The organism is Sphingosinicella microcystinivorans, from assembly GCF_003634215.1.
Lineage (GTDB): Bacteria > Pseudomonadota > Alphaproteobacteria > Sphingomonadales > Sphingomonadaceae > Sphingosinicella > Sphingosinicella microcystinivorans.
In genome coordinates, this window is the sequence record NZ_RBWX01000009.1 from 1 (window position 1) to 450,769 (window position 450,769).

A 450,769-nucleotide genomic window follows, 5' to 3' on the forward strand; every position below is an offset into this window, starting at 1 on the left:
AGCCATCTGGATCATAAAATCACCAGCGCCGATCACCCTCGGCGCAACGAGACCTGCTGGCCTTTTCACGCTACGCCTTCCCAACATAGGACGTTGTCGCGCGCGAGGCCGCTGAGCCGGCTGCGCTCAAGCGGATGCTCGAAGTCGAGGAAGTCGCCGATCCCATCGTGTTCCTGTGTTCACAGCTTGGAAGCGGGATCACCGGGGAATCGATCGCTGTCGACGGCGGCCTTTCGCGCGCCGTCTTCCTCTAAACGTTGGGGAGCGCTACCCCGTCACGGGTAGCGCTCCCCAATCGATTCATCTTGAGCGGAAGATGGCCTGATCGCGTTTCCGCCGCCGACCAATTCCCGATCAGGTTAATCCAGGCGCCGACCGCGCCGGATCGTGGCAACGGTTACCGCTACGCTGAGCGCAAGAACGATGCAGGATGCGTAGATCGCGACCGTGAACGAGCCGGTCACCAGCGTGGCGGCCGCAGCAGCCGGACCCAATCCTGTACCGAACGTCTGGATCGAACCCATCGCACAGACGACACGGCCACGACTGCAGGCTTCCGAACACAGGCCCGACAGCAATGGCTGGGCAAAGTTCCAACTGAACAGCATCAGCATGGTGGCGACGATGAAGGCTGTCGGCGTAACCTGGTCGCGATACAGCAGAAAGCTGGCAATGCCCGCCACACCGCTGATCACAAGAGGCCAGCTTCGCCCCCAGCGGCGCGGCAATATCCCCGCAAGCCCAGCCCCGACCACACCTGTCATGGTCCCGATCGAAAGGCCGTTGGCAATCACGTCCATCGGCAAACGGCTGGCCATTCCGATCCGTTCGGAATAACTCCACATGGCGCCCATTGCCAGGAACAGCAGGAACACGCCGAGCAACGCGCCTGACGCATACTTGAAGTCCAGCTTGCCTCCGCCAGAGAATATGTCCGGCTCGTCCTTGCTGCCATCGGGAAAGGCGCCAAGCGTCAGCATGACCAATGCCGCCAGTCCCGCGCTGAACATGAACACTGTCGCCGGCGAGACAGCGGACTGAATCGTGGGCAGCGCATAAAGAAAGGCGGAGCTCAGGAGCGCTCCGGTCACGAGATAGATTGAAAATGCACGGTCGGGGTTGCGCGCCCGGCCCAGAGCCGCGAACGCGAAGCCGATACAGATACCTTCCCCCGCGCCCGCGATAATACGGGCGGCAGCCATGGCGGGGAAAGCCTCGACCGCGGCGGTCACCAGATTGCCGGCGACAATGAGGGCAAGGCCAAGTCCCACCGCCACGCGCCATGGCGCCTTCGCCAGCGCAAAGGTGCTGAGCCCAATCGTGACGCCCATGGCGTTGATGTCACATGCAGCGAGGTAACCCAGCTGCTCGTCATCGAAACCGGTCTTCTGGGCAATCACGGCCAGAAAGCCAGGGGTGATGAAGATTACGAGGGCACCGACGAGGCCGACCAGTATCGCGCTGACCAGCCCCCACCGTGTTAGGCGTTCGGTACCTTCTTCAGCAGCAGCCATGCCAGCGATGGCGGTTTTCAGTTCCATACCGCACCCCTCCCCCGGGACACCAACATCGCACAATCCGTGCACAAAACGTCGGACGCCCGGTTCAGGACTTCAGCACGTCATCTACGGCCAGCGCGAACTTGTCGACAATCTCGTCCACTTCGGTGCGGCTGATGATGAGCGGCGGCGCGAAAACCAGCGTGTCGCCAAGCGCGCGCGTAATCAGCCCTCGCTCGGCGGCAGCCTTCAGCACCTGCCGTCCGGTGCGGTTCGCCATCGGGAAGGTCTGTTTGGTCCCACGGTCCTGCATCAGCTCGATCCCGAGCATGAGGCCTTTGCCGCGTATATCACCGACATGCGGGTGCTGACCCAGCCGATCACGGAGCGACTGCATCATGTAGGGGCCGACATCAGCAACGTTCTCCACCACCTTGAGGTCGTCGATCAGCTTGAGCGCCGCCAGAGCCGCGGCCGCGCCGACCGGATGGGCCGAATAGGTATAGCCATGGCCGAAGACGCCCACCTTGTCCGCTCCGGCTTCGATCACGTCCCATACCTTGGGCGAGATGAACACGGCCGACATCGGAAAATAGCCTGAGGTCACACCTTTTGCCGAGGTGATCAGGTCGGGCTCGTAGCCATATGTCTGGCTGCCCCAGTAGGTTCCGAGACGACCGAAGCCGGACACGACCTCGTCGGCCACGAGCAGGATGTCATGCTTCTTGAGGATCGGCGTGATCTCTTCAAAATAACCCTCCGGCGGCGGGATCAGTCCGCCGGCGCCCATCACGGCTTCGACAAAAAAGGCGGCGATCGTGTCGGGGCCTTCGCGCTCGATCAGCGCTTCCAGTTCCTTGGCCAGCTGGCGCGAGAAATCGCGTTCAGACATGCCGTCCGGCGCGTTGCGATAATAGTTGGGCGCGCTCACGTGGAGGATCGGTCCCTTGGGAAGATCGAACAGCGTGTGCATCCCCGGCAGCCCGGTCAGGCTTGCGGTGGCGACGCCGGAGCCGTGATAGGCGTTCCAGCGGGCTATGATTTTCTTCTTCTCCGGTTTGCCGCGCAGATTGTTGTAGACCCAGATCAGCTTGAGCTGGGTTTCGTTGGCATCGCTCCCCGAAGCGCCAAAGAACACGCGCGACATGGGCACCGGCGCCCTTGCGAGCAGGGCTTCGGAGCATTCAGCGACAACATCGCTGCTCATCCCGTTGAAGGTGTGGAAAAACGACAGGCGCTGGCTCTGCTGCGCGATGGCATCGCAGATTTCCTGACGGCCATAGCCCAGGTTGACGCACCAGAGCCCGGCCATCCCGTCCAGATATTCCTTGCCATTGACATCGCGGACGCGGACGCCAGATCCTGAGGCCATAACGGTCGGCCCCTCCGCCTTCAGATCATTGATTGATGTGAAAGGATGAAACTGGCTGCGCTGGTCCTGTTGCGCGACGTGCGAAAGCTGGGTGGCCACGTGAAAATCCCTTTCTTGTCGTCGACCGAATCGAGACATGCCTATTTTTTCACCTAGGGTCCTCGCTTAAAGTCGCTCAAAACACAACAGTGTAAATGATTATGATGTGATTTTTGCATATTCGTAACAATAATGATTGGGAAGCGGGTCGCACGCAGGGCGATGCGGGATCATTCGCATTGACACGCCAACCGCGGTGAAACACGGAGTAAATATGGAAGACAGACCTGACCTCGGAAACGTGATGGCGATGATGTCGTTCGCCGCAGTCGTTAGCAGCGGGGGCTTTTCGAATGCCGCCAAGCTGCTCGGCTATTCCAAGGCTGCGGTCAGTCGTCAGATCGCGAAGCTGGAACAGAACATTGGCGTGCGCCTGCTGGATCGCACCACACGATCGGTCACACTGACCCCGGCTGGGCGCGAAATGTATGCGCGTTGCGCCCGCATCGTCGATGAAGTGAACGAAGCGAACCAGATCATCACGGGCATGGTTTCCAAGCCCCGCGGCGATCTGAAGGTCAACGCGCCGGTTGTGTCCTCGCTCTTTGAACTGACCGCGATCATTCCCGGGTTTCTGAAAGCCTATCCTGACGTACGCCTGTTCCTGAACCTGTCCGACAGCAAGGTCGATTTGCTCAAGGGGCGTTTCGATGTTGCCTTCTGGATGGGCGACCCGTTCGATGCGAGTTTAGAGTCGGTGCAGTTGCGCAATTACCCGATGGTCCTGGTGGCAGCGCCGGAGTATCTCGCTCGCGCTGGCTGGCCCTCCACGCCTCACGACTTGAAAGAACACACATGCATCGTGGAAACACATCTTTCCAAGGTTGGTGAGTGGCGCCTGTCCGACGATGTCACCGTTGCCGTGAACCGCGGACCGCTTACCAGCAACTCGGTCCGCATGGCACGCGAGGCTACGCTCGAGGGCCTGGGCGTGAGCTATCTTCCGCGCTTTCTGGTCGAACACGATATCAACGCCAAACGGCTTGAGCCGCTCCTCGAAGACATCGTCAACGAGAGCATAACGCTGCACATCATCTTCCCGCGCGGGAATTTTGCGCTCTCAAAGGTCAGGGCCTTTGTCGATTTCGTCCGCAACGAAATGCAACACCATGGCGGAACGGTGCTGGATGCCAATTTGGGCCTTGCCTCGGCAATCTGAAACCGCCCAACACAGGGTAGCGGTCAGATGCCTGGCATCAAAGATCCATGCAATCGTTCTCAAACCCAAAGGTCAGGCCGCCCAGATTGCGCGCATAGGGATAAGGGTTGTTCGCCACATGGGCGCGCGCGCAATGAATGTCCAGAAACGCCCTCTGGATGACATTGCCCAAATAAATCGCTTTCCCGCCCGAAAACAGCATCAGCTTATCGATCGCCTCCACACAGCGAGACACCATCGTGGTTGTGTGATGACCCAGCTGTGCGCGCCGCTCGATCGGCCAGTCTCCGCTGAGTGCACGGCTCTCCAGCTCGGCCAAGTCGCTCGCCAGCCGCAGTTCGAGGTCGGTGAGCGTCAGCGTGACATCGGCCACGGCTTTCTGGATGGTGGTGTCGGCCGCCAGTCGCGCCCCCGTATAAGTTGCTCGCTTCTGCCGTGTCGCTTCGACGAACGTATCAAGAGCGCGTCGCAATGAGCCGAGCGAAGTGGTCGAGACGGTGCGATTGAAAAGTTGCGCGAAGGGAATGCGATACAACGCCGCCGTGTTCTCCGCATGCCCGGGGCATGAAAGATTGAACATGTCCCTTTCCCGGATAACGCGATGCGCCGGCACGAACGCATCCTCCACGATGATGTCGTTACTACCGGTTGGGCACAGCCCCATCACATGCCATGTGTCCATGATCTGGTAGTCGCTGCGCGGGACAAGAAAATTGTAGGGCTCCGGCACACCATTGCCGTCTTCGGCAATCATGTTGCCGCCCAGAATAACCCATTGGCAATGCTCGGAGCCGCTGGAAAAGGCCCAGCGCCCGCTCAAACGATAGCCGCCATCCACCTTCGTGGCCTTGCCGGTCGGCATGTAGGACGAGCTGATAAGAACCGAATTGTCGATGGACCACACGTCCTCGGCCGCTTGCGGATCGAACAGGGCGAGCTGCCAGTTGTGCACCGCGACGACACCATAGACCCAGGCGCTTCCCATGCATCCCTCGGCCAGTGTTTTGGCGATCTCGCAATAAACCGCCGGGGACATCTCGAAGCCGCCGTAGCGCGCCGGCTGCAGGACCCGGAAAAAGCCCGCGTCTCGAAATTCCTGGATCGTTTCAAACGGCACCTGCCGGTTTCTGATCGCATCGGCTTCGCGTTCGCGCAAAACCGGGATCATGGCTTTCGCCCTGTTCACGAGGTCCGCCACACAAGGCCGGACGGCCAGATCACTATGAGTCGCCGCCTCACCGGCTGCCGTTGAAACCATGGACATTCGATCCCTTCCCTCCCTGGCGAATCACTGATCGCCCTCCATTCGCTCGGTCTCATTTTAACACAGAGAAACAATGTCGGTCAAAACAGATTGATTGTTACTTCATTGGCATGCTTTGAAATGACAAATTATATTATTTTTCAATATATTATCTTCATTTTAATCCATCCAAGGATTCACAATGAACCTCTCCTGCGGGCAGAAATTTACGTTCCCTTTTTGCAACAATCATCAGATATTGCCATTGTCTGTAAACTATGAGATACCTTGCGGCGGAGGTTCAGGCAGAAAACTGCCGGACAGAGGGTTCGTTCAGCGAGATATGGGGGATAATCACTATGCTACATGCCATGGGCGCCAAGCGGCGCGCATCTCTTCTTATAGCGTGCACGGCTTTGACCATTCCGACGATGGTTGCGGCTCAGGACGCGGAACTTGAAAAAGCGGATGAAGGCTTGGCCGGCGAAATCATCGTCACGGCCACCAAGCGCAACGAAAGCCTGCAGCGGGTTCCGGTCTCGGTCAGCGCCTTTTCCGGCGAACAGATCAATCGCCTGGGCATCAGTGAAACAACGCAGATCACTCAGCAAATTCCGGCGCTAAGGGTGAACGCGTGGTCCCCGAATCTCACCATCTTCAGTCTGCGCGGCATTTCGCAAAGCAACTTCACGGACAATCTCGAAGCACCTGTCGCAGTCTATCAGGACAACGCCTATATCGCTTCCATGAACGCCCTCGCGGGCCAACTGTTCGACATCAAGCGTGTCGAGGTGCTGCGTGGTCCGCAGGGGACGCTGTTCGGTCGTAACGCGACCGGCGGTCTCATCCACTATCTGAGCGAAGACGCCAGCCGGGACGATTTCAACGGCTATGTGCAGGGCGAATACGGCCGGTTCAAGGATCGCTCGATCGAAGCCGCAGTCGGCGGCCCGCTGCTGGAGGGCGTCCGCTTCCGCGCCGCCGCCCGCGTCGAGAAAGCCGATGGCTACATCAAGTCACGCGATACCGATGCGACTGACCTTGGCTTTGGAATCATTCCAGGAAGCGGCCAGGATCTCGGCGGCAAAAATGGCTGGGCAGCGCGCTTGAACATCCAGGCCGATCTCTCCCCAGACGCCAAGCTGTCCCTCTGGTACAAACATTCGGAGGATAATCACGTCGCTACGGGCGGTTACGCCTTCGAGAATTGCGATTTCCTGCCCAATGGCTTTTGCGACACCAACGCCGCAGGGCTGAGCGACGCCACCAACGGAGTCCTCAACGGCATTACAGGCAATCCAGCTTCGCCATACGAACATTTCGGCGAACGGCCCGGGAGGCTCGATCGCGTCATGAACAGCTATCAGGGTCAGCTTGACTGGGCGCTGGGGGATGTCGAACTGACTCTCATCACCAACTATTTGGAGATGGACAAGCGCTACGCCGAAGATGGCGACGCCCTGCCGCTCGTCATTGTCAACGTCGATAGCGCTGTGGATTTCCGCCAGTTCTCGCAGGAAGTCCGGCTGAGCGGCGACACCGACATGCTGAAATGGCAGGTCGGCGCTTATTATCTCGACATGAAGTACGACGGTAATCACGCCGTGACGGGCGCGCCGATCACCGATCTGGCCATAGCTGGAAATGGCGGCTTTTCTTTGCCGACCGTCGATCAGCTCTACAAGATCGATTCCAAGAATTGGTCGCTCTTTGCCCAGGGCGACCTGCACCTGACGGATGAGCTTTCGCTGACGCTGGGAGGACGCTACTCGAAGGACAACAAGTCGATCGACTATGTCAATGTGCTGAGCGACCCGACTTTTGCGGCCCAGCCAGACCCGATAGTCCTATTTACTGATCAGGATCTGGCCGCAGTGGTTCCCGGCGTAAATCGCGAGAGATATGGCGACTGGGCTGCCCGCGTGTCGCTCAATTATCAGGTCACTCCCGATACCCTGCTGTTCGCTTCGTGGAACCGCGGCATCAAAGGCGGCAACTGGTCGCTCTCGTCGAACATTGCCCCTCAGGGCTTCCGTCACCGCCCTGAGACGCTGAACAGTCTCGAAGGCGGCTTCAAGACCAGCCTGCTCGATCGCAGCCTGCGTCTCAACGGCACGGTCTTCCATTACATGTACGACGACTATCAGGCCTTCTCGCTGGCCGGAGGCGTGCCGCAGGTGTTCAACAGCGATGCCCGCTCGACCGGTGCTGAACTGGAAGCCTTCTGGTCGCCATCCAAGAACTTCGATGCCGTGCTCGGCGCGACATGGCAGACCTCGAAGGTTGATAGCATTCCGGGGACAGTGCAGCAGTCTGCGCCGGAGGTATTCCCGGGCGCGCCGGACTCGCAATATTGCGTCAACAATAGCGGCGTGTTCACCTGCACCTTCCCGCAGACCACGATACGCGATGCAAAATTTCCGAATTCTCCGAAGCACAGCTTCAATTATCTGCTGCGTTACAATGTCGATGTGGCGGAAGGCAACATCGCCGCGCAGATCGATGGCGTGTGGTATGATGATCAGTTCCTTGAAGTGACCAACGGACTCGGTTCGCTGCAAAAGAGCTACAACGTCACCAATGTGTCGCTGACCTATCGCCACGATCGCACGGGAATTTCCCTCACGGCCTGGGGACGCAATGTGTTCGACAAGCAGTATCGCGCCTATGTACTCAACCTGGGCATCCTGGGCGTGACGGCGCTTTACGGCCCGCCGGCCACTTACGGAGCCACGCTGCGTATCCCCTTCGGGGCAAACTGACTTGGCGAAGCCCGATCGTCGGAGGAGGTCGTATGGAGCAGACAGGGGTGCCTATCGTCCCTTCTGCCACGACCAACTCTGACGTCGGGAAGCTGTCCAATGTTCAGTGACGGGCGTGGCATTTGATTTCGGCATTTGCTGCGCAGGTTGGTTATAAGCCAATCAGCCTCGCCTGAACGTGATCCGGACGCCATCGTGAAGGCGTCTCGTTCCGAGCATAGCCGGAGCGCTCTGGCTACCCTTTTCGCACCAAGCCGAAGTGCTACATCTCGTCGGGGTAAACACCTTTTAAGACACTATCGAAATGGTACTTAACATTATCATTGCAGTCGCAAGATATTGATCGCATCCTCTCCAAGTTCTCCAGATGCACCCTCTTTCTGGAGACGGAGATAAGGCCGTCTCTTTTCATCGCGGCGATCACTCGACTTATATAGCTGCGACCAATTCCCAGCATTTGCGCAAGCTGATCCTGCGTCATTTCAATCGTGAGCGTCCCGGATCTTTCGACGGTGGACAACATCCACTTCGCAGCCCGCTGGTCGATGGTGTGTCCCGCATTGCAGGCCGTCGTCTGAAATATCTGGGCCATGAGGCAGTCGGCGTACCTGGCAAAAAGGTGGCGGATCGTTAGAGACTGGATTTTCAGCTCCTCGAGCCGCTGCGACTCCATCACCAGGAAATGGCCGCCGTTTTGAACGGAACATCGCGCGTAAGCTGGTAGCCTGCCTTGGCTGACGATCCCGCCGATTGCGCCTTCCCGGCCGATCAAGGCCGTTTCGACCCCCTTGCCGTCCGGCAAGCCAACAAAAAACCCTGCCATCGCGGACCCGCACGGGAAATAAACGGACTCGACATGGTCGCCGGGGTCATAAATTGTTGTGCCCGTTGCAATCTGGAGTTCCCGAAGATGTGGCCCGAGAAGCTCAAGGTCGGAGGCCTTGAGAGCGTTCAAAAGATTGTTTTCAATTGTTTCTATCATTACACCTTCACCATCCTCCTGTCTTGTTTTGTAGGAACAGCGTTGCGGCCCGATTGGTTCCAAAAGTGTCCACTAGTGGGCAGACCAAGCAGTGTGTTTTGTATATCAGTGGACATTCGGCTCGTGTGGAGTAGAAGGTGACGCTGCTTGTCGATACAGTTCCTCAGGAGTCGAACTCTGCTTCACAGCGGGGACTTCGAGCGTTTCTAAAGACAAAAACTGCAGAAACTCACGATACTCTAGACAATATCTTTGCAGGTTTTTGCCTTGACGAAGAAAAGGGTTATCAGGATTTCTTGTCGGCACATTATGTCGCCTGGAGCGCAATGTCCCCCTATTGGGTCGATGCGCTGGCCAATACTCTTGAGATCCAGGCGCCCGACTATTCAGCTTTGCTCGCAGCCGATTTGGAGGATATGCGCGATGGCGGAGCAGAAGCGCTTCCGACCCTTTCCGTAAAGCAGCCTCTTTCAGACGCGGGTCTGGCGTATGTGTTGGCCGGATCGCGGCTTGGCATCGGTGCGATCGCGCGCCGGCCGACCTGGGGCAACCTGAACCGCTGCGCCAACCGCTTCATCTCCGATTCACAGGGCATTGATATTTTTCGGCGCCTGACCGCTTATTTCGACGGCCCTCACGGTCACCTTATCGACCGCGATATGGCCTTGCAGTCTGCACACGACTGTTTCGATGCATTCGCCGCTGCGGCGTATCTGGTAAAAGACCTGAAGAAATGACCAATTCGCCGCCCACCGACACTACTGTCGACCTTTCGTCCTGCGCGTCCGAACCGATCCACCTGATCGGGCGCATCCAGAGTTTCGGCTATCTTATCGCCGTATCCAGCGACTGTATCATCAACCACGTCTCGACCAATTGCGAGCGTTTGTTCGGCTGTCCGGCAGAGGCGTTGATAGGCACGCCTGCCAGTCAGTACATTTCCGCCGATGCTCTTCACGACATTCGATCCCGCCTGCAGGTGCTGGGGGCGGGAGATTCGGTTGACCGGCTCTTTGGTCTGGACCTGACGGGCTCCGGGCAGTTGTTCGACGTTGCCGTTCATGCCACCAGCCGATCGTTCGTGATCGAGGCAGAGCCGGTTTCAGCAAACCGCCGGCAGGACTATGTCTCTTATGTGCGCCCGATGGTCGACCGCATGCGCGAATTGGGGTCGGTCGAGGAAATCTGCAATCTGGCTGCTCGGCAATTGCGCGCGCTGACGCGGTTTGACCGGGTGATGGTCTATCGCTTCGAAAAGGACGGCGCCGGCGAAGTGATCGCCGAGAGCAGGAATGGGAACGTCGATGGGTTCTTGGGACTGCATTTCCCGGCGTCCGACATCCCCGCCCAGGCACGACACCTATATACGCGCAACTTGCTGCGCATCATTTCCGACGTCGACGATCCCACGGTTCCGATCGTACCCGCAACCAATCCCAATGGAGAGCCGCTTGATCTTTCGATGAGCGGGCTGCGCGCGGTCTCGCCGATCCATATCGAATACTTGCGCAACATGGGCGTGAAGGCATCCATGTCCGTATCGATCATGAAGGGTGGCGAATTGTGGGGGCTGATGGCCTGTCACCACTACACCCCCCTGCAACTCGATTACGCCGTACGCACGGCATGCGAACTGTTCGGCGAGTTCATGTCGTTCCTGCTCGAGCAGACCGAACTGCGACAGATCAATACGCACAAGAACCTGGCGCTGCGCCTGCATGACGAAATCATGGCCCGCGTGGCAACGGGTGCGAGCATGATCGACGCTTTTGACGGCTTCTGTGAATCGATCAGCAAGGTCATCCCCTACGATTCCATCGCCGGCTGGATCGGCGGAGAACTCGTCAGCCATGGCAAGGTCCCCTCCAAGGAGGAGTTCGCGAAACTGGTCCCCTTCCTGAACACGACAGGAACGAGCCAGATTTGGCAAACGGACAATTTGGCCAGAGTTTATCCCGCAGCCGCCGCGTTCGGTGAAGATTGCGCGGGCATCATGTCGCTGCCGGTTTCGCGTCGCCCCCGCGACTATATCGTTTTGTTTCGCAAGGCACAGGCGCAGAGCGTGAAATGGGCAGGAAACCCGCAAAAGCCGATCGAATATGGACCAAACGGCGCACGCCTGACACCGCGCAAGAGCTTCGACCTGTGGAAGGAAGAACGCGAAGGTTACAGCGCACCGTGGACGGACGAGGAAGTGGCGACGGCGGAGAGCCTGCGGGTTACCCTTCTCGAAGTGGTGCTGCGGATGAGCGATGCAGCGCAGCAGGAACGAGACAAGGCAAGCAAAGTCCAGGAAACGCTGATCGCCGAGCTCAATCACCGTGTCCGCAATATCCTCAACCTGATCCGCGGTCTGGTCATACAAAGTCAGGAAAGCAATCAATCCAAGGAAGAATTCGCCGAAGTCATCGGCGCTCGGATATACGCGCTGGCGCGTGCGCACGACCAGGTCACCAAACTCAATTGGGGGCCGGCTTCGTTGCAGAAGTTGATCCTCACGGAATGCGAGGCCTATGTCAGCGACAAGCTGGACCGGATTGAAATCACGGGCGTAGACGCGATGATCGAGCCTGCGGCCTTCTCGACGCTGGCGCTTGTCTTCCATGAACTGATGACCAATTCATGCAAGTATGGCGCCCTGTCGGATCGGCATGGCGGCATCACCGTTTCCATCACGCAATCCGCATCAGGCGCAGTGGATATTGTGTGGACTGAGCGGGGTGGCCCCGCTGTCACGCAACCGACACGTCGCGGGTTCGGGTCGACAATCCTGGAGAGCACAATTCCGCACGAGCTCGGCGGCAGTTCGTCCCTACGGTTCGAGCCCGAGGGGCTTGTCGCCGAGTTCTCGTTGCCAGCCCGCCACATTGTCGAAACCGCCGCCCTGGTTGCCGATGCTCCGAACGAGATCCTGCCATCCGACCACAACAGCAATCCCCACCTGTTGTCCGGAGATGTTCTGATCGTGGAGGACAACCTCATCATCGCGATGGAAACCGAGCATAAGCTTATGTCGTTGGGCGCCGCTCACTGCCATATCGCAGGAAACACCTTCGCCGCCCTCGATATTGCGCGAAAGACTCGCCTGAGCTTCGCCGTACTCGACGTCAATCTGGGCATGGAGACATCCGAAGCGGTGGCGGCCTACCTGCTTGAAAACGATGTGCCGTTTGTGGTTGCAAGCGGTTATGGGGACGAGATCGCGAACAACCCTGCTTTGAGCCAGGCCGAGCGGGTTATGAAACCTTACTCCGAGATAGAACTCTCTGTCGCCATCGCCAAATGTAAGTTGATCGACGCATAGGCTCGGTGCCGACTGTCAAAAGTTCGGCTCCCGTCTGCGATTGCAACCCCCTTGGTGGAGAAGGGCGCACGCCGATCATCCGATTCCGTATCGAGACAGATGGTACCAGAGTGGCCGAACAAATCTCCCACGGAATGCACGACGCGCCCCAGTCCAAATCTCGTACTTCATGATCTCCACATGAGAGCGGCGCGTCCTTGCACGCAGGTGATCGCCAACGCCCTTGTAAATGTACCGGCATCGCCGCAACGGAGATAAAATGTGGTCTGCGCGGCGCAACATCTTGCTGCGCCCGCACGATTTCTGTGACAACAGAGCGCCCCTGATAGAAAAATGCCGTTCAAGGACGATATGACACCCTCCCCACAATCATTGCTCCAAGCACCGACGCCCGCATTGGTTCTCGATGAGGCCCGCCTCACTGCAAATATTCGCCGGATGGAAGACCATCTCGCGCCCTTCGACGTCGTCTTCCGTCCGCATGTCAAAACGGCCAAATCGCCGGACGTGCTTCGTACGGTTTTTGGCGGTACCGGGCCGATCACTGTGTCGACGCTCCTGGAAGCCCAAATGTTCGCGGAGGCAGGCTTCGACGACATCCTCTATGCGGTGGGCATCGTTCCAGCGAAGCTGGATGCCGTCCGCACGCTGGCGGATGCGGGCGTCCGTATGCAGATCATTCTGGACGAAGCGGATGTCGCACACGCGGTCGCGGATACCATCGCCGGCAACAGCGGCATTACGGTGCTGATCGAAGTGGATTGCGACGGCCATCGTTCCGGCGTCGCGCCGGAGGCGGACGACCTTCTCGTCATCGGCCGCACTTTGGCCGATGCGGGGCTGCTCTGCGGCGTCCTGACCCACGCTGGCGAAAGCTACAGTTGCCAAGGCGCGGATGCGATTGCCGCCCACGCGGAGATCGAGCGCGCCGGTCTCGTGCGCGCCGCGGAAAGGCTGCGCGCGGCGGGGCTTCCCTGCCCTGTCGTCAGCATGGGCTCGACCCCGACGGCATTGTTCGTGCAGGCGCTCGACGGGATCACCGAGGTGCGCGCGGGCGTGTATATGTTTCAGGATCTGGTGATGGCCGGGATCGGCGTCTGCCAGCCAGAGGAGATCGCGCTTTCGGTGCTTGCGACCGTGATCGGCTATCAGAAGGCGCAGGGGCGCCTCGTCATCGATGCAGGCTGGATGGCCATGTCGCGCGATCGCGGCACGGCGGCGCAGCGTGTCGATCAGGGCTACGGGCTCGTTTGCGATGCAGGTGGCACGATCATCGGCGATCTCATCGTCACCGGTGCCAATCAGGAACACGGGCTCGTCGGGCACCGCGACGGCACACCCCTCGATTTCTCCGCCTATCCGATCGGCACCCGCCTGCGCATTCTCCCCAATCATGCCTGCGCCACCGCAGCACAGCATCCCGCCTATCTCCTTTCCAACCGTGACGGCATGGTTAGGGCTCGTTGGCCACGCTTCTCCGGCTGGATGTGATCGCGACTTGCGCCCTCCCGGCCCTCATGTCAGAAAGATAACAATGACAAGATTCAGGCGACTATCCGAACATCGCCGCTAGGAGAGAGCCCTCATGATTCGATCGGTGCTGCGTGCCGCGCTCGTTCCCATGGTCGCGCTTTGGGCGACGGCCTCCGCGGCGGAGAATTTTGTCATTGTCGGCGCAACGGTCGTCGACGGCACAGGCGCTCCGGCACACAAAGCCGACGTTCGGGTCAAGGACGGCCGCATCGCCGCTGTCGGCAAGCACGCGCGCAGCAAAGGTGTTGCTGTCATCGACGGCAGCGGTCTCGTGCTCGCACCCGGCTTCATCGATACGCACAGCCACCACGACCGTAATCTCGATGCGCACCGCGATGCGCTCGCGGCGGCGGCGCAGGGCATCACGACAATCGTCGTCGGGCAGGATGGCGGCGGACCATTACCCGTCGCCGGCCTGTTCGCGAAGCGCGAGGCGCAGCCCGCGGCTGTGAACGTCGCCACGTACATTGGCCACAACAGCGTCCGCGATGCCGTGATGGGTGCGGACTACAAGCGCGTGGCGACCCCCGCCGAGGTTGATCGCATGGTCGCCGTCGTCGAGGAGAACATGCGCGCAGGCGCACTCGGCCTTTCGACCGGCCTCGAATATGATCCGGGCATCTATTCAGACCCGTCCGAGGTGATGGCGCTCGCGCGTGCCACCGCGCGCCATGGCGGACGCTACATCAGCCATATGCGCAGCGAGGATACGCGTCTCGACGCCGCGATCGACGAGCTTCTGGAGATCGGCCGTACCGCGCACCTTCCCGTGCAGATCTCGCACTTCAAGATCGCGATCGTCGACCGCTGGGGCGAGACCGCCCCCCTCCTCGCGAAGCTCGATGCCGCGCGCCGCGCAGGTATTGACGTGACGGCAGACGTTTACCCCTACACCTATTGGCAATCGAATCTCGAAGTGCTGTTGCCGAAGCGGGATTTCACCGATCTTACCGCGGCCGAATTCGCGCTCGCGCACATGGCGCGGCCGGAGGATTTGCGCCTCACCCAATATCCCGCCAACCCCGCCTATGTCGGCAAGACTGTTGCCGACGTTGCCGCATTGCGCGGCGTGCCCCCGGCGCGCGCCTATCTCGACCTCATTGTCGAGGGCGAAGCGAAGGGCATGTCGAACGCGGCCATGGGTCGCTCGATGGCGGATGACGATGTCGCTGCGCTCATCGCCTGGCCGCACAGCAACATCTGCTCGGACGGCGGCATCGAGGATGCGCACCCGCGCGGCGCTGGCGCCTTCCCCCGCGTGCTGGCATGGATGGTGCGCGAGACCGGTCGGCTGACGCTCGAAGAGGCTGTCCACAAGATGAGCGGACTTGCCGCCGATCACGTTGGCATCGCAGACCGCGGCCGCATTGTAGTTGGAAAGGCTGCCGATCTCGTGCTGTTCGATCCGGCAACCGTCGCAGACCGCGCGACGATTGAAAACCCCACCGCCCTCCCCGTCGGAATCCGCACCGTGTGGGTGAATGGCATCGCTGTCGTCGAGGCCGGCACCCCCACGGGCGCACTGCCCGGCCAGGCGATCCGCCGGGCCAACTGAACCTCCCACCGGAGACCGAAACCCATGCAACCACCATTTCTGCTCTTTCTGGGCACGGCTCCCGATATCGGCTGGGCCAAGACCGCCTCGGGCCTTGCTGAATGGCGCGCGGACGACTGCGCGGGCCAGTATCGCATGGAAGGTTGCCTGGTCGATCTCGGCCTGCCCGACATGACCTTCGCCGAAGCCACTGCGAAGGGCGTGCGCACGCTGGTGATCGGCATCGCCAACGACGGCGGCTACATCGCCCCCGAATGGATCCCGCACATCACGGCGGCGCTCGCGGCGGGTCTCGATGCTGCGGCCGGGCTGCATCAGCGCCTTGCCGATCACCCGGAAATTTCCAAAGCCGCGCAGGCGCACGGACGGACGCTGCATGATCTCCGGCGTCCGCAGCAAACGTTCAAAACGGGGACAGGCAGGAAGCGCTCCGGCCGCCGTATGCTGATGGTCGGCACGGATTGCGCCGTGGGCAAGAAATACACCGCGCTCGCCATCGATCGCGAACTCCGGCGGCGCGGCGCGGCCTCCACCTTCTGCCCCACCGGCCAGACCGGCATCATGATCACGGGCCGCGGCATCGCGATTGACTCGGTCGTTGCCGACTTCATCTCGGGCGCGGCGGAATGGCTCTCCCCTGATGCGGCGCCGGATCACTGGCACGTCATCGAGGGCCAGGGCGCACTGCTTCACCCCGCCTATGCGGGCGTCACGCTTGGCCTCGTTCACGGCAGCCAGCCCGACGCACTCGTCATCTGCCACGAAGCGGGACGCCGGGAGATACAGGGCTATGAAGGCCAATATGCCTGCCCTTCGCTCACCGATGCTCTCGCCGTTCATGTCGCCGCTGCAAGGCTTACCAATCCCGATGCGCGCGGTATCGGCATCAGCCTCAACACCTCGCTTCTGAGCGAGGATGACGCCCGCGCTGCGATCCGCGACGCCGAAGCGGAGCTGGGGCTCCCCGCGTGCGATCCGATCAGGTTCGGACCAGCGCCCATCGTCGATCACCTGCTGGATGTGTTCGCGTGAGGGCGCGCGCCAGAATTCTCCGCCCCGGCGCTTTCTACGTTTCCCGCACCTCGCCCATCATGGGATGACAACTCTGTCGCGAATGTTATTCTGAAAACATTCGCGACAGAGTTGACAGAGCGAGAATGAGATGAGCGACCTGTTCGCGCGGCTTGAGGCCGAGAATGCGAGTTATACGGCGGCAGAGCGGCAGATCGCGCTGTTCCTGCTGAACAACCGCGAAATGATCCCGTTCGAAACGGCGGCGTCGATCGCACAGCGGCTCGATGTCAGTGCGGTAACAGTCGGGCGGTTCTGCCGAATGCTTGGCTTTAAGCATTTCCGGGAGCTGAAAGAGCACCTCCGCATGTCCGCGCATCTGCCGTGGCTCGCCGGGCAGGCGTTTCAGGATTTCCTTTCCGACTTCACCGACAGCGACAAGCGCCGCCGCACGCTCGAACGAGAAATCGAACTGCTCGTCGCCGTCTATGAGCGCAGCCAGCACAAGGTGTGGTCGGATACAGTGGCGCTGATCGCGCGCAGCAAGCGCGTGCAGATCGTCGGCTTTCAGACAGAGCGCGGACTCGCGGCAATGCTCGCGCACAACCTCCAGTATGTGCGCCCCGGCGTGGAATTGATCGACAGCGCCTCCGGACATTTCGCCGACGTGCTCCTCGAAGACCCTGGCGACCGATGCCTCGTCATCATCGATGTCCGCCGCTATTCGCGCACATCTCGCCATCTTGCTGAGCGGGCCGCGGAGGCGGGCATTCCGCTCGTCATTATCACAGATACGCTTTGCGACTGGGCACCGCGCCTCACCACCCATGTGCTGGCCGCAGACAGCGACGGCGCGCTTTTCTGGCAAAGCGCGGTGCCGATGACGGGCCTTGTCAACCTGCTCGTGAACGATATAGTCGGCCACGGCGGCGGCCGCGACGTAGAGGATCGGCTGGAGCGGATCAGTGCGCTCTACGATGATTTCGTAGGCTTCGTGCGTCCGGCGCGAACGCGCGGAGGTGAAGCATGATAGGCATCCCTGCGACGGTCAGGGGGCTTTTCGGCACGCCGTGTTGAGTGCTATCTGCCGGGCATGATCTCCTTCTTCGATGAGCGCCAGCTCAGCCACACGCCGCTTCGCGAACTGCACAACGGCACATGGACACCCTATGCCGAATGTGCCGACCGCGCGCGCAACATCCGGGCAGCAGTCGGCACCCCGGCACCAGCGCGAGACTTCGGCATGGCGCCGATCGAGGCGATCCACGACGCGGACTACCTCGCCTTCCTGAAGGGCGCACACGCTGCATGGCGCGCCGCGGGACGCGAGGACGATGCGATTGGCTACACGTGGCCCGTCGTCCGCCGACGCAAGCTGTCGCTGGACCGCATCGATGCACGCCTCGGCCAATACAGCTTCGACGCCTCGACACCCATCGCGGAAGGCACGTGGGATGGCGCCTACTGGTCCGCACAGACCGCGCTGACCGCACTTGACGCCGTGCTCGGCGGCGCGCGGACGGCTTTCGCGCTCTGCCGTCCGCCCGGGCACCATGCCGGCGCCGATTATCTCGGCGGCTATTGCTATCTGAACAACGCCGCGATCGCCGCGCAACATGCGCACGCCGCCGGCGCAGGACCGGTCGCCATTCTCGACGTCGACTATCATCACGGCAACGGCACGCAGGATATTTTCGAAGCACGCGGCGACATCTTCTTCGCGTCGATCCACGCCGATCCGGTGACGGACTATCCGTTCTATTGGGGCCATGCCGACGAGACCGGCATTGGCGACGGTGCAGGCACGACGCTGAACATTCCCTTGCCGCGCGGAACGCGGATCGACGCGTATCTTGCCGCGCTCGACTCCGCCCACGCGCAGATCAGCGCGTGGGGCACCCGCTTCCTTGTTCTCTCGTTTGGCGCGGACACGTTCTCGGGCGACCCGATTTCGCATTTCGCGATCGAAACGGAGGATTTTTCGGCAATCGGCGCGCGCATTGCCGCCATGGGCCTCCCCACCGCGATCATCATGGAAGGCGGCTACGCCGTCGGCGATCTCGGCGGCAACGTCGCGCGGTTCCTCTCGGGTTTCCCAGACTAGGCGACCTTGCGGGCGCGGCCAGACAGCAATAGTATTAGGCCTGTTTATCGGAAATGGGCCAATGAAGCGGAGCACGGATTACCCCCTCGAACTCAGGCCCGTCATGGGCTTCGAGGATAATTATCCGGCAGGTTTCGTCGATCCCTTCCATTCGCACGATCGCGCGCAGCTCTCTTATGCCAACTCCGGCGTGATGCTGTTCATCACGGATCATTCGAGCTTCGTGCTTCCGCCGCAGCGTGCGATCTGGCTTCCCGCAGGCATGCGGCACAAGGCGATCTGCCGCGGCCCCGTGAACATCCACACGGTCTTCATCGATCCAGATATTGAATACCTGCCGCACGCCTGCCGCGTCTTCGAAGTCTCGCCGCTCGTGCGTGCGCTCATCCAGGAGGTTTTCGGCTTCCAGCCCGCCTATGACGAGGAAGGCCGCGAGGGGCGGATCGTCCGGCTGCTGCTCGAAGAAATCCAGCACATGCCGAACATCCCGGTGATGGCGCGCATGCCCTCGGACAGCCGCCTGCTCAGGGTCTGCCAGGCCATTCTTGATGACCCTGCGGACCCGCGCGACATTGACGACTGGGCGCACCTTGCGAACATGGGCCGACGCACCTTCACGCGTCTGTTCAAGCAGCAGACGGGCATGGGCCTCGCCACATGGCGGCAGCAGGTGCGCCTGATGGAGGCTCTGTCGCTGCTCGCGTCGGGCGTCTCGGTCACCAACGTCGCTTATGATGTTGGCTATGAAAGCCCGAGCGCATTCACCGCGATGTTCCACCGCTCATTCGGTGTCCCGCCGAGCCAATACGTCAGCGGCTGAGCGCCCTCACCTTTCAGCAAACCACGACGTTTCGTGCGCCCGTGTGCGCGGCCAGACCTCGTCCAGCGTCGCGCCGTCGTAGAGGCGGCCGTTTTTCATGACCTGCGCGATGCGCCGCGCATTCCGGATATCCGTGCGTGGATCGGCATCGAGGATGACGAGGTCGGCATATTTGCCCGCTTCAATGCTGCCGAATTGAGCATCGCGTCCAATCGTTTTTGCCCCGCCGATCGTCGCCGCGCGCAGCACTTCGGTGGGGGTCATTCCGCCCATCGCGTGGGCTTCCATCTCCCAGTGATAACCGATGCCGGGCAGCTCACCGTGCGCGCCGATGCCCACTGTGCCGCCCGCACGCTGGATCGCCGCCGCGCCTGCGGCGACCGCCGGGAAGCTGTAGTCTGAATCGATGTGCCAGCGCTGCGAACGCATTTTCGTATCGGCCGCGAAGTGCGGCGTGAAGCGGCGGTATTTCGGGTCGTCGTGCTGGTTGTCGCGCGCGATGAAATAATCCTGACCCGGCGGGCCGCCGTGTGAGATCATCAGCGTTGTCGTATAGGCGCTGCCGCTGCGCGCGACGAATTCGATCATGTCTTTGCCAAGTGGCGTTACCGGAAAGGCATGTTCGCTGCCGCCGTAACCGTCGATGATCTGGCTGAGTTCGAGCTTCAGCGAAAGCGCGCCTTCGGTTGTGGCGAGCATACCGAGTTCCTGCGCGGCCATCGCGATCCACTGGCGCACGCGGCGATCGCCGGCACGATATTCCTTGATGTTGAACGTGCGGTAGTGATCGCGGTAGCGGCGCAGGACAGCGCGCACCTCATCCAGTGAATTGAACCGGTTGAACGAGAACAGCGCCGTGCCGGTGGAGGGCATACGCGATCCGATCGCAAGCCCGGCATCGATCAGATCCTCGTAGGCAAGCCCGTCGATCGTGAGCGTCGAAGGGTCGAATGCCGTCGTTATCCCGTAGGCGAGCCGCGCCGCCGGGCCCCACGGCTGCATATCCAGCACATCGCGGCGCACGTCCGCGACATGATCATGCGTATCGATGAAGCCCGGTACGATCGTCTTGCCGCGCACATCGCGAACGACGGCATCCGAAGGAACAGCAATCGACCCGCGCGCGCCCACCGCCGCGATCCTGTCGCCATCGATCAGGATATCCGCATCCTCGATCACCGCGTCGCCGTTCATCGTGATCGCGCGCGCGCCGCTCAGCAGCAGACGCCCGGATGGCGTATCGCGCGGCACCTCCACAACCATTTCCGTCGTCGTCGGCTTCCCGCCATCGAGCGGCATCCGGTAAAAGGTAGATCCGACCGCCCACGTGATCGTGCGTCCGCCATCCGCCCAGTCCAGAAAATCGGCGCCGACATCGGAAAGCCGACGGCGCGAAGGATCGGGCGTCAGAAGGTCAACCTTGCCGTCGGGATTCCCCCGCAGATCGACGAGGTGCAATTGCTGCGCGATGATCGCGATGGCGTGCGTCCCATCCGGACTGATGCGGACATCGTCGACCGGCACCGGCCCTTCAACGAAATAATAGCCCGGCCCAACGATGGAGACCACACGACGACGCTTCCCGCTCGACAAGTCGACCGCATTCAAACCATCCGCGAATTGCAGATACGCCTCGCCGGGACTGGCCGCGAAATGCGGTTTGCCGCCCATCGTATCGGTCAGAATCTCGCGCGCGGGCCCGCCCGCCACGGGAAGCGACACGAGCGTCGCCTGCCGCTGGTTGCCGAATTCCATGTAGGTGAGCAGGCGCGCCGCCTGCGAGGAACGCAGCGCGAGAACGGCGGTGCCGTCCGGCGTAAACACGGGGTTCGTGTAATAATCGGCCGCGGCGCTCAAGCGGCGCGGCGTACCATCAAGCGGCGCAGCCCACACATGCCCCGCGCCCTTCGCGGTCCACGTGACAAAGGCGAGGCTCCTCCCGTCCGGCGACCATGCCGGATGGAATTCGGGATCGCCGCCGGACGTCAGGCGGCGCGGTTTCGCGCTGCCGTCCGCAGGCATCAGATACACACGGCCAAGCGCGGAGAACGCAAGCGTGCGCCCATCCGGCGAGAGCGCAGGCGTCTGGATCAGCCGCGCGCGAACCGGGCCGGTTTCCTGGCGAATATCGGGCGCCTGCAAAGCGCCCATTTCCATATCGACCTTCGCGCTGAAAGCGATGTTCGTTCGCGTTCCCGATGCAATGTCGATGCGTTCGATCCGTCCATTGCCGCTGATGAGGAGCGCCTTGCCGTCGCGTGTGAAGGCATAGCCGGGAAACAGATCCTGCCATGCCGATGCCTCGGTCACATCGCGCTGCACGGGAAATGCGAGCTGCCTGTCGGCACCCGTCTCGAGGTCGCGCACATGAAGCGCGGTGCCGCCATCGCGGCGCGTCGCATAAGCCAGCGTCTTGCCGTCCGGCGAGACCACGGGCCGGAAGAATGCGCCCGCGGGCCCGCCGCGCCGGTTCGCCGGTTCAGGCAGGATCACGCTTTCCGCGCCCGTCGCGAGATCGCGGCGCCGGATCGTCCATTCGGGAACGCCATCGAAACCTGCGCTGCCGGAAAGCGCCGCGAAATAGAGATACCTGCCGTCGGGCGAAACATTCACATCAATCGAATGCTGGAGGCTGCCGGTCGCCTCGTCCCGGCTCGGTCGCACCAATGTTTCCGCGCCCCCGGAGACGGGGTGCTTCCACAATTCGTAGGCGCCGCGATCGGGGCGGAATCGCGTCGCATAAATCGTGCTGCCGTCCGCACTCCAAGCTGGGGACATGAGCGGCTGGTCGCCATCGCGGTAACTGATCTGCCGCGCGCCCGATCCATCAGGGCGCATCACCCACAGGTTTTCCGGTCCCGAACGATCGCTGACGAACGCGAGCCACTTTCCGTCAGGCGAAAACACCGGCTGCGTTTCGAAAGCCATACCGCGCGCGATCGGTTTTGCGCGCCCGCCCGACACCGGCATCACATAAAGATCGCCCAGGATGTCGAAGGCAATCGTCTTGCCGTCCGGCGACAGCGACAACGACGCCCAGGTCGCCTCCTGCGTTTCGAAGGCGATGTGCCGCGACGGCTTCATGGGCAGCGTTTGCCCGGGCGGCTGCGTGCGCGGCATCGTGGCGACCGGCACCGCGGTCTGCGCGCTGGGTGCCAACATGGGAAGCCCGAGTTCGCCGGGTTCGTGCGCAGCGGAGGGCCACGCGATCAGTGCGCCAAGGAAGAGAAAACGTCTCATCGGTATGCCGGTGGCAGAGGTGTTTCTGCGTCCGGCCGATAGCGTTCGCGCAGCGCCGCCTGCCGTGATGTGTCCGGCGCCTCGCGCCCGCCGATCAGCACGATGGCAGGGCCGGAGGACGGCTCCAGCGGATCGCCGTCCCAGATCACGAGATCGGCGGCCTTGCCGGGCGCGATGCTGCCCTGCCGCGCGTCCACGTCCCATATCTCGGCGCCACTGCGCGTGATCGCAAGCAGCGCGGCCGCGTAGGGAAGCCCATGCGCGGCGGCGATCCCCGCCCCTTCACGCAGCGCGGAGCCCGCATTGTAGCTGAGATGGATGCCGAAACCGGGCACGGTGAATGCAATCCGCACGCCCGCATTCGAAAGCAGCGCGGCATTATCGAGGCGCGCGCCGATCTGGTCGTAGCTGAGCGGCAGATTGAGCATAGGATCGAGAATAACCGGAATTCGCTTTGCGGCGAGGTCCGTCTTCGCGCGCCACGCCTCCGCGCCGCCGAGGATGACGATGCGAATGCCGTAATCATCGGCGAGCGCAATTGCCTGCCGGATATCCGATTCACGCTCGGCGGCGATCACCAGTGGAATGCGCCGGTCGAGCACGGGCGCAAGGCTCGCGCGGTCGAGGCGGCCGAGCAGGCGCTCGCGCGGATCGATGCCCTGCGGTGCGCGCGCCTCGTCGAGCGCATTGCGGACGAGCTGCCACTGGGCCGCCCGCGATCCGCCCGCCTGCTCCGACGTGCCGCTGCCGACGCGAACGAAGAGCGCCGCCTGCGCGCGATCGAGAATGTCACCGTCGGGTTTCAGATGGACAAGCGCGCCGCGCCCCTGAAACGGCGCAGCGGCGGAGCCGCCCGGAAACACCATCGCCTCGGCCACGCCGTCCGCGCGCGCCTGCGCGACGAGCGCCGAATTGGCGTTGAGCGCGTACTGGATGTCGAATGCCGCGCCGAGCGCACCGCTTGCGACCGACTGATCGTTGGTCTCGCGCGCGCCCGAAACCTCGGTGAGCCCGAGCTGCGTCGCGGCATTCACAAGGCCCGGTGTCACGATGCGGCCCGCCGCATCAATCACCCGTGCACCGGCGGGAACAGAACCCGCACCCACAACGGAAACGACCTTCCCGTCACGCGCCACGATCGTCGCATTTTCGATCGGCGTCTCCGCCGTCATCGTCCACGCGCGGGCGTTCACAATCGCGACGGTTTCCGCATGCGCGGGAAGCGCCACAAACATCGCGAGGGCAGCAAGAACGGGTTTCATCGCGGCGCGGCCTCCGTGCGGCCGATCTCGAAATCGCGGCGCGGCCGGTATGCCGGGTTCGCACGATCGTAGACGAGCGCGCCATCGATATAGACCCGGTCGGCGTGGCTGTAGATGCTGAACGGATCGCCGGACCACAGCACGAGATCGGCATTGTATCCGGGCGCTAGCGTGCCGATACGGTCGTCCAGACCCATCGCCTTCGCGGGGTTGCTCGTCACCCAGCGGATGATCGTTTCGGGCGGCAGGGAAACGCCCGCGCGGCGCCCTGCACCCGCGGCCTTCGCGGCCTCGATCGTGAGGCGCTGCCCCACCTGCGGCGAATCCGAATGCATCATCGCGCAGACACCTGCAGCCTCCACGAACGCTGCATTTTCGCGGATCGCGTCCTGCGCTTCCACCTTGAAGCCCCACCAGTCGGACCAGACCGCCGCGCATGTCCGGGCCTCGCGCAGCATCGCGGGAATCTTGTAGGCTTCGGTCGCGTGGTGAAACGCCGCGATCTGAAAACCGAATTCGCGCGCAAGACCCAGCATCACCGCCATGTCGTCCGCGCGGTAGCAATGCGCCTGCACGCGGATGTCTCCGGTGAGCACGCCTGCGAGCGTTTCAAGTTCGAGATTGCGCGGCCCCTTTTGACCGCCGCCCTTGCCCCGCGCATCGCCGCGAGACTTTTCGAGATAATCCTGCGCGGCGGAAAAAGCCGTGCGGAACATCGCGAGTTCGCCCTGACGGCTGTTCGGCGCAGCCCCGCGTCCGCCGTAATAGAGTTTTGGATTTTCACCGCAGGCGACCTTCAGACCCTGCGGCGCGTCCGGAAACTTCATGCCCTGCATTGTGACGGCGGGAACCGTCTTCAAAACCACAGAGCGTCCGCCAATGATCGTCGTGGATCCAGGCAGAATCTGCAGCGTCGTCACGCCGCCCGCAAGCGCACGATCAAAGGCGATATCCTGAGCATTCACCGCGTGCTCGATCCACGTCTCGGCGGCATTGGGATCGCTGATCTCGGTGACGTCGGAGCCATGCTCGTCCACCGACGTCAAGGGCACCACGAAGGTGCCGTTGTGGCTGTGCACGTCGATTATGCCGGGCGTCACCCATTTGCCGCGCCCGTCGACGACAGTTGCGCCGCCTGCATCGATATTGCGGCCCACGGCGACCACGCGCCCATCCCGCACCAGCACGTCGGCTGCGTCATGGCGACCACCGGCGCCATCGAGGATCGTGGCGCCGGTGATCAGCATGTCCGCGCGCGGCAGCGGCCTGTACGTGCTCGGCCACGAGTCCGTCGCGGACGGAGAAAGCGGGGAGGATTGACGCTCCTCCTCCTTTTTCTTCGCGGCGACCGGGGACGCGAAGAGGGCTGCGGCGGCAAGCGCGAGGATGACATGGCGCCGCGTCCCGCGTCTGTTCATGTCATCCCCCATTTACCGCCTCACCCCAGGCTTACGCATACAGATCAGAACTTGCGTGTCACCGTTCCAATGACCTGGCGCCCCGCGCCGTAAGTGCAGCTGGCTACACCCGCACACCGCGCCACGTAGGTCTTGTCGAAGATATTGGACCCATTGATTGCAAAGCGCCATTCCGGCGTATCGTAGTGGACGATCGCATCGAACAACGTCGCGCTTTCACCCCAGAACACCTGACCTCCGCTCGGGAAGCCGCCAGCGCTCTTGCTCGTATATCGTCCTCCGATTCCGAAACCGAGCCCGCCGAGCGAACCCTGCTGAATCGTATAATCGACGAAGAGCGACAATTTATGCTTCGGCGTTGTCGGCAGAACCGCGCCCGCATCGCCAAACAGGCTCTTCTTCACCTCGCTATGATTGTAGCTGTACGATCCATTGATCGATAATTGCTCTCGAATACGAGAGACAATTTCCACTTCGCCGCCATAGACTTCGACCTCACCGGATTGGACATTGCCAATCGGCACGCCCGTAGAGCCCACTTGAGAGGAAACAAGGTTCTTCTGTTTGATCTGGAAGGCTGCGGCCGTCACAAACAGTTTAACGTCATCTCCCAAACCGCGAGCGTCATACTTGATGCCGCCTTCAATCTGGCGGCCCGTGGTCGGGTCATAGGGGTCGCCCTGGTCATTTGTCCCGATTGTCGGTTCGAATGATGTGGCATAGCTCAGATAAGGTGCGATGCCGCTATCGGCGACATAATTGACACCAACGCGGTATGTGAATTTGTCCTGTTTGGTTTCCGCACTCGTGGCAATCGCCTCTATCTTTACCCAATCGTATCGGCCGCCGGCCGTAAGGTAGAAGTTGCCAAACTGAATTTGATCCTGCGCATAAATGCCGGTCTGTTTCAGCCGCTGATTGTTGAAAGAGAATGGATAACCAGGCGTGTAATTGGCCTGAGGCGCGTAGACCGGATCAAACAGATCGATCGTGTTGGCGAAGATGAAACCGAAATCCGCCTTGTTGTAGACATTCCGGTAATCGACGCCCACCAGCAACTTATGCTCCGCTCCGCCGGTGGCGAAATTCGTGTCGATCCGGTTGTCGGTGGCGAAGCTCGTCACATCTTCGGCGTAGCTGAAGTTGTATTGCTGCACCGTACGATAATAGCTCGGATCAAGCGGATTTGTCGTGTTGACGAGACCGCCGCCGCCATAGATGCCCGTGGGCGTCCGCTCCTTGTATTCGCTCCATTTGGTGTTCGAGCTGAATTTCAGGCTTTCGGAAAATTCATGCCGGAAATCCCAGCCGAGCGCGAACTGCCGCCGCTCGTAGAGGTTGCTCGGATCGCCGAGGTTGACGCTCCGCTTCACCTTGCCGACGGGGTTGTCGAGCAGCGTGCCGTAAACAGGCAGGAAGCCGTTCGTATCGCCGCGGACTTCGTCGTACTGATAATAGCCAAGGCCGGTGATCGATGTGTTGTCGCCAAGGCGCCACGTCAGCGTCGGCGCCGCCGTCAAGCGCTTCGCGGATACGTGATCGCGCTCCGCATCGCGATCCCGGTAAAGCACCGTGAAGCGCGCATCCACCGAATTAGAAACCGGCCCCGTCATCGTGGCGGCGAGCTGCTTGTAATCGTCTTCGCCGTACTTGGCGCTGATCTCTCCGCCAAAGCTGCTCTGCGCGCGGCGGCTGACCTGATTGTAGATACCGCCGGGAGGGGCATTGCCGTAGAGTACCGAGGCCGGTCCCTTCAGCAGGTCGAGCGATTCAAAGGCGTAGAGATCGACACCGACCGAATAGATCGAGGTGGAGATCGGCGCCGCGAGGCCGTCGATGTACTGCTTCGGCGTGAAACCACGGACAGTGAAGAAGTCGAAGCGGAGATCGGGGCCGTAATTCTCGCCGAACACGCCGGCCGTGTAGCGCACGGCCTGCTGCGCATCGATGAAGTTCAGCAGGTCGATCTGGTCGCGCGTCACCACCGAGATCGACTGCGGCGTCTCGATGAGCGGGATGTCGGTCTTGCTCGCCGTCGCGCTGCCTTCGGGCACATAGTTGCGCGCGGTGACGACGATCATGTCTTCCCCGTCCACCGTCGTGCGGGTGGTTTCGATGGAAGCGCCCGCAGGCGCGGCCTCCTGCGCCATTGCGGGAAGCGCGGTGAACCCGGTGAGTGCCGCCCCGGCAAGCAGCAGCGTTTTCAGCGTCCGGTCATGAACGGTCATTGCATTCCCCCTTTTGACGAAATGAAGTTTCGAACCTCATGTTGATTATGAGGCCCAGATTACTCCCGCCGGACCCGAACGGCGTCTCGGCGCAGGGTCTAACTGTATCGAGATCAGGCCATTATTGCGAGTTATTATCATTATCTATGCAAATCTGCCCCGTCAACCATGTCGAGGCTTCGGCAAGCGCGCGGTCGGCCAGCGGCGAGATCGAGACGGCTTCCAGGAAACTGTGGGTGGCGCCCGCGTATTCGCGTAGCGTTACCGGCACACCGGCGGCACGCAGCCGGTCCGCCATCGCCCGGTTTTCGTCCGCCAGCACATCGCAGACGGCAATGGCGAAGAATGTCGGCGGCAGCCCTTTAACCTCGGCCAAGAGAGGGGAAGCCAGCGGCGCGCCGCGGTCCTGCGGCCCGCGCAGGTAATTCGTCCAGAACACGCCCATCTCGGCGGTCGTGAGATTGTATTCGGGCCCGTCGTAGCGCTGATAGCTCGGATAGGCCGCCCGCTGATCGAAAGCGCCGTAGTTCACCAGAATGGCGGAGAGCGGTGCGTCGCCATCTTGAAGCAGCGCGAGATTGGCGGCGACCGAGAGGTTCCCGCCCGCCGAATCGCCGCCGATCGCGATCCGCTGCGGATCAAGCCCGTGCGCCGCGCCATCGACGCGCAGCCAGCGCACCACCGAGACGATTTCGTCGAGCGCCAGCGGGAACTTCGCTTCGGGCGAGAGGCTGTAGTCGATGCCCACCACGGCAACGCCCGCCCGCGCCGCATATTCGCGCATCAAGCGGTCATGCGTATCCAGGCTGAACATCGTCCAGCCGCCGCCGTGGACGTACATCAGCACAGGCAGCATCGCTCGTGCGTCCGGCCGATAGATGCGAACCCTGACATCCAGCGGACCAACTTTCAGCGTTTCCGTCCCGAACATCGCGGGGCCACCCGCCGCCCACGGCGCGCGCACCTCTTCCGCGATCCGCCGCCGTTCGGCGAGCGGCAGGCGCTCGAATTCAGGATAGCGGCCGTAGGCGGCAGCCACCTCGCGCTGGAAACGGCGAATGTCGGGGTCGAGGTCATCGGCGACCCCGGCTGTCGTCTGGTTCATGGATTCAGGCTTCCGAAAGTGCGCGGCGCAGGCGCGAATGGCGCACGCCGTAGAGAAGGTAGAAGGCGATGCCGAAGGCGATGTAGAGGCCGAGAATGGTGGCCGGCAGCCACTCGCCGACCATCGCCTTGCGGATGATGTCGAGCACCACGGGCGCCATCATAAGTACGCAGAAGACGAGCGCGAGCATCGGCACCACGCCGAGCCACAGCGTCCCGACGCGGAAGCCGCCGAAGGGCACGCGGAACGGGCGCGGCAGGTCCGGCTGCGTGCTGCGCAGCCAGATGACACTGATCGCCACGGTGATGAACACGCAGCCCGTGCCGAGGCTGACGAGATCACCCAGCATCGAGATCGGCAGGAACGCCGCGGCGATGCCTGCCGCCAGTGCGACAAACCACGTGCCCTGGTGCGGCGTGCGGAAACGCGCGTGCACGCGGCTGAAGAGCGGCGGCAGCAGTCCGTCCGTCGACATGGCGTAACACACGCGCGAATGCGCGTAGGTGTTCACCATCAGCACCGAACAGAGCCCCGTGAGCGCACCCACCTTGATGACGATGCTGAGCACCGGCATCCCGATCGCCGAAACGGCGACCGCGACCGGATCGGGCACGTTCAGCATCTTGTAGGAGACGAGGCCGGTCAGCACCGCAGCCACTGCCATGTAAACGACCGTGGCGATGGCGAGCGCGCCGAGAATGCCGATCGGAATATCACGTTGCGGCTTCTTCGCCTCCAGCGCGGCGGTCGCCACCGCTTCGAAGCCGAGGTAGGCGAAGAACAGGATCGATGCGCCGCGCAGCACACCCGCCCAGCCGTAGGTGAAACCGCCTTCGTTTTCGGGGATGAACGGCTTCCAGTTCGCCGGATCGACATGCGGCAGGCCAAAGGCGATGAAGGCAAGCAGCACGCCCACTTTCACCGTCACCATCACCGCGTTGATCGTCGCGGACTGGGAGACGCCGCGCACCAGGATGAAGGCGAACAGCAGCACCGCCGCGGTCGCAACAAGGTTGATGCCGCCGCCGGTCACGAACGCGGTGCCCGCCTCGCCCGCCGCTGGCCGGATGTAAGGCGTCGCCAGAACCGCCGGGATGTGAATGCCGAAATCGCCGAGCAGGCTGACGAGATAGCCCGAAACACCCACCGCGAGCGCGGACCCGGCAAGCCCGAGTTCAAGCATCAGCATCCAGCCGAGCCCCCACGCGAAGGCCTCGCCAAGCGCTGCATAGGCATAGCTGTAGGAGGCGCCGGAGACCGGCAGCGTCGAGGAGAGTTCGGCATAGCAAAGCCCGGTGAACGCGCAGGCGAGCCCCGCGAACACGAACGACAGCATCACTGCTGGCCCCGCATAATTCGCGGCCGCCGTGCCGGTCATCACGTAAACGCCCGCGCCGATGATGCACCCGATGCCGATAAGCACGAGGTGCACGGGGCCGAGCGCACGGTGGAGACCGTGGCGGTCGATATCGCTGCGCACGTCGGCGAGCGGCTTCCGGATCAGATATTGGGTCGGCGCGCGCGCCATAGCCTCAGTCCCCCCAAAGGAGGATGCAGTTTACTGATGCCGCTACGGCCCTGCCCACGCAATCGGGCCGGGCGTCATTCCTTCCGGGCCTGAGCGCGCATGGTTTCTGCGAGCGCCGGATCGGGATGCCGCGTCACGATTTCATCGAAGGTTTGCGCGCTTTCGTCCTGCCCCAGCTTGAACGTGGCCTGCTCCGAAAGCACCCGCGCGCGGAAGGCTATGATATGGTCCAGCATCGGCGCTGCACGGGCGCCCATCTCCGCGACCGTCCATGCACCGGGCCCGGTCCCTTCGAGGTGCGCCGCCAGCCGCTCGACCGCGCTCGGCGTTTCGTCGGGCACGAACACAACCTCGGTCTCGAAGCGCACGACGGCATAATTCCACGTCGGCCCCCACGTCGGATTGGTAACGAGACGCGGCGACACGTAACCCTGCGCGCCCTGAAAAAGGATCGCGGCGTGCGGATCGGCCTGCAGTGCAGCAACCTGCGGGTTGCGCTTCGCGAAATGCCCGAACAGCGCAACCACACGTCCCTCGTTGTCGCACTCGGCAAGCAGCGGCAGCGGCGTCGAAACGAAACCGCTTGGCCCGTTCGAGACAACCCACGCCAGCGGATGCGCGGCAATCAATGTCGCGACATCGCCCTTTGCCCGTGGAACGAACACACTCATCGCACCCTCATCTTTCGCCGCGCTGCCCAGAGCAGGATGCCGACAATGATCATCGTTACAAGCCAAACGCCGATCGCGGCAACCGCGATGCGCCCGGCCAGCCCGCCCATCTCGCCCGTGTGGAATGGAAACAGCCCATCCACAAACGCGCGGCTTGGCGCGGCATCGAGCGCGTCGAAGCGCGCGAGAATGCTGCCGTCCACCGCACTCACGAACACGCGCGTCGCGCCATACGCCCGCCGCGCTTCCTCCGGCTGCGTCACCCGGATCTGCCACACCGGCCCTTCACCCTCCGGCGGATAGACCGCCGCGAGCGTCGATCCGGGATAGGCCGCGAGCGCGGTCTCGGCGGCTGCGGCAAGGTCGACGCGCGCTGCCCCCGTCGGCGCATCCGCCGGGGTGGCAATCGGCACGGGCTGCACGATGCGCTCCACACCGCCCCCGAAGGTCAGCATCACGCCCGCAGCCACACTTGCGAGCGCGGGGATACCCACGAGGAGGCCGAGCGTGCGATGCCAGCTGTAATGGCGAACCGCCGCCTGACCCTTGCGTTGCACACGGAGCGTGCGCGCCCACTGGCCGCGTTTCGGCCACGCGATATAGAGCCCGGAAAGGATGTTCGTGAACAGCAGGATGCCGCTGATCCCGACGATCCAGCTTCCCGTGTCCCCGGCGAGCAGATTGTGGTGGATCCGCACCAGAGGCCTTGTCCACGACGCCGGCCCCGTGCCATCGCCATCCACGAGGATCTGCCCCGCGCCGTCGATACGCACGCTGCGGTTTGCCTCCGGCACATCGCCCGTGATGCTCACGTCATAGCGATCGGGCGCGCCCGCGCCTGTCCAGATCGAGCCCAGCCGCGCGCCCGAACCTTCGGTCAGGTCGGCGACCGTGCGTTCGATCGCGGCAAGATCAGTCTGCCGATGCGTGCCGGGGATGAACGCATCCCGGATTTCCCAGTGAAAAACGATCAGCACGCCGGTCAGCGCCTGCACCAGCCAGAATGCCGCCGCCGCAAGTCCAGCCCAGCGGTGCCAGCGGATCAGATTTGCTTTCAGCGCCATTAAGGCCGTCCCTTCTCCGATAGCGGTTTGAAAATCAGTCGAATGCCGCATCTTCATAAGGCGACCAGAGCGACGGCGCTCGTCCAAACAGGCCAGCGTATTGTCCTATTGCGCCAAGCTGCGCGCCCATTCGCGACCCACCGGCCAAACCTTGGGTCGGGTTTGAACAGTGTCGAGATTTATTACAACACTATAATCCCGCAATGTAATTAACCATAACAGGCGTTGAAAAATCTCGATTGGCACAGTCGTTGCTGTTCATGTGAACAACAAGGCCAATTCATTACTATAGCGTTATGGAGATTGTGATGCGTTCGACGATGACCCGGAGCCTGCTCGGTTCCGCACTCACCATCGGCCTGCTGGCCGGCGCAACCGCGGCGAGCGCGGCCACTCTGTTCCAGGACAATTTCAACCGCGGCGTCGGCTCTTTTGTCGGCAACGGCTGGGTTGAAAACCACACCAGCGAGGTTGATCTCTTCACCCGCGGCTACGGCGATCAGGTGATGCGCCTTAAGGAAAATCCCGCCGGCGAAGTCACCGCCACGCAGAACGACATCGACCTCACGGGCTACGAGAACATCGTCCTTTGGTTCGATTACAAGCCCTGGGAAACCGAAGCCGGTGACATTCTCGAAGTCTACTTCGGCGATCTCGTCTACTCGGTTTCGCTCGACGGCGCGTGGAACTGGACCAATGTCTCGCTCGCGCTCGACGTGAAGGATGTCGCGGGGCTCGACCTCATCTTCAAGCTGGTCTCCAAAGACAACTCCTACTCTTACTCCGAGTGCACGAAAACCGATCGTTGGGGCCGGTGCACGAAGTGGAAGACGCATTCGTGGGACGACTACGAGGATTGGGTGAAGATCGACAACGTCCTCATCACCGGCGATCTGATCCCGCCGCCGCCGCCCATCGATACGCCGGAACCGGCCGCGCTGGCTCTCTTCGGTCTCGGCCTCGCAGGTCTCCGCGCTGCGCGCCGCCGCAAGGCGAAGTAAACCAGTCGTATACGCTGAAAGAAGCGGCGGTCCGAAAGGGCCGCCGTTTTCTTTTGAAGTCTAGTGCCGCGCCGCGCGCCGTTCGAGGCCGTAGTCGATGCGGATGCGCACCCATTCACCGACCATCGCCCGTCCCCCGATCTGCGGCGGACGCACACGGAACTGCCATGCGGCGGCGAGCACTGAGCGCGCGATGTTCGATCCCTGCGGATACTCGCCGAGCGCCACGCAATCCTCGACACGGAAATCCTGCACCGTGCGGCACGCGATGAGGCCCCACCCCGGCCCGCGCGCCGTCGAAAGATAGCCGGCCAGCTCGTCATCATAAGGTTCGCGGTACCACGACGCCGCATAAAGCGGCTCGCCGTTCGGCCCCGTCCCGTCGACACGCTGGCTGTCCCCGGCAAACGTCGGTGCGGGTGGTCCCATCATGGGCCGCGGCGCGGGCGCCGTCGGCGGCGGGAGGTTTGCGATGTCCGTCGCCGCCATCTCCTCGCGCGACAACTGAATGACCGGCAGTTCGATCGGCACCGGCGGGGGCTCGATCGGCGTGGGCGGCGCCTTCTGCTCGGGCGGCTGTGCTGCGGCGCTTTGCGTTTCCGGAGCTTCCGCCTCGCTCTCGGGCTCCTCGTCCCGGATCATGTCGAGCCGGAACACCGCCATCGGCACCACCTTTTCGGTGATCGACGGCGCCAGCGTCAGCAGCAGCAGCGCCAGAAGACCTTCGACAAAGAGCGCGAACAGGATGCCCGCGCCGCGCCGCCTCAGCCCCTCGCGAAGGCGCGCGGGCAGAGAACGCAGGAAAGGGCCGACCGACTGGAACACGCGAGCAATCCCGGCAAAAGCCGGGCAGCTACGACCCGGACGCGAGCCAGCGATAGGGCGGCTCAGCGTTCAAAACAAGGCGTTCCAGGCGCGGGCGCTATGCTTTCGGCCGCGGGTCGCTCGGCAGCGGGATACGCTCGTCGTCGTCACCGGGGATGTGCCCGAAACGGTCCGCCTCCCAGTCATCAATCGCCTGATTGATGCGCTGCGGACGCGACGAGACGAAGTTCCACCAGATCTCGCGCGGCCCATCCATGGCCTTGCCGCCGAGCATCAGCACGCGCGCATCCGTCTCCGCCGTCCATTCCACCTTCGCGCCGGGTTCGAGCACGAGCATCGTCGCTTCCTCGGCCACCTCGCCGCCCGTAAGCGCGATGCGGCCGCTCGCGACATAGATCGCGCGTTCCTCGTGTTCAGTGCAGACATCGACGCTTGCCCCCGCCTTGGCGTCCACGTCGACATAGAACGTCGGCCAAACCACTCCCACGGGCGATTGCTTGCCATAGGCCGTGCCCGCGATCACCGTGAGCCGCGCACCATCCTGCTCGATTACCGGGAGCGTGTCCGCCGGGTGATGCACGAAACTCGGCTCCACCTCCTCGTGCGTTTTCGGGAGCGCCACCCACGCCTGAATGCCCTCCATGCGCTGGCCGCTGGCTTCCACTTCGGGAGAGGTGCGCTCAGAATGCACGATGCCCCGCCCCGTCGTCATCCAGTTCACCGCGCCGGGGCGGATCGCCTGCGCGCTGCCCAGGCTGTCGCGGTGGAAGATCTCGCCATCGAACAAATACGTCACAGTGGCGAGGTTGATATGCGGATGCGGGCGCACGTCGAAACGCTCGCCGGGCGCATAGTCCACCGGCCCGAAATGATCCCAGAAGATGAACGGCCCGACCATGCGCTGGCCCGCCACCGGAAGCACCCGCCGCACCACGAAGCCCCCTCCAAGATCACGGCGGCGGCCTTCGATGCGGCGGAGGATCATGGCTTCAGTTCCCTTGCGAGTGTGGCGCGGGTTTTCTTCCCGTAGGGAGGTTTCAAGCCCGCGAGGCCCGCAAGGTCAAGCTTCGGCTGGCGATAGACGCTCTTCGCGTGGCTGAACGTGCGGAAACCGTCAGCCCCATGGTAGCTCCCCATGCCGGACGGGCCCACGCCGCCAAACGGCAGATCCTCCGCCGAAACATGGAAGATCACGTCGTTCACCGTGACCCCGCCCGACACCGTACGATCGAGCACCCGGCGTTCCTCCGCACCGTCCGTTCCGAAATAATAAAGCCCGAGCGGACGGTCGCGACCGTTCACGAATGCCACCGCCTCGTCCGTCTCGCGGTAGGTCTTCACCGGCAGCACAGGCCCGAAAATCTCCTCCTGCATCACGCGCATATCGTCCGAAACGTTGCGCACGATGCTGAGCGGCATCTTGTTCGAATTGGTGTTCGTGAAATCCTCGTTCGCCGGATTCACCGTGACGATCTCGGCGCCCTTCGCGGTCGCATCATCAAGCAGGCCCTGCAGCCGCTCGCGATGGCGTGCGTTCACCACCGACGTGTAGTCGTCGTTCGCGAGGAGCGAGGGGTACATTTTCGCCGCCGCCGTCTTCAGCCCCTCCACGATCTCGCCCTCCTTCTCGCTGGGCACGAGCAGATAATCGGGCGCAAGGCAGATCTGCCCCGCGTTCATCATCTTGCCGAGCGCGACACGCTCCGTCGTTTGCGCGATATCGGCGCTGCGCGAGACGATGACGGGTGACTTGCCGCCGAGTTCCAGCGTCACCGGCACCAGATTGTCCGCTGCGGCGTGCAGGATGTGCTTCGCGACCGCCGTGGCGCCCGTGAAGATCAGGTGATCGAACGCCAGCCCGGAAAACGCCTTGCCCACCTCCGGCCCGCCGATGACGAAGCCGAGTTCGCTCTCGTCGAACGCCTGCGCAGCAAGCTCAGCCATCAGCGCGGAGGTGACGGGCGTGAACTCCGACGGCTTCACCATCGCCCGGTTTCCCGCGGCGAACACGCCCGCGAGCGGCCCGAAGGTGAGGTTTACCGGGAAATTCCACGGGCTGATGATGCCGACGACGCCCTTGGGCTGATAAACGACCTCCGCCTTCGCCCCGAGCAGCCCGAGCGGAAAATCGAGCTTGCGCCGCTCGGGCCGCATCCACGCGTCGAGATGCTTGATCGCGTGTTTCAGGGGCTTCACCGAGGACATGATGTCCGTCACCAGCGTCTGCTCGGCGCTCCGATGGCCGAAATCCTCCGAGAGCGCCTTCACGAACCGGTCCCGATGCGTCAGCACGAGGTCGACCGCGCGGCGCAGGCGATCCTTGCGAACCGCCGCGCCCACCGGCAATTCCGCCATGAATGCCGCACGCTGCCGCGCGAGCAGCGCGGTCATCGCTTCAATGGATTTTGCCTCGCCCGGCAGAATGGCTGCAGTCGCCACAACGCGCCTCCCTCAAAACGCATGGATTTGAGCGGGACTTTAACCCTTGGCGCGCGGCATGACCATCCGCGCGGAATCGTCAGGGTTACGCGCAGCGATCCGTATAGACAGCCGCCTCGCGCGGGGTCAGCGGCTTCAGCGCCTCATCGAGCGAAAGACTGAAGCCTTCCCACGGCTGCTGCGGCGGCCGCGCGCCCGTTACCCACAGATAGCCGGGGCGCTTGCCGGGCGCCGAAAGACGATACCACACCGGCGCGTTCAGCCCCTTCAGCTTCGGGCAGCGCGCGAGCGTCGCGGTATAGCCCGCGCCCTTCAGCGCCGCGAGCAGGGCGGGTGTGCCGATCGGCTTCCCCTCGTTCTTGAAATAGAGGTTCATCACCATCGTGCGCGCGCCGCCCGCGAGCACCTTCAATTGTTGCCCCGCGACGGTGGCGATGCCCGCGCGGCGGAAATATTCGCCGTTCGACATCGGCTTGTCGAGCATCTCGGGTGGCAGCGCCGCCCAGGTGACATGCGGCGCGGTTTCGATGTGCCGCCAATCGTAAAAGCTGTTCGCCGCATACTCGCCCGGCTTCAGCAGCCCGCCGAGCACCGCCGCGAAACCGTCCGCAGGCGTCTTCGCGGGCGCGGCAGGCTTTGGAGGAACCGCCGCAGACGTGGGCTTGGCAGCGGCTGCCGAAGGCGCGGCGGGCAGCGCCGCGCCGCACTGACGGAACAGCTTTGCACGCACCACCTGCGTCATCGGTGCGCCGATGGGCGTCTTCAGCGTATTGTCATGCTCGATCGAAACGAGCCCGCGCTTTTCCTCCGCGTTGAACATCATGATGACGGGCATATTGTCCCCGCCCCACTTGTCCTTGCCGTATTTCACATACACCCATTGCTGGATGCCTTCGTACTGCGCGCCACCCGCGCAGGAATAGCAGACGCTGACCGGAAGCGGCCCCTGCCGCCCCGCCGCCGTATCGATGAACACGCCCGTCTTGCCGACCTCGATGCGCGGCTGCTTCGAACAGTCCCCGCCGGGCGCATAGCGGCCATAAAGCTCTTCGCTCGGCCGGTCCGTCTGCGCGGCGGCGGTTCCCGACGCCAGCACCAGAGCTACAAACAGCGCACGCTTCAGCATAAGAGCCCCCTTCCCTATCCATCCCATTCGATCGTTTCGACTATGTGACGACCCGGCTGAATACAAGCTGAGCGCGAGTTCTGGCTAATCCGCCGTCAATTCTCTGCTTTTGAAAATTTTGTCTTTACCGGGATTGCACACCCCTCCCTCACCGCACCATAGAGAGCACGGGACGACGGAAAAGCGGGAGGGTTGTAATGCGTATAAGGCGACATGGTTTGGCGGGGCTCACGATCGCGGCGCTCGCACTCGCGTCCACGGCGCTGCCACAGGCAGCGGCTGCGCAGTCCCCGATTGACGCGCTCTCCGACCGTTACATCACGCTCCTGCTCCGCACCTACCCCGAGCTTGTGCCGCTTTCCGGGATCGAGGGTGCACGCCAATCGGCATTGCCGCCCATCGATGCTGAAAGCCTGAAAACCGTCGCGGCCGAGGAGGATCGGCTGTGGCAGGATCTGAACGGCGTGGACGAAGCGAAGCTCGACGACGCCGGCCGCGCTTCCTACGCGCTGATGGCCGATGGGCTAGAAGCCGCGCGCGCGCAGCGGGTCTGCAAGCAACCGCTGTGGAGCATCAGCCACATGACCGGCTGGCAGGTGAATTTTTCCCGCCTCGCGCAGGCGCAGGCCACCGGTACGCCGGATGCGCGCGAAGATGCGATCCGGCGCTGGGAAAGCCTGCCCGCTTATGTCGATCGGGATATCGCCAACCTGCGTGAGGGGCTGAAGCAAGGCTATGCCGTTCCGCGCTCCGTCGTCACGCGCGTCATTGGCCAGCTCGACCGGCTGCTTGCTCTGCCCGCCGAGCAGTCTCCTTTCTACGCCCCGGCCCGCGCCGACAGTGATGCCGCCTTCAAGGCGCGCTTCAAAACGATCGTCGCGGAAGGCGTGCACGGCGCCGTGAAGCGCTACCGCGATTTCCTCGCCGGGGAGTATCTGCCGAAAGCGCGCGAAGGCATCGCGCTTTCAGCGTTGCCGAACGGTGCCGCCTGCTACCAGGCGCTTCTCCGTGCCTCGACGACGCTGGACCGCACGCCTGCCGAGGTCATGGCGGTCGGCGAGGCGGCTGTCGCGCAGAACGTCAAGGATATCATCGCGATCGGCGGCAAGCGCTTCGGCACGTCCGATCTCGCATCCACGCTCGCCGCGGTGAAGGATGCGCCGGACAATCATTTCACCACCGCCGATGAACTCGTCGATTTTTCGAAGCGGGGCCTCGCACGGACGACGAAACTCAGCGCCGCAGCTTTCCAGCAGCTTCCAAAACAGCCAGCCGCGATCGAAGTGCTGCCCGCGACGGAAGCGGGTAGCGGCGTTCCCGCACACTATATCCCCGAGCCTGATCCCTCGAAGCCCGGCCGCTACATGCTGCCGCTCGATCACTGGAAGACCGAAACGAAGGGCGGCGCCGAGATCACGGTCGTGCACGAGACGATCCCCGGTCATCACCTGCAGATCGCCATGACGCAGGAGCTGGCGGCAAAGGTGCCGCTGCTCCGCATCCCCCTCGTCGGCGCCTACATCGAAGGCTGGGCGCGCTATTCGGAGCGGCTGGCGGAGGAACTGGGCGTTTATGAAACGCCCTACGCGGGCATCACGCGGCGCGCGTGGATGGCGCGCGGCATGGTCGTCGATCCGGGCATCCATGCATTCGGATGGAGCCGCGAGAAGGCCATGGCCTATCTCGTCGAAAGCGGCCGCTTCGACGAGGCTGCGGCTGCGGACATGCTCGACCGGATCGCCGTCATCCCCGGCCAGCTCACCTCATACGACAGCGGTGGGCTCGAAATCGCGGCCCTGCGCGCGGAATCGGAAGCCGCGCTCGGCAAATGCTTCAACCTGCCGGCCTTCCACCAGCAGGTTCTTTCCGGCGGCGCGCTGCCGCTGAAGGCCCTGCGCAGCCGCGTCGAAGCGTGGCAGATCGCAACGCGCAAAGCCTGCGCGAAGTAAGCCCGAACGAAAACGGGGCGCCGAAGCGCCCCGTCCGTTTTTTCTTGCCTGCCGCGGTTTAGACTCCCTGCGGGCTCGGCTCCCCGCCGAAGCCGCGCTTGCCGGTCTTCGGAATGGCACTCACGCCGGTCGAAGCCGCGGTGGGCCGGTTGCGGGAACCGCGGTCGCGGTCCACGCCTTCGCCGGCGAGCAGCGACTTGATCTCGTCGCCCGAGAGCGTCTCGTATTCGAGCAGCGCCTGGGCGAGCGTGTGCAACTCCTCGTTATTCTCGGTGAGCAGCGTTTTCGCCCGTTCGTAGCCGCGCATCACGATGCCCTTGATCTCGTCGTCGATGATCTGGGCGGTCTGCTCCGACACGTTCTGCGTCTTCGTCACGCTGTGGCCAAGGAAGACCTCTTCCTGGTTCTCGGCGAGCTTCATCGGCCCGAGCCTGTCGGACATGCCCCACTGCGTGACCATGCTGCGCGCGAGGTCCGTCGCGTACTGGATGTCCGACGAAGCGCCCGAGGAGACCTTGTCGTAGCCGAAGATGATTTCTTCGGCGACGCGGCCGCCCATCGAGACGGCGAGGTTCGCGTGCATCTTGTCGCGATGGTAGCTGTACTGATCCCGCTCCGGCAGGCGCATCACCATGCCGAGCGCGCGGCCGCGCGGGATGATCGTCGCCTTGTGGATGGGATCGGACGCCGCCTCGTGCAGCGCGACGATGGCGTGACCGGCCTCGTGATAGGCGGTCATCTTCTTCTCGTCCTCGGTCATGATCATGGAACGGCGCTCACTGCCCATCATGACCTTGTCCTTGGCTTCCTCGAACTCGGCCATGCCGACGAGGCGCTTGGACTTGCGGGCCGCCATCAGCGCCGCTTCGTTGACGAGGTTTGCAAGGTCAGCGCCCGAGAAGCCGGGCGTGCCGCGCGCGATCGTACGCGCCTCGACATCCGGCGCCAGCGGCACTTTGCGCATGTGGACGCGCAGGATCTTCTCGCGGCCCTCGATATCCGGGCGCGGCACGACGACCTGGCGGTCGAAGCGGCCGGGGCGGAGCAGTGCCGGATCGAGCACGTCCGGGCGGTTCGTCGCGGCGATGATGATGATGCCTTCGTTGGCGTCAAAGCCGTCCATTTCGACGAGAAGCTGGTTCAGCGTCTGCTCGCGCTCGTCGTTGCCGCCGCCGAGGCCGGCGCCGCGATGGCGGCCGACCGCGTCGATTTCATCGATGAAGATGATGCAAGGCGCGGATTTCTTCGCCTGCTCGAACATGTCGCGCACGCGGCTCGCGCCGACTCCGACGAACATCTCGACGAAGTCGGAGCCTGAAATGGTGAAGAACGGCACGTTCGCTTCGCCCGCGATGGCGCGTGCGAGCAGCGTCTTGCCGGTGCCGGGGCTGCCCACGAGCAGCGCGCCCTTCGGGATTTTGCCGCCGAGACGCGAGAAGCGGCCCGGGTCCTTCAGGAAGTCGACGATTTCTTCAAGCTCTTCGCGCGCTTCGTCGATGCCTGCGACATCGTCGAAGGTCACGCGACCCTGCTTTTCGGTGAGCAGCTTGGCCCGGCTCTTGCCGAAGCCCATCGCGCCCTTACCCGCACCGTTCTGCATCCGCTGCATCACGAAGATCCAGATGCCGAGGATAAGGAGGAACGGCAGGATGTTGATGAGAATCGCGGCGAGCAGCGAGCGGCTTTCCTCCGGCTGCGCCTTGAACTTGACGCCCGAGGCTTCGAGCCGTTCGACGAGGCCGGGGTCGCCCGGCGAATAGGTGCTGAACATCTCGCCGCTGGTCAGGCGGCCCGCGATGTCCTGTCCGCGGATGTCGACCTCGCGGACGGCGCCTTCGTTCACCTTGGTGATGAACTCCGAATAGGCAAGCTGCTGCACCGCACCCTGGGACTGCGGCGCGTTGTAAACGGAAACGAGCACAACAACCGCGAGCAGAATGACCGCCCACATCGCGAGGCTCTTGCCCCAGGGTCCGGTCGGTCGCTTCTTGTTCTCGTCCATCGGGTTCGTATTCCTGAAAAGGGTTCAGCTCTAAGATAGGCGCGCAGGCGTTAACGACAACCGCTATTGCGGCGCTATTCGGTGGATGCGCGCATTTTTCGCGGTAGCTCGCGCCGGAAGCGCCACAGCGGCCCGCCTTCCGCCCGCACGCCGCCCAGCGTACCGCCCTGCCCGGAAAGCAGGCGCTGGAGCGCCGGGCCGTCGGGCTCGGCGCTCCGAAGCTCTCGAAACGCCTTCAGCACAAGCCGCCGGACCAGCTCCGCAGGTAGCCCGCGCGTATCAAGCGCGATCGCCTCCCCGGAGACGCTGGCGCGCCCGGCCCAGGCTTCGTCCGCCGTCCACTGAAGCGCGGCTTCGGCTTCGGCCAGATGCGCCGCCGTCGCAACCGCGCCGCCTGCGTCCACCCCTCCCCCCGCCAAAACCGCCCGCGCGCCGGTTCGGTCGTATGCGTCGCTCCGGTTGCTGGGGTCATCGACAGCGGCAAGCCCGGCCGCGTCCACCAGCCCGACAAGCTCGGCCTTGCGCGCGCCAAGCAGCGGGCGGAGCAGCGTGACGGCGTAACCCTCAACAGCCCGCCGCGCCCGGATTCCCGCCATGCCGCCAAGCCCGCTGCCGCGCGACAATCGCATCAGCAGCGTTTCGGCCTGATCGTCGGCATGGTGCGCGGTCATCAGCCAGCGCACACCATTGGCATCGCACCAGCCCGCCATCGCCGCATAGCGCGCACCCCGCGCCGCCGCCTGCACGCTCGCCGTCCGTGGGACATCGACCGAAAGCGTCACGTGCGGCACACCGAGCCCCGCGGCAATGGCCGCAACATGGCTCGCCTCCGCCGCCGCCTCGGGTCTCAGCCTGTGATCAACGGTAAGCGCCACCACGTCGAAACCGGCACGGCGTGCGAGAAGGAGCAGCGCAAGACTGTCCGGACCGCCCGATACGCCGAGCGCCACCCTGCCGGAAAGATCCGGCGCCAGCGCTTCGACCGCCGAGCGGAAGCGCTCCGGTGTCAGGCCGGGGTCAGCCGCAGCGCGCTGCCGAGCGGGCATCCACGAGCTGCGTTCGGAGCGATTGCGAGAGCTTCTTGCCGTAGCTTTCCTCAAGCTGCGTATAGGCCTCGCACGCCTTGGCGGGGCTGGGCGGCGAGAAGGCCATCAGCGACTTGCCGAGCCAGAGCAGGCTTTCGGGCGCGCGTTCGCCCTCGGGCCGCTTCTGGTAGTTTTCGAGCAGCGTACGCGCCGCCTGCACAGGCTGGTTCTGCGCGAAATAAGTGCGGCCGAGCCAGTATTGCGCGTTGCTCGCGCGGGCGTGCTTCGGGTTCTTCGCGATAAAGGCGGAGAGCGCCTTTTCGGCAGCCGGATAGTTCTTCGCCGTCACGAGGCCGTAAGCGGCGTTGTATTCCTGCTCCGGCGTCAGCGGCGTGGCGACCGGGGCCGCTGCTGTCGGAGAGGGCGTTGTCGCGGTCGTCCCCGGCGCGCCGGGGGGCGGGAACACGCCTGCCGTGCCGGGCGCAGGGGGCGGTGCGCCACCCTCCAGCGTCGTCAGGCGGAACTCCGCATCGGTCTTGAACTTCTCCAGCGCCGCTTCGAGCTGCCGTACCTTGAAGCTGTTTTCCTCAAGCTGCCCGGTCATCGTGGTGAGCTGGTTTTCCAGCGAATCGACACGGCGGGAAAGATCGCTCAGCGGATTGGACGCGGGCACGCCCGGCGCCGTCACCGGTGCGGCGGGGGCCTGAATCTCCGGCTCGAAATAGTCTTTCGATCCGCCGGGAAACACTTTGCGCTGCACGGCGCGCATTTCGCTTTCCAGCTTCTTCACCCGGCCTTCCACCTGCTGCACCGTCTGCTGCGCGAAGGCAGGCATCGCGGGAAGCAGCAGAGGCAGGGTCAAAAGGAGGAGATATCTGGATTTCATCATGACTTTCCCGACAATTGATAGACGCGGGGCCGAGCCTAGCAACCCGTCCCTTGCCTGAAACTGAAGCGCATCACTCCGCGCGCGGTTGCGTCCGTGCGGCGAGACCCGCCGCCGTCAGCGGCACGTCGCGAACCGTTTGCGTCGCGGCGCCGAGCGGCGGTATCGCCGTGCCGCCCACGGTAAGGTCGAGCGCGCCGGCGCGGCCCGTCCAGAGCAGCAGGTCCTGCCGATCCACGGGAACCTCATAACGGTCGCCCGCCGCCATAACGCCCTGAAACACGGAACGGCCCGTGCTCGCCTCGTAAATCTTCACCCACGCGTCCTCGCGCGCGGTCACGACGATCGCGCCGCCCGTCGGTACAGCAGGCGCGGGCGCGGCAGCTGCGGTCGCCGCTGCATCGGTCGCAGGCACGTCCGCGGCTGCGGGCTGCGGCGCAGCGGGCGGCGTATCCACCGCAACGGTCGCACCATCGTCAGATCCCGCCGGCGCTTCCGCCACCACGGGTGTCTCATCCCCGCTGAACCAGCCGAGGCCCCAGGCCGCGACGGCAAGCACGACAACACCGAGCAGAACGATACCGAGCAGCGCGGCGCCGCGTGTCGGCACACGTACGTCCTCGATCGGCTCGTGATCCATCGTAGGGACCACCCGGTCGGGCTTCGTCGTTTCGCGGCGAAACTGTTCCGCCGTCGTATCGGGATCGAGGCCGAGAATGCGCGCGTAGGATTTCACGAAACCGATCGTGTAGGGCAGCGCGGGCAGCGTATCGTGCTTGCCCTCTTCAATCGCGGTCAGGTGCCGTACAGGCACGCGGGTCTGGTGGGCTATGTCAGCCAGTTCCCGGCCGAGTTCCAGCCTGCGCGCCCTAAGCACCTCGCCGATGTGGCGCGAGCCGCCGAGATCAATACCATCCTGCGTTTCCAGCTCGTCGCTCACCAAAACCCTCCGAACAGACGCCAACTCGCCCAATTGCCACGTTCGCGCGCAGCTTCGCCACTGTCAACGCGCTTCATCGCGCCGCAGCCTCAGCCAGCGGCGATGCCGCGGCTCGATGCGTATTCCGTCAGCGCCGCGCGGATGTTGGTCCCCCGGCGCAGCCAACCTTCCATCTCGTGCTGAAGCGGCGCAAGCGCCAGCGAGCGGATCATCGCCTTCATAGGGCCGATGCCCGCCGGCGTGATCGACAGGCGCTCGATACCGATACCGAGCAGCGCCAGCGCATCAAGCGGGCGCCCGCCCATCTCCCCGCACACCGTCACCGGGCGCCGCGCGCCGCGCGCCTGATCCGACACGCGCTTCAGGAAGCGCAGCAGCGAAATCGAAAGCCAGTCATAGCGATCGGCCAGCTTGGGATTGGCGCGATCCGCCGCGAAAAGGAACTGCGTGAGATCGTTGGTACCGACCGAAAGGAAATCGAGGCGCGGCAACAGAAGATCGAGCGATTCCGCGAGCGCCGGCACTTCGAGCATACAGCCGAATTCGATCTTCTTCGGCACGGGACGGCCGCGCGCAACCATGCGGGAAAGCTGCGCCTCCACGAGTGCGCGGGCTTCATCGAACTCCCACGGTTCCGAAACCATCGGGAACATCAGCCGAAGCGTACGCCCGGCGGCGGCATCGATGAGCGCGCGCGCCTGAACCTTCATCAGCCCTTCGCGCTCAAGCGCGAGCCGAAGCGCGCGCCAGCCGAGCGCCGGGTTTTCTTCCACGGTATCGCCCATCATGTAGGGCACGGCCTTGTCGCCGCCGATATCAACCGTGCGGAACGTGACAGGCCGGTCGCCGGCCGCGTCGAGCACGGCTTTGTAAAGCTGCGTCTGCCGCTCCCGGCGCGGCAGCGTCGCTGAAACGAGGAACTGGAACTCGGTGCGGAACAGGCCGATGCCGTCGGCATTCGTGATGTCCAGCGCCTCCATGTCCGAACGCAGGCCGGCGTTCATCATCAGGGTGATACGCGCGCCGTCCACGGTTTCGGCGGGCAGGTCGCGAATTTTCGCATACTCGGCCTGCCGGCGCGCCTTCAGCGCGACCTGCTCCTCGAACTGGTGGACGACCGGCTCGCTCGGACGCACGAACAGCGCGCCGCGCTGCGCATCGAGCAGCAGCGGATCGCCTTCGTAGATCGTGGTACGCAGATCCTTTACGCGGCCCAGCACCGGAATGCCCATCGCGCGCGCAATGATCGTGACGTGCGCGGTGAGCGAACCTTCCTCCAGCACCACGCCGCGCAGGAAGCGCTTGTCGTATTCCAGCAGTTCCGCGGGGCCGAGGTTGCGGGCGAGCAGGATCATGTCCTGCTGCAGGCCGCGCTTCGCCGCCGTATCCATCTGCCCGGAAACAATGCGCAGCAGGCGGTTCGAAAGATCATCCAGGTCGTGCAGGCGTTCTTGGAAGAACGGATCCTTCGTGGCGCGCATCCGTGTGCGCGTCTTCATCTGCACGCGCTCGATCGCCGCCTCGGCGGTGAGGCCGGTGTCGATCGCCTCGTTGATGCGCCGCGACCAGCCCTCGTCGTAGGCGAACATCTTGTAGGTTTCGAGGATCTCGTCGTGATCGCCGGGCGCTGCAAAATCCGCCTGGCCCATCATGTTGTCGATCTGCTCGCGCATCATCTGGAAGGCCGCGTAGACGCGTGCACGCTCCGCCTCGATGTCGTCGGCGACCGTATGCTCCACGATGACACGCGGCTGGTGGAACACCGCCTGCCCGCGCCCCACGCCCTCCACGAGCTTCAGCCCTGTCATCCGCGCGGGACGGCTTTCGCGTTCGCGCGCCTGCTGCACGGTCTGGTCATCCACGAGCCCTGCGGACGCGATCAGTTCCGCCAGCACCATCGCTGTGGTCTGCAGCGCTTCGATCTCGATATCCGCATATTCGCGCGGGTCGACGTGCTGCACGGCAAGAACACCGATCGCGGTTTCCTGCCGAATGATCGGCACGCCCGCGAAGCTGTGGAAGCTTTCTTCGCCGGTTTCCGGCTTGTAGGCGAAATCCGGGTGGGACTTCGCTTCTGCAAGGTTCAGCGCCTCGCGCGTCTTCGCGATCGTGCCGACAAGGCCCTCGCCCACGGCAAGCCGTGTGACGTGGACGGCAGACTGGGCAAGGCCGCGCGTCGCGAAGAGTTCGAGCACGCCGTCGCGCAGCAGATAAATCGAGCACACTTCAGAGGTGAGCGCGCCCGCGACGATATCGACGACGCGGTTCAGCTTCGCCTGCGCGCCCGCCTTGGTCGCCATGACATCGTGAAGCCGCCGCAGAATCTCGCGCGCGGCGCTGGTTGCCGAGACGTTTCTCTCGGCGTTCATGCAGCCTGAACGCCGCGGCGCGCGAGCGCTGCCGCCGCTTCGCTGACCAGTTCGTCGATGATCGCCTGCACAGGCTCCTCGCGCTTCACCATGCCGACCGACTGGCCCGCCATCAGCGAGCCGTTCTCGATATCACCGTCTACCACAGCGCGGCGCAGAGCGCCCGCCCAGTAGTGCTCGATCTGAAGCTGCGCGGCGTCCATGTCCACCGCGCCGGTGTCGAGAAGCCCGGCAACCTCGCGCTGCTTCGCCGTGAACGCCTCGGTTCCGGCGTTCTTCAGCGCACGGACGGGGATCACCGGCAGGCGCGGATCGATCTGCACGCTCGCCACGGCGTCGCGCGCGGCGGCGCGGATGAACGCCTGCTTGAACTTCGGATGCGCGACGCTTTCGCTCGCGCAGACGAAGCGCGTGCCGAGCTGCACACCCGCCGCGCCCATTTCAAGGAACGCCGCGATGGCTTCGCCGTGGCCGATGCCGCCCGCGACGAACACGGGCACGTCGGTGATGTGGGGCAGGATTTCCTGCGCCAGAACGGTCGTTGAAACGGGGCCGATATGCCCGCCCGCCTCGGTGCCCTCAATCACGAGCGCATCGACGCCCGAGCGCACCAGCTTCTTCGCGAAGGCCAGCGCCGGGGCAAAACAGATCAGCTTCGCGCCCGCAGCCTTCACCGCCGCGATCGCCGGGCCGGAGGGAATGCCGCCGGCCAGCGCGATGTGCCCGACCTTTTCCTCGGCGCAGACCTGGATAAGGTCGAGGAGCGCCGGGTGCATGGTGATCAGGTTAACGCCGAAGGGCTTGTCGGTCAGCGCGCGCGTCGCGACGATTTCCTCGCGCAGCCGCGCCGGGTCCATCGCGCCGCACGCGATCATGCCGAAGCCGCCCGCGTTCGAGATGGCGGACACGAGGTTCCGTTCCGAAACCCAGGTCATAGCACCGGCCATAATCGCATAGCGTGTGCCAAGGAAGGCACAGCCGCGCGCCATCAGCGCATGGAGACGATCACGGCCGCCGCTCACGCAGCGGCCCCGGCGGGCTCGGACGTATCATCCAGTCCGTACGCGGTATGGAGGACGCGCACTGCAAGCTCGGTGTATTCCTCGGCGATCAGCACCGAGATCTTGATCTCGGAAGTGGTGATCGCCTTGATGTTGATGCCGCGATCGCCGAGCGCCTTGAACATGGTGAGCGCGACGCCCGCGTGGCTCTTCATGCCGACGCCGACGACGGAAACCTTGCAGACATTGTCCACGGCTTCGAGCGCGCCGTAGCCGATCGCGTCCTTCGCCTTCGTCAGCTCGTCCATCGCCCGGGCGAGCTCGGTGCGCGGCACGGTGAAGGTCACGTCCGTCCGGCCGCTTTCGCGCGCCACGTTCTGCACGATCATGTCGACATTGATGTTCGCGGCGGACAGCGGCTCGAAGATGTGCGCGACGACGCCCGGCGTATCGGGCACGCCGGTCACCGTGACCTGCGCCTCGTTGCGGTTGTACGCGATGCCGGTGATGAGTTCCTGTTCCACGCCTTCTTCCTCGTCGACTACGAACGTGCCGGGCGCGTCGGTGAACGACGACAGCACCTGCACCTTGACCTTTTCCTTCATCGCAAGCTCGACCGAACGGGTCTGCAGCACCTTCGCGCCGACGCTTGCGAGCTCGAGCATTTCCTCGAACGTAACGGACTGAAGCTTCTTCGCCTTGGGCACGATACGCGGATCGGTGGTGTAAACACCATCCACATCCGTGTAGATATCGCAGCGGTCGGCCTTCAGCGCCGCCGCGACCGCAACCGCGCTGGTATCGGAGCCACCACGGCCGAGCGTCGTGACGCGGCCGTCATCCGCGACGCCCTGAAAGCCGGGAACGACCGCGACGCGGCCCGTCGCCATGTCGGCGAGGACGGCGGTGGTATCGATGTCGCCGATGCGCGCGGTCGAATGCGCGTCCGACGTGCGGATGGGAAGCTGCCAGCCGAGCCAGCTGCGCGCGGGCACGCCGATCGCCTGCAGCGTGATCGCCAGCAGGCCGGACGTCACCTGCTCGCCCGAGGCGACGACGACGTCGTACTCAGCCGTGTCGTGCAGGGCGGCTGCCTCCCGGCAGAATCCGACCAGACGGTCCGTCTCGCCTGCCATCGCGGAAACGACGACGGCGACTTCGTTGCCGGCATCCACCTCGCGCTTCACGCGCTGGGCAACGTTGCGGATGCGCTCGATGCCAGCCATCGACGTGCCGCCGAATTTCATCACGATCCGGGCCATGCTCTGGCGCCTGTTCCTTCTTCACGTTCACGAAAACAACCCGGCCGGAACCGGCCGGTACGAAAGCGGCGCCTTGATAGAAGCCGCCTTGCCTGAGTGCAAGCGCCTCGGCTTGCCGCATCGCGCCCGACGCCGTATGCGTTCGGTATGACCGCCGCAGCAACGCCGGAGCTTCGTCCCATCATGAAATCCTTGTTTCTCGGAACCGCCGTCGCGATCGTTCTTGGCGCCGCCGCGCCGACCTTCGCCGCCCCGAAAAGCGCAGGGCCGGACCCTTCCCTCGTTTCCGCCGTCGATATCCCGTATGAGCGCTTCACGCTCGCGAACGGCCTCCGCGTCATCGTCCATACCGATCGCAAGGCGCCGATCATCGCCACGAGCATCTGGTATCACGTCGGCTCCAAGGACGAGCCGGCGGGCAAAACCGGCTTCGCCCACCTTTTCGAACATTTGATGTTCAACGGCAGCGAGAACTACAACAACGACTGGTTCGTGGCGCTGCAGGAGATGGGCGCGACGAGCTACAACGGCACGACATGGTTCGACCGCACCAACTATTTCCAGAACGTGCCGACACCCGGCCTGGAACGCATCCTGTTCCTTGAATCCGATCGCATGGGCCACCTTTTGGGCGCGATCGATCAGACCAAGCTCACGAACCAGATCGGCGTCGTGCAGAACGAGAAGCGGCAGGGCGACAACCAGCCCTACGGCAAGACCGAATACCGCATCCTCGAAGGCCTGTTCCCTGAAGGCCACCCCTACCGCCACTCCACGATCGGCTCGATGGCGGACCTCTCCGCAGCCTCGCTCGAAGACGTGAAGACGTGGTTCAAAACATGGTACGGCCCCAACAACGCCGTGCTCGTGCTCGCCGGAGACATTGACGCGGCCACCGCGAAGCCGCTCGTCGAGAAGTATTTCGGTGATCTCCCCGCCGGACCGGCCGTGGAGCGCCGCCTGCGGGCCTGGGTGCCGGAACGCAGCGAAACGGTGCGCGAGACGATGGAGGATCAGGTCTCCAACACACGCCTCTACCGCGTGTGGGCAGTCCCCGGCCTCAACGATCAGGACGCGCAGAATCTCTCAATCGCTGCAGCGACGCTCGGCGGCGGTAACAGCTCGCGGCTCTACAAGGATCTCGTGCGCGACAAGCAGCTCGCCATCGGCGTGTCGGGCTACCTGCAGCCGTTCGAGGCGGTCAGCCTGCTGCAGATCGAGGTGGACGTGAAGCCCGGCGTGAACGCCGACACGGTGAACGCGCGCCTCGACCAGCTTCTCGCCGACTTCCTCGCAAAGGGGCCGACGAAGGACGAGGTCGGCCGGGTCGCGATGCGCGCCGTTTCCGGTACGATCCGCGGCCTCGAAGCCGTCGGCGGCTTCGGCGGCAAGGCGGTGACGCTGGCGGAGGGCGAACTGTATTCGGGCGATCCGGAGCAGTTCAAGAAAGACCTTTCCGCCTACGTGAACGCGACGCCCGCCAGCGTGCAGGCCGCCGCGCAGCGGTGGATTTCCAAGGGCGACTACCAGCTCACCGTCTACCCCTACGGCAGCCTGCAGCAGGTCGCCGGAAAGGGCATCGACCGGTCGAAGCTGCCCCCCGTGGACGGGGCGCCCGCACTCGAATTTCCCGCTGTTGAGCGCGCGAAGCTCTCGAACGGCATCGAGGTGGTGTTCGCCAAGCGTGACACCGTCCCCGTCGTGAACCTCTCGATGGTCTTCGATGCGGGCAATGCCGCGGATTCCCGCGAGAAGCTCGGCACCCAGTCGTTGATGCTGTCGCTGCTCGACGAGGGCACTGCGAAGCGCACCGGGATCGAGATCGCGGAGGAAGAGGAGCGCCTTGGCGCCAACATCGGCGCGGGCGCAGGCAACGACACCACGGAAGTCTCGCTCTCCGCGCTGTCCACCAACCTCGCCCCCTCGCTCGATCTCTGGGCGGACATCATCCGCAACCCGAAGTTCGACCCCGCCGAGCTTGAGCGCGTGCGCGGCATCCAGATCGCCGGGATCGCGCAGGAGGAAAGCCAGCCGCAGACGCTCGCGCTGCGCCTCCTGCCGCCGCTCATCTACGGCACCGCGCATCCCTACGGCGTACCGCTCACCGGTTCCGGCACCGTGGAAGGCGTCAAGGCGGTGACGCGGAGCGATCTCGTGAACTTCCACCAGACATGGCTGCGGCCCGACAACGCCACGATCTTCGCTTCGGGCGCCACGACGCTCGGCACGCTGATGCCGCTCCTTGAAAAGACGGTGGGCGCCTGGGCGACCCCTTCCGTGCCGAAGGGCGCCAAGACCTTCACGACCGCGAGCGCGCCAACAGCGAGCAAGATCATCCTGATCGATCGCCCCGGCTCGCCGCAGTCGTTCATTCTGGCGGGCTATCCGCTGGCGCGGAAGGGCACGGACGACAACCTCGCGCTCACCACCGTGAACACGCCTCTTGGCGGGGTGTTCACCTCGCGGCTCAACATGAACCTGCGCGAGGACAAGGGCTGGTCCTACGGTGTTTCGACCGCGATCTCGCAGACGAGCGAACAGATGCCCTTCTACGTCTTTGCGCCCGTGCAGACGGACAAGACCGGCGCAGCGCTCACCGAACTGCGCAAGGACATCACCGCCTACGTCACCGACAAGCCGATCACGCCCGACGAGGTGAAATCCACGCTGGCGTTCCTCACTGGGCGCTTGCCCGGGGCCTATGAATCTTCCGCCGCAGTGCTGGACGCGCTGGAGACGAACGCCCGCCTGAAACGGCCGGACGACTATCAGGTGACCTATGCGGCAAAGCTGAACGCGCTTTCCCGTGACCAGTTGGTCGCTGCCGCGAAGGCGAATATCGATGTTAACCGGCTGCTCTGGGTCGTCGTCGGCGACCGGCAGAAGGTCGAACCGCAACTGAAAACCCTTGGGCTGCCAATCGAGGTAAAATGATGAGCAAGGTTGAAACGAATTTAGCTGAATATTCGCACGCAGGTACGACGTTCGAGGCCCATGTCGCCCACACCGGCGGCACGCAGAAGCGCCCTGTCGTCCTTGTCGCGCACCAGTGGGCCGGGCAGTGCTACCACGAATGCGAGCGCGCCGATCTGCTCGCCGAAGCGGGCTATGTCGGTATCGCCATCGACACGTACGGCAAAGGCGTGCGCGGCACGGTGGGCGCGGACAACAGCGCACTGATGTCGCCGCTGATGGCCGATCGCGCGCTGCTCCGCGACCGGCTGCTCGCTGCGGTGGCGTACGCCAAGACGCACCCCCTGGCCGACCCGTCGCGCATCGCGCTCATCGGCTTCTGCTTCGGCGGCCTCTGCGCGCTCGATGTCGCACGCAGCGGCACGAAGGACGTGGCGGGTGTCGTGTCGTTCCATGGCGTCTATCCGCCGCCGAACCTCGGGCCGCAGGGGCCGATTCACGCACAGGTGCAGCTCCATCACGGTTGGGAAGACCCGCTTGCACCGCCGCAAGACGTAATCGCCCTCGCCAAGGAGCTGACCGATGCGGGCGCCAAGTGGCAGCTCAATGCCTACGGCGACACCGTCCACGCCTTCACGGCGAAGGGCATGAACGCCCGCGCAGAAGGCGCACAGTATAATGAAATCGCCGACCGCCGCTCGTGGCAGGCGACGCTGCACTTCCTCGAGGAGATCTTCGCCTGAGGCGAATTTCCAGCCTGTGCGTGTTCCTCGGTTCCAGCCGGGGCGCGCGACCTGACTATGCGGATACCGCGCACGCGCTTGGCACGGTCATGGCCGCGCGCGGTATCCGCCTCGTTTATGGCGGCGCGTCCATCGGCCTGATGGGCGTGCTTGCCGATGCCGTGCTCGCGGCGGGCGGCGAGGCGGTGGGCGTCATCCCGCAGGCCCTCGTCGACCACGAAGTCGCGCACCACGGCCTCACGGAACTTGTGATCACAGGCTCGATGCACGAGCGCAAGGCCGAGATGGCACGCCGCGCCGATGCCTTCGCGGCATTGCCCGGCGGCGTCGGCACGCTTGAAGAACTGTTCGAAGTGTGGACGTGGAGCCAGCTCGGCATTTTCGAAAAGCCCTGCGGCCTGCTCAACGTTGCGGGCTACTACGACCAGCTTGCAGGCTTTCTCGATCACATGGCCGCCGAGAAATTCGTGCGCCCGCAGCACCGCGGAATGCTCGCCGTTGCCGAAACTCCAGATGCGCTCATCGACGCGCTGGAGGCCTGGCAGCGCCCGGTGGTCGAGAAATGGATCGGCCTCGAAGAGAGCTAGACGAGGCTGTTCGAGGCTGCTATTCGCCCGCCCCGATGTCCATGAAGATTAAAACGATTAGCACCAAGCCGGTCCGCGCACGCGGGGCGGTCTTGTTTGTGCTGACGGTTTAACCGGCAAGCCAGCAGGACAGAGCCCCGCCGAAGCGCGGGGCGGCCTGGAACCTTCCAAAGCCACGTACCCCGCGCCTCTGCCATTAAAAAGGAGACGCAGTTCCATGACCAAATCCCTTCCCGCCCGCCCCAATGTCGGCATCGTTGGCGCCACCGGCCTCGTCGGCGGCATGATGCGCGAAATCCTTGCAGAGCGTGATTTCCCGATCGGCACGCTCCGCCTCTTCGCCTCCGCGCGGTCGGCCGGAAAAGCAATTCCCTTCCGCGGCGCCGATGTGGTTGTCGAAGACGCCGAGACCGCAGATTTTGCGGGCCTCGACATCGTGTTTTTCTCGGCAGGCGGCTCCACCTCGCGCGCACTCGCGCCGAAGGCCGCCGCTGCGGGCGCTGTCGTCATCGACAACAGCTCGGCATGGCGCAGCGACCCCGACGTGCCGCTCGTCGTCGCCGAGGTGAACCCCGAAGCGCTGCGCGACATTCCGAAGGGAATCGTCGCCAACCCCAATTGCACCACGATGGCCGCGATGCCCGTGCTGAAGCCGCTGCACGCGGCGGCGGGTCTCAAGAGCCTGGTCGCCAGCACCTATCAGGCCGTCTCGGGCGGCGGCATGGCGGGCGTCGAGGAACTGCACGAACAGATCGTCGCGGGCGCATCCGGCAGCGACGCGCTCGCCCGCGACGGCGCCGCCGTGGATCTCGGTCAGCCGCGCAAGTGGGCGGTACCGATCGGCTTCAACGTCGTGCCGCTCAACTACGTGCTCGGCGAGGACGGTTACACTGAAGAGGAAGCCAAGCTGCGCGACGAAAGCCGCAAGATTCTCGGCCTCCCCGATCTCACCGTTTCCGGCACCTGCGTGCGCGTTCCGGTGTTCAGCGGCCATGCGCTTTCACTGAACGCCGCGTTCGAACGCCCGATCTCGGTCGCCGATGCGCTGAAGCTGCTCGGTTCAGCGCCGGGCGTTGTCGTCACTGATGTGCCGAACCCGCTCGAAGCCACGGGCAAGGACCCCGTATTCGTCGGGCGCGTTCGCAGCGACCCGACCGTGGCTCACGGCCTCGCGCTGTTCGTGGTCGGCGACAATCTCCGCAAGGGCGCGGCGCTCAACGCCGTGCAGGTCGCCGAAGTGCTCCTCGAACAGGCGCGCTGATCGCCTTCAATCGACAAGGGCCGGAGCGGCGAGCTGCCTTGCATGGGCACGCACGTCCTCCGGCCAGTTCTCGGTGAGCATGGTGAAGCGCTCGCCGTCCGCCGCAAACAGCGCTCGCGAAGCTTCTTCGAAATTCTCCCGGTTGCCCGCCATCGCGGACATGAAGCGGTAAGCCGCTTCCGCCGCCGCCTTGGCGATACTCCGGCTATCCCGCGCCGCATCCTCGACGAGACGGCGCAGCGCCGCCGATGCCCCACCCCGCTGCGTTTTCAGCCAGTCCCAGTGGCGCGGCAGCAGCGTCACCTCTTTCGCGACAACGCCAAGCTTCGGGCGCCCCGGAACGGCGGGAGGCGGCGCATAGCGCGCCGCGACGTCCGCTTCCGTACCGCGCAGGTCGAGATCGGTTTCGGCCCCGGTCGCGTCGTTGAAAATCAGCACATTGTCTGCGCCGTCGCGTTTCAAGGCGAGCGCCACATCACCAAGCGATCCTGACGCAAATTTGCTGTCGCCCCGAAAGGCTGTGTAGTTTTCCTGTTCCATGCGGCGATTTATCCGGGTAAAATTACCTTGTCAATATTACCCGGATAAAATGTTGCATTTGCGCTGTTGACGCGTGCGCTGCATCATGATCGCCGATGCTCCCAGCCCTTCCCGACGTCATCACGCACTGGTTCGACGCGCGCGGCTGGCGCGTGCGGCGGCATCAGGCCGAAATGGTCGCGGCGGCGAGCGCGGGGCAGCACGCGTTGCTCGTCGCGGCGACCGGCGCGGGCAAGACGCTCGCGGGCTTCCTGCCGACGCTCGCCGATCTCGTGCAGAACCCATCGGAAGGCCTGCACACGCTTTACGTCTCCCCGCTGAAGGCGCTCGCTGCGGACGTCGAGCGCAATCTGCTCACCCCGATCGCAGAGATGGGGCTCCCCATCCGCGTCGAGACACGCACGGGAGACACCTCGTCCGACAAGAAGGCGCGGCAGCGGGCCGCGCCGCCGCACATCCTGCTCACGACCCCGGAATCGCTGTCGCTGCTGCTCTCCTACCCGGACAATGCGCGCATGTTCGCAGGCCTCAAGACCATCGTGATCGACGAAGTTCACGCCTTCGCGAGCGGCAAGCGCGGCGACCTTCTGGCGCTCGCCATGTCGCGGCTGCAGGCGATCGTGCCCGATATGCGCCGCGTCGCCCTCTCCGCCACCATCGGCGACCCGGAGGACTACCGCCGCTGGCTCGCGCCGGACCATAAACCGGCAAGCGTCGCGCTCGTCGCGGGCGAGCCGGGCGCGAAGGCGCACATCGAAATCCTGACCCCCGAGGGCCGCGTGCCGTGGTCCGGCCACTCCGGGCGCTACGCGGCGGAGCAGGTCTACCGAGAGATCGAGCGGCACAAGCTGACGCTCGTCTTCTGCAACACGCGCAGCCTCGCCGAGCTGGTGTTCAACGACCTCTGGGCGGTGAACGAAGCGACCCTACCCATCGGTCTCCACCACGGCTCACTCTCGAAGGAGGCGCGGCAGAAGGTGGAGGGCGCGATGGCGGACGGACGTTTGCGCGCGCTCGTCTGCACCGCGAGCCTAGACCTCGGCGTCGATTGGGGCGACGTCGATCTCGTCATCCAGATGGGCGCCCCCAAGGGTTCGTCGCGCCTCATCCAGCGTATCGGCCGCGCCAACCACCGGCTCGACGAGGCCAGCGAGGCCATCGTCGTGCCCGGCAACCGCTTCGAATACCTCGAAGCCCGCGCCGCGCTCGACGCGATCGACGCGGGCGAGCTCGATACCGAACCATGGCGCCCCGGCGCGCTCGACGTGCTCGCCCAGCACCTGATGGCGTGCGCCTGCGCCGAGCCCTTCGATGCCGATGCGATGTTCGGCGAAATCCGCCGCGCCGCGCCCTACGCAGCGCTCACGCGCGAAGCGTTCGACCGCGTGCTGAACTTCGTGGCGGACGGCGGCTATGCCCTGCGCGCCTACGATCGCTACAAGCGCCTCACCCAAAACCCGGACGGGCGCTGGCGCGTCAGCCATCCCAGCCTCGCGAAGCAACACCGGCTGAACGCCGGCATCATCGTCGAGGCGCCCATGCTCGACGTGCGCTTCGGAAACGGGCGCACCCTCGGCCGCGTCGAGGAATATTTCGCCTCCACCCTCTCCCCCGGCGACACGTTCCGTTTCGCAGGCCTCGCGCTGGAGGTGGAGCGCATCATCGATACCGACCTCATCGTCAGCGCCACCCGCCGCGCGGCGATGATCCCGAGCTACATGGGCGCGCGCCTGCCGCTCTCCACGCACCTTGCCGACCGGGTGCGCGGTTTCCTCGCCGACCCTGCCGAGTGGCGGCGCTTCCCGGCGGACGTGGCGGAATGGCTGGAAGTGCAGCAGATCCGCTCCGTCCTGCCGAAGCCCGGCGAACTGCTGATCGAGACCTTCCCGCACGAAGGCCTCCACCACATGATCGCCTACAGCTTCGAAGGCTGGAACGCGCACCAGTCGCTCGGAATGCTGCTCACCCGCCGCATGGAAACGCTTGGCCTGCAGCCGACCGGCTTCGTGGCAAATGATTACGCGCTCGGCGTCTACGGCCTGAAGGAAGTGCGTGACCCCGCCCCGCTCTTCTCGCCGGACATTCTGGAGGACGAGCTTGCCGAGTGGGTGCAGACCTCGCACCTCCTGAAGCGCGCGTTCCGCGAGGTCGCGGTGATCGGCGGCCTCATCGAGCGCCAGCATCCGGGCAAGCGCAAGTCCGGCCGTCAGGTCACCTTCTCCACCGATCTCATCTACGACGTCCTGCGCAAATACGAGCCCGACCACATGCTGCTGCGCGCCGCATGGGAGGACGCGCGGCTGCGGCTGACGGATGTCGCCCGCCTCGCGAACCTGCTCGATCGCGCTGCGAGCAGCATCGTCCACAAGCGCCTCGACCGCGTCTCACCGCTCGCCGTTCCGGTCCTTGTGATGATCGGCCGCGAAAGCGTCGCGCAGGGTCTTGCCGACGAGGCGCTGCTCATCGAGGCGGAAGCCCTCGCCCAAGAGGCGATGCACGTCGACGAGCGTCGTTGTTGAAGCCCCCGATCTGGCGTAAACTACGCGCCGGGGAGATCGCGTTATGAACGCCTTGGCAATCGCCGTTCTGCTAGCTGCCGGAACCACCGAACCGGCTCCGCCGCCGCCCGCAGCGAACGAAGACGTGGACTTCGGCGCCGACAGATCGCTGCGCATGACCGTGCCGGTCAGCATCGGCGGTCAGGGCCCGTTCGACTTCGTCGTCGATACCGGCGCCGAACGCACCGTGCTCTCTGAAGAGCTTGCGACGACCCTCGGTCTCGGGCGGACAGGCAGCGCCGAAGTGCACAGCATCAGCGGCGCCCAGCGCTTCGAAACGGTAACGGTGCCGTCGCTCTCGGTCACGAGCACACCCGTCCGCAACGTGCAGGCGCCGGTCCTCAAGCGCGGCAACCTGGGCGCCGAGGGTCTGCTCGGCATAGACAGCCTGCAATCCAAAGCGATCCTCATCGATTTCGGGCAGCAGACGATCACGGTCACGCCCGCATCGAAAACGCCGGAACTCAAGGCCGACGACGACGATACCATCGTCATTCGCGCGCGCAGCCGTCTTGGCCGTCTCATCCTCGCCGATGCGTCGGTCGGGCTGCGCAGGATCGCGGTGGTGATCGATACCGGCGCCGAACACAGCGTCGGCAACCTCGCGATGCGCAAGGCGGCGCTGAAACGGGGCAAGGCCACGCTGCTGATCCCGACGACACTGCAAGACGTGGCCGGCGGCACGGTTCCAGCCGAGATCGGCATCGTGAACGACATGCGCCTCGGCACCGTGAAGCTCACCGGCATGCCGATCGCCTTCGCCGACCTGCCGGTTTTCCGTCAGCTCGGGCTCGACAAGCGACCCGCGATGCTCCTCGGCATGAACACGCTCCGCGCCTTCAATCAGGTCGCCGTGGATTTCGCGACGCGGAAGGTCCGCTTCGTGGTGCCGGGCGACAGCAGCCGCGAAGACGCCACACGGCTCGCAAGCATCCAATAGCGCGCTTGATCCCGTCCGCGCGTCGGGGCATAGCCGGGGCCATGGTTCCCCTTTCGTTCGCAGGTCACGAAATGACGCCGCTCGCCGCGGGCGCGCTCTGGTGGCCCGCACGCCGCGCTCTGCTCGTCGCCGACCTTCACTTCGAAAAGGCAAGCTGGTTCGCGCGTTTCGGCCAGATGCTGCCGCCCTACGACAGCCTGCAAACGCTGTCAGACCTAGACGCGCTCATCACCGCCACGGGCGCCGAAACGCTCTGGTGTCTCGGCGACAGCTTCCACGATGCGGATGGTCCCGGGCGGCTCGGCGACAAAGCGCGCGCACTGCTCGCGTCTCTGCAAAGCAGTGTCGACTGGGTATGGATCACGGGCAACCACGACCTTAAAGCCGATGGCCTCGGTCATGTCCGGCCGGAAGTCGAGGTGGATGGCATCGTGCTGCGCCACGAAGCAGAAGCCGGGTCCAGGCTTCCCGAGATCAGCGGGCATTTTCATCCGAAAATCCGCGTTCAGGGTCGTGGCCGCATGGTCAGCCGCCGCTGCTTCGTGATGTCGGCGCAAAAGCTGATCCTGCCCGCGTTCGGCGCGCTCACGGGCGGGCTTGCCGCCGATCATCCCGCGATCCTCAAGGCTGCCGGGCGCCCGGCAACGGCATTGGTGCCGACGAAAGACCGCCTGCTCCGCTTTCCGCTGGCGGCCTGAGGATCGGGCTTTAAAGCACTTCTGTCTTGTAATGGTGCCACATGAACACCGCCGCCGCGCCCCGGTGCGGGCGCCATAGCTCGGCGAGTTCGCGTGTCACCCGCTCGCTTGGCCGTTCGGCAAGCCCTTTGATGCGCCCCACCTCGATCTGCACGGCCAGGTCCCCGGCCGGCCATATATCGGGCCGCCCTTCCGCGAAGAGCAGATAGATTTCCGCCGACCAGCGCCCGATGCCCTTCACGGCGCTCAGAAGCGCGATGGCCGCTTCGTCGTCGTCGGGCAGGTTCGCGAAATCGATTTCACCGGATGCAGAGAGGCCCGCAAGGCTTTGGGCGTAGCCGATTTTCTGCCGCGACAGGCCTGCCCCGCGCAGGTCATCGAACGATCGCGCCAGCAATGCACGCGGGTCCGCGATATCGCCGATGGCGGCTGAGAGCTTGTTCCATATGCTGTTCGCCGCGCCCACGCTCACCTGCTGGCCCACGATGGTCCTCAGCAGCGTTTCATAGCCCCGAGCGCGAATGCGCGGCTCGGGATAGCCGGCCCGGACCAGCGCCGCCGCGACATGTTCGTCGCGCGCCGCAATGGCATCGATCCCATCCCGCAAGGCTTCCGCACTCAGACCCATCCGCCGCTCATGCCTTTTGACAACGCTCGTCTTGCCGCTATTAGGCTCCCCGAATCCAAAGGTCGAGGGAACGAGGAACGAGATGCCGAAACTGATTGTCGTGTCGCGCGACGGAGCCGAAAAGACGGTGGAAGCCGAAAACGGCCTTTCCGTGATGGAAGCCATTCGCGACAACGGCTTCGACGAGCTTCTGGCGCTCTGTGGCGGATGCTGCTCGTGCGCGACCTGCCACGTGTTCGTGGACGATGCGTGGACGGGCACCGTTGGCGGCCCGGGCGAGGACGAAAACGATCTCCTCGATTCGTCCGATCACAAGCAAGCGAACTCGCGCCTTTCCTGCCAGATCGAGATGAGCGACGCGCTCGACGGCCTCAAGGTCATCATCGCACCGGAAGACTGAGTTTGCGCGACGAGTTCCACGCTCGCATTTTGCAGACGTTTGTTGCAGTGTCCGCGTGATGAAACTCGTTCCCAAACAGGGCTTTTTCGCCGACAAGAACCACGCCTTCTGGATGCTCCAGATCGGCGGTTGGTCCGCCTATCTGGTCCTTCGCGCGCTTGGCGGTCTCGCGAACTCGATGGGTATCGCCTACATCCTGCCGACGCTGATCGCGACGGCGACGGGATTTTCCCTCACGCTGCTGATGTCTGCCGCCTACCGGCGCATCATCCGGATGCGCGCGGTGTTCGTGTGGAGCCTCACGCTCACGCTCGTCGCGCTTGCCGCGGGTGTCTTTTCGGTGATCGAGGTCTGGGCACACGCGCGTTTCTACAACTCGACATTCGAACCGCAGGGCATCCAGTTCTTCGGCGCGATCCTGCTCGATCTCTCGGTGCTCGCGGCGTGGACGGGCCTGTATTACGGCATCAACTACTACCTGCTGCTCGATGAACAGTCGGAGCGCGTCCTCATCCTCTCCGGTCAGGCGAGCGCGGCGCAGCTTGCGATGCTGCGCTACCAGCTCAATCCGCACTTCCTGTTCAACACGCTGAACAGCATTTCGACACTGGTGCTGCTGAAGGAAACGGAGCGCGCCAACACGATGCTGTCCCGCCTGTCGTCGTTCCTGCGCTACAGCCTCGTCAGCGATCCGACCGAAACAGTCAGCCTCGCGCAGGAGATTGAGGCGCTGAAGCTGTATTTCGAAATCGAAAGAATGCGCTTCGAGGATCGGCTGCGCACCCGCTTCGACATTGAAGAGGCCGCACTGCAAGGCCGCCTGCCCTCGCTCCTCCTCCAGCCGCTTGTCGAAAATGCCATCAAATATGCGGTGACGCCGCAGGAAGAAGGCGCGGAGATCGTGGTCGCGGCGCATGTTTCCGGGGACCGCTTGCTCATTTCGATCAGCGACGACGGCCCGGGACTCACCGCAGAAAGATCGGCACTCGTCCCATCTGCCGGGGTCGGATTGAACAATATTCGCGATAGACTGTTTCAGACCTATGGCGACGACCAGCGGTTCGAGATGATATCAAACGTGCCGCAGGGGGTCGTCGCCAACATTGAAATCCCGTTCGAGTCGGCCAATGTTCGGCTCAAGGAGAACGCTTAATGACGATCCGGACCATATTGGTCGATGATGAGCCTTTGGCCATCAAGGGTCTTGAGATGCGGCTGGAAGCCTTCGATGACATCGAGATCATCGAACGCTGCGCCAATGGGCGCGAAGCCATACGCGCGATCAAGACGCACAAGCCCGATGTCGTGTTTCTCGACATCCAGATGCCCGGCTTCGACGGTTTTTCCGTCGTGAATGGGCTTGCCGACATCGAACCGCCGCTGGTGGTGTTCGTAACCGCCTACAACGAGTTTGCGCTCAAGGCGTTCGATGCCCACGCGGTCGATTATCTGATGAAGCCGGTGGAAGAAGCCCGCCTCGCAGCGACGATGGAGCGGATTCGCCAACGGCTCGCAGAAAAGAACGCAGGCGCCGAGAAGGACCGTTTGCGGGAGCTTCTGGAGGAGGTCGCACCGAACGCCGCGGCCGACATCAAGCCCGCTCCGGAGGCCCATGCGGCGTCACGCTTCGAGCGGATGATCAACATCAAGGATCGCGGCCAGATCTTTCGCGTCGATGTGGAAAGCATCGAACGGATCGATGCGGCTGGTGACTACATGTGCATCTACACGGGCGACAACACGCTGATCCTGCGCGAAACGATGAAGGATCTCGAAAAGCGCCTGGATCCGCGCATTTTCAAGCGCGTGCACCGCTCGACGATCGTCAATCTCGATCAGGTAAAGCAGGTGAAGCCGCACACCAATGGGGAGTGCTTCCTGAAGCTCGGCTCGGGTGCCGAGGTCAAGGTCAGCCGCAGCTACCGGGATGTGGTGGCGCGCTTCCTGTAAGAACCCCGGCTCGGGATGACGGCGCGATGGTCCCCGTAGGACCGCCCGTCATCCCGCCTCTTCCAAAATAGGTTTTCACATGAAAGGCTTGCCGCGAGCCGCGACACACGTTCGCCTCGTGGAGTGCGCCCGTGCGAGAACCGAGAGCCTTACCGCAGCACACGACCGATCACGCCGGTCGGCACGCGCACATGCACGCGCACGCGCACGCGCGCGATCATGCGCGAGCATGTCTCAACTTCGTCAACTTCGGGAGACATCCGGGCACGAAACGGCCGGGATTCACGGCGTTACCGCACATATATCCCTATTCGGCAAGATCGCCGGTCAGGCGTGAACCGCCGCCCCGATATAGTTTACGCGGCGATCATCGGAGAGTTCGAACCCCCGCGAGGGGCGAAAGCCGATACCGCGCGTTTCCGTCACCTTCAGCTTGGCGTTTTCCAGCGCGGCGGTCAGTTCTTCGGGCGTCAGGAATTTGTTCCAGTCGTGCGTGCCGCGCGGAATGAAGCGCAGCACCCATTCGGCGCCCACGATCAGCGTTCCATACGACAGCGCCGTGCGGTTCGGTGTCGAGAACACCAGGAGTCCGCCGGGCTTCAGAAGACGCGCAATACCGGCAAGGAAAACCGGAACATCCGCGACATGCTCGACCACCTCCATGCAGGTGATCAGATCGAAGGCGTGCCCGCCTTCCACCAGCGTTTCCACGGAGGACTGGCGATAATCGATGGAAAGTCCCGCCTCCGCGGCGTGCGCCTTTGCCACGCTGATCGCCTCGGCCGCCGCGTCGATCGCCGTCACACGCCCGCCGAGCCGGGCGAGAGGTTCGGCAAGGATACCTCCGCCGCAGCCAATATCGAGCACATCGAGGCCCGAAAGCCATGCCCGGTCCCGCGAATCGCGACCGAAATGCGCCAGCGCCTGCTCACGAATGAAGGCCAGGCGAACCGGATTCACCTTGTGAAGCGGCGCGGAGGAACCGGCTGCGTCCCACCATTCGTGGGCAATGCTGTCAAAAAGCCGGGCCTGCGCGGGGTCGATCGTGGTCGTGGTCATAAGCCCACTCTCGCGCGCCGACGCCCGCGCTGCAAGGTGAGACTAGCCGCAGGTGTGCCTGAGCACGGCCCCGGCGCGCACGTCCTCCAGCTTACCCTTGTCGAGCGCAACACGGCCGTTGACGATGACGGTGTCGATGCCCTTCGGATAGTCGACCGGGTTGGTCCAGCTCGCCACGTCGTCGAGCGTTTCGTAGTCGAACACGACGACGTCCGCGCGCATGCCCTGACGCACGAGCCCGCGGTCGCTGAGCCCCATGCGCTGCGCCGGCCAACCGGTCATCTTGCGAACGGCGTCTTCCAGCGTCAGCACCTGTCGGCGTTTCACATATTCGGCGATCACGCGCGGGAACGTGCCGTAGGAGCGCGGATGAGGCAGACCGAGATCGTCGATCTCGCCCGGCTTCAGCGCTGCACCGGCATCGCTGCCGATGCTCGTCCAAGGCTGTCGGAGCGCGGTCTCGATGTCCTTCTCGTCGATCATGAAATAAAGCGCCATCGAACGCTTCGGGTAGGCATTCAGCACGATGTCCCATGCCGCGTCGGCGGGATCTATGCCGAGAGCCTTGCCGATTTCGACGAAGTTCTTGCCGTGGAACTGCGCGTATTTATCGCTGTGCGAATTGGCGAGAACGACCCGTTCCCAGCCGCCCGAGGCCTCCACGAGGTTCGACCAGTCTGGCATCGAGCCCGCGGCGACCTGCTCTTTCAGCTTCTTGCGGATTGCGGGGTCTTTCAGACGCTCAAGCCCCTTTTCGACGCCATCGGCCCATACCCAGTTGGGCACGGTGATCTCGACGCCGGTACCGCCCGCAGGGTACGGGTACATGTCCGCCGCGACATCCACGCCGCGCGCCCGTGCGGCCTCAACAGTCGCAACCGCCTTCGCCATGCCCGTACCCCACGCCGGTGCGTAAGCGTTCTTCAGGTGGTAGATTTCAACCTTCACACCACCCTTTTCACCAATCTCGATGGCTTCCTCGATCGCAGGCACGAGCTTCGCGCTCTCGTCGCGCATGTGCGTGGCATAGAAACCGTTGCATTGCCCGGCGACCTTGGCGAGCTCAATGAGGTCAGCCGTCGTCTGGAAGCTGCTCGGCGGGTAGATGAGCGCACTTGTCACGCCGAAGACGCCGGCCTGCATGGCCGCGGCGACTTCCTTCTTCATCGCCTCCATCTGCGCCTTCGTGGGCGCACCGGCGACGTCGCCCATCACCTTTTCGCGTGCCTGCGAGGTCGCGTAGTAGGTGCCGAAGTTGACCCCGATGCCCTGTGTTTCAAGTTTTGAAAAATAGGCGGGAATCTCAGCGGCATCGACCGGTGTGCCGCCCTCGCCCGAAAGCACCGTGGTGACGCCTTGCCGAAGCTTGTTTTCCGCCGCGCCGTTCACCGGAAGCACACGGCCAGACTGGTCCATCATGTCGATGAAGCCCGGCGAAACATAGCGTCCGCGCGCATCAATCTCGCGCTTGCCTTTGGCCTTGATCGCCCCGACTGCGGCAATGCGGCCATCCTTGATCGCGACATCGGCGTTCACCCAGGGATTGCCCGCGCCGTCGAGCACCCTCCCGCCTCGGATCACGATGTCATAGTCCGCCGTCTGTGCCAACGCCGTGCCAGATAGCAGCATGACGCCAGCAAGCAGCGCGCCGCGCTTTCCGAATGAGGTGAAGCTCATCTTTTATCCTCCCTTGTTACTCAAACGCTTATTTCAGGCAGCTGTCGACGAGCGCCTCGAACGCGCGTCCCCGGCGGATAGGGTCCGCGACAGGAAGGCCGAGGCGCTTGCTCTCGGCTTCCATGAGCGCCTCGGCTTCGGCCGCGTCCATGCCGCTGGTGTTGAAGGCGATACCGCCGCAACGGATCGCCGGGTTCGTGCGTCGGCCCATGCGGAGGTTGAGCTCGATCGTCTCCTCGATCGACGGCACCGCATAATCCGGAAGGCCCAGCATCGTCTCTCGCCCAGGCTGGTGGCACACGACGATCACGTCGGGCTGGCTACCATGCAGAAGCCCCAGCGAAACCGCTGCATAGGCCGGATGGAACAGCGATCCCTGCCCCTCGATCACGTCCCAATGGTCTGCCGCTGCGTCGGGGCTCAGCACCTCGGCGGCGCCCGCCTCGAAGTCCGAAACCACTGCGTCCATTGGAATACCGCCGCCCGCGATCATGATGCCCGTCTGGCCCGTGGCGCGAAAGTTCACATCCACGCCGCGCTCCGCAAACGCTGCCGCAAGCGCCAGCGCCGTGTATTTCTTGCCGAGCGCACAGTCGGTTCCCACGGCAAGCAGCCGCTTGCCTGTCCGCTTGCGGCCCGACCCCACCGGCAAACCGGCCGGAGGCACGCGTATGTCAATAAGGCGTCGACCGAGCCGCTCGGCTGTAGCAGCCAGCTCGGGAACATCGACAAGGCGGTTGTGCAGCCCGCTGATAACATCGAGGCCCGCTTCCAGTGCCTCGATAAACGAAGCGATCCAGCTCGGCGCTATGAGGCCGCCCTGGTTTGCAACGCCGATCAGCACAGCCCGCGCGCCGGCAGCATACGCCTCTTCGGGCGTCATCACAGGAAGGCCGGTCGTGACCGTCGCCCCGACGCTGAACTCGCCAACACACTTGTCGGCCGCCCAGTCCCGGACGCCAAAGGCCGTCTTCGCAAAGCCCGGCTCAGCCGTATCGCCCAGGAACAAAAGATAAGGATGTGGCAGCTGTGTTGCCGCATCCGAAGGGAGGCTGGTAATCGCGTTCATGAATGGCTCCACCGTATGCTCGGAACGGCAAGGACTGCGGGAATAGGTTCGGCGAAACGGTCTGGCGCCATGCAGTGCTTGTAAACCCTCATCGCCCCTCCTTGTCTTCGCACGCGGGTTGTTCAGGAACGACTCCTCCAACCCGTCAGTTAGCGAAGCCAGTCTCCTGTTAAGGACAAAATGATCCTAATCAGAAATTTGTCAATTGGCACATGGTGGTACAGTGGAAAATTTCCGGAATTGCGAATCGTTTCAAAAAGTGCAATTTTGACTCCGGAGGGTGAATTGTCGATTCGCTGACACGCCCTTTTCAGGGAGGAATCCAAACGATTCCTCGGAGGCATTGGGGAGCGTTCTGCCAAATATGGCGCTGTTTCGACGCGGCCATTTGCCGTTGTCGTAATCAGCCAAACCATCTCGCGAGCCACGCGAGACACTCTGAACCGTCAACCGCGGTTCGGATGCGGGTTGTTGCAACCAAAGGAAGGGGGGTTTTCAAATCATGATCAATAAATCCGTTCTCGTCGCATGTGGATCATCGGGCGCACGCCGCCATATCACAGGCAAGGCGCTGCTTTGCGCAACGACAGGCCTCGTCGCCTTGTGGGCCGCACCGTCGCAGGCTCAGGAAGCCGCCGCCGACGTCCAGCAGGCAGAAGATATCGGCGAGATTGTCGTCACCGGCTCCCGAATCCAGCGCAGCGGTTTCACAGCGCCGACGCCCACGACCAACATTTCATCCGAAGACCTCGAACGCATCGCCGCGCCAAACATCGCGGACGCACTCAATCAGCTCCCCGCACTGCGCGCATCGCTCACGCCGTCCACGTCCACCAACCTCTCCACCGCGCTCGGCGGCAACTTCCTCGACCTGCGCGGCATGGGCTTCCTTCGCACGCTAACGCTCATCGACGGGAAGCGTTATGTGCCGACCACGACGACGGGTGGCCTGAACATCAATACAATCCCACAGGCGCTCATCGCGGGCACCGATGTGGTCACGGGCGGTGCTTCGGCCGCCTATGGTTCGGACGCTGTTGCGGGCGTCGTCAACCTGCGGCTCAACAAACAACTCGAGGGCCTAAAGGGTTCTCTGCAGGGCGGAATTACCGATCATAACGACCATCGTAACTTTCTCGCATCAGCGGCCTTTGGCGCACGCTTCGGCGGGGGACGTGGGCATATTTTGCTCGGCGCTGAAGCTGCCCAGAACAGCGGCGTCGACAAGATGTCCGACCGCTCCTGGGGCAACAATCCGAGCACGATCTTCAATCCGGCTTATGCCGCCGGGAATGGTCAACCACAGTATCTGATTGTTGATGATGCGCGGTCATCGAATGCCTCGTTCGGTGGCGTGATCAACAGCCCCGGGATCCTGCGCGGCATTCAGTTTGCTCCGGATGGAACGCCAATCCCCTTCACCTACGGCACCTCCGTGACGGCGACCACAATGAACGGCGGTGACGGCGTTCCTTCAACCGCAGACCTCGTTCTCGAAACGCCGGTAAAGCGTTACAGTGGTTTCGGTCGCCTCTCTTACGAGGTGGCAGACGACATCAAGATTTTCACTGAATTCGCGTATGGCCGAACAGAGTCGAACAACCCAAGCATCCTGGGTAACGACCAGATCACGATTCAGGCAGACAACGCCTATTTGCCCGATTCCATTCGGAACACGATGACCGCCAACGGCATCACAAGCTTCGTGATGGGCCGCAGCCTTAAGGATTACGGGCGCGGCGGCATCGACGTGACGACCGATACATGGCAGCTCACCGGCGGCGCCGAGGGCAAGTTCGGTGACGGCTGGAGTTGGGACGCTTATTACGGCTTCGGCAAGACCCACAACCTTGCCCTATTCACTGGAAGCCGCATCACGGCAAATTGGCAGAGATCAATGGATGCGGTGTTCCATCCGGTGACCGGCGCGATCGTCTGCCGGTCGACTATCACTGACCCCACGAACGGCTGCGTTCCGATGAACTTGTTCGGTGAAGGCAACGTCACTGAACAGGCGAAGGATTACATTCTCGGCACTGCCGTCCGTGATTGGAAAATCAAGCAGCATGTGGCTGCGCTCGCAATCCGTGGCACGCCGTTCTCCACTTGGGCGGGTCCCGTCTCCGTGGCGTTTGGCGGCGAGTATCGCAAACAGTCGGTCAATGTGACCTCAGATCCCATGTCGGAACTGGGCGCCTTCCGTGTCGGCAATGCCAAACCGTGGTACGGCGAGGTTAATGTGAAGGAAGGCTTCCTGGAAGCGCTCGTACCGCTGGTTGCTGATCAGAGCTGGGCAAAGGCGATCGACCTCAACCTTGCAGGCCGCGTGACCGACTACAGCACGTCAGGCACCGTCAAGACCTGGAAGATCGGCGCAACTTACGACGTGAATGACTCGCTGCGTTTGCGTGCCACGCGATCACGGGATATTCGCGCACCCAGCCTTGATGAGATGTTCGCCTCAGGCAATACATTTATCTTCGGCATCAATGACCCTGTTCTCGGAACCAACTATTCCGTACAGAATATTCAGGGTGGCAACCCCGATCTGAAGCCGGAAGAAGCCGATACGCTGACGATGGGCGTGGTCTTCACCCCGACCTTCATCCCGCGCTTCCGTCTGTCGGTCGATTATTACGACATTGACCTAAAGGGTGCCATCAACTCGTTGAGCACCGCGGCGATCGTGCAGCGGTGTTATACTGACACGCCCGCCCTGTGCTCGCTTATCACGCGTCCGACGCCCACGAGCAACATCACGGTAGTGCGTTCGGCGCCTGCGAACTTCCAGAGCATCAAGCTGCGCGGTGTCGATGTGGAAGTTTCGTACGCCATGCCGGTGTTTGACGGCGATCTCGATTTGAGGGCGCTCGTGAACTACACGGACAAGCTGGATTTGGTCGACGGCACCAACACAACGCACTTTGCCGGCAACACCGAGTTGATCAGCATCAACGGCGTTGGCGGCACCCCGCGCTGGCGTTTCACCACCAGCGCCGCGTATACGACCGAAGCATTCAAACTGGCGCTGACCGGTCGCTACGTCGGCGGCGGAAAAATCACGCAAGAAAATGACGGCCTACCAACGGAAAATTCCGGAACGACCGACAAGCAGAGCGTGAACGGTCGCCTCTATCTCGATATCTCGGGTGAGGTGACACTGATCGACGACGGCAACCAGCGCGTTGCACTTTTTGGCACGATCCAGAACCTGACCGATAACGATCCGCCGATCACCGCTTACAATGGCTATGCGACGACCCGCAGTCTCTACGACATGATCGGCCGCGTCTATAATGTTGGCGTTCGCTTCAAGTTCTGAACGCCGTTGCGGGCGGTCCGGGGTTTCAGCCGGACCGTCCGCAACATTGTTATTCGAGGTCCTTGGATAATGGATGAAGTGCCGACTTCAGGTCGGCATCGGTAGCCGAACAGATGGAGAGGATGCGGCAGGGCCCTTCTCCCACCGCGACATAGGCATGGCCCATGCTGCCGTCGAAATAGACCGAGTCCCCGGCGGACATCAGAGAAGGAGCATAAAGGTCACAATGGAATTCGCACTGGCCTTCAAGAACCAGCGCATACTCCTCGCCCGGATGTCGCATCAGGTCGCCGAATTCAGCGATCGACCGCACGCGGACATCGATGATCATCGGATTAAGCGACTTGTTGAGAAGGTCAGCGGACGGATAGACGTAATCGTAGGTTGCGGTGCGTATCCTGGGACCATCGCCGGAACGCGTGATCGTCCGGCGTCCCGTAGTGAGCGACCTTCCCGGCCCGGAAGCGGGTTTCGGCGCCGCAAACAAACGCGTAATGTCAATGTCGAGACCGCGACTGAGACGCATCAACTTTTCGTAGCTGAGCGATATTTTGCCTGTTTCAACCTTGGACAATGTCGAAATCGGCATGCCGGTCCGCTTGCTCACTTCCGCAAGCGTCAGGCCGCGCTCGGTCCGGATACCGCGCAAAACTTCGCCCGGATCGATGTCCGCGGAAGAAACTGCCGCCGTAGGGCGCGCAGCACTGCGGTTTGCGGTAGACATTCTAATCCTCTCCTGTTGCCGCAAGCTAGCAGAGCAACGCCCTGCTGTCATGACCGCGAAACGTTATTCGCTACACCAGATTTTTCAAAAATTGACAAATATGAAAATCGCCGCAGTCTCTTCGCGGCGGATCACCCCTTTACCGACAAATGATGAAAGGACTGCCCATGCGCCGCGCTTCCATTATGGTTCTCGTCTCTGCTGCCCTTCTGGCCTCAGCGGCGCCCCTTGCAGCACCAGCCTTGGCAGCACCCGCGGTTGCCGCCACCCAGAGTCGCCTCTCCGATGCGTTCAAGCTTTTCGCCGAGCAGACGGATGGAACCGTCGGCGTCGCAGCCCAGGCGATCGGTAGCAAGGAGATGGCAACGCTGAATGCGGGGACCACTTTCCCAATGGCGAGCACCTTCAAGATCGCCGTCGCCGGCAAGATCTTCGAGCGGATCGATAAAGGTGAACTGACTCTGGACCAGATGGTGACCGTCGACCCCAAGTTGCTCGTCGGCTCCTACGGAATGGCGATCCAGACACCGCATCCGGGCATTGCGCTTTCGGTTTACAACCTGCTCGAATTCATGATCACCCAGAGCGACAACACGTCCACCGACGTGCTCGTCCAGCTCGCAGGCGGGCCTGCGGGAGTGACCGCCTGGCTACGCGGACAGGGCATTTCCGGCCAGCGTGTGGATGGTGACACGGCGCATCTCATCTACCGCGCGATGGGCATCGAGAACCCCAGCCTACCGACCTTCAAGGAAAACGTCGAAGCTGCCTACAAGGCAGACCCCGCAATGCGCAATCGCGGGCCGAACGTTCCGTTCAATGCTGATCCACGCGACGCCTCGACGCCCGAGGCGATGGTGCAACTGCTGCTCAGAATTCATTCGGGCAAGGCGATGAGCGCGAAGAGCACGAAAACGCTGATCGAAATCATGGAGCGATGCCGCACCGGCGAGAAGCGGCTGAAAGGCCTGCTTCCGTCGGATACAGTCATTGCGCACAAGACCGGGACGCTGAACTCGGTAGCAAACGACGTTGGGATCATCACACTGCCGAACGGAAAACAGTTTGCCATCGCGGTGTTCGTGAAGGGCGACACCAAGGGCAAGGACGTACAGGACAAGGTGATCGCGGACATTGCCCGGGTTGCCTACGACCACTTCCTCACTGGCAACTGAGCACGGGACACGATGATGAAGATGCGAACACAAGCCGCGCTTGGCGCGGTGCTGCTGACAGCATTCTCGCCGGCGGCGCAGGCTGAGGACACTTGGGACTTTCTGATCACCAATGCGCGGATCGTGGATGGTAGCGGGAACCCCTGGTTCCGGGGTTCTATTGCGATTGATGATGGGAAGATCGCGTGGATCGGAAACGAGACGACCGAGACCATGCGGGCTGCGCGGATCATTGATGCGAAGGATCGGGTTGTCTCGCCCGGCTTCATGGATTTCATGGGGCAGAGCACGCTCGTTTACGTGACCAATCCAGCTTCGGCACAGTCCCGGCTGACGCAGGGGATTACGGTGCATCTGAGCGGCGAAGGTGGATCGCCTGCGCCGCAGAACGAGACGACCCAGCCTGATCCCGTGATGATCCAGGGCAAGCCGTATCGCTGGCGCACCTACAAAGAGTATTTCGACATCCTCGAAAAACTCGGCGTGCCGGTTAACGTGGTCCACAATGTCGGCGCGGCGCAGGTCCGCCGCGTGGTGATGGGCGTTGAGGACCGGAAGCCGACGCCGCGCGAGATGGAGGCCATGAAGACGCTGGTCGATGAGGCAATGCGGGATGGCGCATCGGGCCTTTCCACCGCCCTCATCTACCCGCCCGGAAACTACCAGACCACGGCGGAGCTCGTCGAACTCGCGAAGATGGTGAAGCCGTACGGTGGCTTCTATTCCACCCATATGCGCAACGAGAGCAACCAGCTTCTCCAGGCCATCGACGAGTCGATCGCGATCGGCAAAGGCGCGGACATCCCCGTGCAAATCTACCACCTGAAAGCGGCGGGCGTGAAGAACTGGCCGCTGATGCAGAAGGCCGTCGACAAGATCGCCGACGCGCGCATCGCGGGTCTCGACGTCACCACCGACATCTACCCCTACGTGCGCAACGGCATCGGCCTTGGCTCGTTCGTACCGCCGTGGTCCTACGCGAAGGGGGCGGAAGCCTTCTACAAGACTCTCGCGGACCCCAAGGTGCGCGCCGAACTCCGCAAGGTGGTGGAAACCGACACATCGTGGGAAAACTGGTACGACCATGTCGGGCAGGATTGGTCGAACGTCCAGATCACCGACGACCGGCTCGGCAAGGAACTAGCAGGCCTCAGCATTGCCGAAGCAGCCAAGCTGCGTGGCAAAGAGGTGTGGACATTCGTGTTCGATACGATCGCCGAAGGCGGCGTCAGCGTCGCGCCGCTCAGCATGAACGAGGAGCAGAAGCGCATCGCGCTGAAGGCGCCGTTCGTGATGATCAACACGGACACGTCGCCCGCAAGCCCCGACGTCGACGGCATCGCCACGCACCCGCGCGCCTACGGCACGATGCCGCGGGTGCTCGCGAAATACGTGCGCGAGGAGAAGGTGATCCCGCTGGAGGAAGCGATCCGGCGCATGACCTCGGCATCGGCGAACCGCCTCGGCCTGTTTGATCGCGGCCGGCTGGGTGTCGGCTATGCCGCCGACGTTCTGATTTTCGATCCCGAAACCGTTCAGGATCGCGCCACCTTCGAGAACCCGGCACAGTATTCGACCGGTATGGACTACGTGTTTGTAAACGGCGTGCTTGCCATCGACGACGGCAAATTGACCGGCGCTCGTGCGGGCAAGGTGATCCGCTACGACCGCGCCCAAAAATAAAACCAAAAACAGGAAACGAGAGACAAATGAGCATTATCGTGCCGCCAGAATCACTCGATTGGCGGATCAAGGGTCTGCCTGCGGCTTGGTGTGGAGACGCTGCGACACTGGCCGGGGCCGGGCTTTCCATTCCAGGCGAGGACCTGATGCTGCCCGCAGCCGTGCTGCGCCGCTCGGCAATGGAACACAACAGCCGCTGGATGAAACGCTTTACCGAACTGACCGGGACGCAGATCGCCCCGCACGGCAAGACGACGATGAGCCCCGAACTGTTCGCCATGCAGATGGCGGACGGTGCCTGGGGGATTACCGCTGCGAACGCCTGCCATGTCCGCGCCTATCGCGCGTTCGGCATCGACAGGATCTTCATGGCGAACCAGCTCGTGGGCCGCGAAAACATCGCCTATGTCGCGGCCGAACTGCGCGCCAATCCCGACTTCGATTTCTACTGCCTGGTGGATTCCATGCAGGCGATCGATCTCCTTGAGGCGGGCCTTGCCGAGGCACCCACGGGCAGACGCCTGCAAGTGCTGATCGAACTTGGCTTCCCGGGCGGCCGCACAGGCTTTCGCGACAATGCAGAAGCGCTGGCCGCGGCACAGAGGATCGCCGAGTCCCCCTTTGTCTGCCTGCGCGGAATCGAAGCGTTCGAGGGTATTGTTCAGGGCCTCGAAGCGACCGAACGCGATGCGAAGGTCGATGCCCTGCTGCAGCGGATCGTCGGCCTTGCCGAGCAATGCTACGATACCGGCCTGTTTTCCGGGGAAGCGATGCTGTCCGCCGGCGGATCATCGCTGTTCGACCGCGTTGCGCAAACCTTCGGCGAAGCCCGCAAGGAACGCCCCTTCCTCGTGCTGCTGCGCAGCGGCTGCTACCTCGTGCATGACAGCCATTTCTACCAGCAGCTTATCGACCAGCTCCAAGCTCGATCGCCGATTGCGGCAAGCCTTGGCGAAGGGTTGCGTCCCGCACTGGAAGTCTGGGCCTATGTCCACTCACGGCCCGAACCGACGCGCGTGATCGCAGGCTTTGGAAAGCGCGACATCGGCGAGGACGTCGCCCGCCCCACCCCGCTCGCCTGGGCCCGCCCCGGCCCGAGCGCGACGCCAGTTCCGCTAAGCGATACGCACCGCGTCGTCCGCCTCGACGATCAGCACGCCTATATCGATGTGCCTGCAGAATCGCCGTTGCAGCCAGGCGACCTCATCAGCCTCGGCATTTCGCATCCGTGCACGACCTTCGACAAATGGAAGCTGCTGTATATCGTGGATGATGCACTCGTCGTGACGGGATCGGTGCGCACATACTTCTGAGCTGGCGCAGACAAAGAGGGAAAGACGGAATGATGAAGAGACTGTTGGCCTGGATCATCGTGCTGGTGGCCCCGGCCGCCGCGCTGGCACAGGCACCGGACCCCGCGCTCGACCGCGCCGCCGCATTGATTGCGGACGCGGCGCAGTGGGAGGTTCGCGAAAAGCAGATCCCTTCGATTGCCGTGGCGATCATCGGCCCGGAAGGCGTGCGCTGGTCGGGCGCATGGGGCAAGGCAGATGCGGCGGGCAAGGTGCCCGCCTCTGCCGATACAGTTTATCGGGCAGGTTCGGTGAGCAAGCTTTTCACCGACGTTGCCGTGATGAAGCTTGTTGAGCAGGGCAAGCTGAAGCTCGACGTTCCCGTCCGCACCTACCTGCCGACATTCCAACCCAAAAACCCGTTCGGCGGAGAGATCACGCTGCGCCAGCTCATGACGCACCGCAGCGGGCTTGTGCGCGAATCCCCGCGCGGCAATTATTTCGACATCACGCCCAAGGACCAGGCTGACAGCGTTCTCAGCATCAATGAGACCACGCTCGTTGCCGCGCCCGGCAGTATCACCAAATATTCGAACGCCGGCATCGCGGTTGTCGGCGAGGTGATCGCGCGGGTCACCGGTATGCCCTTCGAGAAGGCTCTCCACGCTCTCGTGCTCGATCCGCTCGGCATGACATCGAGCGGCCTTACCGCCGCGCCGTTCGCCGGGCGCATCGCCCATAGCGAGATGGCAGCCTTCGACGGCCCGCGCGTCGCGGCGCCGCCTATCGAACTCGGCATGCCCGCCGCCGGCAGCCTGTACACAACAACGGGTGATCTTGGCCGCTTCGCGCAGGCGCTGCTTAACAAGGGCGAGATCCCGAGCGGCCGCATGCTGAAAGCCGCCTCGCTCGACGAGATGTGGAGACGCCAATACCCGGCTTCGGGCGCGCGTATCTTCGGCCTCGGCTTCGTCGTCGCGGACATGGACGGAAAGCGTGTCGTTGGCCACGGCGGCGCCATCTATGGTCATTCGACGCAGCTGCTCGTAATGCCCGAAGCCGGCCTCGGCGTTGTCGCATTCACGACGGTCGATGCCTCGAACCCCATCACGAACAAGCTAGCTGACTACGCGCTTCGCACGGTGCTGGCGCTGAAGACGGGAACCGAAGCGCCTTCGTACGCGAAGGGCGAGCTTGTGACAGGCGCGGAGGCAAAGCGCCTTTCCGGCTGGTTCACGAACGGCAAGCAGAGCGTCAGCACACGCATCTACGCGGGCCACCTCGTCATCGACGCCCCCGAACTCGTCGGCGACGTCCGCCGGACGCCCACGGGCTTCATGGTGGAAGACGCGCAAACCCGCTTCGACAAACTTGCCATCGCCGACGACGCTTCGTGGATCGAGGTCGGCGGCGTGCGCTACGCGCGCGACGAGATGCCCGAGCCGCCGCTGCCGAACGCCGAGCTTGCCGCGCTGATCGGCGACTACGGATGGGCGCACAACGTGCTTCGCATCTATGAGCGCGACGGCAGGCCCTTTGTGTGGATCGAGTGGACCGAACATACGGAGCTGACGCGCACGGCAGCTGACCACTACGCTTTCCCAACCGATCGCGGCCTCTACCCATTCGAAACGCTGACGTTCGAGCGTGATGCGGCCGGCGCGGTGACCGCCGCGAACCTTGGCGGCATCCGCTTCCCGCGCCGCGATTTCGGCGCGGAGGTGGAGGCGAAGGTGCGCGCCGGCGTGCAGGCCAATTTCGCGGGGCTTCGCGCCGCCGCGCTTGCCGCCACGCCGCCCAGCGAGCCGCCATCGGCAAAGCCGAGCGATCTCTACGCGATCACCAAGGCCGATCCGACGATCCGGCTCGACATCCGCTATGCGGGCACCAACAACTTCATGGGCATCCCGGTTTACGAAAGCGCCCGCGCCTTTCTGCAACGGCCTGCCGCCGAGGCGTTATCGCGCGTGAACCAGGCGCTGCGGAAGCGCGGCTATGGGCTGCTTATCCACGACGCCTATCGCCCGTGGTACGTCACCAAGATGTTCTGGGATGCGAGCCCAGTTTCAAGCCGCATGTTCGTTGCCGATCCTTCGCAGGGCTCCCGCCACAACCGGGGCGCGGCGGTCGACCTCACCATGTTCGAGCTCGCCACCGGCAAGCCCATGGAAACGACGGGCCGCTACGACGAGTTCTCGACCCGCTCCTACTCCAACTTCGTTGGCGGCACCGATCACCAACGCTGGCTGCGCGAGGTGCTGCGCAGCGCAATCGAGGCCGAGGGCTTCGACGTCTATCCCGAGGAGTGGTGGCACTTCGATTACGGCAACTGGCGGGACTACCCCATCGGCAACAAGACGTTCGAGGAACTGGAAGGCCGCAAGCGCCGTTAACCCTCCGCTGTTTGATCGGCGTCATGGATCGGGCGTGACGCCCGGTGCAAAAAACTTGCACCGGGCGCTTGCGTTGCAAAACTGCAACACCATATCGCGCTCAGTCCATGATTGCCCGTCAAGGGGGATATAACTGCTATGAATATCGAGAAATTCAGCGACCGCGCCAAAGGATTCCTGCAGTCCGCACAGACCGTCGCGATCCGCATGAGCCACCAGCGTGTGGCGCCCGAGCATCTGCTGAAGGCACTGCTGGAAGACGACCAGGGCATGGCCGCCGGCCTGATTGGCAAGGCGGGCGGCGACGCGCGCACTGCGGTGCGCGAGATCGATCAGGCGCTGGCGAAGCACGCACAGGTTTCCGGCGGCGGGGCACAGAGCGTGCAGTGGGACAACGACACCGTGCGCGTGCTCACGCAGGCCGAGGAGGTCGCGAAGAAGGCGGGAGACAGCTTCGTCACCGTCGAGCGGCTACTGCTGGCGCTGACTCTCGCCAAGGAAACCGCCGCAGGCAAAGCACTCGCGGCCGCAGGCGTCACCCCGCAGGGCCTGAACAGCGCCATTGAGGAACTGCGCCAGGGCCGCACCGCGGATACGGCAGGCGCGGAGGACCGCTATGACGCGCTGAAGAAGTTCGCGCGCGACCTGACCGCCGCTGCCCGCGAAGGCAAGCTCGATCCCGTGATCGGCCGCGACGAGGAAATCCGCCGCACGATCCAGGTGCTCGCGCGGCGCACCAAGAACAATCCCGTTCTCATCGGCGAGCCGGGCGTCGGCAAGACCGCGATCGCCGAGGGCCTGGCGCTCCGCATCGCCAACGGCGACGTGCCGGACGGCATCAAGGACCGCACCGTGATGGCGCTCGACATGGGCAGCTTGATCGCAGGGGCCAAGTATCGCGGCGAGTTCGAAGAGCGCCTGAAGGGCGTGCTCGACGAAGTGAAAGCCGCCGAGGGCGACATCATCCTGTTCATCGACGAGATGCACACGCTGATCGGCGCGGGCAAGTCCGAAGGCGCGATGGACGCCTCCAACTTGCTGAAGCCTGCGCTTGCACGCGGCGAGTTGCACTGCATCGGCGCCACCACGCTCGACGAATATCGCAAGCACGTGGAGAAGGACCCTGCCCTGCAGCGGCGCTTCCAGCCCGTGTTCGTGGGCGAGCCGACCGTGGAGGACACGATCTCGATCCTGCGCGGGCTCAAGGAGAAGTACGAGCTTCACCACGGCGTGCGCATTACCGACGGCGCGCTAGTCTCCGCCGCGACGCTTTCGAACCGCTACATCACCGACCGCTTCCTGCCGGACAAGGCCATCGACCTGATGGACGAAGCTGCATCGCGCCTGCGCATGGAAGTGGAATCGAAGCCGGAGGAGATCGAAAACCTCGATAGGCGCATCATCCAGCTCAAGATCGAGCGTGAAGCGCTGAGGAAGGAGACTGATACCGCGTCCAAGGACCGGCTCGCCAATCTGGAACGCGACCTTGCCGATCTTGAAGAGCAGTCGGCTGAACTGACCACACGCTGGCAAGCCGAACGCGAGAAGATGCAGTCGGAAACCAAGCTCAAGGAGCAGCTCGACGCCGCGCGCATCGAACTGGAGCAAGCGCAGCGTTCCGGCGATCTCGGCCGTGCAGGCGAACTCTCCTACGGCGTCATTCCGGGCCTCGAAAAGCAACTCGCCGAGGCGGAAGGCGCCAGCAAGGGCGCCATGGTGCGCGAAGAGGTGACGGCGGACGACATCGCCGCCGTCGTTTCGCGCTGGACTGGGATTCCGGTCGACCGGATGCTCGAAGGCGAGCGCGAGAAGCTGCTGCAGATGGAAGCGTTGATCGGCAAGCGCGTCATCGGCCAGGAGGATGCGGTGAAGGCCGTCTCCGCCGCCGTCCGCCGCGCGCGCGCGGGTCTTCAGGATCCGAACCGACCGCTCGGCAGCTTCCTGTTCCTCGGCCCCACCGGCGTCGGAAAGACCGAACTCACCAAGGCGCTCGCCGAATTCCTGTTCGACGACGCGGGCGCGATGGTGCGCATCGACATGTCCGAATACATGGAGAAGCACTCGGTCGCCCGCCTGATCGGCGCCCCTCCGGGTTATGTCGGCTATGATGAAGGCGGCGTACTCACCGAGGCGGTGCGGCGCAGGCCCTATCAGGTCGTGCTGTTCGACGAGGTGGAGAAGGCACACGCGGACGTGTTCAACGTGCTCCTGCAAGTGCTCGACGACGGGCGCCTCACCGACAGCCAGGGCCGCACGGTGGACTTCACCAACACGATCATCATCCTCACCTCGAACCTCGGGTCGCAGTATCTCTCCTCTCTGCGCGACGATCAGACAGTGAAGGATGTCGAGGACGAGGTGATGACTGTGGTGCGCGGGCATTTCCGGCCCGAGTTCCTGAACCGGCTCGACGAGATCATCATGTTCCACCGGCTGGCGCAGGACCACATGGGGCCGATTGTCGATCTGCAGGTGGCGCGCGTGCAGAAGCTACTCGCCGACCGCAAGATCAGCATAGAGCTCACCCCCGCCGCGCGCGACTGGCTCGGCCGGGTCGGCTACGATCCCGTCTACGGCGCAAGGCCACTGAAACGCGCCGTGCAGAAGTACCTGCAGGACCCCCTCGCCGACAAGATCCTGTCTGGCGAGATCGGCGACGGCGCCAGCGTAAAGGTGGACGAAGGCGACGGGGCGCTCGCGTTTCAGGTGGGCTAGGCTTGGATTTCGCTCAGTGGCCTGCCAAGAGTCGGCTGCAAGCCGATGTGGCTGGCCACTGCCGAAATCCAGTTCGCGACCATGCCGACTTCCTCGGCATAGGCGCTTTGTTGATGCCCGCGCTCGCGTTCCCGCACAACCGCGTCATAGCTGCGACCTAGCTCTTTTGCATGCGTTTCGAAGCGGCCCGATGCCATGACACGGTCGATATCAAGTGGCGTCAGGCCCAAGCCGAACCAGTCCGCGGTACGCTCAAGCCCCTGACGCTCGTCGGCGAGTAGATCAGCAGCATCAAGGCTCCGAACCCGAGCCGGTTGTGCAGCGATCAGATCCACAAACTCCGCACGTTGCATCAGCCAGACCATGCCTGCGATCTGGAGATCGGTCTGTTGAAACACTTCAGCTGGAGAGAAGCCCGGACTTCGATGTTGACGAGGCGCAAGCAAACTATGTTGACGCCGCGCCCATATACGGCCGAACATACCCTTCTTTGCGACGGAAAACAGGAAATCCTCAAGCCCGGAAGACATGAGCAATGCCCGGGCATGCGGTCGCACAACAAGCAACGACGACATGAGCAGGTTCGCTTCATTGCCCGGCTTCACGACCACGACCGATTCCAGCCGTGCCAACAGACCCAGCATCTGACCCACAAGAACATTGTCCAACGTTCCCCGCAATGCGCGCCAGCAAGATCATTGACGATCTGGGGCTCCTTTAGGCCGAGAACACGGCCCGGAACGTCGAGTGCACTTGCAAGCAGCGTGGAACAGCAGAACGCAGAGTGAAACAGGAAATGAACCGGGTTTGGTGGCGGAACGAAGTCCCGCAGCGCTGCGAGAGGCACAAGGGTACGTTCACCCTCTCCAAGATACTCGTCCGTCAGGAATGTCGCGGCGCGATGCGCTTCACGATCGAGACGAATAAACTGTATGACCTGTCGTTGTTCATCATAGCGATGCGGAAACCACGCAGGGTCGGCAAGAATAGCGCCGGGATTTGTCATAGCTTATGGTAGCAGCCTGCCCTCGGAGGTAAAGGTTGGGGATGAATCTGGAACTCAATTCTTCACTCGACGAAAATGTCCTCGCTGAGGAGTTTTCTCAGCGTGGTCGTGTACAGATCCGCAACCTACTCACGGAAGCCTCGGCCCGTACTCTGGTTGCCGAATTGCAGCGCCTCCCTTGGGGGCTCGTTTACAATGACGGAAATCAAGTCGTTGAACTCGACGCCGCGGCTGTAAATTCAATGCCACGCGACAAGGGAGCCAGCATTCTTGCCGCAATTCATGAAGGGGCGAGGAATGGCTACCAGTTTTTCTATGCCTACTACCCGCTCTTCAGGGAGTATTTCCAGCGGCGACAGGCACCCACTTCCTTGTTCGCGGCTTATGAATTCATCAACAGCGAGACCTTCCTAACCTTCATCCGCCGAGTAACAGGGCTTGAGGGAATTCGATGGGCCGACGGCCAGGCAACACTCTTCACGGCCGGCCATTTTCTCAAATGTCATACAGATGAGGTGCCTGCCGAACAGCGCCTTGCCGCTTACGTGGTCAATCTTACGGAAAACTGGGGCCGCGATTGGGGTGGGTTTCTGCAGTTCTTTGACGAGCGTTACGATGTGGAAGCCTATCGACCCGCTTTCAATGCCATAAACATCTTCCGAATTCCGGCGGATCATTCGGTATCCGTTGTGGCGCCCTATGTGCGCGCGCATCGTTATTCGATAACAGGGTGGTTCCGGGGCGACACACCGCCAGGGCCGATTCCGCTGATAAAAGAATGACTAGCTGAAACCCTGCCGTGAAACTGGCGGCAGGCCGAGAAAACAGTATCAACAAAGGAGATCGGACGTGCACCGAAAGATCGCGTTTCTGACGATGGGAATTCTGGTCGGCAATATCCCTACCGCGTTCGCAGACCCACTCGTCGATCCATTTCGCGCCTGTGGAAAAATCGCCAACAATACAGACCGCCTAAGCTGCTTCGATCAGGCGCTTCAGACACTCGATCAACGGCAGGCGGTTGTACAAGAGTCGTCGCGAGAGCAAGCCGAAGCAGATTATGGGCTGAAGAAGTTCGAGACATCTGCCTCTAAAGCGACCGAAAAGGAAGACACGAGGGCTGCAGCACCAGTTTCTGTTGACGGGCTGAAGTCCAAAATTGTTGAGGTCTTCGTCCAGAACGTGACCGGACGGCACATGATTGTTCTGGAGAACGGTCAGTTGTGGCGTGAGACTTCCGTCAGCAGTTTCCGGGGTACCGTGCGGCCCGGAATGGAAGCCACCATCAGCGAAGGCGCGATCGGTGGATACCGCATGAAGTTTGACGGGAAATCGGGTTTCCTAGGTGTGACGCGCGTGAAGTAACGTCGCTTTCGTTCAAGCGAACACGCTCTCTGTCGACAAAAAAGGGCAGGACCACATGTGTGGCCCTGCCCAATTCTTTACCGAGCAACCGCCCTTAGAACTTCAGGCGAACACCCGTGTAGTACCGGCGACCAAAGACGTCGTAGACGTCTGCGGCCGTATCCGTCCCGGTCACGTTGAACGTGGTGCCGGTGAGGATGCGCGGTGCATTGTTGTCGAGCAAGTTGTCGACACCGAAGTACAGCTCGAAGTTATCGCCGATGTTCCAGCCGAGCTGGGCATCGAGATAGAACTCCGCCGAAACGCCGACGCACTTCGCATCATAACCGTAAGCGAAGCAGAACTGATCGTCTTCATACGACTTGCCGATATACGTGCCAGTCAGGCTGGCGCGCATGCCGCTCTCGGCATTGTATGCGAGGTTTGCCGTGAAGCGATCCTTCGCCGTGCCGATTTCCCCCGCTTGACGATCGGCGGGTTCGCCGGCCGCCGGGAAGTAATCGTTCTTGAACACGTGCGTGTAGGCTACCCGAGCGCTGACTGTTCCGCCTGCGCCGATCGCGTCGAGACCCGTGCGGTAGCCCAGCACAACGTCGAGGCCTTCGGTCTTCCACGACGCGCCGTTGACGTTGATGGCATCAATAAACTCGATCGAGCCAGCGCTGTTCACTGCCGTCGCGGCCGGACGGCGGGTAACGAGATCGCAGTACGTCGGATTGGCCTTGTTGAAGCACTGATCGAGGGTGAACCCACGACCCGGTGCCGCAATCACGTTCTTCACGTTGATGTTGTAGTAGTCGATCGAGAGCGACACGTTGTTAAGCCCGAGCGAACGCGGCGTGATCACGGCACCCAGCGTCCAGGAGTCCGCCTTTTCCTCTTCAAGGTCGGGGTTACCGCCATTGAAGCCGCTGATGCCCTGCTGGTCAGCCTGATTCAGCGTGAACACGCCGTTGGCGGCAATGTTCGCGTTGACACCCGGCTGCGAACGGCAGATGTCGCCCACCGTACCGCCGCCCGTCGGCCCGACGCCGTCGCACGGATCGTTGATACCGGACGGGAACGTCTGCGACAGACCCGAGTAAAGTTCGCCGATATTCGGGGCGCGAACAGCCCGCGAGTACGTGCCGCGGAAGCGAATGTCATCAACAGGCTTCCAGGTCGCGGTTCCCGCATAGCTATACACGGTACCGACCGTGGAATAGTCCGCGACGCGGACCGAGCCGCCGATGTCAAGCAGCTTGAAGCCCGGCGTATCCGCAAGGATCGGAACGCGAACCTCGAGATAAGCCTCGGCAACGTCGAAGGATCCTGCCGTGTCCGGGATTTTGTTACCGGCATTCAGTCCCGCATTGGTGAGCGCGTCATTATCCTCCTTGCTCTTTTCCTTGCGGTATTCGACGCCCGTCGCAATGCCAACCGGGCCGGCGGGCAAATTGAACAGTTCGCCGGACAGGTTCGCCTGAACCACCTGCTGCGTGATCTCGGTCTGGAACGTGCCCTGCGCATCAATATACGCCAGCGCTTCCGGACTGATATTGCCCGCGCCAAAGATATTGACGGGAACGCAGCCGTTCGCACGGGCTTCCGCGTTGGTGCAAACATAGTCTGTCGTGCTGCCATTGCCGTTCACGTCATCGACATCGACCATGACAGAGAGACCGTCACGGAAGTTGACCACATTGACCTGGCCGCTTGAGACCTGATTTTCGACTGTCTTGCCGAAGTTGTAGCTGACATCCCAATTGAAGCGGTCATCGAACAGCGTGCCATCGAAACCAACGACAAAGCGGAAGAAGTCACGCGATGTTGAACCGGTGCGGTTGCCGACCTCGGCGAGACGACGGGCAAACCCGATGTCACGGAGACCGTCACCGTCATTGTCGCGGGCAGCATCAAAGATCGCCTGCGGCACGAGCGGATTCTGGACAATGGAGACATTCCCCTGCCCATCAAACACACGATGTTCAATCGGCATCAAACCGGAGCCCGGGAAGATGCCCGTAGTGCCGCCGGATTCGAGCGCGAACGGCTCGATGATACGCGATGATTCCGTACGGTTGAACGTACCTTCGAAGAAGAAGTTCGTCCCCTCGGTGAACTCGTAGCGGCCAGCGGCAGCGAACAGATAACGCTGCACCGGCACCGCGATCGTGCGGAAGGCCTGACGGTTGAAGCCGTCCGGACCGATCGGCTGACCCGCGAACGCGCCGCAGGTGGCAGGCGCGGTGCCACCGTTTGTGGAGAAGCACGGACGAAGCTGGCCGTTCGCATCATAGGTGAAGGTAGTACCCTGATTGCCTTCGACATTGGGATCATCCGGGATAATGAAACGGCCCTGCGGAGGGAAGCTGGACAGGAACGGTTCGATTGCCGTCCCCCAATCCGCCATGTCACCCGTGATGAAAGCACCGACAGACGCATCATCAAGGTAGGTGTTCTTGCGCTGGCGCGAAAGGACACCACCTTCCTTCGAGTAGCCGAAGTGCACCATGATGTTGCCGCGGTCGTCGGCGAAATTGGTGCCGACCGTGACGTTCGCCTGATAACGGCGATCATCACCACGCTCCGTGATGCCGTACTGACCGTTCGCCTCAATGCCTTCAAAATTGCGCTTGTAAACGAAGTTCACCACACCGGCGATGGCGTCCGAACCATACAGGGACGAGGCGCCACCCGTAAGAACATCGACGCGTTCCAGGAACTGCGTCGGGATCACGTTCAGATCAACCGTGGCACTGCCCGGCAGACCAGCCACAACGCGGCGGCCATTGACGAGAACCAGTGTCCGGTCAGAACCGATATCACGAAGGTCGACCGTTGCGACACCAGTACCCGATGTGAGGAACGCCGAGTTCGTACGGCTCAGCGCGGGGGTGCCAAACGCCGGATTCTCGAGAAGAAGTTCCTGGATATTGGTCGCACCCGAGTCCTTGATCGCCTGATCGTTGACGATCTGTAACGGCGCCGTGGAAACGTCGACCGGTGAAGCGATACGCGAACCTGTGACGATGATGACATCTTCAACAGAGACTTCAGCCTCCTGTTCCTGCGCGAACGCGGGAACAGCGACAGCTGCGGCGGTGACGAATACGCTGCTTGCATACAGCGCACGACGGTAAAGCGAAAATTTCGCGTTGTTCACATCCCAGTCCTTTTAACATTGTCCCAGTTTTGTCATCGCCATGTGTTGCATCTCTGCATCATTGCGAAACACGCCTGTTCAGGCTTCTTTTTTCACATTTGATACAAAAACACATGTCAATGTAGCCCATTGCGGACCTGCAGCGTTTGTCTTGGAATATTGTCGAAGTGTAAAGCAGCCCTCAGGCGGTCTTACACGCTTCGAATCTGCAGTGTGACGGTGCAGACACACTCGGTGCAAGCAGGTAACGAAAATGACAGAAAAATTGTAATTTTATTACCGTGCAATAGCGTTTCACCGAGACGCGCGGAAAACGCGATCGAAATCGATAGGTTATCGAAACTGACAATAAAAAGGCCGCGGGTGTTCGAAGCCCTTTAACAAAAGCGCCGAAAGCAAGAGCGGAACGCCCTCGTCTTAAAGGCGGCCTAGCGCCCGCATTTCTGTATAGCGTGCGGCGGCCGCTTCGCCGGAGACATAGGCTTCCTGCAGCTCGTGGCTCCAGTAGCGCAAGTTCTGGAGCGGGATGCGCGTGCCGGTGACCGCGCAGGTGACGTGGTCGCCCTGCTGGAGCACGCGGTAGGAGCCGGAAAGATACTGGAGCCGCGCGGGGCGGCCTTCACCGAGTTTGAGCATAGCGGGCATAATGTCGTCTACAGGAGCTTCGCCTGCAAGGGTGTATCGCCCTGCGAAGCCGATTTGCGGGGTTTGGCGCCGCCCCCGCCGACGACGACCTCCACCGGATCAGGGCTGTCGCCGAAGCGCAGGCCAAGGCGCGTTTCGCGGCGCGCCTCGTCCGCGCGCTTCACTAGACTGCCATCGGGCCGCGTGACCACCGCGTAGCCGCGCGACAGGATGGCAAGCGGACTGAGCGATTCGAGCAGCCGCCCCGAAGACGCGGCGCGATCCGCGGCGCGCTGGACAAGGCCTGTGAGCAGCGTCGGGCGGAGCCGCGTCGCAGCGCCGGCAAGATCGTGGCGTGCCTCGGCGATACGGCTTCGCATGGCGGCGCGCAGGGGCTCTGCGGCCTGCGCATAGCGGCCCTGCCACTGCTGGAGCCCTGTCCGAAGGGCCCGCGGCAGGCGCTCGCCCACGTCATCAAGGCGCTGCGTCTTCATGCCGAGGATCGCAGTGGGCGTCGGCAGGCGTGCGGACCATAGCCGGGTGCGTTCGGCGCGAACATCCAGGGTCTTGGCGATGCAGCGATCGAGACGGGCGGCGAAGGACGAGACGCCGGCGACCAGCTCCGCGCGGACGGGAACAGCGAGTTCGGCGGCGGCAGTAGGCGTCGGCGCGCGGCGATCCGAGGCGAAGTCGATAAGTGTGGTGTCGGTCTCGTGCCCGACGGCGCTGATGAGCGGGATTTCAGACGCTGCGGCGGCGCGTACGACGATCTCCTCGTTGAAGGCCATGAGATCTTCGATCGAGCCGCCGCCGCGCGCGACGATTATGACGTCCGGGCGGCGCGGCAAGACATTGAAGCCGCGGATCGCCGCCGCGACCTCTTCCGCAGCGCCGTCGCCCTGCACCTTCACGGGCCAGACCAGCACGTCGCGCGGGAAGCGGTCGCCGAGACGGTGGAGGATATCGCGGATCACCGCGCCCGTAGGCGAGGTGACGACCCCGATCAGCTCAGGCAACCACGGGATCGGGCGCTTGCGTTCGGGCGCGAACAGCCCCTCTGTGGCGAGCATCGCCTTGCGCCGCTCGATCATGGCGAGAAGCGCGCCCTCACCCGCCAGTTCAAGCGATTCGACCACGATCTGATACTTGGAGCGCCCCGGGTAGGTGGTGAGGCGGCCGGTGGCGACGACCTCCATGCCGTCCTCAGGCCGAAAATTGAGGCGGGCGCGCTGCCCCTTCCACATCACCGCGTCGATCAGCGCGGCATCGTCCTTCAGCGCGAAATAGGCATGGCCGGAGGCGGGCACTTTCCAGCCCGAAACCTCGCCGCGCAGGCGGACATTGCCGAACTGATCCTCGATGCTGCGCTTCAGCGCCGAGGAGAGTTCGGAGACGGTGAATTCGTGGGCGTTGCCGGCAGCGTCCATGAGGCGTTGCTAAGCGCTCCGCGCACGCTCTACAAGGCCCGGCCATGAACATCCTCCTTATCGGAAGCGGCGGCCGCGAACATGCGCTCGCCTGGAAAATCACCCAGTCGCCGCTGTGCGACACGCTCTGGTGTACGCCGGGAAACGCCGGCATCGCCGAAGTGTGCGCATGCGTGCCGATGAACACCGCCGACCACGGCGCAGTGATCGACTTCTGCCGCGGGAATAACGTGGGCCTCGTCGTCGTGGGGCCGGAGCAGCCGCTCGTCGAGGGGCTGGTGGACGCGCTGACAGCCGCGGGCATCAAGGCGTTCGGGCCGACCGCCAAGGCCGCGCAACTCGAAGGTTCCAAGGGCTTTACCAAGGATCTGTGCAAGCGCGCGGGAATCCCGACCGCCGCCTATGAGCGGTTCACCGACGCAGGTGAGGCAAAGACCTATGCGGCGGGTCGTGGGCTGCCCATCGTCATCAAGGCGGACGGGCTTGCGGCGGGCAAGGGCGTCATCATCGCCGAGACGCGCGAAGACGCGGACGCGGCGATCGACGACATGTTCAGCGGCAGTTTCGGCGCGGCGGGCGCCGAGGTGGTGATCGAAGACTTTCTGACCGGCGAGGAGGCGAGCTTCTTCGCGCTCGTCGACGGCAAGACAGCCCTCCCCCTCGCCTCCGCACAGGACCACAAACGCGTCGGAGACGGCGACACCGGGCCAAACACCGGCGGCATGGGAGCCTATTCGCCCGCGCCGGTACTCACGCCCGCGCTGGAAGCGCAGGTGATGCGCGAGATCGTGCAGCCAACGGTGGATGCGATGGCGGCGGACGGCATTCCTTACGTGGGCGTGCTCTATGCGGGGCTGATGCTGACCGAAACCGGACCGCAGCTGATCGAATACAACGCCCGCTTCGGCGACCCGGAATGCCAGGTGCTGATGCTGCGCATGAAGTCCGACATCGTGCCCGTGCTGCTCGCGGCGGTGGATGGCGGCCTCGATCACGTCAGCGTCCAGTGGCACGACGCCCCCGCGCTGACGCTTGTGATGGCGGCCGAGGGCTATCCGGGCACGCCGAAGAAGGGCACTGTGATCGAAGGCACCGAGACGGCCGCAGGCGAAGGCGTTGTCATCTTTCATGCAGGCACGGCGCGGAATGGCGAAGGCAGGCTTGTTGCGAACGGTGGGCGCGTGCTCAACGTCACCGCCACGGGACAGAATGTGCGCGAGGCACGTGACCGGGCGTATGCCGCTGCCGAAAAGATTAGGTGGCCTGAAGGCTTTTACCGGTCAGATATCGGTTGGAGGGCCATAGCGCGGGAGGAATAATCGGCGTGACCAGTAAGCAGGAGCAGTTCTCCGGAACGCAGGCCGTACGGGAGCAGCATCGTTTTGATGAGGGCCGCCTGGCGGACTGGATGCAGGCCAATGTGGAGGGCTACAAGGGCCCACTGACGGTCGAGCAGTTCAAGGGCGGCCAATCCAACCCGACCTACAAGCTGGTGACGCCCGCGAAGAACTACGTGATGCGTCGCAAGCCGCCGGGGCAGCTCCTGAAATCCGCGCACGCGGTGGACCGCGAATACAAGGTGATCAGCGCGCTTTATGCGCAGGGCTTTCCGGTTGCGCGCGCCTATGGCCTCTGCACTGACGAAGACGTGATCGGCACGTGGTTCTACGTGATGGACTGCGTGGATGGGCGCGTGGTGTGGGACACGTCATTCCCCGGCGAATCCCCCGCAAGCCGCACCGCACACTTCGATGCGATGAACAAAACCATCGCCGACCTGCACAATTTTGATCCCGAGGCCATCGGGCTTGGCGATTTCGGAAAGCCCGGCAATTATTTCGCCCGCCAGATCGGGCGCTGGGCCGGGCAATACAAGGACGACGAGCAGGCCGGGCATTTCGAAGAGATGGACCGCCTCTGCGAATGGCTGCCAGCGAACATCCCGCCGGGGGACGAGACGAGCGTGGTGCACGGCGACTACCGGGCCGACAACATGATCTTCCACCCCACAGAACCGAAAGTGCTCGCGGTGTTGGACTGGGAGCTTTCGACGCTCGGCCACCCGCTCGCCGACTTCACCTATCATTTGATGATGTACCGCATGCCGCCCGAAGAAACCGCCGGGCTTGCCGGCAGGGATCTCGCGGCACACGGCATCCCGAGCGAAGCTGAATATGTGGAGGCCTATTGCCGTCGCACGGGGCGCAGCAGCATCCCTAACCTCGACTTCTATGTCGCCTTCAACATGTTCCGCCTTGCCGCGATTATCCACGGGATCAAAGGCCGGTACATTCGGGGCACCGCCTCCAACGCACACGCCGCCGCGATGAGCGAACGGCTGGTGCCGCTCGCCAAGCTCGCCTGGGCGCAGGCGGAAAAGGCGATACGCTGATAGGCGCCATATGCGCTACCGCGTCACCAAGAGCTGGACGACGGTCTACAGCGATCCGATCACCGTCGACGCCGGAGAACGCCTTGTGTTGTCCGGCAAGGAAGACATGTGGGAAGGCCACCGCTGGTTGTGGGCGCGGAGCGCAGCGGGAAAAGAGGGCTGGGTGCCGGACACACTGATCACCTCAGGCCCCGAAGGCGCGGTCGCACGGAGCGCCTACACGGCAGTCGAACTGGACTGCGTGGTGGGCGATGTATTGGAAGCCGTCGATGAAACCCATGGCTGGGTGATGTGCCGCAATCCTGAAGGGCGAGCAGGCTGGGTACCCCGCAGCCACCTTGAAGCCATCGATTAGAACGGGGCGACCGTTACCGGCCGCCCCCAACGATCAGCGTCCGCCCTCACCCGTCGCGCGCGGCACTGGTTTCCAGTTGCGCACGAAACTGTCGAGAAGCTGGACGCCATACCCGACCGCACCCTTCGGCGCCTTGGGCTGGCCCTTGTCTGTCCAGACCGTGAAGGCGACATCGAGATGCGCCCACGGCGTTTCGGGCTTCACGAACGCGCCGATGAAATGCGCGCCGAGGCCGGCGCCCGGCCTTCCGCCTTCGGCCGAATTCAGAATATCGGCAACACCCGACTTCATCGTTTCGGCGTAGGCATCATGCAGCGGCAGCTGCCAAAGCGGCTCGCCGACCGCCTTGCCCGCAGCCATGAGCTGCGCAGCGAGAGCGTCGTGGCGACTGAAAAGCCCCGCGTAATCGTCTCCCAGCGCACCACCGACTGAGCCGGTGAGCGTCGCGATATCGACGATCGCCGCCGGGTTGTACCGCGCCTCCGCGTAGGAGACGGCGTCGGCCAGCACGAGGCGGCCTTCGGCATCGGTGTTCGTCACCTCGATCGTCTTGCCGTTGTAGGCTTTCACGACGTCGCCGGGGCGTGTCGCGGCCCCGTCCGGCATGTTCTCCGCAAGCGCTGCTACTGCTACGAGGTTGACGGGTGCCCCGCTCTTCGCGAGCGAGAGCGCGGTGCCGACCACCGCTGCCGCGCCGGCCATATCCGTCCGCATACGCCACATGCCTGCGCCGGGCTTCAGCGAAACACCACCGGAATCGAAGGTGATGCCCTTGCCCGCGAGCACCAGCGGCGCCTCGCTGCCACCGCCGCGATATTCGACGATCAGCATCCTCGGCGGGCGCTGCGAGCCTTTGCCGACGCTGAGGATCGAGCCCATACCGAGCTTTTCCATCTCCGGCACGCCAAGCGCTTCGATGCGCACCTTGGCGACGCCCTTGAAGGCTTCACGCACGCGCTCCACGAACACTTCGGGATATTTGACGTTGGAGGGCTCGCTGATCAGGTCGCGCGTGAGCGTGACGCCCTCGACAAGCGCCTTGCCCTGCGCGGTGTAGCTGTTCGCGCCGCCTGCGCCGACCACAGTGAGCGCCGCATCCCGGCCTGCCGCGCGCGGCTTTGCGGAAGGCGCCTTGTAGCGATCGAAACTGTACGCCCCGAGGTCTGCGCCTATGGCGAGATCGGCGGCGGCATTCGCCGCGCCGGGCGCGAGGCCCGACGCGAGAAGCGCGACAGGACCATCCGCAGAAGCGGTTTCCCGCGCGGCAAGGCCGCCAATGTCCTGGAGCCCGGCAGGGGTCAGCCCATCCTTCGCACCAATGACGACGATCTGCTGCCAGGCACCGATGCCGCGCAGGGTGAGCGTCGATTTCGTTTTGTAATCGAACGCGGCAGCGTCGAGCGCACGGCCGACGGCATCGCGGGTCGCGGTATCAAGCGAGGCGCCGCGTACCGCCAGATCCTCCTTCGCGGAGAGCGGAAGCACGATCGCTGCGCTGCCATCGGGCGTGCGATCGGCAAAAGCGACCGGGCGCGCTTCGGCTGCTGTAGTCCCCAAAAGGCCGGCCACAAACACCGCAACTGCAATTTTACGCATTCAGAACTCCTCATGACAAGTGCCGGACAATGCCAGCAGCCCCGCCGCAGATGCAAGATCAACAGCGGGCCGCACCCATATTTGAACTTATCTTCTATTAACCTTGACCGTCAGCACCTCGTTCAAGGGTCGTATGCCAAAAGATGTGCCGGGGTCGGCGCGATTCGCGCTTCAAAAACAGGAACTTCGGGTGCTGAGGCGAATTCGACGCGATCAGGTGCGGTCCGGCATGTTCATACATGCAATGGAGGGGTCCTGGTTTTCCCACCCTTTCATCAAGGCCGGCTTCGTTCTGAGCGATCCTGAGGACGTCGAGGCCCTGCGCAGCAGCCGTGTCGATGGCGTCGTTATCGACACCGAGAAGGGCGCTGACATCCTTGTGGACCAGAATGTCGTCCTTTCGGCCCCGGCCTCCGACGCGCTCGCGGAGCCGAAGCGTCCGGCGCCAACAATCGAAGCTACGCCTCAGGAGGTGGTCGTTCCGCTGCACGCCGAGACCCCGCCTGCGATCACCACTATCGCGTCGGATGCGCCGTGCAGCATGGCAGAGGAATACGGACGCGCAAACGCTATCGCCGCCCACGCCAAGCGGGTGATGACCGAGCTTTACGATCAGGCGCGGCTGGGCAAGATTGTGGAGGCGGACACTCTGGTGTCGCTGGTGGACGACATCGCCGGCTCGCTTGCGCGCAATCGATCCGCGCTGACCAGCATTCTGCGGCTGAAATCCAAGGACGAATACACTTACGTTCACTCGGTGGCGGTGTCGGCGCTGATGATCAACATGGGCCGCGAAATCGGCGGCTTCGATGTCGGGACTCTACGCAACATGGGTGTTGCCGGGCTTCTCCACGACATCGGAAAGATGGCAATGCCCGAAGCGGTGCTCGGCAAACCGGGTGACCTCACCAACGAGGAATTTTCCATCATGAAGACGCACCCGGAGCGCGGCCATGCGCTGCTCCGGCGCAGTCGCGAGGTGCCCGACATGGCGCTCGACGTCTGCCTGCATCACCATGAACGGGTTAACGGCACCGGTTATCCCCAACGGTTGAAGGGCAACCAGATCACACTGTTTTCGCGCATAGGAGCGATCTGCGACGTCTATGACGCGCTTACCTCGAACCGCCCCTACAAGACCGCGTGGGAAGCGAACAGAGCGCTGAAAACCATGTTCAGCTGGCGAGGACACTTCGATACGGATATCCTGACAGCGTTTATCCGCTCAGTGGGCATCTATCCGGTGGGAACGCTGGTGAAGCTCCGCTCCAACCACCTTGCGCTCGTGCTCGACATCAACACCGCGGACCTGACGCGGCCGGTGGTGCGCGCGTTCTATTCGATCACCAATTGCGCACCCATCCCGCCGCAGGACATCAACCTGCTGCTGGATGGGGGTGGCGATGCGATCGTTTCGTCCGAAAACCCCGAAGCATGGGATATCGCAGACTGGGAAACGCGCTGGAGCGCCCTCGCCGCCTGATTGCGAGGGATAGATCGCAGCCGCGGCGTTTTCTAGTATCGGCGGGAACCAGCAAGAGGCACCCCATGCGTCCGATCATCGATATCGCGGAAGTTTCGAAACGCCTTCTCGGCAGCGCGCCCGAAGACCTCGGCCACCACGAAAAGCGCGTACTCGAACATGTTTCGAAGCGAACACCGATCAGCCGCGATGCCGGGCTGATCGCCGAAGAAGACGCAACGTTCGGAGATCGGCTGGCGGACCGAGTCGCAGAGATCGGCGGGTCGTGGGGCTTCATCATTGCGTTTGCGGTCATTCTGTTCGGCTGGATGCTGCTGAACAGCGGGATTCTGAAGGAACTTGGGCTCGCCTTCGATCCTTATCCCTACATCTTCCTCAATCTGATGCTGTCGACGCTCGCTGCCATACAGGCTCCCGTCATCATGATGAGCCAAAACCGGCAGGCGGACAAAGACCGTCTCGCCGCGCGGCTCGACTATGAAGTGAACCTGCGCGCCGAGCTTGAAATCCTCCGGCTTCACGAAAAGCTAGACATGGCGGTGATCGATTCGCTGCGCCGGCTGGAGGCCGACGTGGCCGCGCTGAGAGCGCAGAGTTAGGGTTCGGGGTTCGCCGCGGGCGTCGCGAGAAGACGGTCGATCTTGCGACCATCCATGTCGACGATCTCAAAGCGCCAGTCATCGTACGCAAAGGTCTCGCCGATCTCCGGGAGATGCGTGAGCACGCTGAGCGCGAAGCCGGCAACGGTCTGGTAGTCGCGCTCCGCCGGAAGCCGGGTGCCGAGCGTTTCGGCCATCTCGTCGGCGGGCATCGATCCGGCAAGCAGCCAGCTGCCATCGCCGCGCTCCACGGCGTCGGGCTCGGTGCCCTCGTCGAGATCAGACTTGAACGCCCCCGCGATCGCCGCGAGCAGGTCGGCTGGCGTAAGTATGCCTTCGAAATGGCCATACTCGTCGTGAACGAGCGCGATCGGCACGTCGGCGCGCCGTAAGACTTCGAGTGCGTCCGCCGCATCCATCGCATCGGGAACGACGGGCGCGGACCGGAGCAGCGCCTTCAGATCGAGCGGGCGGCCCTCGAGGATCGCAGCCACGACATCGCGCGCCTGCACGACACCGACGATGCGGTCGATCGAACCCTCGGCGACTGGCAGTCGCGTGTGCGGGGTTGCGATCAGCTCGGCGCGCAGCTCGGCCTCGTCTGACTCGATATCGAGCCAGTCGATTTCGGTGCGCGGCGTCATCACCGCCCGCACCGAGCGGTTGGCAAGGCGCATCACGCCGCTGATCATCTGGCGCTCGCTCTCCTCGATCACCCCGGCGCTCGTCGCTTCCGAAACGATGAGGTGGAGCTCCTCCGCGGTGACATGATCGGCGTTTTCCTCTGCCGCGCCGAACAGCCGCAGCAGCGTTTTCGTCGAGCGATCGAGCACCCAGACAAGCGGCGCAGTGACGCGCGAAAGGACCGACATCGGCGCCGCGATGAACACCGCGATGCGTTCAGGGCTACGCAGCGCGAGCTGTTTCGGCACCAACTCGCCCACCGTGAGCGACAAATAGGTAATGAACGAAACGACGAGCACGATCCCAGCCTCGCCCGAGAGTCGTGCCGGCACGCCGAGCGCTTGAAGCCGTTCAGCAACCGGCCCGCCCAGCGTTGCGCCCGAGTAGGCACCCGCGATGATGCCGACGAGTGTGATACCGATCTGCACGGTGGAGAGAAAGCGCGAAGGTTCGTCGTGGAGCGACAGCGCCATGCGTGACCCGGGCTTGCCGGCGTTCACCATTGCCTGCAGTCGGGCCCGGCGTGACGAGACGACAGACATCTCCGACATGGCGAACACGCCGTTCAAAGCAATGAGAACCAGGATGATCCCGACGTCGGACCAGGGAAAGGGTTGCATGATCGCCTTTCCTTATACGGCGGAAACAGGCATTTGAAGCCCGGACTTGGGGAAAGGATCGCAATGCTGAATGTTGTTACGCGTGCGGGCATGGAACCGGCGCTTGCGCTTGTCCATGGCTGGACGTGCGATCACCGCGCCATGCAGCCGGTCGCGAACGCGTTTCCGGCCCAGAAGGTGGTGATGCCGGACCTACCCGGCCACGGCGCGAGCGTGAAAACGGGCGACTATGCGATCCCTGCACAGACGGAAGCCGTGCTGGCGGCGATGCCCGAGCGCGCGATCTGGGTGGGCCATTCGATGGGCGCGCAGATTGTGGTGGAGGCCGCGGCGCGCGCGCCGGAGAGGGTGATGGCTGCGGTGCTGCTCGATCCAGCCGCGATCCAGCCTATGGAAGCCGCCTTCGCGGGCCGGGACCGGATGAAGATAGACCTTGCGACGACGGACGACTTCCCCGCGCTGATGCGCCGCTTTTCAGGCGGCATGATGATCGCGCCCACCGATGCGGAGGCAGTGCGTGCACTCGCCGACACGCAGGCCGCCGCCGACCCGGACGTGGCGCGCGCGGGCTGGGACGCGATCTGGAACTGGGACGGCCCGGCGGCATTCGCAGCGCTTTCAGTGCCGACGCTCGTCATCACCGTGGAGCGGACGATGAACCGACTTTCGGACCTTTCGAGGCTGAACCGCCGCATCGCCACCGCGCAAGTGACGGGTTCGGGCCATATGCTGCAGTTCGAAGTGATGGACCAGGTGGCGGCGATGATGCGCCGGTTTTTTGATCTGAACGGCCTGCTCAGCACGCGTTAATCTGAAGTGCTGTTGGAACAAGCACGCGTCTTCCCGCGTACTTCGGGCGCGAACAGAAATGGAGATCAGGGGTTTATGTCTATCCAAGCGAAAATGGTGGCGAGCGCTGCTGCGGCGAGCTTGCTGCTGACGACGGCCTGCGTGACCAATCCGGAAACCGGCAAGAAGGAACTTTCGAAGACCGCGATCGGCGCCGCGCTCGGCGCCGGCGCGGGTGCGGGCCTCGGCGCCATCATCGGCGGCAAGCGTAATCGCACGGAAGTGCTGGTTGGAACCGGCATCGGCGCGCTCGCAGGCGCGGCGGTCGGCGCCTACATGGACAAGCAGGAGAAGGAACTGCGCGAAAAGACTGCGGGCACGGGCATCGATGTCGTGCGCCAGGGCGACGAAATCGTGCTCAACATGCCTTCGAAGGTGACGTTCGATGTCGACTCGGCGCTTGTCAGCCCGCAGTTCCAGCCGACGCTGAACGAGGTCGCGCGCGTGCTATCGCAGTACGAAAAGACCTTCGTCGACGTGATCGGACACACCGATTCAACCGGCTCCGATGCTTACAACATGACGCTCTCGCAGCGCCGCGCGGACAGCGTCGCCACCTATCTGTCGTCAAACGGCGTGCTGCGCGCACGCATCGCGACGCAGGGCATGGGCGAAAGCCAGCCGATCGCCAGCAACGACAGCGAAGCCGGACGCGCGCAGAACCGCCGCGTCGAGATCAAGCTGGTGCCGGTAACGGAAACCGCGACAAGCTAAAGAAGATCGTCGCGTTTGATGGTGTCGGCGCCGCGCGGCAGGCTGAACAACATGCCGTCGGCGCCGACAACGATCGGCCCTTCGTAGTGCGTCGTTGCATCACGGAGGAAATACGGTTCCAGAATGCGCAGCGGCAGCGGCGGCACGACGTGGTTCAAGACCAGCATGCGCACGTTCGCGGTCGCAGCCGCGCGCGCCGCATCTCCCGGCGAGGCGTGATAGCCGGGGATATCCGACATGATCTTGGCGGCACGCGCGTTTCCGTCTGCCCGTAGTGCGCGTTCCAGCACGCTCACCATTCCGGCATTCAGGGCCTCATGGACGAGAATGTCGGCACCTTTCGCCTGCTCCGCCACAATCGGATCCGGTGCCGTATCACCGCTGATCACGACCGAGCGTCCAGCATAGTCGAACCGGTAGCCGACCGCTGGTCGGACGGGGTCGTGGCGTACTGGAAAGGCCGTGACACGCAGGCCACCGTCATCCAGGACCACCAGCGGACGATCGGCCGGAAACACGTGCGGCGCAGCACCGTGCCCGGCGGGGGGCACGATGTCCGCTCCATGATGGGCCACCCTGTAGCCGCGATCCAGCGCATAGGCCGCATTCAGACCCTCCACGACCGCATCAACGCCAGGCGGTCCATAAACGGGAAGCGGCGTGGCGCTGCCGCTGCTCGCCCAGCGCAGCGTCATCAGCTCGCCGATGCCGTCGATATGGTCTGAATGGAAATGCGTGAGCAGCAACGCCTCGACATCGCCGACCGGCAAGCCCATGGCACCAAGCGTACGGACCGAGCCGCCGCCTGTATCGACGATAAACACCCTTCTGCCAGCGATCACGGCCGTACACGGCCCGGCGCGGGTCGATGCCGAAAGCGGAGAGCCCGCCCCGCAAAGCGCAACGTGAAGACCATCAGGCAGACCGTCGCGCACGTCGCGGCCGACGTTGGCTGCCGCCGCGCGGGCAAACAGCCTCTCCCCAATCTCAGGCTGAAAGTGACGGAACGCCAGAAACGCGAAGACGACCAGAACAACCGCAGCCAGGATTTTTCGCATCATCCCCACCCCTGTTTCTTCAGAAGAAAGTCGGCCGGATTTCGCCCACGCACCCGCTGAGACAAACAATTGGGCCGAGCGAGAACCCGGCCCAGTTGGCGACCCTAGTTTGGGGTCCGATCATCATCGCAGAACGCAATTTTCCGAGCACTATCAATACTCGGAGGCCAAACTTGTCGGGGCGGCATTTCTTATTGAGAACAGTTCTCATATGATATAAAGTCACATCATGAGAAACGCACCTCAAATCGACGACTGGAACGGCGCGACCGGCGCGCGCTGGGTGGACAATCAGGAACGGCTCGATCGCATCCTCGCGCCCTACGGCGATGCCGCGCTGGCGGCGGCAGCGGCGAAACCGGGCGAGGCGGTGCTCGATATCGGCTGCGGCGCGGGCGTCACGACGCTGACGCTTGCCGCAAGCGTACAGCCCGGCGGCCGCGTGGTGGGCGTCGACATCTCTGAGCCGCTCGTCGTGCGTGCGCGGGAACGCGCCGCCGCCGCAGCGCTGCCGATCGACTTCCGGCTGGAGGATGCGAGCCGCGCCGCCCTGCCCGATGCCGCCTTCGACCTGCTCTTTTCCCGTTTCGGCGTGATGTTCTTCGACGCGCCGACGGAAGCGTTCCGCCACATGCGCGCCGCGCTGAAACCCGGCGGACGCCTTGCTTTCATCTGCTGGCGCAGCGCAGCGGAAAACGACTGGGCCAAGCTGCCGATCGCAGCGCTGCGCGGCATCGTGCCGATCCCGGAATCGAACCCCGAGGCGCCCGGTCCCTATGCCTTCGGCAACCGCGCGCGCGTGGAGACCATCCTTGCCGATGCAGGCTTCACCAAAGTGGAGATCACGCCTTTCGACGCCCCGCTCATATACGGAATCGGGGCGAGCCGGGAGGCGGCGCTCGACGACGCCATGGAGTATATGTCTCAGATTGGCCCGGTCCCGCGCCTGCTCGCGGACAAGCCCGACGACATGCGCGAGAAGGCCATGGCTGCCGTGCGCGCAGCGCTTGAGGCGCGGCTGAGCGATGCCGGCGTTATCATTGATGGTGCCGCGTGGGTGGTGACCGGACGCAACCCTTGAACCGTTATGGTTGCCAAATGGCATCATATGAATTATATGATGCCAAAAGGAAACGCCGTGACACCCACGCTTCAGCTTGTCGACACCGCACCGCAGGTGTTTCGCCCCGCACCCATCACCGATGCGGAGGGCGCCGCAATGTTCCGCGCCGCACTGAACCTGTTCCGCGCGTGGGATATTACCGACGAGGCCGCGGCAACCCTGCTTGACCTGCCGCTCCGCACCTACCGCCGCTGGAAGGCAGAGGGCCCGGGCCGTATGGGCCGCGACGGCAAGGCCCGGCTTTCCAACCTGATGGGCATCCACAAGGCGCTGCGCATCATCTTCCGCGAACCGCATCGCAGCTATGCATGGGTAAAGGCGCCGAGCACCGTCTTCGGAGGCGAAAGTGCGCTCGACATCATGCTTGGCGGCGAACTCACCGATCTGATGCGCGTGCGCCGCCACCTCGATGCCGAGCGGGGCGGCTGGTGAACGATGCCGCGATTCCGGTCGTCGAGATGGAATGGAAGGGCGCGGTGCGGATCATCCGAAGCGCCTGGCCGCCCATCGACTTGTTCGAGGACATCGCAGACCCCGCCGACTGGCCGCTGCTGATCGCCGCCGAGCAGAAGACCAACCCGCGCCTGATGGCCAACATCGGCACGCTCGACCTCGTACCATCCGCACGCCGCGTTTCCGGGCCGGGCGCGAGCTACCTGATGGCACCCTTCACGCACATCAGCACCGATCGCCCAAGCCGGTTCAGCGACGGGCGCTACGGCGTGCTCTATATCGGCGACAGCTTCGAGACGGCGCTGTTCGAAACAGCGCACCATCACGCGCGCTTTATGGCTGCAACGGCAGAGCCGCCGGGTTGGACCTCCCAGTTCCGGGAGATCGTGCTCGATGTTTCCGCATCGCTTCACGATCTGCGCAGCGACGCCCAAACCGTACTTTCTCCTGACGACTACACCCCCGGCCAACTGCTCGGTGCGCAGCTTCGGGCGGCAGGCTCCGAAGGCGTCATCTATCCGAGCGTGCGCCGTGCGGCGGGTACATGCGTCGGCCTGTTCTATCCAGACCACGCGTCCCTACCGCGGCAGGGGCGGCATCTCGATTATCATTGGGACGGTACGCGTATCGACATGGTCCGCGATGCAGGCAGCGGCCAGGTCTTTCGGATCGTCTAGAGCAGGCAGCGCCAGCGGCAGTCGGTCCTAGACGGCCAATTCCTTGACCTCTTCGGCCCGCGCAGCAAACTCTTCAGCGAGCGATTCATGAATCTTGCGCACGGACGGGGCAGCGGCTCGGGTTGCCATCTCACGACATTCAGCCTCCCTCCGGAGGAGGTATTCGCGATCTTCGGGGACGGACATGGGACTCTCCTGATACCGCAGCTCATGCTGCGGGGCCGAGCGGTTCGGGAATGAGTCGCTGGTATCCGCGGCTTATAACACAGGCTGCGGGCTGTACCGAATCAGGACAGATCCGAAGGGGTTGCACCCGGAACGACAACGCGGGATGTTTGACGCCTTTCCGGCAGGAGATCCGAATGAAACAGCGCACGCTCGGCGCCAGCGGCCTTTCGGTCGCTCCCATCATGCTCGGCGGCAACGTCTTCGGCTGGACCGCCGACGAAAAGACGAGCTTCGCCGTGCTGGACGCTTTCGCCGCCGGCGGCGGCAATTTCATCGATACGGCTGACGTTTATTCCGCGTGGATACCCGGCAACAGTGGCGGCGAATCCGAAACGCTGATCGGAAAATGGCTGCGGGGGCGCGGTAGGCGCGACAAGATGGTCATCGCCACAAAAGTCGGGATGCTGGAAGGCGAAGGCGGCAAAGGCCTCAAAGCAAGTCGCATTGCCGCCGCGTGCGAAGCCTCGTTGAAACGCCTGCAAACCGATGTGATCGATGTTTACTTCGCTCACAGGGACGATCCCGAGACGCCGCTGGATGAGACGCTGGACGCGTTCGATGCGCTGGTGAAGGCGGGCAAGGTTCGCGCGATCGGCGCCTCCAATTACAGTGCGGAACGACTCGCCGAAGCGCGGGCGATCAGCGACCGGAACGGGTGGGCGCGATTCACGGTACTGCAGCCACAATACAACCTGTTGAAACGCGGCGATTATGAAGGCCCGCTCCAGCGGCTCGCTATCGACGAGATGATCGGCGTTGTGCCCTATTACGGCCTTGCGAGCGGTTATCTCTCAGGCAAATACCGCACCCCCGCTGATCTTTCCGGCGCACGCGCTGCTGCCGTGAAAAAATGGATGGACGGCCAAGGGGCTTCCGTCCTCGCCGCGCTGGACAGCGTTTCCGCCGAAACCGGCGCCAGTCTCGCCGCCATAGCGCTTGCCTGGGTGAAAGAGCAGCCGGGCATCACCGCCCCAATTGCCAGCGCAAGCAAGCCGGAGCAGGTCGCGGACCTGATTACGGCCGCAACGCTGACGCTAACGCCCGATCAACTGAGCCGCCTGACGGCGGCGGGGCATCAGTAAACGCGTGCCTTCGGCTTGATGTACTCGATCTCGTCGGTAAGCGTGTAGGTGTGCACCGGTCGGGCATCGAGCTTCACCGCGCCGCCCTTGCCGCCCCAGCCTTCGAACCACGAGATGGTGTGCTTCATCCAGTTCTCGTCGTCGCGGTTCGGATAGTCCTCGTGCATGTGTGCGCCGCGGCTTTCCTTGCGCGCGGCCGCGCCATGGATCGTCACCATCGCCTGGCTGATGAGGTTGTCGAGTTCCAGCGTTTCGATAAGGTCGGTGTTCCAGACGAGCCCCTTGTCGGAGACGCGGATGTCCTGCACGCGCTCATACGTCTTCGTGAGCTTGCCGATGCCTTCCTGCAGAAGTTCGTCAGTGCGGAACACCGCGCAGTGCGCCTGCATGGTCTTCTGCATCTCGAGCCGCACGTCCGCCGTCGGGGAACCGCCCGACGCGTTGCGGAAGTGATCGAGACGGCCGAGCGCCATGTCGTTTGAATCCGCCGGCAGCGGTTTGTGCGCCATGCCCGGCTTGATGATCTCTGCGACACGGTGCGCGGTGGCGCGGCCGAAGACGACGAGATCGATAAGGCTGTTGGAGCCGAGACGGTTGGCGCCGTGTACCGAAACGCACGCGGCTTCGCCGACCGCGAACAGGCCGGGGACGACCGTATCCGGGTTGCCATCCTTCAAGGTGACGACTTCGCCGTGATAGTTCGTGGGGATGCCGCCCATGTTGTAGTGGACGGTGGGCACCACGGGGAGCGGCTGGCGCGTCAGGTCGACGCCGGCGAAGATCTTGCCGGTCTCGGTGATGCCGGGCAGGCGCTCGTGCAGGATCTTGGCGTCGATGTGGTTGAGGTGAAGGTAGATATGGTCCTTCTCCTTACCGACACCCCGGCCTTCGCGGATTTCCATCGCCATTGAGCGCGAGACCACGTCGCGGCTGGCGAGGTCCTTCGCGGACGGCGCATAGCGTTCCATGAAGCGCTCGCCCTCGGAGTTGGTGAGGTAGCCGCCCTCGCCGCGCGCACCTTCGGTGATGAGGACGCCCGCGCCGTAGATGCCGGTCGGGTGGAACTGCACGAATTCCATGTCCTGCAACGGCAAACCCGCACGCAGCACCATGCCGCCGCCGTCACCCGTGCAGGTATGCGCGGAGGTGGCGGAGAAGTACGCACGGCCGTAGCCGCCCGTCGCAAGCACGACGCTGTGCGAACGGAAGCGGTGGATGGTGCCGTCTTCCATGCACATGGCGATGACGCCGCGGCACTCGCCGTTCTCCATGATGAGATCGAGCGCGAAATATTCGATGAAGAAGTCCGCGCTGTAGCGCAGCGACTGCTGGTAAAGCGCGTGCAGCATGGCGTGGCCGGTGCGGTCGGCAGCGGCGCAGGTGCGCTGCGCGGGCGGGCCGGCGCCCATGTTCTGCATCATGCCCCCGAACGGGCGCTGATAGATCTTGCCTTCGCTGGTGCGGCTGAACGGCACACCCGCGTGCTCCAGCTCGTAAACGGCGGCAGGCGCCTCGCGGCAGAGATATTCGATCGCGTCCTGATCGCCGAGCCAGTCTGACCCCTTCACGGTGTCGTACATGTGCCAGGTCCAGTGGTCCGGCCCCATGTTGCCGAGCGAGGCGGCGATGCCGCCCTGCGCCGCGACAGTGTGCGAGCGCGTGGGGAACACCTTGGTGATGCAGGCGGTCTTTAGGCCCGCCTCGGCGATGCCCATCGTTGCGCGGAGGCCCGAACCGCCGGCGCCGACGACGACGGCATCATAGGTGTGATCGATGATCTGATAGCTGCTGGTCATGCGTATTCAGTCCGTCAGGCGCCGAGCGCGATCTTGAGAATGGAGAAGACGCCGACGAGGCCGCCGGCAACAGCGAAGGCATTAAGCGCAAGGAGCATCGCGACCTTGGTGCCTTCATGCAGGTAGTCTTCGATCAAAACCTGAAGACCAAGCCGCAAGTGCCAGAAAACGCTCACCACGAACAGGATCAGCGGCACCGCGACGAGCGGCTGCGCCATCCAGTCCGTCACCGTCTGATAACCGAGGTCAGGCAGGCGCACGAGCGACACGATGAACCAGACGACAAGCAGCAGGTTCGCGATCGCCGTGACGCGCTGCAGCCACCAGTGGTGCACGCCGCTCTTCGCCGCGCCGAGGCCGCGCACGCGGCCGATTTCGGTTCCACGTCCCATCAGGCAGGCTCCTCAGACGTACAGGATGATCGCCCAGGTGATCGCGGTAAGCGTCAGCGAGGCAAGAATGGTGAGGATGGCGGTCAGCTTCGACGTGGCGAGGTCGTAGCCCCAGCCGGTATCCATCGCGAGGTGGCGGATGCCCGACATCATATGCTGATAGACGGCCCACGTCATCGCCACGAGAATCGTGATGCCCACCCAGCCTGACGCGATCGACAGGAAGGTCTCGTAGGCCTCGGGCCCGGTCGCGGCGGCCACGAGCCACCAGAGGAACAGCAGCGTGCCACCGATGGCGAGGCCATCGCCCGTGGCGCGGTGCAGGATCGAAACCAGCATGTGGACGCGCCAGCGCCAGATGCCGAGGTGCGGTGAAAGCGGCCGGTTCACGGATGCCACGCTTTTATCCCCAGTTGAGTGCCCTTTTCACGGGTGCTTTTAGGGCGCGCGGCGAGTCGTGCAACTCTTATGCTTGCGAACGATTCTCAACTAAGCCGATTCAAGCGCCGCGGAGTCGCTGGAGTGTCGAGAAGCGCGGGTTATCAACGGCAAGACGCGCGCGTACCCCCGCCTCCAGCGCATCAAGAAGCCCGGGCGTCTCCGCAGTCCATTCGCCGGCGCGGATACGCGCGCAGGCCTCGGCAACACGCGCCTCTGCCGCAACGTCAGGGAGCAACGCGCCAAGCGCAGCGGCCTCCGCCTCGGATGGGTGTTCACGCAGCTCGCGGACAACAATGGCAAGCGCATTGGCAGCGACCTTGGCGTGGAAGGCCGTGCGGCCGGAAAGTTCACTCTCCGCCTCTTTCAGAAAGGCGGCAGCGGCCTCGACAAGGTCAGCGGCTTCGATTCTGGACCGCATGGTTCAAAGCGCTCCGTGCTTCAGCATGTAGAGAAGATCGGCCTCGGTTTCCGAGACACGGCGGGCGATCGCTGCGCGCTCGACGGAGGCCACCTCGCCCGAGAGATGTGCCGCCCCCATCTGCATGCACATCACGCCCCAGCGCAGTGACCCCAGCATTTCGAATGCAAGCGCAAGTTCGGGGTCGACCTTCATGCCGCCAGACGCTTCATAGGCCGCATAAAACGCCTCGCGCTCCGCGAAGCCGCCAACGGGCATCTGCGTCTGGCCGAAGCGCCACGTGTTGGTGGACAGCCAGCCGATATCGAGTAGCGGATGGCCGATGTGGGCCAGTTCCCAGTCGACGACCGCCGCCAGGCCCGTATCGCCCACGATGAGGTTGCCTGAGCGGAAATCACCGTGAACAAGCGCGAGATTGCCATCTTCCGGCAAGGACTCCCCCAGCATGGCGAAGGCCAGCTCGAACACGGGCACGGCGCCCTCGCAGTCATCATAGATCTCACGAAGAGCGCGAAGCTGGGCCTGCGGCGTCAGCACGGGAAGCCGGAGATCAGCGACGGCTTCCGCGCCGATCGCGTGGATACGGGCAAGCGATTCCGCGCAATCGGCAAGCATCGCGGCCCTTGCCCCGGCATAAGCGTTGTCGCGCAGCCAGCGCGGCGCGAGCGTCTCCCCCTCCACGAACGCCATGACAAAGCCCTCGCCAAGGTCGTCCTGCGGCGTCAGAACGGCGATCACCTCGGCAACGCGGACACCGGCCTTCCCGACCCGTGTCTGTAGCGCAGCCTGCACCGCCCTCGACATGCCCGCCACTGTCTGGCCGGGCGGTGTCACCTGCAAAATGAGCCGCCACGCCTGGCCTTCGCGAACAGCATCCACGGCATAGGTGAGCGAACTGGCGCCGCCCGAGAGCGGGCTCACCGCCTCCACATCGACATGGCCGGGCACGGCCCGCTCGAGCACACGGGCAAGGCGTGCGCGCGCTGCCCCCGGATCGGTCCTGTCTTGTTCCATTATGGACACGGTAGCGCCTCTCCGCCGCGCCGCAACTGCGCGATCTAACGGGGCGTTAACCCAGACCGGCTATATCGTTTCGGACTCGACACCCCTTTTTACGCGAAAAGCAGGCGACAGAATCAACGCATGATCGACAACGAAACGGTCTCCTGGCGGGAGCGGCTGCGCTCTTATCGCATCACAGACGAAGATCAGCGCCTGATGCCTGAGCTTTGGCAGGTGCTGGAGCCGGTTGCGCCACAGATGGCAGAGGCGTTCTGGGAGGTCTTCGGGCCTTCGGCAGGCGCGGGCGACGACCTGACGCCCGAACACAAGCGCATCATGATCGAGAATAGCGTCGCTTACACGCGGCAGAACCTCACCGATCCGCTCGATACCGCATGGATGGAGCGCGTGGCGCTGCACGGCAACGGCGTATTCGCCGCGGGCGCCAAGAGCCACGAGGCCGTGGGCGCATTCAGCTGCGCCTATGACGTCGCCTACGAATACCTGCCGCATGAGGTCGAGGATCGCACCAAGCTCGCCAAGATGCTGCGCGTGCTTTCAAAGATCTGCGAGCTTGAAGTGGATCTCGTGCTGACGCGCGTGCTGGTTCTGCGGGACAAGCAGCGTACCGACGAGATTCATGCGTACGGCGAAAAATTCCGCACGCTGATCGCAAGCGCCGTCGAGCGCACCTCGCAGCGCTCCGCCGCCGTGCGCACGCAGTCCGCGACCGCAGCGATCAAGGCACGCGACATGCTTTCGAAATCCGCCGAGGTGGCCGCCGCTGCCGAGCAATCGGCGATGGCGATGCGGCAGGCCGCTGAAACAGCTGCCGGGCTTATCCGCACGATCGAGGAAACGCGGGCGGAAGTGGATGGCGCCGCCACCGTCGCCGACCGCGCGACGGCGCAGGCCGGCGAGGCAGTCGATTCGGTGACGCTGCTTGCCAAGCACAGTGAAACGATCGAATCGATCGTCAGCCTGATCCGCGACATCGCCGGGCAGACGAACCTCCTCGCGCTCAACGCCACGATCGAGGCCGCGCGCGCGGGGGATGCCGGGCGCGGCTTTGCCGTGGTTGCACAGGAAGTGAAATCGCTCGCCGGGCAGACCGCACGCGCCACTGACGACATCGCCAAGCAGATCGCCGCGATTCAGGCCGCGACGCAGAGCACGGTCGCCGCGAACGGATCAATCCGCGAAACGGTGGACGGCGTGCGCAAGTCCGCCGACCGCATCAAGGGCGCGATGGACAATCAGGCGGCGACGGTGACGATGATCACCGGCTCGGTCGACGAGACCGCGCTTTCGGCAGACGCCATGTCCGCCGCGATTGCCAGCATCCGCCATTCCACTGAAAGCGTGGCAAGCGAGGTGGATACGGTGCGCGTGGTGTTCGCCGAGGTGGACGAGCAACTGACGCAGCTTCAGAGCGCGGTGGGTGAGTTCATGGCAGCCATTGCTGCCTAACCCCTCTATCGGGGGTGATGACAGAGTGGCCGCGCGGCGGATAGACTCGCACGCATGTCACGTCCTCACATCTTCATCACCGGCGCCTCACGCGGCATCGGCGCTGCAACCATGGCCCTCATCCGCGAGGACGACGCGCATGTCGTTGGCCACGCCACAACGGATGGCGGCGGACTGATCGGCGCTGATCTCAGCCAGCCGGGCGCGGGCCGGGCGCTCTGGAAGAGGGCGCTGGAGGCGCTCGATGGGCGCATCGACGTTCTGGTGAACAACGCGGGCGTGTTCGAGGACAATCCGCTGGAGGCGAGCGACGCCGATTGGGATGCGCAGTGGGAACGCGGCCTCGCGATCAACCTGAAGGCGGCGGCGGACCTGTCGCGCGCGGCGATCCTGCACTGGCGGGAGCGTGGTAGCGGCGGGCGCATCGTCAATGTTGCGAGCCGCGCCGGGCACCGAGGTGATTCGCCCGCGCACTGGCACTATGCGGCAGCGAAGGCGGGCATGATTGCGATGACCAAGACGATCGCGCGGGCGCACGCGAACGAGGGCATTCTCGCTTATGCGGTCGCACCCGGCTTCACGATGACCGGAATGGCGGAAGACTATCTTTCGAGCCGCGGCGGCCAACAGCTTCTCGCCGACATCCCGCTCGGCCGCGTTGCCGATCCCGGCGAAGTGGCGAATGCGATCATCTACCTGGCGCTGAAGGCGCCCGCCGCGATGACAGGCGCGACGCTCGACATCAACGGCGCGAGCTACGTGCGCTGACCGTCAGGCCTCGATAAGCACCTTGCCCATCGCCTTGCGGTCCATCATCCAGCGGATCGCCTCGGCGCCATCGTCCAGGCTGAAACGCCGGGAGATGTGCGGGTGCAGCTTGCCCTCGCCCAGCCACTGGATCAGCTCGGCCATGTTCGCGGCGTGCACCTTCGGTTCGCGCATCGTGAACGCGCCCCAGAACACGCCGACGATCGACGCGCCCTTGATGAGCGCGAGGTTGAGCGGGAGCTTCGGGATCTCTCCGCCCGCGAAGCCGACGACGAGGTAGCGGCCGTTCCAGCCGATCGAGCGGAAGGCGGGCTCGGCGAACTTGTCCCCCACCGGATCGTAAATCACGTCCGGCCCGGCGCCGCAGGTGCGCTTGATGCCCTCGCGGAGATCTTCGGTGGAGTAGTTGATCGTCTCGTCAGCACCGTATTCGCGGCAGAGCGCGAGCTTCTCGTCAGACGAGGCCGCGGCAACGACTTTCGCGCCCATCACCTTGCCGAGTTCGACCGCCGCGAGCCCGACACCGCCCGCCGCGCCGAGGACGAGCAGCGTTTCGCCGGGCTGGATGTTCGCGCGCTGCTTCAGCGCGTGGTGGGAGGTCGCGTAGGTCATGGTGAAGCCCGCAGCGATGTCGAGCGGCATCGAATCGGGGAGCGGCACGGCCTTCGAAGCCTCCGCGATGAGATATTCGGCGAAACCGCCCGTTCCGGTCATCGCCAGCACGCGATCGCCGGGCTTCAGATGTGTGACCCCCTCGCCGACCGCATCGACCGTGCCCGCTACTTCCCCGCCCGGCGCGAACGGCAGCGGCGGTTTGAACTGGTAGAGGTTCTGGATGATGAGCACGTCCGGGAAGTTCACGCCCGCGGCGGCGACGCGAATGCGCACCTCACCCTTGCCGGGCTCCGGCGTCGGGACCTCGCGCACGACCAGCTTTTCGGGTGGCCCGTATTCCACGCAAAGCAGCGCCTTCATAATCTGTCCCTTTCACCATCCGCAGGTTGCCATTCGGCGTTCACTCGGCACAATAACCGCATGAAGGGTGGGGACAATGCACGACAAAGATAGGCTCACCGTCGCCGTGATGGGCGCCGGCCTCATCGGCTGCTACATCGGTGGTGCGCTTGCCGCGGGCGGCGCGCGGGTGACGCTGATCGGCCGGCCGACCTATATGGTCGCCATCCGCGAGAATGGCCTGCGAATTTCCGATGTGAGCGGGCGAGATACGCTCGTTCCCGCCTCCGACATCGTCTTGACCGAAAGTCCGGCAGCCGCCGAGGGCGCGGATATCGTGCTTGTGACGGTGAAGAGCGACGCCACCGCAGAGGCAGCCGCAGCGCTTGCGCCTTACCTCGCGGAGGGAACCCCGGTGCTTTCGCTCCAGAACGGCGCGGACAACGTTGCAGCCATTGGCGCAGCATTGCCCGAGGCGCGCGCCTTAGCGGGGATGGTTCCGTTCAATGTGGCTGGGCGCGGGCCTGCCCATTTTCACCAGGCGACGAGCGCCCCGCTACAGATCGATGCCGATCCGGCGCTCGACAGGTTCGCCGACCTGCTTGCCGCAGGCGGGCTTCCACCTGTGCGCAGCGCCGACATGGAAGGCGTGCTGTGGGGCAAGCTGCTCGTGAACCTAAATAACGCAATCAACGCGCTTTCCGGCAAGACGCTGGCGCAGGAGTTCGCCGACCGCGATTACCGCCGCGCGTGGGCGCTTTCGATGCGCGAAGGGCTCCGACTTGTGAAGGCGGCAGGCATTCGGCCCGCGAGTGTGCTGCCGCTCCCGATCGAGCGAATGCCGCTTCTGCTGTCGCTGCCGAATTTCCTCTACCGGCGTATCGCCGCGCGGCAGAAAACCACCGTGGACCGCCACGCACGCTCATCAATGGCGGACGACCTCGCGCGCGGACGGCATACCGAGGTCGACCACCTGAACGGCGCTGTCGTGCGTCTGGCGGCACGGCTGGGGCGCAAGGCCCCAGTGAACGCGAAACTGGTCACGCTGGTCCGCGCCGCTGAGACCGGAGCGCCTCCGATCTCCGGCAAGATGCTGCGTCAGACGCTCGCGGCGTCGATGAGGGCCTGAGCGAGCAGGCGGAACTCTTCCTCGCGCGGGCTCGACTTGCGCCAGACGAGCGCGATCTCGCGGAACGGCTTCTCGCCGTCGATCGGCCGCGTCTCGACATCGGTGCCGTTGAGGATGCCTGCCTTCAGCGCCATGTCCGGCACCAGCGTGGTGCCGAGGCGGTTATCGACCATCTGGATGAGCGTGTGCAGCGAGGTGCCGACAACCGACGTTTCCGCGCGATATTCCGGGCGCCCACAAGCCGCGAGCGCGTGCTCCTTGAGGCAGTGTCCATCTTCCAGCAGCAACAGCCGATCGGTATCGATGTCCTGGGGATGGATCACCTTGCCGGCACCGTGGATATCGTCCTTGTGCGCGGCGATGTGGAAATAGTCGCGGAACAGCTTCACGCTCGCCACGTCGCCGCAGGGAAACGGCAACGCGAGCAGCACACAGTCCACCTGCCCCCGCCCGAGCGCATCGCACACCGAGGCACTCGTCTCCTCGCGCAGATAGAGCTTGAGATCGGGCCAGGAGGCGCGCAGGCGCGGTAGCGCCTTCGGCAGGAAGAACGGCGCGATCGTGGGGATCACACCCATGCGAATTTCGCCCGTCAGAGGCCGAGCCTCGGCCTGCGCCAGCGCGGCGAGGTCTTCGGCCTCGCGCAGCACGAGTATCGCTTTGCGCGCGATCTTCTCGCCGAGCGGGGTGAAGCGCACCACGCGTCGTGTGCGTTCGACGAGCGCGGCATCGAGCAGCGTCTCCAGCTCCCGAATGCCGGAAGAGAGTGTCGACTGGGTGACGAAACAGGCATCGGCGGCGCGGCCGAAGTGTTGATGCTCGTGAAGCGCCGCAAGATATTGGAGCTGCTTGAGGGTGGGCAGAAACGTCATCGGCTTTTTCGATCAGTCTGACCAAATTTATCCATTGGCTCCATAACGCGCCAGGCGGATATGAACAAGCCACTGAAGCCCCCCCGCGGCCCGCCGGTTCTCCCCCCTCCCGGCGGGCCGCACTGGTTTTGCAACGTGCCGCTAAAAGAACGCGCGCCAGATTCCGTAGCCGCTGGTCAACGTGAGGATGACGCCGACGATCATGAGGAGCGGGCGCGGCTCAACCTTTTTCGCAAGCCACGCGCCAAGGGGCGCAGCAAGCACCCCGCCAATAAGAAGGCCAAGCATCGCCTTCGTGAAGAACTCGACACCCAGTGAAAACAGGAACGTTGCCGACACCGTGAGCGTTAGAAAAAACTCGGCGGTGTTGACCGTACCGATCGTCTTGCGCGGCGAAGCGCCCTGAATCAGCAGATTCGACGTGACGACCGGCCCCCAGCCGCCGCCGCCCGCCGCATCGAGAAAGCCGCCGGCAAGGCCCAGAGGCTCTACGATGCGCGGATTCTTGATCTTCGGCGGATAGCGCCAACTGCGCCACATCAGGACGATGCCGATGCAAGACAAATACGCGAGCACCATCGGCCGCGCCGCCTCTGCGGAAACCTGCGTGAGCATGTAAGCGCCAATGACGCCACCGATCACACCCGGAATGACGAGGCGGGCGAAGAGTTTCCAATCGACATTGCGGTGGAGCGCATGGCTGATGCCTGACACGGCCGTCGTGAATGTCTCCACCGTATGGACGCCGGCCGAAGCCGCCGCAGGCGGAACGCCCAGACTGACAAGCAATGTAGACGAAATCACCCCGAAGGCCATGCCCAGGGCACCATCGACGAGCTGAGCCGCGAAACCTACGGCGATAAAAGACAAAAGTTCGGTCGACATAGGCGCGAGCGAATCCATCCCGGGACAATTCTCTACCGCTTTGATTGCATATAGCGCCGCGCCGACAAACGAGATTTTCTTGGCCGCGCCAAACCCTGTCCGGGCGGGCTTTCCGCACCCTCTGCGCGGGGGGCTGGCAATTCCACCCTTCGCACCTTAGATTTGGGCAAGATCATACCGAACCGGGGAAGCGTTCACCGCCATGTTCGACACCTTTGTTGCCTACCTCGATTCGGTGAAGGCGCGCGACCCCTCGCCACGCTCGCGCTGGGAAATCCTGCTGTATCCGGGGGTCCTTGCGCTTGGCCTGCACCGCGTGGCGCACTGGCTCTATCGCGGCGAGATGTTCTTCCTCGCGCGCTTCGTGAACCATCTTTCGCGCGCACTGACCGCCATCGACATCCATCCCGGCGCGAAGATCGGCAAGCGACTGTTCATCGACCACGGCTTCGTCGTGATCGGCGAAACCGCCGAGATCGGTGACGACGTGACCATGTACCAGGGCTCGACGCTGGGCGGTACGAATCCCACCAACGGCGTCGGCGGCAAACGGCACCCCACGATCGGCGACGGCGTCATCATCAGCCTCGGCGCCGCCATCCTCGGCCCCATCACCGTGGGCGCGGGCGCGCGCATCGGCGCGAACGCGGTCGTTACCAAGGACGTGGCGGAGGGCGCGACGATGGTCGGCATCCCCGCACGCTCCACCCTCGTCGAAGTGAAGCCTGAAACGCAGGACTTTGTGCCCTATGGCACGCCTTGCAGCGAGAAATTCGATCCTCAGACGCAGCAGCTGGAAATCCTGCGCTGCGAGGTGGAAACGCTGAGGAAGCGACTGGCGGAGCTGACTCCCGCCGACCTCAAGCCTGCCAAGCCGGGGGCCTCCGCCCGGAAGGCATGAACAACGTCACGCCCCTTTTTGCGGGGCGCGGCCCCACCCAGGTCTTCTTCGACCGCCACGAGCTGAACCACATCATGAGCCTGTACGGGCGCATGGTCGCCGCAGGCCTCTGGCGCGACTACGCGGTGGATATGACGCGCGAGGAGGCCGTGTTCTCCGCCTTCCGCCGCGCGTCTGAGCGCCCCGAGATCCGCATCGTGAAACGCCCGGAGCTACGTACGCGGCAGGGCCAGTACCTGCTGATCGGCGAAGCCGGCGCCATCCTGCGCCGGGGCCAGGAGCTGTCGCCGCTGCTCGCCCCGCTGGAGCGCAAACTGCTGAAACTGGTGGACGTCTAGGCCTTAAGCTCGCCCAGCCGCGACATGACGAGACCGCCCTGCTCAGCACCGTTCGTCGGCACGGTCTCACCCGCGCGGTCGGTGATCTCCGCGATCCGCGCCGCAACGGTCTCCACCGTGCGGTCCGCCTCCGGCACCATGATGCCATGCGTGAGCGTCACGTGCGCAGCATGGAAGCCCCCCGCCCCGGCCCCGAGGATCGTACTCGTCGGCGCCACGTTGCTGACAAGGTATAGCGCGGCCGGAACGACGTTTTTCGGCGCAAGCAGGCGCAACATCTCTTCGGGCATGACATCCTCCGTCATGCGCGTCCCCGCGACCGGGAAGATCGAATTGACGTGGATGTTCGACTTGGCGCCCTCAAGCGCCAGCGTCTTCATCAGGCCGACGAGGCCCAGCTTGGCTGCGCCGTAGTTCGCCTGCCCGAAATTGCCGTAGAGGCCGGTCGACGACGAGGTCATCAGGATGCGGCCATAGCCGGCGTCGCGCATCGCGTCCCACACCGCCTTGGTGCAGTTAACCGACCCCATCAGGTGCACATCGAGCACGAACCGGAAATCATCGAGCGTCATCTTCGCGAAGCTCTTGTCGCGCAGAACGCCCGCGTTGTTGATGAGGATATCGACACGGCCCCAGCGCGAGAGCGTGTCGGCGATCATCGCCTCGACCGCAGGAAAATCCGTGACGCTCGCGGGGTTTGCGACCGCGGTTCCGCCCTTTGCCTCGATTTCCGCGACCACGACTTCCGCGGCCGTAGCCGACCCGCCGCTGCCGTCACGAGCGCCGCCGAAGTCGTTGACCACGACCTTTGCGCCGCGCGCTGCCAGTTCCAGCGCGTATTCACGGCCAAGACCGCCACCAGCGCCGGTGACGATAGCAACGCGGTCCTTGAAATCGATGGTCATACACGGCTCCCCGAAAACAAAATCGGGGATTGCCTAGCGAAGCACCAGGCCTCCGAAAACCCGTCTTATGCGACAGCTTCCCGGCGGCCATCCGTATCGAGCGAGTAGCCCGCCGAGCGCACCGTGCGGATTACGTCCGGCAGGCCATCAAGATTGATCGCCTTCCGGAGCCGCCGGATATGCACATCGACCGTGCGCTGCTCCACGTAGACGTCGCGGCCCCAGACCGAATCCAGAAGCTGCTCTCGCGAGAAGACGCGGCCCGGATGCTCGAGGAAGTGCCGCAGTAGACGGAACTCCGTGGGGCCGAGCGCTACGGGCTGGCCGTCGCGCGTCACCTTGTGCGCGGTCGTATCCATGAAGATGCCCGCGTATTCGAGGTTGCCGCCGGCAAGCGCCGGGCGCAGGCGGCGCAGCACAGCGCGGATGCGCGCCACGAGTTCGCGCGGGGAGAACGGTTTGGTGATGTAGTCGTCGGCACCGATTTCGAGGCCGCGGATGCGGTCCGCCTCTTCGGTGCGCGCCGTCAGCATGATGATCGGCAGGTTCGCGGTTGCGGGCTCCCGGCGCATACGCCGGCAGACCTCGATGCCCGAGAGGTTCACGATCATCCAGTCGAGGAGGACGAGATCAGGCTTCTCCTCGTCCGCCAGCACCAGCGCTTCCTCGCCGTCTTCGGTGCTGACGACCGCAAAGTCTTCCTGTTCGAGATTGTACCGGATCAGCTCGACGAGGTTCGCATCGTCCTCGACCACCAGAATCTTGGGCTTCATGTCGCTATCGCTCCTGTTCGCCTTCGACGTCTTCGCTCACCGTATAGACGGTTTCGTCGGCCTTCTGCCGATCGGTCAGATGCTCGCCCGTGGCCGAATAATAGACAACCTCGGCGATGTTGGTGGCGTGATCGCCGATCCGCTCGAGGTTCTTGGCAATGAACAGCATATGCGTGGAGGGCGTGATGTGATGGGGATTTTCCATCATGAAGGTGAGCAGCGCCCGGAACAGGCTGTTGTAATATTCATCGACCGAATTGTCGCGCTTCCACACGTCGCGCGCGAGTTCGGGATCACGGCGGGCATAAGCATCGAGCGCGTCATCCACCATCTGCGACACGATGCGCGCCATTTCAGGCACAATCACCATCGGACGGATCGGCGAATCCTGCGCGATCGAATTCACGCGCTTGGCATTGTTCTTGGCGTAATCGCCGATACGCTCGATCACCGCCGAAATCTTGAGTGCGGCGATCACCTCGCGCAGGTCGTCCGCCAGCGGAGCGCGGCGCGCGATCGTGGCGATCGCGAGCTGCTCTACCTCCGCCTCGATCCTGTCGATACGCGGGTCGGACTGAACGACCGCCTGTGCCGCATCAGCATCGCGCGCGACGATGGCAGCGACGGAGCGATCGACCTGATCCTTGGCAAGCCCACCCATCTCGCCGATGAGCAGGCGCAGTTGCCGCAGGTCCTCGTCGAAGGACTTGACCGTATGCGCGGTGGGCGGGTTGGTATTCATGGCGTTCCTGCCTTCTAGCCGAAGCGGCCGGTGATATAGTCCTTGGTACGCTGCTCGCGCGGATTGGTGAAGATTTCCGCCGTATCGCCATATTCGACGAGCGTGCCCAGATGGAAGAAGGCCGTGCGCTGGCTGACACGTGCGGCCTGCTGCATGTTGTGCGTGACGATCACGATCGCATAGCGGCCGCGCAGGTCATCGATCAGCTCCTCGATCTTCGCGGTTGCGATGGGATCGAGCGCCGAGCACGGCTCGTCCATCAGGATCACTTCGGGATCGACCGCGATGGCGCGCGCGATGCACAGGCGCTGCTGCTGACCGCCCGAAAGCGCCGTGCCGCTATCCTGCAGCCGGTCCTTCACTTCATTCCAAAGGCTGGCGCGCACAAGGCTCTGCTCAACAATCGCATCAAGGTCTGCCTTGGTGGAGGCGAGGCCGTGGATGCGCGGGCCGTAGGAGACATTCTCATAGATCGATTTGGGGAACGGGTTCGGCTTCTGGAACACCATGCCGACGCGCGCACGAAGCTGCACCACGTCCATGTCCGGCGCGTAAATGTCGTGCCCTTCGAGCTCGATACGGCCTTCGATACGGGCTGCATCGATTGTGTCGTTCATGCGGTTGAGGCAGCGCAGGAAGGTGGACTTGCCGCAGCCCGACGGGCCGATGAAAGCCGTGACAAGATCGGTGTGCACGTCGATCGAAACGCCGTTCAGCGCCTGCTTCTCACCGTAGAACACCTTGACGTCGCGCGCCGTCATCTTGGGCGGTGCCGATACCACCGCCTCCGCATTCGCCGTCATGGTCGCCATCATATCGTTCACCAGCGTTTCTCGAACTTGTTGCGGAGGTATATCGCGAGGCCGTTCATCAGCATCAGGAAAACGAGGAGCACGATGATCGCCGCCGAGGTTTTCTCGACAAAACCACGCGCGACCTCGTCCGACCACAGAAAGATTTGCACCGGAAGCACCGTCGCAGGGGTGGTGAGACCGCCCGGCACATCGGTGACGAAGGCACGCATACCGATCATCAGCAGCGGCGCCGTCTCGCCGAGCGCACGCGCCATACCAATGATCGTACCGGTGAGGATGCCAGGGAGCGCCAGTGGCAGCACATGGTGGAATACCACCTGAATCTGCGAGGCACCGACGCCGAGCGCAGCGTCGCGGATCGACGGGGGCACCGACTTGATGGCGATGCGCCCGGCAATGACGATCACAGGCAGCGTCATCAGTGCGAGCGTAAGGCCGCCGACGATCGGCGCCGAGCGGGGCATTCCGAAGAAGTTGAGGAACACGGCAAGGCCAAGCAGGCCGAAGATGATCGAAGGCACCGCGGCGAGGTTGTTGATGCTGACCTCGATAATGTCGGTGAAGCGGTTCTTCGGTGCGTACTCTTCAAGGTAGATCGCCGTCATGACGCCGATCGGGAAGCAGAGGAGCAAGGTGACGACAAGGGTGAGCAGCGACCCCTTCGCCGCGCCCCAAATGCCGGCGAGCTCCGGGCTCGTCGAATCCGCCATCGTCAGGAACGTGGTGTTGAGCGTGGTGCGGACCGCGCCATCGGCCTTGAGCTTGTCGAACGCCGCGACTTCCACATCAGAAACCGGGCGGTTTGCTTCGGGAACATTCCGTTCGATAAGGCCCTTGCCAAGCAGATCGAAATCGCCGGATGTCGGCACCCACACATCAACCCGCTTGCCGATGAGGCCGGGATCGGCGCGCACGGCGTCGCGAAGCGCGAGCCATGCACCGTCGCTGACGAGATCTTTCGCGGCAATGCCCAGATTCTGAGCGCGTGCATTCGCCGCCGCGACCATCAAGCCCTGGAAATTCGCCGTGTTGAGCGCATTCTCGCCACCTGGACCCGCAAGAGCGCTGCTGTCGATGCCGAGCGTGAACGGATCATATTCGACCAAGAGCTTCACTTCGGTCCGCAGGAAACCCGTGTAGCCGTTGGCGAAGATCGTCCCCAGAAGGAAAAACAGGAACGCGCCCGCCAGCGCCAGCGCCCCGAGCCCCATGAAACGGAAGCGGCGCTCCTTCGCATAGCGTCGGCGCACGCGCGCCTGCATGGCGGGCGAGGCCCAGTCGGTCTGTACGCGCGGGCTATTCATAAGCTTCCCGGTAGCGCTTCACGACCGCGAGCGCGTAGATGTTGAGGCACAGGGTCACCGCAAACAGCACGAGGCCGAGCGCGAAGGCGGAAAGCGTCTTTGCCGAATCGAATTCCTGGTCACCGGTGAGCAGCTGCACGATCTGGGCGGTGACGGTCGTCACCGACTGGAACGGGTTCGCCGTGAGGTTGGCGGCAAGGCCGGCCGCCATCACAACGATCATCGTTTCGCCGATCGCGCGGCTGACCGCCAGAAGCACGCCGCCCACGATGCCGGGAAGCGCCGCCGGAATGAGCACGCGCTTGATCGTCTCAGAGGTCGTCGCGCCCATCGCAAGACTGCCGTCGCGCATCGCGGCGGGCACGGCGGTGATCGAATCATCGGCCATCGAGGAGACGAACGGGATGATCATGATGCCCATGACGACACCCGCCGCGAGCGCGCTTTCAGAACTGGCATTCGAAATGCCGATCGAAAGCGCGAACTCGCGCACCGCGGGCGCCACCGTGAGCGCCGCGAAGTAGCCGTAGACGACCGTGGGAACGCCCGCGAGCACCTCCAGCATCGGCTTCATGATCTTGCGCGACTTGGGCTTCGCATATTGCGTGAGATAGATCGCCGACATGAGGCCGAGCGGGATCGCGACGATCATGGCGATGATCGCACCGATAAAGATCGTGCCCCAGAACAGCGGCACCGCCCCGAACGCACCCGACGAGCCGACCTGATCGGCGCGAATCGCCGTCTGCGGGCTCCAATTCGTGCCGAACAGGAACTCGATCGGCGAGACGCGGCGGAAGAACTCGACGCTTTCGTAGATGAGCGAAAGCACGATCCCGAACGTGGTGAGGATCGACACCAGCGACGACAGGACGAGCACAATCATGATGAACCGCTCGACACGCGGACGCGCCCTGAAGTGCGGACGCACGCGCAGCCAGGCAAAACCGCCGCCTGATATGGCCAGCAGCGCCGCAAGGCCCGCAATGACCAGCGACCACTGCGTCTTGATCGATCGGTAGATCGGCACGGCCGCATCAGCCGCCGGGTTGAACGCGCCGGCAAGCTGGCCCGAGACGACACCACGCACTTCGGTGAGGAACGCCTGCCGGTCGAGCATCGTCTGCGGCTGGCTCTCAACCGGGAGCGAGGCGATCGTGCGGTCCGCGACGATGTTCTCTCCGACGACCGACCACGCCACCACGAGGATGAGCGCGGGCACCAGCGCCCAGAGCGCCACGTACCAGCCGTGATAGGCAGGGCGAGAGTGAATGGAGGAGATTCGGTCCGCGGCGTTTGCGAACGTACGTCCGCCCGCGAAGGCTGCGGCACGGGCGCGGGCAGCGAGATACGCCGCGACGGCCAGACCAAGCAGGGCAAGGATCAGGGCAGCTGCTGACATGATCGAACGGCGCGCATTGCCGACCTTTCGGCACGCTCGCCTTCATCCTTTCCCGTTGATACGCCCACTGCCGCGACGGTGCGGCCGATTGATTCGCCCAGTTGGTCTTTCCGCGCGCTTGTGTGGTGTCATCTTTTCAGATTTGTGACACCGACGCGGGCAAAGTGAAGCTGATGGTCGTGCCGACCCCCTGTTCACTTGTGATTTCCAGCGTTCCGCGATGCCTTTCGACAATGTGTTTGGCGATGGCGAGACCGAGCCCGGTGCCGCCGAGGCGGCGGGAACGACCCGTATCGACGCGGTAGAAACGTTCGGTGAGGCGCGGGATATGCTCGGCAGCGATGCCGTCGCCGACATCGGCGATGGCAATGCGTACAACTTCGCCCTGCAAAGCCTTCGCCCGCTCCGCGGTAACGGCGATCGGCGTGCCGGTGCGGCCATATTTGATCGCGTTGGTCATCAGGTTGTGAAGCACCTGGAGCACCTGGTCCTTGTCCGCGATCACCTGCGGGAGCCCGGGCTCGATGGTCATAACGAGCTGGCGTTTGTCCGCTTCCAGCGCCACGGCCGAGGTCGTCGCGACATTTTCGAACAGCGGCGCGAGGTCAATGATCTCGCGCGGGCGGATGTTCTTGTCGAGCTCGATGCGCGAGAGCGACATCAGGTCGTCGACGAGCCGGGTCATGCGCGCGGCTTCGTTCGCCATCACGTCGAGAAAGCGCGCACGCGCCGCCGGATCGTTCGCGGCCGGACCCTGCAGCGTTTCGATGAAGCCGACGAGCGTCGCAAGCGGCGTTCTGAGTTCGTGGCTGGCGTTTGCCACGAAATCGGCGCGCATCCGTTCGGCGAGCCGCGCGGGTGAAACGTCGGCGAAAGACAGCAGAAGGCGCGCATCGCCCGCAGGGCCGGCCCGCAGGCGAAACACCGTGGAATGCCGCCCGATCCCCTCGATCTCGCGGATCGAATCGCGGTTCTGCCGCATCGCGGTCGTCACCGTCTCGATCACCGCCGGATGGCGGATGGCGATGCGGATGTCCTCGCCAAGCGCATGGGCACCGAAGGCGTCCACCGCCTCGGCATTCATGGCGAGAATGCCGAAGTTGCGATCGACGAGCACGGCGGCATTTTCGAGCGAGTCGAGCGTGATCGACGGTTGTGCGACGTCTATGCTTGCAAGGCCTTCCGCAGCCGGCTCCGGCAGCTTTCGCGACGGGCGCGCGGCAAACGCCCCTGACGCCGCCGCAAGCAGCGCGAGCACGGCCGCGCCGAGCACCTCGTGCCACGCAAACGCATAACCCGCCGCGGCTGCGAGCACGACCGCCGAAGCGACCGCGATCCACCGGTTCCGGCCGGCGCCTTCAGCATTCAGGGCATCGTCCGCAGATGTCGGCACGTTTTACAACTTTCGCTTTTCAGGCCGTCGTTTACTTCGCAACCCATTAGAAACACGGCAATGGTATGGTCCTTGCTTCCCATGAGGGCAAGACGGCGTATAGAGTGTATTCGAGGGATTTCGGGACAGGCATATGACAGACGAACGCAAAAGCGACGAGATGGAGCTGGCAGCCGGCAAGGCTTCGCGGCGCGCACTCCTGCGGCTTGGCGCGGTGGCAGCACCCGCGGTCGTCACGCTGCGGCCCGCATGGGCGACCGGCGGCTACCACGGCGGTGGCGGCGGTGGCGGCGGCGGGGCGACGACATCGCTCGCCATGTGCCAGATCCCGATCGACAAGGTCTGCGACAAGGACGGCAAGGGCTACGACGCCTACGGTTACGACATGTCCACGGCCGACGACGAGGGCATGGTGGCCTATGGCGGCGGCGGTTACGGCGGCGGTGGTGGCAGCGGCGGCAAGACAAAATGCTACGCCCCTCCGCCCAAGGGCTACTACTACGGTCAGGAATTGGTCGACTATCAGCAGTCCGGCCGACTGCCTGACGGTATCTATTCGACGAAGCAGTTCGACGCCCACCTCAAGTATATCAAGAACCTGAAGCCGGGTCAGAGCGGGTTTACCTGCCTCACCTCGCTCGTTCACAAGCTCTGACGGGCGGCACCGACATGCGCTACCGCGCCGCGGCGCGGGATGCTTATGTCGTGCGCCCCGTCGACGACCTCACGCTCGTCTATCATCGGCCGTCTGGGATGACACACGTCGTCTCCCCGGCTGTCGTCGCCATCCTCGACCTGCTACACGAGCGAACGCTCGGCATCGGAGAGGTTTGCGAACAGCTTGCACAGCATCATGATCTCGACGGCGAAGGCGACGATATCGCCCGCGTCGTCGGCGCGCGGCTCGACGAGATGGCCGCGATGGACATTATCGACCGCATCGCATGATTGCTGATCGCTGGCCGTCCCGGACGCTGCGGATCGGCCCGGCGTCCTTCCATCTGCGCTCGCCCTTCCGGCGCGTCATCGACGAGGTGAACGCGCTCTACCGCAACTATCCCGCTGAAACGGCAGACGGCATCTACGATTATGCCGTGAGTGCGGTCCCTTCGAGCCCGCTGCGAAGGTGGGTGAAGCCGAACCTGAGGCTCGAATGCGATTTCGAGCCCTTCGACACGCTGCCGCTGCCCGTGGACCTGGGAATGCTCGGCCTCGAAATGGGCATGAACCTGCAGATGGCGGTCGGCTACCGACGGCATGTCGTGGTTCATGCGGCATCGTCCGCAAACGGTGACAAGGCAGCGCTGCTGATCGGCGATTCGGGCGCGGGCAAGAGTACGCTGTCGGCCTTGCTGGCGTACCGCGAGGGTTGGCGCCACCTCGGCGACGAATTCGCGCTGCTCGATCTCCATGCGCCCCTGCTGCACCCCTTCCCCCGTCCGATTTCTCTCAAGAATGCTTCGATCACAGCGATGGAAGCGCGCGCACCTGCGGACCGCTTCGGGCCGGTGCTTGAAGGCACGGTGAAAGGCACGATCCGGCACCTGCTGCCGCCCGGCGCTGCAATCGACAAGATGGAAACGCCCGCCGAGATCGCGCTCGTCGTCGCTCCGCACTTCCGCGAGAATGCCGCGCCGGCGTGGCGGCCGATGACACGAACCGAAACCTACGTGCGCCTCGCCGCCTCCTCCACCAATCAGGCGCTGATGGGCGAAGCCGGGTTCGAGGCCGTTTGGCGCTGCCTCGCGCACGCGCCGGCCTTTGATATCATGTACGGATCCAGCGACGACGCGCTCGAACTTTTCGAGACGCTGTGGCGCAAGGTGACGGCGTGACGCCGGCCGCGATCCTGCACCGCGCGCTCGCCGACCCTGAATCGATGCGGGCACTGTCGGCGGATGACTGGAACGCGCTTGTCCGCGTCGGGCGCGCCGAGAGGCTGCTGGGAACGGTCGCAGAGCGTGCTGTGCCGTTGTGGGAGGCGCTGCCCGCGGGCGCTCGGACATGCCTCACCGAAGAGCGCGACATCACCCGCGGCGATCACCTCGCCGCTCAGTGGGAAATCGACCGCGCCGCGCTAGCGCTCAGGAATGTGGGCTGTCCCGTCATCCTGATGAAGGGCTCCGCATATCTCCATGCCGGGCTGCCCGTCGCGCGGGGGCGGCGAATCGGCGATCTCGACATTCTCGTGCCGCGCGCAGCGCTCCCCGCGGTCGAAGCCGCACTGCTGGCGCATGGATGGCTTCAGGCGAAGGAAAACGCCTACGACGACCATTATTACCGTACATGGATGCACGAGCTGCCGCCGATGGTGCACAAGGAGCGCGGCGGTGTCATCGACGTGCACCACACGATCCTGCCGCTCACCGCGCGGCTGAAGCCGGACGCCGATGCGCTCATCGAAAGCCGCGTGGCTGTGGCGGACGGCCTGTTCGTGCTCGGTCCGGCGGAGATGCTGCTGCACAGCGCCGCGCACGTCGCCTACGATGGCGAGTTCGAGGGCGGCGCGCGCAATCTCTGGGATATTCACTGCCTCGCGACCGATTTCGCGCGCACCGAAGGCTTTTGGGACGTGCTGACCGCCGCGGCCGAGCGGCACCAGCTTCGCACGCCGCTGTCACGCGCGCTGCGGCTTGCCCGGCAGCTCTATGGAACGGAGGTACCGGACACGCTGGTTGGCGGCATGGACATCGTCGACAGGCTTGCGCTCCGCAAGCTCCATGGGCGCGATCGCTTCGGGCATCAGGGAGCAAAGCTCAGCGATCGGCTGCTCTACATCCGGGGGCACTGGCTGCGGATGCCGCCTCTGATGCTGGCGCAGCACCTCACGCGCAAGGCGCTCAGGCGAAAAGAGCGGGCGCAACCCGTTTGAGGGTCGGCATCAAAGCATCGAAATGGTCGATCATCGCGTCTGCGCCGAGGGTGTCCGGCGGTACGTCACTATAACCAAAGCTGGTCAGCACCACCGGAAGGCCTGCCGCACGCGACGCTTCCACATCGGGCCGCGAATCGCCGACGAACGCGGCCCGCGCCGGATCACCGCCCATCCGCGCCAGCGTTTCGAGCACATGCGCCGGGTCGGGTTTCCTGACGGGCAGGCTGTCCCCACCGAGGATCGCATCGAAACGGCTGCCCCAGCCGAGCGCATCGATAAGGTCGATCGCCAATCGCTCGGGCTTGTTGGTACAGATGGCAAGACGACCGCCCGCATCGGAAAGCATGGCAAGCGCCGCCTCAACCCCCTCCCACGGACGGGAGCCAACGCAGACGTTGGCGCCATAGAAATCCAGGAATACCGGCACGCCAGCGTCGAGCATCGCTTCATCCCCTCCGCCCGTAAGCGCAAGGCCGCGCTCGATCGTGCGGCGCGCACCATGGCCGACCATGTGGCGCACGGCTTCGGGGTCGACCGGCGCGCGACCGAAATGCGCCAGAACGTGGTTCATTGCCGCCGCAAGGTCGGGAGCGGTATCGACGAGCGTGCCGTCGAGATCGAAAACGATGGAAGAGCTTGTCGGATTCATGCAAGCCTTTTGCCCGGCGTTATGGAAATGGCAATCCCGATATGGCACAGGCACCGAAGGAATTGATTGAGTCTGTGAGATTTTCATGAGCCGCCGGCCCGTCGCCGCCATCATCCTCGCCGCCGGAATGGGCACGCGGATGAAATCCGAAACGCACAAGGTGCTGCACCCCATCGGCGGGCGGCCGATGCTGCTGCACCTGATGGCAAGCGTGGACGAGATTGCGCCCGAGCGCACCGTCGTCGTCGTGGGCGCGCGGCGCGAGCAGGTGGAGGCCGCAGTCGCGGACACCGGTGCCGTCGTGGTGACACAGGAACCGCAACTCGGCACCGCCCATGCCGTGCTTCAGGCGAAGGCCGCGCTTGAGGGTTTCGACGGTGACATACTCGTGCTGTACGGGGACGTGCCGTTCATCGAGAGCGCCACGATGCGTCTGATGCTTTCGAAGCTGAACAACGAGAAAGACACGCCAGCGGTCGTTGTCCTCGGCTTCCGCGCGACCGATCCCGGCGCTTACGGGCGCATCGACGCCGATGACGGGGTCATTCGGAAAATGGTGGAGTTCAAGGACGCTTCACCGGTTGAGCGCGCTATCGATCTCTGCAATTCCGGCCTGCTCGCCGTGCGCTCCGCAGATCTCTGGCCGCTCCTGGAACGCGTTGGCAACGACAATGCAGCGGGCGAGTACTACCTCCCGGACATCATCATGCTCGCCAAGGAGGATGACCGAACATCGCGCGTTGTCGAAACGGCCGAAGCCGAGGTGATGGGCATCAACAGCCGTGCCGAGCTTGCGGTCGCCGAAGCCCGCTTCCAGACAGACCGTCGCAACCACTTCATGAAGGAAGGCGTGACGCTGACCGATCCGGGCAGCGTGTTCTTCGCTTTTGATACCGAGATCGCGGCAGATGTGAGCATCGCACCGAATGTCGTTTTCGGCCCCGGCGTTTCCGTGGGCGCCGGCACGCGTATTCATGCCTTCTCGCATCTTGAAGGAGCCAAGGTCGGCGAAAAAGCGGAAATCGGGCCCTATGCCCGCCTCCGTCCCGGCACGGATCTCGCAAAGGGCGTCAAGATCGGCAACTTCGTCGAAACGAAGAAAGCCGTGTTCGCCGAGGGCGCGAAGGCGAACCATCTTTCCTACATCGGCGACGCCAGCGTCGGCGCGAAGGCCAACATCGGCGCGGGCACAATCACCTGCAACTATGACGGCTTCTTCAAGTACAAGACCGAGATCGGCGCGGGTGCCTTCATCGGCTCCAACAGCGCGCTCGTTGCGCCCGTGAAGATCGGCGATGGCGCCATCGTCGGCGCAGGCTCGGTGATGACGAAGGATGTGGAGGCCGATGCGCTCGCAGTCGCGCGCGGTGTTCAGGATAGCAAACCCGGCTGGGCCGCGCGGTTCCGCGAGGCGATGACGGCTAAGAAGAAAGCGGCGAAGTAATGTGCGGCATCATCGGAATTCTCGGTAAAGGCGACGTCACCGATCAGCTCGTGGCGGGCCTCCGCCGGCTTGAGTATCGCGGCTATGATTCGGCGGGTGTCTGCACGATCGTGGACGGGCATTTCGATCGCCGCCGCGCCGAAGGCAAGCTCGACAACCTCGCGAAGAAGCTCGCGATCGATCCCCTGCCCGGCCACATCGGCATCGCGCACACACGCTGGGCGACGCACGGTGCGCCCACCGAAGACAACGCGCATCCGCACATCGTGGGCGACGTGACACTCGTTCACAACGGCATCATCGAGAACTTCAAGGAACTGCGCGACGAGCTTTCGGCCGAGGGTCGCAGCTTCGCGAGCCAGACCGATACGGAGGTCGTCGCCCACCTCGTTGCGCGCGAGCTTGAGCGCGGCAAGGGCCCGATCGAAGCGGTGAAGGCCGTATTGCCGCGCCTCCACGGCGCGTTCGCGCTCGCGATGATGTTCAAGGGCCACGACAATCTGCTGGTCGGCGCCCGCCTCGGCGCACCGCTCGTCGTCGGGCTCGGCGAGGGCGAGAATTATCTCGGCTCCGACGCGTTGGCGCTCGCGCCGATGACGCAGAAGATCGCCTACCTCGAGGAAGGCGACTGGGCCGTGCTCAGCCGCGAGAAGATCGAGATCTTTGACCGCGACAACAAGCCGGTAACGCGCGAAGTGACGCTTTCCGGCGTCTCCGGCGCCATGATCGACAAGGGCAACCACCGCCATTTCATGCAGAAGGAGATCTTCGAGCAGCCGGTGGTCGTGGCGCAGACGCTACAGGCCTATCTGAAGCCGCTCGACGGCAAGGTGGCCCTCCCCATCCCCGAGTTCGACCTCGCCGAGGTAAAGCGCGTCACCATCGTCGCCTGCGGCACCAGCTACTACGCCGGTCTCGTCGCCAAATACTGGTTCGAAAAGTTCGCGCGCGTGCCGGTGGACATCGATGTCGCCTCCGAGTTCCGCTACCGCGAACCGGTTCTGGAGCCCGGCGGACTCGCGCTTTTCATCAGCCAGTCGGGCGAGACGGCGGACACGCTCGCCGCGCTCCGTCACTGCCGGGCGGAGGGCCAGAAAATCGCCGTCGTCGTCAACGTGCCGACCAGCTCGATGGCGCGCGAAGCCGACCTTCTGCTCCCCACCAACGCGGGCCCGGAGATCGGGGTTGCCTCGACGAAGGCGTTCACCTGCCAGCTGGCCGTGCTTGCCGCTTTCGCGGCCAACCTCGCACGCGCCAAAGGCAAGATGCCCGCCGACGAAGAACGCGAGATCGTGAAGCACCTCGCCGAAGCGCCCGCCGCGCTCAATGCCGCGCTAGCCCATGATGAGGAGATCGAGAAGATGGCGCCGCTCGTCGCCGCGGCGCGCGACGTGCTCTACCTGGGGCGCGGCCCGGACTATCCGATGGCACTCGAAGGTGCACTGAAGCTGAAGGAGATCAGCTACATCCACGCCGAAGGCTATGCAGCGGGCGAGATGAAGCACGGGCCGATCGCGCTCATCGACGACAGCGTTCCCGTCATCGTCATCGCGCCCTCAGGCCCGCTCTTTGAAAAGACCGTCAGCAACATGCAGGAGGTTGCTGCGCGCGGCGGCCGCATCGTGCTGATTTCCGACGCAGCAGGTATCGCCAAGGCGGGAGAGGGCGCGGTCGCGACGATCGAGATGCCGGACTGCCACCCGCTCATCCAGCCGCTCGTCTACGCCGTGCCCGTGCAGCTCCTAGCCTACCACGTCGCCGTGGCGAAGGGCACGGACGTCGATCAGCCGCGCAACCTCGCGAAATCCGTCACCGTCGAATGAAGACGCTCTCAGGCGGCTGCCATTGCAAGGCGGTGCGTTTCGAGGTGGGCGTTGAAGACGGGCCCATCCCGCTGCTCGACTGCAATTGCTCGATGTGTTCGGCGACGGGGTTTCTGCACCTCATCGCCACAAAAGATACGTTCCGGTTGCTTTCCGGCAGCGATAATCTTGGCGAATACCGTTTCGGCGAGGGGATTGCGCGCCACCTCTTCTGCAAGACCTGCGGCGTCAAGAGCTTCTATGTGCCGCGCTCGCACCCGGACGGTTACAGCGTCAATGCACGCTGTCTCGACGACTACGCATCGCTGACCTTCGCCGTCGAAGCCTTCGACGGCCGTAACTGGGAAGCCGCCCGGGAACGTCTCGGCTAAAGCTCTTCGCCGACCATCTCGCGCAGCAAGTCTTCAAGCTCCGTGATTTGGAACGGCTTGCTTACGAGCCGCGCATCGCTGTGAGCTTCCGGCAGCATTGATGCGCCGTCGTATCCGGTTGCGAACACGAAGGGCACGCCGCGGGCCTTGAGCACATCCGCTACCGCCCAGCTCATTTCCCCATCGAGGTTTACATCGAGGAGCGCGATATCGGCATCCGTCGTTTCGGCAAGCGCGAGCGCCTCCTCGAGCCGGGTGGCCGGGCCTTGCATTTCCCAGTCCATGTCTTCGAACAGCGTTTCGAGCGACATGGCAACAAGCGGTGAATCTTCCACCAGCAGAACCTTGCGCCTGGCAGGTATGTCCTGGGGCGCCATTGCGACCGTTGTCATCTAACCCTACCTCCCCCGTAAGCGTTGCCGGATACGCCCGCCAACCGCTACACATCCGTAATCTACCGCCACAAAGGGCCGGATCGCAAATATGAACGCATACGACTACGACCTCTTTGTCATCGGCGCCGGTTCGGGCGGTGTGCGCGCGGCACGGATTTCCGCGGGTTATGGCGCGCGTGTCGCCATCGCAGAGGAGTACCGCGTCGGCGGAACGTGTGTGATTCGCGGCTGCGTGCCGAAGAAGCTGCTCGTGTATGGCGCCCACTTCGCCGAAGACCTTGAAGACGCCCGCAACTTCGGCTGGACCGTGGAAAGCAAGCACTTCGACTGGGCGACGCTGCGCGACAACGTACTTTCGGAGGTCGACCGGCTCAACAAGGCCTATATTTCGACACTTGAAAGCCAGAAGGTGACGATCCTCCACGGCCGTGCCGTGCTGGAAGACGCCCACACGGTGCGGATCGGCGACAAGACTGTCAGCGCCGACAAGATTCTGATCGCAACCGGTGCGCGCCCAGGCTTCCCGGACTGCGAAGGTGCAGAGCACGGCATCACGTCGAACGAGGTGTTCCATCTCGAAACGCTGCCGAAACGCGTGGTCATCGCAGGCGGCGGTTATATCGCGAATGAATTCGCGGGTATTTTCAATGCACTGGGGGTGAAGGTGACGCTGCTGCTGCGCGGCGACCGCCTGCTCCGCGAATACGACCAGCAGCTTGCAGAGCGTCTTCAGGCGATCAGTACTGCGAAAGGCATCGATTTCCGCTTCAACGCGCCGTTCCAAAAGGTCGAGAAGCAGGCAGGCGGCAGCCTCCTCGTCCACGCCGGGAAAGATGCGCCCATTGAAACGGACCTCCTTGTCTACGCGATCGGACGGCCGCCAAACAGCGCCGAGCTGGGCCTTGAGGCGGCTGGCGTTGAACTGGCGGAGAACGGCGCGATCAAGGTTGATGCAGACAGCCGCACCAACGTTGAGAACATCTATGCTGTCGGCGACGTCACCGACCGCGTGCAACTGACACCGGTTGCGATCCGAGAGGGGCACGCATTTGCCGACACGGTGTTCGGCGACAAGCCGTGGCGCGTCGACCATAGCTGCATCCCATCCGCCGTGTTCAGCCACCCGCCGATCGCGGCGGTCGGCCTCACCGAATCACAGGCGCGCAACGCCTATGGCTCGGTTCGGGTGTATGCATCGGACTTCCGGCCGATGAAGAACGTGCTGGCGGGCCGCAGCGAGCGTTCGCTTTACAAGCTTGTTGTCGACGAGGCTTCGGACCGCATCCTCGGCGCCCACATCATCGGACCGGAAGCGGCCGAGATCATGCAGCCGCTCGCCATTGCGGTGAAGGCGGGACTTACCAAGGCACAGCTCGACGAAACCGTGGCTGTCCACCCGACGATGGCGGAAGAACTCGTTCTGATGCGTTAGATGGCGAGCGCGTGATTGGGGTCGACGACGGCCTCGATCATGCGGTCGATCTCGCTGTGCGCGATGCGCAGCTGGCCATCGATGAGCAGCATGGACAGTCCGTGCACAAGCGACCATGCGCGGAGCGCCGCCTTGCGCCGCATCGCGGACGAGAAGCGCGGCCCCGCGAGACGGGCGACGGCATCCTCTATGTTGGCGGTGAGGGGTTCGATCGCGAACATCAGCGCGGCATCGCGGCTGGAATCGATCTGGTCGCTGAACATCAGGCGGAACAGTGCGGGATTGCGGACCGCGAAGCGAACATAGGCGCGACCCATGTCGGCAAAGCGCACCGGCGTCACCACGGCATTCGAAACCGGCTCGATCTGCACGGCCGTGAGGCGCTTGAAGCCCTCAATGGCCATCGCGGTGAGCAGCGCCTCTTTCGAGGTATAGTGACGGTAGACGGCAGCGGGGCTCACCCCGACCTCGCGGGCGACTTCGCGCAGCGCAAGCTCTGCGCAGCCTCTCCGTTCCAGAAGCTCCAATCCGGCGTTCAGCAGCGCCTCCTGAAGATTGCCGTGATGGTAGCTGCTTGGAGCCTTGCGTTCAAAAACCGGCGACTGTTTCAGCATCGGAGTTTCCCCTGTCCCCCCGGAATATGTGAACAATGTACGCATAAATGATTAATATCAAGCGCATTCATTGTCTTAGCCCATTTTTTTGCGATGAATTGTTACGATGGTGTTAACCATGATGTAAAAATCTCTGCCGCAAATGGCTTGGCGGAAGCATCAGATCCCCAAGAAAGCATTGCTTGCGCTCCTTCAAGTGACACGCCAAAAGGCGCGCGATGAAGACGTCCGACCGATCCTGGGCCCCGGCCAGCTGGCGCAATTCCGAAGCGCGGCAGCTTCCCACCTATCCGGATGCGGCAGCACTTGCGGCCGTGGAAGGCGAGCTTTCGAGCTATCCGCCGCTCGTTTTCGCGGGCGAGGCACGCGTGCTCGAAGCGCAGCTTGCCGACGTTGCGGCGGGCAAGGCTTTCCTGCTCCAGGGCGGCGACTGTGCGGAGAGCTTCGCCGAGTTCCACCCGAACCACATCCGCGACACGTTCCGCGTGCTCCTGCAGATGGCGGTGGTGCTGACCTTCGCGAGCCGGATGCCGGTGGTGAAGGTGGGGCGCCTCGCCGGCCAGTTCGCCAAGCCTCGCTCGACGGACATGGAAGAGCTGAACGGTGTCTCGCTGCCGAGTTATCGCGGCGATATCATCAACGACATCACCTTCGAAAGTGCGGCGCGGGAACCGAACCCGCAGCGTATGCTCCGCGCCTACATGCAATCGGCCGCGACCCTCAACCTTCTGCGCGCCTTCGCGCAGGGCGGCTTTGCGAACCTGCATCAGGTTCACAAGTGGAACCTCGATTTCGTGGGCCGTTCGCCCTGGGCTGAAAAATACAAGGACGTCGCCGACCGCATCGGCGACGCGCTTGCCTTCATGGAAGCGTGCGGCATCAGCCCGGAAACGGTTCCGCAGCTGAAGGGCACGGACTTCTACACCAGCCACGAGGCGCTGCTGCTTGGCTACGAGCAGGCGATGACGCGGCAGGATTCGCTCACCGGCCGCTGGTACGACACCAGCGCGCACATGTTGTGGGTGGGCGACCGCACGCGTTTCGAAGGCTCGGCGCACATCGAGTTCCTGCGCGGCGTCGGCAACCCGCTTGGCCTGAAGGCCGGCCCGAGCCTGCAGCCGGACACGCTGATCCGCCTGATCGACACGCTGAACCCGGATAACGTGCCGGGGCGCATCACGATCATCAGCCGCTTCGGGCACGACAAGGTGGAAGCCGGCCTGCCGCCGCTCGTCCGCGCCGTGAAGCGTGAAGGGCGCCATGTCGTCTGGTCGTGTGACCCGATGCACGGCAACACGATCAAGTCGGGCAGCGGCTACAAGACGCGTCCGTTCGACCGCATCCTTGCCGAAGTGCGCGGCTTCTTCGCGGTGCACCGCGCCGAGGGCACGCACGCGGGCGGCATCCACGCCGAGATGACCGGGCAGAACGTGACCGAATGCACCGGCGGCGCGATGGCGATCACCGACGAGGCGCTTGCAGACCGCTACCATACGCACTGCGACCCGCGCCTCAACGCCGGCCAGAGCCTTGAACTCGCCTTCCTGCTTGCCGAATGCATCAAGGCCGAGGTCGACCTCGCCGCACGGAACCAGGCGGCCTGAACCCCTCACCTTTCCGCCCGCTTGCGAAGCGGCGCTGAATAAGGGATCGTCTGCCCCTTCCAAGGGGGAGGGATCACCATGCCGATCGAACTTTATCTGCTGGGTGCAGCCGTGGTGCTGGGCCTTGTCCACATCCTGTGGGCCGTGAACGTGAAGACCGCGCAGTACGGCATCGAATGGAACATGGGTGCGCGCGATGCCGAAATGCCGCCCTTGAAGCCGCTTGCCGGACGGCTGGCGCGGGCGCAGGCGAACTTCTTCGAGACCTTCCCACTGTTCGCGGCGGTGCTGCTGGCGGCGGTCGCGGCGGACCGGCTCGGCTGGAAGACCGAGCTTGGCGCCCACCTCTATTTCTGGGCGCGGCTGATCTACCTGCCGCTCTATGCCGCGGGCATTCCCAAGCTGCGGACGCTGGTGTGGCTCACCTCTCTGGCCGGTGTGGTGCTGGTGCTCTCCGCGCTGCTGATGGGCTGAACGGCCTGTCCCGAAACGGTACGAAGTTGAGGAAGTTGAGGCAAAGACGCGGAAATTCAATTCCGCGGCGGGTGCGCGCGTCTGCGATATTGGAAGCACTTGAGCAGGCACCGCCCCTGGCTGGCACAGGTTTTCCTATTTCGGAAGCGTCCCTATTTCCGCTGCGGCCAGCACTTCTCGCAGCGGCGCCAGCATTTGATGTTCGGCATCACATCGGCGGGCTTCACGCCTGGCGGCGGATTGAGGCCGACGAGGATTTCGGGGGCGACACCTTCGGGCGCAGCGCTCTTGTGGCAGAACAGGCAGCGTTGGCGGTAAATCTGCGGCGTGAGCGTTTGCGCGCCTTGATGCGGCATCGCGAACACCGGGGACGCGGTCACCGCGATCCCTGCGAGCATGGCAAGCGCGCAGAGCAGGACGCTGTATCTCGGCATCAGGAAGCCCTCTTCGGAGAGCGCCCACTCTGAACCCGATGAAAAACTTGTCAACTGTCCTAAATTGACAGCCTACCCCTCGTCGCCCATGCGGAGCGCGGCGATGAAGGCTTCCTGCGGGATACTGACCGAGCCGTACTCGCGCATCCGCTTCTTGCCTTCCTTCTGCTTGTCGAGGAGCTTGCGCTTGCGGCTGATGTCGCCGCCGTAGCACTTGGCGGTGACGTCCTTGCGGAGCGCTGCGATCGTTTCGCGCGCAATGACCTTGCCGCCGATCGCCGCCTGGATCGGGATCTTGAACAGGTGGCGAGGGATCAAGTCCTTCAGCCGCTCGCACATGTGGCGGCCGCGCGCTTCCGCCGCGCCGCGGTGGACGATCATGCTGAGCGCGTCGACAGGCTCGTTGTTGACGAGGATCGACATCTTGACGAGGTCGCCCTCGCGGTAGCCGATCTGGTGATAATCGAAGCTGGCGTAACCGCGGCTGATCGACTTCAGGCGGTCGTAGAAATCGAACACGACCTCGTTCAAGGGCAGTTCGTACGTGATCTGCGCGCGCCCACCCACGTAGGTGAGGTTCTTCTGGATGCCGCGGCGATCCTGACACAGCTTCAGGAGCGAGCCGAGATACTCGTCCGGCACGTAGATCACCGCCTCGATCCACGGCTCCTCGACGAAATCGATCTTCACGACGTCAGGATAGTCGGCGGGGTTGTGCAGTTCCTGCACCGTCCCATCCGTCATGTGCATCCGGTAGACGACCGAGGGCGCGGTGGTGATGAGATCGAGATCATATTCGCGCGTCAGCCGCTCCTGAATGATCTCCAGGTGCAGGAGGCCGAGGAAGCCGCAGCGGAAGCCAAAACCGAGCGCAGCGGATGTTTCCATCTCGAAGCTGAACGAGGCATCGTTGAGGCGCAGCTTCGAAATGCTGTCGCGCAGCTTTTCAAAATCCGCCGCATCGACCGGGAACAGCCCACAGAACACGACCGGCTGCACTTCCTTGAAGCCGGGGAGCGCGGCCTTCGCAGGGTTCTTCACCGTGGTGATCGTGTCGCCGACGCGGGTTTCGGAGATGTCCTTGATCTGCGCGGTGATGAAGCCGATCTCGCCGGCCGCGATCTCGTCGAGCGTTTCGATCTTGGGACGCATGCAGCCGACGCGGTCGATCAGATGCTCGGTGCCACCGGCCATGAACTTGATGTTCAGCCCCTTGCGGATCACGCCATTGACGACGCGCACGAGGATGACGACGCCGAGGTACGGATCGTACCAGCTGTCCACCAGCATCGCTTCGAGGGGTGCGGTGCGGTCGCCCTTGGGGGGCGGGATCTTGTTCACAACGGCTTCGAGCACATCATCGATGCCGATGCCGGACTTGGCGCTGGCAAGCACGGCCTCCGACGCATCGAGTCCGATGATGTCCTCGATCTCCGCCTTCACCTTATCCGGGTCGGCGGCGGGCAGATCAATCTTGTTGATGACGGGGACGATCTCGTGATCGTGCTCGATCGACTGGTAGACGTTCGCCAGCGTCTGCGCCTCGACACCCTGCGCCGCGTCCACCACGAGGAGCGCGCCTTCACACGCAGCGAGACTGCGGGAAACTTCGTAGGCGAAATCGACATGGCCCGGCGTGTCCATGAGGTTCAGCGTGTATGTCTCGCCGTTCTTCGCCTTGTATTCGAGACGAACGGTCTGCGCCTTGATGGTGATGCCGCGCTCACGCTCGATATCCATGTTGTCGAGCACCTGCTCCGACATCTCGCGGTCGGTGAGCCCGCCCGTCCGCTGGATGAGGCGATCGGCCAGCGTCGACTTGCCGTGGTCGATGTGGGCGATGATCGAGAAATTACGGATATGCGCGAGATCGGTCATGAGACGGCCACTTAGGGGGCCTGAACGTCTTCGGCAAGCGCGCGGCCCCGCCAGTGTCGCCGTTTTTTACAAACTGGCTTCAGCCAGCACCACTCGTGTCGCTTGCAAAACGAAAAATCACGGCCTGAATCCGCCACTTGCGACAAGTAAAGGCGATTTGGCACGCATTATGCTTTCCTTTGTTTTCGACGTTTGTGTCCGCCCAGCGGTGTTTGGCTTGGCGTGCGTAGAAACACAGAGGGGATAAGATTATGCGTTACACGACCTCAATTCTGGCGGCCTGCGCCTCGCTCGCGATTGCGGGCGCCGCCCAGGCGACCACCATCACCAACGGCGATCTCAGCATGGGCCTGTTCGACAACGGCGGCCTCGGCAAGGACGGCGTCGGCCTGGCCCTCGCCGGTGCCGGCGATGCAATCACGCCCGGCTGCCTTTGCGAAGGTTGGGGTGTCGCAGCCAACGGCACCGGCAACAAGTACGTCTACGGCGGCGGCTCGACCGGTTTCACATCGGCCACGCTGAGCGACGTGACGGCTTCGAGCGCGAAGTCGGTCGTGACCACGAACGACGGCCTCACCATCACGCACACCTACACGCCGGTGGCGGGTGAGACGCTGTTCAAGATCGATGTCGTCATCAAGAACGACTCCGGCGCCGCCCGCACCGACGTGCGCTATGCGCGTACGCTCGACTGGGACGTGACCCCTGGCTACTTCGGCGACAACTACACGTCGGTCTATGTTCCGGGCGTCGCGCCGGAAGGCAAGGTTCTGCACACGTCGACCAACCCGTTCGCCGTGCCGGATCCCATGGTGCAGCGCGCGCAGGACGCCAACACGAACGTGTCGGGCGCCGTCGGCGACCTCGGCAGCTACTTCATCTTCAGCTTCGGCGACCTCGCCGATGGTGACGAGTTGAGCTTCACGACGTTCATCGGTGCGTACACGACCGAATCCGCCCTGCTTGCGGCCTTCGCGGCGGCCGGCGTTGAAGCCTACTCGTTCACCTCGGGTAGCCGTCACGTCAACGCATTCGGCTACGGCTTCGCGGGTCTCGACCTGCCGCCGATCGGCGAAGTGCCGGAACCGGCTGCGCTGGCGCTGTTCGGTCTCGGTGTCCTCGGGCTGGGGGCAGCCCGTCGTCGCCGCAAGGCCTAAGACTTACAGTCTCGTCACGCGGAAGGGGTCGCCCGAAAGGGCGGCCCCTTCTCATTTGCTGCCTCCCGCACCCAGAGCGGCCAATCCGCCGGCAGCGGCGCGCTGGCGGAGACGGGCGCTTCCTCCCGATAAGGAATGACGAGACCCGCCGAATGCAATCGCATCGGGCCGTTGCCAACGCCATAAACCGGATCGCCCGCGATCGGCGCGAGCGCGTGTGCGGCGTGGACGCGGATCTGGTGTGTGCGGCCGGTTTCGGGGAAGAAGGCGATGAGCGCCTGCCCCTCATGCGCGGCGAGCCGCTGCCAGCGTGTGGCGGCGAGCTTTCCGGCGGGGTCCACGATCATACGCCAGCCCGCCTCCGCGCTCGAAACCTTAGCGAGCGGCGCCGCGATGCGGCCTTCGCCCTGCTCCGGCACCCCATCCAGAAGCGCGAGATAGGTCTTGGTGATGCGCCCGTCGGTGAAAAGCTGGCCAAGGCGCTTCGTAGCCTTTGGATGCCGCGCGAGCACGAGGCAGCCGGAGGTGTCGCGATCCAGCCGGTGCGCGGGCTGCGGCAGGCGATGAAAGCCGAAGGCGAGTTCGCCGAGGCGTTCCTCCAGGCTGTGCGGGGTCTTCGGCCCCGGATGCACGGCAAGACCGGCCGGCTTGTCGATCACCAGCAAGTGCGCATCGATGTGGAGAACAGGCAGCGCCGTCATGCGATCCCGGCGGAAGCGATCGCGGCGACCGCCGCGGCGAACCGCTGTTCCGCATCGCCCGCGATCAGGACCCACGGCACCGCGCGGCGCTCCAGTTCCGCCCGCGATAGCGCCATGAAACGCGCCCGCGCCTCCGGCGTGCGGTGCAGACGGATGCCGTCATCCACCCACGGGATATCGTCCGCCATCAGCAAATAGAGATCGCCGACATCGGTGAAGGCATCGAGCGCGGGGAGCCGCTGCCCGAGCCCCATCATCGCCCATGCCGCCGTCATCAGCGGGTCGGTATCGGAGATGATGAGGCGCGCGCCGCGCTCCGCCGCCTGTTCCCGCGCCGCTTCGGTAAGCGCGACATGGCCGTGCATGATGGAAACGAGATCGTCGGCATCGGTCTCGCTGCCGCGCACCTCGCAGTAGAGGCGCCCGTATTCGGGCACCAGCCGTGTGCCGTAGTGCGCCGCGAGCCGGGCTCCGAGCGTCGACTTTCCTGTGCTTTCGGGCCCGTGCAGCACGACGTTCGCCGGCCGCTTCATGCCGCCACCGCCGCGGCGCGGCGCCACTGGAAGAGCCCGGCGAAGGCGAGGCCGAGGAACACGGTGTAGAGCGCCGACGTGACCGGAAGATCGCGCCACCAGAACAGCCCGATCGCGAGCAGGTTGACCACGATCCAGTAGATCCAGTTCTCCACGAAACGCCGCACCATCAGGATCTGGCCGGCCACGCTGAGACAGGCGACGGCGCCATCCACATAGGGCGCGGCGGCATCCGTGAAACGGTGCATCAGGCTCGACCAAAGGAACCACAGCACTGCCGTGACCGCGATCACCAAGGCGTTGCCGCGAAGCCCCATCCAGCGCACGGGAACGGTATCGCGCTGCTGCACGCGCCGCCAGCTGACCCAGCCGTAAACATTGAGAACAAGGAAGAAAATCTGCAGCAGCGCGTCGCTGTAGAGCTGCGCCTCGTAGAACACGACCGCGTACAGGCTGACCATCGCGATGCCGAACGGATAGTTCCAAACGCTGCGCCGAACGACGAGCGTGACATTGGCGAGGCCGAGGAGAGCGGCGATGATTTCGAGGGCGGACATGCCTTCCCCGCATAGCATCCGCCCTGCCCCGTGCAATGTGCCGAAACGTCGGGATCGGGGCTTTTCCTTGACTCCTGTTGCGCGCACGCCTACATCGCGACCCTTACGAATTTCCCGATTTTTTGCTGGAGTTTGCCCGATGGCGCGCGTCACCGTCGAAGATTGCGTAGACAAGATTCCCAACCGCTTCGAACTCGTGTTGCTCGCAGGCCAGCGCGCGCGCCAGATTTCGAGCGGCGCCGAACTGACCCTCGACCGCGACCGCGACAAGAATCCGGTCGTCGCGCTGCGCGAAATCGCCGAGCAAACCGTGAAGCCCGCACAGCTGAACGAAGCACTGGTTTCGGGTATGCAGCGCGTGATCGTGGACGACGAAGACACGGTGGACGAGATCGGCAGCCTCGCCGAGAGCGCGGAGGCCCTGCGTCTCACCGCGGCCGCGCCGCCCAAGCCGACGCCGATCGTTCCCGACTACGACTGATCGGGACGAAGTAGCGAATTGAAACGGCGGGGGCTTTCCCCGCCGTTTTCATTTGAGCAGGGCGTTGCCGACCGCGTAACCCCGGTTTGCGGAACCAACGCTTTGCAAAGCCGCGCCTGCGCGCCACATCGTATCCATGCAAAACAGCAAGCAACCCGCATTGTTCATCCCGCACGGCGGCGGCCCGTGCTTCTTCATGGACGACCCGCGCGGCATCTGGCGCGGCATGGAGGCGTATCTTCGCAGCATCGCGGCAACCCTGCCCGCAACGCCCCGCGCCATCCTTGTCGTTTCCGGTCACTGGGAGACGGAAGGGTTCGCCTTCACCGGCGCGGAACGCCCGACGCTCGTGTACGACTATTACAACTTCCCGCCGCACACCTACGACCTGCGCTATGATGCCCCCGGCGACCCCGCGCTCGCGGCGCGCGGCGCGGAGCTGCTTCGCAGCGCCGGACTTCCGGCGACGGTCGATGCGGCGCGCGGGCTCGACCACGGCGTCTTCGTTCCCCTGAAGGTCGCTTTCCCAGAGGCGGCGATCCCGGTCGTTGAAATGTCGGTCGATCTCAACCTCGATCCCGCACTCCACCTCGCGGCGGGCCGCGCACTGGCGCCGCTGCGCGATGAAGCCGTCCTCATTGTCGGCTCGGGCATGAGCTTTCACAACATGCACGGCTACGGCGATCCGCGCTTCACCGCGCCCTCGAACGCCTTCGACGCCTGGCTGACCAAGGCCGTGGAAGCGGATGCGGAAAGCCGGAGTTCAGATCTCGCACGCTGGGAATCCGCGCCAGCCGCGCGTGCCAGCCATCCGCGCGAGGAGCACCTGATCCCGCTGATGGTCGCGTCCGGCGCCTCGGACGCGCCGGGCCGGCGCGACTACCACGAACATGTTCTCGAAACGGCGATCTCGGGCTTTCGCTTCCCGTGATGCTTTCCAGGTGCTTCAGGGCGCAGGAGGGTTGTGCTTCTCGACGAAGGCGAGCGCGGGCTCGTTGTTCTTATCGACAACAATCAGTCTGCGCGCTTCGGCGATAACGCCCACGACAGCAATGCGCTCGCCTGACGGCGAAATCGCCGCCATCTCGAAACCAGGCAGTTGCCCGTAGACATCAAGAGGCGGAGGTGCGGCCCGGACCGACGCAGTAACTATACAGGAGAGGAAGAATGCCGGGACTAGTCTTGAGAAACGAAACCGCACGCCCCGCATCGTTCTGCCCTTCGCAAAAGATTACTGCCCCTATGCACAAAGGGGCAGGACCGATCACAAACTCAAGAGCAAAATCTCAAGACAATAATTTGAAACTAAAGAATAACGTTTTCGCCTTTATCGCCGCGGCTGCTTTGAAAACATCAACTCCCCCCTTGCCCCGCACGGCCCCATGCCCCCAAATAGCGTAGGGAGGATGGTGGAAAGGCTCGTGTGCTCAGGCAGTTCGAACTTGTCGAGAAGGTAAAGGCCTACGATCCCAGCGCGGACGAGGATTTGCTGAACCGCGCCTATGTGTTTTCGGTGAAGGCGCACGGCAGCCAGCTGCGCGCCAGCGGCGACCCGTATTTCTCGCATCCGATCGAGGTGGCCGGCATCCTGACCGACCTGAAGCTCGACGACGAGACGATCGCGACGGCCATTCTGCACGATACGCTGGAAGATACGGTCGCGACCCCCGAGGAGGTCGAGGCGCTGTTCGGGAAGAACGTCGCGCGGCTGGTGGACGGCGTGACCAAGCTGTCGCGCATCGAAGCGCAGACGGAGAGCGAGCGGGCGGCCGAGAATTTCCGCAAGTTCCTGCTCGCGATGTCGGACGACATTCGCGTGCTGCTCGTGAAGCTCGCCGACCGGCTGCACAACATGCGCACGCTGCACTTCATCAAGGACCCGGAGAAGCGCAAGCGCATCGCCCGCGAGACGATGGACATCTACGCGCCGCTCGCCGAGCGGATCGGCATGTACGAGTTCATGGACGAGATGAAGCAGGTGTCGTTCCGCGAGCTTGAACCCGAGGCCTATCAGTCGATCACGACACGGCTCGAGCGGCTGCGCGCGGCCGGCGGCGACCAGCTCACCCGGATCAGCACAGAGATCAAGGACGTTCTCGGCAGCCACGGTGTCGATGCCGATGTCGCGGGCCGCGAAAAGCGCCCCTTCTCGATCTGGCGCAAGATGCAGGAACGGCACATCCCGTTCGAACAGCTTTCGGACGTGATCGCATTCCGCGTGATCGTGGACAAACCCGACGACTGCTACCGCGCGCTCGGCGTCATCCACCAGCGCTGGCCGATGGTTCCGGGACGCTTCAAGGACTTCATCTCGACGCCCAAGCGCAACGGATATCGTTCGCTCCACACAACGATCATCCACGGCGATCACATGCGCGTGGAAATCCAGATCCGTACACGCGGGATGCACGAACAGGCCGAAATGGGCCTTGCCGCCCACTGGGCCTACAAGCAGGACGAGAACGCGCGCGCTTCCGAGCGTTACCCCTGGCTTTCCGACCTTCTCGAAATCCTCGATCAGGCGGGAAGCCCCGAAGAGCTGATGGAGAACGCCAAACTCGGCCTCTATCAGGATCAGGTGTTCTGCTTCACCCCCAAGGGCGAGCTGATCCAGCTGCCGCGCGGCGCGACGCCCGTGGACTTCGCCTACGCGGTGCATTCCAAGATCGGCGAGACCACCGTGGGCGCCAAGGTGAACGGGCGCGTCGTGCCTCTGCGCACCGCGCTTGCGAACGGCGACCAGGTGGAAATCCTGCGCTCCGCCCGGCAGCAGCCGGATGCGACATGGGAGAGCTTCGTGGTGACGGCGAAGGCGCGCGCCGCGATCCGCCGCTTCATCCGCCACAAGGAGCACGAGGAACAGTCCGCGCTCGGCGAACGCCTGCTCGCCGACATCATCAAGCGGCTCGATGTGAAACTCGGCGAAAGCGCCATCGACGATGCCTTGAAGCGCCTCGGTTTGCACGATCGTCAGGATCTCGTGCTGGGACTCGCCGCACACCGTATCGAGGACGACGCCGTGATCGATGCGCTGCTGCCGGGCCGCATCCTCAATGCGCGCGCCAAGCGACGCGCGAAGCGCAACCCCAAGGCGAAGCTCTCGATCAAGGGGCTGACGCCGGGCGTTTCCGTGCATCTCGCGCAGTGCTGCAGCCCGATCCCCGGCGACCGCATCATCGGCATCCGCCGTCAGAGCGGCAGCATCGACGTCCACACGATCGACTGTTCGACGCTCGCCGACGCGGACGGGCGCGAATGGCTCGATCTCGGCTGGGGCGACGACAATGACGGCGCGGTCGTGCGGCTTTCCGCCGTACTGCGCAACGAGACGGGTAGCCTTGCCACGATGACGGGCGTGCTCGCGAAACAGGGCGCCAACATCGTGAACATGCGCACGCACCACCGCGACCGCGATTTCCACACCTTCGTGGTCGATGTCGAGGTGGACAATCTGGCGCATCTCACGAATATCATCGGTGCGTTAAGGGCGACCGACGCCGTGACATCCGTGGAGCGCATGAAGGCATGACAGACGAAGAGGTTCTTGGGGAATTCCGCGCCGCCGAAGCGCTGCTTGAAGGACATTTCATCCTGTCCTCGGGGCTGCGCTCGCCGAAGTACCTGCAGTGCGCGCGCGTCCTGATGGACCCGGCGCGTGCCGAGCGGCTGGCGAAGGGGCTCGCGGAAAAGATACCGGCGGACCTGCGCGGGCAGATCGAGGCGGTGGTGGCGCCCGCGATGGGCGGGCTCATCATCGGCTACGAAGTCGCGCGCGCGCTCGGTGTGGATTCGATGTTCGTGGAGCGGCCCCAGGGAACATTCGAACTCCGGCGCGGTTTCCGGCTGGAACCCGGGACGAAGGTGCTGATGATGGAAGACGTGGTGACGACCGGGCTCTCCTCGCGCGAGGCGATCGCCGCGATCGAGGCGGCGGGCGGCAAGGTGATCGCGGGCGGCTGCCTCGTCGACCGTTCGAACGGCACCGCCGACATCGGCGTGCCGCTCTATTCGCTGATCCGGCTCAACGTTCCCACCTACAGCGCCGACAAGCTGCCGCAGGACCTTGCCGCGCTGCCCGCGGTGAAACCGGGATCGAGGGCCGCCGCGTGAGCCTGGTTCGCCTTGGCGTGAACATCGATCACGTCGCCACGATCCGCAACGCGCGCGGCGGCGTGCATCCCGATCCCGTTAAGGCGGCGCTGATCGCCGCCGCCGCGGGCGCGGACGGCATCACCGCGCACCTGCGCGAAGACCGTCGCCACATCAGCGACGATGACATCGCGCGGCTTGCAAACGAGATCGACCTGCCGCTGAACCTCGAAATGGCGGCCACCGAGGAAATGCTGGACATCGCGCTGCGCCATGCACCGCACGCGGTGTGCATCGTGCCCGAACGGCGCGAGGAGCGGACGACGGAGGGCGGACTCGACGTTGTCGGCAACCAGCCGAACCTGCGGACATTCGTGGAGCGGCTTTCCGCGCGCGGCTGCCGGGTCAGCCTGTTCATCGAGCCGGACCCCGAGCAGATCGAGGCCTCCGCGGCGATCGGCGCGGCTGTCGTCGAACTCCACACCGGCCGCTATGCGCTGACCGAAGGCATGTCGCGCGGTGAGGAACTGGAGCGGCTGACCGCAGGCGCCGCGCTTGCGGCAAAACGCGGCCTGGAGGTTCATGCCGGGCACGGGCTTCGTTTCGACAACGTGGCGCAGATAGCGATGATCCCCGAAGTCGTCGAACTCAACATCGGACATTTCCTTGTCGGCGAGGCGGTGTTCATCGGTCTCGATGCCGCGATTCGCGAAATGCGGCGGCTGATGAACGAAGCGCGCAACGCACCCACTCCCGCGGGAGCCTGATCCTGCCCCACGTCGTCGGCCTCGGCTCTGACCTCTGCAATATCGAGCGTATCCAATCGAGCCTCGACCGTTTCGGTGTGCGCTTCATCAACCGCGTGTTCACGGAGATCGAGATCGCGCGGTCTGAACGCCGCGTGCTGACGCGCGCCGCCTCCTACGCCAAGCGCTTCGCGGCGAAGGAAGCCTGCTCCAAGGCGCTCGGCACGGGCTTCCGGCGCGGCGTTTTCATGCGCGACATGGGCGTCATCAACCTCCCCTCCGGCCAGCCGACGCTGGCGCTGACGGGCGGCGCGGCGGCGCGGCTCGCCGAGATCACACCCGACGGCCATACGCTCGACATCCACTTGACCCTGACCGACGATCACCCGTGGGCGCAGGCGATGGTACTCATCACGGCGCGGCCGCTGTGAGCGACAAGAAGCCCGGCATCGACTGGAAAAAGGAGCTGCGCTACGCGGCGCTGCTCGGCATCGCGGTGATGGGCATCTGGTCGTTCGTTGCCAAGCCTTTCTATATTCCTTCGGAATCGATGGTGCCGACGCTGCTCGTCGGGGACCGGCTCGTCGTCAGCAAGTATCCCTACGGCTTTTCGTACCTGTCCCCGTTCCTGCCCGTGCTGCCGAAGATGGAAGGCCGCGCGTTCGGCAAGCTCCCCGAACGCGGCGACATCGTGGTCGTGAAGTCGCCGAGCGATCACAAGGACTGGATCAAGCGCGTGATCGGCCTCCCCGGCGACACCGTGCAGATGCAGGGGGGCGTGCTCTATCTGAACAACACCGCTGTGCCGAAGCGGGCCGCATCCCCGACGATGATCCCGGAAACCGACAACATGCACTGCGCGCGACCGGAGTTCCGCGTAGTCGAAGCCGACGGGACACGTTTCTGCCGCTATCCGCGTTTCATCGAGACGCTGCCCGGCGGGCGCAGCTATGCGGTGCTCGATCTTCTGTTCAGCTACGCGGACGACACGCCTCCGGTGCTGGTACCGCAGGGCCATGTGTTCCTGATGGGAGACAATCGCGATCGTTCTGCGGACAGCCGCTTCTCACCCGAAGAAGGCGGGCTCGGGCTGTTGCCGATCGAAAACGTTGTCGGACGCGCCGAGTTCACAACCTTCTCGCTCGACGGCAGCCAGCGCTTCTGGAACCCCGTGAGCTGGTTCACCGCGCTGCGGGGAGATAGAGCGTGGATGTCGCTGCGGGGCGAAGACGAGTAGGGCGGCGCAGGCCACCCTCACCGACCGCGACTAGCCCGCTTTGCGGACAAGTCTCGTTTCCTCTCCCATCGAGGGAGAGGAATTTTACTGCGGGGGCATACCCTGTTCGAGGACTTCGCGCGGCGCGATTTCGAGGAGTTCCACGTCGAACTCCAGCGTCGCGTTCGGCGGGATGACGCCGCCTGCGCCTTCCGCGCCATAGGCGAGCTGCGGCGGGATGCGGAAACGGTACTTGGAGCCCTTCGACATCAGCTGGAGGCCTTCCTGCCAGCCGGGGATCACGGCGTTTACCGGGAAGGCTGCGGGCTGACCGCGATCGTAGCTCGAATCGAACTTGGTGCCGTCGAGCAGGCGCCCCTCATAATGGACGAGCACCACGTCCTCGGCGGTCGGCTTCTGGCCGGCGGCGTCGCGGACCACTTCGTACATCAGGCCTGAAGCTGTCGTCTGCATATTGCTGGGCACCGCGAATTTCTGTGTTCCAGCCCATGCGAGCACGCCCATGCCGACGAGAAGAACCGCGATGAGCAGAACCCAACGGCCAAGGCCGCTACCGCGCGTCGCAACAGTCGCCATCAGCGCACACTCCAGACCTGAAACATTAAACGAGATCCGGCCCTATCGCGAGCCAGAGACCGGCTTAACGAACGCCGTCGCGCTCGGCGCGCTTGCGCTCCAGCTTGCGGGCGCGGCGGACGGCGGCAGCCTTCTCGCGGGCACGCTTTTCGGAGGGCTTCTCGTAGTGACGACGCAGCTTCATCTCGCGGTAGACGCCTTCACGCTGCAGCTTCTTCTTGAGTGCACGAAGGGCCTGATCGACGTTGTTGTCGCGAACGATGATTTGCATTGCGGCCGTCTACTCCATTCCAGTTTTGCCGTCTGTCCGGCACAATAAAACAAGCCGCCGGAGGCAAGCCTCGGCGGAAAGAGCGCGCGATCTAGCAGATTCGCGCCAGTGCGGCAAGGGTCTGCGGGCGGCGCCCGAAGCAGGGCTGACGCCCCGGCACGGCTCGTGTATCACATGATCATGACCGAGACCATCGCGCCCACTGACATGACTCTCGACGAGCTTCGCCCCTTGCTGGTGGAAGCCCTGCTGCCCAATGTGGCGTTCGACGGCTGGAGCGCGGCGGCGCTGGATGCCGCTGCCGCTGCGGTCGGCATCCCGGCAGACCGCGCGCGGCTGGTGTTCCCCGGCGGCGCGACCGAGATGATCGACGCCTGGATCCTGAAAACCGATCGCGACATGGCCGCCGAAATGGAACGGCGCGGCGCGGCCGCGATGAAGATTCGCGACCGCATCACCACGGCGATTCGAATCCGCATCGAACAGGCGCGCCCGCACAAGGAAGCCGTGCGCCGCGCATTCGCCGTCCTGGCGCAGCCACAGAACGCCGCGCTTTCGGCACGTACGCTGTGGCGCAGTGCCGATGCCATGTGGCGCGCCGCGGGCGACACGGCGACCGACTTCAACCATTATACCAAGCGCCTGTCGCTTGGCGGCGTCTACGGCGCGACACTGCTCTACTGGCTGCAGGACGAGAGCGAGGACGATGCGGATACGTTCGCGTTCCTCGGTCGTCGCATCGACACGATCATGCAGGTGGAAAAGGCCAAGATGCGGTTCCGCGAACAGGCCGCAAACCGCCCCCGCCTCTCCCGATTCCTTGGTCGCCTGCGCTATCCTGCCGCGTAGGGCACGCGCGCCCTAGTCATGCCACATTGAACATGATAATCGCTCGCAACAACACGAACAGATCAGAGTGTTCATGCGGATCGAGGACCTCAAGACCGGGCAAACCGCCAGCGTCGTAAAGATCATGGAAACCGGCACGCATGCGCCCGAGGCGCTGCGTTTGCGGGAAATGGGCTTCGACGAGGGTGTCGAGATCGAGGTGTTGCACCGCGGTCTGATCGGCGGCTGTCCCATCGCGCTGCGCGTGGGCAACAATGTGATCGCGCTGCGCAAGACGGCAACGCGGTTGTTGGAGGTCAGCACGATTCCCGCCGGGATACAGGCCGAGGCCGCCGAATGAACGCAGTGACCGCCGCGCCGATGGTGGCGCTGGTCGGCAATCCCAACGCCGGCAAGACATCCCTGTTCAACGCGCTGACCGGTGCGCGGCAAAAGGTCGGCAACTATCCGGGCGTCACCGTGGAACGGAAGGTCGGCTCCATGCTGCTTCCCGACGGCTCGCACGTCGAGATCGTCGATCTGCCGGGCACCTACAGCCTCAGCCCCCATTCACCCGACGAGCAGGTGACGCGCGACGTGCTGATGGGCGAGCACGGCATCGAGCGCGCGCCCGACGCCATCATCTGCGTGGTGGACGCCACGAATCTGCGCAACCACCTGCGATTCGTTCTGGAACTGGCGCGGCTCGGACGGCCGATGGTCGTTGCGCTCAACATGATCGACCTGGCCGACCGCGACGGCACAAAGATCGATACCGCGCGGCTTTCGCAGCTTCTCGGCCTACCTGTGGTGTCGACGGTCGCGGTGCGGCGGCGGGGCCTTGCCGATCTTGGGCAGGAAGCGCTTTCGATGCTGACGCGCGAAGCCGTTGCGCCCGGACCGGGCGCAGACATTCGCGCGCTGCAGCACGAGGCGCAGCGCATTGCCGACTCGGTGACGACGCTCTCCGGTGGTGCCGGGGCGACGACGCGGCGCATCGACACGATCGCGCTCCACCCCGTATTCGGCCCCGTGATCCTCGCCGTGCTGCTGTTCATCATGTTCCAGGCCGTGTTCGCGTGGGCCGAAGCGCCGATGGCATGGATCGAAGAGGGCATCGCCGCGCTTCAGGGCGTCGCTGCCGGCGCACTTCCCGACGGCTGGTTCCGATCGATGATCGTGGACGGCGTTCTTGCCGGCGTCGGCGGGGTTGTCGTGTTCCTGCCGCAGATCCTGATCCTGTTCGCGTTCATCCTCGTCCTCGAACAATCGGGCTACATGACGCGCGCGGCGTTCCTGATGGACCGGCTGATGGCGTATGTCGGCCTGAACGGCCGTGCCTTCATCCCCCTGCTCTCCTCCTTCGCCTGCGCCATTCCGGGCATTATGGCGACACGCAGCATCGACGACCCCAAGGACCGGCTGACGACGATCCTCATCGCGCCGCTGATGACCTGCTCGGCGCGGCTTCCCGTCTATGCGGTGATGATCGCGGCGTTCATTCCCGATCGGCAGGTAGGCTTTGCGAATCTGCAGGGCCTCGTACTGCTCGGCCTCTACGTCTTCGGCATCGTGGGTGCGATGGTCGCGGCGCTGGTGCTGCGTCGCACGGTGACGCGCGGCGCTGCCAGCGGCTTCATGATGGAGATGCCGAAATACCAATGGCCCATCCTGCGCGATCTCCTCATCGGCCTGTGGCAGCGCGGCGTCGTGTTCATGAAGCGTGCGGGCGGCATCATCCTTGCCTCCACGGTGCTGCTGTGGGCGTTCGCAAGCTACCCTGTGCCGCCGGAAGGCTCCGACGAATCGCCGATCGAATATTCGATCGCCGGACGCATCGGCAGCGCGCTCGAAGTCGTGTTCTCGCCGATCGGCTTCAACCACGAAATCAGCATGACCATGCTGCCGACGCTCGCCGCGCGCGAAGTGTCCGTCGCTGCGCTCGGCACGATCTACAGCCTGCAAACCGATGACGAAGACGTCTTGCAGCAGGGCCTTGTCGAACGGCTGCGCACTGCATGGCCGCTGCCGACCGCGCTCGCCTTCCTTGTGTGGGTGGTGTTTGCCCCGCAGTGCATCTCGACGCTGGCCGTGGTGAAGCGTGAAACGAACGGGTGGAAGTGGCCGCTTTTCATGTTTACGTACCTGTTCGCTCTTGCCTATGTCATGGCAGGACTCACTTACTGGATCAGCCGGGCACTCATCGGCTGATCCCCACGCGAACAAGGGAAAAGCATGGCGGGCAGCGTCAACAAGGTCATTCTGATCGGCAATCTCGGCGCAGACCCGGAAACGCGCACGATGGGCAGCGGCGGCAAGGTCGTTAACATGCGTATCGCCACCTCCGAGAACTGGACGGACAAGGCGAGCGGCGAGCGCCGCGAGAAGACCGAGTGGCACAATGTCGTGATCTTCAACGAAAACCTCGCGCGCATTGCAGAGCAGTATCTGCGCAAAGGCAGCAAGGTTTACGTCGAAGGCCAGCTCCAGACCCGCAAGTGGCAGGACCAGTCCGGGCAGGACCGCTACACGACTGAGGTGGTGCTGCAGCGCTTCCGCGGTGAACTGACTCTCCTCGACGGTCGCGGCGAAGGCGGCGGTGGCGGCGGTGGCGGCAATTATGGCGGCGGCGGATCCGGTGGCGGATCGGGCGGCGGCTTCGGTGGTGGCGGCGGCGGCGGATCACGCCAGGGCAGCCGGCCGAGCTTCGATGATGATCTCGACGACGACGTGCCGTTCTGATCGCTGAGCTGTCGGCACCGTTTACAGTTTGAAAGGGCGTCCATTCGGGCGCCCTTTTCATTAACTATACAAGGGGTTGGCGCCGTTTGATGAAAGGGTGGACGGCCCTTGCTGGCACGCGGCTTGCAATGAAGGCGTTGTGGGCAACGGCTCTCGCCCACACCAGAGTTCCCAGTCTCTGATCTCAAGCAAGGCCGGGCAGCCAAAACTTCCCGGCCTTGCACTCCCTTTTCAGCTGTTGCGTTTCAACGCCGCAAACGGGTTTGCCTGCGCCTTTTCCGCAGCCTCGCGTGCCGCCGCTTCCTCCTCGCTGAGCAGACGCCGCCGCGCGGCGGCAAGCACTTCGGGAGCCGCGTGCGGATAGGGATCGAGTGCGAGGCCGAAGGTCTGCGCCGCTACCTCGCCGAGATCTATGCTTCGCCCCTCGAGGGGCAGCACGTCGCAGTCCCCTTCGTGAAGCTCGATCTCTTCGCCGTCCGGCCCGAGGTTCTGGAGGAACAACAGCTCGACAGGCTCATCGATCCGCGCCGGAACGTCCTCGCCCGAGGTGACGCAGGCCTGCACGGCATCGCCCTCGACCCGGCCCGTCACCCGCACGCCGCCGGGCGCTGGCGCAGCGGTCAACACCGCCTCCAGCCGATCCAGTGCACGAACGTCGAACCGCGCGGCGAGCGCCGCCCTTTCTTCGGGGTTCGCCGCGATACGGCGTTCAATGCCCCCTCCGATCTCATCAAGCCCGAGCGGCCTCATGAATTCGCTCATCCCAAAATCTCCGAAAGCGGTCGGGCCGTGCAGCGCGCCCATTCCTCGCGCACGCGCGCGGTGAGCCAGTCCGGCGCGGCATCCTCGACGCGCATCACGTTGCGGGCGAGCGCCGCACCCAGCAAGGCGGGATCGGCATCCGCCGCAAGCGCCTCACGGTAGCTGCCAAGCCGACCGCCGAGCGCCTGCATCGCGCGGCCCATGTGCTTGCCGATTACCATGTCGCCGATGCCGATCTCGCGGAAGCTGCCGTCCATGTCCGCCGCGAAGCGCTCGACAAGCAGGCTGGAGAGCGCCCGCGCGCGCGCATCCTCCGCATCCTGCTCAAGCCGGAAGAGCAGCAGCGACAGCGACAGCACGACCATGTCGAAACGGCCATCGATGCTGTCAGGCACGCCGCCTTCGACGTACCAGTCCGGCCGGCGCGCCACGGCGACGATCTCGTCATAAAGTTCAGCCGCGCGGGCCTCTCCATCGGTCCCGGCATTTCGCCTTTGCAGCCATTTCAACATGGTTCAGTTCCGTTTCATCCCGTGCGCGCTACTGAAAGAGGCGCGGCTCCGCCTTGCGGGGCCGCGGCAACATGCATATTGAGTGGCGGGGCCGCGAGGTCAATGCGCGAGGCCTCAGCCAAGGTCAGGAGTGTTCATGTCGGTGAAACGGGTTGTCGGAACGCTTGCGATCGTTGTCGCGCTCGGTGCGTGCACGCGGATCACCGATCGGCAGGGCTTCCTCGCCGATCAGGAACTGATCGCCGCGATCTCGCCGGGCGTGGACAATCGCGCGTCCGTTGAAAAGACGCTGGGCCGACCGACCTTTATTTCCAAGTGGGACGAGAACAGCTGGTACTATCTCGCCCGCACGACGAGCCAGCTCGCTTTCCTGCCGTCGAAGCCGACGTCGCAGGACATGCTGAAGATCACCTTCGATGGCGCGGGGAACGTTGCCGCTGTCACGCGCGACCAGACGCTCGACCAGATCGTTCAAGTGGCGCCGTCGGGTGACAAGACCCCGGTGTATGGCCGCGACTCGGGCTTCTTCGCGGACATTTTCGGCAATATCGGCGCCGTGGGCGCCGTCGCCCCCGGCCCGAGCCGGGACCAGTAGAGCCACCCTTCCCGTCCAAGGGCAAAAAAGAACCCCGCCGGAGCGATCCGGCGGGGCTTTTTGTTCGCGCCGACGCGCGGATCAGTGTGCGGCGAGGCTCGCGAGGAGGAGCAGCGCCACGATGTTGGTGATCTTGATCATCGGGTTCACCGCCGGGCCCGCCGTATCCTTGTACGGATCGCCCACGGTGTCGCCGGTGACGGCAGCCTTGTGAGCTTCCGAGCCCTTGCCGCCGTGATGACCATCCTCGATGTACTTCTTGGCGTTGTCCCACGCGCCGCCGCCCGAGGTCATCGAGAGCGCCACGAAGAGACCCGACACGATCACACCGAGGAGCAGCGCGCCGAGGGCCGCGAAGCCCTGGGCCTGACCCGCGATCGCGGTGATGACGAAATAGACGACGATCGGCGCCAGCACCGGCAGCAGCGAGGGGATGATCATCTCCTTGATCGCCGCCTTGGTGACGAGGTCCACCGTGCGGGCATAGTCCGGACGGCTGGTGCCCTCCATGATGCCCTTGTTGGTGGCGAACTGGTCGCGCACGTCCTTCACCACGTCGCCCGCCGCACGGCCGACTGCGGTCATGCCCATCGCACCGAACAGATACGGGAGCAAAGCGCCGAGCAGCAGACCCACCACGACGTAGGGGTTCGAGAGGGCGAAATCGACCTGCACATCGCCGAAGAAGGTGTTGAGGTCCGCCGTGTAGGCGCCGAAGAGCACCAGCGCGGCGAGACCTGCCGAACCGATGGCGTAGCCTTTGGTGACCGCCTTGGTGGTGTTGCCGACGGCATCGAGCGCATCCGTGCGCTGGCGCACGTCCTTGTCGAGACCCGCCATTTCGGCAATGCCGCCCGCGTTGTCCGTGACAGGACCGTATGCGTCGAGCGCCACGACCATGCCCGCGAGCGCCAGCATCGCCGTCGCCGCGAAGGCGATGCCGATGTAGCCGGCGAGCGCGAAGCTGCCGAGCATGCCCGCGCAGATGACGAGCGTGGGCATGGCCGTCGCTTCAAGGCTGATGGCGAGGCCCTGGATGACGTTCGTGCCGTGACCGGTTTCGGACGCCTTCGCGATGGACTGCACCGGGCGGTAGTTGGTGCCCGTGTAATACTCGGTGATCCAGACGATGAGGCCGGTGACGGCAAGGCCGATCAGCATGCAGTAGAAGAGCGCACGGCCGGTGAGGCCGCCGATCTCCGTCTCCATGCCGCCAAGCGCCATGCCGGTGACGTACCAGAGGGCGGGGATGGCGAGGATCGCGGAGACCGCGAACCCCTTGTACATCGCGCCCATGATGTTCTGCGAACTGCCGAGGCGAACGAAGAACGTGCCGATGATCGAGGTGATGATGCACACGCCGCCGATGATGAGCGGCAGGGCCATGAGACCGTAGAGCGCATCGCCCGCAGCCGCGCCGACGAGCAGCGCGGTCAGCACCATCGTGGCACCGACGGTTACGACATAGGTTTCGAAAAGGTCGGCAGCCATGCCGGCACAGTCGCCGACGTTGTCGCCAACGTTGTCCGCGATCACGGCAGGGTTGCGGGGATCGTCTTCAGGGATGCCCGCCTCGACCTTGCCGACAAGGTCAGCGCCGACGTCTGCGGCCTTGGTGAAGATACCGCCGCCGAGACGCGCGAAGATCGAGATCAGCGAGGCCCCGAACGCGAGCGCGACGAGCGCATCAATGACGAGGCGGCTGTCGGGCGCGTGCCCCGCCATGTTGACGAGATAATAGAAGAAACCCGCGATCGCGAGCAGCGCGAGGCCGGCCACGAGCAGACCCGTCACCGCACCGGCGCGGAACGCCATGGTGAGGCCCTGCTGGAGCCCCGCACGCGCAGCTTCCGCCGTACGCACGTTGGCGCGGACCGAAATGTTCATGCCGATGAACCCGGTGAGCCCTGAAAGCACGGCGCCGAGTACGAAGCCGATGGCCGAGGTGAGCCCCAGAAAATAGCCGACGAGCGCCGCAACAACGACACCGACGATAGCGATAGTGCGATACTGGCGGCCAAGATAAGCAGCCGCACCTTCCTGAATGGCGCCCGCGATTTCCTGCATCTTGGCATTGCCCGGTGAGGCGCTTGTTACGCTCTTCGTGGTGACAATGCCGTAGAGCACGGCCGCGAGGCCGCACAATATGGCGACAACAACAACGTCCATGGACGAACCCCTGCTGCTCGCCTTACCCGCCCTTGCCAGGCAGGCAGGCGCGTTTCCCCAAGTTTGACTTTATGTCGGGGCGGAGCATTGCAAATGGAATGGCAACAGGCAAGCTGCGGATTTCAGACAGGAACCGCCGTTAGAATGCGGACCTGCCGAACGTTTGACGCGCCAAGAGCAGCGCGTGACGCAACAAGCAGTGCCGCGCGCATCGCTTCGATGTCGAGCCGGTCGGCGCTTTCGGCAACGAGACCGGACTGCCACGCCGCTGCGTTTACCGCGTGGCGCACCTCCGGCACCCGATCGCGAACCCAGGCGCGGCGGGTGCGCGGCACCTCCAGCGTGAAGGCGACGACGACGTAGCTCTGCGGACCGGACGCGCCCATCACCGGCAGCGTCATGCGCTCGACGGGAACATAAGCGACGTCCGAGGCTTCGGCTGTCTGCCGACGAAAACTCTCGCCGCCAAGCACGCTCGCGGTAACAAGCACGCCGAGCAGCGCACCGGCGAGACCCGCCAGCAGTGTCCACCCTCCCTGCCGTGCTTCACGCACCATGCTCATACCCCAAACGCGACACCGGCACAGGCGCACCGCCCTCGCCGATTACCGAAAACCCTTCGCCAGCCTCCACGTGGCCGACACGCGTGAGCCTAAGCCGCGCGGCTTCTGAAAGCGTTAAGAGTGCGGCGCGGCTTTCCGGCGGCGCTGCGATCAGCAGTTCATAGTCGTCGCCTGCGCTCGCCGCGGCGAGGCGTCCCGCGTCGCCCGACGCCAGCCGCGCAGCGGCGGCTTCCGAGAGCGGCACGTCGGCGAGCGTGATTTCGATGCGTACGCCCGATACCTTCGCCATGCGCGCGGCATCGATGAGGAGGCCGTCCGACACATCCATCGCCGCGTGTGCGCCCGCGCCCGCGAGGCCCTGCCCCATTGCAAGACGCGGGACAGGCAGGCGGTAGCGGCGGAGCAGCGCAGCGTCGTGCGGCGCTTCGCCGAGCGCGATCGCAAGACCGAGCCCGGCATCCCCGATCGTGCCTGTGACATACAGATCATCGCCCGCTCGCGCGCCCGTGCGCGACAGCGATTGCCCGCGCGGCACGTGACCGATCGCCGTGCAGCCGAGAACGGCAGACGCCGCGCCTGTGGTCGTGTCGCCGCCAAAGAGCGCGGTGCCGTGTTCGACAAGCACGCGCGCGAGACCCGAGGCGAAACGTTCGAGCCAGGCATCATCCGGCCGTGCAAGACCGAGACCGATGAGAACGCCTGCGGGCTCGGCGCCCTTGGCGGCGAGATCGGAGAGGTTCACGGCCACGAGTTTCCACGCGATATCGGAAGGATCATCCGTGCCGAGATAGTGGACGCCCTCGACGATCACATCGTGCGTCAGCACGAGTTCACGGCCCATGGGCGGGGACCACACTGCTGCATCATCGGCAAGTCCGCGCGCGGCGGGGTGCGTCGCGATCGGACGCAGCAGCCGTTCGATGATTTCGCCTTCGCGCATTTCGCCTTGGTAGCGCGGGCGCGCTATTCGCGCACGTCCTTCGCGATGCGGTCCAGCAGGCCGTTCACGAACCCGGCTTCGCGCGCTTCGTAAAACGCCTTCGCGACATCGACATATTCGCTGATCGCGGCTGCACGCGGCACATCGAGACGGGCAACGAGTTCATAGACGCCGCAGCGCAGAATCTGCCGCATCGGCCGGTCCAGCCGATCGAGCGTCCAGCCTTCGGCCAGCGCGCCGGCGATGCGTTCATCGATCTCCGCCTCGCGCGCGGCGACGCCGGAAACGAGATCGTCGAAGAAGTCGGCGTCGGCAGGGGCAAACGCCGTATCCTCGATGGTGCGGCCGAGACGGTGTTCATGGAATTCCCGCAGCAGCTTCGGGATCGGGTCGCCCGACATCTCACGCTGATAAAGCGCCTGAACAGCGGCGAGACGCGCTGTCGCGCGGGACGGTCTTTGGGTTTTCGCTTTGGGGGAGGAGGTCTTGGAGGACATGGCGCGCTATGTAGAGCCGCCGCCCCCGAAACCCAAGCACCAAAGATGCCTCAGTCGAAACGGCCTTTGAGTTCGAGGAGCGTGAGCGCCGCCTTGGCGGCCTCACCGCCCTTGTCCTTCTGCTTCGGATCAGCGCGGACGAGCGCCTGCGCCTCGTTCTCGACGGTGAGGATTCCATTCCCCACGGGGAGCCCATCCATGGTGAGCGCCATCAAGCCGCGCGCGCTTTCGCCCGCCACGATCTCGAAGTGATACGTTTCGCCGCGAATGACGACGCCGATGCCGACGAACGCATCATAGCGACCGGATTCGGCCGCGAGCGCGATGGCGCCCGGGATTTCGAGCGCACCGGGAACGGTGATCGTTTCGTGGCTGTGCCCCGCATCCTCGATCGCGGCACGCGTGCCCGCGAGCAGCATGTCGTTGAGGTGCGCATAGAAACGGGCTTCGACGATGAGGACACGTGCCATGAACGGCCTTTCGGTAATCTCAGTTGGAGGGAATGGGCCGTTCGCCGACGACGTTGATACCATAACCTTCGATCGCGACGATATTGCGATGGGCATTGGTGAGCAGGATCATGTCGTGGATACCGAGATCGGCGAGGATCTGCGCACCGATGCCGTAGGAGCGCAGGTCCATGTCGCCGCCGCGTTCGCCCGAGATTTCGCGGGTCAGGCTATCCGCCCCGGAGCCGGTGAGCAGGACGATGACACCTGAACCGACACGCCCGATCTCTTCCATCGAACGCTGCAGGATGCGCTTGCGCGGGCCGGGCTGGCCGAGGACGTCCGAGAAGATCGAAAGCCCGTGCATACGCACCAGCGTCGGCTCATCCGCGCTGATCTTGCCCTTCTGGAGAACGACGTTGACCGAGCCGTCGATCTTGTTGCGATAGGAAAGCACCCGCCAGTCCCCGCCGTAGTCCGACGTGAACGGCGCCTGCGCGACACATTCGACGAGGTGATCGTGGCGGCGGCGATAGGCGATCAGATCGCGGATCGTGCCCATCTTGAGACCGTGAAGGCGCGCGAAGGGGACAAGATCGTCCATACGCGCCATCGTGCCGTCGTCCTTCATGATCTCGCAGATCACGCCGGAAGGATTGAGCCCGGCGAGACGGGCGACATCGACAGCGGCCTCTGTGTGGCCGGTGCGCACGAGCACGCCGCCGTCGCGCGCGACGAGGGGAAAGACGTGGCCGGGCGTCACAATGTCGTCGGAACCCCGCGCGGAATCGATGGCGACCGCGACCGTTCTTGCACGATCAGCCGCTGAAATGCCGGTGGTGACGCCCTGCCGCGCCTCGATCGAGACGGTGAAGGCGGTTTCGTGCCGCGTACCGTTCTGGCGGCTCATCAGGCCGAGGCCGAGCTGGTCGACACGCGCCTTCGTCATCGCGAGACAAATGAGACCGCGACCGTGTGTTGCCATGAAGTTGATCGCATCCGGCGTCGCCATCTGCGCCGGGATGATGAGGTCGCCCTCGTTCTCGCGATCCTCGTCGTCGACAAGGATGAACATGCGACCGTTGCGCGCCTCCTCGATGATCTCCTCGATCGGGACGAGCGCCGGGCGATCACTGTTCGAGGCCATGTACAGCTCCAGCTTGCGGAGCGTTTCGGCAGTTGGGTTCCAATCCGGCGAATCCATATCGCGAAGCGTATTGGCGTGAAGGCCCGCCGCTCGGGCGAGACCGGAGCGCGACACGTCCCCCTTGGAGACAAGGCCGCGAATCGTTTCGATTAGAATTTGGCTCATGTCGATATGCGTATCACACTCCGATGTGATCACAATCATCATTTATCACAGGGACATGTTCAGCTTGCGACGTCACGCATCCTGCCGATATAACGGGCGAGTACGTCGATTTCTATGTTCACCGCGTCTCCCGCACCCGCACCGCCGAACGTGGTGTGCGCGGCACTGTGCGGAATCAGGTTGAACGAAAGCACGACGCCTTCCGCCGTATCCTCGACCGTGTTGACGGTCAACGACACACCGTCGAGCGCAACGGAGCCCTTGGGTGCGATGAACGCGGCGACGTTCTTCGGTGCGGCGATGCGGAACGTGTGGCTGTCGCCCACCGCCGCGATCGATTCGATGCGGCCGACGGCATCGACATGGCCGGTGACGATATGGCCGCCGAGTTCGTCGCCAACCTTCAGCGCCCGCTCGAGATTGAGCCGCGCACCCTGCTGCCAGCGCGCGCCAGCCGTCTTGGAGAGGGTTTCGGCTGACACATCGACTGCGAACCAGTCCGCGCCTTTGTCCACCACGGTAAGGCACACGCCCGCGCAGGCAATGGAAGCGCCCATGTCGACGCCCGTCATGTCGTAGCCGCAGGCGATGGTGAGCCGCGTGTCGCCCCGCGCTTCGACTTTTGTGACGGTACCGATGTCGGTGATGATGCCGGTGAACATGGCGCCCCCTCTAGCGCGTCCGCGCGTAGACTTCGAGTCGGTCGTTGCCGAACGTGCGTGTTTCGGCAAGCCGCCAGCGCCCGTGCGCGTCGGCCAGCCGTTCGAGGCCGAGGCGTCCAACGCCGGGCGCGCCGTCGCCGAGCACGATGGGGGCGCGGTAAACAAGCATTCGATCAACGAGATCGGCGGCCAGCAGCGTACTCGCCGTGGCCGGCCCACCCTCCACAAACACATCGTTCACGGCCAGCCCGCACAGATCGTCGACCGACGCCAGCAACAGCGGATCGCGCGCCGCGAACTTCGCGGCCCCCGGAATGGCATCAAGGGTCGCGCTGAGCACGGCGGGACGCGGGCTGCGATCTTCAAGCCCCGGCAAGCGCACGTCGAGCGAAGGATCGTCAGCTTCGAGCGTGCCCCGCCCGACGACGATCACGTCTGCAAGCGCCCGCTCCAGATGAACATGGGCACGCGCCTCCGGCCCCGTTATCCATTGGCTTTCGCCACCCGGCATCGACACGCGTCCGTCGATCGACGTGGCGAGCTTCAGCGTGATGCGCGGACGGCCGCGTTCCATGCGGGAGAAGAACCCCGCCATCGCCGCGCGCGCCGCAGCCTCCCCCTCGCTGACAGACACCGAGACCCCGGCATCCCTGAGGCGCGCGGCACCCTGACCCGCCGTTCGCGGATCGGGATCGAGCACGGCGATGTGAACGGCCGAAACACCCGATGCGATGATGAGATCGGCACAGGCCGGCCCCCGCGCACTGACATGGGCACAAGGCTCCAGGCTGACATAAAGTTCAGCGCCCCGCGCGGCTTCGTCCGCAGCTTCCAGAGCGACGGCTTCGGCATGAGGGCGTCCGCCGGGCTGCGTCCAGCCGCGCGCGATCACGATGCCGTCCTTCACGACAAGGCAGCCGACATTGGGATTGGGCGCGGTGCGACCGAGGCCGCGCCGCGAGAGGCGAATGGCGGCCTCCATCAGCCGCGCCGCCTCACTCATTCGCTTGCCGGCTCTTTGGTTTCGGGCTGGGCTGCAGGCTGGGCAGCAGGGTCAGCAGCAGCCTTGTCGGCATTGATATCGAGCTGCGCGGCAATTGCGTCCGCCTGTTCCTGCATCAGCCGCTCTTCTTCCTCCTGCTCTGCGAGCGCCTCGGCACGCGAGCGTCCGTCCTCCCAGTTCTTGAAATAGGCGATGATCGGATCGGGCGGGAGGTAGCCGAAGCGGTTCTCGATCAAGAACGTGAACATGATGATGAAGGTCATCAGCACCGAAAGGCTGCCGATGACCCACTGCCGCCGTTCGACAGCGGCGATGCGAGCGCGGATGCGTCCGAAAATTGTGGCGGTGCTCATGCGGGGCCACAGATAGGGTTTCGAACGCACCCGCGCCAGTGCCTGCGTTATACCTTTATGGGTTCAGCACGAATGTCACCGTGATCTGGTGACGACTTTCTACCGCCACCCCGTCGCGGGTCGCCGGGCGGAAGCGCCACGCCGAGAGCGCCTGACGGACCGCCGCGCTATCAAGCCGCGCATAACCGCTCGACCGCGCCACGTCGGCATCGGCGACCCGGCCGTCCGCACCCACGAGCACGCTCACCACGACGCTTCCCGCTTCGCCCGCCCGGCGCGAGGCCGGCGGATAAGCGGGCTGGAAACGATCACGGAAACGCGGATCGATGCTGGCCGCGACGAGCACAGGCTCAGGCACCTGCGTTTGCCCCACCGAACCGGTCATGTCTGGAACGCGGGGCAGAATCGGGGTCGGGTCGCTCCGCACGATCGGCGCCTGCGGCGTGTCCACGACAAACACGGGTTCGACAACCGTGATGTCCACCGGGTCTTTCACTGCGGGCGGCGGCGGCGTTTCGGGCTTTGCGGGTTCGACTTGCTCGATCCAGAGCGGCGCCTCCGGGCGAACGATGTTCGGAACCTTGACGATACCCGTGGCGGTGAGCGCCACATAACCAAGGACGAGGTGAACGGCTGCGGTGATGAGAACGCCGCTGCTGTCTCGCAGGGCACGGGAGGTCGGGAACACTGACTTCATCGAACGGCTCCATCCCAAGGGAGGGCGCCCCATGCGTTGCCGAACGGCAGCGCCGCTCCACCACCGACAACATGCCGGCCCGCGTGTTATACTATAACAAGCCCGTCTCGGCCGAACGAATCATTCGCGCGGCGCTCAGTTGGTACGGGCGCGTAACCTCTCGAGCGCACCGTCACGACCGATCAGGAGCACAAGCCCCGCCATTTCCGGACCATGATCGCGGCCCGTGAGCGCGCGGCGGAGCGGCAGGAACAGGTCCTTGCCCTTGCGACCGGTAGACGCCTTGAGCGCCGCGGTGAGCGCAGACCAGACGCCAGGCTCCCACGGCAGCGATTCGAGCGTGTCGGCGGCAAGGGCGAGGTAGTCTTCCTCACCGGCAAGCGGTTCCACCGGCCCTTCGATCACCTGCCACCAGTCGGCGGCATCTGCGACGGTTTCGAGATTCGGACGCAGGACCGCCCATGCAGCGGCATCCATGCCCTGCGGCAGACGATCGGCGACGTCATCGTAATCGAGTTGATGCAGGATGCGCGCATTGAGCTGGCGCAGCTCCGCCTCGTCGAAGCGCGCAGCGGAGCGGCCGAAGTGCGCGAAATCGAAATGTTCAACGAGCGGATCGAGGCTGGTGACCGGCTCAACGGCATCGGAGGTGCCGAGCCGTGCGAGCAGCGCCGCGATGGCGACCGGTTCGATGCCCGCCTCGCGGAAGTGCGCCATGCCCGCCGAACCGAGCCGCTTGGAAAGCGCTCCTTCCGTACCGGTGATGAGCGCCTCGTGCGCGAAGGCCGGCGGCTTTGCGCCCAGCGCTTCGAACATCTGAATCTGCACGCCCGAATTGGTGACGTGATCCTCGCCGCGGACGACGTGCGTGACCCCCATGTCGATATCGTCGATCACCGAGGGCAGCATGTAGAGATAGGAGCCGTCAGCGCGGCGCACGACGGGGTCGCTGAGCGAGGCTGGATCGATGTGCGAATCGCCGCGAATGAGGTCCTGCCAGTACACGTGCGCGGCGGTATTGAGCCGGAAGCGCCAATGCGGACGCTCTCCTGCTGCCTGCTTAGCCGCAATCTCCTCCGCCGTGAGCTTCAGCGCGGCACGGTCGTAAACGGGCGGCAGACCGCGCGAGAGCTGGATCTTGCGGCGGACATCAAGGTCTTCGGCGGTTTCGAAGCAGGGGTAGACGCGCTCGGCCGCGACCAGCGTTTCGAACTGCTCATCGTAGCGCGCGAGCCGATCGGACTGACGGTATTCGGCATCGGGCACGAGGCCGAGCCAGGTGAGATCGGCGCGGATGGCATCGGCGTATTCGGCGCGCGAACGCTCCGTATCCGTATCGTCGAGGCGCAGCAGAAAGCGGCCGCCGTGCTTCCGCGCGAACAGCCAGTTGTGAAGCGCGGTGCGGACGTTGCCGACGTGAAGATAGCCCGTTGGAGACGGGGCGAAACGTGTGGTGAGGGTCATGAGGTCCGGAAAGCGTTGGTGATCGGATAGCGGCGATCGCGCCCGAAGTTGCGGATGCCGATCTTGACGCCCGGCGGTGACTGGCGGCGCTTGTATTCGGCAACGTAGAGCAGGCGCTCGATGCGGACGACGGTGTCGCGGTCAAAACCACGCGCAACGATGTCGGCAACCGACAGCTCTTCCTCCACAAGGCCGTGCAGGATCGGGTCGAGGATTTCGTATGGCGGGAGCGAATCCTGGTCCTTCTGGTTTTCGCGCAGCTCGGCGGTCGGCGGCTTGGTGATGACGCGTTCGGGCATCACGGGTCCGTCAGGCCCGAGCGCCAATTTGGGCCGGTTCGCATTGCGCCAGCGGGAAAGCGCGAAAACGGTCGTCTTGTACGCGTCTTTCAGCACCGAATAGCCGCCTGCCATATCGCCGTAGATCGTGGCGTAGCCGACCGACATTTCCGACTTGTTGCCGGTGGTGAGCAGCATGTGGCCGTATTTGTTGGAGAGCGCCATCAGCGTGACGCCCCGAATGCGCGACTGGATATTCTCCTCCGTGATGTCGCGCGCCTTGCCTTCGAACACCGGCGCGAGCATCGCGTCGAACGCTTCCACGGCAGGCTCGATCGGGATTGTGTCGAGGCGGCAACCGAGCATCCGCGCGCACTCAGCCGCGTCGTCGAGACTGTCCTGCGAGGTGAAGCGCGACGGCATCATCACGCACCACACACGGTCAGCGCCGAGCGCATCCACCGCGACCGCTGCCGACAGCGCCGAATCGATGCCGCCCGAAAGGCCGAGCACGACACCGGGGAAGCGGTTGCGGTTCACGTAATCGGCAAGGCCGATCTGCATCGCGTGGTAGATGTCCTCCGGGTAGGGATCGAGGCGGTGCTTGTGCCCCTCCTCGCACACCCAACCCTTAGCGGTGCGGAACCACGTGGTGAGCGTGGTGCGCTCCTCCCAGTCCGGAAGCTGCACGGCGATGCGGCGGTCCGCGTTCATAACGAAACTGGCGCCGTCGAAAACGATCTCGTCCTGTCCGCCGACGCGATTGAGATACGCAAGCGGGAGGCCGGTTTCAGCGACGCGCATGGCGGCGAGCGCGAGCCGCTTGTCGTCTTTGTCCAGCTCGTAGGGACTGCCGTTCGGCACGAGCAGGATTTCGGCGCCCGTCTCGACGAGGCATTCGCAAACGTCCGGGAACCAGATGTCCTCGCAGATCGGCACGCCGAGGCGCACGCCGCGGAACGCCAACGGGCCGGGCAGCGGGCCGGGTGCGAACACGCGCTTCTCGTCGAACACGCCGTAGTTCGGCAGTTCGTGCTTGCGCGTCCATGCTGCGATCTTTCCGCCTTCGAGCAGCGCCATCGCATTATAAAGCTTGCCGTCTTCCAGGAGCACGCTGCCGACGAGCATGGCGGGGCCGCCGTCCGCCGTGGCTTCCGCCATGCGCTGCAGTTCGGCATCCGCCGCGCGCACCAGAGAGGGCTTCAGCACGAGATCTTCGGGCGGATAGCCGATGAGCGAAAGTTCGCAGGTGAATATGAGGTCCGCTTCCGGCTGCCGTGCCCGCGCGGCAAGCATCGCGTCGGCGTTGCCGCGAAGGTCGCCCATTGTCTGGTTGAGCTGCACGAAAGCGATCTGGAGACGGTCGGTCATGGGGGCCTTCTAGGACGTCGAAGCGCCTTTGGCGATGGGTCTGAAGATGCCGTACAATGGGGCTTTCGAACACCGCGGCTTCGGTCTAGGTTCCGCGCCGATGTTCACCGACACGCCCTTTCTGGCCAACCCATGGACCTGGTTCGCCGTCGGCTATCTGCTGGGTGCGATTCCCTTCGGCCTTATCGTCACGCGACTTGCGGGCATGGGCGATATCCGCCGCATGGGATCGGGCAATATCGGCACGACCAACGTGCTGCGCACGGGTGGCAAGGGCCTCGCCGCGCTGACGCTTCTGCTCGATGCAGGCAAGGGCGCGCTTGCGGTGTGGCTCGGCCACACGTTCGCGTATGGCGGCGACATTCTAGGCGGCATGGGCGCGTTCATCGGCCACCTGTTCCCGGCATGGCTGCTGTTTCGCGGCGGAAAGGGCGTTGCGACGATGCTCGGCATCGCGCTTGCCGTTTATCCGCCCGCTGGCCTCGTCTTTGCGGCCGTATGGCTGCTGGTTGCTGCGGTAACGCGCTATTCCTCGCTCGCCGGGCTGATGGCCGCGACGCTCACCCCGCTTGCACCGGCACTTACGGGGCATTGGGACGCCGCGCTCCTGTTCGCGGGCATGGCCGTGCTCGTGATCGCGAAACACGACGAAAACATCGCGCGGCTGCGCGCGGGCACCGAAGGAAAGATCGGCGGACGCAAAGGCGCGGCCGACCCGCATGGCTGATCGGCCGGGCAGCGAGGTCGAACGCATCGCAAAGCTGCGGCTGATTCGCAGCGAGAACGTTGGACCGATCAGCTACCGCCAGCTCACCGCCCGTTACGGGAGCGCCTCGGCCGCACTTGAAGCCCTGCCCGAACTCGCACAGCGCGGCGGTCGCCGTGACTTCCGGCTCGCGAACCCGACCACCGTTCAGCGCGAAATGGAAGCGGTGGAAGCAGCCGGTGCGCGCTTCGTGTTTCTCGGCGAAGCGCATTACCCGCCGCTCCTCGCCGAGATTGAGGATGCACCGCCCGCGCTCGCCGTGCGCGGCGATATCAAGCACGCGCACCGCCGCACGATCGGCATTGTCGGCGCGCGCAATGCATCGGCGGCTGCGATCCGGTTTGCGCGCGGACTCGCCGCCGATCTTGCCACCGCCGACATCGTGGTCGTCTCGGGGCTCGCGCGCGGGATCGACGCGGCGGCGCACGCAGGCGCGCTTTCCGGCGGCACGATCGGCGTAATCGCGGGCGGCATCGACAATATCTACCCGCCGGAAAACGCCGAGCTTTATACCGCGCTCTACGAACGCGGCCTCGTGATCGCCGAGCAGCCCTTTGGCACCGAACCGCAGGCGCGCCACTTCCCGCGCCGCAATCGTCTGATCTCGGGGCTTTCCGCCGGCATCGTCGTCGTGGAGGCCGCGCCGCGTTCGGGCTCGCTCATCACCGCGCGCTTTGCGGGCGAACAGGGCCGCGAGGTGATGGCCGTGCCCGGCTTCCCGCTCGATCCGCGCGCGCAGGGCTGCAACCAGTTGATCCGCGACGGCGCGACCCTCGTTCAATCCGCCGCCGACATCGCCGAAACGATCTCACCGTTCGGGGCCGCGCGACTTGCAGCAAGCGGCAGCCGCTTCTTGGCCCCTCCCCCGACAGACGCCGACGACAGTGCGCGCGATGCCGTGACAGCGCTGCTCAGCCTCACACCGGTCGCCATCGATGAACTCGTCCGCCTGTCGGGCGAACCGCCCGCCGTCGTACAGACCGTGCTTCTCGAACTGGAGCTTGCCGGGCGGCTGGTGCGCCACGCAGGCGCACGCGTAGCGCTCGCATGAGCTCCCGGCAGACGCGCGGCACAGCGCTCGACCCCGAGCTGCTGCTCCGCGCCTATTCAATCGGCATCTTCCCGATGGCCGAAAGCCGCGATGCCGAGGACGTGTTCTGGGTGGAACCGCGCGAGCGCGCCATCCTGCCGCTCGATGGTTTCCACGTCTCGCGGAGCCTCGCCAAAACGCTGAGGCAGGAGCGCTTCACGCACAGCGTCGACCGCGCCTTCGATGCTGTGATCGATGCCTGCGCCGAGCCCGCGCCGGACCGGGCAGACACGTGGATCAACCAGCAGATCCGCGACGCATACACGTTCCTTCACCGCATCGGCCACGCGCACAGCGTAGAATGCTGGGAGGGGGAAACGCTCGTCGGCGGCCTTTACGGCGTCAGGATCGGCGGCGCGTTCTTCGGCGAAAGCATGTTCAGCCGCCGGACGAATGCTTCAAAGGCCGCGCTTGCACACCTCGTCGCGCGGCTGCGCGTCGGCGGCTTCCGGTTGCTCGACTGCCAGTTCATGACCGGACACCTCGCCAGCCTCGGCGCGGTGGAGATCAAACGCGAAACCTATCTTCAGTTGCTGGGCGGCGCGACCGGCGTTTCAGATGCGGATTTCGGCGCGCTCGATGCTCTGCCTGACGATTTGCCGACCACGATGGTGCGCGGGCCGGTTTCCGGGAAGCGCATCGCGCAGCTTTTGACCCAGACGTCGTAACGCTCGTTATCGAAGCTGTTGAGCGAGGGGCTTTCGGCGAAGAGCCAGCCTGAAAACAGGCGCTTCATCGTATTGTCGCGCACGGGCCCGTCGATTTGAAGGAAAGCCCCGGTGTGCGGGCGCTGCCAGGGCGGCGACGCTTCGCAGGTGCGCGCGGTTATGCGGAGCTTGCCGAAACGCACGGTTTCCCCAGGCTTCAGGGTAAGCTCGCCCGTTTCGCTGCTCACCTTGTCGAGCAGGCCGATCACGAGCACGCGCTCCGCGTTCGGCGCAGGGCTTTTGACAGGCTCTGCCTTTGACGCAGCCGGGGCCGGCGTTTTTGCGGGTTCAGGCGCGGGCTGCGCCGCCGCCGGCGAGGCAAGCAGCACCATGCCGAGCGCGACGCGGGCCGCCGGGCGGATCACGGCGCGGCGGGTTCCGCAGGCGCGGAATCGCCGGCCTTGTCTTCGGATTTTCCGGTCTGGTTGATGAAGCCGCCGATGAGCGTCATCAGATCGACCGAACCCTGCGTGTCGAGAATTTCGTCGCCCTCGCGCATCGTTTCGCTGTCGCCGCCCGGCGTGAGCGAGATGTAGCTGCCGCCAAGGATACCCTCTGACGTGATCGCTGCGCTGCTATCGAGCGGCAGCTTGATTCGCTGATCGATCGAAAGGCCGAGCCGCGCCTGGAACGTATCCGGGTCGAGCGACTGGTCGACGACCGATCCGACCTTGATGCCCGAGACGCGCACATCGGTGCCAACCGCAACGCCGGTCGCATTCGGAAACAGCGCCGAGACGCGATAGCGATCCGCACCGACATTGCCGGCCGTGCGCTGATAGGAAAACAGCACGAACACGACCGCGATGCCGACGACGAGCGCACCGACAATCGCTTCGATCAGGTTCTGCCGGAACAGCGCCGTCATGCCTCTTCAGGGCTCCACGCTTCATAGTCTCCGGTCGCGCGGGCACGCGGTGTCACACTGGCGAGCGTTCCCGGCCGATGCCACGCTGCGGTAGTGCCGGTGGGATTCGCATTGTGCGGCTTTTCCCATGTCTTGCGCGGCAGTTTCGATTCGCCCGGCAGGACGTCGGTCGATTTGTGCAGCCAACCGTGCCACTCGGGCGGCACGCGGCTTGCTTCGTTGAGACCGTTGTAGATGACCCAGCGGCGCTCGGCGCGCTTGCCCGCCTTGCGGAAATAGCGATTGCCATCCGCGTCCTGACCGACCTCCTCGCCATGGAAACGCGTCATGTAGCGCGTGCCCCACGTCGGACCGTCCCACCAGGTGAAAATCGACTTGAACAGACCCATTGTCGGCTCCGCTGAATCCAGTTGGCGCCTTAGAGCCTTATTCCGCGCCGCCTTGCAAGTCCCGAAGGTCGTATTCGACGAGATCGCCGGGTGTGGCGCCGATCCGTGCGGCCTCTCCGGCATTGAGTTCAAGCACCGCGGCGACGGGACCGAGCGAGCTGCGCTGCGCCTCGTTGAGAGGCGGAACATCGGCGAGGATGCTCTCGATACGCCCGTCGGCGAGCAGGAACACCATGTCGAGCGGGATATAGGTGTTGTGCATCCAGAATGTTGCCGGGCGCGGCGCGGCAAAGGGAAAGATCATGCCCGCGTCCTTCGGCATCGATCGGCGGTACATGAGCCCCTGCGCCTGCTCGTCCGACGTTCGCGCGACCTCCACCGTGTAGCCGTGACGCTTGCCGTCGTTGGTGACGATGGTGAGCGGAATGGTGCGAAGCTGCTGGACCGGGGCTTGCTGCTCGGCAGCCGTTTTGGCGGCGGGTTCCTGCGTGGCTGCGGAGGGCGTGCTGCCACACCCGGAAACAGCGGCGACGAGCATGAGGGCCGCAACAAGCGACCGATGACGAACGGAATACATGAAAAGGCGCTCTATGCCTCTCCGGTCCCGATGGCAACGGCCAGCGGTCCCTTGTCGCCTTCGGCGATGCGCGCCATCACGTATTGGCCCGGCGTGAGTTCGATAAGGCCCGCACGGCGCACGGTTTCCATGTGCACGAAAATGTCGTGCGAGCCTTCGCCGCGCGTCAGAAAACCGTATCCTTTCAAGCGGTTGAACCACTTGACTTCAAGCCGTTCGTAATCCCCGGCATCGTCGATGAGTTGCATCGGATCGACACGCGACGCAGCGCGCTGAACGACGAGTTCGGGATCGGGTCCGATCGCCGTTGTCAGATCGAGTTCAATAATACGCCGCGCTTGCCGACCGCGTTCCCGCGCAACCGCCATGCAGACGACTGTCGCGCCTTCAGGAAGCGTGCGGCGACCAACCTCGCGCAACGTGGAAAAGTGTACCAACACATCGCCGCTCCCATCACTGGGAACGATGAAGCCATATCCCCGTACCGCATCAAACCACTTTACAGTGCCATCAACGCGGAATTCCTCGGCGACTTCGGCAAGGTCGGACACGTGCTCACCCTCTGGCAGCAACGCGTGCTCGGCCATTACCCCCTCCGACGCACATTTAATTATCCGAGAAAGAACGCTACCACAAAACCCCGTAATCACGAACTATATAGTTAATTTTCAAAGCGACAAGCCAAAGGATTGCGCCAATGGAATTGAACGGTGAGACCCTGATCGCAGCCCCGCGCGAACGGGTCTGGGCGGCGCTCAACGATCCCGATGTCCTTGCCGCCTGCATCGAAGGCGTGGAACGGCTTGAGCGTGCAGGAGAAAACCGCTTCGAGGGCACGATGAACGCCAAGGTCGGGCCGGTGCGCGCGAAGTTCACAGGGGCGGTCGAACTGTCGGAGATCGATGCGCCAAACGCCTATGTGATTTCAGGCGAGGGCAAGGGCGGCGTCGCCGGTTTTGCGAAGGGCAAGGCCTCTGTGAGGCTTGAAGACGCCCCCGACGGCACGCGACTCGCCTGGCAGGCGAGCTCAACAGTGGGCGGCAAGCTTGCACAACTGGGCGCGCGGCTGATCGAAGGCACGGCAAAGGCTTACGCGGAATCCTTCTTCGCCGCCTTCAAGTCACGCGTGGAAAGCGATGACGCGGTGGAGGTCGCGCCGGTCGTGCTTCCTGAAACCGATCTCGGCGAAGGCACGGACGAGCCCCCCGGCCTCTCACCTGCCATATGGGGCGGCATCGTCATCGCGCTCGTTGCAGCGCTGGTGCTCTGGCTGGTGCTGTGAACGGAGACGACACCGCCGCGCTGATCGCCACGCTTCGCGGCTGGATCGCCGCCGGGCACAAGGTCGCGATCGCCACGGTGATCGAAACGTGGGGTTCTGCGCCGCGCCGCAGGGGCGCACACCTTGTGATTCGCGACGACGGCTTGTTTGAAGGCTCGGTAAGCGGCGGCTGCGTCGAGGGCGACGTGATCGCCGCGGCAGCGGACGTGATCGCCGACAATGCGCCCAGGCGCCTCGAATACGGCGTCGCCGACGCCCGCGCCTGGGAGGTCGGCCTTGCCTGCGGCGGCCGGATCGCGGTTCTGGTGCAGCCGGTCTCCGAAGCGGGCTTCGCCCCTGCCCTCGCCGAACGCCTCGGCACAGCGCTTGCTGCGGGCGAAACCGTGCGTGTCACCACCGATGCGGGTGGGATTTCCAGCGAGGGTGAAGGCGAAGGTTTCGCGCGTCTCTACGAACCGGCTGGACGCCTGATGATCGTCGGCGCGGTCCATATCGCGCAGGCACTCGTTCCGATGGCCGAGCTGCTGGGCTACGTGCCGCTCATCGTCGATCCGCGCGGCAGCTTTGCCGCTGCTGAGCGCTTCGCACATGTCGCAGTCGATCCGCGCTGGCCCGACGAGGCTCTTGCCGACTGGAAGCCTGACGGCGCGAGCGCGATCGTCGCGCTGACGCATGACCCCAAGCTGGACGATCCGGCATTGATCGCAGCGCTCAACTCGCCCGCGTTTTACATCGCCGCGCTTGGGTCGCGGAAGAACCAGGCACTCCGGCGCGAGCGCCTCGCCGCCGCCGGCTTCGACGACGTGGCGCTGGCGCGCGTCCACGGCCCTGCCGGACTTGCCATCGGCGCGGCGAATCCCGCCGAGATCGCCCTGTCGATCGCGGCCCAGATGATCGCGGTGCGGCGCGGCGCATGAAGTTCGGCCCCGTCCCTCTCGACCGCGCGGAAGGCGCCTATCTCGCCCACACGGTCCATGTCGGCGCGCGGCGGATCGCCAAGGGCAAGCGCCTTGATGCTGCGGACATCGCCGATGCCCGCGCGGCGGGCCTTGCCGAACTCGTCGTGGCGGCGCTCGAACGCAATGATCTGCATGAGGACGCCGCCGCCGCCCTGCTCGCGTCCGCCGCCGCGGGGTCCGGTCTCACCGCCCAGCCATCCGCGCATGGCCGCGCCAACATCGTTGCCGACGCGGACGGGCTGCTGCTCGTGGAATCGGCCGCAATCGATGCCGTGAACGCCCATGACGAGGCGGTGACGCTGGGAACGCTCGCCCCGTTCGCACCCGTCGCAAAGGGCGAGATTGTGGCGACAGTGAAGATCATCCCCTTTGCCGCGCCCAAGGCTTTGACGCTGAACGCCGCCAGTTCCGCGAAAGGCGTGCTGCGGCTGGCACCCTTCGGCGGGCGCCGCGTCTCCTTCATCCAGACGACACTTCCCGGCACGTCCGCCAAGCTGCTTGCGAAAACCGCTGAGGTGACGGAGGCACGCTGCGCCGCGCTGGGGCTCTCCGCATGGCGCGAAATGCGCTGTGCGCACACCGAAGAGGCTCTCATAGCCGCGCTTGCCGAAACCGCGGAAGCCGACATCGTTCTCATCAGCGGCGCTTCGGCGATCAGCGATCGGCGCGACGTGATTCCCGCCGCGATCGAACAAGGAGGCGGGACGGTGCTGCGGCTGGGGATGCCGGTCGATCCCGGCAATCTCCTGTGCCTTGCGCGCATCGGCACCCGGCCCGTGATCGGCCTTCCGGGCTGCGCGCGGAGCCCGCGCCGCAACGGCTTCGATTGGGTTCTGGAACGTCTGTGGGCAGGCCTCGACGTGACCGGCGCAGACATCGCGCGCATGGGCGCGGGCGGATTGCTGGCAGACGTCCCTCGCCCGGAACCGCGGCCGAAACCGACGGCGGGCAGCACCGTCGGCGCCGTTGTGCTCGCGGCAGGGCGATCCGTACGCATGGGCGCCAACAAGCTGCTCGCGGACCTCGGCGGCAAACCCGTGCTCGCGCACGTGCTTGAGGCGGTGAAAGCGGCCGGACTTCCAGCCATCGTGGTCACCGGCAATGCAGAAGCCGAGATCGCCGAGATCGCGGATCGATTCGGCTTTCGGAGCATCCATGCCGCGCGCTACGCGGAGGGGCTGAGCCAATCGCTCGCGGCGGGAATCGCCGGCGTCCCCCATGACTGGTCGACAGCGCTGGTGCTGCTTGGCGACATGCCGGGCGTGCGGGCGGCGCATATCGAAAGCCTTGCCGCCGCCGCGGACGCGAACCGCATCGCCGTACCCGTGCACAACGACAAGCGCGGCAACCCCGTGGCCTGGGGCCGGCGCTATTTCGCGCGGTTGCGCGGTCTTGAGGGCGACATTGGCGGAAAGGCACTGCTCGCCGAGTTCGCCGACGACATCGTCGAAGTGCCGGTGGAAAGCGATGCGATCTTCATGGACGTCGATACGCCGGAGGCGTTGGCTGCGGCGCGGGCGCGCTACTCGTAGTCGAGTTCCACATCGCGCATGTCGAGAATCTCGGCGGCGGTCCGCGCGTCGTGCCCCGCGCGCAGCATCGCGGCGAACTGTTTCTGCCGCACCGCCCGATCCGGCGCTTCCCGCGCGAACGGACCGAAGCGCTTGCGCCGCGCATAGGCCATGGCCGCGCCGCGCGTATCGACCGCGTCCGTGATCTCGGCGCGAAGGTCTTCGGCAAGGCCGGCCGCGCGCAGATCCTGCCCAATGCGCCGCGCCCCATAGCCGCGCCGCTCCAGCCCCCGCGCCCGCGCCTCTCCGAACGTGCGATCATCGACGTAATGCAGCTCCGCGAAACGCTGAATGATCGCTTCCACATCTGCGGGGCGTTCCCCGGCCCAGCCGCGCTCGCGCAGCTTCCGGGCGAGATAGGCCGCAAGCTTGCCTTCAGAGGTCGCGTAGCGCTCCACATAGCGAAGCACGAGCGCACGAAGCGTCTCCTCATCGAGCGGTCGTGGCGGTTTTCGGCTTTTTTCGGTGCGCACGCCATGTTCCTGCCATAGTCGGACCCAATTTTGAACGTCACATTCCGGCAAAGGCTGACGCTGGCCTGTTTTGCAAGTGGCCAAGGAGTCGTGTATTTGGCGAGGTTTATGAGCGGCACGAAAAGCCGCCGCCGCGCCGAGAAGAGCTGAGGAGGTTCGGGGACTTGCTGAATCGCACTTCGGATTCGAGCGCGCTAGCGCTGTCCGGCGCCGATGAAACGGCGTTGGCGCCTACGCCGACGCTCGACGATTTGCCGCGCCGTTTGGCGGATTTCAACACGCTTGGCGAAGCGCTGGACTATGCAGCGCACGGCAAGCGCGGCCTTAACTTTTTCGACGCTCGGGCACGGCTCGCGCGCGTGCTCACCTTTGCCGATCTCAAGGCGGATGCGACCGCGAACGCCTATCGGCTGATCGCGGCGGGCATCAAGCCGGGCGACCGCGTGGCGCTGATCGCCGAGACGAGCGCTGATTTCGTGAGCCTGTTCTTCGGCGCCATATATGCCGGCGCCCTCCCCGTTCCCCTGCCGCTGCCGACATCGTTCGGCGGGCGCGAGGGCTATGTGGAGCAGATTCGCAGCCAGCTCACGTCGTGCGATCCCGAGATCGCGCTTGCCCCATCGGGCCTCGCTGCGATCGCCGCGGAAGCCGCGCACGGCCTGCGCTGCCGCACCGCGCACGATTGGCTCGATTTCATGGCGCGCGAGGCAAAACCCGCCGCGCTGCCGTCCGCCCGCAAGAGCGACATCGCCTACCTTCAGTATTCGAGCGGTTCGACTCGCTTCCCGCACGGCGTGGAAATCACGCATGAGGCGCTGCTCGCCAACCTGAACGGCCATGCCGTTGGCGTGAAGCTGCAGCGCGACGACCGCGTCATTTCGTGGCTGCCTTACTATCACGACATGGGCCTCGTCGGCTGCCTGATGGCGCCGATCGCGAACCAGGTTTCCGCCGACTACCTCGCCACCGAGGATTTCGCGCGGCGGCCGCTCTCGTGGCTTGCGCTCATTACGCGCAACGAAGGCCACAGCCTCTCTTATTCGCCGACCTTCGGCTACGACATCTGCGCGCGCCGCGTTTCGAGCCAGACCGATGTCGCCGAGCGCTTCGACCTGTCGCGCTGGCGCGTTGCGGGCAACGGCGCCGACATGATCCGTCCGGACGTGATGAGCGCCTTCGTCGAAGCCTTCGCACCCGCGGGCTTCTCGGGCGGCGCTTTCCTGCCGAGCTACGGGCTTGCCGAAGCGACGCTCGCCGTCACCATCTCGCCGCCGGGCACCGGCATCGTCACCGATCTCGTCGACGAACGCCTGCTTTCGGGCGAGCGCGAAGATAATGGCACCGGCACCGACACGGGCCGGATGCGCGCCATCGTGAACTGCGGCGTTGCGCTGCCGGGCATGGAAATCGAAATCCGCGACGAATCCGGCCGCCGCCTCGGCGACCGCCAGATCGGCAAGGTATTCGTGGCTGGCCCCAGCATCATGACCGGCTATTTCCGCGACGAGATTTCGACCCGCGCCGCGCTTCAGGGCGAATGGCTCGATACGGGCGACATGGGCTACATGCTGGAGAGCGCGCTCTATATCGTCGGCCGCGCCAAAGACATGATCATCATCAACGGCAAGAACCACTGGCCGCAGGACATCGAGTGGGCGATCGAGCAGCTTCCGGGCTTCAAGGCAGGCGACATCGCCGCCTTCTCGATCACCACGGAAGGCGGCGAAGAATCTCCCGCCGTGCTCGTGCAGTGCCGTACCAGCGACGCTGCCGAACGCGCCGACCTCCGCGAGACGATCAGGGCCAAGGTGCGCGCCATCACCGGCATGAACTGCATCGTCGAACTGGTCCCGCCGCGTACGCTGCCACGCACCAGCTCGGGCAAGCTCAGCCGCTCGAAGGCCCGCTCGCTCTACCTCTCCGGCCAGATCCAGCCGTTCGATATCGCGGCCTGACGCCGCTTCGCCCATGACGATGCTCGCCATCACCGGCGGAACCGGCTTCGTCGGCACGACGCTGATCGATCTCGCGCTTGAGAAGGGCCACAAGGTACGCGGCCTCGCCCGCCGCGCGCAGCCCGCGCGCGCTGGTCTCGAATGGGTTGCGGGCGATCTCGCGAACGGCGAGGCGCTTGCCCGTCTTACCGAAAACGCGGATGCGGTGATCCATGTCGCGGGCGTCATCAACGCCCGCACGCCGCTGGAATTTGCCGCCGGAAACGTCGAAGGCACGCGCGCGATGCTGGAGGCGAGCCGCGACGTACCGCGCTTCGTGCAAGTCTCCTCGCTCGCGGCGCGCGAACCGGCGCTTTCGATTTACGGCAACACCAAGGCGGCTGCCGACGCGCTCGTCGAAACCGCGCGGCCGGACGCGGCGATCGTGCGTCCGCCCGCCGTCTATGGGCCGGGCGACCGAGAGACGGCAAACGTCTACAAGCTCGTTGCGCGCGGCTGGGCACTGCTGCCGGGCGCCGGGCGCTTTTCCATCGTCGAGGTTTCCGACCTCGCGCGCGCGCTGCTGGCACTTGCCGAACATCCTGCGCCAAGCGGCATTTTCGAAATCGACGACGGAACGCCGGGCGGACTCAGCCACCGCGACATGGCCGCGCACATCGCCGCGGCGCTCGGCAAGACGCCGACGTATGTTCCGCTTCCCCTCGCTGCGCTGAAGCTCGGCGCCGCGATCGACACGCTGGGCGCGAAGCTCGCTGGGCGCCTGCCGGCGCTCAGCTTCGACCGTGCGCGCTATCTCGCGCATCCGGACTGGGTGGCGGACAGCACCGCCTTGCGCGCGCTCGGTGTCTGGGCGCCAGAGGTGCCTGCGGCCGAAGGCATCGCACGCACAGCCGAATGGTACAGAAACGCGGGCTGGATTTAGGCCGCGCGCCTGCCTATCCCCTGCCACAATCTGTTGGCATCGAACCGCAACGACATTTCAGGACACACGCATGGCGCACACCCGCGACACCATCCTTCCGAAGCTGATGGAACTGATCGAGCCCGTGAACCGCAAGGGCATCCCGCTCGAAGCGGACACGAGCTTCGCAATCGACCTCGAGCTGGACTCGCTGACCGTGATGGACCTCGTCGCCAACATCGAGGATGAATACGATATCATCCTGCCGATGAACCTGCTGCCCGAACTGGAAACGATCGGCCAGCTTGCCGACGCCGTCACCAAGATCGTGAACGGCTGAGGGCGGACGATGGGCGACCTTTTCGACAAATTCGATTCCGTAATCGCGGAGAAGGCGGCGCTGCTGGCGACGGGCGTGAACGACCCGTTCAACCTCGTGATGGAGAAGGTCCACTCGCCGACCGAAGCCACGGTGAACGGGCGCGAGACAATCCTGGTCGGCACCTACAACTACATGGGCATGACCTTCGACCCCGACGTGATCGCGGCGGGCAAGGAAGCACTCGACGAGTACGGCGCGGGGACGACGGGCAGCCGGGTGCTGAACGGGACCTATCAGGGCCACCGCGAGGTCGAAGAGGCGCTGAAGGATTTCTACGGCACCAGCCATGCCATGGTGTTTTCGACCGGCTATCAGGCGAACCTCGGCCTGATGGCGACGATGGCGGCGCGCGGGGAGTACATCATCCTCGACGCCGACAGCCACGCCTCGATCTACGACGGCTGCGCGATGGGGAACGCCGACATCGTGCGCTTCCGCCATAACAGTGTCGAAGACCTCGACAAGCGTCTCGGGCGTCTGCCGGCGGAGGCAGGCAAGCTCGTCGTTCTCGAAGGCGTCTACTCGATGCTCGGCGATATCGCGCCGCTCAAGGAAATGGTCGCGGTCGCCAAGAAGCACGGCGCGATGATCGTCGTCGACGAAGCGCACGGGATGGGCTTCTTCGGCCCGAACGGCCGCGGTGTCTATGAAGCCGCAGGCGTCGAGGCGGATGTCGATTTCGTCGTCGGCACCTTCTCGAAATCGGTGGGCACGGTCGGCGGGTTCGTCGTCTCCAACCACCCGAAGTTCGAGGTTCTGCGCCTCGTCTGCCGCCCTTACGTGTTCACCGCCTCGCTTCCGCCGAGCGTCGTCGCCACGGCCGCGACCTCTATCCGCAAGCTGAAGCACGCACACAACAAGCGCCAGCATCTGTGGGAAAACAGCCGCAAGCTGCATTCCGGCCTCAAGGCCAAAGGCTTCAAGATCGCGACCGAGACCGCGGAAAGCGCGATCATCGCGGTGCTGATGCCGGGCCAGGAAGCCTGCGCACGCATGTGGAGTGCGCTCATCGAGCTTGGCGTCTATGTCAACATGGCACGCCCGCCCGCGACGCCCGCCGGCATGTTCCTGCTGCGCTGCTCGCTTTGCGCCGAACACCGCGCCGAACAGGTGGACATCATCATCGACCGCTTCGTGCAGGCGGCGGAAATTGCCGGAATCCCGCTCGACGCCTGAGCTAGCGCACTGCGCCCTTGCGGATCAGCCGGGGCAGCAGCACCAGCCCGGCAAGGATCGGGAAGCGGCGGTGCCACGGCTTCACGACGATGTCCGCGCCCGAATGCCGGTTCACCTTCCACGCGATATAATCGACGCCGCCCTTGAAGGTGAAACTGGCTTTCGCGAGCCTTAGCACCGAGAGCAGCTTGCCGCGTCGGCGCAGCCTCGCCCAGACACGTTCACCCACCGCGCGGTCGGCAGCCGCGCGGAAGTGGACGATGCCACCGCGCACCTCCGCCGCAAGATCGCTGTCCGCAATCGCAGGCGCGGTGAAGGCGGCATAGCGCGTAGGATCGGTTTCGAAGATCGACTGGCCGCGTCCAGCACGCTCCGAGCGAAGTTCGGCAGCGTAGGTGAGTGCAAAGGCGCCGGTCCACAGCGCCTCGACACTGAGATCGTCATCCAGCATCGGCCGCGCGGTCTTGAGCAGTGTCGGCGCGGCAGCCGCGACAGCACGGATGACGCGCGCGCGCGCCGCATCGCCGCGCACCCAGACAAGCCGCGAAGGCTGCGCGAAACGGGCCCACACCGAGACATTGTCGCAATCCGGCGAGCAGGCGTGCGCGAAATCTTCAACAGTCATCACCGCGAACTTGGCGCGCAGGCCTTCGTGTTCAGCGTAAAAGACGTTGGGCGGGATCAGGCGGTTTGCCGTCGCCATCCAGCGGCGCGTGTAGGCGCGGTCGTAGGAATCGACGAGCAGGTAGAAATCGAGCAGCGAATCGCCGAGGTCTTCGCTCCTGAGGCACGAGCCGTAGAACAGCACGGCCTGCGCGGCGCCCCCGCATTTCTCGGCGATCGCTTTCGCGAAATCGGAGACTTCGGGCGCGGCGGGCGTTTCCAGCTCGGCCGCAACGAGCGGCACGAGTGCCGTCATGCTGCGAGGCTGAGGAACGACACCGGCGCGGTGGGCGTCAGCACGATCGAACGCCCCTCGCCTGCTTCGTAAAGCTCACCATCAAGGATGACGCTGGCGCGCTTGCCCTCGATACGGATCTCGTCGCCGCGCCGCAGATGCAGCCCGTTGAAGCGTGCGCTGCCGAGACGGCCGGCGAGCGCGGAGACCAGCGCCTTCAACACCGTTGTCCGGCGTTGCTCGATCGCCATCAGCTTCAGGGGACCGGCCCGGTCGCTGAACGGCGTGGCGAAATTGAGCAGCAGGCGCTCAAGCGTTGTCACCATCAGCACGAGGAAACTGCCTTCGACCGGCACGCCATCTCGCTGCAGCGATACGCGCATCGGGCTCGGTCGCACCGGATTCCAGCGCGCTCCCGCGCCCACGAGCACACTCGCGATCACAACGAACGTTGCGATCAGGTGGCTGACCCAGTTCGGCAGGCCCAGGGGATAAATCTTGTTGCGGCAGAACAGGATCGCCTCGGCAAGGCCGGCCCCTCCAAGGAACATGCCGAAAACGGGGCGCGCCGCGATGCCGTCGCTGAGCGCGATAAGCTGGCGCGCGACGACGTGCGGATCGACGCCTGTTTCGACGATCTTCAGGATGTTCGACAACGCCTCCACCGGGCTACTACCGGCGCCGAGATCGAGCGCGATGAGATTGGTCTTGCCATTCGGCAGCACCGCGAGCGGCGGCACTGCGCCCTTGAAGTGGTGGCCGTTGTAGATTTCCGTGAGCGCCGCCTGCACGGTGCCGTCGCCGCCGTTGATGACGAGTACGGCCGGCTTCACGCGCGCAATCATGGCGAGCGCATCCGGCACTTCGGAGATATCCCCCACCTCGTAGTGGAAGATGTTCGGATGCTGCGCCACGAACTCCCGAATGCGCGGCAATACCGACTTGTTACCGGTCGAGCGCGGATTGGAGAGGAGCGCGACGCAGGCCATGGTCAGTCGCGCCTTGCCACGAGAGGTTTCACGGAAAGCAGGCCCTGCCGATAGTTCAGGATGACATCCACGACGGTGACGCCGTCACGCGCGACGAACATCGCATCTTCATAATCGGGCTTCGAAAGGCCGAGCTTCGGATTGCCCGAAAAGCCGACGCCATCCTTCGAGATGGAGAGCTTGCCGTTCGTGTCGCGATCGTGAAGCACCGCCATCGAGAATTCACCATGGCGCGGCAGCGCCATGCAGACATTCATGTCGCCCGACCCCGTCATCGGCAGTTCGATGCGCTTCAGCTTCTTGCCCTTTTCAAGGAACTCGTCGGGGTTGTCGCTGTAGAGCTGAACCCGGAGATTACCGCCGCGATCCTTGAAGCCGTACACGCGCACCAGCGCAGCGGGACCCCGCGCGCCCGGCGCGCAGGCGGATGCTTCAGGGCCGATAATCGTCTGGGCGGCAGACGGCGCTGAAAATGCGCCAAGAGCCACCGTTGTCGCAACGAGCGAACGGACAAACCCCCGGAAAACCGCATTTGTTTGCTTCAGCACCATGAACCTCCTCGATCGCCCCCCTTTTTTCGAATCACCAAATTATTGATGCATCCCTCTCTCACCGTGGTATCGGGTCCGCTTGCGGCCAAAATTTGACCAAGGATCGACAAAACCAAGAGATGCTGGCCCAATTCGACAGGTACATGGCGCGGCTGATCGCGGTGCCGCTGTTCGCGACACTGATGATCGCGGCCATGCTGCTATTGCTGGAGAAGATGCTGAAATTGTTCGACTTCGTGGTAAACGAAGGTGGGCCGGCATCGGTCGTCTGGCGTATGCTCGGCAACCTCATTCCGCAGTATCTCGGCCTTGGAATCCCGGTCGGCCTTCTTCTGGGCATATTGCTCGCTTTCCGGAATCTGGCGCTTTCGAGCGAACTCGACGCGATGCGCGCCGTGGGAATCAGCTACATGCGGATGCTGCGCGTGCCTTATATGTACGCGCTGCTCCTCGGCCTTTTGACGCTGCTCATCGTTGGGTTCATCCAGCCGATCAGCCGTTATGCCTATGAGGGGCTGGAGTTCGAGCTGCGCTCGGGCGCGCTCGGCGCCACGATCGATGTGGGCGAGTTCGTGCAGGTGGCACGCAACACGACGATCCGTGTCGAGGAAAGCCGCGACCACGGCCGCGACCTGCGCGGCATCTTCGTCAGCGGCCAGAGCGTCGACGGCAAGACGGTTTCCGTCACCGCCGCGCGGGGCACGTTCCTTGCGACCGACGACCCGGATGTCATCCTCCTGCGGCTCACCGACGGCACGCTCGTGCACGACGCGCCCGGCTACAAGCAGCCGCGTGTGCTGACCTTCCGTATGCACGACCTGCCGATCGACTTGCCGCAGATCGAGCTGTTCCGCATTCGCGGCGCCGAAGCCGACGACAACGAGCTGACGCTTCCCGAGCTCTACCGCGTCGGCTATCTCGGCCAGGGCACCACCACCGAGGCAAACCGGGAAGCGGTGCGCGCAAACCTCCACCGGCGACTGGTGCAGGTGTTCGCGGTCATGGTGATCCCACTGCTCGCGGTGGCGCTCGCGGTACCGCCGAAGCGATCGACCTCCGCGGTCGGCGTGTTCGCGGCGCTCACCATCCTTATCGTCTACAACGAGATTTCAGAGGCCGCAGAGCGCTCCGGCGCCGCGGGGAAAGCCGATATCGTGCTCAGCCAGTGGGGCAGTTTCATTGCCTTCAGCCTGCTCTGCGCGTGGTTCTTCCACGTACTCGCGAACGTGCCGGGCGGTCAGCCCATCGCGATGATCGAGCGCGGCGCGGGCATCGTCACCAAGTGGATCGTCAGCCTGTGGCGCCTGATCCGCCGCCGTTTCGCGCGGGCGAAAACCGCATGAGCAGCGCGCTTTCGCTCTGGCCCTCGCCGACCATCGCGACCTATACGGCGCGCTTGTTCATGATGCGCACGCTCGCGTTCGCGATCGGCCTCGTCGCCATATTGCAGACGCTCGACCTGCTGACGGAATCGAACAAGATCCTGGCCATCGACGGCAACGGCAACGCCGAGTTGCTGCGCTATGTGCAACTTCGCGTTCCGCAGCTGATTTCGCAATTCCTGCCCTTCTCCGTGCTGCTCGGCGCGCTCGTGACGATGGCGACGCTGAGCCAGAACAGCGAAGTGACGATCTTCCGCGCCGCCGGGCTTTCCGCGCACCAGATCCTCTACCCGATGATGGCGGCAGCGCTGGGGCTTTCGCTGTTTCACTTCACCTTCAACGAGTTGGTTCTGGTACGGACGAATGCCGAACTCATCGCGTGGGAAAAGGCTGAATACCGGCGCGATGCGGAAATCGACACGAATCCGCTCACCGACGTGTGGGTGCGCGAGGGGCGCGAGATCATCCATGCCGACAGCGTGACCGGAAGCGGCAAGGAAACCGTTCTGCACGATGTGCGCGTGGACCGCCGCGACGGCAGCCGCCTGCGTCAGATCATCAACGCGAAAAGCGGCCGCCCGGACGGCAACGCCTGGCTGTTGAACGACGTCCGCATCTTCACGGTACGCACCGGCGCGCTCTCCCGCGCACCGGAAATCCGGCTGGGCACGGGCATAGAGCCCGACCGCTTCACGATGCGCGCACCCGATCCGGACCGGACCAACATCGCCGATCTCTGGAAGCAGACACGCCTTCTGGAATCGGTGGGACGCGGCACGGATTCGCTGCGCGTTGCGCTCTATCACAAAGTGTCGCTGCCGCTTTCGGCCGTGCTGATGCCGTTGCTCGGCGCCGTCACGGCGTTCGGTCTCGCCCGTTCGGGCAGGCTCTTCGCCCGCGCGGTCGTCGGAATGGCACTCGGCTTTGCCTATTTCGTCGCCGACAATTTCATGGTGGCAATGGGCGAGTTCGGAACAGTGCCACCATGGGCCGCGGGCTGGGCGCCGTTCCTGCTGTTCTTCCTCGTCGGGGAGGCGGTTCTCTTCAGGACCGAAGAATGACCGACGCCGACCGTTCCGGCGGAACAGGCATCAACAAGAAAACAGTTGTGAGAAGCGCAGGCGTGGTGGCGATGGCCCGGCTCGGCGCATTGATCGAAGCGGTTGCGCAGCCGGCCTTCGTCTGGATGTTCGGCCTCGCCACATACGGCATCTACATGGCGCTCTGGGCGGCGGTGAACATCGTGTCCAACGTCGCCGATCTCGCGATGACCAGCGCCATGCAGCGCACCATTCCGCAGGCGGCAACCGACGAGCGCGCGCACAGCGCACTGAAGACCGCGCTCATTCTCGGCATGGTGCCGAGCGTCCTGATCGCGATCGGTGTCAGCGTATTCGCAGCCCCGGTCGCCGCGCAGTTCAATGCCGCGCCAAAGGACAAGGACAGTCTGGTGCTTGCCGTCGCCGTGTTCGCGTGGGCACTGCCGCTTTGGACCTTCGTGGAGCTGGCGACATCCGCCGCGCGGGCGCGCAAGGCCTTCGGCCCCGAAGTCCGCCTTCGAATTTTCTGGGAACAGGTGGTCCGGCTTGCGATGGCCGGCGCTGCCTGGCTCGCCGGGTGGATGACAATGGGGCTTATCGTTGCGCACCTGGCCTCCCTTACGATCACTGCTCTGCTCGGCTGGAGGCTGCTCAGCCGCTATTACGACACACGATTGCTCGTCCGGGCCCCCTTCGACGGGGAGGTGGTGAGAGACCTGCTTGGCACGGGGTTTGGAATCCTTCCCGCCAATATCGCAGCGCGCGCCTTTTCCGACGTGCCCCCGCTGCTCCTCAACTGGCTGCTTCCAGGCGCCGCTGGGGCCAGCGCCTCAGGGCTTTTCGGAATCGCGCGCAAGATCGCTTCAATTCCACTCATCGTGCGGCACAGCCTGCATTATGTCATCCAGCCCCTCGCCGCCGAGCAGGCCATGCACGACAAGGGCCGCATCAACCCCATCTATGGGTTCGCATCGCGGCTTTCGATGATCCTGCTCTTGCCGATGGCGCTGCTCCTGGCGCTGCTCGCAGGCCCGATTCTTCTGCTGTTCCCGCCGGAAGCAGCCGCCGCCGCGCCGCTCATCATCGTGCTGACGCTGGCGCGCGGCATCAATTCCATCGCAGGACCCGCAAACGGCATCCTCCAGATGCTGCAACCGCGAATCCTCCCGACTTTGAACGCCGTTCTCGGCAGCGCCGTATGGCTGCTCGTCACATGGTTTTTGTGGGAAAGCGATGCGGCGATGGCCATGGCGTGGGGCGTGGCCTGTGGCGTGTTCATCATGGAATGGCTGGCGCTTGCCGAACTCTGGTACACGGATCGTATCCATCCGTTTGCAGCACCTTTTTTCAGGGGAGCAGCAATCATCGGAGGTTCGTCGCTGCTGACCTGGGCTCTGCTTGGCCATCATCAGCCATTGCCCTTGTTGCTCGACATTCTCCTGCCTATCTTCGCGGCGTTCGTTCTCATTTGGCTTGGGCTGCGGTTCGTGCTTACGGAGCGCGAACGGCAAAGCCTTGGACGGATCGGAAGAACGCTGGGGCTATCCAGCCCTCAATAGGACGTATCATGGCCCCAAAGCGTGTCGCTTTCCTGTTCGTCGGCGGCGCGCACCAAGTGCTACACAGCGCCTCCGTCGCGGCGGAGCTTGGAAGCGATCCGCGCTTTGAAGTCACCTGCTTCGTTACCCAGGACGACGAGCGCCGCATGCTTGAAGAGGTCGCGCGTGCATGGCCCGATTCGCGGCTCTCGATTACCGACTTTCCTGCGCCGCGCTGGTCCATCCTGATGGGCAGGATCATCCCCGGGCTGCGCGCAATGAAACTGCCTCGCCTTCTGGCGAACAGGAGACAGCTTTCCGGTTTCGATGCGGTCGTTCTCACCGAGCGGACATCGACGATCCTGAAGAAGCTGCCGGGATGCCCCGTACTTATCCACATTCCGCATGGTGCAGGGGATCGCGCACGCGGTTTCGAACCCCGGCTGCGGCTGTTCGATTTCATCATCGTATCGGGCGAGAAGGACGCCCGCCGCATGACGGACGAAGGCCTCGTCGCGAAATCGCGTATCGCGGTGTCCGGCTCGACGAAACTCGATGCGCTCGAACGTCTCGGCGCGGGCCGTCCAAAGTTGTTCGAAAACGACAGGCCCACCGTGCTGTACAATCCTCATTTCGATGGGAGGCTCGGCTCCTGGCCGCGCTGGGGGGTGCAGGTTATCGACGCTTTCGCGGCGCAATCCGACTTCAACCTGATTGTCGCGCCGCATATTCGGCTGTTCGAGGGCGCATCAGCGGCGGAGCGCGCGGCGTTCGAGGCGCGTGCCATTCCCGGCAGGATCATCGTCGACGCAGGGTCGGCGCGCTCGTGTGACATGACCTATACCAACGCCGCCGACATCTATCTTGGCGATGTCAGCAGCCAGGTTTACGAGTTCCTTGCCCGCCCCCGTCCCTGCGTGTTCCTCGACAGCACGGGCGCGGACTGGAAGGACGATCCGAACTACGCCTTCTGGCATCTGGGCGATGTGGTGACGGACCTGTCCGACGTTCTCCCAACCATCACGCGCGCGGGCGCGGCGCACGCCGCCTACATCGCGCGACAGAACGCCGCGGTGTGTGCTGCCGTTGGCGGCGATTGGCGCGGCGCATCGGCGCGTGCTGCGGCGGCGATCGCGGGGTTTCTCACTGGCGGTTCCGCGCCTCATACGCTGGCATCGACCACAGTGCGGTCCTAAATATGCCGTATTGCGACGAAATACAGGCGGTATCAGGCTGCGGCCAAGGCCGCGAAGTGCACAGGATCAAAGGTATGCAGCTTCTCAAGGGCTATCGGCTCGGCATGTGGAGCAAGAGCCACAATCTGTCGAAGATGACGTTCCGCGAGCTCGTCGTCGCGTATTTCCAGTATTACGCCATTCAGGCGTATCTGCTGCTGACGGTGGCATCGCTCTACGTTGCGTGGGCCTATCCGACGACACTGCTGCGCGGCGCCGCATCGGCCGCGATCGCCATCGCGGCCTATCCGCTCGCGTGGTTCCTGCTGCATCGTTACGTGCTTCACAGCCGCTGGATGTTCAAATCGCCGCTGACGGCGCGAACGTGGAAGCGCATCCACTACGATCACCACCAGGACCCCAACCACCTCGAAGTGCTGTTCGGCGCGCTCTACACGACGCTGCCGACCATCGCGATCGTCACGATCCCGGTCGGGTATGCGATCGGCGGCATCGGCGGTGCGGCGTGGGGCTTCGCAGCCGGCCTGCTCACCACGTGCTTCTACGAATTCTGCCACTGCATCCAGCATCTCTCCTACAAGCCCCGCTCGCCGTGGCTGGTGGAAATGAAGACGCGTCACATGGAACATCATTTCCACGACGAGGACGGCAACTTCGGCATCACCAGCTTCGTGTGGGACAAGCTGTTCGGCACCTATTATCAGCGCGGCGAACGCCCGGAGAAGAGCGAGACGGTATTCAACCTCGGCTACACGACCGAGGCCGCCGCGAAATGGCCGTGGGTCGCGAACATGTCCGGCGGCGTCGCCGAGGGCCATCCGCGCCAGCGCATGAAAAAAGCGGCCTGATTCCGGCGATGGGGGGCGAAATCGAAATCCGGTCGGTCGCGAGCGCGGCCGACCGCAAAACGTTCATTGATCTGCCGTGGACACTCTACGCGAACGACCCGAACTGGGTTCCGCCGCTGAAATCAGAGGTCGCAGGCCTCATCGGCGGCGCAAAGAGCAATCCGTGGTTCGAGCACGCCGAAGCCGCCTTCTGGCTCGCGTACAAGGACGGTAAGCCTGTCGGTCGCATTTCCGCGCAGGTCGACCAGCTCGTTCTGAAGCACATGGGCGCGGGCACGGGACAATTCGGCATGTTCGAGTGCATCGACGATGCCGATGTCGCGAACGCGCTTCTGGACACGGCGGAAGCTTGGCTGAAGGCAAAAGGCATGACGCGGTCGCTCGGACCGATCAGCCTGTCGATCTGGGACGAACCCGGCCTACTCGTCGATGGTTTCGATCTGCCGCCGACCGTGATGATGGGCCATCACCTGCCCCATTATGCGCCGCTTATCGAGGCGCGCGGCTACGTTGGCGTGAAAGACCTTCACACCTACGAGCTTCCCATCGAAGCGGGCTTCCCGCCCGCCGTGGGCCGCATCGTCGCGGCGGCCGAGAAATCGAGCCGTATCCGCATGAGGAACGTCGACAAGTCGCGCTTCAACGAGGAAGCGGCGCTTATCCTCGATATCCTGAACGACGCGTGGTCAGACAATTGGGGCTTCGTCCCGCTCACGCCGAGCGAAGTCGCCTACGTGGGCAAGAAGCTGAAGCCCATCGTGTTCGAGGATCTGATCCGCATCTGCGAGGTCGACGGCGAGCCGGTGGCCTTCATGATCACCCTGCCCGACGTGAACGAGCTGACCGCCGATCTCGATGGCAAATTGCTGCCGTTCGGCTGGGCGAAGCTGCTTTGGCGGCTGCGTGCACCGAAGGTCCGCCGCATGCGCGTGCCGCTGATGGGCGTACGCAAGACCCTGCAGGGCAGCCGTCTCGCCAGTTTCATGGCCTTCCTGATGATCGAGCATATCCGCCGCGCCGCCGTTACCCACTATGACGCGAAGCAGGGCGAGATCGGCTGGATTCTGGACGACAACGGTCCGATGAAATCGATCGCCGACGTGATCCAATCGAAGATCACGAAGACCTACCGCGTCTTCGAAAAGACGCTTTAGCGTATATCGATCCAGACGGGCGCGTGATCGGAGGCTTTCTCCGCGCCGCGCGCCTCCCGGTCCACGGTAGCGTTCGTCAGCCGGTCTGCGACGCGCGGGCAGAGCAGGAAATGATCGATCCGCAGGCCTGCATTCCGCGGCCAGCAGCCTGCCTGATAATCCCAGAACGTATAGAGATGATCGTCCGCCGGATGCACGGCGCGCAGCGCCTCCGTCCAGCCCTGATGGACGATCCGACGCAGCGCGGCGCGGGATTCGGGCTGTACGAGCGCGTCGTTCGCCATTGCCTTCATACTGAATACGTCGCGGTCTTCGGGGGCCACGTTGTAATCGCCGGCAAGCACCGTGGGCGTTTCGGACGCGAACAGCGTCGCCGCGCGGGCTTCCAATCGTTTCATCCACGCGAGCTTGTAGTCGAATTTCGGCCCCGGCTGCGGATTGCCGTTCGGCAGGTAGATGGACGCGATGCGAACACCGTTTACATCGGCCTCAAGATAGCGCGCCTGCTCGTCGGAGTCGTCCCCCGGGAGCCCGCGCTGAACCTCCGTCGCCGGCTCGCGGCTGAGGATCGCGACTCCGTTGAAGCTCTTCTGACCATGGACGAGCACATGATAGCCGAGCGCCTCGATATCCGCTGCCGGGAAGCGCTCGTCGATGCACTTCACCTCCTGCAGACAGGCGACGTCGGGCTTTCGGCTGTCCAGCCATTCGAGAAGGCGCGGCAGCCGCGCGGCGATTCCGTTGACGTTGAAGGTGGCGATGCGCATGGCGCAGGGCTAACGCCCCGCAGGCGTGCGGTCAAACCGAGAAGGAGGTCCCGCAGCCGCAGCCCGAAGCCGCGTTGGGATTGCGCACCTGAAAGGACGCGCCGCCGAGGCTTTCGACGAAATCCACCTCAGAACCTTCCAGAAGATCGAGGCTGACCGGATCGACGACGAGCTTCACGCCCGAGGTTTCGGTCGTGAGGTCTTCGGGCGCGATGTCGGTTTCCAGGCCGAAGCGGTACTGAAAGCCCGCGCAGCCGCCGCCCTCGACGGAGAGCCGCAGGATCGCGGGCACGCCGCCCTGCCGGGTGGCGATAACGGCAACACGCGCCGCAGCGGCTTCGGTGAGATGGATTGCGCTCATGACGCAGAGATAGGGCTTTGCGGTGGGTGGTTCAATGACGCGCACCGCAGATGAGCAGAACGATCAGTTTCCGGTCGGCTCCGCCGGACCACCGACCGCGATCGTGCCTGCGCTCTGCTGCGCGGCAAGCACCCGGTCGCCGGCTTCGAGGAACGGCATCGGGTTCACCTGGCGCCCGTCGATCAGCACCTCGTAATGAAGGTGGCTGCCCGTGGAACGACCCGTGGAGCCCATGCCGCCGATCTGCTCGCCGCGAGCGATGCGATCGCCCTTCTTCACGTCGATACGCGACATGTGGCCATAGCGCGTGACGATGCCGGCGCCGTGATCGATCTCGACATACTTGCCGTAACCGCCCGGATGATAACGCGCGTCGATGACGACACCGTCTGCCGCCGCGTGGATCGGCTCACCGACCGGCCCCGCGAGGTCGACGCCCTTGTGCATCGCCGTGTCGCCGGTGAAGGGGTCGTAGCGAACGCCGTAGCCCGACGTGTAGGTGTAGGCTTTCACCGGTTTCAGCGACGGAATGGCGCTCATGCCCTTTTCGAGCAGATCGAGCTTCTGCCAGCTGACGAAAAGCGCCTTGAACTGCGGCTCTGCGCCCGCGAGCGGCGAATCCGCCTTCTCTTCGGGGCCGCCCATGCCAAAGGTCGACTGCTTGAGAAAACGCGCCGGCTGAAGTCCGAGACGGCGGATGAGGGCGCTCGATTTCTCGAAGCGGGCCTCTGCAGCCGTGCGGGCATGATCAGCAAGCGCAAGCTGTGCGCGGTCCAGCTCGGCGAGCGGCTTCAGAACCGCTGAACCGCCGACGCCTGCGGCAGGCGCGAGCGCGGGCATCAGCGCCGCAAGCTGCGACGGATCGGCCTTGCCGGAAACGAGCTGGGCGAGGAACTGCTGGCGCTGCTCGACGCGCGCCGTCGTCTTCTCGACACCTTGGCGCAGCGCCGCAAGCTCGGCGCGCATGGCGGAGACTTCGTTTTCTGCCGACGCTTCGACCGTGCTGCTGCCGATCATCGCGCTCGTCGCCACCGCCGTGTAGGTGAGCAGCGCGGCAAGACCGGAGAGACCGATGACCTGCGCGCGCGTCGTCAGGCGAAACACCTGCATACCGACATCGCGCTTGTAATGAAGGAATTCCCGCTCGGGCAGCCGCTTTGCGACCTTGTCCCGGAGTTCGGATGCGACCTTGTTAATATCCAGCACCAAATAAGACCCCCGCACTGCGCAAACGCGATGTTCGCGCAATAGATTCGTCTAACTCGTGTTTTTGGACCCCATGCCCTCCGAGCCCGGAGCGTTAGGTGACAAGCGGCCTAAGCGCTTGCAAGTGAATCATAAAATGCCGGCGTCAGACCGGCCTCGATTCGCGCCGAGTCGTTGAACGGGCGTTTGAGCGCACCTTTGAATCGGGAACCGACCAGCGATTGAAACGTTTGGACCGGTTCGATTCGCAGTTCGTCGCAAACGTGCCTGAACCAGCGATTTCCGATCGAAACATGAACGATTTCATCGTGATAGATTACGTTTAGAATATCGGCACTGAGATCGTCGCCCGCCGCGCGCAGTCGCGATTCGGTCGCGGGCGTCACATCGAGCCCGCGCGCTTCGAGCACTTGAGGCACCACGGCGAGCCTAGCGAGCAGGTCGTCGGCGGTCGCCATCGCGGCCTCCCACAGCCCATCGTGGGCGGGGAGATCACCATAGCCCGCGCCCAGTTCCGAGAGCCGATCCGCGAGCAGTCCGAAGTGCCGCGCCTCATCGTCCGCCACCGCCACCCAGTCGTCGGTGAAGGCGCGCGGCATGGCGCCGCCGAAGCGACCGGCCGCGTCCCAGGCGAGATCGATGGCGTTGAACTCGATATGCGCGAGCGCGTGCAGCAGGGCGATGCGGCTGCGCTCCGAACCCGCCCGCCCCCGCTTCGGCATCCGCGAGGGCGGCAGCAATTCGGGATGCGGCGGGCGCGCCGGGCGATCCGGCATCGCCGCATCATAAACCGCAGCGAGTTCGCCCGCACACCAGCGCGCCGCGTTGTGCCGTGATAGCCGGGCCTTTTCCGCCGGGTCGGCCGTCAGCAGAACCTCGACCGCAGCCGCGCCGATCGTGTCAGCCAAGCGCCTGCGCCGCCTTCAACACCGCCTCGGCATGGCCGGGCACCTTCACCTTGTGCCACACTTCGGCGATCTTGCCGTCGCGGTCGATCAGGAAGGTGGCGCGCTCGATACCCATGTATTTGCGGCCGTAGAGCGTTTTTTCGACCCAGACGCCGTAAGCCTCGATCACCTTCGCGTCGGGATCGGAACCGAGCTTCACGCCGAGATCGTGCTTCGCACGAAACTTCCCATGCTTGGCGACCGTATCCTTTGAAACGCCGAGCACGACGGTATCGGCCTTGTCGAATTGCGGCAGGAGCCCGGTGAAGTCGATCGCCTCGCGCGTGCAGCCGGACGTATCGTCCTTCGGGTAGAAATAGAGCACGAGCTTCTTGCCCGCGAAATCCTTGAGGGCCAGAGCGCCATCTTCGCTGTCCAGCGTGAAGGCGGGCGCTTTCGAACCGGGCTTCGTCATCATCGTGCCTTTCGTTTGACCTCGAACACCGCCTCCCAGGCGGAAAGAACGGCCCTTTTGGCGTCCTCCAGCGCGGCTTTCAATGCGTCGAAATCAGCCATGCCAGTCGCCGCTGCCATCATCGCCTTTGCCGCCGCGGGTTGCTTCGGCGGTTCGTCGCCCTCGATCAACCGGAGAACGACGAGCAGGCGCGTCATCAGGTCATGGGCGCCGAGCACGTCTTCGGAAAACGCACCTGCCTTCACGAAATGCGCCGTCGCCGCCCCGAGATCGGGATCAAGACCTTCCCGGCGCGAAAGCTGGAGGAAATGCACGATGAATTCGAGATCGATGAGCCCGCCCGGCGCGTGTTTCACATCCCACAGGCCGCCATCGCGGCGGGCCTTTGCCATGTCGCCGCGCATCTCCAGCACTTCGGCCTTGAAGCGCTCTGTATCGCGGGGCTTCGTCAGCGCCGCCTTGATGCCTGCCGAAACCGCGGCGCGGTCTTCCTCTGTCCCGTAGACAACGCGCGCGCGGGTGAGCGCCATGTGCTCCCAGCTCCACGCTTCCTCCAACTGATAGCGCGCGAACGTGTCGATATTCACCGCGAGCAGACCCTGCTGGCCGGAGGGGCGCAGGCGCGTATCCACCTCGAACAGCGGCCCCGCGGCGGTGCTGACGGTGAGTGCACCAGTGAGGCGCTGGCCGAGCCGGTTGAACCACGTCGTCGCGGGCAGCGCTTTTGCGCCGTCCGACATCGCCTCGTGATGACCGCTGAACAGGAACACGAGATCGAGATCGGACTTCTCGGTGAGGATTGCGCCGCCATAACGACCGAAGCCCAGCACCAGCAGCCGCCCGTCGGGGACACGGCCATGCGTTTCGGCGAACTCGGCCAGCACCGCATCCGCGAGTACGGCGATTGCGGCATCGGCAAGCTTGGCGTGATCGCGCCCGACGCGGATCGGGTCCGCGCCGCCCTCGATGATCTGTACGCCGAGCTGGAAGCGGCGTTCGGCCACGAAGCGCCGTACCTCGTCCAGCTTGAGTTCCAGCGCATCGTGGCGGCGCAGGCGCGCGCGCAGCATGTCGGTAAGATCTTCGGCACACGGCAGCGGCGCGAACGCCTCGTTCGACAGCATGATGTCGACGATCTCCGGCCGCCGTGCGAGCTTGCCCGCGAGCACCGGCGCCAGTTCAAGAACGCGCGCGAGCAGCAGCGCGACGCGGGGGTTCGCCTCGATGAGCGCGAAGAACTGGATCGAGGAGGGCAGCGCGCCGAGGAAGTCGTCGAAACGCAGCAGCGCATCGCGCCCGGTTCCCGCTTCCGCGAAGGCCTTGATGAGACCGGGGAGCGCACTTTCAAGCTCGCGCTGCGCCGCATCGCTGCGAAGCGCGCGGTAGCTGCGGTCGCGCCAGCGGGCGATGAGGTCGGCGAGGTCGGCGTGCGGACCGATCCCGGCTTTCTTGAGCGCGGCCTTGAGCTGCGCGGGCTGGCGCGGCAACCGGTCCACTTCCGCTTCGGCGATGAGCGCGTCGTAGATGCGACCGACGGCGGCGGCGTGGCGCTTGATCTCGCGCTCCATGGCCGCCCAGTCGCGGTAGCCGGCAAGTGCCGCCAGATCCTTGCGTTCCGGGGCGCGCGTCGGAATCTGATGCGTCTGCGCGTCCTCCAGCATCTGCAGGCGGTGTTCCGACGTGCGCAGCACGCGGTAAGCGCTCGCAAGCGTCTCCGCCTCATCGGGCTTTATCCGCTCCGCCGCGACCAGCGCCGCGAGCGCGTCAAGCGTCGCGGGCTGACGCAGCGTCCAGTCGCGGCCGCCGAAGATCAACTGATGTATCTGCGCGAAGAACTCCACCTCGCGGATGCCGCCGCGCCCGCGCTTCAGGCAATAGCCGGGGCCGACCTCCTGCCGCTCGTCGTAGTGGTCGCGGATCATCAGCGACATGTCCTGAATGTCGCGCACCGCCGTGTAGTCGAGCGAGCGGCGCCAGACGAACGGTTCGATCGCGGCAAGGAAATCCTCGCCCATCTTCACGTCGCCGCCGACCGCGCGCGCACGGATGAACGCGGCGCGTTCCCAAGCCAGCGCTTCGGACTGGTAATAGGTCTCCGCACCCCGGATCGGCATGGCGATCGGCGTCACTTCGGAGGCCGGCCGCAACCGAAGATCGACGCGGAACACATAGCCGCCCGAATCCCGCGTCTGCATCAGCTCGACCATGCGGCGGGCGATGCGGACGGCGGTGTTGTCCGGATCGTCGCCCTCGCGCACGGCGAGCCGATCGCGGTCGTAGAGCAGGATCAGGTCGACATCGCTCGAATAGTTGAGCTCGCGGCTGCCGAGCTTGCCGAGTGCGATGGCGGTGAAGCCTTCCGGTCCTGCGCCGGGCATACGCTCGTCGACGGCGATGCGGATCGCGCGGTCGATGGCGCAGTCTGCAAGATCGGAGAGCGCCGCAGTCACCTTTTCAAGCGGCCAGCGGCCCGAGATGTCAGCGAGCGCAATGGCGATGGCGGCGATACGCTTTGCCTCGCGCATCGCGGCACCGTCTGCATCAGGGCCGGCAAGCAGCGCCAGCGCCGTTTCCATCAGCGGCTCGGGACCCTCGGCGAGGTAACGCAGCAGCACCTCGTCTTCCCGGCGCATGAGGCCCCGGAGATAGGGTGAGTGCGCCCACGCGCGGGCGCAGGCATCCACACCCTCAGGGGCGCCGGAAACGCCGGCTTCAGTGAGTATACGTGCTAGTTCGGCCGGCAGCGCTGGCGTTGTCTCCGCCAAGGAGAACCCTTTCGTTATTCGCGCGCCAGCTGATCCACCTGTCCCATGATCTCGTCAAGCGCAGTCGTGCCGGATGCGCTCGAACCCCGACGCGAAGGGAGCTTGCCTTCGGCGATCACGAGCTCCAGCGCTGCACGTCCGCGCGCGACACGGCTCTTGATGGTGCCGACCGCGCAATCGCAGATCGTCGCGGCCTCTTCATAGGCAAACCCGCCCGCGCCGACGAGGATCAGCGCCTCGCGCTGCGCAGACGGCAGTTCGAGGAGGGCACGCTGCAGATCGGCGAGTTCGATCTGCTTGTCCTGTCCGGCGGGCGCGGACAAAATCCGATCGGCCACGAGTTCGTCCCACTCGCCCTTGAAGCGCGCGCGGCGCATCTGGCTGAGGAACAGGTTGCGCAGGATGATGAAGGTCCACGCGCGGATGTTCGTCCCCGCCTGAAAGCGATCCCGCGCGGCCCACGCCTTCAGCAGCGTTTCCTGCACAAGATCGTCCGCCATGTCGCGGTTGCCCGAAAGCGAACGCCCGAAGGCACGCAGCTGCGGGATGATCGCCGAAAGTTCGTCCTTGAACGCCTTGTCGGAGAGCTGCCCGGTCTTCGGCTCTTCGGGACTCGTTTCCAGCCTGGCGAGCAGGTCTAGAAACACCTGCGGCAGAGGCTGGGTTGCCGCGTCGGCATAGGCGGAGCGGAGAAACCCGCCGATCACATCTGCACTGACGGGGCTGGCGGCGCCCCGCTCACCAATCCTCTGTTCGATCATATCTTTTCCCCCTCGGGTCGTATTCAGCGCGACCAGAAAAACAGCAGCGCCGCGAAGATCAGGACCACCATCGTAACCGAGAACATCAGGATATACCGAACGATGTGCGGGGTTTCCCCGGCCCTCGCCTGGTTTGTCCTCACTGTTTCATGGTCTTTTTCCATGGCCCTGACTCCTACTTGGTGAAGGCTATGCCTCTGTCCGCCCCCTCACAAGGCAGCGAACGGAAGCGTCATCGCATCGCCGCGGTGCTATTGAAGAATAGCGCCTGCGCGATCGCCGCCGAAACGGTCGAACGCTGGAACGGCTTTGTGATGAGGAAGGTCGGCTCCGGGCGCTCGCCGGTCAGCAGGCGCTCGGGAAATGCCGTGATGAAGATCACGGGCACCGAAAACCGGCCGAGAATGTCCTTGACCGCGTCGATCCCGGAGCTGTCATCGGCGAGCTGGATGTCCGCGAGCACGAGCCCGGGTTCAGTATCGATCGCCAGCGCCACCGCCTCATCGCGTGTCACCGCGATGCCGGTCACGTCGTGGCCAAGATCCCGCACGATGCTGTCGAGGTCCATGCCGATGATCGGCTCGTCCTCGATGATGAGCACGCGCGTACGCGTCTGCCGGCTGATCTCTTCCATCGCTTCTTTCACGAGACCCGAAACACCGTCCGGGTCCAGATCGATCAGATAGCCGACGTCCTCGTGCGAAAAGCCCTCCATCGCCGTCAGCAGCAGCGCCTGCCGCGACAGCGGCGTGATCGCGGCGAGACGTTCGTGGGCGGCACGCTCGAAATTGGATGCCGCCGGCTCTTCCGAATCGACATCGATGTTCGAAGAGGACCAGATGGCGTGGAAAACGCGGTAGAGCGCCAGACGCTCGTCCACGTCGCGCGGGAAATCCTCAGGCGCACTCACGATCGCCTCAAGCGCCGCGCGCACATAGGTGTCCCCATCGCGCTGCGTTCCCGTGAGAGCCCGCGCATAACGGCGGAGCAATGGAAGATGCGGCGCGAGCTTCGCTGCCAATGTCATGTGTTTGTCTGCCTCCTAGAAACCTTGACCACCCCCGAATGGTGGCCACCCCACACGAAAGTGGCGGCAAGCATTGGAACGGTCGAGCCTTTCTTTTGTTTCGCCTCATATCTAAGTTCGTTGGGGACAATGGCTGAAAGCGCAGACATTCAGGTTTTGGGCCAAGATTCGGGCCCAGGTTCAGGCAAAGGATCCGGCCAAGGTTCGGGGTCCAAAGGTTCTGGGCCTCGGCGCTCGCTGTCTTTTCAACTCGCGGTCGCCCTGACGCTTGCACTGCTGCCGATTGGTATTCTCGCCGCCGTTTTGGCGGCTGACGGCATCCGAAACGCCCGCGAGGCGGAACTTGTGCGCGCCGAAAACCAGTTCCGCGCGACGGCACGTGTCGTCGATGATCTGCTCAACGTCGATTTTCTCGTTCTGCGCGCTCTGCTTCGCAACGAAAGCGGCCTCAACGACGGTCGGACATGCAATACCGAGGCGGCGAACGCACTCGACGACGCGGAAACCTTCGATTCGATCATCTGGGCCGACAGCTCTGGCCGCACGATCTGCCAAAGCCGCGGCGGCACCAAGCCGTCAGCCGCCGAACTCACGCGCCTTGCAGCGGAAAGCGAACGTGAAAACCTGATCTGGCCGGGCGGCGATCACGTGTTCTTGGCTGTGCGCGAGGAACCGGAAAACGGAGAGCCTGGTCTGATTGTCGCGACGGCATCGGTTTCACGCCTGAAAGCACGCCTCGGCGAGATCGCCGCGATGGAGGGTTCGACCACCGTCTGGCTTGGCGACAAGGCGATCCTTGGCACTGCCCCGCCCGGCGCGGCGGCGCCAGGCGGGCTGCTGACCGTGCGCCGCGTGAACGAGCCCGGCGGGCGCGGGCAGGTCGTCGCGGCGGGGCCCCTTTCGATTGCGCCATTCGCGCTCACCACAATCGTTCCCGCTGCACACCTTGCCGCCGCGGATGTGCTCGCGATCGCGGCGCCGTCGCTGATGTGGATCGCCGCGCTGCTCATCGGCTGGATGGTCGTGCGGCGATTCGTCGTGCGCCCGCTGCAGAACATGGCAAGCGGTGTGCGCGCCTACGGCGCAGGCGACGACCGGGTGCGGCTTTCAGGACGTGCCGGACAGACCGACGAGATGCAGGCCTTCGCCGAAACCTTCGATGCAATGGCGCAGGATATGGCGGAAGCCCGGCAGGAGGTGGACGCCGCGCTCACCGAGCAGCGCCGCCTGACGCGCGAGATCCACCACCGCGTGAAAAACAACCTGCAGATCATCGCCAGCCTCATCAGCATCCAGGCCCGCGAAGCGGACGGCGCCGACGTAGCGCGCGCCTATGCCAGCATCCAGATGCGTGTCGGCGCGCTTTCGATCGTGCACCGCTGGCTTTATGAGGAAAGCGACACGCAGGGCGTGAATTTCACGGCGCTTACCCATGACCTGTGTGCCAGCCTTCAGCAGCTCATTCCCACCGCGAAGCTCGTCGAGCCGCGCATCAACACGCACCTCGAACGCCTGCACATCAGCCAGGATTCGGCAGTGCCGCTCGCGTTCCTGATCACCGAGGTGATCGCGTTTGCGGCCCGCCTTGCAGCGGCGGAGGGGCGCGGAAAGATGACGATCGATGTTCATGTTCGGCGCACCGAACGCGGCGGCGAGCTGCAAATCTGCTCGGATGCCTTCGGCGAAGACGATCCGTTGGCGCCCTCGCAAACCCGCGCCGCCGCGCGAATCGTGAACGGCATGGTCCGCCAGCTCCGCGGGCGGCTTACCTACGACGCCGACATGCCCTGCTATAGCTTTGAATTTCCACTGAAACCTCGGCTGGGATAAATTTCTTCCGGGCAATGGAACAATGCCGGTGAATCGGCGTTTATGCGATACGGACAGCGAACTTTGCCCCCCGCTCTCGTTGTCCCACAAGAGCCCGTTTGCCCGCCCCCCCGCCGGCATCGGGCTCTTTTCTTTTTTGTGCTGACCCCGGAACGGCCGAATGAAACCTATTGAGGCCCCGACCGTTTTCCATGGGCAGTTTATCTGGAGACGGAACATGCGCACCAAAACGGGTACAAAACTCGCAGTTATCATGGCCCTGCTTGCCATCACGGCCTGCAACACGGTCGAGGGTGTCGGCAAGGACGTGCAATCGGCCGGTGAAACGGTCGAGGACGCTGCCAACTAAAGTTGGAAAATAGGAGACGGGGGCGCGGCTACTCCGCGGCGTCCCCGACTTCCTCAGACGGCGCAAGCTTAGCGGCGCGGCGTTCGGTGAGAACAATGCCGATAATGCCCGCCTCATACAAAAACATCAGTGGGATCGCGAGCAGCAGCTGCGAGATGACGTCCGGGGGCGTCAGCACGGCAGCGACCACGAAAGCTCCAACGATCGCATAGCGGCGGAACGCCCGAAGCTGCGCGACATTCACGATCCCCGCACGCGCCAGCAGCATCAGCAGCACCGGCAGCAGGAAGCAAAAGCCGAACGCGAAAATCAGCCCCATCACGAAAGACAGATAATCGTCCATCGCGGGCAGCGCCTGCTGCGGAATGCCCGCATCCGTCGTCTGGAAGCCCAGCAGGAACGTGAAGACTGTCGGCATCACCACGTAATAGGCAAGCGCCGCGCCCATGATGAAAAGGATCGGTGTGGCGATCAGGAATGGTAGAAATGCCCTCTTTTCCGACTTGTAGAGCCCGGGCGCGATGAACAGCCAGAGCTGGTTCGCGATGATCGGAAACGCGATCAGGAACGCCGCGAACAGCGCCACCTTGATCTCCACGAAAAACGCTTCGTAGAGCTTCGTGTAGATGAGCTGGGAGGCCTTCGCCTTCACAAGCGGCTGCACAAGGAAGGCGAAAATGTCGTCCGCGAACGCGAAGCACACGCCGAACGCGGCGATCAGCGCGATGACGCAGTAGAGCAGACGCTGGCGCAGTTCGATCAGGTGATCGAGCAGCGGGGCCTTGCTGTCGTCTATGTCTCTCATGCCTGCGGCTTGCCTGTGTCCGGCGCCGTTTCAGCGGGCGGTGTATCTTCGACGGGACCATCCACTGCCGGTGCCGACGGTTCGGGAGTCGCGGGATGCGCCTTCATGATCGCGGCGTTCTGCGCTTCCCACTGCTTCTGCATCTCTTCCATTTCCGCCTCGCGGATCATGGCATCAACGCCGGTGCGGAAGTGCCGCGCTGTCGCGCGCGCCTTGCCGACCCAATTGCCGACGGTGCGCAGCAGGCGCGGCAAATCCTTCGGCCCCACGACGAGAAGCGCGACAATTCCAATCAGCAGGAGCTCGGGTGCGCCGACGTCAAACATTTATCCGTCCGGCTGGAGGGCTATCAGCTGCGCGGCGTTTCCTGGGGCGTTTCGCTGCGGATCGTCTGGTCGGGCGAAGCCTGGCCAAGCTGGCGCGGCTGGGCGGGTGTTTCGTCCTCCGCGAGCCCCTTCTTGAAGCTCTTGATGCCCTTGGCGAGGTCTCCCATCACATCCGAGATTCGGCCTTTGCCGAACAACAGGATGACGACGATGCCGACGATCAGCCAATGCCAGATGCTGAAACCACCCATGGTCCGTACTCCGTTTCCGCCGCCTGCGATATCGGCGGCGCCTCCGCCCCTGTCTAGTCCCCCGCACGCAAAAATGCGAATCCTAGAGCGCCTCGTCGTCCATTTCTTCGTCGGTGTCGGCCTCGTCGGCGTCCGGGGTTTCGGGCGGCTTTTCAAACTGAAGCTGGTTCATCGCGGCATCGATGGGCTCGAGCAGACCCGCAGCCTTCAGCTCGGCGAGGCCCGGGAGATCCCGGCGCGTGGAGAGCCCGAAGTGGACAAGGAAGCCCTGCGTCGTCGCATAGAGCAGCGGCCGCCCAGGCACTTCGCGGCGACCCGCCGGCCGCACCCAGCCCGCCTCCATGAGCACGTCGATCGTGCCCTTCGAGATGGAAACGCCGCGAATTTCCTCGATCTGCGCGCGCGTGACCGGCTCATGATAGGCGATGATCGCCAGCGTTTCGAGAGCCGCGCGCGAGAGCTTGCGCGTCTGGTCCTCGTCGCGCCGCAGGATGTCGCCGAGATCCGCCGCCGTCTGGAAATGCCACTTGCCCCCGCGCTGCACGAGGTTGACCCCGCGTGGCGCATAGCTTTCCGCCAGCGCCTCGAGCAGCGGCTGCACCGGCGTGCCTTCGGGCAGGAATTCAGCGATCTGCTCGCGGGTCAGCGGCTTGTCGGCAGCGAACAGCGTCGCCTCGATGATGCGCTGGAACCGGAAATCATCGTCAATCGCGTCGCTCATTGGCGCTTTCTGAGAAAGAGAGGGGCAAAACTATCCGCCTGCGACAGTTCGGTCTTGCCGAGCCGCGTGAGTTCGAGCGCGGCGACGAAACTGCTCGCGACGCTAGACCGGCGGAAATCGTCGTCCGTGATGCCGTCCGGCAGAAAGCTCGACAGCACGGTCCAGTCAAGCGCGGTTCCGAGCATCGATTCGAGCCGATCCAGCGCCTCTTCGAGCGAGAACACCGGGCGGCGGCGCACAGCATATTCGCGCGGCACCTGACGGCCCTTGATCGCACCGTAGGCCTTCAAGAGGTCGTAAAGTTCGCAGTCCCACGTGGCGCTCGTCACCACGCGCACGCCCTCCGGGGCGCCGCGCGTGAAAACATCGCGCCCGATCTGATCGCGCGCCAAAAGCCGCGCGCCGGCCTCGCGCATCGCATCGAGCCGCTGCAGGCGGAGTTGCAGGCGCAGTGCCAGCTCCTCGGCGCTCGGCTCCTCCTGCTCCTCCTTCGGCAGCAGCAGGCACGATTTCAGATAGGCGAGCCATGCGGCCATCACCAGGTAATCGGCCGCCAGTTCCAGCCGCAGCTTCTTCGCATCGGCGATGAAGACGAGGTACTGCTCGACGAGTTCGAGGATCGAGATTCGCGCGAGATCGACCTTCTGCGCGCGCGCAAGATGCAGCAGCACATCGAGCGGACCTTCCCAGCCCTCGATATCGAGGTTCAGGCGTTCGCTTTCGTTACCATTGAAGTCGATCGAAACGATCTCGGTCATGCGGCGGAGACTAACAGCGCGTCCCGCCTTGCGACAAGCGCCGCGACATCGGTTTCGCCCTCGGCCTGCGCCCACCCCATGGCCCGCTCCAGCCGGGCGAGCGCCTGCGCCGTCATCTGCGGCGCGTTTTCGCAAAGCAGGGCGTTCTCCGCGAAGTCGCCGCTGCAATGGAGCGCGAGGTCGCAGCCCGCCGCGAGCACGCCCGCCAGCCGGTCGGGGAGCGTCCCGCCAAGCGCGCTCATGCCGAGATCGTCCGCCATCAGCAGGCCATCGAAACCGATCGTGCCCCGAATCGTCTGCTCGACAACGATCTTCGACTGCGAGGCGCAGGCGGCGGGGTCGAGCGCCTCGTAAAGCACATGTGCGGTCATCGCCATCGGTGCAGCGGCAAGCGCGCGGAACGGCGCGAAATCGGCTTCGAGAGCCGTGCGATCCGCCGTGACCACGGGGAGTTCAAGGTGACTGTCCGCCGCTGCGCGCCCGTGCCCAGGGATGTGCTTGACGACGCCGACGACACCGCCCGCCCGCAGCCCGCGCAGGGTTGCGTCACCGAGCGAGGCGACAGTGCCGGGCTCGAGCGCATAGGCGCGGTCGCCGATGACATCGTGCGCGCCCGGCACCGGCACATCGAGCACCGGCAGGCAATCGACACTGATGCCGATATCCGCAAGGGTCAGGGCAATAGCCTTGGCGTTGAGCCGCGCCGCTTCAATGGCGGTGACCGGTGCGACGGCGAACACCTCGCCGAAGCGCCGCGCTTGCGGAAACAGCGGCCAGTGCGGCGGCCCGAGCCGCGCGACGCGCCCACCTTCCTGATCGATAAGGATCGGCAGATCGCCGCGTCCCGAAAGCGCCCGGAGATCAGCCGTCAGCGCGCGCACCTGCTCGGGCGCGTCGATATTGCGCCCGAAGAGAATGTAACCCGCCGGGTCGGCCGCCTTGAACAGCGCGCTTTCATCGGCGGTGATTTTAAGCCCCGAAAGGCCGAGCAGCAGCGGCGTCACGCGCGGCTCAGCGCACGATCACGCACTGTTCGCCCGCCGCCTGCACCGCCGCGCAGACACTGCCGGCCTGCGCTTCGGAGGCGATGCCGCCCGCACGCAGACGGTAGAGCGTCTTGCCGCCGCTTTCGACCGGCTGCACCGACTTGCGAAGCCCGCCGAGCGCACCGACACGACCCGAAAGCTTCGACCACACCTGATCGGCGCTCGCGGTGCTGTTGAACGCACCGAGCTGGACGGTGACGCTGCCCGACGCCTTCACAGGCTCAGGCTTGGGTGCAGGCTTCGCTGTTTCCACCTTGGGCGCCGGCTTCGGCGTTTCCTTGGCCGGGGCCTTGGCGACCGGCTTTTCCGTTGGTTTCGGCAGAACCTTCTCCGCCACCTTGGGCTGCGGCTTTTCGGCGGGAGGCGCCTTCTGCGCGGGCGGCGGCACCGTCGCGCTCTGCTCCGGCGCTGCCGGAATCACCGGCACGGGCTCCTCCTGGATGATATCGAGCGCGAGTTCACCGCCGGGATCCTGCCCCTCGGCGACCGAATGCGTCAGGCTGTCGGCGTCCACATCGAGCCCGCCGGGATCATCGGGACGGACCTTGTAGGCGCCATCCGGCGCCTGGATAAGCGGCACCTCGTCGGTGGCGGCAACCGGATCGGTGCCGCGACCTCCGCCGATCCATTCGACCACGAACCACAGCACCGCGACGGTCGCCACGATGATGGCGCCCGCGATGATGAGGCCGCGATACGGAAAGGCACGACCTTCCTCCTCATCCTCCGGCTCCGCGGGTTCGAGCCACGGCAGCGCTTCGTCTTCCTCGTCGTCCCGGTAGCCGCGCGCCATCTCAGTGCATCTCCTCGACCGGGGTCACACCCATCACATGAAGGCCGTTGGCGATAACCTGCCCCAGCCCGCGCGCCAGCGCCAGCCTCGCGTTGGTGATGCCGGGGTCGTCCGCGATCAGGTAGCGCTTCGAAGGATCGTCGTTTCCGCGGTTCCAGTTCGCGTGGAACGCGGCAGCGAGATCGCCGAGGTAAAAGGCGATGCGGTGCGGTTCATGCGCGTTGGCCGCGGCCTCAACGATCCGCGGCCACTGCGCGGCGAGCCGCACAAGATCGAGTTCGGCCTCGTCGAGCCGGGCAAGATCAACCGCCGAGGGCGCAGCAACGGTAAAGCCCCCCTCTGCCGCGCGCCGCGCCAGCGAATGGATGCGGGCGTGCGCGTATTGCACGTAGAAAACCGGGTTATCCTTCGATTGCTCGACGACCTTGGCGAAGTCGAAGTCGAGCGGCGCATCGGCGCGGCGCGTCAGCATCATGAAGCGCACGACATCCTTGCCGACCTCGCGCACCACATCCGCGAGCGTCACGAACGAACCCGAGCGCTTCGACATCTTCACGGGCTCACCCGCGCGGAACAGGCGCACCATCTGCACCAGCTTCACGTCGAACGGCTTGCCGCCCGTCAGTGCGGCGACCGCCGCCTGAATCCGCTTCACCGTGCCCGCGTGGTCGGCGCCCCAGATGTCGATCAGTTGGTCGGCACGCTCGGCCTTGCGCTTGTGATACGCCATGTCGGCGCCGAAGTAAGTCCACGAACCGTCCGACTTCTTCAGCGGCCGATCGACGTCGTCGCCGAAAGCGGTCGAGCGGAACAGCGTCAGCTCCACCGGCTCCCAGTCGTCGGGAAGCTCGCCCTTCGGCGGTTCGAGAACGCCTTCGTAGACGTAGCCCTTGGCGCGCAGTTCGGCTTCAGCGCGATCGGCCTCCCCTGCGGCCTGCACCTCGGCTTCCGACGAGAAAAGGTCGTGATGGATGCCGAGCAGCGCGAGATCGGCCTTGATGAGCGCAAGCATCGCATCGACGGCCCGCGTGCGGAACAGCGCCAGCCATGCGATCTCCGGCTTGCCCACATGTGTATCGCCGAATTCGGCCGCAAGCGCGGCCCCGACCGGCTTCAGATAATCGCCCGGATAGAGGCCTTCGGGGATCTCGCCGATATCCTCGCCCAGCGCCTCGCGGTAGCGCAGGTGCGCCGAGCGTGCGAGCACGTCCACCTGTCCGCCCGCATCGTTCACATAATATTCGCGCGTCACCTCGTGGCCCGCGAATTCGAGCAGCGCGGCGAGCGCGTCGCCCACAACAGCCCCCCGGCAGTGGCCCATGTGCATCGGCCCCGTGGGGTTCGCCGACACATATTCGACGTTGACGTGAACGCCCTTGCCCATGCCCGTCCGGCCGTAGTCGCCGCCCGCTGCGAGGATGGCATTCAGCTCGTCGATCCAGACCGTGGGATCAAGGCGGATGTTGATGAAGCCCGGCCCTGCCACATCGACCGACGCGACACCCGCCGCCTTGGCAAGCTCTGCGGCCAGCGGCTCGGCAATGGCGCGCGGCGGCTTGCCCGCAGGCTTCGCGAGCACCATCGCGGCATTGGTTGCAAGGTCGCCGTGCGAAGGGTCGCGCGGCGGCTCCAGCGCCACCGCCTTGCGGTCGAGACCGGCCGGAATCGACCCGGCAGCTTCCAGCGCATCGAGCGCGGCGTGAACCGCCGCCGTATAGGTTTCAAAAACAGTGCTCACGACCAGGCCTGCTATCTGCAAAAATGAGATTTGCCCGGGGCCTTACACCGCTTTCACCACGCGCGCCAAGCATCCGTCGCCGTCAGCGCGGCAGAGTTCGTCGGCTGGATGTTTTCATTTTGAAAACATTCGTAACGGTTTTTTATCGCCCATCGCGCATGGTGGGCTGACAACAGCCCCCTTCGACGAGTATGCGTCCGCCGTTCTTATGTACCGCGTAATTGCCTTTGCATTTCTATTGCTTATCACCGCTGCCGCGGGCGCAGAGGCGCGCGCGGATGCGCCCTTTTGCCATGCGGTGACGAACCTTTCGGCAACCGATCCGGGTGTATTTGATTGTTCAGCGGAGCCTGCCGGCTATCAAAAACGGAGCCTCTGGCTGAAAATCGCGGCGCCAACCGATTCGCACATCGTCTATGTTCACCAAACCCGTTTCGAGCGATTAACCGCGCTGTTCGAATATGCGGACGGACGCACGGCATCGCAGTCGGTTCGGCGCGGCAATTATGGTGCGCGCTGGCGGGCGGGCGGTCAGATCGCGTTCGAACCGCCCATGCTCGCAGCGCCGATCAAGGCCGTCATCCTCCGTTTCGACAGGCTTGCGAGCCACGATCTGCTAAGAATCCGCCTGCCAGATGATGCGGAAGCCAATGCACAGGCCGCAGCGCTGCCGGTCATCGTCGGCAGCGCAATCACGCTGCTCGCGCTCGGAGCGCTTTACACGCTTTCGGTTGGTGTGGCGCTGCGCCGCGTTTTTCTCCTCTGGCACGGGCTCTGGGCGATCACGATGGTGGCATGGGGCCTGCTCTGGTCGCAGCTTGCGCTGATCGTCGCACCCGGCCTTGCCGGCTGGTCTTCGCAAATCTGCACCTTTCTCGCCTGCCTTGCCGTCACGCTCGCCACGATCAGCGGTGTGGTGGCGCTCGGGAAGGACATGGGGCCGCGCGCGCTTCGCATCGGGGCGCTCGTGCCCGGCCTTTTCATCCTGCCGTTCGGCGTTCTCGCTTCCCTTGAAACGGGACCGGCGCTCGGTTGGCAGGTGGGCGTTCTCGGTGTGCTCACACTGTCGGTGCTCGCGCTCGTCACGATCGGTCTCGTGAATGCCTGCCGCGCGGGCAATGCCGACGCGAAGGCGCTAGCCTGGGCTTGGGCGCTGCCGATGGCGACGCTTGCGCTCACCCAGGTCGTCGACATGGACGCATGGCTCTATGGCGGCGGCTCACAGGTCGTGATGCTGGTCGCCGCGGCATTGCAGACCGTGTCGCTTTCGATCGCGGTCACGCTGCGGATCGCGCACCTCCGCGATGAGCGCGACCGCGCCCGCGCAGCGGAAGCACGCATGAGCGAGCTTGCCAGCCGCGACGCGCTCACCGGCCTTCTCAACCGGCGCGGCTTCGTTGACCGCGCCGAATTCATGATCGAAGGCCGCGCCGCGCCGGGCGAGCACTTCGGCCTGCTGCTCATCGACATCGACCATTTCAAGCGCGTCAACGATGGCTATGGACACGAAGCGGGCGATGCCGTGCTGTGCCGGATCGCGCGCCGGCTCGAACGCTGGGAAGGGCCGCTGTGCGTCGCCGGGCGCATCGGCGGCGAGGAATTTGTGCTTGGTGTCACCGGGCTTACGCCAATCGGCATCCGCCAGTTCGCCGAAAGCGTAAGGCGCGGCATCGCCGATCTGCAGCACCCCGAGCTTCGTACCGGCCACGCCGTCACGGCCAGCATCGGCGTTGCATCGGCGGATCAGGCGCTCAGCTTCCAGCGCCTTTACGGCTGGGCCGATCAGGAACTCTACAAGGCGAAAGCAAACGGCCGAAACCGCGTGATCTTCCGGGGAAGCGACCGCAACGCGCAGGCGGTCGCCAGCTGATCAGATGATCGCGCCGGGCGGAAAGACGATTTGCCCGCCAAGCGCCTCGAAGGTTTTGAGCGCGTAGCGATCGGTCATCCCCGCGATGAAATCGGCGATGTGGCGCGCGCGCGCCGGTTCGGCCTCGGGCAAGCGCGCCAGCCAATCTGCGGGGAGCCTCGAAGGATCGTCGTGGAGCTTGTCGAACAGTTCGCCCGTCACCGCGGCGGCAGGCTCGCGCATCGCGAGGTTGCGCGTGTGGAAGTACATGTTCGCGTAGAGGAAGCGCTTGAGGTCGCGCTCTGCCGCCTGCATCGCCTCCGAAAAGCCCACGACGGATGCGCCCGCGCTGCGAACGGCGTCCACGTCAGCCGGTGCGAGCGCGGCGAGCCGCCTCACGGTTTCCTCGATCAGGTCGTCGGCCATGCGCCCGATCTGGAAGCGCACGAGTTCCGCCGCGAGCCTGTCCTCGGGCGCACCGGGATGGCGCGCGCGCACCGCATCCAGACATTCGGCGACGAGGGGCACGGCTGCCGCGACCTCGTCGAGGGTGAACAGGCCCGCGCGTAGGCCATCGTCCAGATCGTGGTTGTCGTAGGCGATATCGTCCGCAAGCGCGGCAAGCTGCGCCTCCGGCCCTGCGTGCGTCCCAAGATCGAGATCGTGGAGCGCGTTATAGTCGCCGAGCGCCCAGCCCGGCGATGCGACCGGGCCGTTGTGCTTGGCGAGCCCTTCCAGCGTTTCCCACGACAGGTTGAGCCCGTCGAAATCGGCGTAGCGGACCTCGAGCGTGGTCAACATGCGGATCGTGTGCCCGTTGTGGTCAAACCCGCCCCACGGCGCCATGCGCGCCGCAAGCACATCCTCGCCGACATGGCCGAACGGCGGATGCCCAAGGTCGTGCGCAAGGCAGAGCGCCTCGGTCAGGTCTTCATTAAGCTGCAGCGTACGCGCGATGGCGCGGCCGATCTGCGCGACTTCCAGGCTGTGTGTCAGCCGCGTGCGGAAGTGGTCCCCGTCCGGCGAGACGAACACCTGCGTCTTGTGCTTGAGACGGCGGAAGGCGGTCGAATGGATGATACGGTCGCGGTCGCGCTGAAACGCATCGCGGCGCGTACTCGGGCTTTCGAAATGAAGCCGCCCCCGCGAGACGGCGGGGTTCGAGGCGTACGGCGCCAGCATCAGAGCGGCGCGATGGCGGAGCCGGCCGGTGCGCGGTTGATATAGGACTCCACACCCGCAGCCTTCAGCCGCCGCGACACTTTCTGCGCGTCTTCGCCCGATCGGAACGGGCCGATCAGCAGGCGGTGCGTGCCGGCGACACTTTGCACGTAGGCGTTGTAGTTACCGATCGCGCTTGCCTTGCGCTTGAAGCGTGCAAGGTCGCCCGAAACGAGCGCGCGGTCCGGGCTGCTCGAAAGCTGCAGCCACACATGCGCGGCCTTCAACTCCGCCGCCGAGAGTTTCGGCAGCCCCGCAGGCAGCGGCTCCGGCTTCGGCGCCGGTTTGGCTACCGCAGGCTTGGCAGGCGCCGGCCTTTCGAGGGCAGGCTCAGGCGCGCGCGCGGGCGGATTTTCGATCTGCGGACTTTCGGTCTGCGGACTTTCGCTCACGGGTGCCTCGGCTACAGGCTCCGGCGGCGGTGATGCTGGGACCTGAGCGACGACCGGTGCCTGCGCGGGCCGTCCCGCATCAGGCAGGATGCCAAGGTGCACGGCAGCCGCCTTCGCGGCCGGAGTCGGCAGGTTGGCAATGCGTTCGAGCACGTCACCCGCCGCGGCCGCCGCCTGCGGACTGAGGTTGGCGGTCGCGATGCGCCGCGCGAGATCGCGCCGTCCGCCCAGCGCATGGACCAGCACCAGCGTCCGCTCGAAGCTCGGCTGGCCGGACGCCTTTTCGGCCTCGGGCTGCAAAAGCTGCATCGCGGCTTCATTGTCGCCGCCGATCGCGAGACTGAGCGCCAGATGCTCGATGATCGAGCGGTCGCCCGGCACGCGCTGCATCGCGTCCGCATAGGCAATCTGCGCGTTGCGACTCTGCCCGAGCAGATCGAAGGCGAGGCCGCGTTGCATGGCGATCGCCGCTGGCGGTCCGCCCGCTGCTTCGGCGAGCGCGAACGACTTCTGCGCCTCGGTCGGCCGGTTCTGCTGGACGAGCGCGGCGCCCACCGCGAGGTGCGCGAGTCCGTCCTTCGGCGTCGCCCGCACCCAGCGCTCCGCATACGACAGCGCCTGCGGCATCCGCATGGCGAGGGCCACTTCAGTCGACGCCCTCAGCGACGGCACGAAGCCGGGATCGATACCAAGCGCACGCTCATAGAAGCTCAGCGCCAGCATGAAATCGCCGGAATTGCGGGCATGATCGCCGATGGTGACGAGCCGCGCCGGATTGTTCAGCGCCGCGACCGCCCCGTCATCCTTCTGCTTGCGCGACTGCGCGAGCGACGGGTCCGCCGTCGCCGCGAGAAGAAGCAGGGCAGCGGCGGCGCGGATCATGCAGCGATCGCCTTCGTGTCCGCCAATGCTGCGATTTCGGCTTCCGAGTAGCCGAGTTCGCCAAGGATCGCCGCTGTGTCAGCTCCCGCGCGCGGCGCTGGAGTCGGCGTATCGGTGCGTGTGTCCGAATAGCGCGGCGCGGGCGCGGGATGCGTCATGCCGCCCACGTTGATGAACGTGCCGCGTGCCGCGTTGTGCGGGTGCGACGGCGCCTCGGTGAGTGACAGCACCGGCGCGAAGCACACGTCCGTGCCTTCCATCAGCGTGCACCATTCGTCACGCGTCTTCGTCAGGAACAGCGCCGTCAGCTTAGCCTTGAGCGGCGCCCAGCGCGACGGGTCCATCTGCCCGTCGAATTCCGGATCATTCTCGAGCCCCGCGATGCGGCGGAGCGCGGCATAGAACTGGGGCTCGATCGATCCGATCGAAATATGGCCGCCGTCCCTGCATTCGTAAGTGTCGTAAAAGTGCGTGCCCGTGTCGAGCATGTTTACGCCGCGCTCATCCTTCCACGCGCCCTGCCCGAAGAACCCCCAGATCATGCTCATCAGCACGGCGGAGCCATCGGTCATCGCTACGTCGAGCACCTGCCCTTTCCCGGTTTTCTGGGCCGAAAGCAGCGCCGCGGCCATGCCGAACGCGAGCATCATGCCGCCCCCGCCGAAATCGCCGACCATATTGATCGGCGGCGTCGGCTTCTCGCCCGCGCGGCCATAGGCATGAAGCGCGCCCGAGAGCGCAATATAGTTGATGTCGTGGCCAACGGCTTGGGCGAGCGGACCCGTTTGTCCCCAACCCGTCATGCGGCCATAGACGAGCCGCGGGTTATCACCGAGCAGCACATCGGGGCCGAGCCCGAGCCGCTCCATCACACCGGGCCGCAGCCCTTCGATGAGGCCGTCGGCGGTCTTCACCAGCTTGCGCACGACCGCGATGCCTTCGGGCGATTTCAGGTCCACGACGATCGAGCGCCGCGAGCGGCCAAGCACCGTTTCCGGCGCTCCGCCGGGACGATCGATACGGATCACCTCCGCACCGTGATCCGCAAGCATCATACCCGCGAAAGGCGCCGGCCCCAATCCCGCCATTTCGATGATACGAACGCCCGAAAGCGGTCCCGCCATGCTTCTCCCTTTCCTGCCATCGATTTGCGACGCAGCGTCGATGCGGTCAAGCGGTGCGCGTCCGCAAGGTCACGAAACAGTGAGGGCCGGGTCTGCAGCCCGGCCCTCCTGATTGTACCTGATCCTGGGATCAGTCGTTGACCTGGCGGCGGAAGAACCGCGGGATCTCAAGCGGATCCTGCCCGGCCGGTTCCTCGGCGACGGGCTGCGGCTCCTCGGCGCGTGCCTTGTCGGCACCCCGGCTGAGATTCATCATGCGCTCGAACAGCGTCGGACCCGGGCGCGGCTCCTCTCGCACGGTGCGCGGGGCCACGTAGGGGCGCTCGACCGGCTCGTTGATCGGTGCGGGCGGCGCCTCGGCGGCAACGGGCTCCGGCGCGGCTTCGCGAACCGGTTCCGGCATACGCAGCGGCATCACATTGTCCGAAAAACCAGGCTGCGCGTCTTCGACAGGCTCGGCTTCTGCGACGGGCGCGGGCTCTTCAGCCACCGGCGGTTCGAGGACGATCGGCCGCTCCTCGGGCGCCTGGGGTGCGGGCGCCGGCGCAGCAGCCGCGACCGGGCGGACGATCGGCGCCGCCGGAGCGAAGCTGCCCGCGACCGAACCGAAACCGCTGACGGTCGTTGAGGTCCGCGCGGGTTCCGCCACCTTGGCTGTCGCATCTATGCCGGTCGCGACGACCGACACGCGCATCCGGCCTTCAAGGTTCGCGTTGAACGCCGAGCCGACAATGATGTTGGCGTCCGGGTCAACCATTTCGCGGATGTGGTTCGCCGCTTCATCGACTTCCATCAGGCGGAGGTCTTCACCGCCCGTGATGTTGATGATGACGCCCTTGGCGCCGCGCATCGAAACTTCGTCGAGCAGCGGATTGGCGATGGCCTTCTCCGCCGCCTCGATGGCGCGGTTCTCGCCCTCGGCCTCGCCGGTGCCCATCATCGCCTTGCCCATCTCGCTCATCACCGTGCGGATGTCGGCGAAGTCGAGGTTGATGAGGCCGGGCATGATCATCAGGTCGGTGATGCCGCGCACGCCCTGGTGCAGCACTTGGTCGGCCATCGCGAACGCGTCCTTGAAGGTCGTGTTCGCATTGGCAATCAGGAACAGGTTCTGGTTCGGAATGATGATCAGCGTGTCGACGTGCTTCTGAAGCTCGGCGATGCCCTCTTCGGCCGAACGCATCCGGCGCGCGCCTTCGAAGGCGAACGGCTTGGTGACGACGCCGACCGTGAGGATGCCGCGCTCACGCGCCGCCTTGGCGACAACGGGCGCCGCACCGGTGCCGGTGCCGCCGCCCATGCCGGCGGTGATGAAGCACATGTGGGAGCCGTCGAGCGCGCCTTCGATCTCGGAGAGCGTTTCTTCGGCTGCCGCGCGGCCGATCTCGGGACGCGAACCGGCGCCGAGGCCCTGCGTGATCTTGAGGCCGAGCTGGAGCCGGGTTTCCGCCGTCGCTGCCGAAAGCGCCTGCGCATCGGTATTCGCCACCACGAAATCGACACCTTCGAGGCCCGAAGAGATCATGTTTGCGACCGCGTTGCCACCCGCGCCGCCGACACCGATCACGGTGATCCGCGGCTTCAGTTCGGTAAGCTCGGGACGTTGCAACTCAAGACTCATGATGCTCTCCTTCGGCGCCGGCGCCCCCCACAAGAGCGCATTTGTTAAACACTACGACAGGATCGATTCCGCGTGAATCCCCAAGACGAAAAAAAATCAACATCTGGTATGTCGTCACAGGCTGGACCTCAGCACTTCGATCATCCTGCCCCACGGCGAGCGTGACATACGCATCTGTCCGCCATCGCGAACGCTGCCCGCCCAAAGGTCTTCACGGTCCTCCGCGCCGTAGAGCGCCAGTCCTGCAAGCGTTGAAAACGCGCTGCCGGTCTGCGCCTCGGGAAGCCCTACGAGTCCGCGCGGACGGCCGACGCGGCAATGCCGCCCGAGCAGCCCCTGCGCGAAGTCCGCGATGCACTTGAGTTCGGCACCGCCGCCCGTCAGCACCATCTGGCGTCCGCGCGGTCCCTTGAAGCCCATTTCGTTGAGCCGTTCCCCCACGTCGGAGAACAGCATGTCGAGCCGGTCGCGAATCACGGCGACGATCTGCGCACGCGGCACGCGCGTGGGCTCGACGTCATCATCCTCCGAGATCGGGAGGATCTCGATCATGTCGTGGTTGTCGCGCGGGCTCGTCGTCGCCGAGCCGTACAGTGTCTTCAGCCGCTCGGCGTGGATGCGGCGGGTGGAGAAGGTGGAGGCGATGTCGGCAGTGATATCCTCGGAACCCATGGGGATCACCGAGAGGCCGACAAGCATCCCGCGCACATGAACGGCAACGTTGGTCACGCCCGCGCCGATCTCGACGAGCGCGACGCCAAGTTCCCGCTCCTCGGGCGCGAGGCAGGCGAGGCCCGCCGCGATCGGCGAAGCGACGATCGTCTGCACGCCAAGGTCCGCCGTGCGCACGCACTGGTCGAGGTTCCTTACCGGCGGCGTGTCCGCCGTGATGATGTGAATGTCGACGCCGAGGCGATCGGCATGGAGGCCGAGCGGGTTCATCACGCGCGTCGTCTCGTCGAGCGTGTAAAGCGCCGGCTGCGCATGCAGGATCGTGCGCCCTCCCGCGTCGAGCTGGGCGCGACCTTCGGAAAGCACGTGATCGATATCCCCGCGCTCGATGCGCTGCCCGCCTATGTCGACTTCGACTGAAACGATCTCGCTGTCGAGACCGCCCGCCGAAACGCTGACGACGACGTTTTCGACCGTGACGCCCGCGTTGCGCTCGGCCTGCTCCATCGCGGCGCGGATCGCGCTTTCGGTGCGCTCCAGGTCGGCAACGAGGCCCTGCCGCAGGCCGGTGCAGGCGCGCTGGCCGGTGCCGATGACACGCGGCGGGCTCTCGCCGTCGCTGACGGCAATAAGCGCCGCGACTTTCGACGAGCCGATATCGAGCGCTGCAATTGTCCGCTCGCCTCGGCTGCCGTTGCCCCGCCCCACTCTCATATCTCTGTTCCGCCTACTGCTGGTTGGGTGGTTGGCTGTGCGACCGTGGGTTTCTTGTCGTTTTGCGAGATGCGTACGGTCAGCCGATCGGCGAGGCGCATGTCGAAGCGGCTGAAGCCCTTGTCGACAAGCCCCGAATCGCGGTCGATCCGAACGAAATTTCCAAGCGCGGCGCGCGCTTCGGCGTAATCGTCGGGGAGTGCCAGCGTCTCGCCCGATTTCAGTTTCAGATCCCAGCGCCGCTCCCCGATCCATACAGCACCCGCGACGTGCTTCGCCGCCGCCGGGTAATCGTGGAGCAGTGTGATCAGGTTCGCCGCCTCGGTATTCGCGCCTTTGCCGACCACGATCGGCAGCTTCGCGTAGCGCGTGATGTCGTCGGAGGGCAGAACCGCGCCTTCGGTATCCACCAGCCGATGCTGGCCGCGATATTGCCAGATCGCATAGGGCTTTCGCTCGGTGATGTTGATCGCGAGCGTATCGGGAAGGCGGCGGCCGACGCTCGCATCCTTCACCCACGGCAGCATCAACAGGCGGTCGCGCACATCATCGAGATCGACGAGCAGCATAGAATCCGAAGCCCCGTCGAGCGCCGCCGTGTAGACCGGAAGACGACTCATCGTCTTGAGGCCCGTCACCTCTACATTCTTCACCTCGAAGCCCGCATCGGCGACGCCCATCGCCGCCGCCATCCAGAGCTTGTCGGGAAGCTGGTAGAGCCAGGCCGCAAACAGCGCGATGCCGGCAGCGCCCAGAGACACCGCCGGCGCCATCAGCCGACCTGATTTCGGACCCTTCACCCGCGCCCGCGGCGCGGGCGGTTTAGCCCTTTGCAGCGGCGGGCGCTTGCCCCGTTTGAGCGTGATCCGTTCGCTCATGCCGCGTCTTTCAGGATGCGCGCGACGAGCGTGTCGTAGTCGATGCCGCAATATTTCGCCTGCTCGGGGACGAGGCTGAGCGGCGTCATGCCCGGCTGGGTGTTCACTTCCAGCAGGTAGAGCCCGGCGAGGCCCCTGCTCTCGTCGTAGCGGAAGTCGGAGCGGCTGACGCCCTTGCAGCCGAGCACACGGTGCGCCTTCAACGCCATCGCCATCGCCTCGGCGGCAACGTCCTCGGGAATTTCCGCAGGGCACTGATGCACGGTCAGGCCGTCGGTATACTTGGCGTCGTAGTCGTAGAAGCCACGTGTCGGGATCAGCTCTGTCACAGCGAGCGGCTCGTCATCGAGCACCGCGACCGTGAGCTCGCGGCCCGGAATGAACGGCTCTGCAAGCAGATGCGCGAACTGCGTCCACGGCCCCGGCGCGTCGGCGGCAATCGGCGTGCCGTAGTTGCTCTCGTCGGTCACGATCGCAACACCGACCGAAGAGCCTTCGTTGACAGGCTTCAGCACATAGGGGCGCGGCAGCGGATCGCGGTCGTGCACGCTGGCGGATTCGACGACGACACCCTCCGGCATACGGATGCCGGCAGGCACGAGGATACGCTTCGTCAGCTCCTTGTCGATCGCGATGACCGACGTCGCCAGACCCGAATGCGTATATTTCACCCCCAACACGTCGAGCATTCCTTGAACCGTGCCGTCTTCCCCGGGTGTTCCATGCAGGGCATTGAACACGACGTCAGGCTTGATTTCACTCAGCTTTGCGGCAACGTCGCGCCCCATGTCAACAGCGTAAACATCGTGACCCAAACGCTTCAGCGCGGCTGCGATTCCCTGGCCGCTGGTCAGCGACACCTCACGCTCGTTCGACCAGCCTCCCATCAGCACCGCAACCTTCATTTCGCCACTCCTACGCGCTGGATTTCCCATTCAAGTTCAATGCCCTGCGACTCGCGCACCCGGCGGCGCACATCTTCACCGAGCGCTTCGATATCGTCGCTGGTCGCACTGCCCGTGTTGATGAGGAAATTGCAGTGTTTCTCACTTACCTGCGCGCCGCCGCGCATCAGACCCCGGCAGCCCGCTGCATCGACCAGCCGCCACGCCTTGTCGCCGGGCGGGTTCTTGAAGGTCGATCCGCCGGTCTTGGTACGCAGCGGCTGCGAGGCCTCGCGCGCCTCCGCGATGCGGTCCATCTCTGCACTGATCGCGGCGGGGTCCGCCGGCTCGCCGCGAAACGTGGCGGCAATCACCACCGCACCCTCGGGCAGCGCGCTGTGGCGATAGGTGTAGCCGAGGTCGTCGCGGGTCAGGACTTTCCGCTCGCCCGAACGCAGCACGACCTCGCACTCCACAAGGATATCCGCCGTCTCCCGCCCATAGGCGCCGCCGTTCATGCGCACGAAACCACCAACCGTCCCGGGTATCGAACGGAGGAACTCCATCCCGCCGATGCCCGCGTCACGCGCAGTCGAAGACACCAGGATGCCTGACGCGCCGCCGCCGCAGCGCAGTGTCACCCCGTCAAGACGCTCCACGGTCGAAAACGCCTTTCCGAGCCGCACGACCACGCCGGGTACGCCGCCATCGCGCACGATGAGGTTGGAACCGAGCCCAAGCGCCATCACGGGCACGTCCGGCTCAAGCGCAGCGAGAAATGCCGAAAGGTCGTCCGCGTCCTTCGGCTCGAACAGCCACTCGGCCTTGCCGCCTGACTTGAACCATACGAGCGGCGCCAGCGGCGCGTCCGGAGTCAGCCGCCCCGCGGCGGCAGGGATCATGCGTTCGGCCGCGGCCGCCGTCACGCCGCTCCCCGTTCGCGGCGGATTGCATCCGCAAGTCCAGCCGCCCACTTGGTGATGTCGCCCGCGCCGAGGCACACGACCATGTCGCCCTCGCGGATCGATGCGCCGAGTTTCGCGGCCAGATCTTCGGGACCCTCCACCGTATACGCATCGCGGTGGCCGGAGCGCTTGAGCCCGGCGAGCAGATGCGCCGCGTCCACACCTTCGATCGGCGCTTCGCCTGCCGCGTAGACGGGCGCGACATACACCGTGTCGGCGTCGTTGAACGCGGTCTGGAACTCCGCCATCAGGTCGCGCAGGCGCGTGAAGCGGTGCGGCTGCACCACCGCGACCACCCGGCCCTTCACGCCTTCGCGCGCAGCGGCAAGCACCGCCTTGATCTCCACCGGATGGTGTCCGTAATCGTCGATGATCGTCGCGCCATCCACCTCGCCGACCTTGGTGAAACGCCGCTTCACCCCGCCGAACGCCGCGAAGCCCGCCTTGATCGCCTCGTCGCCGATGCGCAGTTCGAGCGCGACAGCCACAGCCGAGAGCGCATTCTGCACGTTGTGCCGCCCCGGCATCGGCAGTTCGAGCCCATCGATGCGGCGCTGGTTGCCGTCGCGGTCGGTGATGAGCACGTCGAAGCGGTTGCCGCCCGGCACCGGTGTCACGTTCTCGCCGCGCACGTCCGCCTGCGCCGAGAAGCCGTAGGAGACGACGCGCCGGTCGCGCACGCGCGGCAGGATCGCCTGCACCTCCGGATGGTCGATGCACAGAATCGCCGCGCCATAGAACGGCACGTGCTCGACGAAATCGACGAACGCCTGCTTGATCTGATCGAAGCTGCCGTAGTGGTCGAGGTGTTCGGGATCGATGTTGGTGACGATCGCGAACGTCGGCGGCAGGCGCAGGAAGCTGCCGTCGCTCTCGTCGGCTTCCACGACCATCCAGTCGCTGGTGCCGAGGCGCGCGTTCGATCCGTAGCTGTTGATGATGCCGCCGTTCACGACCGTAGGGTCGAGTCCGCCTGCATCGAGCAGCGCCGCGACCATCGAAGTCGTCGTCGTCTTCCCATGCGTACCGGCCACCGCGACCGTGGACTTGAGCCGCATCAGCTCCGCGAGCATCTCGGCGCGCCGCACGACGGGGATGCGTTTTTCAAGCGCGAGATCGACCTCGGGATTGCCGCGCCGGATCGCCGTCGACGTCACCACCACGGCGGAATCGCCAAGGTTCTCCGCCTTGTGGCCGATATGGACGGTGATGCCCTTCTTCCGCAGCCCCTCGATCACATAGCCTTCGGCAATGTCGCTGCCCTGCACCTTGTAGCCGAGGTTGTGCATCAGCTCGGCGATGCCGGACATGCCGATGCCGCCGATGCCGACGAAGTGAATCGTTCCGATATCGCGGGCGATACCCGTCATGCGCTGGCTCCGATCTCTGGGGTTTCGAGAGCCAATGGCACACCGGCAAGCCGCAGGGCAAGGTCGGCGAGCGCCCGCGATGCGTTCGGCCGACCGACGGACAGGGCACGCCGTGCGGCATTGGCAAGCGCGCCCGGCTGCAATGCCATCGCTTCGATCTGCCGCGCGAGCTCGGCGGGCTTGAAACCCTTCTGCCGCATCATGCGCGCGCCGCCCGCCGAAACGACTTCGCGCGTGTTGGCCGCCTGGTGACCGTCGGTTGCGATCGGCAGCGGCACCAGGATCGCAGGGCGCCCCGCCGCGCACAGTTCGCTCACCGTCGATGCGCCCGCGCGCGCGATCACGAGATGCGCCCAGGCCATCGCAGCCGGCATGTCGTCGATGAAGGTGGAAAGATCTGCCGGAATTTCCAGCCGCCGGTACTCGGCGCGCACCTGCTCGATATCCTCCGCGCGGCATTGCTGCATCACCTGCAGGCGGTGGCGCAAACTGGCGTCGAGCTGCCCGAGCCCCGGCGGCACCACCTCGCCGAAAATGCTTGCGCCAAGGCTTCCGCCCGTCACCAGCACATGGAAGATGCCGTCCGTCTCCAGCGGCGGATACGCCTCCTTGCCGATGTCCGCGATCGCATCGCGCACCGGGTTGCCGACGAGCGCGACCTTGTCGGCAAGCTCGGGCTTCACGCGTTCGGTATCGGGGAAAGACGTCGCGATCACATCCGCCTTGCGCGCGACGAGCCGGTTGACGCGGCCGAGCACGGCGTTCTGTTCGTGGATGATCGTCGGCACGCCCGCCTTTTGCGCGGCGAGCATCGCGGGCAGCACCGGATAGCCGCCGAAGCCGATCACCGCCGCCGGCGCGTCCTCCGCGATCAGCCGCAAGACCGTCTTGCGGCCGGCGCGAATCTTTAGCCACGCGCCCAGCCACTTCAGCGGATTCTTGCCCAGTGTCGACGCCTCGATCACATGACGCGGGCCTTTGGTGAGAATACCCTGCAGTCGCGCGCCGCGTTCGTCGGTGATCAGCGACACCGTATGGCCGCGCGCTATTAATTCCTCGGCGAGCGCGTGCGCAGGCATCATGTGCCCGCCCGTGCCGCCCGCCGCGACATAGAAGTGCCGCCCGCTCATGCCGTGCGTCCCCGCGGCACGTAGGGCGAAGACTTGAGGAAGCGGTTGCGCCGCGTCAGTGCAAGCAGCAGACCCATGCCCATCGAGAGCGCGAGGAACGACGAGCCGCCGTGGCTGATGAACGGCAGCGTCATGCCCTTTGAAGGCAGCAGGTTCAGGTTCACGCCGATGTTGATCATCGCCTGCCCGCCGATCTGCGTAATGAGCCCCGCCGCGCCAAGGAACACGAACGGGTCTTCCTCTTCCAGCAGCTGCAGCAGCACGCGCACGATCATCGCGAGAAACAATATGGCGATGGCGGTGCACGCGATCGCGCCGAATTCCTCGCCGATCACGGAGAAGATGTAATCGGTGTGCGGCTCGGGCAGCGAGAACTTGTTCTGCCCCTCGCCCGGCCCCGCGCCGAACAGCCCGCCCGCGCGAAATCCGTCGAGAGCCTTGTCGATCTGATATGTATCGCCGTCGCCGGTGAGGAAGCGGTCGATGCGGCTCGTCACGTGCGGCACGAACAGATAGGCGACGACGAGCAGACCCGCACCGGCTGCAAGCACGATGCCGAGGATCGCGAAGCTCATGCCGGCAAGCACGGCCTGCACGAGCCACACACCCACGAACAGCGCCGACTGGCCGATATCGGGCTGCATCACCAGCATCGCGACGACCAGCACGAGCAGCCCGCACGATACGCTGAGCGCAGGCACGTCGCCGTCATCGAAGCGCGAGGCAAGCAGCCAGGCGCTCGTCACCGCAAAAAGCGGCTTCAGGAACTCGGAGGGCTGAAGCTGAAATCCGCCAAGCGCGAGCCAGCGCACCGCGCCGTTCGCCTCCGCGCCGAAGAACGGCACGGCGGCAAGCGCCACGATGAACACCAATGTGCCGATCAGCGACAGCCGCTTCGCCCAGGGCACCGTCAGCATCGAAACGCCGAGCATGACCGGCACACCGAGCAGAATCCAGAAGAGCTGCCGCTTGAAATAATACATGTCGTCGAGCTTCACGCTGCCGCCCGAATAGCGGTGCGCCGCCGCAGGAGATGCCGCCGCGACAGCGATGAGCCCGATGCCGATCAGCACGAGTACGAGTGCGAGAAGCGGCCGGTCAATCGTCCAGAACCAGCGGCCGAGCAGCGTCTTGTCCGCGCGGCCGAGAGGCGTGCTCATACGCCAAGCTCCTGCACGGCGGCCTTGAAGACGTCGCCGCGCTGTTCGAAATCCCGAAACTGGTCGTAGGACGCGCAGGCCGGAGACAGGAGCACGACCTCGCCCGGCTTCGCGGCACCCGCCGCCAGTTGCGTCGCCCGCTCCACAGTCCCCGCCCGGATCACCGGCACATAGGCGCCGAGCAGGTGCGCATAAACCACCTCGGCATCCCCGATCACGTAAGCGGCACGCACATGATCGAGATACGGCAGACACGCATCGAGCTCGTCCGTCTTGCGCTTGCCGCCCACGATCCAGTGGATCGCCGGATAGGCTGCAAGCGCGGGCGCGGTCGAGGTCGGGTTCGTGGCCTTGCTGTCATTGACGTAGAGCACGCCGCCGATTTCCGCGACACGTTCCATGCGGTGCGCAAGACCCGGATAGGTTTCAAGCCCGGCCTTGATCGCAGCGGCATCGAGGCCGAGCGCCCGCGTCGCCGCAATCGCAGCCACCGCGTTCTGCGCATTGTGCGGCCCGGCGAGCGAAGGCCAATCCGCCTGATAGCCAAGCGGCTCGCCGTCGATATAGGCCGCACCGTTCACCAGCGAGACGCCTTCGGCAAGAACGGTTTCGAACGACACGGGAACACCGCCCCGCCCCTTTGCAATGGCCGCCGTATAGTCGTCGTCCGAAAGGAAGATGGCGGTGGCGCCCTCATCCAGCATGTCGAACAGGCGTTCTTTCGACGCGGCGTAACCCGCCATGCCATCGTAGCGGTCGAGGTGATCGGGCGTGATGTTGGTGAGGATCGCCACGTCGCTGGCGAGGCTCTGCGTCAGGTCGATCTGGAACGAGGAGAGCTCCAGCACGTAAACGCCGCCGTCGGGCAGGGCGTCCTGCGACAGGATCGGCAGACCGATGTTGCCGCCCATCGCCGCGGGCACACCCGCGTGCGCGAGGATATGATGGATAAGCGCAGTCGTCGTCGATTTGCCGTTGGTACCTGTGATGCCGACAACCTTGTGCGGCGGCAACTCGGTGCGCGCGTGCGCGAAAAGTTCGATGTCGCCCAGCACCGGAACGCCCGCCGCCGCGGCGCGCGCGGCCAGCGGATGCGTGTTGAGCGGCACGCCCGGCGACACGACGATGCCGTCGAACGCCGAAAGATCCGCCGTGTTGATGTCGGCGACGCGCACGTCGTCGGGAAGCGCCGCGCGCTTCTTTTCATCGTCGTCCCACGCCGTGACCGTCGCGCCGGATGCCCGCAAGGCCTCAACGACGCTCAGCCCGGTACGGGCGAGGCCGAAGACGGCGTAGTGCCGGGTGGAAAAGGCGCGCGCGGTGATCATCTGAGTTTCAGCGTGGCGAGGCCGGCGAGCGCCAGCACGATGGAGACGATCCAGAAGCGGATGACCACGGTCGATTCGGGCCAGCCCAGCTGTTCGAAATGGTGGTGGATGGGAGCCATCTTGAAGACGCGTTTACCGGTGAGCTTGAAGCTCGCCACCTGCACGATCACCGAGACGGTTTCCAGCACGAAAAGACCGCCGACGAGGATCAGCACGATTTCGTGATTCGTGACGACCGCGACCGACCCCAATGCCCCGCCGAGCGCAAGGCTGCCCGTGTCGCCCATGAACACGGCGGCAGGCGGCGCGTTGTACCAGAGGAAGGCAAGGCAGGCGCCGATCAGCGCGCCGAGGAACACGGTGAGATCGCCCGCGCCGTTCACGAATACGATGCCGAGATAATCCGAAAAGCGGATGTTGCCGACGAGGTAGGCGATCAGCGCAAAGGTGAGCGCGGCGATGATTACCGGCATCGTCGCCAGCCCGTCGAGGCCGTCGGTCAGGTTCACCGCATTGCCGAAACCGGTGACGATGAACGCCGCGAACAGAATGTAGAATGGCCCGAGATCGAGTCCGAAGTTCGTGAACGGGAAGAACAGCCGCGTATCGGTCACGTCGGTGATCGCCCAGCACGCAATGCCCGCGATGATGAATTCCAGAAGCAGCCGCGTGCGCCCGGAAACGCCCTTGTGGCTGCCTTTGGAAACCTTCGAATAATCGTCTGAAAAGCCGATCGCACCAAAACCCAGTGTCACGAACAGACACGCCCAGACGTAGGGATTTTCCAGGTTCATCCAGAGCAGTGTCGAGATCGTGAGCGAGATGAGAATCATCAGCCCGCCCATCGTCGGCGTGCCCCGCTTGGTGAGCAGGTGGCTGGCAGGCCCGTCCTCCCGGATCGGTTGGCCCTTGCCCTGTTTCAGACGCAGCCAGTCGATCATTCGCGGGCCGATGATCAGGCCGATGGCAAGCGCCGTGATCACCGCCGCGCCCGAACGGAACGTGATGTAACGGAACAGGTTCAGAATGCCGGGGAAGTCGAGCGCTTCTGCAAGAATATAAAGCATGTCAGTTGATCCCCCGCAGCGCGCTGGCGATACGCCCGAGCCCGACACTGTTCGATGCCTTGAGCAGGATGGCGTCGCCGGCGGCGATGATGTCCGAAAGCGCCGCGCGGGCACCGGCGGCGTCGCTTACGCGAACCACCGCGATTTCGCGAGGGAGCGCACTCTCCAGCGGGATCGTTTCGTCGCCGACCAGCACCGCTACGTCGACTTTCGCAGCGCTCACGTGCGGCGCAAGCTCGGCGTGCAGACGTTCGCTCGCATCGCCGAGTTCGCGCATCGGCCCCAGCACGGCGATGCGTCGCGCCGCCTTCGCCGCGCCGAGCACGGCGAGTGAGGCCGCCATCGATGCGGGATTGGCGTTGTAGCTTTCGTCGATCAGCAGTGCTTCGCCGTCCTTCGCGGGGATACGGTACTGCGCGCCGCGCCCTTCGAGGCCCTGCATCTGCGAAAGGCCGAGCGCGGCAGCGGCAAGATCGACACCCGCCGCGTGCACTGCGGCGAGCACGGCGAGGCTGTTCGCTATCCAGTGCGCGCCGGGCAGAGGGATACGGTACGCGACGCGGTTGCCGTCGACATCGGCGATCACCGTCGATCCGCCCGCATCGCTCGCCGACTGCAGCGCGCGCACATCCGCGCCCGCACCGCTGCCGAAGCTGAAGATGCGTGCCGCGTGCCGTTCCGCCTTGGCGCGCAGGCGGGCGTAATGCGGGCTGTCGAACGGCAGCACGGCAACGCCGCCCGGTTCGAGTCCCTCGAAGATTTCGCCCTTCGCGTCGGCAATCGCTTCCTCGTTTTCAAAGAAGGCGAGATGCGCGGAGGTCACCCACGTCACCACGGCAACCTGCGGGCGCACGAGGCGTGTGAGCGCGGCGAGTTCGCCCGTGTGGTTCATGCCCATTTCGAACACCGCCAGACGCGCGTCCCGCGGCATCCGCGCAAGGCTCAGCGGCACGCCGGTGTGATTGTTGTAACTCTTCACCGACCAGTGCGTGTGCTCGGGCTCGATTTCCTGAAACGCGTGGCGGAGCGCTTCCTTCACGCTCGTCTTGCCGACACTGCCGGTCACGCCCACGATTGTCGCGCCCACGCGGTCACGCCCTGCGCGCCCAAGCGCCTGCAAAGCCTCGAAGCTGTCGGGAACGCGCACGTTCGGGTACGCGCAATCCTCGCTGACGAGGAATCCCGCCGCGCCCTTTTCGTGTGCGCCTTCGATGAAGCGATGTCCGTCCGTCGCCTCGCCCTTCATCGCGATGAACAGTTCGCCGCCGATGATTTCACGCGAATCGAACGTCACCCCCTCGGCAACGAACTCGCCGCTCGAGGTTCCGCCGGTGGCGCCCGCGATTTCGGCCGCCGTCCACAAGCTCATGCCGCGCACTCGCGCGCGACCGCCACATCGTCAAAGGGCAGGATGCGATCTCCCACGATCTGCCCCTGCTCGTGCCCCTTGCCTGCGATGAGCACGATGTCGCCCGCGCCCGCCGCCGCGATCGCGGCCGCAATCGCGCTGCGCCGGTCGCCGATCTCGGTCGCGCCCGGTGCCGCCGCCATGATCTCGGCGCGGATCGTCGCCGGGTCTTCGGAGCGGGGGTTGTCGTCGGTCACGTAGACAACGTCGGCGAGTTGTGTCGCGACCTTGCCCATCTCGGGGCGCTTGCCCTTGTCACGGTCGCCGCCCGCGCCCAGCACAATGTGCAGCCTGTCCTTGGCGTGCGGCCTCAGCGCTTCGATCGCCGCGCGAATCGCATCCGGCGTGTGCGCGTAATCCACGTAAATCGGCGCTCCCGCGCGCGTCAGCGCTGCACGCTCCAGCCGCCCACGCACCGGCACGAGCCGGGAAAGATGTCCAAGCGTCGTCGCGACATCGCCGCCGGTCGCGATCACCAATCCAGCCGCCACGAGCGCGTTCGCCGCCTGGTACGCCCCGATCAGCGGCAGTTCGACCCTCTTCTCGGTACCATTCGCCGCGATCATCAGCGTCTGGCCAAGCTGGTTCGGCGTCCGCGAAACGAGCCGCAGCGCGTCCCCTTTCGTGCCGACCGTAAGCACGTTCAGCCCCCGCGCCTTCGCCGTCGCGATCACCTGGTCGGAAACCCCGTCGTCAGCCCAGATCACCGCGGTGCCGTCGCTGTCCGTCACCTCGGTGAACAGCCGCAGCTTGGCTTCGAGATAGGCCTCCATCGTCTCGTGATAATCGAGATGATCGCGGCTGAGATTCGTGAATGCCCCGGCGCGGACCGGCAGCCCCTCGGTGCGATACTGCGCGAGACCATGGCTCGACGCTTCGAAGCTCGCGTGCGTCACGCCCTCGCGCGCCAGACCCGCCATGTTGGACAGGAACGTCACCACGTCGGGCGTCGTCAGGCCGGTCGAGATCTGCTCGTCGGCGGTCGTCACGCCCAGCGTTCCGATCGATGCGGAAACATGCCCCGCCATCCGCCAAAGCTGGCGCGTCAATTCCGCCGTGGAGGTCTTTCCGTTGGTGCCCGTCACCGCGACTGTCGTTGCCGGGAACGGTGCGAAGAACTTCGCCGCCAGCGCGGCAAAGCGGCGTCGGGGTTCGGGGTCAGCGATGTGAAGCGCGCCCTCGACCTTCGCCTCGGGCCGGGCCACCACCGCCACCGCGCCGAATTTCACCGCCTCGGCAATGAAATCCTCGCCGTTGAAGCGCGTCCCCGGGAAGGCGCCGAAGATCGTGCCGGGCGCGACCTTCCGGTGATCGATCGCAAAGCCGGTGACGGTTTCAGTGTTGCCGCTATCCACGAGATCCTTGAGGCGCATTCCTTATCCGGTCGGCTGCTTGCCCTGGACGTATGCCAGAAGCGGGTTGAGATCGACATCGCGCACATCGCTCGGCGCGACACCAAGAACCGGTGCGATGCGGGTGATGACCTTTGAAACCACGGGCGCCGCGTTCCAGCCGGCGCCGCGGAAGCCGTAGGTTTCCTTGGTGCCCTTGGGTTCATCCAGAATGGCGATCACGACATATTTCGGGTCGTCCATCGGGAACGCTCCCGCGAACGTCGTCACCATCGCGTTGCGGTTGTAGCGTCCGCCATCGGGCTTTTCCGCCGTGCCGGTCTTGCCGCCGACACGATAACCCGGCGCTTCGGCCTGCTTGCCAGTGCCATGCGTCACCACGAGACGCAGCATTGTCCGCATTGTCCGCGACGCTTCCTCGCTGAAGACACGGCGGCCCTTCCCGACCCCTCCGCCTTGAACCTTCAGAAGCGTGGCGGGCCTCCAGACGCCGCCGTTGACGAGTGCCGCATAGGCACTGGCAAGATGGAGGGGCGTGATCGCGATGCCGTGGCCATAGCTTACGGTCATCGTGGCGAGTTCGCCCCATTGAGCCGGATAGAGCGTGCGCCCGCGCTCCTTGAGTTCGATCTCCACGGGCTCCAGAAAGCCGAGTTCTTTCAGGAATTCCTGTTGCCGCGCAGAACCGATCTGCTGCGCGATCTGCGCGGTCCCGATATTCGACGAATACATGAAGATTTCGGGGATCGTCAGCCAGCGCGCCTTGGGGTGGTCGTCGCGAATGCGGAAGCGCCCCATCTGCAGCGGATGCGTCGCGTCATATTTCTGCGACATCGAGGTGACGACGCCCGTATCGAGCGCCATGCCCATCGTCAGCGCCTTGAACGTCGATCCAAGTTCGTAAACGCCGAGTGTCGCGCGGTTGAAGATCGCGTCGGGGCTGACGGCGCCGGCCTTGTTGGGATTGAGTTCGGGCAGCGAGGCGAGCGCGATCACTTCGCCCGTATGCACGTCCATCACGATGCCCGACGCGCCGATGGCGCTGTGCTTCGTCATTGCCGTCTGCAGCTCGCTCTCCACGGCGTGCTGCACGCGCGCATCGATGGCGAGTTCGAGCGGCTTGTCGCGCATTTCGGGATCGGTGAGCCGGTCCTGGTAGGCGCGCTCCATGCCCGCCTGCCCCACACCGTCGACATTGGTGTAGCCGATGACGTGCGCGGCCAGGAACTGGTTGGGATAAATACGTTCCTGCTCGCGCTCCAGCACCAGCCCCGGCTCACCGATAGCGTTTATCGCCTTGGCCTCGGCGGGCAGAATCCGCCGCTGGATGTAGCGATATTTCCCGTGATGCGTGATTTCCTTGTAGATCGGCAGCGCACTCTCGCGGCCGAGCACCTTCGCGATCCGGCGCGCCAGCACTTCGGGATCGCCGACCACCGCCTGCGGACGCACGGCGAGCGCGAACGCATCGAACGTGGTCGCAAGGTCCGCACCGTTGCGGTCGACGATGTCCGCACGCGGCGGCATGAACGCGATCTGCCGCGTCGCGGCAACCGCGCTCGATCCGGTCAGGGAAAGTTCGCCAAGGCGAAGTCCGATGATGCCCACCAGCCCGGTGAACAGCATGATGCCGATCATGAGCCGTTGCCGCGACCGCGCCAGCTGCGCCTGCCGCTTTCCGGCAAGCTGAATCCGAAGCTGGCGTTGCGCGGCCGGGCTCACCGCAGCGACACGCGGGTCAGCGACGCGCGCTCGTCATCTGCGGCAGCGTCGATCTCGGCAACGAAGCTCGCGGAAAACAGCCCGGTGTCCGGGCGCTCGCGCAGAACCGGGAGCCGGGGCTTCGCCGCCTGTTCAAGCGATGCGACCTGCACCTCGCGCGGGGCCGGTGCCGGCGCGGGCAGCTCTACGTTGGCAAGGCGCACGTCCGCGGGCAGCGCGTCGGGCTGATGCGGCCGCACAAGGCTCGCGAGTTGCACTTCGCTTTCTAGAATCTGCCCCGCCTTCGGCGCGTTGAGCGCCAGCGCCGACGCGTTCCAGCGTTCAAGCTGCGGCAGGTTGGAGCGGACACGGAGTTCCGCTTCCAGCGCGCGGATATCGCGGCGGTCGGTGGCGATCTGCCGTTCCAGCTTCGCGATGCCGCTGCGCTCTGCGCCCACGCTGTAGCTGACGAGATAAAGGCCGAGGCCCGTTCCCAGCGTCACGAGGGCAAGACCGGCGGAGCCAAGCGAGCGGATCATGCGTCATCCTTCCATGCGGGTGCATCGGTGCGCGTGCCGATACGGAGTGTGGCTGAGCGGGCGCGCGGGTTCGCCGCGATTTCCGCTGCATCTGGTCGAACGGCTTTCGCCGCCTGAAATGTCGGCGCGGACCCCCCGATCCGCGCCTCGGGCAAGTGGCGCGAGCCCTGCGGGTCACCCCCGCTGCGCGTGCGCAGGAAGCGCTTCACCGCCCTGTCCTCAAGACTGTGGAAACTCACCACGGCGAGCCGCCCGCCGGGACGCAGCAGGCGTTCCGCCGCGCGAAGACCTGCATCGAGTTCGCCGAGTTCGTCGTTCACCGCGATACGCAGCGCCTGGAAGGTGCGCGTCGCCGGGTCCTTAGGCGCGCCAGGCCGGTGGCCAAGCGCCTTGCGGACAAGCGCGGCGAGTTCGCCGGTGCGCGCAATCGGGCGTGCGGCCACGATGTGGCTCGCAACACGGCGGGAGCGCGGCTCCTCGCCGTAGCGGTAGAGGATGTCGGCAAGCGCCGTCTCGTCCATCGTGTTCACGAGGTCGGCAGCGCTCGGCCCCTCGTTTGACATGCGCATGTCGAGCGGGCCGTCGGCCTGGAACGAAAAGCCGCGGGCCGCCTGATCGATCTGCATCGAGGAGACGCCGATATCGAGCATGATCGCGTCCACGGTCGAAACGCCGCGCGCTTCGAGCGCACGGTCCATCAGCGAGAACCGCTCGTGGACGAGCGTCAGCCGCTCGGGATTCGCGCGTGCCAGCGCCTCGCCGGTCGCAATCGCGGTCGGATCGCGATCAAACGCATAGACGTGCGCCGCGCCCGCTGAGAGCACGGCTTTCGTGTAGCCGCCGGCACCGAATGTGCCGTCGACAACGCTTGCACCAGGGATGGGAGAAATACCGGCGAGCACTGCTTCAAGGAGAACGGGGATATGAGGGGCCGCCGTCATATCGCCTCTCCACGCTCTTTCAAGAGATTGCGGACATGAAAAACCGTGGCGGGGTCGGCACGGTCGGACGCGAGCAGCGCTTTCGGGTCCCAGATCTCGAAATAGTCGGCGAACGCAAGGAAGCAGGCGAGCCGATCGATGCCCGCGGCCTCGCGGGTTGCGGCGGGGAGCACGATCCGCCCGTTGGCATCATAGGGGAGCGGTTCGACGAAGCTGAATTCGCGCTGCAGGGCGGCGGCGCGTTCCGCCTCCTGCTCCGGCGTGAAGCGGCGTTCGATCTGCTGGTAGATGAAGTCGTTGTAGTAGGCGTCGTAGGCGCGGATGTGGTTCGGTTCGAACCGCAGGGACAGGGTGACCTCCTTCACGGCGGAGCGCGCTTCGATCGTGGAACGGTAGCCGGCAGGGATCGACAGCCGCCCTTTGGCGTCGACTGCGTTGATCGCAAATCCCTTGAACAAATCCCGTTTCACGCGCGGCTTCCAATCAGCGGGCAATGCAATCCCCGGCCGCGAAACCCGAAAGGCTAACGCGTTAGGCCAGTACCGAGGGCTGAATCCCCGCTCCCCTGTGGAAAACGGAGTATCATGGGTATTTCATGGGTTTCAATGGGAATTTATGGGATTTGATGTTTTTCGCGTGGATTTTCGCTGAATCCCGTGGGTTTACGGAGGTGAAACAATAGCAAGCAGGCCCGCGCGCGGGTGCGCACAGGCCTGTGGATAAGTCGGTGTGTGAAATACGGCGGTGAGTCGCCGTCAGATTTCGGTCAGATTCTTGCTCTCGTCGATCACGAGCGGGTCGGTCAGCGGCTCCGGCGTATCGAGCGGCGGCGTTTGCAGCACCGATGGCGGCAGCTCGGGGGCCGGCTCGGCGTTTTTGTCAGCGCCCGGCGCCACACCCAGCGTCGCGAGCGGATCTTCTTTCGCTTTCGGTTCGGGTTCAACTGGCGGGCGCAGCAGGATCGCTGCTGCCATGACCAGCAAAAACACCAAAGCAAGGCCGGTGAGGCCCAGGCGCACTCGATTCATTTTATCCTTGTCTTCAGTTTGTCGGGCGACCCCTCCACGCGCGACTGTGCCTTTATAGGTAGTGCAGCCAGCCGCCCATGTCGAGTGATCCCCATTTACGCACGCCTCGCCTATCATCCTTCGGAAGTGACAGCGCATGTGCCGGGCTTATGGATAGACCCGAACACGACAGACGAAGGAACGGCCCCATGAACTTCGAATATTCCCCGAAAGCCCGCGAGATGATCAGCCGCGTCCGCGCGTTCATGGACGAGCACATCTACCCCAACGAGAAGCGCTATGCCGAGGAGGTCGCCTCTGGCGAGCGCTGGAAAGTCTTGCCCGTGATCGAGGAGCTGAAGCCGAAGGCGCGCGCTGCGGGCCTGTGGAACATGTTCATGCCGCCGAGCCACGGCGGCAAGCCGGTCAGCGAGTTCCCCTTCGAGGGCACGACGCTCACCAACCTTGAATACGCGCCGCTCGCCGAGGAGATGGGCCGCGCCATCTGGTCGGCGGAGGTGTTCAACTGCTCGGCGCCCGACACCGGCAACATGGAAGTGCTGATGCGCTACGGCACGCAGGCACAGCAGGAAAGGTGGCTGCGACCGCTGATGAACGGCGAAATCCGCTCCGCCTTCCTGATGACCGAGCCTGCCGTCGCCTCGTCCGACGCGACGAACATCGAAACGCGGATCCGTCGCGACGGCGACGATTATGTCATCAGCGGCCGCAAATGGTGGTCGTCCGGCGTAGGCGACCCGCGCTGCAAGGTCGCGATCGTGATGGGCAAGACGGACACGTCGGCGCCGAAGCACCTGCAGCAGTCGCAGATTCTCGTGCCGTTGGACGCGCCGGGCATCAAGGTCGAGCGGATGCTGAACGTCTTCGGCTACGACGATGCACCGCACGGCCACGCCGAGGTCCTCCTCGACAATGTGCGCGTGCCTGCGGACAGCATCCTGCTCGGCGAGGGCCGCGGCTTCGAGATCGCGCAGGGGCGCCTCGGACCGGGCCGCATCCACCACTGCATGCGCACCATCGGCGCCGCCGAACGCGCGCTGGAGCGCATGGCCCGGCGGCTTTTGAGCCGCGAAGCCTTCGGCAAGCGCATCTCCGAGCAGAGCGTCTGGGAACAGCGTATCGCCGACGCCCGCACGGACATCGAAATGACACGCCTCCTCTGCCTCAAGGCCGCGGACATGATGGACCGCGTCGGCAACAAGGCGGCGCGCCTCGAGATCGCGATGATCAAGGTCGCCGCGCCGCGCATGGCGCTGAAGATCATCGACGATGCCATCCAGGCGCACGGCGGCGGCGGCGTCAGTCAAGACTTCGGCTTGGCGAGCAGCTATGCGGGCATCCGCACGCTCCGCCTCGCAGACGGCCCGGACGAGGTCCACAACCGCACCATCGCGCTGATGGAATACAAGAAATACGCGGGCAACAGCGCCGGTAGCGAAGCGCCGAGCACCGAAGTGCCGGGTATGCGCTGATGGCGGCGGGTCCGCGCACGCCCGTCCTCGTCGGCGTTGCCCAGTACGTTGGCCGGGAAAACGACCCGGCCCGCGGCCTGTCGCCGGCGGACATGCTTGCCGCGGCCGCACGCGGTGCGATCGCGGATAGCGGGGCGGATGCGGCGGGCGCGATCGACACGCTCGTTGCGATCCGCCTGTTCGCCGATTCCGGGGGCGCATTCCCCTCCCCCTTTGGCAGCTATCGCAACCTGCCGCATGCGGTTGCCCGGCGCATCGGCGCGCATCCCCGCGAACTCATCTACGGCCCGGTTGGCGGCAACACGCCGCAGATGTTCGTGAATGTTCTCGCCGAGCGCATTGCAAAAGGCGAAAGCGACGTTGCGCTCATCGTCGGCGGCGAGGCGCTGCGCACGCAGGCACGCGCGGAAAAGGACGGTCTCACGCTCGACTGGAGCGAGGACGCTCCCTCCGATCCGGTGCCTTACGGCGAGGAGACCCGCTATGCGAGCGGGCACGAGATTCGCCACGGCATCGCTTTGCCCACGAGCGTGTATCCGCTGTTCGAAAACGCATTCGGCGCGGCGATGGGCTGGTCGCCGCTCCAGCACCGCGCGGAGATCGGCCATTTGATGGCGCCGTTCAGCGAGGTTGCCGCGGAAAACCCGTTCGCACAGATTCAGACGGCTTATACGGCCGAGGCGCTCGTCGGGCCCAGCGAAGACAACCGCATCATCGCCTACCCCTACACCAAGCGCCTCTGCGCCAACATGTTCGTCGATCAGGCTGCGGCGGTACTGATGATGTCGACCGAGGCCGCAGACCGGCTCGGCGTGCCCGCGGAGCAACGCGTCTATCTGCACGGGTCGGCGGACACGCATGAGAAAATCCTGGTGAGCGAGCGCGTCGACTACGCCACGTCCCCAGCCATCCACATAGGCGCGGCGCAGGCGCTGACGCAGGCGGGCATCACACCAGAAGACCTCAGCTACATCGATCTCTACAGCTGCTTTCCGGTCGCCGTGGAGATCGCAGCCGCGATGATCGGCCTGCCGACGCAAGACCCCGCCGCGCTGACGCTTACCGGCGGCCTCCCCTACTTCGGCGGCCCCGGCAACGCCTATTCGCTGCATGCCATCGCGGACGTGGTGGAGCATTGCCGGGACGATGCCGGCGCGTGGGGCTTCGTGTTCGCGAACGGCGGCTTCCTGACGAAACACAGCTTCGGCGTCTATGCGACGACGCCGGGCTACAGCGGGCGCAGCGACCCCGCGTCGTATCAGGCCGCGATCGACGCCATGCCGTCACCCCCGTTCACGGAGACGCCGGAAGGCGAGGGACAATTGGAGACGTTCACGGTCGTCCATCACAAGGGCGCCCCGATGTTCGCTATCATCATCGGGCGCCTCGATAGCGGCGAGCGTTTTCTTGCGCAGATGCACACCGGGCTCGAACCGCTGATGGAAACGCCGGTCATCGGCCACAGGCTGCGCGTTGCGACCGGAGAACCGAACATAGCCGCGCTGATCTGAACGCACGGCACGTGTCGCAAAAAAAGGAAAAGGCGCCGATGGTCTCCCATCGGCGCCTTTCTGTTCAGGCTTGGCGTTCAGGCCTTGCGGCGGCGGCGCGTCAGGCCAAGACCGGCGAGACCAAGGCCGAAGAGCGCAAGCGCGGCAGGCTCCGGCACGTGGGTGATGTTGAACCCGAAGTTCACGACGTTTTCCAGTTCCTCGCGGGTCAGGAAGCCGACGCAGCCCGAAGCCTGACCGACAGCCGCGCAGGCATCGTCGGAAAGCGTGCCGATCGCACCGCCGAGGTCGAAGAACGAGAACTTGTAGGTTTCGCCGTCGAGCTCGAAATACTGCGTCAGGCTACCCGCCGAGATCACGAAGATGTCGCGGCAGCCCGGGCCCTGCGAATCCTGAACCACGCCGTCTGCGCAGATGTCGGGGCCGGGGTTGTCCGGATTGTTCGGCGTCTCCAGGAAGTCGATGACGAACGACAGCGTGAACGGGTCGGCCGCACCGATCGCCGGATCGACCGCGGTCAAGGCCACGTCGATCTTCATCGAAGACGTGTCGAGGCGCTGCCAGTTTTCATCCTTACGGTCGTTGATGACATTGTTCGAATGGGTCAGGCTGTTCGCTGCGGCATCCGCACCGTTCGTGAAGACAGTGCCGAGCGCCGGGGTTGCACCGATCGTCAAGGCGCTGCGGCCACCGCCGGCTGAAATCGTGCCGGTCGGACGACCCCACGAGATCTGGAGCGGACCCCAGATGAAGCCGCCGGGCGTTCCGAGATCCGGCGAAGCCGACGTGAACGACGCGGAGACATCATAGCTCCATTCGTTCACCACGGCAGCCTGAGCGGAGGTTGCGAAGGCCGTCGCGGCGACAAGCGCGGCAGCCGGCAGAACCTTGGTAAGAAACGCTGACTTCACTCTACCTACTCCTGTAAGAACCACTTGCCGGCACCTCTGCAAGCCCTGTGCCACAACAAATAAAACCCTCTAATCGATTGAAAATAAAAACAATTCCAATATGAAATTCGCCAGATCCGACATGAATGGCGTGCGTCTGTAAGAATTGCCAACGTTCCGGCCGCCCCTTCCGGGGGAATTGGTGGCCTCCCTTGCCGAAAAGAGTCGGCCGCGGTCTAAAATTAACCATTAAGTCATTAGAATTTCTGCGAATTCCTTTCCGCGCGCATCGCACGGAATCGACAGTGTAAAAAATCACGACAGTTCCCGTCCCGCCCTCGACGCCTTCGGTGGCGGGCGGCATAGTCCCCCCTCACAGCAGGAGAACATGATGCGCCTCGGCATTCTGACGGGCGGCGGGGACGTGCCCGGCCTTAACCCCTGTATCCGCGCCGTTGCCCTGTCGGCAGACGACCGCGGGTGGGAAGTCGTGGGCTTCCGGCGGGGGTGGCAGGGGCTGCTCGACATCGATCCCGACGATCCTGCCTCGATCGCGGCGAACACGGTCGCGCTCGATCGAGAGCGGGTACGCGGGCTTGATCGGCTCGGTGGCACCACCCTCCACACCTCGCGCTGCGATCCGCGCACAGCGAACGGCGGAGACCGGACGCCGCATGTGATCCGCGTACTCGAACGCCTCGGCATTGACGTGATGATCACGCTCGGCGGCGACGGCACGCTGCGCTTTTCCGCCCATCTCGACAGCCTCGGCGTTCCGGTCATCTCCATCCCCAAGACGATGGACAACGACGTGAACGGCACCGACTATTGCATCGGCTTCTCGACCGCCGTGACACGCTCGGTCGCGGCGATCAATGCGCTGCGCACGACCACCGAAAGTCATGAACGCATCGCCGTCGTCGAGCTCTTCGGCCGCCGGTCGGGCGAAACGGCGCTCCTTTCGGGCTTCCTCGCGCAGGTCGATCGCACGGTGATCGCGGAAGTTCCTGCCGATCTCGATGCGCTGCTGCCGCTGCTCGCGCGCGATAAGGCGACCAATCCCGCGAACTACGCGGTTCTCGTGGTCTCGGAAGGCGCAAGCCTCGTCGGCGGGGCAGCAGCGGACATGTCCAGCTCGGCGACGGCACGCGACGATGTCGGCGTCGGCCACCGCATCGCCCGCGCCATCGAAATGGCAGGCGGCGGCGGCACCGTGCTTCAGGAGCTCGCCTATCTCATGCGCGCGGGCGAGCCCGACGCGCTCGATCGCATGGTCGGCCTCGCTTTCGGTGCGCTTGCCGTCCAGCTTATCGAACGGCGCGAAACCGGTCGCATGGTGACGCTGACCAGCGGCAACTATTGCCACGTCCCGGCGAACAGCGTGCTTCAGGGCGCGAAACATGTCGACGTCGAACGGCTTTACGACCGCGATCAGTATCGCGCGCGGCTGAAGAGCGTCGAGGGTATGCCGATGTTCCTCTATTGAGGGTCGACAGACACGTGCGCCCACTGTATTGTTGCAACAACACAGTTTGGAGATCGTCCCCCATGAAACGCGCTCTTCTTGTCGCTCTTCCCTTCCTCGTGCTCGCCACGCCGACCTTCGCCGCCGAGCAGAAATACACGGTTACCGGGTTTGAAGGCATTTCCGTTTCGGTGCCGCACAAGGTGATCGTCGCCACCGGCAAGGCGCCAAGCGTCCGTGCCGTCGGGGATCAGAAATCGATCGATCGCCTGGAGGTCGAGGTCGCAAGCGGTACGCTCCGCATCCGCGAAAAGAAGACCGATACCTGGTTCTCCTGGAAGGATGGCGAGGTGCTGACGATCTACGTCACCACGCATACGCTTGGAAATGCGCGCCTTGCGGGATCGGGTGACGTGGCGATCGACCGGATGAAGGGTCAGGACGTCAAGCTCTCGCTCGCGGGTTCCGGCGATCTCAACGTCGGCGTGATCGCCGCGGATCGTCTCGACGTGTCGCTCGCCGGGTCGGGCGACATGGCGATGACCGGCACGTGCGGCGCAGCCGAAATCTCGATTGCCGGTTCCGGCAACATCGATGCCCCCGGCCTCAAGTGCCAGTCGCTCACCGGCAAGATCGCGGGATCGGGCGATATCACCACCGATGTCGTCAAACACGCGAAGCTCAGCATTGCAGGCTCGGGCGACATCAAGATCCTCGGCAAACCGCAGTGCGAGGTGAAGACGCTGGGCAGCGGCAAGGTCAGCTGCGGGGCGTGAACCTGCGCTAGCGGAGTCTCAGGGACTGCGCGGCGTGCCGGAAGGTGGCGTCTTGAGCGATGGTCTCGAACCGATCGATGTAGGGACGAAGACGCCCCTGCCATGGCTCGCCGAGCCTGTCGACGACCCCCGCCATCGCTTCGAGCCGTCGTAGCTGCGCGAGCCCGTTCGAGCGGGCGAGGAGCGCAAGCACGCCGTCGATAACACCCAGAAGCCGCAGCGCCTCGGCTGCCGAACGGCCGTATTCGCCGCCCACCGCATCCAGAAGATCCTCCACCGTCACAGCGGCGCGTCCGGTGATCCGGTCGAGCGAACCGTGCAGGTGGGAAATCGGGGTTTCCGGCGTGCCGCTCCGCGCCAGGCTCTCACGCGCCGCGACGCGGACGTGCGCGGGCAGCCCGTGGAACGGCCCCTTCATCCAGTGATCGAGCCGTGCGCGAAACCGGTCGAAGCTCACGCCCTTCACGAGGAAATCGTCGATGCCCGAAGCCACGCCCGCCTTGATAAGCTCGGCGGTATCGTCGGCGCTCATCAGGATGATGGGAAAGTGCTTGAGGCCCCGCTCCATGATCCGTTCGGCGAGCGCATAGCCCGAAAGGCCGGGCATGTTGAGATCGGTGACGAGCAGTGCCGGTTCGCGCTGGGTGATATGCTTGAATGCCGATTCGGCATCGCCGAACAGTGTCGCCTGATAGCCCGCGGCTTCCACCGCACGGCCATAAAGTTTGGCAACAAGCCGCTCGTCGTCGACGAGAATGACTTCCGCCGTCACCCGCCTAACCCGTAAGGCCTGTCGCCGCGGCGAGGCCGAGGAAGAACAGGAAGCCCATCACGTCCGTCGTCATCGTCACGAAAACGGGCGAGGACACGGCCGGATCGACCTCCATGCGGTCGAGCGTCAGCGGCACCATCACGCCGGCGAGGCCTGCGACGATGATGTTGCCGATCATCGCCGTGGCGATGACGAGGCCAAGGTGCACGTTCGCGAAGTAGAGCCCGGCCACCACGCCGACCAGCGTCGCAATGGCCGCGCCGTTGATCACCGCGACGCGAATCTCCTTGGTGATCGTACGCCGCGTGTTTGCCTCGGTGAGCTGATCGGTCGCGAGCGCGCGCACCGTCACCGCCATCGTCTGCGTCGCGGCATTGCCGCCGAGCGCCGAAACGATCGGCATCAGGATGGCGAGCGCCACCATCTTCTCAATCGTGCCCGCGAAAAACCCGATCACGATCGAAGCGATGATCGCGGTGCCGAGATTGACGACCAGCCATCGCAGCCGCGTCGAGACGATCTCGCGCACACTGTCGTTGATGTCGCCGTCGCCGGCGCCAGACAGGCGAAGAATGTCCTCGTCGGCTTCTTCCTGAATGATGTGCACGACGTCGTCGACCGTGACCACGCCGACGAGGCGTCCGGAGGGGTCGACGACCGCTGCCGAGATCAGCGCGTATTTCTGGAAGCGCAGCGCCACCTCTTCCTGGTCCATGTCGACCGGGATCAGCGTCTGCTCACGGTTCATCAAATCGGTGACGAGCACATTGCGCGGCGAGCGCAGCACAAGCGAAAGCCGCATCGTACCGACCGGCTTGTGCGCCGGGTCGACGACGAAGATTTCCCAGAAGTCGCTGGTGACGTCGTCGCCCGCCTGCCGCAGGAAATCGATGACCTGACCCACGGTCCAGTATTCCGGCACCGCGATCAGATCGCGCTGCATCAGGCGGCCGGCGGATTCTTCCGGGTAGCTCAGCGCCTCTTCGATGGCAGCGCGTTCGTCGGCAGGGAGCGAGCGGAGGACCTCGGCCTGGTCCTCCTCGTCCATGTCCTCCAGAATGGCGACCGCGTCGTCGGTCTCCATCTGCGTGACGACGTCCGCGACCTGCCCGGCGTCGAGCACATCGATCAGCTGCTCGCGGACGACCTCGTTCATTTCCGAGATCACGTCCGCGTCGAGCACGTCGCCGAGTGCGGCGGCAAGCTGCTGGCGCTCGTGCGGTTCCACCTGTTCGATAAGGTCGGCGATGTCGGCGGGGTGCAGCGGCTCGGCGAGTTCCTGCACGCGCGCGGTATCGCCGGCGGCAAGCGCGTCCGTCACTTCGTCGACGAAAGCACCCGTCAGCCGGTTGTCTTCCAGCGCCTCGCGCGGCGGCGGAGCCTGATCCTTATCCAGAACATCATCGGACATGGCGCCGCTTATAGCGCGCGGAGGTTACATTTCCATCCGAACGCGCCGCCGGATCTTCGGCGCAGAAACTTTTTATGCGTCAGCGCTTGTTGGTCTTGTGCGCGTACATCGCGCCGTCCGCGAACCGCAGAACGCCTTCCACGGTCTCGCCAGGCGACAACACGTGAAGGCCCGCCGAAATCGTGATGGTGAAGCTCTCGCCGCGTACGTTCACCGGCGTCGCCGCGACGGCCGCCACGATCTGCTCCATCTTCGCCTGCGCCTGCTGCGCATCGACATGGCGGAGAATCACCGCGAACTCGTCGCCGCCGAGGCGTGCCACCGTATCGGATTCGCGCAGTTTCGCCTGCAGCGTCTCGCCGATATGGACGAGCGCGGCATCCCCAGCGAGGTGGCCGTACCGGTCGTTAACCATTTTCAGCTTGTCGACATCGATGAAGATCAGCGCGGCGCGAACGCCGTGCCGCCCCACCTCCGCGAGCGTGCGGGCAAGGTCGCGGATCAGCCCGCGCCGGTTGGCGACAGGCGTCAGCTCGTCGGCCTCGACGAGCTTTTCCAGCTCCTCGATGCGCCGCCGCGCGACGGCGAGTGTCCGGCGCAACTCCTCGGTTTCCGCCAGAAGCGCGACGAACGCATCGCGCAGATGTTCGGGCAGCGCCGCCGCCGCAACTTCGGCGATGGCGCTGGCGCGCTCTGCGTCGGGCACGCCGACGAGCGTCTCGGCGACGGCAGGCACGGATGCAAGCGCGGCACGAGTCTGCACGCGCCCATAAGCGCGCGCGGCGCGTCCGCCTTCATCGATCCGCGTCATCCTGTTCTCCCGGCCAGTTACGGGCCACCCTGGATAGTCTGCGCATAAAATAATGTGCGTAAGGTGAACATAGACAGCAAGGCGAGCCGAAAGTAGGTTGCGGCGCTTTCGGGGAAGGACGCGCGGGAAAGCATGTCGGAAACACAGCCGCTGGTCGGCATCATCATGGGCAGCCAGTCTGACTGGGAAACGATGCGCCATGCTGCGGAAACGCTCGAAGCGCTTGAAATCCCTCATGAAACGCGCATCGTTTCAGCGCACCGGACGCCGGATCGGCTCTATGGCTACGCGCACGGCGCGGCGGCCCGCGGCCTCAAGGTGATCATCGCGGGCGCAGGCGGCGCGGCGCACCTGCCGGGCATGGCCGCATCGATGACGGCGCTCCCCGTGCTTGGCGTTCCCGTCGAATCGAAGGCGCTGAAGGGCATGGACAGTCTGCTTTCCATCGTCCAGATGCCCGGCGGCATCCCCGTGGGCACGCTCGCGATCGGCAAACCCGGCGCGATAAACGCCGCGCTGCTCGCCGCCGCGATCCTTGGCACGCACGATACCGAGGTCCACGAAAGGCTGGTCCAGTGGCGCGCGAAACAGACCGAGGCGGTCGCCGAAAAACCCGAATGATCGCGCCCGGTTCAACGATAGGCATCCTTGGCGGCGGCCAGCTTGGGCGTATGCTCGCGATGGCGGCGGCAAGCATGGGCTACCGCGTCCACATCTTCGCGCCGGAGGCCGAACTGCCGGCCGGCGACGTCTCCGCCGCCGTCACGCGTGCCGCTTATACGGACCGCGCGGCGCTCGCGGCCTTCGCCGCGGCGGTCGACGTCGTGACGGTGGAGTTCGAGAATGTCGACGCCGCAAGCCTGGAATTTCTTGGATCGCGCGTCCCCACGCGTCCCGGCGCGCGCGCGCTGCGCGTCGCGCAGGACCGGCTGGCCGAAAAAGATTTCTTCACCGGGCTTGGCGGCCGCGTCGCGCCATACCTCTCGGTCTCATCGCCCGCCGAGCTTGAAGCCGCCGTGCGCGAGATCGGAACGCCCGGCATCCTGAAAACCCGCCGCTTCGGCTACGACGGCAAGGGGCAGATTCGCATCGATTCCGATACGTCGCTTGATGCGGCGTGGACGGAGATCGGCGAAAACCCATCCGTCTATGAAGGGTTCGTCCGTTTCGACGCCGAATTTTCCATCCTGCTCGCCCGCGCCGAAGACGGCAGCAGCGTCGTTTACCCGGCGCCGCGCAATACCCACGAAAGCGGCATCCTCGCCCTGTCCGAAGTGCCCGCGCCCGCCGCGCTCGCCGAACATATTGAAGACGCCGCCGCAATGGCGCGCAAGGTTGCTGACGCGCTCTCCTATGTCGGGCTCATCACGCTCGAATTCTTCGCCTGCGCCGACGGGCCGGTGTTCAATGAAATGGCCCCGCGCGTCCACAACAGCGGGCACTGGACGATCGAGGGCGCGCACACCAGCCAGTTCGAGAACCATATCCGCGCCATCTGCGGCCTGCCGCTCGGCGAAACCGGCCTCAGCGCGCGCTCCGTGCGGATGAAGAACCTGATCGGCGAAGATGCGAACGACTGGGCCGCCATCCTCGCGGACCCGCGCGCGCATCTGCACCTCTATGGCAAGAGCGAGGTGAAGCCCGGCCGTAAGATGGGCCACGTCACTTGGCTTGAGGACTGATCCTCTCGAACAGCCAAACCCGGATCGCGCTTGAAAGGTTCGTGGTCCGCGCCTCGTCGATTTCGGCGACAATCGCGTTGACCGAGCGCCCGTCGGCGTCCGCCGCTGCGACGAGTGCATCCCAGAACACGGGTTCGAGGCTCACCGAAGTGCGATGCCCGGCGATCGTCACCGAGCGCTTGATGAGCCCCGACACGTGTCAATACATATGCTGGCCGCCGTTGATCGACAGCGTCGACCCGGTGACAAAGCCCGCGTCCTCGGCGCAGAGGAAGCCGACGCCGCGCGCGATCTCCGTGGCCTTGCCGAGTCGCCCGACCGGGATCTTGGCGACGATCTTCTCAAGCACCGGCTCGGGCACGGCAGCCACCATATCCGTATCGATGTAACCGGGTGCGAGCGCGTTCACGGTGATGCCGAAGCGCGCGCCTTCCTGCGCCAGCGCCTTGGTGAAGCCGTGGATGCCGGATTTCGCGGCGGCATAGTTCACCTGGCCATACTGGCCGCCCTGCCCGTTGATCGAGCCGATGTTGACGATGCGCCCGTAGCCGCGCGATCTCATGCTGTCGAACACGGCCTTCGCCATGTTGAAGCAGCCGCCGAGGTTCACGTCGATCACCTCCTGCCAGCCTTTGCGATCCATTTTCGTGAGCGTGCCGTCGCGCGTGATGCCCGCGTTGTTGACGAGAACATCGACGGGGCCGAGATCGGACTCAACCTTGCGAACGCCCTCCTGGCACGCTTCGAAATCCCCTACGTCCCATTTGTATGTCGGGATACCCGTGCGCGCGGTGAACTCGCGAGCCTTCTCGTCGTTGCCCGCGTAATTCGCGGCGACTTTCATTCCCATTTTCTGGAGTTCGAGGCTGATCGCCTCGCCGATGCCACGCGATCCGCCGGTGACGATAGCTACGCGACCCATGATGACTCTCCTCCCAAGTGCAATTGGCCGGTAATGCTCGCTTTTTTCAGTTCTATTACAATCAATGACCCGATTCGCGCCAACCGGCAAGTTCGCGCGCGGCAAGTCCTCTCAACATCTGCATTCCGGCGTTACCTGCATTGAGACAACGCAAATAGGAAAAATGCGTGCCGCCCGCGTGGAGGAATATTTCGCGGCCCTGAATCGCAATTTCCTCGAGCGTCTCAAGGCAATCCGCGCTGAAGCCCGGCGCGATCACCGCCACCTTGCGGATGCCCTGTTCGGGCAGCGCCGCGAGCGTCTTGTCGAGATAGGGTTTCAGCCATTCGGCCTTGCCGAAACGCGACTGGAATGCAGTGCGAAAATTCGCTTCGCCGAGCCCCAGCGCCTCACGCAGCAGCCGCCCCGTCTTCTGGGCGTGGCAATGATACGGATCGCCGAGATGCAGCGTACGCTCGGGCATGCCGTGGAAGGAGGCGATGAGCACGTCCGGCTCGAAATCGAGTGCCGCAAGACCGGCGCGCGCATCGTCCGCAAGCGCGGAGATATAGAGCGGGTCGTCGTGGTAGGGTGGCAGGAAGCGGAGCGCGGGCTGCCACCGCATTGCCTTCAGGCTCTCGCCGACCTTGTCGACGACGGTCGCTGTCGTCGCCGCGGAATATTGCGGATAGAGCGGCATCACGAGGATGCGCGTGCAGCCTGCCGCCTTGAGCGCGGCGAGCCGGTCGGGAATCGAAGGATTGCCGTAGCGCATGGCGAAATCAACCGTCACGTCGGGCATCGCGGCCTGCAGCGCCGCCGCCTGATCGGCCGAGATGACGCGAAGCGGCGAATCGCCCCGCGCGCGGTCCCAGATCGACGCGTAGAGCGCCGCGCTCTTGGCCGGGCGCGTATTGAGGATGATGCCGCGCAGGATCGGCTGCCACAGGAGCGCGGGGATCTCGACCACGCGCCGATCCGACAGGAACTCCTTCAGGTAGCGCTTCACTGCCGCCGGTTCCGGCGCATCCGGTGAGCCGAGGTTGACGATGAGGACGCCGACCTTTGGATCGGCGACCGGCGGATGACCCTGCGGCAACATCAATAGCGATACAGCGGCAGATCGCGCAGGCGTTCGCCCGTCGCCGCGAAGATCGCGTTGACGAGCGCGGGCGCGAGCGGCGGCACGCCGGGTTCGCCGACACCGGTCGCGGGCGCATCCGATTCCATGATGTGCACGTCGATCTCAGGTGTCTCGTCCATCCGCAGCAGGGGGTAGGTATCGAAATTGAGCTGCTCCGCTTCACCGTCGGTAAAGCGCACCTGCCCGTGCAGCGCGGCGGTGAGGCCGAAGATGATCGCGCTTTCCATCTGCGCCTTGACGATGTCCGGGTTCACGATGCGCCCGCAATCGATCACGCAGGTCACGCGCTTCACCGTCACCTGCTCGATGCTCGGCGCCTCGACCTCGACAACCTCGGCGACGATCGAGCCGAAGCTCTGGTGAATGGAGATGCCGCGGCCGATGTGATCCTCGCTCTCCGCCGAAAACGCCCCCCGCGACGCGGCAGTCTTCAGCACCTCGGCTTCGCGTGAGCCCTCCTGCATCATGCGCAGGCGGAACTCGAACGGATCGACGGCGGCGGCGTGCGCCAGCTCGTCGATGAAGCTCTCGCAGAAGAAGGCTGTGTAGCTGTGCCCCACCGAGCGCCAGTAGCCGAGCGGAACCGGCGTCGGCACGTCGACATGCGCGGCGCGGAACGCCGGCACGGCGTAAGGAAGCGCAAGCGCGCCCTCCAGCATCGCCGCGCTATCGCCGCCGCTCGCGAGCGCGGGGATGTTGCGCGACATGAAGCTCTCGCCGAGGTTCGGCGCGGCGATCTTGATGTCGAACGCACCGATCTTCTTGTCGGCGTTCACCGTGCCGCGCACCCGCGCCTTGGCGGGCGGGCGATACATGTCGCGCGCCATGTCCTCCTCGCGGTGCCAGATGAGCTGCACGGGGCGACCCGCGTCGCGCGCGATGAGCGCCGCCTGCACCGCTGCGTCCACCTCCGCCTTGCGCCCGAAGCCGCCGCCGAGCAGCGTCGGGAACACCGTCACGTCCTGCTCGGCAATGCCGAGTGCATCGGCGACACGCCATACGACGAGCGTCGCGGACTGCGTGGGAACCCACACCTCGACCTTGCCGTTCTCGAAGCGCGCTGTCGCCGTCATCGGCTCCATGCAGGCGTGCGCGAGGAACGGCACTGAATAGTCCGCTTCGATCTGCTTGCCGGCACCAAGCCCCTCGTCGATGTCGCCGCTGGAGGCGAATATCGTGCCGTCGTCGCCGTGGAGTGCCGTGTCGAGCGCTTCCTCGATGGCGAGGCTGTCGGCCATCGTCTCGCCGGGCTCGAAATCGGGATCGACGAGGTCGAGCGCCTGCCGCGCCGCCCACCACGTGTCGCCCGTCACCGCGTACCAGCGCGGACCCGTCACAAGCCCGATCACGCCGCCCTTGCGCGCCGACTTCGGAAGCTGCGCGGAGGAGAGTTCCTTCGTACCGTGCGGCGCACCGCGGATCGCCGCGTAGATCATGCCCGGCAGGCGGATGTCGGCACCGAACTGCGCGCTGCCGTTCACCTTCGCAGGCGTGTCGAGGCGCGGCATCGGCTGGCCGAGGAACGGCCCCTTGCCGTCCGGGCGCCATTCGGGTTCGTCGGGCGCATCGTCGGGATCGATGTCGGCGAGCAGGTCCTTGAATGCGATCTTCTTGTCACCGGGCGCCACCACGAAGCCGTTCGCCGCGTCGCACGTCGCCACGTCGACGCCGAGCCGTTTCGCGCCCGCCGCGCAGAGCAGCGCGCGCGCCGCCGCGCCCGCCGTCCGCAGCGGCTCCCAATAGGCCGCGACCGAGGTCGAGCCGCCGGTGAGCTGCAGCGAATAGCGCTCGACCATCGTTGTCGCCGCCCACCGCGCGATGCCCTGCAGGAAGCCGGGGGCGCCCGCCGCCATGCCTTCCGCCATCGCGCGATTGGCGTAAACCGGATGCAGCGGCGCAGGCTCCACCGAGATCGTCTTCCAATCGGCGCCGAGTTCGTGCGCCAGAAGCTGCGGCAGCGACGTGTAGACGCCCTGCCCCATTTCCGACTGCGGCACGGCGATGACGATGCGTCCGTCAGCGCCGATCTTGAGCCACCCGTTTATGAGCGTTTCGTCTTCGCGCACGGCAAGATTGAGCGGCACCCGGCGCGGCCACACGGCGTACCCGATCGCAAGTCCCGCCCCCGCACCGATACCGATCAGCAGCTTGCGGCGTGAAATCTGCGGCAGCTTCGGAAGCTCCCGTTTCCGTTGGGCGGGCGGTGGTGTCTTGGCGTCCATCCCTGCGGTTTATCGCGGCAGGCGGGGCCTGTCGATGCGGCGTCTCAGATCAATGTGTGCGGGCTCGAAAACACCTTCATCACTTCGGGCTCGAAGCTTTCGAGGCTGTCGACATCGAAGTCGGGATCGAATGCGGGCGCATCCCATTCGTCCACCAGACGGCAGGCAAAGCCGTACCACGGCGCATCCTTGAACTGCATCCGGAGGTCGGTCGGCTTGCCGAGGTGGTTGTAGTAATACTGCCCCTGAAAATGCTGGTGCCAGTAAACCGCGTGATAGATCTTCTCCGAAACATACGGCTTCAGCACTTCCGCTGCGATCGGGCCGTGGTTCGGCACCGACATCACCTTGCCGATGTCATGGCAAAGCGCCGCGACCACCTCTTCGTCGTTCGCGCCCGAACGCCGCGCAAGCGTCGCGGTCATCAGCGCGTGGGTCAGCTGGTCCGCAGCAAACCCCAATGTCATGTCTCCGAGCCGCCGGAGCGTGTCCATGATCTGCATCGGCGCCGCCGCTTTCTGGTGCGCCATGTGCTCGCGCGCGATGATCATCCAGTCATCAAGCGTGCCGTCCTGCATTCGCCGGAACGTCGCCTGCCCCTGCATCATCGTCGCCATGACCTCACTCCTTTCAGGCCGCCTCCGCGCGGTGGATTTCGCGGTAGATTTTACGCAGGCTCACCTTGTCGATCTTCTCCGATCCGAGCCGCGGCAGCGGCTCCGCCGAAACCCAGAGCCGCGCAGGGACCTTGAACGCCGAAAGGTGCTGCCGCGTGAAATCGATGATCGCCTCCGGCTCCGCCTTTTCGCCGGGTTTCAAGTATACCACAGCGCCGACGATCTCGCCGAGCCGGTCGTCGGGAAGGCCGAACACGCTCGCCGCCATCACCGCCGGATGCGCATAGATCGCTGCCTCGACCTCCTGACAGCTGATGTTCTCACCCCCTCGGATGATGATGTCCTTCTTGCGGTCCACGATGAACAGAAAGCCGTCCTCGTCGAGGTAGCCCACGTCGCCGGTGTGGAACCATCCCGCCTTGTCGAAGGCGTCCGCCGTTTCTTTGGGCCGCCGCCAGTAACCGCGCACGTTCGCCGCCGAACGAATACACACCTCGCCCACCGCCTGCGGCGCGAGCGCATTGCCGTCGTCATCAAGGATCGCGATCTCGACAACGGGCTTGGAGGCGCGCCCTGTCGAAGTGGGCCGCGCCAGATATGACTCGCGGAGAATACCGGCGCCCACGCCGTTCGTTTCGGTGAGGCCATAGCCGATCGCGGGCTTGCCCGTCGGGATCGCCTTCGCGAGCCGCTCGACATGCTCCGCCGGGCGCGGCGCGCCGCCCGCCGCCCAGTCCGTCACCGTCGAAATGTCGTACTTGTCGCGTTCCGGATGCGACATGATCTCGTGCGTCATCGTGGGCACGCCGACGAAATAGGTGCACTTTTCCTTGTCGATCAGCCGCAGGGCCTCTCCGGCGTCCCAGCGGTGCATCATGATGAACTTGCGCCCGATCGCGATCGAAACCAGCATCAGCGGTACGAGACCGGTGACGTGGAACAGCGGCACGGAGAGCAGCATGATCTGCTGCGGCGGCACATAGGCGCCGGAGGCTTCAGAGAGCTTGAGCAGCGCAAGGCCCTGAACCAGGTAGGAAAAGGCCCCGTGCACGACGCCGCGATGCGTCGACACCGCGCCCTTCGGGAAGCCCGTGGAGCCGGACGTGTAGAGAATGCTGACATCGTCGTCGGGCCCGAGCGGCGGCAGATACCACGTATCCGTCGGGCCGCTTTCAAGAAGATCGTCGAGCAGGTCCGCCCCATGCTCGGCCGCGACACCATGGCTGGTACGAACGGCAACCACCGGCACCGACATGCCCTCGATGGCGCCGAGCCGGCGCAGCCGTTCCTCGTCTGCGATCACCAGCCGCGTGCCGCTGTCCGCAAGCCCATAGGCAAGCTCTTCCGGCTGCCACCACGCATTCATCGGCACGACCACGGCGCCCAGATGCACAAGGCCGATGTAGGCCATGATCCATTCAGGATAGTTGCGCATGGCGATCGCCACGCGATCCCCCTTGGAAATGCCGTAACTGTGCTGCATCACCGCGGCGATACGCAGCGCCTTCGCATAAACCTCGGCAAAGGTCAGGCGCTCCTCGCCATAGACCAGGAATTCGCGCGCGGCGTTATGGTTGAAGAAGAACTGGAAGAATTCGCGCATCGTCGGCGGCGCGTTCTTGAAGAGCTTCAGCGGGACACCCCGCACTGTCTTCTCGATCACCTCCAGCTGGGTGCCCGGCGCCGTGATCGCCGCGATAGCCTTGTCCTGCGCCTTGTCGAGTTCGGTCAGCATTTCAATACCCTAACATGCGGGCGAGACGATCGCCATGAAACGACAGGTCGCCGAAGCTGGCTTCGGCGGCGCGGGCGCGCTTCATGAAGAAGCCGATGTCGTATTCGTCGGTCATGCCGATGCCGCCGTGCATCTGCACGCCCTCATTCGTCGCAAGCCGCGCCACTGCGCCCGCCTTCGCCTTGGCAAGGCTTGCGTAGAGCGGCGCATCCTTATCGCCGGCATCCAGCGCCTGCGCGGCCTTCAGCGTCGCCGATTTCGCAAGCTCGATCTCGCAGTAGAGCTGCGCGGCGCGGTGCTGGAGCGCTTGGAAGCTGCCGATCTTGCGGCCGAACTGCTCGCGTTCTTTCAGGTAGCCGACCGTCATCGAGAAGCTCTGCACCGAAACGCCCACCATCTCGGCGGCAAGGCAGGTGCGTCCGGCATCGAGCACGCGGTCGAGAATCGTCGCGCCTTCGCCGACCGTGCCGATCACGTCTGCGCCGTCCACCTGTACGCCGTCGAAACGGATATCGGCCGCGTTGCGGCTATCAACCATGGTGGTGCGTTTTACTGCAACGCCCGCGGCCTTCGGATCGACGAGGAACAAGGTGATGCCATCGCGGTCCCCATCCTCACCCGACGTCCGCGCTGCGACGATCAGCCGGTCCGCGATATGCCCGTCCAGCACGAAGCTCTTGGTGCCGGTGATGCGAAAGCCGTTGCCCGCAGCCTCGGCGCGCGTGCGGACAAGGTGCGGCGCATGGCGCGAAGCCTCGTCACTCGCCAGCGCCAGCAGCAGGTCGCCCGCCGCGAGCTTCGGCAGCAGCGCGGCCTGCTGGTCCTCGTTCGCACCGGCGAGCGCCGTCGCGCCGAGCACGGCGGTCGACAGGAACGGCGACAGCGACAGGTTCCGTCCCACGGCTTCCTGGATGAGGTTCGCCGCGACGAGGCCGAGCCCGCTGCCGCCATGCACCTCGGGCACGAGAACGCCCGCGAAGCCCATCTCGGCCATTTTCTTCCACAGGTCGGCGGAAAAACCTGTCGCATCCTGCGTATCGCGCAGACGGCGGAGTTCCGATACGGGCGCTTCGGTCGCGAAGAAGCCATCGGCGGCTTCTCGGATCATCGCCTGTTCGTCAGTAAGAACAAGTGCCATCGTCACCCCTCAAGCATCGGGCAGCGCGAGCACGCGCTTGGCGATGATGCCGAGCTGCACCTCCGCCGTGCCGCCCTCGATCGAATTGGCGCGCGAACGCAGCCACGCCTTTGCCATGTCGCCGTCGTGCGCGCCCTCGCCGTCCCACAGCAGACCGTCGCTGCCGAACACGCTCATCAGCAGTTCCTGCCGGGACTTGTTCAGTTCGGAGCCGACATGCTTCAGCATCGATGACAAATGTCCGATGTCCTGCCCGGCCTTCGCCTCGTCCTTCACGCGCTCCATGGTGAGCGCGAAGCAGAGCGTATCCATGTCATGCCGCGCGAGATCGACGCGCAGCCCTTCGTCCGCCAGCGTACCGTCGGCGCGCGTGCCGACGCGCTTCTTGGCGATCTGCGCCGCCGTGTCACGGCCTCCCGTGCCGAAATCGGCACCGATCGAGCTGCGCTCGTGGGTGAGCAAATACTTGGCGATCGACCAGCCCTTGCCACGCTCGCCGACAAGGTTTTCCTTCGGCACGCGCACGTTATCGAAAAAGGTCTGGCAGAACGGCGAATAGCCGCTGATCAGCTTGATCGGCGAGGTCGAGACACCCTCGGACGCCATGTCGAACAGGAGGAAACTGATCCCTTCATGCTTCGAGGCATCGGGCTCGGTACGGACCAGGCAGAAGATCCAGTCGGCCTGATCGGCATAGCTCGTCCAGATCTTGGAGCCGTTCACCAGCCAGTGATCGCCCTTGTCTTCGGCCTTCGTTTTCAGCGAAGCGAGATCGGAGCCTGCGCCCGGTTCCGAATAGCCCTGGCACCAGCGAATTTCGCCGCGCGCGATTTTCGGGAGATGCTCGGCTTTCTGCGCCTCATTTCCGTATTTCAGCAATGCCGGCCCCAGCATCCAGATGCCGAACGAGCTGAGCGGCGGACGGGCGTGTATGCGGCGCATTTCTTCCGCAAGCACCTTGGCTTCCTCGGCGGAAAGTCCGCCGCCTCCATAGTCCTTCGGCCATTCCGGCACCGTCCAGCCGCGCGCCGCCATGCGCTCCAGCCAGAGCCGCTGCGCATCGTTCTTGAATCGGACGTTGCGCCCGCCCCAGCAGACGTCTGCTTCTTCCAGAACCCGTTCACGCATCTCGGCGGGACAGTTCGCCTCCAGCCACGCGCGTGTCTCGCCGCGAAACGCTTCCAGCGGCTCGGCCATAGGCCAAAACCCTCCCCGCATCCGATTGCCTTATGCTCTCCCGGCACTATGGTGCGCGGCGTCCACAGGGGCAATCCCGTCGTTTTTGAGGGCAGACAGCCGTATGTTCGCAATCGAGGCCGCGCTTACTTATCCCAGCATCGATCCGGTCTGGTTCCGTATTCCCCTGCCCTTCACCGAAACGAGCCTGCCGATCCGGTGGTACAGCCTCGCCTATATCGGCGGCATCATCGTCGCGTGGTGGTATCTGCTGAAGATGCTCGCGAAACCCGGTGCACCGATGGCCCGCCGCCATGCCGACGATCTCGTCACGTGGGTGACGCTCGGCATCATCCTCGGCGGGCGCGTCGGCTATGTGCTGTTTTACGATTTCGCGCGCTTCTTTGGTCCCGAAGGCCATGTCTCCGACGTGTTCAAGCTCTGGGAAGGCGGCATGTCGTTCCACGGCGGCGCGGCGGGCGTTTCGATCGCGCTCCTCCTCTACACATGGCAGCAGAAGCTGAGCTGGCTGCGCGTCCACGATTACATCGCCTGCACCATCCCGTTCGGCCTGTTCTTCGGGCGCATCGCCAACTTCATCAACGGAGAGCTCTGGGGCCGCGCGACGGACGTGCCGTGGGCGATGAAATTCCCCACCGGCGGCGATGTGCTGCGCCACCCGAGCCAGCTTTACGAGGCGGGGCTTGAAGGCATCGTGCTGTTCGCGATCCTCTGGTATCTCTTCTGGAAAACCGATGCGCGCTACAAGCCCGGTCTCCTCGTCGGCACGTTCATGCTCGGCTACGGCGTGTTCCGCTTCGTCGTCGAATATTTCCGCGAGCCCGATGCCCAGCTCGGCACGCTCTCCTGGGGCCTCACCATGGGGCAGACGCTTTCCACCACGATGATCGTGGCCGGTGCCTACTTCGTCGCGACCGCCGGAAAGCGCGCGCTCGCGAAATGACCCCGCTGGGGAGGAAGCTCGCCGCCGAGATCGAAGCGCGCGGCCCGATCGGCGTGGACCGCTACATGGCGGAATGCGTCGCGGCCTATTACGCCGGGCGGGATCCGTTCGGGCGCGGCGGCGACTTCACCACGGCCCCGGAAATCAGCCAGATGTTCGGAGAGATCATCGGCCTCTGGATGGCGGACCTCTGGGACCGCGCAGGGCGGCCTGCCCGCGTGAACCTCGTCGAGCTCGGCCCCGGGCGCGGCACGCTGATGGCGGACCTGCTCCGCGCCGCCCGCGCGCTCCCCGCTTTCGCTGAAGCGATCCGCGTCCATTTCGTGGAAACGAGCCCCGCCCTCCGCGCCGCGCAGGCACAGCGCGTCCCGTCCGCCGCGTGGCACAACGATCTGGCGGACGTGCCGCAAGGCGCGCCGCTGCTCGTCATCGCCAACGAGTTCTTCGACGCCCTCCCCATCCGGCAGGAGGCGCGCGTGGATGGCGAATGGCAAGAACGGCGCATCGGCGTTTCGGAGGATGCCTTCGTCTTTACGCCCGAAGGCGATGCAATCCGCGAAATCGCGCCCGCGCGCGTTGATTATGCTCGCGCCCTCGCCGCCCGGATCGCCGCGGAAGGTGGTGCCGCACTCCTTATCGACTACGGCTATGAAGGCCCCGCCGAGGGCGATTCCCTGCAGGCGCTTGCATCCCATGCGGCCGCCGATCCGCTTGCAGCGCCAGGCGAGCATGACCTCACCGCGCATGTGGATTTCACGGCGCTTGCCGAGACAGCGCGCGCGGCAGGCGTCCATGTTTCGCCGCTTGCACTGCAGGGCCCCTTCCTGGTCGCGCTCGGCATCGAAGCCCGCGCCGAGCGTCTCTCGCGCAGCCTCGACCCGGAAGCCCGCCATGCTATAGCGGGCGCGATGCGGCGGCTCACCCTGCCGCAGACGATGGGGAGTCTGTTCAAGGTGCTTGCGTTCACACACAAGGATTGGCCCGAGCCAGCAGGCTTCGGCACATGAGCGACATCGTTTTCCGCACGCCGACAGCCGCCGACCTTCCCGCACTTTGCGAACTCGGCCGCCAAACGTTCATCGAGACGTTCGGCCACCTTTACGCAAAGCACGATCTCGACCACTTCCTCGTCACCGTATTCGGCCCCGAGGGAATGCCGGTGGAGTTCGCGGACCCGGCCTACGCGTTTCGTATCGCCGAAGCCGACGGGAGGATGGTCGCCTATTGCAAGGTCGGTCCGCCCTACCTCCCCGTGGACGACGACGGCCGCACCAAGTGCGAGCTTCGGCAGCTTTACATCCTGAAGGCGTGGCACGGGCGCGGCATCGCGCAGCCGATGATGGCCTGGGCGCTCGAATGGGCGAACATGGGCGGCTGGCAGGATATGTATCTCACCGTCTGGTCCGAAAACTACCGGGCGCAGAAGGTCTACGAGAACTACGGCTTCGAGAAGGTCGGCGACCACCGCTTCATGGTGGGCGAACAGGCCGATCACGATTTCATCTATCGCAAGGTGCTGCGTCCATGAGCGTTCCCGTCCTTCATACCTCCGCGCTCGATGGCCTCCCCCACGGCTTCCTCGGGCGCCGGGGCGGCGTTTCCGAAGGCATCGTGGCGGGGCTCAACGTCGGGCTCGGGTCGCAGGACGACCGAACTGCCATCGCCGAAAACCGCCGCCGTGCGGTGGAGGCCGTGCTGCCGGGCGCGAAGCTCGTGACGCTGCATCAGGTCCACAGCCCGGACACCATCGCCGTGACCGCGCCATACCCGGATGATGCCCGCCCGCACGCCGATGCGCTGGCGACCGCGACGCCGGGCCTGCTGCTCGGTATCCTCACGGCGGACTGCGCGCCCGTGCTGCTGGCAGACCGCGAGGCCGGCGTCGTCGGCGCGGCACATGCGGGCTGGAAGGGCGCGCTCGGCGGCGTCACCGACAGCGTCATCGCGGAGATGGAGAAACTCGGCGCCCGTCGCGACCGCATCGCCGCCGCCGTAGGCCCCTGCATCGCGCGCACCTCCTATGAAGTCGATGAGGGCTTCTTCCGCCGCTTCTGCGAGGCGGACCCGGAAAACGAGCGTTTCTTCCTCGATGGACGCGCCGGACACCATCAGTTCGACCTCGAAGCCTATGTGGGGGCACGGCTCGCGGCGGCAGGCATCGGACGCGTCGAACTGCTCGGCGAGGATACATATGCGAACCCGGAGGCCTACTTCAGCTTCCGCCGCGCGACGCACCGGGGAGAGGCCGATTACGGGCGTCAGATCGCGCTGATCGGGCTTCCTGCCTAACCGCCGCTGCAACACAGATGTCATAGGCGTTGCTCACGCCGCCTGCGGCAGCTAGTGAACCGACCGACTCGTCACCGCCACAAAACAGGGATTCGCGCGCCATGAAGCTGCTTGCGGGCAACAGCAACCTTCAGCTTGCGGGCGATATCGCCCGTTACCTCGACATGCCGCTGACGCAGGCGAGCGTTCGCCGCTTCGCGGATGAAGAGGTGTTCGTTGAAATCCACGAGAATGTGCGCGGCGAGGATGTCTTCGTCGTCCAGTCCACGGCCTTCCCGGCCAACGACAATCTGATGGAGCTCCTCATCTGCATCGACGCGCTGAAGCGCGCGAGCGCCAAGCGCATCACCGCAGTCGTACCCTATTTCGGTTATGCGCGGCAGGATCGGAAACCCGGCCCGCGCACGCCCATCTCCGCGAAGCTCGTCGCCAACCTCATCACCGTCGCGGGCGCCAATCGCGTGCTTTCGGTCGACCTGCACGCCGGGCAGATCCAGGGCTTCTTCGACATCCCGACGGACAACCTCTACGCCGCCCCGGTGATGAGCGATGACATCCTCGCCCGTTACGGCTCTGAGAACATGATGGTCGTCTCGCCCGACGTCGGCGGCGTGGTGCGCGCCCGCGCGCTCGCCAAGCGCCTCGACAACGCGCCGCTCGCCATCGTCGACAAGCGCCGCGAGCGCGCCGGCGAATCCGAAGTCATGAACATCATCGGCGACGTCGAAGGCCGCTTCTGCATCCTCGTCGACGACATCGTCGATTCGGCGGGCACGCTCTGCAACGCCGCTGCCGCGCTCCGTGCCGCAGGTGCCAAGGCCGTTGTCGCTTACTGCACGCACGGCGTGCTCTCGGGCGGCGCGGTCGCGCGTGTCGAGGGCTCGGAGCTGATGGAGCTGGTCATCACCGACTCGATCTCACGCCCGGAGATCGCCAACGCGAAAAAGCTGCGCCAGCTCACCATCGCCCCGCTGCTCGGCGAGGCTGTCCGCCGCATCGCCGACGAATCCTCGGTTTCCAGCCTGTTCGACTAGGATGAGCGCGCGCGTCCGCTGTTTCGGCAACAGTCCCGGCAAGGAATTCTACGCCGCGTACCACGACGATGAGTGGGGCGTGCCTGTCCACGACGACCGCAAGCTGTTCGAGATGCTCATCCTCGAAGGCGCGCAGGCCGGGCTCAGCTGGGAAACCGTTCTGAAAAAGCGCGATGGCTACCGCGCCGCCTTCCACGGCTTCGACCCCGTCCGCGTCGCCGCGATGACCGATGCCGAGCTGGAAACGGTGCTCGCCACCGGCAACATCGTCCGCAACCGCCTGAAGGTCTGGTCGGCCCGCCGAAACGCCGCCGTGTTCCTTGATATGCAGCGCGAGCATGGCAGCTTCGATGCTTGGCTCTGGGCTTTCGTGAGCGGAAAACCCCTCGTGAACCGCCCCAAGAGCTTCAAGGACGTCCCCGCCTCCACCCCGCTCAGCGACGCCATTTCAAAGGCGCTCAAGAAGGCGGGCATGAACTTCGTCGGCTCGACGATCATCTACGCGTACATGCAGGCGGTCGGCCTTGTGGACGATCATGTCAGCACCTGCTGGAAGGCGCCGGCCTGAACCCCTATCTACAGGGCATGACGACCACCTCGCAGCAGCATCCACTGCGCCGCTTCCTCCCTTACCTGTGGCCCGCCGACAAGCCGGGCCTCAAGGTGCGCGTCGTCGCCGCGCTCATCCTCGTACTCATCGCCAAAGCGACGATGCTGATCATGCCCTTTGCCTACAAGGGCGTGATCGATTCGATGGCGACGCCCACGAACCAGGGCTTCCTGCTCGGCGTCGGGCTTGTGTTCGCCTATGCGGCGGCGCGGTTCGGCGGCGTGCTGTTCGACAATGTGCGCAATGTCATCTTCGAGCGTGTGGGCCAGGTCGCGGGCGCCGATCTCGCGTCCGAAGTTTTCGCGCGCATCCACGAACTCTCCCTGCGCTTTCACCTCGAACGCCGCACCGGCGCGCTCACACGCATCATCGAGCGCGGCACCAAGAGCGTCGACACGATGCTCTACTTCCTCGCCTTCAACATCGCCCCGACGATCATCGAACTCGTCGCCGTGTGCGTGATCTTTCAGATCAAGATGGGCTTCGAGATTGTCGCGGCGACGCTCGTCATCGTCGCGCTATATATCTGGTTCACGCGGCGCGTGACGGAATGGCGGAGCGAACTTCGCCGCCGCATGGTCGATACGGACAACCGCACCACGCAGCGCGCGGTGGATTCGCTCCTCAACTACGAAACCGTGAAATACTACAGCGCGGAAACACTGGAGCGGGACCGCTATCGCCAGTCGCTCACCGCCTATGCGAACGCCGCGATCAAGAGCGAGAACTCGCTTGCCGCACTCAACATCGGCCAATCGCTGATCACCAACATCATGATGGCCGGCGCGATGGCCTACACGGTTTGGGGCTGGAGTGAGGGCAAGTTCACGGTGGGCGACGTCGTGCTCGTCAATACGCTGCTCATGCAGCTTTTCCGCCCGCTGGATATGCTCGGATGGGTTTACCGCGAAATCAAGCAGGGCCTCATCGACATGGAAGCGATGTTCGGCCTGCTCGATACCGAAGCCGAGATCGCCGACAGACCGGGCGCGCTGCCGCTTGCCGTAAATGCGGGAGAGGTGCGATTTGACGGCGTCGATTTCGGCTATGATCCAGAACGGCAGATCCTGCACGGCGTCAGCTTCGCAATTCCCGCAGGCAACACGGTCGCTGTCGTCGGAGAATCGGGTGCGGGCAAATCCACACTCAGCCGCATCCTTTATCGCTTCTACGACATTCAGGCGGGCCGCGTAACGATTGACGGGCAGGATATCCGCACGGTGACGCAGGCAAGCGTCCGCGCTGCCATTGGCATCGTTCCGCAGGATACCGTGCTGTTCAACGACACCATTGGCTACAACATCGGCTATGGCCGTGCCGGCGCGACGCAGGCCGAGATCGAGGCCGCCGCACGGCGGGCGCAGATACACGATTTCATCGTCTCGCTGCCGCAGGGCTACGATACGGTAGTGGGCGAGCGTGGGCTGAAGCTTTCGGGCGGCGAGAAGCAGCGTGTCGCCATCGCGCGCACGATCCTGAAAGACCCGCCGATCCTGATCCTCGACGAAGCGACGAGCGCTCTCGACAGCCGCACCGAATCCGCGATTCAGGATGCACTGTCGGACGTCTCGGCGCGGCGCACGACACTTGTCATCGCGCACCGCCTTTCAACCATCGTCGATGCCGACGAAATCCTCGTGATGGACAAGGGCCGGATCGCCGAACGCGGTCGCCATGAAGACCTGCTCGCCAAAGGCGGTCTTTATGCCGAAATGTGGACGCGCCAGCAGGATACCGAAGACGAGACGGCCGAAGCAGCCGAATAAAGCCTGAACCGCGCATCCCGGCCCTCGCAAATAGCGATCCGCCCGCATCGGGGCGGCATGTCCGGAACCTCAGCCCCACATGCCCGTTCCCCTTCGATACCCGACGGAGGAACGCAAAATGGCAAACGAAGCCGAAATGGAAGCCAAATTCTGGAAGGCTCTGAAATCAGACCGCACGATGATGATCGGCCTGAATGGCGTGGAGCAGGGCCACACACGCCCGATGACCGCACTGTTCGAAGACGACCGAAGCCCGATCTGGTTTTTCGCTGCGCGCGACAATGCGCTGGTTCAGGCACTTGATGCCGAACACCGCGCGATCGCCTCGTTTGCAGCAAAGCACCATGATCTGTTTGCAACCGTTCACGGCACACTTTGGCTCGACAACGATCAATCCGTGATCGATCGGCTCTGGAACCCCTTCATTGCCGCTTGGTACGAAGGCGGAAAAACCGATCCCAAACTCGCCCTCCTGCGGCTGGATACGGATTATGCGGAAATCTGGCTTAACGAGAACAGCCTGTTCGCCGGCATAAAGCTGATGTTCGGCGTCGATCCGAAAGAGGAATACAAGGATAAGGTCGCGGAGGTTAAGCTGAATTAGCAACGGCAATTGTCGCGTGGGCATCCGGTCTGTAAATTGCAGTTCGATCGGCTTGGAGAATGCAATGCTCACGCGCAATGCCGCAATTGTTCTGGTGTCCCTCGCGTTCGCCGGATGCGACGCCCCGAAGGCTGAAAAAGCCGATGCGGCTTCAGCGCAGCCGAAGGCCGCCGCTCTCGGGACAGACACCTCGATTCCCGCAAGCGACCTCCTCGTGAAACGCGAAACGGCGGAACTCGATTTCCTGTGGCGCGCACCGCCAGAGCTTGCCGAAGCGCCGACGCTGTTCGAAACGCTTCGGGCGCAGGCGCTGGCGAGCGCGGAAGAGATGCATGCGGGCGCGGTGGAGGATATGAAGCTTCGCCCCGCAGACGCTCCCAGGATATCTCATTTCTTCGTGCAGGACTGGACTGTCGCGGCCGATACACCGGCGCTGCTCAACATCAGCTCCGAAATCTCGATGTATACGGGCGGTGCGCATCCCAATCATGGGTTCGCGGTGAAATATTGGGACAAGACCGAACGACGCGAAATCAGTTTCAGCGATCTCTTCACCGATTGGACCGCTGCCGAGAAATTGCTCACCCCCGCCTACTGTACGGCGCTCGATGCCGAGCGCGTCTCGCGGCGCGGTGCAATCGAAAATGGCATGTTCGATGATTGTCCGCCGATCAGCGATCAGCCGGTGGCGCTGGCGTCATGGCCGGGGCAGGACATCTCGGGCTTCCGCGTGCTGCTCGGGCCCTACGTGGCGGGGCCATATGCCGAGGGCGATTTCCAGATCGAAGTGCCGCTGACGGATGCACTCCGCGCGCTCGTGAAGCCTCAATATCTGAAGGCGAAATAGCGGCCTATTCGTAATCGCGTTCGGGAAGATGCGCGTCGTCGGCGAGATCGCTGAAGCGCGTATGCACTGCCTCGAAATGCAGGTCGACGATGCCGGTGGAACCGTGGCGCTGCTTCGCCACGATCACCTCTGCGCGGCCGCGGATGGCGATGCCGCGCTCCATCCACTTCTCGAACTTCTCCGTGCCGTCCTCGGGCTTCTTCTGGGCGTGATAATATTCGTCGCGGTACACGAACAGAACGATGTCGGCGTCCTGCTCGATGGTGCCGGATTCGCGAAGGTCGGCGAGCTGAGGCCGTTTGTCCTCGCGCTGCTCCACCGCACGTGAGAGCTGCGATAGCGCGATCACCGGTACGTTCAGTTCCTTGGCCAGCGTTTTCAGGCCGCGCGTGATTTCAGAGATTTCGTTCACGCGGTTGTCGTTCGACTGTCGGCTGCTGCCTTGCAGAAGCTGCAGGTAGTCGACCACGATGAGCCCCACACCCTTCTGCCGCTTCAGCCGCCGCGCGCGCGAACGCATCGCCGCGATCGTGAGACCGGGCGTATCGTCGATGTAGAGCGGCAGATCCTGAAGCGCTGCAGACGCGCGCACGAGATCGCGGAACTGCGCCTGATTGATCTTGCCCATGCGCAGGTCTTCGGAGCTGATGCGCGCCTGCTCGGCAAGGATACGTGTCGCCAGCTGATCCGCCGACATTTCGAGGCTGAAGAACGCCACCCCGGCGCCGCTCGTCTTGTCGATCTGGTCGGCACGATCCTTCATCAGGCGTTCGGCGGCCGAGAAGGCGATGTTGGTGGCAAGCGCGGTCTTGCCCATCGCGGGACGCCCGGCGAGGATGATGAGGTCGGAGCGATGAAGTCCGCCGATCTTGGTGTTGAGCGCGTTGAGACCCGTGGTGATGCCCGAAAGATGCCCGCCGGACTGCTTGGCGCGCTCGGCCATCTGCACCGCGAGCGTCGCGGACTGGGCGAAGCTCTTCACCGAGTTGGAGACCTCGCCTTCCTCGGCAACCTTGTAGAGCGCAAGTTCGGCCTGCTGAATCTGATCGTGCGGGTTCACGTCCTGCGACGTGTCCGATGCAGAGACGACCATCTCGCGCCCGACGCGCACGAGTTCGCGCAGCAGGGCGAGGTCGTAGATCTGCGCTGCGAAGTCCTTCGCGGCGATCAGGGCAGCGGACTGTTCGGTGAGCTGCGCGAGATAGGCCGGCCCGCCCAGTTCCGAAAGTGCCGGATGATCGGCGAACATCGGCCGCAGCGTCACCGGCGTCGCAAGCATCGCGCGGTCCACGAGCTTCAGGATCGCGCCGTAAATCTCGCCGTGAACCGGTTCGAAGAAATGCTCGGGCCGCAGCTTCAGCTGCACGTCCTCGGCGAGCCGATTGTCGATCATCATGGCGCCGAGCAGCGCCGCCTCCGCATCGAGGTTGTGCGGGAGAGTCGGCGAGTCAGCGGCAGGAGCAGGTACGGCGCGGAGCGGTGTCAGCATGGGCGCACTATACATCGCTTTGCGTGGCGCGCTCTGTGGAAATGCTGGGGATAAACTTTTTACCCGATTTCCTTGCGCAGTTCCTCGATCAGGTCGGGCACAGCCGTAAGCCGTGCCTCCTCGGCGTCGAGAATGGCGTGAAAGGCGCGTTTCTTGATGCCGGTCACGAAGCCGGCGTCGAGGCGTTTGCCTTCAGGCAGCGCCGACACGACGATGTCGATCACCCGGTCGACCCCGTGCAGGCGGCCCCACAGATAGTCGTTTTCGCGGTAAGCGCGGCTAAAGAACGCGCCGAAGCTGTTGAATTTGATACCCTTCAGCGTCGCGAGCGCGCCGCCTTCGCGGATGGCGCGCGCGTCGTCGGGCGAGATGCGGTCAACCTTGATCTCGTCGAACTCGTCGAGTCCCTCCCCCTGCAACAGCGGGAAGGTGGCGATGTCGTAGAACGGAAAACCGAGATAGGCCTTGAGAAGCTGGGCGCGGAGGTCCGGCGCGATACAGTCCGTGATGATGGCGGCGAGCCGTGCGTCGCCGAGCGCATCGAAATCGGTAAGGCCGAGCGCCTCGCCGTACGCCTCGATCACCGCTACAGCGTCTTCGTGCGCAAAGGCGGCGGGATCACGCACCCACGGCCCATAAAAGGCGAGCCGGCGCCGATCGAGATAGGGTGCGAGCAGTTCGTAAAGCGAGGCCTTGAGCACCTCCACCTTCTGGAGCTCTTCCGGACCGCCCGCATCGCCCCACTCGTTGACACGGCGGACGATGAACCGCAGCCGCCGAACGCGAAAGCCAAGGTCGTAACGGCGCAGGAACTGAACGAAGAGGTCGGCGTCGACATCCTTCGGCCGCGTCGTTTTCGTCACGCGGTCCATGCCGCTGCGCCGGATGTGCCGCCAGACCTCCTTGCGAACACGCTCGGCAGCATCGCGTTCGTGCGTCCCAAGGTCGGCGAACAGCCGCGCCATCTCCTCGACGATCTGGCTGAGCTTCAGGTGGGCGTACGACGGATAGGTAAAACCTGCGCGCAGCACCGCCTCGGCATTTGCCTGCGCGCGCCACTGCTGAAGCTTGGCGGGTGTGATCTTTGCGCGCAGCTGACGGCGACCGATGGCGTCCTCGATCGCTTCGTCGACAGTGGCGCGTATGCCCTCGACGACGTGGGTGAGGCGGCGCACGCGTGAAGACAGGCCAGCGAGGTGATCGAGATCGTCGCGGATCGGCTGCTCGCGCGGAATGTCGGAGAGCGAGCGCAGGATCGTCGAAAAGAAGCCTGGGGGCTTCGAAGCGTCCATGCGCGTGCCGATGCTGCGGATGCCCGGCTTGGGATCGATATAAACGAAGCGCCGGTCGATCTCGCGGTGCGCCGGCCGCTGGCGAAGCGCTGCAATCGCGGGCGCGAAGGGCGCGTTGTTGAGGATGCTGCCGTCGAGCAGCACGGCATTCGTCGGATCGAGGCCGCTCGTTGCGCGGTGTGGAAACACGCGCGACAGAAAAGAGGAGCGTTCCGGCCACGGCTTCCCGTCCTTCGCGAGCACGCGGTCGAGCTCGCTCGGCTGGAACGGCGGGAAGGCGCCCGGGAACGAGGCCGTCGCCCGCGCCGCGAAGGTAAGCGAGGGAATATCCGCAAGCCGCCGCTCCGCCCCGCGCTCGCTCGAATCGCGGAAGTTGATGAGTTTCCGGTGCTCAACCTCCATCACCTCCTCCGGGCTGTGGAGGCGCAAGCGCTCGGGATAGCCGTGATAGTCGGTGACGGTGACGAACAGGTCGAGCGGCTGGCCGGGCGGCAGCAGCGGCGAGGCCGCCTTCGTCTCCCCCATCGCCTCGAACGCGCCCATCAGCAGCTCGGTGAAGTGCTCGCCCGAGAACGGCGGCTCGAACCAGCGCGAGCGGATGAAGCGCGAAACCTTGATGCGCAGTTCCTCGCGCGCGCCCTTCTCCACGATCTCGTCGAGCGGATCGATCTGCCCGCGTGCCATCCAGAGCAGCGGCCGCGCGTAGAACTTGCTCCAGCGCGATTTCGGCACCGCCGCGGGATCGAGCAGCTCATCCGCATCCGCCTTGTCGAGCCAGAGGTCGGCGAGCGGCGCGAGGCTTTGCCCGGTCGAGATCGCCTGCGCGAGGAAGATGCCGTTGATGCCGCCTGCCGACGCGCCCGCAACAATATCCACCAGAACGCGCAGACGGACATGCTGCCCGATCGCGTCGAGGAGGTCGTGATAGACGGGTTCGGTGTCGCCGCCCGGCAGCTCCGGATCGGCATCGTGCCAGCTGCGGCTCGCGCGGAGCAGCTTCCAGATCTCCTGCGTAATGCCGTGCATATAAACGGCAAGGCTGATGCCGCCGTAGCACACGAGCGCCAGCCGAAGCTCTTTTTCACGCATGCGGCGACCATATCGGCCCGGACTCGCCCTGTCGACCGTGAGGGTTGCGCTTGACCTTCCGAAGGCGCAGGTTCCGCGCCGGGAGAGACAGGAGGGGAGGATCGCCCATGACCTTGAACAGCAACGTGATCTCGATGCTGCAGACCATCGTCGCGATGGGTCTGCTCAATCTGGTGATGTTCGTCTGGATGTACGCGACGCGGATTCCCGCGATGAACCAGGCGAAGATCGATCCGCAATCGGCGCAGCATCCGGGTTCGCTGAATACGCTGCCGAGTGAGGCCCGCCGTGTCGCCGACAACTACAACCACCTCTTCGAAGCGCCGACGCTCTTCTATGCGATGGTCATCGCCATCGTGCTGCTCGGCCACGCCGACCAGTGGCACGTGCTTGCGGCATGGGCCTACGTGATCCTGCGCGCGCTCCATTCGCTGGTGCAGGCAACGTTCAACCGCGTGATGCTCCGCTTCGCGCTGTTCGCGCTTTCATGGGTGGCGCTCGGCATCATGATCGTCCGCGAGGTCGCGGCGATCTACTGACCGCCGCGCCTACGCCCGCCGCCAGACCGTCGTCCCGTCGGGCCTATCCTCGAGGATGACGCCTTCCGCCTTCAACTGATCGCGGATGCGGTCGGCCTCTGCCCAGTTTTTTGCGGCTTTGGCCGCACTGCGCGCGACTATTAGGTTTTGAACCACCTCCTGCGAAATCTGAATTATCACGGTGGGAGCGTGCCCAATGTAGCTTTCAAGCGCAGAGTTTACCTGGGCTTTGATCGGCTTCATGAGAGACCCGAGCCCAAGCAGTTCGCCAATCGCTTGCAGTTCCGACTTTGCCTTCGAAGCCTCCGCTTCCGAACCTGCCGTCGTCAGGTCCTTGCGAACCTTCTGCATCTCGGCGAGCACGGCGGGCGTGTTGAGATCATCCGCAAGCGCTTCGAGAACCGCAGCAGGAACGTCCGCGTCCACATAGGGCGCATCGGACGAACGGATCGCGTTTGCGAAACCATCCAGCATCGCCTTCGCCTGCGCGATCAGCCGATCATTCCAATCCAGCGGCTGCCGGTAATGCGCCATCAGCAGGGCAAGCCGCAACGTCTCACCCTTGTGGTCCTGCTCCAGAAGCTCGCCCACCGTCACCACATTGCCGAGCGACTTCGACATCTTCTCCTTGTCCATGGAGAGGAAGCCGTTGTGCATCCAGATGTTCGCGAGCGGCGCGCCGTCGTGGGCGCAGCGGCTTTGCGCGCACTCGTTTTCGTGGTGCGGAAACTGAAGGTCGAGGCCGCCGCCGTGGATGTCGATCGTGGTGCCGAGGTGCGCCTCGATCATCGCGGAGCATTCGATGTGCCAGCCGGGACGGCCTCGTCCCCACGGGGAGTCCCAGCCCGGCTGGTCTGCCGCGCTCGGCTTCCAGAGCACGAAATCGCCCGGGTTCTTCTTGTAGGGCGCCACCTCGACACGCGCGCCCGCGATCATCTCGTCCATCGGGCGGCGCGAAAGCGTGCCGTAGTCGGCATCCTTCGTGATGTCGAACAGCGCATGGCCGTCGGCCGCATAGGCCGCGCCCTTCTCGATCAGTGCCGCGATCATCGCGACCATCTGCTCGACATGCTCCGTGGCGCGCGGCTCGTACGTCGGCCGCTGCACGCCAAGCGCACCCATGTCGGCGCGATAGAAATCCTCGTAGCGCTTCGTGATCGTCTCGATCGGCACGCCTTCAGCCTGCGCGGCGGCCATGATCTTGTCGTCGATGTCGGTGAAGTTCCGCGCATAGTGCACGGCGTTCTCGCCATAGGTATGGCGGAGCAGCCGGAACAGCACGTCGAACACCACGGCGGGCCGGGCATTGCCGATGTGCGCGCGGTTGTAGACCGTGGGGCCGCACACATACATCGTCACCCGGTTCTTGTCGTCGGGTGTGAAGACGTCCTTCTGGCGCGTCAGCGTGTTGTAGAGGCGGATATCGGTCATGGCCGCGCCCCTAGCGCGAATCTGCCGCGAAGGAAACTGCCGCTAAATCTCTGTCGACCCTGCGTCGTCCAGCAGATCGTCGAGCGCGTCGCGCTCTTCGTGCGTGTAGCCTTCGCCGCCGCTCGTGTCGCTGTAGGGGCGATCCTCGGGCGCGGCGCGCGGCCTGTCGTCGCCGAGCCCCAACCCCTGCTGACGATCCTCGGCATAATCAATGATCGCGCGGCTGGTGATGTCGAGCAGCGGCTCCGTCTTCGCGGCGAGCAGCCATTCCGGCAACTTCTCGTTCCCGCCCCAGATGAGCGCGTGGCCGCGCGTGACGACGAGGAACACGAGGCTGACGACGATGAGCCCCTTCACCGCGCCGAAACCGAGCCCGAGAACGCGGTCGATCGGCCCGATCACCGATCGCTTGGTGCGGTCGCCGAGCAGCCGCCCGACAAGGCGGAACAGGAAGAACGTGCCGAAAAAGATGACGACGAAGGCGATCGCCGCCGCTGCAACTTCGCTGCCCACCATCCCCGCCGCAATCAGCTTGCCTGCCGGGTAGAACAGCTTCAGCGCCACAACCGCCGCGACCCATGCGAGCAGCGTGAGAATTTCGGTGACGAACCCCCGGATCGCGCCGAGCACGGCAAGCGCACCCACGATGAGCAGAACGACGATGTCGAACCCGGTCATGTCCATATTTCGCGCCCCTAATCGGCGCCGCAGAGGTGGTCAACAAGCCCCGACAAATGTTTGAAGCCTGTGGCTTTCATGCCATTGGGCACGCCGTCTCCCTTCGCCGTCGCGCCGCCCGGCAGGAAGGCACGCTCGAAGCCGAGTTTCTGCGCTTCCTTGAGCCGGAGCCCAAGGTGCGGCGCAGCGCGAATCTCGCCCGAAAGCGCGATCTCGCCGAGCGCCACCGTATCAAGCCGTATGGGCCGCTCCGCCATTGCCGAGGCGAGCGCCGCGGCAACCGCAAGGTCCGCCGCCGGGTCCGACACACGCAGGCCGCCTGCGATGTTGAGATAAACCTCGCACGTCGAGAAGTTGAGCCCGCAGCGCGCCTCCAGCACGGCAAGGATCATTGCGAGCCGCCCCGAATCCCAGCCCACGACCGCCCGGCGCGGCGTCGCGCCCGAGGGCAGCCGCACGACGAGCGCCTGCACCTCCACCATCACCGGCCGCGTCCCCTCGATCGCCGGGAACACCACCGATCCCGGCACCGGTGCCTCTCGCTGGGTCAGGAACAGCGACGAAGGGTTCGAAACCTCTTCGAGGCCGAGCGCGCCCATCGCGAACACGCCGATCTCGTCGGTACCGCCGAAGCGGTTCTTCACGGCGCGGAGGATGCGATACTGGTGCGAACGCTCGCCTTCGAAATAGAGCACGGTATCGACCATGTGCTCCAGCACGCGCGGTCCGGCGATCTGCCCGTCCTTCGTCACGTGGCCGACGAGCACCACCGCCGCACCTTCGGACTTCGCATATCGGATCAGCTCCTGCGCGGCGGCGCGCACCTGGCTCACCGTGCCGGGCGCGCCCTCCAGCATGTCCGAATGCATGGTCTGGATCGAATCGATGATCAGGAGATCGGGCGCCGTGCGCTCCGCAAGCGTCGTCAGGATGTCGCGCACCGATGTGACGCTGGCCAACGCCACGTCCGCCTTGCCGAGCCCGAGCCGCTGCGCGCGCAGCCGCACCTGGTCCGCCGCCTCTTCGCCGGAAAGGTACACGATGCGTTTCCCGGCCATCGCCATCTTGCCCGCGACCTGCAGCAGCAGCGTCGATTTGCCGATGCCGGGATCGCCGCCGATAAGGATCGCGCTGCCCGGCACCACGCCGCCGCCGAGCGTGCGATCAAGCTCGGCGATGCCGGTGGGCAGCCGCGGCGGCAGCGGCGTATCTTCGTCCAGCGATTGCAGGCGAAACGCCGAACCGCCGCGCGAAAGCGATTGCTTGGCCGAGAACGGCGTCACCACCGCGCCGGCATCCTCGACGATGCTGTTCCACTCCTTACATTCACCGCACTGCCCCGCCCAGCGCGGGCTCACCGCGCCGCAGGCCTGACAGACAAACTGGGTTTTCAGCCGCGCCATTCACCACCTGAATTCAAGAACAGAATAGGAACATATCAATCGCGGAAATGAAACACAACGGCCTCTTGCCGTCGTCAACAGGCATTTGCGCATCCGGCGTGGCCCGGCTATCCGTCCTCGCGCATGATCCCGCCATCCCCTCTTCGCCTTCGTATCGACCTCGACGCGCTTGCGGCCAATTGGCGGCAGCTCCGCGCGCTCGCGGGCGTGGAGACAGGCGCCGCGATAAAAGCAAACGGCTACGGTCTCGGTGCGAAGGCCGTAACGGACCGGCTTTATGCCGAAGGATGCCGAACGTTTTACGTTTCCAGCTGGCAGGAGGCCGCGGCCCTCGCGGGTCATCCGCCGGACCTTCGTGTGAAGGTGTTGCACGGCATCGACGCGGCCGATCTTCCTGCCGCGCTTTCCATCGACGCGGACCCCGTGCTCGTCAGCCCGGAACAGGTGGCGCTGTGGCGCGCGCATGGCCAGGGCCGCCGCTGCGACATCATGGTGGATACCGGCATGAACCGCCTGGGCTTCGACTGGCGCGGCTTCTGCACGGAGATGTTCGCCGGCATGGATGTTGACACTGTTCACTCTCACCTCGCCTGCGCCGACACGCCGGAGCATCCGCTGAACGGGCTGCAGCGCGATCGTTTTGAAGCGGTCGTGATGGCGCTCGGCATACGCGGCGCACTGGCGAACACGGCGGGCATCTTCCTTGGGCGCGACTACGCCTTTGGCCACGTGCGCCCCGGCATCGGGCTGTACGGCGGCATCGCCGGGCTGCACCAGGTCGTGTTTCCTTCCGCGCGCGTCATTCAGTGCCGCGATGTGCCGGCGGGCGAGATTTCCGGCTATGGCGCGACGTGGACGACCCCGCGCGACAGCCGCCTCGCCGTGCTCAACGTCGGCTATGCGGACGGGTATCTGCGGGGCTTTTCCAACACCGGCGCAGCCCTTGTAGACGGCAAGCGCGCGCCGGTCGTGGGGCGCGTATCGATGGACATGGTCGTTGTAGACATCACGGATACCCCTGCGGTCACCACCGGCGACTGGGTATACATCGTCTACAACCTCTCCGAAGCCGCCGCACAGTCCGGGCTTTCAGAGTATGAGTTGCTGACAGGGCTCGGCCCCCGCTATGAGCGCGTCTACACATGAACGCTCTCGTAAACTTCTTCGCCCACCCCGGCCGCGCTACGCTCGGCGCGCTCGCCAGCATCGGCCGGGTCGCGCTCTTCACGCTGCGCGCGCTCGCCGCCGCCCTGCGTCCGCCGTACTATTTCGGCCGCCTCGTCGAACAGATGCTGATCATCGGCTGGTTTTCGCTGCCCGTGGTCGGTCTCACCGCCGTTTTCACCGGCGCAGCGCTGGCGCAGCAAATCTTCGTCGGCGGCAGCCGCTTCAACGCGGAAAGCACCGTGCCCGCCGTCACGGTGATCGCCATTGTTCGCGAACTCGGCCCCGTCCTCGGCGGGCTGATGGTCGCTGGGCGAGTCTCCTCCGCGATGGCGGCCGAACTCGGCACGATGCGCGTCACCGAACAGATCGACGCGCTCACCACACTGCGCACCGACCCGTTCCAGTATCTGATCGCGCCGCGCCTCGTCGCCGCCGTGATCGTGCTGCCGCTGCTCGTGCTCGTGTCGAACGCGCTTGGTGTGATGGGCGGCTTCCTGATCGGTACGCAGCGCCTCGGCTTCAACGTAACGTCCTACCTCGCCACGACGCGCCAGTACCTTGAATGGGACGACGTCTCGTCGAGCCTCGTGAAGGCGGCGGTTTTCGGTTTCATCATCGCGATGATGGGCTGCTATCACGGCTTCCGCAGCATGGGAGGCGCGGCGGGCGTCGGCCGTTCGACGACGAACGCCGTCGTCAGCGCCTTCGTGCTGATCCTCCTCGCCAACCTCATCATCACCGTGCTGGTGTTCGGCTCATGACGACGGGCGAGCGCGGCGGCAGCATCGAGCTTGTCGGTGTCCGAAAGGCGTTCGGGCCGAAGGTTGTTCTCGATCATATCGATCTGAAGGTCACCCCCGGCGAATCGCTGGTCGTGATCGGTGGCTCCGGCACCGGCAAATCCGTGATGTTGAAGTCGGTGCTCGGCATCCTGCCCATCGACGCGGGCACGATCCGTCTGGATGGCGTCGATCTCGCCGCCGCATCGCGAGCCGAGCGCACCGAGCTCCGGAACCGCATCGGCATGCTGTTTCAGGGTGGCGCGCTGTTCGATTCGCTGCCCGTATGGCGCAACATCACCTTCGGGCTGACGCAAGGCCGCGCGACGAACGCGAAGGCGATGCACGCGAAAGCTGTCGAGCTGCTCGCGAAGGTGGGCCTGGATGCGCCGGTTGCGGACCTGAAGCCATCCGAGCTTTCGGGCGGCATGCAGAAGCGCGTCGCGCTTGCCCGTGCGATCGCCGCCGAGCCGGAAATCATCTTCTTCGACGAGCCGACCACGGGCCTTGATCCGATCCGCGCCGACACCATCAACCGGCTGATCCGCGGCCTGGTCACAGATCTCGGCGTCACTGCCGTCACGATCACGCACGACATGGCGAGCGTGCGCCGCATCGCCGACCGCGTCGCTATGCTGAAAGACGGCCGCATCCACTGGGAAGGCAAGGTCGCCGACCTCGAAAACAGCGGCAACGACTATGTCGACCGTTTCGTCCACGGTCGCGCAGAAGACGGCGAGACTGGCTAGCGGCGTCTCTACGCCCTATATCGGCCGCGATGTCGGAACCGCTCTATAACACCGCGATCCTGCGCCTCGCCGCAACGATCCCGCACCAGACGCGCCTCGCCGCGCCGCAGGGCACGAGCCGCAAGGTCTCGCCGATCTGCGGCAGCCGCGTCACCGCCGACGTCGGTCTCGATAGCGACGGGCGCGTTGCCGCGTTCGGGCAGGAGGTGCGCGCCTGCGCGCTCGGGCAGGCTTCGGCTTCGATCCTCGGCGCAGGCGTCCTCGGAAAGTCCGCATCAGACCTTCGCGCCACGCACACCGCACTCGCCGCTTTCCTGAAGTCGGAGGGCGATGTTCCGGCAGGGTGGCCGGACCTCGAAATCTTCCGCCCGGCGCAGGCCTACAAGGCCCGCCACCCCTCGATCCTCCTCGCCTTCGACGCGGCTGCAAGCGCCGCCGAAGACGCCTCCGTCACAGCCAGCGCCTGACCTTTTCCGTGTAAGCGCGGTAGTCGTCCCCGAACTTCGTTTCGAGATAGCGTTCCTCGCGCGCGATCACCTGCCGGTCGATCAGGATCACCACGAAGGGCAGGAGGAGCAGCGTCGCAAGACTGTCGAAGATGAGCGCCAGCCCCGCGAAGATCAGCGCCATGCCGAGATACATCGGGTTCCGCGTCCAGCGATAGACACCGCTCGCCACGAACGCCGTCGTCTGCCGCCACGGTTCGGGATTCGTGCCTGCCCTCCTGAACCGCAACAACGCCGCGAAGATGAGGCCGAGCCCAGCGATGGCCAGAATCATGCCGGCGATGCTTGCGACCCTGATGTCGAGCCCGATCGGCGGATCGCCGAGCAGCCTTCCGATTCCAAGGCCAAGAAGCAGCATCCCGGCGTAGACGAACGGTGGCGGGAAGCGTACCTGTGGGCTGTCCTCGTCGATCTTCATATCCGGTGCCGATGCCTCTGTTTCGCTTCCCCTGCGTCTACCGCCCCTCCCCGCGCATCGCAAACCGGGCCGCGCGCTGATGGCCGTGGGCGGTGATTCCACCCTGCTTCGCGATGGTGTGGTTTATCTTGCGGCGGCGGTCGCGGTGGTGCCGCTGTTCCACCGGCTGAAGCTCGGCAGCGTGCTCGGCTATCTTGTCGCGGGCATGATCATCGGGCCGCATCTGCTCGGTCTCGTCACTGATCCTGAAGCGACACTCGGCTTTGCCGAATTCGGCGTCGTGCTGCTGCTGTTTGTGATCGGACTCGAACTGCGCCCCAAGCGACTGTGGGATCTTCGCTACGACATTTTCGGGCTGGGCAGCGCGCAGGTGCTGCTCTGCGGGTTCGCAATCACAGGGGCGCTGCTCCTCACGACCATATTCACCTGGCAGGCCGCGCTCGTCATCGGCCTCGCGCTCGCGCTATCCTCCACCGCGCTCGACGTGCAGATCCTGCGCGACCAGGGCAAGATCAACACGCCGCTAGGCCAGCGCATCATCTCGATCCATCTGATGCAGGATCTCGCGATCGTTCCGCTGCTGATCGTGACCACCGCCCTCTCCCGCACGCCGGTCTCCGAATCGCCCGAAGGCTGGGAGCTGGTCTGGAAATCGTTCGTCGCGATCGGTGCGCTGGTGCTTGCCGGACGCTTCCTTGTGAACCCGCTGTTCCGCCTCATCGCGCAAACGGGCACGCGCGAGGTTTTCGTCATCGGCGCTCTGCTGATGGTCGTCGGCTCCGCCTTCCTGATGGCAAGCTTCGGGCTTTCGATGGCCCTTGGCGCGTTCATCGCGGGTGTGATGCTTGCAGATAGTCCCTACCGGCACGAGGTGGAAGCGGACATCGACCCATTCCGGGGCCTTTTGCTCGGCCTTTTCTTCATGGCCGTGGGCATGATGCTCGATCTTTCGATCATTCTGAAAGAGCCGGCGCGCATCCTGCTCTATGTCACCATCCTGATCGGCGTGAAGTTCACCGTGATCGCGCTTCTCACGCGCCTTTTCGGCTCGAACTGGCGCGATGCTGCGCTTACCGGCGTTCATCTTGCACAGGGCGGCGAGTTCGCTTTCGTCGTGCTGACAGCAGCCGAAAGTGGGCTATTGCTTGCATCCGAGGCCTCCAGCCTGTTTGCCGCCGCCGTCACCGTCTCGATGGCGCTGACCCCGCTTCTCATCGCCGGCGTCGACAGGCTCGTCGAGCGCGACAGTGAAGACCACGATGCCGAAGGCCCCGAAACGGCCGAGAACGCCCCGGCGATCATTGTCGGCTACGGTCGCTTTGGCCAAACGGTGAATCAGCTTCTCGCGGCGCGCGGCATTCCCGTTACGCTCATTGACCGCAAACCGGGGCAGATCGAGCTTTCCGGCAAGTTCGGCCGCAAGGTCTATTACGGCGACGGGACGCGGCTCGATGTGCTGCGCATCGCGGGCGCGGAGGAGGCGCAGCTCCTCATCTACTGCAACGACCGTCAGCAGATCACCAACGAGATGCTGGGCATCGTGCGCCGCGCCTTTCCCAACCTCAAGGTGCTCATCCGCGCGTTCGACCGGCGGCATGTGATGCAACTCGCCAATGCGGACTGCGACACGGTGGTGCGAGAGGTTCATGAAAGTGCCGTGTTAATGGGCCGCGCGGCGCTCAAGGCCGCGGACGTCGACGACGAGACCATTGATGAGATCGAGGCCGAGTATCGCGAGCGCGACAGCGAACGCCTCGCCCTGCAGATCGCCAGCGGCGACCTTCGCGCCGGTCTCGATCTCACCTATGGCACCTACCCGCTGCCTGCGAACGAGGGCCTCGGCGAAATTCCCTACGCGCTTGATGATGACAGCCCGCGATCCGGGCATATTGCCTAGAGCAAGATGTCCCGCCGACGGGCCACGACTTCGTCGATCCACTGCGAAAAGGCGGCGATGCGCGCAAACCGGCGCATGTCGCGGTGCATCACCAGCCAGAAGCTGCGCCGCAACGTAACATCGTCCGCAAGCACCGCCACGACGCGTGCATCTCCTGCCGCCATGAACCGCGGCAGCACCCCGATGCCGCCGCCGCCCGCGACCATTTCGTGCTGCGCGTTGATGCTGGTGCTGCGAATGGCGGGTTCAAGGCCGGGAAGCACCTCCCCCAGATAATCGAGTTCGGGCGTGAAAATGTGATCGGGCACATAGCCGACGATGCTGTGATCGAGGAGATCGGTGCGCGTGCCGGGCACCCCTGCGCTCTCAAGGTAGGCAGGGCTCGCATAAAGGCCGAGCCGATAATCGGTAAGCTTGCGCGCCACGAGCGGACCGTGCTGCGGGCGCGCGAGCATGATCGCGATATCCGCCTCGCGCCGCGACGGGCTCAGCAGGCCGCTCCCCGCAACGAGATCGATGACGATGCGCGGGTGGCGGCGATGAAAATCCGGAAGCGCGCGGGCCACGATCCAGGTGCCGAAGCCTTCGACGACGCTCACCCGCACCATGCCGCCCGGACCCGCCTCGCCCGAAACCTCGCCGCCGAAGCGCAGCGCAGCCTGCTCCGCCGCCTCGGCATGCTCGACGAGCGCGCGGCCCCGCTCGGTCAATACGTAGCCTGCAGGCCCCTGTTCGAAGAGTGTAGCATCAACGTCGCGTTCCAGCCGCGCAAGGCGCCGGCCGATTGTCGTCGCATCAACGCCGAGTTCACGCGCCGCCGCGTTCAGCCGCTGCGTACGCGCGACACACAGGAAAATGCGCAGGTCATCCCAGTTCACGAGGGTTCCATACTGCAAAATCGCAGTCACGTAATGCGAATCTGGGGAATTGCCCGGCGGGAAACGAAAGCGGATAAGCGCGCCAACGCCACTTTCGGCCTATCCTTGGGGAACGAGCATGTCCGGCACCTTGCGCGAAATCGACCTTTTCATCGGCGGCGAAACCGTCCGCAGCATCAGCGGCCGCTTCGGCGACGTGTTCAACCCCAACACCGGCAAGGTGCAGGCGCGCGTCCAGTTTGCGACCGACGCCGAGATCGCCCGCGCGGTCGAAAATGCGAAGGCCGCGCAGATCGGCTGGGCCGCGACCAATCCCCAGCGCCGTGCCCGCGTGATGTTCGAATTCAAGCGCCTGCTCGAACGCGACATGGACAAGCTCGCCGAGCTTCTTTCGTCCGAACACGGCAAGGTGATCGCCGACTCAAAGGGCGACATCCAGCGCGGGCTCGAGGTCATTGAGTTCGCATGCGGCATCCCGCACGCGCAGAAGGGCGAACACACGCAGGGTGCAGGCCCCGGCATCGACGTTTATTCGATGCGTCAACCGCTCGGCGTCGTCGCGGGCATCACCCCGTTCAACTTCCCGGCGATGATCCCGATGTGGATGTTCGGCGTCGCAATCGCCTGTGGCAACGCCTTCATCCTGAAGCCGTCGGAGCGCGACCCTTCCGTGCCGATCGAGCTTGCGAAGCTGATGATGGAAGCAGGGCTTCCGGCGGGCGTGCTCAACGTCGTCCACGGCGACAAGAGCGCTGTGGATGCGATCCTCGACCACGCCGATATCCACGCCGTCAGCTTCGTCGGCTCGTCGGACATCGCGCACTATGTCTATCAGCGCGGCGCGGCGGCCGGTAAGCGCGTGCAGGCGATGGGCGGCGCCAAGAACCACGGCATCGTCATGCCGGACGCCGATCTCGATCAGGTGGTGAACGATCTCGCGGGCGCGGCCTTCGGTTCGGCCGGCGCACGCTGCATGGCGCTTCCCGTGGTCGTTCCGGTCGGCGACAAGACCGCCGCCAAACTGCGCGAAAAGCTGCTCCCGGCGATCGCGGCGCTGCGCGTCGGCGTCTCCACCGATGCAGAGGCGCACTACGGCCCGGTCGTCACCGCCGCGCACAAGGCGAAGATCGAAAACTACATCCAGATGGGCGTCGATGAAGGCGCCGAGCTTGTCGTCGACGGCCGCGGGTTCAGCCTGCAGGGCCACGAGGACGGCTTCTTCGTCGGGCCGAGCCTGTTCGACCGCGTGAAGACGAACATGCGCACCTATCAGGAAGAGATCTTCGGCCCCGTGCTGCAGATGCTTCGCGCCGACAGCTTCGAAGAAGCGCTGCAGCTCCCCACGCAGCACCAGTACGGCAACGGCGTCGCCATCTTCACGCGCAACGGCCACGCCGCCCGTGAATTTGCCGCACGCGTCAACGTCGGCATGGTCGGCATCAACGTGCCGATCCCGGTGCCGGTCGCCTACCACACGTTCGGCGGCTGGAAGCGCTCGGCGTTCGGCGACACCAACCAGCACGGCATGGAAGGCGTGAAGTTCTGGACAAAGGTGAAAACCATCACCCAGCGCTGGCCCGACGGCTCCGCCGACGGCGGCAACGCCTTCGTCATCCCCACGATGGGTTGATCTGCTCAAAGCCCTCTCCCCTCGGGAGAGGGCTTTTGAATATGCGCAGTTCGCGGGGTTTTGCTTGTCCGTCCGTGCCCTCTCCACAAGGCCGCACGGGAGAGCTAACAAGCGCTGCATCCAACAGGCCCCACCCCGGCAAAGCGTAAGCGAGGATTCATGACGACCCGTACCAAAGCCAGCTCAGGCTCTCCCTTCGAGGCCACGATCGGCTTCTCCCGCGCCGTGCGTGTGGGCGACCGCATCCTCGTTTCAGGCACTGCCCCCGTCGAGCCCGACGGCAGTTCCACACCCGGCGGTGCCGAAGCCCAGACCGCACGCTGCCTTGCGATTATCGTCGCCGCAATCGAACAGCTCGGCGGCAGCGCGGCAGATGTCGTGCGGACGCGCATGTTCCTTACCGATGCTGCGGATGCGGATGCCGTCGGCCGTGCGCACGGCGCCGTCTTCACAGATATCCGCCCCGCCTCGACGATGGTCGTTGTCGCGGCCTTGCTGCGTCCGGAATGGAAGGTGGAAATCGAGGCCGAGGCCATTGTAGGAACTGCCGCATGACCCAGTTCGACCTGACCGACGACCAGCGCGCGATCCAGGAAATGGCGCAGCGCTTCACCGCCGACGCCATCACGCCTTTCGCAGCGAAGTGGGATGAAGACCACGTCTTCCCGCGCGATACGATCAAGTCCGCCGCCGAGCTTGGCTTCGCAGCGATCTACGTATCGGAAGCCTCGGGCGGCATCGGGCTCGGACGGCTCGAATCGGCGCTCATCATGGAAGCGATGGCCTACGGCTGCCCGGCCGTCTCCGCGTTCATCTCGATCCACAACATGGCCTCTTGGATGATCGACAGCTTCGGTTCCGAGACCGTGAAGTCCAAGTACCTGCCGAGTCTTGTCACGATGGACCGGATTGCGAGCTACTGCCTCACCGAACCGGGTTCGGGGTCGGACGCCGCAGCGCTGAAGACCAAGGCCGTGCGCGACGGTGACCATTATGTTGTTACCGGCTCGAAAGCGTTCATCTCGGGTGCGGGACAGAACGAAGTTTACGTCACCATGGTGCGCACCGGCGGTGACGGCCCCAAGGGCATCTCGTGCCTTGTCATCGAGAAGGATATGCCCGGCGTCAGCTTCGGCGCCAACGAGCGCAAGATGGGCTGGCGTGCGCAGCCCACAGCGCAGGTCAATTTCGACGGCGTGCGCGTTCCGGTCGAAAACCTCGTCGGCGCCGAGGGCGACGGATTCAAGATCGCGATGGCCGGCCTGGACGGTGGCCGCCTCAACATCGGTGCTTGCAGCCTGGGTGGCGCGCAGCGCGCGATCGACGAGGCGCTCGCCTACACGCGCCAGCGCAGCCAGTTCGGCAAGGCGATTGCCGATTTCCAGAACACGCAGTTCCGCCTCGCCGACATGGAGACGGAGCTTCAGGCTGCGCGCATCCTGCTCTACGCCGCCGCAGCGAAGGTAACGGCGAAATCGCCCGACAAGACCAAGTTCTCGGCAATGGCGAAGCGCTTCGCTACCGATACCGGCATGGCGGTCGTCGACCGCGCGCTGCAGATGTTTGGCGGCTACGGCTACCTGCAGGATTATCCGGTCGAAAAGCTCTACCGCGACCTTCGCGTGCACCAGATCCTTGAAGGCACGAACGAAATCATGCGCGTCGTCATCGCGCGTGAGTTGATGCGGGCCGCCAACTGATGGCGCCGCTCGCCGCGCTCGCTGCCCTCAATGGCCTTCTTGCCGTTGCGGTCGGCGCGTTCGGCGCGCACGCGATGACAGACCCTCAGGCGAAGACCTGGGTCACGACGGGCGCCGTTTATGGCCTCGCCCATGCCGCGGCGGCGCTTGCCGTGATGACGCGCGCGCCTGCGGCGGCATGGAGCATGGCGCTCGGCGCGCTCGTCTTTTCGGGTACGCTCTATCTGATGGCCCTCGGCCTGCCGCGCTGGCTCGGCGCGGTGACACCGATCGGCGGTGTATTGATGATCGCTGGCTGGGCACTGCTGATTTGGCACGCGCTTCGCGCCTGACACGCGAAATCGCTAGCGGCGTTGATCGACCTTACACGCTAATGTGATCCCGAAAGGGAGACACACCATGACGATTTCGCAGCAATGGACCCTCGCCAGCCGCCCGCAAGGGGCGCCCACGGCGGAGAACTTCAAGTGGGTCGAGGCTGAGGTTCCACCGCCCGGCGAAGGCCAGGTGCTCGCCCGCACGCTGTGGATGTCGCTCGATCCCTACATGCGCGGCCGCATGTCGGAGGGCGCTTCCTACGCCGCGCCCGTTGCGATTGGCGGCGTCATGGAAGGTGAAACCGTCGGCGAAGTCATCGAGTCCCGCGACAGCCGCTTCAAACCGGGCGACATCGTTGCGGGGCGCTCCGGCTGGCAATCGCACTGGGTTCTCCCCGCCGCAGAACTGCGCGGACTTCCCAAAGGTCCGTTCCCGCTTTCCTACCACCTCGGTATGCTCGGAATGCCGGGCCTAACCGCCTACACGGGTCTTATGCGGATCGGTCAGCCGAAAGCCGGCGAAACCGTCTGCGTCGCAGCCGCCTCGGGCGCAGTCGGATCGGTCGTCGGGCAGATAGCGCAGCGTCTCGGTTGTCGCACTGTCGGGATCGCCGGCGGCAAGGCAAAGTGCGATTTCGTCGTGAACGAACTCGGCTTCGACACCTGCCTCGATCACCACGACGCAAACCTCGGCGCTGCACTCAAGGAAGCCGCCCCTAAGGGCATCGATATCTATTTCGAAAACGTCGGCGGCAAGGTCTGGGAAACCGTGCTCCCCCGCCTCAACGACTTCGCGCGCGTCCCCGTCTGCGGCCTCATCGCGGGCTATAACGCCACGAGCCGCGAGGAGCTTTCGGGTAGCTTCCTGATGGCCGAGTTGATGCGTGCGGTGCTGGTGAAGCGTCTCCACCTCGAAGGCTTTATCGTCAGCGACTACTGGGCCGAGACGATGCCGAAGTTCGCCGCCGACATGACGCGCTGGCAGGGCGAGAAGCCCTTCGTCTACCGCGAGGACGTGACCGAAGGGCTGGAGAACGCGCCCAAGGCGTTTATCGGGCTCCTCGAGGGCAAGAACTTCGGCAAGGCGGTGGTGAAGGTCGCCGACTAGTCGCTACCCGGCGCACGCGGGGCCGTGAGGCCGAAGCGGACGCTCACCATGCGCAGCGCGAAGGTTCCGAGAGCCCCCGCGATACCTACAAGCGTCGACGGCAGGTTGAGCGCGTCGCCCGCGACAACAATCGTCGCGCCGAGCATCGCCGCGAGTGCGTAGAGTTCGCCTACTTTGAGCACGCGCGGCACCTCGGCAAGGAGCACGTCGCGGAGCGCGCCGCCACCGACCGCCGTCAGCACGCCGAGCAGCACCGCGGGTAGCGGGTCGATACCATAGGTAAGCGCCTTGCGCGCGCCGGCGACGGCGAAGAAGCCCAGCGCCATCGCATCGAACAGCATCACCGGCTGGCTCGCCCGCTCGATCACCCGATGCCCGAAAAAAACGACGGCACCAGCGGCGAGCGCGGAGGGCAGATAGAGCGTGTTCGCAAGCGCCGCGACGGGAGTCGCGCCGATCAGCACATCGCGCGCCATGCCGCCCGCAAGCCCTGTGACAATCGCCAGCACGAACACGCCGAAGACATCGAGTTTGTGCCGAACCGCGAGCAGTGCACCACCGAGCGCCGAGACGAATATCCCCGCAAGGTCGGCCCAGAGTACGACAGGTCCGAGCACGACGGGGGGAAGTTCGTTCATTGCGGCTGTTCCTGCACGGTCGCCTCGACGCGGAAAATAGCCGGTCCCCGGCTCTCGACGAAACGTGCATCGTGGAGCACGACGCGGGCTGCACCATTTCCCCGGGTCACCTCGGCGTACGGCAGACGCGACCAGTAGAGGAAATCGGCGACCTCCTTGCTTTGCGCGGCAGCAGCGGGGATGGCCGGATCGTCCATGTGCGTCGGGAAGGGTGCGGCCACCGAGAGCTGGGGCGGAAGCAGGCTTGCCTCGCCGTAGCCATAGCGGCCGCCCACGTCGTAGATCATCTGGCGCCGGAAGGGGTTGACCGGCGGCGTGTTCGCCACGACCTGTCGCGGCTTTCCATAGCCTGCAGCGTCAACGGCTTCGGCCGTTTTCACCTCGGCAATGTGACTGCCATAGCCCATCAGACCGATGTACGCTGCCACAACCGCGAGAGCGCCGCGCGCCGGGCCTTCGCGTTTCCTGCGGCGGGCGAGGAACACGCCGAGTCCGAGCGCGAGCCACACCCACACGTCGATGATGAACAGCGTGTCGCCGTAGAACCAGCGCTCGGAAAGCGGCATCAGCAGGCGAATGCCGTAGACGTTCAGGAAATCGAGTGCCGGGTGCGAGAGCACGCCGATCGCCGAGAGCGCCAAGAGCCAGCCGAGATGCACCGGAGGACGGCTTTCCGGCCGGGTTCCACGCCGCGTTTGCCAACGATCGAACGCCTGCATCGCAAGGGCAAGGCCGGGAATCATGATCGCCCATGCCAGTGGCCCGTGGGTAATGCCGCGCCGGAACGCGAGGTTCTCGCCAAAGGCGAGGCCGATCACATCGATGTCGGGCAGGTTGGCCGCGATGATGAGCGTGGCGACACCGAGCCCCGTTTTGCGCTTCAGGCCCGCTTCACCGAGCGCCCATCCGGCGAGCGAGTGCGTGAGATTATCCATTGAGCGCGTACCTTATGGGGCGGTGCGCCCGCGTTCAACGGCGCTCAATCAGTTGCGGAACGAGGTGTCGATCCGGTCCAGCTTCCGCAGCAAGGCCGGCCATGCCAGCTTGCGGATCACCATCCCCATCCCCTCCCCGCTCGACTGGTCCTTCACCTTTTCGGGCGTGCCCTGCGGCGGCGTGTTGAGGTTCTCTCGCCCAGCGGAGAGCATGTGGACCTGCGCTTCGCAGGCCCGCTCCAGGAAGTACATGCGCAGGAATGCATCCGCCACCGTGTCGCCAACGGTGAGCGTGCCGTGGTTGCGCAGGATCATCGCGTTTTTCGTGCCAATGTCCGCGACCAGCCGCTCGCGCTCGTCGAGGTCGGTCGCGATGCCTTCATAGTCGTGGTAGGCGACATCGTGCTGGGCGATCATCGCTGTCTGCGTGTGCGGCAGCAGGCCGAAATCCATCGCGGACACGGCCTGACCATAAGGCGTGTGCAGGTGGATGACGGCCTTCGCATCCTCGCGCGCCATGTGAATCGCCGAGTGGATCGTGAAACCCGCCGGGTTCGTGACATAGGGCGTATTGCCGATGGCATTGCCGTTGACGTCGATCTTCACGAGGCTCGACGCCGTGATCTCTTCGAACATCAGGTTGTAGGGATTGATGAGGAAGTGGTGCTCCGGCCCCGGCACGCGCACCGAGAGGTGCGTGAAGATGAGGTCGTCCCACCCATAGAGCGCGACGAGGCGATAGGCCGCCGCGAGATCGACGCGGGCGTTCCATTCTTCGTCTGAAACCTCGGACTGCACAGACGGCATCTGGATCGCTGTAGCCATCGTTGTCTCCCCGGCATTGGTGTTCAGCCTTTCCCAGAGTGTGCCCCACGGGACGCCAGATGCAAAGCTGGCAGGTTTCGGGGTTTGGAGCGCGTGATCTGAGTGTCACATTTCCAGCCTAACAGGCTGCCGAACGCTACCCGGAAAGGCCCCCATGAGCATCAACCTCCGCCGCCGTGACCTTTTCGGTGCCGGCCTTGCCGCAGCCATCCCCGGCCGCGCATGGGCGACCGCGCTGAACCGTGGCTTCACACACAATGTGGCGAGCGGCGAACCCTCGCAGACCGCCGTGCTGCTGTGGACGCGCTACGTGCCCGCCGGCGATGCGGCGGCGCTCACTGCCGAGGTCGCCGAAGACGCGGGCTTCACGCGGATCGTGACGCGGAGCGAAACGACAGCGGCGGCCACGACCGATTACTGCGCCAGCGCCCGTGCCGAAGGGCTGGAGCCGGGACGCTGGTATTACTACCGCTTCCGCACGGCGTCGGGCGAAACCTCGCCCACCGGACGGACACGGACGCTGCCGGCAGGACGGACGGGGCGCTTCAACATCGCGGTCTTTTCGTGCTCCAACCTGCCGTTCGGCCTGTTCAACGCTTACGCCCACGCGGCTGGGCGGCAGGACATCGACCTTCTCGTCCACCTCGGCGACTATATTTACGAATATGGTCGCGGCACGTACCCGAGTGCCGCCGAAGCGATGCCGGGGCGTATCCTCGAACCGGCAAATGAGATCGTGACGCCCGCCGATTACCACGCCCGCTATGCCACCTATCGCCGTGACCGCGATCTTCAGGCGCTCCACCAGCGCTTTCCGATGATCTCGATCTGGGACGACCACGAATTCGCGAACGACACGTGGAAGGACGGTGCGCAGAATCACCAGAGCGAGACCGAAGGCCCCTGGGAGACGCGCAAGGCGGCGGCAAAGGCGGCATACCGGCACTGGCTGCCGATGTCGGACGAACCCTACAAAGCCTATGAGATCGGCGACCTTGCGACGCTGATCCGTCTCGATACGCGCGCCGAAGGCCGCGACAAGCAGCCCGAACTCGCCGACGCCTTCAAGCTCGCCGACGATCCGGCAAAGGCGCTTGCGGCGTTCCGCGATACCGTGTGGGCGGACCCTGCGCGGCAGATGCTCGGTGCGCCGCAGGAAGCGTTTCTAGCCGATGCGCTTACCGCATCGGTGAAAGGCGGCACCCGCTGGCAGGTGGTGGCGCAGCAAATCCTCGCGGGCGAGACGAAGACGCCAGCGGATGCCGATGCGTCGTGGCTCGGCGGCACGCCGCCCGACTATGTGAAGCAGCGCTTTCAGGCAGGCGTGCTCGCCGGAAAGATCGGGCTGCCGTTCAACTTCGATTCCTGGGGCGGCTACCCGGCAGCGCGGACGCGCTATCTGGGCGCTGCGCAGGCTGCGGGTGCGAACCTCGTGAACCTCGCCGGAGACAGCCACAACGCCTGGGCGTATGACCTTGCAAATGGCGGCAGCCCGGCGGGCGTGGAGTTCGGCGTGCAGGGCGTCACCTCTCCGGGGATGGAGAGCTACATGCGCGGGGCCGACCCGAAGCAGGTGGCAGAGGCGCTGGTCGGCGCGAACCCCGAGCTCAAATGGTGCGAAACCCAGCACCGAGGGTACATGACGCTGTCGCTGACCCCGGATGCGGCACAGTGCGACTGGCACTTCCTGGAAACCATCCGGGCACGATCGACGGCGATCGCGGCGACGCACACCGCGCTGGTGCAGCCGGGCACGAACCGGATCGCCTGACCGCGCTTGCAAAATAGGACGGGAGCGGCTGGAGTGGCCGCTCCGGCGTGCCGCTGAGGCCCGGATTTCCCGCGAAGTTGATGAAGTTGAGACATGCCCCGCGCGGGCGTGCGCGGGTTCGTGCGCGGCGACACTTCGCACGTTCGATGTTGAGGATATCCACACGCGCAGGATGCCGCGCGCTTCAAAGAGCAGCGGCCCTGCCTTGCACGGGCAATCCTATTTCGGAAGACCCCTTATCGTGCGTTCCTAGAGCTTCGGCGCGAGGAAAGTGGCGACGTCTGCCAGCGCCACGGTCTTGTCGAGATAGGCGTCGCCGATTGCGCGTGCGAGGACGAAGGGGGTGGCGCCGCCTGCGGCCTTCTTGTCCTGCTGCATGTGGTGGACGAGCGCGTCCACATCGAAACCGAAGCCTTTGGGGCTGACCGGAAGGCCCGACGCGGCGAGGTGGGCCTGCGCGCGGGCGGCATCTTCGGCACTGCACAGCCCCCGATGCGCCGAGAACGCGAAGGCCATGACCATGCCCGTCGCGACCGCCTCCCCATGGAGCAAGCGATCGGAGAAGCCGGTTTCGGCCTCGAACGCGTGACCGAAGGTGTGGCCGAGGTTGAGGAGCGCGCGGCGGCCGCTCGTCTCGCGCTCGTCCTCCGCGACGATTGCCGCCTTCATGCGGCAACTGTGCGCGATGGCATGGACCTGCGCGGCGCGGTCTCCGGCGAGGAGCGCGGCGCCGTTGCCCTCGCACCACGCGAAGAAATCCGCGTCGCCGAGCAGGCCGTATTTGACGACCTCTGCGTAGCCCGCGCGCATTTCGCGGGGGCCGAGCGTATCGAGAAGTTCGGGATCGATGAGCACGCGCGACGGCTGGTGGAAGGCGCCGACGAGATTCTTGCCCGCTCCAGCATTGATCGCCGTCTTGCCGCCGACAGACGAATCGACCTGCGCGAGCAGCGTCGTCGGGATCTGCACGAATTCGCAGCCGCGCCGCGCGACCGCAGCGGCAAAGCCGGTGAGATCGCCGATGACGCCGCCCCCGAACGCGATGACGGCGTCGCCGCGTTCCACGCCTGCGGCAAGGATGCGCTCCACGAGCGTTTCGAACGACCGCCAGTTCTTGGTCGCCTCCCCCGCCGGGAAGATCACGGGATCGATCGGGCGGTCGAGCGCAGCGGCCAGCGTTGCGAGATGTGCGGCCGCGACGGTTTCATCGGTGACGACGAGCTGGGGCCGACCGCTTTTGGGAAGCGCGATCTCGCGCCCCGCATCGGCGAGGATGCCCGGCGCAATGACGATATCGTAGGCGCGCGCGCCAAGCTCCACCCGAACCACTTCTTTCACGCGGATTCCCCCAGACGGCGGAGTTCCGCCACGATGGCCTCGACGGCGATATGATGCGGCGCGGGCTGGCTCGGCACGCGAATCTGCGCCTCGGCATAAAGCGGATTGCGCACCGCAGCGAGATCGCGAAGCACCTGCCCGGCATCCTTGTCCTTCAGCAGCGGGCGGTGATCGCGCTTGGAAACACGCTCGACGAGCGTATCGATATCGGCATCGAGCCAGACCGCGATTGCGTTTTCAAGGACGCGCGCGCGCGTTTCCGGATCAACGAACGCGCCGCCGCCGGTGGCGATCACCTTGGGCATACCGGAGATGAGACGCGCGATCACGCGGCGTTCGCCTTCGCGGAAATGCGTTTCGCCGTAGCGTGAGAAAATCTCCGAAACCGTAAGGCCCGCGGCCTCTTCGATCGCCTCGTCGGCATCCACGAATTCAAGGTTGAGGCGCTTCGCGAGGCGGCGTCCAATCGTGGTTTTGCCCGCGCCCATCAGCCCCACAAGCACGACGGAACGGCTGAGACCGCGCCTGCGGCGAACAGGCGGCGGGGAGGCTTTTTTTGGTTCGCAAGCGTTCATCGCACTCGCTATACACAGGCGCCTCGCCGAAGGCCAAGCGCGCTCCGCCGTGCCTGCGCTTGCAGCGGACCGTAACCAACGCGAATGCTTCGGAGATGCGATTGTCCCGCCTGTTATTCTGGCTGTTTGTCATCATTCTCGCCGTCGTCGTGATCGGCGGCGTGGTGCTGATGTTCGTCGATATTCCGCACACGACTGCGCGCGTGGAGCAACCGGTTTCGAATGAAACGCTGGGTCTCTAGCACCGCCCTCGCCGCGCTGTTCATGGCAACGGCGGCATCCGGGCAGGATGCCCCGAAGTCGCTGCTGCCCGACGTGTTCGGCGCGCCGCCGCCCGAAGCGCCGCCGCCCGCGCCGCGCCCTGTCACGCCAGCCACGCCTGGCGCGGACGCGGCTCCCGCCGGAGCGGCGGAAGGCGTGCCGACGCCGGGACAGCCAGCCGCACCCGGCCCGGCAGCGCAGACGCCCGCCGCACCCGATCCCTTCGCCAGCGGCCCATCGCGCGCAGGCAGCTTCGACGTCGCAGGCCCGCTGACCGCCCGGCTTGGCGGCTATGGCATGGGCGCGTTCCAGAACAGCGACGGGCGCTTCCTGAACGGCCTTCTGCAGCGCACCAAGCCGCCGATCGCTTCGCGCTGGGGGCATATCCTGCTGCGCCGCGCGCTGCTTTCCCAGGTGCCGACGCCAAGGGGCGTGCGCCCCGCCGACTGGCTTGCCGAGCGCGCGCTGCTATTGCTGCGCATGGGCGAGGTGGACGGCGCCAAGCTGCTTGTCGATGCGCTTCCGCTCGACCGCTACACGCCGCGGCTTTACGCCGTGGCAAGCCAGGTGCACCTCGCCGCTGGCGATCTCCCGGCACTGTGCCCGCTCGCGCCCAACGCAAAGGCGTTTTCCAAGCTGCCGTTCTGGGACGCCGCGAACGGGATTTGTGCCGGGCTTGAAGGCGACGACATCACCGCCGCTGCGCAGTTCGACCGGCTGCGCGCACGGCGCGCCATGCCGATGATCGACATCGTGCTCGCCGAACGCGCCGCCACCGTGGTGACGGGCGAAGGCCGGGGCGCCAATATCGACTGGGACGAAGCGAAATCGCTGAGCGCGTATCGCTTCGGATTGGCAACCGCCGCTGGCATCGAGATTCCCGAAACGCTGCTCGCACGTCCGCCTGTGGCGCTTGCCGGGTGGATGATGCGCGCGCCGGGGCTTTCCATCGACAGGCGCGCCGTCGCTGCGCCGATCGCCGCGGCCTACGGCATCGCCTCCGCGCGCGAACTCGCCGCGCTCGCCGCCGCGCGTGTCGCCGCGATCGAACCGGGCGCCGAGGGTGAGGACACCATCGCCGACATCCGGGCCGCCTATGCGGGCCGCAACGCCGAAGAGCGCATCGCTGCGATGCAGCGCATCTGGCAGGCCGCCGAAACGCCGCAGGAACGCTATGGCGCGCTCGTGCGCACCGCCGCCGCCGCCGCGCGTATCCCGCCCGCCGCCGCACAGGCGGACGATGCGCCGGGCCTGATCGAATCGATGCTTTCGGCGGGTTATGTGCGAGAGGCGCTGAAATGGTGGCCGGTGCTGGCGGATGGGCCGGAGGACGCGCGGCGCGCGGCGTGGCCGTATCTCGCGCTCGCCGACCGCACGGGAAAAATCGCGAACGGCGACGTCGGTGAGGCGCGCGCGTGGCACGGCTCGCTTTCAGGCAAGCGCGCAGACCGCAAGGCGGCAATGTTCGCCGCCGCAATGCAGGCGCTCAACCCCAACGGCGACTGGAAGGGTCTTGCCAGCGACCTCGGCGTCGGCGCGCTCGACAATCGCTACACGCGGCGGATCGCGGCGGCAGCGCTCGAAAAGCGGCGCGGCGAAGTGGCGATCCTGGCGGGGGTCGGGCTGCAATCGAACTGGGCGGGCGTGTCGCCGGCACAGCTTTCGGTCATCGTCGGGGCGCTCAATCGCGCAGGCTTCACGCGCGAAGCGCGGATGATGGCGATCGAGGCGGTGACGCGGAGTTGAGCCTGCCGGGCGACCACCGCGCGATCGCGCTGTTCCTCGACATGATGGCCGCCGAGCGTGGCGCGGCAGCGAACACCATCACGGCCTACAGCCGCGACCTTTCGCAGGCGAGCGAAGCGCTTTCAGGAGGGCTCGCGGCTTCGGACGCCCGAACACTCGAACGGCTGATCCACGAATGGCGCGACCTTGCAGCGACCAGCCTTGCGCGCAAGCTCTCCGCAGTGCGGCGCTTCTTCGCGTTCCTCGTTTCCGAAGGGCTGCGGGCCGACAATCCGGCGGGCGATCTCGCGTCTCCCGCGAAAGGTCGGCCGCTGCCCAAGACGTTGTCGCGCGAGGAGGTCGACCGAATCTTCGCGGTCGTCGAGGAAGAAGCGGCGTCCGGCCCGGCGGGGTTGCGGCTGAAAGCGCTGATCGAGCTGCTTTACGGATCGGGGCTGCGCGCGACCGAGCTCGTTTCGCTGCCGCGCGCGGCGATCAAGCCTGGCACGCCCTATGCCGTGCTGAAGGGCAAGGGCGACAAGGAGCGCATGGTGCCCGTGTCCTCGCGCGCCGGGGAGGCGGTGGCGGCGTGGGCGGCGACGCTGACGCCGGGTGAAAAATATCTGTTCCCTTCCGGCAATACCCACATGTCGCGCGTGCGGCTGTTTCAGATCGTCAAGACTTTGGCGGCGGCTGCCGGAATCTCGCCCCTGCGCGTCTCCCCGCACGTGCTGCGCCATGCGTTCGCAACGCATCTGCTGGAGGGCGGAGCCGACCTTCGCGCGCTGCAATCGATGCTGGGCCACGCCGACATCGCGACAACGCAGATCTACACGCATGTGCAATCCGCGCACCTCGTCGAACTCGTCAACCGCGCGCACCCGCTTGCCGATCGGCCCCAAGATGACTAGGCGGGGGCGATGATTACGTATCTCGAATTCGAGAAGCCCGTCGCCGAACTGGAGACGCGCATCAAGGAACTGAAGGCGTCGGCCGGCGAAGGCACGGTCAACATCGACGCCGAGGTGAAGAAGCTGGAAGCCAAGGTCGAGGCGCAGCTGAAGGCGATCTACGCCAAGCTGACGCCGTGGCAGAAGACGCAGGTGGCGCGCCACCCGGCGCGGCCGCACCTGAAAGACATCACCGCCGCGCTCATCACGGACTTCACGCCGCTCGCAGGCGATCGCAAGTTCGGCGAGGACTGCGCGATCATCGGTGGACCCGGGCGCTTCCGCGGCCGCCCGGTGATGGTGATGGGGCACGAGAAAGGCTCCGACACCGCGAGCCGCCTCAAGCACAATTTCGGCATGGCGAAACCCGAAGGCTACCGCAAGGCGGTGCGCCTGATGGAGATGGCGGACCGTTTCGGGCTTCCGGTCATCAGCTTCGTGGACACATCGGGCGCGTTCCCCGGCATCCACGCCGAGGAGCGCGGACAGGCGGAAGCCATCGCGCGATCGACCGAAGCCTGCCTGAAGCTCGGCACGCCGATGGTCGCCGCGATCGTCGGCGAGGGCGGATCGGGCGGCGCAGTCGCGCTGGCGACCGCGAACCGGATCATCATGCTCGAACACTCCGTCTATGCGGTGATCTCGCCCGAAGGCTGCGCGTCCATTCTGTGGCGCACGTCGGACAAGGCGGCGGACGCGGCGGCGGCGATGAAACAGACCGCGCAGGACCTGAAGGCGCTGAACCTGATCGACGTGATCGTGCCCGAACCCGTTGGCGGCGCGCACAGGAGCCCGCAGGCGGCGATCAAGATGCTCGGCGATGCGGTCGAAACGCAGCTCGCAACGATGGACGGCATGGGCGCCGACGCCGTGCGGGACGACCGGCGAGCGAAGTTCCTGGCGATGGGGCGCTGACGCCCCTTCCCGTTACTTCTTGCCTAGCTTGTCTAGCTTTGCCTGAAGCTCGGCCATCTCGCGCTTGAGATCGGCGAGCTCGGAGGCTTCGTCGGCGGGCGCCTCACCCGGTTGCGGGGTCTTGCCCGCCATCATGCTGGCCGCTGCTTCGAACATCGCCATGTTCTGCTTGGCAATCGTTTCGAACGGATTGAACGCGCCGGCCATCGATTTGCGGAACTGCTCCTGATTGCGGCGCAGCGCAGCCATCGAGGCTTCGAGATAGGGCGGCACCATCGATTGCATCGAATCGCCGTACATCGCGATGAGCTGACGGAGGAACGGCGTCGGCAGCATGGTCTGGCCGCGGTTTTCCTCTTCCATGATGATCTGCGTGAGCACCGAGCGCGTGATGTCTTCGCCCGACTTCGCGTCGACCACCTTGAAGTCCACGCCCGCCCGCGTCATCTCGCCGAGATGATCGAGCGTGATATAGCTCGATGAGCCGGTATTATAGAGACGGCGGTTGGCGTATTTCTTGATGATGATCGGGTCGGATTTGGTTTCTTCGTCGGACATGAACGACCTCGATGCTGCGGGTGCGAAAGCCATAGCACGCAGCGATGCTGCGCAGCAACACGCCGCAGCAGGCAGCCCGCGCGGGCCGCATCCGCTGCCGTTGTTCCTGGACCATGCCCGGCAGGCGATCGGCGGGGACCGGGCGCGCATGGAGCGCTTTCTCGGCGCGCTGGCCGCCTATCAGCAATCCGGCTGGCGGCGCGATCTGCCGGAAATGCCGGTGATCGCATCGTGCGGCAGTGCAGTGCTGCGCGACTATGGCGGCAGCGGACGCCCCGCCGTGTTCGTCCCGTCGCTGATCAACACCACCGATGTCCTGGACCTGACGGCGGAGCGTTCTCTGCTGCGCCACATCGCGGGCCGGGGCGTGCGGCCCCTGCTTGTCGATTGGCAGTCGCCCGGGGCGGCGGAGGCGACGCTGTCGGTGAGCGGATATGTTGCCGAACGGCTACGCCCGCTGCTCGACACCGTGGGCGAACCGCTCGATCTCGTGGGTTACTGCCTTGGCGGGACGATGGCGCTCGCCGCAGCCTCACATCCCCTGGTGCGGCGCGTGGCGACCATCGCCGCGCCCTGGGACTTCGCAGGTTATCCCGCGGCACGGCGGCAGGCACTGCTGTCTCACTGGCGCGGCGTCGCCCCTTCCCTCTCGGCGCTCGGCGGGATGCCGATGGACCTGATCCAGCCTGCGTTCTGGTCGCTCGACCCGGCGGGCGCGGTTGCGAAGTACGAGCGCTTCGGGCGCCTCGATCCCGCCTCTGACGAGGCGCGTCTGTTCGTCGCGGTCGAAGATTGGGCGAATACCGGCCCCGCGCTCACCGTTCCCGCCGCGCGCGAATGCTTCGAAGACTTCTTCGGTGCGAACGTCCCCATCGAGGGCGGCTGGCGCGTAGGCGGCGAGATCATACCCCCGCCCACAAAACCGACGCTCAACATCGTTTCGCGCACCGACCGGCTTGTCCCCGCGGTCGCGGTCGAACCGTTCGGCGAAACGCGGCTGATCGATGCCGGGCACGTGGGGATGATGGTCGGCTCAAACGCGCGCGCGCAGCTTTGGCAACCGCTCGCCGATTGGCTCACGGCCTGAAGCGCACTACATAGGCGGGAAATCGGAAAGGATTCCCCATGGACGCAGTCATCGTCGCCGCAAAGCGCACACCGGTCGGTAGTTTTCTGGGCAGCTTCGCGAACACGCCCGCGCATGAACTGGGGCGCATCGCCATCTCGGCAGCGCTCGCAGAAGCCGGAGTCGAAGCCGACGCCGTCTCCGAAGTGATCCTCGGGCAGGTGCTGACCGCTGCGCAGGGTCAGAACCCCGCGCGTCAGGCCGCGATGGCTGCCGGGATCGCCAAGGAAACACCCGCATGGAGCGTTAACCAGGTGTGCGGATCCGGCCTACGCGCCGTTGCACTCGCGGCGCAGGCGATCGAGAACGGCGACGCCAGCATCATGATCGCGGGCGGACAGGAATCGATGAGCCTCGCCCCCCATGCGCAGCACCTGCGCGCCGGGCAGAAGATGGGCGCGATCGAATTCGTCGACACGATGATCAAGGACGGCCTGTGGGATGCCTTCAACGGCTATCACATGGGTATCACGGCGGAGAACCTCGCCGAGAAATATCAGGTGAACCGCGAGGCGCAGGATGCCTTCGCGGTGAGTTCCCAGAACAAGGCCGAGGCCGCGCGCGCCGCAGGACGTTTCAAGGACGAAATCGTCCCCGTGACGATCAAGGGCCGCAAGGGCGACACGGTCGTCGACCAGGACGAATATATCCGCGCCGGCGCCACGATCGAAGGCATGCAGAGCCTGAAGCCCGCCTTCAAGAAGGACGGCACCGTGACCGCCGCGAACGCCAGTGGCCTGAACGACGGCGCAGCAGCGCTGGTGCTGATGTCGGCGGACGAAGCGGCGAAGCGCGGCGCCAAGGTGCTGGCGCGCGTCGCATCCTGGGCGAGCGCGGGCGTTGACCCCGCGATCATGGGCATCGGGCCGGTTCCCGCCTCGAAAAAGGCGCTGGCGAAGGCCGGCTGGAGCGTCGGCGACCTCGACCTCATCGAAGCCAATGAAGCCTTCGCGGCGCAGGCGCTGTGCGTGGGGCAGGAACTCGGGTTTGATCCGGCGAAGCTCAACGTCAACGGCGGTGCCATCGCGATCGGCCACCCGATCGGCGCGTCGGGCGCACGCATCCTGACGACACTCCTCTACGAGATGCAGCGCCGCGACGCGAAAAAGGGCCTCGCCACGCTCTGCATCGGCGGCGGCATGGGCATCGCGCTGTGCGTGGAGCGGTAGCACCGTCACTGTGATGCGGCCGGGCCTGGATACGCTCAGGGCCTATTATGCGGGCGCGGACGGGCGCCGGACCGCGCGGCTGCTCGCGCAGATCGTCGCCCCCGCCGTCCGTACCGATGCATCGGCGCGGCTGCTTGCACTCGGCTATCCGGCGCCGTTGCTGCAGGGTCTGGACCCCGCGCGGATCGAGCGTCTGTGCATGGTGATGCCTGCCGATCAGGGCGCTCGCGCATGGCCCCGCCGGGGACCATCCTGCGCGGTGAGCGCCCGCGAAACCGCGCTGCCGTTCGTGGAGGCGCTGTTCGATCAGGCGCTGCTCGTACACGCGCTCGAATTCGCCGATCCGCCGAAGCTGCTGCGCGAACTGTGGCGTGTTCTCGCGCCCGCGGGGGAACTGATCCTGATCGTTCCCAACCGCGCCGGCATGTGGACGCATTTCGAATCGACACCGTTCGGTCAGGGACATCCTTACGGCCGCAGCGGCCTTGGCGCCGTTCTGCGGGAGGCGATGTTCGAGCCGGTGGCTTGGAAAACTGCGCTGGTGGCGCCGCCCGTGCGCGGGCTCAAATGGCTGGACCGGCCGCTGACACGACTGCTGCCCGCGCTCGGCGGGATTCACTTCGTGCTGGCGAGGAAGACGGACGGGCTTGCTGTCAGCCCCGTAGGCCGCGCGCACCGCGTGTCACGCGCAGGAGCCGCCGCTCGGCAGCCAGCTCCGGATTTGCCGCGCGAACCCCATCGACGAGCGCCGCCCCAGCCATGAGCACCGCGAGCATACACGCCGCGAAGAGCGCCCAGCCGAAGCCGCCCGGATATGCCTTGAGATATGCTTCGCCGCGAAGCGCCGCACCGAGGGCCAGCGCATAAATGATCACCCCGGCCTCGAAGCCGTTGGTAATCTTGAACAAGCGTCCAATGCGATGCAGCCTGCGCATGGCATATTGATAACACTGATGCCGCGGTCGCCAAGGCAGAAATTTACGACTCGTTAACTTTTGGCGGCAGAGCCCCTCAGTTGTGCCAGTCTCGGTCGATCCGACGGGAGGCCAGCCAAAGGAAGGCGGCGGCGAGGAGGTAAAATCCAAGACCGGTGAGGATGGCGTAGCGGAGTGATTCGGCGCCGAAACGGCTGCCGTAGAGATCGGACACCGCGCCAAAGAAGAGCGTGCCCGCGCCGATGCCGAGGAGATTGTTCACGAACAGGAAGCAGGCCGACGCGGTCGCGCGCATCGTGGGCGGCACGAGGCCCTGCACGGCATTGATGACAGGGCCAAGCCACATCAGCGCCAGCGCCTGCGGCACGAGGAACAGTACGAACGCCAGCGCCAGCGACGATTGCAGGATGCCCGCCGCATACAGGGGAACAGCGACGACAAAGGCGGCCGCGGGAACGAGGACATAAGCGCGCTTGTTCGCGCGGCCGAGGCGATCGCCAAGCCAGCCGCCCGCCCACACACCCGCAATGCCGCCGAAGAACAGGATCGCGCCCATGTAGAGGCCGATCTCCGCAAGGCCGAGCCCGAGGCTGCGCCCGAAGTAGGACGGCAGCCAGAACATGAGACCGTATCCACACATCGAGCTGCAGGAGGCGCCAAGCGAGATAAACCAGAAGGTGGGCTTGCCGACCACCGTTGCGAGCACGCGCCCCACCGGCGGGCGGTCTCCGGCAGGCGGATCGAAGCGACCGCGCTCCGGCTCCGGCACGCCGAGCTTGAACACGGGGACGATGAGGAGACCGGCCAAACCCACGGCAATGAAGGCGAAACGCCAGTCGACCGTGCTTGCGACCCAGCCGCCGAGCATGACGCCGAGCGCCGAACCCACCGGAATGCCGAACGAGAACACGGCTAGCGCCCGCGCGCGCTGTTCGGGCGGAAAATAGTCGGCGATCAGGGAATAGGACGGGGCGACGCCGCCCGCCTCCCCCACCCCGACGCCGAGCCGGGCGAGAAAGAGCTGCCAGAAGTTCATCGCGAAACCGCAGAGCGCGGTGAACAGACTCCAGAGCCCGAGCGAGATGGCGATGATGCGGCTGCGGCTCATGCGGTCCGCCGCGATGGCGATCGGGATGCCGAGCCCCGAATAGAAGAGCGCGAAGGCAAGCCCGCCCATCAGGCCGAGTTCGGTGTCGCTGAGGCCGAGCTCCGCCTTGATCGGCCCCGCGAGGATGCCGATGATCTGCCGGTCGATGAAGTTGAACGTATAGACGAGCAGAAGAAGCCCCAGCACGCGCATTTGCATGCCGGGGCCCAGGTTGGGGGGGGAGGAACCGTTCAGAACTTATACCCGGCTGTGACGAACACCTGGCGCGGATTGCCGTAGTAGGCGGTGAGCACGCCGTCTGCGCCGAGCGAGGAGATCAGCGCGCCGGTGCCGGTGCGCAGATATTCGCCGGTATCCGGGTTCTGGCGAAGGAACACGTAGCCCGAGGTGATGTACTTCTTGTTGAGCAGGTTCTTGCCGTGGACGCCGAGGCTGAAGCGGTCGCTGTCCGACGTCCAGACCAGGCTCGCGTCCCAGAGCGAATAACCCTTCTGATCGAGGCCGGGCGCCGGCAGCTCGAACTGGTAGGTCTTGCTGCGGTACGACAGCGTCGTGCTTGCGTTGAGCGTGCCCGAGGCGACCGGCACGGCGTACGCAAGCGTGCCCGAGGCTGTCCATTCCGGCGTGTTCTGGAAGTTGCGGCGATCGGCGACGTCGATGCCGCGGCTGTCGATGAACTGCTTGTAGTCGGCATTGATGTAGCCGAGCGCCCAGTTGAAGCTGAGCTGATCGTCAGTCGCGCCGAAGCTTTCAGCGAGCACGGCGTTGCCTTCGAATTCGATGCCCTGGATGCGCGCCTTGCCGGCGTTCGTCGTCACGCCGATGAAGGTCTGCTGGCCGCCGATGACGGTGCCGACCGAGCCCGGAATCTGCACGTCCTTGTAATCGGCATGGAAGGCCGCGAGGCTGAAGCGCAGACGGCGATCGAACAGCGAGGCTTTCCAGCCGATCTCGTAGCTGTCGACGGTTTCGGGCTCGAACGAGATGAAATCGTAGATCTCGTCGTAGCTGCGCACGCCGTCGCCGTTCGAGTCGGGCGCAGCGGTGCTGACGCCGCGCGGATCGAAGCCGCCGCCTTTGAAGCCCTTCGAATAGCTTGCGTAGAGGTTGTGGTTCTCGCTCGGCTTGAAGCTGATCGAGGCACGCGGCGTGAACTCCTTGAAGGTCGCCTTGCCCGTGAAATCGGACGTTGTGGCGAAGAGCGTGCCGCCACCACCGAAGAACGGCGAACCGCCGCCGAGGAAGGTTTGCCGCAGGACCGTGGAGCTGCGCTCGTCCCACGTGTAGCGACCACCGACCGAGACGCTGAACTGCTCGCTGAGATCGTAGGTGAAATCGCCGAAGATCGCGAACGTCTCCGTATCGACATCGCCGAAGGTGAGCGCGGTAACGCCGCCCGGCAGGCGCACGTCGAACGCCGTCTTCGCGCTCGCATCGAGGAAGTAGCCGCCGACGAGGCCGCTGAAACCGCCGTTCTGGTAAAGGAACTGGATTTCCTGCGAGAGCTGCTTGTTGTTGTAGGTCGCGGGCACGTCCACGTCGACGGCGGGCAGCGCGTCGAAATCGATCGGCGTGCCGCTGTCGTCCTTGCGATAGGACGTGATGCTGCGCAGCGTGACGTAATCGGACGGGTTCGCTTCAACGAACAGCGTTGTGCCCCACGCCTTCACTTCCTGCTTCGGATCATCGAGAGCGCCCTGGCTATCGAACACGTCGCTCAGCACCGGCGCACCGCTGGAAATGCCCGCGATCAGGCGGTGGCCGCCGCGCGGGTTGCTCTTGTCCTTGGTGTAGTCGCCCGACAGGCGCACGAAGACGGCGTCGCCGTGGATTTCGGCAGTGGCGCGGCCGGCCCAGATGTCCTTGTTGTAGTTGTCGTCGCCCGTCGTGAGGTTCTTGCCGAAACCGCCGCGGCTGAGGCGCGCGATCGAACCGCCGAGGCGGAGCGTGCCGTCGCCGACGGGCATGCTGCCCGTAACGACGAGGTCCGCCTGCTCGTCGGTGCCGAGCGTGCCGCGCAGGCGCAGCATCGGATCAGCGTCGAGCTTCTTCGTCACGTACTTCACCGCGCCGCCGATGGTGTTGCGGCCATAGAGCGTGCCCTGCGGCCCGCGCAGCACCTCGATGCGCTCGACATCGTAGATATCGAGCACGGCAGCCTGCGGGCGGTTAAGGTACACGTCATCGAGATAGAGGCCGACGCCCGCCTCGAAGCCCGCGACCGGATCCTGCTGCCCGACGCCGCGAATGAAGGCGGTGAGCGTGGTGTTGGTTCCGCGCGACACTTCAAGCGTCACGTTCGGGGCGCTTTCGCTAATCTCGGTGATGTCGAGCGCACCCTGCTGTTCAAGCTGGGCGCCGCTGACCGCCGTTACGGCGATCGGAACATCCTGCAGGCTTTCCTCGCGGCGGCGGGCAGTGACGACGATCGCGTCCTCGATGGTTTCGCTCACCGCTGCGTCCTGCGCGAAGGCCGGAAGCGGCACGAAAGCGGCCAGCGCGGTGGTTGCGACAAGTACGGAATGAATCGAAATGCGGCGCATTCTTCCTCCCCAATGCTGTAAAGCCGAGCCCGATGGCTCTTGTGTTGAATCGCCAATACTGAAAGTTGAACCACCTTTCAAATTGAATTATGGGGTCGGGAAAGAATGAAGGGGAGGTCGATGGCAACCGATGCAATTCCGCAACAGGCGGACCGCGAGCCGCGAACCGCGCGCGGACGCAAGACGCAGCGCGCGCTGCTCGACGCAGCGGCCGTCGAATTCGGCGAAAAAGGGTTCCACGAAGGCTCGATCAGCGGGATCACGCGGCGGGCGGGTGTGGCGCTCGGCAGCTTCTACACCTACTTCGAATCGAAGGATGAAATCTTCAGGGCGCTCGTCCGCGACATGTCCGCCCGTGTCGGCCAGCGCGCCGGCGAGGCGATCGCGCGCACCACGGACACGCTTTCAGGCGAGCGGGCAGCGCTGAAGGCCTTTCTGGAGTTCGCGCGCGAGCACAAGGAAGTGTACCGAATCATCGACGAGGCCGAGTTTGCGGACCCCGAAAGCTACCGGCAGCACTACCAGGGAACGGCGCGCCGCATCCTCGACAGGCTGAAGGTGGGCGCAGAACGCGGCGAGATTCGCGAGGACGTGAGCGAGGCCCACGCCTGGGCAATCATGGGCATCAACGTCTTCCTCGGGCTGCGCTACTGCGTGCTCGACGATTCGTCCGACCCGGAAACCGTCGCGACACTCGCCAACGAGATGATCGCCGAGGGGATTCGGCGGCGCTAATCCTTGATCGCGGGTAGCGGCGTCGCTTCGACGGTCGGTGAATGAGGTTCGGTGAGGGCCTCGCGGCCTTCTATCGCAGGGCCTTCCTGCGGCAGTGATCCCGAGACACTCCGCGACTTTCCGACCGAAGGATTGGCGATACCCGCGCGGACGGCCGCCGAAATCGTCGGCAGCGTCGCCGAGGGCGGACGGTAGCCCGGCGTCGCGGCATCGGGCACAGGCGGCGGGACGACGGTGCTGCCGTCCGACAGCGTCTCGGTGAGAGCAGGGAGCGACACAGGCTCGTCGATGATGTCGCCGACGTCCGGCAGCACGGCAAGCTCCGGCTCCGAAAAGCCCGGCGCGGGGCCTAGCGGGACCGGGCGCAGTTCGCTGACTGCCGGCCGCGCGGTCTCGGGAAGATGCAGCAACGCGACGATCCGGCCCCACCCGAAAGTATCCACCGCATAGGCAAGCGCTGCCGCGATCAGCAGGCCAAGCGCGCCCGTGGCCGCGATGAAGCCGCGCGCGCCGAAGCGACGGCGCGGCTCTTCCGCCGCCCACGGCTTCATCGGCTGCAGCGCTTCGGGTTCCGGTGCGGCGACAACGATCGGCTCTGGCTGCGGTTGCAATTGCGGCGCACGCTGCGGTCGCTGCGGCGCTTCTATAGCATAATCGGGCTCGGCGGCGGGAAGCGGCGGACGGGCGGCAATCGCGGCAAGCACGTGGCGCTTCTCGACAACCATCCCGCCGTCGAACATCGCTTCCAGAAGCGCCGCCCCGGCGATCTGCTTCAGAACGCGCGGATTGCCCGAGACCGCATCGACAATCCCTTCCTGCGCTGCGGCCGTGAACAGATCCGGTCGACCCGCGGCAGCGGACGCATCAACGAGGAAATCCGCGATTTCGCTGCCCGCCATCGGCGCCAGCCTGACGAGCCGCCCCGGCTTGCCGAGCCGCGAAGATTCAAGCGCGGCGAGCACGGCGGTGACGCGGTGCTGCGCGGCCTTGGCGAGCACGGCTTCAAGCACGCGCGGCGCTGCGGCATCGGCCTCGTCGACAAGGATCGCATCGAGATTGGCGAAATCGGCCGGTACTGCGAGCGTGGGGCCTGCAAAACTCGCCACGGAGACACCGCGCGCGGCAAGCTCCCGCGCTGCTGCCGCGAGCAGCTGCGATTTGCCCATGCCCGCAGCGCCCGTAAGCGTTACGTTCTCGCACGCCAACACGGCATCCACGATGTCCGAGAGTGCCGTCTCGAACGCATGGTGCAGATAGAGCTGACCATGCGGCTCCTGCCGGAACAGCACATGCTTCAAACCAAAATGCCGAAGAACGTCCATGAAGATCCATCGCGCCGGGGGGCCGGTGAAAGAGGAACGCCTACAGACCCGATACGGCGCATGTGCCGCAGCGCGGCCGGAGCGTCAACGTCATGACGTCATGAAATCGGCCTGACGCTCATTCGACACGACCGCCGCGCCCGGCACCGCCCGCGAAGCGCGCCGCACCCGCGCGGCCTTCATCCGAAGCCAGTGTTTCCATGCCGAGCGCAAATTCGCGCGCCATCGCCTCCGCTTCCGGGGCGCCCCATTGACCGCGTGCGCTGGCACGGTCGTTCCCAAGGCAGACTTGCGGGAACGCAGAAATCGTCTCCGCGAGCGCGACCGCCGCCTCCAGCGCAGCCCCATCCTCGACGACACGGTTCGCAAGGCCCCAGCCCAGCGCTTCCTCCGCCGTGACGGCCCGCCCGGTGAGGATCATATCGAGCGCGCGCGATTCGCCGATCAGGCGCGGCAGGCGCACGCTGCCGCCGTCGATCAGCGGCACGCCCCAGCGGCGGCAGAACACGCCGAACACCGCCGAGCGTGCGACGACGCGCAGATCGCACCAGACGGCAAGCTCCAGCCCGCCCGCGACGGCATAGCCCTCGATCGCGGCGATCACGGGCTTCGAAAGCGCGAGGCGGCTCGGCCCCATCGGACCATCGCCCGCTGCATCAACCCGATTTCCGCGCGGCGTGCCCATGACTTTCAGATCCGCGCCGGCGCAGAAATTGCCGCCCGCGCCGGCCAGCACGGCGACCGAAAGCGACGCATCGGACTCGAACGCGCTGAAGGCGTCGACGAGCGCGGCGGCGGTGGGACCATCGACCGCATTTCGTGCATCCGCACGATTGATCGTCACGACGAACACCGGGCCCCGGCGTTCGGTGAGAACATTTATTTCGGAAGAACCTGCCGCCATGCCGTTACCGCAACCGAGGCGAACAGCCCGGCCAGCGCATAGGGATCATCCGCCGCAAACTGAATCGCGGCCTTGCGATCATCGAAGTCGATAATGAGCAGCGAGCCGATCGGCCGCCCTTCTTCATCGAGCAGCGGCCCGGCGACGAGGAGGCGATCGCCGACGCGTTCCAGATATTCGAGGTGCGTGGGCCGGGTTGCAGCGCGCAGGTCGCCGCTGGCGGGCTTGTCGATGCAGTGGATCGCGAAAAGAGGCATGATTCCCGTCTAGAACGGAAAGATCGGCGATGAAAGAGCGGTTTGCGCGCAGCCGCCACACCGAGACTTTTGGGGTACACTCGGCTATGCCGGGATATCGGCGAAGCGTGTGGGGGTGCCGTGCCGCAATGGCTTGAAGCAGGCGTGTGGGGGTTCGGCAGCGGGTGCGCGCTGCTGATCGGCGCCGCTTTCGCCACGCTCCGCCGCCCTTCGCAGCGATTGATCGCGGTGGTGATGGCGTTCGGCTCGGGCGTGCTGATCTCCGCGGTCGCTTTCGACCTGATGGACGAGGCCTATCGCCAGGGCGGCTTCGATGCCGCCGCCGCGGGATTCCTGGGCGGCGCCATTATCTATACCGCCGCAAACATCGCGATCTCCCGCCGGGGCGCGCGGCACCGCAAGCGATCAGGCTACAACCCCGACGAAAGCCAGACACCGGCCGCGGACAGCGGCGGGCTGGCCATCGCCGTCGGCGCACTGCTCGACGGCATCCCCGAATCGATCGCGATCGGCGTCAGCCTGCTCGACGGCACGGGCGTCAGCCTCGTGATGGTCGCAGCGGTGTTCCTCTCGAACGTGCCGGAGGGGCTTTCAAGCGCCGCCGGGATGCGCGCGGCAGGGCGCGGACCAAAGTACATCTTTGGTGTCTGGGGCGGAATCGCGCTTGCCTCGGGGCTCGCGGCGCTGCTCGGCAACCTGTTGCTCGCGGGCGCAGACCCGAACGTGCTTGCCGCGACGACTGCGGTTGCAGCGGGGGGTATCCTTGCTATGCTTGTCGACACGATGATCCCGGAGGCCACCGAGGAAACGCCCGAATTCGCTGGGCTGATCGCGGTCACCGGATTTCTGTTCGCCTTCGTGCTTTCAAAGCTCGGCAGCGGATGAGCGCGGTTGACGCGAAGGCGGGTCTCCCCTATAGGCGCCCACTTTCAAGCCACGGCTGAAACACAAGATTCGAGGACGAAAACGATGTCGCGCGTTTGCGAGCTGACCGGTAAGGGTCGCCAGGTGGGTCACAATGTGTCTCACGCCAACAACAAGACCAAGCGGGTGTTCCTGCCGAACCTCCAGAACGTGTCGCTGATTTCCGACGCGCTCGGTCGCACGGTGCGCCTGAAGGTTTCGACGCACGGCCTGCGCTCGGTGGAGCACAACGGCGGCCTCGACAACTGGCTGGTGAAGACCCGCGACGAGAAGCTGAGCCTGAAGGCGCGCCGTTTGAAGCGCGACATCAAGAAGAAGCTGAACGCCGCCGCAGCCGCCTGAGCGGGTTCATTTTCGAAGATTTCGAAGGGCCGGTGGAGCGTCTCCACCGGCCCTTCTTCTTATTCGGGAAGCAGCTCGAACTTCAGGAGCAGCGTGCGCTGCGCGGCGTTGAAGTTGTCGTCGCTGATGAGATAGATGAACACGCGCGCGCCTTCGCGGCGAATGTCGATCCCCTCCATATTGTCGATGCTGACGGGCGGGCGCAGACGCGCGATCTCCCTGCCCTGCACGGTCGCGCCCTCCCGCATCTCCGCCAGCGGCACCTCGACGAGTGCCATCGCAACGCCGGTGAGCGGCGAGAAGGCGCGATTCAGGATGATGAGGCGTTCATCATCAAGCAGGGCGGCGTCCGTCGGCGAGAAGTTCGCGGGCGGGTGGTAGCGGAACGCGAGGTTCACGCGTGTGCCGTCCGGGCGCTGCACAGCGCCGACGGCGAGCGCGGGTCGGTCTCCGCCGTCCGGCGCCTCTTCGGCGATGACGAGCGGTACGCCGCCCGGCAGCATGACAAGCGTCTCCGCGCCACCGTTCAGCGGCCAGTCCTTCATTTCGGGAAGTGAATAGACCTGCTTTGCGCGCCATTCCGACTGGCCCAAAGGCACGACCCACAGGCTGTTCGTGCGCTCGAAGCCGACCAGCGCCTCTGCTCCGCCTGGACTGAGCACGAGCGATTCCGCGTCGCGCGTCGCTTTTGTGCCGGCCGCGCCATCGCGATCGAGAAGCATGCCGCCGCGGACGTTTTCGATGCCGACAAGCCGGCCATCCCGCTCCACGCGGTCGAAACTCAGCAAGATACCGGCATCGCCGACCGCATAACACCGATCGGGGCAGCGAAGCCCCGAGAGACCGCCAAACCAGGACGTCGCCGAGCGCAACGCCACGCCGCCCGCATATCTGAGGCGCCCCTCCCCCTGCCTCGCAGCGTCGCGGGCATCGAAGGGCACGGCGACGCTTTCGACGGCAAGCGGCTCAATAGCGGGCGGTGGGGCATTGCCGCAGGCGGCGATGGCAAGCAAAAGCAGGACGGGGACGCGCATGGGGAATCGGCATAGGCGGCGGCATCACCGAATGCAAACAGCGGCCCGCTGACCCCTTAAAGGCCGCGAGCCGCTGCGCGCGTCTAACCGGTGCTTACCAGTAGGGGTTCACACCATAATGCGAATAGACGCGGTGCTGATACGCGCGGTCGAGCGCCGTATCCCGGCTCGCGTCGTCGAACGTGGGACCACTGCGAAGCTGGTCTTCGGTAACGTCGAGGCGGTAGCCGTCCACATCCGTGTCGTACTTCAGGGTCGACCACGGCAGGCTGTGGTACTTCTCGCCCATCCCGAGAAAGCCGCCGACGGAGACGACAGCGTCGGTCACCCGGCCGCCGCGCTTCTCGATCATCAGCGATTTGACCGACCCGATCCGTTCGCCGTCACGGCCATAAACGGACGTTCCGTCCACCTTCTCCGACGAGATGAGGTCGTTGGTCTCGCTCATTTTTTCGTTCTGCATCCTAAGCTCTCCTCCATTGGATATACCTGACCAACGGAGGCGGTCCCGGCCGGTTCCCCACGATTGGGATGAACCGAGGACCAAAACACGCCGTTCGTCGCATCCGCCCCGTTGACGCGGGCTGTGCAGACGGCATTGTGCGCGCGAGGAGACAAGTATGCGCATGGGAATTCCGGGAGTTACGGCACGGCTGGCAATGATCGCGGTGGCGGGAGGCCTTGTCCTCGCCGGGTGCGAGAAGAAGAAGGACGCAGAAAAGCCCGCCGAAACCGAAGCCCCCGCGTCGCAGCCGGCGCAGGCACCTGCGGCCACTCCCCCCGCGCCGATGCCCGAGGGCAATCCGCCGCCCCCCTCCGAACTTTCGCGCGACGTCCCCGCGATCACGCGCGGCAAGGCGCTCGCCGAGGCGAACTGCACGCGCTGCCACGCCACGCAGCCCGGGCAGAAGAGCGCGAACGCCTCCGCCCCTTCGTTCGCCACGCTGTTCACGAGCTATCCGCCCGACTACATCGCCGAAGCCTTTGCCGAGGGCGTGTTCGTGGGCCACGGCGACATGCCCGCGTTCGAGTTCTCCCCCGAGCAGATCAACGACCTTGTCGCCTATCTCAAGACGCTCGGTCCTCCCGGCTGAGCGGATCGCACAGCGTCGGCAGGCGGCGCGCATCCTCCACACTGTCGGCAAGGCGCTTCAGCACCACATCGAGAAGCGCACGGCCCGCCGTACGCGCATCCTCATCCTGCCCCGGATCGAACAATCCGCCCACATTGATGGCATCGAGCAGCGCCTTCGCCTCGCTGACCCGCCCGGCCAGCGCGAACGCCGCGCATGACCGGCAGCTACAACACATTCGATTGGCCGATTGTGATCTTGAAAGAACGCGCGGCATCGCGCCGCGAAGCCGCGACTTTGGTGTCCAGCATGTTTTGAACTCGTCGTCCCTTTCGGGCGACGCCTCCTCAGGCGACCGCTGAAAGCGTCTCTTCGGCCGGCAGCAGCGATTCCTTCACGCCCCAGTTGCGACGGATCAGCGTCAGCGTTTCGGGCGTGACGTTGATCCGCATCGCGGCGATCGATTCCGTGCCGTCCTTGCGCGGCAAGCCGAGCAGCTCGATATCCCAGCCCACCGACAGGATCGTCGGCACCCAGCTCGAATGCGTCACGAAGATGAGCTGCTTGATATCGCGCATCAACGCGAACTCGATCGCGGCAACGGTGATGTTCTTGCGGCCCGTCCACTGGGCGAGCTTGTCCTTGACGTTGGGATTGGCGCACAGGCGCGTCATTTCCCAGGCGGTGTCATCCGCCGGAACCGGGCTCTGCACCATGTCGGCGAAATGCTCCGCCATCAGCGTCGGGACCGAACACGGCAGGAGGCGGATCGAGGCAACATGGTTGCCCTCCGCATCGACATCGATGATGTAAATGGCATCGTCGGTATCGTACTGGTCGATTTCCTTATCGCCGACGACCGGGATATCCCACTTCAGCCAGTCCACGAAGACACGCTTGCGGTCCTGGTGCATCTGATCGATGAGCGCCTGGTTTTGCGACTTGTTCTTCGCCGTTACGAACTTGATCATAGCCCCCTCACGAAACACTGCGCCGTACAGCGCACCAGCAGTTTTTCCTTCTTAACTCAAAAATATGCATGGTTACTATCCCGGTAACTACCGGGGACTGCGAACGTGTTTCACGTTTAAGGCAATTTTGAGTCAGGCGCGCCCGAAGGCGCCCTTCAGCTCAGGATATCCGCGAAGCTGAGCTGGCCGTTCCACAGCACGCGGGCGAGCAGTTGCTGGCGGGTGGCGACGCCGTAGCGGCGCTTTGCGATCTCGATATGCTCGTTGCACGTTTTGGGGCTGATGCCGAGCAGCCGCCCCATCATCGCATCACTTTTGCCGCGCGCGTAAAGCACGATGCAATCGAGCTGGCGCGGAGTCAGCGCGGCCGACGGGGGCAGCGGGATCGGTTCGTGCGTGCTGATGCGGCGGGCGGCTTCGAACGCGAACCAGCCGACCGATTGCGCGGCAGCCGCGCCATAATGATCGCTGCGGCGTTCGCGGCGCGTCGCGAACGAGCAGAGGCCGACAGTCGTGCCGCCTTTCGGCATCGGGACAGTGAAGCCGTCGAGCAGGCCTTCGGTGCGCGCGACACGCATCACGTCGCGCTGCCGCTCGCTCAGCACGACCATGTCCGGAATGTGCTTCCACGGGAAACCCGCAACCGCAATTTCGCAGGCCGCGAACACGGGATCGTCCACCCAGTAGGCGCGGTCACGGACCATTTCGACCCACACACCCGGATAGGTGGTGAGCTGCAAGGTTTCGGCCGGCACGCGGCTTTGCCGCGGTGAATGCAGCAAGGCGAAACAATCGAAACCGAGCTCTTCGGTAATGGCTTGCGTAAGATTGGTGAGGGTCAGCAGGTCGTTGGCCTTCTTGGCCTTGTCCACGAACGCCTGCACTTTTTTGAACAGCATTTCTCGTCCCTTGCGGTGACGACCCCTTGCACTCCCGGACCCCTTGATTCGGATAAAACCTATCCGATATCGGCACTTAGACGCAAATGCTGAGACGAGCGTTAACGCCGCGCGGCAAAGAATTCGCGCAGCAGGACCGCGGACGCGGACGCGGAGATATCCGGATACACATCCGGGCGGTGGTGGCAGGAGGGGCTGGCGAAGATGCGCGGGCCATGCTCGACGCCGCCGCTCTTAGGATCGGACGCGCCGTAATAGAGCCGCCGAATGCGCGCCGCGCTGATCGCCGCCGCGCACATCGGGCACGGCTCGAGCGTCACATAGAGGTCGCATCCCGAGAGCCGCTGGGAGCCGATGCGCGCAGCGGCCGCGCGGATCACCAGCATCTCGGCGTGGGCGGTGGGATCCGAAAGTTCAAGCGTCCGGTTGCCGTCGGCTGCAAGCACGGTGCCGTCCGCATCGACGATCACGGCACCGACCGGCACCTCGCCGCGTTCCGCCGCCGCGCGCGCCTCGCCAAGCGCTGCGGCCATCGCACCGCCGGCTGCGAAATCGGAGAGAGAGCCTACGCTCATGTTGGGCTGCCTTGCGCGTGCACGGCGCCGGTTTCAACGACGCGGCGCGCAAGGTCAATCACGCCGAAGCGATTACGCCCCCAAAAATTGTGCGCCCCGGCGGGAGGGGGATTCCGGCCGGGGCGCTCGACGGCAATGCTGTTGCTTACTGCTTGGCGCTACCGTCGTCTCCAGCGGGGGTGATTTCCACCGTCGGAACGTCAATATCAACCTTGTCGGTCTTCACCTCGACGTCAGGAACCGGAACGCTTGCCGATTCCGTCCCGACGTTGATCTCGCCGGTTTCGACCTGAACTTCCGGTATCTCGCCGCCCGAGACGCTGACTTGTGGCGTCTTCAGATCGCCGCTCGCATCGACATTGAACAGACCCAGGGCATAGCCGACGACGGCCAGCAGAACGATCACAGCGACGACGATAACGATGGTGCGACTGCCTTTATCCACGGCATATCTCCCTGTTGTTTTCACTGAGCCGCCAACGCGCGGTGTGCGGATTTGGTTTCATCCGTTGTTTCAGGGTCGACACGATTTTCCGTCGGCGTTCTCTTGCAACCGCGCGCCGCATCGTCCAATGCCCGTGCCGTCCGAACAGAGAGCAGGAAAGCTGGCAACATGACGAAGGCCCCGACCGCGAAGCCCTGGATAAGCGCTATCGAGGCTTATGTGCCGGGCCGCGCGCAGGCCGCTCCGGGCGTAACGCTCGTCAAGCTCTCCTCGAACGAGAACCCCCGCGGCGCGAGCGCGAAGGCGATCGAGGCGATGCGCGCCGCCGTCGGCAAGGCGAACCGCTACCCGGACGCCAGCAGCCACGATCTGCGCGAAGCCATCGCGGCGCTGCACGGCCTCGAGGCGGACCGCATCGTCTGCGGCACCGGATCTGACGAAATCCTGCAGTGCATCGCCCTCGCCTACGCCGGCCCCGGCGACGAGGTGCTCTACGTGCGCCACGGCTTCATGGTCTATCCGATCGCCGCCGAGCGCGCGGGCGCGACGCCGGTCGCGGCGCCGGACACGGATTACACGGCCGATGTGGATGCGCTGCTCGCCGCCGTCACCGAGCGGACGAAAGTCGTCTACCTCGCCAACCCCAACAACCCAACCGGCACGCTGATCGCCCAGAGCGAGGTTGAGCGGCTGCACGCCGGACTGCCGCCGCACGTGCTGCTGGTGATCGATTCCGCTTATGCCGAATATGTCGAGGAGCCGGGCTACGACGACGGCATCGCGCTTGCGCGTGTCCACCCGAACGTCGTGATGACGCGGACCTTCTCGAAGATCTACGGCCTCGCGGCGGAGCGCATCGGCTGGGCCTACGGCGCGCCGGATGTGATCGACATGGTGAACCGCATCCGCGGCCCGTTCAACGTCACCAGCGCCGGGCTTGCGGGCGCGGTCGCCGCGCTTGCCGACCAGGACTTCGTGGCCACATGCCGCGCCGACAACGCCCGCAACCGCGCGGCGCTTATCGCTGCCGTGGAAGCGCTCGACAACAAGGGGCTGCGCGCAGTGCCTTCGGCGGCGAACTTCGTGCTGGTGACGTTTCCCGAAACGGGGGCGCACACGGCGGAGGCGGCGAACGCCTACCTCACCGAACGCGGGTTCCTGACACGCTGGCTACCGAACCAGGGCCTTGGCAACGCCCTGCGCATCTCGATCGGCACCGACGAGGAAACGCAGGCCGTGATCGGCGCTCTCCGCGCCTTCCTCGGCTGATGCTGCCCTTCTCCCGCGTCGCCATCATCGGGCTAGGTCTCATCGGCTCGTCGCTCGCGCGCGCCGTGCGGCTGCACATGCCGACCGTACGCCTCGTCGGCTATGACGGCAGCGCGGCCGTCCGCGCACGCGTCGATGAACTCGACCTCCTCGACGATATCGCCGACACACCCGGCGCCGCCGTGATCGACGCCGACCTCGTGGTGCTGTGCGTGCCCGTGGGGCAGATGGGCGCGGCGATCGAGGAGATGCGCGCCGACCTGCCAAAAGGCGCCATCGTCAGCGACGTGGGGTCTGTGAAGGCAAGCGTCGCCGCGCTCGCCGGGCTGATCCCCGAAGGCGTGCACTTCATCCCCGCGCACCCGGTGGCGGGCACCGAAAAGTCTGGCCCGGATGCGGGCTTCGCCGAACTCTTCCACCAGCGCTGGTGCATCCTGACGCCGCTCCCCGGCACGGACGAGACGGCGATCGAGCGCCTTGCCGAGTTCTGGAAGCGTCTCGACAGCAAGGTCGAGACGATGGACGCGCAGCACCACGATCTGGTGCTGGCGGTGACGAGCCACCTGCCCCACCTGATCGCCTATTCGATCGTCGGCACCGCTTCAGACCTTGAAGGCGTGACACGGTCCGAAGTGATCAAATATTCGGCGGGCGGCTTCCGCGACTTCACGCGCATCGCCGCCTCCGATCCGCAGATGTGGCGCGACGTGTTCCTTGCCAACAAGGACGCGGTGCTCGAAATCCTCCAGCGCTTTACGGAAGACCTGACCGCGCTTCAGCGCGCGATCCGCTGGGGCGACGGCGATACGCTGTTCAACCTGTTCACGCGCACCCGCGACATCCGCCGCACGATTATCGATGCGGGACAGGACACGGCGGCTCCTGACTTCGGACGGGACCACCGCTAGCCCCTTCGGGATCGCCGACGGTCACGCCCGCCGCGCTGTCTCCGGTCAGCGTCATCGTGCGCGCGCGGCGCGCGCGGTACTCCGCCGCCGGGACCGTGCCCTCAAGCAGCGCCTTCACCGTGAACGGACATTCGCTCCTGATCGTGCCCGAGACGGCGATGCGGCCATCGGGGAGCGGCGCGAGCGTGGCATCGATGTCCGCGAGCGGCTTGTCCCTCGCGAGAAGCTGCGCGCCCTTCACCTCGATCGTACCGCCGTTCCGCCAACCGTCTATCGCGTTGATCGGCGCGCGCGCAGTCACGAACAGGGGAATGTCGATGCCCAGGCTGACGCCTGCACGGTCGAGCGTTCCGGCGATGCGCGCCTCGGCCTGAACCGGCAGCGTCGGGGATTTGCCCTGCGGCTCGCCGCCCGGCGTTTCGCGCAGGTGCAGCTCGAAGTTCGACGCGTCGAACGGTCCGCCCGCGAACGGAAGCCAGACCTTCGCGGTTTCGAACTGCATCGACAGGCGTTCGAGCGTGTCTCCCGGCCGCCGCACGCTCGCCAGCATCGCAGGCGCTTCGACGTCGAGACGCATGCCCGCCAGCCGTGTGAGCGCGAACTGCAGACGCGGCTGCTCCGCAACGACCACGACATGGCCTGTGCGCCACGGCTGACGATTGACGACCACCGATGACGCATGGGCCGCAAAGGAAAGTTCTCGCGTCTGCCGCCGGACGGCAATGTCGCCGGCGCGCGCCTCGATCCGGTAGGGGAAGCCCGCCGTCTCGACCGGCGCGCCGATCCGGGCAGACACGATCTCGCCGAAGCCTTTCGCCTCGCCCTGCCAATAGAGCCAATAGGCGATCAGCCCCAGCAGCAGCGGCAGCACCGGCACCCAGAACGGCAAGCGACGCATCACGGCACCTCGTTGATGGCGGCGTGCAGCCGCGCCTCAAACGTCTTGCGGTCGAGCCCGGCGGGGATCACCTCGCCGAAACGCATCGTGATCGTGCCGGGCTGCTTCCAGAAACTGCCGCGCGGCCAAAGCGTTCCCGAATCGAGCGCGACCGGCACGACCGGCAGCTTCATCAGCTTGTAGAGCCCCGAAACGCCGGGTTTCAGCGGCGGGGCCTCGCCCACCGGCGTGCGCGTGCCTTCGGGGAAGATCACGATTTCGCGGCCTTCGGCGACGGCCTGCTCGGCAACGCGCAGCATCGTGCGCATCGCGGCTGAAGAGGCGTCGCGGTCAACCGGGATCGAACCGTGACGGCGCGCGATCCAACCCCAGACCGGAATCCGCATCAGTTCCGCCTTCATCACCACAGCGGGCCAGCGGAACAGGCGCGGGGCAGCCATGGTCTCGTAAGCCGCCTGATGCTTCATCGCGACGATCACCGGGCCTTTTGGCGGCTCGCCGACGATCTTCAGCCGTACGCCCGCGATCCGCGACGACGACCAGAGGAAAAACGCCGACCAGCGCCGCGCGCCCACGTGCGCACGGCGGCGCGAGATCAGTGCGTCAAAGCCTGCGGCAATAACGAGAAGGGCGCCCACCACATAGAAGACCAGGGCAAACGCGATCGAACGGAACACAATCATCAGGCCTCACCCATCAGCAGCAGCAGGCGCCTGAACAGGAACTTGCTGTATTCTAGCGCGAGCAGGCGCGCCGATAGACGCGCAGGCACCGCATCGGGCACGAGCCTGACCCCCGAACCAATCCGCGCGCGCGCTTCCGCCGTCGCGCGCTTGATGTGGAACTGCGAGGTGACGAGGCGCACGGATTTATACTCGTGCTGCTTCACCCACGCCGCGATCTCCTCACCATTGCCGCGCGTATCGGCGGCCTCCTTGCCGAGATCGATGCAGCAATCGAAGACGTCCGCCGGCACGTTCAGCTCGATTGCGAGTTCGATCGGCCGGACACTGGCATCGACGCCCGAGATGAGCAGCCGCTCCGCCTTCCCCGCGCGCAGCAGATCGACACCCCGCGCAATCCGGCCTGGGCCGCCGGTCAGCACGACGATGCCTTCCGTGCGAATGTTATCAGCCGCAGGTTCGGGCAGGCTGAGCACAAACCAGACGAAACCCGCGATCCATGCGAGCGCAAGCAGCATGGCGGAGCGCACGAGAACCGCGGTCATAGCTGCTGCTTCAGCCTCCGCCCGACGGTGATCCGCACCGTGAGGATCGTGAGCAACGCCACGAGCAGCGGCACGGCGGCAAGCGCCGTCCAGCCGAGCGGCGACAGCCCGATTTCACCAGCGAGCCCGCCGCCGAACTGGCCGAGCAGATTGCCGATGAAGATGATGACGGCGAACCCCGCAATCGCGCCGATCGCGCCGCCAATGAGTCCCTGAATGGCGTAGCGATATTCAAAAAGTGCCGCGACGGTGCGATCCTCGGCGCCCATGATGTGAAGCGTTTCGATCGTCGGCCCGTGCGTGCTGAGCGCCGCGCGGACGGAGAGCGCGACGATTGCCGCAGTCGTGGCGACCACGAGCACGCCGATCGAGACGGCGAGCCATCGCAGCACCTCGACAACCCCCGCGAGCGGCCGGAACCACTGGGCGTGGGTGTCGATGCGGGCGGTGGGCGCAATCGCGCGGACAGCCTCGCTGATCGCCGCCATATCCCCGGTGCCGGAGCGCCAGCGCGCGTCGATCATCGCCGGGAGCGGCAGGTCTTCACCGATGTTGCCGGAGCCGAGCCACGGCTCGACCAGCGCGCGCAGTTCGCTGTCGCCGAGCACCACCACGTCCGCGAGGTCGGCGCGCGCGCGCAGCGTCGCGGCGATGGCGGCGGTGTGCTCGCGCTTCACATCCGGGTTCGGCTCGACGATCTGCACGGTGAAGCTGCGCGAGAGGCCGCCGGTGAGCGCCGCCGCGCCGTTGGAAAGTGCCATACCGCCCGCGAGCGCGAGCGTGGCGAGAAAGGTCATCATGCCGATGATCCATGGCAGGGCACCGCCCGCCCACCGGCTTTCGGGAAGGAAGCGGTAGCGCTGCGCGCGCGGCTGCAGCCAGGCGATCACAGACTGAGCTCCGCAGGTTCGACCGGCGGCGGATTGCGCAGCACGCCCATCGGATCGAGCATCTCCCCGCGATCGAGCCGCAGCGTGATCGCGGAGGGCACGCGGGACATGAGGTGCAGCGCGTGCGTCGCCACCACAACGGTTGTGCCGAGGCGGTTGAGTTCGTGGAAAAGGTGCAGGAGCCGCCCGGCCATTTCGGGATCGACGTTGCCCGTGGGCTCGTCCGCCAGCAGGATATCGGGCCGCGCGATCACCGCGCGCGCGATGGCGACACGCTGCTGCTCGCCGCCCGAAAGCACGGCGGGGCGTGCGTCGCGGCGTTCGGCAAGCCCGACCCAGGCCATGAGTTCATCGACATGCGCCTTCACCTCCGCCTCGTGCACGCCTGCGATGCGCAGCGGCAGGGCGATATTGTCGAAGGCAGTGAGATGCTCGATCAGCCGGAAATCCTGCAGAACGACGCCGATGCGGCGGCGCAGCGCGGGAAGCGCCCCGCGCGGCAGGCTGGTGATGTCGCGCCCGAACATGTCGATCCGGCCGCGCGAGGGCCGCTGCGCGAGATAGAGCAAGCGCAGCAGCGAGGTCTTCCCCGCACCCGACGAGCCGACGAGGAACATGAATGCGCCGGTTTCCAGCCGGAAACCGATGTCGCGCAGCACCTCCGCGCCCGTGCCGTAGCGCAGGCCGACATTGTCGAAGCGGACGATGGTGCTCATGGTGCGCTCACGAAAGCATCACGGCGCACTGAGCCAGTTCGGGACGGGCAGGCCTTTTTCCGTCAGCCATGCGGGATTGTAGAGGCTGGAGAGGTAACGCAGCCCGGAATCGCAGAGCACGGTGACGATGGTGTGGCCCGGCCCCATCTCGGCGGCGAGCTTTTCAGCGCCGACGATATTGATGCCCGAGGAGAGGCCAAGGCTGATCCCCTCTTCAATGAGCAGGTCGTGGATGGTGCGAAGCGCCTCCTCATCCGTCACGCGGAACTGCGTGTCGACCGGCGCGCCGTCGATGTTCGCCGTGACGCGGCCCTGCCCGATGCCTTCGGCAAGCGACGACCCTTCGGACTCCAGCACGCCGCGCGCAAACCAGGAATACATGGCCGCGCCGTAGGGATCGGTGAGCGCGATGCGAATGTCCGCATTCTTCGCCTTCAGGCCCATCGCCGTGCCCGCGAGCGTGCCGCCGGTGCCGACCGCGCAGGTGAAGCCGTCCACCGCGCCGCCCGTATCCGCCCAGATTTCCTCGGCAGTTGTCTCGATGTGCGCCTGGCGGTTCGCGAGATTGTCGAACTGCCCAGCCCAGATCGCGCCCGGCGTCTCCTCCGCGATGCGGCGCGAGCGGTGCTGGAAATGCTCGGGGTCGGCGTATTTGGTCGGCGGCACCAGCACCAGTTCGGCGCCGAGCGCGCGCAGCGTCGCCATCTTTTCGACCGACTGGTTCGAAGGCATCACGATGATCGTGCGATAGCTCTTCGCGTTCGCAACCACGGCAAGCCCGATGCCGGTGTTCCCCGCCGTGCCTTCGACGACGATGCCGCCGGGCTTCAGCCGGCCTTCGCGCTCCGCCGCTTCGATCATGTAGAGCGCCGCGCGGTCCTTCACCGAACCCCCGGGATTGAGAAACTCGCACTTGCCGAGGATCGTGCAACCCGTGCGTTCGGAGGGGCCGCGCAGGCGAACAAGCGGCGTACCGCCGATAAGCTTCAGGATATCGTGCGCGGGTGCGCGAGAGATGTGACTTGGCATGGTGAATGCAAGGCTTACCGACGCGCGCCGCCCCATGCAATCGCGCCTTCATGACAGGAGCACGAAAGTCGGCGGCGCATTTCTGCGCCGCCGGTAAAGTCGGTTTTGGGGGAACCGCAACGCGAAGGGAAAGACCCGTCCGCGCCTTGAGAATTCAAACCTAGCGCGCATGCGGGTCAGATTCGTGACGAAAGCGAAAATGCGCGGCTGAAATTGCCACACTGCTGGTCTAGATCATGAAGCATGATCCGCGCCGCCATCATAACCGCCTGCACCCTGCTCGCCCTGGCCGGCTGCGACCGCGCAACGGACAGCGACAGCGACAGCGCGCTCCGCATGGCCTTCGTGAACGACGACGGCGCAAGCCTCGTCCCCGAAGACAGCCTTGAAAACGCCGCGGCGCGGGCCATGCACATCGGACTGACGACGCTTGAGCCGAGCGGACGGGTGGTGCCGTCTCTGGCGCTCAGCTGGCGGGTGAGCGACGACGGGCTCACTTATGTGTTCAAGTTGCGCGAGGCCTATTGGGCGGACGGGCGGCGGCTCACCGCCGGCGATGTCGTTGCCGTGATGCGGCGCATCGTCAGCCCCGGCTCCGGGAATCCGCTCCGCGATGAGTTGATGATGATCAACAACGCCGCGCTCATCGCGGCGAACCGGCGCCCGGCGCGGATGCTCGGCGTTTCCGATCCGCGTCCCGACACGGTGGTGATCACGCTCGCCAAACCCGAACCGGCATTGCTGCAGCTGCTCGCAGACCCGGCCGCGGCAATCGTCCGCTCTGGCAAAACCCCGCCCGCTTCAGGCGCATTTACGAAGGCAGACGACGCGGGCGACGCGGACGGCGCGCTGCACCTTGTGAAGAACAGCGCCTATTATGCGGCCGATACGGTCTCGCTCGCCGGGGCAACGCTCTCCCGTACCGACGCGGAGGGAGCGATCCGGCGCTTCAACGCTGGCGAACTCGACATCGTGAGCGGTAGCCGCCTCACCGGACTGCGGGCAGCGCGATCGGGCGGCGATTCACAGACGCTCCGGCTGGAGCCGACGTGGGGCCTCTATTTCTATCTGGCGCGCACCAGCTCCGGCCCGCTCGCCGACATCCGCGTGCGCCGCGCGCTCGCCATGTCGTTCGATCGCACCGGCATCCTCTCTCGCCTGTTCGGCGTCACCGGCTTGCAGCCTGCCTATTCGGCACTGCCGCCGACGCTTCCCGATGCCTATGCCGGAAGCGCGGGCGACTGGGCCGGATGGTCCGCCGACGTGCGGGAGAGCGAGGCGGTGAGGCTGCTCGCGGAGGCCGGCTATACTTTCAACCAGCCGCTGACACTGTCTGTCGCCATACCCCACGGCCGCGAACACGCCGATCTGCTCGCCGCGATCAGCAATTCCTGGGGCGTGATCGGCGTCCGCGTGAAGGCCTACGCGCGCGGCCCGCTTTCGCACCGCCGCGCGATCGAAAAGGGCGACTTCGACCTTGCCGCCGTCGAGCGCATCGGGCGAGCGCCCGTCGCGGACACGTTCCTGCAACCCTTCACCTGCGCGGTGCGGTTTGGCGGCTATTGCAACCCGGCGGTCGACCAGTTACTCGCCGACGCGGCCGCCGAGGACGATCCCGGTACGCGCATCCAGCTTCAGCGGCGCGCGAACCGGCTGATTTCAGAGGATGCGCCGCTGATTGCCGTCCTGTCGCCGATCCGCTGGTCGCTGGTATCGCCGCGCGTGACGGGCTGGGAAAACAATGTGGCCGGCGCGCATCCGTTGTCCGGCCTCGCCATGAGCGGAACGAAAAAGGAGTAGCACCCATGGACCCCATCGTCATCGTCGGCGCGAAGCGCACCCCCATGGGAGGCTTTCAGGGCGATCTTGCCGGCCTGACCGCAAGCCAGCTCGGCAGTGCCGCAATCCGCGCCGCGCTTGAGGAGGCCGGCGTTCCCGCCGCAGACGTCGAACAGGTGATCATGGGCAACGTGCTCGGTGCAGGCCAGGGCCAGGCCCCGGCGCGCCAGGCGCTGCTCGGCGCGGGTCTTCCCGAAAGCGTCGGCGCGACCACGCTCAACAAGATGTGCGGTTCGGGCATGAAGGCCACGATGGACGCACACGACATCATCCTCGCGGGCAGCGCCGAAATCATGATCGCTGGCGGCATGGAATCGATGACGAACGCCCCCTACCTCCTCCCGAAGGCGCGCAGCGGATACCGGATGGGCCATGGCGAGGTGAAGGATCACATGTTCCTCGACGGCCTTGAGGACGCCTACGACAAGGGCCGCGCGATGGGCACGTTCGCCGAGGAGACGGCGCGCCATTACCAGTTCACGCGCGAAGCGCAGGACGTTTACGCCGTGCGCTCGACAACGCGTGCGCAGGCCGCGATCGCGGACGGCAAGTTCGCGGGCGAAATCGTGCCGGTTACGGTCAGCGGGCGCGGCGGCGACGTGACGGTGAGCATCGACGAGCAGCCCGGCAAGGCGAAGCTCGACAAGATCCCAACCCTGAAGCCCGCGTTCGCGAAGGACGGCACCGTAACGGCGGCGAACAGCTCGTCGATCTCGGACGGCGCGGCTGCACTCGTGCTGATGCGCGAATCGACCGCGAAAGCGCGCGGCCTGACGCCAATCGCCCGCATCCTCGGCCACGCGACGCACGCGCAGGCCCCGGCATGGTTCACGACCGCGCCGGTGTTCGCCATCGAAAAGCTGCTGAAGAAGGTCGGCTGGTCGGCGAATGACGTCGACCGCTACGAGATCAACGAGGCCTTCGCCGTGGTGGCGATGTGCGCGATCCGCGACCTCGGGCTCGACGAGGACAAGGTGAACGTCCACGGCGGCGCCTGCGCGCTCGGCCACCCGATCGGGGCGAGCGGTGCACGCGTGATCGTCACGCTGCTCGGCGCACTGCGCGACGCGGGGCTCACGAAGGGTGTCGCCAGCCTCTGCATCGGGGGCGGCGAAGCGACGGCACTCGCGGTTGAACGCCTGAACTAGGGCTGCATCACAGGAAGCATGTCGAGCGCCCGGTCGATCCGGGCGACCGCCGCCGCATACTCAGTGCTGGAAACGTCACGATAGTGGCGTTCGAAGGCGCTTGAGCTCATGCCTTCGTTGAAGCCAAGTGCCGAGAGCGGCAGAAGCTCGGGGGAATCGGCAGAGAAACGGCGCGAAAGGCGCGCGGCACGCGCCGGATCGGCCGCCGTTTCGCCGAGCCGTAGACCCGCACGGTCCGCCGCAAGGTCGACGAACGAGAAACCACTGCCGCCGGCAAGGCTGTCGTCGAGTTCCTTCCAGGTGCCGAGCGCGCGCCCGATGGCGGGATCGGCAGCAGCCGCCAGCGCCGCCGACAGCGTGAAATGCTTGGCAAGGTCGTCGCGCCCCGCAAGCGTCACCCGCAGCGTCGGGGGAAGCATCGGGGTGAGCGCGGCCTCGCTGTCGCGGGCGAGACGGCCCGCACGCGGCCCGACGACGAGCATGGCGGCAGCAACCATCGCGGCCCGCGCATGCGACCGCGCGCGCTCCCCGCTCTGCGGCGCGTCCGCAAAGAGCGCGGCATAGACCTCGGACAGATCGAGCGGGCGCCCTTCGAGGCGCTGATACGCGGAAACGTAGAGCCGGTTGGCGAGGTGTCCATCGATCGCGTCGTCCGACGGCGCCAGCTTGCTGACGCCCTTCAGCAGCCCACGCGGCAGATCGAGCACGACATTGGCCGTGCCCTTCCCCGCTTCGAACGCGAGGATCGCCTCGCGCGTCGTGGGGAAGCGCTGGCCGGCGCGCATCTCCGCTGCCTTATGGGCCATGCCGAGCAGCGGCTCGAGCAGCAGCGTCGGGATCGGCAGCGTGCCGATGTTCGCGGAAATCTGCGGGTAGCCGTAGTCCTCGACCTCGGTGATGCGCACGCCCCCCGTCAGCCACGTGCCGCCCGAAAGGCGGAAGGCGGCCTTCACCGCGAGCGCATCGTCCGCGACGCGGGGGGAGAGGCGCAGCCGGGGCACACCGTTGGTGAGCACGCGCGCCGCACCCTCCATGTCCGCGATCGAGGCCGTGACCGGCGAAGGCTCCTCGGCAGCCGCGACTTCCGCGAGCGCGACCGCGAGGTTGCGCGCGGCGCGAACGTCCGACGCGCTCGGGACATCGGGCGCAGCGATCCCCTCGCCGGTGAGCGCAGCCGCCCCGGCGAACAGGATAAGAGCCAGCAATCCAAGCACGAATCGAATGGGGCCACTCCCGCCAGATACGGCAGCGTTCTACTCGCGCGCCGGGCGCGCTCACAAGCGGCAGATGCCGTGCCGGGCGACGACCTACAGCGTGGGCGGGCTGAGCGCCGCATCGCGCAGGCCCCGCCAGACGCGGATCGCCTGCGCCGATTCGAAAACGTCGTGGACGCGCACCATCTGCACGCCCTGCCCGATCGCCGTCATCACGAGCGCGAGCGAGCCGCCAAGGCGGCGATCGACCGGCGCCTCGTTGGAGAGCGCACCGACAATGCGCTTGCGGCTGGCCCCCAGAAGCACGGGCACGCCGAGGCCGTGAAACAACGAGAGGCCGTTCAGAACTTCAAGGTTGTGCCGCACGGTCTTGCCGAAGCCGATGCCCGGATCGACGAGGATCTTGTCGCGCGCGATCCCGGCTGCAACCGCCGCATCGATGCGCATTTCGAGCCAATCGTAGACGTCGAGCAGCGCGTCTTCATACTGCGGATCACGCTGCATCGTCTCGGGGCCGCCCCGCGTGTGCATGATGACGACGGGGCAACCGGCGTTTGCGATCGTTTCGAGCGCACGGTCGTCGTGCGTAAGGCCGGAAACGTCGTTGACCATCCCCGCACCGCGCGACAGGGCATCGGCCATCACCGCGCTCTTTCGCGTGTCGATCGAGACCGCGACACCTGCCTTCGCCAGCCGCTCGATAACGGGCGCGACGCGGACGATTTCGTCCTGCTCCCATACTTCAGCGGCGCCGGGGCGCGTGGATTCACCACCGACATCGATGATCGCAGCACCCTCCGCCGCCATGGCGACGGCAGCGGCAGCGGCCTCGTCGTCGGTCGCGTGGCGGCCGCCGTCCGAGAAGCTGTCGGGCGTGCGGTTCAGGATCGCCATCACTGAAGGCTCGGAAAAGCGCACCGTGCGCTCGCCGAGCTGGATCGGTGCACGAGGCGCCGTCAGCCGCGCCCAAAGCGGGTTCGACGTATCGATTTCCGATATGGGCACCAGTCGCTGCGACACACGCTTGCCGCCGCTGCGCTCGATGACCTCGACAGCCGAGAACCACGTGAGCCCGCCCGCAAGCCGCGCTACCCGACCGTCGTAGCCGAAGGGCGCATCAACGAAGCCGGTGGGGCGGAAATAGGATTTCACGGATCAGGCCGCGGTGTCGCGCCTATAGGCTTCACGCACCGTATCGATCGGTTCGAGCGTGCCGCCGCGTTCCATGTGCCAGAAAGTCCAGCCGTTGCATGACGGCGCACCCTGCGCCGCGGCGCCCATCTGGTGGATGGACCCGGCATCACCCCTGAAGGCGAGACTTCCGTCAGCGCGGACACGCGCCCTGTAACGGCGGGCCGTGTCGACGAGTTCCTGACCCGGCAGGATGAGCCCGGCCTCGACAAGCGTGCCGAAAGCGACACGCGGAGCCTGACGCTTGCCGCGCGTGATCTGCATGGCGTCCGCCGGGAGCGGCGTCGTTTCCGCGATGCGCTTCTCAGCGACTTCGATATAGGCCTGCTCCCGGTCGATACCGATGAAGCTGCGGCCAAGCATTTTCGCCATCGCGCCGGTCGTGCCGGAACCGAGGAACGGATCGAGCACCACGTCGCCGGGGTTCGAGGCCGCCATCATCACGCGGTAGAGCAGCGCTTCGGGCTTCTGCGTCGGATGCGCCTTCACGCCGCCGACCTTCACGCGCTCGCCGCCCGTGCAGATCGGGATCGTCCAGTCCGAACGCATCTGCACGTCGTCGTTCATCATCTTGAGCGCATGATAATTGAACGTGTAGCGCGCCTTTTCCGACTTCGAGCACCAGATCATCGTCTCGTGCGCATTGGTGAAGCGCGTGCCCTTGAAGTTCGGCATCGGGTTCGTCTTGCGCCACACGATGTCGTTCAGAATCCAGAAGCCGAGATCCTGCAACACCGTGCCGACACGGAAGATGTTGTGGTAGCTGCCGATCACCCAGATGGTGCCGTCGTCCTTCAGGATGCGGCGCGCGGCGGAGAGCCAGCGGCAGGTGAAATTGTCGTAGGCACCGAACGTGTCGAACTTGTCCCAGTCGTTGTCGACCGCATCGACACGGCTGCCCTCGGGACGGAAGAGGTCCCCGTTCAGCTGCAGATTGTAGGGTGGATCGGCGAAAATGAGATCCACCGACTTCGCGGGCATCGCCTCCATCTCCGCGATGCAATCGCCGAGAATGATGCGCGAGGAGACGCGAGACGCCTCGTCGATGCTATCCGGTCTGGCCGCCATAATGCCCCCTGTTCGCCCACTTGATCCAAAAGCGCGCGGACCTTGGCCCGGCACAGACTCTTGCGTCAAGAGTCCATGGATTCAAAGAGTTGCAGAGTTAACTTAAGATTCCATTAAACATGAAGTCTTGACCGCAACCCCTTGCGATAGCGCGGATCGACATACGCCAGCCCTTGTGGGTGTGGCGGAAACGACTCAATGGGAAAATTCAGGCAGAAAATTCGGTTGCGCGCAGCACTGGGCCGAAGCTGCGGCGGTGATGCACGGTGACACCGAAGCGCGAAACCGCCTCCAGATGCGTGCGTGTCGGGTAGCCCTTGTTTTCGAGCCAGCCATAAGCGGGATGCGCCTCGTGGAGCCGGACCATGTGCCGGTCGCGCGTCACTTTCGCGATGATCGAGGCCGCCGCGATGGACACCGAGCGCGCGTCGCCGCCGACGATCGTATCGTAGCGATAACGCCAGCGCGGCGCCCGGTTGCCGTCGACGAGCACATGATCGGGAACGACAGGCAGCGCCGCGACCGCACGCGTCATCGCAAGAAAGGTCGCCTGCAGAATATTGATGCTGTCGATCTCTTCGGGGCTCGCCTCGCCGATGCCGACGTGCGCACAGCCAAGTATGATATCGAACAGCGCCTCCCGCCGCGCGTGCGAGAGTTTCTTGCTGTCGTTGAGGCCTTCGGGAATGCAGACGGGATCGAGAATGACCGCCGCCGCCACGACCGGTCCCGCAAGCGGCCCCCTCCCCGCCTCGTCCACGCCCGCGACACGGCCAACGCAGCGCGCCTCGTGACTATTGTCCGGCCCCGCCTTCCTCACCGCGCGAGCGGCCAGCCGTGACCGAGGGGGCCGTGGCCGGCGCCGAAGCCCGGCGCTGCAAGGATTGCCTGCCGCACATAATCGCGCGCACGCCACGCCGCCTGTTCGAACGGCATCTTTTGCGCAAGGCCCACGGCAAGCGCTGACGCGAGCGTGCAGCCCGTGCCGTGCGTGTGCTTTGTGGCGATACGGGAATCGACCCATTCCTTAGCGCGGCCCGGCGTCACGAGCCAGTCGCTGATCTGGTCGCCCTTCAGATGCGCGCCTTTGACCAGCACAGCCTTCGCGCCGAGACCGAGGATCGCCTCGCCCGCGTCGCGTGCGTCTTCCGGCGATCGGATCTTCTTGCCGGAAAGCGCCTCTGCCTCGACGATGTTGGGCGTCACCACGTCTGCCATGGGCACGAGCAGCGATGTGAGCGCCTCGACCGCATCGGGGCGCAGAAGGTGGGCACCACCCTTCGCGATCATCACCGGATCGAGCACGATCGGTACGGCAACGTCGGTAAGCGCACCGGCAACCGCCTCGATCACCGCCTGGCTGCCGAGCATCCCGATCTTGATGGCATCGGCACCGATATCGGCCAGCACGGTTTCGATCTGCGCGGCGATTATGCTGACCGGAACGGCGTGCACGTCGTGGACACCGTTCGTGTCCTGCACCGTGACGGCCGTGATCGCGGTCGCGGCATAGCCGCCCAGCATGGCGATCGTCTTGATATCAGCCTGAATGCCTGCACCGCCGCCAGAATCGGACCCCGCGATGACGAGGACGCGTGCCTGCTGGGGTCGGGTCATGCCGCCTTAGCCACCGCTTCGCAGATTTCATCGACCACGCGTTCGACGAGGCCCATGTCTTCCCCTTCCGCCATCACGCGGATGAGCGGCTCCGTCCCCGACTTGCGAATTACAAGCCTGCCCGTGCCGTTAAGCCGCGCCTCCGCAGAGGCGATGACGCCTTTCACGCTGTCGGTTTCAAGCGGCTGGCCGCCATTGAAACGCACGTTCTTGAGGAGCTGCGGGAGCGGATCGAACAGCGTGAGCACTTCGGACGCAGGCCTGCCGTCTTCCACCAGCACCGCAAGAACCTGAAGCGCAGCAACGAGGCCGTCGCCGGTCGTCGAGTAGTCTGAAAGGATGATGTGGCCCGATTGTTCGCCGCCAACGTTGAAGCCCTTGGCGCGCATGGCTTCGAGCACGTAGCGGTCACCGACCTTCGCACGCTCCAGATTGAGGCCAAGACCGCCGAGATAACGTTCGAGGCCGAGGTTCGACATTACCGTTGCAACGAGCCCTCCGCCCTTGAGACGGCCCGCCGCGTGCCAGCTCTTGGTGACGAGCGCCATCAGCTGGTCGCCGTCCACGATCTGGCCGCGCTCATCGACAATGATGAGCCGGTCGGCGTCCCCGTCGAGCGCGATGCCGATGTGTGCACCCGTCTCGACAACCCTCTTCTGGAGCGCCGCAGGCTTCGTGGAGCCGACATCGTCGTTGATGTTGAAGCCGTTTGGATTGACGCCGATCACCTCGACGTCCGCTCCAAGCTCCCAAAGCGCGCTCGGCGCCACATTGTACGCGGCGCCATTCGCGCAATCGACGACGAGCTTCAGCCCATCGAGACGCAGGTGATCCGGGAAGGTCGATTTGGCGAAGTGGATATAGCGTCCGCGTGCGTCCTCGATCTTTTTGGCGCGCCCGATGTGCTCGGGATCCGCGAGTTTCGGTGCGGCCTCAAGGAGTGCCTCGATCTCGATCTCGTCCTCGTCCGAAAGCTTGTAGCCGTCCGGACCGAACAGCTTGATGCCATTGTCCTGATAGGCGTTGTGGCTGGCCGAGATCATCACGCCGAGATCGGCGCGCATCGAACGGGTGAGCATTGCAACCGCCGGAGTCGGCACCGGCCCCACCATCACCACATCCATGCCGACGCTGGTGAAACCCGCGATCAGCGCGGATTCCATCATATAGCCGGAAAGCCGCGTGTCCTTGCCGATGACGACACGGTGTTTGTGATCGCCGCGCAGGAACTTGGCGCCCGCCGCCTGCCCGACACGCATCGCGATTTCCGGCGTCATCGGTGCCGTATTGGTGAGACCCCTGATCCCATCGGTGCCGAAATAGCGCCGGCCCATAATCATCCTCTCCAGCCCCGCGTGTCTTGCACACGCGCTCATAACAGGCTCTTTATGCCTCAAATTCGTTAAAATGAAGGGCGGGCTGCACGGAATGATCGAGACAATGGGTCGTTTTATCGATCACCTTTCGGCGTCCGTCTTCATGAAGGTGCCGTTTTTCGGGACGCAGGTCGAGCTGGTCGTGCTGGCGCTCGGGTCCGCGATGATCTTCTTCACGCTTTGGTTGGGCATCCCGCAGCTGCGTGGGGTCAGCATCGGCTTCCAACTGATCCGTGGGCGTCATGCGGATGACAGCGCGCCGGGAACGGTAAGCCAGTTCCAGGCGCTGTCGACAGCGCTCTCCGGCACGATCGGGCTCGGAAACATCGGCGGCGTCGCGATCGCCATCGCGCTCGGCGGACCCGGTGCGGCGTTCTGGATGTTCGTGATCGGCTTTTTCGCAATGGCGCTGAAGGCTGCCGAGGTGACGCTCGGCCTGATGTACCGGGAGTTCACACCTGGGGGTGAGGTGCTGGGGGGCCCGATGTATACGCTGAAGAATGGGCTCGCGCGCATCGGGCTGCCGAAAACTGGTCTGAGGCTGGGCGGCATTTATGCTTTCTTTGCGCTGGGCGGCGCGTTGCCGCTGATCCAGGTCAATCAGAGCTTCAGCCAGCTGACAGTGATAACCGGCATCGAGAGCACGCCGGGCAACGGGCTTGTGTACGGCCTCTTCCTGACGATCGCTGTTGGTATCGTTATCATCGGCGGCGTGCGATCGATCGCAACTGTCGCGGCGCGGCTCGTCCCCGTGATGTGCTTTGTTTATCTGGGCGGCGGCGCAGTCATTCTCGCCGCAAACGCAGGCGCAGTTCCCGCTGCGCTCGCAACGATCGTAAGCGCCGCGTTTTCTCCGGACGCCGTTGCGGGCGGCATACTGGGCACTTTTGTTGTTGGCATGCGCCGCGCGGTCTTTTCGTGCGAAGCCGGCGTCGGCACCGCGGTCATCGCCCATAGCGCAGCGAAAACGCGTCACCCGGCATCGGAGGGTATGGTGGCGCTCATCGAACCGCTGCTCGACACGATGATCGTCTGCACGATGACCGCGCTCATCATCGTCGTCACGGGCGTCTACAACGACGGCTACACGGATATCGCCATGACCTCCGCCGCGTTCGGTACCGTGACGGCGTGGTTTCCCTATGTGCTGTCGGTCGCCGTGCTGCTTTTTGCGTTCTCCACGCTCATTTCGTGGGGATATTACGGGCTTCAGGCTTGGGGCTATCTGTTCGGCCACAGCCGCACGAGCGAACTCGCCTTCAAGCTCTTCTACTGCTTGCTGCAGCCGATGGGTGCTGTCCTCTCTCCGGGCAAGGTGGTTGACCTTATCGACAGCCTGTTTTTCCTGATGGTGCTGCCGAACCTCGTAGGGCTTGCCCTGCTGGCAGTTCCCGTGAGACGCGAGATGCGAGACTTTCTTGCCGGCGTGAAGGCCGGAACGATTTACGGAAAGGGTATTGACGATGAAACGGCGCAACCTCGGCACGACTGACGTTTCAGCGATCGGGCTCGGCTGCATGGGCATGGCCGGCGTTGCCGGCATGGGGGCAATGTACGGAGAAGTGGACAAAGACGAAGCCGTCCGCACGATCCACCGCGCGATCGAAATCGGGATCGACTTCCTCGACACGGCCGAAGTCTATGGCCCTTATGCGAACGAAACGCTCCTCGGCGAGGCACTGAAGGGCAAACGGGACAAGGTTTTCATCGCAACCAAGTTCGGCTTCAGGATTGCCGACGGTCGAGTAAAGGGTACCGACAGCCGGCCCGACAACATTCGGGCCGTATGCGAAGCGAGCCTCAAGCGCCTTCAGACGGACGTGATCGACCTGTTCTACCAGCACCGCGTCGACCCCGACGTGCCGATCGAGGATGTCGTCGGCACATTGGCTGACCTGCAGGCCCAAGGCAAAATCCGCTTTATCGGCCTTTCCGAAGCCGGTGTCGGCACGCTGGAACGCGCCGCCGCCACGCACCGGATCGATGCGCTGCAATCGGAATATTCGCTGTGGGAACGGGAAGTGGAAAACGACATCCTGCCCGTCTGCCGCAAGCATGGTATCGCCTTCGTGCCCTATTCGCCGCTCGGGCGGGGATTTCTCACAGGTGATGTCAAGCGGGCGGAGGACTATCCGGAAGGAGACTATCGCCGGAACGACCCCCGCTATCAGGGCGCGAATTTCGACGCGAACATGGAACTGGTCGCCACGGTGAAGCGCATCGCGGACGCGCACGGCGCGACGCCCGCGCAGGTCGCTCTCGCCTGGCTGCTCGCGCAGGGGCCGGACATTATTCCGATCCCAGGCACCAAGAAGGTGAAACGGCTGGAAGAAAACGCAGCGGCGGCCGACCTTGCCCTAACCGCCGCGGATGCCGATGCGCTTGACGCCGCTGCTCCTGTGGGCGGTACGGCGGGCGAGCGCTACGATACGCCGGCCAAGCTGGCCATGCTGCGAATCTAGCGTTTCGGCGCCATCTTCGCGACGCGCCTGAACACATAGCGCGGTGACAAACGCTTCAACCAGAGCGCCTGCATTTCAAGGCCCCTGCCCACGGGCACTTCGGGCTTTCCGGCGCGCAGGCCGGCAAGAATTTCATCCGCGGCTTCGGCAGCGCTGATGCCCTGGCCAACCGGGTCCTCCTTCGGCCCGAAGCGCTTGCCGTGGCCATCGAGCGCATTCTCGGCGATGTTCGTCTGCACAAAACCGGGCGTGACCACGGTGACGCCGATGCCGTGCTGTGCGACCTCGGCGCGGAGCGCATCCGAAAAGCCGACGAGCGCGTGCTTCGCAGCGCAGTAGCCGGTACGCATCGGCGCGCCGATCTTGCCGGCGACGCTCGCGATCTGGATCACATGGCCCTGCCCCCGCGCCACCATCTTGGGCAGGACGAACTGGGTGAGCCGGAGCGGCGCGAAGAAATCCACCTCCATGATCTGCCGATACACGTCGAAATCCGTGTCGAGCGCCATTGAGCGCTGCGAGATCCCCGCATTGTTGACGAGGATGTCGATCGCACCGCGCCACGCCCACGCCCGATCGACGATGCCGGGCAGCGCGGCATAGTCGGTCGCCTCGAAGGGCAGGACGAACCACTCGTTTTCCAGGCGCCGGGCGACGTCCGCAAGCGCAGCTTCGCGCCTGCCGGAGAGGATGATCCGTGCACCGGCCTTCCCGAATGCCTCTGCGAGCGCGGCGCCGATCCCCGACGAGGCGCCGGTGATCCAGACGGTCTTGCCCGTCAATTCCACAACATGAGCCCTGTCGATTTCCCGATCACGAGCGGATGCGACACGACAAGGATGATGTAGAGCGCGACGCCCATGACGACAGGCAGAACGCCCGGCCACGCGCGTGCCCAGCCGAGCCGCCCCGAAAGCTGGGCACCAAGCGGCCAGTAGCTGGTATGCGCGGCATAGGCCGCCCACGCCGCGCCGAGTTGCACGGCTTTCTTGCCATCCTGCAACCACGCGCCGACAAGCGCCAAGAGACCCATGCCGCCCGCGAGGATCAGCGTTTCGAGCCGGCCCGTCGAAGCGACATGCACGATGGCCCAGAGCCCGAATGCCCACATCATGGGATGCCGGGTGATGCCCATCACGCCTTTGGGCTCCGTACCTTTCGACAGAAGCTTGCCTGCCTCCACCATCGCCGGATTGGGCGCGAGGAACGATCCGACGAACAGGATGCACGCGACAAGCATCAAGAGCCAGCCGACGTGCACGACCCAGAGCGGCGGCACCCAAAGCTGCTCGATCGGCGCGGCGCGGTAGGCAAGCACCGCCCAGATCAATGTTGCGAAAGCGACGAGCGAATAGAGGCCGAGAAAGCCCTTCTCGCCAAGCTTCCCAACGAGCGGTGCGCGGAGCGGGTGGGAGAGGATGAAATGGGTAAGCACAAACGACGCAACGGCGATTGCAAGCTCGGCCATTTCCGGCCCTCCCCTTGTTCTAGCGGCTATACTGTTTGGGTAGCGTATCCTGCTTCAACGGATTGTAACGATCGCGCAGCTTCGTCTGCCGCGATTCCAGAGACGTGGCACGGCCATCGATGAACAGCGCGGTCGGCGCCGACGCAAGCTCGATGGGGTCGCCGGACCACACGACAACGTCGGCACGCTTGCCGGGTTCGAGCGTGCCGAGTTCACCGCCGAGTCCGAAAATCTCCGCCGGGTTGCGCGTGAGCGCCGCAAGCGCTTCGGCGTGACTGACCTGAACGCCGCCCGGGATCTTGCCCTGCGCCACGAGGTTCCCCGCCTGCTGCGGAATGAGCCGCACCTGATGATTGAGATCGCGTCCGATCGGCACGATCGCGACCTTTACGCCTGCCCGGATCATGCGCCCGACGTTCGACTGCGTCGCGGCAAGCGCCTCGAAGCTTTCAGGCAGATTGGGCGCGACGGAGGCGAGCACCGGAACGCGCGCGGCGGCAATCTTGTCTGCCACCGTCCAGCCCTCCGCTGCACCCGCGAGGATGAGGCGCAGGCGCGGGTAAGTCTTCCTCAGCGCAAGCACGTTCACGATGTCGCTGGCGCGGTTGACGCTGACGACCGCTGGAACTTCGCCGCTCACAACCTTCGCGAGCGCGGCGGCGTCAGCCTTCTTGAGCAGCGAGCCGCGATCACGGCCGAAGCCATAACCGGCAGGGTTGCGCGCGTAAGCCGCGGCCTCCGCGAAGGCATCGGCGAGGCGCGCGAACAAGGCGCCGCGCGAACCGCCCGCGAGCCTTGCGCCGTCCTCACCCATCACGATGTACTGGAAGGCCTGCTGCCGGGTGATGGGCGTGCCGTCGCCGAGCGACAGCACGAGGCCCTGCCCGCCGAAGATGTCATTGCCTGCGCCCGGCATCACGGCAGCGCGCGTCACCCCTTCGATGCGGGTGACCGCGATGGCGGTGGTGAGCGGGTTTACCGCGGGCGCGATGTCGATCGCCGCGGCGTAGGGCGCGGAGGATGCCTGAATATCGTTGGTGCTGGAGACCGCATCGACCTCTACAATGCCGACGTGCGAGTAGCCGGCGAAGAGGCCGGGCGTCACCCAGCCGCCCGCCGCATCGACGACGCGGGCGTTCGCCGGGACGGCGACATTCGAACCGACCGAGACGATGCGTCCGTCGCGGATGAGGACGGTGCCGTTCTCGATGGGTTCGGCGCGGGCGATGGTGGCGACCTTGCCGTTTACGATGGCGATGGTTTCCGCGGACGCAGGCGTCGCGATCGTCAGCGCGAGGAGCGCGAACAGACGCTTCATTTCGGGTCTCCTTCACCGGGCTGGCCCAGCTCGAAATCGCTGACCGGACGCATCCGCGACAGCGCATCGAACATCAGCGCGCCATCGATCCAGACCTTCTCCGCCTTGGCGTACACAGAGAGCGGATCACCGTTCCAGAGGACGACGTCGGCACGCTTGCCGGGCGCGAGGCTGCCGATCTCCTTGTCGAGACCGAGCGCCTTCGCAGCGTTGATACCGATCCACGTCCACGCTTCCTCGGGCTTGATATCGAGCCCGGCGCGGTTGCCGTCCGCCAGCGCCTTCGCGGTTTCCTGATTGAGCCGCTGGATGCCGAGATCATCATCCGAGTGCGTGATCGCGCAGCCGCCAGCGGCGTGCACGAAGGGCAGGTTTTCGCGGATACCGTCGTAGGATTCCATCTTGAAGCCCCACCAATCCGCCCACATCGCGGCGCAGGTGCCGTTCGCCTTCAGAAGATCGGTGATCTTGTAGGCTTCGACGGCGTGGTGGAAGGCGGTGACCTTGTAGCCGAACTCCTTCGCCATATCGAGCACGAGCGCCATCTCGTCAGCGCGATAGCAGTGGTTCTGCACGAGAATTTCGCCATCGAGCACACCGCGCAGCGTATCCATCGCGAGATCGCGCGCGGGCACATCCTTGAGCGCGGCGGTGCCCGCCTTTACCTTGCCTTCGTATTCATCCCACTTGCGATCATATTCCTGGGCCTTCGCCCACGTCGCGCGGTCAACGGCGATGTTGCCCATGCGGCTGCCCGGCTTCTGGTTGCGGCTGCCGTAGACGCGCTTCGGATTTTCGCCGCACGCCATCTTGAGCGTATAGGGCGCGCCCGGGAACTTCATTTCCTGCACCGTGCGGCCCGGCACGTTGCGCAGCGAAACACCGCGCCCGCCGAACAGATTCGCCGAGCCCGGAAGAATGTGGAGCGTGGTGATACCGCCCGCGAGCGCGCGCGTGAAGCCGGGGTCCTGCGGCCAGACGCCGTGCTCGGCCCACACGTCCGCCGTGTTGGCGCCGGTCACTTCATTGCCGTCCTGATGCGCTTCCACCGAGGGGCTGGGATAATTGCCGAGGTGGCTGTGCACGTCGATGACGCCGGGCGTCACCCACTTGCCGGCACCATCGATGACGGTGACACCCTGAGGCGCGGCCACGCTCTGGCCGATCGCGGCGACCTTGCCCTCCACCAGCAGCACGTCGCCGCCGATGATCTTGCCGCCCGCACCATCATAAATGTTGACGCCGCGGATCAGCGTCGGCTGCGATGCATAGGGCTTGTAGGTGGACGGGAACGGATTCTTGTCGATCACCGGCAGATCACGAGCAGGTTTGCTAGCGGCCGTTTTCGGTCCTTCCTGCTGAACTGCGCAGGCGGAAAGCAACGCCGCCGACGCAAGCGCAAACACCAGACTCTTCATGGACGCGTCTCCGCCGCCGTATTGACCCCTGCCGCCTGCGGCTCGCCGATCTCGCCGACGCCCGCCAGCGCGCCATCATCCTTCAGCGTATCGAGGTGCATCAGGCGGCGGATGAACGGTGAAATCACCAGGAAGCCGACGCCCACCGCAATCGCGACCCAGCCGACATTCGAATAGACGCCGAGCACGACCTCTTTCGCTGCGCCCTCGCCGCCGCCGTGATCGGCACCGGTTGCCGCCGCGATCAGACCGGCAGCGAAGTTGCCCGCAGCGGACGCGAAAAACCACGTTCCCATGATCAAGCTGGCCATGTGGGAGGGCGCAAGCCGGTTCATCGCGCTGAGCCCGACGGGGGAGAGGCAAAGCTCTCCGGTGGTGTGCAGCAGGTAGATCAGAAAGATGTAGATGACCGGGGTCGGCACGCCGAGCCCGGCTGCCTCCGCGCCGGCCACCAGAATGAAAAAGCCCACGCCGAGCTGGATCAGCCCGAGCCCGAACTTCGCCCCTGCGGACGGCTCCAGCCCCCGCCGGCCGAGCGCGATCCAAAGACCGGCGAACAGCGGTGCGAGCAGCACGATGTAGATGGCATTCAGGGACTGGAAAATCGCCGCCTTGACCTCGATGCCGAAAATCTCGCGGTTCACGTGGCGGTCGGTGAACAAATTGAGCGACGATCCCGCCTGTTCGAAGAGCGACCAGAACAGGATCGAACCGAAGATGAGGACCATCACGGCGAAGATACGGTCCCGATCTTCGCGGGCGAGTTTCGCAACCGCCGTATAAAGCACGTAGCCGACGAGAATGGCGCCGGAGATACCCAGAATCAGTCCCACGAATTCCTGGAACTGGATCATCAGCCACACGAGGCCGACCGCCAGGAAAGAAAGCGCGTAGAGCAGCCATTCGAACGAGATGCCGCCGACCCGCTGCGTCAGTTTTTGAGGTACGGGCGACTCGCCGCGACCCATGAGATAGGGCTTGCCCCAAACGAAGACCACGAGCCCCAGAAGCATCCCGAGCCCGGCCGCCCCGAAACCGTAGCTCCAGCCGTAGGTCTGCCCGAGATAACCCGCGATAATGGCGCCGATCGCGGCGCCCAAGTTGATGCCCATGTAAAAGATCGTATAGGCGCCGTCCCGTCGCACGTCGGTGCGCGGATAGAGCTGCCCGACGATCACCGAGATGTTCGCCTTCAGAAAACCCGATCCAACGACGATGAAGGCGAGCGCCAGCCAGAAGACACTGATCGCAGTGCCGCCCTGGCCGCCATCGCCCTCAACCGCCATCAGCAGGTGACCGAAGCTGAGAAGAACCGCGCCGAACAGCACCGCCTTGCGCTGTCCGAGCCAGCGATCCGCGAGATAACCGCCGATGACGGGCGTGATGTAGACGAGCGCCGTGTACGCGCCGTAGATCACCGACGCTTTCTGATCCGAGAACATCCAGTGCTGGACGAGGTAGAATATGAGCAGCGCCCGCATACCGTAGTAGGAGAAACGCTCCCACATTTCGGCGAAGAACAGCACGAAGAGGCCCTTGGGGTGTCCGAGGATCGTTCCCATGGAATCGCTGGCTGGAAGGGCGCCCGCGGCGGCCTCCGTCGGTTGAGTCATTGGCTTTCGGACCCTTTTCCCTTGCGGCGACCCGGACGCTGCCGCGTCGCTCTCCCAAGACGCGAGACTAGCCCCGCATCAGACGCATTGAAAGAATGTTTCGGCAACCCGGACCGGGTTCCTCGGCCAGCGCTTTTTGACAGTGCACGCCCAAAGCGCCGCGCTCCGCCGGACGGCGACAACAGATGGACCCGGCAGATGGAACAGCTATGCTGCGTTCAACCGGCCGAGACCCTATGATGATACGCGCACTTATCGCCGTCACTCTTGCCCTCGCTGCCCCTGCCGCGGCGCAGAACACCCGTTCGCTGGACGGCGGCGTTTCGCCGCCTGCCTCCATCGATCAGCTCGCCTGGCTTGCAGGAAGCTGGGTCGGCACCGGAATGGGCGCCGAGGTGACGGAGACCTATTCCGCGCCGCTCGGCGGCAGGATCACGGGTCATTTCGCCATGGCCGACGGCAAGGGCGGTATCGCATTTACCGAAATCGTGGACTACGTCCCCGTCGGCCGGTCGCTCGCCTATCGCGTACGCCATTTCAACCCGGACATGACCGGCTGGGAAGATCAAACAGGCAAACCTGTCGTGTTCCCGCTGGTGGCCATAGAGAAAGACCGCTGGTTCTTCGACGGCATGACTATAGAACGCACCGGCCCGGACGCGCTCGTCATGTGGGTGAAAATCGACGGAAAAGACGGCGCGAAAGAGATCCCTTTCCGCTTCTCCCGCCAGCGCTGAACGCGGCGCGCTTCGCCTGAATTCAGCGTCCGGGGCGCCAGCGGATGCCGACCCAGAGCGTGCGCGGCTGGCCGCGATCGATGATGCCGTCGCTGGTGCGCCCGGCATCGACATTCGCATCGGCAAGATTTTCGGCGGCGAAGCGCAGCGACAGGCCTTGCCCGAGGGGCGCTTCGGCGAACGCATCGAGCGTGAAGGCTTCGTCCAGACGGAGCGTCTGCAGATCGTCCTCGTAGCGCGCACCGTCGTAGCGGGCACTGATACCGGCACTCCAGCCGTCCGCGCGCCAGCTTGCCGACGCGCTCGCCTGGTGCTTCGGGGTCTGCGCGGGACGCATCCCATCAAGCGCGGCAGACACGCCGCTTGCCTCAACGGCCGCGTCGGTGAACGCATAGGAGAGGCCGAACGACCAGCGCCCGAGATCGAGGCCCGCATTCGCTTCGATGCCCCACGCCTCGATTGCATCGAGGTTCAGCCTCTGGCGATACGCGCCCGCGACAAAACCGACACCCGGAAACGTACCTGGCCCCTGCCCGAGCGTGACGTTGCCGATCGCGTTCTTGGCGCGGTTGTAGAAGACCGTGGCGGAGAGGTGCGCGGTGCTGAGCGGGCGGTAATCGAATCCCGCCTCGATGCCACGCAGACGTTCGGGCTTCAGAGCCGCGTTCGCGGCTGTCGCATCCGCGCCGACACGGAACGGCCGGTACAGCTCGTTGAGCGTGGGCACGCGGAAGCCGAGATACCCGGCGGTGCGCAGCGTGAGCGCGGGGGTCGCCGAAAACGCAAGGCCGAGACGCCCGCTAGGCTCCGTGCCTGAGCGCTTGGCGAAGTCCGTGTCCGTAAGCACCGCGCCCGTCAACTGACGCTCGTTGAGATGCCCGTTCGTGAGCGACCAGCGATCGACACGGACGCCGCCCGTGAGCAGCAGCGCATCGGTAAGCCGCCAATCGTCTTCAATGAAAACACCGTAAACATTGCTGTCTCCGCCCGCTTCGCGCGTCCGCGTGAAGACACCGGCGACAGGCGTGTAGAACTCCTTCGTCTCCCCGGTCGCGCCGCGCCAATCGGCACCAAGGCGCAGGGCATGTGCGCCAAGCGTGGGGCGGATTTCCACCTTCGCGCCGTAGCCGGTCGCCGGGACCGCATACTGGTCGAGCGTCGGGAAGGCCGCGTTGCGCCCCGCCTCGATCCGGGCGAAGCGGGAGGAGAAGTCGCGCGTTTGCAGATAGGCACCGGCTTCCCACGGCAGCGCACCGCGCGACACCAGCCGCACGCTCGCATCGGCGCCGCTGTTCGACGAATCGACGATCTCGATGCCGCGCACGCGGTCGTCGGCGAACGCCGCGCCGCGCACCTGAAGCTCAGTCTGTTCGCCCACCGGCACGACGAAGCGCACCGCGCCGCCGTATTGCTCGTAGGAGGCCGGGATATCGATGGCCCCGCGCTGCGAGCGCTTGAGGAGATGGAAACCGTCGCCGCGATCGTATCCGGCATCGAGCGCGATGAAGCCGCCGCCAAGCGGGACAGTCGCGCCCGCATAGGCCGCGACCGAATCGCGGCTGCCGTAGTCGATGCCGACGACAGGCGCGCGCTCCCGCCCCGCGCTCGACAGCTCGATGACGCCGGTGAGCGCGCCCGCGCCGAACGCTCCGGCGCCGCCACCCGTGGTGATACGCACCGAGGAGAGGCCTTCGGGCCGGATCGCGGGCCACGGTATCCAGCCCGCGAACGGATCGGCAACGGGCACGCCGTCGAGCAGGACCAGCGCGCGGCTCGAAGCGTTGCCGCCGATGCCGCGAAGTTGCGCGCCTTGGCTCGTCGGGTTTGCAGAGCGGCTGTCCGTCCGGCGGAACATCTGGAAACCGGAGGTCGCCTCCAGCGCTGTCTCAAGGCCGCCGAGACCATCCTGCAGCGCCGCGCCATCGACGACCTGCACGGCATAGGCCTGTGTCCCCAGCGGCTGCTCGAGCGCATGACCCGTGACAACGATCGTGTCATCGGCAAACGCAGGATGCGCGAGGACGGCAGAGGCGAGCAAAAGGCAAAAACGATACGGCAAAATGGCGACCTGACTTTCTTTTCCGGAGGCGCTTCTGCTAGCGAGCGCTCTCCCGCCGGGCAACGGCCTATTGGCGAACGACAAGAAGGCAAACGATTCGTGACCGCGTTCAACGACCGCACCACCCCCATGTCGCTGCTTCTCTCGCGCCGTTCCGGCAAGGCGCGCGACATGATCGCGCCCGGCCCCGACGACGCGCAGCTGCAGCGCATCCTGACCGCGGCGGCGCGTGTGCCCGATCACGGCAAGCTTGCGCCGTGGCGCTTCGTGATCGTGCCGGAAAGCGAGCGCGACGCGCTCTCCGGGGCGCTGGACGCGATCTATGTGACCGAGAAACCGGAAGCCGGACGCATCGAACGCGAGGCGATCCGCGACTTCGCGCGGCAGGCGCCCACGCTGGTCGTCACGCTCTTCCGCCCCAAACCGGAATCGCACATCCCGCTCGCCGAACAGGCGGCGTCGGCCGCCGCCGCGACAATGACGCTCGCGCACGCCGCGCACGCCGAGGGCTTTGCCTCGTGCTGGCTGACGGGCTGGGCGGCCTATTCGGAAAGCGTGACGCGGCTGTTCGGCGAACCCGGCGACAGCATTGTCGGCTTCATGTTTCTGGGCACACCGGCGAAACCGCTGGAAGAGCGTCCACGCCCCGCCCTCGAAGACATCGTGAGCGTGTGGAGCGCCGCCTAGCCGCGCCCTGCGGGTTGACCGTAGTAGTGTCTTATGGTTTTATAACACTATGTGGCAAACGACGCGTCCGATCTATGTACAGATTCGCGATCTGATCGCGGCTGCGATTATTGACGGCCAGTACGGCGTCGGGGATTCGCTGCCTTCGGTGCGTGCGCTCGCGGCAGAGCAGCAGGTCAATCCGCTTACCGTCTCCAAAGCCTATCAGGAGCTGCAGAACGCCGGGCTCGTCTCGGCACGGCGTGGGCTCGGCCTGTTTGTGGAGCCGGGCGCACGGGAGCGGCTGGTGGCGGAGGAACGGAAGCAGTTCCTGACACACGAGTGGCCGGCGATCCGTCGCCACATCGACCGGCTTGGCTTGAAACCCGCGGAGCTCTTCGATACCGCGGATGCGTGACACGCTCTTTTCTTGACGCGCTGCTCCCGGTGATCCGGGACGCGGCAACCCTCATCGAACAAATCCGCGAAACGGGCGCCGCATCGCGCACCAAGGCCGACCGCTCGCCCGTGACCGAGGCGGACGAACGCGCCGAAGCGCTGATCGTCGCGGCGCTCCAGCGGATCGATCCCGAAACGCAGATCGTTGGCGAGGAAGCCTGCGAGGCGGACGGCAAGCCCGCCATCGCCGATCGCTTCTGGCTGATCGACCCTCTCGACGGCACCAAGAGCTTCCTCGACGGTGGGGCGGACTATTCCGTGAACATCGGCCTGATCGACAATGGCGCGCCGGTCTTCGGCATGGTGATGGCGCCGCGCACGGGCACGATCTGGGCGGGGATCGTCGGCGACGGCGCTTGGCGCTTCGATGGCGACGCGAAGACCGCGATCCGCTGCCGGGCGCTGCCTGCACGGCCCGTTGTCGTAACCAGCCGCTCGCACAACGACGACCGCACGATGGCCTATGTCGCGCGCATTCCGGGCGCGGATGTGAAGCCGAGCGGGTCGTCGCTGAAGTTCTGCATGATCGCCGACGGTGAGGCAGACGTGTATCCGCGTTTCGGGCCAACATCGGAGTGGGACACCGCCGCCGCGCACGCGGTGCTGCTTGCAGCGGGGGGCGCGATGGTCGATGCGGCGGGCTCGCCGTTCCGCTACGGCAAAGCGGATTATCTGAACGGGCCGTTCCTCGCGTGGGGCGACCCCGCCGCCTACGCCGCGCTGCCTTCGATCACCGAATAGGCCGACACCGTTTCCGTGACGGCCGCGAGAACGCGCGGATCGCGCGGGGCGTTCACAAGGGCTTCGAGCGCCCGGCCCGCTTGCCCCCGCATCGTGCGGTAGCGCCGTTCCAGACTGCGGAGCCGGACGCGATCGTCCTGCCGGGCGGCGGCGACGGCGACGCGGAGGATCAGGCCTGCGTCCTGCGTGGACACAGCGCCTTCGGGCAGGAAGGGTTCGAGACCGGCGATCACCACAGGCCATTCCCCCAGCGTCCACGCGGCTTCGGCGCGCAGAATGTCGGCGTTCCGGCCTTCAATTCCGGCAAGAAGGGCCCCGGCTTCGGCAGCGCTGCCGGTGCGGATGCGCGCGGCGGCTTCCACCTGCCGGCGTCGCAGATCGAGATCGGCGGGGAGCGCGGCACGTGTTTCGGCGAGGACGGTGAGCGCCCGCTGCGGATTGCCGCTTGCCACGAGGAGTTCGGCGAGCCGCACCGCGACGCTTGCCCGCGCCGTACCTTCGAGGCGATGCGCGACCTGATGATCGAGGAGGCGCGCAGCCTCCGCGGTGCGGCCCACCGCAGCGAGCCGCTCGGCGAGACGGCGGATCAGGGCATCAGCCTCCGGGCCTTGCGGCGCATAATCGGGATAGGTGCCGAACAGCGCGACGGCCTCATCCGGCGGCACGTCCGCGACGACAGCCGCGAACCGCTTCGAAAGACCCTGCCGAAGTCCCGGCGCATCGCCCGCGACAGCGCTCCATGCCGCGAAGGCACCGGGGACATCCCCGGAGGCATCCCGAAACTTGCCGAGCGCCATCAACAGATCGCGCTCGGCAGCACCGCCGCGCCAGACGTTGTCGAGGCTCTCCATATGCGCAAGCGCGGCTTTCGGGGTGAGGCGCCCGGCCGCGACCTCGATTTCTGTGGCCGCAACCTCGGCGCGCAGCGCGGCGATCGGGTTCGGACCTGCCGCAGCGCGGCGGAAATGCCCGAGCGCTGCCGGCGCATCGCCGCGCAGCGTGACGCCCCGCCAATATTCGGCCTCGCCCTGCTGGACCGGAGACAGCCCCTCCATCCCGCGCAGCACCGCCGCAGCCGCGTCCATGTCCCCCGCCTCCGCGTAGGTGCGAACAGCGGGCATCAGATAGGCCGCGCGCGCGCCAGCGGGCAGTGCCGCAAGCGCGGGCCCGGCGCAGCGATGCGCGGCGGCAACCCCGGCGCGGTCGCGCAGCCGCCCCGACGCGGCGAGGCGCTGTAGGCAGGCGGCAGCGACTTCGGCAAGCGCCGGCGTATCGAGCGCTGCCAGCGCCTTTTCGGGAGCGCCAAGCGCGTTCAACACTTCGGCGCGCAGCAGACGAAACGCAGCCATTTGGGCGCGGCGCGGCGAATCGGCGGCAAGCACGCCGAGCACGCCTTCCGCCTCTGCATAAAGACCGGCCGCGGCATAGTCCTGCGCGAGCCGCCAGCGCCGTTCGGGGCGCTCCGCATCAGGCGCGACGCTGAGCGCCTGCAGCGCGGCGCGCACGTTCGGCGCGTCTCCCGACACGGGCGCGGGGATCGCCAGCGCGAGCATAGCGAACAGCAGCAAACGTCGGGGTACACGGCGCATGGCCTAATCCTCGCCGCGCAGGCGGAACGTCTTTCCGGGCTGGGGTTCGGTTTCCCGGTCGGTGAGCCGCACCGCCACCTGATTGCCGGAGCGACCCATGCGGCCATGCCCGATCGTGCGCCCGCCGCAGCGCAGCGCGACCGGGTGCTCCTCGCGCGTGCCGAAAAGCAGCGTCTGGCCGGGCTTGAAACCCATCACCTCGGCAAGGGTCATCTGCTGCTCGCCGAGAACCGCTTCGACCTCGACGCGGGCGCGCTGAAGCTCCGACGCCAGATGCCGTTCCCATATTCTGTCGCGGCCGAACGTCTCGCCCGTGAAACGCTGAAGGAGCAAAGCGCGCACCGGCTCCAGCGTCGCATGGGGGATCACGAGATCAAGGAGCCCGCCGCGCTCATCGACCTCGATGCGGAAGCGGGCGTTGACGGCGATGCTGGTGGGACGCGCGATCCCGGCGAAGCGCGGGTTGGTTTCGATCCGGTCACGCACGAACCCGACCGAAGCTAGCGGGGCGAAGGCGGCGCCGAGATCGTTCAGCACGACATCGACGAGGCGGGTGACGAGTTTCGTTTCGATCGCCGTGAACCCCCGCCCGCCGATCCGTGCCGGGGGCACGCCGCGACGCCCGCCGAGCAGTACGTCGACCATCGCGAAGGCGAGGTCCGGGCGGACGATGAGCAGCGCCGAATTGTCCCAAGCGCGCGCCTGCGCGACACTGATCAGAGACGGCCGCGGGAGGTCGTTCAGGAAGGCGCCGAAACGCACGGGAGCAACCGCTTCGACGGAGACAGCGATCGTATCGGAGGTGAGGCTGCGGAGGCTTGCCGTCATCAGCCTGACGAGGCGATCGAAGACCACATCGAGCATCGGCAGTCGCTCAGTGGAAACGAGACCGGCGTTGATGATGGCGTCGATGCCTACCTGATCGGAGGCCGGTATCCCGCGCGGCGTTTCGCGCGCGTGTGCCGCCTGCTGCGCGGTGCGCTGCATCTGGTCCCGCGTCAGCGCCCACTCTGCCTCGATATCGTCGCGAAGCCAGGCTTCGGGGTCGAACTTCATACTGCGGCTGGTCATTGCTGGATCAGCTCCTGTACCAGCACGTCGCTCGCCCGTCCCGGCCCGGCGCGGTTGATACGCACCATCAGCTCTTCCTTGATGCGGTACGTGCCCGATGCGCCGCCGAGATCCTGCGGGTGCAGCGCGCGCAGATAGGACTGGAAGCTGTCGATCACCGCAGGAAGCCGGGCCTTGATCGCGGCGGCATCCTCGCGGCTCGCGGCCTCGATCACCACCTGCACCTTGAGGTAGCGGCGCTCGCCGCCCTTCGCGCGGAGATTCACGGTCATCGCCGGAACCTCGACATAATAGGGAATCGCGGGTGTCAGGACGCCGGGCGCCGACGCCCACTGCAGGCCATAAAGCGCGGCGACGAAGGCCGCTGTGATCAGCGCAGCCGTGACGATACGCTTGCCGCTCCACCACTTGCGCGGCAAGGCAGCCTCCAACGCGGCCAGTTCCTCTGGCCGTATGGCATCATCGATCGGCGTCATCGGCCCCGCCAGTTTGCAACCCAGAGCACAAACTAGCCGCTGCGTAGTTAACGAGGCGTTGCGGATGATGAGTGCATGAGCACGGGAACCCCGCAGAGGACGCGGGTTTCCGTGACTTTCGCGTAACGATCTGGCCGGAGGCCAGACCGCGCTATTCGTCGCGCGTGATCTTCTCGTTGCGCTCGTGGCGTTCTTGCGCCTCGACCGTCATCGTGGCGATCGGGCGCGCGTCGAGGCGTTTCAGCGAAATCGGTTCGCCAGTCACCTCGCAATAGCCGTATTCGCCCGCATCGATGCGGCGGAGCGCAGCGTCGATCTTGTTGATCAGCTTGCGCTGCCGATCCCGCGCGCGCAGCTCGATCGACCAGTCGGTCTCACTCGATGCGCGATCGGTGGCGTCAGCTTCCTGCAGCGGCTCCTTCTGGAGCTGGGCGAGCGTTTCCTTCGCTTCGCGATGGATATCGTCCTTCCAATCGAGAAGCTTCTTGCGGAAATACGCCAGCTGCAGCGGATTCATGAAAGGCTCGTCCTCCGAAGGGACATAGCCTTGTGGCAGTTCGATGCCATTCGCGGCAGCCGATTTCAGATTATCGTCGTCGTCGGCCAGGACGGACATTCCTTCAACCGTATCGATCATTTAACGCAACTCCTGCCCCGACCGTTCCGGCCCGCGAGCTGGTGAGGCGCGCGCGAAACGACCGCTCCCGGCGCGGGCTATACCGTCCGCATCTGCACGCGGCAAGCGGCTAGATGAGTGCGGCGCAAATTCATTCGCCAAACCGTTGCGGGACCGTGGATGTTAACACTTTGCTAACCTTTTCCACGCCATCGTCGCGCTATGTTCATGGCTCCCATCTCCCGTCGGCGCGTGCTGGTGCTCGGTGCGCTCAAGACGGCTTTCATCGCGATGATCGCGCTGGGGCCGGTAATCGCTCCGCACTTTATCTGAGCAGGCTTGAGGCCACGAAAAACCGGTGCTAAGCGCGGCATCCATGAACGCCACCGCTCCGAAAGACGCATTCGTCCCCGAAATCCGCTACGTCGACAGCACGCGCGTGTCGTGCGACGGCGACGAGGGACCGCTCGGCCATCCCCGCGTTTACATGGAAATGGAGCACGGTTTCGTCGATTGCGGCTATTGTGATCGGCGCTTCATCCTTTCGGGCGGACCCGCCGACACACGTGACAAATAAAGGCGTAGCGCCCATATCGGGCGTATGACCGACCCAACGCGCCTGTTTTATTCGCAGCTCGACCCCTCCCAAGCGGAGCGCGTCGTTGCCGACGTTCTCTCCGGCACCGACGATGGCGAGCTCTACATGCAGCACACCGTTGCCGAGAGCTTCAGCTTCGACGACGGCCGCATGAAATCCGCCAGCTTCGACACCACGCAGGGCTTCGGCCTGCGCGGCGTTTCGGGCGAAACCACGGCCTTCGCGCACGCCAACGAGATCAGCGAGGCCGCGATCCGGCGCGCGGGCGAAACCGTGGCGCTGGTGCGCGGCGGGCATGGCGGCACGATCGCCGCGCCGCCCGCGCGGACCAACCGCAAGCTTTATGTGGACGACGACCCGATCAGCGCGATTCCCTTCGCGCGCAAGGTCGCGCTGCTGGAGCGAATCGACGCCGCGGCGCGCGCGCGGGACCCGCGCGTGGTCCAGGTGTCCGCTTCACTCACCGCGAGCTGGTCCGCGATCGAGATTCTGCGCGGCGACGGCTTCCGCGCATCCGACATCCGGCCGCTGGTGCGGATCAACGTGCAGATCGTCGCGGAGAAGGACGGGCGGCGGGAGACCGGATTCCACGGCGTCGGCGGGCGCTACCTCTACGACCAGCTGTTCCAGGATGCGACGTGGGAGCGCGCCATCGACATCGCGCTCGCGCAGGCGCTGGTGAACCTCGACGCCGTCGCCGCCCCCGCGGGCGAGATGACCGTGGTGCTGGGGCCGGGCTGGCCGGGCGTTCTGCTCCACGAAGCTGTCGGCCACGGACTTGAAGGCGACTTCAACCGCAAGGGTGCTTCGACCTTTTCTGGCAGGCTCGGCCAGCGCGTCGCCTCGCCCGGCGTGACCATCGTGGATGACGGCAGCATCGAGCACCGGCGCGGGTCGCTCACCATCGATGACGAGGGCACGCCGACGGGCCGCACCGTGCTGATCGAGGACGGCATCCTGAAAGGCTACATGCAGGACCGGCTGAACGCCCGGCTGATGGGCGTTGCGCCCACCGGAAACGGCCGCCGCGAAAGCTTCGCGCACGCGCCGATGCCGCGCATGACGAACACGTTCATGCTCGCAGGCAACGACGATCCCGGCGAAATTCTATCCCGCGCAAAGTCCGGCATCTACGCGAAGAGCTTCGGCGGCGGGCAGGTCGACATCACGAACGGCAAGTTCGTGTTTTCCTGCACCGAGGCGTACCGTATCGAGAACGGCAAGCTGGGCGCCCCGATCAAGGGCGCGACGCTGATCGGTTCGGGACCGGAAGCGATGCAGAAGGTCGTCGCCATCGGCAATGACCTCGAACTCGACGAAGGCGTCGGCATCTGCGGCAAGGGCGGACAATCGGTGCCTGCGGGCGTCGGCCAGCCCACGCTGATGCTGGAAGGATTGACGGTGGGCGGCACCGCCGCCTGAGACGGAAGGAGAGCGGGCACATGGCGGATTTCTTCGATGCGCTGACGGAAGAGCACATCGCCTTCATCACGCGCCAGCCCGTGTTCTTCGTGGCGACCGCCGCCGCGGACGCGCGCATCAACCTCAGCCCCAAGGGTTATGACGCGTTTCGCGTGCTGGGGCCGAACCGCGTCGCCTATCTCGATCTCGGCGGCTCGGGCAACGAGACACACGCACACCTCGCGGCGGACGGTCGCATCACGCTGATGTTCTGCGCGTTCGACAATCCCGCGCTTATCTTCCGCATTTACGGGCGCGGGCGGCCTGTGCTGCCGCAGGACGCGGAGTGGGACGCGCTCGCGGCGCATTTCACGATCCTGTCCGGCACACGGCAGATCTTCGACATCACGGTGGAGAGCACGCAGACCAGCTGCGGCTGGGGCGTGCCGCAGATGACGCTGGAGCGCGAACGGCCCACGCTGGTGAAGTACCACAAGCAGGCTGGCAACGATCCATCCGCCTGGGTGAAGCGCCGCGCCGACCGCACGCGGAGCATCGACGGGCTGCCGGTCCGCGTGACCGACCGCTACGTGAGCGAGGACGCCTGATGCCGCTCGCGATGGTGCGCGAGTATTCGACCCGCATCGATGCCGATGTCGCCCGCCTTGCGCTCGAAGCAGAGGGGATTCCGGCGGTGCTTTTCGACGCGGGCGTGTCGAGCCTTGGGCTGGGGCCGATCGCTTCGGCGCGGCTGATGGTCGACGAAAGCGACGTCGATCGCGCAAAAAAGATTCTCGACGGGGCGACCGCTTAAAGTTTCGTCAACTTCTTCGCCTAGAATCTAGGCGACCACCCTTCATCGCCTAATTTTTAATCACAAATCACCGTCACCGGTGGTGGAGTCGTCCGCTTTGCTGCGCTGCAGCAGTTGGCACGCATCATGCAAATCGCCTCCCCGGCACAACCACACAGGAGGGGGCAAGGCATGAAGCTGATCATTGCTATCATCAAGCCGTTCAAGCTCGACCCCGTCCGGGAAGCCCTGAGCGACATCGGCGTGCAGGGACTGACCGTGACGGAGGTGAAAGGTTACGGACGCCAGAAGGGGCACACCGAAGTGTACCGCGGCGCCGAATACAGTGTGAACATGGTTCCGAAGCTGAAGCTTGAGATCGTCGCGGCCGACGACCTTGCTCCGCGTGTGGTTGAAACCATTTCCGCCGCTGCCGCGACCGGAAGCATCGGCGACGGCAAGATCTTCACGCTCGATGTCGGCGGCGCCGTGCGCATCCGCACCGGCGAAACCAACGAAACCGCTCTTTAGGACTGGGGGTAAGGAATGAAACCAACTCTTGGATTGGCGGGACGCGCGCTGGCTTTCGGCGCCCCCCTGCTGTTTTCACTGCCTGCCTTCGCGCAGGAAGCGGCCGAGGCGGCTGCTCCGGTCGTCGACAAGGGCGACACCGCGTGGATGATGACTTCGACAGTCCTCGTCATGGCGATGATCGTTCCCGGCCTCGCATTGTTCTATGGCGGTCTCGTCCGCACCAAGAACATGCTGTCGGTGCTGACACAAATCATCGCGGTGGCGAGCCTCGCCATGGTGATGTGGGCGCTCTACGGCTACACGATGGCGTTCGGTGACGGCGGCAACGCCTTCATCGCCGGCTTCGGCAAGGCGTTCCTCTCCGGCATTACCGCCGATTCCACGGCGGCAACCTTCAGCGACGGCTTCGTCATCCCTGAATTCGTGTTCATCGCCTTCCAGATGACCTTCTCGGCGATCACCGTCGCGCTCGTCATCGGCGGCCTTGTCGAGCGCATCAAGTTCTCGGCGGTGATGATCTTCGCGGTGATCTGGCTGACGATCGTCTACTATCCGATCGCGCACATGGTGTGGGCGACGGGCGGCCTGATCTTCGAATGGGGCGCGCTCGATTTCGCCGGCGGCACCGTCGTGCACATCAACGCCGGTGTCTCGGCGCTGGTTGGCGCGATCATCCTCGGCAAGCGCATCGGCTACCAGAAGGAAATCATGGCGCCGCACTCACTGACCATGACACTGATCGGCACCGGTCTGCTGTGGGTGGGCTGGTTCGGTTTCAACGCCGGCTCGGCGCTCGAAGCCAACGGCAGTGCGGGCCTCGCGCTCATCAACACCTTCCTCGCAACAGCGACCGCCGTGCTCTTCTGGATGCTGACGGAGCGTGCGCTTGGTCACAAGAGCTCGCTGCTCGGCGCCTGCTCGGGTGCCATCGCGGGTCTCGTGGCGATCACGCCGGCGGCAGGCAACTCGGGTCCGATGGGCGCGATCCTGCTCGGCCTCGTCGCGGGTATCCTCTGCTGCATCTTCGTCATGAAGATCAAAGCGAAGCTCGGTGTCGACGAGTCGCTCGACGCCTTCGGCATCCACGCTGTCGGCGGCATCATCGGCTCGATCCTCACGGCGGTGACCATGCTTCCGTCACTCGGCGGACCGGGCGGTGAAGACTACGCCGTGGGCGCCCAGCTCATCATCCAGATCCAGGCGGTCGTGGTCGCCGTCATCTGGGCAGGGGTGGGCTCGGCAATTGCCTTCACGGTCGCCAAGGTCGTCACCGGCCTGCGCGTCACCGAGGAAGTCGAGCGCGAAGGTCTCGACCTCGGCGAACACGGCGAACGCGCGTACAACTACTGAGTTTAGTACCTGCGTAAATCCCGGGGGCGGTGTGGGCGACCACGCCGCCCCCTCTCCTTTCCGGATCAGATATCCGAAGGCTTGCGGCGCAGCGCCTTCACCTTGCCGCGCCCGGTCTTGGCGTCGGTACGGCGCGCCTTCGCCGCCTTGCCCGGCTTCGTCTTGATGCGCGGCGTCGGCGGCACGGCGGCTTCGGAAAGCAATGCGACGAGGCGCCCCTCCGCATCCTCCCGGTTCATCTCCTGCGTGCGGAAGCGATCAGCACGCAGAACGATCACCCCATCCAGCGTCAGCCGTCGCCCGGCGAGCCGCGCGGCCCGGCGCTTGACGGCATCAGGCAATGACGGCGATCGCGCCAGATCGAAACGCAGCTCGACCGCCGTCGACACCTTGTTGACGTTCTGCCCCCCGGGACCGCTCGCACGGATAAAGCTGAGCGTGATCTCGTCAGGGTGAATCGCAAGCCCCCGCCCGATGGAAATCATTATTCGGCAGGCTCTGCCGCGAGCCGCGCCTGCCGCTCCGCCCAGCGCGCCTTGATCGTCTCCGACGTGTCACGGCTGCCGTCGTGGCTCCAGCCCGGCGGCTTCACCATGTAGTTCCAGCGCGCACGCCACGTAGGCGCGTGCCACACGTCCCTCGCGATGCCGATCCATTCGTGGAACGCCGTCCACAGCACGTTGAAGCTGCCGAGGTTCTTGACGATGCCGTAGCGGCAGGGCTCGTCATCGCGTTCCGGCTCGAACGTACCGAACATCTTGTCCCAGATGATGAACATGCCCGCGTAGTTCTTGTCGAGATAGCGCGGGTTCGTCGCGTGGTGGACGCGGTGATGCGAGGGCGTGTTCATCACCGCTTCGAACCAGCGCGGCATCCGGCCGACGACCTCCGTGTGAATCCAGAACTGGTAGACGAGGTTGATCGCCGAGGCGAACAGCACCATCGCCGGATCGAAGACGAGGAACAGCGGCATCCGGAAGATGAACGCGAGCGCGAAGAAACCCGTCCACGTCTGCCGGAGCGCCGTGGAGAGATTATAATGCTGGCTCGAATGATGAATGACGTGCGCCGCCCAGAACCAGCGCACGCGGTGCGCGCTGCGGTGGAAGACGTAGTAAGCAAGATCGTCGGCAAGGATGCAGAGCGCGAACACCCACCAGTGCCAGCCGAGATCGACAATCGCGAACTGGTGCAGCCAGTAAGCCGCCGCGACGACCGCGCCGCCCGTGATGAGGCCCGCGATCGTACTGCCGAAGCCCATGACGAGCGAGGTGGCGGTATCGCGCCACTCATATTCGCCGCGCCCGCCGAAACGGACCCAGAGCACCTCCGCCACCATCAGCAGGATGAACGCCGGAATGGCGAGAGCGACGGGATCGGGCAGTTGCATGGCGCGTTATCCAGCCTGTGCCCGCAGCCGCGCGGCAAGCGTTTCCGCCGCTTCCGCGCCGATCCGCAGGCGAACCAGGCCGAACATGGGATCACCGCCGTCCACGATCAAGTCATCGCTTTCGACAGTGACCGCCACCGGCGCGGCGATCCCGCGCACGGCCCAGTGCGATCCATGCGGCTTGATGAGCGCGAAACGCCCTCCCTGCCCCGAAACGATCGCGCCGCCGCCATCGGCACCAAGCGCGACATCATCCGCCACGAACCCGGCAAGGGTGAATTCGGCAAGATCAACCGCCGCCTTCGCATCGAGGCCTGCCGCCGGACGCCGGACGCCGAGCCATCGCGCCAGCAGAACCACGAGCGCGATGCCGCCGACCGAAATCAGCGTCTGGGCGAGCATGGTGTTACCGCGCCGCCATCTGCTGCATGACGCCGCAGATCGGCGACAGATCATATCCGGCGGCGCGCGCGGCTTCGGCGAGCGCGACCGGATCCTTGCCCGCTGAAGCTTCGGCAAGGCCCCAGAGCATCGTCGATCGTGTTCCCGAGCGGCAGAACATCAGCGTGGTCTGCCCTTCGAGCGCTTTGCGCACCGCCTCGATCATCCCAGGCGTGATGCCGCCCTGCGACATCGGGATATGGGCATAGGCGAGCCCTTCGGCCGCGGCTGCCGCCGCGATCGTTTCGCCCGGCGGCTGATCGGGCGCCTCCCCATCCGGCCGGTTGTTGATGATCGCGGTGAAGCCCGCCGCCTTCGCAGCGCCAACGTCGGCAGCCGTGATCTGCGGCGCGACCGAAACGGCTTCGCTGAGCTTCAGGAACATGGTTTCCTCCAAAAGACCGGGCACGGACGTGCATGACATTCATGCCTCGTCTATCCTGTGCAGACGATACTGGCGACTAAAACAGTGTGGGAGGCGCCCTATCAACATTCCCAATCTGCTGACCGTCTTCCGGGTGCTGCTTGTGGCGCCGATGGCGCTGTACCTGATTTGGGGCGACCTGGCGCGCGCGGGCATGATCTTTGTCATCGCCGCCACCACCGACGCCGTGGACGGCTGGATCGCGCGGCGCTGGCACAGCATCACGACGTTCGGGCGGCTGATGGACCCGGTTGCCGACAAGCTGCTCGTCGGGACGGCCATCGCACTCCTTTGGTGGACGGGACTCCTGCCGGGCTGGTTCGCGCTCGTCGTCGCGCTGCGCGAAGGCTTCGTGCTTGCCGCAAGCGGCTGGGCGCGGGCGCGCGGGCACGCCGACGAACTGCATCCCGGCCTTTTCGGCAAGGCGGGAAACGCGCTGCAAATGCTGCTGGTGGCGCTGATCCTGCTGCCGCTGCCCGGCGCGCTGAAAGCCCCGGCTTTTCTGCAAGTCCTGATGATTTCAGCAAGTTTTCTGGCGGTCGTTTCGGCCATCCACTATGCACGGCGCTGGAAACGGGTCCGGCACGAAACGCATGCGTAATGTCCCGTATGCCATGCGCTCCACCCGGCTTTCAGGAGATGTGCGATTGAAACCGTCATCATTCAGAGGGCATGAGCGGCGCGCGCTGTCGATGGGCACGCGCGGCATGACGGCAATGACGAGGTCTGCGGACATGACACTGAGACTCGCTCTGGCAGCGGCCCTCGCAACGGGCTCGGCGGGCGCATCCGCGGCGACGCTCGCGGTCGGCGGCAACGGTCCCTATGCGACGCTGACGGAAGCCTCGCGCGACGCGAAGGGCGGCGACACCATCATCGTAGCGCCCGGGATCTACGCAGGCGCGCGCTTCCATGCCGACGGGCTTACCATCCGCGCCGCAGCGAACGCCGTGCCGGGCAGCGTCGTGGTGAACGGCAACACCGTGGGCGGCAAGGGTCTGTTCGTGATCGTCGGAGATGACGTGACGATCGCGGGGCTGACATTCGAAGGCGCCCGCGCAGCGGACGGAAACGGCGCGGGCATCCGGGCCGAGGGCCGCAACCTCAGCGTGACCGACGCTCGCTTTATCGGGAACGAGATGGGAATCCTTGCAAACGGCGTTGATGGCAGCGTGCTGACCGTGCGCCGTTCGCGCTTCACGGAGACGGCCAGCCGCGCGCAGGACCGCGTCGGCCATGCCGTTTATGCGAACGGCATCGCACGGCTGGTGGTGACGGGATCGACATTCGAGCGCGGCGCGCGCGGCCACTACATCAAATCCCGCGCGCTCGACACGCGGATCACGGGCAACCGGATCGACGACACGAACGGCTCGGCCTCCTACCTCATCGATCTGCCGGAAGGCGGCGCGGCGACGATCAGCGGCAATCTGCTGGTAAAGGGCCCGAGCCCGGACAATTGCTGCACGGCCATTGCCTATGGCTTCGAGATGCGGAAGGGCGGCAGCTACATCAATCCGCCGGGTCCGGTGCGCGTGAGCGGCAACCGCTTCGTGAACCGCGCGCCGGGTATCGTGACATTCTTCGCCAACCGCTCTGCGCCCGCCAACGCCGCGACGCTCTCCGACAACGAGCTGGTCGAGGAGCAAGGCCGTATCGTCGTCGCCACGGGACACGCAACGGTGAATGGCAAGGCCGCCGCCACAAGCTATATCTCGAACGCCGCGACCTTCGCGGAAATGGCCCTGAAACCGCCGATGTCGGGCATATTCGCGCTGCTTGGCTTCGGCCTTGCGGGTATCATCGTGGGCCGCCGAAAACCCGTCACGCGCTGAACGCGGAAGGGGCGAAAAGCCCCTCCCGTACGCCCATTATTTTTTCGGTAAATGCCGGTGCACGATGGAGCGCTTTCGGTTTGCGATGAGGCCGCTCCACTCTTCGAGCAGCTTTTCGGAAGCTTCCTTGCTCCCGGTCAGTTTGTGGAGTTCCGCGAACCAGGCGACGTCGTCGGGCGAATACTGCCATTCGATGTCGGCCCCGCTTTTCATAGGCCAGACGAGCACGTCGTCCCAATCGCCGTACTGCACATGGTATTCTTCGGGGATCGGAGTCTTCGAAGCCACGGACGCGGGATCGAAATATTTCTTCACGATCTCGTAGGCGCGCTCGCCCTTGCCTTCCTTGTACTTCACGAACTCCATGACGTGATACGAGACGTTCTCGCGCTTTTTCGCCGTGTCCTGCGCGGCGACGGGTGAGGCAACGACAAACGCGGACGCAACGCAAAGCGAGACAAATTTCCGGTAGGTCATGACGTGTCTCCCCTGTTTGGAGACGGGGAGACATATCACGGTTTCGGTTCGGGTCCGAATCGGACCGCGCAAACGCGGGGGCGCTTACTCCGCCGCTTCGGCAAGCCCTGCGGGCGGCATGTTGTGGCCGAGAAGGCGCAGCACGTCCGCCGCGCACTCTACAACGTTCGTGCCGGGGCCGTAGATGCCCTGAACGCCCGCATCGCGCAGGAAATCATAGTCCTGCGGCGGGATGACACCGCCCGCGATCACCTTGATGTCGCTGCGCCCCTGCTCGCGCAGGCCGCGGATCAGCTCGGGGATGAGTGTCTTGTGCCCAGCGGCGAGCGACGAGGCGCCGACGACATCGACGCCGGTTTCGAGCGCAAGCACCACGGTTTCCTCAGGTGTCTGGAACAGCGGCCCGGAGACCACGTCGAAACCCATGTCGCCGAAGGCCGACGCGATGACGTTGGCGCCGCGATCGTGCCCGTCCTGGCCCATCTTGGCGACGAGGAGCTTGGGCTTGCGGCCGAGACGGCGTTCTACGGCCTTGACGCCTTCCACAACCTGGTCCCAGCGACTGTCGCCCTTGTAGGGCGCCGCATAGACGCCCTTCACCGGCGTCGGCGTGGTGCCGTAGCGCTGGAAGCTCTCTTCCATCGCCGACGAGATTTCGCCGAGCGTGGCGCGTGCGCGCGCGGCTTCGACAGCAAGCGCAAGGAGGTTGTTTTCGATGCTGGAAGGCTTCGCGGCGCCCGCACGCAGCGCGTCGAGCGCGGCGCGGCAGGCGGCCTCGTCGCGCGCAGACTTCACGGCATTGATGCGCGCGATCTGCGATTCGCGGACCTTGGTGTTGTCGACCTCGAGCGTTTCGAGCAGGTCTTCGTTGGCGAGGCGGTACTTGTTGACGCCGACGATCACGTCCTCGGCGCGGTCGACGCGGGCCTGACGCGCGGCGGCGGCTTCCTCGATCATTGCCTTCGGCCATCCCGCCGCCACAGCCTTCGCCATGCCGCCTTCGGCCTCGACACGCTCGATGATCTCCCACGCCTTGTCGACGAGATCCTGCGTCAGCGCTTCGACGTAGTAAGAGCCGCCCAAGGGATCGACGACTTTGGTCATCCCCGTCTCTTCCTGGATCACGATCTGCGTGTTGCGCGCGATGCGGGCTGAGAAATCGGTGGGCAGCGCGATGGCTTCATCGAGCGCGTTGGTGTGCAGCGACTGCGTGCCGCCCAGCATCGCGGCCATCGCCTCGATCGTCGTGCGGATCACGTTGTTGTAGGGGTCCTGCTCCGTCAGTGACACGCCCGAGGTCTGGCAGTGCGTGCGAAGCATCTTGGAGCGCTCGTCCTTGGCCCCGAGGTTCGTCATCACGCGGTGCCACAGCACGCGCGCGGCGCGCAGCTTCGCGATTTCCATGAAGAAGTTCATGCCGATGGCGAAGAAGAACGACAGGCGCCCCGCGAACTTGTCGATGTCGAGGCCCGAGGCGACGCCGTAGCGCACGTATTCGGCGCCGTCCGCGATGGTGAAGGCAAGCTCCTGCACCTGCGTCGCGCCGGCTTCCTGCATGTGGTAGCCGGAAATCGAGATGCTGTTGAACTTCGGCATCTCCCGCGAGGTGTAGCCGAAGATATCGGAGATGATCCGCATCGAGGGCTCCGGCGGGTAGATGTAGGTGTTGCGGACCATGAACTCCTTGAGGATGTCGTTCTGGATGGTCCCGTCGAGCAGCTTCCGGTCGACGCCCTGCTCCTCGCCCGCGACGATGAAGAAGGCGAGGATGGGGATCACCGCGCCGTTCATCGTCATCGATACGGACATCTGATCGAGCGGGATGCCGTCGAACAGGATCTTCATGTCTTCGACCGAATCGATCGCGACGCCCGCCTTGCCGACGTCGCCGACGACGCGGGGGTGATCCGAATCATAGCCGCGGTGCGTGGCGAGATCGAAGGCAACCGAGAGGCCCTTCTGCCCGGCAGCAAGGTTGCGGCGGTAGAAGGCGTTCGACTCCTCAGCGGTGGAGAAGCCCGCGTACTGGCGAATCGTCCAGGGGCGACCGGCGTACATGGAAGCGCGGACACCGCGCGTGAACGGTGCGAAACCGGGCAGGCCGGGATCGGCGGTCACATCGTCCGCCGTGTAGAGCGGCTTCACGGTGATGCCCTCGGGCGTCTCCCAATCGAGGCTCTTGCCCTTCACTTCCTTTTCGGCGAGCGCCTTCCAGGCGTCCAGCGTCGGCTTGTCCGTCATAACCTCTCCGTAATCCCTGTCGCCCGGCTCAGGACAGCGTGACGTCCGTCACGCGCGCGGATGCGCCGCCCTTGCCATCGGCTTCAAATCGGACTGTCACGGTCGCGCGGCGACCGCAAGCCACAAAGTCCCACGCCTCGCTCCAGCCGCCGGCGAAGCGCGTGCCGAACTGCATGGGTGAAAGATCGCCGTCGGTGGCGGCAATCCGCGTCTGGCGCATGCCGACGCTCGTCACCTCGCACGAGGGTTGCTGCTGCTTTGCGCGATCCCACGCGGCCTTGGCGGCGAGCTTGCTCGTCTCGCGCATCTGGCTCGGGGTCGAGATCGCCTCGCCGCGGTTGACGACGAGGAGGAGGTGCCGCCCGTCGCTCTCCGCGATGTACATGTAGCGCAGAAGCGGCGTTTCGGCACAATCGGTGCGCGCGTAGAACGTCCACGCGCCGACGAAGGCCCCCGCCTTCAGCCCTTCGCTCACCAGCCGGTCGGCGGTGGCGGGCTGGAGCCCATAGGGCTCGGTGCGTGTGAGCGACTTGCAGGCCTGCGTCGTGGTCGACCAGCGGGCGCGGTCGAGCACCTCCGTGCCCAGGGCATCGAGATCAGGCGCGCGCGCCGCCGCTGCGCTCTCCTTCGCGGCAAACCATTCGGCGGGAACACCCGGGACGTCCGCCGCCTCCTGCGCCATAGCGGGCGCGGCGAGCAGCAGTATGAAAGGGATCAGGCTGCGCATGCCCCGCGCTATATCGCCGCCGTGCAGCAGGGTCGATTCCTAAAGCACGGCCTGAACGGCGAGCCCAAGGCCGATGCCGATCAGCAACAGCCGGCCGATCCCGAGCTTCCAGCGCCACGCGATGATGCCGAGCAGCACGGTGAGCGCGAGCGCGGCAACGTCGAGGCTCGCCCAGTCCGGCAGAACAGCATCGAACGGTCCGGCATCAAACCGAACGGTGCGCGCGAACAGGAAATGCACGGCGAACCAGAGGCCGAGATTGGCGATGACGCCCACGACCGCCGCCGTGATCGCCCCAAGCGCGCTTGCGAGCGCGCGGTTCCCGCGCAGGCGTTCGACATAGGGGGCGCCCGCGAAGATCCAGAGGAAGCAGGGCGCGAAAGTGACCCACGTCGTCAGCAGCGCGCCCAGAACGCCCGCACCGATCGAACCCCCGGCCTCACGCCACGCCGCGATGAAGCCGACGAACTGCGTGACGAGAATCAGCGGGCCGGGCGTGGTTTCGGCAAGGCCGAGCGCATCCATCATCTCGCCGGGGCGCATCCAGCCGAAACCGCCGACAACGACGTCGGCCATGTAGGAGAGCACCGCATAAGCGCCGCCGAAGGTGATGACCGCGAGCCACGAGAAGAAGCGCGCGATCTCCGCATAGACGCTGCCCGGCAGCAGCAGCCAGAGCAGACCGAGCGGTGCCAGCCAGAGGATTGCGAGGCTGAAGATCGCAAGCGGCGAACTGCGGCGCGGGGCCATATCGAGCGCTGTATCGCCCGGCGCGCGGGCGAACAGCGTCGAGCCGCGCCGTCCCGCCACGTAGCCGATCAGGCCCGCCCCCAGCACCACGACCGGAAACGGCACGCCGAACAGGAACAGCGCCGCGAACGCGAGCACGGCGAGCAACCGGGCGACCCCCGAACCAAGCGCACGGCGGCCGACACGTTCGAGCGCCTCCACGACGATAATCAGCACCGCAGCCTTGAGGCCGAACAGCAGGCCTTCGACGGCGGGCACCTGTCCCAGCGTGACGTAGAGCACCGAGAGGCCGAGCATGACGAGCATCCCCGGCAGGATGAACAGCAAGCCCGCCACAAGCCCGCCGCGCACCCCGTGCAGCAGCCAGCCCACATAGGTCGCAAGCTGCTGCGCTTCCGGCCCCGGCAGCAGCATGCAGAAGTTGAGCGCGTGCAGGAACTGCGCCTCGCCCACCCATTTCTTCTCGTCGACCAGCATCCGGTGCATCAGCGCGATCTGTGCCGCCGGGCCGCCGAACGACAGCACGCCGATCCGCGCCCACACCCGCACGGCTTCGGAGAATGGAACGGAGACGGCAAGCTTGCTCACGGCACTTCTCTGGCACGGTGCCGGCGCCTTTGCCATCCTTTCGAAAGCCGCTACACGGGTCCCGCCATGACCGGAACGACACCGCCGCTCGGCCTTATCGAAGGCTATTTCGGAGAGCCTTGGACATGGGCTGACCGAATGCACGTGATGCGCAGCCTCGCGCCGCATGGCTTCTCGTTCTTCATCTACGCCCCGAAGGCGGACGCGTACCTCCGCCGCCAATGGCAGGACGACCACCCTGCCGAGGCGATGGATGCGTTGGTGCATTTCGCCGACGCCTGCCGCGACGCGGGCGCGGCGTTCGGCATCGGGCTGACCCCCTACGAGCTTCACAACGACTGGGGCGGCGCAGGCAAGGCGGCGCTCACAGCGCGGCTAAAAGCCTTGGGCGCGCTCCGTCCGGACATCATCGCGATCCTCTTCGATGACATGCACGGCGACATTCCGGGCCTGGCCGAAACGCAGGCCGCGATCGTGCATCACGCCGCAAGCACCCTGCCCGCACGCGTGTTGATGTGCCCGAGCTATTACAGCGATGACCCCGTGCTCGACCGCGTATTCGGCGCGCGGCCGGCAAATTATCTCGAAGACCTCGGCCGCCTGCTCGATCCGGCGGTGGATGTGTTCTGGACCGGCGAGGAAGTCTGCAGCCGCGAGTTCACGCGCGGGCACCTCGACAGTGTTGCCGAACAATTGCGCCGCAAGCCCGTGCTGTGGGACAATTACCCCGTCAACGACGGCCCGCGCATGTCGCGCTTCCTGCACCTGCGCGCCTTCACCGGGCGGCACGGCATTGCGGGGAGCGTGGCGGGACACGCAATCAACCCCGCGCTGCAACCCTGGCTGACGCTCGCACCCGCGCTGACGCTCGCGATGAGCTATGCGGAAGGCGACGCCTATCGCTATGCCGCCGCGTTCCTCGAAGCCGCGCGGCAATGCTACGGCAGCGACCTTGCCGAGGCGCTCGAAGCCGATCTGCTGACGCTGAACGACAGCGGGCTTGACCGCATACCCGGAGAACGCTGCACATCGCTGCGCGCGAAATACAAAGCCTTCGGCCACCCGGCAGCAGATGAAGTCGCGCGCTTCCTTGAGGGCGGCTACCTGATCACCGGCGAGGCGGTGCAGACGCAGTAGCGTGGAGCGACCGCCACGCGGCGGGCGAGAGGCCGAAGGCGCCCGAAAAGCTCTTCGTGAAATGCTCAGGCGATGAGAACCCGCACACGGCAGCGACGGCCTTCACGGGGGCGCCTTCGCCCAGCAGCGTGCGCGCGCGATCGAGCCGCGCGGCAGTGACGAAAGCGGCCGGCGTCTTTCCCGTCGCCTCCCGAAAGTTGCGGTGAAAGCTGCGCGGCGTTTCGCGCACGCGCGCCGACAGCGCTTCCACATCGAGTTTCCGACCGAGGTTCGCGGCAATGTAGCCGACGAGATCGGCATAACGTCCGGCCGCCTTTGCCTGCGCGCGGAGCAGCGGCGAATATTGGGACTGGTTGCCGGGACGGCGCACGGAGAGCACCAGCCGCCGCGCGATGGCGTTGGCGAGACGCGGGCCGTAATCCCGCTCCACCATCGCAAGAGCCATGTCGATCCCCGCCGTGACACCCGCAGAGGTCCAGAGGGCGCCATCCTCGACAAACATCGCATCGGCATCGACCGTCGTTTCTGGAAAACGCTGCGAGAGGCGTTCCGCGCTGCGCCAGTGCGTTGCGACCCGGCGCCCCCTTGTGAGCCCCCACGCCGCAAGCGCGAATGCCCCCGTGCAGATCGATCCGTAGCGGCGCGCCTCGTCCGCGGCGGCCCGGAACCATTCGCCGGTCTCCCGATCCTCCATCAGCGCTTCAAGACCGGAGCCATCGCCGCCGACAACCAGCAGCGTATCCACCGCGCCCGATGCGGCCAGGGGAACTGTCACCACCGCAACGCCGCAGCTCGACACGACCGGCCCGCCCTGCGCCGATATCGTCACAACCTCGTGTCCGTTGCCGAGCGCCTCCGCAGCGGCGCCGAACACGGCGGCAGGACCCGACAGATCGAGCAGCTGAAAACCGGGAAAAGCCAGGAGAAGCGTCCGCATGGCAGGAATATACAGATCATTGTCATTTCCGCCAAGCCGCGGATTGCCTACGAACATTCCACCAACCCGAGGACACGCAGCATGACTGAAACCTTCAATATCGGCTTCCTGCTCTACCCGGAGCTGACCCAGCTCGACATGACCGGCCCCGCACAGGTGCTCGCGCGAATGCCCGGCGCCAAGCTGCATTTCGTGTGGAAAACGATGGACCCCATCCCGGACGATTGCGGCCTCACCTTCCTGCCGACTGCGACGTTCGCGGACTGTCCGCAGCTCGATATGATCTGCGTGCCGGGCGGCTATGGCACATCGGCGGTGATGCAGGACGAAGTGGCGCTCTCGTGGCTGCGCAGGCAGGCAGAAGGCGCGCAGTTCATTACCAGCGTCTGCACCGGATCGCTGATCCTCGCCGCCGCCGGGCTGATGACCGGTTACAAGGCGGCTTGCCACTGGGCGTGGCGCGACCTGCTGCCTCAGTTCGGTGTAATCCCGGTCGCCGACCGTGTCGTCGAGGACCGGAATCGCATTTCGGGCGGCGGTGTCACCGCGGGCATCGATTTCGCCTTCCACATCGCCGAGAAGCTCCACGGCCGCGACGTTGCCGAGATGCTGCAGCTCGTGCTCGAATATGATCCTGCGCCTCTAAGCGGAGGCACCCCCGAGACGGCGCGCAAATCCATTGTGGACATGACTCGCGCAGCGATGACCGCGCGCGGCTTCGACCTTCGGCGCACGGAAATATCCTCCCTCGCTTCCGCGCGCTGAAAACGAAGGCGCCGGCGGACCCACCCGCCGGCGCCTGATCGTTTGTTGACGGTTCAGCCCTTGATGAAGGCGAGAACGTCGGCGTTGAAACGGTCGGCTTCCTGCTCCGAGATGCCGTGACCGCTGCCCTCGTAGATCTTCAGCGTCGCTTTCGGCGCGAGTTTCGAGGAGAGCAGCGCCGAGGCGCCGATCGGCACGATCTGGTCGTCATCGCCGTGAATGATGAGCGCGGGCACGTCCATCTTCTTCAGGTCCTCGGTGAAATCGCTCTCCGAGAAGGCCTTGATCGAGTCGAGCTGGCCCTTCAGCCCGCCCATCATGCCCTGCCGCCAGAAATTGTCGCGGATGCCTTCGGAAAGCACGGCGCCCTCGCGGTTGTAGTTGTAGAAGGGCACGACGATGTCCTTGAAGAACTGCGAGCGATTGCCGAACGTGTTCTTGCGGATGTCGTCGAACACCTCGAGCGGCAGGCCGCCGGGGTTCGCCTCGGTCTTCAGCATCAGCGGCGGTACCGCGCCGAGCAGAACCACATTCGCGACCCGGCCCGTGCCGTGCCGGCCGACATAGCGGGTCACCTCGCCGCCGCCCGTCGAGTGGCCGACGAGAACGACATTCTTGAGGTCGAGCTGTTCGATCAGTTCGCCGAGGTCGTCGGCATACTGGTCCATCGTGTTGTTCTGCCACACCTGATCGGAGCGGCCGTGACTGCGGCGATCGTGGGCGATGACGCGGTAGCCGGCGTTCGCGAAAAACACGAGCTGGGGATCCCAGACATCGGCCGTGAGCGGCCAGCCGTGCGAGAAGACGATGGGCTGCGCGTCCTTCGCACCCCAGTCCTTGTAGAAGATGCGGGTGCCGTCTTTTGTGGTGATCGTGCTCATGATTTGGTTCCTTCCTGACTGTCTGCCGCTGCATTCGCGTCGGCTTCTGGTGGACGTTCTACGCAGGCTGCGGCAGGGTGCGGATTGGCGGAACCGACATTGTAGGGGTCAAAAGTGACAAACGATCGCGCAGTCGCCGAAATCGGCATCGTCATCTACCCAGGCGCGCAGCTCGGTATGATCCACGGGCTCAGCGACTTGTTCTGGATCGCGGGCGAGCGATCGAAGGTCCACGGGGGCGAGCGCCTGCGGGTGAGCCACTGGGAGCGAACCGACGAAGGCTTCCGACGCAGTTTCGATACGATGCCCGGCGCCGGGTCGTGCCCCGCCGTGCTTGTCGTGCCGGGCGCGCTGTCGAAAGTGCCGACGCCGACGGAGACCGAGCCCTATGCGCGCTGGCTGCTCGATCGCCACGCGCAGGGCGCGACGCTCGGCTCGGTGTGCGGCGGCGCGTTCATCCTTGCTGCGACAGGCCTCCTCGCGGGGCGTACGGCGACAACGCACTGGATGTTCGGAGAAAAGTTCCAGCGCCGCTTCCCCGATGTGAAGCTCGATGCCGACAAGATGATCGTGGAGGACGGCGACATCATCACGGCGGGTGGACTGATGGCGTGGACCGATCTTGGCCTCCGCCTCGTCGACCGCTTCCTCGGGCCTTCCATAATGCTCGAGACGGCGCAGTACCTGCTCATCGATCCCGTGGGGCGCGAGCAGCGCCACTACAGCACCTTCGCGCCGCAACTGACGCACGGCGACGAGCCTATCCTGAAGGTGCAGCACTGGCTGCAGGCCAAGGGCGGCCGCGACGTGAGCGTGAGCGCGATGGCCGAACATGCCGGGATGGAAGAGCGCACCTTCCTGCGCCGCTTCCGGAGCGCGACGGGCATGAAGCCCACCGAATATTGCCAGCAGCTTCGGGTCGGCAAGGCGCGCGAACTGCTGGAGTTTTCAAAGCGTCCGGTCGACCGGATCGCGTGGGAGGTCGGCTACGAGGACGCGGGCGCCTTCCGCAAGGTCTTTCAGAAACGCGTCGGCCTCACCCCCGGCGACTATCGTCGGCGCTTTGGGACTGCGGCTGCGGCCTAAGCCGCGAGGCGGCGGCCCATGACGAGCTTGAAGAGCGCGAACACCACACCCGCACCCGCCCCAAGCCCGGCGTGCAGCAGCCAGAACTCTGTTGTCTGCATCGTTTCGTAAAAGCCGCCGATCCACCCGACGAGCGCGTTCGCGGTGAAGAAGGCGAGATAATAGAGGCCGATCACCGTGGCGTTGATCGCCTTCGGCGCGACCTTCGCGAAGAAGGCGAGGCTGACGGGAAGGATGTGCGCGAAGCCGATGCTGTTGATGACGTGGAATGCGACAGGCCATGCGAGCCCGATCTTCTGCCCTGCCCCCTGTGTTTCCGCCGCCATGTAAAGGCAGAGCATTCCCCCAACCGAAAAGGCCGAACCGATGATGATCTTGGTGATCTCGTCGGGCTCTTTCCAGCGCGCACCGTACCAGCGGTAGAAAAGCGCGACGAGCGCCAGGAAGCTGAAGCTGACGATGGCATCGAGCGTGACAAGCCATGTCGTGGGCAGCTTCTCTCCCATGAACATGAGATCGAACTGCTGGTCACCCCAGACGAGATAGGCGTTGAAGATCTGGTTGTTGGGCACGATCGCGACGGCAAGTACCGGGATCAGCAGAACGAGCGCGATCACGGCGGGCCAGTCTCCGGCCTCCAGCTTCGGCGCGGGCGCTTTTCTCTGAACCTCGAAATGCTCGCGCGGCAGGTGCTTCTGGCCGGCGAGGTAGATCACAAGGCCGATGAGCATACCCACGCCCGCCACGCCGAAACCCCAATGCCAGCCCACGATTTCGCCAAGCGTGCCGACGATGAGCGGCGAAGCGATGACGCCCGCGTTGGCGCCGAGATAGAAAATCTGGAAGGCGTCCGCCCGACGGAGGTCCGTGGGGCCGTAGAGCGCACCGACCTGGCTTGCGATGTTGCCCTTGAACATGCCGCTGCCGAGCACGAGGCAGAGCAGCGCGAAGAGGAATGCCGCCTCGAACGCCATCAGGAAATGACCGACCGCCATCGTGACCGCGCCGAGCAGGACGGTGCGTCTTTTGCCGAGCACGCGGTCGGCGAGGAAGCCGCCGAGGATCGGGGTGAGGTAGACGCTTGCGGCATAGGTGCCGAAGATCGCGGAGGCGAGCGCCTGGCCTTCGATACCGCCGTAAAGCGCGCTGAACGGCTTGAAGAGCGCCACGTTCTCGACATGGCCGGGATGCAGCAGTTCCTTCGTCATGTAGAGGACGAGCAGCGCCTGCATCCCGTAGAAGGAAAAGCGTTCCCACGCTTCCGCGAAGGCAAGGTAGCCCAGGCCGATGGGGTGGCCGAGGAAGCGGCGGTCTTCCACCATATGTGCGGCTTCAGGCTCCGCGTCTTCCGATATCGTCATCTTGCGCCCCCCAGCCGCCGCCTTATCGTGCAGACGTATACCAATTTCCTCAGGGAGACCCATATGAAACTCGGCGCTTCGGCAATCGCCCTGTCACTTATCGCATCCGGTGCGTGGGCCGCGCCCGCCGATGATTTCGTGAAACTGCGCGACGACATGTGGCAGATGACGCTCGCCGAGAACCCGCGCCTTGCCACCAGCCTCGGTGACAGGCGCGGCGACGGCAAGCTCGACGACATCTCGCTTGCCGGATACGAACGGCGACTGGCTGCCGACAAGGCTTTCCTGAAGCGGCTGGACGCGATTTCCATCGACGCGCTGCCGAAGGCCGACCGCATCGATTACCGTATCCTGAAACGCAGCCTGGAAAGCAGCGTCGCGGGCGCCGCATTCGGCCAGGAAGCCACCGTGCTGTTCACCAACCGCTATGGCTGGCACATGGCGTTCGCGGGCCTTGCCGACGATTCCCCGTTCTTCAACAAGGCGGACTACGAAAGCTACGTCGGTCGTCTCGAAACCTACGGCAAGCAGAATACCGACGGCATCGCCGTCACACGCCGCGCGATCGCCGATGGCTTCACGCAGCCGTGCGTGCCGATGGCGGGGTTCGAAAAGACGATCGAGGGCCGCATCGCGCCCACCGCCGCGCAAAGCAGCTTCATGTATCCGTTCCGCACGAAACCCGCGACGATTTCAGACAGCGACTGGACCGCGCTGAAGGCGCGCGCGGAAAAGGCCGTGGATACGGTGGTGACGCCCGCCTATCGCGATTTCCTTAAATTCTACACATCCGAATACGCACCCAAATGCCGAAAGAGCGTCGGCATTTCCGAGACGAAAAACGGCGCGGCCTATTACGCTTACCGCATCAACCAGCAGACGACGACGGACAAGACCGCCGAGGAGATCCACCAGCTCGGGCTCAGCGAGGTTGCCCGCATCCGCGCGGAGATGGATGCGGTCGTCAAAGCATCCGGCTTCAAGGGCGATCGCAAGGCCTACATCGCTATGCTGCGCACCGATCCGAAATATTACGCGAAAACCGGCGAGGAATTGATGCTGCGCGCGGGTGCGCTCGCCAAGACGATCGACGGCCATTTGCCGAAGCTCTTCGGCAAGCTGCCGCGCCTTCCCTACACAGTGCTGCCGATCCCCGACGATCAGGCGGCGGGCAATACGACGGCCTATTACGAGCCGGGCGCAATCGCCGCCGGCCGCGCGGGCGTTTACCGCGTCAACCTCACCGAACTCGATCAGCGCCCGCTCTTCGAACTCCCCGCGCTCGGCGTCCATGAAGCGGTGCCGGGACACCATTTGCAGATCGCACTGCAGCAGGAACTCGAACTCCACGATTTCCGCAAGCATGGCGCGTTCTTCACGGCGTTCGTGGAAGGCTGGGGTCTCTATTCAGAACGGCTCGGCATCGAGATGGGTTTGTACGATACGCCCGAAAAGGACATGGGTCGCCTATCATACGAGATGTGGCGCGCGTGCCGCCTCGTCGTCGACACCGGCATTCACGCCAAGGGCTGGACGAAACAGCAGGCGGTGGATTTCATGCTGGAGAACACCGCGCTTTCCGCGGCAAACGTCGACGCCGAAGTGAACCGCTACATCACTTGGCCGGGCCAGGCACTCGCCTACAAGATCGGCGAGCTCAAGTTCCGCGAACTGCGCGCGCGTGCCGAAAAGGCGCTGGGTGACAAGTTCGACGTCCGCGCCTTCCACGACACGGTTCTGGAAAACGGCGCCGTGCCGCTCGACGTGCTGGAGGCCTATTTCAACGAATGGCTCGCGGCGCAGACGGCTGCACGCAATTAAATCAGCGGATCAGCCCCCTCCCCACCTTGCGGGGAGGGGCATCCCACCGAACAGGATGGACTGGCGGGACTGCTGAAGTCGATCCGCCCTAAACGTTCGTGACCAGCCGCAACCAGGCGATGCTCCGGTCGCGTACGATGGGCGCAAGGGGAAGCGGATCGAATATACTCACCGGATTTTTGGCGTATCGGGGATCTTCCTCCACCACCTTTTCCCACGCTCTGCGCGCTTCCGGCATTCGGCCGATACGGGCCAATGCCATCGCCGTCATCGCATATTGCAGCGGCGGCCCGCCAGGCACCTGGAAATCCTCCGCAGCGACCAGCGCGGCAGGCCCATCGTCCCGCGAGACGGCCGCAAAGAACAGACCCGACTGCACCCATTGCGGCGGGTTGGCATGGAGAGACAGCGCCTTGCGCAGCACCGCCTCGCCATCGGGGTCGCCCATCATGATCTTGAACATGGCAACCCCGGACATGAACTCGGGATTGTTGCTATTGAAGTAGATGACCCGATCCGCAGCGGCACGGGCTTGCCGTTCAAGACCCAGATAAAGCGCTGTTCGCATCAGCGAATATTGCGCGCCCGGATCGTTCGGCTGAAGATTTACTGCCTTCTGCGCCTCCTGATGGGCCTGTGCCAGGAGATCATCCCGCTCCTTGCCTTTCAGCTTCAGCGCATCCTGCGCCAAGAACCAGGACTGTGCACCCATTGCCATTGCCGATTTTGGATCTTCATTCGCCCAAGTCGTGACACAGTTGCGAACTGCCGCCTCGTCTTCCGGCGGCATCATCCGCCAGAAGGACCGCAGCGCCAGCCAGCAACCGTAGGGCGTATTGATGCTGATGTTCCGCTGATCACCATCGCCGTGGATGACGCCGGAGGGCTGCGCGAGCCGCGCGCTCAGCGTCGCTGCAACCTCGTCAACATCGAACGCACGTCCTTCGACAGGTTCGCGCAGGCCGGAACGCGACCACACCACGCGGCCGGTATCAAGCTGCGTGAGCGTGACGTTGATGCGCGTTCCGCTAGGGACGGCACGCAATGTCGCGTCGAGCCGATAATCGGCCGCGGGTGAAAGCTCGTTGGAGACATCGACGGCGGTGAATCTGTCGAGCCCATCGCGCAAACCTCCCGTCAGATCGACAGCGGCGTCGCGCTGTGCCTGCGCCGGATCCAGCGCTATAACGGGTGCCAGATAAACCACCGGGAAATTGCGAACGCGCCAGACATTCTGTTCGGGACGCCAGAAGAAAAATGCCGCCAACAAAACCGCAATTGCCGCGCCCCCGATGGCGACGTAGCGCATCGCTGCCATTTTCGATTTGACAATTTTCGGCTTGGCAGGTGCGGGCGCCTCCCCAACGAATTCCACGGCATAGCCGCCGCTTGGAACACGTATCTGCACATCCGAGACGGGAGGCGTGTGCGCATAGTGCGCATCAAGCAATTTTCTGAGGCGCGCGACCTGCACGCGGGGATAGGAATCCGTTTGTGGATCGAAACTCGCCTCGCGCCCAAGGGCATCGACCGCGATCGCATAAGACTTCAGCGTTTCACCGCGCCCGGCAAGCGTTTCCGTTACCAGAAATCGCAACAAACGCCGCATGACTGGCGATCTCTGAAAAGCGGGATCAGCCTCGATCGCATCGAGTTCTGCTTCCACTCTGCGCCAGAGCGACCCCTCCGGCTTGATGGGGTCGTGGTGCATCTAAAGACCTCCCTCCCCCTTTGGTTTATTTTCTGACACCATTTCGTTACGAAACAGAAACGTATTAACTTTCAGTTAAAGGTGCATGCTCCTGATTTCACAAGGAAGTTGGGCGATTCCAAAACTCCCCGTGTAACTGTTACAAGCGGCTTATTTTGCCCCACCGAATTCCCTCCGAAAACCGCAGCGCGGCGCCGAATCTATCTTAAATTACCACTGCAGCAACCGGTTTTTACTCCTCAGGTCACCTTTCATCTGATTTCCTGCCCGAACGAACACCAACACTCATTGGCCGTGATCCTGTTCCTCTCAACCGATCACGGTCACACCCCGGCGGCGGCGACTGCGTCCTCCGAAGTCGCCGCCGCAAACCGGTCCTGAAGAACCGTGAGACGGGGTGGAAATTGGTGACGAAGACAGAAAGCGGAGTTGCATCCAAGTTGTTTAACGTGGGGGAGAGCTGGAATGATTGAAGACAGCACAAGCGACGCGCGTGGACGGGTTTCAACCCGCATGTCCGGCGCGATCACGGTGGGCCGGAAACGCAGCACGATTGCAGTGCGCAACATTTCGCTCGGCGGCGCGATGATCGAGCTCCCATCCCCTCCCGAGGAAGGCACGCGCGTTCGGTTCGAGACCGAAACCACCGGCAAGGTCGACGCCCGTGTTGTGTGGGTGATCGGTAACCGCTGCGGCCTGGTGTTCGAACGAACCACCGAAAAACCTGTCTACAGGGCCGCCGCGATCGCCTGACGTTTCAGGCCGTCACCGGAACGATTTCGAGGATGATATCGCCCGAGGCAATGATTGCCGCGCCGGGCTCCCAGAAACCAATCGCCTGATCGCCGCGAATAATACGCACGGCAAGACCGCCTTTGCAGGATGAAAGCGGTTTTCCGATTTCATCGGCATTCGCGGGCCTCTCGACAAGCTGCACGCGCCCGGCCGCGGTTACGAGATCGGTGATGTAATTCACGACATGGCTGCCGCCCGCCGCGCGCGCCAGCAGATGCCCGCCGAGCGTGACCGGATTGATCACGGTGTCGGCGCCCGCTTTCCTGACGAGATACTCATTGTCTTCGGATTTGATGATCGCGCTGATCCGCACGTTCGGGTTGAGCTGGCGCGCGGTGAGCACAAGCAGCGCGCTCGTATCGTCGCGCCCGCCGCAGGCGATGAAGCTCTCTGCCGCCTCGATACGCGCGAGCGACTGAGTTTCATTGCGCGTGGCATCCCCTTCCAGTCCCATGACACCAACAGTAAGCGCCGCCTCGATGCGCGCGGGCGACGGGTCGATCACCACGATGCGCTGGGGATCGACGCCATTCGCAACGAGTTCCTCGACAGCGGCCGTGCCGGTGGTGCCGTAGCCTGCGACGACATAATGCTGCGTCAGGCCCGCGCGGATGCTTTTCATGCGCCACTTCTCCCACATGTGCTGGACGAGGAATTGATACGCGGTGCCAAGGAACAGCAACCACACGAACAGGCGGATCGGCGTCACCACCATCGCATCGAAAAGGCGCGCACGGTTCGTGACGGGAACAATGTCTCCGAAGCCCGTCGTCGTTACGGTGACGGCGGTGAAATAGACGGCATCGACAAAGCTGATCTCGTTTTCGGGATCGTTGGCATCGCGATAGCCTTCGCGATCGAACCAGTGTCCCGCGAGTGCGACGCCGAGCAGTGCAAGGACAATGCAGACACGCAGCGCAAGGCTGCCGAGCGGCGAAAATGTGGGCGGACGCCGGAGCCGACCGCCTTCATCGCGGGTGCGCGCGAGCAGGCCCGGCAGCGTCGGTCGCATTACGCGGCGCAAACGGTCCTCGATCTTCATGTCGTGCTGGCCATGGCCTGCGAATACACGTCGCGGTAGCGTTCCACCATCACCGCCTCGTCGTATTCCGCGACAACGCGCGCACGGTTCGCGGCACCGATCTCGGCGCGCAGCAGCGGATCGCCGATCATGCGCGCAAGGAGCCTGCCGAACACCATGTCGTCCGGGACGGGCGCGATCAGCGGCCGGTTGCGTTCCGACACAATGGCGCGGACGTCGCCCACGTCGGTGGCGACCGCCGGCAGCCCCGCCGCCATCGCCTCCACAAGGCTGAGCGGGAACTGCTCGCTGTCGGACGACAAGGCGAAGATGTCGAAATGGCCCACGCACGTTTCGGGCTTGCCGAGAAAGCCCGGCATGAGGACACGGTCGGCAATGCCGGCGTCCGCGGCGGCCGCGGCGATGGCCTCTCGCTCCGGCCCCTCGCCGACGATGACAAGGCGCGCCGGCACGGAAACGATGCGCGTCGCCGCAGCAAAGGCGCGGACGAGGCGCGGCAGGTTCTTCACCTTGCGCAGGCCCGCGAGCGTGCCGACGATGACCTCGCCTTCACACCGATCGAAGCCGGGAATGCTGCCCGCTGGCGGCGGCGCAGCGAATAGGGCGCTGTCGATGCCGTTTGGAATGCGCACGACGCGGCGGCGCGGCTGCTTCCACGGGCCGAGCGCGATCCGCTCCAGCACCTCGGACGGGACGACGAGCGCGGATGCGGACGGCAGCGCGAGGCGGCGATAGAGCACGCGCGCGGGCTTCTGCCGATGCGCCTCGTCATCATTGAAACCATCCTCGTGGTGGACGAGCGGGCGGCGGGCGAACAGGCGGTTCGCCATCACGCCATCGAGCGCACCCCAATTGTAGGTCAGCACGAGGTCGTAATTGCCGCGCGTGATCGCCGCACCGATCGCTTTCAGCTTCGCGGGGGTGAGACGTCCGGCGAGCGCAGGGAAATCCTGAAGCACGCGCGCATCCACGTGCGGGGCGATCAGCCGCGCGGCGCCGATGGCCGCAGGCACAGCGCTCACGATGTCGTGCGTGTAGGCATCGCCGAACGCATTCATAAGACGCACGGCACGCGCTTCCTTGCCGCCGAGATCGAAGGTCGAGTGCAGATGCAGCAGGCGCGGCCGGCTGGAAGGCGGCGTAAGAGACATGGTTTTGGCTTATAGCAGTGTTGATACACCGATAAAGGCGTGACAAAGCGCGAGAAATTAACGATCACGCGGCATTCGTTGCGAGAATACGAACGGGAAAACGGGGCGGCATGGGCGGCTTTTATCTGTGCCGAGTGACGGAGGAAGACGCCGACGCAGCGCGCATCGCCGCCGCCGAGGCGCAGTTTCGCCTGCACGGCTTTACCCGGTTCACGCCGATCCGCAGCGCTGCTCACGCCGGTTTCCATGCCGCGCCGATCCACGACAGCCATGTTTGCATCCACCGCGATGGCGAGGACTTTGTTGCTGTCGCGGGGACGATGATCCACGATGGGAAGTTCGGCGAGGCCGCACTCCGCGCGCTGCTTGGCGATTTCCGCTTTCCGTTTGAAGACTGGTCGAACACGACGGGGCAGTTCGCTGCCATTGTCCACAAAGGCGGGCGGACCTTTGCGTTCACCGACTTCTTCGGCGCCTTCCAGCTCTTCCACGACGCGGACTGGAACATCGTCTCGACAAGCTTCCTCGCCGCCGCGAAAAGCCTCGACCGCGTGACCTTCGATCCGCAGGGTGTTTACGAGTTCGCGTTCAACGTGTTTCCCACGGGCGACGACACCGTCGTGAGCGAGCTGAAGCGGCTGGGGCCGGACGCTCAGGTGGAACTCGGCGGAAAAGTCGTGCGGACGGCGGTTTCGAAACCGCTGCCCGAGCGCGTCTCCTCGACACCGATCGAGAAGCGTATCGCGGCGCAGGCCGAACGCCTGCGTGGCACAGCGCGCATCTATGCCGAGGCGTTCGGCGACCGGATGCAGTGCCCGCTTTCGGGCGGCCTCGACAGCCGCCTCGCGCTCGCGCTGCTGCGCGACGCCGGGGTCAGCCCTCACGTGTACGTCTATGGCAGCCCGGGCGACGGCGATGTCGAGGTGGCGCGGCATATCGCAGAGCATGAACATTTCCGCTTCGAGCCCTTCGAGAAGGCCTCGTTCGCCAGCATCACCCCGGACGACTTCCCCGCGATCGTGGCACGCAATTTCCACGAGACGGACGCGCTCGTCACCGACGGCGGGTTGTTCGACAACGGCGGCAACGCCTTCGCGCGCCATCAGCGGCAGGAAGGCGGGCAGCTTGCTGTTTCGGGGGGCTGCGGCGAGGTGTTCCGCAACTTCTTCTACCTTCCCGACCGCGCGCTGACGGCGCGGCAGGTGATGGGCGCGTTCTTCGCGCGCTACACGCTGAATGACGTGACAGAAGTGTTCGATCCCGAAGGCTTCATCGACCGGCTGGAAACGAAGGCGCTAAAGGCGATCGAGAAACCCGGCGCGACGGGGAAGCTGCGCCGCACGCTGATCGAGCAGCTTTATCCGCGCATGCGCTGCCGCGCGTTCTTCGGGCGCGAAATCAGCCTTGTCGGACGACAGGGCGCCTATTTCATGCCCTTCTTCGACCACGAAGTGATCGCCGCCGCGCTGCAACTGCCCATCGCATGGAAGAACGCCGGCCGCTTCGAAGCCGCGCTGCTCACCCACATCGACCCGGTGCTTGCGGCCTACCCTTCAGACTACGGCTACAGCTTCGACCGCCCGCCGACGCTTTCGCACCGCATGAACGAGCTCGGCACGCGCGTGCGACCGCCATGGCTGCGTCAGCGCAGCTATGCGGTGCGGCGCCATTTGGGGCCGATCCGCGACGAACATGGCGGGCTGCTGACGCCCGCCTTCCTCGGCCGCGTGCTCGACCTGCATTTCCCGCACATGCAGCAGTTTTTCAAAATGAAAGCGATCACGGACAGCGGACTTTACCGGCGGATCGCGACGCTCGAATATCTGGCGCAGCATCTTGAGCGCCAGATCATTTGACACGAATCTTTTGACTCTCACTCAAAAGTTCCCATATCATCAGTCCGGCTGTGGAGGAATTCGAGGTTTTATGGCGACGCGCGTAGCGGAAAGCCGTTCGCGGCGATACGATCCGGCAGAAACGCGCCAGCGCGTGCTGGAAGCGGCTAACCACCTGTTTTCAACACAGGGCTTTGCCAAAACCGGCACCGCGGACATTGCCCGCGCGGCGGACGTTTCGGAAGGCTCCATCTTCTATCACTTCGGTTCGAAGCGCAGCCTTCTGGAAGAGCTGGGCCGCATGTACGGCGAGCGCATGTGCGCGGCGATGGAAGCGGGGGACCGGCTGGAAGACCTTGAACCCGGCATCACCATCCAGCGCTGCTTCGATTACTGCACCACGCAGAAATCCTGGGAAAACATCGTGAACGCCAACTGTGCGGGCACGGCAAGCCGCGGGAAGATGGGGTTGAAATCGAACCCCGATGCCGAGCCCTTCTACCGCGCCTCGCACGAGGTCGTCGCGGCGTGGGTGGAAAACCAGTATCGCGCGATGGCGAAGAAATTCGACCTTACCGACGTCGACACGAAGATCGCTGCGGAGCTGACCTATTCCGCGGTCGGCGCGGCGCTCGACATCGCCTTTGCGCCCGGTGCGGATGAAGCGCTGAGAAAGCGTGTCGAGGCGGAGACCATCCGCTATGTGCGCTGCGCGTGCCGCCTGCCGCACCCGCGCGAGGCATGACAGGACGATATCGTCCGGATCCCGCCATTCTCGAACTCGGCAGTGACTACTACGACCCCGTTCGGGCTGCGGACTTTCCGCAAACGATCCTGCGCTTCCGGGGTCAGCGCCATGCCGACACGGTAGGGCTGGGCGATCTTTCCGATGCGGCGTGGCTGGAGCATTTCGGCCGCTTCGCGCCACTCCCCGACAATCTCGAACAGCCGCTGGCGCTCCGCTATCACGGCCACCAGTTCCGCACCTACAACCCAGAGATCGGCGATGGACGCGGCTTCCTGTTCGCGCAGCTGCGCGACGACAAGGACCGGCTGCTCGACCTCGGCACCAAGGGATCGGGCCAGACGCCCTACAGCCGCTTCGGCGACGGGCGGCTGACGCTGAAGGGCGGCGTGCGCGAGGTGCTGGCGACAGAGATGCTGGAAGCGCTCGGCGTCTACACCTCCAAAAGCTTCTCGCTCATTGAAACCGGCGAGGCGCTGACGCGCGGCGACGAACCCTCGCCGACACGCTCCTCCGTGCTCGTCCGCCTCAGCCACAGCCACATCCGCTACGGCACCTTCCAGCGCCTCGCCTATCTGAAGCAAGTAGACGCCATCCCCCCACTCGTGGACTACTGCCTCCGCCACTTTGTCGGCGGCACGCACGACGACCCCTACGCCGCGCTGATGGACCATGCCGTCGCAGGTGCAGCGCGACTCGCGGCAAGTTGGCGCGCAGCCGGCTTCGTTCACGGTGTGCTCAACACCGACAACATCAACATCACCGCCGAGAGCTTCGACTACGGCCCCTGGCGCTTCGTGCCGCGCTGGGACGACGGCTTCACCGCCGCCTACTTCGACCAGTTCGGCCTCTACAGCTTCGGACGGCAGGGCGAGGCGCTGCAATGGAACGTCCACCAGCTCGCGATGGCGCTGCGCACCGTCGCGCCCGCCGAAAGCCTTATCCCGGCGCTGAAGACCTACCCCGAACGCTACGAGGCGGCGCTCGTCGAGCGCTATCTGTGGCGGCTCGGCGTAAAGCCGCGCGATGCGAAGTCCGATGAAGCGCTGGCGCTCACGATCGAAGCCGCACTCGGCGCAAGCGACATCGTGCCCGACCGCTTCTGGTTCGACTGGCGCGGCGGCGCACAGCGTGGACCGAGCCCGGCGGATGCGGTGTACGCAAGCGATGCCTTCGCGACGTTCCGCACGGCGGTTTCGGCGTACGAACCGGCTGCGGACACCACGCATCCTTACTGGTCTGACGCCGCGCCCTGCACGATGCTGATCGACGAAGTCGAGGCGATCTGGGCGCCGATCGACGCGGCCGACGATTGGAGCAGCTTCAACGCGAAAATCGCTGCTATCCGCCGGATGGGCGAGGCTTACGCATAGCCGTCGTCCCGGCCTTCGTCGGGATGACAGACTAAAATTCGAGCAATTTCAGCAGCGCCCGGCGCGCTTCCCACGCTGTTTCCCAGAGTGCGGGGTTGCCGAGTTCGTCCGGCGCAATGCTTTCCGGCCAGTGCGTTTCGATCAGACGTTCGAGCGCATCCGCCTTCGCATCATCGAGCAGGAAGCGCGGATCGATCACGGCGTATGCCGCCTCGCTGACCGCGACGCGGAGACGGAGGCAGGCAGGGCCGCCGCCGTTTTTCATGGATTCGCGCACATCGATGAAATGGCAACCGCGGATCGGGCCATTGCCCGCGAGCATGGTCTCCAGCCACGCCTTCACACGCGCGTTCTCCTCGCTCTCCTTCGGCAACACGAGCACCATTTCGCCCGAGGGCAGCGTGACGAGTTGCGAGTTGAACAGATAGGAGCCGATCGCGTCCTCAAGGCTCACCGCGCTTGCCGGAACCTCGACGATCTCGACCTCGGGCAAGCGGCGGCGCAGCTCCGCGTAGAGCGCTTCCTTGTTCTCGAACGCCTGCTCGTGCGCGAACAGCACGCGCTCGTTCGCGACAGCGACGACATCGTTGTGAAACGCGCCCGCCTGAATTGCCGTATCCGCCTGCGACCAGAAGATCGCGTCATTCACGCCGTTCAGCCGCGCGACCGCCTCCGAAGCGCGCCGGTCCTGCCGCGAGGGGAAACGGCCCTGCCGCTCCTCGCCGTAGATGAAGACTTCGACGCCCTTCTCTCCATGCGACGGGCAGAGGCGCATGAAGTTCGCCGCGCCTTCGTCTCCGAATTTGCCGGGCACGGCGGCGTGCATGGCGAAGTGGCGCGTGTCCGCGAAGGCGATGGCGAGCTGCCGGTGCGTTTCCGTGTGCTCGATGCTGCGATGCGTCATCGTCGAGAGGTTGGCGGCAGTGAAGTGAACCCGCCCATCCGCCGTATCCGACGCGGGCGAGACCGTGGCGGCGTTTGCCGTCCATGTTGCAGAGGCCGACATGGCGTTGCGGAACAGTACGGGATCCGCCGCGAACGCGGCTGCGCACACCTCCGCATCGCTGCCGGCGAAACCGAGCGTGCGCAGCCACGGCGCGTTCGGGCGATCATGGGGCAGCAGGAAGCCCTGCGGCAGGCCGAGCGACATCAGGAAGCGCATCTTGCCGATACTCTGCAGCGCGGCGGCGCGCGGCCGGGACGTGCCGCCGGCGTTCTTCGCGCTGGCGATGTTGCCGAAGCTGAGCCCAGCGTAATTGTGCGTCGGGCCAATCAGCCCGTCGAAATTCACCTCGACTGTTTTCATGCCTCGTCCGCCTTCAACCCGGTCGTGATCGCACCGCGCACCTTGCTTTCTTCGAGGCTGGCGACGGGAAACGCGCAGTAATCCGCCGCGTAATAGGCGCTCGGCCGGTGGTTGCCGCTGGCACCGATGCCTCCGAAAGGTGCGTTCGACGCCGCGCCGGTCGTCGGCCGGTTCCAGTTTACGATGCCCGCACGGGCGCCCGACCAGAAGCGGTCGTAAAGCGCCTGATCACCGCCGACGAGCCCGGCGGAAAGCCCGAAGCGCGTGGCATTCGCCTCCATCATCGCGGCCGAGAAATCCGGCACGCGGATCAGTTGCAGCACGGGACCGAACATCTCCTCATCCGGGCGGTGCGGAACGTCCGTCACATCGAGGAGCGCGGGTGTGAGGAATGGCCGGTCCGGCGTGATCCGGGTCAGCGGGCGGATGGCGACCGCGCCTTTGGACGTAAGCGTCGAGGCCTGATCCAGAAGCCGGTCGGCGGCGCGATTATCGACGACCGGCCCCATGAACGGCTGCGGTTCATCGAACGGAGCGCCGACGATGAGCTTGTCCATGAGCGCCGTCACCTGCTCGATGAGCGCCTCGTGCTTCCCCTCCTCCACGATCAGGCGGCGCGCGCAGGTGCAGCGCTGCCCGGCGGAGAGAAACGCGGACTGGACGATGAGCGCAGCGGCTGCGGGAAGGTCCGCCTCGCGCACATCCCACACGATAAGCGGGTTGTTGCCGCCCATTTCGAGCGCGAGGATCTTGTGCGGCGTTTCGGCGAACTGGCGGGCGAGCGCGTGGCCAGTCGTGGCGCTGCCCGTGAACAGCAGCCCGTCGATGCCTTCGTGCCCGGCGAGCGCGCGGCCAGTGTCGCCGCCGCCCTGCACGATTTCCAACGCACCTTCGGGCAGCCCCGCCTGCATCCAGCATTCGCGCAGCAGCGCCGCCGTGCCGGGGGTCAGCTCAGAAGGCTTAAGGACGATGGTATTGCCCGCCAGCAGCGCCGGAACGATATGACCGTTGGGGAGATGCGCGGGGAAGTTGTACGGGCCGAGCACGGCGAGCACACCGTGCGGCCGGTGGCGAAGCTGCTGCGTGAAGCCCTCGCCCTCCTTTTTCCGGTTGCCCGTGCGCTCCTGATAGGCGCCGAGCGAGATATCGACCTTGCCGATGACGCTCTGCACCTCGGTCTTCGTTTCCCAGAGCGGCTTTCCGGTTTCGCGGGAGATCATCGCCGCGAGGGCGTCACCGCGATCGCGGACGACGTTCTGGTATTTGCGCATCAGCTCGACGCGCTCCGAAAGCCGCAACGCCTCCCACCCCGGCTGCGCTGCGCGCGCAGAGACGACGGCGCGGTTCACATCCTCAAGGCTGGCGACAGGCCCGCGCCAGACCTCCTCGCCCGTGGACGGATCGGTCGAGACGAGTTCAGGCTGCGACATGGCTGATCATTTCCCCGGACTGAAGGCCGTGCAATCTTATCTCGTCTGCCGTGAGCGAAAGGCCCTGTGGTGTTTCGGTGGCGCTGCTCTGCCAGGCGCGGAAGTCCTGCAGCGTGCCTTTTGCGAGTAGCGCGCTAACCGGGCCGCTCTCGGCGGACGCGGGATCGGCGACCGGGAGTGAGCGGCACTGCTGCACGGTGCGGATGTTATCGATGTAGGCGAAGACGGTGGGGCCGCCGTCGAAGATGTCTATATAGCCTTCGTAGATGAAGCCCTCCCTTTCGAGCAGCTTCAGCGCGGGGACGCCGGTATCGTGCGGCTTTCCGATCACCGCGCGCGCCTCTTCGGGCAGCAGAGCCGTATAGATCGGGTATCGGGGCATCAGATCGGCGATGAACTGGTTGCCGTGCAGCGAATTGAAATGATCGGCTTCCTGGAACGGCATTTCGAAGAACTTGCGTCCGAGCCCGTCCCAGAAGGGCGAGCTGCCGTCCGGGTGGTGCCAGCCGCGAAGTTCGGCGACGACGCGTGTCGGGAAGCGGTCGCGGTGGCGGGCCATGAAAAGGTAGCGGCTACGCGCGAGCAGGCGGCCGAGGCCTTCGGCGCGAAGCTCCGGCAGCAGGAAGAGGCCGCCGACTTCGGCAGCGCCGTTGAAATCGTTGGTGAGGTGCAGCACCTCCATCGTGATGTTGCGCCCCAGTTCCTTCGAGGTCTGGTTCACGGTCGCGAGCTTGTACGTGTAGAACGGCCATTCGCCGCCGAGGCGCGAGAAAACCATCGCGCTGCCGCCGATACGACCCGTTTCGGCCTCCTCCATCAGCAGCATGTAGAGCTCGTCCTGCGGGAGTGCGCCTTCGCGCGCAAAACTCTCGCAGCTCCAGCCGATGCGGCGGGCGAGTGCGTCCCGGTCCGGCGGCAGGTTCGTGAAACCGCCGCCCGTCTGCCCTGCAAGCACGAGCAGGGCATCGACATCGTCCGCACGCGCGGGCCGAATGAACCAGACCATATATTCTCCCCCGGCGCGGGCGCGCCTTCACACGAGTTGGCGTGTTTTCGGGGACGATATCGTTTCCGGCGATCGGCGCCGGCGCCGATCAGGCCCCGTGGCCGTCCCAGGCACCCTGCGCGAGACGCATCAGGATCAGTGCCGACAGCCGCGCCCTTTCAACAAGGGACGCGGTAAGCAGATACTCTTGATCCGAATGGATCGAGCCACCTCGTACCCCAAGCGTATCGACGACCGCAAGCCCCGCCGCGGCGAGATTATTGCCGTCGCAGACGCCGCCGGTGTCGCGCCAGCCGATGTCGAGACCGAGATCGAGGCCGCAGGCGCGCACGAGATCAAAGAGCTTCTGCTGGTGCGCGTCAATGGGCTTCGGCGGGCGCGCGAAGCTGCCGGAAAGCTGGATCGAAACGTCGTGCGCGGCAGCGACGGCGCTGATCGCATCAGCGACCGCGTGGGTGGCGCGGTGCTGATCCTCGAAGGTCGAGGGGCGCATGTTCCAACGCAGCACGGCGGTATCGGGTACGACGTTGTTCGGGCCGCCGCCATCCAGCTTGGCGACGTTCACCGAAAGCGTCGGGCCTTTCATGGCGTCGAGCCGGAGCGCGAGGTCGGCGGCGGCGATGATCGCATTGCGACCCTCTTCGGGATTGCGGCCCGCGTGCGCGGCCCTACCCGCAATGGCTGCGGAGAAGTTGCCGCTGCCCTTGCGCGCGCCCGCGAGCGTGCCGTCAGGCAGCGAGGACGGCTCGAAGGTGAGACCGATCTGGCAGCGCTGCCCTGTTTCGGCGAGGAGCGGTGCGGAACCGAGCGAGGAGACTTCCTCGTCGCTATTGAGAATGATCTCCCAGCCGAGTTGCCGGGCGAAGGGCGACGCTTCGAAGCAGCGGAGCGCCCAGAGCATCACGGCGATGCCGCCCTTCATGTCGGCAACGCCCGGCCCGTTCAGCACGCCGTCGGCCAGCCAGCGCAGCGCCTGAAAGGGGTGATCGACAGGAAACACCGTGTCCATGTGCCCGGTGAGGAGGACGCGCTTGTTCGCCGGGCGGTCCATGACGATGTGCAGGTTGTCGCCGTGCACGAGCGCATAGGTGCGGCCCGCGGCGTCCACCGCCTCCACGGGCGCGGGCGGTACGCGGCGGATCTCGCCGCCGAGCGGTGCGAAGGCTTCGGCGAGCACATCCGCGTAGTGCGCGAGGCCCGCAAGATTGCGGCTGCCGGTGTTGATCGCCGCCCAGCTTTCGATCGCCGCGAGCATGGGCGCGTGGGCATCGTCGAGGAACGCGAGCGCCCCCGCTTCGGCATCAGTGAGCCGGGTCATGCGTCGTCGCCCAGCCGTCTTCCGGGGGCTATCTCACGCGGGTCGGTCTTCACCGCGATGAGCGCAGGGACGCCGCTTACGCGGGCGCGGACGAGCGCGGCGGGGAAGTCTTCGGTGCGATCGACGGTTTCACCGTGACAGCCGAAGCTGCGCGCGAAGGCGGCGAAATCGGGGTTCACGAGCGCGGTGCCCGATTGCCGCCCCGGAAAATCGCGCGCCTGATGCATCCGGATCGTGCCGTACTGGCCGTTGTCGACGACGATGAACAGCACGTTGGCGCCGTAGCGCGCGGCAGTGATGAGCTCATTGCCCGACATCAGGAAGTCGCCGTCGCCCGCGAGCACCACGACCTCGCGCTCCGGCTGGAGCAGCTTCGCGGCGATCCCGGCGGGAACGCCGTAGCCCATCGCGCCAGAGGTCGGCGCAAGCTGCGTGCCGATGCGGCGATGCTGATGGAAGCGGTGCAGCCACCCGGCGAAGTTGCCCGCGCCGTTGCAGTAGATGGTGTCGGCGCCGAGCGTAGCATCAAGATGGCTGATCACTTCCGCCATGTTAACGCCGTTCACAACGCTTGTGGGCTGCGTCCACGCCTCGTAATCGGCGCGCGCGGCGCGGGTCCAGTCCGCCCAGCGCGAACCGTCGATCGCGAAGCCGAGTTCGCCGAGCGCCGCGCTGGCAAGCCGGATCGACGACTGAATCGCGAGCGCCGGGCGGCGGACGCGGCCCAAGGTATCGGCGTCGGGATGGATATGGACGAGGCTTTGCGCGGGGGTCGGCACCGCAGGCAACGTATAGCCCTGGCTCGCCACCTCTCCGAGCCGCGTGCCGAGCGCAATGATAAGGTCGGCGGATTTGACGCGCTCGACGAGCTTCGGGTTCGAACCGAGCCCCAGTTCGCCCGCATAGCTGGAATGCGCGTTGTCGAAGCGGTCCTTGCGCCGCCACGACGTGACAACGGGAAGGTTCGCGCTTTCAGCAAAGCTCTGCACCGCAGCGACGTCTTCGGCTGTCCAGCCCGGCCCGCCGAGCCACAGCAGCGGGCGTTCGGCAGCATCGAGCATGTTGGCAAGCGCCGCTATGGCAGACGCATCGGGCGAGGCCTGCGGCGGTTCGATCCGCGTGGCGACAGCCGCCAGCGCGTCCTCGGTGAGGATATCCTCGGGCAGCGCGATCACCACGGGCCCCGGCCGCCCGGAAAGGCTGAGCGCATAGGCGGAAGCGACGACTTCGTGCGCGCGGTCGGCGCGGTCGAGCACGAACACGCCCTTGGCGAGCGCGCCGAACATGCGGCGGTAATCGACCTCCTGAAACGCCTCTCGCCCGATCATGTCCGTACCGACATCGCCGACGAACAGCAGCATCGGCGTCGAATCCTGGAACGCGGTGTGCACACCGATCGAGGCGTGCGTCGCGCCCGGCCCGCGCGTGACCATCGCGACGCCGGGCCTGCCGTTCAGCTTGCCATAGGCTTCCGCCATATTCGCAGCGGCAGCTTCGTGGCGGCAGGTGATGAGTGCGATCCTGTCCTGCACGTCGTGCAGCGCGTCGAGGACAGCGAGATACGATTCGCCCGGAACGCAGAATACGTGGCTGACGCCCTGATGGACGAGAGTTTCGGCGATGGTTGCGGCCACGCTCGGCATGGTGGATCGGTGCCCGTGTGGGGGAGCGAAGTCAAGCCGTGCGAAGCCTCTCCCCTCTCACAGCTATCAAGCTCTGCACATTTCCGGCATTGATCCGCCCATGACCGATCATATCCGCATCGAACGCGACGGCCGCGTCCTCGTCGTCACCATGAACCGCCTGGAGAAGAAGAACGCGCTGACGCACGCCATGTACGCGGCGATGGCGGACGCGATCGAGGGCGCGCAAACCGACGACGGCATCCGCGTGGTGCTGCTGACCGGCGCGGGCGAGGCGTTCACATCGGGCAATGATCTTGTCGATTTCCAATCGAATCCACCGCGCGGGACGGACACGCCGGTCGCGCGCTTCCTGCGATCGATCCTGAACGCGGAAAAGCCGCTGATGGCGGCGGTTGGCGGCGTTGCCGTCGGGGTCGGCACGACGATGCTGCTGCACTGCGACATCGTGCTGGTTTCCGAGAATGCCATGCTGCAAACCCCGTTCGTCGACCTCGCGCTGGTGCCGGAGGCGGGCTCCTCCCTGCTGCTCCCACAGGTCGTCGGCACCGCGATTGCGAGCGACATGTTCCTGACCGGACGCCGGATTTCCGGGGAAGAAGCGGTGAAAATCGGCCTTGCCGCACGTCTTGCGCCACATTCCGAACTTGAGGCCGAGGGGCGCCGCCTCGCCCACGGTATCGCCGCGAAGGCGCCCGAGGCAGTGAAGCTGACAAAGGGCCTGCTGCGCCGGAACCGCGAGGAGACAGCCGCGCGCCTCATGCTGGAAAGCGAGCTTTTCTCCGAGCGTCTGAAATCGCCGGAATTCATGGAAGCCGCCACCGCCTTCATGCAGAAGCGGCCGCCGAATTTCGGCTGATTTCCGCGCGCTGCCAAGCCCCGCTTGGCGCACCCAAAGAAAGCCTTGCTTGGCCTTCGCGCGCGGGCGGACCATCTAACGCTCCATGACCATGGGCAAACTCATTCTTGTCGGCGCCGGGCCGGGTGATCCGGACCTGCTGACGCTGCGCGCTGCGCGGGCGCTCGGCCTTGCCGATATCGTCGTGCACGACGGGCTCGTCGATGCGCGCGTGCTTGCCCTTGCGCCGCATGACGCCCGCCGCATCAGCGTCGCCAAGCGGCGTGCGCGCCACACGATGGCGCAAGACGACATCAACGCGCTGCTCGTCGCCGAGGCGAAGGCCGGAAACACCGTCGTGCGCCTGAAGGGCGGCGACCCGTTCATCTTCGGGCGCGGCGGCGAGGAAGTGGAAGCTGCGCGCGCCGCGGGCGTGCCCGTGGAGGTCGTCCCCGGCATCTCCTCGCCGCTCGGCGCGGCGGCCGAAGCGCTGATGCCGCTGACGCACCGCGACCATGCGTCCATCGTCAGCTTCGTCGCCGGACAGTGCAAGGGCCTCACCGAACAGAATTGGGCGGGGCTTGCGGGTAAGGGCCGCACGCTTGTCATCTACATGGGCGTCGCCACCGCCGCCGCCATCGCCGAGAAGCTGATGGCTGACGGGCTGACCCCGGACGTACCGGTCGCGATTCTCGAGCGCGGCACGCTGCCGGGCGCGCGCGTCATCCGCAGCCTCCTCGCCGACCTTGAAGGCAGCGTCGTGCGGCATGGCGTGAAAAGCCCGGCGCTCATCGTCGTCGGCGCGGTCGCGGCACTCGGTGCGGACGTGGACATTAGAAAACTGGAGATGCAGGCGTGAAGCTGCTTACCGGAAACGATCTCAAGACCGGCGATGTCGTCTGGTGGACGGGCAGCGACTGGTCGCGCCATGTCGCCGACGCGGTGGACGTCGATGGCCACGGCGAGGCGATCGCCGCCGCCGAGGAAGCCGCGCGCCGTGTGAACGCGCCCTACGTGATCGACGGTGAGGCCACTCCCGATGGCCTCCGCCCCGGCCATATCAAGGACCGTATTCGCGCGCTCGGCCCCACCGTGCGGCTCGACCTCAATATCAAGCCCGCCGATCCGAAGGCGGGAAGCTGGGTGATCTGATGTACAAGTACGACGAATATGACCAGTCGATCGTCGATGCCCGCGTCGAGGAGTTCCGCGACCAGGTTGAGCGGCGCCTTGCGGGCGAGATCAGCGAGGACCAGTTCAAGCCGCTGCGGCTGATGAACGGGCTCTACCTGCAGCTTCATGCCTACATGCTGCGCGTCGCGATCCCTTATGGCACGATGGACAGCCGCCAGATGCGAATGCTGGCGCACATCGCGCGCAAGTACGACCGCGACTACGGCCATTTCACCACGCGCCAGAACATCCAGTACAACTGGATCAAGCTGGAAGATGCGCCGGACATTCTCGCCGATCTCGCGAGCGTGGAGATGCACGCGATTCAGACGAGCGGAAACTGCATCCGCAACACGACGTCTGACCAGTTCGCCGGCGCCGCCGCCGACGAGGTGACGGACCCGCGCCCCTGGGCGGAGCTGCTGCGCCAGTGGTCGACGTTCCATCCGGAATTCAGCTATCTGCCGCGCAAGTTCAAAATCGCGATCGTCGCGGCGGAAGAAGACCGCGCGGCGATCAAGCTGCACGACATCGGGCTGCAACTCTATCATAACGACGCGGGCGAACTCGGCTTCCGCGTGTTCGTGGGCGGCGGCATGGGCCGCACGCCGATGGTCGCGCCGGTGATCCGCGAGTTCCTGCCGACGCAGGACTTCCTCAGCTATCTAGAAGCGTGCCTGCGCGTCTACAACCGCTACGGGCGCCGCGACAACATCTACAAGGCGCGCATCAAGATCCTCGTCCACGAACTCGGCGCGGCGGAATACGCGCGGCAAGTGGAAGAAGAATGGGCGCACGTGAAGACGCTCGGCCTCGATCCGCCGCCAGGCGAATTCGAGCGCATCGCCGCGCAATTCGCGCCGCCGCCGTTCGAAACCGGCATTGCGGACACGGTCGATCGCAGCGACCCCGATTTCGCGGTCTGGCTCGACCAGAACGTGAAGGCGCACAAGCAGCCGGGTTATGCGATCGTCAACATCAGCCTGAAGCCGGTGGGCGGCATTCCGGGCGATGCATCGTCGGCGCAGATCGACCTGATGGCGGACCTTGCGGAGACGTACGGTTTCGATGAACTTCGCGTCACGCACGCGCAGAACATCGTGCTGCCGCACGTGAAGAAGGCCGATCTCTACACGATCTGGCAGAAGCTGGTGGCGGCCGATCTCGCGAGCGCGAACCTCGACCTTATCAGCGATATCATCGCCTGCCCCGGCCTTGATTATTGCAGCCTTGCGAACGCGCGGTCGATCCCGGTCGCGCAGAAGATCGCCAAGCGTTTTGAGGGTCTCGACCGCCAGCGCGATCTCGGCGAATTGAAGCTGAAGATTTCCGGCTGCATCAACGCCTGCGGGCACCACCACGCCGGGCACATCGGCATCCTCGGCGTCGACCGCAAGGGCACGGAGAATTACCAGCTGCTGCTCGGCGGTTCGGGCGCGGAAGACGCGAGCCTCGGCCGCATCACCGGCCCCGGCTTCGACGAGGACGGCGTGGTCGATGCGATCGAGCGCACGGTCGAAACCTATCGCACGCTGCGCACCGAGGGCGAACGCTTCCTCGATACCTACCGCCGTGTCGGCATGGACCCGTTCAAGGAGGCGATTTATGGGTAACGCACTTCGCTTCCGCGATGACGCCGCGCACGAGGAACCGGCGGTGACGCTGGACGCCTTCCTCGGCCAGACCAATGCCACCGCAGTGCGGCTGGAATCGGACGAGGACGCGCGGAAACTGATCCCGCAGCTCGGCCAGCTCGCGCTGATCGAAATCGCATTTCCGAAGTTTCGCGACGGGCGCGGCTATTCGGCGGCGCGCATCCTGCGCGAGGCCGGGTACACCGGCGAACTGCGCGCGGCGGGCGACGTGCTTGTCGACCAGATTCCCTATATGCGTCGCTGCGGCTTCGACAGTTTCGCGCCCGAGGCCGATATCGATACGGCAGCGCTGGAACGCGCGCTCTCGCGCTACGAGCATGTCTATCAGAAGGCGGCCGATGGGCGTTCGCCGGTGTGGGCGCTGCGTCATGGCTGATGCCGCCCGGAAACTCGATACCATCGACGTGCGTCCCGCCTACACGCAGGAGGACGCCGACGCTCTGAACGCGCGCTTCGCGGGTGTGGATACGCTGGACATGCTGCGCACGGTGTTCGCGGAAAAGCTGCTCGGCAAAACCGCCGTCGTTTCCTCGTTCGGCACCGAGAGCGCGGTGCTCCTGGACCTTATCGCGCGTGTCGATCCGACTGTGCCGGTGGTGTTCGTCGACACGCTGAAGATGTTCCCGGAAACCGAGCGCTACCGCGTGCAGCTGCTCGATCGGCTGGGGATGCACAATCGCGACGTGGTGACGCCCGATGCCGCCGTCATTGAAGCGAAGGATGCGACCGGGCTGCGCTGGTCCTACGACCCGGACGGCTGCTGCGCGATCCGCAAGGTGGAGCCGCTCGCGCGGGCCAAGCAGGGCCTCGACAGCTGGATTTCGGGCCGCAAGGCATTCCAGTCGCAGACACGCGCCAACATTCCCCGGTTCGAGATCGAGGACGGGCGCTTGAAGATGAACCCGCTCGGCGACTGGGTGAAGGCCGATCTTGAAGCCTATTTCACCGAGCGCGACCTGCCGCGGCATCCGCTGGAAGCCGAGGGCTATCTCTCGATCGGCTGCCAGCCGTGCACAAGCGTCGTGAAGCCGGGCGAAGACCCGCGCGCCGGTCGCTGGCGCGGCTGGGACAAGACGGAGTGCGGCATCCATACGAACGTCAGCGAGCTGCCGAGCTTCTAAGGCTTCCCACCCCCGCGCGGGCATGGCATTCCTGCCGCCGATGGATCAGCTTCCCGTCTTCCTCAACCTCAAGGGCATGTCCGTGCTGCTCGTTGGCGAGGGCGAGGCGGCGGAGGCGAAGCGGCGGCTGATCGAGGCCGCAGGCGGATGCATCACCGACGACCCCAACGCGGCGCGCATCGCATTCATCGCTGAGGAGACGAGCCCCGCGGAGGTGGCTGTGCTGCATGCGCAGGGGCTGCTGGTGAACGTCGTCGACCGCCCGGATCTTTGCGACTTCACGGTGCCCGCGATCATCGACCGCTCGCCCGTGCTCGTCGCGGTCGGGACGGGAGGGGCATCAGCGACGCTCGCGAAGGCACTGCGCGAACGGCTGGAAGCGCTGCTCCCCGCCACGCTGGGCGATCTCGCCCGAAGCATCCGTGCTACGCGCGAGCGTGTGACCGAAGCGCGGCCCACAGCGTCCGGCCGCCGCCGGTTCTGGGACCGGCTTCTCGCCCCCGGCGCAGCGCTCGATCCATTGCACGAGGTTACCGACGCTGCGGCACGGATCGATGCCGCGCTTGCGCGCAGCGATGTGGACGCGGCTGAGTGCCACGAGATCGTCCTCGTGAGCGACGATCCCGACGACCTGACGCTCCGGCAGCTCCGGCTGCTCTCCCGCGCCGACACGATCATGCATGTGGGAGATGTCCCCGCTGCCGTGCTCGACCGTGCGCGCCGCGATGCCGTTCGCTTGACCGAGGCCGATGCCCCCCGCCCCGGCCTGACGCTCATCTTGAGGAGACCTTCGTGACCTCCGAAGGCAGCTTCGCGTACACGATCCTGTCCGACGGCACGGCGACGCGCATCGATACTCCGCCGGGCTCCGACGAGGCCCCGACGTGCGCGCTGCTCTGGCGCCACATCGACGGCAACGACACGGCGTGCCGCGAATGGCTGGAAAAGCGATCAGGTATTCCCGAAGCGGCCGTCTGGTCCCTCCTCGAACTCGAAACCCGGCCGCGCGCCGTGAAGATCGGCGAAGGCGCGCTCGTTATCCTGCGCGGCGTCAACGAGAACCCCGATGCCGATCCCGACGATCTCGTCTCGATCCGCCTGTGGGTGACGGCAGGCCAGGTGCTCAGCATCAACTTCCGCCCGCTGCTCGCCATCGCTGACATGGAACACGTGCTGCGCGACCGCGCGGTGCGCGACGCGGGCGATTTCATCGTGGAGCTTGCCGACGTGCTGATCCGGCGCATCGATCATACGCTCGACGATCTTTCGGAAAGCCTCGACCTGCTGGAGGAGGACGTGATCGACGAGCGCCGCAGCCACCTGCGCCCGCGCATCGGCAAGGTGCGCCGCACAGCGATCGGCCTGCGCCGCTTTATCTCGCCGCAGCGCGACGCGCTCACGCAGCTTGCGAGCGGCCCCTTCGGATTCTTCGACGAGAGCGACCGGATCAATCTTTCGGCGGCCGCGAACAGCGTGACGCGGATCATTGAGGAAATCGACGCCGTGCGCGATCAGGCAGCGGTGCTTTCAGACCAGCTTTCCGATCTTCGCCAAGAGGCGGTCGGCAATCGCACGCTCGTGCTGTCGATCGTGTCGGCGGTGTTCCTGCCGCTGACGTTCATTACGGGCCTTATCGGCATGAACGTCACGGGTATTCCCTACGCCGACGAAGCATGGGCCTTCTATGCCATCGTCGGCTTGAACCTGGCGCTTGGCCTCGGCGTCCTCGCCTGGCTTCGCGTGAAGGGCTGGTTCCGCTAGCGAACGACGCCAAGCGCCTGACGCGCGAGTGCCGCGATCTCGGCGATTGCAGCGGGGTTCACCGGCATGTCGGCGCGGCCCGGATCAGCGAGGCTGTCAGCGATCTGCGCGATGCGCTGGAGCGGCGGCTCGATGAGATCGGGATTGATGCCGCCGGTGAGTACGGCCTTGCGATCCGCGATCAGGCGCTCGACCTCGGTCTGCAGGACGCGCCGCTGCTCGCTTTCGAGCTCGAGCTGTTCCTCGAGTTCCGAAAGCTCTATGGCGCGACGCGTCACCCGCTTGTCGAGCTTGGCATTCGCGAGCTTCAGGTTGACGGCATGTTGCCGACGCTGGAGCTGCGCCTCGATCCGCGCGGCGAGCACGTCGAAATCGATCGGCTTCGAGACGTAGTCATCGGCGCCGGCTTCGAGTGATGCGACGACGGTCTGCGCGTCCGCCCGCGCAGTGAGCATGATCACCGGCACCTCGCTGACGCGCGAATTCGTGCGCAGCTCGCGCAGCACATCGATGCCGTTCATGTTCGGCATCATGTAATCGAGCAGCACGAGATCCGGGGGCGACTTCTCGATGAGCTGCAGCGCAACCTCACCGCTTTCCGCAGAGACCACCGTATAATTCAGGCGCTCAAGACGCCTGCACACCACAGAACGATTCGCCTCCACGTCGTCTACGACGAGGATTCGGCATCCGTTCCGGTCTCCCGCATTCACTGTCATCGATACGCCCATGTTTTGTTCTTTAGGCCGCCATGGTGTCAGGATTTGGTTGATTATTAATTGACCCTTTTTGCGAGCCCGTCGCATCGTCCCATTCGCGCAGCGATTCCTGATGCTTACGCGGCAAACGCAGGCTGAATGTGGAACCCACGCCGGGGAGGCTATCGACCGAAAGGCGAGCGCCCATCAGTTCGGCAAGCCGCGCGGTGATGGCAAGGCCAAGGCCCGTGCCGCCGAAACGGCGCGTCGTGGAGGCATCCGCCTGCACGAAAGGCTGGAAGAGCTTTTCCACCTGCTCGGGCGTCATCCCGATGCCCGAATCAGAGACGCTGATCTCGATCCAGTCACGCCGCGCGATGGTAAGCGACCGCGCTGACAGGATGACATGGCCTTGCTTGGTAAACTTGCAGGCATTCCCGACAAGGTTGATCAGGCACTGGCGGAGCTTCGTGGAATCATGCTCGGCAATGCCGACATCGGGCGCGATGCGCAGCTCAAGGCGGTTGCCCTGCTGCTGCGCCAGCGGCTCCAGTGTCGAGCGGACCTCTTCGAGGAGACCCTGCACGCTGAATTCGTGCACATCGATCTCCATGCGGCCCGCTTCGATCTTCGCCATGTCGAGCAGTTCGTTGATCATGCTGAGCAGATGCCGTGCTGATCCGTCGATCCAGCGCGCATCTTCGGAAAGCTGTGTCTGCCCCTGTTCGGAGAGGTCCTGCCTGAGCACATCCGCATAGCCGATGATGGCATTGAGCGGCGTACGCAGCTCGTGGCTCATGTTGGCAAGGAACTGCGATTTCGCCTCGTTGGCGTGCTGCGCGACGTCGCGCGCTTCGGCAAGCTCCGTCGCAGCCGACGCCAGCTCGTGATCGCGGCGCTCCACCTCGTCGAGCATGGCATTCAGCGAATCGATGACGCGCCGCGTTTCGTCGTCGCCGAGCCGTTCGACGCGCTGGCTGTAATCGCCGCTGTCGCGAATGCGCTCCATGGCGAGCGTCATGACCTTGAGCGGGCGGAACAGCAGCACGCTGATTCCCGCTGCGAAGAACAATGAGACGAGAAACGCGACCGCGATGATCCCGATCACGGCGAAGAGATAGGCAAACGAGGGCTTGGTTTCGAACTTCTGGACCGTGGTGATCTCGATCGAGCCGAGCATCTTGCCCTTCGCCACGATGGGCGCCGAAGAGACCGCCCGCCGACCCGTGGGATCAGGCGCGGTGCGCTTCAGCGTAATGATATCCTTGCCCGATACGTCGCGGACGCGCACCTGCCGGATCACTTCCACCGAATCGAGCTGACGCAGCACGCGCAGCGTCTCGTCCGTATCGCCGGCGAGGATCGGGCCGGCCGCGATGCTGGCGACGCCCTGCGTGGTCAGTTCCTGGATCTTGTAGGTCGCCGCGACGACGGTTTGATACTGGAGATAGGCGAACACGGAGCTCGCGAGCGCGAGCGCCACCGTACAGGCAAAGAGAACCGCTGCCGCGAGTTTGACGCGGAAGGGCAGACGTTCAAGACGTACCCTGAAACCCGAGCGCGCCTTCGCGTTGCTCAAATCGCGGCTCCGATATGCTCCGGCTCATGCGCGTCGCGCCAGGTTTCGAATTCAGCGAGCGGAATCGGCTTCGAGATCCAGTAGCCCTGCAGGATTTCACAGCCGATGACACTGAGGATGTCGGCCTGAATCTCGCTTTCGACGCCTTCGGCGACGCACTCGTAACCGAGCCCGCCGGCAAGGCTGACGATCGCCTGAATGATCGTGCGGGAATCGGCGCTGGTGGCGACGTCCTTCACGAGTGAACGATCGATTTTCAGACGATCAATCGGCAGATCCTTGAGGCGCGCGAGGTTCGAATAGCCCGTGCCGAAATCGTCGATGGCGATGCTGATGCCGAGCGCACGCACTTCGGCGAGGCGATCGACGATCACCGGATCGGACGACATCACCGTCGATTCGGTGATCTCGATTTCCAGCATTTCGGGCGGCGCCGACGAGGCTTCGATGCACGCGCGGACATGCCGCACGAAATCGGTGCGCTCAACCTGCTGCGGCGAGACGTTGACGCTGAGCTTGAGCTTGTCGCCGCGGGCATGCCATTCGCCGACGATCCGCGCGGCTTCCGCGATCACCCACCGACCCACATCAACAATAAGGCCGCTGTCTTCGGCGATATCGATGAACGAAGCGGGCGCGCGCAGCGTCTTGTCAGGGTGGCGCCAGCGGATGAGCGCCTCCGCGGAGACGAGCTGGCCGCTTTCCGCATTGATCTGCGGCTGCATGTGCAGCTCGAACTGTCCGCCCGCGATCGCCGCGCGCAGCATCGATTCGAGCTGCAGCCGATCGCGAACGCGCTCGTGCATCGCGGCTTCGAACAGGTGATACTGATTCCGCCCGCTGTCCTTCGCATAATACATCGCCGTGTCGGCGTTGCGGGTAAGCGTTTCGTAGGTCTCCCCGTCGTCCGGCGCGATGCAGATGCCGATGCTGGCGCCGATCACGATCGACTGGCCGGCGAACTCGAACGGCTCCTGCATGGCGCGCAGGATCTGCCGCGCCAGCTTGGTGGCATCGGCAGGGCCGCCGACATCCGGGAGGAGAACGGTGAATTCGTCGCCCGCGAGACGCGCCAGCACGGCCTCTCCGCAGCCTGAGCCGCGGCGGTTCGATTCGGCGGAAAGCAGCACGCGCATCCGCGCCGCGAACATCGCCAGCAGCACATCGCCCTGCGCGTGGCCGAGGCTGTCGTTCACCGACTTGAAGCGATCAAGATCGATAAACAGGATCGCGCTCTTCGCGCCCTCGCGGCGGGCCATGCTGCGCAGGTGGCGCTCAACGGTGCGGCGGAAGCTGAGGCGATTGGGAAGATCGGTGACGGGATCCTGCAGCGCGGTCTGCTGGATCGTGTCGATATTGGTCTGGATACGTTTCTTGAAGAGCTCGATCGCGGCTGTAAGCTTGGGAAGCGTACGGCGCACGGCACGCGGGATCGGCGGGGGGACGTCACCGTCGCGCCTGGGGCGGACAAAATCGGTGATCTTCTCGACCGCGATCACGACCGGCGCCATCGTATAGTATACCGCTGCAAAGACCGCCGCGGCACTGGCGATCACGATACCGGCCAGAACAAGGAGCGAGCCCGCAGACGGCAGGCTGGGCGGCCAACCAAGGCTGTAGGCGAACACCAGCAAGGCGATCACGGCAGAGGCCGCGCCGGCATAGACAAGTGAACGGATGCGCAACTGTGTTTCGAACAAGCCAAGTACTCCGTGCACCACGCGCGGACCGGTGCGCGAGGCTCAGCGGACACTCGCAGGATAAGGTAAACATTCTCTAAGCCACGTCGTACGAACGAAAAGGGGCGGCCCCAAAGGACCGCCCCCGCTCACGTGGCCTTGCCCCGTGTCTTCGGCTTAGACCGGCCAGGACTGGTAGGCCGCCATCGCGTAGAGCATCGGGATCGAGAGCAGCGTGTTGGTGCGGCTCGTGAGCATGGCGACGCGCGCGGCCTTTGCCTTCGCCGCGTCGTCCGCCTGAACGATCCCAAGCGCCTTCTTCTGGTTCGGCCAAATGATGAACCAGACATTGAACGCCATGATGAGCCCCAGCCACATGCCGATGCCAATCAGGCGGAACCCCTCCTGAAGCGTCAGCGCCTCCGCCAGATAGCCGCGGTGACCGGCCAGAAGCAGGCCGAAAAGCACCGTGAATGCCGCACCCCAGCGGAAAAAGAACAGCGCCTTCGGGGCGATATGCTTGCTCACCGCCGGCTTCTGTTCAGCCGGAATCGCCGGCATCGTGGGGATCTGGACGAAGTTGAAATAGTAAAGCAGCCCGATCCACGTGATACCCGCAAACACGTGCAGCCAGCGCAGCACGGTCTCACCGAAGACCATGCCGTTGCCGGCGAAATCGCCATGCAGCCCGAAGATCAGAGCGATCGCGAGGACCAGACCCAGACCCAGCGTAAGATGCAGATTTTCAAGAATTTTGCCCATCAGCAGTTTCCCCCACGGCGTTCCCTGTTTCGACCCTGTTGCGCGCCGCGATCGCAGCAAGGGTCCGTCCCACAGTTTGATTGCGAAACATAACTACGCTGAAATTGTTGAAGGTAGAAGCGTTCAGGTGATGATAGACGGCATTTCCGGCAGCAACTGACCGAACGGACGGGTGCCGGTGCCGATCAGAAAGGAAGACCGATGATCCTGCTCCATGCCGCGTTCCTGATGGCCGCGCAGGTGCTGCAGCCGGTGACCGTGCCGGAACCGGCGCTCCCCGCCCCGGCCACAGTTGTGGATGAAATCGTCGCGCCCGACGATGCCGCCGCAATCAGCGCCCGCAAACGGCTGAACGCCGAGGTGAAGGCGCGTACCGATGCGAGCGATGCCGGGTACGCCGCCGCGCAGGCCGCATATCAGGCGCAGATGCGCGAGCATGACGCAGCGGTTGCGCGCACGGCGCAGGCCCAGGCGGAGTATGACGCCGCCCGCGCCGCATACGACCAGCGCCAGCGCGAGATCGCCGACTGGCAGGCCTGCGTGAACGGCGACAAAACCCGCTGTCCGCCGAAGCCCCAAAAATAGTCGCCCTCGCACTTCGCGCGGATTGACAGTAGCCGGCGCGCCTCGGCAAGCAGCGAGGGCATGCGCCCGTCCTCCGCCCCGCCGATGCTGCTCGCCTTCCTGGCGATCGCGCTGCTGTGCGCGATGGACGCCGCGATCAAGCTGGGCGCGCAGACGCATGCCATCATCACCGTTACCTTCATGCGGTATGCCGCCGGCGTGCTGTTTGCGCTGCCGCTGCTGCGCTTCGGCAAGGTCTCCTTCTCGCGCGATGCCTTGCAGGGGCATGCCGTTCGCGGCCTGGTGATCGCCGCCGCGGCCTATCTGTTCTTCTATGGGCTGTGGGCGATCCCGATCGCCGAGGCGATTGCGATTTCCTTCATCGCCCCCTTGCTGGTGCCGCTCATCGCACGCGTGCTGCTCGGCGAGCGGATGCGCGCGATCAATGTGGCAGCCTGCTTCATCGGCTTCGGCGGCGTGCTGATGACCGTGACCGGGCACGCCGACGTGCCGACCCCGAACCGCACGGAGGGCATCGCCGCCGTCTTTGTCTCCGCAGTGCTGTATGCGCTCTCGATCGTCTTGCTGCGGCAGCGTGCGACGCGGGACGATCCGCAGGTCATCAGCATCCTCGCAGCCGCTTTCCCGGCGCTTTATACGGCACCTTTCGCGCTGTTCGCAGCGCCGCTGCCCACGTCCGGCACGCTTCCGCTCTTCGGCTTGATGGGGGCACTCGGCACCAGCGGCACCCTGCTGCTCGCCTTTGCCTATGCGCGCGCGGAAGCCCAGAAACTCGTGGTTCTCGAATATACGGCGCTCGGCTGGGGCGCGTTGTTCGGGTGGTGGCTGTTCAGCGAACATGTGCGCCCCGAAGTCGTCCTCGGCGGCGGAATCGTCGCCGGCGCTTGCCTGATGGTGGCGTGGTCGGGCCGGCGGAAGGCCGTTGCCGTATGAATCCGGCGGGCGGCGGACGCAGCGATTTCGCGCTGCTGTTCCTCGTTCTCTTCGTCGTGGCTGCGGGCAATACCGCGCTGCAATCCGTGCTTCCCACGATCGGGCGCGAAATCGGCATCCCCGACCTGCTGGTGGCGACGATCTTCTCGTTTTCGGCGCTGATGTGGACCTTCGCGGCGCCGCGCTGGGCGGATGCTTCGGACCGCTATGGCCGCAAGGCACTGATTTTGCTGGGCCTTGGCGGCTATTTCGTTTCCAAGCTGATCTGCGCTTTCGTGATCCTCGCCGGGCTCAAGCACCTGATCGCGCCGATCGCGGTGTTCATCATCTTTGCCCTCGCGCGTTCGCTGTTCGGCCTTTTCGGTTCGGCGTCCAATCCGGCGGCGCAGGCCTACGTCGCCTCGCGGACCAGCCCCTCGGAGCGCACGCGCGCCCTTTCCGTGCTTGCCTCCGCCTTCGGGCTCGGCACGATCGTGGGGCCGGCGGTGGCGCCGTTCTTCGTGCTGCCGTACGTCACACTTTCCGGCCCGATGTTCGCGTTCGCGGCCTTCGCGCTCATCACACTCGTCATCGTATCGCGGCGTCTGCCCGCCGATGCGCCGAGCGCGGGCGAGGACCGGCCTATCGCCAACCTGGAGCCGACCGTCGCAACCGGCCCGCGCAGCACCCACGGCGCGCGGACGCGGACACACCGCCGCCTGTCGTGGCGCGATCCGCGTATCCTGCCGTTTTCGATCTACGGCCTCGCCATCGGCAACGCGCAGGCGGCAAGCGGCCAGTCTCTCGGCTTTTTTGTCATCGACCGGCTCGGCCTGCCGCCTATCGAGGCGCAGACCTTTATCGGGATCACGCTGATGGCCGCTGCCGCCGCGACGCTGCTCGCGCAGTGGGCGCTGATCCCGATGTTCCACCTCGGCCCAAAGCTGCTGCTGCGCTGGGGTGCCGGACTGGGGGCTGTCGGATCGATCCTGCTTGCGGTCTCGACCGATTTCTATGGAATCGTGCTGTCCTTCGCGATCGCCTCGCTCGGCTACGGCTTCGCGCGGCCGGGCTTCAGCGCCGGAGCGTCACTCGCCGTGGGGCTTGAGGATCAGGGCGGTGCGGCGGGCGCGATCACCGCCGTGAACGGCGCGGCGTTCATCATCGCGCCCACGATCGGCATCGCGCTCTACCAGCTCTGGCAGCCGCTGCCGTATCTTCTGAGCGCAGCACTTCTCGCCGTCATGCTCATCTATTCGCTGAAAAATCCGCTGCTGGGCTCCGACCTCGATCGGGACGAGATTCAGACGCAGTAGTTGGCGGCAGGATATTCGCCCGGCCTCGGGCCCGCTTTCGCCACCATCGAGGGGAGCGTTCTGCCCATCACAGTCGCAAACCAGTGATTTGTCGCGATGGCCGCAGCCAGATCCAAGCCGGTCGACACGCCCGAAGCGTCTAGCATGAACAGCAGCTCCTCTGTCGAGATGTTGCCGGCGGCCTTCGGCGCGAACGGGCAGCCGCCGAGCCCACCGAGCGAAGAATCGAGCACGTTCACGCCTGCTGCATAGGCCGCCCATGCGTTGGCGATGCCGGTGCCGCGCGTATTGTGGAAGTGAGCGCGTAGGCGGATGCCGTCTCCGACCGCAGCGCGCACGCGGCCGAACAGGTCCGTCACCTGCGCGGGCACGCCGACACCGATCGTATCGGCGAGCGCGATCTCCTCGGCGCCCGCCTCGGCCATCGCCTCCACGCAGCGCACCACGGTTTCAGGCGGCACATAGCCTTCGAACGGGCAACCGAACGCTGCCGAGATCGTGACCTGTGCAACGAGCCCATTTTCGCGCGCAAGCCGCAGCATCTCGCGGTTCTCGGCGATGCCTTGATCGATCGTCTGGCCCTGATTGCGCTCGCCGAACGTGTTGGAGGCAACGAGCACACAGCCCGCCTCGTCGACGCCGCGCTTGTTGCCCTCCCGGCTTTCTATGGCGCGCAGCACGCCGCGCTTGTTGAGGCAGAGCCCGATGTAGGAGACGTCCCGGCGATCAGGGAGGCCCGCGATCACCGCTTCCGCGTCCGCCATCTGCGGCACGCGCTTGGGATTGACGAAGCTTGCGACTTCGACGCGCCGCACGCCCGCGTCGATCATCCGCGTGATGAGGCCGAGCTTGTCGGCGGTGGAAACGATCTCCGGCTCGTTCTGGAGGCCGTCGCGCGCGCCCACCTCAACGATCGTCACGTCCGCCATGCCGTCTCTCCTGCAAATCGCTGCGTCCGACTTGGGCATTTCGGCGGCAAGGTCAATCCCTCTCAAAACCGAGATGCTCTCAAGTTGGGGGGCCTGCACCGAAAAACATTTGGCGCAATGATGGTGAGGCTCTGGGGAGAGACCGCCATGAACACAGGCCGCATCGAAACCGCGCTCACCGAAGCGCATGTCCCGTCACTCATCTGCGCGCTCGTCCATCTGACCGGCGACACCAGCCTGCTGACGCCCGAAAACCGACCAACCTACGACTTCTTCGGCGACGGACAGGGAAACCTCCCGCCCGCGCTGCAAAACACCGTGCGGAAGCGCGCGGAAGCGGCGATCAGCGCGAACCTTGCCGGCGCCCCCCTGCCCCCGCCCCCCGATGCGGCAACCGTACGGCTGATGATGGATTTCATCGCGGGGGCGGAGATTCCGAAGCACTATGTGCCGTTCCTGGTGGAAGAACTGGGGGTTGAAAGCGCCGATCCGAAACGGCCCGAACCCGCGCCGGTGAAGAAGCGCATCGCCATCGTCGGCGCCGGCATGTCGGGACTTCTGGCCGCCATCCGCCTGCAGCAGGCCGGGCACGAGGTCATCGTGATCGAAAAGAATGAGGATGTCGGCGGCACGTGGCTGGAGAACACCTACCGCGGCTGCCGCGTCGACAACCCGAGCCACCTCTATTCCTACTCGTTCGAGGCAAACCACCACTGGCCCGCGCATTATTCAACACAGCCGACGCTGCTCGCTTACTTCCGCGACATTGCCGACAAATACGACCTTCGCCCGCTGATCCGCTTCGGTACGAGCGTGAACAAAGCGGAATGGGACGAAGCGGCCTCGCTATGGCGCCTGGCGCTTTCCGGGCAGCACGCGGACAGCATCGAAGCCGATGCGCTCGTCAGCGCCGTCGGCCAGCTCAACCAGCCGCGCCTTCCCGACATTCCGGGTGTCGGCACGTTCAACGGACCCGCCTTTCACAGCGCGCGCTGGAGGCACGACGTGGACCTGAGGGGCAAGCGCGTCGCAGTGATCGGCACGGGCGCAAGCGCTTATCAGTTCGTGCCGGAAATCGCGTCCGACGTCGCGGAGCTGACGGTCTTCCAGCGCACGCCGCCGTGGGGCGGGCCCACGCCCAACTACCACGATCCCGTGACCGACAATGTTCAGTGGCTGCTGGAGAACGTGCCATTCTATGAGAAGTGGTATAGATTCTGGCTGTTCTGGATGATGACTGACGGCATCCTGCCGTTCGTGAAGGCCGACGAGGGCTGGAACGGCCCGGCGGGCACGATTGGCGCGATGAACCTTGAACTCAGGAACGCGCTGGTGCAGCAGATCGGCGCGCAGTGCGAAGGGCGGCCCGATCTTTTCTCCGCCGTGATCCCTGACTATCCGATCGGCGGCAAACGCAGCCTTCGCGACAACGGCGTGTGGATCGCGGCTTTGCGCCGCGACAACGTGCACCTCGAACAAACGCCAATCTCCCGCATCATGGAGACCGGCATCGAGACGGCAGACGGCAAAACCCCCGAATTCGACGTGATCATCTACGGCACCGGCTTCAAGGCGAGCGATTTCCTCTCCACCTTCAAGATATTCGGTCGGGACGGCACGGAACTTCACGAACGCTGGCAGGGCGACGCCCGCGCCTATCTGGGCATGACCGTGCCGGGTTTCCCGAACTTCTTCATGCTCTACGGGCCGAACACCAACATCGTCGTCAACGGCAGCATCATCTTCTTTTCGGAATGTTCGGTACGCTATGTCGTCCGCGCGCTCACGATGCTCGGCGCTGAGGGCGCCAAGACGCTCGACGTGCGCGAGGATGTGCACGACGTGTTCAATACTCGCGTCGATGCCGGAAACGCGCGAATGGCGTGGGGCCAGCCTGGCGTTTCGAGCTGGTACAAGAATGCCACGGGCCGCGTCAGCCAGAACTGGCCATTCGCGCTTGTCGACTACTGGGCGGCGACGCTGAAGCCCGATCCTTCGGACTTTGAACTCGCTTAGAGCGACTGTCCGTCGTCCACCGTGAAGCTGGAGCCGGTAATCGCGGCGCTCGCGTCTGAGGCCAGGTAAAGCAGCATCGCGTCGAGGCTGTCCTCCGCCATCAGCCGCCGTCGCGGGAACCCGGCCATATGCTTCTGCCCGGCTTCGGTATCGAACCAGTCGCTGTTGATTTCCGTGCGTGCATAGCCGGGGCAAATCGAATTGACGTTTATGCCCTGCCGCACCCAATCGCGCGCCAGCACCTTGCCCATCTGTTGCACCGCCGCCTTGGTCGCCGAATAAGCGGCAAGCCCCGGCTCCACAGCATTCGCCGTGATCGAAGAGACGATCACGATCCGGCCCTGTCCGCGATCGCGGGAGCCCGCAGCCATCAACCGCCGCGCGCCCTCGCGAACGGTCAGGAACACGCCCGTCAGGTTCACGCCCATCAGGCGCTCGAACTCCTCAAGAGCAAGCTCCGTAGCGGCGCCTTCCACGTTCATGCCGGCGTTGGCGATGATGCTGTCCGGCGTGCCGAACTCCTCCTCGATACGGTCGTAGGCCGCGATCACGGAGGCTTCGCTTGAAACGTCCATCTCGACCGCAAGCGCCTCGCCGCCCGAACCCGCGATCTCGTCGGCGAGGTCGTCGAGCAGGCCGACACGCCGCGCGCCGAGCGCGACCTTCGCGCCGCTCGCCGCAAGCTGCCGCGCGAAACGCGCTCCGAAGCCGGACGATGCGCCTGTAACGAGCGCAATGCGGCCCGAAAGATCGAACGAGAAACCTGCCATCATCACTCCCCTAAAAAATCCCCATCGCGAGGCCCGCGCTTAGCGCATGGCCGGTGTCCCGGCACCCCTCAAGATCGTCTGGCACGATCCGTTTCGGCGCGAGGATCGTTTCCGGGGTATCGGCATGGGTCAGCACGATGCGCGGTTCGGCTGCGGGCTTCAACCGCCAGCCCGTCGCAATCCGCGTGATCTGGCGCACGGCGTTTTCACCGTCCGTGCCTGCGCAGACAAGCACCGCGTAGGGCCGCCCTTCGATGCGGCCGAGCGCCGGATAGTAACAGCGATCGAAAAACGCCTTCATGACGCCCGCGATTGCGGCGAGATTTTCCGGACACGCGAAGATATAGCCTTCCGCCGGCAGCAGATCGTCGGGGCCCGCCTCGGACGCAGGTTTCAGCACGACCGTGACGCCTTCCTCCCGGCGTGCGCCCTCCGCCGCCGCCTCGGCCATCTGGCGGGTGCCGCCGGTCATCGAATACCAGACGATGAGAAGTGTCTTTGCCATTTCAGCCTTCAGCAAACGCAGCCTTCTTCGGCCCCATGTAGCCGAACAGGAACGCGGCCACCTTCCGCATCTGGATCTCTTCGGCGCCCTCGGTGATGCGATAGCGGCGGTGGTGACGATAGATGTGTTCGAACGGCTTGTGCCGCGAATAGCCGATGCCGCCGTGCACCTGCATGGCGTGGTCCGCCGCTTCGCTGACGAGCCGGTTCGCCCAGTAGTTGCACATGGAGACCCGGTCCGAAAGCGCGCTCTCAATCGCCTTGTGCGCCATACGGTCCATCTCCCACGCCGTCTTTCGGATGAGGAGCCGCAGCATTTCCGCCTGCGTCGCAAGCTCGACGAGCGGAAACTGGATCGCCTGATTCTCCGCGAGCGCCTTGCCGAAGGGCTTTCGCGTTCGCGCGTATTTCACGCTCTCCTCGATGCAGTAGACGGCCGCACCGAGCGACGAGGCGGCCTGCCGGATGCGGTTCTGGTGGACAAACGACTGCGCGAGCGCCAGGCCCGCGCCCGGCGTGCCGAGCACGGCGGTTTCAGGCACCCAGACGTTCGTGAAGGACACGCGCGGGTGATCGGTCGGCATGTTGAAGGTCCAGAGATACTCCTCGATCTTCACGCCCGCCGTATCCGAAGGCACCAGAAGGCAAGTGATGCCGCGCGCATCGCCGTCTGCACCGTCCGTGCGCGCGAAGGCGGCGCAGTGCGTGGCGACGTGCATCCCGGTCGTCCACATCTTCTCGCCGTCGATGCGCCAGCCGGGCACGCCGCCGCGTGTTTCGGGCACCGCCCGCGTTTCCATGTGCGTCGCGTCGGACCCGTGCTCGGGTTCTGTGAGGCCGAAGGCGACGATGCGCTCGCGCTTGAAGCCGCCGAGGATGAACTCCTGTTTCTGCGCCTCGGTGCCGAATTCCTCGAACATGGCGACGAACGGGAAGTTGCCGACGATGGAATGCTCGTTCTGGAGGTCGTTGTGGAGGCCGAGGCCCTTGGCGGCGAAATGTTCGCGGATCACCGCCATCCAGAGGTTGGAGCCAGCCTTGCCGCCATATGTTTTCGGCGCAGAGAAACGCCAGTGCCCGGCTGCGTCGGCACGGCGCTGCGCTTCAATGAGCAGGGCTTCCCATTCATGGCGCGGGAGGCCGCCGTTCTCGAAATCGGTACGCGCCCATTCCCGGCGGTGATCAAAGAAGCGGATGTTGTCGTCCGCACGCTCGAGCGGCCTGATCTCGGCTTCAATGAACGCGTCAAGCTCGGCAAGGTAAGCGACGAGATCCGCAGGTAGATCGAAATCCATGGGTCCTCTCCTTGCCCGCCAGATAGACAAGCGCCGAGGCACGCGTCCACCGCTCGGGAATGAGAGGGCGTTGGACTTCTAAGGAAGGTTGCCGTTTTCCTTGTAGCGCTGTTCGAGGAACTTTCCCTCGATGGCGAGCGCATCAAGATCGCCGCGCACGAGCTGTTCGGAAAGGCGCCGCAGTTCGTCGGCGATCGTCACCAGCCCTTCCAGAAGCTGCGCTTCGGGCTCACTGCCCGGCGTGCGGAAGGCCTGCGGTACTTTGAGGTAGGTGTCGACAAGGCGCGGCAGATGCTCGCCGATGAGGCGGCGTGCATCGCCCGCGATCGGCTGGCCGGAGGGCACCTGGCCGAGCTGCTCGCCGAGGACTTCGAGGCGCAGCAGAATTTCGTCGATCAGCTTCGACGCACGCGCCGGCAGGCTGCGGCGCTGGCGCTCCAGCCACGCCTCCACACGGCGCGGAATCGCCGCGAGGTCGGCGTTTTTCAGGGCCTGCGGGGTCGGCATCTCCGCCTGCGGACGGCGCAGCAAAAACCAGCCGCCGACGCCGACCACCGCGAGCACGAGCATCAGGAAGCCGTTGATGCCAAGCGGCGCCACGAACATTGCGAAAAGCAGCGCGGCAACCGCGAGCCCGGCGGCCGCCATGGCCGCATTCGCCACACGCTGCGCCACCGATTTCGCATGGCGCTGCGTGCGCCTGAGCGCAGCCGCGCGCCCTTCCGGCGTTTGGCCAAGCCGCTTCAACGCCTCGTCGGCACGGCCGAGCATCTGCGACACATCACGCGCCACGGGTCAGCCCTCGATCGCCTTGAAGGTCGACGTCGGCCCCTTCACCTGCGCCTGTGCGGCCCCCTCGGCGCGGGCGATATAACCGCGCGACTTCTCGACCTCGCCGGAGAGCGTTTCGACCGTTTCCTTCATCGAGGCGAGCGCCTCCATCTTGAACGTGTCGATCGAATCCATCGTGGCATAGATGTTCTCGAACGCGCGCTTCAGCGTTTCGATCGGGATGGTCGCGGAGGCGGCCTGCTTGTGGATCTCGCCGGTCTGGTTCCGCAGCATGGAGCTCGTCGAATCGATCACACCCGCCGTCGTCGTGTTGAGCGCGGTGATCTGATCGAGCACAAGGCGCTGGCTGGTGAGCGCCTGCGCGACCGTGACAGCCGTGCGGAGCGCCGACACCGTCGTCGTCGAGGCGCGGTCCACGCCTTTTGTCAGCTCGACATTGTTCTTCTTGACGAGATCAAGCGCGAGATAGCCCTGCACGCTGACCGCCATCTGCGTCAGCAGATCGGTCGTCCGCTGGCGCGCGTAGAACAGTGCGCTTTCGCGGATCGCCTTCGCCTTGGCGGGATCGGACACCTCAAGCTCCGCCGCCGCGGCTTCGAGCTTCGCATCCAGCGTCTTCGAGACGTGGATCATCTGCTCCAGCTTCTCCATCGTCTTCCAGAGGTTCTGGCGTTCGACATCGATCGCGGCATTGTCGCGAAAAAGCTCCTCGCGGCTGTTCGCAAGGCTTTCGAGGATGCCCGAAATGTGGCTTTGCGCGGAGCGATACTTGTCGAAATAGCGGTTTGCACCGTTTCCGAACGGAATGATGCCCAGAATCTTGCGCGGCGCCAGCTTCTTGCCGTCCGTGCCGGGATCGAGGTCTTCGACCGTGCGGCGCAGTGCGATCAGATCCTTGCCGACACTGCCTTCGGCATTGATCGCCTTTACCGGCCGATCGAGGAAGCGATTGGAATGCTGCGCGGCCTCTGCGATCTCGCGACGGCCAAGCGCCGTCACCTCGTCAACGAGTTTGCCAAAGGCGGGGCTGTTCGCATCCTGTGCAAGAAGATCGTCGACAAAGCCGTCGACGGTGGCTTCCAGCTTGGTCTTTTTCTCGTCGCTGATCGGCACAAGGCCCGCGGCCTTTTCCGGCGCCACGGCGATCACGGGATCGGGGGCCTGAAGCTTCAGCTCGGTTTCGGTCTGCATTACCGCTCCTAATGATCCGTTTCCTGTCCTATGCTTATCACCATATTGGGTGTGTTAGCCACATAATACAAGAGGATGCCTTGAAGACCTTGCACCGCCTGCTGCTCGCCACGCTTCCGCTGCTCGCCGCCGGCGCTGCCGCGCAGCAGCCGGACCCGACAAGCATGTCCGATTCCGCGCTGCACCTGTCGCGTACGCTGGGCATCAGCCTGGAGGAGGCGGAAGCGCGGATGCGGCTTGCCGACCGGCTCGCCGTGTTCCAGCTCCGCGTGCGCTCGGACCCGGATTTCGCGGGCCTCTACCTTGAACACGAGCCGAAAGCTCAGGCCGTGGTGCTCTTCAAGGGCGACGCCGCCGCGAAGCTGAAACGTTATGTGGGCGACGATGCCTTCGTGGCGCGCAGCGTCGAATATTCGCTCGCCGACCTTACATCCGCCGAGACCGAGGCGAAGGAGGCGTTCAAGGCCGCTGGGCTGGCGCTTGTCGGCACGGAACGGGACATTGAGGCGAACCGCGTGCTGCTTCATGTCGTCGACGATGCAGCGGCGAAGGGCGCCATCGCTGCCGGGCGGCTGAAGCTCTCTCCGGCCGCCGTTCTCAATGCCGTTGGCGACGACAGCATACCGCAGCCGCAAAAACTGGGTGCCGTTACCCATTTTCCGCAGGCCCGCGATCCCTCGGGTGCCGCCATGCAGGCATTGTTCACCGGCACGCTGTTCGTAAAGGACGGCTGCCTGCGCGTCGGCAGCGAAACGGGCGAAAGCCGTCTCGTGCTGTGGCCATCTTCCGCCCGGCTCGCCGAAGACGCCGGCAAACTCGTCGTGCGGGACGGTGCGGCAGGTCGCGCACTCACCGTCGGCGCGGCCGTATCGCTTTCCGGCGGCGGCACCGTCGAACCGCCGCCCCCCGGCTACCTGCTGGAGGGCATTCCACGTACCTGCATTGGTCCATACTGGATCGCCGCAAAGGGCTGGTAGCATGATCGTCCGACGCCACAGACTGCCCGTCAGGCTCTGGCACTGGACGAATGCGGTCGCGGTCTTCGTGCTGCTGATGAGCGGCCTTATGATCTTCAATGCGCACCCCCGCCTCTACTGGGGGGCGTACGGGGCCAACCCGGACCCAGCCTGGCTCGAGATTTATGCAACGCGCACGTCCGGCATGCTCCGGATCGGCGATCTGCGTGTGGAGACGACGGGCGTCCTTGGCCGCTGGACGGATCCGGAGGGCATCTCGCGGGCACGGGCGTTCCCCTATTGGGCGACGATCCCCTCCAACTACAACCTTGCGCTCGCGCGGCGCTGGCACATCGCGTTCGCGTGGATTCTGGCCGTCGTGGGCAGCCTCTACCTCATCTGGGCCATCGCCGGTCGCCACACCGCCGCGCTGCTGCCAGGCAGGCAGGAGCTTGCGCCCCGCCGCCTGTGGAAAGACATCAAGGCGCACGCCCGACTCCGCTTTCCGCATGGCGAGGACGCGCTCCGCTACAATCCCCTCCAGAAGCTCGCCTATACCGTCGTCGTTTTCGCCCTTTTGCCCGCGATGGTTCTGAGCGGCCTTGCCATGTCACCAGCGATGGACGCAGCGTGGCCTTGGCTCGTCGACATGTTCGGCGGGCGGCAATCGGCGCGCTCGGTGCATTTCATCAGCGCGATGCTGATTGCCGCCTTCATCGCCGTGCACTTGCTGATGGTGCTGCTGGCGGGGCCCCTGAAGGGGATCGGATCGATGGTCACAGGTCGCTATCGCATGCCGGATGATACGCCATGAAACACCATGTTACCCGTCGCGGACTCGTTGGGAGTCTCGTTGCCGGTGCCGGCCTTGCCGTTTCGGGCTGCGACCGGCTCGGGCAAAGCGAGAGCTTTCAAAATCTGCTGTCCGGGGCGGAGACGCTGACCATGCGCGCGCAGCGTCTGATCAGCAGCCGCGACGCGCTCGCGCGCGAGTTCAGCGCGGCGGAAATGTCGCCCGTGTTTCGCATGAACGGCAACACCATGCCCGCCGATCCCGCCTATGCGCGCCATGCGGCGAACGGCTTCGCGGACTGGCGCCTGAAAGTGGACGGACTGGTCCAGCGCCCGCTGGCCCTGTCCCTGGGTGCGATCCGCGCCCTCCCCGCGCGTACGCAAATCACGCGGCACGACTGCGTGGAGGGGTGGAGCGCAATCGGAAAATGGACCGGCGTACCGCTGAAAACGCTTCTCGACGCGGCGGGGCTTCGGGACGGCGCCCGCTATGTGATCTTCCACTGCGCCGACGATTTCGGCGGTACGCGCTACTATGAATCGATCGACCTTATCGACGCCTTCCACCCGCAGACGATCCTTGCCTGGGGCATGAATGATGCCCCCTTGCCTGTCGGTCACGGTGCGCCGCTTCGGCTCCGTGTCGAACGGCAGCTCGGTTACAAGCACGCGAAGTTCGTTACGCGCGTCGAGGTCGCATCGACCCTGGCCAACACCGGCGCGGGAAAAGGCGGCTATTGGGAAGACCGCATAGACTACGAATGGTACGCCGGTATTTAACCGTTACACGTGAGAAACGGCAGAAATGCTGCGGGTCTGCAACGAAACGATGAATTTTATAATGCACTGAGAATTAACGCTTACTTATATAAAATTCGTTAACCATTTCACAGGTACACCATGTTTCACGGCATCGGGGTGATGCCTAGGGGGAACATGATGACGGTTGCAACGGGGGCTGCAGCGGGCGGCATTCTAGCCGAACTCGAATCACTGCTTATCGGTCGCAGTGAAGCGATCGTCCGAGTCCGAAATCTCATCATGCGTCTCGCAGGTTCGCAGGCATCCGTGCTCGTCACGGGCCCATCGGGCACCGGCAAGGAAGTCGTTGCGCGCTGCCTTCACCTCGCTTCGGCCCGCCGCAACAATGAATTCGTCGCCGTGAACTGCGGCGCCATCCCGCGCGAGCTCATCGAATCGGAACTCTTCGGCCACGAAAAGGGCGCCTTCACCGGCGCGCTGCAGAGCCGCAAGGGCCGCTTCGAGGCTGCTGACGGCGGCACCATCTTCCTCGACGAAATCGGCGACATGCCTGCCGACATGCAGGTGAAGCTGCTGCGCGTCCTCGAAGAGCGCAAGATCGAGCGCGTCGGCAGCAACAAGACGATGGGTATCGATGTGCGCGTCGTTTCCGCCACGCACAAGAACCTGGAGCAGGCGATCGCCGAGGGCCGCTTCCGTGAAGACCTCTTCTATCGCCTCAACATCTTCCCGCTGCAGCTGCCGGCCCTGGCCGACCGCCGCGAGGACATTCCGATGCTGGTCGCACACTTCCTGAAGCTGTCGGGCACCAAGGTGCGCTTCGACGCTTCGGCGCTGCGCGCGCTCTGCCAACACAACTGGCCTGGAAATATCCGCGAGCTGCGCAACGTCGTCGAACGCGCGGTCGTGCTTTTCGGCGAAGGCGACATCAGTGTCGACGATATCGAGATCCTGCTCGGCGCGACGCTGGAGCGCCGCGAACCGCTGAATGAAGAGTCCGCGATCTGGGATGCAACGACGGTTTCCGAAGAAGAAGCGGATACGCGTTTGCCTGCGACCACAGTGGTTCCGCTGCACCCGAACGGTGACAGCCTCGACATGGACCCGCGCGCGCTCATCGGTGCCGGCAAGTGCGACATGCGCGCGCTCGTCGCGAAACTCGAACAGTCGCTGATCCACGCTGCGCTCGAACAGAGCGGCGATATCGTCGCCGACGCCGCTCGCGTCCTCGGCCTGCAGCGCACTTCGCTCATCGAGAAGATGCGCAAATACCAAATCGGCCGCGGCGAACGCGTCGCCGCCTAGCGCGACGTCTAAGCCGTTCTCGCTTTTCCGTAGAGCCTGCGTGCTGTGCCCGACTGGCGCAGCGCCTGAGCACTGCGCTCATGTGCGCGGCGGCCGACGTCGATGGCGTGGCCAATCGTCACCGAATGCGATTCGGCCTGGCGCAGTGCGCTCAGCGCCTCGGCGCGCAGTACCGGATCGGCCGCGAGGCCTGACAGCGTCTTCACAAGCGCGAGGCGGACCGTTTCGTAGCGTTCCACAGCGGTCCAGTCGCCTCCAGCCGCGGCGTGGGCGGTCATGCCGGAAAGCGATTCGATATCGGTGAGAAGGGCAGGAATCGCGGTCACGGGCGAATCTGGCGCCAGGCATTGGAAAGACCGACCGCAGCTTCCGTGGCGGCGGCAAGGCGGCGCGAATCATTGTCGCGCCCAGCCGCGATCGTCTCCTGACGGAGGTAGCCGTAGGCGGACGAAAGCGATTCGGCGACCGAGCCGCCGCGATTGAAATCTAGGCTCGATTCGAGACCGTGCAGGATGGAGAGCGCGCGGCTGATGCGGCTGCTCTTCATGGCGAGATCGCCCCGATCGATCGCGATGCCGGCCTGCCGAAGCGCGGAAAGCAGCTCGTCGTACAGCATCTCGATCAGGCGGTGCGGGTTTGCCTGTTCGGTGCGGGTCGCGGTGTCGATGGCAGCATATTGCTGCCGCGCGCGCATGGCTTGCATCATCATCTCTGATCCCGCGTCCACATGGCGATTTGCTGTTTCATATAATCCTGTGTGCTGTTGAAGGCGGAAATGGCACGCTCCATTGCCGCGAACTGGATCGTCAGGCGCTCCTCAAGCGCGAGGCTACGGGCGTCGACACGCTCCTGCTCCTCAGCGATCGCCTTGGCTTCTTTCGCCAGTCGTTCCGACGTCGTCTTGAAGCCTCCGCCAGACGCCGAAAGCTGCTTCTGCATGTCGGAGATGAGGCCGGACACTGTCGATCGCACGACAATTGTCGCCGACGTCGCGCTGCCGAGGATATTGACCGCAAGACCCGATGCCGCCGACGAAGACGATGCGATCAGGCGGTTGCCGATGCCAATAGCATCGACGCCGCCGATCTTGCCCGAAGCGTTGGTGCCCGCGATCGCGGTCGGCACATCGAGCCCGAGCGTGGCGGCAAGCGTGCCGTTGAGCCCGACGATGGAAACGCCCGAGGTGCTGCCCACGCCTTTCGAGGTGAACGTGAAGGCCGACCCGTCCCAACCCGCCGTCAGCGACAAGCCGAACGATTTAAGGACCGAGTCGTCGTTGATCGCGGTCTGGAATGCCGCGGCGAGCGCCGCACCGGTCGCATAGCTGCCTTCAGGGAGGTTGATGGCCAGCGAAGTGCGCCCATCGAGCGTGACGGTGAAGCTTTTGTTCGTCGCATCGATGACGACGGGCACGTCGAACGCCGAAGGCGCAGCCGCGCCGCTGAGTTTGCCCGAGGTCGCCGCGACGATATCCGTAACCGCATAGGTGCCCGGCTTCGCCGCGCCGAGGCTGCTCGCAATCTCGACAAGCGCGGAGCTGCTGTTCTGGCCCGGCACGAACATGTCGTGGACGCGGCCCGGGTGGTTGGTCACCGCTTTCGTGAGCGCGGTGTCGTCGATGCTGAGCGTGCCGTCGCGATTGGTCTTGATACCGATCTCGGAGAGGCTCGACGGGCCTCCGCCGTCCGTCAGCAGCATTTTGGTGCTGAGATCGGCAAGCATCCGCTTGAGATCGCGCGTCGTGCGATCGCCCGCGAGTGCGCCCGCCGCGGCGCCGTCCTTGCTGGGCCGGGTTTCCTCCGCCAGCATCGAAACGAGCTGGTTGTAAACGTCGACATAGTTGCCGACCGCCGTTTTCAACGTCGTGGCGTCATAGTCGCTGGAAATCGTGACGGGCCCGTCCGTGACCTTCATGAGGTCGAGCTTCAGCCCCGGGACGAGGTCCGAAATGCTGTTCGTCGGGCGTTCGACGGTGACACCATCGACGACGACGACGGCGTTTTTCGCCTGCGCCGTCCATGTCATGCCGGCAGTACCGGGGCCGAACTCGAAGGCTTCGAGGCCCGCGCTGCCATCGATCGTAAATGCCTTCGCGGCGCCGGTTTCACCGCGCAGCACGAGCCGGGCGCCGCTTGTGTCCTCTACAATCGAGGCCGTGACGCCGGCATTCGCAGCGTTGATCGCCTGCTGGAGACCGACGAGGCTGTTGTTATCCGGGCCGATCGTGATGGTGACTGGCGCGGCGGCACCTGCAGTGAACCCCGCCGGGGTCGGGAATGTGCCCGAAAGCGCTCCGAAATTGATCGTCAGCGTGCCCTCGCCGATCGGCGCGTTGCGGTCGGCGATCGGCGCGGAGGCGACCGTCTGGCGCTGCGCAAGCTGCGTTGCCTCAAGCGTATGCGATAGCGACGGCGGGCTCGACGAACCGGTGAGCGAAAGAGCGATCGATGACGTGTCGCTGCTGATCACCTGACGGCCGAGGGCCCCGCTGCCGACCAGTGAACCAAGCGCGTTCGAGAAGGCCGACAGCGCCGAGCTGATCGTGGAAAGGCTGGAAATCTTGGCGTCTACAGCCGTCTGCCGCGCGGTCAGGGCCTTGTCGCTCCCGGCACGCTGGGCGGAGACCAAATCAGCGATAAGCTGCTTGGTATCAATACCCGATCCGCTGCCGAGCGCCGTCAGAATGGACATTGGGCCTGCCTTCTCGTTCCTGCGGACGCGCGCCATCCGCTTAATCTGTTCACGACCGGTTCTGCGCCGGATTTAGGGAATAATCGGTAAAGATCCTCGGACATTCCTATCATAGCGGCTGCCCCTTCTCGTCGAAGCGCGCACCTTCCGGCACTTCGATCTCGGGCGGGGTCAGTCGGTCGCGCTCCACGCTGAACACGAACGCCAGCACGCCGGCGACGGCAATGTAGAGATCGTCGCGGATTTCCTGGCCGATCTTCGAGGTGAAGAAAACGGCGCGGGCGAGCAGCGGATAGCTGAGTACCGGAACCTCGTTTTCCGCCGCCAGTTCGCGGATCACCTCGGCAACCAGATCCTTGCCCTTGGCGACGACGACCGGCGCAAGATCGCGGGTCTTGTCGTACCGAAGCGCGACGGCGAAGTGCGTCGGGTTCGTCAGCACGACGTTGGCCTGCGTCATGCCCGCGCGCATGTTGTTGCGTGTGGCCTCGCGCTGGCGCCGACGAACCTGCATTTTCACCTCGGGCGAACCTTCGGTCTGCTTCAGCTCGTCCTTGATCTCCTGCCGCGACATCTTGAGCTTGCGCATCAGCTGGATCGCCTGCAGCGGAATATCGACACCCGCGACCACGACGAGCGCGGCGGACAGAATGAGCAGGAACAGCACAGCGAGCTTCCCCGTGTGCGCAATGGCGTTGCCGACATCTTGAGTACCGAGCGAGGCGATCTCGCGCGCGTAGTCTGAGAGCATCCACCAGCCGATGACGCCGACAAGAACAACCTTCAGGATCGATTTTCCAAGCTCGGTGAGGCCCTGCATCCCGAACGTGCGCTTTACCCAGTTCATCGGGTTCATGCGCGACGCCTTTGGCGCGATCAGCGACATGTTGAACTGGAACGTGCCGAGCACTGCCTGGCTGACAAGCGCCGCAAAGAAACAGGTGAACAGCAGCCCGGCGAGCGGGAAGGCAACAACCTTTGCAAGCGCCCACGTCGCCGCGGCAGGCTGAAAATTGACGCCGCCCTGCTTCAGCCCGACGAGCCCGGTCTTGAGCATGAGTTCGAGACTGGAGACCATCCATCCGCCCGCAAGCGCGAGATAACCGGCACCCACGAGCATGACGAGCGCAGTGGTGAGTTCGCGCGATCGGAGAACATCGCCCTTTTCCGCCGCGTCGCGTTTGCGCTTCTCGGTCGGGGCTTCGGTTTGCTGGTCCTTTTCGGGCTTATCGGACACGGCTTACCGCTCTCCCAGCCACGTTTGCGCCTCGTCAAGACCCGTGTTCGCCGCGGATTGCATGAGATCGCTCATCGCTGGGAACGCAATGGCGAGCACGACGAAGCCGGTCATCAGCGTCAGCGGCAGGCCGACGGCGAAGATGTTGAGCTGCGGCGCCGTGCGTGTCAGCACGCCGACAAGAAGGTTGAGCGCGAACAGCGCGAAGCCGACGGGCAGCGCAATCGCGAGCCCGCCGGTAAATACGAACGCGCCGAACTTCACGATCGCCCAGAAATGGTCGCGCGTCAGCCAATCGCCGCCGAGCGGCATCAAGGCATAGCTCTCCACGATCAGCCGCACCAGAATGAGGTGGCCGTTCAGCGCCAGGAACAGCAGCGTCATCAGGATCATCAGGAACTGGCCGACAACCGCGCTGTTGTTGCCGCTCTGCGGATCGACCATGTTGGCAAAGCCGAGGCCGATCGAGTTCGCGATATATTCGCCCGCGAGCAGCGGCGCGGCGAAGGCGAGCTGGAGGATGAAGCCCACGGAGAGCCCGATCATCAGCTCCTGAATCACGATCACCAGACCCTGCAGCGACAGGATATCGTAGGGCACATCCACCGGGTAGACCGAGAGCACCAACACGCCGATCGCGCCCGCAAGCACGACGCGCACCTGCAGAGGCACGCCGATCGCCGAGAAAATCGGCGCCGCGACGAGCGTGCCGCCAATGCGCAGCATGGCAAACATTAGCTGCATCAGCCACGCCTCGATCCCGACGGACATGATGCCGGTCATCTGACGAGGTCCGGAATCCGCGAGAAGATGTCCTGCGTGAAATCGACGAGCAGCCCCATCATCAGCCCGCCGAAGAGACCGAGGCAGACAAGTACGCCGATCAGCTTCGGCACGAAGCTGAGTGTCGCCTCGTTGATCGAGGTCGCGGCCTGCACCATGCCGAGTACTACGCCGATGACGAGCGCGGGCAGAAGCACGGGCAGGGAAACCAGAACGAGAATCCAGAGCGCCTGTCCGGCAACTGCGGTGAAATAGGCTGCGTCCATCGTGTCGCCCTCAACTCGTGAAGAAGCTGCCGGCGAGCGAACCCATGGTAAGCGCCCAGCCGTCGACGAGAACGAACAGCAGCAGTTTGAAGGGAAGTGAGATCAGCGTTGGCGACAGCATCATCATGCCGAGCGACATGAGGACAGCGGCCACGACGAGATCGATGACGAGGAACGGCAGAAAGACGAGGAAGCCGATCTGAAACGCCGTCTTCAGTTCGCTGGTGACGAACGCTGGCAGCAGCACCGAGAACGGCACGTCTTCGGGGCGTTCGTATGCGCCGTCCTTCTTCAGGTTGGCAAAGAGGATGATATCCTTCTGCCGGGTCTGCGCCATCATGAAGCGGTGCAGCACAGTGCCGCCCTTCTCCACCGCGGTGTCGATCGGCATGGCGTTCGCAGCGTAAGGCTTGAACGCCGTGTCGTTGATCTCGGTGATCGCCGGGCTCATCACGAAGAAGGTGAGGAACAGCGACAGCCCGATCAGCACCTGATTGGGTGGCGTCTGCGCAAGACCGAGCGCCTGTCGCAAGATCGAAAGCACGATGATGATGCGCGTGAACGCCGTCATCATCAGGATCACTGCCGGCAGAACCGACAGCAGCGTCATGAGGACGAGGACTTGCAGCGAAAGCGAGAGCGGCTGGCGTGCGCCGGGCGCTGCTGCGCCGGTCAGCGTGTCGGCGGCGAACTGGACGGGAGACGGTCCGGCCGGTGCGGTCTGAGCAAGCGCGGGCGCGGCGAAGAGCAGCAGCACGGCGACGAGGAACGGCGCGAAGCGCACCAGACGATCAGCGTGCATCATCGTCTTCCTCGACGGTGAAGCTGATCGCGGGCACTTCGGAAAGAAGGTTTGCGCCCTGCTTCGTCACGGCAAGCAGCAGCCGCTTGCCTTCGAAATCGACGACGGCGAGCTTGACCGCCGGGGTCAGGAATACCGTCTCGGAAAGCCGGGCGGCGGAGCGGGTGGCAGAGCGGGACTTGAGACCCCCGGCGATACTGCCGAGGTTATAGCGTTTCGCGAGCCACAGCCCGGCAATGATCAGTCCGCAAACAAGCGGCAGCATGATCGCCAGCCGCAATACGTAATCCCCGATCAAGGTCCACCCCCGTCAAAATCTTGACGCGTCAGATGTCCTTGACGCGTTCTCCCGGTGCTACAATGTCGGTAATCCGTACGCCGAAGCGTCCACCGACCGTCACCACCTCGCCCCTCGCAAAGAGTGTGCCATTTGCGAACAGGTCGAGCGGCGCGCCCGCCGGGCGATCCAGTTCGACCACACTGCCTTCGTTGAGGTTCAGAAGATCGCGGATCTTCACCTGGCTGGTGCCGACCTCCACCGAGAGGCGGACGTCGATTTCCTGAAGCAGGCGAAGGTTCGCCGATCCCGGCTTCCAGGGATCATCGGCTTTGGTTTCCGGGCTCGCGGTTTCAGTGTCGCTCATGTCGGGCTCCTTGGAACTATCGATTGGTGGTGGCGCGCGGGCGCGCGATGGAACGGATCTTCAGCGCGGCATTGCCGTTGGCTTCGCCGGGTGCGCCGATCCCGAATGTGGTTTTCTCGACCAGCATGTGCAGCTCTTCGGGGACGTGGATCGGCACCACATCACCGACCCTCAACGCCATGATCCCGCTCAGCGACATCGTCGGTTCCGCGAGGATCGAGCGGACAGGAAGCTCGACATCGAGCAGCGCCGATTTGAGCCGCCCCTTCCAGCCGGGATCGGTCTCGCTCTGCTCGGTGATGACGCGCAGGCGCAGAAGCGGCAGCAGCGGCTTCAGCGCGTTCAGCGGATAGACGACATCGACGGCAGAGGTGCCGCCGCGCGGCAGGTGCACGAGGAACCGCGTGACCACAACCATGTCGTTCGTTTCGAGGAACGACAGGAACTGCGGGTGGCTTTCGCTCGAAATGCGGCTGAACTGCAGGTGGAAGATATCCGCCCACGCAGCATCGAGCTGCGCGAACATGCGGCCGAGCAGCGATTGCTGCACACGGTCTTCAGCGGCGGTGAACTCGCTTGCGCGCATCGCGGGCGGTTCACCCTTGCCGCCATAATAAGCGTCAACGATCGCGCCGATCAGATCGGGCTTCATCACCACGAGGCCGTGGCCGCGCAGCGGATCCATGCGAACGATAGTAAGGCTAAGGAAATCCTCGAAGCCCTCGGCGTAGCTTCCGAACGATTCAAGCGAGGTGAGCCCGCAATCCACCTTGGGAGCGACACGCAGCATCGGCTGGAACACCTGCCGCATGCCGCGCGCGAGGCGCTCGTTCAGCATGTGGAGTGCGTGGAGATCGCCGAACTCGCGTTCGTCGCCGCTGTCGAAGCTCCACGGCGCGATCACGCCGTCGGGCATCACGCCCGCGCCGGACGCGATGCTGCCATCGGCGATGCCCGCCTGAAGCGCTTCGATCTCTTCTTTGCTGAGATTGAGTTCAGAACTCATGGTTGCTGCCTACTGGATGACGAAGCTGGTGAAATAGACCTGGGAAATGCCGCCGAAGCCGACCTTGTCCTGAAGCGTCTTGTTGATCGCGGCGCGCAGGCGGCGTTGCAGGTCTTCCTTGCCCGCAACTGTCGCGACATGATCCGCGGTCTGCTCGCCGAGCACGCCGAGCACCGCGCTGCGGATCGCCGGTTCGTTCTTCTCGACCGCCTCGATCACACGATTATCGTAATTCGTCGCGACACCGAGCCCGACCTGGATGTAACGATTGGGGTCGGTAAGGTTCGCCGTGAACTCCCGCTTCATCTCGAAATAGGTCGTCTCGTAGTGGCCGTCGCCGTCGGCATCGGTCTGCGCCGGAGCCTCTTCGGCCCCTTCCCGCTCCACAAGTTGCGGCTTGTTCTTGTCGACCTTGGGGGCGTGCCCTCCGCCGATGAGGCCGCTCGTCGTCGCATACCAGCCGCCCGCCGCGCCACCGGCGAGCAGAACGAGCGCGCCAATCACGGGAACGAGCTTGCCGATAAGGCCGCTCTTCTTTTTGGGGGCAGGTGCGGGAGTGTCACTCATTTCAATCTTTCCTAGGCAAAGCGCTCGATGGCGGTCTGGCGAACAATGGCGCGAACGGTTTCGGCCTGTGATGCGGTGCCCCGCGGGCGCGTTCCGAACGCCCGGTCAAACGGCGTCTCTCGAGGCTGTTCGCCGCGATCCTGGCGGCCGCTGCCGACATCGACGGAAGTTTCCTCAAGGCGAACGCCCCGGTTTTCCATCATCGACTGGAGGCGCGGTGCGGCATCGGAAATGAAGCCCTGCGCGGCAGCCGTTTCCACGGTGAAATGCACCTTGGCCTGATTGCCGGTGGTTTCAAGCTTGATGAACAGATCGCCAAGCTCGCGCGGCTTCAGATGCAGCCGCGCCTCTCGGTGATCGCCCTTTACCAGCGTTTCGACATCAGCGGCGAGTTGATCGACCCATTGGTCCTCGACCGCGTTGCCGATGAGCAGATCATCGAGCACCGCCTCGTTTGAAACGAGCCGGCCCTGAGCAGCGTCTGCAACCTGCGGGCGTGTTTCGGCTGCGGGGGCATGAATCGCGGCAAGCACATCCTGTGCGGTCTGCGATGCCGGAAGCGCTTCGCGCAGCGGCGCAGGCACGGTCTTCGTTTCGGGATCGGTGCGGTCGATGAGCGCGCTCAGCGCCGGATCGGCCTTCCCGGCAGCCTCGACGACAGCACGCTGTTCACCGCGCGCGGCGCTCGCGGCAACCGACGGGTGCTGCCTGTGGGGCGTTGCCTGAACGCCCGGGAAATTCGTGCTCGCCGCAGGCAAGGGATCGGCTGTCTCGACGTCCGTGCCGGGCTCCGTATCGGCCACTTGCGGCAACGGTGCCGCGGGCGCGGCGGATTTATCGCCGGGAGCGCCACCCGTCGTCTCCTCGTTCGGCGTTGTCTGGATCTGACCGGCAAGCGAGACCGGTTCGGCGTCTACCTGATCGGGTGAAACCTGAGATGCCTCTGCCGCAACGGTTGGCGCAGCCACGATCAGCGGGGCCGCAGGCGGCGCGGGCAGCGGAGCGGGCTGCGTCTGCAGCGGCTCCGGCAAAATCGACGGAGTTTCAGACGTATCGCTTTCCGCGTCGACAACGAAATCTGAAACCTCGCCATCGGTTTCGGCTTGCGCCGTTACCGGAGTTTCAGGATGTGCGTCTGCGACAGGAAGATGGCGCGCCGCAATCGCGGCGAAGCGCGCACCCGGCGTCTTGGGCCCGGGCGCAGGCGATTGCTGCGCGGGCATTGCGGGAAGCTGAAGATCGAATGCCATGTCGGCGCTTTCATCGGTTTGATCGAGAACCGTGCCCGGCACCGGAGCGCTCTGCACGTCTTCCGTCGTCGGGTTTCCGTCGCCGGTCGACGGCAGTCCGACGGCAGCGCCGGGCACGAGGCCCTTGGACGGCATCGCCGCCTTCAGCGTCATGATGGCGCGGAAATCGGGTGCAGATGCCGGAATTCCGGGGCGGATGGCGGTTTGCACCGACAGATCCGGCATCCCCAGAAGTTCCCCAAGACCAGTCGCGGTGACGGACATTTGACCCCCATTGCTTACTCAGGCGAACACTCAGCAATAAGCGTGCCATTTTGGGGCGGGTCGGTGCGACGCGCTTCAGGCGCGCGTGATGCGTCGCGGCGGCGTGGCACGTTCCTGCCGCGCTTCGGCCTCGCGGGCTTCGGCGGCTTCCGCACGGTCGGCAAGCTCCTCGGCGGCGCGCTTGCGGCGATGGGCGCCGAGCGTCACCTGCCGCGCATCTTCGAGTCGCACCTCGGCGCGCGCGGCGCGGTCGAGCGTGGCGGCAAGCGCCTTGCCGAGCCGGTCGTACTGGTGCGCCATGGATTTGAGCGCAAAGGCCGCAGCATCGTCGGCGACGGGGGTGTAGGAATGGCGCAGCGTCTCGATGCGGCTTCGCATCTGGCGCAGCTGATCGAGATCGGCGGCGGCTTTGCCCTCTTCGGCAAGCGCGCGCTGCTTCTGAAGTCCGCGAACACGCGCGACGCGTGCCAGGCGATCCGCCTTCCCCGCCATATCAGTGTTCGCCGAACTGCGCCGTCAATTCCGCAACCGAGGCCGCGAGATCGACAGGCGCATCCTCGGCCTGCGTGATGTAGGCCGTAACCCCCGCCTGCGCTGCGATAGCGGCGTCGAGCGCCGGGTCGTTGCCGCGGTTGTAAGCGCCCATGAGAATGAGATCGCGGTTCTCTTCGTAAAGCGAGAACAAGCGCTTCAGCATCTGCGCCGCGCGGATATGCGGCCGTTCGGCAACGTCGCTCATCACGCGGCTGATCGAGGCGGCAATGTCCACCGCCGGGTAGACGCCGCGCTCGGCCTGCTTGCGCGAGAGCACGATATGCCCATCAAGGATTGCGCGCGCCGCATCGACAACAGGGTCGCCGACGGTATCGTCGCCATCGGCGAGTACGGTGTAGAAAGCTGTGATCGAGCCGCCCGATTTCGCGTCGTTGCCCGCGCGCTCGATAAGGTTCGGCAGCAGCGAGATGACCGAGGGCGGATAGCCCTTCGCGGTCGGCTGCTCACCGAGCGCAAGACCGATCTCGCGCTGCGCGTGCGCGACGCGCGTGAGACTGTCGATGATGAGCAGAACGTTCTTGCCCTGCCCACGGTAATATTCGGCGATCGCCGTGGCGCGGTGCGCGGCGCGGATGCGCATGATTGGGGAATGGTTCGCGGGAACGGCGACGACGACCGAACGCTCGCGCGCAGGCCCATGCAGCTTGGTGGCAAGAAAGTCCGTGACCTCGCGGCTTCGCTCGCCGATCAGCCCGACGACGACGACATCCGCCTTCGAATAGCGCGTCATCATGCCGAGCAGCACCGATTTGCCGACGCCGGATCCCGCGATGATGCCGACGCGCTGACCGCGCCCGAAAGTGAAAAGGCCGTTCAGCGCACGCACACCCACATCGAAGGCTTCGGTAACGCGCCCGCGTTCCAGCGGGTTCTGCAGACGCCCGACGAGCGGCCAGTCCTGCTCCGCCTCGATGGGTCCAAGCCCGTCGAGCGGGAGCCCCGAGCCATCGATAACGCGGCCGAGAAGACCGTCACCGACCTCGACACGCGACTGATTGCTTTGCGGAAACACGCGGGCATCGGGAAGCACATCGGCGCGCTGGCCAAGCGACATCAGGATGCAGCGGCCGTTCCGAAAACCGATGACCTCGGCCTCGGCCGTTTCGTCGCTCGCGGTTTCGATGCGGCACACCGTACCGACGGGCGCAGCAAGCCCGGAGGCTTCGAGGAGCAAACCGTCATAGCTGGTGAGCCGCCCGATCTGGAGCGGCGCGATGTCCACGGGCGTCCTGCCGATGCCGCCGAGCAGATCGGCGATATCCTCGGTCGCCGTGTTCACGCGGCGATGCCCGCCGCGCGCAGTGCTGTTTCAAGGCGTGCGATGCGCGGACGAACGCCGTCCTCGACTTCACCACCGCCGGCTTCGAGCCTCACGCTGCCGCGTTGCAATTCGGGATCCGCGGCAAGCGTGAGGTTCGTGTAGTCTTTAAGCGAGCCGTCATCGATGACGGCAAGATCGTCCGGGTGCAGGAACAGCTTCGCGGCTTCGCTGGTTTCCTTCAGCGTATCGAGCGCGCGCGTAATGCACCCGTTGACGAACGCAGGCTCGACGGCAACGTGCGCGCCGACGATGCGCTCGACAAGGTCAAGCACGGCGCGGCGCAGCTTCGGCCCCAGCGCTGCCTTGTCGATGGCGCGCGCATCGTCGAGACTGCGCAGCAGCGAGCGGCATTCCGCGCGGGCGCGCTCCGCCTCGGCGCGCACTTCCGCGCGTCCGGCCTCAAGCCCTGCGGCATGCCCCTGCGCTTCGGCTTCGGCAAGCGCCGCGGCAAGCTCTTCTTCGGTCGTTTCGATGGTTTCGTGAATTGTGCCGCGCGTGAATTCCGACGAGGGGTGAGCGAAATCTACGCGCGGCACGAAGTCGCCCGCCGGCCGGGGAGCGAACATCGGAGTGAAGTCGCCGCGACTGGGTGCGAACAAATCAGCAAGCGCCACAGGACGGGCATCTGCACTGAAAACACTAGACATAATCATCTCCCGAACCGCCGAGCATGATAGCACCGCTTTCGCCGAGCTGGCGCGCGATCGCGAGGATGCGCTTCTGCGCGTCCTGCACCTCGCTCACCTTCATGGGACCGCGCGATTCGATCTCGTCCTGCACGCTCTGGGCCGCACGCTGCGACATGGCTGCGAACATCTTGGTCCGCATCCGCTCGTCCGAGCCCTTGAGCGCGGCAACGAGCAGCGTGTTGTCGACCGAGCGGAGCAGCGTCTGCATACTGCGATCGTCGAGCGCGAGAAGGTTTTCGAATACGAACATCTGGTCCTGAATGCTCTGGCCGATGTTCTCGTTCATTATGGTTAATTGTTCGATGATGCGGCGATCCGCACCACCGCGCACATAGTTCATGATGCGCGCCGCCGTGGTCGTACCGCCCGCGGTCGCGGACCGCACGGCCGCGTTCGTCTTGATCTGCTTCTGCATGACACGCTCAAGCTCGGCGAGCGCATCGGGTTGGATCGAATCGAGCGTCGCGACGCGCAGCATCATGTCGGTCTGCATCTCCTCGGGGAGCAACTGCAGCACCTCGGCGGCGAGGCCTGGTTCCAGGTGGCAGAGCACGGCCGCAATCACCTGCGGGTGTTCCGACGAGATCGTCGCCGCGATCGAGCGCGCATCCATCCAATCGAGGATTTCGATGCCCTTCTGCGGTGCTGACGAACTCATGCGACCAAGCACGCTGCCCGCCTTCTCCTCGCCCAGCGCCTTCACGAACACGTTCTTCACATAGGGGCCGGTCCCGAGACCAAGGCTTGTCTGCTCGCGCGCGGCGAGGATGAACTCGTCGAGGACGACGTTCACAGTGTCCTGATCAACGTCGGCCACCGAGTACATCGCCTGACCGAGGTTCTGTACCTCGCGCGGGCCCATGTGCTTCAGAAGGTCGGCCGCTTCATCTTCACCCAGAAGCAGCATCAGGATGGCGCTTTTCTGGGTGCCGGAAAGATGGCGCGGCGCGAGTGCGAGTTCCTCACTCATTGGCATTTCCCTGGGCTGCGGTTTCGCTACGGATCAACTGGCGGACGACGTTCGACGCGCGGGCGGTATCCTCGGCAACGAACATGCGAACCACGGCAACCTTGTCATCATAGCTGTTCGCCATGGTCAGCACTTCGGGCGGCAGGCCGCCGCGCGGCTTCAGGCGGGCCTTCAGCGCTTCCATCGTCTGCAGGTCGCCGCCGTCGAGCACGATGGGGCGCGGCGCACCGAGCACACCGCCGGCAGGCATCGGCGCGGCATCGGCGGCAGCCAGCGCCTTTTTCAGGAACGGTCGCAGCACCATGAAGAACACGACGACGAAGATGAGGAGCGCAGCGAGGATCTTGAGGATGTCGCCGATCCAGGCGTTGCTCTGGAAATCGACCTGATACCAGGCCTGAGTTTCCGCCGTGGCATCGACGAACGGCCGCGATGTGACGGCGACGAGATCGCCGCGCTCCGCGTTGAAACCGATGCTGCTCTGCACGAGCTTCTCGATGGCCTTCGTTTCCGCGGCAGTCATCGCCTTGCCGTTTTCGCGCAGCACGACGGCAGCGGAGACACGGCGAACCTCACCGATTGGCGCCTTGGTGACGGAAACCTGTTTTCCGATCTCGTAGTTGCGTGTGTAGGTCTCGCTGCGCGGGCCAGAGGGCGGCGCGGCGGGGGCAGCGTTGGGATCGGCAGGATTTTGCGCCTGTGTCTGAGCCTTCGCCTGTTCCGGCGTTGCCGCGGTCGCAGCGGGCGGGGCAACGTTCGAGAGAGCGCCAGGAATACCGCGCGGTGCGCTCTCGCCGCCGTTCGACTGCGACGAGCCCTGCTCGCTGCGGATCACGGCATTGTCCTTGTCCCACGCCTCGTTCGTCTGCTGGGTTTCCGTGAAATCGAGATCGAGGTGCACTTCGGCGGTGAAATTGTCGGTGCCAATAATTGGGGTCAGCAGCGCGAGCAGGCGCTCGCGGTACATGCTTTCCATCTTGGACTGGAACGCGATGCGGCGGCGGCTTTCGCCGAATTCGTCGCCGGCGGCGTCGGGCGTGAGCAGCGTCCCCATCTGGTCGATGACCGACACCCGGTCTGCCGGCAGGCCGGGAACCGAGGATGCAACGAGATTGACGATCGAGCGCACCTGCGCCTCGCCAAGCGCGCGGCCCGGCGCCAGCTTCACGAAAACCGATGCCGTCGGCTGCGCCTGATCGCGCACGAAGACGGACTGTTCGGGCAGTGCAAGATGAATGCGCGCGGATTCAACCGCGGCGATTTCCGCGACGCTGCGCGCGAGTTCGCTTTCCTGGCTCTGCTTCAGGCGGGCCTGCTCGATTGCGCGGCTGGTCCCGAGCGGCATGTCGTCGAGCAGCGCATAACCCTCTGCGGCAGCTTTCGGCAGCCCCTGCCCGGCGAGCAGCATCCGTGCCTTGTGATAATCGGAAGCGGGCACCTGCACGCTGCCGGTCATGCTATCCATACCGGGCGTGATCCCTGCTGCTTGCAGTGCCTCGACGACGGCGGCCTTGTCCGCCTCGGCAAGCCCCGGAAACAGCGTCCGCATTTCGGGCGTGCGCGTAAGAATATACGCCATTGCGACCGCGGCGATCGCGAGCGTGCCGATGACCATCGGAAGGCTTCCGCGCACGGCGGGCTGCGCAAGCATCGCTTTCAGCTGCGCCTGAAAGCGGTCCAGCCCCGGACCAAAGGGGGCGGCCGGAGGCGGCGCGGATACGGCTGGCGATGAAGCGGCGTCACTCATGAATGGGGCTCGTCAATCTCTTGCAGATGTTTGGACGGGGTAGCGGGCCGGATCAGACGGGCATGTTCATGATGTCCTTGTAGGCGGTCAGCAGGCGGTTCCTCACCTGCAGGGTCGCCTCGAAGCCGATCGACGCCTTCTGGCGCTGCAGCATCACCGCGGCGATGTCCGTCGTCTCGCCGCGCTCATAGGAGGCGGAGGCTTCGGCGGCGCGCGTCTGCTGCGTGTTCACAGCCTGCATCGCGCTTTGCATCACGTTGCCGAAATCCGGCTTCGCAGCCGTTTGCGGGGCCGTCGTCCGGGAAAGCACGTCGTTCCGCTCCAGGATCTGGGAGCGTATCGCGAGCAGGCCTTTTGCATCGATCGTCATAGCTGGGGTCGCAATGCAACGGCCGTGCCAATCGCGGAAAACGGCGGCGCGGCAGCGCACGCGTCGAAATCCGGACATGCGTTTTGCGCGGAGACGTCGGGAATCCGACGGAAAAAGCGGTCGCAAATTTTCCTGATTAAACTTTGCCGCGCATCGGTCGTGAACTGGGGTACGGCAGATGCTTCGCCACATTCGGCGCATGGCTGAGCCGGCTTATTAAGAGCGGGAAAGAGAGAGAGCCATGACTGTCATCAATACGAATATTTCGGCCCTTCGTGCCCAGAGCGGCGCTGCAATGGCTGAGACGTCGCTGTCGAAGGCGATGGAGCGCCTGTCCACCGGCAAGCGCATCAACTCCGCGAAGGACGACGCCGCCGGCCTCGCCATTTCGCAGCGCATGACCGCCAACATCCGCGGCATGGCCGTTGCCATCCGCAACGCCAACGACGGTATCTCGATGGCGCAGACGGCTGAAGGCGCGCTCGGGGAAGTCACCAACATCCTGCAGCGCATCCGCGAGCTGACCGTGCAGTCGGCAAACGGCACGTTCAGCGCGCAGGATCGTTCGAGCCTGCAGGCTGAAACCAACCAGCTGCTCGCCGAAGTCAACAACATCTCGAAGACGGCGAACTTCAACGGCCTCAAGCTGCTCGACGGCTCGGTCACCGACCTCAAGCTGCAGACGGGCGTCAATGCTGGCGACCAGGTCGGCATCTCGATGGTGAACGTGTCCTCGAACGCGCTCGGTCTCACGAGCGGCGGCGCGCCGGGCCAGATCACGACGGGCCGCGTTGGTGCCGTCTCCGGTCTCGCCGTCGGCGACGTGACGTTCAACGGCGTGAATGCGCTCGGCAGCGTGCCGACCGCCGACACCGCCGAAGCGCTCGCCGCCGCGATCAACGAGAACAGCGACAAGACGGGTGTGAAGGCCACCGCCTCCAACAACGTCACCAGCGCCAAGATCACGGCCGAGAGCTTCGCCGTGGGCGACATCACCATCGGCGGTGTCTCCGTGGGTGCGGCCGCCAGCGTCGAGGAACTGGTTGCCAACATCAACCGCAATGACTTCGGCGTCACGGCAACGCTGAACGCAGACAAGACGATCACCCTGGCGAACACCACCGGCAAGGCGATCACTGTCGGCGGCACAGCGGCTGGCGGCTTCACGGCCGGCACCTATCAGGGCTTCGTGAGCCTGCAGAGCAGCGACGGCAGCGACATCAAGGTGGTCGGCACCAACACGACGCCTGCGACCGCGATTGCCGACGTGCAGCTGATGGGCCTCAACGTGGCTGCGGACGGCGTGTCCTTCTCTGGCGGCGCGGTTTCGGGCGCAGCTCTGGCGGCTGACGCGCTTGTCATCAACGGCGTGAAGATCGGCGCTTCGGCGACGGCTTCCGCAGCCGACAAGGCGACGGCGATCAACGCCCAGACCGGCAACACCGGCGTCAAGGCGACGGTGAGCGGCACGAGCCTCGTGCTGACCTCGGTCGACGGCAGCGGCGTCCGCGTCGAAGGTGCCGGTGCTGCAGCGATCGGCTTCGTTGCTCAGGGCGGCAGCGCCAACATGACCTCGACGCTCGACATCAGCAGCCAGGAAGCTGCGGTTGCGGCGCTCACGGTCCTCGACAAGGCGATCGACTCGATCGTGTCGAGCCGCGGCGATCTTGGCGCCCTCCAGAACCGCCTCGAATCGACCGTCAGCAACCTGACGACGACCTCGACGAACCTCACCGAAGCCCGCTCGCGTATCGAAGACGCGGACTTCTCGGCGGAGAGCACCAACCTCGCCCGCTCGCAGGTTCTGAGCCAGGCGGCGACCGCGATGCTCGCTCAGGCGAACCAGACGCAGCAGAACGTGCTGTCGCTGCTTCGTTAAGAGTTGGCGTTGTAAGTTAATACGGGTTCGGCCCCGGCGCTCATCCGAACGCCGGGGCCGTTTTCTTGAAGACCAGAGACGTTGGGGGTTTTTCCGTGGCAACCGAAGACGACGACGAGGAGCTGACGTTCGACGCGGAAGAGCCGCAGGCGGCAAAGCCGAAAGCCGAGCCGCAGCCCGAGCCGGAACCGGCCAAGACCGAAGCGGAAGCGCCGACGCCGGAACCCAAGCCGGAACCGAAAGCCGAACCTGCCCCGCAGCCTGCAGCGGCGCCTGCCGCCGAAGCCAAATCTGCAGAGGCTGCCGTGGCGCCCTCGCGCAAACCCTCACGGTCCGGCATGGCGATTGCCGCGTGTCTGGGTGTCTGCGTGCTCACGTCCACCATCGCCGCCGTCCAGTCCTGGCGCGCAGCGAGCATCGCCGCCGACGCGAGCAGCGCCGGATCGACGAAGGACGTGATCGCCAAACTGAATGCGCTCCAGACCCTGATGGAACAGCAGCGCGACGCCATCGATGAACTGTCGACGCGCCCCGGCTTCGCCACGGCATCGGCCTCGCCGCAATCGATCGACGGCCAGATCAATGCGCTGGCCGCAGCATTGAAAGCGAACCAGCAGATGACCGAGCAGCTGCCGTCGGTCGTCATGAAGCAGGTGGATGCCCGCCTCGCGCGCGTCGAACCCCGCCGCGCAGCGCCTGCCAGCGCACGGCCGCAAGCCGCGCGTCCGGCGGTTCAGCGCAGCACGGCACCGAAGCGCGCGCCCGTGCGAAGCACCGAGGCCGCCAGGGTTCTCAGCACACCGATTGTGCCCGTGGTCGCCGAGAAGAAGCGCCCCGCAGGCGAAGAGATCAGTTACCCCTGAGCCAGACGCAAACAGGGCTGGCAGAACCCGGAGATGCTGCTAGCTGGCAGGAATGAGCCTTCGCCTGCCACCTATCCCCGCATGGTCCGCCGCCCTCATTGCCGCCCTCATCGGATTCGGCGGAACGGTCGCGCTCGTGGTGCAGGCGATGCGCGTGCTCGGCGCATCGGTCGAGCAGACGGGTTCCGCCCTCACCGCGCTTTGCCTCGGCATTGCGCTGACCGGCGGCTTTTTCTCCCTGAAACTGCGGATGCCCGTCGTGCTCGCCTGGTCAACGCCCGGGGCGGCGCTGCTCGCCGCGACAGCGCCCGGGATCGCATGGCCCGCAGCGATCGGCGCGTTTCTGGCTGCCGCCGTGATGATGGTCGTGCTGGGTGCGGTCCCGGCGCTCGGACGGCTCGCCGCGCGCATTCCCACGACCGTTGCGTCGGGGATGCTCGCCGGCGTTCTGCTCCCCTTCTGCCTGGGACTTTTCAAAGCGGGCGCGACCGACCCCCTGCTCGTCGTGCTGCTCGTGGCGGTTTTCCTCCTCGCGCGCCAACGCGTACCGCTTTACGCACTGCTTCTGGTCCTTGTGGCGGGAATTGCGATCACCCTCGTCCGCGGCGACGTTGCCCCGCTTCCGCCCGGAGCGACGTTCGGCGCGCTGACGCCCGTGATGCCTGCGTTCGATATCCGCACGATCCTCAGCATCGGTGTGCCGTTCTTCCTCGTCTCGCTCGTCTCGCAAAACCTGCCCGGCCTCGTTGTGCTTCAGGCAGCGGGTTATACGCCAAACGCCCGCACGCTGATCGTCGGGACCGGGCTGACCTCGGTGGTGACGGCGCCGTTCGGGGCACATGCGGTCTGCCTTGCCGCGATCACGGCCACGATCTGCACCACCGACGATGCACATCCCGATAAGCGCCGACGCTGGGTGGTGGGCATATTGTACGCGGGCTTCTATCTCGTGCTTGCGCTCTTTTCGCCTGCACTCGTCCGGCTGTTCCTTGCGCTTCCGGAAGCCGTGATCGTCACGCTCACCGGCATCGCGCTCATTCCGGCGCTGATCGGTACGATGGAAACGATGCTGTCAGTCAAGGAGGATCGCGATGCAGCGATCGTGACCTTCCTCGCCACCGGATCGGGCCTTGCGCTATTCGGCCTCGGCGCGGCGTTTTGGGGACTGCTCGCGGGGTTCCTCGCGCTTGGTGGCAAGGTGCTGCTGCGCCGGGTTTAGATTATGCCGTCCATTCGGAAAGGCCCTGGCGCATCCGGTCGAGCGCGGCCTTCTTGATCTGGCAGACGCGCGCAGCGCCGACCCCAAGCACCGCGCCGATCTCGTCGAGGTTCAGTTCCTCGACATAATAGAGTTGCAGCACCATCGCCTCGCGCTCGGGAAGGGTCTTGATCCCCTCGGCGAGCGCGCGTTCGAGATCCTTGCGTTCCAGCGTTTCGTCCGGCATCTCGCCTTCGTCCGCGAACCATTGCGAATGGTCCGAATAGACCTCGTCGATATTCTCGTAATGCACGCCCTGCGTCGCATCGATCTCGGCCTGTAGTGCCTCGATCGTGATGCCCATGTGCGCGGCGAGTTCCATCTGCGATGGCGGGCGTCCGAGCGCCTGCTCCGCTTCACGGCGGGCATCGTTCAGCTGCTTGCGGCGCACGAGCGCGCTGCGGCACATGTTCGCCTGCCGCCGCAGCTGATCGATCATCGCGCCGCGGATGCGCGTGGTGGCGTAGGTGGTGAAGGCGGCAACGCCGCGCTCCTCGAAATTACGTGCAGCTTCGAGCAGCGCGATCGTGCCGATCTGCACGAGATCGCCGATCTCGATCGCCGAGCTGACCCGCCCGAAAACATGCCACGCGATCTTGCGCACGAGCCCGAGGTTGGCCTCGACGCGCTGCTGCGGCGTCGGCGCCGACTGTCGCCGCGCGTAGACAAGGCCGCCGGCAAGCTCAGCCCGCGCGTGCATCGCGTTCCTCTCCGAAGAAAGCGGTGTTGGGCACCGCGAGGATTTCCGTGCGCGTGCGTTTGGCGATGTCGAGCGCGAGCGTATTGAACGCCTGCCCCGCCGCCGATAGCGGATAGGCCTCGACAAGACAGCGCTTGCGCATCGCGGCGCTATGGACGTGGTTGTCGTGCGGGATCGAACCCAGATGTTCGAGATTGATGTCGAGGAAGTTGCTCGCCACCTGCTTGAAGCGCGCGAACAGCCTGCGGCCCGCCAGCGCGTTCGGCACCATGTTGGTGACGACGAGCACGTCGCGGCAGCGGCCGCGCTGCGCCAGCGCTTTCAGAAGACCGTAGGCGTCTATGAACGATGCCGGCTCGTCGGTGAGCACGACGACGGCGAAATCGCTCTTTTCAACAAGGCTCGTCACGTTGGGAGCGATGCCCGCCGCCGTATCGATGACGAGATAGTCGAGGTCGTCTTCGAAAACGCGAAACTCGCGGCACAGACCATCAAGCACGTCGTCTTCGATCACCGCGAGACTGGCGTCGCCCGATCCGCCGCTGACGAGCCCGATCCCGGCCGGGCCGGGCTGCACGATCTCGGTGAGCGGCACGCTATCCTTCAGCGCATCGCGCACGGTGCGGCCCGCCGGGCGGCCGAGCATGACGCCCGCGTTCGCAAGGCCGAGATCGGCATCGAACAGCATCACCCGCTTGCCGGACTTGGCGAGCGCGACCGAGAGATTGACCGACACGTGGGTCTTGCCGACACCGCCCTTGCCGCTGGCCACCGCCACCACGACGGGGCGGTTGCGGATATCCTGACCGGTCGGCACGGGCGAAGTCATTCGAGAAAAGCCTTCCGTTGGCATACGCTTGAGAGCAGCGATCATTGCAACGTCGCCGTCGCGCCGGTGGAGAGTGCCGCGGCGACCATCCGGCACAGGCCGGTTGCCCGCGCAACGTCGTAGCCACTTCCGAAATCGGCCGAACGCCCGATCCCCGCAAGTGGCACTCCGCTTGAAAGCAGCATTGTCAGCACCGCCCCCGGCGGCAGGGTTTCACCCGCATGGGTGAGAACATAGGCATCGAAACCTTGAGAAAACATGTCCGCGATCTGGCGATGCCGTGCGAGCTGGCCGCTGAGCGGCATCGTGCAGAGCACGCTGAGCGTGCCCGCGCGTTCAAGCGCGCCGCGCAGTTCCTCCACCTCGCAGGCGGCGAGGCGCGGATCGCTCGGCATGTCGATGAACAGGCGCTCCTTGCGCGAAAGACGCCGCGCCGCGTCGGCAAGGCTCTCGCCGCGTGCGGGATCGGCGACCGGAATTTTCAGAATGGCAGCAATGACGCGAAGCTGTTCGCGCGCGCCCGGGCGGCGATCCCCGGACAGGAGCGTCACGCGTTCGCCGGGCCGCGCCGCGCGCGCCATCGCGGCGAGCTGTGCAAGCGTCGTCGTCTTTGCGCTGCCGCTGTCCCCCACCACGCAGACGTGCGCGAGATCGGTGTGCGGCGGCGGCGCGATCTTCACTTCGCGCTCGACGCGGATCAGGAAGCGCGACCAGGCATCGGCAAGGTCGGCTCCAGCCGCAGCCATTTCGCCGGTGAGGAATTCGGGATCGATGCCCACCGCACGCGACTGCGCAATGAAGCGCACCATCGGATCCTTGCCCTTCGGCTGAGGCGTGGACGGGGAGACGGGGGGTCTCGCGATTTCAGGCGCGCGGCGCGGCGCGGGCCGTTCGATACCCCCCGCCACAACCTCGACACCGTGGCGCGTGGTACGGGTTTCGTAAACGACGGCGTCGGGACCGAACATTTCGGCGACGCGTTCAAGCGCGATGCGGCTGCTCGGCGCTACGATGGTCGTGGTCTGCATAACGCGAACTCAACTCCCCTAGTGTTCGTTGCCGCGGCCGACGACGGCCACCACCTGAACCTGACGACTGTCCGGAATCTCGTAGAAGGACAGCACCGTCACATCCGGCAGATGCTGGCGCAGGAGCTGGAACAGCGGCCTGCGCACGAGCGGCGTCGTGACAACTGCAAATGTCGTGCCATCCGACAGCAGCGGCCGCGCCGCTTCGCCGAGCGCGGTAAGGATGCGCTGCGAGAGTGCCGGATCGAGCGGATAGGCACCCGTGGGATCGGCGCGCACGGAGGCGACGAGAAGTTGCTCCAGCTCGCCGTCGAGCGTGATGATCTTCAGTTGCTCGCGGATGCCGCAGAGCTTCTGGACAATGAGCCCGCCGAGCGCCGGGCGCACCAGCTCGGTGAGTTCGCCGGCATCCTGCGTACGATGCGCGACGCCCGACAGAGCCTCGATAATCCGCCGGAAATCGCGGATCGGCACAGCCTCGTCGAGCAGTGTCTGCAAGACGTTCGTGATGGTCTGGAGCGAGAGCGACTTGGTGACGCCGCCCACCAGTTGCGGTGCAGCGGTCTGCAAAGTGTCGAGCAGCTTCTGCACTTCGTCCTGCCCCAGAAGCTGACGCGACTGGCCGCTGAGGATCTGGTTGACGTGCGTTGCCATCACCGTGGACGGATCGACGACGGTGTAGCCGTTCGCGATGGCCTGATCTTTTTCTTCCGGCTGGATCCACAGCGCATCCAGCCCGAACGTCGGATCCTTGACGGCACGTCCGGAAACCGACGCGTGGACGAGACCGGAATCGAGTGCGAGCAGCTCCTGCGGCGCCACCTCGTCCTCGCCGTAAACGACGCCCGAGACGAGCACGCGGTAGGCATGGGGCGGCAGCGCCATGTTGTCGCGTACGCGGATCATCGGGATCACGAAGCCGAGCTCGCGCGAAAGCTGACGCCGGATGCCGGTGAGGCGGCCCATCAGCGGCGCACCGAGCTTTTCGTCGACAAGGCCGATGAGGCCGTAGCCGATCTCAACACTGATCTGGACGTTGTCGGTAACGTCTTCCCAGCTGATCTGCGATTCCGCGGTCGGATCGGCAACGGGCGCCTCGACGACCGGGGCAGCGTCAGCCATGGCCTTCGCCCGCTTCAGGCGCCACGCGACAGTTGCCGCAATCGCGGCGGCGGTCAGGATGAGGATGTGCGGCATCCCCGGCACAACGCCGAGCAGCCCAAGGATCACCGCGACCGGCGTCCATGCGCCTGCCGAGCCGAACTGGCTCGAGACCTGCCCAGTGAGATCGAGCGGCGAGGACACGCGCGTGACGATGATCGCCGCGGCAATCGAAAGCAGCAGCGCCGGAATCTGTGCCACAAGGCCGTCGCCGATCGCGAGCAGCACGTAGTTCGAGCCTGCCTGCGCCAGCGTAAGATCATGTTGCACGGTGCCGAGGATGAGGCCACCGATGATGTTGACGAAGAGAATGAGGATACCGGCGACCGCGTCGCCCTTCACGAACTTCGATGCACCGTCCATCGAGCCGTAGAAATCCGCCTCTGTCGCGACTTCCTGACGCCGCGCCTTGGCTTCGTCTGGCGTCAGCAGGCCGGCGTTGAGATCGGCGTCGATCGCCATCTGCTTGCCGGGCAACGCATCGAGCGTGAAGCGCGCGGACACTTCCGAAACGCGGCCCGCGCCCTTGGTGATCACCACGAGGTTGATGATCATGAGGATCGCGAAAACAAAAATACCGACGATGTAATCGCCGCCGATAAGGAACTTGCCGAACGCCTCGATAACGTGACCGGCGGCGTCGGGCCCCTGGTGTCCGTTCACCAGCACGACGCGCGTGGAGGCAACGTTGAGCGCGAGCCGGAGCAGCGTCGCGAACAGGAGCACGGTGGGAAACGACGAGAAATCGAGCGGCTTCTGCGTATTCAGCGCCACCATGAGCACCGCGAGCGAGATCATGATGTTGAAGATGAAGAAGGTGTCGAGCATGAACGGCGGGATCGGCACCACCATCAGCACGACAAGCAGCAGGATGCCGATCGGCAGAACGGCCGCGCGGCCTGCGCCGGCCCAGATCGAGCGATTCATCTGGAGCGTAGCGGCAGTCACGAACGGCTCCGGGCGCTGGTCTTCAAGGCTTCAAACTCCGTGTGAAAGCGCTCAGCCGAGGCTGGCAAGCGTGAGATAGGCAAGCCGGGCGGCTTCCGGTTTCGTTGTGGTAAGCAGGCCGTCGAGCGCGGCGGCGTCCTCACCGGCGAGCGCGAGCGCGAGGCTCATCGGCAGCGGCGGTTCGGCGGACATGGCAGGCGCGCGTGCGGCGAGCGCCTGGTCCGGCGCATCGTTCCCCATCTTGGCGGCGAAGCGTTCATAGACTTCCGAAAGCGAGCGCGGCGTACCGTTCGATGCGTAGAACACGGCACGGTTCGCAGCCGCGGCGGCGGGCATCACCTGGTCGGCGCGCTGATCGGGATTGGCCGCCATGGCACCGAGGAATTTCGAAGCGCCGCGCGGCCCGAGGAAATGGCCCATGTAAAGGTCGGTGGCATTCGCTGTCCGCCCCGTCGCACCTTCGATGGCATTCTGATTTTCGCGCGCCGTTTCCGCCGCCATCAGTGCCGAAGCTTCGGGCTCATTGCGGAGATTCATGATCGCGGTGCGCAGACCGGGGTTGGTAACAGCAAGCCGTCCGCGCGCATCGGCCTTGATGGCATTCGCGGCCCAACCCAGCCCATGCTCAGCGCCGTGGCGCTTCAGCGCGCCGAGCCAGCTCTGGTCGATGAACTGATAGAGACCCGTCGCGCTGCTGGTGCGCGCCTTTGCATCGGGCCGGAGGCCGCTTTCGACCTTCGCCTGATTGTAGAGATAATCGAAATCGACACCGGTACGCCGGCTCGCTTCGGCAATCGCCGTGCGGACGCGGTCAGCGCCTCCAGCGATCGTAGAAAGGGGCGTCGGATTCATGACGGCTTCGTCTCCTTCGCCGGAGACAAAGCAAGGGCCGTGCCAGTGTTAGAAAATCAGCGCCTTCAGGCGCAGTCGAGATCCAGCGTGCGGTAGCCGCCGTCCATGCGGCCATTGCGGCCATAGCGAACTTCGGGTGCGTGTCCGGCAGCGCGAGAGAGGACGGCGAGGCGCCGCTCGACGCCCGCAAGCAGCAGATTCACGCGCAGCGCGGCCTGCTCGCAAAGCTCCGCGCCTTCGCGGATCAGCGCATCGGTTTCGGCATCGCTTTCCACGATCGGCGAAAGCTGGAGCGCCGAAATCGCGGCGAGCTTCGCGGGTGTCGAGGATTCGAGGACGCTGATGTCCCCGCTTTCCAGCGCCGCGATTTCTGCACGCAGCGTCTCGTTCAGGGTTTTGAGCGTCTGCCGGTAGGCAGGGGCATCCATCATTCGGCGGTCCAGCCGAGATCGAGATCGACCATCTTGCGGGCGATCTGTTCGGGATCAACCTTGTAGCTGCCACTAGCGATCGCAGCGCGAAGCTCGGCGACGCGGGTCGCATCGATGGGCGCTGTGGTGGCATCGCGCGCCGCCGTGGCAAGCTCGGAAAGCTCGGCGCGTGGGGGCGTCGGCGTGGCTTCGGCCGCAGCGGTCTTCCTGGCTCCTGCCGCCTTCGCGGCAGCGGGGTCCAGAAGCACCGAGGCTCCGTTCAGCCCTGCCGGGCGGCCAGAAATTCCGTTTACCATCCTATCGCCTCATCATCGCCGGAGCGGCGCAAAAGCCCATTATAAATTCATTCACGACCGTCTTCCGGATTTTTATAGCCCGGAAGCGCAACAATTCCTGGAGAGATCACAATCGCCTGCATCCGGGTGCCGGATGCGACGTTGCGGACGCGCACGCGGCCGCCCACGGGCGCGTCCTGCTCGGCAACGCCTTCGACCGCGACCTCGATCCCCGTCCCGCCGCTCTTGATCTGTACGGGGTCGCCCCGCTTCACGGCGTTTGCCGCGATCAGCATGTTGGCACGCACAGCCTCGCCGGGATTAAGCGCGCGAATAACCACCTTGCCGACCACCTGGTCGACCGCGGTAACGCCGCCTGGCACATAGGTATCAGACCGGAAATCGACATCTCCCGCCGTGATCGTTCCGCCGCGCGGCACCGGGCGAACAACGACGACGGCGCCGCCTCCGCCCTGCACAGCCCCCTGCCCCGCGGGTTTCATGTCGATGGGAACGTAAATCTGCCACCCATCGGGTCCGCCGCAACGCACGAGGACCGTCGTCTGTCCCGTGCCGTACCAGATCAGCTCCGGACGGATGGCACAGGCGCCGAGCTTAAGGCGGCGGTCGACACGCGGCGCACGGTTCGGACCGGCGAAGTCGCCAATCCGCGCTTCAAGACGATCAAGGTTTTCGAAAATCACGGGTTGCGCCACGGCCGCAGGCACCCCGACGGCAAACATTGCCGCCAATGCCAACATGCGTCGGGAAACCGTCGTTCTGTTCATCCAGCCTTGCATGACACATTTCAAAGCAATGTCCATGCCAAGGTACGGCAATCAACGGAGGCGCAAGGCTGTCCGTGTTCCTGGGGGGACACCATCGCCGAGCACCCGCGCACGCACGGCGTTGCCCGAGACCGAGGTCACCTCGGCAAAGGTCCATCCCGGCCCGCCCCCTGCCGCGACGCGCGCGTCGCCCAGCCCAAGGAGATCGCCAACGACGAGGTCGCCGCCCGCCGCCGAAATCATCAATTCGTCCCCCGAAGCGCCGTTCACGGCCACTTCAAGCGGACGGCAGCGCGCGAACGCCCCCGCATCCTCCACGAGATCCGCGAGTTTACCGCCAAAATCCGGCGCAACGGCGCGGCGTGAAGGGCGGTAGTCGGCGGGAACATATTCCCAAGTGCGCGCTGAAAGCGTCCAGTCGCTGTCCCGCGTCATCCGCCCGAGGAGCGTGCCGCGCACGGAATCATAAACCTCCACGCCAAGCACGGCTTCGGCGCGCTTGCCCATGATCAGCCCTGCACCTTCAACCCGGCGCATACGCATCTCGACGAACGGCTGCACGAACAGGCCGTAGTCAGGCGCGCCACCGTGGGCGAGCGCCGCGTAGCGCTCCGAAGACCGCCGCGCGGCGGCAAGCGGCAGCGCGGCCGGCTCCCCATAGGCGTCTCGGAACGTGCGCTCGGCATCGGCACGCACCGGCTCCGCTATCGCGGGATCAATCGCCGGGTCGATATCGACCCGGATCGCGCCCACGCGCATCGTGGGGCGTACCGACGCGTCACACTTGCCGGCATCGAGCGGCGCAAGCGTTGCGGATACCGCAACCCGCAGCAGGCCAGCCTCGCGCCATTCGTCGGTCACTTCGAACGCGGTCACTTTCGCACGGGCGGTCGCCCAGAGCGTATCAGATCGCACGATATTGCGGTCGATGATCGTCCGCGCTTCGACATCCATGCCGCCCGCCGCCACCGCCTGCCGAAGCGCATCGCCGATCGCCGCGCGGCGCGCGCGGGCCGCGTCCGTGCCAAGTGGTGCGGCGCCTTCCACGTCTACGTGCATGTCCGCAGCCGCCGGAAAGGCCGCAAGAATGGTGGCTACGGCAAGAAGAGCGGCCCCACGGCGCATCAATCGGCCCCGCCAGCCGGTCGCCGCATTTCGACGACGGTTTCATAGGTATCGTCGCCCTTGGGCGTGATCTTGACGATCCGAGCGCCGGATACGGTGCCACTGACCGTGGCACGGATCGAATCCGATTGCAGCGACGTATTGGACGCGGAGGACTGCGATTGCAGCTTCACGCCGTAGACTTGTTCAGCAAGGTTCCGCAGCGCAGCGAGATGCGAGGCGCGGATCGCCAGCAGGCGGCGCTCCTCATCCGTTCGCGCTGGCTGCGATGAGATCGGGGCGAAACCGACGCCGGTCAGCACGGCGGGCGCTGCTTCCTGCGCGTGAGCCGGCAGGGCAAACAGGGCGAGCACCGCAAACGCGGTCCGGGGCGTCATGAGTCTCATGTCAGGAATAACGACCACTTCCGGTTAAGATTAAGTGCGCGCGGAAAACGCGTCGGGAAACCGACGGAAGGCCGTCAAAGGCCCGACAACGCGCCCGCGAACTGAAAATATATTCATTAAAATCATAACTTTATCGATCTGGCACGCCACTTGCTGGAGCGAGAGCGGACAAAACCATCAGGACGTACCGCAATGGACGTACTCGACAATTATTTTGGTGTGCACGCACAGGCGCTCGAATTGCGTTCGAAGCGCCTCGAACTGCTCGCCTCGAACATCGCCAATGCGGCCACCCCAGGCTACAAGGCGCGCGACATCGATTTCGCAGCGCAGCTGAAGGCGGCGGAGAGCGGCGGCGGTGCGCTCAGCGTTACCGCGGGCAATCACATCGGCATGGGCGGACCCGGCGCTGCCGGCGGCGCGCTTTACCGCATCCCGAACCAGGCTTCGCTCGACGGCAACACGGTCGAGCTTTCCACCGAGCAGACGCGCTTCGGTGAGAACGCCGTTCAGTACCAGACGACGCTCGCGTTTCTGAACGGACGCATCAACACGCTCTCGCGTGCGCTGAAGGGCGAATGACGATGGCCGGGCTTTCGATCTTCGACATTTCGGGCCGCGCCATGTCGGCGCAGCTCGTGCGGCTCAACACCACGGCGAGCAACCTTGCGAACGCCGGGTCGGTCGCGCGCAGCGAAGCGGAAGCCTACAAGGCGCGCAAGCCGATCTTCGAGACCTATTTCGACCAGGCGAACGGCGGGGCTGTGGCGACGGTCGATGTCGTGGATGTCGTAACCGCCGGCGGTACGCCGGTGAAGCGCTACGATCCCGGCCATCCGATGGCCGACAAGGACGGGTATATCTACGAGGCCGCGGTCGACCAGACCCAGGAAATGGTCGAGCTGCTCGAAGCCTCCCGACAGTATCAGAATAACGTCGAGGTCATACAGACCGCGAAGTCGCTGATGCTCAACACCCTGAAACTCGGACAGTGAGGCAGGCATGACCAGCACCAGCAACGGTCTTGATCTGAATGCGCTTGGCATTAAGAGCTACGATTCAAGCAACACCGTTACGCAAAAGACCCAGCTCGACCAGAGCGACTTCCTGAAGCTGCTGACAACGCAGCTGAAGAACCAGGATCCTCTGAAGCCGGTCGAGAACGAGGCGTTCGTCGCGCAGATGGCGCAGTTCTCGTCGCTGTCGGGCATTACGGAAATGAATACCAAGCTCGGCAGCATTCTCGACTCGCTGAACAACAATCAGCTTTCTACCGCCACCGGCCTGGTCGGCAAATATGTGCTGACGTCAGGCACCAAGGCCGTGCCGGACGGCACCGGCGCCGTGTACGGCGCCATCGCCATTCCCGAAGGCGCAACTGATACGACACTCGCGATCAAGGATTCCACGGGCGCGACGATCCGCACGATCAAGCTCGGCGCGGTCGAGGACGGCGTTCACGAATTCGCGTGGGACGGCAAGAACGACGCGGGCGCAGCCGTGGAACCGGGACCCGTCTCCATCGAGGCAACGGCGAATGTGGGCGGCAAGCGCGAGGCGCTCGCCACCTCGGTCTACGCGCTCGTCCAGTCCGTCAGCACCGCAACCCCGAATTCACCGATGACGCTCGATCTACTCGGCATCGGCTCCGTCACCTTCGACAAGGTTCAGAAGATCAGCAGCTAGTTCTCACCGTTTCCAGAGGAGATTCTACCCATGGCAATGTACACCTCGCTCACCGGCCTCAACGCCGCGCAGACCGACCTTTCGACGACCTCGAACAACATCGCGAACGTTGGCACCGTCGGCTTCAAGCGCTCGCGCGCTGAGTTCGGCGACATCATTTCGAGCTCGGCGCTGCAGAGCGCCGGCCGCGTCGCCGGTTCGGGCACCGCGCTCAAAACCATCAAGCAGCAGTTCACGCAGGGCGCGATCCAGTCGAGCCTCAACGTGATGGACGTCGCGCTTATGGGCGAAGGCTTCTTCATGGTGAAGTCGACGTCGGGCACCACCGACATGCAGTTCACCCGCAACGGGTCGTTCAGCGTGAACAACGAGCGTTTCGTCGTCGATAGCGGCGGCCAGGCGCTACAGGTCTATCCGGTGAACGATTCCGGCACCGTGATCTCCACGAGCATCAATGATACGCGCGCGCTGCGTCTGCCGCTGACCTCGGGTCAGCCGCGCGCGACGACCAGCATCAACCTTGCGCTCAACCTGCCATCAGATGCTGAGGTGATCCCGAACAACCCGATCTATACGCCGACGAATCCCTACGCATTCAATCCCGACAATCCCACCACCTACAACCGCTCGACGTCCACAACCGTGTACGACTCGCTCGGCAACCCGATGGCTGCGGAGATCTATTACGTCCGCACGTCGAGCTCGAACTCGTCTTCGACGACGAACGACTGGAACGTCCATGTCGTCGTCGACGGTACGGAACTGACACCGTCTTCCGGGCCTTCGCCGATGCAGATGAGCTTCGACAATTTCGGCCAGCTCATCTCGCCCACGACGGGCGTGGGCTTCGATCCGCTCGCGATCCCCGGCGGCGACCCTCTGCTGGTCTCGCTCGATCACGGCACCTCGACAACCCAGTATTCGGATCCGTTCTCGATCGTCTCGCTGACGCAGGACGGCTTCCCGTCGGGTCGTCTCGACAGCGTCACCGTCGACAACAACGGTGTCGTACGCGCCAGCTTCACCAACGGCCAGACGCAGGCGCTCGGCAAGATCGCCGTCGCGACCTTCGCCAATGCCAACGGCCTCAAGCAGACGGGCGACGCGCACTACACGTCAACGGGAATTTCCGGCGAACCGATCCTCGGCGAGGCCGGTTCCAGCGGCGTCGGCACGATCCGTTCGGGTGCGCTCGAAATGGCGAACGTCGACATCACCGAGGAACTCGTCAACCTGATCACCGCGCAGCGCAACTTTCAGGCGAACGCGAAAGCGATCGAAACCGATAGCGCGATGACAAGCGCCATCATCAACATCCGCAGCTAAGCGGATTTGAGCTGACCGGAACCGCTGATGGACCGTCTCGTCTACACCGCTCTCTCCGGCCTGCGCAGCGCCATGGCTGCGCAGGACGTGACGGCGCACAACATCGCCAACGCGAGCACGATCGGTTTCAAGCGCGACGTCAGCGCCGCGCAGAGCCGTCATCTGGTCGGCGGGCAGAGCTTCGCCAGCCGCATCCAGGCGGCCGAAGGCACGCTCGAAGCCGACAATGCGCCCGGCACGGTCAACCAGACCGGCCGTGCGCTCGACGTGGCTATGCTGGGCGAATCGATGATGGCGGTTCAGGCGCCGGACGGCGCCGAGGTCTACACCCGGCGGGGCGATCTTCGGATCAGCCCCACCGGCATCCTCGAAACCGGCGACGGCCTTGTCGTCATGGGACAGGGCGGGCCGATCACGATACCGCCTTCCAACACTGTGGAGATCGGTGCCGACGGCACGGTGAGCATCCGTCCGCAGGGCGGGCAGCTCAACGAGATGAGCGAAGTGGGCCGCATCAAGCTGGTGACCCCGCAGCCGGACGAGCTTGAAAAAGGTCTCGACAATCTGATGCGCGCTGCGGGCGGCGGGCAGCTCGCGCAGGACGAGACCGCGCGTCTCCAGACCGGCGGCCTTGAAGGATCGAACGTCAACATGATGGGGTCGATGGTCACGCTGATCGAGCAGGCGCGCGCCTACGAGGTGCAGGTGCAGCTCGTATCGAGCGTCCGCGACATGGATATGAGCAGCACGGCGCTGCTTCGTCTTGAATAGCGAAGAAGGAGTCCGGCGATGAGTTCGGCACTGCATACGGCACGGAGCGGTCTTGATGCGCAGGATATGCGCATGCGGGTCATCTCCAACAACCTCGCCAACGTGAACACCACTGGGTTCAAGCGCGACCGCGCTGAATTCCAGAGCCTGATGTATCAGAATTATCGTCAGGCGGGCGCGAACAGCGAGCAATCGACGCAGTACGCGACCGGTCTCAATGTCGGTACCGGCGTCCGCATCGTCGGCACCGAGCGCATCAATACGCAAGGCTCGATGCAGTCGACCGACAATCCCACCGACATGGCGATCAACGGCTCGGGCTATTTCCAGGTCCTGAAGCCCGACGGCACCATCACCTACACGCGCGATGGCTCCTTCACGGTCAGCGCGGAGGGTCTGCTCGTCACCAACGATGGCTACCCGCTTCAGCCCGACATCACGATCCCGGAAGGCGCACGCTCGCTCACCATCGGCAAGGACGGCACGGTCAGCATCGTCAATGCCGGCGATACCGCGCCGAGCCAGATCGGCCAGATCCAGGTTGCGAACTTCCTGAACCCTGCAGGTCTGCAGCCGCTCGGCGACAATCTGTTCGCCGAAACCGCAGCGAGCGGCGCGCCGATCGTCGGCACGCCCGGCGTCGATGGCCTCGGCGAGATCAATCAGAACATGCTCGAAACCTCGAACGTCAACATGGTCGAGGAAATGGTCAACATGATCGAGACGCAGCGCGCCTACGAGGTGAACTCCAAGGTGATCTCCACGGTCGACGGGATGATGCAATATGTCACGCAGAACCTTTAAGGCCGCCGCACTCTCGCTGCTCGCCGCAACCGCCGCATGCGCGGCGCCTTACGAGCGGCCGATGGCGGAATTCGCACCTTCGCACGCCCCGATCCCCACCGCACCCGTGCAAGCAACGGGCGCCATCTACCAGGCCGGCCGCTTCGCGAGCCTTGTCGAAGACAACCGCGCCCGCCGCGTCGGCGATGTTCTGACGATCGTGCTGGTCGAGAAGACGCAGGCCGCGAAATCGGTCTCGAGCGCCAGCTCCCGCAAGAGTGATATGTCGCTCACGCTCCCTGACGCAAAGCCCTTCTCGTGGGTGCCGGACGGGCTGCTTTCGGGCGGCAGCGGTCAGAACTTTGCAGGTCAAGGATCGGCCGCGCAGTCGAACCAGCTGACCGGCGAGATGACCGTCACGGTCGCGCAGGTCTATACGAACGGCACGATGCTCGTGCGCGGGCAGAAGCTCATCAAGCTCAATCGCGGCGAGGAGTATCTGCAGATCTCCGGCATCGTGCGCCCGCAGGACGTGACGCCGGAGAACCGCGTCGCCTCCACCCGCGTCGCCGACGCACGCATTGCCTATTCCGGCACCGGCGAACTCGCACAGCAGACCCGCATGGGATGGCTGCAGCGCTTCTTCACCGCAATTACACCCTTCTAGGTCCAAAGGACTCGCCATGCGCCTTCGCCGCTTCCTCATCGCTCTCGTTCTCGCCTGCGGGTTCGCCGCTCCGGCGTCGGCGGAGCGCGTCAAGGATCTCGGCGATTTCGCCGGCATCCGTTCGAACCAGCTCGTCGGCTACGGCATCGTCGTCGGCCTCAACGGCACGGGCGACGACAATCTCGAATACACGATCCAGAGTATGCGCAGCGCCATCGCGCGCTTCGGGGTCGTCATCCCGCCGGGGGTGAAGGCCAGCCTCAAGAACGCCGCCGCCGTGATGGTGACGGCGGATCTGCCGCCCTTCGCCAAGCCTGGCCAGAAGATCGACGTGACCGTCTCGGCGATCGGCAAGGCGAAGTCGCTTCGCGGCGGCAATCTACTGCTCACGCCGCTCGTCGGTGCGGACGGCGAGGTCTATGCGATGTCGCAAGGTAGCCTTGCCGTCGGCGGCCTCGGCGTTGAGGGTCAGGACGGATCGAAGGTGACGGTCAACGTCCCCTCCACCGGTCGTATCCCGCAGGGCGCTTCGGTCGAACGCATGGTCGACACGCCGTTCGCCACGTCGCCGAGCCTGGTGCTCAATCTCCGCGAAGCGGATTTCACGACGACGCAGCGCGTTGCCGACGCCATCAACAAAACGCTCGGCGGCGGCACCGCCTCGCCCATCGATGCGGTCTCCATTGAGGTCACCGCGCCGATGCAGGCGGACCAGCGCATCAGCCTCGTCTCGATCATCGAGAACATCGAAGTCCAACCCGCCGCCCCTGCCGCGCGCGTGGTCGTAAATTCACGCACCGGCACGGTGGTGATCGGCGCAAACGTCCGCGTCTCGCCCGCCGCCGTCAGCCATGGCAGCATGGTCGTGAAGGTGACGGAGAACCCGCAGGTGAGTCAGCCCGGCCCCTTCTCGCGCGGTCAGACGGCGGTTACGCCCGACAGCGGCATCGAGGTCGAACAGGGCGGCGCGCACATGTTCCTGTTCAATCCGGGCGTCGCACTCGACGACATCGTGAACTCGGTGAACGCGCTCGGCGCCACCCCGTCAGACCTCGTCGCCATCCTGGAGGCCTTGAAGCAGGCAGGCGCGCTCAAGGCGGAGCTCATTGTGATATGACGACGATCAGCGGCCTTCAGAACGGCGGAACCGCGGCTGTAGACAGCAGCCGCAAGAACACCGATGCCAACATGGACAAGGCCGCGCAGCAGTTCGAGGCCGTGTTCGTGAACCTGATGCTGAAGCAGGCGCGGCAGGCCGTGCCCGATGGCGGTCTTTTCCAGAGCGATGCGCTTAAGACGTTCCGCGAAATGCAGGACCGCGAACTTGCGGGAACCCTCGCGAAGCACAGCCCCCTGGGCATCGCCGAAGCGCTGAAGGACTTTCTCGCGCGCGGCCAGGAAAAGTCTGCGCCGGCGACCAATGAAGGCGAAGCGAAATGAGCGATCTCCTCAGCCTCGGCGCATCCGGCGTCCGCGCCTATCAGACTGCGCTCGATATCGTGGGCGAGAACATCGCCAACGCGAACGTGCCCGGCTACGCGCGGCGCAACGCCGTCGTTACGGAGAACCCTTCGGCCGGCGGCGGCTTCCCGCTGGTCCGGCAGACCGCTGCAGGAAGCGGCGTCAACGTCAGCGGTGTCGCACGCGCCTATGATGCCTTCCTCACAGGCGATGCACGCACCGCCTCGGGCGATTATGCCCGTGCCCAAACGCGGCAATACTGGCTGAGCGAGATCCAGTCGTTCCTCAACACCGATACACAGGGCCTCTCCGGCAGGCTGACGTCGTTCTATAATGCCGCGCAGGACATCGCCACGGACCCCACGTCGCTCTCCGCTCGCGATGCCTTCCTGTCGGCCGCAGGCGAAGTCGCCGCGCAGTTCCGCGGCCTCGCGCAATCGTTCGATGCAACGCGCGCCGGCATCAAGCAGGATGTCGATCAGACCGTCGATCGCATCAACGATCTCACCAGCGCGCTTTCAACCCTGAACGGCACCATCCGGCGCACGGCGGGCGGTACATCCGCCTCCGCAAGTCTCGAAGACGAGCGTGACCGTCTGCTGAACGAACTGTCGTCGCTCACCAAGATCGATGTCACCACCCGCGCCGACGGCACGGTCGATGTTCGCCTCGACAATTCGAACGGGCCCATGCTGCTCGATCAGATGGGCCCGAAGCTTCTCGGCGCCCAAGAGGCGAACGGCAAGATCCGCCTGACACTCGATCCCTTTGGCAACAGCGGCACGATTCCGGTTCCGGGCAGCGGCGTGCTTGCCGGCCTTTCGGATGCCTACACGCAGAACAGCAACAGCACGGCGGCGATCGATACGCTTGCCCAGCAGTTCGTCACCAGCGTCAATGCCGCACATCGGCAGGGCGTCGATCTAAACGGTGTCGGAGGCGGGGACCTGTTCGCTGCCAGTTCGCTCGCGGCGACACCGTCGCGGACCAATACCGGGCAAGCGACGCTCGATATGCAGGTGACTGACGAATCGCTCGTTTTCGCCGGGGGCTACGAGCTCTGGTATGATGGCGGCACCAGCCAGTGGACACTTTCGCGGACCGATGGCAGCGCAACGGTTACCGGCAGCGGCACGCTCGATCTCGATGGCATCCACCTCGAACTCGGCGGTGCGCCAAAAGGCGGCGACTGGTTCCAGATCGAGGGCGTTTCGGGCGCCGCGGGTATGCGCGTTCTCATCGAGAATGGCGCAGAGGTTGCAGCGGCAGCGCCGTGGGCAGCCGACATTTCCGCAGGAAACCAGGGCACGGGCACCGTCTCCGTGCGCAGCAATCCGGCCGCCGCCACGATCCCCGCACCGGTGCCGACGAGTTTCACGGTTCGCATGGGCGCGGGCAGCACCTATGAAATCATCGACACGGCCGACACCGGCGTTCCGCCCACTGTGCTTGCGAGCGGCGCCTATGTGCCAGGCGCGTGGATTCCCGTGAACGGCTTCGACGTGCAGCTTTCAGGCACCATTGCAGAAGGCGACAGCTTCGTCGTCGCACCGACGGCGGCAGGCATGGCGGACAACGCCAACATGCTGCGCATGGTCGATACAAGGCTCGGCAATCCGGGCTTCGAGGGCCGCTTCTCGCGCGAGGTGACGCGCGTTGCGACGAACCTCAACGATACGAAAGCACTCGCGTCGGCAACGCTCGCCGTGCGCGACAAGGCGCTGGAAGCGCGCGACGCGGCATCCGGCGTCAATCTCGACGAGGAAGCCGCCGATCTCATCCGTTTCCAGCAGGCCTATCAAGCCTCTGCGAAGATCATCGCGGCAGCCCGCGAGATTTTCCAGACCATTCTCGACATCCGCTAAGTATCCCCGAGGAACCGCAACATGCGCGTCGGCACATTCCAGTCCTTCCAGTCGCAGATGAGCCGCATGGGCTCGCTGCAATCGACCCTCGCACAGCTTGAGGCGCAGATTGCATCGGGGAAACGCATCCTCGATCCTTCGGATGATCCGCTTGGGTCTAGCCGCGTCGCGGACCTTCAGCGCAGCATCGACAACAACCAGCAATTCATTCGCAACATGGATGCGATCACCACGCAGCTTTCGTTTGCAGACAGCGCCGTGGACGCCATGTCGAACCAGATGGTGCGCGCGAAGGAACTTGCCGTGCAGGCCGCGAACGGCACGCTGACCGACGCCGACCGAAAGGTGATCAGCACCGAGCTCGGACAGATCATCGATCAGATGCTGTCGCTTTCAAACAGCCGTGATGCGGCCGGCAATTATCTGTTTTCGGGCGCCTCCGTCGGCACGGCGCCTTTCGCGCGCGATGCGGCCGGAGCCATCGTTTGGCAGGGCAGCGGCGAGGCGCCGAAGGTGCCCATCAGCGCTGACGTTGCCGTCTCGACAGGTGCGAACGGTCTTTCGATGCTTTCGATCGAAACAAGCGGCGGACGCCAGACGATCCTCGCCTCGCTCACCGAGTTCAAGGCGCTTCTGGACGACCCCAGCGCCGATGCCGCCACCTTCACCGCCGGCATGGACAAGGCGCTGCGCGATACGACCGCAGGCATCGATCGTCTCGCCGATCAGCGCGCGACCTTTGGTTCGCGCATGGCGCAGGTGGAAACGGAAACCGGCCGTTTGAAGACGCTGGAGACCACGATGACGACCGCGAAGAGCAATCTTGAAAGCCTCGACGTCGCTGCCGCCATCGTCCAGCTCAAAAGCGCGATGACGCTCCTCGATGCCTCGCAGCAGAGCTTCGCCCAGATCAAGAAACTCTCACTCTTCAGTTACTTGTAACGTGCGCTGCGTCGCAACAAATCTGGGGTCGAGGAAGCCTTTCTCAACCTTTCGATGTCTAAATGACCGTGAATTGAGGTCGTTAAGCAAGATAGGCAGACGGCGTCGCGAGGATCCGGGCGAGGATCCTGCGGTGCCGCCAGGCAATGGAGTTGTGCGTTAGATGTTCGCTGCGATCGGCCTCATTGTCCTTTTCGCGATGGTTTTCGGTGGTTTCGCGATCACTGGCGGCAATCTCGAGCCGGTCATGCACGCAATTCCGCACGAGATGCTCATCATCGGCGGCGCGGCGGCAGGCTCGCTCCTGCTCGGAAACAGCTTCGGCATTCTGAAGCAGGTCGGCGGCGGCATCGGCAAGATTTTCAAGGGCACGACCTACAACAGGAAAGATTATCTCGATACGATCTTCCTCGCGTCCAAGCTGATGAAGACCATGAAGACCGATGGCCCGGTCGCCATGGAAGCGCACATCGAGGATCCGAAATCGAGCAGCATCTTCGCGGATTATCCGAAGCTGTTGAAAGACCATTTCCTCATCGACTTCATGGCCGACGCGATCCGTCTCGTCGTCGTCTCGTCCGGCACGCTCAATGTGCATGCCGTCGAAGAGATCATGGACAATGCGCTCAAGACACACCACCACACCGCCATGAAGCCGGTGAAGGTGCTGCAATCCACCGGTGACGCCCTCCCCGCGCTTGGCATCGTCGCGGCTGTGCTCGGCGTCGTGAAGACCATGGGCTCGATCGACCAGCCGCCCGCCGTTCTCGGCGGCATGATCGGCTCGGCGCTCGTCGGCACCTTCCTCGGCGTGCTGCTCGCCTACGGCATCGTCTCGCCGATGGCGAACCGGCTGGAGCAGATCCTGGAGGAAGACGGCGAAATCTACCACGTCGCCAAGGCGATCATCATCTCCTCGCTGCACGGCAATGCGCCCGCGATGGTCATCGAGGCCGCGCGCACCAGCATCAGCAGCAAGAACCAGCCGGGCTTCGCCGAGGTGTTTGACGGGCTTCGCGGCCGATGAGCGCAGAACCGATCAAACCGCTCGTCGCCGAAGCGGAAGTCCCGCCGCCGATCATCATCAAGAAGATCACCATCGAAGGCCACGGCGGCCACCACGGCGGCGCATGGAAGGTGGCCTATGCCGACTTCGTGACCGCGATGATGGCGTTCTTCCTGCTGCTGTGGATCGTCGGCGCAACCAACGAAGATCAGCGCAAGGGCATCGCCGACTATTTCTCGCCCACGCTCGTCCAGCACACCAAGGCGGGCGGTTCCAACGGCGTGATGGGCGGCCGCGCCATGCTCGCGCCCGATGGAAATGCGCCGAACGCCGTACCGAAGGGCTCCCAGCGCCTGATGCCCGTCACCAGCTTTTCGCGCGTGACGCCGCCGACGCCCGAGGAACGCGCAGCGGCGGACCAGTTGCAGAAGGAAGACGTGAAACGCTTCGAGGCCGCTGCCGAAGCGCTCGAAAAGCGCATGGCAAGCGACAAGAACCTCGCGCAGCTGCGTGACCAGCTCCGGCTGTCGGTAACGCAGGAGGGCCTCCGCATCGATATCCTCGACGAGGCTGACTTCTCAATGTTCGCCGTCGGTACCAACCGGCTTTCGCCGCAGGCCGCCGATCTCGTGCGCGCCGTCGCCACGGCCGTACAGACGATGCCGAATCCGATCGCCATGCGCGGCCACACTGACAGCCTGCCCTATGCCGGCGGCTCGCTCGGCGGACCTTCGGGCGGCATGAACAACTGGGTGCTTTCCGCGCAGCGCGCCGAAGCGACGCGCGCCGCGCTCGCCGCCGCCGGTGTCGACCCGACGCGCTTCTCGCGCCTTGAAGGCGTCGCCGACCGCGAGCCCTTCAACAAGGCGAACCCCTACGATCCGCGCAACCGGCGCATCAGCGTCACGCTGCTCTATCGCACACCCGCGGGCCCGGGGACCGCGGCCCAGCCTGCCGCCGAATAAGAGGCCGAAAGCCTTGCGTCCGCGCGCAAAGCGGGCTAGCAGCACAGCGTCATCTGGGGAGTAGCCAGCCGTCTGCGGACGGGCCTTCGCGTCAACATACTTGGTCGAGAGGCCATGGTGCGAGGGGAACGGGACCACCGTTCGGGCGAGACCAATGACGTCGCTTCCCTGTCCGGTCGGGCGGGGGAGGCGATGTCGTTGGATTCGCGTACTGCCCGACCCGGAGATAAACCTTGGAAGCCCTGTTCGTTTCGACCGTCGTGGTCGCGCTCGCCGAGATCGGTGACAAGACCCAGCTCCTCGCCATCGTGCTTGCCGCCCGCTTCAAGCGCCCGATGCCGATCATCGCGGGCATTTTCGCCGCCACGATCGCCAACCATTTCCTCGCGGCGCTCGTCGGCAGCCAGGTTGCCTCGATCCTTGAAGGCACATGGTTCCGCTATGCCGTCGGCGCCTCGTTCATCGCCATGGCGCTCTGGACGCTGATCCCCGACAAGCTCGATGATGTGGAAGACAAGCCCGCCCGCTTCGGCGCGTTCCTCACCACGCTCATCGCCTTTTTCCTCGTCGAGATGGGCGACAAGACGCAGATCGCCACGGTCGCGCTCGGCGCGCGTTTCGAGAACGTGATCCTGGTGACGATGGGCACGACGCTCGGCATGATGATCGCGAACGTACCCGCGGTGTTCCTTGGCGATGCGCTCATCCGCCGTGTACCGATGCGCGCCGTTCACATCACCGCCGCGCTGCTGTTCCTCGCGATCGGCCTGTGGGTGGTCGCGCAGACCGCCGGCTGGGTGTGAGGCCCCGCAGCGGCACGGAAGCACTGGACAATCCGTTCCGCAACGCGCATCGCTTCTGCCTATGACCGTTACGCCCAAGGCGCGCGCAACGCGCCGTCTCACCCGTGAGGACTGGATCGCAAGCGCGCGCAAGACGCTTGTGGGACGCAGTGTCGACGATGTGAAGGTTGATCGACTGGCAAAGCAGATGCGCGTAACGCGCGGCAGCTTCTACTGGCACTTCCAGCATCGCAAAGACCTACTGGATGCGCTGCTTACGGACTGGGAAGCCCGCAATTATTTCGAGATTGCCCAGATCCGTGCGCGCTGGGCGAAGACCGCGCCCGATCTTACCGAGGTCGTGGCGAGTTGGCTGGAAGCGGACCCCGCGTTCCCCTCCTTCGACGTTGCGGTCCGCGCATGGGCGCGCAAAAGCACCGATGTGGCCGAAGCGGTGGAGCGTGCCGATACGGCGTGGATCGCGCTGCTTCAGGAACTGTTCGAGAAGAGCGGCTACGACACCGACGAAAGCCTTGTCCGCGCGCGCATCACGCACTTCCACCAGATCGGCTATTACGCGCTCGGTTTCCGCGAGCCCAATGCCGAGCGGCTCCGCCTCGTGCCGCTCTACTACCGCGTACTGACCGGCCGCGAACCCACGGCAAACCTGCTGAAGACGCTCGACCAGCTGGTGAGTGAACAGCCTGCCGCCAAGCGCGCGGGTCGCAAGGCTGCCGGCTAACCCATCGCAGTGCAGCACTGTATCTTGAGTCCGAGAGCATGAGCTTTCGGAGATGGCGTTCATTTGCTTTTCGTATGTTTCGCGTATTGATTCCAAACAGAAGTGTATGTAACTCTCGCGCCAGGATGAGAAGCAGGCGGGGAGCAACGGGCAGATGACACGATATTCGGCGTGGTCGCTGCTGCGCGCAGGCCTCTCCGGGCAGCGGACGTGGACGCCCGCCTGGCGCGACGCGAAACCCAAGAAGCGCTACCAGGCCGTCATCATCGGCGGCGGCGGCCATGGCCTCGCGACGGCGTATTATCTCGCCAGCAAACACGGCCTGCGCGACATCGCGGTGCTGGAGCGCGGCTGGATCGGCGGGGGCAACACGGGCCGCAACACCACCGTGATCCGCTCCAACTATTTCTTCCCGGAAAGCACGCGCTTTTACGATTTCTCGCTGTCGCTCTACGAAGGCCTGTCCCGCGAACTCAATTACAACGTCATGTTCTCGCGGCGCGGCATGTGGAGCTTCGCGCACGACCGCCACGGGATCGAGATGCTGCGCCGCTCGGTGAATGCCATGCGGCTGAACGGGGCCGACGCCGAGTATCACGAAGGCGAAGAGGTGTTTCGGCGCATCCCGGGCCTCAGCCGCTCCGGCCGCTTCCCGATCCTCGCCGGTTTGCTGCAGCCGCGCGGCGGCACGGCGCGCCATGATGCGGTCGCATGGGGCTATGCCCGCGCAGCCGATGCGCTTGGCGTCGATATCATCCAGAACTGCGATGTCACCGGCTTCGACATTCGCGAAGGCCGCATCAGGGGCGTCGAGACGTCGCTCGGCGATATCGCCGTGGATCGCGTCGGCCTTGCCGTCGCCGGACACAGCAGCGTGATGGCGGCGCGCGCGGGCTTCCGCCTGCCGATCGTGTCCTATGCGCTGCAGGCGTTCGTGTCGGAACCCATGAAACCGGTGCTCGATACCGTCGTGCTCGCCCCCTCCACCGGCACCTACCTCAGCCAGTCCGACAAGGGCGAGATCGTGGTGGGAAGCGCGCTCGATCTGTTCCCGTCCTATGCCCAGCGCGGCAGCCTCCCCGTGCTCGAACAGACGGCGGCGGGTCTCATAGACCTGTTCCCGCACTTCTCGCGTGTCCGGCTGCTCCGGCAGTGGGCAGGCATCGTCGATGTCGTTCAGGATTCGACACCCATCCTCGGTGAAAGCCCGGTGAAGGGCCTGTACCTCAATTGCGGATGGGGCACCGGCGGCTTCAAGGCGATTCCCGGCGGGGGCTTCTGTTTTGCCCACAATATCGCCACCGGCGAGGCGCACCCGCTTGTCGCCGCCTTCTCACTCGACCGTTTCCGGACCGGCGCGCTGATCGATGAAGCCGCTGCCTCCGGCATTGCGCATTGAGGCTTCCATGCTGCTGATCGATTGTCCCTGGTGTGGCGCGCGCGCCGAAAACGAATTCCGCTGCGGCGGCGAAAGCCCGATCGTTCGCCCCGCCGAACCGGCCGCGACCGACGATACGGCGTGGGCGGACTACATGTTTTTCCGCGACAACGTGAAAGGCATCGGCTTCGAACGCTGGCACCACCGCTACGGCTGCGGCCTCTGGTTCAACATCGCGCGCGATACCGTCTCGCATCGTATCCTCGCCGTTTACGGCATGACCGATCCGCGCCCGACGCTGGAGAACGAGGCATGAGCGGCTATCGGCTCGGCCACGGCGGCGACATAGACCGCACACGGCCCATCACCTTCCAATGGGAAGGCAGAAACTATTCGGGCTTCGCAGGCGATACACTCGCCTCCGCGCTGCTCGCGAGCGGCGTGCGCATGATGGGGCGCAGTTTCAAATACCACCGCCCGCGCGGTCTCATCGCGGCGGGGCTCGACGAGCCGAACGCGATCGTCCAGCTCGAACAGGGCGCGCAGACGATCCCGAACCTCAAGGCGCCCTATATAGACCTTTACGATGGGCTGAGCGCCAACCCGGTGAATGCGTGGCCCAGCCTCGGCTTCGATCTGCTCGCGGTGAACGGCCTCGTGAAGCGCTTCATCCCGGCGGCATTCTACTACAAGACCTTCATGTGGCCAGACTGGCTGCTGTTCGAGCCCTCGATTCGCAAGGCGGCGGGCCTCGGCACGTCGCCGACGCTCCCCGATCCGGATGTTTACACGCAGACCTCGGCGCATACCGATGTTCTCGTCGTGGGCGGCGGTATCGCCGGGCTTTCGGCAGCGCTGCAGGCGGCGCAGACCGGAAAATCCGTGATGCTGGTGACGGGCGGCGCGCATTGGGGCGGCAGGCTTGCCGCAACCAGCGACACGATCGAAGGCAAGCCCGCGCGCGTCTGGATCGAAGATACGCTGCAAACGCTCGCCGCGATGCCCAACATCACGCTGATGGCGCGGACGCTTGCCACGGGACACTACGACCACGGCATGGTCGCGCTGTGCGAACGCCTGACCGACCACCTGCCGCTGGAGCAACGCAGCGGCCCGCGCCAGCGGCTGTGGCGGGTTCGCACCGATGAACTGATCCTTGCAACCGGCGCGATCGAACGCCCGCTCGTATTCCGGGGCAACGACCGCCCCGGCGTGATGCTCGCAGGCGCGGCGCGCGCCTATCTGCATCGCTACGGCGTCGTCGCCGGGCGGCGGATTGTGGTTGCAACCAACAACGACAGCGCATGGCAGGCGGCTTTCGATCTGGCCGACGCGGGCGCGCATCTGGTTGCCATCGTCGATGCACGCAATGCGCCGCCCACTGTGCTGATCGAACGCGCGCAGAGCCTCGGCATCCCGGTCCATAGCGGCACGGCCCCGGCCGCCGCGCTCGGCGGACGGGCGCTGCGCGGCGTGCGGATCGGGCGCGTATCAGAGGGCGGACATATCGGAGGCGCCACGCAGAAGCTTCGCTGCGACACGCTGCTCGTTTCGGGCGGCTGGAATCCCGCCGTGCACCTGCATTCGCACGGCGCGGGCCGATTGGCGCTCGATGCCAATCTTCACAGCTTCACGCCCATCGCCGCGGCGGGACATCGAAGCGTCGGCGGCGCAGCGGGCGATTTCGCACCCCCCTCCCCGATCCCAGCGCTGTGGTCGATCTCCGAAAGCGGCGCGCCCGATCCCGAGGCGTGGGTCGATTTCCAGAACGACGTGACCGCCGGAGACGTGGCGCTCGCCGCGCGCGAGAACTTCCGCTCTGTCGAGCATCTAAAGCGCTACACGACGCTCGGCATGGCCTCCGATCAGGGCAAGACCTCGAACGTAAACGGCATCGGCATCCTCAGCACAGTGCTGGACAAGCCGATGCAGGCGATCGGCACCACGAAGTTCCGGCCGCCCTACGATCCGACACCGTTCGGCGTGTTCGCCGGGCACCGCGTCGGCGAAGGCCTGCGCCCGCGCCGCCGGCTCGCGCTCCACGACTGGCACACCGAACACGGCGCGGCGCTGGACGAATACGGCGGATGGATGCGTCCCGCCGCCTACCCGCGCTCCAGCGAGGGCGAGGAAACGGCCGTCCGCCGCGAGGTTCTGGCCGTGCGCAGCAGCGTCGGCCTGTTCGAAGCCTCCCCGCTCGGCAAGGTCGAGGTGAAAGGCCCCGACGCCGCTGCGTTCCTCGATCGTATGTACGTGAACACGATCAGCACGCTGAAACCCGGCCGTTGCCGATACGCGATCATGCTGACCGAGAACGGCACGGTGTTCGACGACGGCGTCGTCACGCGGTTGGCGGACGACCACTTCCTTGGCGGCACAACGAGCGGCCACGCAGCGGCCGTGGCGGAAGCCTTCCGCGAATGGCTGCAATGCGAATGGATCACGATGCAGGTGCTCGTCGAGGATGTTACCACCTGCTGGGCGGTCGCGAACATCGCCGGGCCGAAGGCGCGCGACGTGCTCTCCGCGCTTGAACCGGACATGGATATCTCCAGCACGGCCTTCCCGCATATGAGCGCGCGCACGGGGCATGTCTGCAGCCTCCCCGCACGCATCGCCCGCGTCAGCTTCACGGGCGAACTCTCCTACGAAATCGCCGTGCCGTGGCGCGATGCCGGGAGGCTCTGGACAGCGCTGGTCGAAGCCGGAGCCCCTCACGGCATGACCCCGTTCGGCGTCGAAGCGCTGATGACAATGCGCATCGAGAAGGGCTTCCTGCACGTCGGCTCCGATACCGATGGGACCACGCTCCCGCAGGACATCGGTTTTGGCGGCATCATGCAAAAGAAGAAGCAGGATTTCGTCGGCCGCCGATCGGCACTCCGCCCTGACGGGATGAGGGACGACCGGCGCAGTCTCGTGGGTCTTGAGATCACGGACGGCAAGAGCGTCCCGCTCGCCACCGGCGCGCACGTACTTCCGGCGACGGCTGCCGGCGAGCAGCCAAGCCAGGGCTGGGTCACGTCGAGCACATGGTCGCCGACACTCAATGCGCCGCTTGCGTTCGCCCTGATCGAACGCGGGCAGGAGCGGATGGGCGAAACCGTGCGCGTCTGGGACCTCGGCACGTGGCGCGAGGCGCGCATCACCGGCCTCTGCCGCTATGACCCCGAAGGAGCCCGGCTCGATGCCTGAACCCCTGATGCCGGATTGGTGCCGCATCGATGCGGACCTCGCCGTCGCCAAGATCCAGATCACCGGGGCGGAAGGCGCCCCGCAGCAGCTCGCCTCGGCGCTCGGTCTCGGCGCACCCGCTCCGAACCGCTTCACCAGCAACGGCGACATCGCGCTTTCCGCGGTCGCGCCCGGCGAATGGCTGCTCACAGGCACGTCGGACGGCGTTGCCGCCGCGCTGACCCGCGCGGAAGCCGCGCTTCCCAATGAAACCGTCCTCGCGATCGACCTGACGCACGGGCGCCTCTCGCTGCGCCTGGAAGGGCCTGCGGGCCGCGACTGGCTTGCGGCCTTCACGCCCCTTGACCTTCGCCCCGAGCACCTCCCGACCGGCGCGGCCATCCGCACCCGCTTCGGCGACATCGGCATGTTCATCGCACGCACGGGCGATGCGCCTGCGTTCCTGCTCATCGCTGATCAGAGCTACGCCGGATACATCCTGCACCTCATCGGAAATCCTTCATGACCGAACCCAACCGAACCCGCTGCGTCCTGCGCTTCCGCAGTCCCGATCGCCCCGGCATCCTCGCGGGCCTGGCCCCGCTTCTCACCAGCAATGGCTGGGACATCCGCGAAGCCGCCATCTACGGCGACCCGGACACGGCCACCTTCTTCGCGCGCATGGAGCTGGCGAGCGACAGCGCCCGCACCGCAGACCTCGCGCAGCACATCGCCCCCGCCGTCGCGGCACTCGGGCTCGATTGGGAAGTCCACGACATCGCCCAGCCGATGCCCGTCCTCATCGCCGTCTCGAAGTTCAACCACTGCCTCGTCGATCTCCTTCACAAGGTCGAGATCGGCGCCCTGCCCATACGCATCGTCTGTGTCGTCTCGAATCACGAGCAGGAGCGCAAACGCGTCGAGTGGCACGGCATCCCTTACCACCACTTCCCCGTCGACCGCTCGGACAAGGCCGCACAGGAACGGCGCTTCCTCGAGATCATCGAAGAGAGCGGCGCCGAACTCACGGTGCTCGCGCGCTACATGCAAATCCTCTCGGACGACTTCGCAGGCCAACTTGAAGGCCGCTGCATCAACATACACCACAGCTTCCTGCCGAGCTTCAAGGGCGCGAAGCCCTACCACCAGGCCAAGGCACGCGGCGTGAAGCTGATCGGCGCCACCGCCCACTACGTAACTGCCGACCTCGACGAAGGCCCCATCATCGAGCAGGACGTCCGCCGCGTGAGCCATGCTACGACCGCCGAGGAAATGGTCGCCATCGGCCGTGAAGTCGAAGCTTCCGTGCTATCCCGCGCCGTCCGCTGGCACGCCGAACACCGTATTCTCGGCAACGGCAACCAGACAGTGGTGCTGAACTGACAAAACCGACGATTGCGGGCTTGGCAAGACCCCGACACCTCGCCTATATGCCCGCTTTCGTCGATCAGGCGCCTGCCCCAAGCAAGGCGCCACCAGGTGCGGAGAGGTGCCAGAGTGGTCGATTGGGACGGTCTCGAAAACCGTTGTGCGGGCAACCGTACCGTGGGTTCGAATCCCACCCTCTCCGCCAGACCCCCTTCCGTAGCACGCCGTAGCAGTCCACCAGGGTTGCGAATTTTCCTCTGAAATCGAACACTTAGCGAGTCGATCGAACCGTAGCCGTTCGCACGCCTCCGACCCGGAGCGTGGTACGCAACGTGGTACGGGCGCGAGGAAAACGTGGTACGGAGGTAGACCATGCTCAGTGACGCAAAACTGCGGGCGGCAAAGCCGCGCGCGAACGCGTACAAGCTCACCGACAGCAATCGACTTTATCTTCTCGTCACGCCTTCGGGTGGGAAGCTCTGGCGCTGGAGCTACCAGTACGGCGGCAAGCAAAAAACGATGGCGCTCGGCGCCTACCCCGTGGTCAGCCTGCTCGAAGCCCGCGAGAGGCGGGATGATGCACGCGCCATCCTTTCCCAGGGGAAAGATCCTGTCATCGCCAAGAAGCTCCTGATTCACGAGAATCTGGCGGCTGCCCAAAACACGTTCGAGCGTATCGCCAGAAAGTGGCATGACGTCACCAAGGCCCAGTGGGCCCGCGTGCATGCTGACGACGTTCTCCGCAGTCTGGAGCGGGATGTCTTCCCCGCCCTTGGCCCGCTCCCTGTCTCAGAAATATCCGCGCCGCTCGTCCTTGACGTCTTGCGCACGATCGAGGACCGGGGCGCTCTGGAAACGGCGAAACGCGTACGGCAACGCATTTCCGCCGCCTTCGTCTATGCGATCGCCCAGGGATTTGCGCAGCATGATCCGTCGGAACGGCTCGGCGTTGTCCTGAAACCGCTCAGGAAAGGCCGCCAGCCGGCCATTACCGACCTTGCCGAGCTACAGCGCATGCTCAATGCCGCGGAAGAGGACCACGCGCGCCCGATCACGCGCCTCGCCCTGCGTTTTATTGCACTCACGGCCGTTCGTCCGAACGAGATCAGAGGCGCCCGCTGGATCGAGTTTGAAGACCTGGACGGAAGGAACCCGCTCTGGCGGATTCCCGCGTCTCGTATGAAAGGTGGTCAGGACAGAAAGGAAGAAATCGGCGGCGATCACCTCGTGCCGCTGGCACATCAGTCGGTAGCCGTTCTGAGCGCAATATGGCCATTGACCGGTACGGGCCCGCTTGTGTTCCCAAGTTCCCGCCATGCGCACCACCCGATGAGCGAGAATGCCATCGGCTATTTGCTCAACCGCGCCGGTTATCACGGACGCCACGTGCCTCACGGATTTCGTGCAGCCTTCTCGACCATCATGAACGAGTGGGCAGAGCAACACGGCAAGGAACATGATCGCAAGATCATCGATCTCATGCTGGCGCATGTTCCCAAGGAAAAGGTTGAGTCCGCGTATAATCGGGCCGCCTATCTGCCGAGACGACGGGAATTGGCGCAAATCTGGGCTGACATGCTCACAGTACATCTTCCTCCACCGACCGTTCTCCTGGAGCGTCCTGCACGGGACATGGGAGCCTATTCACGCAGGCGGATTCCCGACCCCGTCCCTGGCGATTTCCGGTTTCCGCTCTTAACCCGGTAATCCAAAACCGTCAGGCGCGTCGTTTCTTGCCCTCAAACCCATCTTTCACGAGCCCGATCCAGGCAATGATTTCCTGCTCACTCCAACGGGCTGCAGCGGGGGTGAGCTTGTAAGGCGCCGGAAACCTGCCCTGACCAATCAAATTGTAGATCATCGTCTTCCCGAGTCCGACCCTGCGGCTTACCTCTTTGAGCCGCAGGAGTCGGTCGGACTGAGCATTCAACTCCGTCATGACGTGTGTGTTCTTACCAGCCCAGCGCGGGTTCGATTGAATGCCCGGTCCTTCGACAAGAAATGCATCAACATTTGAGGAATGAGTTCAGTGACGGGCTCATCAACGCCATAAGCATTTCGATATACTGCCGCATAATCGTCCAGCGTCTGCCGTAACTCCGGAGTGACGGCGATCGTAATTTTGACGGGTGTCCGGTCGGGCAGCTTCGGAAGCGCAAGATCAGCCATGAACGCCTCCCTTCCATTCCCGCAGTATCAGATCCTTGTGAAGGACCACACGGAGCGGCCAGCCTGGCCGCACGCGCAAGGTCGGCTGCACGTCGAGACTGTGCCGGACAAGCTCGTCCCCTGCCCGGCTTCCTACCTGCTGCGTGGACTCGCGGATCGCGCGCACGAGATCGCTCTCTCCGCTGCCCCAGCCGAGTTCCGTTCCGACCCCGAGCAGCGTCGAGAGCGCGACACCCTTCAGGAGCTGCCACGTATGCCGGTCGATCCGGTCGGATAGCCCAGCGTAACCCTCAGTATCGGTGGCAGGAACATTGTCGATCCGGATCGAGGATCCGTCGGGAAGGATGATGCGCTGCCATACGAGAAGCACGCGGCTCTGACCGAACGCAACGACGCTGTCGTAACTGCCGATCAATCTCGATCCCTGCGGTATCAGCAACGTCCGCCCGGTCGCGCTATCATAGACGTTCTCCGTCACCTGCGCCGTCACAAGACCCGGAAGGTCAGAGTTCAGGCCGGTGATCAGGCTCGCCGATATGATGCTGCCGGCATGGAGCGTCCAGGGCGAGGCCGGTTGCACCAATCTGTGCGGGTTGATGTCGTCGCCATTGTCCGAACGCCCGACAAGCGCGTCCTTGCGCTGCTGACCACTAGGATCGCCACGGGCAGGATCGGGCGCCGGAATGCCATCTTCTGGACTCACTGCGCCGCCGTCCGGTGTTCCCGCCAGGCTGAGCGCAGTCACGCCCGTCGGAGATGCACGCGCAAGCTGCAGCATCACGCTCGACGTCCGCGCCGCGCGCTCCTCGGCCGCCAGGCGTTGACGCTCGGCCTCCGCCTCCTGCGCCGCGGCTCTTGCGGCCTCGTCGATCGTTTCCTGAGAGGACATTTCCAGCTCACGCCGCCGATTGAGAATGGGCCGCCCAAGATCGCCCAGCAGCGGCTCACCAAGCTGCGGCACTTCGCCGTAGCTTGTGGGGGCACCCGCGAGCGCATCGGGGGGCGGATTTGCCATGAACTCGGGCCGCTCCCGCTCCGCGGGGAGCTCGAACGACCGCGGTTTGAGCGCAAACCACGCCACACTGGCGAGCGCCGTTGAACCAGCGGCAGCAACAGCGATAACCACGCCGCGCCGAAACCGCGTCACGCGGACGGGGCCTGCACGCATGACCAAAGCCTCGGGATCAGCCTTCGCCGGGGCAGTCTTGGTTGGCGTAGCCTCGCCCGAAGCCGCCTCAGCAGTATCCTCCTTGGTCACGACGCCCTCCGGTCTTTACGGCGCCCGGGTTCGGCGCGGGTGATGCGCACGATCTGCTGCGCCTTCTCGCCCAGACGGAGTTCGGCCGCTCCGAAGAGCCGATCGACGATATAATAGCGCCCAGCGACACGGTAGTTGACGAGCTGTGCCTCACCCTCAGGTCCGAGAATGAACAAAGGCGGCGCCTCGCCGACGGCGATGTCGGGCGGAAACGCGATGAACGTCTGCCGCCCATCGTCGAACGCGCGGATCGGCCGCCATGCCGGTTTGTCGCCTGTGATGACATAATCGAAGTTGAGATTTTCGACCGCGACGCCTGCAGCTGCGGGCTTTGCCGCTTCCGCCGACTCCGCCTTGCGCGTGAGCGCGAGGAGAGCATCGGCGGGATAGGTCCAGCTGATCGCCGCCATGCTGGTCGCGGCGGTGCTCAGAAGCTGCAGACGGTAGACGCGCCGATCGGTGGCAATGACGAGATTGGTGGAGAGGCCAGCACTGAACGGCTTCACCAGAATGTGCGCGCGCTTCACCTCGCCGCTGCCGCTCGTGGTATCGCCCACGGTCCAGCGCACCGTATCGCCGGCGGCTACGGACGTGATGGATTCTCCGGGTTGCAACGCGATGTCGCTGACGCGCTCCGGCGCGGCGTAGAGCCGGTAGAGCGCGCCTTCGGTGTACGGATAGACCTGCACGGCATCGACGTATCCGGCACGCGACGGTTCGCGGAGCGCCGCCTGGTTCGCCGCCGCGACGTGGGCGGCGGGCGCAGCGGCAGCGGACATTGCGGCAACCGTCAGGCTCGCCGACATGAGGAGAATCGGGATCATCGGGCGTTCCTTTCATTTGGCAGGGCCTCAAGGCCGAGATCGGCATCGCGCTGGATAACGTTTTCGGTGAGATCAGCGCGCTCCGAGTCCCTCGCGTGCGACGCCGAAGAACGCGCATGTGACGCAGCATCGAGCTCGCGGCTCCAGTCGATCGCCTCGACGTAAAGACCGAGCGGGTTCTTGCGCAGCACATCGGCGGAGCGCGGCGTCTGAATCCTGACCGTGACCATCGCCGTCCACTGCGAGATTTCGGTGAGGGCGCCGCGCTCATATTCGTTCTCGGTCCAATTGACGCGGAAGCTGTCGCCGGATGCACGGACGATGCTGGTCACCTGCACCGACACGGTACGGCGTCCGACCTCGGCGAACGGATTGTCGGCGCGGGCATATTCGCCGAGAAAACGCGAAGCGCCTTCGCCCGCGAAGTCGTACGCCGAGAGCCAGTTCTCGCGCATCAGCACCGGATCGAGCGACCGGCTGCGCACGTTGCCGATGAAACGCCCGAGGTGCCAGGCGATCTGGGGATCGGTTGGGCTATAGTCTGTTTCCGCCGGGACGACGCTGCGCGCCGCGCCGAGCCCGTCCACCTCGACCACATAGGGCACGACACGGCTCTGCAGCGATTGCCAGATGAGCGCGGCGGACAGGCCAAAGCTGAGAAACAGTCCACCGAACGCCATCCATCGCCAGTTTCGGGCTTGCACGCGCGCGGCGCCGATCCGGTCGTCCCAGAGCTGCCCCGCCCTCTGATACGGCGACTCCGGCTCGGGTGTCTTTCCGTAGCGCTCAACAGCACGTCTGAATCGCATGGCTCAGTCCTTTTCCTTGATGTCCGGCGCGATCCCGCCGCCGCCGCGATCGCCGTCTCGAATCGCGTGGATCGCCATCTGGCGGCGGTGACGGGCAGACTGCGCGCTCTGAAGCTGCTGCGCCCAGGCCGGCATCGGCTCGGCGGATTGAGGCGTTGCCGGCGGACGCGACAGGCCCGCGCCGGCCTGCCAGGCAGCCTTTCTGCCTCCGTCGACGGCGGCCCTCAGCCCGAGCGCCTTATCCGCGCCCTGCAGCGCCGCGCCTTTGAGGGCCGTGCCGACACCGCCGAGACCCGCGCGCACCGTGTCCGCGCCCGAGGTCTCCTGGCCCAGCTTGTAAGCGGTGTGCCCGGCCGCGCCCATTGACGTGCCTGCGCGGACGGCGCCGAGGCCGGCACTTGCCAACCCGCGCGTTGCTGCCGCCGCGCCCGCGCCGCCCGCTGCAAGTCCGCCGGCGGCGAGCGCCGTCGTGGTGATCGCGGACCCCGCGCCAAGCTGGGGGGCGCCTGCAACGAGGCCCGAGGCGATGCCGGGGCCGAAGATCGCAAGGCCGAACATCGCAAGGCTCGCGAGCATCAACGACATCGCCTGCTCGATGTTGACCGTATCGCCGGTGAGCGCGCCTGTGAACTCGGCAAAATAGCCTGAACCGATGCCGACAATGACGGCGAGCACCATCACCTTGATGCCCGAGCTCACGACCTGGCCGAGCATGCGCTCGGCGAGGAACGCCGTGCGGTTCCAGAGTGCGAACGGCACGAGGATGAAGCCCGCAAGGCTCGTCAGCTTGAACTCGAGGATGGTGACAAAGAGCTGGATCGCGAGGATGAAGAAGGCGGCGATGACGATGATCCAGGCGATCATCAGCACCGCGATCTCGACGAAGTTCTCGAAGAACGCGACCGGCCCAACGAGGTCTGCGGCCTGCGCAAGGAGCGGCGCCGCGGCTTCAAAGCCGGTTCCGGCAAGGCGTCCGGGGCGCAGAAGGTCGTCCGCTGTGATCGCCCCGCCGCCCGCAGTGAGCCCGAGGCCCGCGAACGAGCGGAAGATGATGTCGGATAGCGCGGAGAAGCTGTTGATGATGAGCGCGAAGACGCCGACGTAGAGGATCTTGGCGAGGAATTTCCCGATGACATTGTCTTCGCCGCCCAGAGCCCAGAACACACCTGCAAGCGTGATGTCGATACCGATCAGGATCGAGGTCAGGAATCCGACATCGCCGCCGAGCAGCCCGAAGCCGCTGTCGATGTAGAGGATGAACGCCTCCAGGAATCCATCAATGACGTTCAGATCATCCACGTCTGCAAATCTCCTGGTGTCGCGGGGGCCGGCATCGTGACAGCGGGCACATCTGCCGAGCCCCGCGACGGGACCAGGGCGGGCCGGGGGAGCTGGGGGAGCAGCCCTGCCCTGGTCCCAAGCTCAATCGCGCGGCGTGTACGCTTTGCCGTCGCCGAGGAAACGGCGCGTGGATTCGCGCGCCTCGCGCGCGATCTGCCCGGCGCGCGCCTTCTCGATCGCCTGGCCGCGATACTCCGCGGCCATCATCTGCTGGATCTGCAGCTGCTGCTTAGCGGCGAGCGTGAGGAGCTGGTTGGTCGCCTGGGCGACCTGCAACGCGCCTTCGGCGCCCTGGCTTTGCGCCGCGATCTCGCCAAGCGCTTCGGTGTCGCGTTTCACATTGTCGGCAATGCGGTTCTGGAGCTCCATCGTCTGCCGGAACGCCGCCATAGCGCTGTCGAGTTGGTCGCGCGCGCGGGCAGCGCGCTGGTCGCGGCGGAACACGCCACCGAACTCTTCCGGAAACAGTTCGCGGTAGCGCTCGTCCAAGCGATCGATCCGGAAATCGATACCCCGCGCCTCGCCCATCAGCCGGTCGATGTCCGTGAGCCGTTCGCGGAGCGCATCGAGCTGCGGGAAATCGATCCGTGAGAGGTTCTTGCCCTGGTTCAGAAGCATCTTCGCTTCATTCTGCAGCGACAGGATCTGATTGTTGATCTGGCTGAGCGTGCGCGCGGCGATGAGCAGATTCTGGGCATAGTTGGTGCTGTCGAAGACGGGGATCGCATAAGCGGGCGCCATCGGGACTGCGGCCCAGACGATCGTCGCCGCCGCGAGCGATGCAGACAAAGCAGCGCGGACAACAGTGCATTTCATGACGGTCTCCTTCAGGGTCTCGTTTCCGTGAATTCAGCAAGCAGGTCGGCGGCCCAGCCGAGGCCGGACGCGCGCAGAAAGTGCGCGGCAAAGTCGTGGGAGCCGTGCTCGGCAAGCACGGCGTCGATGCGCTTCTGACTTTCAGGGTCGGACGCGCCGCAGACCGCGAGCGCGATCGGCCCCAGGCCAAGTTCAAACAGCCGGTTGCCGCGCGCCGATTGCAGACAATATTGCCGCTTGGGCACGGCGCGGCTGACGAGTTCGATTTGGCGCCCGTTGAGCCCGAACCGGGCATAGGCGGCCTGGGATTGCGGCTCGATCGCGCGGTCGTTCGGCAGGAAAATGCGCTGCGGACAGCTCTCGATGATCGCAGGCGCGATTGTCGATTCCGCAATGTCGGCAAGCGACTGCGTTGCGAAGACGACGCTGACATTCTTTTTCCTGAGCACCTTCAGCCACTCGCGGATGCGCGCGGCGAACACGGGATGGTCGAGGAACACCCAGGCTTCGTCGAGAATGAGCAGCGTCGGCCGCCCCGTGAACCGGTCTTCGAGCCGGTGGAACAGATAGGTCAGCACCGGCGCGACCACGCCCGCCCGTCCCATCAAGGCTTCCGTCTCGAAGCACTGCACGTCGGCGACGCGCAAATCGTCTTCGGCGGCGTCGAGCAGACAGCCGAACGGCCCCTCCAATGTGTAGGGCGCGAGCGCTGATCTCAGCGCTGCCAACTGGAGCAGGAGCGACAGGCCGGTGAGCGTGCGTTCCTCGACGGGCGCGGCGGCGAGATTGGTGAGCGCCGACCAGACCGCTTCTTTCACCTCGGGGGTAATGAGCACTTTTTCGTGCGCGAGCAGCGCGCCGATCCATTCGGCGGCCCACGCGCGCTCGTCGGCGCGATCGATGTGACGAAGCGGCTGGAACGCTATGGCGCAGCCGCCCTCGCCATCTTCGCCGCTACGTCCGAGCGCATGATGCGCGCCGCCGCAAGCCAGCACTGCAGCACGGGCAGAACAGCCTTTGTCGAAGATGTAGATTTGAGCATCGGGATAACGCCGGAACTGCAGCGCCAGCAGCGCAAGCAACACCGACTTGCCGGCACCCGTCGGCCCGACGATGAGCATATGGCCGACGTCGCTGACATGCGTACTCAGCCGGAACGGTGTCGAGCCGCTGGTCTCGGCATAAAGCAGCGGCGGGCCGTCGAGGTGCGCATTGCGCGAAGGCCCAGCCCAGACCGACGACAGCGGCATCAGATGCGCAAGGTTGAGCGTGTGGACGAGCGGCTGGCGGACATTGGCGTAAACCTGCCCCGGCAGCGATCCGAGCCAGGCCTCGACCGCGTTCACGGTTTCCCGGATCGTCGTGAAACCAAGGCCATTAATGATGCGCTCCGCCGCGCGGACCTTTTCCTCGACGCGGGTGCGGTCAATATCTGCAACCGTGATCGTCGTGGTCAGAAAGCCGAAGCTGACATGATCCGCCCCGAGCGCCTGCAGTGCGAGGTCGGCATCCGCCACTTTGTTGTCGGCGTCGCTGTCGAGTAGTTGCGCAGGCTGATTGTAGAGCACCTCGCGCAGCAGCGCCGTGACCGACTTCCTCTTGTTGAACCACTGGCGGCGCAGCCGGGTCAGCACTTTTGTCGCTTCCGTTTTGTCGAGCGCGATGAAGCGCGTCACCCAGCGATAGCCGAACGCCTCGTGGTTGAGCGCGTCGAGGATCGCCGGACGGCTGAGGTTCGGAAAACCGAGGATGGTGAGCGTCCGCAGATGCTCAGCTCCAAGCATCGGCTCGAGCCCGCCAGTGAGCGACGTATCGGCGAGGAGCCCATCGAGATACATTGGCGTCTCGGGTACAGCGACGACATGGCGGCGCGCGGAAATGGTGCCGTGCAGGTAAGTCAGCGTCTCGCTGTCGTCGAGTGATCGCACCTCGGGCATGAAACCGGAGAACAGGTCCAGCGCGCGGGTCGTCTCGGCGATGAAGTTGGCGACCGCCCGTCGCCAGTCGCGGCCTTGTTGCGGGTCGCCGTGCTCGATCAGCGCGCGGCCCGCCGTGTCCGCCTGATCGGGCGGCGGCAGGAAGGTGAGCGTCAGGTAATAACGGCTCTCAAAATGCGCGCCCGTAGTTTCGAACGCGGCGCGCCGTTCCTCATCGACGAGCCAGGACGCGGCTTCCGGAAATTCGCTCGTCGGATAGCCCATTGCCTCGCGCCGCTCGGCCTCGATATGGAGCGCCCAGCCCGAGCCGAAGCGCTTCAGCACATTGTTCGCGCGCGCGCAGGCGGCGACGAGTTCGGCCTCGGTCGCGCTTTCAAGGTCAGGGCCGCGGAAGCGCAGCGTGCGCTGAAAGCTGCCGTCCTTGTTCAGCACGACGCCCGGCGCGACGAGCGCCGCCCACGGCAGATGATCGGCAAGCCGGTCCGCGCGGCGGCGATACTCGTGGAGCATCAGCATGAGAGATGGCCTTTCTGGCGGAGATGCCGCACCAGCACGGGCATGAAATCTGGGTCGCGCTTCGCCGCGAAGACGGCAAGCGTGTGACCTACGGCCCACAGCACGAGCCCCGAGATCCACTGCTGAAGCCCGAGGCCGAGCGCGGCAGCCACAGTGCCGTTCACAATCGCAACGGCACGCGGCGCACCGCCAAGAAGGATCGGCTCGACGAGCGCGCGGTGCATCGGCGCTTGGAAGCCTTCGATATGGGCGCCGGTCGCGGTCACGAGATGAGCGCCCCGCCGCCGAAACTGAAGAAGCTGAGGAAGAAGGACGATGCGGCAAAGGCGATCGACAGGCCGAAGACGATCTGGATGAGACGCCGGAAGCCGCCCGCCGTCTCGCCGAACGCGAGCGTCAGCCCGGTGACAATAATGATGATCACCGCGACGATCTTCGCAACCGGGCCCTGAACCGATTCCAGCACCTGCTGCAAGGGTTCTTCCCACGGCATGCCGGAGCCGGCAGCCTCGGCACCGGTCGCAACGAAAAGACCGAGAGCTGCGATGCCGAGGACGAACAGAAGCTTAGAGTAGTCTCGCGTGCGAAGCGTGCGCATGTCGGTCTCCTTGCAGGTCAGGCAGAAAGTCGATGAGGTCGATGAGGCGGAAGCCGCCGTCCGGTCCAATGCCGTCGACGCGTGCCGCGCGCGAGACGCGGCGTCCTCGACCACGCCCGGAAATAAACACGACCATGTCGATCGCGTCGACGATGAGGCG

General features: G+C 65.0%; 439 protein-coding genes, 1 tRNA gene, 4 pseudogenes and 1 riboswitch (1 of these 445 cut by a window edge). Of the genes and pseudogenes, 195 read left to right on the top strand and 249 right to left on the bottom strand.

What is annotated here, in order from left to right:
* Window positions 1-113: 113 nt before the first annotated feature.
* Window positions 114-254: pseudogene (locus DFR51_RS12345) on the top strand (SDR family oxidoreductase); the annotation flags it as partial.
* Between the two features lie 105 nt (window positions 255-359).
* Here the strand turns inward: DFR51_RS12345 and DFR51_RS12350 are convergent.
* Window positions 360-1,541: an MFS transporter gene (locus DFR51_RS12350; RefSeq protein WP_121051650.1), complete on the bottom strand. Its 1,182-nt coding sequence runs from the start codon at window positions 1,539-1,541 to the stop codon at window positions 360-362.
* Window positions 1,542-1,605: 64 nt separating this feature from the next.
* Window positions 1,606-3,009 (bottom strand): aminotransferase, encoded by a 1,404-nt coding sequence (locus DFR51_RS12355; protein WP_121051652.1) that lies wholly within the window; start codon window positions 3,007-3,009, stop codon window positions 1,606-1,608.
* A 205-nt stretch (window positions 3,010-3,214) separates the two neighbouring features.
* Here DFR51_RS12355 and DFR51_RS12360 point away from each other — a divergent pair, with 205 nt between their 5' ends.
* Window positions 3,215-4,129, top strand: coding sequence for a LysR family transcriptional regulator (locus tag DFR51_RS12360; RefSeq protein WP_121052454.1), 915 nt, complete (start codon window positions 3,215-3,217; stop codon window positions 4,127-4,129).
* Window positions 4,130-4,166: 37 nt separating this feature from the next.
* Here DFR51_RS12360 and DFR51_RS12365 read toward each other — a convergent pair whose 3' ends face one another.
* A complete protein-coding gene (locus tag DFR51_RS12365; RefSeq protein ID WP_243445452.1) occupies window positions 4,167-5,393 on the bottom strand; it encodes an acyl-CoA dehydrogenase family protein in 1,227 nt (408 codons plus the stop codon).
* Between the two features lie 257 nt (window positions 5,394-5,650).
* Here DFR51_RS12365 and DFR51_RS12370 point away from each other — a divergent pair, with 257 nt between their 5' ends.
* Complete coding sequence (locus DFR51_RS12370) at window positions 5,651-8,134, top strand: TonB-dependent receptor (RefSeq protein WP_243446567.1); 2,484 nt, start codon at window positions 5,651-5,653, stop codon at window positions 8,132-8,134.
* A gap of 262 nt (window positions 8,135-8,396) precedes the next feature.
* Here the strand turns inward: DFR51_RS12370 and DFR51_RS12375 are convergent, their stop codons facing one another.
* On the bottom strand, window positions 8,397-9,116 hold the full coding sequence (locus DFR51_RS12375; RefSeq protein ID WP_121051658.1) for a Crp/Fnr family transcriptional regulator: 720 nt from the start codon (window positions 9,114-9,116) through the stop codon (window positions 8,397-8,399).
* A 137-nt stretch (window positions 9,117-9,253) separates the two neighbouring features.
* Here DFR51_RS12375 and DFR51_RS12380 point away from each other — a divergent pair, with 137 nt between their 5' ends.
* The 8 genes from DFR51_RS12380 (at window position 9,254) to DFR51_RS12415 (ending at window position 19,443) form a co-directional block, all read left to right on the top strand.
* Complete coding sequence (locus DFR51_RS12380) at window positions 9,254-9,853, top strand: heme oxygenase-like domain-containing protein (protein ID WP_126494971.1); 600 nt, start codon at window positions 9,254-9,256, stop codon at window positions 9,851-9,853.
* Complete coding sequence (locus DFR51_RS12385) at window positions 9,850-12,420, top strand: HWE histidine kinase domain-containing protein (RefSeq protein WP_121051661.1); 2,571 nt, start codon at window positions 9,850-9,852, stop codon at window positions 12,418-12,420. The genes DFR51_RS12380 and DFR51_RS12385 overlap by 4 nt, the downstream gene beginning before the upstream one ends.
* 351 nt (window positions 12,421-12,771) lie before the next feature.
* A complete protein-coding gene (locus DFR51_RS12390) occupies window positions 12,772-13,911 on the top strand; it encodes an alanine racemase (RefSeq protein WP_121052456.1) in 1,140 nt (379 codons plus the stop codon).
* Between the two features lie 94 nt (window positions 13,912-14,005).
* Window positions 14,006-15,508: an N-acyl-D-amino-acid deacylase family protein gene (locus DFR51_RS12395; protein WP_121051663.1), complete on the top strand. Its 1,503-nt coding sequence runs from the start codon at window positions 14,006-14,008 to the stop codon at window positions 15,506-15,508.
* A gap of 24 nt (window positions 15,509-15,532) precedes the next feature.
* The gene (locus DFR51_RS12400; protein ID WP_121051665.1) at window positions 15,533-16,540 is read left to right on the top strand and encodes an N-acetyltransferase DgcN family protein; all 1,008 of its coding nucleotides are present in this window, start codon (window positions 15,533-15,535) and stop codon (window positions 16,538-16,540) included.
* 130 nt (window positions 16,541-16,670) lie between these two features.
* Window positions 16,671-17,549 carry a MurR/RpiR family transcriptional regulator gene (locus tag DFR51_RS12405; RefSeq protein WP_121051667.1) on the top strand — a complete coding sequence of 293 codons (879 nt, stop codon included), beginning with the start codon at window positions 16,671-16,673 and terminating at the stop codon, window positions 17,547-17,549.
* A gap of 63 nt (window positions 17,550-17,612) precedes the next feature.
* Window positions 17,613-18,623 carry a histone deacetylase family protein gene (locus DFR51_RS12410; protein WP_121051670.1) on the top strand — a complete coding sequence of 337 codons (1,011 nt, stop codon included), beginning with the start codon at window positions 17,613-17,615 and terminating at the stop codon, window positions 18,621-18,623.
* Between the two features lie 61 nt (window positions 18,624-18,684).
* Window positions 18,685-19,443, top strand: a complete 759-nt coding sequence (locus tag DFR51_RS12415; RefSeq protein WP_121051672.1) for an AraC family transcriptional regulator — start codon at window positions 18,685-18,687, stop codon at window positions 19,441-19,443.
* A 6-nt stretch (window positions 19,444-19,449) separates the two neighbouring features.
* Here the strand turns inward: DFR51_RS12415 and DFR51_RS12420 are convergent, their stop codons facing one another.
* The 8 genes from DFR51_RS12420 to DFR51_RS12455 form a co-directional block, all read right to left on the bottom strand.
* Complete coding sequence (locus DFR51_RS12420) at window positions 19,450-22,683, bottom strand: LpqB family beta-propeller domain-containing protein (RefSeq protein ID WP_121051675.1); 3,234 nt, start codon at window positions 22,681-22,683, stop codon at window positions 19,450-19,452.
* Complete coding sequence (locus tag DFR51_RS12425) at window positions 22,680-23,945, bottom strand: amidohydrolase family protein (protein ID WP_121051677.1); 1,266 nt, start codon at window positions 23,943-23,945, stop codon at window positions 22,680-22,682. The genes DFR51_RS12420 and DFR51_RS12425 overlap by 4 nt, the downstream gene beginning before the upstream one ends.
* A complete protein-coding gene (locus tag DFR51_RS12430; protein WP_121052458.1) occupies window positions 23,942-25,363 on the bottom strand; it encodes an amidohydrolase in 1,422 nt (473 codons plus the stop codon). The genes DFR51_RS12425 and DFR51_RS12430 overlap by 4 nt, the downstream gene beginning before the upstream one ends.
* A 44-nt stretch (window positions 25,364-25,407) precedes the next feature.
* Window positions 25,408-27,591: a TonB-dependent siderophore receptor gene (locus tag DFR51_RS12435; protein WP_121051679.1), complete on the bottom strand. Its 2,184-nt coding sequence runs from the start codon at window positions 27,589-27,591 to the stop codon at window positions 25,408-25,410.
* 121 nt (window positions 27,592-27,712) lie between these two features.
* Window positions 27,713-28,696, bottom strand: a complete 984-nt coding sequence (locus DFR51_RS12440; protein WP_121051681.1) for an alpha/beta hydrolase — start codon at window positions 28,694-28,696, stop codon at window positions 27,713-27,715.
* Between the two features lie 4 nt (window positions 28,697-28,700).
* Window positions 28,701-30,224 carry an APC family permease gene (locus tag DFR51_RS12445; RefSeq protein ID WP_121051682.1) on the bottom strand — a complete coding sequence of 508 codons (1,524 nt, stop codon included), beginning with the start codon at window positions 30,222-30,224 and terminating at the stop codon, window positions 28,701-28,703.
* Between the two features lie 74 nt (window positions 30,225-30,298).
* On the bottom strand, window positions 30,299-30,895 hold the full coding sequence (locus DFR51_RS12450) for an FMN-binding negative transcriptional regulator (protein WP_121051684.1): 597 nt from the start codon (window positions 30,893-30,895) through the stop codon (window positions 30,299-30,301).
* Window positions 30,892-31,959 (bottom strand): PepSY-associated TM helix domain-containing protein, encoded by a 1,068-nt coding sequence (locus DFR51_RS12455; protein ID WP_160119272.1) that lies wholly within the window; start codon window positions 31,957-31,959, stop codon window positions 30,892-30,894. Before DFR51_RS12455 ends, DFR51_RS12450 begins: the two co-directional genes overlap by 4 nt.
* Before the next feature lie 308 nt (window positions 31,960-32,267).
* On the opposite strand from DFR51_RS12455, the gene DFR51_RS12460 reads away from it, so the two are divergent.
* Entirely contained in the window at window positions 32,268-32,960 is a 693-nt protein-coding gene (locus tag DFR51_RS12460; protein ID WP_197723643.1) for a PEP-CTERM sorting domain-containing protein, read from the top strand.
* 60 nt (window positions 32,961-33,020) lie between these two features.
* Here DFR51_RS12460 and DFR51_RS12465 read toward each other — a convergent pair whose 3' ends face one another.
* The 4 genes from DFR51_RS12465 to DFR51_RS12480 form a co-directional block, all read right to left on the bottom strand.
* Window positions 33,021-33,785, bottom strand: coding sequence for a hypothetical protein (locus tag DFR51_RS12465; RefSeq protein ID WP_121051690.1), 765 nt, complete (start codon window positions 33,783-33,785; stop codon window positions 33,021-33,023).
* Between the two features lie 97 nt (window positions 33,786-33,882).
* Entirely contained in the window at window positions 33,883-34,770 is an 888-nt protein-coding gene (locus tag DFR51_RS12470) for a pirin family protein (protein WP_121051692.1), read from the bottom strand.
* The gene (locus DFR51_RS12475) at window positions 34,767-36,176 is read right to left on the bottom strand and encodes a coniferyl aldehyde dehydrogenase (protein WP_121052460.1); all 1,410 of its coding nucleotides are present in this window, start codon (window positions 36,174-36,176) and stop codon (window positions 34,767-34,769) included. Before DFR51_RS12475 ends, DFR51_RS12470 begins: the two co-directional genes overlap by 4 nt.
* A gap of 133 nt (window positions 36,177-36,309) precedes the next feature.
* Window positions 36,310-37,350: a hypothetical protein gene (locus DFR51_RS12480; protein WP_121051694.1), complete on the bottom strand. Its 1,041-nt coding sequence runs from the start codon at window positions 37,348-37,350 to the stop codon at window positions 36,310-36,312.
* Window positions 37,351-37,568: 218 nt separating this feature from the next.
* Between DFR51_RS12480 and DFR51_RS12485 the strand changes: the two genes are divergently transcribed.
* Window positions 37,569-39,299 carry a DUF885 domain-containing protein gene (locus tag DFR51_RS12485; RefSeq protein WP_160119273.1) on the top strand — a complete coding sequence of 577 codons (1,731 nt, stop codon included), beginning with the start codon at window positions 37,569-37,571 and terminating at the stop codon, window positions 39,297-39,299.
* Between the two features lie 58 nt (window positions 39,300-39,357).
* Here DFR51_RS12485 and ftsH read toward each other — a convergent pair whose 3' ends face one another.
* From ftsH to DFR51_RS12520, 7 genes are all read right to left on the bottom strand, one after another.
* Entirely contained in the window at window positions 39,358-41,301 is a 1,944-nt protein-coding gene (ftsH, locus tag DFR51_RS12490; protein ID WP_121051698.1) for an ATP-dependent zinc metalloprotease FtsH, read from the bottom strand.
* 74 nt (window positions 41,302-41,375) lie between these two features.
* On the bottom strand, window positions 41,376-42,347 hold the full coding sequence (gene tilS / locus DFR51_RS12495; protein ID WP_121051700.1) for a tRNA lysidine(34) synthetase TilS: 972 nt from the start codon (window positions 42,345-42,347) through the stop codon (window positions 41,376-41,378).
* On the bottom strand, window positions 42,319-43,212 hold the full coding sequence (locus DFR51_RS12500) for a tol-pal system YbgF family protein (protein ID WP_207790683.1): 894 nt from the start codon (window positions 43,210-43,212) through the stop codon (window positions 42,319-42,321). The genes tilS and DFR51_RS12500 overlap by 29 nt, the downstream gene beginning before the upstream one ends.
* Window positions 43,213-43,285: 73 nt before the next feature.
* Window positions 43,286-44,152 (bottom strand): helix-turn-helix domain-containing protein, encoded by an 867-nt coding sequence (locus DFR51_RS12505; protein WP_160119274.1) that lies wholly within the window; start codon window positions 44,150-44,152, stop codon window positions 43,286-43,288.
* A gap of 89 nt (window positions 44,153-44,241) precedes the next feature.
* Complete coding sequence (gene ptsP / locus DFR51_RS12510; protein ID WP_121051706.1) at window positions 44,242-46,521, bottom strand: phosphoenolpyruvate--protein phosphotransferase; 2,280 nt, start codon at window positions 46,519-46,521, stop codon at window positions 44,242-44,244.
* The gene (locus DFR51_RS12515) at window positions 46,518-47,510 is read right to left on the bottom strand and encodes an NAD(P)H-dependent flavin oxidoreductase (RefSeq protein WP_121052462.1); all 993 of its coding nucleotides are present in this window, start codon (window positions 47,508-47,510) and stop codon (window positions 46,518-46,520) included. The genes ptsP and DFR51_RS12515 overlap by 4 nt, the downstream gene beginning before the upstream one ends.
* Window positions 47,511-47,539: 29 nt before the next feature.
* Window positions 47,540-48,784, bottom strand: a complete 1,245-nt coding sequence (locus DFR51_RS12520) for an aspartate kinase (protein ID WP_121051708.1) — start codon at window positions 48,782-48,784, stop codon at window positions 47,540-47,542.
* A gap of 147 nt (window positions 48,785-48,931) precedes the next feature.
* Here DFR51_RS12520 and DFR51_RS12525 point away from each other — a divergent pair, with 147 nt between their 5' ends.
* The 4 genes from DFR51_RS12525 (at window position 48,932) to DFR51_RS12540 (ending at window position 54,288) form a co-directional block, all read left to right on the top strand.
* Window positions 48,932-51,718, top strand: a complete 2,787-nt coding sequence (locus DFR51_RS12525; protein WP_243445455.1) for a M16 family metallopeptidase — start codon at window positions 48,932-48,934, stop codon at window positions 51,716-51,718.
* A complete protein-coding gene (locus tag DFR51_RS12530; RefSeq protein WP_207790684.1) occupies window positions 51,718-52,440 on the top strand; it encodes a dienelactone hydrolase family protein in 723 nt (240 codons plus the stop codon). Before DFR51_RS12525 ends, DFR51_RS12530 begins: the two co-directional genes overlap by 1 nt.
* A 20-nt stretch (window positions 52,441-52,460) precedes the next feature.
* The gene (locus DFR51_RS12535; RefSeq protein WP_243445456.1) at window positions 52,461-53,027 is read left to right on the top strand and encodes an LOG family protein; all 567 of its coding nucleotides are present in this window, start codon (window positions 52,461-52,463) and stop codon (window positions 53,025-53,027) included.
* 217 nt (window positions 53,028-53,244) lie between these two features.
* Window positions 53,245-54,288, top strand: coding sequence for an aspartate-semialdehyde dehydrogenase (locus DFR51_RS12540; protein WP_121051713.1), 1,044 nt, complete (start codon window positions 53,245-53,247; stop codon window positions 54,286-54,288).
* 6 nt (window positions 54,289-54,294) lie between these two features.
* On the opposite strand, the gene DFR51_RS12545 is transcribed toward DFR51_RS12540, so the two are convergent.
* Window positions 54,295-54,828: a DUF2239 family protein gene (locus DFR51_RS12545; protein WP_121051715.1), complete on the bottom strand. Its 534-nt coding sequence runs from the start codon at window positions 54,826-54,828 to the stop codon at window positions 54,295-54,297.
* Window positions 54,829-54,923: 95 nt separating this feature from the next.
* On the opposite strand from DFR51_RS12545, the gene DFR51_RS12550 reads away from it, so the two are divergent.
* Genes DFR51_RS12550 through pdeM form a run of 3 tightly spaced genes read left to right on the top strand, consistent with a single transcriptional unit; the run spans window position 54,924 to window position 59,024 of the window.
* Window positions 54,924-57,347, top strand: a complete 2,424-nt coding sequence (locus tag DFR51_RS12550; protein ID WP_121051717.1) for a ligase-associated DNA damage response DEXH box helicase — start codon at window positions 54,924-54,926, stop codon at window positions 57,345-57,347.
* A 43-nt stretch (window positions 57,348-57,390) separates the two neighbouring features.
* Window positions 57,391-58,326, top strand: coding sequence for an aspartyl protease family protein (locus DFR51_RS12555; protein ID WP_121051719.1), 936 nt, complete (start codon window positions 57,391-57,393; stop codon window positions 58,324-58,326).
* Window positions 58,327-58,367: 41 nt separating this feature from the next.
* On the top strand, window positions 58,368-59,024 hold the full coding sequence (pdeM, locus tag DFR51_RS12560) for a ligase-associated DNA damage response endonuclease PdeM (RefSeq protein ID WP_121051721.1): 657 nt from the start codon (window positions 58,368-58,370) through the stop codon (window positions 59,022-59,024).
* A 10-nt stretch (window positions 59,025-59,034) separates the two neighbouring features.
* Here the strand turns inward: pdeM and DFR51_RS12565 are convergent, their stop codons facing one another.
* Complete coding sequence (locus tag DFR51_RS12565) at window positions 59,035-59,652, bottom strand: DNA-3-methyladenine glycosylase family protein (protein WP_121051723.1); 618 nt, start codon at window positions 59,650-59,652, stop codon at window positions 59,035-59,037.
* Window positions 59,653-59,734: 82 nt separating this feature from the next.
* On the opposite strand from DFR51_RS12565, the gene DFR51_RS12570 reads away from it, so the two are divergent.
* From DFR51_RS12570 to DFR51_RS12580, 3 genes are read left to right on the top strand one after another with little or no spacing between them, the layout of a single operon-like run.
* On the top strand, window positions 59,735-60,052 hold the full coding sequence (locus DFR51_RS12570; RefSeq protein WP_121051725.1) for a 2Fe-2S iron-sulfur cluster-binding protein: 318 nt from the start codon (window positions 59,735-59,737) through the stop codon (window positions 60,050-60,052).
* 58 nt (window positions 60,053-60,110) lie between these two features.
* Window positions 60,111-61,205, top strand: coding sequence for a sensor histidine kinase (locus DFR51_RS12575; RefSeq protein ID WP_121051727.1), 1,095 nt, complete (start codon window positions 60,111-60,113; stop codon window positions 61,203-61,205).
* Window positions 61,205-62,002: a LytR/AlgR family response regulator transcription factor gene (locus DFR51_RS12580; RefSeq protein ID WP_121051729.1), complete on the top strand. Its 798-nt coding sequence runs from the start codon at window positions 61,205-61,207 to the stop codon at window positions 62,000-62,002. Before DFR51_RS12575 ends, DFR51_RS12580 begins: the two co-directional genes overlap by 1 nt.
* Before the next feature lie 327 nt (window positions 62,003-62,329).
* Here DFR51_RS12580 and ubiG read toward each other — a convergent pair whose 3' ends face one another.
* Genes ubiG through DFR51_RS12595 form a run of 3 tightly spaced genes read right to left on the bottom strand, consistent with a single transcriptional unit; the run spans window position 62,330 to window position 65,807 of the window.
* Window positions 62,330-63,061 carry a bifunctional 2-polyprenyl-6-hydroxyphenol methylase/3-demethylubiquinol 3-O-methyltransferase UbiG gene (gene ubiG, locus DFR51_RS12585; RefSeq protein ID WP_121051731.1) on the bottom strand — a complete coding sequence of 244 codons (732 nt, stop codon included), beginning with the start codon at window positions 63,059-63,061 and terminating at the stop codon, window positions 62,330-62,332.
* 42 nt (window positions 63,062-63,103) lie between these two features.
* Window positions 63,104-64,738 (bottom strand): N-acyl-D-amino-acid deacylase family protein, encoded by a 1,635-nt coding sequence (locus DFR51_RS12590; protein ID WP_121051733.1) that lies wholly within the window; start codon window positions 64,736-64,738, stop codon window positions 63,104-63,106.
* A gap of 28 nt (window positions 64,739-64,766) precedes the next feature.
* Window positions 64,767-65,807, bottom strand: coding sequence for an N-acetyltransferase DgcN family protein (locus DFR51_RS12595; RefSeq protein WP_121051735.1), 1,041 nt, complete (start codon window positions 65,805-65,807; stop codon window positions 64,767-64,769).
* Window positions 65,808-66,408: 601 nt separating this feature from the next.
* Between DFR51_RS12595 and DFR51_RS12600 the strand changes: the two genes are divergently transcribed.
* Complete coding sequence (locus DFR51_RS12600) at window positions 66,409-69,129, top strand: TonB-dependent receptor domain-containing protein (protein WP_160119275.1); 2,721 nt, start codon at window positions 66,409-66,411, stop codon at window positions 69,127-69,129.
* 49 nt (window positions 69,130-69,178) lie between these two features.
* Here DFR51_RS12600 and DFR51_RS12605 read toward each other — a convergent pair whose 3' ends face one another.
* Window positions 69,179-69,853 carry a helix-turn-helix domain-containing protein gene (locus tag DFR51_RS12605; protein ID WP_160119276.1) on the bottom strand — a complete coding sequence of 225 codons (675 nt, stop codon included), beginning with the start codon at window positions 69,851-69,853 and terminating at the stop codon, window positions 69,179-69,181.
* Between the two features lie 242 nt (window positions 69,854-70,095).
* On the opposite strand from DFR51_RS12605, the gene bla reads away from it, so the two are divergent.
* The 5 genes from bla (at window position 70,096) to clpB (ending at window position 79,111) form a co-directional block, all read left to right on the top strand.
* Window positions 70,096-71,028 (top strand): class A beta-lactamase, encoded by a 933-nt coding sequence (gene bla / locus DFR51_RS12610; RefSeq protein WP_160119277.1) that lies wholly within the window; start codon window positions 70,096-70,098, stop codon window positions 71,026-71,028.
* Between the two features lie 15 nt (window positions 71,029-71,043).
* Window positions 71,044-72,711, top strand: a complete 1,668-nt coding sequence (locus tag DFR51_RS12615; protein ID WP_170151779.1) for an N-acyl-D-amino-acid deacylase family protein — start codon at window positions 71,044-71,046, stop codon at window positions 72,709-72,711.
* A 26-nt stretch (window positions 72,712-72,737) separates the two neighbouring features.
* Entirely contained in the window at window positions 72,738-74,024 is a 1,287-nt protein-coding gene (locus DFR51_RS12620; protein ID WP_121051745.1) for an amino acid deaminase, read from the top strand.
* Between the two features lie 29 nt (window positions 74,025-74,053).
* Window positions 74,054-76,396: a serine hydrolase gene (locus DFR51_RS19185; protein WP_197723645.1), complete on the top strand. Its 2,343-nt coding sequence runs from the start codon at window positions 74,054-74,056 to the stop codon at window positions 76,394-76,396.
* 138 nt (window positions 76,397-76,534) lie between these two features.
* Entirely contained in the window at window positions 76,535-79,111 is a 2,577-nt protein-coding gene (clpB, locus tag DFR51_RS12635; RefSeq protein WP_121051747.1) for an ATP-dependent chaperone ClpB, read from the top strand.
* On the opposite strand, the gene DFR51_RS12640 is transcribed toward clpB, so the two are convergent.
* Window positions 79,108-79,755, bottom strand: a complete 648-nt coding sequence (locus tag DFR51_RS12640) for a hypothetical protein (RefSeq protein ID WP_121051749.1) — start codon at window positions 79,753-79,755, stop codon at window positions 79,108-79,110. The two genes, clpB and DFR51_RS12640, sit on opposite strands and share 4 nt — an antisense overlap.
* Before the next feature lie 403 nt (window positions 79,756-80,158).
* On the opposite strand from DFR51_RS12640, the gene DFR51_RS12650 reads away from it, so the two are divergent.
* Both DFR51_RS12650 and DFR51_RS12655 read left to right on the top strand, forming a co-directional pair.
* Window positions 80,159-80,899, top strand: coding sequence for a 2OG-Fe(II) oxygenase (locus tag DFR51_RS12650; protein ID WP_121051753.1), 741 nt, complete (start codon window positions 80,159-80,161; stop codon window positions 80,897-80,899).
* 67 nt (window positions 80,900-80,966) lie between these two features.
* On the top strand, window positions 80,967-81,482 hold the full coding sequence (locus DFR51_RS12655; protein ID WP_121051756.1) for a hypothetical protein: 516 nt from the start codon (window positions 80,967-80,969) through the stop codon (window positions 81,480-81,482).
* Between the two features lie 94 nt (window positions 81,483-81,576).
* Here the strand turns inward: DFR51_RS12655 and DFR51_RS12660 are convergent, their stop codons facing one another.
* The 3 genes from DFR51_RS12660 to xseA form a co-directional block, all read right to left on the bottom strand.
* Window positions 81,577-84,627, bottom strand: coding sequence for a TonB-dependent receptor domain-containing protein (locus DFR51_RS12660; RefSeq protein ID WP_121051758.1), 3,051 nt, complete (start codon window positions 84,625-84,627; stop codon window positions 81,577-81,579).
* Window positions 84,628-85,044: 417 nt separating this feature from the next.
* A complete protein-coding gene (locus DFR51_RS12665; RefSeq protein ID WP_121051760.1) occupies window positions 85,045-85,263 on the bottom strand; it encodes a DUF2093 domain-containing protein in 219 nt (72 codons plus the stop codon).
* A gap of 17 nt (window positions 85,264-85,280) precedes the next feature.
* Complete coding sequence (xseA, locus tag DFR51_RS12670; RefSeq protein ID WP_121051762.1) at window positions 85,281-86,678, bottom strand: exodeoxyribonuclease VII large subunit; 1,398 nt, start codon at window positions 86,676-86,678, stop codon at window positions 85,281-85,283.
* A gap of 44 nt (window positions 86,679-86,722) precedes the next feature.
* On the opposite strand from xseA, the gene purD reads away from it, so the two are divergent.
* Genes purD through DFR51_RS12685 form a run of 3 tightly spaced genes read left to right on the top strand, consistent with a single transcriptional unit; the run spans window position 86,723 to window position 89,425 of the window.
* Window positions 86,723-87,997: a phosphoribosylamine--glycine ligase gene (purD, locus tag DFR51_RS12675; RefSeq protein WP_121051764.1), complete on the top strand. Its 1,275-nt coding sequence runs from the start codon at window positions 86,723-86,725 to the stop codon at window positions 87,995-87,997.
* A gap of 5 nt (window positions 87,998-88,002) precedes the next feature.
* Window positions 88,003-89,070 carry a phosphotransferase family protein gene (locus DFR51_RS12680; protein WP_243445457.1) on the top strand — a complete coding sequence of 356 codons (1,068 nt, stop codon included), beginning with the start codon at window positions 88,003-88,005 and terminating at the stop codon, window positions 89,068-89,070.
* Between the two features lie 10 nt (window positions 89,071-89,080).
* A complete protein-coding gene (locus DFR51_RS12685) occupies window positions 89,081-89,425 on the top strand; it encodes an SH3 domain-containing protein (protein ID WP_121051768.1) in 345 nt (114 codons plus the stop codon).
* A gap of 33 nt (window positions 89,426-89,458) precedes the next feature.
* Here DFR51_RS12685 and DFR51_RS12690 read toward each other — a convergent pair whose 3' ends face one another.
* A complete protein-coding gene (locus DFR51_RS12690) occupies window positions 89,459-91,021 on the bottom strand; it encodes a leucyl aminopeptidase (RefSeq protein WP_121051770.1) in 1,563 nt (520 codons plus the stop codon).
* Between the two features lie 133 nt (window positions 91,022-91,154).
* Between DFR51_RS12690 and DFR51_RS12695 the strand changes: the two genes are divergently transcribed.
* Both DFR51_RS12695 and DFR51_RS12700 read left to right on the top strand, forming a co-directional pair.
* Window positions 91,155-92,504 carry an HD-GYP domain-containing protein gene (locus DFR51_RS12695; RefSeq protein ID WP_121051772.1) on the top strand — a complete coding sequence of 450 codons (1,350 nt, stop codon included), beginning with the start codon at window positions 91,155-91,157 and terminating at the stop codon, window positions 92,502-92,504.
* A 65-nt stretch (window positions 92,505-92,569) separates the two neighbouring features.
* The gene (locus tag DFR51_RS12700; protein ID WP_121051774.1) at window positions 92,570-93,103 is read left to right on the top strand and encodes a DUF1003 domain-containing protein; all 534 of its coding nucleotides are present in this window, start codon (window positions 92,570-92,572) and stop codon (window positions 93,101-93,103) included.
* Here DFR51_RS12700 and DFR51_RS12705 read toward each other — a convergent pair.
* Window positions 93,100-94,407, bottom strand: a complete 1,308-nt coding sequence (locus DFR51_RS12705; RefSeq protein ID WP_121051776.1) for a hemolysin family protein — start codon at window positions 94,405-94,407, stop codon at window positions 93,100-93,102. The two genes, DFR51_RS12700 and DFR51_RS12705, sit on opposite strands and share 4 nt — an antisense overlap.
* A gap of 63 nt (window positions 94,408-94,470) precedes the next feature.
* On the opposite strand from DFR51_RS12705, the gene DFR51_RS12710 reads away from it, so the two are divergent.
* Both DFR51_RS12710 and DFR51_RS12715 read left to right on the top strand, forming a co-directional pair.
* Complete coding sequence (locus DFR51_RS12710) at window positions 94,471-95,217, top strand: alpha/beta fold hydrolase (protein ID WP_121051778.1); 747 nt, start codon at window positions 94,471-94,473, stop codon at window positions 95,215-95,217.
* 75 nt (window positions 95,218-95,292) lie between these two features.
* Window positions 95,293-95,970 (top strand): YiaD family glycine zipper/OmpA-like lipoprotein, encoded by a 678-nt coding sequence (locus DFR51_RS12715; protein WP_121051780.1) that lies wholly within the window; start codon window positions 95,293-95,295, stop codon window positions 95,968-95,970.
* On the opposite strand, the gene DFR51_RS12720 is transcribed toward DFR51_RS12715, so the two are convergent.
* Window positions 95,967-97,028, bottom strand: a complete 1,062-nt coding sequence (locus DFR51_RS12720; protein ID WP_121052468.1) for an MBL fold metallo-hydrolase — start codon at window positions 97,026-97,028, stop codon at window positions 95,967-95,969. The genes DFR51_RS12715 and DFR51_RS12720 overlap by 4 nt on opposite strands.
* A 229-nt stretch (window positions 97,029-97,257) precedes the next feature.
* On the opposite strand from DFR51_RS12720, the gene DFR51_RS12725 reads away from it, so the two are divergent.
* The 3 genes from DFR51_RS12725 to DFR51_RS12735 all read left to right on the top strand — a co-directional run bounded on the left by DFR51_RS12725 (window position 97,258) and on the right by DFR51_RS12735 (window position 99,281).
* Window positions 97,258-98,109: a class I SAM-dependent methyltransferase gene (locus DFR51_RS12725; RefSeq protein ID WP_121051782.1), complete on the top strand. Its 852-nt coding sequence runs from the start codon at window positions 97,258-97,260 to the stop codon at window positions 98,107-98,109.
* A gap of 96 nt (window positions 98,110-98,205) precedes the next feature.
* A complete protein-coding gene (locus tag DFR51_RS12730; RefSeq protein WP_338068330.1) occupies window positions 98,206-98,583 on the top strand; it encodes an MbcA/ParS/Xre antitoxin family protein in 378 nt (125 codons plus the stop codon).
* A gap of 26 nt (window positions 98,584-98,609) precedes the next feature.
* The gene (locus tag DFR51_RS12735; RefSeq protein WP_121052472.1) at window positions 98,610-99,281 is read left to right on the top strand and encodes an RES family NAD+ phosphorylase; all 672 of its coding nucleotides are present in this window, start codon (window positions 98,610-98,612) and stop codon (window positions 99,279-99,281) included.
* Between the two features lie 27 nt (window positions 99,282-99,308).
* Here DFR51_RS12735 and DFR51_RS19035 read toward each other — a convergent pair whose 3' ends face one another.
* The gene (locus DFR51_RS19035; RefSeq protein WP_160119278.1) at window positions 99,309-99,467 is read right to left on the bottom strand and encodes a hypothetical protein; all 159 of its coding nucleotides are present in this window, start codon (window positions 99,465-99,467) and stop codon (window positions 99,309-99,311) included.
* A gap of 176 nt (window positions 99,468-99,643) precedes the next feature.
* On the opposite strand from DFR51_RS19035, the gene DFR51_RS12740 reads away from it, so the two are divergent.
* Window positions 99,644-100,591 carry an aldo/keto reductase gene (locus tag DFR51_RS12740; protein WP_121051784.1) on the top strand — a complete coding sequence of 316 codons (948 nt, stop codon included), beginning with the start codon at window positions 99,644-99,646 and terminating at the stop codon, window positions 100,589-100,591.
* Here the strand turns inward: DFR51_RS12740 and sdhA are convergent.
* The 5 genes from sdhA to DFR51_RS12765 form a co-directional block, all read right to left on the bottom strand.
* Window positions 100,585-102,387 carry a succinate dehydrogenase flavoprotein subunit gene (sdhA, locus tag DFR51_RS12745; protein WP_121051786.1) on the bottom strand — a complete coding sequence of 601 codons (1,803 nt, stop codon included), beginning with the start codon at window positions 102,385-102,387 and terminating at the stop codon, window positions 100,585-100,587. The genes DFR51_RS12740 and sdhA overlap by 7 nt on opposite strands.
* A gap of 14 nt (window positions 102,388-102,401) precedes the next feature.
* Complete coding sequence (gene sdhD / locus DFR51_RS12750) at window positions 102,402-102,779, bottom strand: succinate dehydrogenase, hydrophobic membrane anchor protein (RefSeq protein WP_121051788.1); 378 nt, start codon at window positions 102,777-102,779, stop codon at window positions 102,402-102,404.
* A 12-nt stretch (window positions 102,780-102,791) separates the two neighbouring features.
* The gene (gene sdhC, locus DFR51_RS12755) at window positions 102,792-103,178 is read right to left on the bottom strand and encodes a succinate dehydrogenase, cytochrome b556 subunit (RefSeq protein WP_121051790.1); all 387 of its coding nucleotides are present in this window, start codon (window positions 103,176-103,178) and stop codon (window positions 102,792-102,794) included.
* Window positions 103,179-103,278: 100 nt separating this feature from the next.
* The gene (locus DFR51_RS12760; RefSeq protein WP_121051792.1) at window positions 103,279-103,638 is read right to left on the bottom strand and encodes a DUF6285 domain-containing protein; all 360 of its coding nucleotides are present in this window, start codon (window positions 103,636-103,638) and stop codon (window positions 103,279-103,281) included.
* A gap of 3 nt (window positions 103,639-103,641) precedes the next feature.
* Entirely contained in the window at window positions 103,642-104,652 is a 1,011-nt protein-coding gene (locus tag DFR51_RS12765) for a phosphotransferase family protein (RefSeq protein ID WP_121051794.1), read from the bottom strand.
* A 129-nt stretch (window positions 104,653-104,781) separates the two neighbouring features.
* Between DFR51_RS12765 and DFR51_RS12770 the strand changes: the two genes are divergently transcribed.
* Both DFR51_RS12770 and DFR51_RS12775 read left to right on the top strand, forming a co-directional pair.
* Complete coding sequence (locus DFR51_RS12770) at window positions 104,782-106,110, top strand: methyl-accepting chemotaxis protein (RefSeq protein WP_121051796.1); 1,329 nt, start codon at window positions 104,782-104,784, stop codon at window positions 106,108-106,110.
* A gap of 54 nt (window positions 106,111-106,164) precedes the next feature.
* The gene (locus tag DFR51_RS12775) at window positions 106,165-106,878 is read left to right on the top strand and encodes an SDR family NAD(P)-dependent oxidoreductase (protein ID WP_121051798.1); all 714 of its coding nucleotides are present in this window, start codon (window positions 106,165-106,167) and stop codon (window positions 106,876-106,878) included.
* 3 nt (window positions 106,879-106,881) lie between these two features.
* Here the strand turns inward: DFR51_RS12775 and DFR51_RS12780 are convergent, their stop codons facing one another.
* Window positions 106,882-107,853, bottom strand: a complete 972-nt coding sequence (locus tag DFR51_RS12780) for an NADPH:quinone oxidoreductase family protein (protein ID WP_121051800.1) — start codon at window positions 107,851-107,853, stop codon at window positions 106,882-106,884.
* Window positions 107,854-107,929: 76 nt separating this feature from the next.
* Here DFR51_RS12780 and DFR51_RS12785 point away from each other — a divergent pair, with 76 nt between their 5' ends.
* Window positions 107,930-108,961: a 2-dehydropantoate 2-reductase gene (locus DFR51_RS12785; protein ID WP_121051802.1), complete on the top strand. Its 1,032-nt coding sequence runs from the start codon at window positions 107,930-107,932 to the stop codon at window positions 108,959-108,961.
* Here the strand turns inward: DFR51_RS12785 and DFR51_RS12790 are convergent.
* Both DFR51_RS12790 and DFR51_RS12795 read right to left on the bottom strand, forming a co-directional pair.
* On the bottom strand, window positions 108,931-109,833 hold the full coding sequence (locus DFR51_RS12790; RefSeq protein WP_121051804.1) for a hydrogen peroxide-inducible genes activator: 903 nt from the start codon (window positions 109,831-109,833) through the stop codon (window positions 108,931-108,933). The genes DFR51_RS12785 and DFR51_RS12790 overlap by 31 nt on opposite strands.
* 141 nt (window positions 109,834-109,974) lie before the next feature.
* Complete coding sequence (locus DFR51_RS12795) at window positions 109,975-110,718, bottom strand: sulfite exporter TauE/SafE family protein (protein ID WP_243445460.1); 744 nt, start codon at window positions 110,716-110,718, stop codon at window positions 109,975-109,977.
* A 202-nt stretch (window positions 110,719-110,920) separates the two neighbouring features.
* On the opposite strand from DFR51_RS12795, the gene epsC reads away from it, so the two are divergent.
* Together epsC and DFR51_RS12805 are read left to right on the top strand one after the other, a co-directional pair.
* Window positions 110,921-111,619: a serine O-acetyltransferase EpsC gene (gene epsC / locus DFR51_RS12800; protein ID WP_121051808.1), complete on the top strand. Its 699-nt coding sequence runs from the start codon at window positions 110,921-110,923 to the stop codon at window positions 111,617-111,619.
* Window positions 111,616-111,957 (top strand): DUF2794 domain-containing protein, encoded by a 342-nt coding sequence (locus DFR51_RS12805; RefSeq protein ID WP_121051810.1) that lies wholly within the window; start codon window positions 111,616-111,618, stop codon window positions 111,955-111,957. The genes epsC and DFR51_RS12805 overlap by 4 nt, the downstream gene beginning before the upstream one ends.
* Here the strand turns inward: DFR51_RS12805 and DFR51_RS12810 are convergent.
* From DFR51_RS12810 to DFR51_RS12840, 7 genes are all read right to left on the bottom strand, one after another.
* A complete protein-coding gene (locus DFR51_RS12810; protein ID WP_121051812.1) occupies window positions 111,954-112,862 on the bottom strand; it encodes an SDR family NAD(P)-dependent oxidoreductase in 909 nt (302 codons plus the stop codon). The two genes, DFR51_RS12805 and DFR51_RS12810, sit on opposite strands and share 4 nt — an antisense overlap.
* A gap of 65 nt (window positions 112,863-112,927) precedes the next feature.
* Window positions 112,928-113,635: a phosphate regulon transcriptional regulator PhoB gene (gene phoB, locus DFR51_RS12815; RefSeq protein WP_121051814.1), complete on the bottom strand. Its 708-nt coding sequence runs from the start codon at window positions 113,633-113,635 to the stop codon at window positions 112,928-112,930.
* A gap of 4 nt (window positions 113,636-113,639) precedes the next feature.
* On the bottom strand, window positions 113,640-114,377 hold the full coding sequence (gene phoU, locus DFR51_RS12820; protein WP_121051816.1) for a phosphate signaling complex protein PhoU: 738 nt from the start codon (window positions 114,375-114,377) through the stop codon (window positions 113,640-113,642).
* Between the two features lie 14 nt (window positions 114,378-114,391).
* The gene (gene pstB / locus DFR51_RS12825) at window positions 114,392-115,192 is read right to left on the bottom strand and encodes a phosphate ABC transporter ATP-binding protein PstB (RefSeq protein WP_243445661.1); all 801 of its coding nucleotides are present in this window, start codon (window positions 115,190-115,192) and stop codon (window positions 114,392-114,394) included.
* Window positions 115,193-115,197: 5 nt separating this feature from the next.
* Entirely contained in the window at window positions 115,198-116,496 is a 1,299-nt protein-coding gene (gene pstA, locus DFR51_RS12830) for a phosphate ABC transporter permease PstA (RefSeq protein ID WP_121051818.1), read from the bottom strand.
* Complete coding sequence (pstC, locus tag DFR51_RS12835) at window positions 116,489-117,898, bottom strand: phosphate ABC transporter permease subunit PstC (protein WP_121051820.1); 1,410 nt, start codon at window positions 117,896-117,898, stop codon at window positions 116,489-116,491. Before pstC ends, pstA begins: the two co-directional genes overlap by 8 nt.
* Window positions 117,899-118,034: 136 nt before the next feature.
* Window positions 118,035-119,291 (bottom strand): sensor histidine kinase, encoded by a 1,257-nt coding sequence (locus tag DFR51_RS12840; protein ID WP_121051822.1) that lies wholly within the window; start codon window positions 119,289-119,291, stop codon window positions 118,035-118,037.
* A gap of 133 nt (window positions 119,292-119,424) precedes the next feature.
* Here DFR51_RS12840 and DFR51_RS12845 point away from each other — a divergent pair, with 133 nt between their 5' ends.
* From DFR51_RS12845 to DFR51_RS12860, 4 genes are read left to right on the top strand one after another with little or no spacing between them, the layout of a single operon-like run.
* Window positions 119,425-119,946 (top strand): hypothetical protein, encoded by a 522-nt coding sequence (locus DFR51_RS12845; protein WP_121051824.1) that lies wholly within the window; start codon window positions 119,425-119,427, stop codon window positions 119,944-119,946.
* 14 nt (window positions 119,947-119,960) lie between these two features.
* Window positions 119,961-120,239: an HPr-rel-A system PqqD family peptide chaperone gene (locus tag DFR51_RS12850; protein WP_121051826.1), complete on the top strand. Its 279-nt coding sequence runs from the start codon at window positions 119,961-119,963 to the stop codon at window positions 120,237-120,239.
* Window positions 120,236-121,126 carry an HprK-related kinase A gene (locus DFR51_RS12855; protein WP_121051828.1) on the top strand — a complete coding sequence of 297 codons (891 nt, stop codon included), beginning with the start codon at window positions 120,236-120,238 and terminating at the stop codon, window positions 121,124-121,126. Before DFR51_RS12850 ends, DFR51_RS12855 begins: the two co-directional genes overlap by 4 nt.
* Window positions 121,123-122,163 (top strand): nucleotidyltransferase domain-containing protein, encoded by a 1,041-nt coding sequence (locus DFR51_RS12860; protein ID WP_121052476.1) that lies wholly within the window; start codon window positions 121,123-121,125, stop codon window positions 122,161-122,163. The genes DFR51_RS12855 and DFR51_RS12860 overlap by 4 nt, the downstream gene beginning before the upstream one ends.
* Here the strand turns inward: DFR51_RS12860 and gph are convergent.
* A complete protein-coding gene (gene gph / locus DFR51_RS12865; protein ID WP_121051830.1) occupies window positions 122,132-122,815 on the bottom strand; it encodes a phosphoglycolate phosphatase in 684 nt (227 codons plus the stop codon). The two genes, DFR51_RS12860 and gph, sit on opposite strands and share 32 nt — an antisense overlap.
* An 85-nt stretch (window positions 122,816-122,900) precedes the next feature.
* Between gph and glmU the strand changes: the two genes are divergently transcribed.
* The 3 genes from glmU to DFR51_RS12880 are packed head-to-tail and all read left to right on the top strand — an operon-like array spanning window position 122,901 to window position 126,453.
* On the top strand, window positions 122,901-124,259 hold the full coding sequence (glmU, locus tag DFR51_RS12870) for a bifunctional UDP-N-acetylglucosamine diphosphorylase/glucosamine-1-phosphate N-acetyltransferase GlmU (protein ID WP_121051832.1): 1,359 nt from the start codon (window positions 122,901-122,903) through the stop codon (window positions 124,257-124,259).
* A complete protein-coding gene (gene glmS, locus DFR51_RS12875) occupies window positions 124,259-126,082 on the top strand; it encodes a glutamine--fructose-6-phosphate transaminase (isomerizing) (protein ID WP_121051834.1) in 1,824 nt (607 codons plus the stop codon). The genes glmU and glmS overlap by 1 nt, the downstream gene beginning before the upstream one ends.
* Window positions 126,079-126,453 (top strand): GFA family protein, encoded by a 375-nt coding sequence (locus tag DFR51_RS12880; RefSeq protein ID WP_121051836.1) that lies wholly within the window; start codon window positions 126,079-126,081, stop codon window positions 126,451-126,453. The genes glmS and DFR51_RS12880 overlap by 4 nt, the downstream gene beginning before the upstream one ends.
* On the opposite strand, the gene DFR51_RS12885 is transcribed toward DFR51_RS12880, so the two are convergent.
* Entirely contained in the window at window positions 126,450-126,845 is a 396-nt protein-coding gene (locus tag DFR51_RS12885) for a response regulator (protein ID WP_197723649.1), read from the bottom strand. The genes DFR51_RS12880 and DFR51_RS12885 overlap by 4 nt on opposite strands.
* A 91-nt stretch (window positions 126,846-126,936) precedes the next feature.
* Between DFR51_RS12885 and gor the strand changes: the two genes are divergently transcribed.
* Window positions 126,937-128,280 carry a glutathione-disulfide reductase gene (gene gor / locus DFR51_RS12890; RefSeq protein WP_121051838.1) on the top strand — a complete coding sequence of 448 codons (1,344 nt, stop codon included), beginning with the start codon at window positions 126,937-126,939 and terminating at the stop codon, window positions 128,278-128,280.
* Here gor and DFR51_RS12895 read toward each other — a convergent pair.
* On the bottom strand, window positions 128,277-128,894 hold the full coding sequence (locus tag DFR51_RS12895; protein WP_160119279.1) for a TetR/AcrR family transcriptional regulator: 618 nt from the start codon (window positions 128,892-128,894) through the stop codon (window positions 128,277-128,279). The two genes, gor and DFR51_RS12895, sit on opposite strands and share 4 nt — an antisense overlap.
* Before the next feature lie 218 nt (window positions 128,895-129,112).
* On the opposite strand from DFR51_RS12895, the gene DFR51_RS12900 reads away from it, so the two are divergent.
* Entirely contained in the window at window positions 129,113-130,498 is a 1,386-nt protein-coding gene (locus DFR51_RS12900; RefSeq protein WP_121051841.1) for a class II 3-deoxy-7-phosphoheptulonate synthase, read from the top strand.
* Window positions 130,499-130,576: 78 nt separating this feature from the next.
* Window positions 130,577-130,972, top strand: coding sequence for an MAPEG family protein (locus DFR51_RS12905; protein WP_121051843.1), 396 nt, complete (start codon window positions 130,577-130,579; stop codon window positions 130,970-130,972).
* 152 nt (window positions 130,973-131,124) lie between these two features.
* On the opposite strand, the gene DFR51_RS12910 is transcribed toward DFR51_RS12905, so the two are convergent.
* On the bottom strand, window positions 131,125-131,406 hold the full coding sequence (locus DFR51_RS12910; RefSeq protein ID WP_121051845.1) for a hypothetical protein: 282 nt from the start codon (window positions 131,404-131,406) through the stop codon (window positions 131,125-131,127).
* Window positions 131,407-131,478: 72 nt separating this feature from the next.
* Complete coding sequence (gene lepA / locus DFR51_RS12915) at window positions 131,479-133,284, bottom strand: translation elongation factor 4 (protein ID WP_121051847.1); 1,806 nt, start codon at window positions 133,282-133,284, stop codon at window positions 131,479-131,481.
* A 251-nt stretch (window positions 133,285-133,535) separates the two neighbouring features.
* Here lepA and DFR51_RS19190 point away from each other — a divergent pair, with 251 nt between their 5' ends.
* Window positions 133,536-134,441 (top strand): PEP-CTERM sorting domain-containing protein, encoded by a 906-nt coding sequence (locus tag DFR51_RS19190; RefSeq protein WP_197723651.1) that lies wholly within the window; start codon window positions 133,536-133,538, stop codon window positions 134,439-134,441.
* A 14-nt stretch (window positions 134,442-134,455) separates the two neighbouring features.
* On the opposite strand, the gene DFR51_RS12925 is transcribed toward DFR51_RS19190, so the two are convergent.
* The 3 genes from DFR51_RS12925 to pnuC are packed head-to-tail and all read right to left on the bottom strand — an operon-like array spanning window position 134,456 to window position 136,232.
* Window positions 134,456-135,142, bottom strand: coding sequence for an RluA family pseudouridine synthase (locus tag DFR51_RS12925; RefSeq protein ID WP_121051849.1), 687 nt, complete (start codon window positions 135,140-135,142; stop codon window positions 134,456-134,458).
* The gene (locus tag DFR51_RS12930) at window positions 135,139-135,675 is read right to left on the bottom strand and encodes an AAA family ATPase (protein WP_121052482.1); all 537 of its coding nucleotides are present in this window, start codon (window positions 135,673-135,675) and stop codon (window positions 135,139-135,141) included. The genes DFR51_RS12925 and DFR51_RS12930 overlap by 4 nt, the downstream gene beginning before the upstream one ends.
* Window positions 135,672-136,232 (bottom strand): nicotinamide riboside transporter PnuC, encoded by a 561-nt coding sequence (pnuC, locus tag DFR51_RS12935; protein WP_121051851.1) that lies wholly within the window; start codon window positions 136,230-136,232, stop codon window positions 135,672-135,674. Before pnuC ends, DFR51_RS12930 begins: the two co-directional genes overlap by 4 nt.
* A gap of 139 nt (window positions 136,233-136,371) precedes the next feature.
* Here pnuC and rpoZ point away from each other — a divergent pair, with 139 nt between their 5' ends.
* From rpoZ to lepB, 7 genes are all read left to right on the top strand, one after another.
* The gene (gene rpoZ / locus DFR51_RS12940) at window positions 136,372-136,713 is read left to right on the top strand and encodes a DNA-directed RNA polymerase subunit omega (RefSeq protein ID WP_121051853.1); all 342 of its coding nucleotides are present in this window, start codon (window positions 136,372-136,374) and stop codon (window positions 136,711-136,713) included.
* Between the two features lie 136 nt (window positions 136,714-136,849).
* On the top strand, window positions 136,850-137,644 hold the full coding sequence (locus DFR51_RS12945; RefSeq protein WP_121051855.1) for a DODA-type extradiol aromatic ring-opening family dioxygenase: 795 nt from the start codon (window positions 136,850-136,852) through the stop codon (window positions 137,642-137,644).
* A 492-nt stretch (window positions 137,645-138,136) separates the two neighbouring features.
* The gene (locus DFR51_RS12950; RefSeq protein ID WP_121051857.1) at window positions 138,137-140,242 is read left to right on the top strand and encodes a RelA/SpoT family protein; all 2,106 of its coding nucleotides are present in this window, start codon (window positions 138,137-138,139) and stop codon (window positions 140,240-140,242) included.
* Window positions 140,239-140,823, top strand: coding sequence for an orotate phosphoribosyltransferase (gene pyrE, locus DFR51_RS12955; protein WP_121051859.1), 585 nt, complete (start codon window positions 140,239-140,241; stop codon window positions 140,821-140,823). The genes DFR51_RS12950 and pyrE overlap by 4 nt, the downstream gene beginning before the upstream one ends.
* The gene (locus tag DFR51_RS12960; protein WP_121051861.1) at window positions 140,820-141,569 is read left to right on the top strand and encodes a pyridoxine 5'-phosphate synthase; all 750 of its coding nucleotides are present in this window, start codon (window positions 140,820-140,822) and stop codon (window positions 141,567-141,569) included. The genes pyrE and DFR51_RS12960 overlap by 4 nt, the downstream gene beginning before the upstream one ends.
* Before the next feature lie 2 nt (window positions 141,570-141,571).
* Window positions 141,572-141,979, top strand: a complete 408-nt coding sequence (gene acpS / locus DFR51_RS12965; RefSeq protein ID WP_121051863.1) for a holo-ACP synthase — start codon at window positions 141,572-141,574, stop codon at window positions 141,977-141,979.
* Window positions 141,976-142,785, top strand: coding sequence for a signal peptidase I (gene lepB / locus DFR51_RS12970; protein WP_243445461.1), 810 nt, complete (start codon window positions 141,976-141,978; stop codon window positions 142,783-142,785). Before acpS ends, lepB begins: the two co-directional genes overlap by 4 nt.
* A gap of 84 nt (window positions 142,786-142,869) precedes the next feature.
* On the opposite strand, the gene DFR51_RS12975 is transcribed toward lepB, so the two are convergent.
* Both DFR51_RS12975 and rpsU read right to left on the bottom strand, forming a co-directional pair.
* Window positions 142,870-143,361, bottom strand: a complete 492-nt coding sequence (locus tag DFR51_RS12975) for an FKBP-type peptidyl-prolyl cis-trans isomerase (RefSeq protein ID WP_121051867.1) — start codon at window positions 143,359-143,361, stop codon at window positions 142,870-142,872.
* Between the two features lie 64 nt (window positions 143,362-143,425).
* Window positions 143,426-143,632: a 30S ribosomal protein S21 gene (gene rpsU / locus DFR51_RS12980; protein ID WP_004208618.1), complete on the bottom strand. Its 207-nt coding sequence runs from the start codon at window positions 143,630-143,632 to the stop codon at window positions 143,426-143,428.
* Between the two features lie 180 nt (window positions 143,633-143,812).
* On the opposite strand from rpsU, the gene DFR51_RS12985 reads away from it, so the two are divergent.
* From DFR51_RS12985 to ssb, 4 genes are all read left to right on the top strand, one after another.
* A complete protein-coding gene (locus tag DFR51_RS12985; RefSeq protein WP_174234229.1) occupies window positions 143,813-144,481 on the top strand; it encodes a COQ9 family protein in 669 nt (222 codons plus the stop codon).
* 73 nt (window positions 144,482-144,554) lie between these two features.
* Window positions 144,555-144,821 (top strand): FeoA family protein, encoded by a 267-nt coding sequence (locus DFR51_RS12990; protein ID WP_121051869.1) that lies wholly within the window; start codon window positions 144,555-144,557, stop codon window positions 144,819-144,821.
* Between the two features lie 5 nt (window positions 144,822-144,826).
* Window positions 144,827-146,671 carry a ferrous iron transporter B gene (gene feoB / locus DFR51_RS12995; protein ID WP_121052486.1) on the top strand — a complete coding sequence of 615 codons (1,845 nt, stop codon included), beginning with the start codon at window positions 144,827-144,829 and terminating at the stop codon, window positions 146,669-146,671.
* Between the two features lie 24 nt (window positions 146,672-146,695).
* Window positions 146,696-147,202 carry a single-stranded DNA-binding protein gene (gene ssb / locus DFR51_RS13000; protein WP_121051871.1) on the top strand — a complete coding sequence of 169 codons (507 nt, stop codon included), beginning with the start codon at window positions 146,696-146,698 and terminating at the stop codon, window positions 147,200-147,202.
* 231 nt (window positions 147,203-147,433) lie between these two features.
* Here the strand turns inward: ssb and DFR51_RS13005 are convergent, their stop codons facing one another.
* The gene (locus DFR51_RS13005) at window positions 147,434-147,964 is read right to left on the bottom strand and encodes a YceD family protein (RefSeq protein ID WP_160119280.1); all 531 of its coding nucleotides are present in this window, start codon (window positions 147,962-147,964) and stop codon (window positions 147,434-147,436) included.
* The gene (locus DFR51_RS13010) at window positions 147,961-148,476 is read right to left on the bottom strand and encodes a ubiquinol-cytochrome C chaperone family protein (protein WP_121051875.1); all 516 of its coding nucleotides are present in this window, start codon (window positions 148,474-148,476) and stop codon (window positions 147,961-147,963) included. Before DFR51_RS13010 ends, DFR51_RS13005 begins: the two co-directional genes overlap by 4 nt.
* 136 nt (window positions 148,477-148,612) lie before the next feature.
* Here DFR51_RS13010 and DFR51_RS13015 point away from each other — a divergent pair, with 136 nt between their 5' ends.
* Window positions 148,613-149,071 carry an outer membrane protein assembly factor BamE gene (locus DFR51_RS13015; protein ID WP_121051877.1) on the top strand — a complete coding sequence of 153 codons (459 nt, stop codon included), beginning with the start codon at window positions 148,613-148,615 and terminating at the stop codon, window positions 149,069-149,071.
* An 81-nt stretch (window positions 149,072-149,152) separates the two neighbouring features.
* Here the strand turns inward: DFR51_RS13015 and DFR51_RS13020 are convergent, their stop codons facing one another.
* The 12 genes from DFR51_RS13020 to DFR51_RS13075 form a co-directional block, all read right to left on the bottom strand.
* Window positions 149,153-151,240 carry a sodium-translocating pyrophosphatase gene (locus DFR51_RS13020; protein WP_121051879.1) on the bottom strand — a complete coding sequence of 696 codons (2,088 nt, stop codon included), beginning with the start codon at window positions 151,238-151,240 and terminating at the stop codon, window positions 149,153-149,155.
* Window positions 151,241-151,362: 122 nt separating this feature from the next.
* Window positions 151,363-151,797: a hypothetical protein gene (locus DFR51_RS13025; RefSeq protein WP_121051881.1), complete on the bottom strand. Its 435-nt coding sequence runs from the start codon at window positions 151,795-151,797 to the stop codon at window positions 151,363-151,365.
* On the bottom strand, window positions 151,787-152,743 hold the full coding sequence (gene thiL / locus DFR51_RS13030) for a thiamine-phosphate kinase (protein WP_121051883.1): 957 nt from the start codon (window positions 152,741-152,743) through the stop codon (window positions 151,787-151,789). Before thiL ends, DFR51_RS13025 begins: the two co-directional genes overlap by 11 nt.
* A gap of 23 nt (window positions 152,744-152,766) precedes the next feature.
* Entirely contained in the window at window positions 152,767-153,240 is a 474-nt protein-coding gene (nusB, locus tag DFR51_RS13035; protein WP_121051885.1) for a transcription antitermination factor NusB, read from the bottom strand.
* Window positions 153,241-153,290: 50 nt separating this feature from the next.
* Complete coding sequence (gene ribH, locus DFR51_RS13040) at window positions 153,291-153,710, bottom strand: 6,7-dimethyl-8-ribityllumazine synthase (protein ID WP_121051887.1); 420 nt, start codon at window positions 153,708-153,710, stop codon at window positions 153,291-153,293.
* Between the two features lie 19 nt (window positions 153,711-153,729).
* Window positions 153,730-155,001 (bottom strand): 3,4-dihydroxy-2-butanone-4-phosphate synthase, encoded by a 1,272-nt coding sequence (gene ribB / locus DFR51_RS13045; RefSeq protein ID WP_121052488.1) that lies wholly within the window; start codon window positions 154,999-155,001, stop codon window positions 153,730-153,732.
* A 59-nt stretch (window positions 155,002-155,060) separates the two neighbouring features.
* Window positions 155,061-155,663: a riboflavin synthase gene (locus DFR51_RS13050; RefSeq protein WP_121051889.1), complete on the bottom strand. Its 603-nt coding sequence runs from the start codon at window positions 155,661-155,663 to the stop codon at window positions 155,061-155,063.
* A 10-nt stretch (window positions 155,664-155,673) separates the two neighbouring features.
* Window positions 155,674-156,666: a bifunctional diaminohydroxyphosphoribosylaminopyrimidine deaminase/5-amino-6-(5-phosphoribosylamino)uracil reductase RibD gene (gene ribD, locus DFR51_RS13055; RefSeq protein WP_121051891.1), complete on the bottom strand. Its 993-nt coding sequence runs from the start codon at window positions 156,664-156,666 to the stop codon at window positions 155,674-155,676.
* The gene (locus tag DFR51_RS13060) at window positions 156,663-157,019 is read right to left on the bottom strand and encodes a hypothetical protein (protein ID WP_121051893.1); all 357 of its coding nucleotides are present in this window, start codon (window positions 157,017-157,019) and stop codon (window positions 156,663-156,665) included. Before DFR51_RS13060 ends, ribD begins: the two co-directional genes overlap by 4 nt.
* 55 nt (window positions 157,020-157,074) lie before the next feature.
* Window positions 157,075-157,716 (bottom strand): energy transducer TonB, encoded by a 642-nt coding sequence (locus tag DFR51_RS13065; RefSeq protein ID WP_160119281.1) that lies wholly within the window; start codon window positions 157,714-157,716, stop codon window positions 157,075-157,077.
* Between the two features lie 135 nt (window positions 157,717-157,851).
* Entirely contained in the window at window positions 157,852-159,180 is a 1,329-nt protein-coding gene (gltX, locus tag DFR51_RS13070) for a glutamate--tRNA ligase (RefSeq protein WP_121051897.1), read from the bottom strand.
* The gene (locus DFR51_RS13075) at window positions 159,177-160,829 is read right to left on the bottom strand and encodes an NAD+ synthase (RefSeq protein WP_121051899.1); all 1,653 of its coding nucleotides are present in this window, start codon (window positions 160,827-160,829) and stop codon (window positions 159,177-159,179) included. Before DFR51_RS13075 ends, gltX begins: the two co-directional genes overlap by 4 nt.
* Window positions 160,830-160,863: 34 nt before the next feature.
* Between DFR51_RS13075 and plsY the strand changes: the two genes are divergently transcribed.
* From plsY to aat, 3 genes are read left to right on the top strand one after another with little or no spacing between them, the layout of a single operon-like run.
* Window positions 160,864-161,556: a glycerol-3-phosphate 1-O-acyltransferase PlsY gene (gene plsY, locus DFR51_RS13080; RefSeq protein ID WP_338068324.1), complete on the top strand. Its 693-nt coding sequence runs from the start codon at window positions 160,864-160,866 to the stop codon at window positions 161,554-161,556.
* Entirely contained in the window at window positions 161,549-162,646 is a 1,098-nt protein-coding gene (gene dprA / locus DFR51_RS13085) for a DNA-processing protein DprA (protein WP_121051901.1), read from the top strand. Before plsY ends, dprA begins: the two co-directional genes overlap by 8 nt.
* Window positions 162,643-163,353, top strand: a complete 711-nt coding sequence (gene aat / locus DFR51_RS13090; protein WP_121051904.1) for a leucyl/phenylalanyl-tRNA--protein transferase — start codon at window positions 162,643-162,645, stop codon at window positions 163,351-163,353. Before dprA ends, aat begins: the two co-directional genes overlap by 4 nt.
* 35 nt (window positions 163,354-163,388) lie before the next feature.
* Here the strand turns inward: aat and DFR51_RS19370 are convergent.
* The 5 genes and pseudogenes from DFR51_RS19370 to DFR51_RS13115 all read right to left on the bottom strand — a co-directional run.
* A pseudogene (locus DFR51_RS19370) lies at window positions 163,389-163,724 on the bottom strand (DUF2155 domain-containing protein); the annotation flags it as partial.
* A gap of 29 nt (window positions 163,725-163,753) precedes the next feature.
* The gene (mlaD, locus tag DFR51_RS13100; RefSeq protein WP_121051908.1) at window positions 163,754-164,260 is read right to left on the bottom strand and encodes an outer membrane lipid asymmetry maintenance protein MlaD; all 507 of its coding nucleotides are present in this window, start codon (window positions 164,258-164,260) and stop codon (window positions 163,754-163,756) included.
* A complete protein-coding gene (locus DFR51_RS13105) occupies window positions 164,257-164,649 on the bottom strand; it encodes an NADH:ubiquinone oxidoreductase subunit NDUFA12 (protein WP_121051910.1) in 393 nt (130 codons plus the stop codon). The genes mlaD and DFR51_RS13105 overlap by 4 nt, the downstream gene beginning before the upstream one ends.
* Before the next feature lie 37 nt (window positions 164,650-164,686).
* Entirely contained in the window at window positions 164,687-165,226 is a 540-nt protein-coding gene (locus DFR51_RS13110) for a DUF192 domain-containing protein (protein ID WP_121051912.1), read from the bottom strand.
* Window positions 165,227-165,237: 11 nt separating this feature from the next.
* Window positions 165,238-165,813, bottom strand: a complete 576-nt coding sequence (locus DFR51_RS13115; RefSeq protein ID WP_121051914.1) for a cold-shock protein — start codon at window positions 165,811-165,813, stop codon at window positions 165,238-165,240.
* A gap of 110 nt (window positions 165,814-165,923) precedes the next feature.
* On the opposite strand from DFR51_RS13115, the gene DFR51_RS13120 reads away from it, so the two are divergent.
* Genes DFR51_RS13120 through DFR51_RS19375 form a run of 3 tightly spaced genes read left to right on the top strand, consistent with a single transcriptional unit; the run spans window position 165,924 to window position 168,999 of the window.
* Window positions 165,924-166,508, top strand: a complete 585-nt coding sequence (locus tag DFR51_RS13120) for an SRPBCC family protein (RefSeq protein WP_121051916.1) — start codon at window positions 165,924-165,926, stop codon at window positions 166,506-166,508.
* Complete coding sequence (locus DFR51_RS13125) at window positions 166,505-167,425, top strand: XdhC family protein (RefSeq protein WP_420853126.1); 921 nt, start codon at window positions 166,505-166,507, stop codon at window positions 167,423-167,425. Before DFR51_RS13120 ends, DFR51_RS13125 begins: the two co-directional genes overlap by 4 nt.
* The gene (locus DFR51_RS19375; RefSeq protein WP_121051920.1) at window positions 167,422-168,999 is read left to right on the top strand and encodes an NTP transferase domain-containing protein; all 1,578 of its coding nucleotides are present in this window, start codon (window positions 167,422-167,424) and stop codon (window positions 168,997-168,999) included. The genes DFR51_RS13125 and DFR51_RS19375 overlap by 4 nt, the downstream gene beginning before the upstream one ends.
* Here the strand turns inward: DFR51_RS19375 and DFR51_RS13135 are convergent.
* Complete coding sequence (locus DFR51_RS13135; protein ID WP_121051923.1) at window positions 168,990-169,511, bottom strand: regulatory protein RecX; 522 nt, start codon at window positions 169,509-169,511, stop codon at window positions 168,990-168,992. The two genes, DFR51_RS19375 and DFR51_RS13135, sit on opposite strands and share 10 nt — an antisense overlap.
* A gap of 164 nt (window positions 169,512-169,675) precedes the next feature.
* Between DFR51_RS13135 and DFR51_RS13140 the strand changes: the two genes are divergently transcribed.
* From DFR51_RS13140 to spt, 4 genes are all read left to right on the top strand, one after another.
* Window positions 169,676-171,466, top strand: a complete 1,791-nt coding sequence (locus DFR51_RS13140) for a fatty acyl-AMP ligase (protein WP_121051925.1) — start codon at window positions 169,676-169,678, stop codon at window positions 171,464-171,466.
* A gap of 13 nt (window positions 171,467-171,479) precedes the next feature.
* Window positions 171,480-172,388: an NAD-dependent epimerase/dehydratase family protein gene (locus tag DFR51_RS13145; RefSeq protein WP_121051927.1), complete on the top strand. Its 909-nt coding sequence runs from the start codon at window positions 171,480-171,482 to the stop codon at window positions 172,386-172,388.
* A gap of 70 nt (window positions 172,389-172,458) precedes the next feature.
* On the top strand, window positions 172,459-172,707 hold the full coding sequence (locus tag DFR51_RS13150) for an acyl carrier protein (protein WP_121051929.1): 249 nt from the start codon (window positions 172,459-172,461) through the stop codon (window positions 172,705-172,707).
* 9 nt (window positions 172,708-172,716) lie between these two features.
* Entirely contained in the window at window positions 172,717-173,925 is a 1,209-nt protein-coding gene (gene spt, locus DFR51_RS13155) for a serine palmitoyltransferase (RefSeq protein WP_121051931.1), read from the top strand.
* Between the two features lies 1 nt (window position 173,926).
* Here spt and DFR51_RS13160 read toward each other — a convergent pair whose 3' ends face one another.
* Genes DFR51_RS13160 through DFR51_RS13170 form a run of 3 tightly spaced genes read right to left on the bottom strand, consistent with a single transcriptional unit; the run spans window position 173,927 to window position 176,360 of the window.
* Window positions 173,927-174,844: a hypothetical protein gene (locus tag DFR51_RS13160; RefSeq protein WP_121051933.1), complete on the bottom strand. Its 918-nt coding sequence runs from the start codon at window positions 174,842-174,844 to the stop codon at window positions 173,927-173,929.
* The gene (locus tag DFR51_RS13165; RefSeq protein WP_121051935.1) at window positions 174,841-175,812 is read right to left on the bottom strand and encodes a diacylglycerol/lipid kinase family protein; all 972 of its coding nucleotides are present in this window, start codon (window positions 175,810-175,812) and stop codon (window positions 174,841-174,843) included. The genes DFR51_RS13160 and DFR51_RS13165 overlap by 4 nt, the downstream gene beginning before the upstream one ends.
* Window positions 175,813-175,814: 2 nt before the next feature.
* On the bottom strand, window positions 175,815-176,360 hold the full coding sequence (locus DFR51_RS13170) for a DUF2141 domain-containing protein (protein ID WP_243445462.1): 546 nt from the start codon (window positions 176,358-176,360) through the stop codon (window positions 175,815-175,817).
* A gap of 122 nt (window positions 176,361-176,482) precedes the next feature.
* Here DFR51_RS13170 and DFR51_RS13175 point away from each other — a divergent pair, with 122 nt between their 5' ends.
* From DFR51_RS13175 to DFR51_RS13200, 6 genes are all read left to right on the top strand, one after another.
* Window positions 176,483-177,706 carry an LptF/LptG family permease gene (locus DFR51_RS13175; protein ID WP_121051938.1) on the top strand — a complete coding sequence of 408 codons (1,224 nt, stop codon included), beginning with the start codon at window positions 176,483-176,485 and terminating at the stop codon, window positions 177,704-177,706.
* Window positions 177,703-178,806, top strand: coding sequence for an LPS export ABC transporter permease LptG (gene lptG, locus DFR51_RS13180; protein ID WP_121052492.1), 1,104 nt, complete (start codon window positions 177,703-177,705; stop codon window positions 178,804-178,806). The genes DFR51_RS13175 and lptG overlap by 4 nt, the downstream gene beginning before the upstream one ends.
* Window positions 178,803-180,344 carry a lipopolysaccharide biosynthesis protein gene (locus DFR51_RS13185; RefSeq protein ID WP_160119282.1) on the top strand — a complete coding sequence of 514 codons (1,542 nt, stop codon included), beginning with the start codon at window positions 178,803-178,805 and terminating at the stop codon, window positions 180,342-180,344. Before lptG ends, DFR51_RS13185 begins: the two co-directional genes overlap by 4 nt.
* Window positions 180,345-180,352: 8 nt before the next feature.
* The gene (locus DFR51_RS13190; protein ID WP_121051942.1) at window positions 180,353-181,519 is read left to right on the top strand and encodes a hypothetical protein; all 1,167 of its coding nucleotides are present in this window, start codon (window positions 180,353-180,355) and stop codon (window positions 181,517-181,519) included.
* Window positions 181,520-181,593: 74 nt separating this feature from the next.
* Window positions 181,594-182,367 carry a sterol desaturase family protein gene (locus DFR51_RS13195; RefSeq protein WP_121052494.1) on the top strand — a complete coding sequence of 258 codons (774 nt, stop codon included), beginning with the start codon at window positions 181,594-181,596 and terminating at the stop codon, window positions 182,365-182,367.
* Between the two features lie 8 nt (window positions 182,368-182,375).
* On the top strand, window positions 182,376-183,521 hold the full coding sequence (locus DFR51_RS13200; protein WP_121051944.1) for an N-acetyltransferase: 1,146 nt from the start codon (window positions 182,376-182,378) through the stop codon (window positions 183,519-183,521).
* On the opposite strand, the gene DFR51_RS13205 is transcribed toward DFR51_RS13200, so the two are convergent.
* From DFR51_RS13205 to DFR51_RS13240, 9 genes are all read right to left on the bottom strand, one after another.
* Window positions 183,518-184,288, bottom strand: a complete 771-nt coding sequence (locus DFR51_RS13205) for an exodeoxyribonuclease III (protein ID WP_121051946.1) — start codon at window positions 184,286-184,288, stop codon at window positions 183,518-183,520. The genes DFR51_RS13200 and DFR51_RS13205 overlap by 4 nt on opposite strands.
* A 31-nt stretch (window positions 184,289-184,319) precedes the next feature.
* Window positions 184,320-184,649 (bottom strand): iron-sulfur cluster insertion protein ErpA, encoded by a 330-nt coding sequence (gene erpA / locus DFR51_RS13210; protein WP_121051948.1) that lies wholly within the window; start codon window positions 184,647-184,649, stop codon window positions 184,320-184,322.
* Between the two features lie 63 nt (window positions 184,650-184,712).
* Window positions 184,713-185,855: a M23 family metallopeptidase gene (locus DFR51_RS13215; protein WP_126494977.1), complete on the bottom strand. Its 1,143-nt coding sequence runs from the start codon at window positions 185,853-185,855 to the stop codon at window positions 184,713-184,715.
* Window positions 185,856-185,965: 110 nt separating this feature from the next.
* A complete protein-coding gene (locus tag DFR51_RS13220) occupies window positions 185,966-186,763 on the bottom strand; it encodes a ferritin-like domain-containing protein (RefSeq protein WP_121051952.1) in 798 nt (265 codons plus the stop codon).
* Entirely contained in the window at window positions 186,756-187,217 is a 462-nt protein-coding gene (locus tag DFR51_RS13225; protein WP_121052496.1) for a peroxiredoxin, read from the bottom strand. The genes DFR51_RS13220 and DFR51_RS13225 overlap by 8 nt, the downstream gene beginning before the upstream one ends.
* Window positions 187,217-189,901 (bottom strand): bifunctional [glutamine synthetase] adenylyltransferase/[glutamine synthetase]-adenylyl-L-tyrosine phosphorylase, encoded by a 2,685-nt coding sequence (locus DFR51_RS13230; protein WP_243445664.1) that lies wholly within the window; start codon window positions 189,899-189,901, stop codon window positions 187,217-187,219. Before DFR51_RS13230 ends, DFR51_RS13225 begins: the two co-directional genes overlap by 1 nt.
* A 95-nt stretch (window positions 189,902-189,996) precedes the next feature.
* The gene (locus DFR51_RS13235; RefSeq protein ID WP_121051954.1) at window positions 189,997-190,743 is read right to left on the bottom strand and encodes a NepR family anti-sigma factor; all 747 of its coding nucleotides are present in this window, start codon (window positions 190,741-190,743) and stop codon (window positions 189,997-189,999) included.
* A gap of 23 nt (window positions 190,744-190,766) precedes the next feature.
* Entirely contained in the window at window positions 190,767-190,907 is a 141-nt protein-coding gene (locus DFR51_RS19040) for a hypothetical protein (protein WP_170151780.1), read from the bottom strand.
* A gap of 68 nt (window positions 190,908-190,975) precedes the next feature.
* The gene (locus DFR51_RS13240) at window positions 190,976-191,770 is read right to left on the bottom strand and encodes a response regulator (RefSeq protein WP_121051956.1); all 795 of its coding nucleotides are present in this window, start codon (window positions 191,768-191,770) and stop codon (window positions 190,976-190,978) included.
* A 303-nt stretch (window positions 191,771-192,073) separates the two neighbouring features.
* Here DFR51_RS13240 and DFR51_RS13245 point away from each other — a divergent pair, with 303 nt between their 5' ends.
* Both DFR51_RS13245 and DFR51_RS13250 read left to right on the top strand, forming a co-directional pair.
* Window positions 192,074-193,600 carry a sensor histidine kinase gene (locus DFR51_RS13245; protein WP_170151781.1) on the top strand — a complete coding sequence of 509 codons (1,527 nt, stop codon included), beginning with the start codon at window positions 192,074-192,076 and terminating at the stop codon, window positions 193,598-193,600.
* A 253-nt stretch (window positions 193,601-193,853) separates the two neighbouring features.
* Window positions 193,854-193,949, top strand: a complete 96-nt coding sequence (locus DFR51_RS13250; protein ID WP_243445665.1) for an entericidin A/B family lipoprotein — start codon at window positions 193,854-193,856, stop codon at window positions 193,947-193,949.
* A 28-nt stretch (window positions 193,950-193,977) separates the two neighbouring features.
* Here DFR51_RS13250 and tatC read toward each other — a convergent pair whose 3' ends face one another.
* The 8 genes from tatC to argS form a co-directional block, all read right to left on the bottom strand.
* Window positions 193,978-194,754 carry a twin-arginine translocase subunit TatC gene (gene tatC, locus DFR51_RS13255; protein ID WP_121051962.1) on the bottom strand — a complete coding sequence of 259 codons (777 nt, stop codon included), beginning with the start codon at window positions 194,752-194,754 and terminating at the stop codon, window positions 193,978-193,980.
* A complete protein-coding gene (tatB, locus tag DFR51_RS13260; RefSeq protein WP_121051964.1) occupies window positions 194,751-195,080 on the bottom strand; it encodes a Sec-independent protein translocase protein TatB in 330 nt (109 codons plus the stop codon). Before tatB ends, tatC begins: the two co-directional genes overlap by 4 nt.
* A 23-nt stretch (window positions 195,081-195,103) precedes the next feature.
* Window positions 195,104-195,331, bottom strand: coding sequence for a twin-arginine translocase TatA/TatE family subunit (locus tag DFR51_RS13265; protein WP_121051966.1), 228 nt, complete (start codon window positions 195,329-195,331; stop codon window positions 195,104-195,106).
* An 82-nt stretch (window positions 195,332-195,413) separates the two neighbouring features.
* On the bottom strand, window positions 195,414-196,052 hold the full coding sequence (scpB, locus tag DFR51_RS13270; protein WP_121051968.1) for an SMC-Scp complex subunit ScpB: 639 nt from the start codon (window positions 196,050-196,052) through the stop codon (window positions 195,414-195,416).
* Window positions 196,049-196,810 (bottom strand): segregation and condensation protein A, encoded by a 762-nt coding sequence (locus DFR51_RS13275; protein WP_121051969.1) that lies wholly within the window; start codon window positions 196,808-196,810, stop codon window positions 196,049-196,051. The genes scpB and DFR51_RS13275 overlap by 4 nt, the downstream gene beginning before the upstream one ends.
* The gene (nagZ, locus tag DFR51_RS13280; protein ID WP_121051971.1) at window positions 196,807-197,814 is read right to left on the bottom strand and encodes a beta-N-acetylhexosaminidase; all 1,008 of its coding nucleotides are present in this window, start codon (window positions 197,812-197,814) and stop codon (window positions 196,807-196,809) included. Before nagZ ends, DFR51_RS13275 begins: the two co-directional genes overlap by 4 nt.
* Window positions 197,815-197,821: 7 nt before the next feature.
* Window positions 197,822-198,649 carry an SPOR domain-containing protein gene (locus tag DFR51_RS13285; RefSeq protein WP_121051973.1) on the bottom strand — a complete coding sequence of 276 codons (828 nt, stop codon included), beginning with the start codon at window positions 198,647-198,649 and terminating at the stop codon, window positions 197,822-197,824.
* 1 nt (window position 198,650) lies between these two features.
* Entirely contained in the window at window positions 198,651-200,387 is a 1,737-nt protein-coding gene (argS, locus tag DFR51_RS13290; protein ID WP_121051975.1) for an arginine--tRNA ligase, read from the bottom strand.
* A 238-nt stretch (window positions 200,388-200,625) separates the two neighbouring features.
* Between argS and DFR51_RS13295 the strand changes: the two genes are divergently transcribed.
* On the top strand, window positions 200,626-202,257 hold the full coding sequence (locus DFR51_RS13295; protein WP_170151782.1) for a GGDEF domain-containing protein: 1,632 nt from the start codon (window positions 200,626-200,628) through the stop codon (window positions 202,255-202,257).
* Here the strand turns inward: DFR51_RS13295 and DFR51_RS13300 are convergent, their stop codons facing one another.
* The 20 genes from DFR51_RS13300 to DFR51_RS13395 all read right to left on the bottom strand — a co-directional run bounded on the left by DFR51_RS13300 (window position 202,258) and on the right by DFR51_RS13395 (window position 224,604).
* Entirely contained in the window at window positions 202,258-203,418 is a 1,161-nt protein-coding gene (locus tag DFR51_RS13300; RefSeq protein WP_121051979.1) for a deoxyguanosinetriphosphate triphosphohydrolase, read from the bottom strand. It abuts the gene before it with no gap.
* Entirely contained in the window at window positions 203,418-204,731 is a 1,314-nt protein-coding gene (locus DFR51_RS13305) for an SPOR domain-containing protein (RefSeq protein WP_121051981.1), read from the bottom strand. The genes DFR51_RS13300 and DFR51_RS13305 overlap by 1 nt, the downstream gene beginning before the upstream one ends.
* Entirely contained in the window at window positions 204,728-205,855 is a 1,128-nt protein-coding gene (locus tag DFR51_RS13310; protein ID WP_121051983.1) for a CaiB/BaiF CoA transferase family protein, read from the bottom strand. The genes DFR51_RS13305 and DFR51_RS13310 overlap by 4 nt, the downstream gene beginning before the upstream one ends.
* A gap of 130 nt (window positions 205,856-205,985) precedes the next feature.
* Window positions 205,986-207,476 carry a cell division protein FtsZ gene (gene ftsZ / locus DFR51_RS13315; protein ID WP_121052500.1) on the bottom strand — a complete coding sequence of 497 codons (1,491 nt, stop codon included), beginning with the start codon at window positions 207,474-207,476 and terminating at the stop codon, window positions 205,986-205,988.
* A gap of 114 nt (window positions 207,477-207,590) precedes the next feature.
* The gene (gene ftsA, locus DFR51_RS13320) at window positions 207,591-208,862 is read right to left on the bottom strand and encodes a cell division protein FtsA (RefSeq protein ID WP_121051985.1); all 1,272 of its coding nucleotides are present in this window, start codon (window positions 208,860-208,862) and stop codon (window positions 207,591-207,593) included.
* Window positions 208,859-209,740: a cell division protein FtsQ/DivIB gene (locus DFR51_RS13325; RefSeq protein ID WP_121051987.1), complete on the bottom strand. Its 882-nt coding sequence runs from the start codon at window positions 209,738-209,740 to the stop codon at window positions 208,859-208,861. Before DFR51_RS13325 ends, ftsA begins: the two co-directional genes overlap by 4 nt.
* Window positions 209,737-210,645: a D-alanine--D-alanine ligase gene (locus DFR51_RS13330; RefSeq protein ID WP_121051989.1), complete on the bottom strand. Its 909-nt coding sequence runs from the start codon at window positions 210,643-210,645 to the stop codon at window positions 209,737-209,739. Before DFR51_RS13330 ends, DFR51_RS13325 begins: the two co-directional genes overlap by 4 nt.
* Window positions 210,642-211,526, bottom strand: coding sequence for a UDP-N-acetylmuramate dehydrogenase (gene murB, locus DFR51_RS13335; protein ID WP_121052502.1), 885 nt, complete (start codon window positions 211,524-211,526; stop codon window positions 210,642-210,644). Before murB ends, DFR51_RS13330 begins: the two co-directional genes overlap by 4 nt.
* Window positions 211,527-211,546: 20 nt before the next feature.
* Entirely contained in the window at window positions 211,547-212,959 is a 1,413-nt protein-coding gene (gene murC, locus DFR51_RS13340; protein WP_121051991.1) for a UDP-N-acetylmuramate--L-alanine ligase, read from the bottom strand.
* Window positions 212,956-214,089, bottom strand: coding sequence for an undecaprenyldiphospho-muramoylpentapeptide beta-N-acetylglucosaminyltransferase (gene murG / locus DFR51_RS13345; protein ID WP_121051993.1), 1,134 nt, complete (start codon window positions 214,087-214,089; stop codon window positions 212,956-212,958). Before murG ends, murC begins: the two co-directional genes overlap by 4 nt.
* Window positions 214,086-215,249, bottom strand: coding sequence for an FtsW/RodA/SpoVE family cell cycle protein (locus tag DFR51_RS13350; protein WP_121051995.1), 1,164 nt, complete (start codon window positions 215,247-215,249; stop codon window positions 214,086-214,088). The genes murG and DFR51_RS13350 overlap by 4 nt, the downstream gene beginning before the upstream one ends.
* The gene (murD, locus tag DFR51_RS13355) at window positions 215,246-216,577 is read right to left on the bottom strand and encodes a UDP-N-acetylmuramoyl-L-alanine--D-glutamate ligase (RefSeq protein WP_121051997.1); all 1,332 of its coding nucleotides are present in this window, start codon (window positions 216,575-216,577) and stop codon (window positions 215,246-215,248) included. Before murD ends, DFR51_RS13350 begins: the two co-directional genes overlap by 4 nt.
* The gene (gene mraY / locus DFR51_RS13360; protein WP_121051999.1) at window positions 216,574-217,644 is read right to left on the bottom strand and encodes a phospho-N-acetylmuramoyl-pentapeptide-transferase; all 1,071 of its coding nucleotides are present in this window, start codon (window positions 217,642-217,644) and stop codon (window positions 216,574-216,576) included. The genes murD and mraY overlap by 4 nt, the downstream gene beginning before the upstream one ends.
* 1 nt (window position 217,645) lies before the next feature.
* The gene (locus DFR51_RS13365) at window positions 217,646-219,013 is read right to left on the bottom strand and encodes a UDP-N-acetylmuramoyl-tripeptide--D-alanyl-D-alanine ligase (RefSeq protein ID WP_121052504.1); all 1,368 of its coding nucleotides are present in this window, start codon (window positions 219,011-219,013) and stop codon (window positions 217,646-217,648) included.
* On the bottom strand, window positions 219,010-220,425 hold the full coding sequence (locus tag DFR51_RS13370) for a UDP-N-acetylmuramoyl-L-alanyl-D-glutamate--2,6-diaminopimelate ligase (protein ID WP_121052001.1): 1,416 nt from the start codon (window positions 220,423-220,425) through the stop codon (window positions 219,010-219,012). The genes DFR51_RS13365 and DFR51_RS13370 overlap by 4 nt, the downstream gene beginning before the upstream one ends.
* Before the next feature lie 3 nt (window positions 220,426-220,428).
* Complete coding sequence (locus tag DFR51_RS13375) at window positions 220,429-222,126, bottom strand: peptidoglycan D,D-transpeptidase FtsI family protein (protein WP_476749578.1); 1,698 nt, start codon at window positions 222,124-222,126, stop codon at window positions 220,429-220,431.
* Complete coding sequence (locus DFR51_RS13380; protein ID WP_121052003.1) at window positions 222,123-222,644, bottom strand: hypothetical protein; 522 nt, start codon at window positions 222,642-222,644, stop codon at window positions 222,123-222,125. Before DFR51_RS13380 ends, DFR51_RS13375 begins: the two co-directional genes overlap by 4 nt.
* Window positions 222,641-223,585: a 16S rRNA (cytosine(1402)-N(4))-methyltransferase RsmH gene (rsmH, locus tag DFR51_RS13385; protein ID WP_121052005.1), complete on the bottom strand. Its 945-nt coding sequence runs from the start codon at window positions 223,583-223,585 to the stop codon at window positions 222,641-222,643. The genes DFR51_RS13380 and rsmH overlap by 4 nt, the downstream gene beginning before the upstream one ends.
* Window positions 223,582-224,055 carry a division/cell wall cluster transcriptional repressor MraZ gene (locus tag DFR51_RS13390; protein ID WP_126494979.1) on the bottom strand — a complete coding sequence of 158 codons (474 nt, stop codon included), beginning with the start codon at window positions 224,053-224,055 and terminating at the stop codon, window positions 223,582-223,584. The genes rsmH and DFR51_RS13390 overlap by 4 nt, the downstream gene beginning before the upstream one ends.
* A gap of 285 nt (window positions 224,056-224,340) precedes the next feature.
* A complete protein-coding gene (locus DFR51_RS13395; protein ID WP_121052009.1) occupies window positions 224,341-224,604 on the bottom strand; it encodes a hypothetical protein in 264 nt (87 codons plus the stop codon).
* Window positions 224,605-224,801: 197 nt separating this feature from the next.
* On the opposite strand from DFR51_RS13395, the gene DFR51_RS13400 reads away from it, so the two are divergent.
* Together DFR51_RS13400 and DFR51_RS13405 are read left to right on the top strand one after the other, a co-directional pair.
* Entirely contained in the window at window positions 224,802-226,085 is a 1,284-nt protein-coding gene (locus DFR51_RS13400) for an acyl-CoA dehydrogenase family protein (protein ID WP_121052011.1), read from the top strand.
* Window positions 226,085-227,596 (top strand): acetyl-CoA acetyltransferase, encoded by a 1,512-nt coding sequence (locus DFR51_RS13405; protein WP_121052013.1) that lies wholly within the window; start codon window positions 226,085-226,087, stop codon window positions 227,594-227,596. Before DFR51_RS13400 ends, DFR51_RS13405 begins: the two co-directional genes overlap by 1 nt.
* A gap of 77 nt (window positions 227,597-227,673) precedes the next feature.
* Here DFR51_RS13405 and DFR51_RS13410 read toward each other — a convergent pair whose 3' ends face one another.
* Window positions 227,674-228,507: a THxN family PEP-CTERM protein gene (locus tag DFR51_RS13410; RefSeq protein ID WP_121052015.1), complete on the bottom strand. Its 834-nt coding sequence runs from the start codon at window positions 228,505-228,507 to the stop codon at window positions 227,674-227,676.
* 370 nt (window positions 228,508-228,877) lie between these two features.
* On the opposite strand from DFR51_RS13410, the gene DFR51_RS13415 reads away from it, so the two are divergent.
* Window positions 228,878-229,972: a 6-phosphofructokinase gene (locus DFR51_RS13415; RefSeq protein WP_121052508.1), complete on the top strand. Its 1,095-nt coding sequence runs from the start codon at window positions 228,878-228,880 to the stop codon at window positions 229,970-229,972.
* A gap of 62 nt (window positions 229,973-230,034) precedes the next feature.
* Complete coding sequence (locus DFR51_RS13420) at window positions 230,035-230,727, top strand: head GIN domain-containing protein (protein ID WP_121052017.1); 693 nt, start codon at window positions 230,035-230,037, stop codon at window positions 230,725-230,727.
* Between the two features lie 7 nt (window positions 230,728-230,734).
* On the opposite strand, the gene DFR51_RS13425 is transcribed toward DFR51_RS13420, so the two are convergent.
* The 3 genes from DFR51_RS13425 to DFR51_RS13435 form a co-directional block, all read right to left on the bottom strand.
* Window positions 230,735-231,499 (bottom strand): response regulator, encoded by a 765-nt coding sequence (locus DFR51_RS13425; protein ID WP_121052019.1) that lies wholly within the window; start codon window positions 231,497-231,499, stop codon window positions 230,735-230,737.
* A gap of 4 nt (window positions 231,500-231,503) precedes the next feature.
* A complete protein-coding gene (gene mgtE / locus DFR51_RS13430; protein ID WP_121052021.1) occupies window positions 231,504-232,910 on the bottom strand; it encodes a magnesium transporter in 1,407 nt (468 codons plus the stop codon).
* Window positions 232,911-232,989: 79 nt separating this feature from the next.
* Window positions 232,990-233,721, bottom strand: coding sequence for a GGDEF domain-containing protein (locus DFR51_RS13435; protein ID WP_160119284.1), 732 nt, complete (start codon window positions 233,719-233,721; stop codon window positions 232,990-232,992).
* A 132-nt stretch (window positions 233,722-233,853) separates the two neighbouring features.
* Here DFR51_RS13435 and purE point away from each other — a divergent pair, with 132 nt between their 5' ends.
* Complete coding sequence (purE, locus tag DFR51_RS13440) at window positions 233,854-234,342, top strand: 5-(carboxyamino)imidazole ribonucleotide mutase (protein WP_121052023.1); 489 nt, start codon at window positions 233,854-233,856, stop codon at window positions 234,340-234,342.
* A complete protein-coding gene (locus DFR51_RS13445) occupies window positions 234,339-235,403 on the top strand; it encodes a 5-(carboxyamino)imidazole ribonucleotide synthase (RefSeq protein ID WP_121052024.1) in 1,065 nt (354 codons plus the stop codon). Before purE ends, DFR51_RS13445 begins: the two co-directional genes overlap by 4 nt.
* Here the strand turns inward: DFR51_RS13445 and DFR51_RS13450 are convergent.
* The 8 genes from DFR51_RS13450 to DFR51_RS13485 all read right to left on the bottom strand — a co-directional run bounded on the left by DFR51_RS13450 (window position 235,384) and on the right by DFR51_RS13485 (window position 244,357).
* Complete coding sequence (locus DFR51_RS13450) at window positions 235,384-235,599, bottom strand: ribbon-helix-helix domain-containing protein (protein ID WP_121052026.1); 216 nt, start codon at window positions 235,597-235,599, stop codon at window positions 235,384-235,386. The genes DFR51_RS13445 and DFR51_RS13450 overlap by 20 nt on opposite strands.
* A gap of 3 nt (window positions 235,600-235,602) precedes the next feature.
* Window positions 235,603-236,325, bottom strand: a complete 723-nt coding sequence (gene phbB, locus DFR51_RS13455) for an acetoacetyl-CoA reductase (protein WP_121052028.1) — start codon at window positions 236,323-236,325, stop codon at window positions 235,603-235,605.
* 61 nt (window positions 236,326-236,386) lie between these two features.
* A complete protein-coding gene (gene hemH / locus DFR51_RS13460) occupies window positions 236,387-237,406 on the bottom strand; it encodes a ferrochelatase (RefSeq protein WP_121052030.1) in 1,020 nt (339 codons plus the stop codon).
* Window positions 237,406-239,670, bottom strand: coding sequence for a xanthine dehydrogenase family protein molybdopterin-binding subunit (locus DFR51_RS13465; RefSeq protein ID WP_121052032.1), 2,265 nt, complete (start codon window positions 239,668-239,670; stop codon window positions 237,406-237,408). Before DFR51_RS13465 ends, hemH begins: the two co-directional genes overlap by 1 nt.
* A 44-nt stretch (window positions 239,671-239,714) precedes the next feature.
* Window positions 239,715-240,287, bottom strand: coding sequence for an HD domain-containing protein (locus DFR51_RS13470; RefSeq protein WP_197723653.1), 573 nt, complete (start codon window positions 240,285-240,287; stop codon window positions 239,715-239,717).
* Between the two features lie 13 nt (window positions 240,288-240,300).
* Window positions 240,301-242,022 (bottom strand): class I adenylate-forming enzyme family protein, encoded by a 1,722-nt coding sequence (locus DFR51_RS13475; RefSeq protein WP_121052034.1) that lies wholly within the window; start codon window positions 242,020-242,022, stop codon window positions 240,301-240,303.
* Window position 242,023: 1 nt separating this feature from the next.
* Window positions 242,024-243,160 (bottom strand): acyl-CoA dehydrogenase family protein, encoded by a 1,137-nt coding sequence (locus DFR51_RS13480; RefSeq protein WP_121052514.1) that lies wholly within the window; start codon window positions 243,158-243,160, stop codon window positions 242,024-242,026.
* Window positions 243,161-243,169: 9 nt separating this feature from the next.
* Window positions 243,170-244,357: an acyl-CoA dehydrogenase family protein gene (locus tag DFR51_RS13485; protein ID WP_121052036.1), complete on the bottom strand. Its 1,188-nt coding sequence runs from the start codon at window positions 244,355-244,357 to the stop codon at window positions 243,170-243,172.
* 103 nt (window positions 244,358-244,460) lie between these two features.
* Between DFR51_RS13485 and lgt the strand changes: the two genes are divergently transcribed.
* The 9 genes from lgt to DFR51_RS13530 all read left to right on the top strand — a co-directional run bounded on the left by lgt (window position 244,461) and on the right by DFR51_RS13530 (window position 252,450).
* Window positions 244,461-245,300, top strand: coding sequence for a prolipoprotein diacylglyceryl transferase (gene lgt, locus DFR51_RS13490; RefSeq protein ID WP_121052038.1), 840 nt, complete (start codon window positions 244,461-244,463; stop codon window positions 245,298-245,300).
* On the top strand, window positions 245,297-246,307 hold the full coding sequence (locus DFR51_RS13495; RefSeq protein ID WP_121052039.1) for a class I SAM-dependent methyltransferase: 1,011 nt from the start codon (window positions 245,297-245,299) through the stop codon (window positions 246,305-246,307). The genes lgt and DFR51_RS13495 overlap by 4 nt, the downstream gene beginning before the upstream one ends.
* Window positions 246,304-246,828 (top strand): GNAT family N-acetyltransferase, encoded by a 525-nt coding sequence (locus DFR51_RS13500; RefSeq protein ID WP_121052041.1) that lies wholly within the window; start codon window positions 246,304-246,306, stop codon window positions 246,826-246,828. Before DFR51_RS13495 ends, DFR51_RS13500 begins: the two co-directional genes overlap by 4 nt.
* Complete coding sequence (gene pgeF, locus DFR51_RS13505; protein ID WP_121052043.1) at window positions 246,825-247,589, top strand: peptidoglycan editing factor PgeF; 765 nt, start codon at window positions 246,825-246,827, stop codon at window positions 247,587-247,589. The genes DFR51_RS13500 and pgeF overlap by 4 nt, the downstream gene beginning before the upstream one ends.
* A 101-nt stretch (window positions 247,590-247,690) precedes the next feature.
* Complete coding sequence (locus DFR51_RS13510) at window positions 247,691-248,623, top strand: ribose-phosphate pyrophosphokinase (RefSeq protein WP_121052045.1); 933 nt, start codon at window positions 247,691-247,693, stop codon at window positions 248,621-248,623.
* A 1-nt stretch (window position 248,624) separates the two neighbouring features.
* Window positions 248,625-249,191 carry a DNA-3-methyladenine glycosylase I gene (locus tag DFR51_RS13515; protein WP_121052047.1) on the top strand — a complete coding sequence of 189 codons (567 nt, stop codon included), beginning with the start codon at window positions 248,625-248,627 and terminating at the stop codon, window positions 249,189-249,191.
* A 17-nt stretch (window positions 249,192-249,208) separates the two neighbouring features.
* On the top strand, window positions 249,209-250,999 hold the full coding sequence (locus DFR51_RS13520) for an ABCB family ABC transporter ATP-binding protein/permease (protein WP_121052048.1): 1,791 nt from the start codon (window positions 249,209-249,211) through the stop codon (window positions 250,997-250,999).
* Window positions 251,000-251,117: 118 nt separating this feature from the next.
* Window positions 251,118-251,603, top strand: a complete 486-nt coding sequence (locus DFR51_RS13525) for a pyridoxamine 5'-phosphate oxidase family protein (protein ID WP_121052050.1) — start codon at window positions 251,118-251,120, stop codon at window positions 251,601-251,603.
* A 94-nt stretch (window positions 251,604-251,697) separates the two neighbouring features.
* Entirely contained in the window at window positions 251,698-252,450 is a 753-nt protein-coding gene (locus DFR51_RS13530; protein WP_126494983.1) for a polysaccharide deacetylase family protein, read from the top strand.
* Window positions 252,451-252,454: 4 nt separating this feature from the next.
* On the opposite strand, the gene DFR51_RS13535 is transcribed toward DFR51_RS13530, so the two are convergent.
* Window positions 252,455-253,939 (bottom strand): replicative DNA helicase, encoded by a 1,485-nt coding sequence (locus DFR51_RS13535; RefSeq protein ID WP_121052516.1) that lies wholly within the window; start codon window positions 253,937-253,939, stop codon window positions 252,455-252,457.
* 59 nt (window positions 253,940-253,998) lie between these two features.
* A complete protein-coding gene (locus DFR51_RS13540) occupies window positions 253,999-256,320 on the bottom strand; it encodes a patatin-like protein (protein WP_121052054.1) in 2,322 nt (773 codons plus the stop codon).
* 107 nt (window positions 256,321-256,427) lie between these two features.
* Between DFR51_RS13540 and DFR51_RS13545 the strand changes: the two genes are divergently transcribed.
* Window positions 256,428-256,859, top strand: a complete 432-nt coding sequence (locus DFR51_RS13545; RefSeq protein WP_121052056.1) for an MAPEG family protein — start codon at window positions 256,428-256,430, stop codon at window positions 256,857-256,859.
* A 9-nt stretch (window positions 256,860-256,868) separates the two neighbouring features.
* Here the strand turns inward: DFR51_RS13545 and cysS are convergent, their stop codons facing one another.
* Genes cysS through radA form a run of 3 tightly spaced genes read right to left on the bottom strand, consistent with a single transcriptional unit; the run spans window position 256,869 to window position 260,371 of the window.
* A complete protein-coding gene (gene cysS, locus DFR51_RS13550; protein WP_121052058.1) occupies window positions 256,869-258,290 on the bottom strand; it encodes a cysteine--tRNA ligase in 1,422 nt (473 codons plus the stop codon).
* Window positions 258,291-258,332: 42 nt separating this feature from the next.
* Entirely contained in the window at window positions 258,333-258,974 is a 642-nt protein-coding gene (locus DFR51_RS13555; RefSeq protein ID WP_121052060.1) for a CvpA family protein, read from the bottom strand.
* Between the two features lie 11 nt (window positions 258,975-258,985).
* Window positions 258,986-260,371, bottom strand: coding sequence for a DNA repair protein RadA (radA, locus tag DFR51_RS13560; RefSeq protein ID WP_121052062.1), 1,386 nt, complete (start codon window positions 260,369-260,371; stop codon window positions 258,986-258,988).
* A gap of 123 nt (window positions 260,372-260,494) precedes the next feature.
* Between radA and alr the strand changes: the two genes are divergently transcribed.
* Genes alr through DFR51_RS13580 form a run of 4 tightly spaced genes read left to right on the top strand, consistent with a single transcriptional unit; the run spans window position 260,495 to window position 263,533 of the window.
* A complete protein-coding gene (gene alr, locus DFR51_RS13565) occupies window positions 260,495-261,517 on the top strand; it encodes an alanine racemase (protein ID WP_121052064.1) in 1,023 nt (340 codons plus the stop codon).
* The gene (locus DFR51_RS13570) at window positions 261,514-262,299 is read left to right on the top strand and encodes an MlaE family ABC transporter permease (RefSeq protein ID WP_121052066.1); all 786 of its coding nucleotides are present in this window, start codon (window positions 261,514-261,516) and stop codon (window positions 262,297-262,299) included. Before alr ends, DFR51_RS13570 begins: the two co-directional genes overlap by 4 nt.
* Window positions 262,296-263,066 (top strand): ABC transporter ATP-binding protein, encoded by a 771-nt coding sequence (locus DFR51_RS13575; protein WP_121052068.1) that lies wholly within the window; start codon window positions 262,296-262,298, stop codon window positions 263,064-263,066. Before DFR51_RS13570 ends, DFR51_RS13575 begins: the two co-directional genes overlap by 4 nt.
* 29 nt (window positions 263,067-263,095) lie before the next feature.
* Entirely contained in the window at window positions 263,096-263,533 is a 438-nt protein-coding gene (locus DFR51_RS13580) for an iron-sulfur cluster assembly scaffold protein (protein ID WP_121052070.1), read from the top strand.
* On the opposite strand, the gene DFR51_RS13585 is transcribed toward DFR51_RS13580, so the two are convergent.
* Complete coding sequence (locus DFR51_RS13585) at window positions 263,517-263,990, bottom strand: methyltransferase family protein (RefSeq protein WP_121052072.1); 474 nt, start codon at window positions 263,988-263,990, stop codon at window positions 263,517-263,519. The two genes, DFR51_RS13580 and DFR51_RS13585, sit on opposite strands and share 17 nt — an antisense overlap.
* A gap of 79 nt (window positions 263,991-264,069) precedes the next feature.
* Here DFR51_RS13585 and DFR51_RS13590 point away from each other — a divergent pair, with 79 nt between their 5' ends.
* Complete coding sequence (locus DFR51_RS13590) at window positions 264,070-265,887, top strand: monovalent cation:proton antiporter-2 (CPA2) family protein (RefSeq protein ID WP_121052074.1); 1,818 nt, start codon at window positions 264,070-264,072, stop codon at window positions 265,885-265,887.
* Here the strand turns inward: DFR51_RS13590 and DFR51_RS13595 are convergent.
* Entirely contained in the window at window positions 265,884-266,765 is an 882-nt protein-coding gene (locus DFR51_RS13595) for a LysR family transcriptional regulator (protein WP_121052076.1), read from the bottom strand. The two genes, DFR51_RS13590 and DFR51_RS13595, sit on opposite strands and share 4 nt — an antisense overlap.
* 118 nt (window positions 266,766-266,883) lie before the next feature.
* Between DFR51_RS13595 and DFR51_RS13600 the strand changes: the two genes are divergently transcribed.
* The 5 genes from DFR51_RS13600 (at window position 266,884) to DFR51_RS13620 (ending at window position 271,520) form a co-directional block, all read left to right on the top strand.
* Window positions 266,884-268,395, top strand: a complete 1,512-nt coding sequence (locus DFR51_RS13600; RefSeq protein ID WP_121052077.1) for a CoA-acylating methylmalonate-semialdehyde dehydrogenase — start codon at window positions 266,884-266,886, stop codon at window positions 268,393-268,395.
* A gap of 159 nt (window positions 268,396-268,554) precedes the next feature.
* Complete coding sequence (locus tag DFR51_RS13605) at window positions 268,555-268,950, top strand: RidA family protein (RefSeq protein WP_121052079.1); 396 nt, start codon at window positions 268,555-268,557, stop codon at window positions 268,948-268,950.
* Complete coding sequence (locus DFR51_RS13610) at window positions 268,947-270,095, top strand: acyl-CoA dehydrogenase family protein (protein WP_121052081.1); 1,149 nt, start codon at window positions 268,947-268,949, stop codon at window positions 270,093-270,095. Before DFR51_RS13605 ends, DFR51_RS13610 begins: the two co-directional genes overlap by 4 nt.
* Window positions 270,095-270,427, top strand: a complete 333-nt coding sequence (locus DFR51_RS13615; protein ID WP_121052083.1) for a DUF423 domain-containing protein — start codon at window positions 270,095-270,097, stop codon at window positions 270,425-270,427. The genes DFR51_RS13610 and DFR51_RS13615 overlap by 1 nt, the downstream gene beginning before the upstream one ends.
* A gap of 67 nt (window positions 270,428-270,494) precedes the next feature.
* On the top strand, window positions 270,495-271,520 hold the full coding sequence (locus DFR51_RS13620) for an NADP-dependent oxidoreductase (RefSeq protein ID WP_121052085.1): 1,026 nt from the start codon (window positions 270,495-270,497) through the stop codon (window positions 271,518-271,520).
* On the opposite strand, the gene DFR51_RS13625 is transcribed toward DFR51_RS13620, so the two are convergent.
* From DFR51_RS13625 to DFR51_RS13635, 3 genes are read right to left on the bottom strand one after another with little or no spacing between them, the layout of a single operon-like run.
* Entirely contained in the window at window positions 271,517-272,158 is a 642-nt protein-coding gene (locus tag DFR51_RS13625; protein ID WP_121052087.1) for a trimeric intracellular cation channel family protein, read from the bottom strand. The two genes, DFR51_RS13620 and DFR51_RS13625, sit on opposite strands and share 4 nt — an antisense overlap.
* Window positions 272,155-273,093 (bottom strand): metal-dependent hydrolase, encoded by a 939-nt coding sequence (locus tag DFR51_RS13630; RefSeq protein ID WP_121052089.1) that lies wholly within the window; start codon window positions 273,091-273,093, stop codon window positions 272,155-272,157. Before DFR51_RS13630 ends, DFR51_RS13625 begins: the two co-directional genes overlap by 4 nt.
* A gap of 48 nt (window positions 273,094-273,141) precedes the next feature.
* Window positions 273,142-273,918: a class II aldolase/adducin family protein gene (locus DFR51_RS13635; protein ID WP_121052091.1), complete on the bottom strand. Its 777-nt coding sequence runs from the start codon at window positions 273,916-273,918 to the stop codon at window positions 273,142-273,144.
* A 154-nt stretch (window positions 273,919-274,072) separates the two neighbouring features.
* On the opposite strand from DFR51_RS13635, the gene DFR51_RS13640 reads away from it, so the two are divergent.
* Window positions 274,073-275,689: an alkaline phosphatase D family protein gene (locus tag DFR51_RS13640; RefSeq protein ID WP_121052093.1), complete on the top strand. Its 1,617-nt coding sequence runs from the start codon at window positions 274,073-274,075 to the stop codon at window positions 275,687-275,689.
* A gap of 249 nt (window positions 275,690-275,938) precedes the next feature.
* Here DFR51_RS13640 and aroB read toward each other — a convergent pair whose 3' ends face one another.
* On the bottom strand, window positions 275,939-277,027 hold the full coding sequence (aroB, locus tag DFR51_RS13645; protein WP_170151783.1) for a 3-dehydroquinate synthase: 1,089 nt from the start codon (window positions 277,025-277,027) through the stop codon (window positions 275,939-275,941).
* Window positions 277,024-277,602, bottom strand: coding sequence for a shikimate kinase (locus DFR51_RS13650; RefSeq protein ID WP_121052095.1), 579 nt, complete (start codon window positions 277,600-277,602; stop codon window positions 277,024-277,026). Before DFR51_RS13650 ends, aroB begins: the two co-directional genes overlap by 4 nt.
* Window positions 277,603-277,697: 95 nt before the next feature.
* Here DFR51_RS13650 and DFR51_RS19045 point away from each other — a divergent pair, with 95 nt between their 5' ends.
* Genes DFR51_RS19045 through DFR51_RS13665 form a run of 4 tightly spaced genes read left to right on the top strand, consistent with a single transcriptional unit; the run spans window position 277,698 to window position 281,453 of the window.
* On the top strand, window positions 277,698-277,844 hold the full coding sequence (locus DFR51_RS19045; protein ID WP_207790685.1) for a hypothetical protein: 147 nt from the start codon (window positions 277,698-277,700) through the stop codon (window positions 277,842-277,844).
* A complete protein-coding gene (locus tag DFR51_RS13655; protein WP_121052097.1) occupies window positions 277,825-279,609 on the top strand; it encodes a hypothetical protein in 1,785 nt (594 codons plus the stop codon). The genes DFR51_RS19045 and DFR51_RS13655 overlap by 20 nt, the downstream gene beginning before the upstream one ends.
* Before the next feature lie 2 nt (window positions 279,610-279,611).
* Entirely contained in the window at window positions 279,612-280,499 is an 888-nt protein-coding gene (locus tag DFR51_RS13660; RefSeq protein ID WP_420853159.1) for a tyrosine recombinase, read from the top strand.
* Window positions 280,500-280,508: 9 nt separating this feature from the next.
* Window positions 280,509-281,453: an acetyl-CoA carboxylase carboxyltransferase subunit alpha gene (locus DFR51_RS13665; protein WP_121052099.1), complete on the top strand. Its 945-nt coding sequence runs from the start codon at window positions 280,509-280,511 to the stop codon at window positions 281,451-281,453.
* Window positions 281,454-281,465: 12 nt separating this feature from the next.
* Here the strand turns inward: DFR51_RS13665 and phaR are convergent, their stop codons facing one another.
* Window positions 281,466-282,011, bottom strand: coding sequence for a polyhydroxyalkanoate synthesis repressor PhaR (gene phaR, locus DFR51_RS13670; protein ID WP_121052101.1), 546 nt, complete (start codon window positions 282,009-282,011; stop codon window positions 281,466-281,468).
* On the opposite strand from phaR, the gene DFR51_RS13675 reads away from it, so the two are divergent.
* The 3 genes from DFR51_RS13675 to DFR51_RS13685 are packed head-to-tail and all read left to right on the top strand — an operon-like array spanning window position 282,010 to window position 285,069.
* Complete coding sequence (locus tag DFR51_RS13675) at window positions 282,010-283,098, top strand: alpha/beta fold hydrolase (RefSeq protein ID WP_160119287.1); 1,089 nt, start codon at window positions 282,010-282,012, stop codon at window positions 283,096-283,098. The genes phaR and DFR51_RS13675 overlap by 2 nt on opposite strands.
* A gap of 38 nt (window positions 283,099-283,136) precedes the next feature.
* Window positions 283,137-284,306 carry an acetyl-CoA C-acetyltransferase gene (locus DFR51_RS13680; protein ID WP_121052105.1) on the top strand — a complete coding sequence of 390 codons (1,170 nt, stop codon included), beginning with the start codon at window positions 283,137-283,139 and terminating at the stop codon, window positions 284,304-284,306.
* Between the two features lie 13 nt (window positions 284,307-284,319).
* Window positions 284,320-285,069, top strand: a complete 750-nt coding sequence (locus DFR51_RS13685) for a class I SAM-dependent methyltransferase (protein ID WP_121052107.1) — start codon at window positions 284,320-284,322, stop codon at window positions 285,067-285,069.
* A gap of 248 nt (window positions 285,070-285,317) precedes the next feature.
* On the opposite strand, the gene DFR51_RS13695 is transcribed toward DFR51_RS13685, so the two are convergent.
* On the bottom strand, window positions 285,318-286,541 hold the full coding sequence (locus DFR51_RS13695; protein ID WP_420853160.1) for a spinster family MFS transporter: 1,224 nt from the start codon (window positions 286,539-286,541) through the stop codon (window positions 285,318-285,320).
* 38 nt (window positions 286,542-286,579) lie between these two features.
* Window positions 286,580-288,892 (bottom strand): TonB-dependent receptor, encoded by a 2,313-nt coding sequence (locus DFR51_RS13700; protein WP_121052110.1) that lies wholly within the window; start codon window positions 288,890-288,892, stop codon window positions 286,580-286,582.
* A 120-nt stretch (window positions 288,893-289,012) separates the two neighbouring features.
* On the opposite strand from DFR51_RS13700, the gene DFR51_RS13705 reads away from it, so the two are divergent.
* Window positions 289,013-289,627 (top strand): TetR/AcrR family transcriptional regulator, encoded by a 615-nt coding sequence (locus DFR51_RS13705; protein ID WP_121052112.1) that lies wholly within the window; start codon window positions 289,013-289,015, stop codon window positions 289,625-289,627.
* Here DFR51_RS13705 and DFR51_RS13710 read toward each other — a convergent pair.
* The 3 genes from DFR51_RS13710 to DFR51_RS13720 all read right to left on the bottom strand — a co-directional run bounded on the left by DFR51_RS13710 (window position 289,624) and on the right by DFR51_RS13720 (window position 292,110).
* Entirely contained in the window at window positions 289,624-290,949 is a 1,326-nt protein-coding gene (locus DFR51_RS13710; RefSeq protein ID WP_121052114.1) for a hypothetical protein, read from the bottom strand. The genes DFR51_RS13705 and DFR51_RS13710 overlap by 4 nt on opposite strands.
* 118 nt (window positions 290,950-291,067) lie before the next feature.
* Window positions 291,068-291,853: a crotonase/enoyl-CoA hydratase family protein gene (locus tag DFR51_RS13715; protein ID WP_121052116.1), complete on the bottom strand. Its 786-nt coding sequence runs from the start codon at window positions 291,851-291,853 to the stop codon at window positions 291,068-291,070.
* Entirely contained in the window at window positions 291,829-292,110 is a 282-nt protein-coding gene (locus DFR51_RS13720) for a YciI family protein (protein WP_121052118.1), read from the bottom strand. The genes DFR51_RS13715 and DFR51_RS13720 overlap by 25 nt, the downstream gene beginning before the upstream one ends.
* A gap of 120 nt (window positions 292,111-292,230) precedes the next feature.
* Between DFR51_RS13720 and DFR51_RS13725 the strand changes: the two genes are divergently transcribed.
* Window positions 292,231-292,995, top strand: a complete 765-nt coding sequence (locus tag DFR51_RS13725; protein WP_121052120.1) for a ZIP family metal transporter — start codon at window positions 292,231-292,233, stop codon at window positions 292,993-292,995.
* 84 nt (window positions 292,996-293,079) lie between these two features.
* A complete protein-coding gene (gene rpmB, locus DFR51_RS13730) occupies window positions 293,080-293,376 on the top strand; it encodes a 50S ribosomal protein L28 (protein ID WP_121052122.1) in 297 nt (98 codons plus the stop codon).
* Window positions 293,377-293,435: 59 nt separating this feature from the next.
* Here rpmB and DFR51_RS13735 read toward each other — a convergent pair whose 3' ends face one another.
* Together DFR51_RS13735 and DFR51_RS13740 are read right to left on the bottom strand one after the other, a co-directional pair.
* Window positions 293,436-294,410 carry an esterase-like activity of phytase family protein gene (locus DFR51_RS13735; protein WP_121052124.1) on the bottom strand — a complete coding sequence of 325 codons (975 nt, stop codon included), beginning with the start codon at window positions 294,408-294,410 and terminating at the stop codon, window positions 293,436-293,438.
* A gap of 94 nt (window positions 294,411-294,504) precedes the next feature.
* A complete protein-coding gene (locus DFR51_RS13740; protein ID WP_121052126.1) occupies window positions 294,505-294,873 on the bottom strand; it encodes a PRC-barrel domain-containing protein in 369 nt (122 codons plus the stop codon).
* A 157-nt stretch (window positions 294,874-295,030) separates the two neighbouring features.
* Between DFR51_RS13740 and DFR51_RS13745 the strand changes: the two genes are divergently transcribed.
* Window positions 295,031-295,504 (top strand): c-type cytochrome, encoded by a 474-nt coding sequence (locus tag DFR51_RS13745; protein ID WP_121052128.1) that lies wholly within the window; start codon window positions 295,031-295,033, stop codon window positions 295,502-295,504.
* On the opposite strand, the gene DFR51_RS13750 is transcribed toward DFR51_RS13745, so the two are convergent.
* From DFR51_RS13750 to DFR51_RS13770, 5 genes are all read right to left on the bottom strand, one after another.
* Entirely contained in the window at window positions 295,479-295,721 is a 243-nt protein-coding gene (locus tag DFR51_RS13750; protein WP_121052130.1) for a hypothetical protein, read from the bottom strand. The genes DFR51_RS13745 and DFR51_RS13750 overlap by 26 nt on opposite strands.
* A gap of 109 nt (window positions 295,722-295,830) precedes the next feature.
* A complete protein-coding gene (locus DFR51_RS13755) occupies window positions 295,831-296,454 on the bottom strand; it encodes an acyl-homoserine-lactone synthase (protein ID WP_121052131.1) in 624 nt (207 codons plus the stop codon).
* A 155-nt stretch (window positions 296,455-296,609) separates the two neighbouring features.
* A complete protein-coding gene (locus tag DFR51_RS13760) occupies window positions 296,610-297,353 on the bottom strand; it encodes a helix-turn-helix transcriptional regulator (RefSeq protein ID WP_121052133.1) in 744 nt (247 codons plus the stop codon).
* A 101-nt stretch (window positions 297,354-297,454) separates the two neighbouring features.
* Complete coding sequence (locus tag DFR51_RS13765; RefSeq protein WP_121052522.1) at window positions 297,455-297,886, bottom strand: nucleoside deaminase; 432 nt, start codon at window positions 297,884-297,886, stop codon at window positions 297,455-297,457.
* Between the two features lie 187 nt (window positions 297,887-298,073).
* A complete protein-coding gene (locus DFR51_RS13770) occupies window positions 298,074-298,373 on the bottom strand; it encodes a hypothetical protein (RefSeq protein ID WP_121052135.1) in 300 nt (99 codons plus the stop codon).
* 168 nt (window positions 298,374-298,541) lie between these two features.
* Between DFR51_RS13770 and hisC the strand changes: the two genes are divergently transcribed.
* Complete coding sequence (hisC, locus tag DFR51_RS13775) at window positions 298,542-299,642, top strand: histidinol-phosphate transaminase (protein WP_121052137.1); 1,101 nt, start codon at window positions 298,542-298,544, stop codon at window positions 299,640-299,642.
* Entirely contained in the window at window positions 299,642-300,550 is a 909-nt protein-coding gene (locus DFR51_RS13780) for a prephenate/arogenate dehydrogenase family protein (protein ID WP_121052139.1), read from the top strand. The genes hisC and DFR51_RS13780 overlap by 1 nt, the downstream gene beginning before the upstream one ends.
* Here DFR51_RS13780 and DFR51_RS13785 read toward each other — a convergent pair.
* Genes DFR51_RS13785 through DFR51_RS13810 form a run of 6 tightly spaced genes read right to left on the bottom strand, consistent with a single transcriptional unit; the run spans window position 300,495 to window position 305,311 of the window.
* Complete coding sequence (locus tag DFR51_RS13785) at window positions 300,495-301,448, bottom strand: DUF2125 domain-containing protein (protein WP_126494986.1); 954 nt, start codon at window positions 301,446-301,448, stop codon at window positions 300,495-300,497. The two genes, DFR51_RS13780 and DFR51_RS13785, sit on opposite strands and share 56 nt — an antisense overlap.
* Window positions 301,448-302,131 carry a lysophospholipid acyltransferase family protein gene (locus tag DFR51_RS13790; RefSeq protein WP_121052143.1) on the bottom strand — a complete coding sequence of 228 codons (684 nt, stop codon included), beginning with the start codon at window positions 302,129-302,131 and terminating at the stop codon, window positions 301,448-301,450. Before DFR51_RS13790 ends, DFR51_RS13785 begins: the two co-directional genes overlap by 1 nt.
* Window positions 302,131-302,676 carry a YdcF family protein gene (locus tag DFR51_RS13795; RefSeq protein WP_121052145.1) on the bottom strand — a complete coding sequence of 182 codons (546 nt, stop codon included), beginning with the start codon at window positions 302,674-302,676 and terminating at the stop codon, window positions 302,131-302,133. The genes DFR51_RS13790 and DFR51_RS13795 overlap by 1 nt, the downstream gene beginning before the upstream one ends.
* Complete coding sequence (locus tag DFR51_RS13800; RefSeq protein WP_121052147.1) at window positions 302,673-303,566, bottom strand: cell division protein FtsX; 894 nt, start codon at window positions 303,564-303,566, stop codon at window positions 302,673-302,675. Before DFR51_RS13800 ends, DFR51_RS13795 begins: the two co-directional genes overlap by 4 nt.
* Window positions 303,563-304,282 carry a cell division ATP-binding protein FtsE gene (gene ftsE, locus DFR51_RS13805; RefSeq protein WP_121052149.1) on the bottom strand — a complete coding sequence of 240 codons (720 nt, stop codon included), beginning with the start codon at window positions 304,280-304,282 and terminating at the stop codon, window positions 303,563-303,565. Before ftsE ends, DFR51_RS13800 begins: the two co-directional genes overlap by 4 nt.
* Before the next feature lie 18 nt (window positions 304,283-304,300).
* Window positions 304,301-305,311: a cysteine synthase A gene (locus DFR51_RS13810; protein WP_121052524.1), complete on the bottom strand. Its 1,011-nt coding sequence runs from the start codon at window positions 305,309-305,311 to the stop codon at window positions 304,301-304,303.
* Between the two features lie 243 nt (window positions 305,312-305,554).
* Here DFR51_RS13810 and DFR51_RS13815 point away from each other — a divergent pair, with 243 nt between their 5' ends.
* Both DFR51_RS13815 and DFR51_RS13820 read left to right on the top strand, forming a co-directional pair.
* Window positions 305,555-307,111 carry a peptide ABC transporter substrate-binding protein gene (locus tag DFR51_RS13815; RefSeq protein WP_121052150.1) on the top strand — a complete coding sequence of 519 codons (1,557 nt, stop codon included), beginning with the start codon at window positions 305,555-305,557 and terminating at the stop codon, window positions 307,109-307,111.
* A gap of 5 nt (window positions 307,112-307,116) precedes the next feature.
* The gene (locus DFR51_RS13820) at window positions 307,117-308,298 is read left to right on the top strand and encodes an acetyl-CoA C-acyltransferase (protein WP_121052152.1); all 1,182 of its coding nucleotides are present in this window, start codon (window positions 307,117-307,119) and stop codon (window positions 308,296-308,298) included.
* Here the strand turns inward: DFR51_RS13820 and DFR51_RS13825 are convergent.
* From DFR51_RS13825 to glmM, 6 genes are all read right to left on the bottom strand, one after another.
* The gene (locus DFR51_RS13825; protein ID WP_121052154.1) at window positions 308,295-309,503 is read right to left on the bottom strand and encodes a hypothetical protein; all 1,209 of its coding nucleotides are present in this window, start codon (window positions 309,501-309,503) and stop codon (window positions 308,295-308,297) included. The genes DFR51_RS13820 and DFR51_RS13825 overlap by 4 nt on opposite strands.
* A gap of 102 nt (window positions 309,504-309,605) precedes the next feature.
* Complete coding sequence (folP, locus tag DFR51_RS13830) at window positions 309,606-310,664, bottom strand: dihydropteroate synthase (RefSeq protein WP_121052156.1); 1,059 nt, start codon at window positions 310,662-310,664, stop codon at window positions 309,606-309,608.
* A 3-nt stretch (window positions 310,665-310,667) separates the two neighbouring features.
* Window positions 310,668-311,771, bottom strand: a complete 1,104-nt coding sequence (locus DFR51_RS13835) for a site-specific DNA-methyltransferase (RefSeq protein ID WP_121052158.1) — start codon at window positions 311,769-311,771, stop codon at window positions 310,668-310,670.
* A gap of 208 nt (window positions 311,772-311,979) precedes the next feature.
* On the bottom strand, window positions 311,980-312,591 hold the full coding sequence (locus tag DFR51_RS13840; RefSeq protein WP_121052160.1) for a ribonuclease HII: 612 nt from the start codon (window positions 312,589-312,591) through the stop codon (window positions 311,980-311,982).
* Window positions 312,588-313,388: a bifunctional hydroxymethylpyrimidine kinase/phosphomethylpyrimidine kinase gene (thiD, locus tag DFR51_RS13845; protein ID WP_121052161.1), complete on the bottom strand. Its 801-nt coding sequence runs from the start codon at window positions 313,386-313,388 to the stop codon at window positions 312,588-312,590. The genes DFR51_RS13840 and thiD overlap by 4 nt, the downstream gene beginning before the upstream one ends.
* Window positions 313,385-314,722: a phosphoglucosamine mutase gene (gene glmM, locus DFR51_RS13850; protein WP_121052526.1), complete on the bottom strand. Its 1,338-nt coding sequence runs from the start codon at window positions 314,720-314,722 to the stop codon at window positions 313,385-313,387. The genes thiD and glmM overlap by 4 nt, the downstream gene beginning before the upstream one ends.
* 94 nt (window positions 314,723-314,816) lie before the next feature.
* Between glmM and DFR51_RS13855 the strand changes: the two genes are divergently transcribed.
* Together DFR51_RS13855 and DFR51_RS13860 are read left to right on the top strand one after the other, a co-directional pair.
* Window positions 314,817-316,256, top strand: a complete 1,440-nt coding sequence (locus tag DFR51_RS13855) for an alanine/glycine:cation symporter family protein (protein ID WP_121052528.1) — start codon at window positions 314,817-314,819, stop codon at window positions 316,254-316,256.
* Entirely contained in the window at window positions 316,228-317,226 is a 999-nt protein-coding gene (locus tag DFR51_RS13860; protein WP_121052163.1) for an aldo/keto reductase, read from the top strand. Before DFR51_RS13855 ends, DFR51_RS13860 begins: the two co-directional genes overlap by 29 nt.
* On the opposite strand, the gene DFR51_RS13865 is transcribed toward DFR51_RS13860, so the two are convergent.
* From DFR51_RS13865 to DFR51_RS13885, 5 genes are read right to left on the bottom strand one after another with little or no spacing between them, the layout of a single operon-like run.
* Entirely contained in the window at window positions 317,223-318,014 is a 792-nt protein-coding gene (locus DFR51_RS13865) for an SDR family oxidoreductase (RefSeq protein ID WP_121052165.1), read from the bottom strand. The two genes, DFR51_RS13860 and DFR51_RS13865, sit on opposite strands and share 4 nt — an antisense overlap.
* The gene (locus DFR51_RS13870) at window positions 318,005-318,694 is read right to left on the bottom strand and encodes an NnrU family protein (RefSeq protein ID WP_121052167.1); all 690 of its coding nucleotides are present in this window, start codon (window positions 318,692-318,694) and stop codon (window positions 318,005-318,007) included. The genes DFR51_RS13865 and DFR51_RS13870 overlap by 10 nt, the downstream gene beginning before the upstream one ends.
* A 19-nt stretch (window positions 318,695-318,713) precedes the next feature.
* Complete coding sequence (locus tag DFR51_RS13875; protein WP_121052169.1) at window positions 318,714-320,012, bottom strand: amidohydrolase family protein; 1,299 nt, start codon at window positions 320,010-320,012, stop codon at window positions 318,714-318,716.
* Window positions 320,009-321,430, bottom strand: coding sequence for an amidohydrolase (locus DFR51_RS13880; protein WP_121052171.1), 1,422 nt, complete (start codon window positions 321,428-321,430; stop codon window positions 320,009-320,011). Before DFR51_RS13880 ends, DFR51_RS13875 begins: the two co-directional genes overlap by 4 nt.
* On the bottom strand, window positions 321,427-323,043 hold the full coding sequence (locus DFR51_RS13885) for a peptide MFS transporter (RefSeq protein WP_121052173.1): 1,617 nt from the start codon (window positions 323,041-323,043) through the stop codon (window positions 321,427-321,429). Before DFR51_RS13885 ends, DFR51_RS13880 begins: the two co-directional genes overlap by 4 nt.
* A 236-nt stretch (window positions 323,044-323,279) precedes the next feature.
* On the opposite strand from DFR51_RS13885, the gene DFR51_RS13890 reads away from it, so the two are divergent.
* Window positions 323,280-323,780 carry a DUF6265 family protein gene (locus tag DFR51_RS13890; RefSeq protein WP_121052175.1) on the top strand — a complete coding sequence of 167 codons (501 nt, stop codon included), beginning with the start codon at window positions 323,280-323,282 and terminating at the stop codon, window positions 323,778-323,780.
* A 22-nt stretch (window positions 323,781-323,802) separates the two neighbouring features.
* Here the strand turns inward: DFR51_RS13890 and DFR51_RS13895 are convergent, their stop codons facing one another.
* On the bottom strand, window positions 323,803-325,818 hold the full coding sequence (locus tag DFR51_RS13895) for a TonB-dependent receptor (RefSeq protein WP_243446568.1): 2,016 nt from the start codon (window positions 325,816-325,818) through the stop codon (window positions 323,803-323,805).
* Between the two features lie 150 nt (window positions 325,819-325,968).
* On the opposite strand from DFR51_RS13895, the gene DFR51_RS13900 reads away from it, so the two are divergent.
* From DFR51_RS13900 to cysQ, 3 genes are read left to right on the top strand one after another with little or no spacing between them, the layout of a single operon-like run.
* Window positions 325,969-326,526, top strand: coding sequence for a nitroreductase family protein (locus tag DFR51_RS13900; protein ID WP_121052530.1), 558 nt, complete (start codon window positions 325,969-325,971; stop codon window positions 326,524-326,526).
* Between the two features lie 49 nt (window positions 326,527-326,575).
* Window positions 326,576-326,923 carry a GntR family transcriptional regulator gene (locus DFR51_RS13905; protein WP_121052179.1) on the top strand — a complete coding sequence of 116 codons (348 nt, stop codon included), beginning with the start codon at window positions 326,576-326,578 and terminating at the stop codon, window positions 326,921-326,923.
* On the top strand, window positions 326,920-327,705 hold the full coding sequence (gene cysQ / locus DFR51_RS13910; protein WP_121052181.1) for a 3'(2'),5'-bisphosphate nucleotidase CysQ: 786 nt from the start codon (window positions 326,920-326,922) through the stop codon (window positions 327,703-327,705). Before DFR51_RS13905 ends, cysQ begins: the two co-directional genes overlap by 4 nt.
* Here the strand turns inward: cysQ and DFR51_RS13915 are convergent.
* The 4 genes from DFR51_RS13915 to dksA form a co-directional block, all read right to left on the bottom strand.
* Entirely contained in the window at window positions 327,675-329,294 is a 1,620-nt protein-coding gene (locus tag DFR51_RS13915; protein WP_126494988.1) for a hypothetical protein, read from the bottom strand. The two genes, cysQ and DFR51_RS13915, sit on opposite strands and share 31 nt — an antisense overlap.
* A gap of 3 nt (window positions 329,295-329,297) precedes the next feature.
* Complete coding sequence (gene fliM, locus DFR51_RS13920) at window positions 329,298-330,365, bottom strand: flagellar motor switch protein FliM (protein ID WP_121052185.1); 1,068 nt, start codon at window positions 330,363-330,365, stop codon at window positions 329,298-329,300.
* A complete protein-coding gene (locus tag DFR51_RS13925; protein WP_121052187.1) occupies window positions 330,362-330,841 on the bottom strand; it encodes a flagellar basal body-associated FliL family protein in 480 nt (159 codons plus the stop codon). Before DFR51_RS13925 ends, fliM (DFR51_RS13920) begins: the two co-directional genes overlap by 4 nt.
* A gap of 151 nt (window positions 330,842-330,992) precedes the next feature.
* Window positions 330,993-331,457, bottom strand: a complete 465-nt coding sequence (dksA, locus tag DFR51_RS13930; RefSeq protein WP_121052532.1) for an RNA polymerase-binding protein DksA — start codon at window positions 331,455-331,457, stop codon at window positions 330,993-330,995.
* A 376-nt stretch (window positions 331,458-331,833) separates the two neighbouring features.
* On the opposite strand from dksA, the gene DFR51_RS13935 reads away from it, so the two are divergent.
* From DFR51_RS13935 to DFR51_RS13960, 6 genes are all read left to right on the top strand, one after another.
* On the top strand, window positions 331,834-332,034 hold the full coding sequence (locus DFR51_RS13935) for a zinc-finger domain-containing protein (protein WP_121052190.1): 201 nt from the start codon (window positions 331,834-331,836) through the stop codon (window positions 332,032-332,034).
* Between the two features lie 24 nt (window positions 332,035-332,058).
* Window positions 332,059-333,477 (top strand): metalloprotease TldD, encoded by a 1,419-nt coding sequence (tldD, locus tag DFR51_RS13940; protein WP_121052192.1) that lies wholly within the window; start codon window positions 332,059-332,061, stop codon window positions 333,475-333,477.
* A gap of 20 nt (window positions 333,478-333,497) precedes the next feature.
* Entirely contained in the window at window positions 333,498-334,064 is a 567-nt protein-coding gene (locus DFR51_RS13945) for a pyridoxamine 5'-phosphate oxidase family protein (protein WP_121052194.1), read from the top strand.
* Window positions 334,064-334,270, top strand: a complete 207-nt coding sequence (locus tag DFR51_RS13950) for a putative signal transducing protein (RefSeq protein WP_121052196.1) — start codon at window positions 334,064-334,066, stop codon at window positions 334,268-334,270. The genes DFR51_RS13945 and DFR51_RS13950 overlap by 1 nt, the downstream gene beginning before the upstream one ends.
* A 171-nt stretch (window positions 334,271-334,441) precedes the next feature.
* Window positions 334,442-334,780 carry a P-II family nitrogen regulator gene (locus DFR51_RS13955; RefSeq protein WP_121052198.1) on the top strand — a complete coding sequence of 113 codons (339 nt, stop codon included), beginning with the start codon at window positions 334,442-334,444 and terminating at the stop codon, window positions 334,778-334,780.
* A 15-nt stretch (window positions 334,781-334,795) separates the two neighbouring features.
* Window positions 334,796-336,133: an ammonium transporter gene (locus DFR51_RS13960; RefSeq protein WP_121052200.1), complete on the top strand. Its 1,338-nt coding sequence runs from the start codon at window positions 334,796-334,798 to the stop codon at window positions 336,131-336,133.
* A 65-nt stretch (window positions 336,134-336,198) separates the two neighbouring features.
* On the opposite strand, the gene arfB is transcribed toward DFR51_RS13960, so the two are convergent.
* The 4 genes from arfB to DFR51_RS13980 are packed head-to-tail and all read right to left on the bottom strand — an operon-like array spanning window position 336,199 to window position 338,373.
* A complete protein-coding gene (gene arfB, locus DFR51_RS13965) occupies window positions 336,199-336,618 on the bottom strand; it encodes an alternative ribosome rescue aminoacyl-tRNA hydrolase ArfB (protein ID WP_121052202.1) in 420 nt (139 codons plus the stop codon).
* Window positions 336,618-337,523, bottom strand: a complete 906-nt coding sequence (locus DFR51_RS13970) for a sterol desaturase family protein (protein WP_121052204.1) — start codon at window positions 337,521-337,523, stop codon at window positions 336,618-336,620. The genes arfB and DFR51_RS13970 overlap by 1 nt, the downstream gene beginning before the upstream one ends.
* A 6-nt stretch (window positions 337,524-337,529) precedes the next feature.
* Window positions 337,530-337,925, bottom strand: coding sequence for a hypothetical protein (locus DFR51_RS13975; RefSeq protein ID WP_121052207.1), 396 nt, complete (start codon window positions 337,923-337,925; stop codon window positions 337,530-337,532).
* A gap of 4 nt (window positions 337,926-337,929) precedes the next feature.
* On the bottom strand, window positions 337,930-338,373 hold the full coding sequence (locus DFR51_RS13980; protein WP_338068326.1) for a protein tyrosine phosphatase family protein: 444 nt from the start codon (window positions 338,371-338,373) through the stop codon (window positions 337,930-337,932).
* Between DFR51_RS13980 and DFR51_RS13985 the strand changes: the two genes are divergently transcribed.
* Both DFR51_RS13985 and DFR51_RS13990 read left to right on the top strand, forming a co-directional pair.
* Window positions 338,348-338,989 carry a CDP-alcohol phosphatidyltransferase family protein gene (locus DFR51_RS13985; RefSeq protein ID WP_276330577.1) on the top strand — a complete coding sequence of 214 codons (642 nt, stop codon included), beginning with the start codon at window positions 338,348-338,350 and terminating at the stop codon, window positions 338,987-338,989. The two genes, DFR51_RS13980 and DFR51_RS13985, sit on opposite strands and share 26 nt — an antisense overlap.
* Window positions 338,990-339,122: 133 nt before the next feature.
* A complete protein-coding gene (locus tag DFR51_RS13990) occupies window positions 339,123-340,223 on the top strand; it encodes a right-handed parallel beta-helix repeat-containing protein (protein ID WP_160119290.1) in 1,101 nt (366 codons plus the stop codon).
* A gap of 36 nt (window positions 340,224-340,259) precedes the next feature.
* Here DFR51_RS13990 and DFR51_RS13995 read toward each other — a convergent pair whose 3' ends face one another.
* The 4 genes from DFR51_RS13995 to chrA form a co-directional block, all read right to left on the bottom strand.
* The gene (locus DFR51_RS13995; protein ID WP_121052213.1) at window positions 340,260-340,700 is read right to left on the bottom strand and encodes a hypothetical protein; all 441 of its coding nucleotides are present in this window, start codon (window positions 340,698-340,700) and stop codon (window positions 340,260-340,262) included.
* Window positions 340,701-340,784: 84 nt separating this feature from the next.
* Window positions 340,785-342,941 carry a methylmalonyl-CoA mutase gene (gene scpA / locus DFR51_RS14000; protein WP_121052215.1) on the bottom strand — a complete coding sequence of 719 codons (2,157 nt, stop codon included), beginning with the start codon at window positions 342,939-342,941 and terminating at the stop codon, window positions 340,785-340,787.
* A 28-nt stretch (window positions 342,942-342,969) separates the two neighbouring features.
* Window positions 342,970-343,668, bottom strand: a complete 699-nt coding sequence (locus DFR51_RS14005; RefSeq protein ID WP_121052217.1) for a hypothetical protein — start codon at window positions 343,666-343,668, stop codon at window positions 342,970-342,972.
* Between the two features lie 39 nt (window positions 343,669-343,707).
* The gene (gene chrA / locus DFR51_RS14010) at window positions 343,708-345,042 is read right to left on the bottom strand and encodes a chromate efflux transporter (RefSeq protein WP_121052219.1); all 1,335 of its coding nucleotides are present in this window, start codon (window positions 345,040-345,042) and stop codon (window positions 343,708-343,710) included.
* A 30-nt stretch (window positions 345,043-345,072) separates the two neighbouring features.
* Here chrA and DFR51_RS14015 point away from each other — a divergent pair, with 30 nt between their 5' ends.
* Complete coding sequence (locus DFR51_RS14015) at window positions 345,073-346,143, top strand: beta-N-acetylglucosaminidase domain-containing protein (RefSeq protein ID WP_121052221.1); 1,071 nt, start codon at window positions 345,073-345,075, stop codon at window positions 346,141-346,143.
* Here the strand turns inward: DFR51_RS14015 and DFR51_RS14020 are convergent.
* Window positions 346,115-347,080 carry a GlxA family transcriptional regulator gene (locus tag DFR51_RS14020; RefSeq protein ID WP_121052536.1) on the bottom strand — a complete coding sequence of 322 codons (966 nt, stop codon included), beginning with the start codon at window positions 347,078-347,080 and terminating at the stop codon, window positions 346,115-346,117. The genes DFR51_RS14015 and DFR51_RS14020 overlap by 29 nt on opposite strands.
* 81 nt (window positions 347,081-347,161) lie before the next feature.
* On the opposite strand from DFR51_RS14020, the gene DFR51_RS14025 reads away from it, so the two are divergent.
* Window positions 347,162-347,845 carry a DJ-1/PfpI family protein gene (locus DFR51_RS14025; RefSeq protein WP_121052223.1) on the top strand — a complete coding sequence of 228 codons (684 nt, stop codon included), beginning with the start codon at window positions 347,162-347,164 and terminating at the stop codon, window positions 347,843-347,845.
* A gap of 53 nt (window positions 347,846-347,898) precedes the next feature.
* On the opposite strand, the gene DFR51_RS14030 is transcribed toward DFR51_RS14025, so the two are convergent.
* Window positions 347,899-348,726: an alpha/beta fold hydrolase gene (locus tag DFR51_RS14030; RefSeq protein ID WP_121052225.1), complete on the bottom strand. Its 828-nt coding sequence runs from the start codon at window positions 348,724-348,726 to the stop codon at window positions 347,899-347,901.
* A gap of 114 nt (window positions 348,727-348,840) precedes the next feature.
* Between DFR51_RS14030 and DFR51_RS14035 the strand changes: the two genes are divergently transcribed.
* Entirely contained in the window at window positions 348,841-349,812 is a 972-nt protein-coding gene (locus DFR51_RS14035) for a GlxA family transcriptional regulator (RefSeq protein WP_174234231.1), read from the top strand.
* Here the strand turns inward: DFR51_RS14035 and DFR51_RS14040 are convergent.
* Window positions 349,809-351,173, bottom strand: coding sequence for a peptide MFS transporter (locus DFR51_RS14040; RefSeq protein ID WP_243445469.1), 1,365 nt, complete (start codon window positions 351,171-351,173; stop codon window positions 349,809-349,811). The two genes, DFR51_RS14035 and DFR51_RS14040, sit on opposite strands and share 4 nt — an antisense overlap.
* A gap of 63 nt (window positions 351,174-351,236) precedes the next feature.
* Here DFR51_RS14040 and DFR51_RS14045 point away from each other — a divergent pair, with 63 nt between their 5' ends.
* Window positions 351,237-352,994 carry a DUF885 domain-containing protein gene (locus DFR51_RS14045; RefSeq protein WP_121052227.1) on the top strand — a complete coding sequence of 586 codons (1,758 nt, stop codon included), beginning with the start codon at window positions 351,237-351,239 and terminating at the stop codon, window positions 352,992-352,994.
* Between the two features lie 88 nt (window positions 352,995-353,082).
* Here the strand turns inward: DFR51_RS14045 and DFR51_RS14050 are convergent, their stop codons facing one another.
* Window positions 353,083-354,705: a hypothetical protein gene (locus DFR51_RS14050; RefSeq protein WP_121052229.1), complete on the bottom strand. Its 1,623-nt coding sequence runs from the start codon at window positions 354,703-354,705 to the stop codon at window positions 353,083-353,085.
* A gap of 465 nt (window positions 354,706-355,170) precedes the next feature.
* On the opposite strand from DFR51_RS14050, the gene DFR51_RS14055 reads away from it, so the two are divergent.
* The gene (locus tag DFR51_RS14055) at window positions 355,171-355,458 is read left to right on the top strand and encodes a PilZ domain-containing protein (protein WP_121052231.1); all 288 of its coding nucleotides are present in this window, start codon (window positions 355,171-355,173) and stop codon (window positions 355,456-355,458) included.
* Window positions 355,459-355,462: 4 nt separating this feature from the next.
* Here DFR51_RS14055 and DFR51_RS14060 read toward each other — a convergent pair whose 3' ends face one another.
* A complete protein-coding gene (locus DFR51_RS14060; RefSeq protein ID WP_243445470.1) occupies window positions 355,463-356,542 on the bottom strand; it encodes a potassium channel family protein in 1,080 nt (359 codons plus the stop codon).
* Window positions 356,539-357,693, bottom strand: coding sequence for a glycosyltransferase family 4 protein (locus DFR51_RS14065; protein WP_121052233.1), 1,155 nt, complete (start codon window positions 357,691-357,693; stop codon window positions 356,539-356,541). Before DFR51_RS14065 ends, DFR51_RS14060 begins: the two co-directional genes overlap by 4 nt.
* Window positions 357,694-357,803: 110 nt before the next feature.
* Here DFR51_RS14065 and DFR51_RS14070 point away from each other — a divergent pair, with 110 nt between their 5' ends.
* From DFR51_RS14070 to DFR51_RS14080, 3 genes are all read left to right on the top strand, one after another.
* Complete coding sequence (locus DFR51_RS14070) at window positions 357,804-359,549, top strand: asparagine synthetase B family protein (RefSeq protein WP_121052235.1); 1,746 nt, start codon at window positions 357,804-357,806, stop codon at window positions 359,547-359,549.
* A gap of 70 nt (window positions 359,550-359,619) precedes the next feature.
* Entirely contained in the window at window positions 359,620-360,273 is a 654-nt protein-coding gene (locus DFR51_RS14075; RefSeq protein ID WP_121052236.1) for a TetR/AcrR family transcriptional regulator, read from the top strand.
* Window positions 360,270-361,646, top strand: coding sequence for a protein adenylyltransferase SelO family protein (locus tag DFR51_RS14080; protein ID WP_121052544.1), 1,377 nt, complete (start codon window positions 360,270-360,272; stop codon window positions 361,644-361,646). The genes DFR51_RS14075 and DFR51_RS14080 overlap by 4 nt, the downstream gene beginning before the upstream one ends.
* A 31-nt stretch (window positions 361,647-361,677) precedes the next feature.
* Here the strand turns inward: DFR51_RS14080 and DFR51_RS14085 are convergent, their stop codons facing one another.
* The 5 genes from DFR51_RS14085 to DFR51_RS14105 all read right to left on the bottom strand — a co-directional run bounded on the left by DFR51_RS14085 (window position 361,678) and on the right by DFR51_RS14105 (window position 368,349).
* Window positions 361,678-362,952: an N-succinylarginine dihydrolase gene (locus DFR51_RS14085; RefSeq protein ID WP_121052238.1), complete on the bottom strand. Its 1,275-nt coding sequence runs from the start codon at window positions 362,950-362,952 to the stop codon at window positions 361,678-361,680.
* Window positions 362,949-364,382: a succinylglutamate-semialdehyde dehydrogenase gene (gene astD / locus DFR51_RS14090; RefSeq protein ID WP_121052240.1), complete on the bottom strand. Its 1,434-nt coding sequence runs from the start codon at window positions 364,380-364,382 to the stop codon at window positions 362,949-362,951. Before astD ends, DFR51_RS14085 begins: the two co-directional genes overlap by 4 nt.
* A complete protein-coding gene (locus DFR51_RS14095; protein WP_121052242.1) occupies window positions 364,369-365,388 on the bottom strand; it encodes an arginine N-succinyltransferase in 1,020 nt (339 codons plus the stop codon). The genes astD and DFR51_RS14095 overlap by 14 nt, the downstream gene beginning before the upstream one ends.
* 88 nt (window positions 365,389-365,476) lie before the next feature.
* Window positions 365,477-366,706, bottom strand: a complete 1,230-nt coding sequence (locus DFR51_RS14100; protein ID WP_121052245.1) for a hydrolase — start codon at window positions 366,704-366,706, stop codon at window positions 365,477-365,479.
* A complete protein-coding gene (locus tag DFR51_RS14105) occupies window positions 366,703-368,349 on the bottom strand; it encodes a thiamine pyrophosphate-binding protein (protein ID WP_121052247.1) in 1,647 nt (548 codons plus the stop codon). Before DFR51_RS14105 ends, DFR51_RS14100 begins: the two co-directional genes overlap by 4 nt.
* Before the next feature lie 100 nt (window positions 368,350-368,449).
* On the opposite strand from DFR51_RS14105, the gene DFR51_RS14110 reads away from it, so the two are divergent.
* The 8 genes from DFR51_RS14110 to DFR51_RS14145 all read left to right on the top strand — a co-directional run bounded on the left by DFR51_RS14110 (window position 368,450) and on the right by DFR51_RS14145 (window position 374,897).
* Complete coding sequence (locus tag DFR51_RS14110) at window positions 368,450-369,208, top strand: enoyl-CoA hydratase-related protein (RefSeq protein WP_121052249.1); 759 nt, start codon at window positions 368,450-368,452, stop codon at window positions 369,206-369,208.
* Window positions 369,209-369,293: 85 nt separating this feature from the next.
* Window positions 369,294-370,046, top strand: coding sequence for a uroporphyrinogen-III C-methyltransferase (cobA, locus tag DFR51_RS14115; protein WP_121052251.1), 753 nt, complete (start codon window positions 369,294-369,296; stop codon window positions 370,044-370,046).
* The gene (locus DFR51_RS14120; RefSeq protein WP_121052253.1) at window positions 370,043-370,339 is read left to right on the top strand and encodes a DUF2849 domain-containing protein; all 297 of its coding nucleotides are present in this window, start codon (window positions 370,043-370,045) and stop codon (window positions 370,337-370,339) included. Before cobA ends, DFR51_RS14120 begins: the two co-directional genes overlap by 4 nt.
* The gene (locus tag DFR51_RS14125; protein ID WP_121052255.1) at window positions 370,339-371,973 is read left to right on the top strand and encodes a nitrite/sulfite reductase; all 1,635 of its coding nucleotides are present in this window, start codon (window positions 370,339-370,341) and stop codon (window positions 371,971-371,973) included. Before DFR51_RS14120 ends, DFR51_RS14125 begins: the two co-directional genes overlap by 1 nt.
* Entirely contained in the window at window positions 371,966-372,391 is a 426-nt protein-coding gene (locus DFR51_RS14130) for a DUF934 domain-containing protein (protein ID WP_121052256.1), read from the top strand. Before DFR51_RS14125 ends, DFR51_RS14130 begins: the two co-directional genes overlap by 8 nt.
* On the top strand, window positions 372,384-373,136 hold the full coding sequence (locus DFR51_RS14135) for a phosphoadenylyl-sulfate reductase (protein WP_121052258.1): 753 nt from the start codon (window positions 372,384-372,386) through the stop codon (window positions 373,134-373,136). Before DFR51_RS14130 ends, DFR51_RS14135 begins: the two co-directional genes overlap by 8 nt.
* A gap of 22 nt (window positions 373,137-373,158) precedes the next feature.
* The gene (locus DFR51_RS14140; RefSeq protein WP_243445471.1) at window positions 373,159-373,932 is read left to right on the top strand and encodes a precorrin-2 dehydrogenase/sirohydrochlorin ferrochelatase family protein; all 774 of its coding nucleotides are present in this window, start codon (window positions 373,159-373,161) and stop codon (window positions 373,930-373,932) included.
* Complete coding sequence (locus DFR51_RS14145) at window positions 373,929-374,897, top strand: zinc transporter ZntB (protein ID WP_121052260.1); 969 nt, start codon at window positions 373,929-373,931, stop codon at window positions 374,895-374,897. The genes DFR51_RS14140 and DFR51_RS14145 overlap by 4 nt, the downstream gene beginning before the upstream one ends.
* Here DFR51_RS14145 and DFR51_RS14150 read toward each other — a convergent pair.
* The 4 genes from DFR51_RS14150 to DFR51_RS14165 form a co-directional block, all read right to left on the bottom strand.
* A complete protein-coding gene (locus tag DFR51_RS14150) occupies window positions 374,894-375,628 on the bottom strand; it encodes a response regulator transcription factor (RefSeq protein ID WP_170151785.1) in 735 nt (244 codons plus the stop codon). The two genes, DFR51_RS14145 and DFR51_RS14150, sit on opposite strands and share 4 nt — an antisense overlap.
* Before the next feature lie 10 nt (window positions 375,629-375,638).
* Window positions 375,639-377,174, bottom strand: a complete 1,536-nt coding sequence (locus DFR51_RS14155; protein WP_121052264.1) for a sensor histidine kinase — start codon at window positions 377,172-377,174, stop codon at window positions 375,639-375,641.
* Window positions 377,171-378,874, bottom strand: a complete 1,704-nt coding sequence (locus DFR51_RS14160; RefSeq protein ID WP_121052266.1) for a putative bifunctional diguanylate cyclase/phosphodiesterase — start codon at window positions 378,872-378,874, stop codon at window positions 377,171-377,173. Before DFR51_RS14160 ends, DFR51_RS14155 begins: the two co-directional genes overlap by 4 nt.
* Before the next feature lie 156 nt (window positions 378,875-379,030).
* Window positions 379,031-379,615 (bottom strand): urate hydroxylase PuuD, encoded by a 585-nt coding sequence (locus DFR51_RS14165; protein WP_121052268.1) that lies wholly within the window; start codon window positions 379,613-379,615, stop codon window positions 379,031-379,033.
* Window positions 379,616-379,816: 201 nt separating this feature from the next.
* On the opposite strand from DFR51_RS14165, the gene DFR51_RS14170 reads away from it, so the two are divergent.
* Genes DFR51_RS14170 through DFR51_RS14180 form a run of 3 tightly spaced genes read left to right on the top strand, consistent with a single transcriptional unit; the run spans window position 379,817 to window position 382,428 of the window.
* Window positions 379,817-380,200, top strand: coding sequence for a hypothetical protein (locus DFR51_RS14170; protein ID WP_121052270.1), 384 nt, complete (start codon window positions 379,817-379,819; stop codon window positions 380,198-380,200).
* 60 nt (window positions 380,201-380,260) lie between these two features.
* Window positions 380,261-381,133 carry a DMT family transporter gene (locus DFR51_RS14175; protein ID WP_121052272.1) on the top strand — a complete coding sequence of 291 codons (873 nt, stop codon included), beginning with the start codon at window positions 380,261-380,263 and terminating at the stop codon, window positions 381,131-381,133.
* On the top strand, window positions 381,130-382,428 hold the full coding sequence (locus DFR51_RS14180) for an MFS transporter (RefSeq protein WP_121052274.1): 1,299 nt from the start codon (window positions 381,130-381,132) through the stop codon (window positions 382,426-382,428). The genes DFR51_RS14175 and DFR51_RS14180 overlap by 4 nt, the downstream gene beginning before the upstream one ends.
* Here the strand turns inward: DFR51_RS14180 and DFR51_RS14185 are convergent.
* The gene (locus tag DFR51_RS14185) at window positions 382,416-383,357 is read right to left on the bottom strand and encodes a hydroxymethylglutaryl-CoA lyase (RefSeq protein ID WP_121052276.1); all 942 of its coding nucleotides are present in this window, start codon (window positions 383,355-383,357) and stop codon (window positions 382,416-382,418) included. The two genes, DFR51_RS14180 and DFR51_RS14185, sit on opposite strands and share 13 nt — an antisense overlap.
* Window positions 383,358-383,504: 147 nt before the next feature.
* Between DFR51_RS14185 and DFR51_RS14190 the strand changes: the two genes are divergently transcribed.
* A complete protein-coding gene (locus DFR51_RS14190; protein WP_160119292.1) occupies window positions 383,505-385,373 on the top strand; it encodes a flavin-containing monooxygenase in 1,869 nt (622 codons plus the stop codon).
* On the opposite strand, the gene DFR51_RS14195 is transcribed toward DFR51_RS14190, so the two are convergent.
* The 5 genes from DFR51_RS14195 to DFR51_RS14215 form a co-directional block, all read right to left on the bottom strand.
* Window positions 385,370-386,143 (bottom strand): SDR family NAD(P)-dependent oxidoreductase, encoded by a 774-nt coding sequence (locus DFR51_RS14195; protein ID WP_121052280.1) that lies wholly within the window; start codon window positions 386,141-386,143, stop codon window positions 385,370-385,372. The two genes, DFR51_RS14190 and DFR51_RS14195, sit on opposite strands and share 4 nt — an antisense overlap.
* A 10-nt stretch (window positions 386,144-386,153) precedes the next feature.
* Complete coding sequence (locus tag DFR51_RS14200; RefSeq protein WP_121052282.1) at window positions 386,154-386,648, bottom strand: flavodoxin family protein; 495 nt, start codon at window positions 386,646-386,648, stop codon at window positions 386,154-386,156.
* 1 nt (window position 386,649) lies between these two features.
* Complete coding sequence (locus DFR51_RS14205) at window positions 386,650-387,942, bottom strand: acyl-CoA dehydrogenase family protein (RefSeq protein WP_121052284.1); 1,293 nt, start codon at window positions 387,940-387,942, stop codon at window positions 386,650-386,652.
* A gap of 78 nt (window positions 387,943-388,020) precedes the next feature.
* Window positions 388,021-388,734 (bottom strand): hypothetical protein, encoded by a 714-nt coding sequence (locus DFR51_RS14210; RefSeq protein WP_121052286.1) that lies wholly within the window; start codon window positions 388,732-388,734, stop codon window positions 388,021-388,023.
* 3 nt (window positions 388,735-388,737) lie between these two features.
* Window positions 388,738-389,925 (bottom strand): toxic anion resistance protein, encoded by a 1,188-nt coding sequence (locus DFR51_RS14215; RefSeq protein WP_121052288.1) that lies wholly within the window; start codon window positions 389,923-389,925, stop codon window positions 388,738-388,740.
* An 80-nt stretch (window positions 389,926-390,005) separates the two neighbouring features.
* Here DFR51_RS14215 and DFR51_RS14220 point away from each other — a divergent pair, with 80 nt between their 5' ends.
* The 4 genes from DFR51_RS14220 to DFR51_RS14235 all read left to right on the top strand — a co-directional run bounded on the left by DFR51_RS14220 (window position 390,006) and on the right by DFR51_RS14235 (window position 393,740).
* On the top strand, window positions 390,006-390,902 hold the full coding sequence (locus DFR51_RS14220) for a hypothetical protein (protein WP_121052289.1): 897 nt from the start codon (window positions 390,006-390,008) through the stop codon (window positions 390,900-390,902).
* A 1-nt stretch (window position 390,903) separates the two neighbouring features.
* Window positions 390,904-391,695, top strand: a complete 792-nt coding sequence (locus tag DFR51_RS14225; RefSeq protein WP_121052291.1) for a cytochrome b/b6 domain-containing protein — start codon at window positions 390,904-390,906, stop codon at window positions 391,693-391,695.
* Entirely contained in the window at window positions 391,692-392,453 is a 762-nt protein-coding gene (locus tag DFR51_RS14230; protein WP_121052293.1) for a molybdopterin-binding protein, read from the top strand. The genes DFR51_RS14225 and DFR51_RS14230 overlap by 4 nt, the downstream gene beginning before the upstream one ends.
* A gap of 159 nt (window positions 392,454-392,612) precedes the next feature.
* Window positions 392,613-393,740, top strand: coding sequence for a sigma-54 interaction domain-containing protein (locus DFR51_RS14235; protein ID WP_243446569.1), 1,128 nt, complete (start codon window positions 392,613-392,615; stop codon window positions 393,738-393,740).
* An 8-nt stretch (window positions 393,741-393,748) separates the two neighbouring features.
* On the opposite strand, the gene DFR51_RS14240 is transcribed toward DFR51_RS14235, so the two are convergent.
* From DFR51_RS14240 to fliE, 18 genes are all read right to left on the bottom strand, one after another.
* Entirely contained in the window at window positions 393,749-394,066 is a 318-nt protein-coding gene (locus DFR51_RS14240) for a hypothetical protein (protein ID WP_121052297.1), read from the bottom strand.
* Window positions 394,063-394,449 (bottom strand): flagellar export chaperone FliS, encoded by a 387-nt coding sequence (gene fliS / locus DFR51_RS14245; protein WP_121052299.1) that lies wholly within the window; start codon window positions 394,447-394,449, stop codon window positions 394,063-394,065. The genes DFR51_RS14240 and fliS overlap by 4 nt, the downstream gene beginning before the upstream one ends.
* Window positions 394,446-396,431 carry a flagellar filament capping protein FliD gene (gene fliD / locus DFR51_RS14250; protein WP_160119294.1) on the bottom strand — a complete coding sequence of 662 codons (1,986 nt, stop codon included), beginning with the start codon at window positions 396,429-396,431 and terminating at the stop codon, window positions 394,446-394,448. The genes fliS and fliD overlap by 4 nt, the downstream gene beginning before the upstream one ends.
* A gap of 109 nt (window positions 396,432-396,540) precedes the next feature.
* Window positions 396,541-397,668 (bottom strand): flagellar biosynthesis protein FlhB, encoded by a 1,128-nt coding sequence (gene flhB / locus DFR51_RS14255; protein WP_121052303.1) that lies wholly within the window; start codon window positions 397,666-397,668, stop codon window positions 396,541-396,543.
* A 3-nt stretch (window positions 397,669-397,671) separates the two neighbouring features.
* Window positions 397,672-398,451 carry a flagellar biosynthetic protein FliR gene (fliR, locus tag DFR51_RS14260; RefSeq protein ID WP_174234232.1) on the bottom strand — a complete coding sequence of 260 codons (780 nt, stop codon included), beginning with the start codon at window positions 398,449-398,451 and terminating at the stop codon, window positions 397,672-397,674.
* On the bottom strand, window positions 398,448-398,717 hold the full coding sequence (gene fliQ / locus DFR51_RS14265) for a flagellar biosynthesis protein FliQ (protein ID WP_121052305.1): 270 nt from the start codon (window positions 398,715-398,717) through the stop codon (window positions 398,448-398,450). Before fliQ ends, fliR begins: the two co-directional genes overlap by 4 nt.
* Before the next feature lie 10 nt (window positions 398,718-398,727).
* Entirely contained in the window at window positions 398,728-399,519 is a 792-nt protein-coding gene (fliP, locus tag DFR51_RS14270; RefSeq protein ID WP_420853129.1) for a flagellar type III secretion system pore protein FliP, read from the bottom strand.
* The gene (locus DFR51_RS14275) at window positions 399,509-399,817 is read right to left on the bottom strand and encodes a flagellar biosynthetic protein FliO (protein ID WP_121052310.1); all 309 of its coding nucleotides are present in this window, start codon (window positions 399,815-399,817) and stop codon (window positions 399,509-399,511) included. Before DFR51_RS14275 ends, fliP begins: the two co-directional genes overlap by 11 nt.
* Window positions 399,818-399,845: 28 nt before the next feature.
* Entirely contained in the window at window positions 399,846-400,163 is a 318-nt protein-coding gene (fliN, locus tag DFR51_RS14280) for a flagellar motor switch protein FliN (RefSeq protein WP_121052312.1), read from the bottom strand.
* Between the two features lie 16 nt (window positions 400,164-400,179).
* Window positions 400,180-401,169: a flagellar motor switch protein FliM gene (fliM, locus tag DFR51_RS14285; RefSeq protein ID WP_121052314.1), complete on the bottom strand. Its 990-nt coding sequence runs from the start codon at window positions 401,167-401,169 to the stop codon at window positions 400,180-400,182.
* Between the two features lie 9 nt (window positions 401,170-401,178).
* The gene (locus DFR51_RS14290; RefSeq protein WP_121052316.1) at window positions 401,179-401,736 is read right to left on the bottom strand and encodes a flagellar basal body-associated FliL family protein; all 558 of its coding nucleotides are present in this window, start codon (window positions 401,734-401,736) and stop codon (window positions 401,179-401,181) included.
* Window positions 401,737-401,747: 11 nt separating this feature from the next.
* On the bottom strand, window positions 401,748-403,250 hold the full coding sequence (locus DFR51_RS14295; protein WP_121052318.1) for a flagellar hook-length control protein FliK: 1,503 nt from the start codon (window positions 403,248-403,250) through the stop codon (window positions 401,748-401,750).
* Window positions 403,251-403,325: 75 nt separating this feature from the next.
* The gene (locus tag DFR51_RS14300; protein ID WP_121052320.1) at window positions 403,326-403,742 is read right to left on the bottom strand and encodes a hypothetical protein; all 417 of its coding nucleotides are present in this window, start codon (window positions 403,740-403,742) and stop codon (window positions 403,326-403,328) included.
* Between the two features lies 1 nt (window position 403,743).
* On the bottom strand, window positions 403,744-405,063 hold the full coding sequence (locus DFR51_RS14305; RefSeq protein ID WP_121052549.1) for a FliI/YscN family ATPase: 1,320 nt from the start codon (window positions 405,061-405,063) through the stop codon (window positions 403,744-403,746).
* Window positions 405,064-405,080: 17 nt separating this feature from the next.
* A complete protein-coding gene (locus DFR51_RS14310) occupies window positions 405,081-405,773 on the bottom strand; it encodes a FliH/SctL family protein (RefSeq protein WP_160119295.1) in 693 nt (230 codons plus the stop codon).
* Entirely contained in the window at window positions 405,766-406,785 is a 1,020-nt protein-coding gene (gene fliG, locus DFR51_RS14315) for a flagellar motor switch protein FliG (RefSeq protein ID WP_121052324.1), read from the bottom strand. The genes DFR51_RS14310 and fliG overlap by 8 nt, the downstream gene beginning before the upstream one ends.
* Entirely contained in the window at window positions 406,778-408,532 is a 1,755-nt protein-coding gene (fliF, locus tag DFR51_RS14320; protein ID WP_121052326.1) for a flagellar basal-body MS-ring/collar protein FliF, read from the bottom strand. Before fliF ends, fliG begins: the two co-directional genes overlap by 8 nt.
* A gap of 52 nt (window positions 408,533-408,584) precedes the next feature.
* Window positions 408,585-408,902 (bottom strand): flagellar hook-basal body complex protein FliE, encoded by a 318-nt coding sequence (gene fliE / locus DFR51_RS14325; protein WP_121052328.1) that lies wholly within the window; start codon window positions 408,900-408,902, stop codon window positions 408,585-408,587.
* 241 nt (window positions 408,903-409,143) lie between these two features.
* Here fliE and DFR51_RS19385 point away from each other — a divergent pair.
* The 4 genes and pseudogenes from DFR51_RS19385 to DFR51_RS14340 form a co-directional block, all read left to right on the top strand.
* Window positions 409,144-409,848, top strand: a pseudogene (locus tag DFR51_RS19385) (flagellin N-terminal helical domain-containing protein); the annotation flags it as partial.
* Window positions 409,849-410,448: 600 nt separating this feature from the next.
* A pseudogene (locus DFR51_RS19390) lies at window positions 410,449-410,781 on the top strand (flagellin); the annotation flags it as partial.
* 95 nt (window positions 410,782-410,876) lie between these two features.
* On the top strand, window positions 410,877-411,644 hold the full coding sequence (locus DFR51_RS19200; RefSeq protein WP_197723655.1) for a hypothetical protein: 768 nt from the start codon (window positions 410,877-410,879) through the stop codon (window positions 411,642-411,644).
* A 52-nt stretch (window positions 411,645-411,696) separates the two neighbouring features.
* On the top strand, window positions 411,697-412,863 hold the full coding sequence (locus tag DFR51_RS14340; RefSeq protein ID WP_121052332.1) for a benzoate/H(+) symporter BenE family transporter: 1,167 nt from the start codon (window positions 411,697-411,699) through the stop codon (window positions 412,861-412,863).
* Between the two features lies 1 nt (window position 412,864).
* On the opposite strand, the gene DFR51_RS14345 is transcribed toward DFR51_RS14340, so the two are convergent.
* The 10 genes from DFR51_RS14345 to DFR51_RS14390 form a co-directional block, all read right to left on the bottom strand.
* Entirely contained in the window at window positions 412,865-413,602 is a 738-nt protein-coding gene (locus DFR51_RS14345; RefSeq protein ID WP_121052334.1) for a sigma-70 family RNA polymerase sigma factor, read from the bottom strand.
* Window positions 413,586-414,431: a MinD/ParA family protein gene (locus tag DFR51_RS14350; protein ID WP_160119296.1), complete on the bottom strand. Its 846-nt coding sequence runs from the start codon at window positions 414,429-414,431 to the stop codon at window positions 413,586-413,588. Before DFR51_RS14350 ends, DFR51_RS14345 begins: the two co-directional genes overlap by 17 nt.
* Window positions 414,432-414,472: 41 nt before the next feature.
* Window positions 414,473-415,459, bottom strand: a complete 987-nt coding sequence (locus DFR51_RS14355) for a hypothetical protein (protein ID WP_121052338.1) — start codon at window positions 415,457-415,459, stop codon at window positions 414,473-414,475.
* Window positions 415,460-415,477: 18 nt separating this feature from the next.
* Entirely contained in the window at window positions 415,478-417,547 is a 2,070-nt protein-coding gene (gene flhA, locus DFR51_RS14360) for a flagellar biosynthesis protein FlhA (RefSeq protein ID WP_121052340.1), read from the bottom strand.
* Window positions 417,548-417,619: 72 nt separating this feature from the next.
* Window positions 417,620-418,420, bottom strand: a complete 801-nt coding sequence (locus tag DFR51_RS14365) for a lysozyme family protein (protein ID WP_121052342.1) — start codon at window positions 418,418-418,420, stop codon at window positions 417,620-417,622.
* Window positions 418,421-418,485: 65 nt separating this feature from the next.
* Window positions 418,486-418,851: a hypothetical protein gene (locus DFR51_RS14370; RefSeq protein ID WP_126494997.1), complete on the bottom strand. Its 366-nt coding sequence runs from the start codon at window positions 418,849-418,851 to the stop codon at window positions 418,486-418,488.
* Window positions 418,848-419,147, bottom strand: a complete 300-nt coding sequence (gene flgM, locus DFR51_RS14375) for a flagellar biosynthesis anti-sigma factor FlgM (protein WP_121052346.1) — start codon at window positions 419,145-419,147, stop codon at window positions 418,848-418,850. The genes DFR51_RS14370 and flgM overlap by 4 nt, the downstream gene beginning before the upstream one ends.
* Window positions 419,148-419,194: 47 nt before the next feature.
* Window positions 419,195-419,830 carry a flagellar basal body P-ring formation chaperone FlgA gene (gene flgA, locus DFR51_RS14380; RefSeq protein ID WP_160119297.1) on the bottom strand — a complete coding sequence of 212 codons (636 nt, stop codon included), beginning with the start codon at window positions 419,828-419,830 and terminating at the stop codon, window positions 419,195-419,197.
* Between the two features lie 135 nt (window positions 419,831-419,965).
* Window positions 419,966-421,039: a flagellar assembly protein T N-terminal domain-containing protein gene (locus DFR51_RS14385; RefSeq protein ID WP_121052350.1), complete on the bottom strand. Its 1,074-nt coding sequence runs from the start codon at window positions 421,037-421,039 to the stop codon at window positions 419,966-419,968.
* The gene (locus tag DFR51_RS14390) at window positions 421,039-421,416 is read right to left on the bottom strand and encodes an LPP20 family lipoprotein (protein WP_160119298.1); all 378 of its coding nucleotides are present in this window, start codon (window positions 421,414-421,416) and stop codon (window positions 421,039-421,041) included. Before DFR51_RS14390 ends, DFR51_RS14385 begins: the two co-directional genes overlap by 1 nt.
* 201 nt (window positions 421,417-421,617) lie before the next feature.
* Between DFR51_RS14390 and flgB the strand changes: the two genes are divergently transcribed.
* The 22 genes from flgB to DFR51_RS14500 all read left to right on the top strand — a co-directional run bounded on the left by flgB (window position 421,618) and on the right by DFR51_RS14500 (window position 442,048).
* The gene (gene flgB / locus DFR51_RS14395; protein WP_121052354.1) at window positions 421,618-422,007 is read left to right on the top strand and encodes a flagellar basal body rod protein FlgB; all 390 of its coding nucleotides are present in this window, start codon (window positions 421,618-421,620) and stop codon (window positions 422,005-422,007) included.
* Window positions 422,004-422,420 carry a flagellar basal body rod protein FlgC gene (flgC, locus tag DFR51_RS14400; protein WP_476749579.1) on the top strand — a complete coding sequence of 139 codons (417 nt, stop codon included), beginning with the start codon at window positions 422,004-422,006 and terminating at the stop codon, window positions 422,418-422,420. Before flgB ends, flgC begins: the two co-directional genes overlap by 4 nt.
* Window positions 422,421-422,427: 7 nt before the next feature.
* Window positions 422,428-423,111 carry a flagellar hook assembly protein FlgD gene (locus tag DFR51_RS14405; protein ID WP_121052358.1) on the top strand — a complete coding sequence of 228 codons (684 nt, stop codon included), beginning with the start codon at window positions 422,428-422,430 and terminating at the stop codon, window positions 423,109-423,111.
* A gap of 30 nt (window positions 423,112-423,141) precedes the next feature.
* Complete coding sequence (locus DFR51_RS14410) at window positions 423,142-424,437, top strand: flagellar hook protein FlgE (RefSeq protein WP_121052360.1); 1,296 nt, start codon at window positions 423,142-423,144, stop codon at window positions 424,435-424,437.
* Between the two features lie 27 nt (window positions 424,438-424,464).
* Entirely contained in the window at window positions 424,465-425,208 is a 744-nt protein-coding gene (locus DFR51_RS14415; RefSeq protein ID WP_121052362.1) for a flagellar basal body rod protein FlgF, read from the top strand.
* An 18-nt stretch (window positions 425,209-425,226) separates the two neighbouring features.
* The gene (flgG, locus tag DFR51_RS14420) at window positions 425,227-426,012 is read left to right on the top strand and encodes a flagellar basal-body rod protein FlgG (protein ID WP_121052364.1); all 786 of its coding nucleotides are present in this window, start codon (window positions 425,227-425,229) and stop codon (window positions 426,010-426,012) included.
* A complete protein-coding gene (locus DFR51_RS14425) occupies window positions 425,993-426,658 on the top strand; it encodes a flagellar basal body L-ring protein FlgH (protein ID WP_121052366.1) in 666 nt (221 codons plus the stop codon). The genes flgG and DFR51_RS14425 overlap by 20 nt, the downstream gene beginning before the upstream one ends.
* 16 nt (window positions 426,659-426,674) lie before the next feature.
* On the top strand, window positions 426,675-427,775 hold the full coding sequence (locus tag DFR51_RS14430) for a flagellar basal body P-ring protein FlgI (RefSeq protein WP_121052368.1): 1,101 nt from the start codon (window positions 426,675-426,677) through the stop codon (window positions 427,773-427,775).
* Entirely contained in the window at window positions 427,772-428,098 is a 327-nt protein-coding gene (locus DFR51_RS14435) for a rod-binding protein (RefSeq protein WP_121052370.1), read from the top strand. Before DFR51_RS14430 ends, DFR51_RS14435 begins: the two co-directional genes overlap by 4 nt.
* Window positions 428,095-429,984, top strand: a complete 1,890-nt coding sequence (flgK, locus tag DFR51_RS14440) for a flagellar hook-associated protein FlgK (RefSeq protein ID WP_121052372.1) — start codon at window positions 428,095-428,097, stop codon at window positions 429,982-429,984. The genes DFR51_RS14435 and flgK overlap by 4 nt, the downstream gene beginning before the upstream one ends.
* A gap of 21 nt (window positions 429,985-430,005) precedes the next feature.
* Window positions 430,006-430,926 carry a flagellar hook-associated protein FlgL gene (gene flgL / locus DFR51_RS14445; protein ID WP_121052374.1) on the top strand — a complete coding sequence of 307 codons (921 nt, stop codon included), beginning with the start codon at window positions 430,006-430,008 and terminating at the stop codon, window positions 430,924-430,926.
* 163 nt (window positions 430,927-431,089) lie between these two features.
* Entirely contained in the window at window positions 431,090-431,953 is an 864-nt protein-coding gene (gene motA / locus DFR51_RS14450) for a flagellar motor stator protein MotA (RefSeq protein ID WP_121052375.1), read from the top strand.
* Window positions 431,950-432,897 carry a flagellar motor protein MotB gene (locus DFR51_RS14455; RefSeq protein WP_121052377.1) on the top strand — a complete coding sequence of 316 codons (948 nt, stop codon included), beginning with the start codon at window positions 431,950-431,952 and terminating at the stop codon, window positions 432,895-432,897. The genes motA and DFR51_RS14455 overlap by 4 nt, the downstream gene beginning before the upstream one ends.
* Window positions 432,898-432,939: 42 nt before the next feature.
* Window positions 432,940-433,119: riboswitch (yybP-ykoY riboswitch) on the top strand.
* An 11-nt stretch (window positions 433,120-433,130) separates the two neighbouring features.
* Window positions 433,131-433,700 carry a TMEM165/GDT1 family protein gene (locus DFR51_RS14460; protein ID WP_121052379.1) on the top strand — a complete coding sequence of 190 codons (570 nt, stop codon included), beginning with the start codon at window positions 433,131-433,133 and terminating at the stop codon, window positions 433,698-433,700.
* A 61-nt stretch (window positions 433,701-433,761) separates the two neighbouring features.
* Window positions 433,762-434,421, top strand: coding sequence for a TetR/AcrR family transcriptional regulator (locus DFR51_RS14465; RefSeq protein ID WP_121052381.1), 660 nt, complete (start codon window positions 433,762-433,764; stop codon window positions 434,419-434,421).
* A gap of 154 nt (window positions 434,422-434,575) precedes the next feature.
* Window positions 434,576-435,820 (top strand): sarcosine oxidase subunit beta family protein, encoded by a 1,245-nt coding sequence (locus DFR51_RS14470; RefSeq protein WP_121052383.1) that lies wholly within the window; start codon window positions 434,576-434,578, stop codon window positions 435,818-435,820.
* A 7-nt stretch (window positions 435,821-435,827) separates the two neighbouring features.
* Entirely contained in the window at window positions 435,828-436,115 is a 288-nt protein-coding gene (locus tag DFR51_RS14475) for a sarcosine oxidase subunit delta (protein WP_121052385.1), read from the top strand.
* Window positions 436,112-438,994: a 2Fe-2S iron-sulfur cluster-binding protein gene (locus DFR51_RS14480; protein WP_121052387.1), complete on the top strand. Its 2,883-nt coding sequence runs from the start codon at window positions 436,112-436,114 to the stop codon at window positions 438,992-438,994. The genes DFR51_RS14475 and DFR51_RS14480 overlap by 4 nt, the downstream gene beginning before the upstream one ends.
* Entirely contained in the window at window positions 438,987-439,499 is a 513-nt protein-coding gene (locus DFR51_RS14485) for a sarcosine oxidase subunit gamma (protein WP_160119299.1), read from the top strand. Before DFR51_RS14480 ends, DFR51_RS14485 begins: the two co-directional genes overlap by 8 nt.
* Window positions 439,496-440,356, top strand: a complete 861-nt coding sequence (gene purU / locus DFR51_RS14490) for a formyltetrahydrofolate deformylase (RefSeq protein ID WP_121052391.1) — start codon at window positions 439,496-439,498, stop codon at window positions 440,354-440,356. Before DFR51_RS14485 ends, purU begins: the two co-directional genes overlap by 4 nt.
* Before the next feature lie 100 nt (window positions 440,357-440,456).
* A tRNA-Ser gene (locus tag DFR51_RS14495) sits at window positions 440,457-440,546 on the top strand.
* Between the two features lie 167 nt (window positions 440,547-440,713).
* The gene (locus DFR51_RS14500) at window positions 440,714-442,048 is read left to right on the top strand and encodes a tyrosine-type recombinase/integrase (protein WP_121052393.1); all 1,335 of its coding nucleotides are present in this window, start codon (window positions 440,714-440,716) and stop codon (window positions 442,046-442,048) included.
* 10 nt (window positions 442,049-442,058) lie between these two features.
* On the opposite strand, the gene DFR51_RS14505 is transcribed toward DFR51_RS14500, so the two are convergent.
* The 11 genes from DFR51_RS14505 to trbB form a co-directional block, all read right to left on the bottom strand.
* On the bottom strand, window positions 442,059-442,280 hold the full coding sequence (locus tag DFR51_RS14505) for a helix-turn-helix transcriptional regulator (RefSeq protein ID WP_121052395.1): 222 nt from the start codon (window positions 442,278-442,280) through the stop codon (window positions 442,059-442,061).
* Window positions 442,277-442,510, bottom strand: coding sequence for a DUF2274 domain-containing protein (locus DFR51_RS14510; RefSeq protein ID WP_121052397.1), 234 nt, complete (start codon window positions 442,508-442,510; stop codon window positions 442,277-442,279). Before DFR51_RS14510 ends, DFR51_RS14505 begins: the two co-directional genes overlap by 4 nt.
* The gene (locus DFR51_RS14515; protein ID WP_338068328.1) at window positions 442,503-443,768 is read right to left on the bottom strand and encodes a TraB/TrbI/VirB10 family type IV secretion system protein; all 1,266 of its coding nucleotides are present in this window, start codon (window positions 443,766-443,768) and stop codon (window positions 442,503-442,505) included. Before DFR51_RS14515 ends, DFR51_RS14510 begins: the two co-directional genes overlap by 8 nt.
* On the bottom strand, window positions 443,765-444,592 hold the full coding sequence (gene trbG / locus DFR51_RS14520) for a P-type conjugative transfer protein TrbG (protein ID WP_121052399.1): 828 nt from the start codon (window positions 444,590-444,592) through the stop codon (window positions 443,765-443,767). Before trbG ends, DFR51_RS14515 begins: the two co-directional genes overlap by 4 nt.
* Complete coding sequence (trbF, locus tag DFR51_RS14525; protein WP_121052401.1) at window positions 444,589-445,401, bottom strand: conjugal transfer protein TrbF; 813 nt, start codon at window positions 445,399-445,401, stop codon at window positions 444,589-444,591. Before trbF ends, trbG begins: the two co-directional genes overlap by 4 nt.
* Window positions 445,402-445,404: 3 nt before the next feature.
* The gene (trbL, locus tag DFR51_RS14530) at window positions 445,405-446,700 is read right to left on the bottom strand and encodes a P-type conjugative transfer protein TrbL (RefSeq protein ID WP_121052403.1); all 1,296 of its coding nucleotides are present in this window, start codon (window positions 446,698-446,700) and stop codon (window positions 445,405-445,407) included.
* A gap of 123 nt (window positions 446,701-446,823) precedes the next feature.
* Entirely contained in the window at window positions 446,824-447,558 is a 735-nt protein-coding gene (gene trbJ / locus DFR51_RS14535) for a P-type conjugative transfer protein TrbJ (protein WP_121052405.1), read from the bottom strand.
* A gap of 11 nt (window positions 447,559-447,569) precedes the next feature.
* Window positions 447,570-450,011: a conjugal transfer protein TrbE gene (gene trbE, locus DFR51_RS14540; RefSeq protein WP_121052407.1), complete on the bottom strand. Its 2,442-nt coding sequence runs from the start codon at window positions 450,009-450,011 to the stop codon at window positions 447,570-447,572.
* Window positions 450,005-450,235, bottom strand: coding sequence for a VirB3 family type IV secretion system protein (locus DFR51_RS14545; protein ID WP_121052551.1), 231 nt, complete (start codon window positions 450,233-450,235; stop codon window positions 450,005-450,007). The genes trbE and DFR51_RS14545 overlap by 7 nt, the downstream gene beginning before the upstream one ends.
* Before the next feature lie 38 nt (window positions 450,236-450,273).
* Window positions 450,274-450,609, bottom strand: coding sequence for a TrbC/VirB2 family type IV secretion system protein (locus tag DFR51_RS14550; protein ID WP_121052409.1), 336 nt, complete (start codon window positions 450,607-450,609; stop codon window positions 450,274-450,276).
* On the bottom strand, window positions 450,578-450,769 hold the 3' end of the coding sequence (gene trbB, locus DFR51_RS14555) for a P-type conjugative transfer ATPase TrbB (RefSeq protein ID WP_121052411.1). 828 nt of this gene lie beyond the right edge of the window; the window shows 192 of its 1,020 coding nt (coding positions 829-1,020); the start codon falls outside the window, past its right edge — the gene reads right to left on this strand; the stop codon is at window positions 450,578-450,580. The genes DFR51_RS14550 and trbB overlap by 32 nt, the downstream gene beginning before the upstream one ends.

Coding starts and splice junctions, on each gene's coding strand:
- DFR51_RS12350 (WP_121051650.1), bottom strand. CDS start 1,541: ATGGAACTGAAAACCGCCATCGCTGGCATGGCTGCTGCTGAAGAAGGT.
- DFR51_RS12355 (WP_121051652.1), bottom strand. CDS start 3,009: ATGTCTCGATTCGGTCGACGACAAGAAAGGGATTTTCACGTGGCCACC.
- DFR51_RS12360 (WP_121052454.1), top strand. CDS start 3,215: ATGGCGATGATGTCGTTCGCCGCAGTCGTTAGCAGCGGGGGCTTTTCG.
- DFR51_RS12365 (WP_243445452.1), bottom strand. CDS start 5,393: ATGTCCATGGTTTCAACGGCAGCCGGTGAGGCGGCGACTCATAGTGAT.
- DFR51_RS12370 (WP_243446567.1), top strand. CDS start 5,651: ATGAGATACCTTGCGGCGGAGGTTCAGGCAGAAAACTGCCGGACAGAG.
- DFR51_RS12375 (WP_121051658.1), bottom strand. CDS start 9,116: ATGATAGAAACAATTGAAAACAATCTTTTGAACGCTCTCAAGGCCTCC.
- DFR51_RS12385 (WP_121051661.1), top strand. CDS start 9,850: ATGACCAATTCGCCGCCCACCGACACTACTGTCGACCTTTCGTCCTGC.
- DFR51_RS12390 (WP_121052456.1), top strand. CDS start 12,772: ATGACACCCTCCCCACAATCATTGCTCCAAGCACCGACGCCCGCATTG.
- DFR51_RS12395 (WP_121051663.1), top strand. CDS start 14,006: ATGATTCGATCGGTGCTGCGTGCCGCGCTCGTTCCCATGGTCGCGCTT.
- DFR51_RS12400 (WP_121051665.1), top strand. CDS start 15,533: ATGCAACCACCATTTCTGCTCTTTCTGGGCACGGCTCCCGATATCGGC.
- DFR51_RS12405 (WP_121051667.1), top strand. CDS start 16,671: ATGAGCGACCTGTTCGCGCGGCTTGAGGCCGAGAATGCGAGTTATACG.
- DFR51_RS12410 (WP_121051670.1), top strand. CDS start 17,613: ATGATCTCCTTCTTCGATGAGCGCCAGCTCAGCCACACGCCGCTTCGC.
- DFR51_RS12415 (WP_121051672.1), top strand. CDS start 18,685: ATGAAGCGGAGCACGGATTACCCCCTCGAACTCAGGCCCGTCATGGGC.
- DFR51_RS12420 (WP_121051675.1), bottom strand. CDS start 22,683: ATGAGACGTTTTCTCTTCCTTGGCGCACTGATCGCGTGGCCCTCCGCT.
- DFR51_RS12425 (WP_121051677.1), bottom strand. CDS start 23,945: ATGAAACCCGTTCTTGCTGCCCTCGCGATGTTTGTGGCGCTTCCCGCG.
- DFR51_RS12430 (WP_121052458.1), bottom strand. CDS start 25,363: ATGAACAGACGCGGGACGCGGCGCCATGTCATCCTCGCGCTTGCCGCC.
- DFR51_RS12435 (WP_121051679.1), bottom strand. CDS start 27,591: ATGACCGTTCATGACCGGACGCTGAAAACGCTGCTGCTTGCCGGGGCG.
- DFR51_RS12440 (WP_121051681.1), bottom strand. CDS start 28,696: ATGAACCAGACGACAGCCGGGGTCGCCGATGACCTCGACCCCGACATT.
- DFR51_RS12445 (WP_121051682.1), bottom strand. CDS start 30,224: ATGGCGCGCGCGCCGACCCAATATCTGATCCGGAAGCCGCTCGCCGAC.
- DFR51_RS12450 (WP_121051684.1), bottom strand. CDS start 30,895: ATGAGTGTGTTCGTTCCACGGGCAAAGGGCGATGTCGCGACATTGATT.
- DFR51_RS12455 (WP_160119272.1), bottom strand. CDS start 31,959: ATGGCGCTGAAAGCAAATCTGATCCGCTGGCACCGCTGGGCTGGACTT.
- DFR51_RS12460 (WP_197723643.1), top strand. CDS start 32,268: ATGCGTTCGACGATGACCCGGAGCCTGCTCGGTTCCGCACTCACCATC.
- DFR51_RS12470 (WP_121051692.1), bottom strand. CDS start 34,770: ATGATCCTCCGCCGCATCGAAGGCCGCCGCCGTGATCTTGGAGGGGGC.
- DFR51_RS12475 (WP_121052460.1), bottom strand. CDS start 36,176: ATGACCGCGCTGCTCGCGCGGCAGCGTGCGGCATTCATGGCGGAATTG.
- DFR51_RS12480 (WP_121051694.1), bottom strand. CDS start 37,350: ATGCTGAAGCGTGCGCTGTTTGTAGCTCTGGTGCTGGCGTCGGGAACC.
- ftsH (WP_121051698.1), bottom strand. CDS start 41,301: ATGGACGAGAACAAGAAGCGACCGACCGGACCCTGGGGCAAGAGCCTC.
- tilS (WP_121051700.1), bottom strand. CDS start 42,347: ATGCCCGCTCGGCAGCGCGCTGCGGCTGACCCCGGCCTGACACCGGAG.
- DFR51_RS12500 (WP_207790683.1), bottom strand. CDS start 43,212: ATGAAATCCAGATATCTCCTCCTTTTGACCCTGCCTCTGCTGCTTCCC.
- ptsP (WP_121051706.1), bottom strand. CDS start 46,521: ATGAACGCCGAGAGAAACGTCTCGGCAACCAGCGCCGCGCGCGAGATT.
- DFR51_RS12515 (WP_121052462.1), bottom strand. CDS start 47,510: ATGGCGCGCGGCTGTGCCTTCCTTGGCACACGCTATGCGATTATGGCC.
- DFR51_RS12520 (WP_121051708.1), bottom strand. CDS start 48,784: ATGGCCCGGATCGTGATGAAATTCGGCGGCACGTCGATGGCTGGCATC.
- DFR51_RS12525 (WP_243445455.1), top strand. CDS start 48,932: ATGACCGCCGCAGCAACGCCGGAGCTTCGTCCCATCATGAAATCCTTG.
- DFR51_RS12530 (WP_207790684.1), top strand. CDS start 51,718: ATGAGCAAGGTTGAAACGAATTTAGCTGAATATTCGCACGCAGGTACG.
- DFR51_RS12540 (WP_121051713.1), top strand. CDS start 53,245: ATGACCAAATCCCTTCCCGCCCGCCCCAATGTCGGCATCGTTGGCGCC.
- DFR51_RS12545 (WP_121051715.1), bottom strand. CDS start 54,828: ATGGAACAGGAAAACTACACAGCCTTTCGGGGCGACAGCAAATTTGCG.
- DFR51_RS12550 (WP_121051717.1), top strand. CDS start 54,924: ATGCTCCCAGCCCTTCCCGACGTCATCACGCACTGGTTCGACGCGCGC.
- DFR51_RS12555 (WP_121051719.1), top strand. CDS start 57,391: ATGAACGCCTTGGCAATCGCCGTTCTGCTAGCTGCCGGAACCACCGAA.
- pdeM (WP_121051721.1), top strand. CDS start 58,368: ATGGTTCCCCTTTCGTTCGCAGGTCACGAAATGACGCCGCTCGCCGCG.
- DFR51_RS12565 (WP_121051723.1), bottom strand. CDS start 59,652: ATGGGTCTGAGTGCGGAAGCCTTGCGGGATGGGATCGATGCCATTGCG.
- DFR51_RS12570 (WP_121051725.1), top strand. CDS start 59,735: ATGCCGAAACTGATTGTCGTGTCGCGCGACGGAGCCGAAAAGACGGTG.
- DFR51_RS12575 (WP_121051727.1), top strand. CDS start 60,111: ATGAAACTCGTTCCCAAACAGGGCTTTTTCGCCGACAAGAACCACGCC.
- DFR51_RS12580 (WP_121051729.1), top strand. CDS start 61,205: ATGACGATCCGGACCATATTGGTCGATGATGAGCCTTTGGCCATCAAG.
- ubiG (WP_121051731.1), bottom strand. CDS start 63,061: ATGACCACGACCACGATCGACCCCGCGCAGGCCCGGCTTTTTGACAGC.
- DFR51_RS12590 (WP_121051733.1), bottom strand. CDS start 64,738: ATGAGCTTCACCTCATTCGGAAAGCGCGGCGCGCTGCTTGCTGGCGTC.
- DFR51_RS12595 (WP_121051735.1), bottom strand. CDS start 65,807: ATGAACGCGATTACCAGCCTCCCTTCGGATGCGGCAACACAGCTGCCA.
- DFR51_RS12605 (WP_160119276.1), bottom strand. CDS start 69,853: ATGTCTACCGCAAACCGCAGTGCTGCGCGCCCTACGGCGGCAGTTTCT.
- DFR51_RS12615 (WP_170151779.1), top strand. CDS start 71,044: ATGAAGATGCGAACACAAGCCGCGCTTGGCGCGGTGCTGCTGACAGCA.
- DFR51_RS12620 (WP_121051745.1), top strand. CDS start 72,738: ATGAGCATTATCGTGCCGCCAGAATCACTCGATTGGCGGATCAAGGGT.
- DFR51_RS19185 (WP_197723645.1), top strand. CDS start 74,054: ATGATGAAGAGACTGTTGGCCTGGATCATCGTGCTGGTGGCCCCGGCC.
- clpB (WP_121051747.1), top strand. CDS start 76,535: ATGAATATCGAGAAATTCAGCGACCGCGCCAAAGGATTCCTGCAGTCC.
- DFR51_RS12640 (WP_121051749.1), bottom strand. CDS start 79,755: ATGCTGGGTCTGTTGGCACGGCTGGAATCGGTCGTGGTCGTGAAGCCG.
- DFR51_RS12650 (WP_121051753.1), top strand. CDS start 80,159: ATGAATCTGGAACTCAATTCTTCACTCGACGAAAATGTCCTCGCTGAG.
- DFR51_RS12665 (WP_121051760.1), bottom strand. CDS start 85,263: ATGCTCAAACTCGGTGAAGGCCGCCCCGCGCGGCTCCAGTATCTTTCC.
- xseA (WP_121051762.1), bottom strand. CDS start 86,678: ATGGACGCTGCCGGCAACGCCCACGAATTCACCGTCTCCGAACTCTCC.
- purD (WP_121051764.1), top strand. CDS start 86,723: ATGAACATCCTCCTTATCGGAAGCGGCGGCCGCGAACATGCGCTCGCC.
- DFR51_RS12685 (WP_121051768.1), top strand. CDS start 89,081: ATGCGCTACCGCGTCACCAAGAGCTGGACGACGGTCTACAGCGATCCG.
- DFR51_RS12690 (WP_121051770.1), bottom strand. CDS start 91,021: ATGCGTAAAATTGCAGTTGCGGTGTTTGTGGCCGGCCTTTTGGGGACT.
- DFR51_RS12695 (WP_121051772.1), top strand. CDS start 91,155: ATGCCAAAAGATGTGCCGGGGTCGGCGCGATTCGCGCTTCAAAAACAG.
- DFR51_RS12700 (WP_121051774.1), top strand. CDS start 92,570: ATGCGTCCGATCATCGATATCGCGGAAGTTTCGAAACGCCTTCTCGGC.
- DFR51_RS12705 (WP_121051776.1), bottom strand. CDS start 94,407: ATGCAACCCTTTCCCTGGTCCGACGTCGGGATCATCCTGGTTCTCATT.
- DFR51_RS12710 (WP_121051778.1), top strand. CDS start 94,471: ATGCTGAATGTTGTTACGCGTGCGGGCATGGAACCGGCGCTTGCGCTT.
- DFR51_RS12715 (WP_121051780.1), top strand. CDS start 95,293: ATGTCTATCCAAGCGAAAATGGTGGCGAGCGCTGCTGCGGCGAGCTTG.
- DFR51_RS12720 (WP_121052468.1), bottom strand. CDS start 97,028: ATGCGAAAAATCCTGGCTGCGGTTGTTCTGGTCGTCTTCGCGTTTCTG.
- DFR51_RS12725 (WP_121051782.1), top strand. CDS start 97,258: ATGAGAAACGCACCTCAAATCGACGACTGGAACGGCGCGACCGGCGCG.
- DFR51_RS12735 (WP_121052472.1), top strand. CDS start 98,610: ATGGAATGGAAGGGCGCGGTGCGGATCATCCGAAGCGCCTGGCCGCCC.
- DFR51_RS19035 (WP_160119278.1), bottom strand. CDS start 99,467: ATGTCCGTCCCCGAAGATCGCGAATACCTCCTCCGGAGGGAGGCTGAA.
- DFR51_RS12740 (WP_121051784.1), top strand. CDS start 99,644: ATGAAACAGCGCACGCTCGGCGCCAGCGGCCTTTCGGTCGCTCCCATC.
- sdhA (WP_121051786.1), bottom strand. CDS start 102,387: ATGACCAGCAGCTATCAGATCATCGATCACACCTATGATGCCGTCGTC.
- sdhD (WP_121051788.1), bottom strand. CDS start 102,779: ATGGGACGTGGAACCGAAATCGGCCGCGTGCGCGGCCTCGGCGCGGCG.
- DFR51_RS12760 (WP_121051792.1), bottom strand. CDS start 103,638: ATGCGGTCCAGAATCGAAGCCGCTGACCTTGTCGAGGCCGCTGCCGCC.
- DFR51_RS12765 (WP_121051794.1), bottom strand. CDS start 104,652: ATGGAACAAGACAGGACCGATCCGGGGGCAGCGCGCGCACGCCTTGCC.
- DFR51_RS12770 (WP_121051796.1), top strand. CDS start 104,782: ATGATCGACAACGAAACGGTCTCCTGGCGGGAGCGGCTGCGCTCTTAT.
- DFR51_RS12775 (WP_121051798.1), top strand. CDS start 106,165: ATGTCACGTCCTCACATCTTCATCACCGGCGCCTCACGCGGCATCGGC.
- DFR51_RS12780 (WP_121051800.1), bottom strand. CDS start 107,853: ATGAAGGCGCTGCTTTGCGTGGAATACGGGCCACCCGAAAAGCTGGTC.
- DFR51_RS12785 (WP_121051802.1), top strand. CDS start 107,930: ATGCACGACAAAGATAGGCTCACCGTCGCCGTGATGGGCGCCGGCCTC.
- DFR51_RS12790 (WP_121051804.1), bottom strand. CDS start 109,833: ATGACGTTTCTGCCCACCCTCAAGCAGCTCCAATATCTTGCGGCGCTT.
- DFR51_RS12795 (WP_243445460.1), bottom strand. CDS start 110,718: ATGTCGACCGAACTTTTGTCTTTTATCGCCGTAGGTTTCGCGGCTCAG.
- epsC (WP_121051808.1), top strand. CDS start 110,921: ATGTTCGACACCTTTGTTGCCTACCTCGATTCGGTGAAGGCGCGCGAC.
- DFR51_RS12805 (WP_121051810.1), top strand. CDS start 111,616: ATGAACAACGTCACGCCCCTTTTTGCGGGGCGCGGCCCCACCCAGGTC.
- DFR51_RS12810 (WP_121051812.1), bottom strand. CDS start 112,862: ATGACCATCGATTTCAAGGACCGCGTTGCTATCGTCACCGGCGCTGGT.
- phoB (WP_121051814.1), bottom strand. CDS start 113,635: ATGAAGCCCAAGATTCTGGTGGTCGAGGACGATGCGAACCTCGTCGAG.
- phoU (WP_121051816.1), bottom strand. CDS start 114,377: ATGAATACCAACCCGCCCACCGCGCATACGGTCAAGTCCTTCGACGAG.
- pstB (WP_243445661.1), bottom strand. CDS start 115,192: ATGATGGCGACCATGACGGCGAATGCGGAGGCGGTGGTATCGGCACCG.
- pstA (WP_121051818.1), bottom strand. CDS start 116,496: ATGAATAGCCCGCGCGTACAGACCGACTGGGCCTCGCCCGCCATGCAG.
- pstC (WP_121051820.1), bottom strand. CDS start 117,898: ATGTCAGCAGCTGCCCTGATCCTTGCCCTGCTTGGTCTGGCCGTCGCG.
- DFR51_RS12845 (WP_121051824.1), top strand. CDS start 119,425: ATGACAGACGAACGCAAAAGCGACGAGATGGAGCTGGCAGCCGGCAAG.
- DFR51_RS12850 (WP_121051826.1), top strand. CDS start 119,961: ATGCGCTACCGCGCCGCGGCGCGGGATGCTTATGTCGTGCGCCCCGTC.
- DFR51_RS12855 (WP_121051828.1), top strand. CDS start 120,236: ATGATTGCTGATCGCTGGCCGTCCCGGACGCTGCGGATCGGCCCGGCG.
- gph (WP_121051830.1), bottom strand. CDS start 122,815: ATGAATCCGACAAGCTCTTCCATCGTTTTCGATCTCGACGGCACGCTC.
- glmU (WP_121051832.1), top strand. CDS start 122,901: ATGAGCCGCCGGCCCGTCGCCGCCATCATCCTCGCCGCCGGAATGGGC.
- glmS (WP_121051834.1), top strand. CDS start 124,259: ATGTGCGGCATCATCGGAATTCTCGGTAAAGGCGACGTCACCGATCAG.
- DFR51_RS12880 (WP_121051836.1), top strand. CDS start 126,079: ATGAAGACGCTCTCAGGCGGCTGCCATTGCAAGGCGGTGCGTTTCGAG.
- DFR51_RS12885 (WP_197723649.1), bottom strand. CDS start 126,845: ATGACAACGGTCGCAATGGCGCCCCAGGACATACCTGCCAGGCGCAAG.
- gor (WP_121051838.1), top strand. CDS start 126,937: ATGAACGCATACGACTACGACCTCTTTGTCATCGGCGCCGGTTCGGGC.
- DFR51_RS12895 (WP_160119279.1), bottom strand. CDS start 128,894: ATGCTGAAACAGTCGCCGGTTTTTGAACGCAAGGCTCCAAGCAGCTAC.
- DFR51_RS12900 (WP_121051841.1), top strand. CDS start 129,113: ATGAAGACGTCCGACCGATCCTGGGCCCCGGCCAGCTGGCGCAATTCC.
- DFR51_RS12905 (WP_121051843.1), top strand. CDS start 130,577: ATGCCGATCGAACTTTATCTGCTGGGTGCAGCCGTGGTGCTGGGCCTT.
- DFR51_RS12910 (WP_121051845.1), bottom strand. CDS start 131,406: ATGCCGAGATACAGCGTCCTGCTCTGCGCGCTTGCCATGCTCGCAGGG.
- lepA (WP_121051847.1), bottom strand. CDS start 133,284: ATGACCGATCTCGCGCATATCCGTAATTTCTCGATCATCGCCCACATC.
- DFR51_RS19190 (WP_197723651.1), top strand. CDS start 133,536: ATGCGTTACACGACCTCAATTCTGGCGGCCTGCGCCTCGCTCGCGATT.
- DFR51_RS12925 (WP_121051849.1), bottom strand. CDS start 135,142: ATGACGGCGCTGCCTGTTCTCCACATCGATGCGCACTTGCTGGTGATC.
- DFR51_RS12930 (WP_121052482.1), bottom strand. CDS start 135,675: ATGAAGCGGCCGGCGAACGTCGTGCTGCACGGGCCCGAAAGCACAGGA.
- pnuC (WP_121051851.1), bottom strand. CDS start 136,232: ATGTCCGCCCTCGAAATCATCGCCGCTCTCCTCGGCCTCGCCAATGTC.
- rpoZ (WP_121051853.1), top strand. CDS start 136,372: ATGGCGCGCGTCACCGTCGAAGATTGCGTAGACAAGATTCCCAACCGC.
- DFR51_RS12945 (WP_121051855.1), top strand. CDS start 136,850: ATGCAAAACAGCAAGCAACCCGCATTGTTCATCCCGCACGGCGGCGGC.
- pyrE (WP_121051859.1), top strand. CDS start 140,239: ATGACAGACGAAGAGGTTCTTGGGGAATTCCGCGCCGCCGAAGCGCTG.
- DFR51_RS12975 (WP_121051867.1), bottom strand. CDS start 143,361: ATGGCGACTGTTGCGACGCGCGGTAGCGGCCTTGGCCGTTGGGTTCTG.
- rpsU (WP_004208618.1), bottom strand. CDS start 143,632: ATGCAAATCATCGTTCGCGACAACAACGTCGATCAGGCCCTTCGTGCA.
- DFR51_RS12985 (WP_174234229.1), top strand. CDS start 143,813: ATGACCGAGACCATCGCGCCCACTGACATGACTCTCGACGAGCTTCGC.
- DFR51_RS12990 (WP_121051869.1), top strand. CDS start 144,555: ATGCGGATCGAGGACCTCAAGACCGGGCAAACCGCCAGCGTCGTAAAG.
- ssb (WP_121051871.1), top strand. CDS start 146,696: ATGGCGGGCAGCGTCAACAAGGTCATTCTGATCGGCAATCTCGGCGCA.
- DFR51_RS13005 (WP_160119280.1), bottom strand. CDS start 147,964: ATGAGCGAATTCATGAGGCCGCTCGGGCTTGATGAGATCGGAGGGGGC.
- DFR51_RS13010 (WP_121051875.1), bottom strand. CDS start 148,476: ATGTTGAAATGGCTGCAAAGGCGAAATGCCGGGACCGATGGAGAGGCC.
- DFR51_RS13015 (WP_121051877.1), top strand. CDS start 148,613: ATGTCGGTGAAACGGGTTGTCGGAACGCTTGCGATCGTTGTCGCGCTC.
- DFR51_RS13020 (WP_121051879.1), bottom strand. CDS start 151,240: ATGGACGTTGTTGTTGTCGCCATATTGTGCGGCCTCGCGGCCGTGCTC.
- DFR51_RS13025 (WP_121051881.1), bottom strand. CDS start 151,797: ATGGTGCGTGAAGCACGGCAGGGAGGGTGGACACTGCTGGCGGGTCTC.
- thiL (WP_121051883.1), bottom strand. CDS start 152,743: ATGCGCGAAGGCGAAATCATCGAACGGCTGCTGCGTCCGATCGCGACG.
- nusB (WP_121051885.1), bottom strand. CDS start 153,240: ATGTCCTCCAAGACCTCCTCCCCCAAAGCGAAAACCCAAAGACCGTCC.
- ribH (WP_121051887.1), bottom strand. CDS start 153,710: ATGGCACGTGTCCTCATCGTCGAAGCCCGTTTCTATGCGCACCTCAAC.
- ribB (WP_121052488.1), bottom strand. CDS start 155,001: ATGAGCCAAATTCTAATCGAAACGATTCGCGGCCTTGTCTCCAAGGGG.
- DFR51_RS13050 (WP_121051889.1), bottom strand. CDS start 155,663: ATGTTCACCGGCATCATCACCGACATCGGTACCGTCACAAAAGTCGAA.
- ribD (WP_121051891.1), bottom strand. CDS start 156,666: ATGAGTGAGGCGGCGCGGCTGATGGAGGCCGCCATTCGCCTCTCGCGG.
- DFR51_RS13060 (WP_121051893.1), bottom strand. CDS start 157,019: ATGAGCACCGCCACAATTTTCGGACGCATCCGCGCTCGCATCGCCGCT.
- DFR51_RS13065 (WP_160119281.1), bottom strand. CDS start 157,716: ATGAAGTCAGTGTTCCCGACCTCCCGTGCCCTGCGAGACAGCAGCGGC.
- gltX (WP_121051897.1), bottom strand. CDS start 159,180: ATGACCCTCACCACACGTTTCGCCCCGTCTCCAACGGGCTATCTTCAC.
- DFR51_RS13075 (WP_121051899.1), bottom strand. CDS start 160,829: ATGACCGACCGTCTCCAGATCGCTTTCGTGCAGCTCAACCAGACAATG.
- plsY (WP_338068324.1), top strand. CDS start 160,864: ATGGGTCTGAAGATGCCGTACAATGGGGCTTTCGAACACCGCGGCTTC.
- dprA (WP_121051901.1), top strand. CDS start 161,549: ATGGCTGATCGGCCGGGCAGCGAGGTCGAACGCATCGCAAAGCTGCGG.
- aat (WP_121051904.1), top strand. CDS start 162,643: ATGAGCTCCCGGCAGACGCGCGGCACAGCGCTCGACCCCGAGCTGCTG.
- mlaD (WP_121051908.1), bottom strand. CDS start 164,260: ATGACGGCGCTGTTCCGGCAGAACCTGATCGAAGCGATTGTCGGTGCG.
- DFR51_RS13105 (WP_121051910.1), bottom strand. CDS start 164,649: ATGGGTCTGTTCAAGTCGATTTTCACCTGGTGGGACGGTCCGACGTGG.
- DFR51_RS13110 (WP_121051912.1), bottom strand. CDS start 165,226: ATGTATTCCGTTCGTCATCGGTCGCTTGTTGCGGCCCTCATGCTCGTC.
- DFR51_RS13115 (WP_121051914.1), bottom strand. CDS start 165,813: ATGGCCGAGCACGCGTTGCTGCCAGAGGGTGAGCACGTGTCCGACCTT.
- DFR51_RS13120 (WP_121051916.1), top strand. CDS start 165,924: ATGGAATTGAACGGTGAGACCCTGATCGCAGCCCCGCGCGAACGGGTC.
- DFR51_RS19375 (WP_121051920.1), top strand. CDS start 167,422: ATGAAGTTCGGCCCCGTCCCTCTCGACCGCGCGGAAGGCGCCTATCTC.
- DFR51_RS13145 (WP_121051927.1), top strand. CDS start 171,480: ATGACGATGCTCGCCATCACCGGCGGAACCGGCTTCGTCGGCACGACG.
- DFR51_RS13150 (WP_121051929.1), top strand. CDS start 172,459: ATGGCGCACACCCGCGACACCATCCTTCCGAAGCTGATGGAACTGATC.
- spt (WP_121051931.1), top strand. CDS start 172,717: ATGGGCGACCTTTTCGACAAATTCGATTCCGTAATCGCGGAGAAGGCG.
- DFR51_RS13160 (WP_121051933.1), bottom strand. CDS start 174,844: ATGACGGCACTCGTGCCGCTCGTTGCGGCCGAGCTGGAAACGCCCGCC.
- DFR51_RS13165 (WP_121051935.1), bottom strand. CDS start 175,812: ATGGCCTGCGTCGCGCTCCTCTCCAATCCGCGCTCGACCGGTAACAAG.
- DFR51_RS13175 (WP_121051938.1), top strand. CDS start 176,483: ATGCTGGCCCAATTCGACAGGTACATGGCGCGGCTGATCGCGGTGCCG.
- lptG (WP_121052492.1), top strand. CDS start 177,703: ATGAGCAGCGCGCTTTCGCTCTGGCCCTCGCCGACCATCGCGACCTAT.
- DFR51_RS13185 (WP_160119282.1), top strand. CDS start 178,803: ATGACCGACGCCGACCGTTCCGGCGGAACAGGCATCAACAAGAAAACA.
- DFR51_RS13190 (WP_121051942.1), top strand. CDS start 180,353: ATGGCCCCAAAGCGTGTCGCTTTCCTGTTCGTCGGCGGCGCGCACCAA.
- DFR51_RS13195 (WP_121052494.1), top strand. CDS start 181,594: ATGCAGCTTCTCAAGGGCTATCGGCTCGGCATGTGGAGCAAGAGCCAC.
- DFR51_RS13200 (WP_121051944.1), top strand. CDS start 182,376: ATGGGGGGCGAAATCGAAATCCGGTCGGTCGCGAGCGCGGCCGACCGC.
- DFR51_RS13205 (WP_121051946.1), bottom strand. CDS start 184,288: ATGCGCATCGCCACCTTCAACGTCAACGGAATCGCCGCGCGGCTGCCG.
- erpA (WP_121051948.1), bottom strand. CDS start 184,649: ATGAGCGCAATCCATCTCACCGAAGCCGCTGCGGCGCGTGTTGCCGTT.
- DFR51_RS13225 (WP_121052496.1), bottom strand. CDS start 187,217: ATGACGAAGCCCGGTTCGAAAGCGCCCGCCTTCACGCTGGACAGCGAA.
- DFR51_RS13235 (WP_121051954.1), bottom strand. CDS start 190,743: ATGATCGAACAGAGGATTGGTGAGCGGGGCGCCGCCAGCCCCGTCAGT.
- DFR51_RS19040 (WP_170151780.1), bottom strand. CDS start 190,907: ATGGAAAAAGACCATGAAACAGTGAGGACAAACCAGGCGAGGGCCGGG.
- DFR51_RS13240 (WP_121051956.1), bottom strand. CDS start 191,770: ATGACATTGGCAGCGAAGCTCGCGCCGCATCTTCCATTGCTCCGCCGT.
- DFR51_RS13250 (WP_243445665.1), top strand. CDS start 193,854: ATGGCCCTGCTTGCCATCACGGCCTGCAACACGGTCGAGGGTGTCGGC.
- tatC (WP_121051962.1), bottom strand. CDS start 194,754: ATGAGAGACATAGACGACAGCAAGGCCCCGCTGCTCGATCACCTGATC.
- tatB (WP_121051964.1), bottom strand. CDS start 195,080: ATGTTTGACGTCGGCGCACCCGAGCTCCTGCTGATTGGAATTGTCGCG.
- DFR51_RS13265 (WP_121051966.1), bottom strand. CDS start 195,331: ATGGGTGGTTTCAGCATCTGGCATTGGCTGATCGTCGGCATCGTCGTC.
- scpB (WP_121051968.1), bottom strand. CDS start 196,052: ATGAGCGACGCGATTGACGATGATTTCCGGTTCCAGCGCATCATCGAG.
- DFR51_RS13275 (WP_121051969.1), bottom strand. CDS start 196,810: ATGACCGAGATCGTTTCGATCGACTTCAATGGTAACGAAAGCGAACGC.
- DFR51_RS13285 (WP_121051973.1), bottom strand. CDS start 198,649: ATGGCGCGCGGCTACCGGGACGACGAGGAAGACGAAGCGCTGCCGTGG.
- DFR51_RS13300 (WP_121051979.1), bottom strand. CDS start 203,418: ATGCTGGCGCCGTACGCCTCGAACCCCGCCGTCTCGCGGGGGCGGCTT.
- DFR51_RS13305 (WP_121051981.1), bottom strand. CDS start 204,731: ATGATCCGCGCCGCCGCTGCCCTGCTTCTTCTCGCGGCGACGGCGGAC.
- DFR51_RS13310 (WP_121051983.1), bottom strand. CDS start 205,855: ATGGCGGGACCGCTTTCGGGCGTTCGTATCATCGAAATGGCGGGATTG.
- ftsZ (WP_121052500.1), bottom strand. CDS start 207,476: ATGAGTCTTGAGTTGCAACGTCCCGAGCTTACCGAACTGAAGCCGCGG.
- ftsA (WP_121051985.1), bottom strand. CDS start 208,862: ATGAGAGTGGGGCGGGGCAACGGCAGCCGAGGCGAGCGGACAATTGCA.
- DFR51_RS13325 (WP_121051987.1), bottom strand. CDS start 209,740: ATGAGCGAACGGATCACGCTCAAACGGGGCAAGCGCCCGCCGCTGCAA.
- DFR51_RS13330 (WP_121051989.1), bottom strand. CDS start 210,645: ATGAAGGTTGCGGTGCTGATGGGAGGCTGGTCGAACGAGCGTGAGGTG.
- murB (WP_121052502.1), bottom strand. CDS start 211,526: ATGATCCCTGCCGCCGCGGGGCGGCTGACTCCGGACGCGCCGCTGGCG.
- murC (WP_121051991.1), bottom strand. CDS start 212,959: ATGACGGGTATCGCCCGCGATATCGGAACGATTCACTTCGTCGGCATC.
- murG (WP_121051993.1), bottom strand. CDS start 214,089: ATGAGCGGGCGGCACTTCTATGTCGCGGCGGGCGGCACGGGCGGGCAC.
- DFR51_RS13350 (WP_121051995.1), bottom strand. CDS start 215,249: ATGAGCACGCCTCTCGGCCGCGCGGACAAGACGCTGCTCGGCCGCTGG.
- murD (WP_121051997.1), bottom strand. CDS start 216,577: ATGATCACCGCGCGCGCCTTTTCCACCCGGCACTACGCCGTCTTCGGC.
- mraY (WP_121051999.1), bottom strand. CDS start 217,644: ATGCTTTATATTCTTGCAGAAGCGCTCGACTTCCCCGGCATTCTGAAC.
- DFR51_RS13365 (WP_121052504.1), bottom strand. CDS start 219,013: ATGAGCTTGTGGACGGCGGCCGAAATCGCGGGCGCCACCGGCGGAACC.
- DFR51_RS13370 (WP_121052001.1), bottom strand. CDS start 220,425: ATGCGCCTCAAGGATCTCGTGGATAGCGGCAACACTGAAACCGTCACC.
- DFR51_RS13380 (WP_121052003.1), bottom strand. CDS start 222,644: ATGATCCGCTCGCTTGGCTCCGCCGGTCTTGCCCTCGTGACGCTGGGA.
- rsmH (WP_121052005.1), bottom strand. CDS start 223,585: ATGACGGCGGCCCCTCATATCCCCGTTCTCCTTGAAGCAGTGCTCGCC.
- DFR51_RS13400 (WP_121052011.1), top strand. CDS start 224,802: ATGAACTTCGAATATTCCCCGAAAGCCCGCGAGATGATCAGCCGCGTC.
- DFR51_RS13405 (WP_121052013.1), top strand. CDS start 226,085: ATGGCGGCGGGTCCGCGCACGCCCGTCCTCGTCGGCGTTGCCCAGTAC.
- DFR51_RS13415 (WP_121052508.1), top strand. CDS start 228,878: ATGCGCCTCGGCATTCTGACGGGCGGCGGGGACGTGCCCGGCCTTAAC.
- DFR51_RS13420 (WP_121052017.1), top strand. CDS start 230,035: ATGAAACGCGCTCTTCTTGTCGCTCTTCCCTTCCTCGTGCTCGCCACG.
- mgtE (WP_121052021.1), bottom strand. CDS start 232,910: ATGTCCGATGATGTTCTGGATAAGGATCAGGCTCCGCCGCCGCGCGAG.
- DFR51_RS13435 (WP_160119284.1), bottom strand. CDS start 233,721: ATGACGCGGATCGATGAAGGCGGACGCGCCGCGCGCGCTTATGGGCGC.
- purE (WP_121052023.1), top strand. CDS start 233,854: ATGTCGGAAACACAGCCGCTGGTCGGCATCATCATGGGCAGCCAGTCT.
- DFR51_RS13445 (WP_121052024.1), top strand. CDS start 234,339: ATGATCGCGCCCGGTTCAACGATAGGCATCCTTGGCGGCGGCCAGCTT.
- phbB (WP_121052028.1), bottom strand. CDS start 236,325: ATGGGTCGCGTAGCTATCGTCACCGGCGGATCGCGTGGCATCGGCGAG.
- hemH (WP_121052030.1), bottom strand. CDS start 237,406: ATGTTGCCGCAGGGTCATCCGCCGGTCGCCGATCCAAAGGTCGGCGTC.
- DFR51_RS13465 (WP_121052032.1), bottom strand. CDS start 239,670: ATGGACGCCAAGACACCACCGCCCGCCCAACGGAAACGGGAGCTTCCG.
- DFR51_RS13470 (WP_197723653.1), bottom strand. CDS start 240,287: ATGGCGACGATGATGCAGGGGCAGGCGACGTTCCGGCGAATGCAGGAC.
- DFR51_RS13475 (WP_121052034.1), bottom strand. CDS start 242,022: ATGCTGACCGAACTCGACAAGGCGCAGGACAAGGCTATCGCGGCGATC.
- DFR51_RS13480 (WP_121052514.1), bottom strand. CDS start 243,160: ATGGCACTTGTTCTTACTGACGAACAGGCGATGATCCGAGAAGCCGCC.
- DFR51_RS13485 (WP_121052036.1), bottom strand. CDS start 244,357: ATGGCCGAGCCGCTGGAAGCGTTTCGCGGCGAGACACGCGCGTGGCTG.
- lgt (WP_121052038.1), top strand. CDS start 244,461: ATGTTCGCAATCGAGGCCGCGCTTACTTATCCCAGCATCGATCCGGTC.
- DFR51_RS13495 (WP_121052039.1), top strand. CDS start 245,297: ATGACCCCGCTGGGGAGGAAGCTCGCCGCCGAGATCGAAGCGCGCGGC.
- DFR51_RS13500 (WP_121052041.1), top strand. CDS start 246,304: ATGAGCGACATCGTTTTCCGCACGCCGACAGCCGCCGACCTTCCCGCA.
- pgeF (WP_121052043.1), top strand. CDS start 246,825: ATGAGCGTTCCCGTCCTTCATACCTCCGCGCTCGATGGCCTCCCCCAC.
- DFR51_RS13510 (WP_121052045.1), top strand. CDS start 247,691: ATGAAGCTGCTTGCGGGCAACAGCAACCTTCAGCTTGCGGGCGATATC.
- DFR51_RS13515 (WP_121052047.1), top strand. CDS start 248,625: ATGAGCGCGCGCGTCCGCTGTTTCGGCAACAGTCCCGGCAAGGAATTC.
- DFR51_RS13520 (WP_121052048.1), top strand. CDS start 249,209: ATGACGACCACCTCGCAGCAGCATCCACTGCGCCGCTTCCTCCCTTAC.
- DFR51_RS13525 (WP_121052050.1), top strand. CDS start 251,118: ATGGCAAACGAAGCCGAAATGGAAGCCAAATTCTGGAAGGCTCTGAAA.
- DFR51_RS13535 (WP_121052516.1), bottom strand. CDS start 253,939: ATGCTGACACCGCTCCGCGCCGTACCTGCTCCTGCCGCTGACTCGCCG.
- DFR51_RS13540 (WP_121052054.1), bottom strand. CDS start 256,320: ATGCGTGAAAAAGAGCTTCGGCTGGCGCTCGTGTGCTACGGCGGCATC.
- DFR51_RS13545 (WP_121052056.1), top strand. CDS start 256,428: ATGACCTTGAACAGCAACGTGATCTCGATGCTGCAGACCATCGTCGCG.
- cysS (WP_121052058.1), bottom strand. CDS start 258,290: ATGACCGATATCCGCCTCTACAACACGCTGACGCGCCAGAAGGACGTC.
- DFR51_RS13555 (WP_121052060.1), bottom strand. CDS start 258,974: ATGGACATGACCGGGTTCGACATCGTCGTTCTGCTCATCGTGGGTGCG.
- radA (WP_121052062.1), bottom strand. CDS start 260,371: ATGGCGCGGCTGAAAACCCAGTTTGTCTGTCAGGCCTGCGGCGCGGTG.
- alr (WP_121052064.1), top strand. CDS start 260,495: ATGATCCCGCCATCCCCTCTTCGCCTTCGTATCGACCTCGACGCGCTT.
- DFR51_RS13570 (WP_121052066.1), top strand. CDS start 261,514: ATGAACGCTCTCGTAAACTTCTTCGCCCACCCCGGCCGCGCTACGCTC.
- DFR51_RS13575 (WP_121052068.1), top strand. CDS start 262,296: ATGACGACGGGCGAGCGCGGCGGCAGCATCGAGCTTGTCGGTGTCCGA.
- DFR51_RS13580 (WP_121052070.1), top strand. CDS start 263,096: ATGTCGGAACCGCTCTATAACACCGCGATCCTGCGCCTCGCCGCAACG.
- DFR51_RS13585 (WP_121052072.1), bottom strand. CDS start 263,990: ATGAAGATCGACGAGGACAGCCCACAGGTACGCTTCCCGCCACCGTTC.
- DFR51_RS13590 (WP_121052074.1), top strand. CDS start 264,070: ATGGCCGTGGGCGGTGATTCCACCCTGCTTCGCGATGGTGTGGTTTAT.
- DFR51_RS13600 (WP_121052077.1), top strand. CDS start 266,884: ATGTCCGGCACCTTGCGCGAAATCGACCTTTTCATCGGCGGCGAAACC.
- DFR51_RS13605 (WP_121052079.1), top strand. CDS start 268,555: ATGACGACCCGTACCAAAGCCAGCTCAGGCTCTCCCTTCGAGGCCACG.
- DFR51_RS13610 (WP_121052081.1), top strand. CDS start 268,947: ATGACCCAGTTCGACCTGACCGACGACCAGCGCGCGATCCAGGAAATG.
- DFR51_RS13615 (WP_121052083.1), top strand. CDS start 270,095: ATGGCGCCGCTCGCCGCGCTCGCTGCCCTCAATGGCCTTCTTGCCGTT.
- DFR51_RS13620 (WP_121052085.1), top strand. CDS start 270,495: ATGACGATTTCGCAGCAATGGACCCTCGCCAGCCGCCCGCAAGGGGCG.
- DFR51_RS13625 (WP_121052087.1), bottom strand. CDS start 272,158: ATGAACGAACTTCCCCCCGTCGTGCTCGGACCTGTCGTACTCTGGGCC.
- DFR51_RS13630 (WP_121052089.1), bottom strand. CDS start 273,093: ATGGATAATCTCACGCACTCGCTCGCCGGATGGGCGCTCGGTGAAGCG.
- DFR51_RS13635 (WP_121052091.1), bottom strand. CDS start 273,918: ATGGCTACAGCGATCCAGATGCCGTCTGTGCAGTCCGAGGTTTCAGAC.
- DFR51_RS13640 (WP_121052093.1), top strand. CDS start 274,073: ATGAGCATCAACCTCCGCCGCCGTGACCTTTTCGGTGCCGGCCTTGCC.
- DFR51_RS13650 (WP_121052095.1), bottom strand. CDS start 277,602: ATGAACGCTTGCGAACCAAAAAAAGCCTCCCCGCCGCCTGTTCGCCGC.
- DFR51_RS19045 (WP_207790685.1), top strand. CDS start 277,698: ATGCGATTGTCCCGCCTGTTATTCTGGCTGTTTGTCATCATTCTCGCC.
- DFR51_RS13655 (WP_121052097.1), top strand. CDS start 277,825: ATGAAACGCTGGGTCTCTAGCACCGCCCTCGCCGCGCTGTTCATGGCA.
- DFR51_RS13665 (WP_121052099.1), top strand. CDS start 280,509: ATGATTACGTATCTCGAATTCGAGAAGCCCGTCGCCGAACTGGAGACG.
- DFR51_RS13675 (WP_160119287.1), top strand. CDS start 282,010: ATGAACGACCTCGATGCTGCGGGTGCGAAAGCCATAGCACGCAGCGAT.
- phaR (WP_121052101.1), bottom strand. CDS start 282,011: ATGTCCGACGAAGAAACCAAATCCGACCCGATCATCATCAAGAAATAC.
- DFR51_RS13680 (WP_121052105.1), top strand. CDS start 283,137: ATGGACGCAGTCATCGTCGCCGCAAAGCGCACACCGGTCGGTAGTTTT.
- DFR51_RS13685 (WP_121052107.1), top strand. CDS start 284,320: ATGCGGCCGGGCCTGGATACGCTCAGGGCCTATTATGCGGGCGCGGAC.
- DFR51_RS13695 (WP_420853160.1), bottom strand. CDS start 286,541: ATGCGCGTGCTGGGGCTTCTTCTGCTCGTCTATACGTTCAACTTCATC.
- DFR51_RS13700 (WP_121052110.1), bottom strand. CDS start 288,892: ATGCGCCGCATTTCGATTCATTCCGTACTTGTCGCAACCACCGCGCTG.
- DFR51_RS13705 (WP_121052112.1), top strand. CDS start 289,013: ATGGCAACCGATGCAATTCCGCAACAGGCGGACCGCGAGCCGCGAACC.
- DFR51_RS13710 (WP_121052114.1), bottom strand. CDS start 290,949: ATGGACGTTCTTCGGCATTTTGGTTTGAAGCATGTGCTGTTCCGGCAG.
- DFR51_RS13715 (WP_121052116.1), bottom strand. CDS start 291,853: ATGGCGGCAGGTTCTTCCGAAATAAATGTTCTCACCGAACGCCGGGGC.
- DFR51_RS13720 (WP_121052118.1), bottom strand. CDS start 292,110: ATGCCTCTTTTCGCGATCCACTGCATCGACAAGCCCGCCAGCGGCGAC.
- rpmB (WP_121052122.1), top strand. CDS start 293,080: ATGTCGCGCGTTTGCGAGCTGACCGGTAAGGGTCGCCAGGTGGGTCAC.
- DFR51_RS13735 (WP_121052124.1), bottom strand. CDS start 294,410: ATGCGCGTCCCCGTCCTGCTTTTGCTTGCCATCGCCGCCTGCGGCAAT.
- DFR51_RS13740 (WP_121052126.1), bottom strand. CDS start 294,873: ATGCAGAACGAAAAAATGAGCGAGACCAACGACCTCATCTCGTCGGAG.
- DFR51_RS13745 (WP_121052128.1), top strand. CDS start 295,031: ATGCGCATGGGAATTCCGGGAGTTACGGCACGGCTGGCAATGATCGCG.
- DFR51_RS13750 (WP_121052130.1), bottom strand. CDS start 295,721: ATGTGTTGTAGCTGCCGGTCATGCGCGGCGTTCGCGCTGGCCGGGCGG.
- DFR51_RS13755 (WP_121052131.1), bottom strand. CDS start 296,454: ATGATCAAGTTCGTAACGGCGAAGAACAAGTCGCAAAACCAGGCGCTC.
- DFR51_RS13760 (WP_121052133.1), bottom strand. CDS start 297,353: ATGCTGTTCAAAAAAGTGCAGGCGTTCGTGGACAAGGCCAAGAAGGCC.
- DFR51_RS13765 (WP_121052522.1), bottom strand. CDS start 297,886: ATGGCCGCAGCGCTTGGCGAGGCGCGCGCGGCGGCGGAACGCGGCGAG.
- hisC (WP_121052137.1), top strand. CDS start 298,542: ATGACGAAGGCCCCGACCGCGAAGCCCTGGATAAGCGCTATCGAGGCT.
- DFR51_RS13780 (WP_121052139.1), top strand. CDS start 299,642: ATGCTGCCCTTCTCCCGCGTCGCCATCATCGGGCTAGGTCTCATCGGC.
- DFR51_RS13785 (WP_126494986.1), bottom strand. CDS start 301,448: ATGCGTCGCTTGCCGTTCTGGGTGCCGGTGCTGCCGCTGCTGCTGGGG.
- DFR51_RS13790 (WP_121052143.1), bottom strand. CDS start 302,131: ATGATTGTGTTCCGTTCGATCGCGTTTGCCCTGGTCTTCTATGTGGTG.
- DFR51_RS13795 (WP_121052145.1), bottom strand. CDS start 302,676: ATGACCGCGGTTCTCGTGCGCTCCGCCATGCTGCTTGCGCTCGCATGG.
- ftsE (WP_121052149.1), bottom strand. CDS start 304,282: ATGAGCACCATCGTCCGCTTCGACAATGTCGGCCTGCGCTACGGCACG.
- DFR51_RS13810 (WP_121052524.1), bottom strand. CDS start 305,311: ATGCCAAGTCACATCTCTCGCGCACCCGCGCACGATATCCTGAAGCTT.
- DFR51_RS13815 (WP_121052150.1), top strand. CDS start 305,555: ATGATCCGCGCCGCCATCATAACCGCCTGCACCCTGCTCGCCCTGGCC.
- DFR51_RS13820 (WP_121052152.1), top strand. CDS start 307,117: ATGGACCCCATCGTCATCGTCGGCGCGAAGCGCACCCCCATGGGAGGC.
- DFR51_RS13835 (WP_121052158.1), bottom strand. CDS start 311,771: ATGGCGGCCAGACCGGATAGCATCGACGAGGCGTCTCGCGTCTCCTCG.
- thiD (WP_121052161.1), bottom strand. CDS start 313,388: ATGACCCGACCCCAGCAGGCACGCGTCCTCGTCATCGCGGGGTCCGAT.
- glmM (WP_121052526.1), bottom strand. CDS start 314,722: ATGGGCCGGCGCTATTTCGGCACCGATGGGATCAGGGGTCTCACCAAT.
- DFR51_RS13855 (WP_121052528.1), top strand. CDS start 314,817: ATGATCGAGACAATGGGTCGTTTTATCGATCACCTTTCGGCGTCCGTC.
- DFR51_RS13860 (WP_121052163.1), top strand. CDS start 316,228: ATGAAACGGCGCAACCTCGGCACGACTGACGTTTCAGCGATCGGGCTC.
- DFR51_RS13870 (WP_121052167.1), bottom strand. CDS start 318,694: ATGGCCGAGCTTGCAATCGCCGTTGCGTCGTTTGTGCTTACCCATTTC.
- DFR51_RS13875 (WP_121052169.1), bottom strand. CDS start 320,012: ATGAAGCGTCTGTTCGCGCTCCTCGCGCTGACGATCGCGACGCCTGCG.
- DFR51_RS13880 (WP_121052171.1), bottom strand. CDS start 321,430: ATGAAGAGTCTGGTGTTTGCGCTTGCGTCGGCGGCGTTGCTTTCCGCC.
- DFR51_RS13885 (WP_121052173.1), bottom strand. CDS start 323,043: ATGACTCAACCGACGGAGGCCGCCGCGGGCGCCCTTCCAGCCAGCGAT.
- DFR51_RS13890 (WP_121052175.1), top strand. CDS start 323,280: ATGATGATACGCGCACTTATCGCCGTCACTCTTGCCCTCGCTGCCCCT.
- DFR51_RS13900 (WP_121052530.1), top strand. CDS start 325,969: ATGTCGCTGCTTCTCTCGCGCCGTTCCGGCAAGGCGCGCGACATGATC.
- DFR51_RS13905 (WP_121052179.1), top strand. CDS start 326,576: ATGTGGCAAACGACGCGTCCGATCTATGTACAGATTCGCGATCTGATC.
- DFR51_RS13915 (WP_126494988.1), bottom strand. CDS start 329,294: ATGCGCCGTGTACCCCGACGTTTGCTGCTGTTCGCTATGCTCGCGCTG.
- fliM (WP_121052185.1), bottom strand. CDS start 330,365: ATGACCAGCCGCAGTATGAAGTTCGACCCCGAAGCCTGGCTTCGCGAC.
- DFR51_RS13925 (WP_121052187.1), bottom strand. CDS start 330,841: ATGACGCCGATCGATGATGCCATACGGCCAGAGGAACTGGCCGCGTTG.
- dksA (WP_121052532.1), bottom strand. CDS start 331,457: ATGTCCGTCCTGGCCGACGACGACGATAATCTGAAATCGGCTGCCGCG.
- DFR51_RS13935 (WP_121052190.1), top strand. CDS start 331,834: ATGAACGCCACCGCTCCGAAAGACGCATTCGTCCCCGAAATCCGCTAC.
- tldD (WP_121052192.1), top strand. CDS start 332,059: ATGACCGACCCAACGCGCCTGTTTTATTCGCAGCTCGACCCCTCCCAA.
- DFR51_RS13945 (WP_121052194.1), top strand. CDS start 333,498: ATGGCGGATTTCTTCGATGCGCTGACGGAAGAGCACATCGCCTTCATC.
- DFR51_RS13950 (WP_121052196.1), top strand. CDS start 334,064: ATGCCGCTCGCGATGGTGCGCGAGTATTCGACCCGCATCGATGCCGAT.
- DFR51_RS13955 (WP_121052198.1), top strand. CDS start 334,442: ATGAAGCTGATCATTGCTATCATCAAGCCGTTCAAGCTCGACCCCGTC.
- DFR51_RS13960 (WP_121052200.1), top strand. CDS start 334,796: ATGAAACCAACTCTTGGATTGGCGGGACGCGCGCTGGCTTTCGGCGCC.
- arfB (WP_121052202.1), bottom strand. CDS start 336,618: ATGATTTCCATCGGGCGGGGGCTTGCGATTCACCCTGACGAGATCACG.
- DFR51_RS13970 (WP_121052204.1), bottom strand. CDS start 337,523: ATGCAACTGCCCGATCCCGTCGCTCTCGCCATTCCGGCGTTCATCCTG.
- DFR51_RS13975 (WP_121052207.1), bottom strand. CDS start 337,925: ATGCTCGCCCAGACGCTGATTTCGGTCGGCGGCATCGCGCTCGTGGTT.
- DFR51_RS13985 (WP_276330577.1), top strand. CDS start 338,348: ATGGTTTCCTCCAAAAGACCGGGCACGGACGTGCATGACATTCATGCC.
- DFR51_RS13990 (WP_160119290.1), top strand. CDS start 339,123: ATGACACTGAGACTCGCTCTGGCAGCGGCCCTCGCAACGGGCTCGGCG.
- DFR51_RS13995 (WP_121052213.1), bottom strand. CDS start 340,700: ATGACCTACCGGAAATTTGTCTCGCTTTGCGTTGCGTCCGCGTTTGTC.
- scpA (WP_121052215.1), bottom strand. CDS start 342,941: ATGACGGACAAGCCGACGCTGGACGCCTGGAAGGCGCTCGCCGAAAAG.
- DFR51_RS14005 (WP_121052217.1), bottom strand. CDS start 343,668: ATGCGCAGCCTGATCCCTTTCATACTGCTGCTCGCCGCGCCCGCTATG.
- chrA (WP_121052219.1), bottom strand. CDS start 345,042: ATGGCAAAGGCGCCGGCACCGTGCCAGAGAAGTGCCGTGAGCAAGCTT.
- DFR51_RS14015 (WP_121052221.1), top strand. CDS start 345,073: ATGACCGGAACGACACCGCCGCTCGGCCTTATCGAAGGCTATTTCGGA.
- DFR51_RS14020 (WP_121052536.1), bottom strand. CDS start 347,080: ATGCGGACGCTTCTCCTGGCTTTTCCCGGTTTTCAGCTGCTCGATCTG.
- DFR51_RS14025 (WP_121052223.1), top strand. CDS start 347,162: ATGACTGAAACCTTCAATATCGGCTTCCTGCTCTACCCGGAGCTGACC.
- DFR51_RS14030 (WP_121052225.1), bottom strand. CDS start 348,726: ATGAGCACGATCACCACAAAAGACGGCACCCGCATCTTCTACAAGGAC.
- DFR51_RS14040 (WP_243445469.1), bottom strand. CDS start 351,173: ATGACGATATCGGAAGACGCGGAGCCTGAAGCCGCACATATGGTGGAA.
- DFR51_RS14045 (WP_121052227.1), top strand. CDS start 351,237: ATGAAACTCGGCGCTTCGGCAATCGCCCTGTCACTTATCGCATCCGGT.
- DFR51_RS14050 (WP_121052229.1), bottom strand. CDS start 354,705: ATGCACCACGACCCCATCAAGCCGGAGGGGTCGCTCTGGCGCAGAGTG.
- DFR51_RS14055 (WP_121052231.1), top strand. CDS start 355,171: ATGATTGAAGACAGCACAAGCGACGCGCGTGGACGGGTTTCAACCCGC.
- DFR51_RS14060 (WP_243445470.1), bottom strand. CDS start 356,542: ATGAAGATCGAGGACCGTTTGCGCCGCGTAATGCGACCGACGCTGCCG.
- DFR51_RS14065 (WP_121052233.1), bottom strand. CDS start 357,693: ATGTCTCTTACGCCGCCTTCCAGCCGGCCGCGCCTGCTGCATCTGCAC.
- DFR51_RS14070 (WP_121052235.1), top strand. CDS start 357,804: ATGGGCGGCTTTTATCTGTGCCGAGTGACGGAGGAAGACGCCGACGCA.
- DFR51_RS14075 (WP_121052236.1), top strand. CDS start 359,620: ATGGCGACGCGCGTAGCGGAAAGCCGTTCGCGGCGATACGATCCGGCA.
- DFR51_RS14080 (WP_121052544.1), top strand. CDS start 360,270: ATGACAGGACGATATCGTCCGGATCCCGCCATTCTCGAACTCGGCAGT.
- DFR51_RS14085 (WP_121052238.1), bottom strand. CDS start 362,952: ATGAAAACAGTCGAGGTGAATTTCGACGGGCTGATTGGCCCGACGCAC.
- astD (WP_121052240.1), bottom strand. CDS start 364,382: ATGTCGCAGCCTGAACTCGTCTCGACCGATCCGTCCACGGGCGAGGAG.
- DFR51_RS14095 (WP_121052242.1), bottom strand. CDS start 365,388: ATGGTCTGGTTCATTCGGCCCGCGCGTGCGGACGATGTCGATGCCCTG.
- DFR51_RS14100 (WP_121052245.1), bottom strand. CDS start 366,706: ATGACCCGGCTCACTGATGCCGAAGCGGGGGCGCTCGCGTTCCTCGAC.
- DFR51_RS14105 (WP_121052247.1), bottom strand. CDS start 368,349: ATGCCGAGCGTGGCCGCAACCATCGCCGAAACTCTCGTCCATCAGGGC.
- DFR51_RS14110 (WP_121052249.1), top strand. CDS start 368,450: ATGACCGATCATATCCGCATCGAACGCGACGGCCGCGTCCTCGTCGTC.
- cobA (WP_121052251.1), top strand. CDS start 369,294: ATGACCATGGGCAAACTCATTCTTGTCGGCGCCGGGCCGGGTGATCCG.
- DFR51_RS14125 (WP_121052255.1), top strand. CDS start 370,339: ATGTACAAGTACGACGAATATGACCAGTCGATCGTCGATGCCCGCGTC.
- DFR51_RS14130 (WP_121052256.1), top strand. CDS start 371,966: ATGGGTAACGCACTTCGCTTCCGCGATGACGCCGCGCACGAGGAACCG.
- DFR51_RS14135 (WP_121052258.1), top strand. CDS start 372,384: ATGGCTGATGCCGCCCGGAAACTCGATACCATCGACGTGCGTCCCGCC.
- DFR51_RS14140 (WP_243445471.1), top strand. CDS start 373,159: ATGGCATTCCTGCCGCCGATGGATCAGCTTCCCGTCTTCCTCAACCTC.
- DFR51_RS14150 (WP_170151785.1), bottom strand. CDS start 375,628: ATGGGCGTATCGATGACAGTGAATGCGGGAGACCGGAACGGATGCCGA.
- DFR51_RS14165 (WP_121052268.1), bottom strand. CDS start 379,615: ATGGGCAAAATTCTTGAAAATCTGCATCTTACGCTGGGTCTGGGTCTG.
- DFR51_RS14170 (WP_121052270.1), top strand. CDS start 379,817: ATGATCCTGCTCCATGCCGCGTTCCTGATGGCCGCGCAGGTGCTGCAG.
- DFR51_RS14175 (WP_121052272.1), top strand. CDS start 380,261: ATGCGCCCGTCCTCCGCCCCGCCGATGCTGCTCGCCTTCCTGGCGATC.
- DFR51_RS14180 (WP_121052274.1), top strand. CDS start 381,130: ATGAATCCGGCGGGCGGCGGACGCAGCGATTTCGCGCTGCTGTTCCTC.
- DFR51_RS14185 (WP_121052276.1), bottom strand. CDS start 383,357: ATGGCGGACGTGACGATCGTTGAGGTGGGCGCGCGCGACGGCCTCCAG.
- DFR51_RS14190 (WP_160119292.1), top strand. CDS start 383,505: ATGAACACAGGCCGCATCGAAACCGCGCTCACCGAAGCGCATGTCCCG.
- DFR51_RS14195 (WP_121052280.1), bottom strand. CDS start 386,143: ATGGCAGGTTTCTCGTTCGATCTTTCGGGCCGCATTGCGCTCGTTACA.
- DFR51_RS14200 (WP_121052282.1), bottom strand. CDS start 386,648: ATGGCAAAGACACTTCTCATCGTCTGGTATTCGATGACCGGCGGCACC.
- DFR51_RS14205 (WP_121052284.1), bottom strand. CDS start 387,942: ATGGATTTCGATCTACCTGCGGATCTCGTCGCTTACCTTGCCGAGCTT.
- DFR51_RS14215 (WP_121052288.1), bottom strand. CDS start 389,925: ATGCAGACCGAAACCGAGCTGAAGCTTCAGGCCCCCGATCCCGTGATC.
- DFR51_RS14225 (WP_121052291.1), top strand. CDS start 390,904: ATGATCGTCCGACGCCACAGACTGCCCGTCAGGCTCTGGCACTGGACG.
- DFR51_RS14230 (WP_121052293.1), top strand. CDS start 391,692: ATGAAACACCATGTTACCCGTCGCGGACTCGTTGGGAGTCTCGTTGCC.
- DFR51_RS14235 (WP_243446569.1), top strand. CDS start 392,613: ATGACGGTTGCAACGGGGGCTGCAGCGGGCGGCATTCTAGCCGAACTC.
- fliS (WP_121052299.1), bottom strand. CDS start 394,449: ATGATGATGCAAGCCATGCGCGCGCGGCAGCAATATGCTGCCATCGAC.
- fliD (WP_160119294.1), bottom strand. CDS start 396,431: ATGTCCATTCTGACGGCGCTCGGCAGCGGATCGGGTATTGATACCAAG.
- fliR (WP_174234232.1), bottom strand. CDS start 398,451: ATGACCGGCATCATGTCCGTCGGGATCGAGGCGTGGCTGATGCAGCTA.
- fliQ (WP_121052305.1), bottom strand. CDS start 398,717: ATGGACGCAGCCTATTTCACCGCAGTTGCCGGACAGGCGCTCTGGATT.
- fliP (WP_420853129.1), bottom strand. CDS start 399,519: ATGCACGCTGATCGTCTGGTGCGCTTCGCGCCGTTCCTCGTCGCCGTG.
- fliN (WP_121052312.1), bottom strand. CDS start 400,163: ATGAGCGACACTGAAACCGCGAGCCCGGAAACCAAAGCCGATGATCCC.
- fliM (WP_121052314.1), bottom strand. CDS start 401,169: ATGAGTTCTGAACTCAATCTCAGCAAAGAAGAGATCGAAGCGCTTCAG.
- DFR51_RS14290 (WP_121052316.1), bottom strand. CDS start 401,736: ATGAGTGACACTCCCGCACCTGCCCCCAAAAAGAAGAGCGGCCTTATC.
- DFR51_RS14295 (WP_121052318.1), bottom strand. CDS start 403,250: ATGTCCGTCACCGCGACTGGTCTTGGGGAACTTCTGGGGATGCCGGAT.
- DFR51_RS14300 (WP_121052320.1), bottom strand. CDS start 403,742: ATGGCGGGGAAGGCGGATCGCCTGGCACGCGTCGCGCGTGTTCGCGGA.
- DFR51_RS14310 (WP_160119295.1), bottom strand. CDS start 405,773: ATGTCTAGTGTTTTCAGTGCAGATGCCCGTCCTGTGGCGCTTGCTGAT.
- fliG (WP_121052324.1), bottom strand. CDS start 406,785: ATGAGTGAGGAACTCGCACTCGCGCCGCGCCATCTTTCCGGCACCCAG.
- fliF (WP_121052326.1), bottom strand. CDS start 408,532: ATGAGTGACGCCGCTTCATCGCCAGCCGTATCCGCGCCGCCTCCGGCC.
- fliE (WP_121052328.1), bottom strand. CDS start 408,902: ATGACGATCGATGCAAAAGGCCTGCTCGCGATACGCTCCCAGATCCTG.
- DFR51_RS14340 (WP_121052332.1), top strand. CDS start 411,697: ATGAGCCTTCGCCTGCCACCTATCCCCGCATGGTCCGCCGCCCTCATT.
- DFR51_RS14345 (WP_121052334.1), bottom strand. CDS start 413,602: ATGCACGCGCGGGCTGAGCTTGCCGGCGGCCTTGTCTACGCGCGGCGA.
- DFR51_RS14350 (WP_160119296.1), bottom strand. CDS start 414,431: ATGACTTCGCCCGTGCCGACCGGTCAGGATATCCGCAACCGCCCCGTC.
- DFR51_RS14355 (WP_121052338.1), bottom strand. CDS start 415,459: ATGCAGACCACGACCATCGTAGCGCCGAGCAGCCGCATCGCGCTTGAA.
- flhA (WP_121052340.1), bottom strand. CDS start 417,547: ATGAATCGCTCGATCTGGGCCGGCGCAGGCCGCGCGGCCGTTCTGCCG.
- DFR51_RS14365 (WP_121052342.1), bottom strand. CDS start 418,420: ATGAATCCGACGCCCCTTTCTACGATCGCTGGAGGCGCTGACCGCGTC.
- DFR51_RS14370 (WP_126494997.1), bottom strand. CDS start 418,851: ATGATGGATGCCCCTGCCTACCGGCAGACGCTCAAAACCCTGAACGAG.
- flgM (WP_121052346.1), bottom strand. CDS start 419,147: ATGGTAAACGGAATTTCTGGCCGCCCGGCAGGGCTGAACGGAGCCTCG.
- DFR51_RS14385 (WP_121052350.1), bottom strand. CDS start 421,039: ATGCGCCGTGGGGCCGCTCTTCTTGCCGTAGCCACCATTCTTGCGGCC.
- DFR51_RS14390 (WP_160119298.1), bottom strand. CDS start 421,416: ATGACGCCCCGGACCGCGTTTGCGGTGCTCGCCCTGTTTGCCCTGCCG.
- flgB (WP_121052354.1), top strand. CDS start 421,618: ATGGACGTACTCGACAATTATTTTGGTGTGCACGCACAGGCGCTCGAA.
- flgC (WP_476749579.1), top strand. CDS start 422,004: ATGACGATGGCCGGGCTTTCGATCTTCGACATTTCGGGCCGCGCCATG.
- DFR51_RS14405 (WP_121052358.1), top strand. CDS start 422,428: ATGACCAGCACCAGCAACGGTCTTGATCTGAATGCGCTTGGCATTAAG.
- DFR51_RS14410 (WP_121052360.1), top strand. CDS start 423,142: ATGGCAATGTACACCTCGCTCACCGGCCTCAACGCCGCGCAGACCGAC.
- DFR51_RS14415 (WP_121052362.1), top strand. CDS start 424,465: ATGGACCGTCTCGTCTACACCGCTCTCTCCGGCCTGCGCAGCGCCATG.
- flgG (WP_121052364.1), top strand. CDS start 425,227: ATGAGTTCGGCACTGCATACGGCACGGAGCGGTCTTGATGCGCAGGAT.
- DFR51_RS14425 (WP_121052366.1), top strand. CDS start 425,993: ATGTCACGCAGAACCTTTAAGGCCGCCGCACTCTCGCTGCTCGCCGCA.
- DFR51_RS14430 (WP_121052368.1), top strand. CDS start 426,675: ATGCGCCTTCGCCGCTTCCTCATCGCTCTCGTTCTCGCCTGCGGGTTC.
- DFR51_RS14435 (WP_121052370.1), top strand. CDS start 427,772: ATGACGACGATCAGCGGCCTTCAGAACGGCGGAACCGCGGCTGTAGAC.
- flgK (WP_121052372.1), top strand. CDS start 428,095: ATGAGCGATCTCCTCAGCCTCGGCGCATCCGGCGTCCGCGCCTATCAG.
- flgL (WP_121052374.1), top strand. CDS start 430,006: ATGCGCGTCGGCACATTCCAGTCCTTCCAGTCGCAGATGAGCCGCATG.
- motA (WP_121052375.1), top strand. CDS start 431,090: ATGTTCGCTGCGATCGGCCTCATTGTCCTTTTCGCGATGGTTTTCGGT.
- DFR51_RS14455 (WP_121052377.1), top strand. CDS start 431,950: ATGAGCGCAGAACCGATCAAACCGCTCGTCGCCGAAGCGGAAGTCCCG.
- DFR51_RS14465 (WP_121052381.1), top strand. CDS start 433,762: ATGACCGTTACGCCCAAGGCGCGCGCAACGCGCCGTCTCACCCGTGAG.
- DFR51_RS14470 (WP_121052383.1), top strand. CDS start 434,576: ATGACACGATATTCGGCGTGGTCGCTGCTGCGCGCAGGCCTCTCCGGG.
- DFR51_RS14475 (WP_121052385.1), top strand. CDS start 435,828: ATGCTGCTGATCGATTGTCCCTGGTGTGGCGCGCGCGCCGAAAACGAA.
- DFR51_RS14480 (WP_121052387.1), top strand. CDS start 436,112: ATGAGCGGCTATCGGCTCGGCCACGGCGGCGACATAGACCGCACACGG.
- DFR51_RS14485 (WP_160119299.1), top strand. CDS start 438,987: ATGCCTGAACCCCTGATGCCGGATTGGTGCCGCATCGATGCGGACCTC.
- purU (WP_121052391.1), top strand. CDS start 439,496: ATGACCGAACCCAACCGAACCCGCTGCGTCCTGCGCTTCCGCAGTCCC.
- DFR51_RS14500 (WP_121052393.1), top strand. CDS start 440,714: ATGCTCAGTGACGCAAAACTGCGGGCGGCAAAGCCGCGCGCGAACGCG.
- DFR51_RS14505 (WP_121052395.1), bottom strand. CDS start 442,280: ATGACGGAGTTGAATGCTCAGTCCGACCGACTCCTGCGGCTCAAAGAG.
- DFR51_RS14510 (WP_121052397.1), bottom strand. CDS start 442,510: ATGGCTGATCTTGCGCTTCCGAAGCTGCCCGACCGGACACCCGTCAAA.
- trbG (WP_121052399.1), bottom strand. CDS start 444,592: ATGATCCCGATTCTCCTCATGTCGGCGAGCCTGACGGTTGCCGCAATG.
- trbF (WP_121052401.1), bottom strand. CDS start 445,401: ATGCGATTCAGACGTGCTGTTGAGCGCTACGGAAAGACACCCGAGCCG.
- trbJ (WP_121052405.1), bottom strand. CDS start 447,558: ATGAAATGCACTGTTGTCCGCGCTGCTTTGTCTGCATCGCTCGCGGCG.
- trbE (WP_121052407.1), bottom strand. CDS start 450,011: ATGCTGATGCTCCACGAGTATCGCCGCCGCGCGGACCGGCTTGCCGAT.
- DFR51_RS14545 (WP_121052551.1), bottom strand. CDS start 450,235: ATGCACCGCGCGCTCGTCGAGCCGATCCTTCTTGGCGGTGCGCCGCGT.
- DFR51_RS14550 (WP_121052409.1), bottom strand. CDS start 450,609: ATGCGCACGCTTCGCACGCGAGACTACTCTAAGCTTCTGTTCGTCCTC.